General features: G+C 72.1%; 357 protein-coding genes, 2 tRNA genes, 2 pseudogenes and 3 riboswitches. Of the genes and pseudogenes, 141 read left to right on the top strand and 220 right to left on the bottom strand.

Annotated features, from left to right (window positions below):
• Positions 1-116: 116 nt before the first annotated feature.
• Positions 117-398 carry a GlsB/YeaQ/YmgE family stress response membrane protein gene (locus tag ACGF3J_RS28850; RefSeq protein WP_161330252.1) on the bottom strand — a complete coding sequence of 94 codons (282 nt, stop codon included), beginning with the start codon at positions 396-398 and terminating at the stop codon, positions 117-119.
• Between the two features lie 261 nt (positions 399-659).
• Here ACGF3J_RS28850 and ACGF3J_RS28845 point away from each other — a divergent pair, with 261 nt between their 5' ends.
• On the top strand, positions 660-1055 hold the full coding sequence (locus tag ACGF3J_RS28845; protein WP_161330251.1) for a DUF3099 domain-containing protein: 396 nt from the start codon (positions 660-662) through the stop codon (positions 1053-1055).
• Between the two features lie 211 nt (positions 1056-1266).
• Positions 1267-1512 carry a hypothetical protein gene (locus tag ACGF3J_RS28840; protein ID WP_161330250.1) on the top strand — a complete coding sequence of 82 codons (246 nt, stop codon included), beginning with the start codon at positions 1267-1269 and terminating at the stop codon, positions 1510-1512.
• Positions 1513-1536: 24 nt separating this feature from the next.
• On the opposite strand, the gene moaA is transcribed toward ACGF3J_RS28840, so the two are convergent.
• From moaA to ACGF3J_RS28825, 3 genes are all read right to left on the bottom strand, one after another.
• A complete protein-coding gene (gene moaA / locus ACGF3J_RS28835) occupies positions 1537-2526 on the bottom strand; it encodes a GTP 3',8-cyclase MoaA (RefSeq protein WP_220186499.1) in 990 nt (329 codons plus the stop codon).
• 157 nt (positions 2527-2683) lie between these two features.
• The gene (locus ACGF3J_RS28830; protein ID WP_161330249.1) at positions 2684-4318 is read right to left on the bottom strand and encodes a cation acetate symporter; all 1635 of its coding nucleotides are present in this window, start codon (positions 4316-4318) and stop codon (positions 2684-2686) included.
• Complete coding sequence (locus ACGF3J_RS28825; protein WP_161330248.1) at positions 4315-4689, bottom strand: DUF485 domain-containing protein; 375 nt, start codon at positions 4687-4689, stop codon at positions 4315-4317. Before ACGF3J_RS28825 ends, ACGF3J_RS28830 begins: the two co-directional genes overlap by 4 nt.
• 265 nt (positions 4690-4954) lie before the next feature.
• On the opposite strand from ACGF3J_RS28825, the gene ACGF3J_RS28820 reads away from it, so the two are divergent.
• The 8 genes from ACGF3J_RS28820 to ACGF3J_RS28785 all read left to right on the top strand — a co-directional run bounded on the left by ACGF3J_RS28820 (position 4955) and on the right by ACGF3J_RS28785 (position 14073).
• Complete coding sequence (locus ACGF3J_RS28820) at positions 4955-6496, top strand: S8 family serine peptidase (RefSeq protein ID WP_393855055.1); 1542 nt, start codon at positions 4955-4957, stop codon at positions 6494-6496.
• An 82-nt stretch (positions 6497-6578) separates the two neighbouring features.
• Positions 6579-8096, top strand: a complete 1518-nt coding sequence (locus tag ACGF3J_RS28815; RefSeq protein ID WP_393855054.1) for a S8 family serine peptidase — start codon at positions 6579-6581, stop codon at positions 8094-8096.
• 54 nt (positions 8097-8150) lie between these two features.
• Positions 8151-9158, top strand: a complete 1008-nt coding sequence (locus tag ACGF3J_RS28810; RefSeq protein ID WP_161328398.1) for a CopD family protein — start codon at positions 8151-8153, stop codon at positions 9156-9158.
• Between the two features lie 108 nt (positions 9159-9266).
• On the top strand, positions 9267-10259 hold the full coding sequence (locus ACGF3J_RS28805) for a DEDDh family exonuclease (RefSeq protein WP_161328397.1): 993 nt from the start codon (positions 9267-9269) through the stop codon (positions 10257-10259).
• A 105-nt stretch (positions 10260-10364) separates the two neighbouring features.
• The gene (locus tag ACGF3J_RS28800) at positions 10365-10598 is read left to right on the top strand and encodes a hypothetical protein (protein WP_071528763.1); all 234 of its coding nucleotides are present in this window, start codon (positions 10365-10367) and stop codon (positions 10596-10598) included.
• A gap of 64 nt (positions 10599-10662) precedes the next feature.
• Positions 10663-11475, top strand: coding sequence for an SURF1 family protein (locus ACGF3J_RS28795; protein WP_161328396.1), 813 nt, complete (start codon positions 10663-10665; stop codon positions 11473-11475).
• A 49-nt stretch (positions 11476-11524) separates the two neighbouring features.
• The gene (locus ACGF3J_RS28790) at positions 11525-13312 is read left to right on the top strand and encodes a glycoside hydrolase family 15 protein (protein ID WP_161328395.1); all 1788 of its coding nucleotides are present in this window, start codon (positions 11525-11527) and stop codon (positions 13310-13312) included.
• A 5-nt stretch (positions 13313-13317) separates the two neighbouring features.
• Positions 13318-14073 carry an SDR family oxidoreductase gene (locus ACGF3J_RS28785; protein ID WP_161328394.1) on the top strand — a complete coding sequence of 252 codons (756 nt, stop codon included), beginning with the start codon at positions 13318-13320 and terminating at the stop codon, positions 14071-14073.
• A 110-nt stretch (positions 14074-14183) separates the two neighbouring features.
• On the opposite strand, the gene amaP is transcribed toward ACGF3J_RS28785, so the two are convergent.
• From amaP to ACGF3J_RS28760, 5 genes are read right to left on the bottom strand one after another with little or no spacing between them, the layout of a single operon-like run.
• Positions 14184-14771: an alkaline shock response membrane anchor protein AmaP gene (amaP, locus tag ACGF3J_RS28780; protein WP_161328393.1), complete on the bottom strand. Its 588-nt coding sequence runs from the start codon at positions 14769-14771 to the stop codon at positions 14184-14186.
• Positions 14768-15439, bottom strand: coding sequence for a DUF6286 domain-containing protein (locus tag ACGF3J_RS28775; protein WP_161328392.1), 672 nt, complete (start codon positions 15437-15439; stop codon positions 14768-14770). Before ACGF3J_RS28775 ends, amaP begins: the two co-directional genes overlap by 4 nt.
• The gene (locus ACGF3J_RS28770) at positions 15436-15819 is read right to left on the bottom strand and encodes a hypothetical protein (protein ID WP_161328391.1); all 384 of its coding nucleotides are present in this window, start codon (positions 15817-15819) and stop codon (positions 15436-15438) included. The genes ACGF3J_RS28775 and ACGF3J_RS28770 overlap by 4 nt, the downstream gene beginning before the upstream one ends.
• Positions 15816-16001, bottom strand: a complete 186-nt coding sequence (locus ACGF3J_RS28765) for a hypothetical protein (protein ID WP_122614781.1) — start codon at positions 15999-16001, stop codon at positions 15816-15818. Before ACGF3J_RS28765 ends, ACGF3J_RS28770 begins: the two co-directional genes overlap by 4 nt.
• Before the next feature lie 51 nt (positions 16002-16052).
• Positions 16053-16532: an Asp23/Gls24 family envelope stress response protein gene (locus tag ACGF3J_RS28760; RefSeq protein ID WP_161328390.1), complete on the bottom strand. Its 480-nt coding sequence runs from the start codon at positions 16530-16532 to the stop codon at positions 16053-16055.
• An 88-nt stretch (positions 16533-16620) separates the two neighbouring features.
• Between ACGF3J_RS28760 and ACGF3J_RS28755 the strand changes: the two genes are divergently transcribed.
• On the top strand, positions 16621-17388 hold the full coding sequence (locus ACGF3J_RS28755; RefSeq protein WP_393855053.1) for a nucleopolyhedrovirus P10 family protein: 768 nt from the start codon (positions 16621-16623) through the stop codon (positions 17386-17388).
• 35 nt (positions 17389-17423) lie between these two features.
• On the opposite strand, the gene ACGF3J_RS28750 is transcribed toward ACGF3J_RS28755, so the two are convergent.
• From ACGF3J_RS28750 to ACGF3J_RS28740, 3 genes are all read right to left on the bottom strand, one after another.
• Positions 17424-18227, bottom strand: coding sequence for an enoyl-CoA hydratase/isomerase family protein (locus ACGF3J_RS28750; protein ID WP_122614783.1), 804 nt, complete (start codon positions 18225-18227; stop codon positions 17424-17426).
• A gap of 157 nt (positions 18228-18384) precedes the next feature.
• The gene (locus ACGF3J_RS28745; protein WP_003976983.1) at positions 18385-18606 is read right to left on the bottom strand and encodes a helix-turn-helix domain-containing protein; all 222 of its coding nucleotides are present in this window, start codon (positions 18604-18606) and stop codon (positions 18385-18387) included.
• A 334-nt stretch (positions 18607-18940) separates the two neighbouring features.
• Complete coding sequence (locus ACGF3J_RS28740; protein ID WP_161328861.1) at positions 18941-20539, bottom strand: ABC-F family ATP-binding cassette domain-containing protein; 1599 nt, start codon at positions 20537-20539, stop codon at positions 18941-18943.
• A 200-nt stretch (positions 20540-20739) separates the two neighbouring features.
• Between ACGF3J_RS28740 and ACGF3J_RS28735 the strand changes: the two genes are divergently transcribed.
• Positions 20740-21153 carry a VOC family protein gene (locus ACGF3J_RS28735; RefSeq protein WP_237552525.1) on the top strand — a complete coding sequence of 138 codons (414 nt, stop codon included), beginning with the start codon at positions 20740-20742 and terminating at the stop codon, positions 21151-21153.
• A gap of 27 nt (positions 21154-21180) precedes the next feature.
• On the opposite strand, the gene ACGF3J_RS28730 is transcribed toward ACGF3J_RS28735, so the two are convergent.
• From ACGF3J_RS28730 to ACGF3J_RS28720, 3 genes are all read right to left on the bottom strand, one after another.
• The gene (locus ACGF3J_RS28730) at positions 21181-22590 is read right to left on the bottom strand and encodes a hypothetical protein (RefSeq protein ID WP_393855052.1); all 1410 of its coding nucleotides are present in this window, start codon (positions 22588-22590) and stop codon (positions 21181-21183) included.
• Between the two features lie 168 nt (positions 22591-22758).
• On the bottom strand, positions 22759-23886 hold the full coding sequence (locus ACGF3J_RS28725; RefSeq protein ID WP_161331461.1) for an alpha/beta hydrolase: 1128 nt from the start codon (positions 23884-23886) through the stop codon (positions 22759-22761).
• Between the two features lie 361 nt (positions 23887-24247).
• Positions 24248-24925, bottom strand: a complete 678-nt coding sequence (locus tag ACGF3J_RS28720; RefSeq protein WP_161331462.1) for a class II aldolase/adducin family protein — start codon at positions 24923-24925, stop codon at positions 24248-24250.
• A 224-nt stretch (positions 24926-25149) separates the two neighbouring features.
• On the opposite strand from ACGF3J_RS28720, the gene ACGF3J_RS28715 reads away from it, so the two are divergent.
• The 7 genes from ACGF3J_RS28715 (at position 25150) to ACGF3J_RS28685 (ending at position 33561) form a co-directional block, all read left to right on the top strand.
• Entirely contained in the window at positions 25150-26379 is a 1230-nt protein-coding gene (locus ACGF3J_RS28715; protein WP_161331463.1) for an inorganic phosphate transporter, read from the top strand.
• A gap of 34 nt (positions 26380-26413) precedes the next feature.
• Positions 26414-26635 carry a hypothetical protein gene (locus ACGF3J_RS28710; RefSeq protein WP_161331464.1) on the top strand — a complete coding sequence of 74 codons (222 nt, stop codon included), beginning with the start codon at positions 26414-26416 and terminating at the stop codon, positions 26633-26635.
• Positions 26636-26770: 135 nt separating this feature from the next.
• A riboswitch (cobalamin riboswitch) is annotated at positions 26771-26912 on the top strand.
• Positions 26913-27011: 99 nt separating this feature from the next.
• Positions 27012-27977, top strand: coding sequence for a cobalamin biosynthesis protein (locus ACGF3J_RS28705; RefSeq protein ID WP_393855051.1), 966 nt, complete (start codon positions 27012-27014; stop codon positions 27975-27977).
• Positions 27974-29482 carry a cobyric acid synthase gene (locus ACGF3J_RS28700; RefSeq protein WP_161329709.1) on the top strand — a complete coding sequence of 503 codons (1509 nt, stop codon included), beginning with the start codon at positions 27974-27976 and terminating at the stop codon, positions 29480-29482. The genes ACGF3J_RS28705 and ACGF3J_RS28700 overlap by 4 nt, the downstream gene beginning before the upstream one ends.
• Positions 29483-29549: 67 nt before the next feature.
• Positions 29550-31586: a putative cobaltochelatase gene (locus ACGF3J_RS28695; protein ID WP_161329708.1), complete on the top strand. Its 2037-nt coding sequence runs from the start codon at positions 29550-29552 to the stop codon at positions 31584-31586.
• Positions 31586-32185: a cob(I)yrinic acid a,c-diamide adenosyltransferase gene (gene cobO, locus ACGF3J_RS28690; protein ID WP_122614793.1), complete on the top strand. Its 600-nt coding sequence runs from the start codon at positions 31586-31588 to the stop codon at positions 32183-32185. The genes ACGF3J_RS28695 and cobO overlap by 1 nt, the downstream gene beginning before the upstream one ends.
• Complete coding sequence (locus ACGF3J_RS28685) at positions 32179-33561, top strand: cobyrinate a,c-diamide synthase (RefSeq protein WP_161329707.1); 1383 nt, start codon at positions 32179-32181, stop codon at positions 33559-33561. Before cobO ends, ACGF3J_RS28685 begins: the two co-directional genes overlap by 7 nt.
• A gap of 11 nt (positions 33562-33572) precedes the next feature.
• On the opposite strand, the gene ACGF3J_RS28680 is transcribed toward ACGF3J_RS28685, so the two are convergent.
• Entirely contained in the window at positions 33573-34301 is a 729-nt protein-coding gene (locus ACGF3J_RS28680; RefSeq protein WP_161329706.1) for a ZIP family metal transporter, read from the bottom strand.
• A gap of 62 nt (positions 34302-34363) precedes the next feature.
• Between ACGF3J_RS28680 and ACGF3J_RS28675 the strand changes: the two are divergent.
• Both ACGF3J_RS28675 and cobC read left to right on the top strand, forming a co-directional pair.
• A pseudogene (locus tag ACGF3J_RS28675) lies at positions 34364-34837 on the top strand (cobalamin biosynthesis protein); the annotation flags it as partial.
• A 22-nt stretch (positions 34838-34859) separates the two neighbouring features.
• Positions 34860-35948 (top strand): Rv2231c family pyridoxal phosphate-dependent protein CobC, encoded by a 1089-nt coding sequence (gene cobC, locus ACGF3J_RS28670; protein ID WP_161329704.1) that lies wholly within the window; start codon positions 34860-34862, stop codon positions 35946-35948.
• Positions 35949-36529: 581 nt separating this feature from the next.
• Here the strand turns inward: cobC and ACGF3J_RS28665 are convergent.
• The 3 genes from ACGF3J_RS28665 to ACGF3J_RS28655 all read right to left on the bottom strand — a co-directional run bounded on the left by ACGF3J_RS28665 (position 36530) and on the right by ACGF3J_RS28655 (position 39313).
• Positions 36530-37486, bottom strand: a complete 957-nt coding sequence (locus tag ACGF3J_RS28665; protein ID WP_393855050.1) for an SCO1860 family LAETG-anchored protein — start codon at positions 37484-37486, stop codon at positions 36530-36532.
• A gap of 186 nt (positions 37487-37672) precedes the next feature.
• On the bottom strand, positions 37673-38764 hold the full coding sequence (locus ACGF3J_RS28660) for an amidohydrolase family protein (RefSeq protein WP_161327293.1): 1092 nt from the start codon (positions 38762-38764) through the stop codon (positions 37673-37675).
• A gap of 9 nt (positions 38765-38773) precedes the next feature.
• Positions 38774-39313: a hypothetical protein gene (locus ACGF3J_RS28655; protein WP_393855049.1), complete on the bottom strand. Its 540-nt coding sequence runs from the start codon at positions 39311-39313 to the stop codon at positions 38774-38776.
• A 166-nt stretch (positions 39314-39479) separates the two neighbouring features.
• On the opposite strand from ACGF3J_RS28655, the gene ACGF3J_RS28650 reads away from it, so the two are divergent.
• The 5 genes from ACGF3J_RS28650 to thpD all read left to right on the top strand — a co-directional run bounded on the left by ACGF3J_RS28650 (position 39480) and on the right by thpD (position 44247).
• Complete coding sequence (locus tag ACGF3J_RS28650; protein ID WP_393855048.1) at positions 39480-40607, top strand: pyridoxal-phosphate-dependent aminotransferase family protein; 1128 nt, start codon at positions 39480-39482, stop codon at positions 40605-40607.
• Between the two features lie 330 nt (positions 40608-40937).
• Positions 40938-41450: a diaminobutyrate acetyltransferase gene (gene ectA / locus ACGF3J_RS28645; RefSeq protein ID WP_161326884.1), complete on the top strand. Its 513-nt coding sequence runs from the start codon at positions 40938-40940 to the stop codon at positions 41448-41450.
• A 134-nt stretch (positions 41451-41584) separates the two neighbouring features.
• The gene (gene ectB, locus ACGF3J_RS28640) at positions 41585-42856 is read left to right on the top strand and encodes a diaminobutyrate--2-oxoglutarate transaminase (RefSeq protein WP_161326885.1); all 1272 of its coding nucleotides are present in this window, start codon (positions 41585-41587) and stop codon (positions 42854-42856) included.
• Between the two features lie 89 nt (positions 42857-42945).
• A complete protein-coding gene (locus ACGF3J_RS28635; RefSeq protein WP_121746346.1) occupies positions 42946-43344 on the top strand; it encodes an ectoine synthase in 399 nt (132 codons plus the stop codon).
• Between the two features lie 3 nt (positions 43345-43347).
• Positions 43348-44247, top strand: a complete 900-nt coding sequence (gene thpD, locus ACGF3J_RS28630) for an ectoine hydroxylase (RefSeq protein ID WP_346345968.1) — start codon at positions 43348-43350, stop codon at positions 44245-44247.
• Between the two features lie 65 nt (positions 44248-44312).
• On the opposite strand, the gene ACGF3J_RS28625 is transcribed toward thpD, so the two are convergent.
• From ACGF3J_RS28625 to ACGF3J_RS28605, 5 genes are all read right to left on the bottom strand, one after another.
• Positions 44313-45407 (bottom strand): aminotransferase class V-fold PLP-dependent enzyme, encoded by a 1095-nt coding sequence (locus ACGF3J_RS28625; RefSeq protein ID WP_202557616.1) that lies wholly within the window; start codon positions 45405-45407, stop codon positions 44313-44315.
• Positions 45408-45454: 47 nt separating this feature from the next.
• On the bottom strand, positions 45455-46180 hold the full coding sequence (locus ACGF3J_RS28620) for a DsbA family oxidoreductase (RefSeq protein WP_161326888.1): 726 nt from the start codon (positions 46178-46180) through the stop codon (positions 45455-45457).
• Positions 46181-46256: 76 nt separating this feature from the next.
• Entirely contained in the window at positions 46257-46760 is a 504-nt protein-coding gene (locus tag ACGF3J_RS28615; protein ID WP_202557617.1) for a GNAT family N-acetyltransferase, read from the bottom strand.
• 37 nt (positions 46761-46797) lie between these two features.
• Positions 46798-47406 carry a DUF1349 domain-containing protein gene (locus ACGF3J_RS28610; protein ID WP_161326889.1) on the bottom strand — a complete coding sequence of 203 codons (609 nt, stop codon included), beginning with the start codon at positions 47404-47406 and terminating at the stop codon, positions 46798-46800.
• 104 nt (positions 47407-47510) lie between these two features.
• Positions 47511-49040, bottom strand: coding sequence for an aldehyde dehydrogenase (NADP(+)) (locus tag ACGF3J_RS28605; RefSeq protein ID WP_393855047.1), 1530 nt, complete (start codon positions 49038-49040; stop codon positions 47511-47513).
• A gap of 112 nt (positions 49041-49152) precedes the next feature.
• Here ACGF3J_RS28605 and ACGF3J_RS28600 point away from each other — a divergent pair, with 112 nt between their 5' ends.
• From ACGF3J_RS28600 to ACGF3J_RS28570, 7 genes are all read left to right on the top strand, one after another.
• The gene (locus ACGF3J_RS28600) at positions 49153-49926 is read left to right on the top strand and encodes an IclR family transcriptional regulator (RefSeq protein ID WP_125494587.1); all 774 of its coding nucleotides are present in this window, start codon (positions 49153-49155) and stop codon (positions 49924-49926) included.
• Between the two features lie 3 nt (positions 49927-49929).
• Complete coding sequence (locus ACGF3J_RS28595; RefSeq protein WP_234953345.1) at positions 49930-50400, top strand: GNAT family N-acetyltransferase; 471 nt, start codon at positions 49930-49932, stop codon at positions 50398-50400.
• A 78-nt stretch (positions 50401-50478) separates the two neighbouring features.
• A complete protein-coding gene (locus ACGF3J_RS28590) occupies positions 50479-50619 on the top strand; it encodes a hypothetical protein (RefSeq protein ID WP_393855046.1) in 141 nt (46 codons plus the stop codon).
• Positions 50616-51278 carry a response regulator gene (locus ACGF3J_RS28585; RefSeq protein WP_393855045.1) on the top strand — a complete coding sequence of 221 codons (663 nt, stop codon included), beginning with the start codon at positions 50616-50618 and terminating at the stop codon, positions 51276-51278. The genes ACGF3J_RS28590 and ACGF3J_RS28585 overlap by 4 nt, the downstream gene beginning before the upstream one ends.
• A gap of 64 nt (positions 51279-51342) precedes the next feature.
• The gene (locus tag ACGF3J_RS28580) at positions 51343-52797 is read left to right on the top strand and encodes a peptidoglycan D,D-transpeptidase FtsI family protein (RefSeq protein WP_393855044.1); all 1455 of its coding nucleotides are present in this window, start codon (positions 51343-51345) and stop codon (positions 52795-52797) included.
• Between the two features lie 79 nt (positions 52798-52876).
• The gene (locus tag ACGF3J_RS28575; protein ID WP_393855043.1) at positions 52877-53443 is read left to right on the top strand and encodes a SigE family RNA polymerase sigma factor; all 567 of its coding nucleotides are present in this window, start codon (positions 52877-52879) and stop codon (positions 53441-53443) included.
• Complete coding sequence (locus ACGF3J_RS28570) at positions 53440-54147, top strand: hypothetical protein (RefSeq protein ID WP_393855042.1); 708 nt, start codon at positions 53440-53442, stop codon at positions 54145-54147. The genes ACGF3J_RS28575 and ACGF3J_RS28570 overlap by 4 nt, the downstream gene beginning before the upstream one ends.
• 10 nt (positions 54148-54157) lie before the next feature.
• Here ACGF3J_RS28570 and ACGF3J_RS28565 read toward each other — a convergent pair whose 3' ends face one another.
• The 13 genes from ACGF3J_RS28565 to ACGF3J_RS28505 form a co-directional block, all read right to left on the bottom strand.
• Positions 54158-54955 (bottom strand): HAD family acid phosphatase, encoded by a 798-nt coding sequence (locus ACGF3J_RS28565; protein WP_393855041.1) that lies wholly within the window; start codon positions 54953-54955, stop codon positions 54158-54160.
• 116 nt (positions 54956-55071) lie between these two features.
• The gene (locus ACGF3J_RS28560) at positions 55072-56199 is read right to left on the bottom strand and encodes a pectinesterase family protein (RefSeq protein WP_161327937.1); all 1128 of its coding nucleotides are present in this window, start codon (positions 56197-56199) and stop codon (positions 55072-55074) included.
• A gap of 17 nt (positions 56200-56216) precedes the next feature.
• A complete protein-coding gene (locus ACGF3J_RS28555) occupies positions 56217-57527 on the bottom strand; it encodes a polysaccharide lyase family 1 protein (RefSeq protein ID WP_393855040.1) in 1311 nt (436 codons plus the stop codon).
• A 179-nt stretch (positions 57528-57706) separates the two neighbouring features.
• Positions 57707-59071 (bottom strand): ABC transporter substrate-binding protein, encoded by a 1365-nt coding sequence (locus tag ACGF3J_RS28550; RefSeq protein WP_393855039.1) that lies wholly within the window; start codon positions 59069-59071, stop codon positions 57707-57709.
• A 49-nt stretch (positions 59072-59120) separates the two neighbouring features.
• Positions 59121-60650 carry a family 43 glycosylhydrolase gene (locus ACGF3J_RS28545; RefSeq protein WP_393855038.1) on the bottom strand — a complete coding sequence of 510 codons (1530 nt, stop codon included), beginning with the start codon at positions 60648-60650 and terminating at the stop codon, positions 59121-59123.
• Positions 60647-61492: a PmoA family protein gene (locus tag ACGF3J_RS28540; RefSeq protein ID WP_161326112.1), complete on the bottom strand. Its 846-nt coding sequence runs from the start codon at positions 61490-61492 to the stop codon at positions 60647-60649. The genes ACGF3J_RS28545 and ACGF3J_RS28540 overlap by 4 nt, the downstream gene beginning before the upstream one ends.
• Positions 61489-62646, bottom strand: coding sequence for a Gfo/Idh/MocA family protein (locus ACGF3J_RS28535; RefSeq protein ID WP_161326113.1), 1158 nt, complete (start codon positions 62644-62646; stop codon positions 61489-61491). Before ACGF3J_RS28535 ends, ACGF3J_RS28540 begins: the two co-directional genes overlap by 4 nt.
• A complete protein-coding gene (locus ACGF3J_RS28530) occupies positions 62643-63542 on the bottom strand; it encodes a carbohydrate ABC transporter permease (RefSeq protein WP_161326114.1) in 900 nt (299 codons plus the stop codon). Before ACGF3J_RS28530 ends, ACGF3J_RS28535 begins: the two co-directional genes overlap by 4 nt.
• On the bottom strand, positions 63539-64474 hold the full coding sequence (locus ACGF3J_RS28525; RefSeq protein WP_122614821.1) for a carbohydrate ABC transporter permease: 936 nt from the start codon (positions 64472-64474) through the stop codon (positions 63539-63541). The genes ACGF3J_RS28530 and ACGF3J_RS28525 overlap by 4 nt, the downstream gene beginning before the upstream one ends.
• A gap of 99 nt (positions 64475-64573) precedes the next feature.
• Positions 64574-66313: an L-arabinonate dehydratase gene (araD, locus tag ACGF3J_RS28520; protein ID WP_393855037.1), complete on the bottom strand. Its 1740-nt coding sequence runs from the start codon at positions 66311-66313 to the stop codon at positions 64574-64576.
• Entirely contained in the window at positions 66310-67218 is a 909-nt protein-coding gene (locus ACGF3J_RS28515) for a dihydrodipicolinate synthase family protein (RefSeq protein ID WP_161326116.1), read from the bottom strand. The genes araD and ACGF3J_RS28515 overlap by 4 nt, the downstream gene beginning before the upstream one ends.
• Positions 67215-67883: a GntR family transcriptional regulator gene (locus ACGF3J_RS28510; protein WP_161326117.1), complete on the bottom strand. Its 669-nt coding sequence runs from the start codon at positions 67881-67883 to the stop codon at positions 67215-67217. The genes ACGF3J_RS28515 and ACGF3J_RS28510 overlap by 4 nt, the downstream gene beginning before the upstream one ends.
• Before the next feature lie 197 nt (positions 67884-68080).
• Entirely contained in the window at positions 68081-68683 is a 603-nt protein-coding gene (locus ACGF3J_RS28505) for a TIGR03086 family metal-binding protein (RefSeq protein ID WP_161326118.1), read from the bottom strand.
• A gap of 143 nt (positions 68684-68826) precedes the next feature.
• Here ACGF3J_RS28505 and ACGF3J_RS28500 point away from each other — a divergent pair, with 143 nt between their 5' ends.
• Positions 68827-70065 (top strand): MFS transporter, encoded by a 1239-nt coding sequence (locus tag ACGF3J_RS28500; RefSeq protein WP_393855036.1) that lies wholly within the window; start codon positions 68827-68829, stop codon positions 70063-70065.
• Between the two features lie 67 nt (positions 70066-70132).
• Here the strand turns inward: ACGF3J_RS28500 and ACGF3J_RS28495 are convergent, their stop codons facing one another.
• Positions 70133-71302, bottom strand: a complete 1170-nt coding sequence (locus ACGF3J_RS28495; RefSeq protein ID WP_393855035.1) for a hypothetical protein — start codon at positions 71300-71302, stop codon at positions 70133-70135.
• A complete protein-coding gene (locus tag ACGF3J_RS28490) occupies positions 71299-72285 on the bottom strand; it encodes a 5-dehydro-4-deoxyglucarate dehydratase (RefSeq protein ID WP_393855034.1) in 987 nt (328 codons plus the stop codon). Before ACGF3J_RS28490 ends, ACGF3J_RS28495 begins: the two co-directional genes overlap by 4 nt.
• Positions 72286-72479: 194 nt before the next feature.
• Here ACGF3J_RS28490 and ACGF3J_RS28485 point away from each other — a divergent pair, with 194 nt between their 5' ends.
• From ACGF3J_RS28485 to ACGF3J_RS28450, 8 genes are all read left to right on the top strand, one after another.
• Positions 72480-73289 (top strand): NAD-dependent epimerase/dehydratase family protein, encoded by an 810-nt coding sequence (locus tag ACGF3J_RS28485; protein ID WP_393855033.1) that lies wholly within the window; start codon positions 72480-72482, stop codon positions 73287-73289.
• Between the two features lie 263 nt (positions 73290-73552).
• Entirely contained in the window at positions 73553-74323 is a 771-nt protein-coding gene (locus tag ACGF3J_RS28480; RefSeq protein WP_161326123.1) for a DeoR/GlpR family DNA-binding transcription regulator, read from the top strand.
• 95 nt (positions 74324-74418) lie between these two features.
• Positions 74419-75789 (top strand): ABC transporter substrate-binding protein, encoded by a 1371-nt coding sequence (locus tag ACGF3J_RS28475; RefSeq protein ID WP_393855032.1) that lies wholly within the window; start codon positions 74419-74421, stop codon positions 75787-75789.
• Positions 75786-76730, top strand: coding sequence for a carbohydrate ABC transporter permease (locus ACGF3J_RS28470; protein WP_161341443.1), 945 nt, complete (start codon positions 75786-75788; stop codon positions 76728-76730). Before ACGF3J_RS28475 ends, ACGF3J_RS28470 begins: the two co-directional genes overlap by 4 nt.
• Positions 76727-77602, top strand: coding sequence for a carbohydrate ABC transporter permease (locus ACGF3J_RS28465; protein ID WP_202557417.1), 876 nt, complete (start codon positions 76727-76729; stop codon positions 77600-77602). The genes ACGF3J_RS28470 and ACGF3J_RS28465 overlap by 4 nt, the downstream gene beginning before the upstream one ends.
• Positions 77599-78588 carry a zinc-dependent alcohol dehydrogenase family protein gene (locus ACGF3J_RS28460; RefSeq protein WP_161326126.1) on the top strand — a complete coding sequence of 330 codons (990 nt, stop codon included), beginning with the start codon at positions 77599-77601 and terminating at the stop codon, positions 78586-78588. The genes ACGF3J_RS28465 and ACGF3J_RS28460 overlap by 4 nt, the downstream gene beginning before the upstream one ends.
• 149 nt (positions 78589-78737) lie before the next feature.
• A complete protein-coding gene (locus ACGF3J_RS28455; RefSeq protein ID WP_393855031.1) occupies positions 78738-78959 on the top strand; it encodes a hypothetical protein in 222 nt (73 codons plus the stop codon).
• 85 nt (positions 78960-79044) lie between these two features.
• The gene (locus tag ACGF3J_RS28450; RefSeq protein ID WP_393855063.1) at positions 79045-80244 is read left to right on the top strand and encodes a TerD family protein; all 1200 of its coding nucleotides are present in this window, start codon (positions 79045-79047) and stop codon (positions 80242-80244) included.
• A gap of 43 nt (positions 80245-80287) precedes the next feature.
• Here ACGF3J_RS28450 and ACGF3J_RS28445 read toward each other — a convergent pair whose 3' ends face one another.
• The 5 genes from ACGF3J_RS28445 to ACGF3J_RS28425 form a co-directional block, all read right to left on the bottom strand.
• The gene (locus tag ACGF3J_RS28445) at positions 80288-80851 is read right to left on the bottom strand and encodes a TetR/AcrR family transcriptional regulator (protein WP_393855030.1); all 564 of its coding nucleotides are present in this window, start codon (positions 80849-80851) and stop codon (positions 80288-80290) included.
• A gap of 37 nt (positions 80852-80888) precedes the next feature.
• Complete coding sequence (locus ACGF3J_RS28440; RefSeq protein ID WP_393855029.1) at positions 80889-82490, bottom strand: TROVE domain-containing protein; 1602 nt, start codon at positions 82488-82490, stop codon at positions 80889-80891.
• Positions 82491-82873: 383 nt separating this feature from the next.
• A tRNA-Ile gene (locus ACGF3J_RS28435) sits at positions 82874-82943 on the bottom strand.
• Positions 82944-82987: 44 nt separating this feature from the next.
• Positions 82988-84457, bottom strand: coding sequence for a PhoX family protein (locus tag ACGF3J_RS28430; RefSeq protein ID WP_161328602.1), 1470 nt, complete (start codon positions 84455-84457; stop codon positions 82988-82990).
• A 151-nt stretch (positions 84458-84608) separates the two neighbouring features.
• The gene (locus ACGF3J_RS28425; RefSeq protein WP_393855028.1) at positions 84609-86036 is read right to left on the bottom strand and encodes a hypothetical protein; all 1428 of its coding nucleotides are present in this window, start codon (positions 86034-86036) and stop codon (positions 84609-84611) included.
• Positions 86037-86325: 289 nt separating this feature from the next.
• Here ACGF3J_RS28425 and ACGF3J_RS28420 point away from each other — a divergent pair, with 289 nt between their 5' ends.
• The gene (locus ACGF3J_RS28420) at positions 86326-88167 is read left to right on the top strand and encodes an endonuclease/exonuclease/phosphatase family protein (protein ID WP_393855027.1); all 1842 of its coding nucleotides are present in this window, start codon (positions 86326-86328) and stop codon (positions 88165-88167) included.
• Positions 88168-88189: 22 nt separating this feature from the next.
• Here the strand turns inward: ACGF3J_RS28420 and ACGF3J_RS28415 are convergent, their stop codons facing one another.
• The 3 genes from ACGF3J_RS28415 to ACGF3J_RS28405 form a co-directional block, all read right to left on the bottom strand.
• The gene (locus ACGF3J_RS28415; RefSeq protein WP_393855026.1) at positions 88190-88894 is read right to left on the bottom strand and encodes an antibiotic biosynthesis monooxygenase family protein; all 705 of its coding nucleotides are present in this window, start codon (positions 88892-88894) and stop codon (positions 88190-88192) included.
• Between the two features lie 175 nt (positions 88895-89069).
• On the bottom strand, positions 89070-89495 hold the full coding sequence (locus ACGF3J_RS28410; RefSeq protein ID WP_393855025.1) for a DUF3618 domain-containing protein: 426 nt from the start codon (positions 89493-89495) through the stop codon (positions 89070-89072).
• On the bottom strand, positions 89492-89911 hold the full coding sequence (locus ACGF3J_RS28405; protein WP_234953415.1) for a phage holin family protein: 420 nt from the start codon (positions 89909-89911) through the stop codon (positions 89492-89494). The genes ACGF3J_RS28410 and ACGF3J_RS28405 overlap by 4 nt, the downstream gene beginning before the upstream one ends.
• Positions 89912-90080: 169 nt before the next feature.
• On the opposite strand from ACGF3J_RS28405, the gene dapA reads away from it, so the two are divergent.
• A complete protein-coding gene (dapA, locus tag ACGF3J_RS28400; RefSeq protein ID WP_393855024.1) occupies positions 90081-91007 on the top strand; it encodes a 4-hydroxy-tetrahydrodipicolinate synthase in 927 nt (308 codons plus the stop codon).
• Here the strand turns inward: dapA and ACGF3J_RS28395 are convergent.
• The 12 genes from ACGF3J_RS28395 to ACGF3J_RS28340 form a co-directional block, all read right to left on the bottom strand.
• Positions 90992-91222: a hypothetical protein gene (locus ACGF3J_RS28395; protein WP_393855023.1), complete on the bottom strand. Its 231-nt coding sequence runs from the start codon at positions 91220-91222 to the stop codon at positions 90992-90994. The two genes, dapA and ACGF3J_RS28395, sit on opposite strands and share 16 nt — an antisense overlap.
• Positions 91223-91360: 138 nt before the next feature.
• Positions 91361-92419: a hypothetical protein gene (locus ACGF3J_RS28390; RefSeq protein ID WP_161328594.1), complete on the bottom strand. Its 1059-nt coding sequence runs from the start codon at positions 92417-92419 to the stop codon at positions 91361-91363.
• A gap of 141 nt (positions 92420-92560) precedes the next feature.
• Complete coding sequence (locus ACGF3J_RS28385) at positions 92561-93841, bottom strand: tyrosine-type recombinase/integrase (protein WP_393855022.1); 1281 nt, start codon at positions 93839-93841, stop codon at positions 92561-92563.
• Positions 93841-94041: an AlpA family transcriptional regulator gene (locus ACGF3J_RS28380; protein WP_064727266.1), complete on the bottom strand. Its 201-nt coding sequence runs from the start codon at positions 94039-94041 to the stop codon at positions 93841-93843. Before ACGF3J_RS28380 ends, ACGF3J_RS28385 begins: the two co-directional genes overlap by 1 nt.
• A gap of 2 nt (positions 94042-94043) precedes the next feature.
• Complete coding sequence (repSA, locus tag ACGF3J_RS28375; protein ID WP_161328593.1) at positions 94044-95429, bottom strand: replication initiator protein RepSA; 1386 nt, start codon at positions 95427-95429, stop codon at positions 94044-94046.
• Positions 95426-95623 carry a hypothetical protein gene (locus ACGF3J_RS28370; RefSeq protein ID WP_161328592.1) on the bottom strand — a complete coding sequence of 66 codons (198 nt, stop codon included), beginning with the start codon at positions 95621-95623 and terminating at the stop codon, positions 95426-95428. Before ACGF3J_RS28370 ends, repSA begins: the two co-directional genes overlap by 4 nt.
• A gap of 88 nt (positions 95624-95711) precedes the next feature.
• Entirely contained in the window at positions 95712-96029 is a 318-nt protein-coding gene (locus ACGF3J_RS28365) for a hypothetical protein (protein ID WP_064727269.1), read from the bottom strand.
• 23 nt (positions 96030-96052) lie between these two features.
• Positions 96053-96208: a hypothetical protein gene (locus ACGF3J_RS28360; RefSeq protein WP_114531874.1), complete on the bottom strand. Its 156-nt coding sequence runs from the start codon at positions 96206-96208 to the stop codon at positions 96053-96055.
• Between the two features lie 12 nt (positions 96209-96220).
• Positions 96221-96412 carry a mobile element transfer protein gene (locus tag ACGF3J_RS28355; protein WP_007387681.1) on the bottom strand — a complete coding sequence of 64 codons (192 nt, stop codon included), beginning with the start codon at positions 96410-96412 and terminating at the stop codon, positions 96221-96223.
• Positions 96413-96433: 21 nt separating this feature from the next.
• A complete protein-coding gene (locus ACGF3J_RS28350) occupies positions 96434-97099 on the bottom strand; it encodes a DUF2637 domain-containing protein (protein WP_161328591.1) in 666 nt (221 codons plus the stop codon).
• A 44-nt stretch (positions 97100-97143) separates the two neighbouring features.
• Positions 97144-98499: an FtsK/SpoIIIE domain-containing protein gene (locus tag ACGF3J_RS28345; protein ID WP_161328590.1), complete on the bottom strand. Its 1356-nt coding sequence runs from the start codon at positions 98497-98499 to the stop codon at positions 97144-97146.
• A 2-nt stretch (positions 98500-98501) separates the two neighbouring features.
• Positions 98502-98858 (bottom strand): hypothetical protein, encoded by a 357-nt coding sequence (locus ACGF3J_RS28340; protein WP_161328589.1) that lies wholly within the window; start codon positions 98856-98858, stop codon positions 98502-98504.
• Between the two features lie 154 nt (positions 98859-99012).
• On the opposite strand from ACGF3J_RS28340, the gene ACGF3J_RS28335 reads away from it, so the two are divergent.
• Together ACGF3J_RS28335 and ACGF3J_RS28330 are read left to right on the top strand one after the other, a co-directional pair.
• Entirely contained in the window at positions 99013-99744 is a 732-nt protein-coding gene (locus ACGF3J_RS28335) for an XRE family transcriptional regulator (RefSeq protein ID WP_114531877.1), read from the top strand.
• 51 nt (positions 99745-99795) lie between these two features.
• Positions 99796-100266 (top strand): NUDIX hydrolase, encoded by a 471-nt coding sequence (locus ACGF3J_RS28330; protein ID WP_161328588.1) that lies wholly within the window; start codon positions 99796-99798, stop codon positions 100264-100266.
• Here ACGF3J_RS28330 and ACGF3J_RS28325 read toward each other — a convergent pair.
• Together ACGF3J_RS28325 and ACGF3J_RS28320 are read right to left on the bottom strand one after the other, a co-directional pair.
• The gene (locus ACGF3J_RS28325) at positions 100254-101183 is read right to left on the bottom strand and encodes an HDIG domain-containing metalloprotein (RefSeq protein WP_346346099.1); all 930 of its coding nucleotides are present in this window, start codon (positions 101181-101183) and stop codon (positions 100254-100256) included. The two genes, ACGF3J_RS28330 and ACGF3J_RS28325, sit on opposite strands and share 13 nt — an antisense overlap.
• A 408-nt stretch (positions 101184-101591) precedes the next feature.
• Positions 101592-102482, bottom strand: coding sequence for a hypothetical protein (locus ACGF3J_RS28320; protein WP_161330765.1), 891 nt, complete (start codon positions 102480-102482; stop codon positions 101592-101594).
• Between the two features lie 171 nt (positions 102483-102653).
• On the opposite strand from ACGF3J_RS28320, the gene ACGF3J_RS28315 reads away from it, so the two are divergent.
• Positions 102654-103559 carry a hypothetical protein gene (locus ACGF3J_RS28315; RefSeq protein WP_161330766.1) on the top strand — a complete coding sequence of 302 codons (906 nt, stop codon included), beginning with the start codon at positions 102654-102656 and terminating at the stop codon, positions 103557-103559.
• Between the two features lie 214 nt (positions 103560-103773).
• Here ACGF3J_RS28315 and dapD read toward each other — a convergent pair whose 3' ends face one another.
• The 11 genes from dapD to ACGF3J_RS28260 all read right to left on the bottom strand — a co-directional run bounded on the left by dapD (position 103774) and on the right by ACGF3J_RS28260 (position 112387).
• Positions 103774-104763: a 2,3,4,5-tetrahydropyridine-2,6-dicarboxylate N-succinyltransferase gene (gene dapD / locus ACGF3J_RS28310; protein WP_122614846.1), complete on the bottom strand. Its 990-nt coding sequence runs from the start codon at positions 104761-104763 to the stop codon at positions 103774-103776.
• A 67-nt stretch (positions 104764-104830) separates the two neighbouring features.
• Entirely contained in the window at positions 104831-105394 is a 564-nt protein-coding gene (locus ACGF3J_RS28305) for a TetR/AcrR family transcriptional regulator (RefSeq protein ID WP_161330767.1), read from the bottom strand.
• Positions 105394-105714, bottom strand: coding sequence for a multidrug efflux SMR transporter (locus tag ACGF3J_RS28300; protein WP_125493823.1), 321 nt, complete (start codon positions 105712-105714; stop codon positions 105394-105396). Before ACGF3J_RS28300 ends, ACGF3J_RS28305 begins: the two co-directional genes overlap by 1 nt.
• A 95-nt stretch (positions 105715-105809) precedes the next feature.
• Positions 105810-106142 (bottom strand): metal-sulfur cluster assembly factor, encoded by a 333-nt coding sequence (locus ACGF3J_RS28295; protein WP_064727279.1) that lies wholly within the window; start codon positions 106140-106142, stop codon positions 105810-105812.
• Positions 106139-106609 carry a Fe-S cluster assembly sulfur transfer protein SufU gene (gene sufU / locus ACGF3J_RS28290; RefSeq protein ID WP_161329142.1) on the bottom strand — a complete coding sequence of 157 codons (471 nt, stop codon included), beginning with the start codon at positions 106607-106609 and terminating at the stop codon, positions 106139-106141. The genes ACGF3J_RS28295 and sufU overlap by 4 nt, the downstream gene beginning before the upstream one ends.
• Before the next feature lie 17 nt (positions 106610-106626).
• Positions 106627-107883, bottom strand: coding sequence for a cysteine desulfurase (locus ACGF3J_RS28285; RefSeq protein WP_161329141.1), 1257 nt, complete (start codon positions 107881-107883; stop codon positions 106627-106629).
• Entirely contained in the window at positions 107880-108644 is a 765-nt protein-coding gene (gene sufC / locus ACGF3J_RS28280; RefSeq protein ID WP_114531887.1) for a Fe-S cluster assembly ATPase SufC, read from the bottom strand. The genes ACGF3J_RS28285 and sufC overlap by 4 nt, the downstream gene beginning before the upstream one ends.
• Positions 108645-108651: 7 nt before the next feature.
• A complete protein-coding gene (locus ACGF3J_RS28275) occupies positions 108652-108969 on the bottom strand; it encodes a non-heme iron oxygenase ferredoxin subunit (protein WP_114531888.1) in 318 nt (105 codons plus the stop codon).
• Positions 108966-110150 carry a Fe-S cluster assembly protein SufD gene (gene sufD, locus ACGF3J_RS28270; protein ID WP_161329140.1) on the bottom strand — a complete coding sequence of 395 codons (1185 nt, stop codon included), beginning with the start codon at positions 110148-110150 and terminating at the stop codon, positions 108966-108968. Before sufD ends, ACGF3J_RS28275 begins: the two co-directional genes overlap by 4 nt.
• Before the next feature lie 60 nt (positions 110151-110210).
• Positions 110211-111632: a Fe-S cluster assembly protein SufB gene (gene sufB / locus ACGF3J_RS28265; RefSeq protein WP_122614852.1), complete on the bottom strand. Its 1422-nt coding sequence runs from the start codon at positions 111630-111632 to the stop codon at positions 110211-110213.
• Positions 111629-112387 (bottom strand): metalloregulator ArsR/SmtB family transcription factor, encoded by a 759-nt coding sequence (locus ACGF3J_RS28260; RefSeq protein ID WP_161329139.1) that lies wholly within the window; start codon positions 112385-112387, stop codon positions 111629-111631. The genes sufB and ACGF3J_RS28260 overlap by 4 nt, the downstream gene beginning before the upstream one ends.
• A 160-nt stretch (positions 112388-112547) precedes the next feature.
• Between ACGF3J_RS28260 and ACGF3J_RS28255 the strand changes: the two genes are divergently transcribed.
• From ACGF3J_RS28255 to ACGF3J_RS28240, 4 genes are all read left to right on the top strand, one after another.
• On the top strand, positions 112548-113336 hold the full coding sequence (locus ACGF3J_RS28255; protein WP_161329138.1) for an aminoglycoside N(3)-acetyltransferase: 789 nt from the start codon (positions 112548-112550) through the stop codon (positions 113334-113336).
• Positions 113337-113459: 123 nt separating this feature from the next.
• Complete coding sequence (locus ACGF3J_RS28250) at positions 113460-114383, top strand: ABC transporter ATP-binding protein (RefSeq protein WP_393855021.1); 924 nt, start codon at positions 113460-113462, stop codon at positions 114381-114383.
• Between the two features lie 53 nt (positions 114384-114436).
• Complete coding sequence (locus ACGF3J_RS28245; RefSeq protein WP_202558187.1) at positions 114437-115153, top strand: ABC transporter permease; 717 nt, start codon at positions 114437-114439, stop codon at positions 115151-115153.
• Positions 115154-115207: 54 nt separating this feature from the next.
• The gene (locus ACGF3J_RS28240; RefSeq protein WP_161329135.1) at positions 115208-116218 is read left to right on the top strand and encodes a heme A synthase; all 1011 of its coding nucleotides are present in this window, start codon (positions 115208-115210) and stop codon (positions 116216-116218) included.
• Here ACGF3J_RS28240 and ACGF3J_RS28235 read toward each other — a convergent pair.
• The 3 genes from ACGF3J_RS28235 to ACGF3J_RS28225 all read right to left on the bottom strand — a co-directional run bounded on the left by ACGF3J_RS28235 (position 116205) and on the right by ACGF3J_RS28225 (position 118864).
• Positions 116205-117341, bottom strand: a complete 1137-nt coding sequence (locus ACGF3J_RS28235; protein ID WP_386933515.1) for an amidohydrolase family protein — start codon at positions 117339-117341, stop codon at positions 116205-116207. The genes ACGF3J_RS28240 and ACGF3J_RS28235 overlap by 14 nt on opposite strands.
• 84 nt (positions 117342-117425) lie before the next feature.
• Positions 117426-117785, bottom strand: coding sequence for a hypothetical protein (locus tag ACGF3J_RS28230; protein ID WP_393855020.1), 360 nt, complete (start codon positions 117783-117785; stop codon positions 117426-117428).
• A gap of 110 nt (positions 117786-117895) precedes the next feature.
• Positions 117896-118864 carry a heme o synthase gene (locus ACGF3J_RS28225; RefSeq protein WP_202559145.1) on the bottom strand — a complete coding sequence of 323 codons (969 nt, stop codon included), beginning with the start codon at positions 118862-118864 and terminating at the stop codon, positions 117896-117898.
• Between the two features lie 361 nt (positions 118865-119225).
• Here ACGF3J_RS28225 and tkt point away from each other — a divergent pair, with 361 nt between their 5' ends.
• The 5 genes from tkt to pgl are packed head-to-tail and all read left to right on the top strand — an operon-like array spanning position 119226 to position 125830.
• Positions 119226-121313 (top strand): transketolase, encoded by a 2088-nt coding sequence (tkt, locus tag ACGF3J_RS28220; protein WP_393855019.1) that lies wholly within the window; start codon positions 119226-119228, stop codon positions 121311-121313.
• Between the two features lie 34 nt (positions 121314-121347).
• Complete coding sequence (gene tal, locus ACGF3J_RS28215; protein WP_161332848.1) at positions 121348-122469, top strand: transaldolase; 1122 nt, start codon at positions 121348-121350, stop codon at positions 122467-122469.
• Positions 122470-122472: 3 nt separating this feature from the next.
• Positions 122473-123996: a glucose-6-phosphate dehydrogenase gene (gene zwf, locus ACGF3J_RS28210; RefSeq protein WP_161332847.1), complete on the top strand. Its 1524-nt coding sequence runs from the start codon at positions 122473-122475 to the stop codon at positions 123994-123996.
• Positions 123993-125048 (top strand): glucose-6-phosphate dehydrogenase assembly protein OpcA, encoded by a 1056-nt coding sequence (gene opcA, locus ACGF3J_RS28205; RefSeq protein ID WP_161332846.1) that lies wholly within the window; start codon positions 123993-123995, stop codon positions 125046-125048. Before zwf ends, opcA begins: the two co-directional genes overlap by 4 nt.
• Entirely contained in the window at positions 125045-125830 is a 786-nt protein-coding gene (gene pgl / locus ACGF3J_RS28200) for a 6-phosphogluconolactonase (RefSeq protein WP_161332845.1), read from the top strand. Before opcA ends, pgl begins: the two co-directional genes overlap by 4 nt.
• Positions 125831-125882: 52 nt before the next feature.
• On the opposite strand, the gene ACGF3J_RS28195 is transcribed toward pgl, so the two are convergent.
• The 5 genes from ACGF3J_RS28195 to ACGF3J_RS28175 all read right to left on the bottom strand — a co-directional run bounded on the left by ACGF3J_RS28195 (position 125883) and on the right by ACGF3J_RS28175 (position 132565).
• Entirely contained in the window at positions 125883-126722 is an 840-nt protein-coding gene (locus tag ACGF3J_RS28195) for a carbohydrate ABC transporter permease (RefSeq protein ID WP_125492569.1), read from the bottom strand.
• 10 nt (positions 126723-126732) lie between these two features.
• Positions 126733-128097 (bottom strand): ABC transporter permease subunit, encoded by a 1365-nt coding sequence (locus tag ACGF3J_RS28190; RefSeq protein WP_393855018.1) that lies wholly within the window; start codon positions 128095-128097, stop codon positions 126733-126735.
• A 6-nt stretch (positions 128098-128103) separates the two neighbouring features.
• Entirely contained in the window at positions 128104-129432 is a 1329-nt protein-coding gene (locus ACGF3J_RS28185) for an ABC transporter substrate-binding protein (RefSeq protein WP_393855017.1), read from the bottom strand.
• A gap of 35 nt (positions 129433-129467) precedes the next feature.
• Positions 129468-131090, bottom strand: a complete 1623-nt coding sequence (locus ACGF3J_RS28180; RefSeq protein WP_393855016.1) for a glycoside hydrolase family 13 protein — start codon at positions 131088-131090, stop codon at positions 129468-129470.
• A 203-nt stretch (positions 131091-131293) separates the two neighbouring features.
• The gene (locus ACGF3J_RS28175; protein WP_161332841.1) at positions 131294-132565 is read right to left on the bottom strand and encodes an ABC transporter substrate-binding protein; all 1272 of its coding nucleotides are present in this window, start codon (positions 132563-132565) and stop codon (positions 131294-131296) included.
• A gap of 110 nt (positions 132566-132675) precedes the next feature.
• On the opposite strand from ACGF3J_RS28175, the gene ACGF3J_RS28170 reads away from it, so the two are divergent.
• Genes ACGF3J_RS28170 through ACGF3J_RS28160 form a run of 3 tightly spaced genes read left to right on the top strand, consistent with a single transcriptional unit; the run spans position 132676 to position 136359 of the window.
• On the top strand, positions 132676-133191 hold the full coding sequence (locus ACGF3J_RS28170) for a PadR family transcriptional regulator (RefSeq protein WP_122614869.1): 516 nt from the start codon (positions 132676-132678) through the stop codon (positions 133189-133191).
• Complete coding sequence (locus ACGF3J_RS28165; RefSeq protein WP_393855015.1) at positions 133188-133979, top strand: ABC transporter ATP-binding protein; 792 nt, start codon at positions 133188-133190, stop codon at positions 133977-133979. Before ACGF3J_RS28170 ends, ACGF3J_RS28165 begins: the two co-directional genes overlap by 4 nt.
• Before the next feature lie 46 nt (positions 133980-134025).
• Positions 134026-136359: an FtsX-like permease family protein gene (locus ACGF3J_RS28160; RefSeq protein WP_393855014.1), complete on the top strand. Its 2334-nt coding sequence runs from the start codon at positions 134026-134028 to the stop codon at positions 136357-136359.
• Between the two features lie 25 nt (positions 136360-136384).
• Here ACGF3J_RS28160 and pgi read toward each other — a convergent pair whose 3' ends face one another.
• From pgi to uvrC, 11 genes are all read right to left on the bottom strand, one after another.
• Positions 136385-138040 carry a glucose-6-phosphate isomerase gene (gene pgi, locus ACGF3J_RS28155; RefSeq protein ID WP_393855013.1) on the bottom strand — a complete coding sequence of 552 codons (1656 nt, stop codon included), beginning with the start codon at positions 138038-138040 and terminating at the stop codon, positions 136385-136387.
• 104 nt (positions 138041-138144) lie between these two features.
• Positions 138145-138480 carry an RNA polymerase-binding protein RbpA gene (locus ACGF3J_RS28150; protein ID WP_003976875.1) on the bottom strand — a complete coding sequence of 112 codons (336 nt, stop codon included), beginning with the start codon at positions 138478-138480 and terminating at the stop codon, positions 138145-138147.
• A 199-nt stretch (positions 138481-138679) separates the two neighbouring features.
• Positions 138680-138910: a preprotein translocase subunit SecG gene (gene secG, locus ACGF3J_RS28145; protein WP_185832380.1), complete on the bottom strand. Its 231-nt coding sequence runs from the start codon at positions 138908-138910 to the stop codon at positions 138680-138682.
• Between the two features lie 119 nt (positions 138911-139029).
• Complete coding sequence (tpiA, locus tag ACGF3J_RS28140; RefSeq protein ID WP_393855062.1) at positions 139030-139785, bottom strand: triose-phosphate isomerase; 756 nt, start codon at positions 139783-139785, stop codon at positions 139030-139032.
• A 39-nt stretch (positions 139786-139824) separates the two neighbouring features.
• The gene (locus ACGF3J_RS28135) at positions 139825-141036 is read right to left on the bottom strand and encodes a phosphoglycerate kinase (protein ID WP_161329819.1); all 1212 of its coding nucleotides are present in this window, start codon (positions 141034-141036) and stop codon (positions 139825-139827) included.
• A gap of 139 nt (positions 141037-141175) precedes the next feature.
• On the bottom strand, positions 141176-142186 hold the full coding sequence (gene gap / locus ACGF3J_RS28130; RefSeq protein WP_122615080.1) for a type I glyceraldehyde-3-phosphate dehydrogenase: 1011 nt from the start codon (positions 142184-142186) through the stop codon (positions 141176-141178).
• A gap of 226 nt (positions 142187-142412) precedes the next feature.
• Positions 142413-145367, bottom strand: coding sequence for a M14 family metallopeptidase (locus tag ACGF3J_RS28125; RefSeq protein ID WP_161329818.1), 2955 nt, complete (start codon positions 145365-145367; stop codon positions 142413-142415).
• 235 nt (positions 145368-145602) lie between these two features.
• A complete protein-coding gene (whiA, locus tag ACGF3J_RS28120; protein WP_122615079.1) occupies positions 145603-146595 on the bottom strand; it encodes a DNA-binding protein WhiA in 993 nt (330 codons plus the stop codon).
• A complete protein-coding gene (gene yvcK, locus ACGF3J_RS28115) occupies positions 146586-147677 on the bottom strand; it encodes a uridine diphosphate-N-acetylglucosamine-binding protein YvcK (RefSeq protein WP_161327443.1) in 1092 nt (363 codons plus the stop codon). The genes whiA and yvcK overlap by 10 nt, the downstream gene beginning before the upstream one ends.
• Positions 147674-148690 (bottom strand): RNase adapter RapZ, encoded by a 1017-nt coding sequence (gene rapZ, locus ACGF3J_RS28110; RefSeq protein WP_161327442.1) that lies wholly within the window; start codon positions 148688-148690, stop codon positions 147674-147676. The genes yvcK and rapZ overlap by 4 nt, the downstream gene beginning before the upstream one ends.
• Entirely contained in the window at positions 148687-150951 is a 2265-nt protein-coding gene (gene uvrC / locus ACGF3J_RS28105) for an excinuclease ABC subunit UvrC (protein WP_161327441.1), read from the bottom strand. The genes rapZ and uvrC overlap by 4 nt, the downstream gene beginning before the upstream one ends.
• Positions 150952-151304: 353 nt before the next feature.
• Here uvrC and ACGF3J_RS28100 point away from each other — a divergent pair, with 353 nt between their 5' ends.
• A complete protein-coding gene (locus tag ACGF3J_RS28100; protein ID WP_161327440.1) occupies positions 151305-152255 on the top strand; it encodes a hypothetical protein in 951 nt (316 codons plus the stop codon).
• 48 nt (positions 152256-152303) lie between these two features.
• On the opposite strand, the gene ACGF3J_RS28095 is transcribed toward ACGF3J_RS28100, so the two are convergent.
• Complete coding sequence (locus tag ACGF3J_RS28095) at positions 152304-152729, bottom strand: Rieske (2Fe-2S) protein (protein WP_161327439.1); 426 nt, start codon at positions 152727-152729, stop codon at positions 152304-152306.
• A 205-nt stretch (positions 152730-152934) separates the two neighbouring features.
• Between ACGF3J_RS28095 and ACGF3J_RS28090 the strand changes: the two genes are divergently transcribed.
• Positions 152935-153999: a LacI family DNA-binding transcriptional regulator gene (locus ACGF3J_RS28090; RefSeq protein WP_161327438.1), complete on the top strand. Its 1065-nt coding sequence runs from the start codon at positions 152935-152937 to the stop codon at positions 153997-153999.
• Positions 153996-154904, top strand: coding sequence for a carbohydrate kinase (locus tag ACGF3J_RS28085; protein WP_161327437.1), 909 nt, complete (start codon positions 153996-153998; stop codon positions 154902-154904). Before ACGF3J_RS28090 ends, ACGF3J_RS28085 begins: the two co-directional genes overlap by 4 nt.
• A gap of 193 nt (positions 154905-155097) precedes the next feature.
• Here the strand turns inward: ACGF3J_RS28085 and uvrA are convergent, their stop codons facing one another.
• Positions 155098-158175 (bottom strand): excinuclease ABC subunit UvrA, encoded by a 3078-nt coding sequence (gene uvrA, locus ACGF3J_RS28080; RefSeq protein WP_161327400.1) that lies wholly within the window; start codon positions 158173-158175, stop codon positions 155098-155100.
• 224 nt (positions 158176-158399) lie between these two features.
• Here uvrA and ACGF3J_RS28075 point away from each other — a divergent pair, with 224 nt between their 5' ends.
• Together ACGF3J_RS28075 and ACGF3J_RS28070 are read left to right on the top strand one after the other, a co-directional pair.
• The gene (locus tag ACGF3J_RS28075) at positions 158400-159086 is read left to right on the top strand and encodes a maleylpyruvate isomerase family mycothiol-dependent enzyme (protein WP_161327399.1); all 687 of its coding nucleotides are present in this window, start codon (positions 158400-158402) and stop codon (positions 159084-159086) included.
• Positions 159087-159135: 49 nt separating this feature from the next.
• Complete coding sequence (locus ACGF3J_RS28070; protein ID WP_161327398.1) at positions 159136-159792, top strand: MBL fold metallo-hydrolase; 657 nt, start codon at positions 159136-159138, stop codon at positions 159790-159792.
• 209 nt (positions 159793-160001) lie between these two features.
• Here the strand turns inward: ACGF3J_RS28070 and aroQ are convergent, their stop codons facing one another.
• From aroQ to ACGF3J_RS28035, 7 genes are all read right to left on the bottom strand, one after another.
• Positions 160002-160475 carry a type II 3-dehydroquinate dehydratase gene (gene aroQ / locus ACGF3J_RS28065; RefSeq protein ID WP_161327397.1) on the bottom strand — a complete coding sequence of 158 codons (474 nt, stop codon included), beginning with the start codon at positions 160473-160475 and terminating at the stop codon, positions 160002-160004.
• Between the two features lie 93 nt (positions 160476-160568).
• Positions 160569-161669, bottom strand: a complete 1101-nt coding sequence (locus ACGF3J_RS28060) for a calcium:proton antiporter (protein ID WP_161327396.1) — start codon at positions 161667-161669, stop codon at positions 160569-160571.
• 152 nt (positions 161670-161821) lie between these two features.
• Positions 161822-162820, bottom strand: coding sequence for a TerC/Alx family metal homeostasis membrane protein (locus tag ACGF3J_RS28055; RefSeq protein ID WP_161330122.1), 999 nt, complete (start codon positions 162818-162820; stop codon positions 161822-161824).
• A gap of 257 nt (positions 162821-163077) precedes the next feature.
• Positions 163078-165117, bottom strand: a complete 2040-nt coding sequence (locus tag ACGF3J_RS28050; RefSeq protein WP_161330123.1) for a TerD family protein — start codon at positions 165115-165117, stop codon at positions 163078-163080.
• A 125-nt stretch (positions 165118-165242) separates the two neighbouring features.
• Complete coding sequence (locus ACGF3J_RS28045; protein WP_122615064.1) at positions 165243-165821, bottom strand: TerD family protein; 579 nt, start codon at positions 165819-165821, stop codon at positions 165243-165245.
• A gap of 141 nt (positions 165822-165962) precedes the next feature.
• Entirely contained in the window at positions 165963-168104 is a 2142-nt protein-coding gene (gene uvrB / locus ACGF3J_RS28040) for an excinuclease ABC subunit UvrB (protein WP_161330124.1), read from the bottom strand.
• 40 nt (positions 168105-168144) lie between these two features.
• On the bottom strand, positions 168145-169023 hold the full coding sequence (locus ACGF3J_RS28035) for an MHYT domain-containing protein (RefSeq protein ID WP_161330125.1): 879 nt from the start codon (positions 169021-169023) through the stop codon (positions 168145-168147).
• Positions 169024-169313: 290 nt separating this feature from the next.
• On the opposite strand from ACGF3J_RS28035, the gene ACGF3J_RS28030 reads away from it, so the two are divergent.
• Entirely contained in the window at positions 169314-170207 is an 894-nt protein-coding gene (locus ACGF3J_RS28030; protein ID WP_161330126.1) for a glycerophosphodiester phosphodiesterase family protein, read from the top strand.
• 79 nt (positions 170208-170286) lie between these two features.
• Positions 170287-170841, top strand: a complete 555-nt coding sequence (locus ACGF3J_RS28025; RefSeq protein WP_161330127.1) for a methylated-DNA--[protein]-cysteine S-methyltransferase — start codon at positions 170287-170289, stop codon at positions 170839-170841.
• A 26-nt stretch (positions 170842-170867) separates the two neighbouring features.
• Here the strand turns inward: ACGF3J_RS28025 and ACGF3J_RS28020 are convergent, their stop codons facing one another.
• On the bottom strand, positions 170868-171296 hold the full coding sequence (locus ACGF3J_RS28020; RefSeq protein ID WP_161330128.1) for a VOC family protein: 429 nt from the start codon (positions 171294-171296) through the stop codon (positions 170868-170870).
• Between the two features lie 135 nt (positions 171297-171431).
• Between ACGF3J_RS28020 and ACGF3J_RS28015 the strand changes: the two genes are divergently transcribed.
• Entirely contained in the window at positions 171432-172340 is a 909-nt protein-coding gene (locus tag ACGF3J_RS28015; protein ID WP_161330129.1) for a pseudouridine-5'-phosphate glycosidase, read from the top strand.
• Entirely contained in the window at positions 172337-173281 is a 945-nt protein-coding gene (locus ACGF3J_RS28010) for a carbohydrate kinase family protein (RefSeq protein ID WP_161330130.1), read from the top strand. The genes ACGF3J_RS28015 and ACGF3J_RS28010 overlap by 4 nt, the downstream gene beginning before the upstream one ends.
• Before the next feature lie 192 nt (positions 173282-173473).
• On the opposite strand, the gene ACGF3J_RS28005 is transcribed toward ACGF3J_RS28010, so the two are convergent.
• Complete coding sequence (locus ACGF3J_RS28005) at positions 173474-174268, bottom strand: methyltransferase (RefSeq protein ID WP_161330131.1); 795 nt, start codon at positions 174266-174268, stop codon at positions 173474-173476.
• Positions 174269-174504: 236 nt separating this feature from the next.
• Between ACGF3J_RS28005 and ACGF3J_RS28000 the strand changes: the two genes are divergently transcribed.
• Positions 174505-175632, top strand: a complete 1128-nt coding sequence (locus ACGF3J_RS28000; RefSeq protein WP_161330132.1) for a magnesium and cobalt transport protein CorA — start codon at positions 174505-174507, stop codon at positions 175630-175632.
• A gap of 32 nt (positions 175633-175664) precedes the next feature.
• Here ACGF3J_RS28000 and ACGF3J_RS27995 read toward each other — a convergent pair whose 3' ends face one another.
• Together ACGF3J_RS27995 and ACGF3J_RS27990 are read right to left on the bottom strand one after the other, a co-directional pair.
• Entirely contained in the window at positions 175665-176108 is a 444-nt protein-coding gene (locus ACGF3J_RS27995) for a PPOX class F420-dependent oxidoreductase (protein WP_161330133.1), read from the bottom strand.
• Positions 176109-176174: 66 nt separating this feature from the next.
• Positions 176175-176807, bottom strand: a complete 633-nt coding sequence (locus ACGF3J_RS27990; protein WP_161330134.1) for a uridine kinase — start codon at positions 176805-176807, stop codon at positions 176175-176177.
• A gap of 163 nt (positions 176808-176970) precedes the next feature.
• Here ACGF3J_RS27990 and ACGF3J_RS27985 point away from each other — a divergent pair, with 163 nt between their 5' ends.
• Both ACGF3J_RS27985 and ACGF3J_RS27980 read left to right on the top strand, forming a co-directional pair.
• On the top strand, positions 176971-177450 hold the full coding sequence (locus ACGF3J_RS27985) for a DUF1772 domain-containing protein (protein ID WP_161330135.1): 480 nt from the start codon (positions 176971-176973) through the stop codon (positions 177448-177450).
• Between the two features lie 159 nt (positions 177451-177609).
• Positions 177610-179100 (top strand): glutamate synthase subunit beta, encoded by a 1491-nt coding sequence (locus ACGF3J_RS27980; protein ID WP_161330136.1) that lies wholly within the window; start codon positions 177610-177612, stop codon positions 179098-179100.
• Positions 179101-179201: 101 nt separating this feature from the next.
• Here the strand turns inward: ACGF3J_RS27980 and ACGF3J_RS27975 are convergent, their stop codons facing one another.
• On the bottom strand, positions 179202-179477 hold the full coding sequence (locus ACGF3J_RS27975) for a DUF397 domain-containing protein (protein ID WP_161330137.1): 276 nt from the start codon (positions 179475-179477) through the stop codon (positions 179202-179204).
• Positions 179478-180338 carry a helix-turn-helix transcriptional regulator gene (locus ACGF3J_RS27970; protein ID WP_161330138.1) on the bottom strand — a complete coding sequence of 287 codons (861 nt, stop codon included), beginning with the start codon at positions 180336-180338 and terminating at the stop codon, positions 179478-179480. It lies immediately after the preceding gene.
• A 272-nt stretch (positions 180339-180610) separates the two neighbouring features.
• Between ACGF3J_RS27970 and ACGF3J_RS27965 the strand changes: the two genes are divergently transcribed.
• The 3 genes from ACGF3J_RS27965 (at position 180611) to ACGF3J_RS27955 (ending at position 183945) form a co-directional block, all read left to right on the top strand.
• Complete coding sequence (locus ACGF3J_RS27965; protein ID WP_161330139.1) at positions 180611-181270, top strand: ATP-binding protein; 660 nt, start codon at positions 180611-180613, stop codon at positions 181268-181270.
• Positions 181261-181701 carry a hypothetical protein gene (locus tag ACGF3J_RS27960; RefSeq protein ID WP_161330140.1) on the top strand — a complete coding sequence of 147 codons (441 nt, stop codon included), beginning with the start codon at positions 181261-181263 and terminating at the stop codon, positions 181699-181701. The genes ACGF3J_RS27965 and ACGF3J_RS27960 overlap by 10 nt, the downstream gene beginning before the upstream one ends.
• A gap of 378 nt (positions 181702-182079) precedes the next feature.
• The gene (locus ACGF3J_RS27955) at positions 182080-183945 is read left to right on the top strand and encodes an ABC transporter ATP-binding protein (protein WP_393855061.1); all 1866 of its coding nucleotides are present in this window, start codon (positions 182080-182082) and stop codon (positions 183943-183945) included.
• A gap of 9 nt (positions 183946-183954) precedes the next feature.
• On the opposite strand, the gene ACGF3J_RS27950 is transcribed toward ACGF3J_RS27955, so the two are convergent.
• From ACGF3J_RS27950 to ACGF3J_RS27925, 6 genes are all read right to left on the bottom strand, one after another.
• Entirely contained in the window at positions 183955-184140 is a 186-nt protein-coding gene (locus ACGF3J_RS27950; protein ID WP_125495301.1) for a hypothetical protein, read from the bottom strand.
• A gap of 179 nt (positions 184141-184319) precedes the next feature.
• Positions 184320-185009, bottom strand: a complete 690-nt coding sequence (locus tag ACGF3J_RS27945) for a DUF899 domain-containing protein (RefSeq protein ID WP_393855012.1) — start codon at positions 185007-185009, stop codon at positions 184320-184322.
• Between the two features lie 112 nt (positions 185010-185121).
• Positions 185122-186486, bottom strand: a complete 1365-nt coding sequence (locus tag ACGF3J_RS27940) for an amidohydrolase (RefSeq protein WP_393855011.1) — start codon at positions 186484-186486, stop codon at positions 185122-185124.
• 53 nt (positions 186487-186539) lie between these two features.
• Positions 186540-188396 carry an FUSC family protein gene (locus ACGF3J_RS27935; protein WP_393855010.1) on the bottom strand — a complete coding sequence of 619 codons (1857 nt, stop codon included), beginning with the start codon at positions 188394-188396 and terminating at the stop codon, positions 186540-186542.
• A gap of 282 nt (positions 188397-188678) precedes the next feature.
• Positions 188679-189305, bottom strand: a complete 627-nt coding sequence (locus ACGF3J_RS27930) for a hypothetical protein (RefSeq protein WP_161327368.1) — start codon at positions 189303-189305, stop codon at positions 188679-188681.
• Between the two features lie 12 nt (positions 189306-189317).
• Positions 189318-189863 (bottom strand): hypothetical protein, encoded by a 546-nt coding sequence (locus tag ACGF3J_RS27925; protein ID WP_393855009.1) that lies wholly within the window; start codon positions 189861-189863, stop codon positions 189318-189320.
• A 183-nt stretch (positions 189864-190046) separates the two neighbouring features.
• On the opposite strand from ACGF3J_RS27925, the gene ACGF3J_RS27920 reads away from it, so the two are divergent.
• Entirely contained in the window at positions 190047-191165 is a 1119-nt protein-coding gene (locus tag ACGF3J_RS27920; RefSeq protein ID WP_393855008.1) for a hypothetical protein, read from the top strand.
• Positions 191166-191260: 95 nt separating this feature from the next.
• Here the strand turns inward: ACGF3J_RS27920 and ACGF3J_RS27915 are convergent, their stop codons facing one another.
• Positions 191261-192037 carry a nucleotidyltransferase domain-containing protein gene (locus ACGF3J_RS27915; RefSeq protein WP_161327370.1) on the bottom strand — a complete coding sequence of 259 codons (777 nt, stop codon included), beginning with the start codon at positions 192035-192037 and terminating at the stop codon, positions 191261-191263.
• Positions 192038-192187: 150 nt separating this feature from the next.
• Between ACGF3J_RS27915 and ACGF3J_RS27910 the strand changes: the two genes are divergently transcribed.
• Together ACGF3J_RS27910 and ACGF3J_RS27905 are read left to right on the top strand one after the other, a co-directional pair.
• Positions 192188-192601, top strand: a complete 414-nt coding sequence (locus tag ACGF3J_RS27910; protein WP_161327371.1) for a RidA family protein — start codon at positions 192188-192190, stop codon at positions 192599-192601.
• Positions 192598-193068: a GNAT family N-acetyltransferase gene (locus tag ACGF3J_RS27905; RefSeq protein ID WP_393855007.1), complete on the top strand. Its 471-nt coding sequence runs from the start codon at positions 192598-192600 to the stop codon at positions 193066-193068. The genes ACGF3J_RS27910 and ACGF3J_RS27905 overlap by 4 nt, the downstream gene beginning before the upstream one ends.
• A gap of 61 nt (positions 193069-193129) precedes the next feature.
• On the opposite strand, the gene pip is transcribed toward ACGF3J_RS27905, so the two are convergent.
• Positions 193130-194095 (bottom strand): prolyl aminopeptidase, encoded by a 966-nt coding sequence (pip, locus tag ACGF3J_RS27900; RefSeq protein WP_161327372.1) that lies wholly within the window; start codon positions 194093-194095, stop codon positions 193130-193132.
• Positions 194096-194136: 41 nt separating this feature from the next.
• The gene (locus ACGF3J_RS27895; protein WP_161327373.1) at positions 194137-194850 is read right to left on the bottom strand and encodes a uracil-DNA glycosylase; all 714 of its coding nucleotides are present in this window, start codon (positions 194848-194850) and stop codon (positions 194137-194139) included.
• Positions 194851-194923: 73 nt separating this feature from the next.
• On the opposite strand from ACGF3J_RS27895, the gene ACGF3J_RS27890 reads away from it, so the two are divergent.
• Positions 194924-195463, top strand: a complete 540-nt coding sequence (locus ACGF3J_RS27890) for an RNA-binding S4 domain-containing protein (RefSeq protein WP_161327374.1) — start codon at positions 194924-194926, stop codon at positions 195461-195463.
• 80 nt (positions 195464-195543) lie between these two features.
• On the opposite strand, the gene ACGF3J_RS27885 is transcribed toward ACGF3J_RS27890, so the two are convergent.
• Both ACGF3J_RS27885 and ACGF3J_RS27880 read right to left on the bottom strand, forming a co-directional pair.
• Complete coding sequence (locus ACGF3J_RS27885; protein ID WP_161327375.1) at positions 195544-195963, bottom strand: DoxX family protein; 420 nt, start codon at positions 195961-195963, stop codon at positions 195544-195546.
• Positions 195964-196085: 122 nt separating this feature from the next.
• On the bottom strand, positions 196086-196772 hold the full coding sequence (locus tag ACGF3J_RS27880; protein WP_161327376.1) for a bifunctional 2-polyprenyl-6-hydroxyphenol methylase/3-demethylubiquinol 3-O-methyltransferase UbiG: 687 nt from the start codon (positions 196770-196772) through the stop codon (positions 196086-196088).
• Positions 196773-196944: 172 nt separating this feature from the next.
• On the opposite strand from ACGF3J_RS27880, the gene ACGF3J_RS27875 reads away from it, so the two are divergent.
• Complete coding sequence (locus ACGF3J_RS27875; protein ID WP_161327377.1) at positions 196945-197202, top strand: DUF6343 family protein; 258 nt, start codon at positions 196945-196947, stop codon at positions 197200-197202.
• A 3-nt stretch (positions 197203-197205) separates the two neighbouring features.
• Here the strand turns inward: ACGF3J_RS27875 and ACGF3J_RS27870 are convergent, their stop codons facing one another.
• From ACGF3J_RS27870 to rpsA, 4 genes are all read right to left on the bottom strand, one after another.
• Positions 197206-197586, bottom strand: a complete 381-nt coding sequence (locus ACGF3J_RS27870; RefSeq protein ID WP_122615035.1) for a M48 family metallopeptidase — start codon at positions 197584-197586, stop codon at positions 197206-197208.
• A gap of 49 nt (positions 197587-197635) precedes the next feature.
• The gene (gene coaE, locus ACGF3J_RS27865; protein WP_161327378.1) at positions 197636-198256 is read right to left on the bottom strand and encodes a dephospho-CoA kinase; all 621 of its coding nucleotides are present in this window, start codon (positions 198254-198256) and stop codon (positions 197636-197638) included.
• Between the two features lie 69 nt (positions 198257-198325).
• On the bottom strand, positions 198326-199264 hold the full coding sequence (locus ACGF3J_RS27860) for a PAC2 family protein (protein ID WP_161327379.1): 939 nt from the start codon (positions 199262-199264) through the stop codon (positions 198326-198328).
• A gap of 184 nt (positions 199265-199448) precedes the next feature.
• Positions 199449-200957 carry a 30S ribosomal protein S1 gene (gene rpsA / locus ACGF3J_RS27855; RefSeq protein WP_125495358.1) on the bottom strand — a complete coding sequence of 503 codons (1509 nt, stop codon included), beginning with the start codon at positions 200955-200957 and terminating at the stop codon, positions 199449-199451.
• A 226-nt stretch (positions 200958-201183) separates the two neighbouring features.
• Between rpsA and ACGF3J_RS27850 the strand changes: the two genes are divergently transcribed.
• Positions 201184-202155 (top strand): class I SAM-dependent methyltransferase, encoded by a 972-nt coding sequence (locus ACGF3J_RS27850; RefSeq protein WP_237552380.1) that lies wholly within the window; start codon positions 201184-201186, stop codon positions 202153-202155.
• Positions 202156-202222: 67 nt separating this feature from the next.
• Entirely contained in the window at positions 202223-204766 is a 2544-nt protein-coding gene (gene hrpB / locus ACGF3J_RS27845) for an ATP-dependent helicase HrpB (RefSeq protein WP_393855006.1), read from the top strand.
• A gap of 78 nt (positions 204767-204844) precedes the next feature.
• Here hrpB and ACGF3J_RS27840 read toward each other — a convergent pair whose 3' ends face one another.
• Complete coding sequence (locus ACGF3J_RS27840; RefSeq protein WP_161326507.1) at positions 204845-206626, bottom strand: lytic transglycosylase domain-containing protein; 1782 nt, start codon at positions 206624-206626, stop codon at positions 204845-204847.
• Between the two features lie 268 nt (positions 206627-206894).
• On the opposite strand from ACGF3J_RS27840, the gene ACGF3J_RS27835 reads away from it, so the two are divergent.
• Complete coding sequence (locus tag ACGF3J_RS27835) at positions 206895-207749, top strand: DUF4184 family protein (RefSeq protein ID WP_161326508.1); 855 nt, start codon at positions 206895-206897, stop codon at positions 207747-207749.
• Here the strand turns inward: ACGF3J_RS27835 and ACGF3J_RS27830 are convergent.
• Both ACGF3J_RS27830 and polA read right to left on the bottom strand, forming a co-directional pair.
• Positions 207670-208017 (bottom strand): hypothetical protein, encoded by a 348-nt coding sequence (locus ACGF3J_RS27830; protein WP_346345949.1) that lies wholly within the window; start codon positions 208015-208017, stop codon positions 207670-207672. The two genes, ACGF3J_RS27835 and ACGF3J_RS27830, sit on opposite strands and share 80 nt — an antisense overlap.
• 964 nt (positions 208018-208981) lie before the next feature.
• The gene (gene polA / locus ACGF3J_RS27825) at positions 208982-211705 is read right to left on the bottom strand and encodes a DNA polymerase I (protein ID WP_161326036.1); all 2724 of its coding nucleotides are present in this window, start codon (positions 211703-211705) and stop codon (positions 208982-208984) included.
• 189 nt (positions 211706-211894) lie between these two features.
• Between polA and ACGF3J_RS27820 the strand changes: the two genes are divergently transcribed.
• The 9 genes from ACGF3J_RS27820 to ACGF3J_RS27780 all read left to right on the top strand — a co-directional run bounded on the left by ACGF3J_RS27820 (position 211895) and on the right by ACGF3J_RS27780 (position 221867).
• Complete coding sequence (locus ACGF3J_RS27820; RefSeq protein ID WP_161326037.1) at positions 211895-214174, top strand: FdhF/YdeP family oxidoreductase; 2280 nt, start codon at positions 211895-211897, stop codon at positions 214172-214174.
• A gap of 79 nt (positions 214175-214253) precedes the next feature.
• Entirely contained in the window at positions 214254-214733 is a 480-nt protein-coding gene (locus ACGF3J_RS27815) for a PaaI family thioesterase (protein WP_161326038.1), read from the top strand.
• Between the two features lie 89 nt (positions 214734-214822).
• Positions 214823-215239: a hypothetical protein gene (locus tag ACGF3J_RS27810; protein WP_161326039.1), complete on the top strand. Its 417-nt coding sequence runs from the start codon at positions 214823-214825 to the stop codon at positions 215237-215239.
• A complete protein-coding gene (locus ACGF3J_RS27805; RefSeq protein WP_346345928.1) occupies positions 215230-215826 on the top strand; it encodes a Tat pathway signal sequence domain protein in 597 nt (198 codons plus the stop codon). The genes ACGF3J_RS27810 and ACGF3J_RS27805 overlap by 10 nt, the downstream gene beginning before the upstream one ends.
• Positions 215827-216114: 288 nt before the next feature.
• Positions 216115-217350, top strand: coding sequence for a branched-chain amino acid ABC transporter substrate-binding protein (locus ACGF3J_RS27800; RefSeq protein WP_161326040.1), 1236 nt, complete (start codon positions 216115-216117; stop codon positions 217348-217350).
• Positions 217351-217472: 122 nt separating this feature from the next.
• On the top strand, positions 217473-218405 hold the full coding sequence (locus ACGF3J_RS27795) for a branched-chain amino acid ABC transporter permease (RefSeq protein WP_161326041.1): 933 nt from the start codon (positions 217473-217475) through the stop codon (positions 218403-218405).
• 5 nt (positions 218406-218410) lie between these two features.
• A complete protein-coding gene (locus ACGF3J_RS27790; RefSeq protein ID WP_161326042.1) occupies positions 218411-220237 on the top strand; it encodes a branched-chain amino acid ABC transporter permease in 1827 nt (608 codons plus the stop codon).
• 5 nt (positions 220238-220242) lie between these two features.
• A complete protein-coding gene (locus ACGF3J_RS27785; protein WP_161326043.1) occupies positions 220243-221154 on the top strand; it encodes an ABC transporter ATP-binding protein in 912 nt (303 codons plus the stop codon).
• The gene (locus ACGF3J_RS27780) at positions 221151-221867 is read left to right on the top strand and encodes an ABC transporter ATP-binding protein (RefSeq protein WP_161326044.1); all 717 of its coding nucleotides are present in this window, start codon (positions 221151-221153) and stop codon (positions 221865-221867) included. Before ACGF3J_RS27785 ends, ACGF3J_RS27780 begins: the two co-directional genes overlap by 4 nt.
• A 72-nt stretch (positions 221868-221939) precedes the next feature.
• Here ACGF3J_RS27780 and ACGF3J_RS27775 read toward each other — a convergent pair whose 3' ends face one another.
• Positions 221940-222596, bottom strand: a complete 657-nt coding sequence (locus ACGF3J_RS27775; RefSeq protein ID WP_122615019.1) for an ANTAR domain-containing response regulator — start codon at positions 222594-222596, stop codon at positions 221940-221942.
• 101 nt (positions 222597-222697) lie between these two features.
• On the opposite strand from ACGF3J_RS27775, the gene ACGF3J_RS27770 reads away from it, so the two are divergent.
• Positions 222698-222771 (top strand) — tRNA-Leu (locus ACGF3J_RS27770).
• A 48-nt stretch (positions 222772-222819) separates the two neighbouring features.
• Here the strand turns inward: ACGF3J_RS27770 and pyk are convergent.
• Positions 222820-224250 (bottom strand): pyruvate kinase, encoded by a 1431-nt coding sequence (gene pyk / locus ACGF3J_RS27765; RefSeq protein WP_161326045.1) that lies wholly within the window; start codon positions 224248-224250, stop codon positions 222820-222822.
• Positions 224251-224487: 237 nt separating this feature from the next.
• On the opposite strand from pyk, the gene ACGF3J_RS27760 reads away from it, so the two are divergent.
• Positions 224488-226296, top strand: a complete 1809-nt coding sequence (locus tag ACGF3J_RS27760; RefSeq protein WP_161326046.1) for a bifunctional UDP-sugar hydrolase/5'-nucleotidase — start codon at positions 224488-224490, stop codon at positions 226294-226296.
• A gap of 21 nt (positions 226297-226317) precedes the next feature.
• Here the strand turns inward: ACGF3J_RS27760 and ACGF3J_RS27755 are convergent, their stop codons facing one another.
• The 3 genes from ACGF3J_RS27755 to ACGF3J_RS27745 all read right to left on the bottom strand — a co-directional run bounded on the left by ACGF3J_RS27755 (position 226318) and on the right by ACGF3J_RS27745 (position 231281).
• Positions 226318-227721 (bottom strand): lysine N(6)-hydroxylase/L-ornithine N(5)-oxygenase family protein, encoded by a 1404-nt coding sequence (locus ACGF3J_RS27755; RefSeq protein WP_161326047.1) that lies wholly within the window; start codon positions 227719-227721, stop codon positions 226318-226320.
• A 633-nt stretch (positions 227722-228354) separates the two neighbouring features.
• The gene (gene pepN, locus ACGF3J_RS27750; protein WP_161330710.1) at positions 228355-230853 is read right to left on the bottom strand and encodes an aminopeptidase N; all 2499 of its coding nucleotides are present in this window, start codon (positions 230851-230853) and stop codon (positions 228355-228357) included.
• A gap of 101 nt (positions 230854-230954) precedes the next feature.
• A complete protein-coding gene (locus ACGF3J_RS27745) occupies positions 230955-231281 on the bottom strand; it encodes a chorismate mutase (RefSeq protein WP_122614883.1) in 327 nt (108 codons plus the stop codon).
• A 121-nt stretch (positions 231282-231402) separates the two neighbouring features.
• Between ACGF3J_RS27745 and ACGF3J_RS27740 the strand changes: the two genes are divergently transcribed.
• Together ACGF3J_RS27740 and ACGF3J_RS27735 are read left to right on the top strand one after the other, a co-directional pair.
• On the top strand, positions 231403-232299 hold the full coding sequence (locus ACGF3J_RS27740) for a hypothetical protein (protein WP_161330711.1): 897 nt from the start codon (positions 231403-231405) through the stop codon (positions 232297-232299).
• A 27-nt stretch (positions 232300-232326) separates the two neighbouring features.
• Entirely contained in the window at positions 232327-232956 is a 630-nt protein-coding gene (locus ACGF3J_RS27735; RefSeq protein WP_161330712.1) for an SIMPL domain-containing protein, read from the top strand.
• Positions 232957-232977: 21 nt separating this feature from the next.
• Here the strand turns inward: ACGF3J_RS27735 and ACGF3J_RS27730 are convergent, their stop codons facing one another.
• On the bottom strand, positions 232978-233700 hold the full coding sequence (locus tag ACGF3J_RS27730; protein WP_161330713.1) for a VWA domain-containing protein: 723 nt from the start codon (positions 233698-233700) through the stop codon (positions 232978-232980).
• A gap of 178 nt (positions 233701-233878) precedes the next feature.
• Between ACGF3J_RS27730 and ACGF3J_RS27725 the strand changes: the two genes are divergently transcribed.
• On the top strand, positions 233879-234793 hold the full coding sequence (locus ACGF3J_RS27725; RefSeq protein ID WP_237552695.1) for a chitosanase: 915 nt from the start codon (positions 233879-233881) through the stop codon (positions 234791-234793).
• 101 nt (positions 234794-234894) lie between these two features.
• On the opposite strand, the gene ACGF3J_RS27720 is transcribed toward ACGF3J_RS27725, so the two are convergent.
• From ACGF3J_RS27720 to ACGF3J_RS27710, 3 genes are all read right to left on the bottom strand, one after another.
• Positions 234895-236358 carry a glutamate synthase subunit beta gene (locus ACGF3J_RS27720; RefSeq protein WP_161330714.1) on the bottom strand — a complete coding sequence of 488 codons (1464 nt, stop codon included), beginning with the start codon at positions 236356-236358 and terminating at the stop codon, positions 234895-234897.
• Entirely contained in the window at positions 236351-240895 is a 4545-nt protein-coding gene (gene gltB, locus ACGF3J_RS27715) for a glutamate synthase large subunit (RefSeq protein WP_161330716.1), read from the bottom strand. Before gltB ends, ACGF3J_RS27720 begins: the two co-directional genes overlap by 8 nt.
• Positions 240896-241326: 431 nt before the next feature.
• Positions 241327-242058, bottom strand: coding sequence for a VIT1/CCC1 transporter family protein (locus ACGF3J_RS27710; RefSeq protein WP_125494459.1), 732 nt, complete (start codon positions 242056-242058; stop codon positions 241327-241329).
• Between the two features lie 234 nt (positions 242059-242292).
• Here ACGF3J_RS27710 and ACGF3J_RS27705 point away from each other — a divergent pair.
• The 6 genes and pseudogenes from ACGF3J_RS27705 to ACGF3J_RS27680 form a co-directional block, all read left to right on the top strand.
• Positions 242293-243283, top strand: a pseudogene (locus ACGF3J_RS27705) (ADP-ribosylglycohydrolase family protein); the annotation flags it as partial.
• A gap of 409 nt (positions 243284-243692) precedes the next feature.
• The gene (locus ACGF3J_RS27700) at positions 243693-244955 is read left to right on the top strand and encodes an ADP-ribosylglycohydrolase family protein (protein WP_393855005.1); all 1263 of its coding nucleotides are present in this window, start codon (positions 243693-243695) and stop codon (positions 244953-244955) included.
• Positions 244952-246115, top strand: a complete 1164-nt coding sequence (locus ACGF3J_RS27695) for an ADP-ribosylglycohydrolase family protein (RefSeq protein ID WP_161328453.1) — start codon at positions 244952-244954, stop codon at positions 246113-246115. Before ACGF3J_RS27700 ends, ACGF3J_RS27695 begins: the two co-directional genes overlap by 4 nt.
• The gene (locus tag ACGF3J_RS27690; RefSeq protein ID WP_161328452.1) at positions 246115-247521 is read left to right on the top strand and encodes an ADP-ribosylglycohydrolase family protein; all 1407 of its coding nucleotides are present in this window, start codon (positions 246115-246117) and stop codon (positions 247519-247521) included. Before ACGF3J_RS27695 ends, ACGF3J_RS27690 begins: the two co-directional genes overlap by 1 nt.
• The gene (locus ACGF3J_RS27685) at positions 247503-248735 is read left to right on the top strand and encodes a CaiB/BaiF CoA-transferase family protein (protein WP_161328451.1); all 1233 of its coding nucleotides are present in this window, start codon (positions 247503-247505) and stop codon (positions 248733-248735) included. Before ACGF3J_RS27690 ends, ACGF3J_RS27685 begins: the two co-directional genes overlap by 19 nt.
• Complete coding sequence (locus tag ACGF3J_RS27680) at positions 248732-249556, top strand: HpcH/HpaI aldolase/citrate lyase family protein (protein WP_393855004.1); 825 nt, start codon at positions 248732-248734, stop codon at positions 249554-249556. The genes ACGF3J_RS27685 and ACGF3J_RS27680 overlap by 4 nt, the downstream gene beginning before the upstream one ends.
• Before the next feature lie 60 nt (positions 249557-249616).
• On the opposite strand, the gene lgt is transcribed toward ACGF3J_RS27680, so the two are convergent.
• From lgt to hisI, 11 genes are all read right to left on the bottom strand, one after another.
• A complete protein-coding gene (lgt, locus tag ACGF3J_RS27675; protein ID WP_161326439.1) occupies positions 249617-250633 on the bottom strand; it encodes a prolipoprotein diacylglyceryl transferase in 1017 nt (338 codons plus the stop codon).
• 109 nt (positions 250634-250742) lie between these two features.
• Positions 250743-251516 (bottom strand): thioredoxin domain-containing protein, encoded by a 774-nt coding sequence (locus tag ACGF3J_RS27670; protein WP_161326438.1) that lies wholly within the window; start codon positions 251514-251516, stop codon positions 250743-250745.
• Positions 251517-251602: 86 nt separating this feature from the next.
• Complete coding sequence (gene trpA, locus ACGF3J_RS27665; protein ID WP_393855003.1) at positions 251603-252418, bottom strand: tryptophan synthase subunit alpha; 816 nt, start codon at positions 252416-252418, stop codon at positions 251603-251605.
• Positions 252415-253701 carry a tryptophan synthase subunit beta gene (trpB, locus tag ACGF3J_RS27660; RefSeq protein ID WP_393855002.1) on the bottom strand — a complete coding sequence of 429 codons (1287 nt, stop codon included), beginning with the start codon at positions 253699-253701 and terminating at the stop codon, positions 252415-252417. Before trpB ends, trpA begins: the two co-directional genes overlap by 4 nt.
• A 116-nt stretch (positions 253702-253817) precedes the next feature.
• Entirely contained in the window at positions 253818-254009 is a 192-nt protein-coding gene (gene trpM, locus ACGF3J_RS27655; RefSeq protein ID WP_161326435.1) for a tryptophan biosynthesis modulator TrpM, read from the bottom strand.
• A 21-nt stretch (positions 254010-254030) separates the two neighbouring features.
• Entirely contained in the window at positions 254031-254840 is an 810-nt protein-coding gene (trpC, locus tag ACGF3J_RS27650) for an indole-3-glycerol phosphate synthase TrpC (RefSeq protein ID WP_052841514.1), read from the bottom strand.
• Between the two features lie 117 nt (positions 254841-254957).
• Positions 254958-255410 carry a DUF2752 domain-containing protein gene (locus ACGF3J_RS27645; RefSeq protein ID WP_161326434.1) on the bottom strand — a complete coding sequence of 151 codons (453 nt, stop codon included), beginning with the start codon at positions 255408-255410 and terminating at the stop codon, positions 254958-254960.
• A gap of 94 nt (positions 255411-255504) precedes the next feature.
• Positions 255505-255756, bottom strand: a complete 252-nt coding sequence (locus tag ACGF3J_RS27640; protein WP_122614899.1) for an HGxxPAAW family protein — start codon at positions 255754-255756, stop codon at positions 255505-255507.
• A 107-nt stretch (positions 255757-255863) separates the two neighbouring features.
• On the bottom strand, positions 255864-256505 hold the full coding sequence (locus tag ACGF3J_RS27635; RefSeq protein WP_122614900.1) for a TIGR02234 family membrane protein: 642 nt from the start codon (positions 256503-256505) through the stop codon (positions 255864-255866).
• 84 nt (positions 256506-256589) lie between these two features.
• Entirely contained in the window at positions 256590-258080 is a 1491-nt protein-coding gene (locus tag ACGF3J_RS27630) for an anthranilate synthase component I (protein ID WP_161330217.1), read from the bottom strand.
• A gap of 20 nt (positions 258081-258100) precedes the next feature.
• Positions 258101-258511, bottom strand: a complete 411-nt coding sequence (hisI, locus tag ACGF3J_RS27625) for a phosphoribosyl-AMP cyclohydrolase (RefSeq protein ID WP_393855001.1) — start codon at positions 258509-258511, stop codon at positions 258101-258103.
• Between the two features lie 81 nt (positions 258512-258592).
• Between hisI and ACGF3J_RS27620 the strand changes: the two genes are divergently transcribed.
• Entirely contained in the window at positions 258593-259228 is a 636-nt protein-coding gene (locus ACGF3J_RS27620) for a TIGR03085 family metal-binding protein (protein ID WP_393855000.1), read from the top strand.
• A 40-nt stretch (positions 259229-259268) separates the two neighbouring features.
• On the opposite strand, the gene ACGF3J_RS27615 is transcribed toward ACGF3J_RS27620, so the two are convergent.
• From ACGF3J_RS27615 to hisD, 11 genes are all read right to left on the bottom strand, one after another.
• A complete protein-coding gene (locus ACGF3J_RS27615; protein ID WP_393854999.1) occupies positions 259269-260531 on the bottom strand; it encodes an MFS transporter in 1263 nt (420 codons plus the stop codon).
• Positions 260532-260535: 4 nt separating this feature from the next.
• The gene (locus ACGF3J_RS27610) at positions 260536-260910 is read right to left on the bottom strand and encodes a hypothetical protein (protein WP_161330210.1); all 375 of its coding nucleotides are present in this window, start codon (positions 260908-260910) and stop codon (positions 260536-260538) included.
• Positions 260907-261125: a hypothetical protein gene (locus ACGF3J_RS27605; RefSeq protein WP_125491024.1), complete on the bottom strand. Its 219-nt coding sequence runs from the start codon at positions 261123-261125 to the stop codon at positions 260907-260909. The genes ACGF3J_RS27610 and ACGF3J_RS27605 overlap by 4 nt, the downstream gene beginning before the upstream one ends.
• A 67-nt stretch (positions 261126-261192) precedes the next feature.
• Positions 261193-261948 (bottom strand): imidazole glycerol phosphate synthase subunit HisF, encoded by a 756-nt coding sequence (gene hisF, locus ACGF3J_RS27600; protein WP_161330211.1) that lies wholly within the window; start codon positions 261946-261948, stop codon positions 261193-261195.
• A 16-nt stretch (positions 261949-261964) separates the two neighbouring features.
• Complete coding sequence (locus tag ACGF3J_RS27595; RefSeq protein WP_161330212.1) at positions 261965-262360, bottom strand: RidA family protein; 396 nt, start codon at positions 262358-262360, stop codon at positions 261965-261967.
• Positions 262357-263082 (bottom strand): bifunctional 1-(5-phosphoribosyl)-5-((5-phosphoribosylamino)methylideneamino)imidazole-4-carboxamide isomerase/phosphoribosylanthranilate isomerase PriA, encoded by a 726-nt coding sequence (priA, locus tag ACGF3J_RS27590; protein ID WP_125491062.1) that lies wholly within the window; start codon positions 263080-263082, stop codon positions 262357-262359. The genes ACGF3J_RS27595 and priA overlap by 4 nt, the downstream gene beginning before the upstream one ends.
• 17 nt (positions 263083-263099) lie before the next feature.
• Entirely contained in the window at positions 263100-263750 is a 651-nt protein-coding gene (hisH, locus tag ACGF3J_RS27585; RefSeq protein WP_385802604.1) for an imidazole glycerol phosphate synthase subunit HisH, read from the bottom strand.
• A complete protein-coding gene (locus ACGF3J_RS27580) occupies positions 263741-263905 on the bottom strand; it encodes a hypothetical protein (RefSeq protein ID WP_163015643.1) in 165 nt (54 codons plus the stop codon). The genes hisH and ACGF3J_RS27580 overlap by 10 nt, the downstream gene beginning before the upstream one ends.
• Positions 263906-263908: 3 nt before the next feature.
• The gene (gene hisB, locus ACGF3J_RS27575) at positions 263909-264502 is read right to left on the bottom strand and encodes an imidazoleglycerol-phosphate dehydratase HisB (protein ID WP_055416452.1); all 594 of its coding nucleotides are present in this window, start codon (positions 264500-264502) and stop codon (positions 263909-263911) included.
• On the bottom strand, positions 264499-265608 hold the full coding sequence (locus tag ACGF3J_RS27570; protein WP_161330214.1) for a histidinol-phosphate transaminase: 1110 nt from the start codon (positions 265606-265608) through the stop codon (positions 264499-264501). Before ACGF3J_RS27570 ends, hisB begins: the two co-directional genes overlap by 4 nt.
• Positions 265605-266930, bottom strand: coding sequence for a histidinol dehydrogenase (gene hisD / locus ACGF3J_RS27565; protein ID WP_161330215.1), 1326 nt, complete (start codon positions 266928-266930; stop codon positions 265605-265607). Before hisD ends, ACGF3J_RS27570 begins: the two co-directional genes overlap by 4 nt.
• A gap of 201 nt (positions 266931-267131) precedes the next feature.
• Between hisD and ACGF3J_RS27560 the strand changes: the two genes are divergently transcribed.
• From ACGF3J_RS27560 to ybaK, 4 genes are all read left to right on the top strand, one after another.
• Complete coding sequence (locus ACGF3J_RS27560) at positions 267132-268709, top strand: oxidoreductase (RefSeq protein ID WP_161330216.1); 1578 nt, start codon at positions 267132-267134, stop codon at positions 268707-268709.
• Positions 268710-269177: 468 nt separating this feature from the next.
• Positions 269178-270224 (top strand): hypothetical protein, encoded by a 1047-nt coding sequence (locus ACGF3J_RS27555; protein WP_393854998.1) that lies wholly within the window; start codon positions 269178-269180, stop codon positions 270222-270224.
• An 11-nt stretch (positions 270225-270235) separates the two neighbouring features.
• Positions 270236-270976 carry an LON peptidase substrate-binding domain-containing protein gene (locus ACGF3J_RS27550; RefSeq protein ID WP_393854997.1) on the top strand — a complete coding sequence of 247 codons (741 nt, stop codon included), beginning with the start codon at positions 270236-270238 and terminating at the stop codon, positions 270974-270976.
• A gap of 13 nt (positions 270977-270989) precedes the next feature.
• Complete coding sequence (gene ybaK, locus ACGF3J_RS27545) at positions 270990-271490, top strand: Cys-tRNA(Pro) deacylase (RefSeq protein WP_161328580.1); 501 nt, start codon at positions 270990-270992, stop codon at positions 271488-271490.
• A 158-nt stretch (positions 271491-271648) separates the two neighbouring features.
• Here ybaK and ACGF3J_RS27540 read toward each other — a convergent pair whose 3' ends face one another.
• The 4 genes from ACGF3J_RS27540 to ACGF3J_RS27525 form a co-directional block, all read right to left on the bottom strand.
• Positions 271649-272335, bottom strand: coding sequence for an AAA family ATPase (locus ACGF3J_RS27540; RefSeq protein ID WP_161328579.1), 687 nt, complete (start codon positions 272333-272335; stop codon positions 271649-271651).
• A 34-nt stretch (positions 272336-272369) separates the two neighbouring features.
• The gene (locus ACGF3J_RS27535; RefSeq protein WP_161328578.1) at positions 272370-273185 is read right to left on the bottom strand and encodes an ABC transporter permease; all 816 of its coding nucleotides are present in this window, start codon (positions 273183-273185) and stop codon (positions 272370-272372) included.
• 89 nt (positions 273186-273274) lie between these two features.
• On the bottom strand, positions 273275-274249 hold the full coding sequence (locus ACGF3J_RS27530) for an ABC transporter ATP-binding protein (protein ID WP_161328582.1): 975 nt from the start codon (positions 274247-274249) through the stop codon (positions 273275-273277).
• A 133-nt stretch (positions 274250-274382) separates the two neighbouring features.
• Complete coding sequence (locus tag ACGF3J_RS27525) at positions 274383-275594, bottom strand: NYN domain-containing protein (RefSeq protein WP_393854996.1); 1212 nt, start codon at positions 275592-275594, stop codon at positions 274383-274385.
• Positions 275595-275818: 224 nt separating this feature from the next.
• Here ACGF3J_RS27525 and ACGF3J_RS27520 point away from each other — a divergent pair, with 224 nt between their 5' ends.
• Positions 275819-275986 carry a hypothetical protein gene (locus tag ACGF3J_RS27520; protein WP_107420121.1) on the top strand — a complete coding sequence of 56 codons (168 nt, stop codon included), beginning with the start codon at positions 275819-275821 and terminating at the stop codon, positions 275984-275986.
• A gap of 80 nt (positions 275987-276066) precedes the next feature.
• Here ACGF3J_RS27520 and dnaE read toward each other — a convergent pair whose 3' ends face one another.
• On the bottom strand, positions 276067-279606 hold the full coding sequence (dnaE, locus tag ACGF3J_RS27515) for a DNA polymerase III subunit alpha (RefSeq protein ID WP_161329131.1): 3540 nt from the start codon (positions 279604-279606) through the stop codon (positions 276067-276069).
• 203 nt (positions 279607-279809) lie between these two features.
• Between dnaE and ACGF3J_RS27510 the strand changes: the two genes are divergently transcribed.
• From ACGF3J_RS27510 to ACGF3J_RS27495, 4 genes are all read left to right on the top strand, one after another.
• The gene (locus tag ACGF3J_RS27510) at positions 279810-281150 is read left to right on the top strand and encodes a DUF2252 domain-containing protein (protein ID WP_161329132.1); all 1341 of its coding nucleotides are present in this window, start codon (positions 279810-279812) and stop codon (positions 281148-281150) included.
• Positions 281151-281219: 69 nt separating this feature from the next.
• Positions 281220-281927 carry a hypothetical protein gene (locus tag ACGF3J_RS27505; protein ID WP_393854995.1) on the top strand — a complete coding sequence of 236 codons (708 nt, stop codon included), beginning with the start codon at positions 281220-281222 and terminating at the stop codon, positions 281925-281927.
• Between the two features lie 87 nt (positions 281928-282014).
• Positions 282015-282815, top strand: a complete 801-nt coding sequence (locus tag ACGF3J_RS27500) for a DsbA family protein (protein ID WP_393854994.1) — start codon at positions 282015-282017, stop codon at positions 282813-282815.
• A 114-nt stretch (positions 282816-282929) separates the two neighbouring features.
• Positions 282930-284615: an alkaline phosphatase D family protein gene (locus ACGF3J_RS27495; RefSeq protein WP_393854993.1), complete on the top strand. Its 1686-nt coding sequence runs from the start codon at positions 282930-282932 to the stop codon at positions 284613-284615.
• On the opposite strand, the gene ACGF3J_RS27490 is transcribed toward ACGF3J_RS27495, so the two are convergent.
• Positions 284600-285196, bottom strand: coding sequence for a dienelactone hydrolase family protein (locus ACGF3J_RS27490; protein WP_161327798.1), 597 nt, complete (start codon positions 285194-285196; stop codon positions 284600-284602). The genes ACGF3J_RS27495 and ACGF3J_RS27490 overlap by 16 nt on opposite strands.
• A gap of 106 nt (positions 285197-285302) precedes the next feature.
• Between ACGF3J_RS27490 and ACGF3J_RS27485 the strand changes: the two genes are divergently transcribed.
• Complete coding sequence (locus ACGF3J_RS27485; protein WP_161327799.1) at positions 285303-286427, top strand: mechanosensitive ion channel family protein; 1125 nt, start codon at positions 285303-285305, stop codon at positions 286425-286427.
• Positions 286428-286449: 22 nt separating this feature from the next.
• Here ACGF3J_RS27485 and ACGF3J_RS27480 read toward each other — a convergent pair whose 3' ends face one another.
• The 5 genes from ACGF3J_RS27480 to ACGF3J_RS27460 all read right to left on the bottom strand — a co-directional run bounded on the left by ACGF3J_RS27480 (position 286450) and on the right by ACGF3J_RS27460 (position 291077).
• On the bottom strand, positions 286450-288036 hold the full coding sequence (locus ACGF3J_RS27480; RefSeq protein WP_161327800.1) for a Na+/H+ antiporter: 1587 nt from the start codon (positions 288034-288036) through the stop codon (positions 286450-286452).
• Positions 288037-288126: 90 nt separating this feature from the next.
• Positions 288127-288624 (bottom strand): GNAT family N-acetyltransferase, encoded by a 498-nt coding sequence (locus ACGF3J_RS27475; protein WP_161327801.1) that lies wholly within the window; start codon positions 288622-288624, stop codon positions 288127-288129.
• Complete coding sequence (locus tag ACGF3J_RS27470; protein ID WP_161327802.1) at positions 288621-289565, bottom strand: RluA family pseudouridine synthase; 945 nt, start codon at positions 289563-289565, stop codon at positions 288621-288623. The genes ACGF3J_RS27475 and ACGF3J_RS27470 overlap by 4 nt, the downstream gene beginning before the upstream one ends.
• Before the next feature lie 77 nt (positions 289566-289642).
• Positions 289643-290236 carry a signal peptidase II gene (gene lspA / locus ACGF3J_RS27465; protein WP_122614926.1) on the bottom strand — a complete coding sequence of 198 codons (594 nt, stop codon included), beginning with the start codon at positions 290234-290236 and terminating at the stop codon, positions 289643-289645.
• Positions 290237-290336: 100 nt separating this feature from the next.
• Positions 290337-291077, bottom strand: a complete 741-nt coding sequence (locus ACGF3J_RS27460) for a TraR/DksA family transcriptional regulator (protein ID WP_161327803.1) — start codon at positions 291075-291077, stop codon at positions 290337-290339.
• Positions 291078-291672: 595 nt separating this feature from the next.
• Between ACGF3J_RS27460 and ileS the strand changes: the two genes are divergently transcribed.
• On the top strand, positions 291673-294819 hold the full coding sequence (ileS, locus tag ACGF3J_RS27455; protein ID WP_161327804.1) for an isoleucine--tRNA ligase: 3147 nt from the start codon (positions 291673-291675) through the stop codon (positions 294817-294819).
• Positions 294820-294989: 170 nt separating this feature from the next.
• On the opposite strand, the gene divIVA is transcribed toward ileS, so the two are convergent.
• The 16 genes from divIVA to rsmH all read right to left on the bottom strand — a co-directional run bounded on the left by divIVA (position 294990) and on the right by rsmH (position 312919).
• The gene (gene divIVA / locus ACGF3J_RS27450) at positions 294990-296195 is read right to left on the bottom strand and encodes an apical growth/hyphal branching protein DivIVA (protein ID WP_125491050.1); all 1206 of its coding nucleotides are present in this window, start codon (positions 296193-296195) and stop codon (positions 294990-294992) included.
• A gap of 55 nt (positions 296196-296250) precedes the next feature.
• Complete coding sequence (locus tag ACGF3J_RS27445; protein ID WP_122614930.1) at positions 296251-296535, bottom strand: YggT family protein; 285 nt, start codon at positions 296533-296535, stop codon at positions 296251-296253.
• An 81-nt stretch (positions 296536-296616) separates the two neighbouring features.
• The gene (locus ACGF3J_RS27440; RefSeq protein WP_161327805.1) at positions 296617-297258 is read right to left on the bottom strand and encodes a cell division protein SepF; all 642 of its coding nucleotides are present in this window, start codon (positions 297256-297258) and stop codon (positions 296617-296619) included.
• Positions 297259-297387: 129 nt separating this feature from the next.
• Positions 297388-298107 (bottom strand): YggS family pyridoxal phosphate-dependent enzyme, encoded by a 720-nt coding sequence (locus ACGF3J_RS27435; RefSeq protein ID WP_161327806.1) that lies wholly within the window; start codon positions 298105-298107, stop codon positions 297388-297390.
• A 6-nt stretch (positions 298108-298113) separates the two neighbouring features.
• A complete protein-coding gene (pgeF, locus tag ACGF3J_RS27430) occupies positions 298114-298842 on the bottom strand; it encodes a peptidoglycan editing factor PgeF (RefSeq protein WP_393854992.1) in 729 nt (242 codons plus the stop codon).
• A complete protein-coding gene (gene ftsZ / locus ACGF3J_RS27425) occupies positions 298839-300041 on the bottom strand; it encodes a cell division protein FtsZ (RefSeq protein ID WP_161330395.1) in 1203 nt (400 codons plus the stop codon). Before ftsZ ends, pgeF begins: the two co-directional genes overlap by 4 nt.
• A gap of 288 nt (positions 300042-300329) precedes the next feature.
• Entirely contained in the window at positions 300330-301124 is a 795-nt protein-coding gene (gene ftsQ, locus ACGF3J_RS27420) for a cell division protein FtsQ (protein WP_161330394.1), read from the bottom strand.
• Positions 301125-301147: 23 nt separating this feature from the next.
• Positions 301148-302242 (bottom strand): undecaprenyldiphospho-muramoylpentapeptide beta-N-acetylglucosaminyltransferase, encoded by a 1095-nt coding sequence (murG, locus tag ACGF3J_RS27415; protein WP_064727427.1) that lies wholly within the window; start codon positions 302240-302242, stop codon positions 301148-301150.
• Positions 302243-302248: 6 nt separating this feature from the next.
• Positions 302249-303619: a putative lipid II flippase FtsW gene (gene ftsW, locus ACGF3J_RS27410; protein ID WP_161330393.1), complete on the bottom strand. Its 1371-nt coding sequence runs from the start codon at positions 303617-303619 to the stop codon at positions 302249-302251.
• A gap of 77 nt (positions 303620-303696) precedes the next feature.
• Positions 303697-305103, bottom strand: a complete 1407-nt coding sequence (murD, locus tag ACGF3J_RS27405; RefSeq protein WP_346346192.1) for a UDP-N-acetylmuramoyl-L-alanine--D-glutamate ligase — start codon at positions 305101-305103, stop codon at positions 303697-303699.
• A gap of 11 nt (positions 305104-305114) precedes the next feature.
• A complete protein-coding gene (mraY, locus tag ACGF3J_RS27400) occupies positions 305115-306206 on the bottom strand; it encodes a phospho-N-acetylmuramoyl-pentapeptide-transferase (RefSeq protein ID WP_064727430.1) in 1092 nt (363 codons plus the stop codon).
• Positions 306206-307621: a UDP-N-acetylmuramoyl-tripeptide--D-alanyl-D-alanine ligase gene (gene murF / locus ACGF3J_RS27395; RefSeq protein WP_125491057.1), complete on the bottom strand. Its 1416-nt coding sequence runs from the start codon at positions 307619-307621 to the stop codon at positions 306206-306208. The genes mraY and murF overlap by 1 nt, the downstream gene beginning before the upstream one ends.
• Before the next feature lie 36 nt (positions 307622-307657).
• Entirely contained in the window at positions 307658-309178 is a 1521-nt protein-coding gene (locus tag ACGF3J_RS27390; protein ID WP_161330391.1) for a UDP-N-acetylmuramoyl-L-alanyl-D-glutamate--2,6-diaminopimelate ligase, read from the bottom strand.
• A gap of 195 nt (positions 309179-309373) precedes the next feature.
• Positions 309374-311341, bottom strand: a complete 1968-nt coding sequence (locus tag ACGF3J_RS27385) for a penicillin-binding protein 2 (RefSeq protein ID WP_161330390.1) — start codon at positions 311339-311341, stop codon at positions 309374-309376.
• Entirely contained in the window at positions 311338-311901 is a 564-nt protein-coding gene (locus tag ACGF3J_RS27380) for a septum formation initiator family protein (protein WP_161330389.1), read from the bottom strand. Before ACGF3J_RS27380 ends, ACGF3J_RS27385 begins: the two co-directional genes overlap by 4 nt.
• Before the next feature lie 61 nt (positions 311902-311962).
• Positions 311963-312919, bottom strand: coding sequence for a 16S rRNA (cytosine(1402)-N(4))-methyltransferase RsmH (gene rsmH, locus ACGF3J_RS27375; protein WP_161330388.1), 957 nt, complete (start codon positions 312917-312919; stop codon positions 311963-311965).
• 425 nt (positions 312920-313344) lie between these two features.
• On the opposite strand from rsmH, the gene ACGF3J_RS27370 reads away from it, so the two are divergent.
• The 4 genes from ACGF3J_RS27370 (at position 313345) to ACGF3J_RS27355 (ending at position 318927) form a co-directional block, all read left to right on the top strand.
• A complete protein-coding gene (locus ACGF3J_RS27370) occupies positions 313345-313872 on the top strand; it encodes a carbonic anhydrase (RefSeq protein WP_237552667.1) in 528 nt (175 codons plus the stop codon).
• A gap of 230 nt (positions 313873-314102) precedes the next feature.
• Positions 314103-315176, top strand: a complete 1074-nt coding sequence (locus ACGF3J_RS27365; protein ID WP_376299566.1) for an AAA family ATPase — start codon at positions 314103-314105, stop codon at positions 315174-315176.
• On the top strand, positions 315176-316540 hold the full coding sequence (locus ACGF3J_RS27360) for a DUF58 domain-containing protein (RefSeq protein WP_161331037.1): 1365 nt from the start codon (positions 315176-315178) through the stop codon (positions 316538-316540). The genes ACGF3J_RS27365 and ACGF3J_RS27360 overlap by 1 nt, the downstream gene beginning before the upstream one ends.
• The gene (locus tag ACGF3J_RS27355; protein ID WP_393854991.1) at positions 316537-318927 is read left to right on the top strand and encodes a DUF3488 and DUF4129 domain-containing transglutaminase family protein; all 2391 of its coding nucleotides are present in this window, start codon (positions 316537-316539) and stop codon (positions 318925-318927) included. Before ACGF3J_RS27360 ends, ACGF3J_RS27355 begins: the two co-directional genes overlap by 4 nt.
• Before the next feature lie 146 nt (positions 318928-319073).
• On the opposite strand, the gene ACGF3J_RS27350 is transcribed toward ACGF3J_RS27355, so the two are convergent.
• From ACGF3J_RS27350 to ACGF3J_RS27340, 3 genes are all read right to left on the bottom strand, one after another.
• Positions 319074-319478: a spore wall synthesis complex protein gene (locus ACGF3J_RS27350; RefSeq protein WP_125495243.1), complete on the bottom strand. Its 405-nt coding sequence runs from the start codon at positions 319476-319478 to the stop codon at positions 319074-319076.
• Positions 319479-319756: 278 nt separating this feature from the next.
• The gene (locus tag ACGF3J_RS27345) at positions 319757-320560 is read right to left on the bottom strand and encodes a methyltransferase (RefSeq protein ID WP_161329904.1); all 804 of its coding nucleotides are present in this window, start codon (positions 320558-320560) and stop codon (positions 319757-319759) included.
• Between the two features lie 153 nt (positions 320561-320713).
• On the bottom strand, positions 320714-321262 hold the full coding sequence (locus tag ACGF3J_RS27340) for an SAV_6107 family HEPN domain-containing protein (RefSeq protein WP_393854990.1): 549 nt from the start codon (positions 321260-321262) through the stop codon (positions 320714-320716).
• A 184-nt stretch (positions 321263-321446) separates the two neighbouring features.
• Between ACGF3J_RS27340 and ACGF3J_RS27335 the strand changes: the two genes are divergently transcribed.
• On the top strand, positions 321447-322076 hold the full coding sequence (locus tag ACGF3J_RS27335; RefSeq protein WP_161332854.1) for a TetR/AcrR family transcriptional regulator: 630 nt from the start codon (positions 321447-321449) through the stop codon (positions 322074-322076).
• Positions 322077-322517: 441 nt separating this feature from the next.
• A complete protein-coding gene (locus tag ACGF3J_RS27330) occupies positions 322518-324038 on the top strand; it encodes a phytoene desaturase family protein (protein ID WP_393854989.1) in 1521 nt (506 codons plus the stop codon).
• 47 nt (positions 324039-324085) lie between these two features.
• Here ACGF3J_RS27330 and ACGF3J_RS27325 read toward each other — a convergent pair whose 3' ends face one another.
• The 6 genes from ACGF3J_RS27325 to ACGF3J_RS27300 form a co-directional block, all read right to left on the bottom strand.
• On the bottom strand, positions 324086-325078 hold the full coding sequence (locus ACGF3J_RS27325; RefSeq protein WP_161331395.1) for a hypothetical protein: 993 nt from the start codon (positions 325076-325078) through the stop codon (positions 324086-324088).
• A gap of 56 nt (positions 325079-325134) precedes the next feature.
• Positions 325135-326058, bottom strand: coding sequence for a methylenetetrahydrofolate reductase [NAD(P)H] (metF, locus tag ACGF3J_RS27320; RefSeq protein WP_161331394.1), 924 nt, complete (start codon positions 326056-326058; stop codon positions 325135-325137).
• Between the two features lie 106 nt (positions 326059-326164).
• Positions 326165-326824: a thiamine phosphate synthase gene (thiE, locus tag ACGF3J_RS27315; RefSeq protein WP_161331393.1), complete on the bottom strand. Its 660-nt coding sequence runs from the start codon at positions 326822-326824 to the stop codon at positions 326165-326167.
• A gap of 114 nt (positions 326825-326938) precedes the next feature.
• Entirely contained in the window at positions 326939-327304 is a 366-nt protein-coding gene (locus tag ACGF3J_RS27310) for an Rv2175c family DNA-binding protein (RefSeq protein ID WP_122614951.1), read from the bottom strand.
• Positions 327305-327361: 57 nt separating this feature from the next.
• Positions 327362-328633, bottom strand: a complete 1272-nt coding sequence (locus ACGF3J_RS27305) for an FAD-dependent oxidoreductase (protein ID WP_346346271.1) — start codon at positions 328631-328633, stop codon at positions 327362-327364.
• A 32-nt stretch (positions 328634-328665) separates the two neighbouring features.
• Complete coding sequence (locus ACGF3J_RS27300) at positions 328666-329016, bottom strand: hypothetical protein (protein WP_161331392.1); 351 nt, start codon at positions 329014-329016, stop codon at positions 328666-328668.
• Between the two features lie 52 nt (positions 329017-329068).
• Positions 329069-329180: riboswitch (TPP riboswitch) on the top strand.
• Here ACGF3J_RS27300 and thiO point away from each other — a divergent pair.
• From thiO to ACGF3J_RS27275, 5 genes are all read left to right on the top strand, one after another.
• Positions 329178-330392, top strand: coding sequence for a glycine oxidase ThiO (thiO, locus tag ACGF3J_RS27295; RefSeq protein WP_161331391.1), 1215 nt, complete (start codon positions 329178-329180; stop codon positions 330390-330392). Its footprint overlaps the riboswitch before it by 3 nt.
• Entirely contained in the window at positions 330389-330589 is a 201-nt protein-coding gene (gene thiS / locus ACGF3J_RS27290) for a sulfur carrier protein ThiS (RefSeq protein WP_122614953.1), read from the top strand. Before thiO ends, thiS begins: the two co-directional genes overlap by 4 nt.
• Positions 330590-330592: 3 nt before the next feature.
• Positions 330593-331390 carry a thiazole synthase gene (locus ACGF3J_RS27285; RefSeq protein ID WP_161331390.1) on the top strand — a complete coding sequence of 266 codons (798 nt, stop codon included), beginning with the start codon at positions 330593-330595 and terminating at the stop codon, positions 331388-331390.
• Positions 331391-331612: 222 nt separating this feature from the next.
• Positions 331613-333550 carry a Stk1 family PASTA domain-containing Ser/Thr kinase gene (pknB, locus tag ACGF3J_RS27280; protein ID WP_161331389.1) on the top strand — a complete coding sequence of 646 codons (1938 nt, stop codon included), beginning with the start codon at positions 331613-331615 and terminating at the stop codon, positions 333548-333550.
• Complete coding sequence (locus ACGF3J_RS27275) at positions 333547-334434, top strand: deoxyribonuclease IV (RefSeq protein ID WP_161331388.1); 888 nt, start codon at positions 333547-333549, stop codon at positions 334432-334434. Before pknB ends, ACGF3J_RS27275 begins: the two co-directional genes overlap by 4 nt.
• 18 nt (positions 334435-334452) lie before the next feature.
• Here ACGF3J_RS27275 and ACGF3J_RS27270 read toward each other — a convergent pair whose 3' ends face one another.
• A complete protein-coding gene (locus tag ACGF3J_RS27270; RefSeq protein WP_161331387.1) occupies positions 334453-335100 on the bottom strand; it encodes a sulfite oxidase-like oxidoreductase in 648 nt (215 codons plus the stop codon).
• 191 nt (positions 335101-335291) lie between these two features.
• Here ACGF3J_RS27270 and bfr point away from each other — a divergent pair, with 191 nt between their 5' ends.
• A complete protein-coding gene (bfr, locus tag ACGF3J_RS27265) occupies positions 335292-335795 on the top strand; it encodes a bacterioferritin (RefSeq protein WP_122614957.1) in 504 nt (167 codons plus the stop codon).
• 12 nt (positions 335796-335807) lie between these two features.
• On the opposite strand, the gene ACGF3J_RS27260 is transcribed toward bfr, so the two are convergent.
• Positions 335808-336041 carry a bacterioferritin-associated ferredoxin gene (locus ACGF3J_RS27260; RefSeq protein WP_307017845.1) on the bottom strand — a complete coding sequence of 78 codons (234 nt, stop codon included), beginning with the start codon at positions 336039-336041 and terminating at the stop codon, positions 335808-335810.
• A gap of 163 nt (positions 336042-336204) precedes the next feature.
• Positions 336205-337557 (bottom strand): class II 3-deoxy-7-phosphoheptulonate synthase, encoded by a 1353-nt coding sequence (locus tag ACGF3J_RS27255; RefSeq protein WP_161331385.1) that lies wholly within the window; start codon positions 337555-337557, stop codon positions 336205-336207.
• A 166-nt stretch (positions 337558-337723) separates the two neighbouring features.
• Here ACGF3J_RS27255 and ACGF3J_RS27250 point away from each other — a divergent pair, with 166 nt between their 5' ends.
• The 3 genes from ACGF3J_RS27250 to ACGF3J_RS27240 all read left to right on the top strand — a co-directional run bounded on the left by ACGF3J_RS27250 (position 337724) and on the right by ACGF3J_RS27240 (position 342679).
• A complete protein-coding gene (locus ACGF3J_RS27250) occupies positions 337724-340552 on the top strand; it encodes an N-acetylmuramoyl-L-alanine amidase (protein ID WP_393854988.1) in 2829 nt (942 codons plus the stop codon).
• 37 nt (positions 340553-340589) lie between these two features.
• The gene (locus ACGF3J_RS27245) at positions 340590-340688 is read left to right on the top strand and encodes a trp operon leader peptide (RefSeq protein ID WP_161326714.1); all 99 of its coding nucleotides are present in this window, start codon (positions 340590-340592) and stop codon (positions 340686-340688) included.
• Between the two features lie 107 nt (positions 340689-340795).
• A complete protein-coding gene (locus ACGF3J_RS27240) occupies positions 340796-342679 on the top strand; it encodes an anthranilate synthase family protein (protein ID WP_393854987.1) in 1884 nt (627 codons plus the stop codon).
• On the opposite strand, the gene ACGF3J_RS27235 is transcribed toward ACGF3J_RS27240, so the two are convergent.
• From ACGF3J_RS27235 to ACGF3J_RS27215, 5 genes are all read right to left on the bottom strand, one after another.
• Entirely contained in the window at positions 342631-343626 is a 996-nt protein-coding gene (locus tag ACGF3J_RS27235; protein ID WP_161330238.1) for a 2-hydroxyacid dehydrogenase, read from the bottom strand. The genes ACGF3J_RS27240 and ACGF3J_RS27235 overlap by 49 nt on opposite strands.
• Before the next feature lie 84 nt (positions 343627-343710).
• Positions 343711-344739: a 6-phosphofructokinase gene (locus ACGF3J_RS27230; protein WP_161330239.1), complete on the bottom strand. Its 1029-nt coding sequence runs from the start codon at positions 344737-344739 to the stop codon at positions 343711-343713.
• Between the two features lie 52 nt (positions 344740-344791).
• Positions 344792-345469 carry a response regulator transcription factor gene (locus ACGF3J_RS27225; RefSeq protein WP_161330240.1) on the bottom strand — a complete coding sequence of 226 codons (678 nt, stop codon included), beginning with the start codon at positions 345467-345469 and terminating at the stop codon, positions 344792-344794.
• Positions 345462-346703, bottom strand: a complete 1242-nt coding sequence (macS, locus tag ACGF3J_RS27220; protein ID WP_161330241.1) for a MacS family sensor histidine kinase — start codon at positions 346701-346703, stop codon at positions 345462-345464. The genes ACGF3J_RS27225 and macS overlap by 8 nt, the downstream gene beginning before the upstream one ends.
• 52 nt (positions 346704-346755) lie before the next feature.
• Entirely contained in the window at positions 346756-347538 is a 783-nt protein-coding gene (locus ACGF3J_RS27215; RefSeq protein WP_161330247.1) for a 1-acyl-sn-glycerol-3-phosphate acyltransferase, read from the bottom strand.
• A 148-nt stretch (positions 347539-347686) separates the two neighbouring features.
• On the opposite strand from ACGF3J_RS27215, the gene ACGF3J_RS27210 reads away from it, so the two are divergent.
• Both ACGF3J_RS27210 and ACGF3J_RS27205 read left to right on the top strand, forming a co-directional pair.
• Positions 347687-348490, top strand: coding sequence for an alpha/beta fold hydrolase (locus ACGF3J_RS27210; protein WP_161330242.1), 804 nt, complete (start codon positions 347687-347689; stop codon positions 348488-348490).
• Entirely contained in the window at positions 348483-349097 is a 615-nt protein-coding gene (locus tag ACGF3J_RS27205; RefSeq protein WP_161330243.1) for a hypothetical protein, read from the top strand. Before ACGF3J_RS27210 ends, ACGF3J_RS27205 begins: the two co-directional genes overlap by 8 nt.
• A gap of 13 nt (positions 349098-349110) precedes the next feature.
• On the opposite strand, the gene ACGF3J_RS27200 is transcribed toward ACGF3J_RS27205, so the two are convergent.
• From ACGF3J_RS27200 to ACGF3J_RS27175, 6 genes are all read right to left on the bottom strand, one after another.
• A complete protein-coding gene (locus ACGF3J_RS27200; protein WP_161330244.1) occupies positions 349111-349875 on the bottom strand; it encodes an endonuclease/exonuclease/phosphatase family protein in 765 nt (254 codons plus the stop codon).
• Positions 349876-349953: 78 nt separating this feature from the next.
• Entirely contained in the window at positions 349954-350907 is a 954-nt protein-coding gene (locus ACGF3J_RS27195) for an ROK family glucokinase (protein ID WP_122614970.1), read from the bottom strand.
• 54 nt (positions 350908-350961) lie between these two features.
• Positions 350962-351498: a DUF5304 domain-containing protein gene (locus ACGF3J_RS27190; protein ID WP_161330245.1), complete on the bottom strand. Its 537-nt coding sequence runs from the start codon at positions 351496-351498 to the stop codon at positions 350962-350964.
• 66 nt (positions 351499-351564) lie between these two features.
• Positions 351565-352737, bottom strand: a complete 1173-nt coding sequence (locus ACGF3J_RS27185; RefSeq protein ID WP_393854986.1) for an ArsA family ATPase — start codon at positions 352735-352737, stop codon at positions 351565-351567.
• A gap of 83 nt (positions 352738-352820) precedes the next feature.
• A complete protein-coding gene (locus tag ACGF3J_RS27180; RefSeq protein ID WP_122614973.1) occupies positions 352821-353261 on the bottom strand; it encodes an SRPBCC family protein in 441 nt (146 codons plus the stop codon).
• A 156-nt stretch (positions 353262-353417) separates the two neighbouring features.
• On the bottom strand, positions 353418-354215 hold the full coding sequence (locus ACGF3J_RS27175) for a metallophosphoesterase (protein ID WP_161328669.1): 798 nt from the start codon (positions 354213-354215) through the stop codon (positions 353418-353420).
• A 293-nt stretch (positions 354216-354508) separates the two neighbouring features.
• Between ACGF3J_RS27175 and ACGF3J_RS27170 the strand changes: the two genes are divergently transcribed.
• On the top strand, positions 354509-356305 hold the full coding sequence (locus tag ACGF3J_RS27170) for a long-chain fatty acid--CoA ligase (RefSeq protein WP_161328668.1): 1797 nt from the start codon (positions 354509-354511) through the stop codon (positions 356303-356305).
• A gap of 104 nt (positions 356306-356409) precedes the next feature.
• On the opposite strand, the gene ACGF3J_RS27165 is transcribed toward ACGF3J_RS27170, so the two are convergent.
• Positions 356410-357552: a glycosyltransferase family 4 protein gene (locus tag ACGF3J_RS27165; RefSeq protein WP_161328667.1), complete on the bottom strand. Its 1143-nt coding sequence runs from the start codon at positions 357550-357552 to the stop codon at positions 356410-356412.
• Between the two features lie 122 nt (positions 357553-357674).
• Between ACGF3J_RS27165 and ACGF3J_RS27160 the strand changes: the two genes are divergently transcribed.
• Complete coding sequence (locus ACGF3J_RS27160; RefSeq protein WP_161328675.1) at positions 357675-358916, top strand: glycosyltransferase family 87 protein; 1242 nt, start codon at positions 357675-357677, stop codon at positions 358914-358916.
• Between the two features lie 208 nt (positions 358917-359124).
• Here the strand turns inward: ACGF3J_RS27160 and ACGF3J_RS27155 are convergent, their stop codons facing one another.
• The 5 genes from ACGF3J_RS27155 to ACGF3J_RS27135 all read right to left on the bottom strand — a co-directional run bounded on the left by ACGF3J_RS27155 (position 359125) and on the right by ACGF3J_RS27135 (position 364556).
• Complete coding sequence (locus ACGF3J_RS27155; protein WP_346346100.1) at positions 359125-360318, bottom strand: hypothetical protein; 1194 nt, start codon at positions 360316-360318, stop codon at positions 359125-359127.
• 71 nt (positions 360319-360389) lie between these two features.
• Positions 360390-361424, bottom strand: coding sequence for an NlpC/P60 family protein (locus ACGF3J_RS27150; RefSeq protein ID WP_393854985.1), 1035 nt, complete (start codon positions 361422-361424; stop codon positions 360390-360392).
• A 213-nt stretch (positions 361425-361637) separates the two neighbouring features.
• A complete protein-coding gene (locus ACGF3J_RS27145; protein ID WP_161328673.1) occupies positions 361638-362678 on the bottom strand; it encodes a C40 family peptidase in 1041 nt (346 codons plus the stop codon).
• A 231-nt stretch (positions 362679-362909) separates the two neighbouring features.
• Complete coding sequence (locus tag ACGF3J_RS27140) at positions 362910-364253, bottom strand: NYN domain-containing protein (protein ID WP_393854984.1); 1344 nt, start codon at positions 364251-364253, stop codon at positions 362910-362912.
• Positions 364254-364316: 63 nt separating this feature from the next.
• The gene (locus ACGF3J_RS27135) at positions 364317-364556 is read right to left on the bottom strand and encodes a hypothetical protein (protein ID WP_064727475.1); all 240 of its coding nucleotides are present in this window, start codon (positions 364554-364556) and stop codon (positions 364317-364319) included.
• 157 nt (positions 364557-364713) lie between these two features.
• Here ACGF3J_RS27135 and ACGF3J_RS27130 point away from each other — a divergent pair, with 157 nt between their 5' ends.
• The 7 genes from ACGF3J_RS27130 (at position 364714) to ACGF3J_RS27100 (ending at position 370986) form a co-directional block, all read left to right on the top strand.
• Positions 364714-365475 (top strand): rhomboid family intramembrane serine protease, encoded by a 762-nt coding sequence (locus ACGF3J_RS27130; protein ID WP_393854983.1) that lies wholly within the window; start codon positions 364714-364716, stop codon positions 365473-365475.
• On the top strand, positions 365472-365753 hold the full coding sequence (locus ACGF3J_RS27125) for an Lrp/AsnC family transcriptional regulator (RefSeq protein WP_122614980.1): 282 nt from the start codon (positions 365472-365474) through the stop codon (positions 365751-365753). Before ACGF3J_RS27130 ends, ACGF3J_RS27125 begins: the two co-directional genes overlap by 4 nt.
• An 87-nt stretch (positions 365754-365840) precedes the next feature.
• Positions 365841-366137, top strand: coding sequence for a small secreted hydrophilic protein (locus ACGF3J_RS27120; RefSeq protein WP_393854982.1), 297 nt, complete (start codon positions 365841-365843; stop codon positions 366135-366137).
• The gene (locus tag ACGF3J_RS27115; RefSeq protein ID WP_393854981.1) at positions 366076-367548 is read left to right on the top strand and encodes an ATP-binding protein; all 1473 of its coding nucleotides are present in this window, start codon (positions 366076-366078) and stop codon (positions 367546-367548) included. The genes ACGF3J_RS27120 and ACGF3J_RS27115 overlap by 62 nt, the downstream gene beginning before the upstream one ends.
• 19 nt (positions 367549-367567) lie before the next feature.
• Positions 367568-368233 carry a response regulator transcription factor gene (locus ACGF3J_RS27110; protein ID WP_393854980.1) on the top strand — a complete coding sequence of 222 codons (666 nt, stop codon included), beginning with the start codon at positions 367568-367570 and terminating at the stop codon, positions 368231-368233.
• 57 nt (positions 368234-368290) lie between these two features.
• The gene (locus ACGF3J_RS27105; protein ID WP_393854979.1) at positions 368291-369706 is read left to right on the top strand and encodes an SLC13 family permease; all 1416 of its coding nucleotides are present in this window, start codon (positions 368291-368293) and stop codon (positions 369704-369706) included.
• An 11-nt stretch (positions 369707-369717) separates the two neighbouring features.
• The gene (locus ACGF3J_RS27100; RefSeq protein ID WP_393854978.1) at positions 369718-370986 is read left to right on the top strand and encodes a glycerate kinase; all 1269 of its coding nucleotides are present in this window, start codon (positions 369718-369720) and stop codon (positions 370984-370986) included.
• Here the strand turns inward: ACGF3J_RS27100 and ACGF3J_RS27095 are convergent.
• The 6 genes from ACGF3J_RS27095 to ACGF3J_RS27070 all read right to left on the bottom strand — a co-directional run bounded on the left by ACGF3J_RS27095 (position 370920) and on the right by ACGF3J_RS27070 (position 378014).
• On the bottom strand, positions 370920-372293 hold the full coding sequence (locus ACGF3J_RS27095; RefSeq protein ID WP_393854977.1) for an aminotransferase class V-fold PLP-dependent enzyme: 1374 nt from the start codon (positions 372291-372293) through the stop codon (positions 370920-370922). The two genes, ACGF3J_RS27100 and ACGF3J_RS27095, sit on opposite strands and share 67 nt — an antisense overlap.
• Positions 372294-372439: 146 nt before the next feature.
• A riboswitch (SAM riboswitch) is annotated at positions 372440-372556 on the bottom strand.
• A gap of 78 nt (positions 372557-372634) precedes the next feature.
• Entirely contained in the window at positions 372635-373699 is a 1065-nt protein-coding gene (gene trpD / locus ACGF3J_RS27090) for an anthranilate phosphoribosyltransferase (RefSeq protein WP_393854976.1), read from the bottom strand.
• Between the two features lie 130 nt (positions 373700-373829).
• The gene (locus ACGF3J_RS27085; protein ID WP_161328658.1) at positions 373830-375467 is read right to left on the bottom strand and encodes a cytochrome bc complex cytochrome b subunit; all 1638 of its coding nucleotides are present in this window, start codon (positions 375465-375467) and stop codon (positions 373830-373832) included.
• Complete coding sequence (locus ACGF3J_RS27080; protein ID WP_307011479.1) at positions 375464-376522, bottom strand: ubiquinol-cytochrome c reductase iron-sulfur subunit; 1059 nt, start codon at positions 376520-376522, stop codon at positions 375464-375466. The genes ACGF3J_RS27085 and ACGF3J_RS27080 overlap by 4 nt, the downstream gene beginning before the upstream one ends.
• Positions 376519-377328 (bottom strand): c-type cytochrome, encoded by an 810-nt coding sequence (locus tag ACGF3J_RS27075; RefSeq protein WP_064727485.1) that lies wholly within the window; start codon positions 377326-377328, stop codon positions 376519-376521. The genes ACGF3J_RS27080 and ACGF3J_RS27075 overlap by 4 nt, the downstream gene beginning before the upstream one ends.
• Positions 377329-377393: 65 nt before the next feature.
• Complete coding sequence (locus tag ACGF3J_RS27070) at positions 377394-378014, bottom strand: heme-copper oxidase subunit III (protein ID WP_064727486.1); 621 nt, start codon at positions 378012-378014, stop codon at positions 377394-377396.
• Between the two features lie 207 nt (positions 378015-378221).
• Here ACGF3J_RS27070 and ACGF3J_RS27065 point away from each other — a divergent pair, with 207 nt between their 5' ends.
• Positions 378222-378623: a response regulator transcription factor gene (locus tag ACGF3J_RS27065; RefSeq protein ID WP_122614988.1), complete on the top strand. Its 402-nt coding sequence runs from the start codon at positions 378222-378224 to the stop codon at positions 378621-378623.
• A gap of 111 nt (positions 378624-378734) precedes the next feature.
• Here ACGF3J_RS27065 and ACGF3J_RS27060 read toward each other — a convergent pair whose 3' ends face one another.
• From ACGF3J_RS27060 to ACGF3J_RS27050, 3 genes are all read right to left on the bottom strand, one after another.
• Positions 378735-380012 carry an Ig-like domain-containing protein gene (locus ACGF3J_RS27060; RefSeq protein WP_393854975.1) on the bottom strand — a complete coding sequence of 426 codons (1278 nt, stop codon included), beginning with the start codon at positions 380010-380012 and terminating at the stop codon, positions 378735-378737.
• Positions 380013-380139: 127 nt separating this feature from the next.
• Complete coding sequence (locus ACGF3J_RS27055; protein WP_064727489.1) at positions 380140-380538, bottom strand: cytochrome c oxidase subunit 4; 399 nt, start codon at positions 380536-380538, stop codon at positions 380140-380142.
• Positions 380535-381383: cbb3-type cytochrome c oxidase subunit I (locus tag ACGF3J_RS27050; protein ID WP_393854974.1), on the bottom strand; the 849-nt coding region annotated here is incomplete at its 5' end. The genes ACGF3J_RS27050 and ACGF3J_RS27055, both read right to left, overlap by 4 nt.

Raw genomic sequence — 381383 nt, 5'->3', positions numbered from 1 at the left:
GGCCACTACGAACCGGGCGGGGGTGCTGCCCCCCGCCGCCTGAGCCCCCGCCCGGGGGGGGCCCCCCCCCCCGCGGGGGGCGGGGCCCGCCCCCGTGCCGTACGGTGTGCCCGCCGTCAGGCGCGTCCGCGCTTCTTGTTGCCGCGCACCGCCATGTAGGCGGCGTCGCCGAGGGCGACGATGATGACCGCGGCCACCAGCTGGAACAGGTGCCGCCACCAGTCGATGCCCGAGGTCTCGTCCACCCCGGCCGCGCGGGCGACCGCGTTGCCGACGATCGCGCCGAGGATGCCGAAGATGGTGGTCAGCCACAGCGGACTGTGCTGCTTCCCGGGGATGATCGCCTTGGCGATGATTCCGAGCACGAATCCGACGATGATCGCCCACAACCAGCCCATGACTGCCTCCTCGTACGGCTCTACGCGAGCATTGCCGCCAGTCTTCGGCCGTACCGCGTACGGCGCATGCCGGATACCGCCGATCGGGGTCCCGCGGCTGTGCCGACCCGCGCGGGCCGGCCGCGCGCCGAGTGGGTGCCCCGGTCTCGTGGGCGGCGCGGGGGCGGCGTAACGTGGTGAGTTGTCCGGGACCGGTGTCCCCGAGCGGCCACGGACGGGAGCGGGGCGGGGACGGTCCGATCGGGCGGATGGTGGAACCAGATGCGGAAGCAGAGTGCCGGCGGCGTCGAGGTGTTCCGGATCACCGGGGCCCGGACGGGCCTCCAGGAGGACGTGCGCGCGCGACAGCGACGGTACGTGATCTCGATGTCGGTCCGCACCGTGTCGGTGGTGCTCGCGGCCTGCCTCTGGAACGTGGAGCGCCACGTCGCGATCGTGGCGCTGGTCCTCGGTGTGGTCCTGCCGTACATCGCGGTCGTGATCGCCAACGCCGGGCGCGAGAACGCGCCATCCTTGCCGTCGACGTTCGTGACGCCCCAGACGCCGCCGATGATCCTGCCGCCGCGGGCTGACGACGCCTCCGCGGACTCCGTTCCCAAGGACGCCATGTCGGATCCGTCGCCGGGAGCGACGGGCGAGTCACGCGGCCGGCCGTGACCTCGCGGCGCCCTCCGGCGGGGGCGCGCGTTCCGCGCCAGGCCGAAGAACTGCTGAGATGAATCGTGCTGTTCCGGTGCCGGGCGATGGGTGACCCATGACATACTTCCTACGCGCTCCGCATCCCCCGTCGGAGCGACGGACCGACGCCGGGCAGCTCCCCCCGTGGCTGCTCGGCGTCGCCTTTTGTGTGAACCTGTGAGACGAACCTGTGAGTGACGACACCGCCCCGGACAACGCTCCGGAGGCCGCCCCCATCTGCTCCGCCAAGGGCTGCCGCACGGCCGCCGTGTGGGTGCTGGCGTGGAACAACCCGAAGATCCACACGCCCGAGCGGCGCAAGACGTGGATCGCCTGCGAGGAGCACCGGGAGCACCTGTCGAACTTCCTCGACCTGCGGGGCTTCCTCAAGGACGTGGTCCCGCTGGCCGAGTGGGAGTCCCCCGGCGCCCCGTAGGCCGTGTCCGCGCAGCCCCGCGGGCTAGCCCCCGATCGCCGACATCGGCCGGTCGGGCTGCACGAACGTCGGGTCGTCGAGGCCGGCACCGGCCTTCTTGCCCCACATGGCGAGGCGCCAGATGCGGGCGACCTCCTCGTCGGGGGCGTCGGAGCGCAGGGCGGCGCGCAGGTCGGTCTCCTCGCGGGCGAACAGGCAGGTGCGCACCTGGCCGTCGGCGGTCAGGCGGGTGCGGTCGCAGGCCGAGCAGAACGGGCGGGTGACGGAGGCGATGACGCCGACGCGGTGCGGGCCGCCGTCCACGACCCAGCGCTCGGCGGGGGCCGAACCGCGCTCCTCGGAACCCTCGGCGGTCAGCTCGAAGCGGGTGCGCAGGGACTCCAGGATGTCACCGGCGGTGACCATCCCGTCGCGCTTCCAGCCGTGCTGGGCGTCCAGCGGCATCTGCTCGATGAACCGCAGCTCGTAGTCGTGCTCGACCGCCCAGGCGAGCAGGTCGGGGGCCTCGTCCGCATTGAGCCCCGGCATCAGGACGCTGTTGACCTTCACCGGGGTCAGCCCGGCCTCGCGGGCGGCCGCCAGGCCCTCCAGGACGTCCTTGTGGCGGTCCCGGCGGGTGAGGGTCTTGAAGACGTCGGGGCGCAGGGTGTCCAGCGAGACGTTGACCCGGTCGAGGCCGGCCGCCTTCAGGGCCGTCGCCGTGCGCCGGAGGCCGATACCGTTGGTGGTGAGGGACATCTGGGGGCGCCGGTCGAGGGCGGCGACGCGCTCGACGATGCCGACCAGGCCGGGGCGGAGCAGCGGCTCCCCGCCGGTGAAGCGGACCTCCTCGATGCCGAGGGAGGTGACCGCGATGTCGATGAGGCGGACGATCTCGTCGTCCGTGAGCAGGTCGGGCTTGGCGAGCCACTGGAGGCCCTCTTCGGGCATGCAGTAGGTGCAGCGCAGGTTGCACCGGTCGGTGAGCGAGACCCTCAGGTCGGTGGCCACTCGGCCGTAGGTGTCGATGAGCACGTGGGCCCCCTCCCTCGACGCGGATCGGCGGAGCACTGGACTCCTCCTACACCTGCGAGCCTACGTGACCGGTCCGACATCCACAGGGGGCCGATCCCTACGACGTACGGCGCGGCCCCGTCGTAGGGATCTACGACGGGGCCGCGGAGGGAACGGATCAGTGCGCTCCGGTGCCGGTCAGGGACCGGACCTCCAGCTCGGCGTACTTCGCCTTGTCGGGCTCCTCCTTGGACAGGACCGTGCCGAGCCAGCCCATCAGGAAACCGAACGGGATGGAGATCAGGCCCGGGTTCTTCAGCGGGAACCAGGCGAAGTCGACGTCCGGGAACATCGCCTTCGGGTCGCCGGAGACCACCGGCGAGAACAGCACCAGGCCGACGGCGACGATCAGGCCGCCGTAGATCGACCAGAGGGCGCCCTGGGTGGTGAAGCGCTTCCAGAAGAGGCTGTACAGGATGGTCGGCAGGTTGGCGGACGCGGCGACGGCGAAGGCCAGGGCGACCAGGCCGGCGACGTTCAGGTCGCGGGCGAGGGCGCCGAGCGCGATGGAGACGATGCCGATGAATACGGTGGCCCAGCGGGCCGCCCGCATCTCCTCCTTCTCGGTGGCCTCGCCCTTGCGGATGACGTTGGCGTAGATGTCGTGCGCGAAGGACGAGGACGAGGCGAGGGTGAGCCCCGCGACCACGGCGAGGATGGTCGCGAAGGCCACCGCCGAGATCGTCGCGAGCAGGATCGCGCCCCAGGCCGAGTCGACGCCGCCGACGTGCAGGGCGAGCAGGGGTGCCGCCGTGTTGCCGGACGGGTTTGACTCGGTGATCTCCTTGGGACCGACGAGCGCTGCGGCGCCGAAGCCGAGTGCGATGGTCATCAGGTAGAAGGCGCCGATGATGCCGATCGCCCAGTTGACGGACTTACGGGCGGCCTTGGCGTTGGGCACGGTGTAGAAGCGGATCAGGATGTGCGGCAGACCCGCCGTGCCGAGGACCAGGGCGATGCCCAGGGAGATGAAGTCCAGCTTGGTCGTCCCGTTGATGCCGTACTGGAGGCCGGGTTCGAGGAAGGCGGCGCCGTGGCCGCTCTTCTCGGCGGCGGTGCCGAGCAGGTCGGAGATGTTGAAGTCGAACTTCAGCAGCACCAGGAAGGTGATCAGGATGGTGCCGCCGATCAGCAGCACGGCCTTGACCATCTGGACCCAGGTGGTGCCCTTCATGCCGCCGATGGAGACGTACACGATCATCAGGATGCCGACCAGCGCGACGATGAGGATCTTGCCGGCGTCGGAGGTGATACCGAGCAGCAGCGAGACCAGGACGCCGGCGCCCGCCATCTGGGCCAGCAGGTAGAAGATCGAGACGACGATCGTGGAGGTGCCTGCGGCGGTCCGCACGGGGCGCTGGCGCATGCGGTACGCGAGGACGTCACCCATGGTGTAGCGGCCGGAGTTCCGCAGCGGCTCGGCCACCAGGAGCAGGGCGACCAGCCAGGCGACCAGGAAGCCGATGGAGTACAGGAAGCCGTCGTAGCCGAAGAGGGCGATCGCGCCGGCGATGCCGAGGAAGGACGCGGCGGACATGTAGTCGCCGGAGACGGCGAGGCCGTTCTGGAAGGCGCTGAACTGGCGGCCGCCCGCGTAGAAGTCGGCGGCGTCCTTGGTCTGGCGGCCCGCCCACACGGTGATGCCGAGGGTGGCGAGGACGAAGACCGCGAACAGCGTGATGATCAGCGGCCGGTGCTCGCTGGCCTCGTTGGCGGCCAGCTCGGCGGCGAGAACGGTCTGTGCGGGGCTCATGCGCCGCCCTCCATCCGGGACTTGATGGCCTCGGCCTTGGGGTCGAGCTTCGCGGCGGCGTGCCGCGAGTACCACCAGGCGATGAGGAACGTGGTGACGAACTGGGCGATGCCGAAGACGAAGGCGACGTTGATGTTGCCGAACAGCTTGGTGCCCATGAAGTCGCCGGCGTAGTTCGACAGCAGCACGTACAGCAGGTACCAGACGACGAACGCGATCGTCAGCGGGAACGCGAAGGAGCGGAAGGAGCTGCGCAGTTCGGCGAACTCAGCGCTCTGCTGCACTTCGGAGAACTCCTCGGCGGAGGGGAGTCGGCGTTCCTCTTGCGAGGGGGGCTCCTCTTTCGAGGGGGGTGGTGCGTCGGTGGCCACGGAGTCTCCTCGTACGACGGACATGACGGCTTGGACCTCGGTGTTCTCGCTGGGAGCTGGTCGTGCTCGGGCTCCCTGCCCAACGACACGGCGCCCCACGGGGACCGGTTCAACGCCGGGGCCACTTTCCGAAGTCACCCTCGGTGGGTCATTGCTGGCCAGCGACTCGGGGAGATAGCTTCACCCTGCACCACTCCGTCATGTACCTGCCCGAGCACAACCCGTGTCTCGGGCCGGTTTCGTTACCGGATGATGTGGAGACCCCATGGATCATCTGCGTTCCCCGCGTTCCAGACGCAGGCTCGCCCTCGCCGTACCGGTCGTGCTCTCGCTCACCGCGTCGCTCGGCTTCCTGCCCGCGGCCGCGCAGGCGGCCCCGGACGCGCGGGCCGGCCGGGCCGCGGCCGCCGAGGCGCCGGGGCTGGCGTACGTCGTCAACACCCGCACGGACCACCGGACGATCGCGTCCGTGCAGCGCGCGATATCCAGGACGGGCGGCACCGTGGTCGCCACGTACGACAGGATCGGCGTGATCGTCGCTCACTCGGCCGAGCCCGGCTTCGCCGCCGCGATGCGCGAGGTCCGGGGCGTGCGGTCGGCGGGCGCGACCCGCACGGCGCCGCTGACCGCCGCCGCGACGACGGACCAGGGCGCCGTCCAGCCGCTCACGGCCGAGCAGGCCGCGCGGACCGCGCGGGCGTCCGGGGCCGCGGGAGCGGGCGAGCCGCTGGAAGCGGACCAGTGGGACCTGCGCGCGATAGGCGCCGACAAGGCCGCGAAGATCAACCCGGGCAGCTCCCGCGTCACCGTCGCCGTGATCGACACCGGCGTCGACGACACCCACCCCGATCTCGCCCCGAACTTCTCCGCCTCGCAGTCCGCCAACTGCGTCGGCGGCAAGGCGGACACCAGCGCGGGCGCCTGGCGGCCGTACACCGCCGAGGACTACCACGGCACCCACGTGGCCGGCGAGATAGCCGCCGCCCGCAACGGCATCGGCGTGGCCGGTGTCGCACCGGGAGTGAAGGTGTCGAGCATCAAGGTGAGCGACCCGGACAACGGGCTCTTCTACCCCGAGAACGTCGTGTGCGCGTTCATGTTCGCCGCCGACCGGGGCGTGGAGATCACCAACAACAGCTACTACGTGGACCCGTGGCTGTACAACTGCATGGACGACCCCGACCAGCGCGCGATCGTCGACGCGGTCAACCGGGCCCAGCTGTACGCCCAGCGCAAGGGCACCCTGCACCTCGCCTCCGCCGGCAACTCCAACCACGACCTGGACTCCGACGCGATCGTCGACGACTCCAGCCCGGACGACTCCACGCCGGTGACGCGGACGATCGACCCGCACGAGTGCTACGACGTGCCGACCCAGCTGCCGGGCGTCGTCACGGTCAGCGCCACGGGCGTCGACAAGGAGAAGTCGTACTACTCCTCGTACGGCGAGGGCGTCGTCGACGTGGCCGCGCCGGGCGGCGACGGGCGCTACCAGATCCCGGACACGCCGTCGAAGAACGGCCGCATCCTGTCGACCATGCCGAACAACGCCTACGGCTACCTCCAGGGCACCTCGATGGCCTCGCCGCACGCGGCGGGCGTGGCCGCGCTGCTCAAGTCGAAGCACCCCTGGGCGTCCCCCGCGCAGTTGCAGTGGCTGCTGAAGGCCCAGGCGGACAACCCGGGCTGCCCCGACTCCTACGACCAGGACGGCGACGGCGCGCAGGACGCCACGTGCGAGGGCGGCGCGCGCGTCAACGGCTTCTACGGCTTCGGCATCGTCGACGCGCTCCGCGCGGTGAAGTGACCCGCCCGGCACCGGCCCCCTCCACCCACCTTCTTCCTTCTCGTCACGCACCGGTTTCAGCAACGAACTGGAGACACCGCACATGACAGCACCTCTCGCCCGTCACCGCCGCGCCCTCGCGATCCCGGCCGGCCTGGCCGTGGCCGCCTCGCTGGCGTTCCTGCCGGGCAACCCGGCCGCCGCGGCGGAGGCCGCGCCCTCCTCCGCGGCGGACGCGACCTCGCTCAGCTACGTCGTCAACGTCTCCCCCGGGCACGGGCCTTCGGCCTCGGTGCGCAAGGCGATAGCCAAGGCCGGCGGCACGATCGTGACGTCGTACGACCGGATCGGCGTGGTCGTCGTCCACTCCGCGAACCCGGACTTCGCCAAGTCCGTCCGCAAGGTGCGGGGTGTGCAGTCGGCCGGTGCCACGCGTACCGCGCCGCTGCCCTCGGCCGCCACGACCGACACGGGCGCGCCGAAGGTCCTCAGCGGCAAGGAGATCGCCGCCGCCGAGGCCGCCGAGGGCCAGGACCCGCTGCAGGGCCTCCAGTGGGACCTGCCCGCCATCAAGGCGGACAAGGCGCACGAGAAGACGCTGGGCAGCAGCAAGGTGACCGTCGCCGTCATCGACACCGGTGTGGACGACACCCACCCGGACATCGCCCCGAACTTCGACCGGAACGCGTCCGTCAACTGCGTCTCGGGCAAGCCGGACACCACCGACGGCGCCTGGCGGCCGGGCGCGGCGGAGAGCCCGCACGGCACGCACGTGGCCGGTGAGATCGCCGCCGCCAAGAACGGCGTCGGCATGACCGGTGTGGCGCCCGGGGTGAAGGTCTCCGGGATCAAGGTGTCCAACCCCGACGGCTTCTTCTACACCGAGGCCGTGGTCTGCGGCTTCGTGTGGGCGGCCGAGCACGGCGTCGACGTGACCAACAACAGCTATTACACCGACCCCTGGTACTTCAACTGCAAGGACGACCCGGACCAGAAGGCGCTCGTCGAGGCCGTCACCCGGGCGTCGCGGTACGCGGAGAAGAAGGGCGCGGTCAACGTCGCCGCGGCGGGCAACGAGAACTACGACCTCTCCGCCGACGAGATCACCGACCCGTCCTCCCCGAACGACACGACGCCCGGCGACCGGACCGTCGACCCGTCCGAGTGCCTGGACATCCCGACCCAGCTGCCGGGTGTCGTGACGGTCGCGTCGACCGGCGCCAAGGGCCTCAAGTCGTCGTTCTCCAACCACGGTCTGGGCGTCATCGACATCGCCGCGCCCGGCGGTGACTCGACGGCGTACCAGACGCCGGCGCCGCCCGCCACCAGCGGCCTGATCCTCGGCACGCTGCCCGGCGGCAAGTGGGGCTACATGGCGGGTACGTCGATGGCCTCGCCGCACGTCGCGGGCGTCGCCGCGCTCATCAAGTCGACGCACCCGTACGCCCCGCCGGCCCTGGTCAAGGCGCTGCTGTACGCGCAGGCCGACGCCACGCCGTGCACCAAGCCGTACGACATCGACGGCGACGGCAAGGTCGACGCGGTGTGCGAGGGCTCGAAGAACCGCAACGGTTTCTACGGGTGGGGCATGGCCGACGCGCTGGACGCGGTGCGCTGGTAGCGGGTACCCCCCGGGGAACTTGCCCGGATCTGGGGACTTGGTGAAGATCCTGGGGTGACCCCGATACGACCCAAGTCCCGGGCCACCGGTACCGGACGGCACGCGACGCCCTCCGGTACCGGCCGGACCGCGGCCGTACTCGCGCTGGTGGCGCTGGCCGCGCTGATACCGGTGCTCGGCCCCTCCCCCGCCCTGCGCGGCACGGGGGAGGCCGAGGCACCGGGCACCGGCGGCATCGCGCTGCTGCGCGCGGTGCTCTTCGCCGCGCTGAGCGTTCCGCTCGGCGAACTGTTCGTGAACCGGCTGGCCCGGTCGCTGCCCGGCGCGCCCCCGGAGCGGCCCCGCAGTTGGTCGCCGTACGCGGCAGGGGCGGGTTTCGTCGCCGCCCTGGGGCTGGCCTCGGTCGTGGCGACGGGCAACCTGGTGCCGGACGGCGCCGCCGACATCGACGTGGGCGGTCTCTACGGCTCCCGGGACGGAAAGCTCGCGCTGCTGGAGGTCAACGGGTTCCTCGCGGCCGGTCTGTGCGCCGCCTCGCGCCGGCCCGGCAGCCAGGTGTGGCCGCTGGCCGCCGTGATCGTCGCGGAGGCGCTGCGCGCCCACCCCACGACCGAGTACAGCCCGCTGATCGGCTCCGGTCTGACCCTGGTCCATCTGACGTGCGCCTCGCTGTGGGCGGGCGGCCTGCTGTACGCCCTGCGGATGCTGCGGCGGTGGCGGGGTGCCGAGGCGGGTCCGGCGCTGCTCGGTCTCTACGCGCGCGTGGCGGCCGTTCTGCTGGCCGCCCTCACGGCGACCGGGGTGTGCAGTTCGCTGCGCCGGATGGAGCCGGGCACGATCGTGGACCAGTTGACCGACACGGCGTACGGGCGCGTGCTGCTCGCCAAGGTGCTCCTGGTGGCCGCCGTCGCCGCCCTCGCCCTGTGGGCCAGGATCCGGCTGAGCCGCGCTGCGGACCCGCTGACGGCCTGCTCCCCCGCGCGCGCGGAGGTCGTCGCGCTGGGGGCGGTGGTCGCGGTGTCGGGTCTCCTGACGGCCCTTCCGGTACCGATCCGGTGGTGAGCAACCCCGCCCGGCGGTGGAGAACTTGACGGAGGAACCGTTTCGCCGGTGTCGTGGGCGGCACCTCCGGCACCGCGGTGTCGGTCCCGGCCCGTATCCTCAGTGACCATGCTCGAAGACCGTACGACCGCGGCGCCGTCCGCGACTGCCTGGCCGGCCGCGTATCCGCGGGGATACGCGGTCGTCGACGTGGAGACCACCGGCCTGGCCCGCGACGACCGCATCATCTCCGCCGCCGTGTACCGGCTGGACGCGCGCGGCGAGGTCGAGGACCACTGGTACACACTGGTCAATCCGCAGCGGGACCCGGGCCCGGTGTGGATACACGGTCTGACGAGCGACGTGCTGCGGGACGCGCCGCTCTTCCCGGACGTCGCCGAGGAGTTCGCGGCCCGGCTCGACGGCAGGGTCCTCGTCGCGCACAACGCGGTCTTCGACTGGCAGATGATCGCCCGCGAGTACGCCCGCGCGCGGCGTGAGGCGCCGGTGCGTCAACGGCTGTGCACCATCGCGCTCTCCAAGGAGCTGCGCCTGCCCCTGCCCAACCACAAGCTGGAGTCGCTGGCCGCCCACTACGGAGTCGTCCAGCAGCGGGCGCACCACGCGCTGGACGACGCGCGGGTACTGGCGGAGGCGTTCCGGCCGAGTCTGGCCGCGGCGGCTGCCGGGGGCGTGCGGCTGCCGCTGCACGAGTGCCGGCCGCTGACCGAGTGGTCGGACCGGCCCGCGCCCCGCATCGGCCAGCAGGCCGGCCACGGCTCCTACCGGCCGAACAGCTGGCGCCCCTCCCGCAAGAGGCCCGCCTGCCCGTATCCCAACCCGGGCCGGTACGAAGCGGGCAAAAGGCTCAAGCAGGGCATGCGGGTCGCCTTCTCGGGTGACACCTCCGTGGAGCGGGACCTGCTGGAGGACCGGGCGGCCGAGGCGGGGCTGCACGTCGCCACCAGTCTGTCCCGGCTGACCAGCCTGCTGGTCACCAACGACCCGGACTCGGGCACCTCCAAGGTGGTCAAGGCCCGGCAGTACGGCACGCCGGTGGTGGACGAGGCGGCGTTCGGACAGCTGCTCGCGGACGTCGAGGCGGCGGACGCGGCCCCGTGACGGGCGCCGGGACGGGGCCCGGACCGGCCGTACGGACGGGTGATTCCCGGCGACTCGCCCGGCGTCCGCTCGCCCGCCCGGCGACGACGGCCCACCCTGTGGCCCATGGCGACATGCGAAGTCTGCGGCAACAACTACGGAATGACCTTCGAGGTCCACGCCCAGGGAGCGGTGCACGTCTTCGACTGCTTCTCCTGCGCGATCCACCGGATGGCACCCATCTGCGAGCACTGCCGGGTACAGATCATCGGCCAGGGCGTCGAGGTCGAGGGCCACTGGTACTGCGGCGCCCACTGCGCCCGCGCGGAGGGGAGGGCGGGGATCGTCGACAAGGTCTGAGCCCCGGCCCGCGCAAGCCCCACCCGCCGCGTCGCGCCCCACGACCGAGTTGTACCGTCGTGGGGTGTACCGGTTCCTGTTGTCCCGCCAGTGGGTGATCCTCACCCTCGTGGCGCTCGCGCTCATCCCGACGATGATCGAGCTGGGCTTCTGGCAGCTGCACCGCCATGAGCACAGGGTCGCGCTGAACAAGGTGATCGCGGACTCCCTGGCGGCCCGGCCCGTACCGGCCGAGACCATGACCTCACCCGGGTCGAGGGTCGCCGACGACGACCTCTACCGCCGGGTGACGGCCAAGGGGCACTTCGACACCGCCGAGGAGGTCGTCGTGCGCCGCCGCACCAACGCGGACGACCGCGTCGGCTACCACGTCCTCACCCCGTTCGTGCTGGACGACGGCAAGGTGCTGATGGTCAACCGGGGCTGGATCCCCTCGAACGGCGCCAGCCAGACCGCCTTCCCGAAGATCCCGGCTCCCCCGGCGGGCGAGACCACCGTCACGGGCCGGCTGATGCCCGACCAGACGACCGAGGACAGCGGCATCAAGAACGTCGCGGGCCTGCCCGACCGCCAGGTCATGCTCATCAACAGCGAGCAGCAGGCGGAGCGCCTCGGCAGGCAGGTCCTCGGCGGCTACGTCGAGATGACCGAGCCGAAGCCCGCGGGCGACACCCCCGAGCTGATCGCGGAGCCCGACCACGACAGCATCGGCAACCACATGGCGTACGCCGTCCAGTGGTGGCTGTTCGCCGCCGGTGTGCCGATCGGCTGGTTCGTGCTGGTCCGCCGCGAGGTCCGGGACCGGGCCTCCCAGGACGGCGAGGGCGACGAGGGCGAGGACGAGACCGAGGACGCCGCGGAGCCCGCCGCGGTGTAGCCGGACGGCGGGGCCGATTGCGCCCCTCCCGGTCGGGAAGACGATTCCCGTGCACACCGACATCGAGGACTACGCGCTCATCGGCGACCAGCAGACCGCCGCCCTGGTCTCCACGGACGGCTCCGTGGACTGGCTCTGCCTCCCCCGCTTCGACTCCGCGGCCTGCTTCGCCAAGCTCCTGGGCGACGAAGACAACGGGCACTGGCGCATCGCGCCCAAGGGTGCCGAGCGCTGCACCCGGCGCGCCTACCGGCCGGACACCCTCGTCCTCGACACCGAGTGGGAGACCGAGGACGGTTCGGTCCGGGTCACCGACCTGATGCCCCAGCGGGACCGCGCCCCGGACCTGGTCCGGGTCGTGGAGGGCCTGAGCGGCGAGGTCACGCTGCACAGCGTGCTCCGGCTGCGCTTCGACTACGGCTCGGTCGTCCCGTGGGTGCGCAGGTCCGACGGGCACCGGGTGGCCGTCGCCGGGCCGGACTCGGCGTGGCTGCGCAGCGAACCCGAGGTGCGCAGCTGGGGCGAGGACTTCGGAACGCACTCGGAGTTCACGGTCGCCGCGGGCGAGAAGGTCGCGTTCGTGCTGACCTGGCACCCCTCGCACGAGCAGCGTCCGCCGCTGATCGACCCGTTCGTCGCGCTGGAGCACAGTGTCGAGGACTGGCGGGAGTGGGCCGCGCGATGCCGCTACGACGGTCCGCACCGGGACGCCGTGGTCCGCTCCCTGATCACGCTGAAGGCGCTAACCTACCAGCCGACCGGCGGCATCGTGGCCGCCCCCACCACCTCGCTGCCCGAGGAGCCGGGCGGTGTGCGCAACTGGGACTACCGCTTCTGCTGGCTGCGCGACTCCACGCTCACCCTGGGGGCCCTGCTGTCGGCCGGGTACCTGGAGGAGGCCGAGGCATGGCGCGACTGGCTGCTGCGCGCGGTCGCGGGCAGCCCGGACGACCTCCAGATCATGTACGGCCTCGCGGGCGAACGCCGGCTGCCGGAGTTCGAGCTGCCGTGGCTGTCCGGCTTCGCCGGGGCCGCCCCCGTACGGATCGGCAACGACGCCGTGAACCAGCTCCAGTTGGACGTGTACGGCGAGGTCATGGACTCGCTGTCACTGGCCCGGCAGGCCGGCATGCACCCGCGCCCCCAGATGTGGGAGCTGCAGTGCGCCCTGATGGACTTCCTGGCCACCACGTGGCGGGAGCCCGACGAGGGGCTCTGGGAGGTGCGCGGCGGACGTCGGCAGTTCGTGCACTCGAAGGTGATGACGTGGGTGGCCCTGGACCGGGCGGTGCGCACGCTGGAGGCCCATCCCGAGCTGAGCGGCGGTGACCTGGAGGGCTGGCGCGCGCTGCGCGAGGAGGTGCACCGCGAGGTGTGCGAGAAGGGGTACGACCCTGAGCGGAACACCTTCACCCAGTCCTACGGCTCGCGGGAGCTGGACGCCTCGCTGCTGCTGGTACCGCGCGTGGGCTTCCTGCCCGCGGACGACCCGCGGGTGGTCGGCACGGTCGACGCGATCGGCGCGGAGCTGACCCGGGACGGCCTGGTACGCCGCTACAGCACCGAGGGCGAGGCGGTCGACGGTCTTCCCGGCGGTGAGGGCACGTTCCTGGTGTGCTCGTTCTGGTACGCGGACGCGCTGCACGCGACCGGCCGGACGAAGGAGGCCCGGGAGCTGTTCGAGCGGCTGGTGGCGCTCACCAACGACGTGGGGCTGCTGGCCGAGGAGTACGACCCGGCGACCGGACACCAGCTCGGCAACTTCCCGCAGGCGTTCAGTCACGTCGGTCTGGTGAACACCGCCCTCGCCCTGTTCGGGGAGGAAGGGGCAGGATAGGACCCATGGATCTTGGACTGAAGGACCGGGTGTACGTCGTCACGGGAGCCACCCGGGGCCTGGGCAACGCCGCCGCGCGCGAACTGGTCGCCGACGGGGCGAAGGTGGTCGTCACCGGGCGGGACGAGCAGAGCGTCGCCCAGGCCGCGGCCGCGCTGGGCCCGGACGTGGTGGGCGTGGCCGTGGACAACGCGGACCCGCAGGCACCCGAGCGGCTGATCGCGACCGCGCGTGAGCGCTTCGGCCGCTTCGACGGCGTACTGATCAGCGTGGGCGGGCCGCCGCCCGGGTTCGTCGCCGACAACACGGACGACCAGTGGCAGGCGGCGTTCGAGTCGGTGTTCCTCGGCGCGGTGCGGCTGGCCCGGGGTGCGGCGGCCGAGCTGGAGGAGGGCGGGGTGGTCGGGTTCGTGCTGTCGGGCTCGGTGTACGAGCCGATCCCGGGTCTGACCATCTCCAACGGCCTGCGTCCGGGGCTGGCGGGCTTCGCCAAGTCCCTTGCCGACGAACTGGGCCCGCGCGGCATCCGCGTCGTCGGCCTGCTGCCGGGCCGCGTCGACACCGACCGCGTACGCGAGCTGGACGGGCTGTCCGCCGACCCGGAGGCGACCAGGGCGGCCGCCGAGTCCCGCATCCCGCTGCGCCGCTACGGCACCCCGGAGGAGTTCGGCCGCACGGCGGCGTTCCTGCTGTCCCCGGCGGCGTCGTACCTCACCGGTGTGATGCTCCCGGTGGACGGCGGGGTGCGGCACGGGTTCTAGCGGCACCGGTTGCACCAGCACCGGTGCGAGCGGCACCGGTGCTGTCGGCAACGTTCCTGACGGCAACGGTGCAAGTGGCATCAGATCCGGCGGCACACCGGACGCGTCGGTCAGCTGACGCGTTCGGCGTGGTGCTTGACGCCGCGGAACTGGACCTCCGCCGGGAGGGCCGGGAGGCCGGCCGAGTCCCGGGCGTGGATCAGGGCCCCGGTGGTGAGGTCGTGCAGGGCGGTGCCGGGATCGACGTGGGGGGCCAGCAGCAGCCGGACGCGGGTCGTCGGGGCGTCGCGGCGTCCGGTGAGCCGGACCGCGGCCCGCTCCACCCCGTCCACCCGGTCCGCCTCCCCGGCGAGGACACCCTCCAGTGCCCGGCCGCGCAGCGACGCGGCCTCGCCGTCCCCGGTGTCGACGAGGACCTCGGTGAGCCGGCGGCGGCGCACCACCGCGACCAGCCACCACAGGGCGAGCAGCAACAGCACGGCGAGCGCCGCGATGACGACCGGCCACCACCAGCCGGCGTCCCGCCAGCGGGTCCGCTCGGCGGTACTGAGCAGCACGTCGTGCGGACCCTGGTGGACCCACCAGGAGGGCGCGGGCAGGTCGAACCCGACGGCGAGCACGGCGCCGCCGAGGGCGAGCAGGACCAGGCCCACGAGAGCGGTCAGCACACGGTCGACGGTCCTGAGCACCGCCCTCACCCCTTCCGGCCGGGACGCGCCACCCGCAGGGACACGGCAGGCGGCCGGGCCAGGCCGAGACCGCGCACCGCGTCGTCGAGCACGCCGTCCAGATCGGCCCGTACGTCGTCCAGTTCACGGAAGTGCGACAGTGCGCGCACGCGTGCCTTGCGGCGGCGCATCCGCACCCGGGCCGACTGCACCCCGGCGACCTCCATGGCCCGGTCGCGCAGCACGGTGGCGGCCGCGTCCCGGTGCAGCCCGGCACGTACGTCCGGGTGGGTGCGCCGCATCGGCAGCACCCTGCGCAGGCCGGGAGTGAGCGCCAGCAGCAGGAGCCAGAGCCCGAGGGCCGCGGCGACTCCCGCGCCGACCAGCGTCCACGTGTCGTCGAGAGGGCGCTCCGCGAGCTGCCGGGCCAGGTCGCGGCGCCAGCCGAGGGCGTCGCGGCCGGTGCGGACGGCGACGACGTCGTAGAGGAAGGCCCCCGCGAGGAGCAGGACCAGGAGGGCGACGATGCCGGCGGGGACGCGGCGCGCGGACCAGAAGCGGTGGGCCCTTCCACTCTCCGGCGCGTCGGGGACGTGCTTCTCCATGGCGGGCGGACCGGGCTGTTCGGGGCCGGGTTCCACGACCGGCAGGCGCCGCGTGCTGCCCTCGGCCGCCTCGGGGCCCTGGGACTCGCTCATCGCGTCCTCCCCCGCCTCGCGCCGTACTCCCGCGCCAGGTGCAGCCGCTCCACCTGGACGGCGACCTCCGGCACCGCCATACCCACCAACGTCCTTACCCGCTGCACGACTTGGTGACGCACCTGACCGCAGCGGGCGCCGATGTCGCACGGGTAGTCGAGTTCGAGGTGGACCCGGACGTGGGCGACGTCGTGGTGGACGGCCACGCTCGCGTGCGGGCGCGCGGCGTCCGGATGGAGCGGACCGACCGCCTCACGGGCCGCCTGGGCGGCGACCTTGGCGACCACCCGGTCGGCGATCCGCGTCGCACCGCGCTCGCCCGGTGCGACGGCCGCCGGGGGTGCCAGGACCTCGCCGGCCCCACCGCTCACGCCGGTCACCGCCGTCGGTCGTCGCGGGTGCGGAAGAAGTCACCGAGCTCCATGTCGCCCTCCAGGAGGCGGCCGACGACGAACCCGACCGCGCCGAGGGCCGCCACCAGCAGGAAGGCGCCGAAGCCGCCGAAGTACCCGGCGAACCCCAGCGCCATGCCGGCGATCAGGCCGACCACGGCCATGCTCATGGTGCGCTCCCCTCGTTCACCGCTTCGTTCACCGCTGCCTCGTCCTCCACGTCACTTGATCCGGGGCTCCGGTTCCTCGTCCTCCTCGTCGGGCAGCTTCACATCGCTGACGGCGATGTTGACCTCGACGACCTCGAGACCGGTCATCCGCTCCACCGCGGTCACCACGTTCTCCCGCACGTCCCGCGCCACGTCCGAGATCGACACGCCGTACTCGACGACGATCTCCAGGTCGAGGGCGGTCTGCTTCTCCCCGACCTCGGCCTTCACTCCCCGTGTCACACCGGACCTGGTCCCGCCGGGCACCCGGTCGCGTACGGCGCCGAAGGTACGTGACATGCCGCTGCCCATGGCGTGCACACCGGCGACGTCGCGTGCCGCCATTCCGGTGATCTTCTCGACGACGCCGTCGGCGATGGTGGTCCTTCCCCGGCTGCCGGGGGCTCCACCGCCGCGCCGGATCTGGCCCTTGCCCGCGCCGGGACTCTCGATCGTGTCCTGCCCGGCGCGGTGGCTCTCCATGTCGGTCATGGCCGTACGTCCCTTCCGGTCGTGGTCCCCGTGACAACGGTAGTTCTGGTTGCCACGCGGCGCGCCGCGGATGCGGCAGGGTGGGGGAATGACGACGGCGGACCGGTGGACGCGCACGATGCGGGAGCGGTTGGGGCTCGGCAGGCTGCTGCCGCTGGGCGGGCCCCGGGACGGGGCGTGGATCGCGGAGCGTGCCGCCCGGGACGTGCTGCTGGCGGCGGCCCGGGACGTGACCGGGGTGCAACTCGGCGTTCTGCGCGTCGGGCTCGCGGACCCGCGGGACACCCGGGAGCCGGCCGTACCGTCGCCGCTGGGCGCCCTGCCGCCCGGTCCGCTGCGGGTGACGGCCGGCTTCACGGCGGCGGTGGGCGGCGCGGCGGCGACCGCGGAGCCGCTGCCGGCGACGGCCGCGCGGCTGCGGGCGGCGCTGGCGGAGGCGGCGGCCGACGGGCTCGGCCTCGAGGTGACGGACGTGGACCTGCGGGCGACGGGTCTGCTCGACACGCCCGCGGACGCGGCTCCCGGGCGGGAGCCACGCGGGTCCCGGCCGGACGACGGAACGGAGCCGGGACCGGCCGAAGCCACCTCGGACGACGACGGGGACGAAAGGCGCGTCGCCGGGGCCGCGCTGGGGGTAGCGGGTGTGGTCCGGCTGACCGGCGTACTGGGCCGTCCGGTCCATGTGACGGAGCCGCCGGCGAGGGAGGGCGCGCTGCCGCGCCGCCATGTCCGGCTGGAGCTGGCGGTGGCGGCGGACCACCGGGCCGTGGAGGTGGCCCGGCGGGTCCGTGCGGCGGTGTCCGAGGCGCTGCCGGACCGTCCGTCGGTGGCGGTGGTGGTGACGGCGGTCGGCTGAGGCACCGGGCCGACCGCGCGCCGCGCCGCGTCCGGCTACTCCCCCAGGCCCGCCAGGTCGCGCAGGCGGCGTGCCTGGGCGGCTCGCTCCGCGGTGCGCTGGGCCTCGTAGTCGCGGTGCTGGGCGCCCTGGAGCAGGACCTTGGTCTCGACGACCGCGTCGCGGGGCGCGGCGAGGACAGCCGACACCAGGTCGTGCACGGCGCCGTCGAGCTGGTCCGCGGGCACGGCCAGGTTGGCCAGGCCGCTGTTCACGGCCTCCTCGGCCATGACGAACCGCCCGGTCGCGCAGATCTCCAGCGCGCGGGCGTAGCCGACGAGGGACACCAAGGGGTGCGTGCCGGTCAGGTCCGGCACCAGGCCCAGGCTGGTCTCGCGCATGGCGAACTGCACGTCGTCGGCGACGACCCGCAGGTCACAGGCGAGGGCCAGCTGGAAGCCCGCCCCGATGGCGTGCCCCTGTACGGCCGCGACGGACAGGATGTCGCCGCGTCGCCACCAGGTGAATCCCTCCTGGTACTCGGCGATGGCGTCGTCCAGCTCGGCGTCGCCGCCCCGCGCGAGGTCGATGAACGACGGTTCGCCGTCGAAGCCCTCGGGCGTGAACGCCTGCCGGTCGAGACCGGCCGAGAAGGACTTGCCCTCGGCCCGCAGCACCACGGCCCGGACGGAACCGGGCAGCAGCCGGCCGGCCTCGGCGAGCGCCCGCCACAGAGCGGGGCTCTGCGCGTTGCGCTTGGCGGGGTTGGTCAGCGTCACCGTGGCGATCGCGTCGTCGACGGTGAGCCGCACGCCGTCCCGGTCGAGTGCGGGACCGGTGTCGTGGGCGGGCGAAGCCATGGGGCGCCTCCGAAAGGTGCGGTCGTCGTCCCCGCCGCACGCCGGCCCGGAAGCCGTGTGACGGCGGAGCTAAGTGACTGCACAGTAACCACCCGGACGGTCGGACGACCGACCGGGTGACCACCTTCACTGTCGGAGCCGAGGGGCCACCGGGGTGTCAGGCCGATGTGGCCTTTTTGCCCCGGGTAGCCCCGCCACGCCCTCGGAGCGTGACGCCCGACTCGCTGAGCATGCGGTGCACAAAGCCATACGAGCGGCCGGTTTCCTCGGCCAACGCCCGGATGCTCGCACCGGCGTCGTACTTCTTCTTCAGGTCTGCCGCGAGCTTGTCGCGCGCGGCGCCGGTAACCCGGCTGCCCTTCTTCAGAGTCTCGGCCACCCGTGCCTCCTCAAGGAAGTGCGCTCTGGTCTCCTCATGATCACCCCTTCCGCGCCTCCTGGCCACCCATTCGGCAAGGTCGATGAGTCAAGGATGTGACGACAGGAGCGTGTCCCCACATACGGAACACGGAATTCCAGAGATTCGCGCCCGTACCGCCGAACGGGTTTCCGCGCGTAATTCCAGGTCAGAAAGGCGTCGCGGCCGGACCCCCGGCAATGGGGGGTCCGGCCGCGAAATGGATGTAGGACGCACCTCTTGATGAGGAGATCTCACACAGATGGTGGATCACGGCTCGGCCGAATGATCCATACTCAGTGGATCATCCTTTCGATCAAGCCAGGGCGACGAGATCCGCGTAGTCCGCGCCCCACAGGTCCTCGACACCGTCCGGAAGCAGAATGATCCGTTCCGGCTGGAGGGCGTCGACGGCGCCCTCGTCGTGGGTGACGAGGACGACCGCGCCCTTGTAGGTGCGCAGCGCGCCGAGGATCTCCTCGCGGCTGGCCGGGTCGAGGTTGTTGGTGGGCTCGTCGAGGAGCAGCACGTTCGCCGAGGACACCACGAGGGTGGCCAGCGCGAGACGGGTCTTCTCGCCGCCGGACAGGACGCCGGCCGGCTTGTCGACGTCGTCGCCGGAGAACAGGAACGAACCCAGCGTCTTGCGGACCTCGACCAGGTCGAGGTCGGGGTTGGCCGAGCGCATGTTCTCCAGGACGGTGCGCTCGGGGTCGAGGGTCTCGTGCTCCTGGGCGTAGTAGCCGAGCTTGAGGCCGTGGCCCTCGACGACCTGGCCGGTGTCGGGCTTCTCGACGCCGCCTAGGAGCCTGAGCAGCGTGGTCTTGCCGGCGCCGTTGAGCCCGAGGATGACGACCCGGGAGCCCTTGTCGATGGCCAGGTCGACGTCGGTGAAGATCTCCAGCGAGCCGTACGACTTGGAGAGGCCCTCGGCGGTGAGCGGGGTCTTGCCGCAGGGCGCCGGCTCGGGGAAGCGGAGCTTGGCGACCTTGTCGGACTTGCGCTCGGACTCCAGCCCGGCCAGCAGCTTGTCCGCCCGGCGGGCCATGTTCTGCGCGGCGACGGTCTTGGTGGCCTTGGCGCGCATCTTGTCGGCCTGCGAATGCAGCGCGGACGCCTTCTTCTCCGCGTTCTGCCGCTCGCGCTTGCGGCGCTTCTCGTCGGCCTCGCGCTGCTGCTGGTAGAGCTTCCAGCCCATGTTGTAGACGTCGATCTGGGAGCGGTTGGCGTCCAGGTAGAACACCTTGTTGACGACCGTCTCGACCAGGTCGACGTCGTGGGAGATCACGATGAAGCCGCCGCGGTAGGTCTTCAGGTAGTCGCGCAGCCAGACGATCGAGTCGGCGTCGAGGTGGTTGGTCGGCTCGTCGAGCAGCAGGGTGTCGGCGTCCGAGAACAGGATCCGGGCCAGCTCGATCCGGCGGCGCTGACCGCCGGAGAGGGTGTGCAGGGGCTGGCCGAGGACCCGGTCGGGCAGGTTGAGCGCGGCGGCGATGGTGGCCGCCTCGGCCTCGGCGGCGTATCCGCCCTTGGTGAGGAACTCGGTCTCCTGGCGCTCGTACTGCCTGAGCGCCTTTTCGCGGGTGGCGCCCTGGCCGTTGGCGATGCGCTGCTCGTTCTCCCGCATCTTGCGGATCAGCACGTCCAGGCCGCGGGCGGAGAGGACGCGGTCGCGGGCGAGCACGTCGAGGTCGCCGGTGCGCGGGTCCTGCGGGAGGTAGCCGACCTCGCCGGAGCGGGTGACGGCGCCGGCGGCGGGCTGGCCCTCGCCGGCGAGCACCTTGGTGAGGGTGGTCTTGCCGGCGCCGTTGCGGCCGACCAGGCCGATGCGGTCGCCCTTGGCGATGCGGAAGGTGGCGCTTTCGATGAGGACGCGGGCACCGGCGCGCAGCTCGATGCCGGAGGCGGAGATCACGGTCAGACTCCTGGGGCGGGTGGGGGCGGGATGGGCGGCTGAGGACGTTTCCCGCCGTCTAATGCGCGAGGAGAATGGCCATGGGGGCCAGTCTAACGGGGCGGTGCAACCTCTTTTCCCCGGTTCCGGTGTCAGTGGGCGGTGCCAGACTGGACACACCGGGCCGGCGCCGTCCACCGGCTCACGAGGGAGTGATCGGCATGGCAGGCATCGACGGCGGGCGCCCGGGCATCTTCCCGACGCTGCTGTACGCGGACGCCAAGGCGGCGGTCCGGCAGCTCACCGAGGCCTTCGGCTTCAGGGAGCTCGCGGTGTACGAGGGCGAGGACGGCACGGTGGCCCACGCCGAGCTGGCCCAGGGCAACGGCGCGGTCATGCTCGGTTCCAAGGGCACGGGCAGCCGCTTCGACGAGGCGATGAAGAACTCCGGCACGGCGGGGGTGTACGTCGTCGTGGAGGACGTCGACGCCCATCACCGGCAGGCCGTGGAGCACGGCGCGGAGATCCTGATGCCCCCGACGGACCAGGACTACGGCTCGCGCGACTACATGGCCCGTGACCTGGAGGGCAACGTCTGGAGCTTCGGGACGTACGCGCCGGAGGTGGGTGGCTAGCCCCCTAGGCCGCGCACGCCCCGTCGGTCAGCTGCCGCCGGTGTGGACCTGGAAGGCGGCCCGGCGTACGGCCTTGGCCAGGGCGGGGTCGGGATGGGCGGCGGCGAGGGCCACCAGGACCTGCACGGTGCGGGGGTGGCCGACCGCGCGGACCTCGTCGAGCAGCGCCGGGACGGTGAACTGGACCGCCGCCTCCAGGTGCCGGACGAGCAGCGGTGCCTCCCCGTGGTCGGCGACGGCGGCCGCGGTGTCCACCCAGAGCCAGGTCGCCTCCCGGCGGGTGAGGACCTCGTGGGCGTCCTCCGGGTCGGCGCCGTCGTGCTCGGCCAGCCACAGCAGGGCGTACGGCCGCAGCGTCGGCTCGTCGGCCACGCCGCGGACATCGGGCTCGGCGGGGGCGCCGACGACCCGCAGCGCGTCGAAGGCGAGGCCGCGCAGCAGGGCGTCCTCACCGCGCGCGGCGGCGAGCAGCTCGGCGACGGCGCTGCCGACGGGCCGGGCGGCGAGCCAGGCGCGGTACTCGGCGCGGGCGGCGTTGGGCCGGAGTTGGGCGCAGCCGCGGAGCATGTCCTCGGCCGGCTGCTCGATGTTCCCGGCGGGGCTCTGGGCGGCCACGCAGATCTGCTCCAGCTTGACCCAGACCGCCCAGTTGCCGAGCGGGGTGAGCGTGGCCTGTCCGTCGCCGCAGGTGAGGGCGCCGACGGAGGCGAGGGCGTGCAGGGCCCAGTCGAGGAGCGGGGCGAGCGGGGTGTCGGCGGTGACGTCCGGGACCGGCTGGGGGCCGGGCTCCAGGCGGGGGCCGTAGGGCACCTCGCAGCGTTCGGTGCGCAGCTCGGTGACGCGCTGCTCCAGCAGGTCCAGCAGCTGGTCCACGGGGACGGGCCCGGCGGACAGCTGGAGGAAGGAGAGCACCTGGGGCATCGCGGAGACGACCTCGGCGACGGCGGCGGGCTCCTCGCCGGCGGGCTCGGGGTGGGCGAGCGACCAGGCGTCGAAGAGCGCGACCCAGCCGCGCAGCACCGCGCTGTCGTCGCGGTTCCAGGCGCGCAGCCGCCAGCCGGGGCGGGCGCTGTCGCCGTGCACCTCGACCAGTCCGGCGAGGCGGGCGGTGTCCCAGTCGGCGCGGACCTGCGCGGTGGTCAGGCCCAGTTCGCGAGCCGCCTGGTCGGCGGTGGCGTCGGAGAGGGTGGCCTTGCCGTCGGCGGTGGCGCTGCCGCGGCCGGGGCCGAGCGCGGAGTCGGCCCAGCGGGCGACGCGGGCCGCGCCGGCCAGACCGGAACGCGCCATGCGGGCCAGCTCCGACCGGGCCGGTGTGCCCTCCGGGGGGCGCGGTGCGGGGCGGCGCGGACGCCGCTGGTTGATCGCTTGGGGGGCGGCGGCCAGGGGTCGTGGGCGGACGAGTCGAAGCCTGGAGTCGCGCGGGATACGGGACGTCACGGGTGCAGTCTTCCGGTTGACGGTCCGAAAACCCAAACGGAATGCCCCGACGGCCGCCGGGGAGGGCGGAGTCGGGGGTCGGGCGCGCAGCCCGGGCACCGGATCAGGCCACTGGTACGGCGCTAAACGGAACCGGAGGATCACACGCTGCGACGGCGCCGTGCCGGGTCACACCAGGGGGGTCATGAAGCGGCGGAGCTTCTCTTCGTAGTCGTCGGGGTCGGCGTTCCACATGGCACCGTGCGGGGCGTCCCGGACGGTGTGCAGGGCGACCAGTCGGGGGTGGGTTTCGGCCAGCCGCCGGGAGAGCCGCCAGGGGGCCACCGCGTCGCCGGGGCCGTGGAAGATCAGCGTGGGGACGGCGGGGCGGTGCAGGCCCGCCGTGCCGGTGTCGTGGTCGGCGTGCAGTCCGGCGCGGCCCTGGGCGGCGCGGACGGCGAGCGGCAGGAGTGGTCCGGGGGTGCGGCGGGCGGCGGCGAGGGCGCGCAGGGTGGTCTCCCAGCTGAGGACCGGGGAGTCCAGTACGAGCCCCGCGATGCGCCCGCGCACGCCGGAGAGGGCGGCCGTGCGCAGGGCCATGGTGGCGCCGGTGGACCAGCCGAGCAGGACGACCTGGCGGGCGCCGTGGTCGAGGGCGTAGCGGACGGCCGCGTCCAGGTCGCGCCACTCGGTCTCGCCGAAGTGGTGCAGCCCGTCGGGCGAGGGCGGCGCGCCGACGTCGCCTCGGTAGGCGAGGGCGAGCACCGGAACGCTGCGGTCGTGCAGGGGGGCCAGCAGGTTCAGGACGTGTTCGCGGGTGGCGGCCAGGCCGTGCACGGCGATGATCCAGGTCGGGCGGGCGCCGGGCACGAACCAGGCCGGGAGCGGGCCGAGTTCGCCCGGGATCTGGACGTCGGCGTGGTCGAGGTCGAGGGCGCTGCCCGGGTTGCCGACGTAGAGGTTCGGCGTGAACCAGGCGCGGTCCCCGGCCTCCAGCGTGCCGTGCGTGACGCGTTCGAGGCGGCGTACGACGGTGTCGGCGCCGTGCTCCGCGCTGCCCAGGACGGGTCCGACGACCGCGTGGGAGCCGTCGCCCGCCAGCCCGTAGCGGCCGGGGCGCAGCGCGGCCAGGTCCCGGGTGAGGGTGATCCGGCCGGCCGCGGTGCCGTGCACGGTGAGCCGGGGTTCGGTGGGCAGCGGCCGGCCGGGGGGCGCCTTGAGCGCGGCGTCGCTGGCGAGCCGGCCGGCGGCGACGCTCGCTGCGCCGGCCGCCAGGGCTGCGGTGAGGGCGGCGGCCGTTGCTGTGACAGTGCGCATGGGGCCAGTCTCCTGGTGGAGTCCTCGGGCGGCCAGTGGGCTGTGGACGGGGGGTGACGACGCTCCGTCAGGGGCGCCTTCGCCTGTCCGCCGGGGCCGGGGAGCCATGGTGCGGTCCCGCTGCCGGTACCCCGGAACGGTCCGGATACGCGCCACGTCGGCCCGGCCTGCCGTGCCCGGAGCCATGCTGCCGCCCCGGCCGGCCGACCCGGCCTGCCGAGCCCTCCGGCAGCGGCGGACGACGCCCCGGAGCCGATGAGCCCCGTCGGAGACACCCGGCCCCCCGCGACCGCCGTAGCCGGGGAACACGGTGCGATCCCCCTGGCACCACCACCCCGGAACGGACCGGACACGCGCCACGTCAGCCCCGCTGCCCGTACCCCTGGAGCCGCTCCGCCGCCTCCGCCAACTGGCCCGGTGTCAGGAGCGACGGGGTGTGGCCCGGGACCGAGGAGGCGGTCAGCCAGAGCCGGCACATCCACTCCAGCTGGGCCGTGCGGTCGTACGCCTGGTCGAGGGAGGTGCCGTAGGTGAGCGTGCCGTGGTTGCGCAGCAGGCAGCCGGTGCGGCCGTCGAGGGCGTCCAGCATGCCGCGGGCCAGTTCCTCGGTGCCGTAGGCGGCGTACGGGGCGACCCGGACGGGGCCGCCGAGGGCGGCGGTCATGTAGTGGACCGGCGGCAGTTCGGGCACCAGCAGCGAGACGGCGGTCGCGTGCACGGCGTGGGTGTGGACGACGGCCCGGGCGGCGTCGTCCGCGCGGTACACGGCGAGGTGCAGGGGCAGTTCGCTGGTGGGGACGAGGGTGCCGAGCACCTGTCGTCCGTCGAGGGCGACGCCGGTCACGTCACCCGGCGCCAGACGGTCGTACGGCACACCCGATGGGGTGACGAGGACCGTGTCGCCGACGCGCACCGAGACATTGCCGGAGGTACCGACCACGAGCCCGTCCGCGACCGTGCGCCGGGCCGCCGCGACGAGGTCCGTCCAGGCCCGCTCCTCGTCCGGGCCGGCAGCCCGTCCGACCCGCGAATACGTCACAGTCACCGTCTCCTCACGAGCGCTCCCGCGCCTCTCCCGGCACGTCGTCGGCCGGTCTGGCGGTGATCCTGCCAGGGGCGTCTCCGGAGAGCACCGGGACGGCCACGCAGAGGGAGGCGGCGACGCCGCTTCCGGTCACCGCGACGCCCTGCCCAGTTCATCTTCCGTTCACCATGGTTACCTACGTTCGTCCAGCCAATGACCTCGAACGATTGCCTGGGTAAATGGAAAGCTTCTCGCTGATCCTCGCGATTGTGGTGGTAACCGCACTCGCGTTTGATTTCACGAACGGTTTCCACGACACCGCGAACGCGATGGCAACGACCATTTCGACCGGTGCGCTCAAGCCCAAGGTGGCGGTGGCGATGTCCGCCGTCCTCAACCTTGTAGGCGCCTTCCTCTCGGTGGAGGTCGCCAACACGATCTCCAAGGGTCTCGTCGACGAGACCGGCATCCGTCCCGAGGTCATCTTCGCCGCCCTGGTCGGCGCGATCCTCTGGAACCTGCTGACCTGGCTGGTCGGCCTCCCGTCCAGTTCCTCGCACGCCCTGATGGGCGGTCTGATCGGTGCCGCGGTCGCCTCGGCCGGCGTCGGCGCCGTCAACGGCGACGCGCTCGTCACCAAGGTGCTGATCCCCGCGATCGCCGCCCCGATCGTCGCCGGTGTCGCGGCGCTGCTGGGCGCGCGGCTGACCTACCGGCTCGGCCGCCGGGCCGACGGCAAGGCCGCCGCCAAGGGCTACCGCGCCGGGCAGATCGCCTCCGCCGGGCTGGTCTCGCTGGCCCACGGCACCAACGACGCCCAGAAGACGATGGGCATCATCACCCTCGCCCTGGTCGCCGGCGGCGCGCTCGCCCCCGACTCCGACCCGCCCCTGTGGGTCATCCTCTCCGCGGGCATCGCCATCGCGCTCGGCACCTACCTCGGCGGCTGGCGCATCATCCGCACCATGGGCAAGGGCCTGACCGACCTCCAGCCGCAGCAGGGCTTCGCCGCCCAGACCAGCGCCGCGACGGTCATCCTGGCCTCCTCCCACCTCGGCTTCTCCCTCTCCACCACGCACTCGGTCTCCGGTGCGGTGATGGGCGCCGGTCTCGGCCGCAAGGGCGGCGTGGTGCGCTGGTCCACGGCCACCCGGATGTTCGTCGCCTGGGGTCTGACGCTGCCGGCCGCGGCCCTGGTCGCCGCGATCGCCGAGTGGGTCTGCCGCATGGGCGACTGGGGCACGGCCTGCGTCGCGGTCTTCCTGGTCGCCTCCAGCGCCGCCATCTGGAAGATCTCCCGGCGCGAGGTCGTCGACCACACCAACGTCGTCGACCCCCACGAGTCGGAGTCGGCCGGTGTGGTCACCACGGCGATGGCCGCCGTCTCGCCGCCCCCGGCGCACCTGACCGAGGAGCTGCCGGCCGACCCGTCCGAGGCCAAGACCCCGTCGGCCGCCACCACCGTCTGAGCCCGCGTCCCGGGTACGAAGGAAGCGAACCCCCATGAGCATCGACTGGGCAGCACTGGGCTCCGTCTTCGGCGTCAGCCTCGTCGCCACCGTGGCCCTGGTGGGCCTGTTCACCCTCGGCATCGTCGGACTCACCCGCCAGGAGCGGGCCACCGCCGAGGGCGGCTCCGCAGCCCTCGCGGTCACCGGCGCGTACGCGTGCTTCGCGGCCTGCGCGGCGGCGGTGGCGTACGGCATCTATCTGATCATCGCCTGACCCGCCGCACACCCCCGGGGCGGGGCGCGGGACGGACTCGGACCGTCGCGCGCCCCGCCCTTCGTGTACCGGCGCGCACCACCCGTGTGTGGGGCTTCGCACACTCCCCCGCCGCAGGTCAACGCCAGGTTGACGGGTGTTCTCGCGCCGTGGTGGACTTCCGGGGCCATCTACGGCGGCAGGAGAGGAAGCCCGGTGCGATTCCGGCGCGGTCCCGCCACTGTGACCGGGAGCAGACCCCGGTAGCCAGGAACTCTCACCGCCGGACTCTTCGAACCAGGGCGTGGACACCCTGAGTGAGGACGCGACGCGATGCCCGGCTGCCGATCGACGTTCAGTACCAGGTGCTCCCCCGCCCGTGTGACCGGCTGAACCCGTGCGTGCCGGACGCGTCTTCGCGTACGGCGCCGCCGCCGGCCTGCTCGGTGACCTCCTCCTCGGCGACCCCCGCCGCGGGCATCCGGTCGCCGCGTTCGGCCGCGCCGCCGGTGCCGTGGAACGGGTGCTGTGGCGTGACCACCGGGGCTGGGGCGCGCTGCACACCCTCGTGTGCGCCGGAGGCGCCACCGCCCTCGGCGCGGCCGCCGCGCACGCCGTACGCCGCTCCCCCGCCGCCTCGGTCGCGCTGACCGGCGCGGCCACCTGGGCCGTGGTCGGCGGTACGTCGCTCTCGCGCGAGGCCCTGGCCGTCGGCCGGGCGCTGGAGGCCGGGGACGTCGACGCGGCCCGGGCGCGGCTGCCGCACCTGTGCGGGCGGGACCCGCAGTCGCTGGACGCCGACGGGATCGCGCGGGCGGTCGTGGAGTCGGTCGCCGAGAACACCTCGGACGCGGTGGTGGGTGCCCTGGTGTGGGGTGCCGTCGGCGGAGTGCCGGGACTGCTCGGCTTCCGGGCGGTGAACACCCTGGACGCCATGGTCGGCCACAAGTCGCCCCGCTACCGGCGGTACGGCTGGGCCTCGGCCCGCCTCGACGACCTCGCGGGCTGGCCGGGCGCCCGGCTGACCGCCCTGCTGACCACCGTGGCCGGCGGCGATCCGCGGGGCGCCGTACGGGCCTGGCGCGCGGACGCCGGACGGCACCCGAGCCCCAACGCCGGTCCCGTGGAGGCGTCTTTCGCGGGCGCCCTCGGGGTGCGGCTCGGCGGGACGCTCTCCTACGGCGGGCGGGTCGAGCACCGGCCCGTGCTCAACGGGGCGGCGGGGCGCGACGTCCGGGCCGGTTCCGGCGACATCGAACGGGCCGCACGGCTCTCCCGGCGCGTGGGTCGGCTGGCGCTCGTCGTGTGCGCGGGCGCGCGGCTGCTGGTGCGCGGGGCCGTCAGGAAGGGACGTACGTCATGAACGGTGGACTCCTCGTCGCCGGCACCACCTCCGACGCCGGCAAGAGCGTCGTCACGGCCGGGATCTGCCGCTGGCTGGTGCGCCAGGGCGTGAAGGTGGCGCCCTTCAAGGCGCAGAACATGTCGCTCAACTCCTTCGTGACGCGCGAGGGCGCGGAGATCGGGCGGGCGCAGGCCATGCAGGCCCAGGCCTGCCGGGTGGAGCCGACCGCGCTGATGAACCCGGTGCTGCTCAAGCCCGGCGGTGAGCGCAGCAGCCAGGTGGTGCTGCTCGGCAGGCCCGTCGGCGAGATGAGCGCCCGCGGCTACCACGGCGGGCGGCAGGAGCGGCTGCTCGGCACGGTGCTCGACTCGCTGGCCGAACTGCGCGGCGCCTACGACGCGGTGATCTGCGAGGGCGCGGGCAGCCCGGCCGAGATCAACCTGCGCCGCACCGACATCGTGAACATGGGGATCGCGCGGGGCGCCGGGCTGCCCGTGCTGATCGTCGGCGACATCGACCGCGGGGGCGTGTTCGCCTCCTTCTTCGGCACGGTGGCGCTGCTCTCGCCCGAGGACCAGGCGCTGGTCGCCGGGTTCCTCGTCAACAAGTTCCGCGGCGACGTGTCGCTCCTCGAACCCGGCCTCGACATGCTGCACGGGCTGACCGGGCGGCGGACGTACGGGGTGCTGCCCTTCCGGCACGGGCTCGGCATCGACGAGGAGGACGGGCTGCGGGTCTCGCTGCGCGGCACGGTGCGCGAGTCCGTGGTCGCGCCGCCGGTCGGCGAGGACGTGCTCCGGGTCGCCGTCTGCGCGGTCCCGCTGATGTCCAACTTCACGGACGTGGACGCGCTGGCCGCCGAACCGGGCGTGGTGGTGCGGTTCGTGGACCGGCCCGAGGAACTGGCCGACGCCGACCTGGTGATCGTGCCGGGGACCCGCGGGACGGTCCGGGCGCTGGAGTGGCTGCGTGAGCGGGGGCTGGCGGAGGGCCTCGCGCGCCGGGTGGCCGAGGGCCGGCCCGTGCTCGGCGTGTGCGGCGGGTTCCAGCTCCTCGGCGAGCACATCGAGGACGACGTCGAGTCGCGCGCCGGACACGTCGACGGGCTCGGACTGCTGCCCGTGCGGGTGCGGTTCGCCCGCGAGAAGACCCTGACGCGCCCGGTGGGCGAGGCCCTCGGCGAGCGCGTCGAGGGGTACGAGATCCACCACGGCGTCGCCGAGGTCCTGGGCGGTGCCCCCTTCCTGGACGGCTGCCGGGTCGGCCAGACCTGGGGCACGCACTGGCACGGCTCGCTCGAGTCAGACGGCTTCCGAAGGGCGTTCCTGCGCGAGGTGGCCGCCGCCGCGGGCCGCCGGTTCGTGCCGGCCCCCGACACCTCGTTCGCCGCGCTGCGCGAGGAACAGCTCGACCGGCTCGGCGACCTGATCGAACAGCACGCGGACACCGACGCGCTGTGGCGGCTCATCGAGTCCGGCGCGCCGCCCGGGCTGCCCTTCGTGCCACCGGGGGCGCCCGCATGAGCCCGCAGCGACCCGAACGCGACGTACCCGACCAGCGTGACGCACGCGACGTGGAGGACGACCACCAGTGACCAGTACCCCGTTCCCGTTCACGGCCGTCGTCGGCCAGGACGACCTGCGCCTCGCGCTGCTGCTGAACGCCGTCTCCCCGGCGGTCGGCGGTGTGCTGGTGCGCGGAGAGAAGGGCACCGCCAAGTCGACGGCGGTCCGCGCGCTGTCGGCGCTGCTGCCGGCCGTGGCGGTGGTCCCGGGCTGCCGCTTCTCCTGCTCCCCGGAGTCGCCCGACCCCGGCTGCCCCGACGGTCCGCACGAGCCCGGGACGGCCACCGAGCGTCCCTCGCGGATGGTCGAACTCCCCGTCGGCGCCTCCGAGGACCGGCTCGTCGGGGCCCTCGACATCGAGCGGGCGCTCGCGGAGGGCGTGAAGGCCTTCGAGCCCGGCCTGCTGGCCGACGCGCACCGCGGGATCCTGTACGTGGACGAGGTCAACCTCCTCCACGACCACCTGGTGGACCTGCTCCTCGACGCCGCCGCGATGGGCGCCTCGTACGTCGAGCGCGAGGGCGTGTCGGTGCGGCACGCCTCGAAGTTCCTGCTGGTCGGCACCATGAACCCCGAAGAGGGCGAGCTGCGCCCGCAGTTGCTGGACCGGTTCGGGCTGACGGTGGAGGTCTCCGCCTCGCGCGAACCCGACCAGCGGGTGGAGGTCGTACGGCGCCGGCTCGCGCACGACGACGACCCGGCCGGTTTCGTGGCCCGCTGGGCGGACGAGGAGGCCGCCGTACGGGCGCGGATCGTGGCGGCCCGGGAGCTTTTGCAGTCGGTGACGCTCGGCGACGCGGCGCTGCGGCAGATCGCGGCGACCTGCGCCGCCTTCGAGGTGGACGGCATGCGGGCCGACATCGTGATGGCCCGGACCGCGACCGCGCTGGCGGCCTGGGCCGGGCGGACCGACGTCCTGGCGGAGGACGTCCGTCAGGCGGCGCTCCTTGCGCTGCCGCACCGGCGGCGGCGCAACCCCTTCGACGCGCCCGGCCTCGACGAGGACAAACTCGACGAGACGCTGGAGGAGTTCGGCGACCAGGGAGACGACGACCCCGATCCTGACCCGGACCCCGACCCCGGGCCCGAGGGTCCCGGTGGCGGCGGTGGACGACCGCCCGAGGAGGGGCCGCAGCCCGGTGCGGACGACGCGGGCGTCCCGCCCGAGGCCGGTACCGGTGACGAACCGGCGCCGGCACCCGCCGGGGGCGGCGCCGGCGAGCGGTCCGCCGTACGGGCCGCCGAGCCGTTCCGGACGAAGGTGCTGAGTGTGCCCGGACTCGGCGAGGGGGCCGCCGGGCGGCGCTCCCGGGCCCGGACCGAGCACGGGCGGACCACCGGCGCCCGAAGGCCGCGGGGCGCGCTGACCAAGCTGCACCTGGCGGCGACCGTTCAGGCGGCGGCTCCGCACCAGCGGGAGCGCGGCCGGGCGGGGCGCGGTCTGGTGGTACGCCGGGACGATCTGCGGCAGGCCACCCGCGAGGGGCGTGAGGGCAACCTCGTGCTGTTCGTCGTGGACGCCTCCGGGTCGATGGCGGCGCGGCAGCGGATGAGCGCCGTGAAGGGCGCCGTGCTGTCGCTGCTGCTGGACGCCTATCAGCGGCGGGACAAGGTGGGTCTGGTGACCTTCCGGGGTTCGGCCGCCGACGTGGCGCTGCCGCCGACGTCGTCGGTGGACGCGGCGGCGGCCCGGCTGGAGTCGCTGCCGACCGGCGGGCGCACGCCGCTCGCGGCCGGGCTGCTCAAGGCGCACGAGGTGCTGCGGGTGGAGCGGCTGCGGGACCCGGCACGCCGGGCGCTGGTCGTGGTGGTGACGGACGGGCGGGCCACCGGGGGTGTGGAGCCGGTGGCGCTGGCGGGACGCGCGGCGCGGCTGTTCGCGGCCGAGGGCACCGCCTCGGTGGTCGTGGACTGCGAGTCGGGGCCGATCCGGCTGGGGCTCGCCGGGCAGCTCGCGGGTGAGCTGGGCGGTACGGCGGTGACCCTCGACGAGTTGCGGGCGGACTCGATCGCGGGGCTGGTCAAGGATGTGCGGGATACCGGAACAAGGAGGGCCGCGTAGTGCCCAAGGGACAGCCGAGTGTCGTACCGGACGACGGACTGACGACCCGACAGCGGCGCAACCGGCCGCTGGTCTTCGTGCACACGGGGATCGGGAAGGGCAAGTCCACCGCCGCCTTCGGGCTGGCGCTGCGCGCCTGGAACCAGGGATGGCCCGTCGGGGTGTTCCAGTTCGTCAAGTCGGCCAAGTGGAAGGTCGGCGAGGAGAACGCCCTGCGGGTGCTCGGCGCATCCGGTGAGGGCGGCACCGTCGACTGGCACAAGATGGGCGAGGGGTGGTCCTGGGTCCAGCGCGACCAGCAGCAGGACAACGAGGAGAAGGCCCGGGAGGGCTGGGAGCAGGTCAAGCGCGACCTCGCCGCCGAGACGTACAAGCTGTACGTGCTGGACGAGTTCGCCTACCCGCTGCACTGGGGGTGGATCGACACCGACGAGGTCGTGTCCGTGCTGCGCGACCGGCCGGGCACCCAGCACGTCGTCATCACCGGGCGGAACGCGCCGCAGCAGCTGGTGGACTTCGCGGACCTGGTCACCGACATGTCCAAGGTGAAGCACCCGATGGACACCGGTCAGAAGGGGCAGAGGGGCATCGAGTGGTGACTGCCGCCGCCCCGGCCTCCGTCCCCAGGCTGGTCGTGGCCGCGCCCTCCTCGGGCAGCGGCAAGACCACCGTGGCCACCGGGCTGATGGCCGCGCTCGCCGCGCGGGGGCTCGCCGTGTCCCCGCACAAGGTCGGGCCCGACTACATCGACCCGGGGTACCACGCGCTGGCCACCGGGCGGACGGGACGCAACCTCGACGCCTACCTGTGCGGGCCCGAGCTGGTGGAGCCGCTGTTCCTGCACGGGGCGCACGGCTGCGACATCGCCGTGATCGAGGGCGTGATGGGGCTGTACGACGGGGCGGCGGGGGAAGGCGAACTCGCCTCCACCGCACACGTGGCCAAGCTGCTGCGGGCGCCCGTGGTCCTGGTCGTGGACGCGTCGGCGCAGTCGCGGTCGGTGGCGGCGCTGGTGCACGGGTTCGTGTCCTTCGATCCGGACGTACGGGTCGGGGGCGTGATCCTGAACAAGGTCGGGTCGGACCGGCACGAGGTGATGCTGCGGGAGGCGTTGGACTCCGTCGGGGTACCGGTGCTGGGTGCGTTGCGGCGGGCCGCGCCGGTGGAGACGCCGTCGCGGCATCTGGGGCTGGTTCCGGTCGCCGAGCGGGGCGCGGCGGCGGTCGACGCCGTCGGGGCGATGGCGGCGCTGGTCTCCGACGGGTGTGATCTGGAGGGGCTGGTGGCGTTGGCCCGGCAGGCCGGGGAGTTGTCCGGTGCGGCCTGGGACGCGGGTGAGGTGGTTCGTTCTTCGCCCTCGCCGCGGCTGGAGAAGCCCCGGGTCGCCGTCGCGGGTGGGGCCGCGTTCACCTTTTCCTATGCCGAGCATGCCGAACTGCTCGCGGCGGCGGGGGCCGAAGTCGTCGTCTTCGACCCGTTGCGGGACGAGGAGTTGCCGGAGGGGACACGGGGGCTGGTGATCGGGGGCGGGTTCCCCGAGGTGTACGTCTCCGAGTTGTCGGCCAACGAGGGGCTGCGGAAGTCCGTCGCCGAGCTGGCGCGCGGGGGTGCGCCCGTCGCGGCGGAGTGTGCGGGGCTGCTGTACCTGGGCCGGGAGCTGGACGGGCTGCCCATGTGCGGGGTGCTGGACGCCTCGGCGCGGATGTCGGGGCGGCTCACCCTCGGGTACCGGGACTGCGTGGCGCTGACCGACAGTCCGCTGGCCGTGGCGGGGACGCGGATGCGGGGGCACGAGTTCCACCGGACCGTCGTGGAGCCGGGGGCCGGGGCGACGCCGGCGTGGGGGATGCGGACGCCGCAGCGGCGCGTCGAGGGGTTCGTCGAGGGTGGCGTGCACGCGAGTTACCTGCACACGCACTGGGCTGCGGAGCCGTCGGTCGCCCGTCGGTTCGTGGAGAGGTGCCGGGCGTCGTGAACGGCGGCCGCTCACTCCGCGATGCCCACCACCAGCCAGATGAAGGCCGCGCCCGCAACGGTGCACAGCAGGGTCGAGCGGGCCGGGTGCTCGTGGTGGGCCTCGGGCAGGATCTCGGCGGCGGCGAGGTAGAGCAGGACGCCGCCGAACAGGCCGAGGTACGCGCCGAGCGCGCCCTCCGGGATCGTGAAGAGCAGGGTGGAGGCCGCGCCGGCCACGGGTGCCAGGGCGTCGGCGACCAGCATGGCGATCGCGCGGCGGCGGGCGTTCCCGTACAGGCTGGTCAGCGTGTAGGTGTTGAAGCCGTCCGCGAAGTCGTGGGCGATCACCGCCATCGCCACTGCCGCGCCCATGCCGCCGCCCACCTGGAAGGCGGCCCCGATCGCCACGCCGTCCATCGCGCTGTGGCCGACCATCGCGGCGGCCGCCGTGAGGCCCACCTGGGGCGAGCGCCGGCCGTGCTCGTCGGCGCCGTGCGCGGCGCGGCGGGCGGCCAGCAGGCGTTCCACCAGGTGCGCGAGGAGGAAGCCGGCGACGAAGAGCAGCAGTGCCTCGGGGACGCCGAACACCTCGTCTCCGGCCGCCTCCAGTGCCTCGGGCAGCAGGTCGAGGCCGACGACGCCCAGCATCAGGCCGCCGGCCAGCCCCAGGACCAGGTGGCGCCGGTCGGTCACGCGCTGTGCCGTCCAGCCGCCGGCCAGCGTCATCAGGAACGCGCCGAGCGCGACGAAGACCGCCATGGGCCCTTGCTATCCGATCAGGGCGCGTTCGCGCGCGCACGACAGCGGCAACGGCGGTAAATATGCGCGGGACGAGCGGGACGGGAGCGGATTCCGCGGGCGGACGTGCGGTGCGGCCCGCGGCGCCGGTCGTCGTCGGTGTCGGCGCGTCCCGGGGCGTGCCGGTCGAGGAGGTGCTCGCGCTGGTGGCGCTGGCGCTGGGTGAGGCGGGGCTGACGGCGGCGTCGGTCACGGAGCTGGCCACCCTGGACGCGAAGGCTACGGAGCCCGGGATCGCTGGGGCCGCCGAGCGGCTGGCCGTGCCGCTGGTGACCTACAGCGCCGCGGAACTGGCGGCGGTCGGGGTGCCCCATCCCTCCGGTGCGGCGTTCGCCGCCGTGGGCACCGCGTCGGTCGCCGAGGCGGCGGCACTGGCGGGTGGCGGTGAGCTCCTCGTGCCCAAGCGCAGATCGGCGGCGCGTCCGGCGCGGGCGACCTGCGCGGTGGTACGCCGGTCCGGGGGCGGGACGGCGGACCCGGGCGCCGGGGCGGAGGACGGGGTGCGGCACCATCACGCGTATGGACACGCACACTCCCATGCGCGCTGAGCCGGAAACCCTGGGCCACGACCTGCGGCACCACGGGGACGCCGAGGTGCGCGACGACGGCTCTGCGCTGGTGGACCTCGCGGTGAACGTCCGCGCGGACACGCCCCCGGTGTGGCTGCGCGAGCATGTGGCCGCCTCGCTGGGCTCCCTGGCCGCCTACCCCGACGGGCGGGCGGCGCGGGCCGCGGTGGCGGAGCGGCACGGGCTGCCGGTGGAACGGGTGCTGCTGACGGCGGGGGCGGCGGAGGCGTTCGTGCTGCTGGCGCGGGCACTGAAGGTGCGGCGGCCGGTCGTGGTGCATCCCCAGTTCACCGAGCCCGAGGCGGCACTGCGGGACGCCGGGCACACGGTCGACCGGGTGCTGCTGCGGGCCGCGGACGGCTTCCGCCTCGATCCGGCGGCCGTCCCGGAGGAGGCCGACCTGGTGGTGGTCGGCAACCCGACCAACCCGACGTCGGTCCTGCATCCGGCGGGCGTGCTCGCGGGGCTGGCCCGTCCCGGGCGGACCCTGGTCGTGGACGAGGCGTTCATGGACGCGGTGCCGGGTGAGCGGGAGGCGCTGGCGGCGCGCGTCGACGTACCCGGGCTGGTGGTACTGCGCAGCCTGACCAAGACGTGGGGGCTGGCGGGGCTGCGCATCGGATACGTGCTGGCGGCCCCGGAGACGGTGGCCGAGCTGGAGCGGGCGCAGCCCCTGTGGCCGGTGTCCACTCCGGCGCTGGCAGCGGCCGAGGCGTGTGTGGCGCCGCGGGCGCTGGCGGAGGCGGCCCACGCCGCCCACCGCGTCGCCGCGGACCGGGCCCATCTGGTCGCCGGGCTCGCGGAGTTCGCCGGGGCCGGCCTGCGGGTCGTCGGGCCCGCCGACGGGCCCTTCGTCCTCGTCCGCCTCCCCCGCGCCGCCGAGGTACGCCACCGGCTGCGCGGCCTCGGGTTCGCGGTACGGCGCGGGGACACGTTCCCCGGCCTGGGCGAGGAGTGGCTGCGCCTCGCCGTCCGGGACCGCGCCACGTCGGACAGGTTCCTGCGGGCGCTGGAGCGGGCGATACCGGCCCCGGCCTGACGCCGCCGCCTGCCACCCGCCCGGCCCGAGGCGACGGCCCCAGCCGCGGGACGGCGGAGGGGACCCGCCCTCGCGGGGTGGGACCCGGACGGGACGCGGGAAGGCGATACCGGCCCCGGCCTGACGCCGCCGCCTGCCACCCGCCCGCCCGGCCCGAGGTGACGGCCCCGGCCACGGGGCGGCGGAGGGGATCCGCCCTCCCGGGGTGGAACCCGGACCGGCGGCGCGAGGGCGATACCGGCCCCGGCCTGACGCCGCCGCCTGCCACCCGCCCGCCCGGCCCGAGGCGACGGCCCCAGCCGCGGGACGGCGGAGGGCACCCGCCCTCGCGGGGTGGAACCCGGACCGGCGGCGCGAGGGCGATACCGGCCCCGGCCTGACGCCCCCGGCCCGAGGTGACGGCCTCCGACCGCGGGGCGCGGGAGCGGACTCGCCCTCGCGGGGGCTCGATCCGGGCGGGACGCGCGCCGACGAACCCCCTCCCCCGCGATCACGCCCCCCGGGCCCGCCCCGGCGGCACACGCGGCGGCCGGGCACCCCGGTCGCCGCGTGTGCCGCCGTCCCCCGCGTCCCCCGACGCGTCAGCCGCGCCCGCGCCGGGCCAGGACCAGCGCTCCGCCGCCCGCCAGGACCAGGGCCGCGGCGCCGGCCGCGACGTACGGGGTCGCGGAGCTGCCGCCCGTCTCGGCGAGGTCGGCCTCGGCGCGGGCGCCCTGGGGCCTGGCGTCGGCCGCCGGCTCGGCGGCGGGCTCGGCCTCCTGGCCGGCCGGGGGCTCCTCGGCCTTCGCCGGAGGCTGCTCGGCCTCGTCCGCGGGCGCCGCCGGTGCCTCGCAGGTCGCCTTCGCCAGGGTGACCGTGCCGTGCACCTCGGCGACGTTCAGGTCGAGCGGGTTGACGGACACCTTCAGTTCGAGCGCGGTGGCGGCGGCCGTACGGGAGGTGGTCTCGGTCTTCGACAGGTCGAGCCGCACCTCGCCGACGCCGGGCACCTTCACGTCCGTCGTCCCGGCCGTGGTCAGCGTGACCTTCTTGCCGAGGACCGTCACGGCGCCCAGCAGGTTGGCCTCGGCGGCCGGCTTCTTCCCGGCCTCGCAGGTCGCCCTGGAGGTGACCTGCTCGACCTCGATCACCGACAGCAGCGGCAGCCCGGGGACGTGGAGCCGCGCCTTGGCGAGCTTGGTACGGCCCTCGCTCTTCCCGGCGTCCGCGGTCGCCCCGGCCTCGGCCACGTCGGCGCGCAGGACGCTGAAGGGCCTGCCGCCGTCGACGCCGTCCAGCCGGGCGGTCAGCGCGGTCTTCTCGGCGCTCTCGGGGGCCTGCACCTCGTTGAGGGTGACCGCGAGCGGGACGTTCACGGTCTTGTTGAGCAGGGAGACGTCGAGCCCGGTGCGGAGCACGGTGGCGCTCGCGCGGCCGTGGTCACCGGTCGCGTGGGCGGCGCCCGCGCCGGCCAGGGTCGCGGGACCGGCGGCCAGGGCCGTGGCCGCCGCGACGGTGGCGAGGCGGCGTGCGGGCATGCGGAAGGTGTTGCCGTTCAAGGTGGTGGGACCCCCAGTGAGACATGCGTGCGGGACACGCATGAGCGACATGCTTGGGACCCGGAAAGAATGTCCCCGCGCACGCCGAACCGTCAGCGATCCGGGGTCACTTCACCCCTTCGTGGAGTTTTGGCGAGCCCTTTCGAATCTTCCGGCACGGGTGTTCGCCGCCGTCACTCCCGTCGGCTAACCGACGACCCGCCCGTTCAGCACCACCCGGCGCGGAGCGGCGAGCACGCGCACGTCGGCGCGCGGATCCTCGTCGTACACCACCAGGTCCGCCGGCGCCCCCTCGTCCAGGCCGGGGCGCCCGAGCCAGCTGCGCGCGGCCCAGGTGGTCGCGGCGAGGGCCTCCAGGGGCGGGATGCCGGCGGTGACCAGCTCGCCGACCTCCGCCGCGGCCAGGCCGTGGGCCAGGGCGCCGCCCGCGTCGGTGCCGACGAAGACGGGGACACCGGCGTCGTAGGCGCTGCGCACGGTGTCGTAGCGGCGTTCGTGCAGTCGCCGCATGTGGGCCGACCAGCGCGGGAAGCGGGACTCGCCGCCGTCGGCGAGGGCGGGGAAGGTGGCGATGTTGACGAGGGTCGGCACGATGGCGACGCCCCGTTCGGCGAAGAGCGGGATGGTGTCGTCCGTGAGGCCGGTGGCGTGCTCGACGCAGTCGATGCCGGCCTCGACCAGGTCGCGCAGGGAGTCCTCGGCGAAGCAGTGCGCGGTGACGCGGGCGCCGAGGCGGTGGGCCTCCGCGATCGCCGCCTCCACGGCGCCGCGCGGCCAGCAGGCCGACAGGTCGCCGAGGTCGCGGTCGATCCAGTCGCCGACCAGTTTCACCCAGCCGTCGCCGCGGCGGGCCTCTTGCGCGACGTAGGCGACGAGGTCGTCCGGCTCGACCTCCCAGGCGTAGTTGCGGATGTAGCGGCGGGTGCGGGCGATGTGCCGGCCGGCCCGGATGATCTTCGGGAGGTCCTCGCGGTCGTCGATCCAGCGGGTGTCGGACGGTGAACCCGCGTCGCGGATGAGCAGGGTGCCCGCGTCCCGGTCGGTCAGCGCCTGCTTCTCGGCCACGTCCTCGGGGACGGCGCCGTGCTGGTCGAGGCCGACGTGGCAGTGCGCGTCGACCAGGCCGGGCAGCGCCCAGCCCTCGACGGTGCGGACGTCGGTGGCGCCGGCGGGCCGGTCGTAGGAGACCCGGCCGTCGATCACCCACACCTCGTCGCGGACCTCGTCCGGTCCGACGAGCACCCGACCCTTGACGTGCAGCACCGCGCGATCGCTCATGCCCGCACCCTAAACCGGTCCCCCGGGGTGTTCGGAAGGCCGGTCGTCGCCGCCGTTCCGCGCTGCGGCGCGGGCCCGCAGTTCGGTCGCGTACCCGGCCGCGACGGCGCTCCCCGCGGCGGTCAGGGCGAGGACGGCGGTGGCGGGGTTGACGTAGCCGGGGACGCCGTCGGAGGCGTAGCCGTCGCCGTCCGAGGTCTCGCAGCGGAAGCCGAGGGGCAGCCAGGAGACCGAGTAGCCGACGACGCGCGCCGACAGCTCCGGGTGTTCGCCCGTGCGGCACGGCCGCAGTGGTGCGGAGCCGGTGCCGCCGTCCTCCGCCTCCAGGACCGCGAAGGCCACGCACAGCGCGCCCCAGGCATACAGCAGGACCGCTCCGGCGGCGGCGCACCCGGCGAGCACCCGGAACGGCGCACCGGCGGCCGGGGAGGCGGCGGTCGGCGCCGCGACGGGCGCCCGGCCCTCACGACGCGCCCCGCCGCGGGCGGCCCGGCCGAGAACGACGGCCGTGGCCACCGCGACGAGGAGGAGTGACAACACAGCGAGCACAGGGGCGAGTTCATCACCCCGGAGGCGCCCACCGCTGTAGCGGAAGCCACAATTCCGGGCGTGGGGGTGTCGCAACGGATGGACTCGGTGGCGAGTGGCGGGAGAGGTCATGGTTACTCTCGACCCGTACGCTCCGTACACCTGCCCGCACTGAAGAGAGCCCGACGTGACCCACCCGCTCCTCGACCTCCCCCCGCTGACCGCCGGCCGCTTCGCCGCGATCGAGGACCGGGTCGCGCGTCTGCTCGGGACCGCGCAGGACGTCGTGGTCATGCAGGGTGAGGCGCTGCTGCCGCTGGAGGGCGCGATCCGCGCCGCCGCGGGACCGGGCACCGTCGCGCTCAACATCGTCACCGGGCCGTACGGGCAGACCTTCGGGAACTGGCTGCGGGACTGCGGCGCGACCGTGCACGACCTCGCCGTGCCGTTCCACACGGCCGTCTCCGCCGAGCAGGTCCGCGGGGCCTTCGCGGAGCACCCCGAGATCGACTTCGTGTCCCTGGTGCACGCCGAGGCGGCGACCGGCAACACCAACCCCGTCGCGGAGATCGGCGAGGCCGTCCGGGCGCAGGGCGCGCTGTTCTACCTGGACGCCGTGGCCTCCGTGGGCGCCGAGCCGGTGCTGCCGGACGCGTGGGGCGTGGACCTGTGCGTGATCGGCGCGCAGAAGGCGATGGGCGGTCCGGCCGGGGTCTCCGCGGTGTCGGTCAGCGAGCGGGCGTGGGCGCGGATGGCGGCGAACCCGGCGGCACCGCGCCGGTCGTACCTCTCGCTGCTGGACTGGAAGGAGCGCTGGCTCGGCGGCGGCCGCAAGGCGCTGCTGCACGCGCCGGCCCAGCTGGAGATGCTCGCGCTGGACGCCTGCGTGGAGCGCATCGAGGCGGAGGGCCCCGAGGCGGTGATGGCACGGCACGCGGCGGCCGCGGCGGCCACCCGGGCCGGCGCCCTCGCGCTGGGCGGCCTGGAGCCGTACGTGTACGAGGCGAAGGAGGCGGCGCCGGTCGCCACGACCCTGCGGACGCCGTCGGACGTCGACGCGTCCGCGCTGGTGGCCCGGGCCCTGGCGGCCGACCCCGCGCTGCCGCTGGCCGCGGGCGGGGGCGCGCTGGCCGGCGAGATGGTCCGGGTCAACCACTACGGTCCGGACGCGACGCTCATGGCCGTACAGGGCTGCCTGACGGCACTGGGTGCCGCGCTGACGGAGACGGGGCGGAAGGCGGACCCGGAGGGCGCCCGGCGGGCCGCCGGGGACGCCTGGGAGCGGCCGGCCGGGGCCGGCCTTTCCGGAGCATGAATTCAAGGGAATTCCCTTATCCCGCACCTACACAATAGAAGAATTCCCGTCCAGCACAGGATCCCATATTCTTCTGCCCGCTTTCTCCGGACCTAAACACAAAGATTTCGCGAACGCCGAGCCGCTCATTTCGGACACGTCGCGCATGGGTTACGAGATTGTGACCCGATACACATGCTGTCCGCTTCGCGGCGTTCGTCCGGGTCAAATCACCACAAGTTGCCGTCGGCTCGCGCGGAGGTACGCGCCCGCGTGATAACACACGAGGCAGCGATCCGTAACCCCTTCCGGCGATGCAATTTTGAAATTCCCTCGGTAAATTCAATTTGCATGACTGCCGCGCAAGCAGACCTGCAAATCGATCGTCCGAGAGTGGCCGACGGCGCCGCCCTGTGGCGGATAGCCAAGGATTCCAAGGTCCTCGACCTGAACTCGTCCTACAGCTACCTGCTCTGGTGCCGGGACTTCGCCGCCACCTCGGCCGTCGCCCGCGACGGGCACGGGGTGCCGGTCGGCTTCATCACCGGCTACATCCGGCCCGACCGGCCGGACACGCTGCTGGTGTGGCAGGTCGCCGTGGACGAGGCGTACCGTGGACGAAGGCTCGCGGCTTCACTGCTCGACGGGCTGGTCGCCCGCACTGTCGCGGAGTGCGCGACGACGACCTTGGAGACCACCATCTCCCCCGACAACACCGCGTCCCAGCGGTTGTTCACCTCGTTCGCCGAGCGGCACGGTGCCCGGCTCGATCGCGAGGTGCTGTTCGACACGGACCTCTTCCCGGACGGGCCGCACGAGCCCGAGGTCCTGTACCGCATCGGTCCCCTGACCGCAGCCGGCTGACCCGCCGGACGCCCGGACGGCCGGGCACCCCCGGCCCGCCGGTCCCCCCAAGCTTCCCGCCGGGACCACACCGGTTCCCGCCGGATTCGTACGACCTTCCTCTCCCACCCTCACCCAACGAGGAGCGATCCGTCGTGACCATCACCCAGCCCGACCTCAGCGTCTTCGAGACCGTCGAGTCCGAGGTGCGCAGCTACTGCCGCGGCTGGCCCACCGTGTTCGACCGTGCTGTGGGCAGCCGCATGTACGACGAGGACGGCCACGAGTACCTCGACTTCTTCGCCGGAGCAGGCTCTCTCAACTACGGGCACAACAACGCGGTCCTGAAACGCGCGCTGATCGACTACCTGGAGCGGGACGGCGTCACGCACGGTCTCGACATGTCGACCACCGCGAAGCGCCGCTTCCTGGAGACGTTCCAGGACATCGTCCTGCGCAAGCGTGACCTGCCGTACAAGGTCATGTTCCCGGGCCCGACGGGCACCAACGCCGTGGAGGCCGCGCTCAAGCTGGCGCGCAAGGTGAAGGGGCGCGAGTCGATCGTGTCGTTCACCAACGCGTTCCACGGCATGTCGCTGGGCTCGCTGGCCGTGACCGGCAACGCCTTCAAGCGGGCCGGTGCCGGCATCCCGCTGGTGCACGGCACGCCGATGCCGTTCGACAACTACTTCGACGGCACCGTCGAGGACTTCCTGTGGTTCGAGCGGCTGCTCGAGGACCAGGGCTCCGGCCTGAACAAGCCGGCCGCCGTGATCGTCGAGACGGTCCAGGGCGAGGGCGGCATCAACGTCGCCCGGCCCGAGTGGCTGCGCGCCTTGTCGGAATTGTGCGCACGCCAGGACATGCTTCTCATCGTGGACGACATCCAGATGGGCTGCGGCCGGACCGGCGCCTTCTTCTCCTTCGAGGAGGCGGGCATCACGCCGGACATCGTGACCGTGTCCAAGTCGATCAGCGGCTACGGCCTGCCGATGTCGCTGTGCCTGTTCAAGCCGGAGCTGGACGTCTGGGAGCCGGGCGAGCACAACGGCACCTTCCGCGGCAACAACCCGGCCTTCGTCACCGCGACCGCCACGCTCGAGGCGTACTGGGCCGACGGGTCGGCGATGGAGAAGCAGACCCGCACCCGCGGTGAGCAGGTCGAGCAGCACATGATCGCCATCACCGAGGAGAACCTCGCGGACGTCAAGGAGTACCGGGGCCGCGGCCTGGTCTGGGGCCTGGAGTTCCACGACAAGGACCGCGCGGGGAAGGTCGCCAAGCGCGCCTTCGAGCTCGGGCTGCTCATCGAGACGTCCGGCCCCGAGAGCGAGGTCGTCAAGCTGCTCCCGGCGCTCACCATCACGCCCGAAGAGCTGGACGAGGGCATGAAGACCCTCGCCCGGGCCGTGCGTGAGACGGCCTGACACCACCACTGCTTCCGGCGCCTTCGGCCCGCGTGACCGAGGGCGCCGGGGACCCTGCACACCCTTCACCTAGGAGGCATCGCAACACCGTGATCGTCCGTTCGTTCAAGGAGATCGAAGGCACCGACCGGCACGTGAAGTCGGCGTCCGGCACCTGGGAGAGCAAGCGCATCGTCCTCGCGAAGGAGAAGGTCGGCTTCTCCCTCCACGAGACGATTCTGTACGCGGGTACGGAGACGTCGATGTGGTACGCGAACCACATCGAGGCCGTCGTCTGTACCAAGGGCGAAGCCGAGTTGACCGACCGCGAGACGGGGAAGACGTACACCATCACGCCGGGCACGATGTACCTCCTCAACGGCCATGAGCGGCACACGCTCAAGGTCAAGGAGGACTTCCACTGCCTGTGCGTCTTCAACCCGCCCGTGACCGGACGGGAGGACCACGACGAGAACGGCGTCTACCCGCTGCTCACCGAGGAGGTGTGAGTCATCGTGACCATGACCACGAACGTCACCGATCTCTATCCCACCCGCGGCGCCACCGAGGTGGCAACCCCCCGGCAGGACCCGGTGGTCTGGGGCTCCCCCGACACGCCCGGTCCGGTCTCGCAGGGTGACCTCCAGTCCCTGGACCGCGACGGCTTCCTCGCCATCGACCAGCTCATCGGGCCGGACGAGGTCGCGGTCTACCAGCGGGAGCTGGAGCGCCTCACCTCCGACCCGGTCATCCGCGCGGACGAGCGCTCGATCGTCGAGCCGCAGTCCAAGGAGATCCGGTCGGTCTTCGAGGTGCACAAGATCAGCGAGGTCTTCGCCAATCTCGTGCGGGACGAACGAGTGGTCGGACGGGCCCGGCAGATCCTCGGCTCGGACGTCTACGTCCACCAGTCGCGGATCAACGTGAAGCCCGGCTTCGGGGCCAGCGGTTTCTACTGGCACTCGGACTTCGAGACCTGGCACGCCGAGGACGGTCTGCCGAACATGCGGACGATCTCGGTCTCGATCGCGCTCACCGAGAACTACGACACCAACGGCGGTCTCATGATCATGCCGGGGTCGCACAAGACGTTCCTCGGGTGCGCGGGGGCCACGCCGAAGGACAACTACAAGAAGTCCCTGATGATGCAGGACGCGGGGACACCGTCCGACGAGGGCCTGACGAAGATGGCCTCGGAGTACGGCATCAAGCTGTTCACCGGCAAGGCCGGTTCGGCGACCTGGTTCGACTGCAACTGCATGCACGGGTCGGGCGACAACATCACGCCGTTCCCGCGCAGCAACGTGTTCATCGTCTTCAACAGCGTCGAGAACACCGCGGTCGAGCCGTTCGCGGCACCGATCCGGCGGCCGGAGTTCATCGGCGCGCGGGACTTCACCCCGGTGAGGTGACCCGCGTCTGAACTCGGGCAGGGGCCTTTTGTGTGGGACGGGAGGCTCCTGCCCGATGCACGTCCTCAGCCGGCCAGCACGTCCAGCAGCCGGTCGACGTCCGCCCCCGTGTTGTACAGGTGGAAGGCGGCCCGCAGGTTGCCCGCCCGGTCGGAGACCTCGACGCCCGCCCGGCTCACCTCGTCCCTGCGCCGGCCGAGGCCGGGCACGGACACGATCGCGGAGCCCGGCGCGGCCACCGGCTCGTGGCCCAGCGACAGCACCCCCGCGCGGAACCGGTCGGCGAGAGCGGTGTCGTGGGCGTGCACCGCGTCCACCCCCAGCTCTTCGATCAGCGCCAGCGAGTGCCTGGCGCCCGTGTAGGAGAACAGCGCGGGGCTCTCGTCGTAGCGCCGGGCCGAGTGCGCCAGTTCCTGGACGGGGCCGTAGCAGCTGTCCCAGGGGTGCTCCCCCGACGCCCAGCCGGCGAACAGCGGCGTCAGCCCGGCCGACACCCCCAGGTCCTCCGGTACGACGAGGAAGGCGACGCCGCGCGGGCAGAGCACCCACTTGTAGGCGACGGCGACCACGAAGTCGAAGTCGTCCGCGGCCGTCGGCAGCCAGCCGTTCGCCTGGGAGACGTCGATCAGCGTCCGCGCCCCGTGCGCCCGGGCCGCGTCCCGCACCGCCGCCAGGTCGGCGATCCGCCCGTCGGCCGACTGGACCGAACTGACCGCGACGAGCGCGGTGTCCGGGCCCACCGATTCGGCGAGGCGCTCCAGGGGCACGGCGCGCACCTTGAGGTCGCCCCGCATGTGCAAGGGGTTCACCAGCGAGGCGAAGTCGGCCTCGGCGGTGAGGACTTCGGCGCCCGGGGGCAGTGCGGCGGCGACCAGGCCGCTGTAGGTGGCCACCGAGGCTCCGGCCGCGACCCGGGTGGCGGGCACGCCCACGAGCCGGGCGTAGGCGGACCGGCACGCCTCCACGTCGGCGAACATGTCGAGCGGCTGCCCGGCGGCCGCCGACGCCGCCGCGTCCCGCATCGCGACGAGGGCCCTGGCGGGCAGCAGGCCGGTGCTGGCGGTGTTGAGGTACGTGGTCTTCGGGGCGAACTCGGCACGGACGAGATTCTCGAAGCTCTCCATGGCACCACTGTGCGGCCCCGTGACCTCCCCGTCCATTGCGTATGTCTACGCGGTTTCTCCAAGCAACGCTTATGTACGGGCTCTCACCTGGGGTTCTCGGACCCCGGCACCGCACAGCCGTCGGGACCGCACGCCTCCGCGCCGCCGTCGTCGATCAGCTTCAGCGGGGTGCGCTCGCCCCACGCCTGCGTCAGCGCCCGGGCGAAGACCTCGGCGGGCTGAGCGCCGGAGACGCCGTAGGCCCGGTCGAGCACGAAGAACGGCACTCCGGTGGCCCCGAGCTGCGCGGCCTCGCGCTCGTCGGCGCGGACCTCGTCGGCGTAGGCGGCGGGGTCGGCGAGCACCGCACGGGCCTCGTCGGCGTCCAGACCCGCGGTGACGGCCAGTTCCACGAGCCGCTCGTCGTCGTTGAAGACGGAGCGCTCCTCGGCGAAGTTGGCCCGGTAGAAGGCGTCCAGCAGGGCGTCGTGGCGGCCCCGTTCCCTGGCGAGGTGCAGCAGCCGGTGCATGTCGAAGGTGCTGCCGTGGTCGCGGTCGCGGGTGCGGTAGTCCAGGCCCTCGGCGGCGGCCTGCGCGCCGAGGTTGTCCTCACCGGCCCGCGCCTGCGCCTCGCTCATGCCGTACTTGGCGGTGAGCATCGTCAGCACCGGCTGCACGTCGTCCTTGGCCCGCCCGGGGTCCAGCTCGAACGACCGGTGGACCACCTCGACGCCGTCCCGGTGCGGGAAGGCCGCCAGCGCCTTCTCGAAGCGGGCCTTGCCCACGTAGCACCACGGGCAGGCGATGTCGCTCCAGATCTCGACGCGCATGTCTCGGCTCTTCTCCAGGTCGTACGGGTGCGGAGGCCCTCTCCGCGCCCATACGTGAACGTTCAAGCAGCGGGCCTCATTCCCCGGGCACCCGAAAGCGCAGGAACAGGTGGTGGTCGCCCTCGGCGGGCGGGTTCTCCGGGTCCGGGACCCAGCCCAGCCGGGCATAGAAGGCCTGGGCCCGCCGGTTGTCGACGTGCACGTCCAGCACCGCCGCCCGCCGGCCGTCGGCCTGCCACTGCTCGACGCAGGCGGCGTGCAGCGCGGTGCCGAGGCCGGCGCGCCAGTGGTCGGGGTCGACGTGGAACTGGAAGAGCTTGACCGTGTCCGCCGGTCCGTTCTCCGGGACCCGGAACGAGGCGATGGCGGCGATGCGCCCCTGTTCCACCGCGCACAGCACGTGCCCGTCGGTGCGCTCGACGGCGGTGCGCCAGTTGGCCGCCCAGTCGATGCCGTCGTCCGGGAGTCCGTCGGGGTAGTACGTCGCCCGGGCCCGGGCGTGCAGGGCGGCGACGGTCTCGGCCTCGACGGGCAGGACGGTGCGGATCACCCGGTCTCCGGTCACACGTTCGCTGATCATGCACCGCAGGACGCGCGCGACCACCCCTCCGGTTGCGTCAGCTGCCGTCGCGCAGGTCCGCCGGCCAGCCCGGCCGGAACTCCAGGCGGTCGTACGTCACCACGCAGCCCTCCCCCGTCGGCGCCTGGGCCAGGAAGCCCACCAGGGCCGCACCGGTCTCCTCCGCGTCGCCGAGCGTGAAGAGCCGGACGAAGGTCCAGCGCTCGCCGTCGAGCGAGGCGTGGAAGGCGAAGGCGCGCCCGCTGCGGCTGACCCGGAACCAGACGGAACTCCCGTCCACGGTGAAGGAGTTGCAGTCGTCGGAGTGTCCCCGGGTGACCACCGTGCAGACGGTGGGCACGTCCGGCGAGTACTCCAGACACAGCTTGGCCCAGGCCCGCTCGCCGACGTGCACGTAGAGCACCCCGGCGTCGAAGGCCCCCTTGAACCCGACGGTGACCCGGGCGACGAGCTGGAAGTCCCCGTCGGGGGCGCCGAGCAGCCGGGGCGCGTCGGAGGGGGTGTCCAGCGCCTCCCCGGTGGGCGTCACGAACCGGTCCTGCCGGGCCCCCGCCACCCCGGTGAGCACACCGCCTTCGTAGGCCCAGGCACCGTCGGGTCCGTAGGGGCGGAGGGGGAAGGGCAGTTCGGGAAGTGCGATGTCCATGTACTGATTCTCTCCGATCGGGTGGAGACACTCAGGGGCGCGGGGAACTGCGCGACCAGCCACGACGTCGCAGCACCCGCGACGAAACCCGCACCCCCACGGCGCTACCGCTCAAGCACCCCGTTGAACCGCCGAGGCAGCCCCAGAGGATTTGCGTCCCGCAACTCGGCCGGCAGCAAAGCCTCCGGCACCCCCTGATACGCGACCGGCCGCAGCCACCGCTCCACAGCAGTCCCACCCACCGACGTGGACGTCGACGTCGTAGCGGGATACGGCCCCCCGTGATGCTGGGCCGCCGCCACGGCGACCCCCGTCGGCCACCCGTTCACCAGCACCCGCCCCGCCAGCGGCGTCACCGCACCGAGGAGTTCGGCACCGCTTCCCTCGCCCGCGACCTCTCCGGAGGAGAGCTGCACGGTCGCCGTGAGGTTCCCCGGCAGCCGCGACAGCACACCCCGCACCTCGTCCTCGTCCTGATAGCGGGCCACCACGGTGACCGGCCCGAAGCACTCCTCCAGGAGCAGATCGTGCTCCCCCTCCGCCGCGAGCCGCGCGGCCGGCACGGTGAGGAACCCGGCGGCGACGGTGTGCTCGCCGCCCGCGCCCGGCGTCACCGGCGAGTCCACGTCGGGCAGCGCCGCGCGCTCGGCGACGCCGGCGACGAAGTTGTCCCGCATGCGGTGGTCGAGCAGGACCCCGGCGTCGGTGTCGCTGACCGCGTCCGTGAGCGTCTTGACCAGGCCGTCACCGGCGGCACCCGCCGGCACCAGGACCAGGCCCGGCTTCACACAGAACTGGCCGACGCCCAGGGTCATCGAGCCGGCCAGCCCCGCGCCGATCGCGTCAGCCCGCTCGGCGGCCGCCGCCTCCGTGACGACGACCGGGTTCAGCGAGCCGAGCTCGCCGTGGAAGGGGATCGGCGCAGGCCGCGCCGCCGCGGCGTCGAAGAGCGCGCGGCCGCCCCGTACGGATCCGGTGAAACCGGCCGCGGCGACCAGCGGATGCCCGATCAGCTCGATGCCCGCCTCGAAGCCGTGCACCAGACCGAGGACACCGTCCGGGATGCCGTGCCGGGCCGCGGCGCGGCGCAGCACCTTGGCGACCAGTTCGGACAGGGCGGGGTGGTCGGGGTGGGCCTTGACGACGACCGGGCAGCCGGCCGCGAGGGCGCTGGCGGTGTCGCCGCCGGGGACGGAGAAGGCGAACGGGAAGTTGGAGGCGGAGTAGACCGCGACGACGCCGAGGGGCACCTTGTAGCGGCGCAGGTCCGGGATGGGCGGGGTGGCGGTGTCGTCGGGGTGGTTGACCACGACCCCGAGGAACTCGCCCTCGTCGACGATGTCCGCGAAGGCGCGCAGCTGGTAGCAGGTGCGGGCCAGTTCGCCGGTGAGCCGGACCGGGCCCAGCGCGGTCTCCGCGTCGGCGACCTCGACCAGCGTGTCCTCGGCGGCCTTCAGTTCGTCGGCGGCACCGCGCAGGAAGGCCGCGCGGACGGTACGGTCCGCGAGGGCGCTCCGGGCGGCGTGCGCGGCGCGGACGGCGTCGTCCACCTCCTGGGCGGTGGCTTCCACCGCGACCTGTTCACGCTGCTTCCCGGTACGGGGGTCGACACTCCAGACTGGTGCTGCTGCCACCGCGGGTCCCTCCACGTGCTCTGCGTCCGACCGTTCGATATACTGAACGCTGTCTCTGATGATGAATATGCTGTTCGAGACTATTTCCCGGCGAACGAAGGGGTCAAGGGCGATGTCGGCTGGCGAGACGGGGGGCGGAGCGCAGGTCAAGTCCGCGGTGCGGACGGTTGAACTGCTCGAGTACTTCGCCGGACGCCCCGGTATGCACTCCCTCGCGTCGGTCCAGGAGGCCGTCGGCTATCCCAAGTCCAGTCTCTACATGCTGCTGCGCACGCTGGTGGAGCTGGGCTGGGTGGAGACGGACGCCACGGGCACCCGGTACGGCATCGGCGTACGGGCGCTGCTGGTCGGCACCTCGTACATCGACGGCGACGAGGTGGTCGCGGCGGCCCGGCCGACGCTGGACCGGCTCTCCGACGACACGACGGAGACCATCCACCTGGCGCGCCTGGACGGCACGAACGTCGTCTATCTGGCCACCCGGCAGTCGCAGCACTACCTGCGGCCGTTCACCCGGGTCGGCCGGCGGCTGCCCGCGCACTCGACCTCGCTGGGCAAGGCGCTGCTGAGCACGTACACCGACGAGCAGGTCCGCAAGATGCTGCCGGAGACGCTGCCCGCGCTCACCGAGCACACCATCACCGACCGGGAGAAGCTCATCGAGGAGCTGCGCCTGGTGCGGGAGCAGGGCTTCGCCGTGGACCGCGAGGAGAACACGCTGGGGCTGCGCTGCTTCGGCGTGGCGGTGCCCTACCGCACCCCGGCGCGGGACGCGATCAGCTGCTCGGTGCCGGTGGCGCGGCTGACGCCCGCGCACGAACAGATGGTGAAGGACGCGCTGTTCGACGCACGGGACCGGCTGACACTGGCCACGCGTAGGCTCTGAGCCATGCTCATCGCACTGCGCGACGTCCACGACAGCGATCTGCCCGTGTTCTTCCGGCAGATGAACGATCCCGAGGCCCTGCGCATGGCGGCGTTCACGCCGAAGGACCCGGCCGACTGGGACGCGTTCGCGGCCCACTGGAGCAGGATCCGGGCCTCCGCCGACATCGTGCGGACCATCCTCGGCGACGGTGACGTCGTGGGCAGCGCGGCGGTGTACGGGGAGCCGGGCGAGCGCGAGGTCACCTACTGGGTGGACCGGGCGTACTGGGGCCGCGGGGTGGCGACGGCCGCGCTGAAGGCCCTGCTCGCCGAGGTGCCGGACCGCCCGCTGTACGCCCGTGCGGCGGCCGACAACGCCGGGTCGCGGCGGGTGCTGGAGAAGTGCGGCTTCGAGACGACCGCCCGGGCCAGGGGCTTCGCGGCGGCGCGGGGCGAGGAGATCGACGAGGTCGTCCTCCACCTCGCGCGCTGACCCCCTCCGCCGCGCGGCGGAGGCGGATCGTCGTCGCGCGTGACGTGCCCGGGGGCGTCCGCACGGGAGCGTGCACGCATGACCACGCGCCCCGGCGGCGGCCACGGCCTGCGCGGCATCACCGGCCGCGCCCGCCTCCTGGGCGGGGCGGCCGAGGCCGGCGCCGAGGGAGAGACGTGGCGCCTCCATGTACGCCTGCCCCTGAAGGCACCCACGTGACCCGCCCGCCGATCCGGATCGTGCTCGCCGACGACGAGCGGATGGTGCGCACCGCGCTGCGTGCCATCCTCTCCGCCGAGGCGGACCTGGAGGTCGTCGGGGAGGCGGCCACCGGTGCCGAGGCGGTGTCTGTGGTGCGGGAGACCGTGCCGGACGTGGTCCTGATGGACGTCCGCAGGCCTGGCGTGGACGGCATCCGTGCCACCGAGCGGATCCTCGCCACCGTCACCGAGCCGCCCCGCGTCGTGGTGGTGACCACCTTCGAGAACGACTCCTACGTGTACGACGCCCTGGGCGCCGGGGCCGCCGGGTTCCTGCTCAAGCGGGCCGACGCCGACACCCTCGTCCGCGCGGTGCGGCTGGTGGCGCACAGCGACACGCTGCTGTTCCCTTCGGCGGTGCGGACGCCGGCCGCCGAGCACGCCCGCGCGCACCCCGCGCCGCAGCCCTGGGTGGCACGGCTCACCGAACGCGAGGGCGCGGTGCTGCGCCTGATGGCGACCGGCCTGACCAACGCGGAGATCGCGGCGCGGATGGCGGTCGGCCCGGCCACCGTGAAGACACCCGTGGCGTCGGTGCCGGCGAAGACCGGCAGCCGGGACCGCACCCAGGCGGTGATCCGGGCCTACGAGGCCGGCTTCACCAGACCGGCCACATGAACGGACGATGAGAAAACGGGGCACATGGAACGATCGGCCCCGGCCCGTTCGTCCTGTCAGCGGGATGAACAAGACGATCAGGCGCGCATCGGTCCTCACGCTGCTCCTGGTGTTCGCTCTGCTGATCAGGGCGACCTGGGTGCAGTTCTACGAGGGCCGGGCGCTCGCGGACAGCAAGGACAACCGGCGCAACGCGATCGAGACGTACGCGGAGCCGCTCGGGAACATCATCGTGGGCGGCCGGTCGGTCACCGGCTCGGCGCCCACGGAGGGGAGCGACCTCGCTCACAAACGCACGTACGAGAACGGCAAGCTGTACGCGGCCGTGACGGGCTACGCCTCGCAGGCGTACGCGCCGACCCAGCTGGAGGGCGTCTACCAGGACGTGCTCAACGGCACGGACCCGCGGCTCAGGACCGTGATGGACACGATCACCAACAAGCGCGCCGAGCCGGGCAACGTGGTCACGACCATCGACCCGGCCGTGCAGAAGGCCGGGTTCGACGCCCTGGGCGAGACGAAGGGTGCCGCCGTCGCGATCGACCCGAAGACGGGCAGGATCCTGTCGGTCGTGTCGACCCCCTCGTACGACCCGACGTCGCTCACCGACGCCAACACCGCGGGCGAGGCCTGGGAGAAGCTCACCGAGGACCCGGACAAGCCGCTGACCAACCGCGCGCTGCGCCAGCCGCTGCCGCCGGGCTCCACCTTCAAGCTGGTCGTCGCGGCCGCCGCGCTGGAGAACGGGCTGTACGGGTCGGTGGACGAGAAGACCGACAGCCCGGACCCGTACCGGCTGCCGGGCACCACGACGGACCTGTCCAACGAGAACCCGAACGCGCCCTGCGAGGACGCCACGATCCGCACCGCGCTCCAGTACTCGTGCAACAACGTGTTCGCGAAGATGGCGGTCGACCTCGGCCAGGACGAGGTGCGCGCCATGGCGGAGAAGTTCGGCTTCAACGACGACTCGCAGGACGTGCCGGTCCGGGCGTACACCAGCGTGTACCCGAAGGACATGAACAGCTCCTCGACCGCCCTCACGGGTATCGGCCAGTTCGACGTGACGGCGACCCCGCTGCAGATGGCGATGGTCTCGTCGGCCCTCGCCAACGGCGGCGAGCTGGTCTCCCCGCACATGGTGTCGCAGGTCACCGACAGCGGCGGCGACGCCCTGGAGGACCACACCGACGCGGACTCGAAGCGGATCGTCGGCTCCGACACCGCCGAGCAGCTCCAGTCGGCGATGCAGACCGTGGTCGACAAGGGCACCGGGTCGAACGCGCAGATCGCCGGCGCCACCGTGGGCGGCAAGACGGGTACGGCCCAGCACGGTGAGAACAACAGCAAGACGCCGTACGCCTGGTTCACCTCGTACGCCAAGTCCGACTCCTCGGACAAGGAGGTCGCCGTGGCGGTCATCGTCGAGCAGTCCGACGCGGCCCGCTCCGAGGTCAGCGGCAACGGCCTGGCGGCCCCGGTGGCCAAGGCGATGATGGAGGCGGCGCTCAAGAGCTGACCCTCCCCCGCGGGTTCGGTCTGCCGTACGGTGTTCGACGCCGGGGAGGCCGGGAAGCCGCTGCGAGGAGGGTCCGCCCGTGGGGAGAGCCGTCGACGACGCCGCCTCCGCGGAGTTCCACGCCTTCTTCGAACGCCACTACGCCGAACTGGCCCGGCTCGCCCAGCTGCTGACGGGCGAGCCGGACGCCGCCGACGACCTCGCGGCGGACGCCCTGCTGGCCCTGTGGCACCGCTGGGACCGGGTGCGCGCGGCCGACCACCCGGTGGCGTACGCGCGCGGTGTCGTCGCCAACCTGGCCCGCTCCCGTATCCGCGCCGCCGTGCGCGAGCGCAGACGGGCCGCCCTGTTCTGGTCGCAGCGCGAGCAGCGGACGGAGAACCCGGACGTCGCCGGGGTGGTCGACGTACGGGAGGCGCTGCGCCGGCTGCCGTTCCGCAAGCGGGCCTGTGTGGTGCTGCGGCACGGGTTCGACCTCTCCGAGCGGGACACGGCGCTCGCCCTGGGCGTCTCCGTGGGCACCGTCAAGAGCCAGACCTCGAAGGGCGTCGCCGAACTGCAGCGGCTGCTCGGCACCCGGGCGGCCGCTCCGCAGGTGCGCGCGGCGCTCGCGCGCGGCGGTGGGGCCGCGGGAGGGGCCGGATGACCGGGCGGCGGGACGCCGACGCGCAGCTGCGCGCCAGGCTGCGCCGGGCGGCCGGGGCGCACGAGCCGGACCGGGCGCGCATCCTGGCCCGGGTCGAGCGCGGCATGGCGGCCGGGGACGACACCACCGGACCCCGTCGGCCGGCCCGTGCGCTGCCGGGCTGGGCACGGGTGGCCGGGGCGACCGTCGCGGTGGCGGGTGTGCTGGTGGCCGGGGGCTCCCTGGCCTCGTCGACGGCGGGCGGGGACGCCCCCGCGCCGCGCTCGGTCACCGCACCGCCCGGTTCGCGGGAGCCCGGGCCGAGGGAGCCGGGCCCGCTGTGGTCGGCCGGTGCGGTGGACCCGCACAGCAACGAGTTCTGGGCGCAGAGCAACATCACCCTGCGAACGAGCGCCCCCCTGACCGCGCTCACCGTCGAGCTGCGGGTGGCGCAGACCGGCTCGGTCGCCTCCACGGGCGCGTGGCGCTCGCTGCCGGAGGCCGACTTCACGTTCACGGCCGGTGAACGGGACGCCTTCCTCGTCTACCGGTGGACGCTCAAGCCGGGCCGCACCGTCCCTGCGGGCGAGTGGATGTTCGCCGGGCAGTACAACCACGAGCGCGGTGGCCGGGACGCGCGCGGCGACCGCTACTCGGCGACGGCCACCGCGGCGTCCGGACTCCATTCGGTGGAGGGCGGATTCGCGCCACGCGAGGGCGGCTGACGCCCTCGCGTCACTCGACGAAGTACGTCGGGTTGGGCAGCTTGTACGTGCGATCCGCGTAACCGCCCTGGAGGTCGGAGTACTGGTCGCCGACGTTGGCCACGATGTCGTACCCGAGGTCCCGCTCGATGTGCCGGCGGGTGCCCGCCTTGTACTCCACGGTGGTGCAGGTCCAGGCGCCGGGGGTGGCGCAGTGGGCCAGGTAGGACGGCGGGTGCGCCTTGTCCTTGAGGAACATGTGGGCGGCGTCGAGGTTCACGTCGGCGCCCACCTTCTTCAGGTTCCGCACGGCGGCGGCACGCTGCTCCTCGCCCAGACCCGAGTTGTAGAAGACCTCGACGCCCCTCTTCTCGGCGTACCGGACGAGTCCGGGGCTGCCGGGGACGGCGGGGCGGTCGGCGCGGTCGACGTAGGCGGCCCAGGTGGCGCTGTCGTAGCCGTAGTTGTTCTTCTTCTCGTAGTCGAGGCTGAGGAGGAGCGTGTCGTCGATGTCGAGGACGACCGCCGGCTTCGTGTGCCGGTGGGCTGCCGTGCGGGCCGCCCGGTCGATCTGCTTCCTCGCGGCCGCGTCGGCCCGGGCCAGGTCGGCGGTGTACGGGCTGTCGGGGGATGCCTGGTAGACGCCGTCGGCGTCGAGGGTGGTGCCGTAGTAGGCGTCGATGTCCTTGGCCAGCTGCCCGATGTTGTAGGGCTCGTGAGTGGAGTTGGCGGTGGACTGGCCGGCGGTGGCGGCGCCCGTGCCGTACAGGACGGCACCGGCGACGGCGCAGGCGGCGGTGACGGTCGCGAGGCGCAGTGGTTTATGCATGACACATGTTTCTACGCGCGTCACCCGAATGGGCGCGAGACCCGTGGCCGGATCCGCGCCCCTTTACCTGGCAAAATTCGCGTCAAGCGGGTCAAGTGCCGGACCCACCGGGCCCGTCAGGGCATACGTCGGTACGGCCGCCAGTCGCCCAGGTACGCCTCCCGCGTGTGCGCCGCCGCCTCGGCGCGGGTGAGCCGGGGCCGGTTCTCCGGGACGGTCACCACAGCGCCGGGCCCGGTGTTGCGGTACTCCCGGAACCGCTGCCGCTGCCAGGGGTGTTCGTCCCGCATGTCCGCGTAGGGCGCGCGGGCGTCGATGCCCGCGCCGAGGCGGGTCTCGCGCACGGTGAGCATCGGGCGGGCGGTGCCGTCGGAGCTGGGCACCCAGGGGCGGGCCAGCTTGTAGTGGCCGTCGGGGGCCGCACTGTCCACGCGGCCGCCGGTCACCAGGTAGCCGCGCGGGTTGGCGCCCGCCGTGGACGGCGCGAAGACGAAGCCGTAGGGGGCGGCGTCGAGGTCGGTGCGGTCCAGGGTGCGGAAGCGGCAGTGCTCGTACACCGCGGTCGCCCGGCCGAAGACGAAGTCGACGTCGCCCTCGACGTGGCAGTGCGCGTAGTACTGGCGGGCGAAGTGGGAGAGGTCGCGGCTGTCGGCGTACAGGGTGTCCTGGTGACCGAGGAAGCGGCAGTGGTGGAAGGCGCTGCGGTCGCCCTGGACCTTGACCGCGACGGCCTGGGTGCCGGTGATGCCGGGGTGGTCGGCGCGCAGCCAGTCGTTGGCGAAGGTGAGGTGGTGGGCGGTGAAGCCGTCGGCGCGCAGGGTGGTGGTGGCCGACCCGCTGGTGCCGTATGTGCCGGAGCCGTCCGGCCTGGGGGTGCCGGCCGCGTTGTCGTACACGATGACGACGTCGCGCGGATCCCCGGAGGCGCCGATCCACGTCGCCGCGGTGCGGTCGGTGTCCAGCAGGACCGTCTCGCGGTAGGTGCCGGGGGCGAGGACCAGCGTCCAGCCGCTCCCCGCGGCCGCGGTCACGGCGTCCTGCACGGAGGTGAAGTCGCCGCGGCCGTGCGGGTCGACGTACAGGGTCTTCGGGGAGCGCCGGGCGGCCGGTGAGCCGTGGCGGCCGAAGGGGCGCGGGTGGGGCCGGGGCACGGCGGCGGCGGGGCGGGCGGTGAGGCCGAGGGCGGCGCCCGCGCCGGCGGTCGTCACCAGGAATCCCCTGCGGGACAGGGCGGGTCTGGGCATGCGGATGCTCCTTCGGGTCAGCGCAGGCGTCCGGCGCCCGCGCCGTGGTCCACGGCGAACGGGACCGCCCAGGCGGGCAGGACCTTGGTGCGCAGGGAGGGCGTCCAGCCGGCGCCGGAGCGCAGGGTCTCCTCCGGGATCTCCGCGTTGTGCACGGCGATCAGGTCGACGGTGCGGCCGTTGACGCGGTTGTGCGCGGCGGTGAGCGGCGCGTCGTTCCAGCGCTTGAGTACGTTCGCGGCGCTGACGCCGTCGGGCAGCGTGAAGGCGTTGTGCTCGGCGACGAGCTGGGACTCCTTGCCCACGCCGAAGCTGTAGGCGTAGTCCTCGCCGGCCACGAAGTGGTTGTTGTAGACGTCGACCTGCCCGAACCGCACCCGCGGGGCGCGCTCGACGAGGTTCTTGAACAGGTTGTGGTGGAAGGTCACCTTCAGGTGCCCGCGGTCGCCGGCGGCGGTGGACTCGCTGTCGCTGTTGCCGATCAGGATCGTCTTGTCGTGCTCGGTGAAGACGTTCCAGGACGCGGTGACGAAGTCGGCGCCGCGTACGACGTCGAGCTGTCCGTCGTGCTGCTGGTAGAGCATGCCGAAGTAGGTGGGCGCCGCGCTGTCGGGGTGTTCGCCGTCGGTGAAGGTGTTGTGGTCCAGCCAGACGTGCGTCGATCCGTACACGACGGCGCTGTCGTACTCGGAGTTCCAGTTGCCCTTGTCGCCGTCCGTGGGGTCCCACTGCGGGAAGCAGTCCACGGGGCTCTCGAAGGTCAGGTTGCGGACGATGACGTTGTCCACGCCCTTGATCTGCAGACTGGCGCCCTTGAGACCGGCGTCGCGGCCGACGCCGATGATCGTGGTGTTGGAGGGGACCTCCACCTTGACGGCCAGGTCCTGCCGGGCGGCGGAGGCACGGCGCAGCCCTTCGGGGCTGCCGTCGGGCTCGGCGCTCAGGTCGGTCTCCGTGCCCCAGTTCTCGGGGCTGTACTTCTCCAGGTAGGCGTCGAAGTCGTAGCCGGGCGCGGCGAAGGCGTCACACCCCTCGGCGACGGCGTCGACGGTCCCCTTCACCTTGATGATCCTCGGCGCGGTCCCTTCGACGGCGAGGGCGGCACGGAACCCGTCCCAGTCGGTCACGGTGAAGACGCGGGCGGCCTCGGCGGCGGCCCCGCCGGTGGTCCCGGACCCCGCCGAGGCCCACCCGTCCTTCGCAGGCAGCGTCTGCCGGGCGGCATCGCGCGGAGGATGATGCCCGGGCCGGGCCTGGGCGGTGGCGGCGGTCAGGGTCAGTACGAGGGCGGTACAGCCTGCCAGCAGGCCAACTCTGCGCAGTCTCATAGTGCGGCTCTCCTTGTTGTTGAGGTGACACACCAGGGCCTTACGGCGGGGGGGCGGACCAACCCCCCCAGGGGCGCGGGGCTGTTTCGATGTGCGACTCCGTCGCGTGGGCGCGCCCAGCCAGGGACGGCCCGCACCCCGAACACAACGGACCGCCCCACGGCGAAGCTCGGTATGAACTAACCCGCCTGCGCGACCCAGTCGGCCTGCGCAGCGTTCAGCTTCTCGGCCAGGTCGTCGAGGAACGACTTCGCGCTCATGTCCCCGAGCAGCACCTTCTGGAAGGCCGGCTCACTCTCCGACTTGGACAGCGTGTTCCAGTCCGGCAGGTAGTACGGCAGCTGCACGATGGTCGTCGACCCGTCGTTCAGCGCCTGAGCGGCCAGCTTCGTCGGCTCGGCCTTCTGGATCCACGCGTCCTGCCCGGCCCCGGTGTTGGACGGCACCTGCCCCGCCGACTCGTTGAACTTCGAGTTCTGCTCCTTCGAGGTGGCGAACTCGATGAACTTCCATGCCGCCTCCTTGTTCTTGGAGCTCTTGAACACGCCGAGCCCGTCGACCGGGTTGGACACCTGGACCCGCTTGCCGCCGGGGCCGACCGGCTGCGGGATGCCGCGGAACTTGTCGGCCCCGAGCGCCTTCACGTGGTCCTGGTAGGAACCGAGGTTGTGGTTGAGCAGGCCGATCGTGCCGGTGTCCCACTGGGCGACCATCTTGGCGAAGTCGTTGTTGACGTCGGCGGCCGGCGTGACCTTCTTGTAGAGGGCGGCGTACTTCTCCAGCGCCGCGACGTTCTTCGGGTCGTTGACGGTGGTCTTCTTCTTGTCGGCGTCCCAGAACGAGGTGATGCCCGACTGTCCGTACATCGCGTCGAACGCCTGGGCGATGGAGCCGGAGCCGCCGCGGATGGTGTAGCCGAACTCGTTCTTGTCCGCCTTGGTGAGCTTCTCGGCGGCCGTGAAGAAGCGGTCCCAGGTGGTCGGCTCGTCCAGCCCGGCCTTCTCGAACAGGTCGGTGCGGTAGTAGAGGACGCCGTTGTTGGCGGAGGTCGGCACCGAGTACAGGGTGCCGTCGCCGCCGCCGGCCGCCTTCAGGGACTCGACCATGTCCTTGTTGAGCTGCCCGTTCAGGGAGGACTTCGCGAGCCGGCCGTCGAGCGGCTCCAGCGCGCCCTGGGCGGAGAAGCCCGCGAGCATCGAGGCGGTGACGCCGCCGACGTCCGGCAGGCCCCCGCCCTGGATGGCGGTGTCGACCTTGGACTGGTACTCGGTGGCGGCGATCCCGACGTACTCCACGTCGATGTCCGGGTTGGCCTTCTCGAAGTCGGCGATGATCTCCTTCCAGACGGCCGTACGGATACCGCCGTTGTTGTCCCAGAAGACGATCTTCCCCTTGCCGCTGCCCTCGGCGCCCTTGTCGCCGCCGGTCCCGCTGCCGTCGTCACCGCAGGCGGTGACGGTCAGCGCGAGTACGGCGCCGAGGGCGACTGCGGCGGACGTCCGTCGCCTGCCTGTGCCTCTGCTGCTGAGCATGCTGATCCTCATTGGTCGGCTCTCTTCTTCTGGATCCAACAAAGGGGGAGCTTCGGGTGGTTCAGTCGGTGGGCGGGTGCGGCCCGACGCGGAACCGCGTGAAGGTGGCCGCGCCGGCGTGTCCCTGGCCGGCCGGCGCCAGGGCGAACAGGCCGAGCAGGGCGCCGACCCAGCCCCAGGGGGTGGCGGCGAAGTCCCGGCCGGTGGGTTGCGGGCCGTCGCCCAGGTCGTAGGAGAAACGGCACCGGGCCCCGGCGACGGTCTCCACACGCAGGAGCGCGCGTCCCCGTGGTGCGGGGCGGGGCCGGTCGGCGTCCCGCTCGGCCTGCGCCACCGACTCGGCGAACCGGTGCACCAGGTACGCCGTCCCGTCGGCGTCCCGCTGGAGCCCGATCCAGCGGTAGGCGTCGCCGAGGACCGCGAGCCCGGCCCGCGCGCCCGGCTCCTCGCTGTCCAGCCGCAGCTCGACCTCGACCACGCGGGGCTCGCCGGGCAGCCGCTGTGTGAGCACGCTCGGCACCCGGCGCAGGTCGTGCGCGTCGTCGGAGCGGACGCAGGCGAGGCGCAGTCCGTCCCCCGAGTGCTGGGTGGCCCAGCCGTCGCGGGGGTTGGCCGTCCAGGACCACTGGCGGCCGTGGCGACCGCCGGGGAAGTCGTCGCCGGTGGCCGGCGCGGCGGGCGGCTGCGGCGGCAGGGCGGGACGCCGGTGCTCGGTGACCGGGGCGCCGTCGTCACCCAGCACCGGCCAGCCGTCCTCGCCCCACACCATGGGCTGGAGGTGCACCACGCGCCCGTACGCGCCGCGCTGCTGGAAGTGCAGGAACCAGTCCTCGCCGGACGCCGTGCGCACCCAGCCGCCCTGGTGGGGGCCGTTGACGTCGGTGTCCTTCTGTTCGAGGACGACCCGTTCCTCGTACGGCCCGAAGAAGCCGCGTGAGCGGAAGGCGCCCTGCCAGCCGGTCTCGACCGACCCCGCGGGCGCCAGGATCCAGAACCAGCCGTCGTGCCGGTAGAGCTTGGGGCCCTCCAGGGTGAACCAGCCGGGGATGCGGTCCGCGTCGACGATCACCTCGCCCTCGTCCAGGACCTCGGTGCCGTCTGGGTGCATGCGGTGGCCGGTGAGGCGGTTCTTGATCCCGGAGCGGGACCTGGCCCAGCCGTGCACGAGGTACGCCTCGCCCGTCTCGTCGTCCCACAGGGGGCAGGGGTCGATCAGTCCCTTGCCGGCCTTGACCAGGCGGGGCGCGGTCCACGGTCCGCGGATCTCGGGGGCGTTGACCTGGAAGACGCCCTGGTCCGGGTCGCCCCAGAAGATCCAGAAGCGGTCGGCGTGGTGCCGCAGGGACGGTGCCCAGACGCCGCGGTCGGGGCCGGGCGTCGCGAAGGCGTGGGCGGGCTCCAGGCGGTCCAGGGCGTGCCCGACCAGGGTCCAGTTGACGAGGTCCCGGGAGTGCAGCAGGGGCAGGCCGGGGACGCGGCCGAAGCTGGAGGCGGTCAGGTAGAAGTCGTCGCCGACCCGTACGACGTCCGGGTCGGACCAGTCGGCGTTCAGTACGGGGTTGGTGTACGTCCGCGCGCTCTCGGGGGTCACCGGCCGACCGCCTTCCGTACCAGGGCCGCGGCGCCGTCGCCGTCGAGGCGGCCGTCGGCGACCACGGTGACGATCCGGCGGACCAGGGTGTCCCCCGGTGCGACGGCCACCCGGGCGTCGTGGGCCAGCGACGACCCCACCCCCGGGTACTCCTCGGTGCGCACGAACCACGGGTCGCGCCGGGTGCGTTCGGTGGCGCCGGCGAAGACCAGCGTCCAGGTGTCGCCGGTCAGCGCGAGCCAGTCGGCGCGGTGGCCGTGGACCTCCGGCTCGCCCTCCCGGCCGGCGGTGAAGACGCGCGGGGCCGCGTCCTCCTTGCGGGCCCGCCAGAAGAAGCCGCCGTAGGCCGCGCCGGGGCGCCCGTTGGTGGCGGGACTGCCGAAGGTGAGCGGGGCCCTGGTGGCGTTGGTGAGGGAGAACGTGAAGTCCAGCGCCCAGGCGGTGGCGGTGAGTTCGGTGGCGGCGACGGTGCGGCGTTCACGCAGCAGCTCGGTGCCCGCGGCGACCCAGCGCAGTTCCTCGACGAAGCCGTCCGGGTCGCGGAGCTGGAAGGCGGTGTGCCGCTGCGCGCCGTGGTTGTCCAGCTCGGTCGGCCCACGGTCGCGGACGTAGGTGCGCCCGCCCCAGAAGTTGTGCCCCTCGACGTCGGGAACGGCGACACCGACGCCGAGGTGATGGAGGTGGTCGGCGGGGCGGAACTCGGTGACGGGGGTGCCGGCCAGGGTGGTGACGGGGTGCAGACAGGGGCGCGGGGAGAGCCGGGACGGCAGCTCGGGCCGGGTGAGGTACCGGGCGACGGGGCGGCCCGCCACGCGCAGCACCGGGGTGTCGTCGCCGGTCATCGGGCACTCACCTCGTTCAGCGCGTGCGCGGTGCGCGGCGCCCAAGGCGCGCCCAGCTCGGAGTAGAGGCTGAGGGTGTCGGCGGCGGCGGCCACGAGTCCGTCGACGCCGGGGACCACGCGGCGGCTCTCACCGGGGACGCGGTGCCAGGCGGCCGGGGGCAGCGGGTCCGGGTCGGGAGCCGTGCGGATCGCCTCCACGACCCGCATGAAGGCACCGGTCTCGTCCGGCGGCACCAGCAGGGCGGCGCCGGTGGTGAGGTGGTCGACCAGGTTCTCCAGCAGGTCGGTGCGGCCGTACTGGTACTCCTCGGGGCCGTGTCCGCCGCGCTGGAGCAGGATGCGGTCCTGCTTGTACCAGAAGGTGATGCGGCCGCTGCCGCCGTGCAGCAGGACGTACGGCTCGGCGGCCCGCTGCGCGCACAGGGTCGCGGCGACGGTGACGCGGTGCCCGCGCGCGGTGCCGATCCGCACGCAGGAGGTGTCGTCGGCCTCGATGTCGTTGGCGTGGCTCAGCTCGGTCTCGATGCCCGTGACGTCCTCGGCGCGGGTGGTGCCGCCGAGTGCGAGGGCGGTGGCGACGGCGTGCGCCAGCGGGTTGGTCAGCGCCCCGTCGATCACGTCGGCGCCGTCCATCCGTCGCCGGCCCGCCCAGGGTGCCCGGCGGAAGTAGGCCTCGTCCCGCACCCACGCCCCGGCCCCGCCGACGCCCACGACCTCGCCGATCGCGCCCTCGGCCACCAGTTCCCGGATCGCCGGCACCGCGTGCGAGCCGAGTGACTGGAACCCGACCTGGCAGGCCACGCCGGTCGCGGCCACCCCGTCGGCCATCCGGCGGAACTCGGCGTAGGACGGCGCCGGGGGTTTCTCCAGGAGCAGGTGCACGCCCCGCCGGGCGGCGGTCAGCGCGAGGTCGGTGTGGGTGGGGATCGGCGTGCAGACCACCGCGACCCGGGCGCCGGTGGAGTCGAGCAGGGCACCGAAGTCGGCGGACTGCTCGGGGAGTTCCCCGCCGGCCTCCTGCTCGGTCAGCGGCGTCAGTTCGCAGATCCCGGCCAGTCGGACCAGTCCGGCCCGCTCCAGGCGCCGGATGTTGGCGACGTGCCAGCGGCCGTGCCCGCGGGCGCCGGCGAGGACGACGGGAAGCGGGCTCATCCCTTCACCGCCCCCGCGCTGAAGCCGGTGATCAGCCACTTCTGGATGAAGGCGAAGACGATCACGACGGGGACCGCGGCGATGATGCCGCCCGCCGCGAGCGCGCCGAGGTCGACGCTGTCCGCGCTCATCAGGGAGTTGAGGCCGACCGGGATGGTCTGCTTGGACTGGTTGTTGAGGAACATCAGGGCGAACAGGAAGTGGTTCCAGGAGTGCACGAAGGCGAAGGAGCCCACCGCGATCAGACCCGGCCGCAGCAGCGGCAGCACGACGATCCGGAAGGCCCGGAACCGGCCGCAGCCGTCGACCCAGGCCGCCTCCTCCAGGGAGTACGGCACGTTCTTGATGAAGTTGCTGATCAGGATGATCGACAGCGGCAGCTGGAAGACGGTCTCGGCGATGATGACGCTGCCCAGCGAGTTGATCATCTGGAGTTCGGCGAAGATCTCGAACAGCGGCACGAGCAGCAGCGCGCCGGGCACGAACTGGGAGCACAGCAGGCCGAGCATGAAGACCCGCTTGACCTTGAAGTCGAACCGGGCGAGGGCGTAGCCGCCGGCCAGGGCGACGAGGGTGGTCATCACCAGGGTGGCGACACCGACGTAGACGCTGTTCTGGAAGAAGGTGCCGAAGCTGCGGTCGGTCCACACCTTCTCGAAGTGGTCGAACGTCATCGGCCAGGGCACCAGCGAGGTCGAGCCGGCCGGGCGCAGCGCGAAGAGCAGGATCCAGTAGAACGGGACCAGGGTGAAGACGAGGTAGATGCCGAGCGGGAGGTAGATCTGCCAGCGGGGGACCTCGTCCCAGGCGGGGCGGCGCTTCCCGGCCGGCCGCGGCGGTTCGCGGTCGGCCCGCGTCGGTGCGGGGGCGGGCGCGGTGGCCTCCTTGGTGATCACTTGTTCTCGCCTCCGAACTTGCTCAGCCGCAGGTAGACGATCGAGCAGAAGAGCAGGATCACGAACGCGACCGTGGTGAGGGCCGACGCGTAGCCGAAGTCGTGCGCGTCGACGCTGGTGTTGGCGATGTACAGCGGCAGGGTCGTGGTGACGCCCGCGGGTCCGCCGCCGGTCAGGGTGTAGAGCAGGTCCACGTTGTTGAACTCCCACACCGCGCGCAGCAGGGTGGACAGGATGATGGCGTCCTTCAGGTGCGGCAGCGTGATGTGCCAGAACTGCTTGAGGCGGCTCGCCCCGTCGACCTCCGCGGCCTCGTACAGGTCCTTGGAGACGGACTGGAGGTCGGCGAGGATGAGGATCGCGAAGAAGGGGACGCCGCGCCACAGGTCGGCGACGACCGCCGCGGAGAACACGGTCGAGGTGTCCGAGAGCCAGCTGGTGCCGTAGGAGCCGATGCCCATGTCGGCGAGGTAACGGGTGATGCCGGTCTGGGAGTTGTAGAGCAGCACCCAGATCGCGGAGGTCAGCACGCCGGAGACGGCCCACGGGGAGAAGACCAGGGCGCGCCCCACGCCCCGGCCGACGAAGGTCTGGTTGACGATGAGCGCCAGCGCCAGGCCGAAGAGCAGTTGCAGCCCGACCTCGACGAAGACCCACTTGGCGCTGAAGACGAGGGTGTCCAGGAACACCGGGTCGTCGGTGAAGATCCGGACGAAGTTGTCGAAGCCCGCGAAGCCGTTGCGCCACGGCTTGGTGGGGTTGTAGTGCTGCAGGCTGTAGTAGAAGACGCTGATGACCGGATAGGCGATGAAGCCCAGCATCAGCAGGACGGCCGGCCCGATCAGCAGGTAGGGGAGCCTGCGCGGGGTGGCGGAGGCACGGCGCCGCCGGGGTGGCGCGGGCGGTTTCGCCACGGCTGCGGCTTGGGCCATGACAGTTCTCCGTTCTGGTTCTGGTACGTCGTGCGCGGGTCGTGCAGGAAGCGCTTTCTCGGCGTGCAGGGGGGTGCGGAGGTCTTTCGTGCGGCGGGGTCAGCCGGCGTACGGGTCCCGCACCGCGCCCGGGCGGGACAGGAACTCGAAGTCGCAGCCGGTGTCGGCCTGGGTGATCTGTTCGTCGTAGAGCGCGCCGTAGCCGCGCTCGGCGCGGGCGGGCGGCGGCGTCCACGCCGCCCGGCGCCGTGCCAGCTCCTCGTCGTCCACGTCGAGCCGCAGCGAGCGCGCCTCGACGTCGAGGGTGATGGAGTCGCCGGTGCGTACCAGCGCCAGCGGTCCGCCGACGTGCGACTCGGGGGCCACGTGCAGCACGCAGGCGCCGTAACTCGTGCCGCTCATCCGGGCGTCGGAGACCCGGACCATGTCGCGCACGCCCTGCTTGAGCAGGTGGTCGGGGATGGGCAGCATCCCGTACTCGGGCATGCCGGGGCCGCCCCTGGGGCCGGAGCCGCGCAGCACCAGCACGCTGTCGGCGGTGATGTTCAGGTCCGGGTCGTTGATGGTGCGCTGCATGGTCCGGTAGTCGTCGAAGACGACCGCGCGCCCGGTGTGTTTGAGCAGGTGCGGCTCGGCGGCGATGTGCTTGATGACCGCGCCGTCCGGGCAGAGGTTGCCGCGCAGGACGGCCACCCCGCCCTCGCTCGCGACGGGGTTGTCCCGGGGCCGGATGACGTCGTCGTGGTGGACGAGGGCGCCGTCCAGCTGTTCCCGCAGCGTGTCGTGCGCGACGGTGGGCCGGTCCAGGTGGAGCAGGTCGGTGATGCGGGAGAGGAAGCCGGGCAGGCCGCCGGCGAAGTGGAAGTCCTCCATCAGGTACGTCTGTCCGCCGGGCCGCACGTTGGCCAGGACCGGCACCGTGCGGGCGATGCGGTCGAAGTCGTCGAGTGTGAGGGTGACGCCCGCGCGGCCCGCCATGGCGATCAGGTGGATGACGGCGTTGGTGGAGCCGCCGAGGCCGAGGACCGTGGTGACCGCGTCCTCGAAGGCGTCGGCGGTGAGGATGTCGCTCAGTTTCCGGTCCCGGTGGACCAGGTCCACGATGCGCAGGCCGGCCGCGGCGGCCATCCGGTCGTGGCCGGAGTCGACGGCCGGGATGCTGGAGGCGCCGGGGACCGTGACGCCGAGGGCCTCGGCGGCGGCGGTCAGCGTGGACGCCGTTCCCATCGTCATGCAGTGGCCGGGCGAGCGGGCCAGACCGCTCTCCAGTTCGTGCATCTCGCAGTCGCCGATGAGCCCGGCCCGCATGTCGTCCCAGTACTTCCACATGTCGGTGCCGGACCCGAGGGTCTCGCCGCGCCAGTGCCCGGGGAGCATCGGCCCGGCGGGGACGAACACCGCCGGGAGGTCGACGCTGGCGGCGCCCATCAGGAGGGCGGGGGTCGACTTGTCGCAGCCGCCCATCAGCACGGCGCCGTCCACCGGGTAGGAGCGCAGCAGCTCCTCGGTCTCCATGGCGAGGAGGTTGCGGTAGAGCATGGGCGTCGGCTTCTGGAAGGTCTCGCTCAGCGTGGAGACCGGGAACTCCAGCGGGAATCCGCCCGCCTGCCACACCCCCCGCTTGACCGCCTGGGCGCGGTCGCGCAGGTGGACGTGGCAGGGGTTGATGTCGGACCAGGTGTTGAGGATGGCGATGACGGGCTTGCCGAGGTGCTCCTCGGGCAGGTAGCCGAGCTGCCGGGTGCGGGCGCGGTGGCTGAAGGAGCGCAGGCCCGAGGAGACGCCGCTGCCGTACCACTGGTGGCTGCGCAGCTGCTCGGGGGATTTCCTGGGTGTCATATGGACCATCCGGCGGCGATGGCGGCGACCTCGGCGCGCTCGCTCTCGGGCAGGGGCTTGCTCGGCGGGCGGACCTCCCGCCGGCACAGGCCGAGGGCGGCGAGGGCCTCCTTGACCACGGTGACGTTGTTGGCGGAGCCGTTGGCGGCGCGCAGCTCCTCGAAACGGCGGATCTGCTCCCAGACCTTCATGGCGGCCGGGTAGTCGCCGGAGCGAAGCGCTTCGATCATGTTCAGCGACACGGCCGGGGCGACGTTCACCAGCCCCGAGGTGAAGCCGGTGGCTCCCGCGCTGAAGTACGAGGGGGCGTAGGGCTCGGCCAGGCCCGCGATCCACACGAAGCGTTCGAGGCCGGCGTCGCGGGCGAAGGCGGCGAACGCGGCGGCGTCCGGTACGGCGTACTTGACGCCGAGGACGTTGGGGCAGGCGTCGGCGAGTTCGGTGAGGCGGGCGCCGGTGAGCCGGTCGTTGCGGATGTAGGGCACGACGCCGAGTTCGGGCACGGCCTCGGCGATGGCGCGGTGGTAGTCGACCCAGCCGCCCTGGGCGACGTAGGGGTGGACGGGCTGGTGGACCATCACCATCGAGGCGCCCAGTTCCCGGGCGTGCCGTGCGGAGGCGACGGCGGTCGGCAGGTCGTGGCCGACACCGACCAGGATCGCGGCGCGGTCGCCCGCCTCCTCGACGGTCAGTTCGGTGACCAGGCGCCGCTCGGCCGGGGAGAGGGCGTAGAACTCACCGGTGTTGCCGTTGGGGGTGAGCGTCGTGATGCCGCCGTCCAGGAGGCGACGCAGCAGGGCCCGGTAGGTGGCGGGGTCGACGGAGCCGTCCTCGGCGAACGGGGTCACCGGGATCGCCACCACGTCGGCCAGGGCCGCCCGCTGGGTCTCGAACGTCGCTGTCATGCCTGACCGTCCTCTTCCTGGGCCGGGGTCCCCGCTTCGGGGAAGGCCCGCTCGACGAAGGACGCGATGTGCGCGTGCAGGGCGCGGGCCGCGCCGTCCGCGTCACCGGCGAGGGCGAGGCGCAGGATCTCCTGGTGCTCTCCGGCCTCCCGCTGCCAGGAGGGGTCGGCGGCCCAGGCGACGGCGGAGACGAGGGCCGCCTGGTCGCGGACCTCGTCGAGCATCCGGCCGAGCAGCGGGTTGCCGCAGGGCACGTACAGGGCGCGGTGGAACTCGCGGTTGGCCAGCGACCGTTCGGCCGTGTCGGTGGCCTGGTCGGCCCGGGTCAGCGCGGAGCGGGCAGCGTCCAGGGAGGCGCCGCGGCGCACGGCGCGCCGCAGGGCCTCGGGCTCCAGGAGCAGCCGCACGTCGTAGACCTCGCGCGCCATGTCCGCGTCCACCATGCGCACCGTGACGCCCTTGTACTGGCTCATCACGACCAGTCCGGTCCCGGCCAGCGTCTTGAGCGCCTCCCGCACCGGTGTCTTGGACACCCCGAACTGTGCGGCGAGGTCGGTCTCGACCAGGGCCTGGCCCGGCGTCAGCCGGCCGGTGAGGATGCGGCGTTTGATCTCCTCCAGCACGTACTGCGTGCGGGAGGGGATCGGCGTGGGCACAGAGGTCATGCGCGCCTCTCGGAGTCTCGCGTCGGATGCGCGGGCGCCGGACGTCCGGTATCGGATATCCGATCTCGCGTATCGCGTCTCATATATGACGTACGGAGTACGACGCGTTGAAGGTAAGAGGGGCGCGAGGCCACGTCAATGCTTCTGACAAAGGAAAGTCCGGGCCGGGGCGGCGCCGCCCCGGCCGTTCCCCGGCGCTACCGGGCGGGGCGGCTCCAGCCGGGGTCGCGTCCGCTCAGGCCCACCGCGCGCTCCAGCAGCGGGGCGTCGTCGGGCACGGCGACGACCGGCCCGAACATGCCCTCGTCCCGGTCGGCCTCCTCGGCGGCGGCGCTGAGCAGGCCGTACGCCGCCTGGAGCGCGGCCGGGTCGGGGCGGTACTCCTGGCCGGTCGCGCGGGCGAGGTCCCAGCCGTGGACGACCAGTTCGTCGGCGACGACGGCGCCGGCGACCTCACCGGGCAGGTCGATGCCGCCGGCCCGGGTCATGCCGGTCCAGGCGCCGGGGTCGCGCCAGGCCACCGCGAGTTCGCCGAGCGCTCCGGACAGTTCCTCGCGCCAGCCGGGCCCGATGTCCGGCACGGAGGACTCGGGGGCGGTGTCGGTGGTGGCGCCGAGGTCCTTGCGCGCGGCGTCGCGGAAGGCGACGGCCAGGCCGGTCAGGTGGCCGAGCAGGTTGCGGACGGCGAGGTCGGGGCACGGCGTCGGGTCGCCCAGCCGCGCGTCGCTCACACCCTCGGCGAGGCGGGCCAGGACCCGTGTCTGCGGGCCGAGATCGAGGGTCGTGGTCTCGTGGGTCATCGGGTGCTCCTCGGGCGACGGATGGGCCGGCTCTCCTGGGAGGTAGACCGATCCGGGCCGCGTAACTCATCGGCGGCGGGGGGCGGCCGGTAGGGCACCTGCCCGATGCCCGGCGCCGGGCCTCAGGACCACGCTGGCCAGGCATGACACGAAGGAAGACGAAGACGACCCGGACGCGGGAGCCCTGGGCGGTGTCCCGGGTCCTGCGCGACCGCGACGCGGGCCTGTATCTGGCCGGGGTGGTGGTGTCCGGCTTCGGCACCTCGGCGATGTGGCTGGTGTCCGGGGTGTGGGTGAAGGACCTCACCGGCTCGGACGGGCTCGCGGCGCTGTGCGTGCTCGCGCTGTGGGTACCGACCCTGGCCGGCCCGGCGCTGGGCACCGTGGCGGACCGCGTGCGCCGCCGGCCGCTGCTGATCGCCACGAGCCTGCTGACGGCCGGCCTCCTGCTCACGCTGTTCGCCGTCGACTCACCGGACATGCTGTGGCTGCTGTTCGCGGTGCTGTCCGTGTACGGCGCGGCGGGCGTGGTCCACGACGCGGCCGAGGCGGCACTCGTCGCCGCCACCGTCGAGCCGCGGCTGCTCGGCGACTTCAACGGGCTGCGCACCACGGCCAACGAGGGCATGAAACTGGTGGCGCCGCCGGCCGGCGCGGCCCTCTACACGGCGTACGGCGGCCCGGGCGTGGCCCTGCTGGACGCGGCGACGTTCCTGCTGGCCACGGGGGTGTACGCGGCCCTGCGGATACGCGAGGCGCCGCCGCCCCGCCCCGCGGTGAACGGGTGGCGGCAGGCGGCCGAGGGCGCCCGGCTGCTGTGGGGCCACCCTCGGCTGCGCCCGCTCGTCCTCGCCGGCGGCGCCACGATGCTGTGCGCCGGCATCAACGGCGCCATGGTCTACGCCGTCGTGGACCGCCTCGGGCACTCCCCCGCCTACGCGGGTGCCCTGTACGCCGCCCAGGGAGCCGGGTCCGTGACCGTGGGGCTGCTGGCCGGGACCGCCCTGCGGCGACTGGGCGGGCGCCGCTTCGCAGCTACCGGGATCGCCCTGCTCGCGGTGGCGGTCGCGGCCCGGGCGGTGCCGTACGACGCGGTGGCCCTGGTCTCCGGCGCGGCGATCGGCGCGGGGCTGCCCGCGGTGCTGATCGCCGCCCTGACCGCGGTCCAGCACGAGACGCCCGCACCGCTCCTGGGCCGGGTCACCGCGACGGCCGGCTCCCTCGTCTTCGCCCCCAACGTGCTGGGCCTGGCGGCGGGAGCGGCTCTGGTGGAGGTGACGCCCCTGCACCTGCTGCTGCCCGCCCTGGGCATCGGCCTGCTGACGACGGCGGCACTCGTCGCCCGCCGCCCGCGGGTGAATCCCGGCTGCGCGCGGCTGTGACGGCCCGGCGGGGCCGCCGCACGAGCCCGGGGCCACACCACGGCGTCCGGCTCTGCCGCCCTCCGGCTCACCGCCCCGCGAGTGCCGACCGCACCCCCCTCAGGTCGGCGTCCGACGCCAGGCCCGCGTGGTAGAGGCGCAGCTCCGTCGCGCCCCGTTCGGCGGCATGGGACGCGTCCGCGGCGAGGGTGTCCGGGCTGCCGCCCATGCCGGAGACCACGGTGAGGTTGGCGGCGAGGACGGCACCGGTGCGGTCCTGTTCGGCGAAGGGCGACAGCAGGGCCGCGCCGCCCGTGCAGGGCACGACCACGCCGTCCGCGACGGACAGGATGTGGGCGGGGTCGACGCCGGCGTTGGCGCCGCAGTGGTAGGACACGGGGTCGGCGTGGAGCAGGACCTCGAAGTCCGGGGGTGCCGCGGCGCGCACGGCCGCGACCGCCGTCTCCTGGAGGGTGCGGGCGGTTTCGTCCCGCCACGCGCGCGTGGCGTTCGCCGTCGCCTCGCCGAGGAGCTTCTCGACGCCCGCCCAGCCCCCGTCCGAGGGCACCGTCCCCCGCCACACCGGCTCCAGCGCGGTGCGCACGGCGGCGGCCAGTTCGTCGGCGTCGAGGCCCCGACCGCCGTATCCGCTCCGGCAGTCCGGGCAGAAGCAGAGCGACATCAGGTACTGCCCGGCGTCCCCGAGGGCGACGCCGCCGGTCTTGTCGTGGGCGTGCAGGTGGGCGAGCCCGTACCAGCCGAGGGACTCCAGTTCGGTGCCGCGCGCTCCGGGCCGCACCGCCGCCTCGGCGGCCAGGTCGGTGAGGTACGCGCGCGTGGCGGGCTGCGCGATGCACGGCGCCCAGGGGTAGCGGTCGCCGTAGGCGTTGACGACGGAGGTGTGCGGGTGCTCCGCGCCGAGGCGGGAGTTGTGGGCCAGCACGACCCACGTGCTCACCTCCAGGCCCGCCCGCGCGAGGGCGTCGGCGGCCTCGCCCCAGGCGTCGCCCGGCGCCCAGTCACCGGCCTGGTACGGGCGCGGCACGCGGCCCTCCCAACGGGCGGCGTCCGGCGGGTAGAGCACGGCGGAGTGCTCGGCGGTGACGACGCGGTGGCGGGGGTGACGGGGGGTGAGCGCGCGGGTCGAGTGGTACGCGGAGGCGAGCGTCACCTGGGACACGCCGAGGTCCGCCACGCGCGCGGAGGCTTCCGGGTCGCCGTTGACGTCCCACGGGTAGACGAACGCCGACGCCTTCACTGGCCCTCCCCCGCGACGGACTCCCGGTCGGACTCCGCGCCGGGCTCCGCGTCGAGCAGCGCGTATCCCCGCTCGATGATCCGGGCGAGCTGCTTCACGTGCTCCTCGGCCGGCTCCTGCAACGGCGTCCGCACCTCCCCCACGTCCAGGCCGCGCAGCCGTACGCCCGCCTTGACCAGGGCGACGGCGTATCCGCGGCCCTGGGCGCGCAGTTCGACGAAGGGCCGGTAGAAGCCGTCGAGCAGACGGTGCGCGAGCGCGTCGTCGCCGGTGCGCAGTGCCCGGTGGAAGGCGAGGGCGATCTCGGGGGCGAAGCAGAACGCGGCGGAGGAGTACAGGGTGACGCCGAGCGCGCGGTAGGCGAGCTGGGTCTGCTCGGCGGTCGGCAGGCCGTTGAAGTACAGGAAGTCGCCGCCGGGCAGCGCGGTGCGCACGGCGCTGATGATGCGCTGCACCAGGTCGAGGTCGCCGAGCCCGTCCTTGAGACCGACGATCCCGTCCGTGCGGGCCAGTTCGACCACGCTCTCCGGGGTGAAGACGGCGTTGTCCCGCTGGTAGACGATCACGGGCAGGGAGGTCGCGGCGGCCACCTCCCGGTAGTGCCGCACCAGCCCCTCCTGGCCGGCGACCACCAGGTAGGGCGGCATGGCGAGCAGTCCGTCGGCGCCGGCCGCCTCGGCGAGGCGGGCGTGGCGCACGGCGAGGGCGGTGCCGTAGCCCGCGCCCGCCACCACGGGCACCCGTCCCGCTGTCTCCTCGACCGCCGCGCGGACGCAGACCTCGAACTCCTCGGGGGTGAGGGCGTGGAACTCGCCGGTGCCGCAGCAGGCGAACACGGCGGCGGCCCCGGCCGCGACACCCTGGCGCACATGGGTGCGGTAGGCGTCGAGGTCGAGGCCGCCGTCGGGACCGAACGCCGTGACGGGGAAGAACAGCGGCCCGCTGGGGGCCGTGATCCGTTCGGCGAGAGGGGCTGAGGTCACGGGCGCTCCCCATTCTCATACTCTTGATTCGCGTCTATATTTCTGAACGCGACCACGCTAAGCCGCCCCGTGTGCACCGTCAAGCAGGGCGCCCTCTTGACGGCTCACCACCCATTCCTTAGCGTGTCCACGCATATGAACGCCAGGCACGCACCCGCACGACTGCCGTCGCAGCAGACCTAGGAGTCCCGAGGATGCCCGCTCCCCGCACCGTCCTGCTCACCGGCGCCGCCGGCGGCCTCGGCAGCCTGATGCGGGACCTGCTCCCCGCCCACGGCTACACACTGCGCCCGCTCGACCTGCGCCCCGTCGAGGGCGAGCCGGACGCGATCGTCGCCGACCTCGCCGACCGGGACGCGCTGCGCGAGGCGGTCCGCGGCGTCGACGCGATCATCCACCTCGCGGGCATCTCCCTGGAAGCCCCCTTCGAGAAGATCCTCAAGGCGAACATCGAGGGCACGTACAACCTGTACGAGGCCGCCCGCGAGGAAGGTGTCCGCCGCGTCGTCTTCGCCTCCTCCAACCACGCCGTCGGCTACACCCCGCGCCCCCAGGGCGACGACCCGCTCATCCCGGTACACACACCGCGCCGGCCGGACACCTTCTACGGCCTGTCCAAGTGCTTCGGCGAGGACCTGGCCCAGCTCTACTGGGACAAGCACGGCATCGAGACCGTCTCCGTCCGCATCGGCTCCTGCTTCCCGGAGCCGACCAGCGTGCGCATGCTCTCGGTGTGGATGAGCCCAGCGGACGGCGCCCGCCTCTTCCACGCCGCCCTCACCGCCGAGAACGTGGGGCACACCGTCGTCCACGGCTCCTCGGCCAACACCCGCCTGTGGTGGGACCTCACCTCCGCGCGGGCGCTCGGCTACGAGCCGCAGGACGACTCCGAGCCGTACGCCGCCAAACTCGTCGCGGAACAGGGCGCGCTCGACCCGGACAACCCGGCACACGCGTACCTGGGCGGCCACTTCGTGACCGACCCCCCGATCTGGCCGTACTGACCGGAACACGACCCCACGAGAAGCGGACGGGCACCGAACGGGCCCGTCCGCTTCCGTATGCGGGCATCCGCACTGCCCGTTCTCACCCCGTCCGGTGCTGCGCCCCAGGTCCGAGACGGGCAGCCGGCGCCACAAACGGGCACACACGGGCAGTATCGGGTCCGCAACAGACCTGGTCAGTGCCGCCCGACCGCTGTAGAACTTCCCCCACGGGCCCGAACGGGCAACGACACGGCGACGAGGCGGTGAGGCAGGTGTTCGGCATGGGCACGAGGACGGCGGAAGAGCGCCAGCGCGAGATCGTGCGGGTCGCCCGCGCCACCGGTTCGGTCGACGTCACCGCGCTCGCCTCCGAGCTGGGCGTCGCCAAGGAGACCGTACGCCGGGACCTGCGCGCGCTGGAGGACCACGGCCTGGTCCGCCGCACCCACGGCGGCGCCTATCCGGTGGAGAGCGCCGGGTTCGAGACCACGCTCGCCTTCCGCGCCACCAGCCACGTGCCCGAGAAGCGCCGGATCGCCTCCGCCGCCGCCGAGCTGCTGGGCGACGCGGAGACCGTCTTCGTGGACGAGGGCTTCACCCCCCAGCTGATCGCCGAGGCCCTGCCCCGGGACCGGCCGCTGACCGTGGTCACCGCGTCCCTGCCGGTCGCCGGCGCCCTCGCCGAGGCCGACGGCACCTCCGTCCTGCTGCTCGGCGGCCGCGTCCGTCCGGGGACCCTGGCCACCGTCGACCACTGGACGACGAAGATGCTGGCCGGCTTCGTCGTCGACCTGGCGTACATCGGCGCCAACGGCATCTCCCGGGAGCACGGCCTCACCACCCCCGACCCCGCGGTCAGTGAGGTCAAGGCACAGGCCATCCGGGCCGCCCGCCGCACCGTGTTCGCCGGCGCGCACACCAAGTTCGGGGCGGTGAGCTTCTGCCGGTTCGCGGAGGTCGGCGCCCTGGAGGCGATCGTCACCAGCACATTGCTGCCCACCGCCGAGGCACACCGCTACTCCCTGCTCGGACCGCAGGTCATCCGCGTCTGACATCCGACCCACTCCCCGCACGGCACACCCTCACGTTCATGGCACACCCACACCCCTCAATGCCCCATACCTCCCCATATGTTCAGGAGCGATCCATGCGAACCCAGAGCCGACGGAGGCCGCGAGCCACGCTCGCCATGGCCGCCGCAGGGACGCTGCTCGCCCCGCTGCTCACCGGCTGCTGGGTCGGGGCGGGCGGCGCCGGATCCGGCGGCAACGCCATCAACGTCCTGATGGTCAACAACCCGCAGATGGTCGAGCTGCAGAAACTCACCGCCGACCACTTCACCAAGGAGACCGGCATCAAGGTGAACTTCACCGTGCTGCCGGAGAACGACGTCCGCGACAAGATCAGCCAGGACTTCGCCAACCAGGCCGGCCAGTACGACGCCGCCACCCTCTCCAACTACGAGATACCGATCTACGCCCGCAACGAGTGGCTGCAGCCGATGGACCCCTACGTCGCCAAGGACCCGGCGTACGACGAGAAGGACGTCCTCGGCCCGATGCGCGAGTCCCTCACCGGCGACGACGGCAAGCTCTACGGCCAGCCCTTCTACGGCGAGTCGTCCTTCCTCATGTACCGCAAGGACGTCTTCGCCCAAGAGGGACTGAAGATGCCCGAGCACCCCACCTGGACCGAGATCGCCGACCTCGCGGCCCGGCTGGACGGCGCCGAGCCCGGCATGAAGGGGATCTGCCTGCGCGGCCTGCCCGGCTGGGGCGAGCTGATGGCACCCCTGACGACGGTCGTGAACACTTTCGGCGGCACCTGGTTCGACAAGGACTGGCAGGCCCGCCTCGACTCGCCCGAGTGGGAGAAGGCGACGAAGTTCTACGTCGACCTCGTCCGCGAACACGGCCAGTCCGGCGCCGCCCAGTCCGGATTCGCCGAGTGCCTCAACAACATGACGCAGGGCAAGGTCGCCATGTGGTACGACGCCACCTCCGCGGCCGGGTCCCTGGACGCCGCCAAGTCGCCCGTCAAGGGCAAGGTCGGCTACGCGCCCGCCCCGGTCGAGAAGACGGACTCCTCCGGCTGGCTCTACACCTGGGCCTGGGGCATCCAGAAGGCCTCCCGCAACGCCGACAAGGCCTGGAAGTTCGTCTCCTGGGCGTCCAGCAAGGAGTACGAGCAGCTGGTCGGCAAGGAGATCGGCTGGTCCAACGTCCCGGCCGGCAAGCGCGCCTCGACGTACGAGAACCCGGCCTACGTCAAGGAGGCCGCCGCCTTCCAGGAGATGACCAAGGAGGCCATCGAGGGCGCGAAGCCCAACGACCCCGGCGTCCAGCCGCGGCCCGCGCCCGGCATCCAGTTCGTCGGCATCCCCGAGTTCACCGACCTCGGCACCAAGGTCTCCCAGGAGATCAGCGCGGCCGTCGCCGGACGCCAGTCCGTCGACGAGGCCCTGAAGAAGTCCCAGCAGCTCGCCGAGAAGATCTCCGAGGAGTACGAGGGACGATGACCGCCACGACCACGGCCCCCTCGGCCGCCCCCGACCAGACCCGCCCCGCCGTCCGCCCGCCGTCCTCCCGGCTGCGCGCCTGGGCCACCCGCGCCCCCCTCCTCCCCGCCCTGATCTTCATGATCGCGGTCACCCAGCTGCCCTTCGTGGCGACCCTGGTGATCTCGTTCTTCGACTGGAACTCCCTCTATCCGGACGCCCGGCACTTCACCGGCTTCGCCAACTACGGCGACGTCCTCGGCGACCCGGACCTGCGCAAGTCGGTGTGGACGACGATCCTGCTGACCGTGGCGGTGGTCCTGGCCAGTCTCGTCCTCGGCCTGGCCCTCGCCCTGCTCCTCGACCGGCGGTTCAAGGGCCGGGGCGTGGTCCGCACCCTGCTGATCGCCCCGTTCCTGGTGGTCCCGGTGGCGGCGGCGCTGCTCTGGAAGCACGTCCTCTACAACCCCGAGTACGGCCTGCTCAACGGGCTGCTGCACTACGTGGGCGGCCCGCAGCCGGACTGGATCTCCAACACCCCGCTGCTCGCCGTCGAGTTGTCACTGATCTGGCAGTGGACGCCCTTCATGATGCTCATCCTGCTGGCCGGCCTGCAGAGCCGCGACCAGCAGCAGATCGAGGCCGCCCGGGTGGACGGCGCGGGCGACTGGCAGATCTTCGTCCACCTCACCCTCCCCCACCTGCGCCGCTACCTGGAACTGGGCGCCCTGCTCGGCTCGATCTACATCGTCCAGAACTTCGACGCCGTCTTCACCATCACCTCCGGCGGCCTGGGCACGGCCAACCTGCCCTACACCGTCTACCAGAGCTTCTACCAGGCCCACGAGAACGGCCTCGCCTCGGCGGCCGGCGTCCTGGTCGTCATCGGCTCGATCATCATCGCGACCTTCGCGCTGCGCGTGGTGTCGTCCCTGTTCCGCGAGGAGGCCGGCCGCGCATGAGTGCCACCGCCGTACGACCCGCCACCACCACCGCCGAGCCGGCCCGGACCCGCCGCAAGGCCGGCGCCGGACTGGGCCTGGTGGCCTGGCTGGCCGGCATCGTCTTCTTCCTGCCCATCGCGTGGATGGCCCTGACCTCCTTCCACTCGGAGGCGGACGCGGCCACCAACCCGCCGTCCTTCGCCGCGTCGCTCACGCTGGACGGCTACCGCGAGTTCTTCGGCGCGGGCGGCGGTGCCAGCCCCTGGCCCGCGCTGATCAACTCGGCGGTGGCGTCGGTCGCCTCGACCCTCTTCGTCCTGGTCCTGGCCCTGCCCGCCGCGTACGCCCTGTCCATCCGCCCGGTGAAGAAGTGGACGGACGTCCTGTTCTTCTTCCTGTCCACCAAGATGCTGCCGGTGGTCGCGGGGCTGCTGCCGATCTACCTGTTCGCCAAGAACACCGGCATGCTGGACAACATCTGGCTGCTCGTCATCCTCTACACGTCGATGAACCTGCCGATCGCGGTCTGGATGATGCAGTCCTTCCTCGCCGAGGTCCCGGTCGCGATCATCGAGGCGGCCCGGGTGGATGGCGCGAAGCTGCCCACGATCCTGGTCCGCGTGGTCGCCCCGATCGCCCTGCCGGGCATCGCCGCCACCTCCCTCATCTGCTTCATCTTCAGCTGGAACGAACTGCTCTTCGCCCGGGTGCTGACGGGTGTGGTCGCCGAGACCGCCCCCGTCTTCCTGACCGGCTTCATCACCAGCCAGGGCCTCTTCCTGGCCAAGGTGTGCGCCGCGTCGCTCGTCATCTCCCTGCCGGTGCTCGCCGCGGGGTTCGCCGCCCAGGACAAGCTGGTCCAGGGCCTGTCGTTGGGAGCCGTGAAATGAAGGCCGCCGTCATCGAGTCCGTGGGCCGCGCCGTCGTCACCGAGGTCCCGGACCCGACGCCGGGTCCCCGGGACGTCGTCGTGGAGGTCGCCGCCTGCGGCCTGTGCGGCACCGACCTGCACATCCTGCAGGGCGAGTTCGCGCCCAAGCTCCCCATCGTGCCCGGCCACGAGTTCGCCGGCGAGGTCGTAGGCGTCGGCGCCCAGGTCACGGAGGTGTCCGTCGGCGACCAGGTGGCGGTCGACCCCTCCCTCTACTGCTTCGAGTGCCGCTACTGCCGCAACGGCCACAACAACCTCTGCGAGCGCTGGGCCGCCATCGGCGTCACGACGGCGGGCGGCGCGGCACAGTACGCGGTGGCCCCCGTGGCGAACTGCGTGAAGCTTCCCGAGCACGTCCGCACCCAGGACGCGGCCCTGATCGAACCGCTGTCCTGCGCGGTCCGCGGCTACGACGTCCTCCAGTCCCGCCTGGGCGCCCACGTCCTGATCTACGGCTCCGGCACGATGGGCCTGATGATGCTGGAGCTGGCCAAGCGGACCGGCGCGGCCAGCGTCGACATGGTCGACCTCAACCCGGCCCGCCTGGAGACGGCCCGCGGCCTCGGCGTCACGGGGTCGGCCGCCACGCCCGACGAGCTGGACCGCCCCCAGGGCTGGGACCTCGTCATCGACGCCACGGGCAACGCGGCGGCCATCCAGGACGGCCTGGACCGGGTCGCCAAGGCGGGCACCTTCCTCCAGTTCGGCGTCGCCGACTACGCGACCCGCGTGCAGATCGACCCGTACCGCGTCTACAACCAGGAGATCACCATCACCGGCTCGATGGCCGTCCTGCACAGCTACGAACGCGCGGCGGAGCTGTTCGCGAACGGCGTCCTCGACCCGGACGTCTTCATCAGCGACCGCATCGGGCTGGACCGCTACCCGCAGGCGCTGGAGCAGTTCGCGGCGGGAGTGGGCCGCAAGATCGTGGTCGTCCCGTGACCATCTAGCCCGTCCGGCGCTTGAGGACGAGGCCGTCCAGGCCGAAAGGCGGGGGTCTGGGGGCGGCAGCCCCCAGGGACGGGAAGGGAAGGGGCGGCGGGGGCGAAACCCACTGGGCCGACCCCACCGCCGCCTCCTACCATCCCGCCATGAGCAATCCGAACGGCTTCGCCTACACCGCCTCCGCATCCGGCACCGTCCACATCACCCACCACAACCGTCCCGCCACCACCCTCAACGGCTCCCGAGCCTCCCGCTTCCTCCAAGAGGTCACCGCGGGCGACCCCCAGCTGGTCATGGCCCGCTGGACGGGAAACTACAAGCGCGGCAACGAACGCACGGCCCGCGACCACGCCCGCAACCGCCGCTGACCAGGCGAGACACGGCCCTGACCCGATTGGCCGCCGGGTAAGGGAACGGTAAAACGCGCTCGCTCGTTCACCCGGCATGACAGCTATGACCCCCGGCTCGAACATCCCCCTCTCCGCCGCCCGCGTGACGGTGGACGTCGCCGCTCCCGTGCGGCTCGACGTATCGGGCCTGCTGCTCACCGCCGACGGCAAGGTGCGCTCCGACGACGACTTCATCTTCTACAACCAGCCCACCGGCCAGGGCGTGACCTACCGCTCCGGTGGCGGCACCGCCCCGGACGCGATCGTGGTCGACACCGCCGCCGTCCCGCCGGGCATCGAGAAGATCGTCGTCACCGCCAGCCCGGACGCCGCCGGCCAGACCTTCCAGGGCATCGAACCGACCGCCACCATCCGCAACGCGGACGACAACTCCGTGCTCGCCAGCTTCACGCCCCCGCAGCTCGGCACCGAGACCGCCCTCGTGATCGTCGAGGTCTACCTGCGCAACGGCGCCTGGAAGGCCCGCGCGGTCGGCCAGGGCTACTCCAACGGGCTGGCCGGCATCGCCACGGACTTCGGCGTCACGGTGGAGGAACCGGCCGCCCCGGCGACGCCGCCGCAGCCCCAGGCGGTCACGCCACCGCCGCCCCCCGCGGCCGCGCCCACGATGCCCGCCGCACCGCCCGCACCGCCCGCCGCACCGCCGGCCCCCGCCCCGGGCACCGGCAAGATCAACCTCGACAAGGGCCGGGTCAGCCTCCAGAAGAACCAGACCGTCTCCCTGGTCAAGGGCGGCCGGCCGGTGCTCTCCCAGGTCAAGATGGGCCTCGGCTGGGAGCCTGCGTACCGCGGCAAGGACATCGACCTGGACGCGTCCGTCATCGCCTACGGCCCCCAGCGCAACCACATCGACAGCTGCTACTTCGGCAAGCTCTCGATCGTGAACGGCGCGATCAAGCACTCCGGCGACAACCTGACCGGCGAGGGCGGCGGCGACGACGAGGTGATCGTCGTGGACCTCGGCCGGCTCCCGCAGGAGGTCAGCGGCCTGGTCTTCACGGTGAACTCCTTCTCCGGCCAGAAGTTCACCGAGGTCGCCAAGGCGTACTGCCGCCTCATCGACGCCGCGAGCGGCGAGGAGCTGGTCCGCTTCGACCTCACCAGCGCCGAACCGCAGACCGGCGTGATGATGGCGAAGCTGATCCGCCAGTACTCCGGCGAGTGGGAGATGACCGCCATGGGCGACTTCGTCAAGTCCCGCACGGTCCGGGGCATGGTGAAGCCGGCCGGCCAGGCACTGTAGCGCCCCGCGCACGGCAAGGGGGCGCCCGTCCGCGGGGCGCCCCCTACCGCCGTGTCAGCCCCTCCATGAGCAGCGACAGATACCGCCTGACCGCCGTGCCGCCGTCCTCCCCACCCGCGGACTCGGCCGCCGTCACCACGCCGTGCAGCAGCCGCAGCACCTCGACCGGCTCCACGTCGGCCCGCATCGCACCGGCTTCCTGCGCGGCCCGCACCAGGCGGGTCGCCGCGCCGCGCACACAGTCGCCGCACGCGGGTCCACCACCGGTGACGGCCGTACCGAGCAGCGTCTTGAGGCCGCGCACCTGGAGCATCCCGACGGCCAGCTCGTCGAGCCACGCCATGAGCGCCGCCCCGGGCGGCCGGGCGGTCGCGATCACGTCGGCGCGCGCCGCGATCGCCTCCAGGCGCTCCAGGTAGGCGGCCTCCAGCAGCGCCTGCCGCGTCGGGAAGTGCCGGTAGAGGGTGCCGACGCCGACCCCGGCACGCCGGGCGATGTCGTCCAGGGAGGCACCCTCCCCGTGCTCGGCGAACGCCTCCGCCGCCACCGCCAGCAACCGCTCACGATTACGCCGGGCGTCCGCCCGCATGGGCCTGACCTGCGCCACAGCCCCTCCCTGCACAGCGGGCAACCTTCCGGGCACCCTACCGCGCGTGCTCGCCCCGGGCGTCCCACGGCCAGTCGGCGTCCCGGCCGGCCTCGAGCAGCGGAACCATCCGGAACGCGGCGTCGGAGAGCCCGCCGAAGGTGTGCCGGTTCGCCCGGCCCGACGGACCGTGGCCCGCCCGGTACCCGGCCAGGTTCCAGGTGTAGACGGGCACGTGCGCCGGGACCTGCTCGGTCGGGTCGCCGTGCCTGCTGTACGTGTACTGCTCGTCGGTGACGATCAGCACCCGGTCGTGCTTCTTGTAGTGGCGCCGCACCGCCTCGGTGGTGTCGGTGCCGCCGAGGTCGCCGAAGCGCTCCAGGACCTTCAGCACCGACTCGCCCTTGCGGTACGTCACGCGGTTGCTGGACGAACCGAACTCGACCAGGTCCGCGTCGGCCGCCCGCAGCGCCAGCGCCGTGCCGAAGACCGCGGCCGCGTCGGCCCGGGTCAGCTCGGAGCGGTCCGACATCCGCGAGTAGAACATCGAGCCCGACCGGTCCACGAGTACCAGCGTCCGGCCGCCCAGCGCGGGCACGTTGGCCAGCGAGTGGCCGAGCGCCTGCTCCAGCGGGTACGACCAGCGCAGCGACGGCGCGTGCCGGTAAGCGGCGAGGTAGCGGAAGGGGAACTGCCGCGAGCGCGCCACCTCGGCCGGGTCGCTGATCCGCTCCGCGACCCGGGCAGCGGCCTCGTCCGAGACACCGGCCTCGTCGAAATTCCGCAGGTTGCGGACGAGCGCCATCGCTCCCATGGACGGGATCACCGCTTCCCAGGCGGCCTTGTCCATCGGCCCCTGGAGCCAGCCGGCCAGCATCTCCCACGTGATGCCCGCCGCCGCGAGCCGCTCGGCACCGTCGGGTGCCGTGACCACCTCTCGCCGCTCGGGGGCGGGCAGCGCCATCAGCTCGCGGTGCGCGGTCAGGACGCGGTTCGAGGCGGGCGGCACCGCGGTGTCCGGGTTGTGCCGGCGGTCGAGGGCGTACTGGAACAGCTCGCTCTGCCACGGCTTGTCGGGGTCGGGTGCCGCGTGCACCAGGTTGAGGATGTCGCCGAAGCGGTAGCCCTTGGACGCGGTGTCGTACTTCAGCAGCGACTTGCCGTGGTAGAGCCGCCGTACGGCGTCGGCGATCCCCCGCTTGACCGGCTTCGGCACGGCGCGGCCGTACGTCGCGGTCCAGTAGGCGAGCAGTTCACCGGGCTCGTCGGGCCGCCGCAGCACGGAGGCGACGACCTGCCGGTTCGCCGGTCCTTCGGTGCCACCGTGGTCGAGCCGCGCCTTGACGTACTCGGCGGCGCCGACGATCGAGGCGGTGCGCAGGTTGCTCTCGCCGCGCAGCCAGCCGAGCAGGCCGGCCGTCCAGGACGGGTCGGCGACCGCGAGTTCGCGCACCAGCGTGGCGAAGCGGTCGTCGCGGGCGGCGCCGGACTCGTAGAAGGTCTGCTGGGAGACGAAGTTGGCGACCGCGAGCAGGTAGAGCTCGGAGCGCGCGTCGCGCTCGGTGCCCCGGCCGCCCTCGCAGGTGCGCAGCACGCGGCCCGTGGAGGTCACGCGCGAGGTGGGCTGCGCCTTCGCGGTCTTGGTGTTGAAACGCGCCATGGTGAATTCCCCCGAATTCTCGAAAGCCCGAAATCTCGAACATTTCCGGAGGGAGACACGGCAGCGGAAGGGTGCCCGAGGTCAAAATCGGCGACGGGACTGTGCGGATGCTCTGCCGAATTGAGCTACACCGACCCGAAGTCGATGACGGGATTCGAACCCGCAACCGTCCGATCAAAGGAAGTATCCGCTGCCTGCGCACCGGGCACCCTTCGACTGCTGGGCCTCCCGAGATCAAGTGGGCAGCGGCATGGGATTCTTTTGAGAGAAGAAGTAGCCGCGGCCCGCGCACCGGGAGGTGCATGAAGTTGTGGGTGTCCAGAGTTCAGGTCGGCGAAACCGACAAGGTGCTCCAACCCCTGAGCTACACCGGCGCGTTGTGCCGGTGACGGGACTCGAACCCGCGACCGCCCCATTATCAGTGGAAGTAGGTCCTGCCTTCGCACCTGGACGTTCATCACTCTAAAGGGCGGCCGCCGTTCGGGCGAGCGAATTAGTTATCCGCGCTTCTGGCGCTTCCACGGCCCCGTGATCGCCAGCATGATGCCGGGCGTCTGGATGTTGGCGTACAGGGTCCGGCCGTCGGGCGAGAAGGTGACGCCGGTGAACTCGCTGTACGACGGGTCGTCCTCGTCGCCGATGTTCAGTTCGTTGCGGGCGATGGGGTAGGTGCGCCCGCTGTCGGTCGCGCCGAAGAGGTGCTGGACGCCCTCGCCGTCCTCGGCGATGACCAGGCCGCCGTACGGGGAGACGGTGATGTTGTCGGGGCCGTCGAAGGCGCCGTCGGCGGACGGGTCGGCGTTGACGCCCAGGAGGACCTTCAGCGTCAGGGTGCGGCGCTTGGGGTCGTAGAACCAGACCTGCCCGTCGTGCGGGCGGCCCGGGCTCTCGTCACGGGAGTAGGAGGAGACGATGTACGTGCCGCCGTCCGCCCACCACATGCCCTCCAGCTTGCGGGCGCGGGTGACCTCACCGGCGGCGAACTGCTTGCGCACCGGCGTGGTCCGCGCGTCGCGGTCGGGGACGTCGACCCAGTCGACGCCGTAGACCGTGCCGGTCCTGGTCGCCCGGGAGAGGTCGTCGACGAACTTGCCACCGGAGTCGAAGCACTTGAAGGCCTGGAGGGACCCGGCGTCGTCGGCGAGGCCGCGCAGCCGCCCCCGGCCGTGCCGGAAGTGCTCCGGCGGGGTCCAGCGGTAGAGAAGGCCGTTGGGTCCTGAGGCGTCCTCGGTGAGGTAGGCGTGGCCGCGCTTGGGGTCGATGACGACGGCCTCGTGGGCGTAGCGGCCGAGCGCCTTGACCGGCCGGGGGTTCCGGTTGGCGCGCCGGTCCTCGGGGTCGACCTCGAAGACGTAGCCGTGATCCTTGGTCATCCCCTCCTCGCCGGCCCTGTCCTCGGTCTCCTCGCAGGTCAGCCACGTGCCCCACGGGGTGCTGCCGCCGGCGCAGTTGGTGGCGGTGCCCGCGATGCCGACCCATTCGGCGACGTGGCCGCCGCGCCGGACCTCGACCACGGTGCAGCCGCCGGCGGCGGCCGGGTCGTACACGAGGCCCTCGGTGAGCGGGACGGGGTGCGGCCAGTCGTCGCGGTGGCCGCCGAGTTCGTGGTTGTTGACGAGGAGCGTGGTACCGCGCGGGCCGTCGAAGGCGGCCGTGCCGTCGTGGTTGGACGGGGTGTACTCGCCGGACTCCAGCCTGGTCCGCCCGGAGTAGGTGATGATCTCGTAGCGGAAGCCGGCGGGCAGCGCGAGGATGCCGTCGGGGTCGGGGATCAGCGGCCCGTAGCCGACGCCGCCGTGGTGGTGGTCGTGGTCGTGCCCGCCGCCGTGCTCGTCCGCCGTGCTCTCGGACTCCGTGGACGCGAGGGCGTTCGGGGCGGTGGCGAGAGCGCCGACGCTGCCCGCCAGCGCGACCCCGGCGCCGGTGAGCGCGGATCGACTGGCGAAGTCCCTGCGGGTGAGCGACATGGTGTCTCCTGTGACGGTGGGCGTGCCGTGGAGGGTGGCGGACCTCGGTCCGGCGTCACGGTTCCGCCCGTGCCTGAACACGGATCCCGCCCGTCGCTGAACGGGAGCTGAACTGGCGGAGACCTCTCACCGCACGCCCGCGCCGTGCCGCTCAGCCGCCCTGCTGCGACCGCGCCTTGAACGCCGCCTTGCGGGCCTCCTTGGCGATCTTCTTGTCGGGGTGCAGCCGCCCCATCGCCTCCAGCACGTCCGGTGTGGCCGGGTGCTCGACCCGCCAGGCCGTGTCGAAGAACCCGCTGTGCTGCCGGGCCAGGCCCTCCACCAGGGCTCGCAGTTCCTCGGAGTTGCCCTCGGCCGCGAGCTGTGCGGCGAGGGTGTCGACGGTCAGCCAGAAGACCATCTCCTGCGGCGGGGCCGGCACGTCCCGCGCGCCGTGCTCGGTGAGCCACACCCGGGCGAGACCGCCCAGTTCGGCGTCGTCGAGGACCTCGCGCAGCGCGGGCTCGGCCTCGGTGCCGACGAGCGAGAGGGCCTGCTGGCAGCGGAGCCGGCGCAGGGGTGCGCCGGGGTCGGAACCACGGGCCGCAGCGAGCAGTTCGCGGGCGGCGTCGAGCGGGCTCCGCCCGGCCAGCCACAGCTCGGTCTCGGCGTGTGCGGCGGCCGGCGGGAAGGGCGCGGTGCCGTCGAGGAGCGCGTCGGCACCCTTGTCGGCCAGGTCCCCTACGGCGGGCGCGTCGAAGCCGGCGTCCAGCAGCCGGGCGCGCAGTCCGTACAGTCCGAGCGGGGTGAGCCGCACCATGCCGTAGCGGGCGACGTCGGTCTCGTCGACGGGCGCCGCGGGTTCCTCGTCGGCGTCGGCCATCAGGGCCTCGTCGACCGGCTGGTACTCGACGAGCCCGACCGGTTCGAGCAGCCGGAACTGGTCGTCCAGGCGCATCATCGCGTCCGACACCTGCTCCAGGACCTCGTTGCTGGGCTCGCCCATGTCGCTGGGCACGATCACGGAGGCGGCCAGCGCGGGCAGCGGCACCGGGGCCTCGCCGGGACCGTCCTCGCCGACGGTGAGCAGGTAGAGGTTGCCGAGCACGCCGTCGAGGAACTCGGCCTCGGCCTCCGGGTCCCAGTCGAGGGAGGACAGGTCGACCTCGCCGCCCTCGGCCATGGCGTCGACCAGGTCGTCGAGGTCGGGGACGCTCGCGTCGGCGAGGACGGCCTCCAGGGCGGTGACCCACAGCCCGAGCACGTCCTGCGGCGAGCCGCCGGTCAGCAGGGCGAGGTCCTCGCCCGCGGCGACGGTGCCCGCCTCCTCGTCGGTGATCTCGACGAGCCCGGTGTCGACGGCGATCCGCCATGCCTCGCTCGCGTACGCCGCGGCGTCGTCGCCGGTCAGTCCGAGCAGCTCGGCGGCGGCCGGCAGCTGCTCCTCGACGAGTCCGCCCCCGGCGTCGACGCGGGTGTCCGCCCCGGCCCAGCGGGCCAGCCGCGCGGCCCGGGCGAGGACCGGCGTGGACAGTGCCTCGCGGGCCAGCTCCGCTTCGGGGCGCAGCCGTGCGGGCGGCAGGGTGGAGCTGTCTGACATCGGCTGTTTCTCCTCGCGCGCCTTGACCGCCGTACGGCCGAATCCGGATGCCGTACGGCTCGACGGCCCAGCCTAGACGGGTTTCCACCCATGCCGCCCGGTTCATCTCACCGCCGGGTGCCGTACATGGCCGAAACCTTGACAACCCGCGTGAGCAGGCAGGAGATTGACGCGCGTAGAAAGCGGGGGAAGAGGCGGGGGACACGTGTTGACGCGGGTCCGTGCGCCCTGTGGTCCCCCGCCGTCCACCCTCGTCCCGGCGCCACGTCACGTCCCCGGAGGGATCCCGTTGGCCAGCAAGTCCTCCACGCGCCTCGCCGCGCTCACCGTCGCCGCAGTGTGCTCGGCGGCGTCCACCCTCGTCCTCACCTCGCCCGCGCGGGCCGGCTCCGCATCCGAAGGCCTGGTGCGGGTCCACGACGTCCAGGGCAGCACCCGTCTGTCGCCGTACGCGGGCAAGCAGGTCACGGACGTGGCCGGAATCGTCACCGGCGTCCGCGGCTACGGCTCCTCCAAGGGGTTCTGGATCCAGGACCCGCGGCCCGACGCCGACCCGGCCACCAGCGAGGGCGTCTTCGTCTTCACGAACGCGGCCCCGACGGTCGCCGTCGGTGACGCGGTCACCGTCTCGGGCACGGTCTCGGAGTACGTCCCGGGCGGCACGTCCTCGGGCAACCAGTCGCTGACGGAGATCACCCGCCCGACGGTCACCGTCGTCTCCGGCGGCAACGCGCTCCCCGCGGCGACGACCGTCTCCGCCCGCTCCGTGCCGCGCGCGTACGCCCCCGAGGGCGACCCGGCGGCGAACGGATCCGTCAACAACCTGCGGCTGCGCCCCGACCGGTACGCCCTGGACCGCTACGAGTCGCTGGAGGGCATGACCGTCCGGGTCGCCGACGCCCGGGTGGTCGGCGCCACCGACCCGTACACCGAGCTGTGGGTCACGGTGAAGCCCTGGGAGAACCGGAACCGCCACGGCGGCGCCGTCTACGGCTCCTACGACGCCCGGAACACCGGCCGGCTCCAGATCCAGTCGCTCGGCAAGCCGGCCGACTTCCCCGACGCCAACGTGGGCGACACCCTCGCCGGCACCACCGCGGGGCCGCTCGACTACAACCAGTTCGGCGGCTACACCCTGGTGGCGAGCGAGATCGGCGCCCTGGAGAGCGGGGGCACCGAGCGGGAGTCGACCCGCCGGCAGAGCGGCCGGGAGCTGGCGGTGGCGACGTACAACGTCGAGAACCTCGACCCCTCGGACGACACCTTCGCCGCGCACGCCGACGCGATCGTGCACAACCTGAAGGCGCCCGACATCGTGTCCCTGGAGGAGATCCAGGACAACAACGGCGCCACGGACGACGGCACGGTGGCCGCCGACGCGACGGTCGGCAGGCTGATCGACGCGATCGTCGCGGCCGGCGGCCCGCGCTACGAGTGGCGGGGCGTCGACCCCGTGGACAAGGCGGACGGCGGCGAGCCCGGCGGCAACATCCGCCAGGCCTTCCTGTTCAACCCCGAGCGGGTCTCGTTCACGGACCGCGCGGGCGGCGACGCGACCACCGCGACGGGCGTGCGCAGGGTGCGCGGAGAGGCGGAGCTGACGCACTCCCCGGGCCGTGTCGACCCGGCGAACCCGGCCTGGGAGAACAGCCGCAAGCCACTGGCCGGCGAGTTCGTCTTCCGCGGCCGCACCGTCTTCGTCATCGCCAACCACTTCAACTCCAAGGGCGGCGACCAGGGCCTGACGGCGCAGTACCAGCCGCCGTCGCGCTCCTCGGAGACCCAGCGCCACCTCCAGGCGAAGGCCGTGAACACCTTCGTCAAGGACATCCTCTCCGCGCAGCGCAACGCCGACGTCGTCGCGCTGGGCGACATCAACGACTTCGAGTTCTCGAAGACCGCGCGCATCCTGGAGGACGGCGGCGCCCTGTGGTCGGCGGTCAAGTCGCTGCCGAGAAGCGAGCGTTACTCGTACGTCTACCAGGGCAACAGCCAGGTCCTCGACCAGATCCTGGTCAGCCCCTCGATCCGGTGGGCGGGGCGGCTGTCGTACGACAGCGTGCACGTGAACGCCGAGTTCCACGACCAGGTCAGCGACCACGACCCGCAGGTGCTGCGGTTCCGTCCGTGACCTGAGGCCCGGTGGGGCGGGTTCAGCGGGGTACGAGGCCGAGGGCGTGGTCGTAGCGGGCGACCGTGCTGCTCTTCAGGCCCGGCCAGTTCTGGACCCGCCGCCACGCGGCCGTCGCCGAGCCGATCCCCTCGCCGGGCGCGGCGAGAGCCTCGATGTGGGCCTGAGCGCTCTCCCACTCCGCGTAGTTGAGGACGCGGGTGCCGTCGGTGCTGAGGTGGAAGTGGGCGGAGATGCCGCCGGGGTGCTGCTCCGGATCGCTCTCCAGTGCCTCGAAGACGGCGTCGACCCAGGCGCGCTGCCGGCCGGGGTCGGGGCTCTCGAACTCGATGTCGACGATCACGACGCACCCCGGGACGGGCGCGGTGCCGTTCTCGCGGGTGCCGCTGCGGTAGCGCCGGTACCTGTCGAGGCCGACCCGCTCGATGCCCGGCACGGCGGTGTCGATCTCGTCGACGCGCTCCTGGCGGTGGACCTTCACGAAGCCGTCGAAGGCCTGTTCGCTCGTCCACTGGGAGTGGTGGAGCAGGGTGCTTCCGTCGTGGCCGGTGTAGACGTGGTAGCCCAGCAGGCCGTCGGCGGGCCAGGGCCGGCGCTCCCAGGTGCGGGCGATGGCGTCGACGGTGAGGCGCTGCCGTTCGGGGGTGCCCACCCGCCAGGTGCTGAAGAGGGGCGCCCGGACGTCGGGACGGTCGAGTACGGGGTGTGCGTCGGTACGGCGGGTCATGCCGGCCTCCACGGGTCGGTGGTCGTCGGGTGCACGCACCACCCTGTGACCTCGACCTTGGTTGAGGTCAAGTGCGGCCCGGTGCCGCCACGTCGGCCGGTACGACGCGAGCGACGAGGGGCACCCCGTGGGCGGTGCCCCTCGTCGCTCGCGTCGTACCCGCGTGTGCCGTGGTTCAGCGGAGCCCCTGATGGCGGTGGCGCAGCACACCCGCCGTGGCCAGGGCGCACGCGGCGGCGCCGGCGACCAGCAGCACCCGCGGATGCCCCAGCCCCGTCCGCACGGCGCCGCGCGCCCGGTCCGGCACGTGTTCCTCGGCGGAGTGACCGGCCCGGCCCGCCCTGTCCTGCACGGTGTGGCCCGCGTGCGCGGCGGAACTGCGCAGTTGCACGGTCATGGCGCCAGCCTTGTCCCGCAGGTCGGCGGCCCGGGCCTTGGCGCGGCCCTTCACGTCCGCCTTGCCCGCCAGTTCCTCCACGGTGTCGCCCAGCTGGCTGCGGGTCTCCTCGATCTGCCTGCGCAGTTCGTCGGGGCCCTTGGCCCCGGTGGGCTGCGCGGTGGAACCGGTCCTCGGGCGGTCCCCGCTCGTCGCGTCGGTCATCGATGCGCCCTTTCCCTGATCTGGTCCACGTCGGCCCTGACACTGCCGAGGGCCTCCTCGGGCTTGGGGGGTACGGCTCGACGGAGCTGGGCGCGACCGGTCGCGGCGAGGATGCCGGCGATCACGAAGAGCGCCGCCGTCACGATGAGCGCCGCGGCCCAGACGGGCAGGACCAGCGAGAGCGCGGCGGTGGCCGTGCCGGCGAGGGCGAACAGGCCGACGTACGCGACGGCGCCCGCGGCACCGAGCATGCCGCCGCCGCGCCCCGCGCGCTTGCCCTTCTCCGCCAGCTCCAGCTTGGCGAGGGACACTTCCTGGCGCACGAGCCGGGAGAGCTGCTCAGTGGCCTGACCGACGAGTTCGCCCACGGAATGGTGCTCGTCGTGCACCGGCCTGGTGTGCATGGTTCCGGTCACGGTGTACCTCCTCCTCTCGGTTGGAAGCACCCCGGGTACCCCGCGCCGCCGGGCACTACCCCTGCCCTGGTCCCCAGCGGGTCCGCACCCCATCCGTACAGTATTCCTTACACACATCTCGTAGAAGAATTAAGTGGAGCTACAGTGTCGGGCTGCCGACACTACTCCCATGACGACAGACGACGACCGCCCCGCTCCTCCCCCCTTCGGCCGTGCCCTGTGCGCGATGATCACGCCCTTCACCGACTCCGGGGCGCTGGACCTCGACGGCGCCCAGCGGCTCGCCGACCGGCTGGTGGCGGCGGGCTGCGACGGCCTGGTGCTGTCCGGCACCACGGGCGAGTCGCCGACCACCACGGACGCCGAGAAGTCGGCGCTGGTGACGGCGGTGCGGGAAGCGGTCGGCAGCCGTGCGGCACTGGTCGCCGGGGTGGGCACGGCGGACACGCGCCACACCGTCGAGCTGGCCCTGGCCGCGGAGAAGGCCGGCGCGGACGGACTGCTGGTGGTCGCGCCGTACTACAGCCGCCCCCCGCAGGACGCCCTGGAGGCGCACTTCAGGGAGATCGCGGACGCCTGCGGGCTCCCCCTCGCCCTGTACGACATCCCCGGCCGCACCGGCACCCGCATCGAGCCCGACACGCTCGTCCGCCTCGCCGACCACCCGCGCGTCGTCGCCGTCAAGGACTGCTCCTACGACCTGCTGGGCACCCAGAAGGTCCTGTCCCGCACGCCCCTGGCGTACTACGCGGGCTGCGACGAACAGATCCTCGCCCTGTACGCGATCGGCGCCGCCGGGTACGTCAGCACGGTCGCGAACGTCGTCCCGGGACTGTTCCGCGCCCTCCTCGACGCCTTCGACGCGGGGGACACCGGAGCGGCCGCACGCCTCCAGCGCCGGGCGCTCGGCCTGATCGAGCCGATGATGGCGGCGGGCCTGCCCGGCACGGTCACCACGAAGGCGCTGCTCGGCGCGCTGGGCCTGCCGTCCGGCCCGGTCCGCGCACCGCTGCGGGCCGCGGACCGGGAGACGACCGCCGAACTGCTGGCGGCATACCGGGAACTGACGTCCGAGGCGGCTCAGTTCCAGGCGTAGCCGTCGCCGAACAGCAGGGTGTGCTCCAGTACGTCCTCGGCGGGGTCGTCGATCTGCCCGACGTGGACGTTGAGGAGCCCGACCCGGGGGCCGTTGTGCGAACCGGTCGTCGTCTCGTCGGCGTGCGCGGCCCCCGCCGGAACGCAGCACACCAGCACGGCGGCCCCCGCCCCGGTCAGCCAACGCGCCATGATCCTCGCCCGCTCGTTCGTCATACCAGGTCCTCGTCTCGTCGGATCGGCGTCTGATCGGACTCTGTGTCCACCCGTTCATCCGCCAGGGCCGCCGCAAGGTCACGGGCCGTCATCCGTACGTGCGGGGGCGCGTGGGGTCACGACCGGGCGACCGCCCCCCTACGGCACCAGGTCGCGCGCCGCCGAGAACGCTTCCGTGGGCTCGTAGTAGGCGTTCCAGACCTCCACGGGGACCTTCTTGTACACGAGGAGGAACTGGGTCATCAGGTCCTCCATGGAGGTGGGGTGCGGTTCCTCCTCGTCGTCGATGAACCGTCTCAGGACGGGCTCGATCAGGTTTTCGCCCCGGTCCAGGGCGTCCCGCAGGTCGCCGATGCGGGTCATGTCCTGCGTGTTCAGGAAGTGCACCAGATCCCTGCGGTCCACGGGCGGTACGGGGTCGGAGTCGCCGAGCAGCGGCCAGCCGATCCGGTGGGCAACCTGGCGCACTCGCGCCACCAGGGGATCCTCACGGATCCACGCCGTCACGGAGTCGACGTTGACCTCCAGGTCGTAGGTGCCGCTGCGCACCTCTCGGACGTAGTCGGCGGAGATCCGCTCCCCCTCCAGCCTGATCTTCGAGAACTCCTCGTCCGCCAGCTCGAAGAGGGCACTGAGCCGGAACAGGCGCCGCCGCAACTCCCTGGGGCTGTCCTGGGACTTCTTGTAGTCCAGCTTGTGGTTGACCGCGGCCCACGCGTGCTGGAGCGCCGTCCGCACCTGGACCTCCGCCTTGAGGCCGGCGAACTCCCGCCACTCGGGGAGCGAACTCCTCGTCTCCGCCAGCTCCAGAACCAGATGGAACGACGCGTACCCGAACTCGTTGTCCGCCAGCTCCGCCTGCTTGTCACCGCTGTGCTCCTCCAGCACGGAGAACTCCTGCCGGATGATGCTCGCGATCCTTTCGACGTCCTCCACGTAGTACGCGATGATGCGGATCCCCGCCAGATCCGTCACCTCGGCCAGCGGATCGTCGTACTTCCCGCCCTTCCGCTGGATCTTCTCCGTGAAACTCGCGACGTCCTTGGCCCTGCCCTCCATCTGCACGTACTCGATGCCGTACGTCTCCAGCACCAGCGCGAGCAGATCCTGGAGCTTCTCGCAGTACCGCTCGTACGTGTTCCGCACCGCCGAGTAGGCGGCGGTCCAATCCGCCCCGGAACCCGTCTCCTCCTTCACGCACCCCTCCCCCATGTGACCGGACGTCACATCCTCCCAGAGGCCCCCGGCCCCGGACGGCGCTTCCCCCAGAACCACGAGAGCGCCCTCCCGAACGGCCCGGAGACCGTCCGCGGGGGCGCTGCCCGGTGACCGGGCGGGTCAGTTGTGGCTGTTCTGATCACCCTCCAGGTCAGACGCACGACCCGGGCCGTGGGCCGTATCGGGGCCGTCCTGGGGGTGGTTCGGGCCGCGAAGGACGCGATCGACGGCGGCACGGGTGCGAGCCTCGCTGTTCGGCATGAGGTGGGTGTAGGTGCGAAGCGTGAAGCTCGGGTCGTGGTGACCGAGGTACTCGCTCAGGGCCTTGATGCTCTCCCCCGCGTCCAGGAGGACGGAGGCGTAGAAGTGGCGCAGCGCGTGCATGCCGTTCTCGCGGCCGAGGGGTATGCCGGCAGAGACGAGCGCCGGACGCCATACGGCCCGGTTGAAGCGGAACCGGTGTAGCCACTGCTGCCGCGGGTTGACGAACAGCAGCGATGCCGTGACGGCCGGACCCTCCAGGGTCTTCCACGGCAATGTGACGTTCACGGGCTGGTGCTTGGTGATCTGCGCTTCCAGCGCGGCGGCCACCGACTCCGGCAGTGGCACATAACGCTCCTTGCCACCCTTGGGCGGCCCGAAGACCGCCTGGACACTACGGATGAGCTTGACCTGCCGGGTGACGCGGAGGACCCCGCCCAGGAAGTCGATGTCTTCGACCGCCAGGCCGAAGATCTCACCCTGCCGGAGACCGCAGCCCGCCCCGAGGGACACCATCTCCCGGTAGACGTCCGGCAGCGCCTCGTGCATGGCCTTGACCCGGTCGACCGACCACGGCTTGACCTTGCGACCGTCGAGCGAGGGCGCACGCACCGAGCGAGCCCGGCACGGATTCTCGGCGATGACCCGGTCCTCCACGGCGGCCGTGAAGACGGCGGACACGTTGGCGAAGATGGACCGCCGGTAGGAGGCGGCCCGCCCGGTCTCCTCCAGCTGGCGCATCCAGGCGCGGAGGTGCGAGGGCCGGAAGGACGCCAAGGGCCGGTCACCGAGGTACGGCAGGGCATGAACCCGCAACCGGATCTCGACGCTCTCACGGGTCACCGGGTCGATCGTGAGCCCCGCCATCCATTCCTTGGCGTACTGCCCGAAGGTCACCGCACCGGCCGCCGGATCGATGTATCGCCCTTGCGACATGTCGGCTTCGATGTTGGACAGCCAGGCGTCAGCCTTGCGCTTCTGCTTGTCCGGGAAGCTCTTCGACTTCTCGGAGCCGTCCGGCGCGATGTACCGGGCGCGGTAGCGGTGGCCGACGCCGTACCGCTCGGTCTTGACCTTGACGGTCTTGCCGTCCGGGCCGGGGACGTTCTTGTACCAGCGGTCTTGCACGTGTCCGGCCATCAGGCAGCAGCCCCTTCCATGCGGGACTGCACCCAGCTCTGCACGTCTTTCGGGTCGTAGCGCAGGTGACGACCGACCCGGAAGCCGCGGGGCCCCAGACGCTTGCGGCGCCACTGGTAGACGGTCTCGACGCTGGGCAGGTCGAAGAGCTGGACCAGGTCTTCCGGCGTGAGGTAGCGCTCAGGCAGCCGAGTCGGCATGCTCACCACTCCCCCTCGGTGTGCAGCTCTGCCAGAGCTTCGCGAGCGGTCTCGCGGTTGGCTTGCAGATCGCGGGCGATCGTGGCGGCGAGGGCGGATTCACCGGGGGTGTGGCCGTGGCCGGCATACTGCCAGTCGGCCAGCACGAGGACGGTGTCAGGCTCGCGGTCTTCGAGCGCGAGGGCTTCCCGTTCCTGCGCGGCGCGGAAATCGGCACGGGCCTGTCGCAGGGTGCCGAGCGTGGTCGAGTAGCGGCGGCTCTTGCTGGAGAAGTGCCCCCGGAAGCCGAGCATGTGAGCCCAGGCCCACAGGCGCCGGTCCGGGTACAGCCCGTCCAAGTGACGGCATGCGGTGATCAGGCGCCGGGCGTGGTCCGGGACGTCGTGACGGTCGAGTTCGGCGAGTTCGCCCACCCGGCGATCGAGGGTTCCGGTGTTCTCGGCGGCCTTGGTCGCGTACTTCGCCACGTACGAGGCCACGGCCTGCTCTGTGAGATCGGAGCCGTCCCCGAACGCCTTGACCGGCCGGACGTCGAGTTGGCGACCCCACCGGAACGTACGGGCGGGCTGGTCCCCCGAGGCGGGGACACTGACGGTCGTGTACGAGTGATCGGCGGCGGCCCTGATCGCATCACTGAGCAGCTCCGTGCTGGCCCAGGACGGAGCCGCCGAGTCTGGTCCGTCGGCCCCGTCGATGCGGATCACGGCGTGGAAGTGCACGGCGCCCCGCTTCTGGAACTCCGCGACCTTGCCGTACGAGAGGCGAGCGCACTCCTTCAGCTCGCGCTGCGTCAGGCCCGCGCGGGCGGCGATCTCGCGCCGGAGACGGTTCGTGAACCGCTGCCAGAGGTCCCCGGCATGGTTGTTGAACAGGACGCTGCCCGCGTAGTCGTACGTCTCCGGATCCAGCGCGGTACCGAGGGCGGAGTCGTCCGAGGCGTGCCGAGTCCCGCAACGGCAACGTCCGTGATCGGGCCGGTTGTGGACCGGGCCGAACGAAGGCGCCGTGAGCGTGGCGAAGACGCGGGGGTGATTCCGGACCGTGGCAGGTATCTCCTTGTCCTCGTCTCCGGCGAGCCCGGCGCGGATCAGACGGTAGGTGTCGCCCGCGTAGGTCCAGGCGCACGACGGGCAGCGAGAAGCACGGCGGTTGCCGCAGGCCACTCGGAGACGTCCGCCCGGCTCATGCTCGGTGGAGTAGTGGTGCAGGGTCTCGCCGGTGGTCTTGTCCTTGTGAATGACCCAGCCCGACAGGTGGACCGGATCGGCGCAGCCACCGGTGCGGCGGACCTGGTCCTGCCAGCGGTCGAAGCCCGGAGACCCGGCCACCCTCAGCGTGTCGGAGAGGGTGACCGGGTCCAGGCCCGCGAAGGTCGCGGGGTTGGTCATGCGCGACCCCCGGCGAACTGGGCGACGGAGGCGGGCAGTGTGCCGGCACCGTGGCAGGCCGGGCAGTCGACGGCGAGCGTGGGCAGTTGCCCGGAGGCGTCGCGGTCGCCGGAGGATACGGCGGCGGTGGCGAAGCCGTCGCAGTTCGGGCAGATCCGCGGGGATGCGGAGGTGGCCGGGGCGGAGCCGGTCATGATGGAGGTTCCTTCCGGTTGAGAGATCGGACAGGGAAGGCGCCCGGAGCGGACGAGACTTGGCGGTTGAGGCCGCTCCGGGGGCTGCTTAGCGCCGCTTGGACTCGGAGGCGAGCAGCGAGCGCAGGACGACGGCGCACACGGCGACCGAGGCGCCGGTGATGGCGACCGCGAGCAGCATCGAGACGAGGACGGCGCCGACGACGAGGACCACGGCGGTCCCACCACCGACGAGGGCGAGCACGGAGCCGGGCGTGAGCTGGACCGTGGGACGAGCGGGCGCCGGAGCCGCCATGACGGGCGGCGGGGCCTGGACGCTCGGGACGACGGCGGTCGGCTCGATGACGGTGGGGGAGGAGACGAAGCCGGTCGGTGCGGGATTGGTCGGGACCTTGGGACGCAGCATGGGTGATCTCCCTTCGAGGTGGACTACTTGACGAAGCCGTCGACGGCGGGGGCGAAAACGCTGTCGGCGAGAAGGAACCCGCCGAGCAGGAGCACGCCGATCAGCCACCAGGGCGGGCGGATGAGCTTGACGCCGAGGACTCCGACGATCAGCAGGGCGAACCAGAGCGGGACGTCCATGACGATGGCCTCCTAGCGGACCTTGCAGCGGTGGGTGCGGGCGGCGAGCTGTGCGGCGGACTGGCTGGTGTAGTCGGCGGACCAGCCGCAGCCGTCGGAGCTGCACACGGCGGCGTGCTTGGTCTGGCCGTGGCGGTCACGGTGGGTGCCAATCTGCACCGGTCCGATCCGCATCACGGAGTGGAAGAAGTCGCGGGCAGGCATGACGGGTGATCTCCTCTCGGTTCAGGCGAGTTGGGCGGCGATGGCATCAGCCATGGGCGCGGGGACACCGAGGCGAGCGCGAAGCGTGTCGGTGTCGATGCGGGCGCCGGTCCGTTCCTCGTGGTCGGCGGCGACCTTGCGGGCGTGGTCGACCAGCGCCGCGGGGACTGGCATTGCGGGAGCAGGATCAGCGGCTGGTAGTGCCGGCACATCCTCAGCGGCCGCGATCGGCTCAGGCTCAGCAGCGGGAGCAGGCTCCGGGCTGGGGACGGAGGCAGGGGCTGCCGTGGACGGCGACGGGACCGGCGGCCCCTCTTCGCTTCCGGAGTTGGGAGCGTGAGCGAGCAGCGTGCCGCCGAGGAAGGCGAGGGCAGGCCACCCGGCGACGCCGAGCCGGAGGAGAGCGGGCGGGTGCTCCAGGTCGAGGAACCCGGCCGTGGCGACGTTCGCGCCGAGCGAGGCCACCAGGGCGATCAGGAACCAGCACCAGGCCAGCCGGGACGGCCCGTCATTGCGCAGCCGTCGCCAGGCGGCGACCAACAGCAGGTCGACACTGACCGGGTAGGCCCATGCCTTCCAGCCGGTCTGCCCGGCAGCGGCGGCGAGGTCGTGCAGGTGGGCGAAGGACAGGGCACCGGCGATCACGGCCTGAACGAGAACGGCGTCCGGGCGAATCGAGCGGGTCATGTCGTCACCTCCTTCGCGAGGGTCAGGCCAGGGAGAGGGCGCTCTCAGGCCGCAGCCGGAGCGGACTCGACGACGGGCACCAAGGCCGGGGCAGGAGCGCCGAGCGCGGGCCGGAAGGGAGCCAGAGCGGGGACGTCCGGGGTCAGGTCGGCGTGCCGGTTGCAGATGTTCACGGCCTTCCGCAGCGAGGTGTGCGGGGCACGGATCCGGGCCCAGCCGCCCGTGGAGTCACCCGTGACGGCGACGCCCGGCGTGTCCGTGGGGATCTGGATCGCGGCCAGCACGGCATCCGGCGCAATGTCGCCGAAGGCCATGTTGGCGCTGGACTCGTCGTTGACGCGGTGTGCGGTACGGCCGGTGAGCTGGGCACGGAGCATCGTGATGCCCTTGCCGAGTTCGGAGCCGAACCGCTGTCCGCAGATCTCCAGATAGATGCCGGCCGCGCGGCCGAGCTGGGCGAGACGGGCGAGCGCGGTGATGATCCGGTCCCGCCGCTTCTCCTCGTCCTTGGTCGCGAAGAGGGCGAGTTCGGCCACCTCGTCGACCAGGACCACGATGGGTATCGGGCGCAGGTCCTCGCGCAGGTTCCAGATATCGGCGGCGATCTCGGCGTCCGGCACGTCAGCGGTGATGCGCTGCTCGGCACGGATGAGCTGGTAGACGTCCTCCATGTGGGACACGAGCGCTTCGAGGAGTTCGGCGGCGGAGTCGGGGTCGTCGGCGAGCGCGGAGAAGCGACGCGCCAGCGGGAACAGCTCTACGCCCTGCTTGCAGTCGATGCCGACGAGGGCGACCCGCTGTGAAGCCAGCGACGCTACGAGGTTGCGCTGATAGACCGACTTGCCGGACTCCGTGGCACCCAGGGTCAGCGCGTGCGGAACCGTGCGGTAGTCGCGGAAGTGGACGGAGCCGTCCTCGCGCAGGGCCACCGGGACACGCATCGGACGGGTGTCGGTGAGGGCGGGCATCTGCACGCGCTTGAGCACGTCATAGCCGGTCATGCGCACTTCGACCACGCCGGAGCGCAGTTCACGAGAGGTGACGCCGTACATGGCGAAGGAGTGCCGGAGCCGGTCGCACGACGCGGTCACGTCGAAGGCGTCCTGACCGGGCCGGAGCTTGAGCCGGAGCACCAGGCCGGTGCGGGTCGGCCGCACCCGGAGGATGCGCGGGGCCCGAGGGCCGGGAACGGGCCGGTTGGTCATCCGGGCGAGGCCGAGGCGCCAGCGTGCGGCGGGAACCGTCAGGCCGCAGGCGTCCATGACCGAGCCGTACCGGACCAGGACCCGCAGGGCCGCGAAGGTGACCCCGAAGGTCAGCCAGAACCAGGCGGGGCGCCGCCACCGCAGGAGACCCGCAGCGGCGGCGACCAGCGCCAGCAGGACGATGAGCGACGTCACGGTCAGGCCGCCTTCGACTTCGACGTGTCGGCGGCGAGCGAGGTGACGGCGACCGCGCGGAAGGCGATGCCGTGCCGCTTCTGGCCGTTGAACTCGTTCTCCCACGGCCGGGCGATCAACCCCGTGAGCGCGACCGGGGTGCCCATGGTCAGCTCTCCGGAGACGCCGGTCTCCGGCACGGTAACGTTCAGGATCTCGACGTCGCCGTTGAGGGCGAACATCACGTTCACGGTCATCAGGGTCGCGCCGGTCTCGGCGTCGGTGGCGATCTCACCGGTACGGCGGTCACGGATCTTCGGCTCGGGGGCCTGGGCCACCATCACGGTGGCGGTGGAGGTCTCGACGGGGATCTGACGCATCGTCTGTGCTCCTGTTCTCGTATGAGCCGCAATGCGGCGCGGTGAGATCAGGAGACCGCGAGAGGTAGTGGACGCATCACGGTCCGTATGGACGTTTAGGGACGTCTGAGCTATCGTCAAAACGTCCCTACGGCGTCCCAGGGGAGGACACGTCATGGCGAACGAGCGTCTGCGCGCGGCGATTTCAGCAAAGGGCGAGACGATCCAGTCTGTGGCTCAGCACGTCGGAGTGGACCCCAAGAGCGTGGAACGGTGGATCACGACGGACCGCACACCGCACCGGGGACACCGCTGGAAGGCCGCGAGCTTCCTCGGCGTCGATGAGGTCTACATCTGGCCCAGCGTGCAGAAGCAGGCGGAGACCGCGAGCACGTCAGAACTGATCACGTACTACCCGCACCGGGGAGCCGTGCCAACCGCCCTGTGGTCGTCGCTGATCGAGAAGGCGAAGGACCAGGTAGACGTCCTCGTGTACGCGGGACTGTTCCTCTTCGACAGCCACCCGGACCTACCCGACCAGTTGGCGGAGAAGGCCAAGGCCGGAGCACAGATCCGGATCCTCCTGGGAGACCCCGACTCCGAAATGGTCCGCCAGCGCGGTGAAGAGGAGGGCATCGGCGGCGACCTGGCCGCACGCGCCCGCATCACACGTCGCTACCTCGAACCGGCGATGACGACGCCCGGCGTCGAGGTCCGCTTGCACGACACGATCCTCTACAACTCGATCTACCGGTTCGATGACGACGTGTTGGTGAACCCGCACGTGCTCGGAGCACCGGCCGGACAGAACCCGGTCCTGCACTTCCGGTACATCCCGGGAGCCCGGACGTTCCGGCACTACATGCGCAGCTTCGACTACGCCTGGGAGCGCGGAGGTCCCGCGTAGGGGTATGCCGGCACAACCGCCACCGGCCCCCGGACATGCGAGGCTTGACCCATGGCCCGCATCGACTACTTCAACGACCCGGACGCCCCGAAGGCGAACAGCATCGTCCCGTCAGTAACCGCGGTGGCGGTCAACGAGGCCGGGGAAGTCCTGCTCATCCACAAGACCGACAACAACCTCTGGGCCCTGCCCGGCGGTGGAGTCGACGTGGGCGAGTCAGCCCCGGACGCCGCCGTACGGGAGACGAAGGAAGAGACCGGCTTCGACGTCGAGGTGACGAGCCTGGTCGGCATCTACACCAACCCGGCTCACGTCATGGCGTACGACGACGGCGAGGTCCGCCAGCAGTTCTCGATCTGCTTCCGGGCCCGCATCGTCGGCGGCGAGCTGCGCACGAGCAGCGAGAGCAAGGAGGTGGCGTTCGTGGACCCGAGCCGACTCGACAGCCTGAACATCCACCCGTCGATGCGGATGCGGATCGATCACGGTCTGACTGAACGGTCCGAGCCCTATATCGGCTGACGCTTCCCCGAGCGATCCCCCGGCAGATACCGGCGCAGCAACCGGATGGCAGGAGCGTGGTTGTAGCGCTCGGCGACCTGAAGCGGAGTCTCGCCAGTCGCATCGGGCAGGTCCGGGTCGGCACCGTACGCGAGGAGCACAGCCGTTGTTGCCACGGTGAGCGGATCACCACTTTGCAGCGCCGAATCGCCTTCCGTCTCCACCGCGTGCGTCAGGGGAGTCGCACCGTTGCCTTCGTCAGGGTCTGCGCCCGCGTCGAGCAGCCGAGCCAGCAGTTCCACGTCCTGGTGCTCAACAGCGAAGAGCGTCGGAGGCCACCAACGGCTTCCATCGATGAACGCCCGTTGGCTCGGCGGCAGTGACGTGAACGCCCTCATTCGTCGCTTGGTGCGCTCGACGGCCGCACCGAGGTACGGTCGCGCCTTGCTGATCGCGTTGTGCACTTCGCTGCCCGGCTCGTAACGGACGAGGATCTCATCGATCCGCTGGTCGAAGTCGAAGGACTGCCCGGCGGGGCCCGTGGTCATGTCAGCGAAGATCAATGCGTCGAGGACGGCAGAGTCCTCCCGCTCGTAGACGGCCAGCTCCTCCGAGAGGCAGCGCTGCTCCGCTTCGTACACGGCTCCGGAGTGGTGGGCGACCAACGCCACGAGACGTGCCGGCGCACCCAGCGATTCCAGGTGACGAGCACCATCGAGGGGATGGAATCCGGTGTCACGCAACTCGGGGGCGTAGCCGATGTCATGCAGCCACGCAGCGGCGACGAGGAGATCCCGATCAGCCTTCGACACAGCCGCGATGGCCTCTTGAGCCCGAGCCGCCACCGCCTGAGTGTGCAACCAGCGGTTCCCGAGCTGGGGAAGCAGAGACTCGGAGAGTTCGGCCGCTCCCCGAGGCGTATCCAGTGCAGAAGGCATGTATGGAACGGTAGCCGAGAGGAGCGGCGAGCCGACAGACCACGATCGATCATGGGGCGCGGTAGAAGTTTCCCTACTCCATCAAGGCCCGCGCACGGCGCGGGCGCGCGCCGCCTCTACGGCGCGGCCCGCCTCCTGTCTTCGCCCCGGCTGGCCGCGCCCGGCGGCGCGCTCGGCGGCTGCGGGCATGAAGGTGGGGAGACACCCTCTGTGGCTGGGGCGGTCGGCTCCACGGCTTTAGGCAGCCACTTTGGAGCGAGCCTCTAAGATCTTGGCTTCAACGTCGTGCTTTAACGGGCAGGTCCACAGACTGCCCGACTCGCCATCAGCTTACGGGGCCAAGATCACTCGCCCCAAAGCAGCTCCAGCCCAAAGCCGCTCCGCCGACCTTAGTGAGACTCGACCGTGTCAGTCGTCCAATTCCAGATCAGGCGTAATAATCGACGGCCTGATCTGGCGATATACCGCAATCGGGATAACGGCTACGGCTGGCCACACGGGAGCTTCACTCAGCCCCATTCCCTCCATAGCCCTACTGGATTCCTGAATCATTTTCTCCAGAACTCGACGGCTCATCTCCTCGCGCTCAAGTACACCCTGCAAGGTTTGAACTACCCGTTCCAGCCGAACGGTAGGCGCCGCATGATCCCGCTCTGGAACCCTACTGATCGACGCAATCGTCGTCCACTCCTGCGGGTCCGCCCCCAGACGTGAAAATAGCACCGCTTTCTCGCCAGAGAGATATCCTCCAGGATCAGAAATTACACCAGAATACTGGCATTCCCAGTCATCTTCACCGCAAGGATAAACCCGGAGAGTCAGGTGATCGCCGTACATTGCTCGAACAATCTTAGTGACGTCTTGAGAAAAACTATCATCTTCACTCAGGGAGTCCATCGCCGTAGCCGATGCCGCGAAAGAGGCTGGGTAAATGATGGAAGTTGGAGCCGTGACCCTGATCAACGACCCAGGATTAAGCGCCTTATGAATGCGTCCGCGATTCCAGTTCTTCGCCTTTTTTGAAACCTCGCTAACATCTAACAGCATGTCAGCGTACTGGGCGGCTTCTTCAAGCATTGCAACGTGAAGGTCAGCAAGAGATCGCACCTCTTGTTCACGTACACCCTCGTCATGTTGCGGACCGCCGAGATCCGTTAGTGAAGCAGTCCATTTCTTAGTCTGCTCAGACTTCCGCTCTTCAGGGAGACCAGAGGAAAGCTGGGCGAGCAGCGTCCTCACCCTGGGTGTGTCGACGTACAGGTACTCACGCACGCTCGCTCTGCCCATCTGGTTGGACATGCCATCTCCACAGTAGACCGTAGGGGTTTGGACCATACTCAGACCCACCAGACCGTGACCTGTCAAGCCTTGGCCAGAGTTTTCGCTTGAACTGCATCCTCTGCGAGATCGCCATGTCACGGAACGGCAACGGCGCCAGATGTCTACAAGAGGCGCGGTACAGTCCACTACATGTCCCTTAGTAAGGAAGATCTAGAACTCCTGGAGTACGTGTACGATCAGGCAGACGGCGATCTTGATGAGTCAGTAGATGTCTGGTCCACATTCGAGCGCGAACGATGGGGCGCCATTGCACGCCGGTTGCAAAATGCTGATTTGATCAAGTTGGCCTCTATTGCCGATGATTACAAAATAACGGCTTTCGGTCTCAATTTTGTATCTGAATTGCGTGCGAAGAGACGTAACGGTCCGGCCAGGATGAACGCACTACGCCTTGCATTGATTCATTGGCTTTACGATCACTACCTTGAAGACACTCACCCAGAGAGTACGGAAGACTTCCACACTTCGGGTCACAACCTACACATGGGACGCCCCTTCGAGGACCGGGAGCTTTTGCAGGCTATTTCATATGTATTGACGGCCCGGCTCGTCGACGGCGTGCAGGTCGACCAAAGTAGACACCTATTTCGACCGTTTCTAACACCCAAAGGCGTTGACTGCGCAGAAAGCGAGAAGACTGTGTCAGATTTCCTTAATCCGCCACCCGCCACCGGTCCAACGTTTAACGTCAGAATTGACGGATCACAGAATGTCGTTGTCGGGACTCAGTCCGGTGACTTCACTCAAAACAGTACGTCAGGCATCGACCCTGAGGTTCTGGCTCGGATCACTCACTTCGCCAATGTTGCTCGCCAGGGCATTTCCTCCTATGGCCTGGAGGAGGATCAGCAAGTCGAGGTCGAGCAAATCGCACAGGACCTGGAGGCGGAAGCCACGGGCGAGACGCCGGATCGCGGGCGCCTTCGCCGATTGACTGATCGGCTCGTGGAAGCCATTGCACCTGCTGCGGGATCCGCTCTAGGCGGCATGGTGATGGCCCTTGGTGAACAGGCATCGAGCGCAATCGCAGGATGACGCTTGGTCACGTACGGACTGAATGCGAGTGACCAGCCGGACTGGACACTCACTCCCAGCTAACGACGTCGTCACAGTCAAAGCGCCCTCCCCCGGGCCGTCCTAGGGCCGTGGAAGGGCGCTCAGTGTTGACCAACGTCGACAGCTACCGACAGCTCAGCAGCAGGTCAGGGCATTGATCGGTAAGGCGGCCGCAGGTCACGGCCGCGCGTGATCAGTTGTGGCTGTGCAGGATCTCGTTCAGGCCGCCCCACACCGCGTTGTTCGGGCGGGCCTCGACCGTGCCCGTGACCGAGTTGCGGCGGAAGAGGATGTTGGAGGCGCCGGAGAGTTCGCGGGCCTTGACGACCTGGCCGTCGGGCATCGTCACGCGGGTGCCCGCGGTGACGTAGAGGCCGGCCTCGACCACGCACTCGTCGCCGAGCGCGATGCCCACGCCCGCCTCGGCGCCGACCAGGCAGCGCTCGCCGATGACGATGCGGACGTTGCCGCCGCCGGAGAGGGTGCCCATGGTGGAGGCGCCGCCGCCGATGTCGGAGCCGTCGCCGACGACGACGCCGGCGGAGATGCGGCCCTCGACCATCGAGGTGCCCAGCGTGCCCGCGTTGAAGTTGACGAAGCCCTCGTGCATCACGGTCGTGCCCTCGGAGAGGTGCGCGCCGAGGCGGACGCGGTCGGCGTCGGCGATGCGCACGCCCTTGGGGGCGACGTAGTCCGTCATGCGCGGGAACTTGTCGATCGAGGTCACCTGGAGGTGCAGGCCCTCGGCGCGGGCGTTGAGGCGGACCTTCTCGACGTCGTCGACGGCGACCGGGCCCAGCGAGGTCCAGGCGACGTTGGCGAGGTGGGCGAAGATGCCGTCCAGGCTCTGGCCGTGCGGCTTGACCAGGCGGTGGGAGAGCAGGTGCAGGCGCAGGTAGACGTCGTGCGTGTCGACCGGCTTCTCGTCCAGCGAGGAGATGACCGTACGGACCGCGACCACCTCGACGCCGCGGCGGGCGTCCGGACCGACCGCGGCGGTCGCGCCGGCGCCGAGAAGGTCGGCGGCCTGTTCGGCCGTGAGGCGCTGGGTGCCGGACGGGCCCGGCTCGGCGGACAGTTCGGGGGCCGGGAACCAGGTGTCGAGGACGGTGCCGTCGGCGGCGATGGTGGCAAGCCCGGCGGCCACGGCGCCGGTGGTGCGGGGAGCAGTCGTGTCGGTCATGAGGGCAACCTAACCGGCCGCCGCCCACCGATGCGAGCCGACCCCGCGGCCGTCTCGCCCCGCGGGGTCACCGGCCCGGTGGGGTCGGCGGGGCCGGTGGGATCACCCGAGCCAGTACCTCCCGCGTGTACTCCTCGTCGTAGGGCGCGTCCGTCAGCAGCACCTGGAGGCAGACGCCGTCCATCACCGCGACCAGCGCCCGCGCCGTGAGCGGGTCCGTGCGGTGGGAGAGCAGGTCCGCGACGCCCTCGGCCCACTCGGCCGCCACCGGACGCAGGGCGGGGCGGCGCAGCGCGGCCAGGTACAGCTCGTACTCCAGCTCCACGCCCGTGCGGTCGCCGGCCAGCCACTCGCCGAGCACACGGGCCAGTTCGCCCGGCAGGTCGGCGTCGGGGTCGGACAGGCCCGGGTGCGCGGCCACGACCTTGGCGAAACCCTCGTTGGCCTGGCGCAGGGCGGCGACCAGCAGCTCGTCCAGGGTCGCGAAGTGGTACGTCGTCGAGCCCAGCGGTACGTCCGCCTCGGCGGCGGCCGTGCGGTGGCTGAGGCCGGCGATGCCCTTGCGGCCGACCACCCGGATCGCCGCGTCGATGAGGCGCTGGCGCCGCTCGGGGTCGTAGCGGCGGGACATCAGTGCGCGCCGCCCAGATTGAGGACGACGACGCCGATGATGATCAGCGCGATACCGGCGGCCTTGGTGAGCGTCATCCCCTCCCCCATGAACGCCACCCCGATCGTGGCGATCGCGGCCGTGCCCACGCCCGCCCAGATGGCGTAGGCGGTGCCGACGGACAGCACCTTCAGGGTCTGCGCGAGCAGCGCGAAGGAGAGCACGTACCCGAGCGCCGTCAGCAGCGAGGGGACCAGCCTGCTGAAGCCCTCGCTGTACTTCATGGCGGTGGTTCCGGCGACCTCGGCGGCGATGGCTCCGGCCAGGAGCAGATATCCCATGTGTACGAGCGTACATAACGAAGGGCCCGACAACACCAGAACGGCGACGCCCGATGGGCGTCGCCGTTCTGGAAAGCGGTGCGGCTCAGACCGTCTCAGACGTTGAAGCCGAGCGCCCGCAGCTGCTCGCGGCCGTCGTCCGTGATCTTGTCCGGGCCCCACGGCGGCATCCAGACCCAGTTGATGCGCAGCTCGCTGACGAGGCCGTCCGTGGCGGACTTGGCCTGGTCCTCGATCACATCCGTCAGCGGGCAGGCCGCCGACGTCAGGGTCATGTCGATGGTCGCGATGTTCGCGTCGTCGATGTGGACGCCGTAGATCAGGCCCAGGTTGACGACGTCGATGCCCAGCTCGGGGTCCACCACGTCCAGCAGGGCCTCGCGGACCTCCTCCTCGGAGGCAGGCTTCATTTCCACGGTCTCAGTCATGCCGTCGTCTCCTTCTCGGCGTCGGCGCCGTCCAGCGCCTGGGCCGTCGCGTCCTTCCAGGCCATCCAGCTCAGCAGGGCGCACTTGACCCGGGCCGGGTACTTCGAGACCCCGGCGAACGCGACCGCGTCCTCCAGGATCTCCTCCATCTCGTCGTCGGGCTCGATCCTGCCCTTGGACTGCATCAGCTCCAGGAAGGTCTCCTGGATCCGCTGCGCCTGGGCGAGGTCCTTGCCGACCAGCAGGTCGTTCAGCACGGAGGCGCTCGCCTGGCTGATCGAGCAGCCCTGGCCCTCGTAGCTGACGTCACTGATCGTCGTGCCGTCGTACTTCACGCGGAGGGTGATCTCGTCGCCGCATGTCGGGTTGACGTGGTGGACCTCGGCGTCGCCATCCCGCAAGCCCCGCCCGTGCGGGTGCTTGTAGTGGTCCAGGATGACTTCCTGGTACATGGAGTCCAGCTTCATGCTCTTCGCTCGTCCCGTCAGCCGAAGAAGTTCCGTACGTGCTCCAGACCGTCGACCAGTGCGTCGATCTCGGCCGGCGTGGAGTACAGATAGAACGACGCTCGCGTGGTCGCAGGAATTCCGTAGCGCAGGCAGACGGGGCGGGCGCAGTGGTGGCCGACCCGGACCGCGATGCCCTGCTCGTCGAGGACCTGGCCCACGTCGTGCGGATGGATGTCGCCGAGCGTGAAGCTGATCGCCGCGCCGCGCTCCTCGGCCGTGGTGGGACCGATGATGCGCAGGTCGGGGACCTCCAGCAACCGCTTGACCGCGTACTCGGTCAGCGCGTGCTCGTGCGCGAGGATCTTGTCCATGCCGATCGACCGCAAGTAGTCGATCGCCGCGCCCAGACCGACCGCCTGAGCGACCGGGGGCGTGCCCGCCTCGAACTTGTGCGGCGCCGGGGCGTACGTGGAGGAGTGCATCGAGACGGTCTCGATCATCTCGCCGCCGCCGAGGAACGGCGGGAGGTCCTCCAGCAGCTCCTGGCGGCCCCACAGGACGCCGATGCCGGTCGGGCCGCACATCTTGTGGCCGGTGAAGGCCACGAAGTCGGCCTGGAGCGCCTGTACGTCCAGCGGCATGTGCGGCGCGGCCTGGGAGGCGTCGACGCACACGAGCGCGCCGACCTCCTGGGCGCGGCGCACGATCGCCTCGACCGGGTTCTGGGTGCCCAGGATGTTGGAGACCAGCACGAAGGAGACGATCTTCGTCTTCTCGGTGATGACCTCGTCGATGTTGGACAGGTCGAGGCGGCCGTCGTCGGTCAGGCCGAACCAGCGGAGCTTCGCGCCGGTGCGCTGCGCGAGCAGCTGCCACGGCACGATGTTGGAGTGGTGCTCCATCTCCGTGATGACGATCTCGGTCTCGTGGTCCACGCGGTACGGCTCGTCGGCCCAGCCCAGCATGTTGGCGACGAGGTTCAGGGACTCCGAGGCGTTCTTGGTGAAGATCACCTCGTCCCGCGAGGGAGCGTTGATGAACTCCGCGACCTTGTCGCGCGCGCCCTCGTACAGCGCCGTGGCCTCCTCGGCGAGGACGTGCACACCGCGGTGGACGTTGGCGTTGTAGCGCTCGTAGTACTCGCTGAGCGCGTCCAGCACCTGTCGCGGCTTCTGGCTGGTCGCCGCGTTGTCCAGGTACACGAGCTTGCGCCCGTCGTGGACCTGACGGTCCAGGATGGGGAAGTCCTTGCGGATCGCCTCAGTGTCGAGGAGGCCCGGCAGCTGTGTCACTCGGATGCGCCACCCTTCGTGTATGCCTCGTAGCCCTCGGCCTCGAGCTTGTCGGCCAGCTCGGGGCCGCCGGACTCGGCGATCCGGCCGTTGGCGAAGACGTGGACGTGGTCGGGCTTGATGTAGCGCAGGATGCGCGTGTAGTGGGTGATCAGCAGGGTGCCGACCTCACCGGTCTCGCGGACGCGGTTGACGCCCTCGGAGACGACCCGCAGGGCGTCGACGTCGAGGCCGGAGTCGGTCTCGTCGAGGATCGCGACCTTCGGCTTGAGCAGCTCCAGCTGGAGGATCTCGTGGCGCTTCTTCTCACCGCCGGAGAAGCCCTCGTTGACGTTGCGCTCGGCGAAGGCGGGGTCCATGTTGAGGTTCTGCATGGCCTCCTTGACCTCCTTCACCCAGGTGCGCAGCTTGGGGGCCTCGCCGCGGACGGCGGTGGCGGAGGTGCGCAGGAAGTTGGAGACCGAGACGCCGGGGACCTCGACCGGGTACTGCATGGCGAGGAAGAGGCCGGCGCGGGCGCGCTCGTCGACGGACATCTCCAGGACGTCCTCGCCGTCGAGCAGGACGGTGCCGCTGGTGATCGTGTACTTGGGGTGACCCGCGAGGGAGTAGGCGAGGGTCGACTTGCCGGAGCCGTTCGGGCCCATGATGGCGTGCGTCTCGCCCTGCTTCACGGTGAGGTCGACGCCCTTGAGGATCTCCTTCGTGGCGTTGTCGGCCTCGACGGTGACGTGCAGGTCTCGGATTTCAAGCGTTGCCATGGGTGCCTCAGGACTCCTGGGTGAGGGAGACGAGCACGTCGTCCCCTTCGATCTTTACGGGGTAAACGGGGACGGGGCGCGTCGCCGGAAGACTGTCGGGCTTGCCGGAACGGAGGTCGAAGCGCGAGCCGTGCAGCCAGCACTCGATGTGGCAGTCGTCGACCTCGCCCTCGGCCAGCGAGACGTTCGCGTGCGAGCAGATGTCGTGGATCGCGAACAGCTCGCCCTCGGTCTGCACGACGGAGATCGGCGTGCCGTCGAGTTCCACCCTCTTGGGGGTGTCCTCCTCCAGCTCGTCCGCTCCACAGACGCGTACGAAGGTCATGCGACCGACGCCTCCAGCTCTTCCTCGATCTTGGCGATCAGGCGCTCCTCGATGTCCGGGACACCGATCTGCTGGACCAGTTCGGCGAAGAAGCCGCGGACCACCAGGCGGCGGGCGTCGATCTCGGGGATGCCGCGCGCCATCAGGTAGAAGAGCTGCTCGTCGTCGAAGCGGCCGGTGGCGGAGGCGTGGCCGGCGCCGACGATCTCGCCGGTCTCGATCTCCAGGTTGGGCACCGAGTCGACCCGCGCGCCGTCCGTGAGGACGAGGTTGCGGTTCATCTCGTAGGTGTCGGTGCCCTCTGCCGCGGCCTCGATCAGCACGTCGCCGATCCAGACCGCGTGCGCGTCGTCGCCCTGGAGCGCGCCCTTGTAGACGACGTTGGACTTGCAGTGCGGGACGTTGTGGTCGACCAGGAGGCGGTGCTCCTGGTGCTGGCCGGCGTCGGTGAAGTACAGGCCGAACAGCTCGGCCTCGCCGCCGGGTCCCGCGTAGGCGACGCGCGGGTGCAGCCGGACCAGGTCGCCGCCGAAGGTGACGACGAAGGACTTGAAGCCGGCGTCGCGGCCGATCAGCGCGTTGTGCTGGCCGACGTGCACGGCCTTGTCGTCCCAGTCCTGGACGGAGACGACGGTCAGCTTGGCGCCGTCGCCCAGGACGTAGTCGACGTTGGCGGCGAGCACCGCGTCACCGGTGTGGTCGATGACGACCACGGCCTCGGCGAAGGCGCCCAGCTCGACGACCTGGTGGGCGTAGGCGGTGCCGCCGTCGCCGTGCACGGCGATGCGGATCGGCTCGGTGAGGACCGTCTCCTTGGGGACGGTGATCACACCCGCCTTCTCGAACGCCGAGTACGCCTGGGCGGCGACCCGGTCCACCGGGGTACCGGCCCGGCCGATGCGCGCGTCGTCGCGGCCGACGGTCTCGACGACCACGCCCTCGGGCGCGTCGATGTCGACCTTCACGCCGTCACCGGTGGCGACCGCGGTGCCGTCGTGCAGCCCGCGCAGCCGCTCCAGCGGCGTGAACCGCCACTCCTCCTCGCGGCCGTGGGGGACCGGGAAGTCCGCCACGTCGAAGGACGCGGGCGCGCTCATGCGCGTGGCGACGGTCGACTCGGCGGCCACCGCGATCTGGCCCGCGGTGGTGGACCCCACGGGGATGTTCTGAGCCTCAGCCATGGCTGTCGGTCTGCTCTCTTCCTGCGTCAAGAAATCGGGGAGTGCTGCGAAGGACGGGCCTCAGCCGACCGCGCCTTCCATCTGCAGCTCGATCAGCCGGTTGAGCTCGAGGGCGTACTCCATGGGCAGCTCCTTGGCGATCGGCTCGACGAAGCCGCGCACGATCATCGCCATCGCCTCGAACTCGGTCAGACCGCGGCTCATCAGGTAGAAGAGCTGGTCCTCGGAGACCTTGGAGACGGTCGCCTCGTGGCCCATGGACACGTCGTCCTCGCGGACGTCCACGTAGGGGTACGTGTCGGAGCGGGAGATGGTGTCGACGAGCAGCGCGTCGCACAGCACGTTCGACTTGGAGCCGTGGGCGCCCTCGCCGATCTCGACGAGACCGCGGTAGGACGTACGGCCGCCGCCGCGCGCCACGGACTTCGAGACGATGTTGGACGACGTGTTCGGCGCCATGTGGACCATCTTGGAGCCGGCGTCCTGGTGCTGGCCCTCGCCCGCGAAGGCGATGGACAGGGTCTCGCCCTTGGCGTGCTCGCCCATCAGGTAGACGGCCGGGTACTTCATCGTCACCTTGGAGCCGATGTTGCCGTCGATCCACTCCATGGTCGCGCCCTCGTACGCCACGGCGCGCTTGGTGACCAGGTTGTAGACGTTGTTCGACCAGTTCTGGATGGTCGTGTAGCGGCAGCGGGCGTTCTTCTTGACGATGATCTCGACCACCGCGGAGTGCAGCGAGTCGCTCTTGTAGATCGGCGCCGTGCAGCCCTCGACGTAGTGCACGTAGGCACCCTCGTCGACGATGATCAGGGTCCGCTCGAACTGGCCCATGTTCTCCGTGTTGATACGGAAGTAGGCCTGGAGCGGGATCTCGACGTGCACGCCCTTCGGCACGTAGATGAAGGAGCCGCCGGACCACACCGCGCTGTTCAGCGAGGCGAACTTGTTGTCGCCGACGGGGATGACGGTCCCGAAGTACTCCTTGAAGAGCTCCGGGTGCTCCTTCAGGGCCGTGTCGGTGTCCAGGAAGATGACGCCCTGCTCCTCCAGGTCCTCGCGGATCTGGTGGTAGACGACCTCCGACTCGTACTGCGCGGCGACACCGGCGACGAGGCGCTGCTTCTCCGCCTCGGGGATGCCGAGCTTGTCGTAGGTGTTCTTGATGTCCTCGGGCAGGTCCTCCCAGGACTCCGCCTGCTTCTCGGTGGAGCGCACGAAGTACTTGATGTTGTCGAAGTCGATGCCCGACAGGTCCGAGCCCCAGTTCGGCATGGGCTTCTTCTCGAAGAGGCGCAGGCCCTTGAGGCGGAGCTTGGTCATCCACTCCGGCTCGTTCTTCTTCGCGGAGATGTCGCGGACGACGTCCTCGTTGATGCCGCGCTTGGCAGAGGCGCCGGCCGTGTCGGAGTCGGCCCAGCCGTATTCGTACTTGCCCAGGCCCTCGAGCTCGGGGTGGGCAGTCTCCGTGGGGAGAGTCATGCGGGGTTCCTCCCGGCCGTGCTTGCAGATGCGTTAGCGGTGTTCTCGGACGTGTGCGCCGCGGGCGGCGCGTGCGAGGTCTTCGGAATGAACGTGGTGCAGACCCCGTCGCCGTGCGCGATGGTCGCGAGCCGCTGTACATGCGTACCGAGCAGCTCGGCGAAAAATTCCGTCTCCGCCTCGCACAGCTGCGGAAACTGCTCTGCGACGTGGGCGACCGGGCAGTGGTGCTGGCACAGCTGCTCGCCCTGCTGCGGATGGGGTGCGCTCCGCGCGGTAGCAGCGTACCCGTCCGCGCTCAGGGCCTTGGCCAGCGCTTCGGTGCGCTGCTCGGGCGGGGCGGACTCGACCGCCTCGCGGTAGGGGCCGCCCTGGGCGGCGATCCGGGCCCTGGCGAAGGCGGCGATCGCCTGCTCCCCGCCCTCCCGCTCGGCGATCCAGCGCAGGGCGTCCACGGCCAGCTTGTCGTACGACTGGTCGAAGGCGTCGCGGCCGCAGTCGGTGAGCGCGAAGACCTTGGCGGGGCGTCCGCGGGTGCGCGTGCCGTAGACCCGCTGCTCGCGTGCCTCGACCACGTCGTCGGCGACCAGGGCGTCGAGGTGGCGCCGGACCGCCGCCTGGGTGAGGCCCAGGCGTCCGGCGAGGTCGGCGACCGTCGACGGCCCGTGGTCCAGGATGGAGCGCGCGACACGGTTGCGGGTGGACCGCTCACCGGTCGCGAGTTCCTCCTGCGGAGCCTCGCCAACGTTTTTCACAACGCCATTGTTGCGTAATTCCTCGGAGGCGGGCAAGCCGCGTCCGGATCTTCCGACGGTGCCCTGCGTCACTTAGGTATACCTAATCTGACCTGCGGAAACGATCTTTGATCGATCAATTCGGTGGCGCCCCGGACGGGCCTGCGGGACACTCCCCGGCATGCCCACACCCCCTCCGACCGGCCCACTCGTCACCCGCGGCACCATCGCAGCGGGGCTGCGCGAGCTGGGTGTGCGGACCGGCGACATCCTCCTCGCGCACACCTCCCTCAGCTCACTCGGCTGGGTCTGCGGAGGGCCGGTCGCGGTGGTCCAGGGACTGCTCGACGTCCTCGGTCCGGTCGGCACCCTGGTGGTCCCGACGCAGACGGGCGACCTGTCGGACCCGGCCCTGTGGACCAGCCCTCCGGTGCCCGAGGAGTGGTGGGACACCGTGCGCCGGGCGACCCCCGCCTACGACCCGCTGATCACACCCTCGCGCGGCGTCGGGGTGATCCCCGAGACCGTCCGCACCTGGCCCGGCGCCCTGCGCAGCGCCCATCCGCAGACCTCGTTCGCGGCCCTCGGGGCGCGCGCCGCCGAGGTGGTCGAGGGCCACGCGACCGACTGCCGGCTCGGCGAGCGCAGCCCGCTGGCCACGCTGGAACGGCTCGGCGCCCGGGTCCTGCTGCTCGGCGCGGGATACGAGGCGTGCACCGCCTTCCACCTGGCCGAGTACCGGATCCCCTCCCCTCTGGTGGAGGTGGGGCGCCCGGGTCCTGTGGGCTGGGAACGGGTGACCGAGGTGTCGATCACGTCGGACCGCTTCGACGAACTCGGCCACGACTTCGAACGCGACCGGCCGGTCGCCCGCGACACCGTCGGCGCGGCACCCGCACGCCTGTTCCCCCTGCCGGACGCGGTCGCCTACGCCGAACGGTGGCTGCCCCTGCACCGCCCCCGCGACTGACGGTCCGGCGCGCCGCCGGGTGGCGCACCCCACGCCCCGGAATCGCACCGCCCCCGCCCCGTGCGGGGGAGATCCCGTACCCCCGCGCCCGGGCGCCGCGCCGTCTCCCTAGACTCGTGACCCATGCGAAGCGAGCCCGTGGTCCAGGTGCAGGCCCTGGTGAAGCGGTACGGCACGAAGACCGCGGTGGACGGCCTGGACCTGGTGGCCGGGGCGGGCGTCACCGCCGTACTCGGCCCCAACGGAGCGGGCAAGTCGACGACCGTCGAGACCTGTGAGGGATACCGCAGGCCGGACTCCGGGACGGTGCGCGTCCTGGGCCTCGACCCGGTGGGGCAGGGCGCCGAGCTGCGGCCCCGGATCGGGGTGATGCTCCAGTCCGGCGGTGTCTACTCCGGCGCCCGGGCCGACGAGATGCTGCGCCACGTCGCGAAGCTGCACGCCCATCCTCTGGCCGTCGACGCGCTGATCGAGCGGCTCGGCCTGGGGTCGTGCGGCCGGACCACGTACCGCAGGCTCTCCGGCGGGCAGCAGCAGCGGCTCGCCCTGGCGATGGCGGTGGTCGGGCGTCCGGAACTGGTGTTCCTGGACGAGCCGACGGCCGGCCTGGACCCCCAGGCCCGCCGCGCCACCTGGGACCTGGTGCGGGACCTGCGCGGCGACGGCGTCTCCGTCATCCTCACCACCCACCACATGGACGAGGCCGAGCAGCTGGCCGACGACGTCGCCATCATCGACGCGGGCCGGGTCATCGCCCAGGGATCACCCGAAGACCTGTGCCGCGGCGGCGCCGAGAACACCCTGCGGTTCACCGGCCGGCCGGGACTTGACATGGCCTCGCTCCTCAAGGCGCTGCCCCCGGACTCCGCGGCGGCCGAGCTGACGCCGGGCTCCTACCGCGTCGTCGGCAAGGTCGACCCGCAGCTGCTCGCGACGGTGACCTCGTGGTGCGCCCAGCACGGGGTGATGCCGGACCGCATCTCGGTGGAGCGGCACACCCTGGAGGACGTGTTCCTGGAGCTGACCGGCAAGGAGTTGCGCGGGTGACCACCACGACCGGTACGTACGCACCGAAGCCCGGTGCCGCGCCCCTCGGACGCATGATCGCGGCGCAGGCGGCGCTGGAGACCAGGATGCTGCTGCGCAACGGCGAGCAGCTGCTGCTGACGGTGATCATCCCGACGCTGCTGCTCGTCCTGTTCAGCACCGTGGACATCGTCGACACCGGCACCGAGGAGGCCGTCGACTTCCTCGCCCCCGGCGTGCTCGCCCTCGCCGTCATGTCCACGGCGTTCACCGGACAGGCCATCGCCACCGGCTTCGAGCGCCGGTACGGGGTGCTGAAGCGGCTGGCCGCGTCGCCGCTGCCCCGCTGGGCGCTGATGGCCGCGAAGACGGTGTCGGTGCTGGTCACCGAGGTGCTCCAGATCGTCCTGCTGACGGTGATCGCCTTCGCGCTGGGCTGGTCGCCGCACGGCAACCCGGTGGCGGTGCTGCTGCTCCTGGTCGCCGGCACGGCGGCCTTCTCCGGGCTCGGGCTGCTCATGGCGGGCACGCTGAAGGCGGAGGCCACGCTGGCCGCCGCCAACCTGGTCTTCCTGCTGCTGCTCGTGGGCGGCGGGGTGATCGTGCCGCTGGACAGGTTCCCGGACGCCGCGCAGGACGTGCTGGGGCTGCTGCCCATCGCCGCCCTGTCGGACGGGCTGCGCGACGTGCTCCAGCACGGTGCCGGGATGCCGTGGGGGAACCTGGCGATCCTCGCCGTGTGGGCGGTCGCGGGACTCGCGGCCGCCGGGAAGTTCTTCCGCTGGGAGTAGGGCCGCGTCCCCAGGACCGACCCTCGTGAAAGCGTGCACAAGCGGACCCCTACGATGGACGGCGTGCCAAACGTGACCCGCGCCGACGCCGTAGCCGCCGTGCGCAACCCGCTCGCCTTCATCGCCGCGCGCTGGACCCCGGATCCCCGGACCGTCCGGCGGGCGGCTCTCGTCGCCCTCGTCATGTCGGTGGTCATCGTGGTGACCGGCGGCGCGGTGCGCCTGACCGGCTCGGGCCTCGGCTGCCCGACCTGGCCGAAGTGCACCGAGGACTCGCTGACCAACACCAGCGAGATGGGCGTCCACGGCGTCATCGAGTTCGGCAACCGCATGCTGGCCTACGTGCTGTGCGCGGCGGTCGGCTGGGCGATCATCGCCGCGAGGTCGCAGAAGCCGTTCCGGCGCTCGCTGACCCGGCTGGGCTGGGCGCAGTTCTGGATCGTGATGGGCAACGCGATCCTCGGCGGCATCGTGGTCCTGGTCGGTCTCAACCCGTACACGGTCGCCGCGCACTTCCTGCTGTCCAGCGCGCTGATCGCGGTCGCCACCGTGATGTGGCAGCGCACCCGGGAGGGCGACGCGGCACCCCGGCCGCTGGTCGGCAGGCCCGTGCAGCAGATGGTGTGGGTGCTGACCGTCGTCTCCGTGCTGCTGATCGCGGTCGGCACGGTCGTCACCGGCTCCGGTCCGCACGCGGGCGACTCCAGCGAGGTCGCGCGGATGCCGGTCGACTGGGAGATGGTGAGCAAGGCGCACGCCGTCCTGGCGTGGATCGTGGTGACGCTGACGTTCGCCCTGTGGTTCGTGCTGAAAGCGGTCGACGCGCCCAAGGGCCCGCTGTCCCGTACCCGTGACCTCTTCCTGGTGCTGCTCGCCCAGGGCGTCATCGGCTACGTCCAGTACTTCACCGACCTGCCCGAGGTCCTGGTCGGGCTGCACATGCTCGGCTCGTGCCTGGTGTGGATCGCGGTGCTGCGGGTGCTGCTGGCCGTGCGCGAGCGGGCGTGGGAGCCGGCGGCGGGGGTGCCGGGCCCTTCGGCGGAGGCGACGCTCAGCCGGGCCTGACCGCGCCCGCCGGGACCTGCTCCAGTCCGTAGACCCGGCCCGCGTTCCCCGACGCGATCATGGCGGCCACCCGCTGCGCGTCCCCCAGGCACCACGCCCCCTCGGCCACCCAGGTGCCCAGCACCCGGCCGAGGGCCTCGCGGAACAGGCGGGCGGCCACCACGTGCAGCTCGGGCAGGCCCTGGGCACCGCTGGAGAACAGGATCTTGCCGAAGGGCGCCAGCTCCAGGATCTCCGCGAGCACCGTCGCGGCCCGCGCGCCGGTGCGCACCAGGGCGGCGCCGGAGTCGGCGTAGACGTGCGGGAAGACGCCCGCCAGGTGGGCGGCGTGGCGGTGGTACGGATAGCCGTGCAGGAGGACCAGGTCGGTGCCGAGCCCCGCGGTGGCCCGGACGAAGTCCGTGAGCAGGACCGGGTCGGTGCGGTCGATGCGCAGGCCCGGCTCGCCGAGGCCCGCGTGCAGCTGGAGCGGCAGTCCGGAGGCGACGGCGATCCACAGCAGGTGCCGCAGCAGCACCGGGTCGCTCAGTTCCCCGCCCACCTCGCGCCCGGCCAGCCAGCGCCCGGCGGCCCCGCGCACCTCGCCGGGGCCGGGTGGTTCGGGAGCGAGCGCGAGTCCGTGCCGTACGCCCGCGACCGAGGTGAAGGCGACCGCGCCCGCGGCGGCCCCGTGCACCGCCTCGGCGAGGTTGGCGAGGAAGGACTCGACGGTGCCGGAGGTGTCGGCGACCTGTTCGGCCAGCAGTTCGAGGCGCACGATCTCGTGGGTGTCGGCGTCCGCCGCGGACGCCATCTCCCCCGGTCCGGTCAGGTCGCCGGGCAGCCCCGCGTCCACCAGGTACGTCGTGATGCCGCTGCCGCGCAGCAGCCTGCGGTCGGCCTCCATGACGCCCAGCTCGCGGCGCCGGGCCAGGTAGCGGGCGGGAGGGCAGTGCGGTTCCAGGCCGAGCAGGGGCGGGCACCAGCGGCGTACCGCGAAGCCGGTCTGGGTGTCGAAGAGGGTGGTGCCCGGCGCGGGCGGACCCTCGGTGCGGGCCAGCTGGGCCTCGAAGGTGCCGAGGCCCAGCTCCGTTCTCAGGACGCCGTGGCAGTACTGGTCCACCAGGGACGGCGTTTCGATCATCCGGACTCCCCCGTGACGGGACCGCGGGCCGTCACGGCTCGTGCGCCGTACGGCTTCCTACGGTCCTAACGGGTGAACCCGGTCTCAGGTGTTGCTCGGACCGCCGACCTGGATGCCGGCCATGCGCGACCACTCGTAGCGGCCCGTCGTCACCTTCGCGGCGAACTCGCCGTCGAAGTCCGCGTGGACGGTGAGTCCGGACTTCTCCACGGCCTGCCGGGCCGTCTCGTGGGAGCGCGCGACCAGGTCTCCCCAGGCGCCGTCCTCGCCCACGAGGACGATCCGGGCGCCGCGCTCACCGAGGTAGGCCACCTGGGCCTCGGCGCCGCCGTGCGCCTTGGAGAAGGAGTCGATCGACCGGGCGAGGCGCGCCACCCGGCGCTCGGCGCGCCGGTCGGCCTTCGGGTCCCCCTGCTGCGTGTCCACCTGCTGCGTGTCTGCCATGACCAGGATGCTACCGACGGGTAGATCGAACGGCGACGGGCGGGGGGGGGGGGGGGGGGGCCCCCCCCCCCCCCCCCCCCCCCCCCCCGTCGGACACAGCCCCGGAGGGCTCAGCGCAGGAAGGGGTCCACCGCGATCGCGAGGAACAGCACCGACACGTAGGTGATGGACCAGTGGAAGAGCCGCATCTCCTTGAGCTTGCCGCCCGTGACCTCGGCCTTGGCGCGGTTCTGCAGCCCGTGCGCCTCCCAGAGCCACATGCCGCCCGCCACCAGGGCGACGGCCGTGTAGAACCAGCCGGTGTAGCCCAGCGGGGTCAGCAGCAGCGACACCACGACCATCACCCAGCTGTAGATGACGATCTGCCGTGCGACCACCTTGTTGGACGCGATGACCGGGAGCATCGGCACGCCCACGCGCGCGTAGTCCTCCTTGACCTTCATGGACAGCGGCCAGTAGTGCGGCGGCGTCCAGAAGAACATCACCCCGAAGAGGATGATCGGCGCCCAGGACATCGAGTTGGTCACGGCCGACCAGCCGATGAGCACCGGGAGACAGCCGGCGATGCCGCCCCAGACGATGTTCTGCGAGGTGCGGCGCTTGAGGATCATCGTGTAGACGACCACATAGAAGAGGAGCGCGCCGAGCGAGAGCCAGGCCGACAGCCAGTTGACGGTGAGGCCGAACAGCAGGGTGGAGACGACGGCCAGGGTGATGCCGAAGACGAGGCATTCCACCGGGCTGACCATGCCGGTCACCAGGGGGCGCTGCGAGGTGCGGTCCATCAACGCGTCGATGTCGCGGTCGATGTACATGTTCAGCGCGTTCGCGCCGCCGGCCGAGAGGTAACCGCCGACGCAGGTCAGCAGCACCAGCCCCAGATCCGGAACACCCTGTTCGGCGAGGAACATCACCGGAACCGTGGTGATCAGCAGAAGCTCGATGATCCGCGGCTTGGTCAGCGCCACGAACGCCTTGACACGGGCCCCGAACGGCCGGTGACTCGGGCTCTGGCTCGTCCCGATTACCCCCGCAGGACGGGATTCAACGGCCGTCACGCACACCCCTGACAGAGACATCCCAGCAAGCCCGACCGTGTGAAGTGGCGGTAAAGGCTCGCGCGTACCACGCCACTTTAGACGTTGCCCATACCTCGGCCTTCGCGGGGGTGGGGTCGTGTTGGAAGGGGTGCTCCGACGTGCGTTCGGAGAGTCGATTGAGCAGTCAGATGAGCGGCTCCGTATTCACATGCCGAATGCGGTTTCGCCCAGTCGACAGGCGGATCGAGAAGAGTCCCGGCAGTCTGGATTCCAGCGGAAAAACGCACGTACTTACGGGGGTAGGCTCGACAGCGGCCGGCCGGTCTCACGGACGCGCCGGCAGCCGGTGGGCGCCCACGTGCACCGGCATCCGACATGTGGAGAGGAGCCCTGACTCAGGGTGAGCACCAAGCCGACCACCACAGACCTCGAGTGGACCGAACTGGACCAGCGGGCCGTGGACACCGCCCGCGTCCTGGCCGCCGATGCCGTACAGAAGGTTGGCAACGGCCATCCGGGTACGGCGATGAGCCTGGCGCCCGCCGCCTACACCCTCTTCCAGAAGGTGATGCGGCACGACCCCGCCGACGCGAACTGGGTCGGACGCGACCGCTTCGTGCTGTCCGCCGGCCACTCGTCCCTGACCCTCTACACCCAGCTGTACCTGGCCGGCTTCGGTCTGGAGCTGGCGGACCTGGAGTCCTTCCGCACCTGGGGCTCCAAGACCCCCGGGCACCCGGAGTACGGCCACACCACGGGCGTGGAGACGACGACCGGCCCGCTGGGCCAGGGTGTCGCCAACGCGGTGGGCATGGCGATGGCCGCGCGGTACGAGCGCGGTCTGTTCGACCCGGAGGCCGCCGAGGGCACCTCCCCGTTCGACCACTTCATCTACTGCATCGCCGGTGACGGCTGCCTCCAGGAGGGCATCTCCTCCGAGGCGTCCTCCCTCGCGGGCCACCAGAAGCTCGGCAACCTGGTCCTGCTGTGGGACGACAACCACATCTCCATCGAGGGTGACACGGAGACCGCCGTCTCCGAGGACACCTGCAAGCGCTACGAGGCGTACGGCTGGCACGTGCAGCGCGTCGCCCCGAAGCCGGACGGGGACCTGGACCCGAACGCGCTCTACGACGCCATCGAGGCGGCGAAGAAGGTCACCGACCGGCCGTCCTTCATCGCCATGCGCTCGATCATCGCCTGGCCCGCCCCGAACGCGCAGAACACCGAGGCCGCCCACGGCTCGGCGCTCGGCGACGAGGAGGTCGCGGCCACCAAGCGCGTCCTGGGCTTCGACCCGGAGAAGTCCTTCGAGGTCTCCGACGAGGTCATCGAGCACACCCGCGGCGCCCTGGAGCGCGGCCGGGCGGCCCGTGCCGTGTGGGAGAAGTCCTTCCAGCAGTGGCGGGACAACAACCCCGACCGCGCCGCCGAGTACGAGCGTGTCGCCCGGGGAGAGCTGCCCAAGGGCTGGGAGGAGAAGATCCCGGTCTTCGAGACGGGCAAGGGCGTCGCCACCCGCGCCGCGTCCGGCAAGGTGCTCCAGGCGCTCGGCGCGTTCGTGCCCGAGCTGTGGGGCGGCTCGGCCGACCTGGCCGGCTCGAACAACACGACGATCGACAAGACGTCCTCCTTCCTCCCGGCGGGCAACCCGCTGCCCGAGGCGGACCCGTACGGCCGCACCATCCACTTCGGCATCCGCGAGCACGCGATGGCCGCGGAGATGAACGGCATCGCGCTGCACGGCAACACCCGCATCTACGGCGGAACGTTCCTGGTCTTCTCCGACTACATGCGCAACGCCGTGCGCCTGTCGGCGCTGATGCACCTGCCGGTGACGTACGTGTGGACGCACGACTCCATCGGTCTCGGCGAGGACGGCCCGACCCACCAGCCGGTCGAGCACCTCGCCTCGCTGCGCGCCATCCCGGGTCTGAACGTGGTCCGTCCGGCGGACGCCAACGAGACGGCGATCGCCTGGCGCGAGATCCTGCGCCGCTGGACGAAGGAGTTCGGCAAGGGCCAGCCGCACGGTCTGGCGCTGACCCGCCAGGGCGTGCCGACGTACGAGCCCAACGACGACGCCGCCAAGGGCGGCTACGTGCTGTTCGAGGCCGAGGGAGGCGACGCCGAGGTCGTGCTCGTCGCCACCGGCTCCGAGGTCCACGTCGCCGTGGATGCCCGCGAGCGGCTCCAGGCCGACGGTGTGCCCACGCGTGTGGTGTCGATGCCGTCCGTCGAGTGGTTCGAGCAGCAGGACCAGGGGTACCGGGACAGCGTCCTGCCCCCGTCCGTGCGTGCCCGTGTCGCGGTCGAGGCCGGTATCGGCCTGACGTGGCACAAGTACGTGGGAGACTCCGGCCGCATCGTCTCGCTGGAGCACTTCGGTGCCTCGGCCGACGGCAAGGTGCTCTTCAAGGAGTTCGGCTTCACCGCCGAGAACGTGGCCGACGCCGCGCGGGAATCCCTCGCCGCGGCTCGGCGCTGACGCCCGTATACGACACGTAGGAGATGCAATTTCCATGACAGACGCACTCAAGCGCCTCTCCGATGAAGGCGTGGCGATCTGGCTGGACGACCTGTCCCGCAAGCGGATCACGTCCGGCAACCTCGCCGAGCTGATCGACCAGCAGCACGTCGTGGGCGTCACCACCAACCCGTCGATCTTCCAGAAGGCGATCTCCCAGGGCGACGGGTACGACCAGCAGCTCGCCGATCTCGCCGTCCGCGGGGTCACGGTCGAAGAGGCCATCCGCATGATCACCACGGCGGACGTCCGCGACGCCGCCGACATCCTGCGCCCCGTCTTCGACTCCACCGGCGGCAAGGACGGCCGGGTCTCCATCGAGGTGGACCCGCGCCTGGCGCACAACACCCACGCGACGGTGGCCGAGGCCAAGCAGCTGGCCTGGCTGGTGGACCGGCCGAACACCTTCATCAAGATCCCGGCCACCGAGGCGGGCCTGCCGGCGATCGCCGAGACCATCGGTCTGGGCATCAGCGTCAACGTCACGCTGATCTTCTCGCTGGAGCGCTACCGCAAGGTCATGGACGCCTTCCAGACCGGCCTGGAGAAGGCCAAGGAACGCGGCCTGGACCTCTCGCAGATCCACTCCGTGGCGTCCTTCTTCGTGTCGCGCGTGGACACCGAGATCGACAAGCGGATCGACGCGCTCGGCACCGACGAGGCCAAGGCCGCGCGCGGCAAGGCCGCCGTCGCCAACGCCCGCCTCGCCTACCAGGCGTACGAGGAGCTCTTCTCCACCGACCGCTGGGCGGCCCTGGAGAAGGCCGGCGCCAACAAGCAGCGTCCGCTGTGGGCGTCGACCGGCGTCAAGGACAAGGCGTACAGCGACACCATGTACGTCACCGACCTGGTCGCGCCGAACACGGTGAACACCATGCCGGAGGCCACCCTGCTGGCCACCGAGGACCACGGCGAGATCACCGGCGACACCGTCACCGGCGGCACCTACGAGCAGGCCCGTGCCGACATCGACGCGGTCGAGAAGCTCGGGATCTCCTACGACGAGGTGGTCCAGCTCCTGGAGGACGAGGGCGTCGAGAAGTTCGAGGCGTCCTGGAACGACCTGCTCAAGTCCACGGAGGCGGAGCTCAAGCGCCTCGCTCCCTCGAAGGGCTGAGAATTGTCAAGCAGCAACCCGCTGCGTGACCCCGCAGACCGACGGCTCCCGCGTATCGCGGGGCCGTCGGGTCTGGTCATCTTCGGCGTCACCGGCGACCTCTCCCGCAAGAAGCTCATGCCCGCCGTGTACGACCTCGCCAACCGGGGTCTGCTGCCGCCGGGCTTCTCGCTCGTCGGATTCGCCCGCCGCGACTGGGAACACGAGGACTTCGCCCAGGTCGTGCACGACGCCGTCAAGGAGCACTCCCGTACGCCGTTCCGCGAGGAGGTCTGGCAGCAGCTCATCCAGGGGATGCGCTTCGTCCAGGGCACCTTCGACGACGACGAGGCCTTCGAGCGGCTGCGCGGCACCATCGAGGAGCTGGACAAGGCACAGGGGACGGGCGGCAACTTCGCCTTCTACCTCTCGGTGCCGCCGAAGTCCTTCCCGGTCGTCATCCAGCAGCTGAAGAAGCACGGGCTGGCCGACCAGTCGAGCGGCTCCTGGCGCCGCGCGGTGATCGAGAAGCCGTTCGGCCACGACCTGAAGTCGGCCGAGGAACTGAACGCGATCGTCCACGAGGTCTTCGGCTCCGACCAGGTCTTCCGCATCGACCACTACCTGGGCAAGGAGACCGTCCAGAACATCCTGGCGCTGCGGTTCGCCAACACGATGTTCGAGCCGATCTGGAACCGGTCGTACGTCGACCACGTGCAGATCACGATGGCCGAGGACATCGGCATCGGCGGCCGGGCCGGCTACTACGACGGCATCGGCGCCGCCCGTGACGTCATCCAGAACCACCTCCTCCAGCTGCTCGCGCTGACCGCCATGGAGGAGCCCGCCTCCTTCGACGCGGACGCGCTGGCCGCCGAGAAGACCAAGGTGCTCGGCGCGGTCCGGATCCCGAAGGACCTGGGCCGGGACACCGTGCACGCCCAGTACGCGGCCGGGTGGCAGGGCGGCGCGAAGGCCGTCGGCTACCTGGAGGAAGAGGGCATCGACCCCAAGTCGAAGACCGACACCTACGCCGCGATCAAGGTCGGCATCGACAACCGCCGCTGGGCGGGCGTCCCCTTCTACCTGCGCACCGGCAAGCGTCTGGGCCGCCGCGTCACGGAGATCGCGGTCGTCTTCCAGCGGGCCCCGCACTCCCCCTTCGACACGACGGCCACCGAGGAGCTGGGCTCGAACGCGATCGTCATCCGCGTCCAGCCCGACGAGGGCGTCACGGTCCGGTTCGGCTCCAAGGTGCCGGGCACGTCGATGGAGATCCGGGACGTGTCCATGGACTTCGCGTACGGCGAGTCCTTCACGGAGTCCAGCCCCGAGGCGTACGAGCGCCTCATCCTGGACGTGCTGCTCGGCGACGCGAACCTCTTCCCGCGCACGGAGGAGGTCGAGCTGTCCTGGAAGATCCTCGACCCGATCGAGGTGTACTGGGACCAGCACGGCACCCCGGCCCAGTACCCGGCCGGCACCTGGGGCCCCGTCGAGGCCGACGACATGCTGGAGCGAGACGGACGGAGCTGGCGCCGCCCATGAAGACGGACCTCACGGACACCACGGCCAGCAAGATCAACAAGGCGTTGGTCCTCGGCCGCCGGGCCATCGGCACCCCGGCCATCGGCATGGTGCTGACGCTGGTCATCGTCACCGACGAGGAGAACGCCTACGACGCGCTGAAGGCCGCGAGCGACGCCGCGCACGAGCACCCCTCGCGCACGCTCGTCGTCATCAAACGCGTCTCGCGCTCACCCCGGGACCGGACCAGGTCGCGGCTGGACGCCGAGGTGCGCCTCGGCGCCGACGCGGGCACCGGCGAGACGATCGTGCTGCGGCTGTACGGCGACGTCGTCGACCACGCCCAGTCGGTGGTCCTGCCGCTGCTGCTGCCGGACGCGCCGGTCGTGGTGTGGTGGCCGGTGAACGCGCCGCTGGACCCGGCCCGGGACCCGCTCGGCGCCCTCGCCCAGCGCCGGGTCACCGACACCTACGCCTGCGAGGAGCCGGTACGGGAGCTTGCGGCCCGCGCCGACGCCTACGCGCCGGGCGACACCGACCTGTCCTGGACCCGCATCACGCCGTGGCGCTCGATGCTGGCGGCGGCCCTGGACCAGGTCGACTGCCAGGTGCAGGCGGTCGAGGTGGAGGGCGAGGAGTTCAATCCGAGCTGCGAGCTGCTGGCGATGTGGCTGGCGGACCGGCTGGACGTCCCGGTGAAGCGCTCCGCGTCGAGCGGCCCGGGGCTGACGGCGGTCCGGATGGACACCGACTGCGGTCCGGTCGTCCTGGACCGGGCCGACGGGTCGCTCGCGAACCTGTCGATCCAGGGCCAGCCGTCCCGCGCGGTGGCGCTCAAGCGCCGCGACACGGCCGAGCTGATCGCGGAGGAGCTGCGGCGCCTCGACCCGGACGACACCTACGCCTCGGCGCTCCGCTACGGGGTGGAACGGCTGAACGCCCCGGCCAAAGGAGGCCCCGACGGCCAGGAGGGCGCCGTCGCGGTCGCCGCTCCCGTCGAAACGGTCGCGAAGGCCCGCGCGAAGGACGCGGCGCAGGAGAAGACACCGGTGAGGAAGGCGGCGGCGAAGTGAGCGAGACCCCTCAGCTGGTCGTGCACCGCGACAAAGAGCTGATGGCCGAGGCCGCCGCGGCTCGCCTCATCACGAAGATCGTGGACGCGCAGGCCTCCCGGGGCAGCGCGTCCGTGGTCCTCACCGGCGGGCGCAACGGCAACGGCCTGCTCGCGGCACTCGCCGGGTCCCCGGCCCGGGACGCGATCGACTGGAGCCGTCTCGACCTGTGGTGGGGCGACGAGCGCTTCCTGCCCGAGGGCGACCCGGAGCGCAACGTCACCCAGGCACGCCAGGCGCTGCTGGACTCGGTGCCGCTGGACCCGAAGCGGGTGCACGCGATGCCGGCGTCCGACGGCCCGCACGGCGCCGACGCGGAGGCCGCGGCGGCGGCGTACGCGCGGGAGCTGGCCGAGGCGTCCGTCCCCGAGAACCACGCCGCGGTGCCGTCCTTCGACGTCCTGCTGCTGGGCGTCGGCCCGGACACGCACGTCGCCTCCCTGTTCCCGGAGCACCCGGGCGTGCGGGAGACGGAGCGCACGGTGATCGGCGTCCACGGCTCCCCCAAGCCGCCGCCCACCCGCGTCTCGCTCACCCTGCCCGCGATCCGCGCGGCCCGCGAGGTGTGGCTGCTCGCGGCGGGCGAGGACAAGGCGAACGCGGTCGCGATGGCCCTGTCGGGGGCGGGCGAGATCCAGGCCCCGGCGGCCGGTGCGAAGGGCCGCGCCCGCACCCTGTGGCTGCTGGACTCGGCGGCGGCGTCGCAGTTGCCGAGGTCGTTGTACCCGCCGGCGTCGGCGTAGGCCCGGCCCGTCCGGCGTCGGAGGGGAGGGGCGGAAGAATCCGCCCCTCCCCTCACTTCACCGACCCCGCCATGACCCCCTGTACGAAGTGCCGCTGGAAGGCGAAGAACACGACCACCGGCACGACGAGCGACAGGAAGGCTCCCGGCGCCAGCACGTCGATGTTGCTTCCGAACTGCCGGATCTGCGACTGGAGTTCCACGGTCAGCGGCTGCGCCGAGCTGTCCGCGAACAGCAGCGCCACCAGCATGTCGTTCCACACCCACAGGAACTGGAAGATGGCGAGGCTGGCGATGGCCGGCCGCCCCACCGGCAGCACCAGGCGGATGAAGATCCGCCACTCGGTGCCGCCGTCCATGCGGGCGGCCTCCAGCATCTCCTTGGGCATCTCGGCGAAGTAGTTCCGCAGCAGGAACACCGCGAACGGCAGCCCGTACGCCACGTGGAACAGCACCACGCCCGGGATGGTCCCGAACAGCCCCAGCTGCCCGAAGAGCTTGGCGACCGGCAGCAGCCCGATCTGCACGGGCACCACCAGCAGCGCCACGACGATCAGGAAGATCGCCTCGCGCCCCGGGAAGTCCAGCCACGCGAAGGCGTACCCGGCGAGCGCCCCGACGACCACGACGAGCACCGTCGTCGGCACGGAGATCAGCACCGTGTTCCAGAAGGCCTGGGTGATGCCCGAGTTGCCCAGCAGCGCCGAGTAGTTGTCGAGGGACAGCTGCCCGGGGCTGGCCAGCGCCGTCCACCAGCCGCCCTCCGCCGTCTCCTCGGCCGACCGGAGAGAGGAGAGGAAGAGCCCGGCCAGCGGCGTCATCCACACGAGACCGACGAGCACGAGGAAGGCCTGGACGACTCCGTTGCCCAGATACCGCCGGACGGCGTTCATCGCTGACTCCTCATCGCTGACTCCTCTTGAAACGGCGGACGTTGAAGACCATGGCCGGGACGACGAGCAGCAGGAGCAGTACGCCCAGCGCGCTGCCGAGCCCCTGGTTGTTGCCGCCGCCGAACGACACGAGCCACATCTGCGTCGCGAGCACCGTCGCGTCCTCCTGCACCGGCCCGGGCGCGATGATGTAGACGAGGTCGAAGACCTTCATCACGTTGATGACGAGGGTGATGAAGACGACCGTGAGCACCGGTGCCAGCAGGGGCACGGTGATCCGCCGGAAGATCTGCCACTCGTTCGCGCCGTCCATCCGCGCCGCCTCCAGCGCGTCGCGCGGCAGTGACGACAGGCCGGCGCCGATCAGCACCATCGCGAACCCGGTCCAGATCCACAGGTACGCCCCGATGATCGCGGGCGTGACCAGCGCGGGCCCGAGCCAGGAGACGCCCTCGTAGGGCGGCGCGAAGTTCGAGGCGGGCAGCTGGACGGCGTACGAGCCGTCGGCCAGCGACTCGAAGCGGAAGGAGCCGTCGGACGCGGTGGTCGCGGTGGCGACCGTACGTCCGTCGCGCACGGCCTCGACCGTCATTCCGGGCAGCCCGCTCTCGCGCCGGTCCACCCTGCCCTGCTCCCCTCCCCCGCCGGGCGTGAAGTCCAGGTAGACGACACCGCTCACCTCACCGGAGGCCGCCTCGCGCCCGGCCGCGCCGTACGCGGGCTCCGTGCCGGACGGCAGGTCGTCGGGCAGCACGCCCACGAGGCCGAGCGCCACGGTGTCGCCGGGGGACACCCCGGCACTCGTCCGGTACGCGCCGTCCGCCGCCTTGACCAGGCCGCCGTCCTGTCCCTCGCGCGCCCGCGCGGTCGGGTAGGAGGCGGTGTCGGCGAAGGCGTCGTGGACGCCGGTCACGGCGGCGTTGAGGACGCCCTTGTCCGGGTCGTGGTCGTAGGCCAGCCGGAAGATGATGCCGGCGGCGAGGAAGGACACCGCCATCGGCATGAAGAGCAGCAGCTTGAAGGCGGTGGCCCAGCGGACCTTCTCGACCAGGACGGCGAGGATCAGGCCGAGGCCGGTCAGCAGCGTGGGTGCGATCACGACCCAGATCGCGGTGTTGCGGATGGCCTTGAGGGTGGCCGGGTCGCGGAACATCTCGGTGTAGTTCTCGCCGCCCACGAAGCGCGTCCCCGAGGCATCGAAGAAGCTGCGGCCGACGGAGAACAGCACGGGGTAGACGACGAGCGCGCCGAGCAGGAGCAGCGCGGGGAGGACGAAGAGCAGGGCGACGGCCGCCCGGCGCCGCCGGGGGCGACGCAGCGGTGCCGGTCCGGGGGCGGTGGGCGGGCTCGCCTCTTTCACCAGGGTCGAGGTCATGACCGGTCAGCCCTTGTAGGCCTTGGCCGCCGCGGCCTCCAGCTGCGCGGCGGTCGCCTTCGGGTCGGACGGGTCGCGCAGGAAGTCCTGGAGGATCTTCCACTCGCCCGTGCCCTTGGTGCCGCCGAAGGCCGCCGGTGCCTGGTCGGACATGTCGAAGCGGACCGAGTCCCCGGCGTCGACCAGGGACTTGGCGGTGGCCCTGCTGACGTCGTCGCCGTAGGAGGCGAGGTCGAGCTTCTTGTTCGGGGAGAGGAAGCCGCCCGCCTCGGCCCAGACGGCCGCGGCCTCCGGCGTCGCGAGGTACTCCAGGAGCGCCGTGCCGGCCTTGGAGTTCTTGCCGTCCTTGAGGACGACGGCCGCGTCGCCGCCGCTGACCACCGGCGCCTCACCGCCGGCGACCGCGGGGAACGGGAAGAAGTCGGCGTCCTTGCCGATCTCCCTGCCGAACTGGTCCTTGGCCACCCCGGCGACGAAGTCGCCCTCGTAGACCATGCCGGCCTCGGGCTTCGGGCCGAAGACCTTCTCCACGGAGCCCGGGAAGTCGGTGTTCAGGGCGCCCTTCTGGCCGCCCTGGATGAGCTGCTTGTCCTTGAAGAGCTTGCCGAGGGTGGTGAGCGCCTCGACCACGCTTGCGTCGGTCCACTTCAGTTCGTGGGCGGCCAGGGCGTCGTACTTCTCCGGTCCCGCCTGGGAGAGGTAGACGTTCTCGAACCAGTCGGTCAGCGTCCAGCCGTCCTGTCCGGCGACCGAGAAGGCGGCGAGCCCGGAGTCGGAGACGGTCTGCCCGGCCTTCAGCATCTCGTCGTAGCTCTTCGGCGGCTCGACCCCGGCCTGGGCGAGGGCGTCGGGGCTGTACCAGACGGTCGACTTGTGGGCGGCCTTGAAGTAGAGGCCGTAGAGGGTGCCGTCGACGCTGCCGTACGACTTCCAGACGTTCGCGAAGTTGCTGTCCACGGACTGCTGGGCGGTCTTGGACAGCGGCTTCAGCCAGCCCTTCGCGGCGAACTGCTGGAGTACGCCGACCTGCGGGACCATCACGACGTCGGGGGCGTTGCCGCCCTCGATCTTGCTGCCGACGACGGTGGAGACGTTGTCGCCGGTGGAGACGAACGAGGTCTTGGCGCCGGTCTTCTCGGTGAAGGCGTCCAGCACCTTCTGGAAGTTCTCCTGTTCGGTGCCGGACCAGACCCCGGCGACGGTGACGGACTGGCCGCTGAGCGCCTTGTCGCCGCCGCCGGCCGAGACGGGCCCGCCGCCGCCGCAGGCGGTCGCGCCGAGGGCGAGTACGAGGGCGGTGCAGCCGGTGAGCAGGGTGGAACGTCGTCGCATCATCGTTGATGTCCCTTCGAGGGGTGGGCGGAGCGAGGTCAGAGGTCGGCGATCCACCAGGCGGCGGTGGAGCCGGGCAGGGAGCCGGCCGGGCAGGGGCCGCTGCTCAGCAGCGGGGTGCCGGGGACCGGCGCGGGCGTCGGGGCGGTGCCGAAGTTGACGGCGCAGACCAGTCCGTCGCCGCGGACGAACGCGAGGACGCCGGGCGGGGTGTCCAGCCAGCGCAGGGTGCCCTCCCCCAGCTGGGGCAGGTCGCCCCGGAGCTGGAGGCCGTCGCGGTAGAGGTGCCAGAAGGAGCGGGTGTCGGCGAGGGCGCGGTCGGTGGCGTACTCGGCGAAGTACTCCGGCTGCGGCAGCCAGGGCTTGGCGCTCCCGTCACCCGAGGTGAAGCCGAACGGGGACGCCTGTCCCGACCAGGGCAGCGGCACCCGGCACCCGTCGCGGACCCGGGACCGGCTGCCGGTGCGGTGGAAGATCGGGTCGGTGAGCACGTCGTCGGGCAGGTCGACGACCTCGGGCAGGCCCAGTTCCTCGCCCTGGTAGATGTACGCGGCCCCGGGCAGCGCCAGCATCAGCAGGGCGGCGGCGCGGGCGCGGGCGGTGCCGAGTCCGCTGCCGTCGGTGGCGGGGCCGCCGTAGCGGGTGACGGTGCGGACTTGGTCGTGGTTGTTCAGGACCCAGGTGACCGTGGAGCCGGTCCCGGCGATGTCCTGCATGGCCTCGGAGATGACCTTGCGGAACGCGTCGGGGTCCCAGGGGGCGCCGAGCAGGTCGAAGAAGAAGGCCTGGTGGAGTTCGTCGGGGCGGACGTAGCGCGCGTGTTCGCGCGCCGAGGGGACGGACACCTCGCCGACCAGGAGGCGTTCGCGGCCGTCGCGGCCGGCGTACTCCTCGCACACGGCGCGCCACTGGCGCCACACGTCGTGCACCTCGGGCTGGTTCCAGGCGAGCGGGTTGACCGAGTCGCGGGTGCGGGCGTCGGCCTCCGGGTCCGGGGAGTCCGGCAGGTCCGGGTGCTTGTAGAGGCCGGCGGCGACGTCGATGCGGAAGCCGTCGACCCCGCGGTCCAGCCAGAAGCGGAGTATCCGGTCGAACTCGACGGCGACCTCGGGGGTGCGCCAGTTCCAGTCCGGCTGCTCGGGCGTGAACATGTGCAGGTACCACTGGCCGGGCCGGCCGTCGGGCTCCGTCACGCGGGTCCAGGCCGGGCCGCCGAACATGGCGTGCCAGTTGTTGGGCGGCTCGTCGCCGTCCGGGCCGCGGCCGTCGGCGAAGTGGAACCGGGCGCGGGCCGGGCTGCCGGGCCCGGCGGCGAGGGCCTCGCGGAACCACGGGTGCTCGCTCGAGCAGTGGTTGGGGACGATGTCCAGCAGCACCCGGACGCCGAGGCGCCGGGCCGCGGCAACCAGCGCGTCGAACTCGTCGAGGTCGCCGAAGAGCGGGTCGACACCGCGGTAGTCGGCGACGTCGTAGCCGTGGTCGTGCTGCGGCGAGGGGTAGAAGGGGCTCAGCCAGATCCCGTCCACGCCGAGCTTGCGCAGATACGGCAGTCCGGCCCGGACCCCGGCGAGATCGCCGACCCCGTCGCCGGTGCTGTCGAGAAAGCTGCGGACGTAGACCTGGTAGATCACCGCGTCACGCCACCAGTGGTGCCTGTTCACCTCATGGACCCGTCTGTCGAGAGCCGCTGCCGTTGTGCATGCATGTTAGGTAGCGGTGTCGCGAGAGTGTCAACGAAAGAAACAGAAGCTACTGGCCGGTTGTGGGTCCATATCAGGACTTAGCGGCACAGCCGGGGTGCAGATGAGACGCTGGCGTTACCTAACACGTAACTAGAAAGCCTCGGCGCGGAACCCCGCGAAGCTCAGCGGTGGGAGATCGCGGCCAGTTCGCGCGCCAGCCGGCGCACCGCCGCCTCGGGCGTCTGCCGCCCGGTCATCGCGTCGTGCACGACCGCCTGCACGGCCAGGCTGACCTGGTCGTAGCGCGGGCTCTTGGGGCGCGGGGCGGCGGCGAGCACGCTCTCGCGCAGGGTCGGCAGATACGGGAACGCCTCGACGAGCCGGGGGTCCTCGTAGAGGTCGGCCCGCACGGGCGGCAGCGCGCCGCGCGTGAGGACCTGGCGCTGGACGCGCTCGCTGGTCAGGTACGCGATGAGGCGCGCGGCCGAGTCGGGGTGCCGGGCGTGGGTGCCGACGGCGAGGTTGGAGCCGCCCAGGACGCTCGCGCCGGGCCCGTCGGGGCCGGGCAGCGGCACCGCGCCGACCTTTCCGGCGATCTTCGAGTCCTCGGCGGAGGCGCCCACGTAGGCGTAGGGCCAGTTGCGCAGGAAGAGCAGGCGGCCGTCCTGGAAGGCCTGCTTGGACTCCTCCTCCTTGTAGGTCAGCGCGTCCCTGGGTATCCAGCCCTCGCGCACCCCGCGGGCCAGGAACCCGATGCCCTCGCGGGCGGCCGCCGAGTCCACGGTGACGCGTTCGCCCTCGTCGCCGAGGATGCTGCCGCCGGCCGAGTAGACGGCCTCGGCCGCGTTGACGGTGAGGCCCTCGTAGGGCAGGAACTGCCCCGCGTAGCCGTCCAGCCCGTGCTTCGGGGCGAGGGTCTCGGCGTACCGCTCCAGCTCCGCCCAGGTGCGCGGCGGCGGGACGCCCTCGGCGGCGAGGACGTCCTTGCGGTAGAGCAGGAGGCCGGCGTTGGTGACGTACGGGACGGCGTACAGCCGCCCGTCGTAGGTCGCGGTGTCGACGACCGGCGGCAGGAAGGTGCCGAGCGGGAAGCGGTCGCGGGGCAGCGGGCGTATCCAGCCCGCGGCGGCGAACTCGGAGGTCCAGTTGACGTCGATGTTGAGGACGTCGAAGCGGTGCCGGTCGCCGTCGCGCAGGTCGGTGGCCATCTGCGCGCGGGTCTCGTCGGCGGAGTCGGGCAGTTCGACGAGGGTGACCTTCTCGTCGGGATGGTCGCGGTTCCAGCCCTCCAGCAGCGGGCCGAGGTAACCGGTGAGGTCACCGGCGGTGGCCAGGGTGAGCGGCCCCCGCCCGCTCCCGGTACCCACGTCGGCGCGGGCGCCGGAGGCGACGTAGCCGGTCAGGAGCACCACGAGGACGAGAAGGCCCCTACCGGCGGCGTGGATCCACCGCATAGGTTCCTCCCTGTACACCCTCGTACACCGGTCAGGGGCCATGTATACCTGTTAGGTATGCGCGATACTAGGGCCTGGAGCACATGTGACCAGAAGGGAAGGACGGCTGAGTGCGCCTGCACCTTCTGGCCCTTCTGGCCCGCGGACCGGCCCACGGCTACGAGCTGAAGCAGGACCTTGAGCAACTGCTGGGCTCCGCGTACCCTCAGCCGAACGTCGGCCAGATCTACGTCACCCTCGGCCGTCTCGAGAAGACGGGACTGATCGAGGGCGAGGACATCGAGCAGTCGAGCCGGCCCAACAAGAAGGTCTACCACCTCACCGACGCCGGGCGCGACGAGCTGCGGGCCTGGTACGAGGAGACGGCGGACGAGCCGCGGGTGCGGGACGAGTTCTTCATGAAGCTCGCCCTGGCTCCGCAGACGGGGCTCGCCGACCAGGTCGCCCTCATCAACAAGCAGCGGCGGCAGTACCTGAACACGATGCGGCAGCTCTCGAAGCTGGCCGCCGCCGAAGACCGCGACAACCGCGTCGCCCACCTCCTCATCGAGGGCGCGATGCTGCACCTGCAGGCCGACCTCGACTGGCTGGAACGGTGTCAGGAAGAGCTGGAGGAGCTGGAGTGAGCGCTGGGGTCGGCCCCGGGGGCACCTCCGGGGCGAGCGAGGACGAGGCTCCCGTGCTGCGCGCCGAGGGCCTGGTCAAGACGCATCACGGCGAGGGCGCCCCGGCACACGCCGTGCGCGGGGTCGGCCTGTCCGTGCGGCGGGGCGAGTTCGTGGCGATCACCGGGCCGTCCGGCGCGGGGAAGTCGACGCTGCTGCATCTGCTCGGCGGGCTCCAGCGGCCGGACGCCGGGAGCCTCTGGCTGGACGGCGCGTGCACTGACCGGTACAGCGAGGCGCGCTGGGCGGTCGAGCGCAGGAAGCGCATCGGGATCGTCTTCCAGTTCTTCAACCTGGTCTCCGACCTGTCCGTCGCCGACAACGTCGAGCTGCCCGCCCTGCTCGCCGGGCTGCCGCCGAAGCGGGCGCGCGCCGAGCGGGAGGAGCTGCTGGCCGAGCTGGGCCTGGCGGGCAAGGAGCGCAGCATGCCCGGTGAGCTGTCCGGCGGCGAGCAGCAGCGGGTGGCGCTCGCCCGGGCTCTGGTCAACCATCCGCCGCTGCTGCTGGCCGACGAGCCCGCGGGCAGCCTGGACAGCAAGGGCACCCGCGAGGTGATGCGGCTGCTGACCCGCTTCCACCAGCGCGGTCAGACGATCCTGCTGGTCACCCACGACGCACGGCTCGCGAGCGCCGCAGACCGGGTGATCAGCTTCTTCGACGGGCGCATAGCCGACGACGCCGAACTGGACGCCGGCCCGCCGCCGCGCCGCCGGTCCGGCACGTCAGCCGTGCTGGAACTCAAGGACTGACATGCGGGCGTACGACCACCGCGCGCACCGCGCACCGGAGCGCTGAGTGCGAGCCACCCTGCGCCGGGCCCACTCCGATCTGCGCGCGCACCGGGGCGAGGCGCTGTTCCTCGTCCTCGCCACCGCGGGCATCGTCGCCTCGCTGCTGCTGGCCACGGCCCTGTTCGGGTACGCGACGAACCCCTGGCAGCGCGTCTTCACGCAGGCCCGCGGCGCCCACGTCTGGCTGCACACCGACACCGGCGCCGACACCCGCGGGCTGGCCGGTCTGGACGGCGTCCGGACCGTCGCCGGCCCCTACCCCACCGAGTCCACGACCGTCGCCGTGCGCGGCACCCGCGCCTCCGTCGAGCTGCGCGGCACCGCCGGGCAACCCGACGTGGGGCGGCCGCTGCTCACCGCGGGGCGCTGGCTCGACCAGTCGGATCCCGACGGGGTGGTCCTGGAGAGCCGTCTGGCCCGCGCGCTGCTGGCCCAGCCCGGGGACACCCTCACCCTGCCGGGTACGCCCCGGGCCCTGACGGTGCTCGGCATCGCCGACAGCCCCGAGCGCCGCTACCGGCCGGGCGAGCAGCCGGGCCTGGTGTGGGCGCCCCCGGGCGGGGTGGCCGACCCGGGCGGCCAGGTGGTCGGGCTGCGGCTGACCGACCCCGGAGACACGGACTACGTGGTGCAGCGCGCGGTGACCGCGCTGGGCGCCGGGGCGATCGGGCAGGTCTCCACCTGGGAGCAGGCCCGGGCGGAGGCGCAGGGCGACAACCGGCTGCTCGGCCAGGTCCTCGGCCTGTTCGGGCTGGGCGCGCTGCTCGCCGCGGGGCTCGCCGTGCACGGGGCGATCGGCACCCGGATCCGGGGCCATCTGCGGGACATCTCCGTGCTGAAGGCGATCGGCTTCACCCCGGGCCAGGTCGTCCGGGTCTTCCTGCTCCAGCACCTCGCCTACGCCCTGCTCGGGGCGGTGGCCGCCGCCGCGCTCACCCAGGCCCTCGGCAGCCTTGTCCCCGGGCGGCTGGGCGACGCGGTCGGCGTGTGGCAGGGGCTGCCCGGACACACCGTCGCCCTGTTCGCCGTACCGGCGGGTGCGGTCCTGTTCATCGGCGCCACCACCGGGCTGGCGGCCTGGCGCGCGGGCCGGGTGCCACCGGTTCCGGTGCCCCGTCCGGCGGCGGCCCGGGGCGGCGGACTGTCGGGCGCGGCCCGGCGCGCCCTGGGGCTGCGCGGATTCAGGGTGCGCGGGATGCCGGGGCGTACGGGTCCGTTCGACATCCGCGTGCCGCCCGCGCTCGTCCTCGGCTGGCACAAGGCGTTCACCCGGCGCCCCCGCTCACTCGCCACGGTCGCCCGCCTCACCCTGCCGCTGCTGCTGATCGTGGTGGCGATGAGCGCGTGGACCACCATCGACCGCTTCCACAGCGAGCCGGAGCAGATCGGGCTGCCGGCCGCCCTGTCCGTCCGCTCCGACGCCGGCCTCGGCGACCGCTCCACCCGTGCGCTGCTGGAGCGCGACCCGGAGGTGTCCGCCGCCTATCCGGGTGTCGAGGTGGCCGCCCTGGTGCCGGGCCAGACCGCGACCATCGCGCTGCGCGGACTCGGCACCCGCGAGGACCCCTACCCGTACGCCCTGGCCGACGGCCGCCGCGCGCAGGGCCCGGACGAGGCGGTGGCCGGGCAGGGGCTGCTCGACCTGCTGGAGGTGGAGGTCGGCGACTGGGTGCGGATGACCGTCGGCGACCAGCCGCAGATCCTGCACATCGTGGGCCGCAGCATCGAGCCGGAGAACGCCGGCCGGGTGATCTCCACCTCCCTGGACGCCCTCAGGGAGAACGACCCGCGGCTGAACCCGACCTTCTACCAGGTGCGCCTGGACCCCGGCGCGGACCCGGACGACGTGGCCCGGCGGCTGGCCGATGCCGGAGCGGGCCGGCTCGACGTGCACGCCGCGGCGAACCCCGCCGAGGGGCTCTCCCCGCTGCGCGGGGTCGTCCTCGGGCTGATCGCCGTGCTCGCCCTGATCGGGCTGATCGAACTGCTCACCGCGATCGGCGGTACCGTCCGCGAGAGCGAACGGGACCTGCTCGCGCTCAAGGCGATCGGCCTGTCCCCGCGCCAGATCACCGGCATCACCGTCGCGGCCGCCGGGTACACCGCGTTGGCGGCCGTGCTCCTCGCCACCGCCCTCGGGCTGCCGCTGGCGCACTGGCTGATCGACGCCCAGGGTGCCTCCAGCGGCATCGGCGCGGGGATCGCCCGGTCCCCCTCCCCCGCGTTCCTGGCGCTCCTCGGCACGGCGGCCGTGCTCGGTGCCGCCGCCCTGGCCGCCGTACCGTCGGCCCGGGCGGCCCGCAGACGCCTGGCGGACACGTTGAGCGCGGTGGCCTGACCGGGTCGGGCCACCCGCACCGTGCTCACCGCCGGCCGCGCAGCTCCCGGTAGGCCGCGACCAGCGCCTTCGTGGAGGCGTCGAGACCGGGCACCTCCGCCCCTTCCGTGAGCGCCGGCTCGACCCGCTTGGCCAGCACCTTGCCGAGTTCGACACCCCACTGGTCGAAGGAGTCGACGTTCCAGACGGCGCCCTGCACGAACACCTTGTGCTCGTAGAGCGCGACGAGCTGCCCGAGCACCGACGGGGTCAGTTCCCGCGCGAGGATCGTGGTCGTCGGACGGTCGCCCCCGAACGTCTTGTGCGGGACCAGTTCTTCCGGCACTCCCTCGGCGCGCACCTCGTCGGCCGTCTTGCCGAAGGCGAGGGCCTGGGTCTGGGCGAAGAAGTTGGCCATCAGCAGGTCGTGCTGGGCCTTCAGCCCGTCGCTCAGCTCGCCGACCGGACGGGCGAAGCCGATGAAGTCCGCCGGGATGAGCTTGGTGCCCTGGTGGATCAGCTGGTAGTAGGCGTGCTGCCCGTTGGTGCCGGGCGTGCCCCAGACCACCGGCCCGGTCTGCCACTCCACCTCGCGGCCCTCGCGGTCGACGGACTTGCCGTTGGACTCCATGTCGAGCTGCTGGAGATAGGCGGTGAACTTCGACAGGTAGTGCGAGTACGGCAGCACCGCGTGCGACTGCGCGTCGTGGAAGTTGCCGTACCAGATGCCCAGCAGGCCCATCAGCAAGGGCACGTTGGCTTCGGCGGGCGCGGTGCGGAAGTGGTCGTCGACGATGCGGAAGCCGTCGAGCATCTCTCTGAAGCGGTCCGGGCCGATGGCGATCATCAGGGACAGCCCGATCGCCGAGTCGTAGGAGTACCGGCCGCCGACCCAGTCCCAGAACTCGAACATGTTGGCCGTGTCGATGCCGAAGCCGGAGACCTTCTCCGCGTTCGTCGACAGCGCCACGAAGTGCTTCGCGACCGCCTTCTCGTCGCCGTCGTAGGCGTCGAGCAGCCAGGAGCGCGCCGAGGTCGCGTTCGTGATCGTCTCGATCGTGGTGAACGTCTTGGACGCCACGATGAACAGCGTCTCGGCCGGGTCCAGGTCCCGCACCGCCTCGTGCAGGTCGGCGCCGTCCACGTTGGACACGAACCGGAAGGTCAGCGAGCGGTCGGTGAAGGCCCGCAGTGCCTCGTACGCCATCGCCGGACCGAGGTCGGAGCCGCCGATGCCGATGTTGACGACGTTGCGGATGCGTCGGCCGCTGTGACCGGTCCACTCGCCCGAACGCACCCTGTCGGAGAAGGCGGCCATCCTGTCGAGGACGGCGTGCACCTTCGGCACGACGTTCTCGCCGTCCACCTCGACCACCGCGTCCCGCGGGGCGCGCAGCGCGGTGTGCAGGACCGCCCGGTCCTCGGTGATGTTGATCCGCTCGCCGCGGAACATGGCGTCGCGCAGCCCGAACACGCCGGTGGCCGCGGCCAGTTGGCGCAGCAGCCGGAGCGTCTCGTCGGTGACCAGGTGCTTCGAGTGGTCGACGTACAGGTCCCCCACCCGCAGCGACCAGTCCGTGCCACGCTCCGGGTCCGCGGCGAACAGCTCGCGCAGCCGCACGTCACCGAGTTGCTCGCGATGCTTCGCCAGCGCGGTCCATTCGGGGGTCTGGTCGAGCCTGGTACGGCCGTCTGCGTTCATGTCGGTCTTCAGCCTTCTTCCTCAGGTGTCCCAGCTGTCCCGGCTGTTCCAACCTAATGGAGCAGAGGTGAAGGCGACCGACGGAGACGGAACTCCGGCAGTTACTAGATCTCGCCCCGCAGTTTGGCGAGCGCCTCGGCGAGGATCGCCTCGCCGTCCGCGTCGCTGCGGCGTTCGCGCACGTACGCCAGGTGCGTCTTGTAGGGCTCGGTGCGCGGCGGGTCCGGCGGGTTGTCCCGGTCCTGTCCGGCGGGGAAGCCGCAGCGCGGGCAGTCCCAGGTCTCGGGGACCTGGGCGTCGCTCGCGAAGCTCGGCTGAGTCTCGTGTCCGTTGGAGCACCAGAAGGAGATGCGCAGACGCGGCGCGGACTCGCCGCGCTCGGCCTCGCCCATCGGCCCCGCCCCGACCCGGCTTCCCCGGATCGCGTTGCCACTTGCCACGGTCGTAACTCCCTGCGTGATGGTGCCGCAAAGCGAGTCGGCGTTCGCTTCGCTGCGAGCGCCTCAGTCTACGTAAGGCCCAACGCGCGTCCAGTGATTGGAGTTACAAGCTCCGGCGCACAGACGCAAGCCCCATGATAGGCGGCGCGGTGAAGCGCGTACCGGACATGGGGCTTTACGTGTACAAGTGCGTGAGGTGTCAGTTGTTCGCCTTCATGAGCAGGCCGAGCACCAGGATGCACGCGAACCACGCCAGACCGACCACCACGGTGATCCGGTCGAGGTTGCGCTCGGCGACGGAGGATCCGCCGACGGACGACTGCATGCCGCCACCGAACATGTCGGAGAGGCCGCCGCCCTTCCCCTTGTGCATCAGCACCAGCAGCATCAGCAGCAGGCTGAAGACGATCAGGGCGATCGAGAACCCCATAACCACGGCTGGACCAACTTCCTCGGCTTCGGATGAACGGCGGGGGCAGGGTGACAGCAGGCCACCATGCCCCCGCAAGGGTACGACGTATCGCCGCTACCGCATACTCACTGGTCGACCTACTGGTCGCGGAAGCGGACGATCTTGACGAACTCGTCCGAGTCCAGCGAGGCGCCGCCGACCAGGGCGCCGTCGATGTCGGCCTGCGCCATGATCTCGGCGACGTTGCCGGACTTGACCGAGCCGCCGTACTGGATGCGGACCTTGTCGGCCAGCTCCTGCGTGTACAGCTCGGCGAGCTTGCCGCGGATCGCCGCGCAGACCTCCTGGGCGTCGTCGGCGCCGCAGACCTTGCCGGTGCCGATGGCCCAGACGGGCTCGTAGGCGATCACGATCGACTCGGCCTGCTCGGCCGGGAGGTCCTTGAGCCCGCCCTCGACCTGGGCGAGGGTGTGGGCGACGTGGTTGCCCGCCTCGCGGACCTCCAGCTCCTCGCCGACGCACATGATCGGGGTCAGGCCGTGCTTGTAGGCCGCCTTGACCTTGGCGTTGACCTGCTCGTCGGTCTCGGCGTGGTACTGCCGGCGCTCGGAGTGGCCGATCGCCACGTAGGTGCAGCGCAGCTTGGCCAGCATCGCGCCGGAGATCTCGCCGGTGTAGGCGCCGCCGTCGTGGGCGGAGACGTCCTGGGCGCCGTACTTGACCTTGAGCTTGTCGTGCTCGACCAGGGTCTGCACGGAGCGCAGGTCGGTGAAGGGCACGAGGACGGCGACCTCGACGGCGTCGTAGTCCTTGTCCGCGAGGGCGAAGGCGAGCTTCTGGACGTGGGCGATGGCCTCGAGGTGGTTGAGGTTCATCTTCCAGTTGCCCGCCATCAGCGGCGTGCGTCCGGACGGATTGGATGCCATTGCGGGTCAGTCCTCCAGTGCGGCGAGGCCGGGGAGCGTCTTGCCCTCGAGGTATTCGAGGGAGGCGCCGCCGCCGGTCGAGATGTGGCCGAAAGCGTTCTCGTCGAAACCGAGCGTCCGCACGGCCGCGGCGGAGTCGCCGCCGCCGACCACGGTGAAGCCCGGGGCGTCGAGAAGCGCCTGGGCGACCGTCTTGGTGCCCTCGGCGTAGTCGGGGTGCTCGAAGACGCCCATGGGCCCGTTCCAGAAGACGGTGGCGGCGTCGGCGAGCTTGGACGCGTACAGCTTGCGGGACTCGGGGCCGATGTCCAGCCCCATCCGGTCCGCCGGGACGGCGTCCGCGGCGACGGTGTCGGGGTGGGTCGGCGCCTTCGCCTTGAGGTCGGGGAATTCGGGCGCGACCACGACGTCGACGGGGAGGACCAGCTCGACGCCGGTCTTCTCCGCGCGCTCGATGTACTCCTTCACGGCCGGGATCTGGTCCTCCTGGAGGAGGGAGATGCCGACCTCGTAGCCCTTGGCCTTGAGGAAGGTGTAGGCCATGCCGCCGCCGATGAGGAGCCGGTCGGCCTTGCCGAGCAGCTCGTCGATGACCGCGAGCTTGTCCGAGACCTTGGCGCCGCCGAGGGCGACCACGTACGGGCGCCGGACGTCGTCGGTGAGCTTCTTGAGGACGCCGACCTCGGTGGCGATCAGGTAGCCGGCGTAGTGCGGCAGCCGCTTGGGGAGGTCGAAGACCGAGGCGTGCTTGCGGTGCACGGCGCCGAAGCCGTCGCCCACGTAGACGTCGGCGAGGCCGGCCAGCCGGTCGGCGAAGGCGGCGCGCTCGGCGTCGTCCTTGCTGGTCTCACCGGCGTTGAAGCGCAGGTTCTCCAGCACCGCGACGCCGCCGTCGGCGAGGCCGGACACGGCGGCCTCCGCGGAGGTGCCGACGGTGTCCTCGGCGAAGGCGACGTCGGCGCCGATCAGCTCACCGAGGCGGGCGGCGGCCGGGGCCAGCGAGTAGACGGGGTCCGGGGCGCCCTTGGGGCGGCCCAGGTGCGAGGCGACGATCACGCGCGCGCCCGCGTCCGCCAGGGCCCTGACGGTGGGCACCACGGCGCGGATGCGGCCGTCGTCGGTGATGGTGGTGCCGTCCAGCGGCACGTTGAGGTCAGCGCGGACGAATACGCGCTTGCCCGCGACGCCTTCGGAGAGCAGTTCGTCGATCGTCTTCAAGAAAGCTCCTGGGTTCTCGGATCGCTCGTGATCCTACGAGGGCCGGTCACCGCGGACGCGACGCAGGGCCCGGACGGCGCGACGTTGCGCTGCCCGAGCCCTGCTACCGCATGCGAGGTGCCTGCTGAGTCTGAGTCGCTCAGAGCTGCTCGCCGACGAAGACCGTGAGGTCGACGAGGCGGTTCGAGTAGCCCCACTCGTTGTCGTACCAGCCGAGGATCTTCACCGACTTGCCCTCCTGGACCATGGTCAGGGAGGAGTCGAAGGTGCAGGACGCCGGGTCGCCGACGATGTCCGAGGAGACGATCGCGTCCTCGGTGTAGAACAGGACGCCCTTGAGGTCGCCGTCGTCGGCGGCCTTCTTGAACGCGGCGTTGACCTCGTCCTTGGTGACCTCGCGCTGGAGCTCCACGACCAGGTCGGTGGCCGAGCCGGTGGGGACCGGGACGCGCATCGCGATGCCGTCCAGCTTGCCCTTGAGCTGCGGGAGGACCAGCGCGGTGGCCTTGGCGGCACCCGTGGTCGTCGGGATGATGTTCTCCGCGGCGGCGCGGGCGCGGCGCAGGTCCTTGTGCGGGAAGTCCAGGATGCGCTGGTCGTTGGTGTACGCGTGGACCGTCGTCATCAGGCCCTTGACGATGCCGAAGTTCTCGTCGAGGACCTTGGCCATCGGCGCCACACAGTTGGTGGTGCAGGAGGCGTTGGAGATGACGTGGTGGTTCGCCGGGTCGTACTTGTCCTGGTTGACGCCCATCACGATGGTGATGTCCTCGTCCTTGGCCGGAGCCGAGATGAGGACCTTCTTGGCGCCACCGGCGATGTGCTTCTCGGCGTCGGCCTTCTTGGTGAAGATGCCGGTCGACTCGATCACGACGTCGACGCCCAGCTCACCCCACGGGATGTCGGCCGGGTTGCGCTCGGACAGGACCTTGATGGTCTTGCCGTCGACGGTGATGGTGTCCTCGGTGTGTGTGACCTCCTGCTTGAGGCGGCCGAGGATGGTGTCGTACTTCAGCAGGTGGGCGGTGGTCGCGGTGTCACCCAGGTCGTTGACAGCCACGATCTCGATGTCTGCACCCTGCTCCAGCAGCGCGCGGAAGTAGTTACGACCGATGCGGCCAAAGCCGTTGATGCCTACGCGGATCGTCACGAACCGATCTCCTCGTTGGTACGCCGGCCCGATGTGCCGGCGAGCTGTATTTGGGATGTCCCCGACCACCCCCGACCCTACCTCTCCGAGGCTTGCGGGGTGACATCGAGACGCCCCATACCCGGCACGGCGGTCCGTACCCGCCAGTAGGGGTACGGACCGCCGTGCGGTACGGGGACCGATCACCCGATTTCGTTACACCGTCCGGTCCCCGCCTGGCCCGGATTCACTCGTCCAGGGCACGCAGCGCCTGCCGGACCAGAGCCGCCCGTGCGGCCGGCTCGGTGAGGTGCTCCAGGCCGAAACCCAGCAGCACGGTGTCGTCCGTGGTGACCGCGCCGTACGTCTGGAACAGGGTCCCGGTGCGGGTCCAGTCCTTCAGGACGGCGGGGCTTCCGGCGGGCGGTCCGGCGACCCGCCAGGCACCCAGCGAGGTCTCGAAGCCCTCGGTGCCGGTGGCCGTGGAACCGACGACCAGCGAGGCCTCGTCGGCGAGGACGCCTCGGCCGCCGCTGCCGGGGTCGGTGACGTAGGCGATCGACAGCTCCACGGACTTGCCGGCGTAGGCGCTCAGGTCGAACTCGACCTGCCGCCAGCCCCCGGAGGCCCCGGTGAGGCTGTTCCACTGCCCGGTGGTGCCGGTCGCGGTGCAGCCGTCGTCGGACAGGGTGAGGTAGTGCTCCAGCCAGGGGTGCCCGCCGATGTAGAAGCCGGCCCCGCACTCCGCGGGCACGGCCGTGCCGGTGGCGCCGCCGGCCTCGGGGAGCGTGGTCCAGTCGTCGGCGCCGGTGGTGTGCGCCTCGACCAGGGCGTGGTCGTAGCCGCGTTCGGTGTCCCACAGCAGCTGGGTGCGGAGCGTGGGGCGGTCGGCGGCGGTGACACCGGTGAGGTCGACGGTGCGGGTGAGGCGCTTGTAGGCGTCGTCGGTGTGGACGGCGGCCGCCATCCACGCGCCCGCGTAGGGCCCGTACGGGTTGACCGTCCCGGCGAACTGTCCGGCGCCCTCGCTCGCGAACTGCGGATAGGTGTCGGCGGGCAGCTCGTCCGAGGTGACGCTGTAGGTTCCGGCGGCGTCCAGCGGGTTGCCGGGCGCGGCCCCGAATGTGCCGGTGGCTCCGTCGAGCCGCCCGGTGCCGGTGAACCCGGTGGCGCCGGTGGTCGAGGTGCGGGTGTAGGCGCCCAGGTAGTACTGGCTGAAGTCGTCGGAGAGGCTGCCGCCGCCGAGGTCGACGTCCCCGCCCGCCTGCTCGCCCGCCTCGATCAGCCGGCCGCCCTCGTTGAGGAAGGCGCGCAGCTGGAGCTGGGTGGCGTTGCCGGGCACCGCGGCGCCCGTGTAGTGGACGACGGTGTCGAAGTGCCCGAGGACGCCGAGCGCGTCGGGCGCGCCCTGCGTGGCGACGTCCCAGACGGCGGCCCGCTTGCCGCTCGCCTTGAGGGCGTCGACGTAGGTCCGGGTCTGCGTGGCCTTCGCGCCTTCCTCGGCGACGACGAGGACGTCCGCGCCGGGCCGCTCCGCGACCTTGTACGTGAAGTGCTCGCTCGCGGTGCGCTTGCCGCCCTTGGTCTCGCCGGTGAACCAGACCTCGACCCGGTCGCCGCGTTCGCCGTGGCGGATCTTGGCGCGGTACTCGTCGAAGTAGAGGTTGTCCTCACCTCCGTACGTCTCGCCGCCCCGCCAGGGCTTCAGCCGCACGTCGTGGGTGCGTCCGCCGTTGACGCGGTACTTCAGTTCCTTGTCGCGCACGGACTTGCGGGCGACGACGGAGACCTCCTGGCCGGCGCCGCGCGCGTAGGACGTGGTGAAGGCATCCGGGGTGAAGTCGGGGGCGTCGAGGCCGACCGAGGAGGAGGGCCGGTCCGGGTGGGCGGCGCTCTCGGCCACGGAGAGCGCGAAGGGGATGTTCTTCGCGAACTCCTGCTGGATCAGCTTCTCGTCGTCGGGGAAGTTGAAGCCCGACTGGCAGTCGGCCGCGTTCCACTCGTCGTCGGGGTCCTGCTCGGAGACCGTCTGGCAGGTCGACATCTCCGGGGTGAACATCGCCGTGCCGTTGACGTTGGCGGCGTGTCCGTCCGCCTCGCCGTTGGTGGTGTACAGCTCCGAGGAGACCTGCGGGTGGTAGCCCGGGATCGCGGAGTTCTCGGGCGTGCCGGCCAGCGCCTTGTAGAGGACGTCGTCCGGCGTGTCGGTGGCCACCTGCCAGCCGACGCCGTAGAGGAGCAGCTCGGCGGCGGAGTGGTAGTTGATGCCGTACGTGAAGCCGATCCGCTTCTGGAAGCGGTCCAGGGCCTTGGTCTCGGGCTCGGAGTTCGGGCCGGCACCCCGGTAGGTCTGGCTGGTGGGGTTGGGGGACGAGCCCTCGTCGTCGTAGCCCCACTTGTAGGCGAAGTTGCGGTTGAGGTCGACGCCGTCGCCGGCGCCGAGGGCGCCGTCGCCGTTGTTGTCGCGCAGGTTCTTGCGCCACAGGCGGTTGTCGGTGTCCTCGAACGTGTAGTCGTAGCCGTCCGGGTTGGCCGACAGCAGGAACCACAGCTCGGTGGAGTCGACCAGCTTCCTGATCCGCCGGTCCTCGTCGTACTTGTCCAGGTAGTGGTGCATCAGCCGCCGGGTCATCTCCGGGGTGATCCACTCGCGCGCGTGCTGGTTGGACATGTAGAGGACGGAGGGCTTGGAGCCGTCCTTGGACTGCTTCGCGTTCTTGGTGAGCTTGAGCGCGAGGATGTCCTGGCCGTTCACCGTCCTGCCGATGGAGACGACCTTGGTGAGGCGGGGGTTCTGCCGGGCGGTGCGCAGGATCTCCTCGCGGAGGCCGCCGCTGCCGCTGTACGGGCGGAAGACGCCGTCGCCGGCGTCCTCGACGCGCTTCTCGGCCCGGCTGGAAAGGGAGTGCTCGGTGAGGTCGACGCCCTGTTTCTCCAGTTTGCCGGCCTGCTGATCGGTGAGGTACACCTCCACGGTGGCGGTGCCCCGGTCGGGGACCCGCTCGGTGAGTTCGTGGCCGTCCTGTCCGGCGGCCAGCAGCAGGGGCACCTGCTCCTGGGTGACGTCGGCCCGGAAGACCTTCACCTCGTCCGCGTCCGGGGTCTCCGGGCTCGCGGGTTGTGCCTGGGCGACGGGTGCGAAGCCCGCTCCGCCGATCAGGAGCGCGCCGACGGCGAGGATCGATCTCGCTCTTCGTCTCATGAACCCCCCTAGATGGGGCCTGTCTGACAGGCCTGGTTCAGCCACAGTGGCGAACAGATGCCAGGCTCATGACAGCTCATGATCGAGTCAAGGGCGCGACAAAGACACGCGAAAGCCGGTGCGGGTCACCCAAGTGGGCGCCCGCACCGGCTTGTTGACGGCTTCTGTGCGGCGGTGTGTGCGGCCGCGTCGGCGCGTGTGCGGCGGTGTGTACGACGGGCCGGCGCGTGTTCGGTCAGCCGACGAGGTTGTCCGCCAGCTCCTCCTCACCGAGGTTGGCGTCCGTGCCGGGGATGCCGAGGTCCGAGGCCCGCTTGTCGGCCATGGCGAGCAGGCGGCGGATGCGGCCCGCGACGGCGTCCTTGGTCAGCGGCGGGTCCGCGAGGGCGCCCAGCTCCTCCAGGGAGGCCTGCTTGTGCTCCATCCGGAGCCGGCCGGCGGCCGCGAGGTGCTCCGGCACGTCGTCGGCGAGGATCTCCAGGGCCCGCTGGACCCGGGCGCCCGCGGCGACGGCCGCGCGGGCCGAGCGGCGCAGGTTGGCGTCGTCGAAGTTGGCGAGGCGGTTGGCGGTGGCGCGGACCTCGCGGCGCAGCCGCCGCTCCTCCCAGGCCAGCACCGAGTCGTGGGCGCCGAGCCTGGTGAGCAGGGCGCCGATCGCGTCGCCGTCGCGGACGACGACGCGGTCCACGCCGCGCACCTCGCGGGCCTTGGCGGGGATCGAGAGCCGGCGGGCGGCGCCGACCAGGGCGAGCGCGGCCTCGGGACCCGGGCAGGTCACCTCCAGGGAGGAGGAACGGCCGGGCTCGGTGAGCGAGCCGTGCGCCAGGAAGGCACCGCGCCAGGCGGCCTCGGCGTCGCAGGTGGCCCCCGAGACCACCTGCGGCGGCAGGCCGCGGATGGGGCGGCCCCGCCCGTCCACCAGGCCGGTCTGCCGGGCCAGCTGGTCACCGCCCGCGACCACCCGGACGACGTAACGCGAGCCGCGCCTTAGCCCGCCCGGAGCCATCACGATCAGCTCCGAGCTGTGGCCGAAGATCTCCAGGATGTCCTGCTTCAGCCTGCGGGCCGCCCGCGCCGTGTCCAGCTCCGCCTCGATCACGATGCGCCCGCTCACCAGGTGAAGGCCGCCGGCGAACCGCAGGATGGCGGATACCTCCGCCTTTCTGCAGCAGGTCCGGGTGACGGGGAGCCGGGAGATCTCGTCCTTCACCGCTGCCGTCATCGCCATGGGCCGATCCTTCCATGCATCCGAAAAATACGGTCGTACGCGGCGGCCAGCAGCTCCGGGTCGTGCCTCGGGGTCCCGTCGGTCCGGGCGACCGGAGCCAGTTCGACCGCGGCGCCGAACCGTTTCGCGGCGTCGGTGAGCGAGTCACGGTCGGGCACGGCGGCCTCGTCGGCCAGCACCACGTCCAGGGCGAGTTTAGGGGCGTGTCGTCCCAAAACCTCCAAATGACGCTGCGGAGAGAACCCCTCGGTTTCTCCGGGCTGGGGGGCGAGGTTCAGGGAGAGGACCCGGCGGGCCTTCGTCTCGGCCAGTGCGTCCAGCAGATCCGGCACGAGCAGGTGCGGGATGACCGAGGAGAACCAGGAGCCCGGACCGAGCACGACCCAGTCGGCGTCCAGGACGGCGTCGACCGCCTCGGGGACGGCCGGCGGGGCGCCCGGCACCAGGTGCACGGACTGCACCTCACCGGGCGTGAGCGCCACCGTCGCCTGCCCCCGGACGGTGTCCACCTCGTCCGGGCGGCCGGGGTCGTGTCCCCGGACCAGGGCCTGCAGCTCCAGCGGGACGGCGGACATGGGCAGCACCCGCCCGTGCGCGCCGAGCAGCTTGCCGACCAGGTCCAGCGCCTGGACGTGGTCGCCGAGCTGCTCCCACAGGGCGACGATCAGCAGATTGCCGACCGCGTGTTCGTGCAGGTCGCCCTGGGACTGGAAGCGGTGCTGGATGACGCGGGCCCAGGTCTGGCCCCAGTCGTCGTCGCCGCACAGCGCGGCCAGCGCCTTGCGCAGGTCGCCGGGGGGCAGCACGCCCAGCTCGTCGCGCAGGCGCCCGCTGGAGCCGCCGTCGTCGGCCACGGTGACGACGGCGGTCAGGTCGCCGGTGATCCGGCGCAGTGCGGCGAGCGAGGCGGACAGTCCCATGCCGCCGCCGAGGGCGACGACCTTGGGCTGGGCGCCCCGGCGGCGCGGTCTGCCGCCGCGCGCCTGTTCGGGCCGGGCGGCGCGGGTCTCGGCGGGCCTGCCGCCGCGCCCCTCGGGCACCACCCGGCGCAGCCTGCTCAGCCGCGGAGTACGTCCAGTCATTCCCGTCCCATGTCCCGGTGGACGACCACCGTCTCCACGCCCTCGGCGGCGAGCCGGGCGGCGAGCTTCTCCGACATGGCCACGGACCGGTGCTTGCCGCCCGTGCAGCCGACGGCGACGGTCACATAGCGCTTGCCCTCCCGACGGTAGCCCGCGGCGATCAGCTGGAGCAGCTCGGCGTAGCGGTCGAGGAACTCCTTGGCGCCCGGCTGGTTGAGGACGTACGAGGACACCTCCTCGTTCAGGCCGGTGAAGGGGCGCAGCTCCGGGACCCAGTGCGGGTTGGGCAGGAAGCGCATGTCCACGACCAGGTCGGCGTCGACCGGGAGGCCGTACTTGAAGCCGAAGGACATGACGGTGGCCCGCAGCTCGGGCTCCTCCTCACCGGCGAACTGGGCGTCCATCTTGGCGCGCAGCTCGTGCACGTTGAGGCTGGAGGTGTCGATCACCAGGTCGGCGTCGCCGCGCAGCTCGCGCAGGAGCTGCCGCTCGGCGGCGATGCCGTCGACGATGCGGCCGTCGCCCTGGAGGGGGTGCGGGCGGCGCACCGACTCGAAGCGGCGCACCAGCGCGTCGTCGGAGGACTCCAGGAAGACGATCCGCCGGGTGACCCCGCGGGTGTCGAGGTCCGCGAGGGATTCGCGCAGGTTGTCGAAGAAGCGCCGGCCGCGGACGTCGACGACGACCGCGATCCGGGCCACGTTGCCCTGCGAGCGGGCGCCGAGCTCCACCATGGTGGGGATCAGCGCGGGCGGCAGGTTGTCGACGACGAACCAGCCGAGGTCCTCCAGACACTTGGCGGCCGTCGAGCGGCCGGCTCCGGACATGCCGGAGATGATCACCAGCTCGGGGATGGCCGCCTCGTGCGCCCCGGCTGTTTCCTTGCCCGTACTCACCTGTGCTCCGTCGTCCTGGCCCGGTCCGGGGCCGGCCGTCTGCGGGCCGGCTTCCTCGCCGGTCGTGCGGTGGGTCTGTTCTCGTCCGGCTGTGGGCCGTGCCTCGTGCTCGGTCATCTCTCCTGCCCCCGTCGTTCGTCCGGGGTGCCCGCGGACACGGGCTCCCCCGGGGCGTCCGCCGTCGTCTCGGGCGCCCCGTCCTCGTCATCCATGATCTCTCCGGTCGCCGTGTTGACGGCGGGCGCGGCCGGGGTGGCCCGGGCGAGGGCCACGGCGACCGTCTCGGCCGTCTTCCGGCCTATGCCGGGCACCTCGCAGATCTGGTCGATCGTCGCCGACCGCAGCTTCTTCACCGAACCGAAGTGCTTGATCAGCGCCTGCTTACGGGTCTCCCCCAGGCCCGGCACCTCGTCCAGCGGGCTGGAGCGGAAGCGTTTGGCACGCTTGGTGCGCTGATAGGTGATCGCGAAGCGGTGGGCCTCGTCGCGGACCCGCTGGAGCAGGTACAGGCCCTCGCTGGTGCGCGGCAGGACGACCGGGTCGTCCTCGCGGGGCAGCCAGACCTCCTCCAGCCGCTTGGCGAGGCCGCAGACGGCGATGTCGTCGATGCCGAGCTCGTCCAGAGCCCGCTGGGCGGCCGCCACCTGCGGCTGTCCGCCGTCGACGACGACGAGCTGCGGCGGGTAGGCGAAGCGCTTGGGGCGGCCGTCGTCGTCCTTGAGGGCAGGCCCGTCCGTGAGGACGAGGTCGTCGTCGGCGTCGCGGGGCGTGGCGTGGGGGGCGGGCGCGGTGCCGTGGCCGGGCGTGGCGTCGTGGCCGGGTGCGCTGCCGTGGCCGGGACCGGCGTCGTCGTCGGGTGCGCTGCCGTGGCCGGGCCCGGCGTCGTGGCCGGGTGCGGTGCCGTGGCCGGGAGTCTCGCCGTTGGTGGTGGCCGTCGTGACGCCGTCGTCCTCCCCGTCCGTCCACTCGCCGGTCCGCTCCTTCTCGGCGAGATAGCGGCGGAAGCGGCGGGTGATGACCTCGTGCATGGAACGGACGTCGTCCTGTCCCCGGAAGCCCTTGATCTGGAAGCGGCGGTATTCGCTCTTCCGGGCCAGTCCGTCCTCGAAGACGACCATGGAGGCCACGACGTCGTCGCCCTGGAGGTGGGAGATGTCGTAGCACTCGATCCGCAGCGGGGCGCTGTCGAGATCCAGGGCGTCGGCGATCTCCTCCAGGGCGCGCGAACGCGTCGTCAGGTCGGAGGCGCGCTTGGTCTTGTGCAGGACGAGTGCCTGCTGGGCGTTGCGCTGGACGGTCTCCATCAGGGCCTTCTTGTCGCCGCGCTGCGGGATGCGCAGCGACACGCCCGAACCCCGGCGGTCGGTCAGCCACTGCTGGACCGGCTCCACCGGATCGGGCAGGGCGGGGACCAGGACCTCCTTGGGCACGGCGTCCCCGCTCTCCTCCCCGTACAACTGCTGGAGGGCGTGTTCCACGAGCGCGCCGGTGGTGATCTCCTCCACCTTGTCGGTGACCCAGCCGCGCTGTCCGCGCACGCGTCCGCCGCGCACGTGGAAGATCTGGACGGCGGCCTCCAGCTCGTCCTCCGCGACCGCGATCAGGTCGGCGTCGGTGGCGTCGGCGAGCACGACCGCGCTCTTCTCCATGGCCTTCCTGAGCGCCCCGATGTCGTCGCGCAGGCGCGCCGCCCGCTCGTACTCCATGTCCTCGGCCGCCTCGCCCATCTTCCGCTCCAGACGGCGCAGATAGGTGCCGGTGCGGCCGGCCATGAAGTCGCAGAACTCCTCGGCCAGCTCCTGGTGGTCCTCGGCGGAGATCCGCTCCACGCAGGGGGCGGAGCACTTGCCGATGTAGCCGAGCAGACAGGGGCGGCCGGTACGGGCGGCGTTCTTGAAGACACCGGCGGAGCAGGTGCGCACCGGGAAGACGCGCAACAGGAGGTCGACCGTGTCGCGGATCGCCCAGGCGTGCCCGTACGGCCCGAAGTAGCGCACGCCCTTCTTCTTGTGGCCGCGCATCACCTGGACGCGCGGGAACTCCTCGTTCATCGTCACCGCGAGGTACGGATAGCTCTTGTCGTCGCGGTATTTGACGTTGAACCGGGGGTCGTACTCCTTGATCCAGGAGTACTCCAGCTGGAGCGCCTCGACCTCCGTGGACACCACGGTCCACTCCACGGACGCGGCCGTGGTGACCATGGTGCGGGTGCGGGGGTGGAGGTTCGCCAGGTCCTGGAAGTAGTTCGCCAGGCGCTGGCGCAGGCTCTTCGCCTTTCCGACGTAGATCACCCGGCGGTGCTCGTCACGGAACCTGTACACCCCCGGGGAGTCCGGGATCTCACCCGGCCTGGGGCGGTAGCTGGAGGGGTCGGCCATGACTCACACCCTACTGGCGAGGGCCGACACTCCGGCGGGGCTGTGGACGACGGGGCCGACCCCTGTGGACGGCCGCCGGGAAAGCCCGGGGAGGACGGTCCGGGGCCGGCCGGTCACGCCGCGTGCCCTCGGGGCGGCGGGGCCGTGCGTTCTCGGCCAGGAGTGCGTGACGGTCGGGCGTCAGGTGTTGTCGGGACTAGGTCAACACGCTTCAATGCGGGGGGACTCGGGGCCCTGAAGCACGGCGTACGGATGTGAAGACCGATGCGCCGCGACCGGGGGAAGGGCGGCCCCGGCCGATCCGCGTCGAACGGTCTGACCAGCCGTCGTGAACTTCACAGAAAGGCCCCTGCATGCCGCACGCCACACAGCACGCGGACGTCGCCACCGCGGAACTCGACTCGGCCCTGCGCGGTGGCCCCTTCCACGTCGCCCTGCGCGCCGCGATCGCCGCTCGCGGTCTACCGCTGCAGCGCGTGCAGCACCATCTGTCGCGCCACGGGGTGAGGGTGGGCGTCACCAGCCTGAGCTACTGGCAGCAGGGCGCCCGCCGCCCGCAGCGACCCGAGTCGCTGCGGGCGGTGCGAGCCCTGGAGGAGATACTCCAGCTGCCCGAGGAATCGCTGATCCGCCTGCTCGCCGAGGCCGAGGAGGACTCCCCCGAGCGGCGGCCCGCCGCCCGCTCCTACCGCGCCCACCTGGAGGCTTCGGGGGTCCTGGACCGCCTGCTGGCCGAACTGGACCAGCCGTCGCCGGACAGCGGGGTGCACATCCTCGGCCACCACGAACTGATCCGCGTCGGAGCACACCGGGAACTGGCGGGACGCGAGTCGCACCACATCGTCCGCGCCCACCGCGACGGCGTCGACCGCTTCGTCGCCGTCCACTACGGCGATCCGGGATGCGCTCCCGCGCGGATGACCGTCCACGCGCTGGAGAACTGCCGCACGGGACGCGTCCGCACCCACCACGACACCGGTCTGCTGGTGACCGAGGTGCTCTTCGACACGCGGCTGCGCGCCGGGGACACCCATCTCTTCCGCTACGGCGTGGAGGACGGCACGGCGGGGGTGTCACGGGAGTACGTCCGCGGGTTCGGTTCGGCGGGCGGGCAGTACGCGCTCCAGGTGCGGTTCGACGCCGCGGTGCTGCCGGTGCGCTGCCACCGGTTCACCCAGCACTCGCCGGCGGCACCGCGCGGCGGCCGGCAGGAGCTTGCCCTCAGCGGCCGGCATCACTCGGTGCACCTCGTGGAGCCGCGGGCGCGGACCGGGATGCTGGGGATCGGGTGGGACTGGGAGTAGGCGGGCGCGGGCGGGCAAGGTGAGCCGGCGGCTCCTCGCCCGCCGCGGTCAGGTCCCGGGGCTCGCGACGATGCGGCCCTGCTTCACCTCGACCGGGAGTTCGATGAGCGGCGAGGTCGCCGGGGCGTGCAGCACCTCACCGGTCCGGGCGTCGAACTCGCTGCCGTGACAGGGACAGACCAGCTTCGTGCCCTCCAGCTTCTTAATGGGGCACCCCGCGTGCGTGCAGACCGTGCTGAACGCCTTCAGGGTGCCGTCCTCGGCCCGGCTGACCACCACGTTGCCGTCGGGGTAGAGCTTCGTCGCGCCCTTGGCGACCTCGCCCTCCGCTCCCAGCTCGACGGGCGCGGTGGGCCTGGCCGGGGCGGCGCCGTCGTCGCCCGGTGAGCAGGCGGCCGCCGCGAGTCCGGCGACGGGCGTGAGGGCCGCCGAGCGCAGGACGGTACGGCGGCTCGGGGCAGGGCGGCCAGGCATGGGTTCTCCACTGTTCAGGGGGCGTGCAGGGCGACGATATCCGGCGGGCGGGGCCGCGCTTCGGGGCGGGTGGGGGTGTTCGGAACGGCGGCGTAAACGTTTGCGCAAGCGTTTACGCCGACCCGGCGCATGGGGTACGGTCCCGGCCGACGCACGCACACGCGGCACGGAGCCGGTGCGCGGCGATACGGAGGTGGGGAGGCCGATGCCGACCATGGTGGACGTCGCACGGAGCGCCGGAGTCTCCGTGGCGACCGTCTCGCACGTGCTCAACGACACCCGTCCGGTCCTGCCCGCCACCCGCCAGGCGGTGCTCGACGCCGTCGAGGAGCTGGGCTACACCCCCAACACGCTGGCCCGTTCCCTGGTGACCTCCCGCACCCGCTCGATCGGGCTCGCGGTGTCGGCGATCAGCAACCCGTACTTCACGGAGATCCTCCAGGGCGTCGAGGCCAGTGCGCTGGAGCACGGCTACAGCCTGCTCATCGCCGACCCGCACGACGACCCCGGGCACGAGCGCAAGGTCGTACAGCTGCTGCACGAGCGGCGCGTGGACGGCATGATCGTCGCGCCCTCCGCAGAGCCGGGGGACCTGGTCGCCTATCTCGGGCGCCACCGGGTGCCGGCCGTGTTCCTCGACCGGGTGGTCGAGGTGCCGGAGGGCGACGGCGCGCCGCGCTTCGACCAGGTCTGCGCGGAGGGCGCCGAGCCGACGGCGCTGCTGGTCGGCCATCTCGCCGGACTCGGCCATCGCCGCATCGGCCTGGTCGCGGGCAGGCCGGGGCTCAGCACGACGCGTGAGCGGATCACCGGGTACCGGCACGGCCTCGCGGCAGCCGGGCTGCCCTACGACGACCGCCTGCTCGTCCACGGCGACTCCGAGGCGGACGGCGGCGAAAGAGCCACCGCGGCCCTGCTGTCGCGGGCGGTGCCGCCCACCGCGCTGGTCACGGCCAACAACGCGATGACCATCGGAGCGCTGCGTGCCCTCCGCGACCGGGGCCTGTCCGTGCCCGGCGACCTCGCGCTGTGCTGCTTCGACGACTTCGCGTGGGCCGACCTCTTCACACCGCGCCTCACCGCCGTCGCCCAGCCCAGCACGGACCTCGGTGCGCAGGCCGTCCGGCTGCTGCTGGAACGCCTCGCCGCGCCGGACCGGCCCGCCCGGACCGTGCGCCTGCCCTGCACCTTCGTCCACCGCACGTCCTGCGGCTGCCCCGAGCAGACCGAGCACGCCCACGTCACCGCTCACGAAAGGACCCTCCCGTGATCGTCGTCGCCGGTGAGGCACTGATCGACCTGGTACCGCAGGGCACGGGCGCCCTCGCCGCACTGCGGCCCGCCCTCGGTGGTGGCCCGTACAACACGGCCGTCGCACTGGGCCGCCTCGGCTTCCCCACCGCCTTCTGCTCCCGGGTCTCGTACGACGCCTTCGGCGAGGCACTCCTGGAACGGCTGCGGGAGACGGGGGTGGACGTCGCGCCCGTGCAGCGCGGGACCGAGCCGACGACGCTCGCCGTGGCCTCGGTGGACGCGGAGGGGTCGGCCGCGTACTCCTTCTACGTGGACGGCACGGCGGACCGGCTGTTCGGTGAGCCCGCCGGCCTGCCGCCGGGCACCCGGGCGGTGTCCTTCGGGACCTGCTCGCTGGTGCTGGAGCCGGGTGCGAGCGCCTACGAGGGGCTGCTGCGCGAGACGGCCGCGCGGGGCGTCTTCACGGCGCTGGACCCGAACATCAGGGCCGGACTGATTCCGGACCCGGACGCCTACCGGGCCCGGTTCAAGAGCTGGCTGCCGTCCGTGTCGCTGCTGAAGTTGTCCGAGGAGGATGCCGCGTGGCTCGGCGGCACGCCCCGGGAGTGGCTGGCGTCCGGACCGGCGGCGGTCGTGGTCACCCGGGGCGGCGCCGGGCTCACCGCGTTCACCCGCGACGGGGGCGAGTACGCGGTGCCGGGCGAACGGGTCGAGGTGGTGGACACGATCGGTGCGGGCGACACGGTGAACGCGGCACTGCTGCACGGCCTCGCGGCACGCGACGCCCTCGACCCCGACGGCCTGGCCGCCCTGGGACCGGAGGGATGGACGGGGCTGCTGGGCTTCGCCGCCCGCGCGGCCGCGATCACCTGCTCCCGCGCGGGCGCCGAACCGCCGTACGCCCACGAGATGACCGCCTGACGGCGCAGGACCGTGTGACGGCGCATGACCGTCCGACCGCGCGCCCGGCGGGCGCGGACCGACCAACGCGGGTCGTCAAGCCCGCGGGCGCGCCCGCCCGGCCGGCCCGGGGCCGCATGTGCGAAGCGCCGGAGCCCACGGAGATCGTGGGCCCCGGCGCTTCGATGTCGGCCGGTGCGGCGCCGGACTCGGCTCAGGCCTTGCTCGTCCGCGTCGTCTTCTTCGCGGTGGGCTTGGCGGCCTTCTTGGCCGTCTTCGCGGCGGAGGTCTTCGCGGTGGTCTTCTTCGCCGCGGCCCCCTTGGAAGCGGCCTTCTTGGCGGCCGTGTCCGCGACCGACTTCGTCGCGGTCTTCTTGGCGGTGGCCTTGGACGCCACCGTCTTCGCCGCCGCCTTGCGCGGGCTCCGCACGGAGGACGCGTCGCTGATCCGGTCGGCACCGAGGACGTCCCGCAGGAACTTGCCGGTGTGGCTGGTGGCAACCCCGGCGACCTGCTCGGGCGTGCCCTCGGCGACCACCAGGCCACCGCCGGCACCGCCCTCGGGGCCCATGTCGACGACCCAGTCGGCGGTCTTGATCACGTCGAGGTTGTGCTCGATGACGATGACCGTGTTGCCCTTGTCGACCAGGCCGGCCAGGACCGTCAGCAGCTTGCTGATGTCCTCGAAGTGCAGACCGGTGGTCGGCTCGTCCAGGACGTAGACCGTACGGCCGGTGGAGCGGCGCTGCAGCTCGCTGGCGAGCTTGACGCGCTGGGCTTCACCACCGGACAGCGTGGTCGCGGACTGGCCGAGCCGGACGTAGCCGAGGCCGACGTCCTTGAGCGTCTTCATGTGCCGGGAGATCGCGGGGACCGCCTCGAAGAAGTCGGTCGCCTCCTCGATCGGCATGTTCAGGACGTCGGCGATGGACTTGCCCTTGTAGTGGACCTCCAGGGTCTCCCGGTTGTACCGGGCACCGTGGCAGACCTCGCAAGGGACGTAGACGTCCGGGAGGAAGTTCATCTCGATCTTGATCGTGCCGTCGCCCGCGCAGTTCTCGCAGCGGCCGCCCTTGACGTTGAAGGAGAAGCGGCCGGGCAGATAGCCGCGGACCTTCGCCTCCGTCGTCTCGGCGAACAGCTTGCGGACGTGGTCGAAGACTCCCGTGTACGTCGCCGGGTTGGACCGCGGGGTGCGGCCGATGGGCGACTGGTCGACGTGCACGACCTTGTCGACGAGGTCGTCGCCGTCCACGCGCGTGTGGCGGCCGGGCACGCTCCTGGCGCCGTTCAGTTCGCGGGCCAGGTGCGTGTACAGGATGTCGTTGACCAGGGTCGACTTGCCGGAGCCGGAGACACCGGTGACGGCCGTGAAGACGCCCAGCGGGAAGGACACGTCGATGTCCTGGAGGTTGTTCTCCCTGGCGCCGTGCACCGTGAGCTGCCGGGACGGGTCGTGCGGGCGCCGGATGTCGGGCAGCGGGATGGCCTTCCTGCCGGACAGGTACAGGCCCGTCTGCGACTCGGCGTTGTCGAGCAGTCCCTTGAGGGAGCCGCTGTGCACGACCTTGCCGCCGTGCTCACCGGCGCCGGGGCCGATGTCGACGATCCAGTCGGCGACCTTGATGGTGTCCTCGTCGTGCTCGACGACGATGAGGGTGTTACCCATGTCGCGGAGCCGGACCAGGGTCTCGATCAGCCGGTGGTTGTCGCGCTGGTGCAGACCGATGGACGGCTCGTCGAGGACGTAGAGCACGCCGACGAGTCCGGAGCCGATCTGGGTGGCCAGCCGGATGCGCTGGGCCTCGCCGCCGGAGAGCGTGCCGGCCGCGCGGTTCAGCGAGAGGTAGTCCAGGCCGACGTCGACCAGGAAGCGGAGCCGCTCGTTGACCTCCTTGAGCACGCGCTCGGCGATCTTCTTGTCGCGGGCGCTGAGCTTGAGCTCGCCCAGGAAGTCGGCGCAGTCGCTGATGGACATCGCCGAGACCTCGGCGATCGACTTGCCCATGACGGTGACCGCGAGGACGAGGGGCTTGAGCCGGGTGCCCTCACAGGTGGGGCAGGGCACCTCGCGCATGTAGCCCTCGAAGCGCTCGCGGCTGGCGTCGCTCTCGGCCTCGCTGTGCCGGCGCTTGACGAAGGGGATGGCGCCCTCGAAGGCCGTGGTGTACCGGCGCTCGCGGCCGTACCGGTTGCGGTAGCGGACCTCGACCTGGGTCTTGTGGCCGTACAGCAGGGCCTTGCGGGCGCGCAGCGGGAGGCCCGCGAAGGGGATGTCCGTGCGGAAGCCGAGCGCGTCCGCGAGGGCGCCGATCAGTCGGCCGAAGTAGTCCTTGGTGTGCCCGTGCGACCAGGGGTGGATGGCGCCCTCGTCGAGGGACTTGTCCTCGTCGGGGACGATCAGCTCCGGGTCGACCTCCATGCGGGTGCCGATGCCGGAGCAGTCGGGGCAGGCGCCGAAGGGCGAGTTGAAGGAGAAGGAGCGGGGCTCCAGCTCCTCGAAGGACAGGTCGTCGTACGGGCAGTACAGGTGCTCCGAGTACATGCGCTCGCGCTCGGGGTCGTCCTCGGGGAGGTCGACGAAGTCGAGCACGACCATGCCGCCGGACAGGCCGAGCGCGGTCTCGACGGAGTCCGTGAGGCGGCGCTTGGCCGAGTCCTTGACGGTGAGGCGGTCGACGACCACCTCGATGGTGTGCTTCTCCTGCTTCTTCAGCGTCGGCGGGGTGGAGAGCTGGATGGTCTCGCCGTCCACCCGCGCGCGGGAGTAACCCTTGGTCTGGAGCTCCGCGAACAGGTCGACGAACTCGCCCTTGCGCTCGCGCACCAGCGGCGACAGCACCTGGAAGCGGCTGCCCTCCGGCAGCTCGAGGACCTTGTCGACGATGGCCTGCGGCGACTGGCGCGAGATCGGCCGGCCGCATTCCGGGCAGTGCGGCTTGCCGATGCGGGCGAAGAGCAGGCGCAGGTAGTCGTAGACCTCGGTGATGGTGCCGACCGTGGAGCGCGGGTTGCGCGAGGTCGACTTCTGGTCGATGGAGACCGCCGGGGACAGTCCCTCGATGAAGTCGACGTCCGGCTTGTCCATCTGGCCGAGGAACTGCCGTGCGTAGGAGGAGAGCGACTCCACGTAGCGCCGCTGGCCCTCGGCGAAGATGGTGTCGAAGGCCAGGGAGGACTTGCCCGACCCGGAGAGGCCCGTGAAGACGATGAGCGAGTCACGCGGCAGGTCGAGCGAGACGTTCTTCAGGTTGTGCTCGCGCGCGCCACGGACGATGAGACGGTCGGCCACGCCGGTCCGCACCTTTCTTGAGAGAAGTGACAGGGGCGAGGCCCCCGTCTTTTCTCAGACTAGGGGGAGCCACTGACAACGCCGGTCGGATTCACCGGTTGTCAACAAACCCCGACTTCCCAGCATGCCCGACGCCGCCTCCGACCTTATAGCACGTGCATTCGAATTGCGGGCGTCGTCCACGACCTTCACCCGAAGGTGTGGCCCGGTCTAGGGTCAGCACCATGATTGATCACGCTCATGACCTGGCGTCTGTACGTGAAGCGACCGAGCGGCTGCTCACCGCGGTCGGGAAACTGGACAACGCGTCCGTGACGGAGTCGTCACGGCTTCCCGGCTGGACCCGCGGCCACGTGCTCGCCCACCTCGCCCGCAACGCCGACGCCCTCGTGAACGTCCTCGAAGGACGCCCCATGTACGTCTCCGGCGAGGCCCGGGACGCCGACATCGAGCGGGACGCCCCGCGGTCCCTCGACGCCCAGCTCGCGGACGTCCGCGAGAGCGCGGCCGGGTTCCAGGCGGCCGGTGCGGCTCCCGCGGACTGGTCCCGCACGGTGGAGCTGCGCAACGGTGTCACCGACTCCGCGTCCCGGGTGCCGTTCCGGCGGTGGGTCGAGGTGGAGCTGCACCACGTGGACCTGGGCATCGGGTACGAGCTGGAGGATCTTCCGGCAGAGTTCACCGGGCGCGAGACCGACTTCCTCGCCGCCCGCTTCAGTGGGCACCCGGACGTGCCGCCCACCCGGCTGACCGACGGTACGCACGCGTGGCGCACGGGCCGTGAGGCGGACGCACCGGAGGTGACGGTGACGGGTTCCCCGGCCGACCTGCTCGGCTGGCTCGCCGGGCGCCGAGAGGGCACGGCGCTCACGGTGACGGGCGGCCCGCTGCCGGAACTCCCGCCGCTGTAGCCCGTACACCGCGGTCCGCGGACCGCATCCCGGAGCTAGGCTGGCCGTCATGACGTACAGCGGAGAGGTGACGGTCGGCGGGCCCGCCGACGTGCACGAGCTCAAGGACCTGATGATCACCAAGGTCGCGGTCGGCCCGATGAACAACAACGCCTACCTGCTGCGTTGCCGGGCCACCGACGAGCAGCTGCTGATCGACGCCGCCAACGACGCGCACACCCTGCTGGGCACGATCGGTGACGACGGCATCGCGTCCGTCGTCACCACTCACCGCCACGGCGACCACTGGCAGGCACTCGCCGAGGTCGTCGCCGCCACCGGCGCCCGCACCCACGCCGGGCGGTACGACGCGGAGGGCATCCCGGTGCCGACCGACGTCGCGGTCGACGACGGGGACACGATCCGGGTGGGGCAGGTGGAACTCACCGCACGCCACCTGGTCGGCCACACGCCGGGGTCCATCGTCCTGGTGTACGACGACCCGCACGGGCACCCCCATGTGTTCACTGGGGACTGCCTCTTCCCGGGCGGTGTGGGCAACACACACAAGGACCCGGAGGCGTTCGCGAGCCTGCTCCGAGACGTGGAGACGAAGGTCTTCGACGTGCTCGCGGACGAGACGTGGGTCTATCCCGGGCACGGCAACGACACCTCGCTCGGCGCGGAGCGGCCGCACCTGCCGGAGTGGCGCGCTCGCGGCTGGTGACCGACGGAAACGCGGCGCGGACACCCCGCGCTCGGAACCGGCGTGCGCGCCCCGTGTGACGCGTTCGCACACACCGGTGCTCTTCGCGCGCTCCCCGCCGGCCGGCGGGGACGGTCCACTGGAGGCAGCCCCGCGCGGGATGACGGCTCCCGTGCGGTACGGGCCGCCGGTCTCCCGAGTCCCGCCCCCGGCCGGCGGCCCCGGCGGGCTCAGGTCCGGGCCTGTCCCGTCCCGGCCAGCGCGGCGACCCGCTCCACGGCGAACGCGTATCCCTGCACACCGCACCCCGCGATGACTCCGTCGGCGCGCTGCGAGACGTAGGAGTGGTGCCGGAACGGCTCGCGCTGGTGGATGTTGGAGATGTGGACCTCCACCACGGGCAGCCCGTCGCAGGTGTTGAGCGCGTCCAGGACGGCCACGGAGGTGTGCGAGTAGGCGGCGGGGTTGATCACGATCCCGCAGTGGTTCAGCCGGGCCTCGTGGATCCAGTCGACCAACTCGCCCTCGTGGTTGGACTGGCGGAAGTCCACCGTGCCGCCGTGTGCCGCCGCCGTCTTCACGCACAGTGCCTCGACGTCGGCGAGGGTGTCGGAGCCGTAGATCTCCGGCTGTCGCTGGCCCAGCAGGTTCAGGTTGGGGCCGTTGAGGATCATGATCGGGGCGTTGGCCAGGGTGCGGGGCACGGTTCCTCCGGTCCGTGAGGGTGCGGCGGCCCTTGCGCGACCGCTGCTCGGCCCCCGGTCTATCACGGCGCCCCGACCGGCCGTCCCCTCCGTCTACGGATTGATCGCGAGCTCCAAGTACGCCGCGAACAGCACCAGGTGGACTCCTCCTTGGAGGGGGGTGGCCCGCCCGGGCACGATGGTCAGCGAGGCGACGACCACGGTCAGGGCGAGCAGCACCATGTGGATGGCGCTCAGGCCCAGGACCAGCGGCCCGGTGAGCCAGACGGAGGCCAGGGCGACCGCGGGAATGGTCAGGCCGATGCTCGCCATCGCGGAGCCGAGGGCGAGGTTCATGCTGGTCTGCACCCGGTCGCGGCGCGCGGAACGCACCGCGGCGATGGTCTCGGGGAGCAGCACCAGCAGGGCGATGATGACGCCGACCACGGCATGGTGCAGCCCGGCGGCCTCCACTCCGTCCTCGATGGTCGGCGACACCCCCTTCGCCAGTCCGACGACGCCGATCAGCGCCAGGGCCAGCATCACCAGGCTGATCAGGGCGGTACGGGCGGACGGTGCGTGGGCGTGCTCCTCGACCGTGATCACTTCGCCGTGCCGGGTGATCGGCAGGAAGTAGTCGCGGTGCCGCACGGTCAGGGTGGCGATGAACAGGCCGTAGAGGATCAGCGAGGAGAGCGCCGCGAAGGTGAGCTGCACGGTGGAGAACTCCGGGCCGGGCGCACTGGTGGTGAACGTGGGCAGCACCAGGCTGAGGGTGGCCAGGGTCGCCACCGTCGCGAGGGCGGCGCCGGTGCCCTCGGGGTTGAACACGGCGATGCCGTGCCGGAGGGAACCGACCAGGAGGCTGAGGCCCACCACGCCGTTGCAAGTGATCATCACGGCGGCGAAGACCGTGTCCCTGGCCAGGGTGGCGCTCTTGTCGCCGCCGTCCACCATCAGCGTCACGATGAGCGCGACCTCGATGACCGTCACGGCGACGGCGAGGACCAGGGAACCGAAGGGTTCGCCGACCCGGTGGGCCACGACCTCCGCGTGGTGCACGGCGGCCAGGACGGCCATCGCGAGGACGACCGTCATCAGCGCGACCAGGGCTCCGGGCAGATCGCGTCCCCAGGTGAGGATCAGCAGCACCACCGCGGCCATCGGACTGAGGGCCGTCCACTGCGTGATGAGCTCCCTGGGACGCGTGATCATGCGGTGATCGTCGCAGAGGGCGACGCACCCCGCATTCTCTGTCACACGGACCGGCGAACGGGGAGCGGCGGGCGGCTCTTCGCCGCCCGCCGCTCCCGGTGGTGGTCGTCTACGACCGGCCTACGACCGACAGGGGATCGGACCGTGTCCGGTCACGCTTCGACGCTGTCCTTCTTGGCGTCGTCGCTCCCGGCCACCGCTTCCGCCTCGGCCTGCTTCTTGGAGGCCCGCAGGCTGGTGATCGTGGTGATGATCAGGACGGAGCAGATCACGCCGAGCGAGACCGGAATGCTGATCTCGGGAACGTGCACCCCGGACTCGTGCAGGGCGTGCAACACCAGCTTGACGCCGATGAAGCCCAGGATGACCGACAGGCCGTACGAGAGGTGGACCAGCTTCTTCAGCAGACCGCCGATGAGGAAGTACAGCTGGCGCAGACCCATCAGGGCGAACGCGTTGGCCGTGAACACGATGTACGGGTCCTGGGTCAGACCGAAGATCGCCGGGATGGAGTCGAGCGCGAAGAGCACGTCGGTGGTGCCGATCGCGAGCATCACGACCAGCATCGGGGTCATGATCCGCTTGCCGTTCTCCTCGATCCACAGCTTGGTGCCGTGGTATCGGTCGGCGACACCGAAGCGGCGCTCGGCGGCCTTGAGGAGCTTGTTCTCCTCGAACTCCTCGTCCTCCTCGTCGGCCCGGGCCTCCTGGATGAGCTTCCAGGCGGTCCAGATCAGGAAGGCACCGAAGATGTAGAAGACCCACGCGAAGCTGGCAAGGATCGCGGCGCCCGCGGCGATGAAGATCGCCCTGAGGACCAGGGCTATGAGGACACCGATGAGCAGCACGCGCTGCTGGTACTGCGAGGGCACCGCGAACTTCGCCATGATCAGGACGAAGACGAACAGGTTGTCCACGCTGAGGGACTTCTCGGTGATGAAGCCCGCGAAGAACTCGCCGGCGGGCTGGCCGCCGCCGAAGAGGAGCAGGCCGACTCCGAAGAGGCCCGCGAGGACGATCCAGACGACCGTCCAGATCCCCGCTTCCTTGATCGATACGTCGTGCGGCTTGCGGCCGATGAAGAAATCGACCGCGATGAGGGCGGCGAGGCCCACGATGGTCAGGACCCACAGGGTCACAGAAACTTCCACTACGCCTCCGGCAGTGCGTCACACGGCAAATGTCAGCGTCGTCGCTGCCGGAGGTCTCTTCCACCCCGGATATCCGGAACGCGCGATGCGTCCGCGGAAACCCACGGGCCGACGCCCCGGGATCTGGCCTGATCCGTATTGACGGGGTCGCCGCACAGACAGGGAGTACTCCCCTCCGTACGGACGACAGTACCCCATTCCCCAAGGGAAGGTAAAGAGATTCGCAAATTACGCTCAAAAGCCCAGCTCGGGGGCCTTTACCCGCCCCACGGACGGCGGGCCGCCGCGACCTGAGCGAGGACCTGCTGGAGCACCTGGCTGCCGGGCGGCACGAGCGCCGGCTCGTACGTCCACGCATGCCCGACCCAGGGGTCGGCCAGGTGGTCGTCGGGCACCGGTGTCAGCCGGAGCAGGGAACGCCACAGCGGGTCCAGCAGCGGCCCGTACCCCGCGGACTCCTCCCGGTCGGCGACCATCATCAGGTGGACGCCGACGGCCGGCCCCTCGTCGGCGAGGTAGCGCAGCTGGTTCACCGCCCGGTCGTCGAAGCCGTGCGGGAAGTCGTTGACGATCAGGAGTTGCTGGGAGGTGTCTACACCGGGCGGCAGCGCGTCGGGAGCACCGCCGCGCAAGGCCATCTGCACCAGGTCGACGCGCTGGGTGAGGCGGGCCAGGACGTCCGCCGTCCCTGCCGCGCCGAGTGCGGGCGGGGCGGCGAGCACTCCGGTCTGCACGAGGGGTGCCAGCGGCTGAGCACCGGATCCGGCCGGGTCGATGACGTGCACGGTGAACTCGCCCGCCGGGTACACGGCGAGCAGCCGGGCCGCGTGCGCGACCGCCGTCTCCAGGCCGAGCCGCCGCGTCTCGTGGGAGTCCGTGACCGAACCGTCGAGCGAGGCGGAACGCCCGCTGTCGATCCACAGACCGCGCTCCAGTGGCAGCCGCATCAGCAGCGGGATGCGTACGCGGTCGGCCTCCGGCAGATGGAGATCGCCCAGCCGCAGGGCCATCGGTATCTCCATGGGGACGCGGTAGGCGTGCCAGACCGGGTTGTCCCAGCGCGCGAACGCCGCGGGCAGGGCGGGCTCGACGACCTCGGCCTCGGCGACCAGCTGGGCGACGTCCCGGTCCAGGACCTCCCTGGCCTGGGAGACCAACTGGTCGTGCCGGGCACGTGCCGCCTCGCGGGCGGCGTCTCCCTGTCCGCCGATCCGGCTGCGCGGGTCGGAGAGGGCCTGGTCGAGTTCCTTCTCCATGCGCGAGTCGGCGAAGTCGACGGCGCTGCGGTACGCGGCCGTGGTGCGGGACAGGTCCTCGAACATGCCCCACACCTGGTTGTAGAGCCGCTCCTCCATGGACCAGCCGGTGGCGTCACCGGCGACGGGCCGGGCGGGCCGGCCCGGTTCGGCCGGGGGCACGGCCGGCGGGGGCGGAGGCGGGGCCGCGTTCTGGCGGCGCGGGTGGCTGTAGTCGATCGGGCCGCCGCCGGCGGGCGTGGACGCCTGGCCGGCCGGTGCGGGGTCGCCCGTGCCGCCCAGGTACGGCTGCTGCGTCCCATGCTGTCCCGGCCCGCCAGGTGTCTGCGGGCCGGCGGGGCCCTGGGTGTCGTACGGGGACACCGGCGGTACGGGGCCGGGAGTGCCCTGGGGTGCGGCGCCGTGGTCGGGACCGTGCGCCGGGGCGGCGGTCTGCCGGGGGCGGTCGGCGTCCGCGGCGCGGGCCGGAGGGGCCGGCACCGATCGGGCCAGCCCGCGCGCCACCGCCTCGTGGATGGTCCCGGCGAGCTGGTGGGCCTGAGGCAGGTTCTGGTCGGTGAGCAGTTCGGCGAGGCCGCCCGCGTAGCCCTGGCCGACGGCGCGCACCTTCCACGCGCCCTGGCGCCGGTAGAGCTCCAGGGCGACGAGCGCGGACTCGCGGTCCAGGCCGGTGACGGTGTAGCTGGCGACTTCGTCGCCGTCGAGGTCCGTGACCGCCACGAAGGGGGCGGCGACGGCTCCGAAACGGACCGGGCCCTGCCCTGCGGCGGGCAGGGCGAGCAGCACGCTGACGCGGTGCACGGTGTCCGGGAGTGCGTCCAGGTCCACCGCGAGGCGGTGGTCGGCGGCCGCCTGCCGGGAGACCTCCAGGCCCGGCAGGGTGGGGGTGCCCGGGTGGGCCACCCACTCGACCCCGTGGACCGCGCCGTTCTCATCGCCGAGCGTGGCTCCGGCCACGATCGGCGTGCCGGCCGAGACCCGGATCTCCAGACGGGTCCGGGGAAGCGGGTGGTTCTGTCCCCGCGTCAGCTCGGCCGTCATCGCCTGTCCCCCTGTGTCACTCGTGCGTCACTCGTGATGTGCCGTGCGGCGCTCGTCCGTCCCGCTGGGGGGACGGGGTGTTCGGCCGGCCCCTCGCGGGACCGGCATTCCGGCTTCGTCGCTCGTCAGAGGACCGGCAGGATCGCCGGCATCAGGTCCTGGAAGGTGCGGCCGTTGGCCGGGGTACCGATGGCGGTCATCGACCAGCCCTGGCCCGCGCGGTGCACCTTGGCCATGATCTGCGCCGTGTAGGCGCCGCCGCCGGCCAGCGTGTAGCGGGCGAGTTCCTGCCCGTTGGTCTCGTCGACCAGGCGGCAGAACGCGTTCTGCACTTCCTGGAAGGTCTGGCCGGTGAACGAGTTCACGGTGAAGACGATCTGGTCGATGTGGACCGGGATGCGCTGGAGGTCGACGAGGATCGCCTCGTCGTCGCCGCCCTGGCCGACACCGCCGACCAGGTTGTCCCCGGTGTGGCGGACCGAGCCGTCGTCGCTCACCAGGTGGCGGAAGAAGACGACGTCGACCGGCTGCTTGTCCGCGAAGAGGACCGCGGAGGCGTCCAGGTCGATCTCCCGGGTGCGGGAGCCGAACAGGCCGCGCCGGGGAGCCGCCTGCCAGCCGAGACCCATGCGCACCGACGTCAGGCTGCCGCCGTCGTTCTTCTGCAGACTGATGGCCTGACCCTTGGTCATGTTGACGGTCACGCGCTGATCCCCTCTCGAACTGTCCCCTGTTGCCGCGGAGCCCGCGGTTGACCTGAACCCTACGCAGGGGCACTGACAGTGCCCCACCCCGGTCCGCACTTTGTGTCGGTCTTGCAACACAGCGCGTGCCCGGCCGGGCCCTCAGGCCAGGCCCGCCTCCTTCATCTGACGCAGTTCCTTCTTCATCTCGGAGACCTCGTCGCGCAGCCTGGCCGCGATCTCGAACTGGAGGTCGGCCGCGGCCGCCCGCATGCGGTTGGTCAGTTCCTCGATCTGTTCGGCCAGCTCCGCGGCGGGACGGTCGGTCGGCACCGTCTCCTTGGTCTTGCCCCTGCCCTTGGCCGGTTTCGCACCTGCCGCCTGGCCGCCGAGGGAGGGCACGGGGGCCTTGGCGCCCTTCCCCTCCTTCACCTGGCGGTAGCCGGAGCCGAGCAACTGCTCGGTGTCGACGTCCTCGCGGGCGATCTGCGCGACGATGTCGTTGATCTTCTTGCGGAGCGGCTGCGGGTCGATGCCGTTCGCCTTGTTGAACGCGACCTGCTTCTCGCGTCGGCGGTTGGTCTCGTCGATCGCCTTCTCCATCGCCGGCGTGATCTTGTCGGCATACATGTGGACCTGGCCGGAGACATTGCGCGCCGCGCGGCCGATGGTCTGGATCAGCGAGGTGCCGGAGCGCAGGAAGCCCTCCTTGTCGGCGTCGAGGATCGCCACCAGGGAGACCTCGGGCAGGTCGAGGCCCTCCCGCAGCAGGTTGATGCCGACCAGGACGTCGTACTCACCGGCACGCAGCTCACGCAGCAGTTCGACGCGGCGCAGGGTGTCGACGTCGCTGTGCAGGTAGCGGACCTGGATGCCCAGTTCCAGGAAGTAGTCGGTGAGGTCCTCGGCCATCTTCTTGGTGAGGGTGGTGACCAGGACCCGCTCGTCCTTCTCGGTCCGCTTGCGGATCTCGTGCACCAGGTCGTCGATCTGGCCCTCGGTGGACTTGACGACGACTTCCGGGTCGACGAGGCCGGTGGGGCGGATGATCTGCTCCACGGCGCCGTCCGAGCGGGAGAGCTCGTAGGCGCCCGGGGTCGCGGACAGGTAGACGGTCTGTCCGATGCGCCCCTGGAACTCCTCCCACTTCAGCGGGCGGTTGTCGAGCGCGGAGGGCAGCCGGAAGCCGTGGTCGACCAGGGTGCGCTTGCGGGAGGCGTCGCCCTCGTACATCGCGCCGATCTGCGGCACGGTGACGTGCGACTCGTCGATGACGAGCAGGAAGTCGTCCGGGAAGTAGTCCAGCAGCGTGTTCGGCGGGGAGCCGGGGAGGCGGCCGTCGAAGTGCATCGAGTAGTTCTCCACCCCGGAGCAGCTGCCGATCTGGCGGAGCATCTCGAGGTCGTACGTCGTGCGCATCCGCAGTCGCTGGGCCTCCAGGAGCTTGCCCTGCTTCTCCAGCTCGGTCAGGCGCTCGGCCAGCTCCTTCTCGATGTCGTTGGCCGCCCGCTCCAGGCGCTCGGGGCCCGCGACGTAGTGGGAGGCGGGGAAGACGTAGAGCTGCTGGTCGTCGCTGATGATCTCGCCGGTGACCGGGTGGAGGGTGGACAGGGCCTCGATCTCGTCACCGAACATCTCGATGCGGACGGCGAGCTCCTCGTAGACCGGGAAGATCTCGATGGTGTCGCCGCGCACGCGGAAGGTGCCGCGGGCGAAGGCCATGTCGTTGCGCGTGTACTGGATGTCGACGAAGCGGCGCAGCAACTCGTCCCGGTCGTGTTCCTCACCCACCCGGAGGGGGACCATGCGGTCCACGTACTCCTGGGGTGTGCCCAGGCCGTAGATGCAGGAGACGGAGGCGACCACGACGACGTCCCGGCGGGTGAGCAGGGAGTTGGTCGCGGAGTGCCGCAGCCGCTCCACCTCCTCGTTGATCGAGGAGTCCTTCTCGATGTAGGTGTCCGACTGGGGGACGTAGGCCTCGGGCTGGTAGTAGTCGTAGTACGAGACGAAGTACTCGACGGCGTTGTTCGGCAGCAGTTCGCGGAACTCGTTCGCCAGCTGGGCGGCCAGGGTCTTGTTCGGCGCCATGACCAGGGTGGGCCGCTGGAGCTTCTCGATCATCCACGCGGTGGTGGCGGACTTGCCGGTGCCGGTCGCGCCGAGCAGGACGACGTCCTTCTCGCCTGCTTCGACTCGCCGGGCCAGCTCGGCGATGGCCGCCGGCTGGTCGCCGTTCGGCTGGTAGGGGCTGACGACCTCGAAGGGCGCCACCGTGCGTTCGATCTGGGAAACGGGCCGCATGGGTTCCACCGTACGACCCCGCACTGACAACGGGTCCGGATCAGCGGTTCTGCGGGGTGCGGGAGCGCCGGTGGGCGAGGGGGCGGCGCAGGTGGCGGGCCGGGTGACGGGCCGGACGGTGGATCGTGCGCGGGATCTCGGAGTGGGCGGGGATGCCGGGCTTCCGCTCGACGGGCGGGGCGGCGGGCTGGCCCATGACCATCAGCGGGTCGAGCAGAACGACGACGCCGGCCAGGACGAGGAAGGCGAGGGGCCCGATCAGCATCGGGGCGAGGAGCTCGGCGGGCGACCCCCCGACACTGGGCTCGGACGTGCCGCTGACATGGACGTCGAGGGCGGCCATGCCCGTGTAGTGCATGCCGGTGACGGCCAGCCCCATGATCAGGGCGGCACCCACGCTCCACAGGAAGCCCCGGACCTGTCCGGCCGCCCACAGTGCGGCGGTGGCGGCGGCCATGGCGATGACGACGGACACGGACACGGTGAACGTGTTGTAGGTCAGCTGTCCGTCCAGGTGCATCCCGGCCATACCCAGGTAGTGCATCGAGGCGATCCCCAGACCGGTGACGGTGCCGCCGGTGAACAGGGCGGTCCCTCGGGCGCCGCGGTAGCCGACGATGAAGATCCCGATCCCCACCATCACGATGGCGACGGCCAGGCTGGCGAAGGTCATCAGCCAGTCGTAGCGGATGGGCGTGTGCTCGATCGTGAACCCCATCATCGCGATGAAGTGCATGGTCCAGATGCCGGAGCCGATCGCCGCCGAGCCCAGGGCGAGCCACCCGGGGCGCCAGGAACGGGTGACCAGCATGGCCCTCGTGGTGCAGCGCAGACCGAGGGCACCGCCGAGGCACGCCATGAGGTAGGCCACCAGTGGTGTGACGAGTCCGTAGTTGAATCCGTCGACCGTGCCTTGCATCTGCGGCTGCCCTTCCGCCTTCTTACGCCCCGGTGGAGTCCCGGATTCTTCTGATGTGCACCCTTTCGCGGGCCTGAGCGAACGACCGGGGCCGAGGCAGAGAGTATGACGCCCACCGGAATGGTCGAACGATTCTCCGGCAAAGAATCACGGCCTCGCCCCACTTGTGCCGCCCTGGTGAGCGTAGTTGAGCAACTCCATTCAGCCAGTGGCCATTCTGCACCCCCCTTCCGTTGACTCTCCGGTGTCACAGTGGAGCTGTCCGTGATCGCTCGACGCGAGGAGTACGCATGCACGTGCGCACAGTTGCCGTCACGACCACCGCGCTTCTGGGCGTCGCCCTGACGGCGCCCCTCTCGCACGCCCGTGACACCGGGACCGGCGACGACGGGCCCACGGTCGTCGCGCACCGGGGAGCTTCGGCGTACGCGCCGGAGAACACGCTGGCCGCCGTCGACAAGGCGGCCCAGCTGGGCATCCGCTGGGTCGAGAACGACGTCCAGCGCACCAAGGACGGCGAACTCGTCGTCATGCACGACGACGACCTGCGGCGCACCACCGACGTGGAGGAGGTCTTCCCCGACCGGTCCCCCTGGAAGGTGAAGGACTTCACGGCCGCGGAGATCGCGCGGCTGGACGCGGGGAGCTGGTTCGGGTCCCGGTACGCGGGCGCGCGCGTGCCGACGCTGAAGCAGTACGTGAACCGTGTGGAGCACAACCACCAGAAGCTGCTGCTGGAGCTGAAGAGCCCCGGCCTGTACCCGGGCATCGAGCAGCAGACCCTCAAGGTGCTTGCCAACGAGGGCTGGCTCGACCGCCGCCATGTGACCGGCCGGCTGGTGGTGCAGAGCTTCAGCGCGGACAGCATCCGGACGGTTCACGAGCTCAAGCCCGCCGTCAAGACGGGCTTCCTCGGCACGCCTCTCGTGTCCGACCTGCCCGAGTACGCCGAGTTCACGGACCAGATCAATCCCTCGCACGGCTCCCTCTCCTTGTCCTACGTGGCCTCGGTACACGCGTTCAAGGGGCCGCACGGCAAGCGGATGGAGGTCCTGACCTGGACGGTGGACACCGCTGCCGCCGCCCGGCGGGCGGCCGGGTACGGCGTCGACGGCATCATCACCAACAAGCCGGACGTGGTGCGGGACGCCGTCGGCGAGGACGCGGACCAGTTCGCACGCTGACCCCCGTCATGCCCGGGACGGACCGGCCGCGCGGGCCGCTGTCCCGGGCATTGTCAGTGGCCGGCCGTACCGTGGGCGCATGGACAGCCCTGGGCAGTACGAACAGCGGGTCGTGTGGACCGTCGTCGGCACCGGCATCGGCCCGCTGATGCTGGCCGCCACCCCCGACGGCCTGCTCAACGTCGTGTTCCACGCCACCGACGCCGCCCGCGGCCGGGCGCTCGAACGGCTCGCGGCCCGGCTGGGCACGGAGCTCGTGGAGGCCCCCGGTTCCCCGCTGCTGGCCGAGGCGATACGCCAGGTGGCGTCCTACTTCGCCGGGGCCAGGCGGGACTTCGACCTGCCGCTGGACTGGTCGCTGATCTCGGGCTTCAACCGGGAGGTACTGCGTGAGCTCGCCTCCGGCGTCCCGTACGGCTCGGTCGTCGGTTACGGCGACCTGGCCGGCCGGGTGGGCCAGCCGGGCGCGGCCCAGGCGGTCGGCCTGGCCATGGGTGCCAATCCGCTGCCGGTCGTCGTGCCCTGCCACCGCGTGGTGGAGAGCGACGGGGGCATCGGCGGGTTCGGCGGCGGGGTGGAGACCAAGCGGCGGTTGCTCGCGCTGGAGGGCGTGCTGCCCGAGCCGCTGTTCTGAGCGCGCGATGCCGGCAACGGGCGGAGCTAGTCGTAGTGCCTGGCCTCGATGATGTTGCCGTCCGGGTCGCCGAAGTAGAAGCTGCGCCGGGCCATGCCGCGGGCGCCGTAGGAGTCGTGGGAGAGCTCCGAGACCGGGACCGACTGCTCCTCCAGGCGTGCGCGCAGCGCGTCGAAGTCGTGCGCGGGCAGGGACAGGCAGACGTGGTTGACGGGATGCCCCGCGCTCTCGTCGGCGCCGGGTACGACCCGCATGCGTGCCGCGAGGGAGAGCGGCGCGAGATCGAGGATGGTCTCCTCGTTGAGCCGTACGGAAGGGAAACTCACGGTCCCCGCCGCGTACTCGGTGAGCCGCAGGGGCTCCAGCCCCAGGTTCTTCTCATAGAACCCGGCCGCGGCGACCGGGTCGCGGACCCAGAGCACCACGTGGTCGAGCCGTGTCGTGTTGTCCGTCATGGTCCCCAGGCTGGTGCCCTCCGCCGGGACCCGCAAGAGGCCGGTGCGGCTCCTCGGGGGTTTGACCCGGTCCGTCGCCCGCCAGGGATGAGGGAGACCGGAGCCGAGGGAGACCGTCCTACAGGAGGCAGGCGCGTGATGCTGGTGGTGTCGGAAGAGGTACGGACGGCGATCGACGCGGGTGAGCCCGTGGTGGCCCTGGAGTCCACGATCATCGCGCACGGGCTGCCGCGCCCGCGCAATCTGCTGGTGGCCGGGGAACTGGAGGAGGTGGTCCGTCGGGAGGGCGCCGTCCCGGCGACGATCGCCGTCCTGGACGGGCGGCCTCATGTGGGCCTCGACAAGGAGCAGCTGGAACGGGTCGCCAACGAGGACGGCATCCGCAAGCTGGGCCACCGGGACCTGCCGCTCGCGGTGGCGGCCGGAGCGAGCGGCGCGACCACCGTGTCGGCGACCGCGCTCCTGGCGGCTCTGGCGGGCGTGCGGGTGTTCGCGACCGGTGGGCTGGGCGGTGTGCACCGGGAGTGGACGGTGACGCAGGACGAGTCGGCCGACCTGGGCCTGCTGGCGCGCACCCGGATCACCGTGGTGTGCGCAGGGGTGAAGTCCATCCTGGACGTACCGGCGACCCTGCAAAGGCTGGAGACGCTCGGCGTCTCGGTGGCGGGCTACGGCACGGACCGCTTCCCCGGCTTCTACCTGTCCGACTCCGGGCACCCGGTGGACTGGACGCTGGACACCCCGGAGCAGGTGGCGGCGGTCATGCGGGCGCAGGACGCGCTGGGCGGGCCGCGGTCCGCGTTCGTGGTCGCCAACCCGGTTCCCGAGGAGGAGCAACTGGATCCCGCGCTGCACGCACGCGTGCTGGACGACGCGCTGCGCGCGTGCGAGGCGGAGGGGGTGACCGGGCAGGCGGTGACCCCGTTTCTCCTCGACCACTTGGTGCGCCACACCGACGGCGCCTCGCTGAGCGCCAATCTGGCGGCGGTGCGCGGAAACGTACGGTTGGCGGCCCGTATCGCGACGGCCTGGGCCCGGGCATGAGCGTGCGGCCGGACGGGGCGTTGCTGGTCGTCGGCGATGTCGTCACGGACGTGGTCGCACGCCCCCGGGGGCCGCTGGCCGCCGGTACGGACACGGCCGCCTCGATCCGTCGCCTGCCGGGCGGTGCGGGTGCCAACGTGGCCTGCTGGGCGGCCTGGGCGGGGTACGGGAACGTCCGGCTGCTGGGCCGGGTCGGCGCCGACGCGGCCGACTGGCACGAGCGGGAGCTGACGGCCTGTGGGGTGCGTCCGCTCCTGGTGGTCGACCCGTCGACGCCGACGGGGACGGTGATCTGCCTGGTCGACGCGGGCGACTCGGCCGAGCGGACCTTCCTCACGGACAGCGGGGCTTCGTTGCGGATCGGGCCGGGCGACTGGTCGGACGCTCTGCTGGACGGCGTCGCCCGACTGCACCTCTCGGGCTACCTCCTGTTCGCGGAACCGAGCCGCGCTCTGGTGTCGGTCGCCCTGGCCGCGGCACGCGCGCGCGGCGTGCCGGTCAGCCTGGACCCGGCCTCGGTGGGGTTCCTCGCCGGGCTGGGCGTGGACCGTTTCCTGGGTCTGGTCGAGGGGGTGGACGTCCTGCTGCCGAGCCGTGACGAGGCGTGCCTGCTGACCGGGCTGCCCGATGCCGCGGACGCGGCGGCCAAGCTGAGCCGGCACGTTCCGCTGGTGATCTCCAAGCAGGGGGCGGAGGGCGCCCTGGTGGCCCGGGCCGGCGCCGTGTGCGCCCGGGTCCCCGCAGTGCCCGCGTCGCCGCGGGACAGTACGGGCGCCGGTGACGCCTTCACCGGCGCGTTCCTCGCCGCGCTGCTCGCGGGCGCGACGCCCGAGAAGGCGGCGGCCGCGGGGTGCCGGGCGGGAGCGACGGCGGTCGAACGGGTCGGCGGGAGACCTCCGCGGGCGGCCGGATGGTCAGCGGCGGAGACCCGGCAGGCATGAGTGCGTGCTCCCCTGTGCCGTGGGCGGGCCTGAACCGGCCACCCGGGCCGACGCGGCTGACGGGCCGACGTCGTTGACGGGCCGACGTGGTTGACGGGCCGACGTGGTTGACGGGCCGAACTGGTTGACGGGACGGGCAAGCCGATGAGGGGGCGGGGCCGCCGGTCGGTGCTCCTTACCCCTTGCGTCCCCTTACGCCTTGCGTCCCCACGCGGAGATCATCGGAGCCGTCGCCAGGTCCATGCTGCCGGACGCGACGTTGGCGAGATGCCGGTCGATGTCGTCGTGGGTGGCCACTCCCGCGTCGACCAGTTCGTCGCGGATCTGACGCACGGTCGCGGACTCCAGGGCGGCGCACGCGGGCGAGGTGACCGGGAAGTAGGCGTCGGCCTCCACGCGGCGCAGTCCAGCCTCCCGGAGCAGGCGGGGCAGCCGGCGGCCGTAGGAGAGGTCGGCTCCGCGGCGGGACAACAGTTGGCGGAAGCCGTGCCGGAGGCGGTTCGCCAGTTGCTGCTCGGGGCCGTGCTCGTCGGGGCAGAGCAGGGGCTGCAAGGCGGGATCGGCGTCCTCGACCAGGAGGCGGCCACCGGGACGCAGGGCCTTGATCATCGACCGCAACGCCTGCTCCCGGTCCGGGACGTGGACGAGCACCAGCCTCGCGTGCACCAGGTCGAACCCGTCCCCCGGCGGCTCCTGTGCGCCCACGTCGTGCACACGCACCTCGACCGGCGGTCGCCCGGCCGGAGCGACCCGCGAGGTGTCGATGTCCGTCGCGAGGACCCTGCCGGTCGGCCCGACCTTCTTGGCCAGCCACGACACCACGGACGTTCCGCCGGCCCCGACCTCCCAGCAGCGCCAGCCGGGTCCGACGCCGAGCGTCTCGAGGTGCCGGAACGTGGTGGGATCGAAGAGCTTGGCGAAGGCGTCGAAGCGCTCCGCAGCCTCGGCCTGCCGGTTGTCCAGGAGGTATCCGTCGGTTCGCGTCATGCTGCGATCATCCCAGTTGTCCGGCTTGCCGGAAGGGGGCGACGCTCCGGCGCCAGGGCCCCTTACGGCCGGTCGGGGCGACTCCGGCGGTGTGCGGCCGACGGTTCGTCCACAGCCGGGAAAGAAGCGGAATCTTCCGTTTCCACAGGGCCGAACGGCGGTCGCGCAGGACTGGCAAACTTGCCTGCCAAGGCGCGGGAAGCACGGCGCGAGGGGACCCACGCGAGGAGATTCGGATGACCATGGCAGGGAATCTGCGCAAGGTCACCGGCCTGGGAAAGGTCGGCGGTCTGCGCAAGGTGGCACAGCTGGGCCGCCGTCGACGGCGGGTGGACCTGAGCCACCCGGTCCGCTCCCCGCTGGGTTCCTCGGTGGTGAACTGCGTGACCTACCGGGACGGTGTCCGCACCCCCGAGGGCGGCGATCCGGTCGACGTGGTGGCCAGGATGCGCAAGCGCGCCGCGGGCTTCGTCTGGCTCGGCCTGCACGAGCCGACGGACCACGAGTTCGCCGGCATCGCGGAGCTGTTCGATCTGCACCCGCTGGCGGTGGAGGACGCGATCGAGGCCCACCAGCGGCCGAAGGTGGAGCGGTACGGCGAGACGCTCTTCGCCGTGTTCAAGACCGTCTGCTACGTGGAGCACGAGGAGCTGACGGCCACCAGCGAGGTGGTGAGCACCGGCGAGATCATGGTCTTCGTCGGCCAGGACTTCGTGATCACCGTGCGCCACGGACGGCACGGCTCCCTGGGTCCGCTGCGAGAGGAGCTGGAGTCCGATCCCGCGCAGCTCGCCAAGGGGCCGTCGGCGGTGCTGCACGCGATCGCAGACCACGTGGTGGACGACTTCCTGACCGTCATCGACTCGGTCCAGGCGGACGTCGACCATGTGGAGACGGAGGTGTTCGCGGAGAACGGCGCGCGGGTCGACCCGGGGCGGATCTACCAGCTCAAGCGTGAACTGCTCGAACTGAGGCGGGCCGTGGTACCGCTCAGCCGCCCGCTGGAGGAGCTGGCCACGCGGCCGTTCCGGGTGGTCGACCAGGAGATACAGGCGTACTTCCGTGACGTCTCCGACCACCTACTGCGGGCCGGCGAGCAGATCGCGGCGTTCGACGAGCTGCTCAACTCCATCCTCCAGGCCCACCTCGCCCGCGTGACGGTCGCGCAGAACGAGGACATGCGGAAGATCACCGCCTGGGCCGCGATCGTCGCCGTCCCCACGATGGTCTGCGGGGTGTACGGCATGAACTTCGACCACATGCCCGAGCTGCGCTGGCGGTACGGCTACGCCCTGGTCATCGGGGTGATAGCCGTCGCCTGCGCGGCACTGCACCGCGGTTTCCGGCGCAACGGCTGGCTCTGAGGACGGAGCGAGCGGTTCGGGCACCGGGCCGGTCAGGCCGAGAAGCTCACGATCTTCCGGGGCACGACACGGATGATCACACGGGTCTCCTCGTCCTTCTCCGCCGGCGGGTCGATGCCGAGGTATTTGTGCGAGAGGTCGCGCGGAAGTCTCTTCCCCTCGTCGGGGACGACCTCGGCGGTGCCGCGGATCTCCACTGAGGTGTACGGGTTGGCCAGGTCGTAGACCGAGAGGCTGATGCGCGGATCCCGGCGGAGGTTGCGCACCTTCTGCCGTCCGTCCACGGAGGAGAAGAGCACGGTGTCGCCCTCGCGCTTGATCCAGACCACGGAGTTCTGCGGGGCGCCGTCGGGACCGAGCGTGGCGACCGAGGCGAAGTTCTTGCCGTCCAGGAGGGCGCGGACCGGCTCGTCGAAGGAGGCGGCGGAGTTGCGGGCATGGGTGGTGACGGCGGCATCGCCGGAGTGAGAGGTCATACCGACAGCCTAGTTACATGCATGCGCATATAAAAGCGCTTTGCGGAAACCGACGCCACGGACCCGTCAGCCGCTCCACGCCGGATGCCGTGGATCGTCGGCCCGCACCACGACGTCGGCGGTGCCGGCGGGGTCGGCCTCCTCGTCGTAGCGCTCGAAGGCGGGCAGGGTCCACCGCTCGGTCTCCGCGGTCCGGCGACGCAGTGCTCCGGGGGTGAGGGAGAGATGGACGCTCAGATCGAGGGGGAACCAGTGCCGCAGCAGGAAGGGTCCGTGCAGCAGCAGCACACCACCGGGAGGGAGTTGGACATGGGGGCTGCGGGTGGCGCGGTCGGTGACGGGGTCCCACAGGTCGGGCAGGGCCCGCCCGTTCCCGTCGGGCCCGAGGGGGTCGAAGACCTCGCGCCACAGGGCACCGATGTCGTACCAGCCGTTGTAGTAGGACTCGGTGTCCCGGTGCCCGTACTCCAGGCGCAGCGAGGCGGGGCGCAGGAAGCCCTCCGTCCCGACGACGAGGGCGGGTCGGCCGCGGACACGCAGCGCCTCAAGGACACGTTCGGCGAGGTCGCCGGGGCGGGCGGCCGGGGCGCCGTCGAGGGCGACGCGGGTCCAGGCGCTGCCGTCCGCGGGTTCGAGGTCGAGCAGGCGCTCGGCGAGCTGGTCGCCGAGCCGGTCCCAGGTGATCGCTTCCAGTCGCACCCGCCCATGATGCGCCACTCGCCGGTGCGCCCGCCTGGACGCTCGCGCATGGGCGGGCGCGGGTCGGCCATGGTCACCGCGCTCGCCCGGCGGTTGACTTGGGGTGACCGACGGCGGACGGCGCCGGTCGGGCGACTGGTCGACGGGTGGGAGTTGACGCGACATGATCGACGGACCGTATTTCGTGCTGACGGTGCTGGGTGTGCTCGGTGCCGGTCTCACGGCCGGGGTGTTCTGCGCCTTCTCGACCTTCGTCATGCGGGGACTGGCCGCGCTGCCGCCGGCTCAGGGGGTCGCCGCGATGAACTCGATCAACAAGGCGGCGGTGCGGCCGCCGTTCATGGCGGTGTTCCTCGGGACGGCGGTGCTGGCGGCGGTGATCGCCGTGGTGACGTTCGTGCTGTGGCCGGACGAGGCCGCGGTGGAGCTGCTGCTGGGCAGCGCGCTGTATCTGATCGGGTCGTTCGGGGTGACCGCGGCCGCCAACGTGCCGCGCAACACCGCTCTGCTCGAAGTGGAGCCGGGCTCCGCGCAGGCGGCCGACCGGTGGACCGCGTACGTGCGCGAGTGGACGGCGTGGAACCACGTCCGGACGATCGCCTCGGCCGCGGCGGCGGTGGCCTACGTGCTCGCCCTGCGCTGAGGGAGCGGGCGCCGCCGCCGCGCGGGGCGTGGCCGGGGGCGGGAAGGGCGTGCGGCGCTCTGCGTCCGAGGCGGGCCGGACGTATCGTGGGGCGCAAGAGCGCCGCCCCGAACGCAGAGCGCCGCACGGCCAGCCACCCCGCACGCAAGGGAGAGGGCCATGGCCGATCCGAAGGGTTTCCTGACGACCCCCCGCGAGGAGTGGCCCCGCAGGCCGGCCGAGGAGCGGGTGCAGGACTGGGACGAGGTGTATGTCCCGGGCGCGCTGCTGCCGATCGTCGGCGCGCAGGCCGACCGCTGCATGGACTGCGGAGTCCCCTTCTGCCACGAGGCCTGTCCGCTGGGCAACCTGATCCCGGACTGGAACGATCTGGTGGCACGGTCGGACTGGCGGGCGGCGAGCGAACGGCTGCACGCCACGAACAACTTCCCCGAGTTCACAGGCCGGTTGTGCCCCGCGCCGTGCGAGGCGGGCTGCGTCCTCGCCATCAACCAGCCGGCTGTGACCATCAAGAACGTCGAGTGCGCGATCGCCGACCGCGCCTGGGAGGAGGGCTTCACCCCGCCACGGCCGCCGGACCGGCTCTCCGGGAAGACGGTGGCGGTGATCGGCTCGGGACCCGCCGGTCTCGCGGCGGCGCAGCAACTGACCCGGGCCGGGCACACGGTGGCCGTGTTCGAACGGGACGACCGGATCGGGGGGCTGATGCGGTACGGCATCCCCGCGTTCAAGATGGAGAAGCGGCATCTGGAGCGGCGAATCGAGCAGATGCGGGCGGAGGGGACGAAATTCCGGACGTCGACCGCGGTCGGCCGGGACGTGGGCGCGGCGGAGCTGCGGAGCCGTTACGACGCCGTGGTGGTCGCCACCGGGGCGACCGCCTGGCGCGAGCTGCCCGTGCCCGGTCGGGAGCTGGCGGGCATCCACCAGGCGATGGAGTACCTGCCGCTGGCCAACCGGGTCTGCGAGGGAGACCTGGAGCGCTCGCCGCTGTCCGCGGCGGAGAAGCACGTCGTCATCGTCGGCGGTGGCGACACCGGCGCGGACTGTCTGGGCACGGCGGTACGGGACCGGGCGGCCTCCGTGACCCAGCTGGACATCTACGCGCAGCCGGGTGCGGAACGGGACGAGGAGGCGGAGCCGTGGCCGGTCTATCCGCGGCTCTACCGGCTCTCGGCGGCGCACGAGGAGGCACGCGATCTGCGGTTCGCGCCGGCGGCGGACGCGGACGCGCGGCTGTTCGCGGCGTCCACGCTCCGCTTCACCGGGGACGACGAGGGGCATGTGCGGTCGCTGCACCTGGTCGGAGTGGACGCGGGGCGCCGTCCGCTGCCCGGTACCGAGCGCTCGCTCCCCGTGGACCTCGTCCTGCTCGCCCTCGGATTCTCGGGACCCGACAGGGAGGACGGGCTGGTCGACGGGCTGGGGCTGAAGTTGGAGTCCCGCGGCACGATCGCCCGGGACCAGGACTTCGCCACCGGCGTCCCGGGAGTGTTCGCCGCGGGGGACGCGGCGCGCGGGCAGTCGCTCATCGTGTGGGCCATCGCGGAGGGACGGGCGGTGGCGGCGGCCGTCGACCGCCATCTGTCCGGCGGCCACACTCGGCTCCCCGCCCCCGTGGGGCCCTACGACCGGCCGATGAGGGTCTGAGCGGCCCGCCGGTGGCGGGCCGCGAAAGGCAATCAGGTCGGTTCAGTCAGGTCAGGTCAGTGCCAACAAGCTTAAAGAGCAACAGGATCAAGACACACGCCTCAGGACAGCAGGAAGTCCGCCTCTCCCGCCTTCGCTCCCTCGATGAAGGCCGTCATCTCCGCGGAGGTGTAGATCAGTGCCGGCCCCTCCGGGTCGGTGGACTGCCGGACCGCGATCCGGCCGTCGGCGAGCTTCATGGCCTCCAGGCAGTTGCCGCCGTTGCCGCCGCTCCAGGGCTTGTGCCAGCCCTCGCTGCCCAGCTCGCCGGCGGGCATGCCGTTGTAGATCCGCTCACCGCGGGTCCGCGGCGAGCGCTGGGGTTTGATGCGGTTCATTCACAGCTCCTTGCGGAGATCCCGGAGGATCTCCTTCGTGCGATGTGCCGTGGCGGCCTGCGCCGCCATGCGGTCCATGACCTCGAGATGGGTCGCCACCTCGGCGCGCGCGTCCAGATAGACGGCGCCGGTCAGGTACTCGCTGTAGACCATGTCCGGCAGTTCCGGCATGGCGAATCGGAACAGCACGAAGGGCCCGTAGGTGCCGGGGTGCGGCCCGTTGGAGAACGGGGCGACCTGCAGCGTCACGTTGGGCAGCTTCGTGGCCTCGAGCAGCCTGTCGATCTGGGCACGCATCACCTCCGGGCCCCCGACGGGGCGGCGCAGCGCGGTCTCGTCCATCACGACCCACAGCCGGGGCGCGTCCTCGCGGGTGAGCAGTCCCTGGCGCTGCATGCGCAGGTCGACGTGGCGCTCGATGTCGTCGGGCCTGGTCTGCCCGATGGCCCCCGAGCGCAGCACGCCACGCGCGTAGTCCTCGGTCTGCAGCACTCCCGGGACGAAGTGCGGCTCGTAGGAGCGGATCAGGGCGGCGGCGCCCTCCAGGCTGACGTACAGCGAGAACCAGCCGGGCAGGATGTCGTGGAAGCGCTGCCACCACCCCGGCTTGTTGGCGTCCTCGGCCAGGCGCACGAAGGCTTCGGCCTCCTCGTCCCCGACGCCGTACGCCTTCAGCAGGAGCTGGAGGTACGGGATCTTGAGGGCGACCTCGGCCATCTCCATCCGGCGGACGGTGGCGGGGGCGACACGCAGGATGCGGGCGGCTTCCTCACGCTTGAGGCCCGCGCGTTCCCGCAGGTCCAGCAGGCGCCGGCCGAGTACGACCTGGCCGACCGTCGGCGCGGACCGCGGCTCACTCACCGCCCACCTCCTGAAGAGTCCCGAAGAATCCTTGCGTCGCTGCGCCCCGGCGCCCGTGCCGTGGCGCCCGTGCCGTGGCGCCCGTGCCTGGTGCGGACAGCCCGGCGGCGCCATCCGAAGGTCTGTTCGAAAACCTGTGCAGGCCTTCGACGGACTGAAGTGGCGCCGCTCGACGTGCTGTTGCGAGCAGTGTGCCACGGCCGTCCAGAACGTCACACAGCACTCTGCATTTTTCAGAGTGACACTTGCCAAGTGTTCACGGCGGGGCGATAGTGGCAAGCGTGATTCCGTCCGCGCCCTTAGGAACAGACGCCACCGCGGGCTCCCTGGGCCTCGGTGCCGCCATGGGAGTCGGCCCTTCGGGGACCGCAGCCGCCGAGCGCCGGTTCCGTTTCGAACTGGCCGCACATCCGAGTTCCCCCGCGCAGGCGAGACGCCTGACCCGGGCTCGGCTGAACGGCTGGTCGGTGTGCGAGGACACCTGCGACACCGCGGCCCTGGTCGTCTCCGAGCTGGTGACCAACGCGATCGTGCACACCGCGAGCAGACACATAGTCTGCGAGCTGCACGACGGGGACGAACTGGTCCGCATAGCCGTGCGCGACGAGGGCTGCGCCCCCGGCCAGCCCCACCCCGCGGACGATCAGCAGCCCGAGGACGAACACGGCAGAGGGCTGCTCCTGGTCGACGCCCTGTGCGACGCGTGGGGCGCCCACGAGCACGGCCCGGGCCTCCTGGTCTGGGCGGAGCTGCCGCGCAAGGCCGACACCCCGCGCGATCCGTCGGAGCCCCACAACGACCTCGGCTGGGGCGCCCGCCCGAAGCCCGGCCCCGCCGACGACACGGGCGACGAGGGCGAGGCGGAGAACCACCGCCGCTCGCCCCGCGGTACGGAGAGCGAATGGCGCGGGACGGGGACCGAATGGCTGTGAGGGCCGCATCCGGCATCCGACCGCTCGGTCTGGACACGATGGTCCGCCTCCAGCGCGGACGACGCGCCTCCGGCACACCCCTGCGACTTCCCGTGCCGGACGGCATGACGGTCCCGCTGGGCTGCGACGCGGTGGCGGTCCCCAACGACCTCGCCCAACAGGTGCTGCCGCGTCTGCCGCGCGTCGGGTGCATCTACGCCGACGAGACGCACTGGTGGTGGATCGTTCCGTCCGACTCCGACTACGCCCTGGAGTGGCCCGCGCCCGCGCGGTACGTCACCGGAGCGGTCCTCCCCGACGCCTCGGGCGTTCCCGGCCTCATCCACCGCCCGGACGGCACGGTTCCGTACACCCCGCCCATCCCGCTCTATCTGGCGCTGTGCAGGCTGACGAACACGACGCCCACCTGGTCCCGGCCGGTGAGCGCGTAGGCGTCGCCGCGCTCCGCCACTCCCCCACGAGCGGTAGGCGTCCCCGCACCCTGCCACTCCCCCACGCGCCCCCGTCCACCCCTTCACCGACGCGCGCCCCCTCCTCCCCGGCGCCGCCCGCCCCGCACGCCCGCACGAACCGCTCCGGGATCCGGCCGCCCAGCCCCGCGCGCCCCCTTCCGGCTCCGCCGGGTCCGGCATGCGCCCGCGCGCTCCGCCCTCCCCCTCCCGCGCCCTGCCCCCTGGAGTCCCGCCCCGCGATAGTGGCCGTCCGACCACGATCGGGGGAGGCCGACGGTGCGCAGGAAGGGCAGCACGGAACCTGCCGGGGTGTCGGAGTCGGAGCGGCTGCTCTTCGGCGGCCCCCTGCGCTACGACATGGGCTGGAACCAGCACGCCGACGCGTTCCTCGAGCTGGGCTTCCGCGCGATGCTGACCCGGCTGCCGTCCCTGCTGGCGTCCAGCCTCCGGCTCGCCCGGCAGGCCGACCCGCGGGCGGCGCGGACGGTGCTCGCGGCCGAGGTGGGCCGTGGCCTGGCGCAGGCGGTCAGCCTCCTCGCCGTCAACAGCGCGCTGGCCGGGCTGATGGCCGCCGGTCCGATCGAGGAGCGCCTGCGCGGGACCGTCCCCGCACTGGTCACGGTGGCCGGGGTGATGCTGGTCGCGGCGCTGCTGCGGGCGGCGTCGACGTACGCGACCGGGCGGCTGGAGCCGAAGGTCGAGCGGGTGGCCACCGAGCGGTATCTGGAGCGGGCGGCGTCCGTGGAGCTGTCCGCGATCGAGGACCACGCCTTCCACAAGCTCCTGGACACCGCCCAGTACGGCGCGGCATCCGCGCGGCGCATGATCTCGTACGGCACCCGCGTGGTGAACGCGATGATCTCGCTGATCGCGGCGGCCGGCGTGCTGACCGTGCTGCACCCGGCGCTGCTGCCGCTACTGGTGACCATGACGCTGCCCAGCGCCTGGAGCGCGCTGACCCTTGCCCGTCGCCGGTACGAGTCCTTCCACGCCTGGGTGCAGCACGAGCGGGCGGGGCGGCTGCTGGGCAGTCTGCTGATCGAGCCGGCCGCGGCCCCCGAGATCCGGGTGCACTCGGTGGGCCCCTTCCTGCTGCGGCACTTCCGCGCGATGTCGGAGACCGCGGAGGCGGAGCAGGCCAGGCTGGCCCGGCTGGCGGCCCGTACGGGACTGATCGCGTCGGCCTGGACGGGGGTGGCGACGGCGGCGACGTACGCGACCCTCGGCGGTCTGCTGCTGGGCGGCGCGATGGCCCTGTCCGTGGCGGGCACCGCCGTGATCGCCATCCGTACCGGCTCGCAGAGCCTGGGCACCCTGGTCGTCGAGGTCAACGCGCTCCACGAGGAGGCACTCTTCGTCGGCGACCTGGACCGGCTGCACGTGGAGGCGACCGAGCGGGCCATCCCGCTGGGCGGCGCCGCGCTTCCCGAGGACCCCAAGGAGATCCGCTTCGAGCACGTCACGTTCAGTTATCCGGGCGACGCGACCCGCCCGGCGCTCGACGACGTGACGCTCTCCCTGCCGCTGGGCTGGATCGTGGCCCTCGTCGGTGAGAACGGTTCGGGCAAGACCACGCTGGTCAAGCTGCTCGCGGGCCTCTACACGCCGGACCGGGGCCGCGTCACCTGGGACGGTGTCGACGCGGCGACGGCGGACCGGCACGCGCTCGCCGAACGGGTCGCGATGGTGGCCCAGGACTTCAAGCGCTGGCCGTTCACCGCGCGGGTGAACGTCGCCGTGGGCCGCTCCTCGGTGCCGCTGGGCGACGAGCGGGTGGCCGACGCGGTCGCCGAGGCCGGCGCCGAGGACGTCGTCGCGGATCTGCCGCGCGGCCTGGACACCCTGCTGGCCCGCAATTTCAGCGGCGGGCACGAGCTGTCCGGCGGCCAGTGGCAGCGGGTGGGGATCGCGCGGGCGGCGTACCGGCAGGGCCGCATCCTCATCGTCGACGAACCGACGGCGGCCCTGGACGCCCGAGCCGAGCTGGAGGTCTTCGAGAAGATCCGCGCCCTGGCCGGCAGCGGGCAGACCGTCGTCCTGATCACCCACCGGCTGGCCTCCGTGCGCCACGCGGACCTGGTGCACGTCCTCGACCAGGGCAGGCTGGTGGAGTCCGGGACCCCGGACGAGCTGCTGGCCACCGGCGGGGTCTACGCGGAGCTGTACTCGCTCCAGGCGGAACAGTTCACGAAGGCGCCGGTACCGGCCCCGGAGGCGGGCTGACCCGGGTCGTCAGGCCACCGCGTCACTCGCGGCGACGGCGCCGCGCACCACGACCAGGAACATGTCCGTGGCGAGGTCCATGACCACTTCGGCGGGCTGGCCCTCCAGCCGCCGTGCCTGTGCGAACTCCTCCGCCGGCCAGGATCCTCGCGGTCCACCTGCGGGAAAGCGTTCGAGCACTGTTCGCCCGTTCACTCCGCACCTCCATGTAGCGCCGTACTCGTAGAGAGTTAAACGCCAACCATGGAGCGAAAGCCTCGCGCGGTGATGGTACTGAGACATAGTTGACACTCGTTCACCGCAAAGCGTGAGTCGTGACGCAGCCGTTCGGCCGTTTCCGCTACGGAGCGACTACGCAGGGTCCACGGAGCGCCTCAGTCCTCGTACTCGTCGTGGTAGCGGACTCCCTCGCTGCCCGCGGGCGCGCCGAGGGCCGTCGCGCGTCCCTTGGGCTTCTCCCACGGCTCCTGCCGGCCGAGCGCGGTCAGGTCGAGCAGGCTGGTGGTGGAGCCGATCCCGTCGAGGCCGCGCTCGTACGTCGAGTAGGTGTGGAAGACGCGCTCGCGGTCGCGCAGGAAGCAGCTGAGGCCCGGCCGCTCGACCAGCTCGCCCTCGTGTTCGAGGGTGACCTCGAAGTCGGCGTTGAAGTCGCTGACGTACGACGAGTACCAGGGCAGCGTCCAGCCCATCCGCGCCTTGAACGGCAGGATCTTCGGGTACGGCGCCCGGGAGACGGCGGCGAAGGCCGTACCGCGGGCCCGCAGGTGCGCGAGGTGGCCGATCTGGTCCAGGAACGCCGAGCAGCTGCGGCAGCCCGCGTCCCACTCGGGCGCGAACATGAAGTGGTAGACGACGAGCTGGTCGCGGCCCTCGAAGAGGTCGAGGAGGGTGGCCTTGCCGTCGCCGCCCTCGAACACGTACTCCTTGTCGACCTCCACCATGGGCAGCCCGCGTCGCTCGGCGTTGAGGGCGTCACGCGCGCGGGTGGCCGCCTTCTCCTCGGCCAGCAGGGCCGCGCGCGCCGCGCGCCAGTCCGCGCGGGTCACGATCTCGGGCAGCGACATGGCTCCAGCTCCTCCATTGCGACGGAACGTCGAAGGGTGGTGACTGCCGGGAGGAGCAGAACTCATCGCGGCTCGGAGAACTTTCTTTTCCGGGCCGCCGCGCGGATGCGGTTCAGGTGTCGTACTCCTGGACACGCCGCCCGTGGCCGCGGTCGGTCAGGGCGGGCAGCCGCTCCTCCAACTCCCGCACCACGGCGCTCACGTCGAGGGTGAGCAGCACCCGGTCCCGCATGAGGACACGGCCGTCGACGATCGTCGTGCGCACGTCGGCGGAGCGGGCGCTGTGCACGAGGGTGGCGGCGAGGTCGTGCACGGGCTGCGTGTGCGGTCCCGTGAGGTCGACGAGGATCAGGTCGGCCCGCAGGCCCGGCGCGATGCGGCCGACGGTGCCGGCGAGTCCGACCGCGTCGGCGCTCTGCAGGGTGGCGTGGTGGAGGGCCTGACGGGAGGTCAGCCAGCGCGGATCGCCCTCGCTGGACTTCTGGATCAGGGAGGTGAGCGCCATCGACTCCCACACGTCGAGGGAGTTGTTGGAGGCGGCGCCGTCCGTGGCGAGGCCCACGGGGATCCCGATGTCGCGCAGGGCGCGCACCGGGGTGGTGTCGGGCCAGGCGAACTTGAGGTAGCCGCGGGGTGCGGTCGCCACGGCCGTGCGGCCCTCCGCACGGGCGAGGAGCGGCAGATCGTCCCCGGTGATGCCGGTGCCGTGCGCGATGAGCACGTCGGTGCCGAGGATGCCGGTGCGCTCCAGGACCTGGATCGGGGTGGCCCCGTGCCGGGCGAGGCTGGCGTCGGTCTGGTCCCGGTTCTCGGCGGCGTGGAGGTGCACGGGCAGTCCGTGGTCGCGGGCGAGCGCGGCGGTGGCGGCCAGGTCGGCGTCGGTCACCGTGTAGGGGGCGTGCGGGGCGAGGGCGGTGGTGATGCGGCCGCCGGCGGAGCCCCGGTGCCGCAACGCGAACTCCAGTGACGCTGCCCGCCCCTCGGCGCCCTGCGAGGAGAAGTACGCCTGGCCCAGCTGCGCCCGCATCCCGCACGCGTCGACGACGGCGGCCACGGCGTCCATGGCGAAGTAGCTGTCCGCGAAGGTCGTCACCCCCGCGCGGATCATCTCGGCGCAGGCCAGCCGTGCGCCCAGGGTCACGTCCCGTTCGGTGAGGTTGGACTCGACGGGCCAGACGACGTCGTTGAACCACTCCTCGGTGGGCAGGTCCTCGGCGAGGCCCCGCAGGGCCACCATCGGCGCGTGCGTGTGGCAGTTGACCAGCCCGGGGAGGGCGACCTGACCGCGGGCGTCGATGCGGTCGGCGGCGGCGAGGCCCGTGACGGCCGCGGCGGTCGTCACGGAGTCGACGGCGCCGTCCCGTACGACGATCGCGGCGTCCTCCTCGAAACCGATCCGCTCCCCGTCGTCGTGGACGAGGACGGTGCAGCCGGTGATGACGAGATCCGCGGGCTTCCCGTGCGAAGAAGGCGTCATCACGCCAACCTACGGGGGTGGGGGCCGCCACGGCACCGGTCCGCCGGGGGCGCTCACCCCGCGAGCGGCAGTTCGGGGCGGTCGCCGCCCACGCGTCCGCGTCGCCGGGCCAGTTCGTCCCCCAGCTCGGCGAGCCGGGCGGTGTGGCGGGGCGTGAGCCGGCCGGTGTCGTCGAGGTGGACGGCGCAGGCGGTGGTGGTGTCGACGAGCCGTTCGAGGACCTCGGCGACTTCGTCCGTGCCCTCGGAGTGGCGGGCGAGGGCGGGCAGTTCGGCGGCGGCGCGGTCGACGGCGGCGCGTGCCTCGGCGAGCGTGCGGTAGGCCTCGCGGCGCAGCGTCCACCGGGTGGCGCGGTCGCCGGACCCGCTCAGTACGTGCGCGAGGTAGGCCTGCGCGGCGTTGTCGGCGGCCCCGATCCGGGCCCGTACGCCGCCGCCCCGCTGTCCCGGCATCGGCAGATGCCCGACGACCAGCACGATCGCGCAGGCCAGGAGCGTCTCCCCGATGCGGCCGGCGGATGCCTGGGGTTCGCCGCCCACCATGACCAGGGCGAGGACGAGGACGGTGACCACCGTGGTCTGGGCGGCGAAGTGCCGTGCGGCGACCGGTACGAGGGCACCGCAGACGGCGACGAGCGCGACCAGCCCCTCGGGCCGGGGCAGTACGGCCGCGAACCCGGCGAACAGCAAGGCCCCGAGCACGGTCCCGGCCGCCCGGCACAGGACCCGCGACACGAGCGGCCCGAGATCGGGCTTGACGAGGAAGACGGCGGTGGCGGGCAGCCAGTACCAGTGCTGGTGGGCGCCGTACCAGTGGCCGTGGTGCAGCGCCTGGGCCACGGCGGCGGCGGCTCCGAAGCACAGCCCGACCCGCAGCCCGTACTCACGCCCTCCCGCCCCGAAAACGTCGCGGGCGAGGGCGGCGGCCGACCGCCTGCGGGTGTGCAGGTCCTGGCCCCTGCCCAGGTCGAAGGCGACCGCGGCGTGCAGCAGGGCGTCGTCCAGGGCGCGCAGCGCGGGGTCGGTGCGCCGGGGCGCGGGCAGTGGTCCCGCGTGTGCGTTGCCGCGTACGGCGGCCGCGAGCCGGCGGGGCCCTTCCGAGGCACGGGCGGGCACGGGCCGCTCGGCCCACGCGAGCGCGGTCGCGGCTTCGCCGAGGGGCAGCGCGGCCGCGTACTGGGCGTGCAGCCGGCGTTCGGCCGCGGTGGCGGCACGGCGCCGCAGCCGGGGTCCGGCGAGCGCGTCCTGGGCGTGGTCGAGGGCGGCGGTGAGCGCGGCCCGGCGGGCCACGGCGTGCTCGGTCCCGACGGCGTCCAGCAGCGCGGCGACGGCGTCGTACACGTCGGCGACGGCCGCACGCTCCCCGTCGAAGCGGAAGCCGCCGGTCAGAGAGCCGGGCGTGGGCAGCACCAGCCGCAGCAGGAGAAGCCATCCGGCGCCGGCGAGGAAGGCGAGCACGCTCTGCCACCCGGGGTCGGGCAACAGCATGCCGGCGCCCACCGCGCTGCCGACCAGCAGCTGTGTCCCGGCCTGGGACGCCACGGGCCCGACGGCACTGACGCCGCCCGCGACCAGCCCCAGCCCGGTCAGCACCAGGGTCAGCGGAACGGCGCCCAGCTGCTGTCCGGCGTACGTCCCCACGAGCAGCCCGGCCGCGCCCGCGAGCGCGGGTACGCCGATCCGCCGCACGGACGTACGGCGACTGCCCGGCCGGTCGTTGATGCCGGCCAGCATGGCGGCGATCGCGGCGACGACCCCGAGGGAGGTCCGCCCGGCGGCCGGCGCGGCGATCAGCAGCGGCCCGCCGGCCAGCGCACCGCGCGTGACCGCGTTCCAGGGCACGGGACCGCGCTGGGCGTTCAGAGTGTGGGCGAGCCAGGGCGGGAGCACACGGGCGGCGGTGCGGAACAAGGGGCGCGGCCTCCTGTCGTCCGGTCGAGGGCGATGACGAGCCTTCGGGCGACGGTGGCCGGGCTGGGCGGTGCGGTGTCAAGGGTACGACGGAAGGGCGCGGAGGCGGAAACGTGAGTGTTTCCGGAGGATGAAGGCGGCCTCGGCGCCGGTGCCGGGCCCACAAGGGACGGGAGGGCCCCGCCCCCCAGGCGGATCCGCCGGCGAGACGTGCGCCCTCCCGGCCTGACGAGGCCCTCACCGCAGCCCAACCTTCGCTGTCGGCAACGCCGTTGGCCGAGCTCAGCCGCTGCGGGATCCCAAGGGCTGCAGGTCGTTGAAATGAAGGGCGCTCCGGATCACAGGCTGGTCCGAGAGTCGGTTCTCCTCCACGAGGTAGTAGCCCTTCTCACGGCCGCGCCCCTGCGCCCATTCCGCGAGGCTGCGCAGGGCCGCCGATCCGTCCGACACACCCCTCCAGGCCATCCGCCCGGCCCCGAGTCCGAGCATGGCGGCGCTGGTGCCGTCCTTGATCCGGTCCTTGGCGTGGTAGGAGTACCCCGAGGCCTGGCCGGACCCGAGGTCGGTGATCCTGAGGCCGTTCAGTTTCCGCCGGTCGCTCACCCGCGTGAAGAGGCCACCCAGCTGGCAGGAGTAGTACACCGTCAGTGCGATGTCCTCAGCGGTGTGGCCCGCGCGAGTCGCCAGACCGGGATGGTAGGCGACCTCCAGCCGGTCGTGCTCGCGAGGCACGAAGAAGTGCTGGACGACTGGATTCCGCTCTCGCAGGAAGGGGAGCGCCACCTGGTGCGGAGGGTAGAGGAACTGCGCGTCCTCGATGTGCAGGGTTGCCTGCTCGCCCGACGCCAGCTCCACCCTTACCAGGTATCTCTTGTGTGCCGTCAGGAAACCCGGAACCACGTTGCTCATTTCCCGCCCCCTCTATCCTCTGCTGTGGTGAAAGTTGACCACCGCGGCCCGGGTCCCCTTCGTCACGACCAAGGCCTCGTACACATCCGCTCCGGACTCGAATTCGAATCGATAAGCGGACTCACTCACGTCGTATTCCTGTTCGCGCACCTTCAAGGGCTCGTCGGCCGGGAGATCGAATTCCTCGATCAGTTCGCGGCGGGCCAGGTCCAACAGGACGGAACGCTTCAGCCTGGGCTCGGCCTCCCCGGTGTTCCTGTCCTTCGCCGCCGCCGTGTCCGTGGACGCCGCAGCCGTCGAAGCGAGTCTCCCGCCGCCGGGGCCGGGCGCACCGCCGGCTTCGGCGCGCTGCTTCCTGCGCCACCAGGACTTCGCGTCCTGCACCGACCGCCAGCCCATCCACGCGACCGCCGCAGCGCCGACGCCGTCCGCCGCCATGTGCAGCCCGTCATGCCATCCGGAGGAGTCGTCGCCAACGCCTCCGTCCGATACGTCAAGTCCAGCCATCGTGCCCACCCGAACAAAATCGAGCACAACTGGATCGACTTCACTCAACATTTGCCTGAGTCTTTCCGACGCCAAGACGTCGCCCCCCTTCAACCGGCCGCACCGCGGACCCGCTTGGGGTTCGTTCCCAACCGTATGATGGGTTAATCGCCTTATGCTGCGGGCACATTTACTTTCCCGTGAGGAGCGCAGCCCACTCTCAGCACATCAAGAACCTTTCTCCCAGGGAGTCGCATGACAGCAGGGGAATACCGAGCCCGGCTGGAACAGACAAGGAGAAGGCAGGCAGACGCCGAGCGGCGGGCGGCTTCGCTCCGGCGGAGGGAGGCGACGGCCCGCGCCTCCGCCACCCAGCAGCGTTCCTCGGCGGCCCGGACGCACAACACCGGCCTCCGCGACGGCAGACTTCGCAGCGCCGCACGGCGCGAGAAGGAAGCCAACAGGGCGGCACGCGACGCCGCTTCGTGGGAGGCACGGGGCGCGCTCCTCGGCAAACGGGCGGCGGCGCTGGACGTGCTGTGGGCCGAGGCGGACGCGGAGGAACGCGAAGCCGTGGAAACGGTACTCCGGCATGAACGGCGCGAGGCGATGCTGCGGATCGCCTCGGAGCAGACCCGGCTCGACACCCGAATCACCCTGACGGAGGGAAAGATGAACGACGTCATCAGGCACCTGCGCGCACCAAGGCCCGAACCCCTGCGGGTGCTGATGCTCGGCGCAGCGGCGGGCGGCGACCTGCGCATCCCCCGTGAACAGGCCCGTATCCGCACGGCGGTGGAGCGGGCGCTGCACCGCGATCTCGTCGAGTTGGACGCTCACCCCGCCGCGACGGCCGACCACCTCCTCGACGGCCTCACCCGCTTCAGGCCGCACGTCGTGCACTTCTCGGGCCACAGCGCGGCGGACCTCGTCGTCTTCGAGCAGGACACCGACCGCTTCCACGACGGGGCCGTGGTCTCCGCCCGGGCCTTCGCCCGCGCCATCGCCGCCGTGGACGAACAGCCGCTGCTGGTCCTGCTCAACTCGTGCGACTCAGCACCCCAGGCGGCCCGGCTGGTGGACACCGTCCCGCTGGCGATCGGAATGTCGGCATCCATCGGGGACATCGACGCGATCACCTACGCGGCACGCTTCTACGCCGCCGTCGCGGACGGTCAGTCGATCCGTTCCGCCCACGCCCAGGGCCGGGTGGCGATCGAGATGGCGGGCCTTCTCGACCACGACCTCCCGACCCTGTTCCACGCCGCCGACGTGGACCCGTCCACGGCCCTGCTCGTCTCGCCGCCGCCCGTTGCCCCGCCTCCGCTGCCCACCCCGACCGACGACAACTCCGAGCCGGTGGCCGGCCCATGAGCGCACCGCGTGCCGGGAGCCGGGACTCCGGCCTACTCCCACGGCCCGCGGGGCACGCCTGTCCCGTCGGGCCGGACGGATGATGTCCGAAGGTCTCAGCTCGCCTCCGGGGCGAGGCGCAGGAGCGTCTCGGCGTGTTCCACCGAGCGGGTCAGGGAGTGCGGCTCCGGCGTCATCCCGGCGACCAGCTCGTCGATCCCGCCCAGGCCGGCGCGCTCGACGATGCCCTTCTCGTTGGTGACCCACTCCCCCCGTGCCGCCAGGACGGCGTGTGCCGTCTGGGTGGTGGCGAGGGCGATGGCGCCGGCGACCTGGGTGAGGGCGCCCTTGGGGGCGTGGCCGGTTCTCGCGTAGGCGAGGGTCGCCGTGGCCGCGCCGTGCCAGTGGTCGGGGGCGGTGGCGCGCAGGGCGTCGGGGTAGTCGGGGCGGGGCAGGTCGCCGCGCAGTGTCCGGTTGATCGCCAGTTCCGCGACCACCAGGTACGTCGGGATGCCCGCCAGGTGGAACATCAGCGGCTCGACGCCGAAGCGGCCCGCCGCCGCCTCCGTCACCTGGTGCTCGACCACGTCGAGGTCGCGGTAGTGCACGTCGACGCGGCGGCCGTCGATCGTCAGCCAGGCGCCGCCGTTGAAGACCCCGCCGCCCCAGGCGCCGATCTCCGAGACCTCACCGGCCCAGCCGAGGGCGCGGAGGTCGTCGGGGTCGAAGGCGCCCCGGTAGTAGACGGCCATGTCCCAGTCGCTGTCGGGCCTGTGCGTGCCCTGTGCCCGGGAACCGCCGAGGGTGACCGCCCGGACGCCGGGCAGGGCGGCGAGCCGGTCGGCGGTGGTGTCGAGGAAGGCCTCGTCCGTGGGATCCGTGAGGGAGGGCACTGCGGTGGGCTCCTGGCGGTGACGGGGCGACGGAACGGACACCGGAAGCCTAGGCGGGCCCGGGCGCGGGCCGCGAGGGAAAATCGGGTGCGCGACGTGGGCCCGGAGGCGGACGATCGCGAGGTTGTCGTCCATCTTTCAGGAGCCCACGTGATCCAGCGCGTCACCGTGTCCGGTCTCTTTCCGCCGCCCACCTACTCCCACGCCTCCGTCGTCGAGGCCGGCACCAGGCTCGCCTTTCTCGCCGGGGCCGTTCCGCTCGACGCGGACGGGAAGCTGGTCGGCGAGGGCGACGCGGTCCGGCAGGCCGAGCAGGTCGTCGCGAACCTCACCGAGCAGTTGCGTGCCGTCGGCAGCGACCTGCGGCACGTGCTGTCGACCGACGTGTACGTCGTGGGCACCGAGCCCGCCGAGCTGTCCGCCGTCTGGGACGTCGTCGAGGCGTCGGGGCTCAGCACCGGCCCGCACTCCTCGACGCTGCTCGGGGTGAGCTGCCTCGGGTACACGGGACAGCTGGTGGAGATCACGGCGACGGCGGTCGTGCCCGAGGAGGCCCGTCCGTGAGCCCGGACACGGGAGCCGGGGCGGTAGTCCTGCGGCGCGCGTCGGCCGCCGACGCGCGTGCCGCCGCCGACGTGTGGCTGCGCTCCTTCGCCGCCGCGCTGCCGACCGTGGTCAGGCCCCGGACCGACGACGAGGTCCGGGCGTACTTCCGGCACGTGGTGGTGGAGCAGCACGAGGCCTGGGTGGCCGAGGAGGCCAGTGGTGTGGTGGCGGGGGTGATGGTGCTGGAGGGCGAGGAGCTGTCTCAGCTGTATCTCGCCCCCGAACGGCGCGGGCTCGGGCTCGGCGACCGGTTCGTCGCCCTGGCCAAGGAGCGCCGGCCGGCCGGGCTCGAGCTGTGGACGTTCCAGGTCAACGCGCCCGCGCACCGCTTCTACGAGCGGCACGGGTTCACCGCGGTGGAGCGCACTGACGGCTCCCGGAACGAGGAGCGGGAGCCGGACGTGCGGTACGTGTGGCGTCCGTAGGAGGCGTCCGCGGGCAGGGCGTCCGGCACGTCCGGCCGCCACGCCCGCGTCCGTACGCCGCTCAGGCTCCGCGCCGGGCGTATGCGTCTGTCGCCGCCACGAGTGCCTCGTCCCCGACGGCTCCGGCGTCGTGTCCGGCCTCGTCCACGATCACCAGCTCGCTGTCCGGCCACGCGTGGTGGAGCCGCCATACGACGCCCAGGAGGTTGCCGAAGTCGAGGCTGCCCTGGACCAGGGTGCCGGGGATGCCCTTCAGCAGGTGCGCGTCCCTGAGGACCACTCCCTCGTCGTTGCCCTCGCCGAGGAAGTGGCCGTTGCCCCAGTAGTGCGTGACGGTGCGGGCGAAGCCCAGGCGGAACTCCGGATCCTCGAACCGGGCGACCGAGCGTGGCGGCGCCGGGATGGTCGCCGTCTCCCAGTCGGTCCAGGCGCGGGCGGCCCGCTCCCGGACCGCGGCGTCCGGCGACTCCAGCAGCCGGTTGTAGGCGGCGGCCGGATCGCCGTCGCGCCGGTCCGGGGGCAGCGCGGCGAGGAACCGCTCGAAGGCCTCGGGGAAGATCTTGCCCAGCCCTCGGGTGAGGAGGGCCACTTCGGCGTCGGAACCGGTCGCGAGGCCGGTCAGCACCAGCTCGGACACCACACCGGGGTGCGTCTGCGCGTACCGCAGGCCCAGGACCGACCCCCACGACACGCCCCACACCAGCCAGCGCCCGATGCCCAGGTGGGCGCGGAGCCGTTCCAGGTCCGCCATGACGTGGGCGGTGGTGTTGACGCTCATGTCGGTGTCGTGTGCGCTCGCGCCGGGCAGCGACCGTCCGGCACCGCGCTGGTCGAGGAGGACGATCCGGTAGGCGGCGGGGTCGAAGTACCGCCGGTGCCCCGGGCGCGCGCCGCTGCCCGGCCCGCCGTGCAGCACCAGCGCGGGCTTGCCGTGCGGGTTGCCGCAGGTCTCCCAGTAGACGCTGTTGCCGTCGCCGACGTCGAGCATGCCGTGGTCGTACGGTTCGATCTCCGGATACAGGCCCATCGGAGCACCGTAGCGCCGCCGGAACGGAACGCTCATCCGCTTTACCGGGTGGGCAGGCCCGCCGCGTCCGCCGCCGCGCGCAGCACGTCGCGGAGCATCCCGGGAGTGAGCCGGCCGGTGAAGGTGTTGCGCTGGCTGACGTGGAAGCAGCCGAAGAGGCGCAGGCCGGGCCCGTCGGGCGCGTCCAGGGTGACCTGCCCGCCGTGTGCGAAGGGCGGACGGGGACGGGGCACGGTCCAGCCCGCGGCGGCGAACGCGGGCAGCGCCGCCTGCCATCCGAAGGCGCCGAGCACGACCACCGCACGCAGCGTCGGCCGCAGCAGGTCCAGCTCCTGGACGAGCCAGGGACGGCAGGTGTCGCGTTCGGCCGGGGTGGGCTTGTTGGCGGGCGGGGCGCAGTGCACCGGCGAGGTGACGCGGACGCCGAGCAGTTCCAGGCCGTCGTCGGCGGAGACCGCGGTGGGCTGCGAGGCGAGGCCCACGTCGTACAGGGCCTGGTACAGGACGTCTCCGGAGCGGTCGCCGGTGAACATCCGGCCGGTGCGGTTGCCGCCGTGGGCCGCGGGGGCGAGTCCGACGATCAGGAGGCTCGCGCCGGGCGGTCCGAAACCCGGCACCGGACGGCCCCAGTACGTCCAGTCGGCGAAGGCCGCCCGCTTCGTACGGGCCACCTCCTCCCGCCAGTCGACCAGCCTCGGGCAGGCCCGGCAGTCCGCGATCCGCTGGTCGAGCAAGGGGAGGCCGCCGGTGTCCATACGTCCACCGTAGAACGATCCTCCGGCGGAAATTGCGGCCCCTCCCGCCGGGCCGGGCGGCTAAGGTCGGAGCATGGCTTCCGAGCATGACGAGGGCAAGGTCCCGGCGGACGGGGCGGCCGTCCCGCAGGACGCTCCCGGGGCCCCGGAACAGGACCCGAAGACCGCCGCCGCGATCGCCGCCGCCGAGGCGGCCGGGCCGCAGAGCGGTGAGAGCGTCCGGGTGGACAGCTGGATCTGGGCCGTCCGTCTGATCAAGACCCGCTCCCTCGGCGCCACCGCCTGCCGGGGCGGCCATGTCCGGGTGAACGGTGACCGTGTGAAGCCCGCGTACTCACTGCGCGTGGGCGACGAGGTACGCCTGCGGCACGAGGGCCGGGAACGCGTCGTCATCGTGAAGCGGCTCATCCGCAAGCGCGTCGGTGCCCCGATCGCCGCCCAGTGCTACATCGACAACTCCCCGCCGCCCCCGCCCCGCGAGGCCGTCGCCCCGGCCGGGATCCGGGACCGCGGCGCCGGGCGGCCGACCAAGCGGGACCGCCGTGAGATGGAGCGCCTGCGCGGGCTGGAGAGCCTGGCCCGCGCCCGTAAGGACGCCGAGACCAGGCCCTGATCGCGTGATCATGCCCTGATCGCGTGACCACAGGCGCTGATCGCCGTGACCGGGCCCTGATCCCGTCTCGGACTGCCCAGTCAGCCGCGCCGGGCCCGGACCAGCCGGAGCAGCTCCGTGTTGTGCTCGCGGCGGGCCCGGGCGATGACCAGGAGCGGCACCAGCAGGATGAGCGGCGTCACCGCGTTCTCACCGTCGAAGTAGGTCAGCTGGACGACGAACGCGCCGATCATCAGCGCGCCGAGCGCCGTCGCCGCCACCGACTGGAGCACCGGGATCAGCAGGGCGACCGCCCCGGCCAGCTCCAGGACTCCGATCGCATACATGCCGACGTCGCCCCAGCCCATCGTGGCGAAGCTGTCGGCCGCCGAGGAGTGCCCGACGAGCTTGGGCGAGGCGCTCGCCACCGCGAAGAACAGCGCGACGAGCACCTGCACCACGCGCAGGGTGATCCGGGCGGTGCGGGCCGTGGGAGCGGTGGAAGCGGTGGTCTCGGCCATGGCGGTCTCCTGAGCTGGGTGGTCCGTGCTGCTGTCGGGTGGGTAGACCGCCCGCCGGACCGGAACTCATCGCCGGATCCCTACTCTTGTCGCATCACTCCTGTGACATCAGTCCTGCGGCATCAGTCCTGCGGCATCGGAATCGCCCTCACCCACGTCCCGTCGTCGGTCAGGTACCGGTCCACCCGGAGTCCCGCCTCGGCCAGTGCCTGCTCGAACTGTTCCTTCGTCAGCGGCCGGGCCAGGAAGGTCTGGGTCCAGACCGCGTCCGGAAACTCGTACTCCGCGCGTACCGAATTTACGCCCTCCGCGACCGGGTCCGCCGACAGGATCCGCACGGTGAAGCCGCTGGGATCGACCCGCTCGCGCGGCAGGTTCGTGTGGTAGTCCGCACCCTCCCGCTGGATCAGTACGCAGCCGTCGTCCGCGACGTGCCGCGCGCAGGTGCGCAGCAGTCCCCGCCGCACCTCGACGTCGCCGGTGTGGACGAGGAACGACGCCATCATGACCACGTCGAAGCGCTCGTCCAGGTCGAGGTGCTCGATCGGGCCGCATATGGTCCGTGCGCCGCGCACGTGCTCCAGCATCTCGGCGGACTCGTCGACGGCGGTGACGGAGAACCCGCGCTCCAGCAGCGGATGGGTCATGCGGCCCACCCCGCTGCCCAGCTCCAGGATGCGCGCACCCCCGGGTACGGCGGCGGCGACGATGTCCGGCTCGGGTCCCGCGGGCAGCCGCGAGTACAGCTCGACGGCACAGCCGTCCGGGGTGATGGCCCCGGGTCCCGTCCCCTGGTGTCCCTCTCGCATTCTCAGGTCCATGCCCGTCCAACGGCCCGCCACCGCACACCCGTTCCCACACACCGCCGGTGCACCCGACCGAGTGAACGCACCCGGTCCGGTGGTGCGGCGGGGCCGCCGGCCCTGCCCGTTTCCCCCTCGTGGCCCGCCGGAGTACGTTGCTTACAGGAGTGGTGATCCGATGCGTACGGGCAGTGAACCGGCCACCGCGCGCAGTGCACTGCGGGCGCGGTTCTGGCTGAGCCTGTGGGGGCTGGTCTGGGCGGTCTTCGGGACGGCGGCCTTCGCGCTCACCGGCCGTACCGGATGGGCCGTGGCCTGCGGGGTGCTCTGGCTGGTCGCGACGATCGACCTCACGGTGGTCCTGCGGCACCTGCGCCAGGGCCCGCACTACCAGCCGGGCCGGGACGTCCCGCCGTACCAGCCGCCGAGGAGCTGACCGTCAGGAGTCGAAACGCGCCTGCTGGAGGTACTCCGGGTTGGGATCCAGGGCCGCCGCCAGCCTGAAGTGCCGCCGGGCCTGGTCGGGGCAGCCCCTGCGCTCGTAGGTGCGGGCCAGCGCGAAGTGCGCGAACGCGTTGTCCGGCTCGCGCTCCAGGACGATGGTGAACTCCAGCTCGGCCGGTCGCAGTTGCGCCGCGGCGAAGAAGGCACGCGCGCGCAGCAGCCGCGCGGCGGTGTTCTCGGGGTGGGCTCCGATGACCGCGTCGAGCAGCTTCACCGCGCCCCGCGGGTCACGCGCCGCGAGCAACTGCTCGGCGGCACGGAAGTCGATGACGTCCGTCTCCGGGGTACGTCCGGTCGAACCGCTGATCTCGGGCACGGCAGAGTCCTTCCCTCACTGGAAGGGATCAACGCCCGCGCGGGGCACCCTATTCCTGTGCCGTCCGGCGCCGGGCGTGTGCCCGGTGGGCCAGCTCGGTCCACACCTCCGCGACGCGGCGGCGCAGCTCGTCCAGCGGTACGTCATTGTCGATGACCACGTCCGCGATCTCCCGGCGCTGCTCACGCGTCGCCTGGGCGGCCATGCGGGCCCGCGCGTCCGGTTCGGTCATGCCGCGCAGCCGGACCAGCCGGTCGAGCTGGGTGGCGGGGTCGGCGTCCACGACGACCACCAGGTCGTACAGCGGCGCCAGGCCGTTCTCGGTGAGCAGGGGGACGTCGTGGACGACGACGGCGTCGTCGTCGGCCGCCTCTTCGAGAGCGCGGGAGCGGTCGCCCACCAGGGGGTGCACGATGGCGTTCAGCGCGGCGAGGCGCTCCGGGTCGGCGAAGACGATCGAGCCGAGCTTCGGCCGGTCCAGGCTGCCGTCTCCGGCGAGCACGTCCTCGCCGAAGGCCGCCGCGACCGCCTCGAGTCCCGGGGTCCCGGGCGCGACGACCTCGCGCGCGATCCGGTCCGAGTCGATCAGTACGGCGCCGTGCTCGACGAGCAGCCGCGACACCTCGCTCTTGCCGGCACCGATCCCGCCGGTCAGGCCCACCTTCAGCATGAGCGGAAGCTTAGGGCCTGCCGGTGAAGGCGGACTCAACGGCCCCGTCCGCGGGCCGGCCGGGCGACGTCAGTTGTCGCCCTCCCGCTCCGCCAGGAACTGTTCGAACTCGCGCCCGATCTCGTCGGCCGAGGGGATCTCGACGGGCTCGGCGAGCATGTTGCCGCGGGTCTCGGCGCCCGCGGCCGCGTCGTACTGGTGCTCCAGGCCCTGGACGAGGGCGGTCAGCTCCTCGTCGCCCTCCTGGATCTGCCGGTCGATCTCCGTCTGGGTGCGGTGGGCGTCCGTGCGCAGGGCGTGCGCGATGCCGGGCAGGACCAGGCCGGTCGCCGCGGTGATCGCCTCCAGGACGGTCAGCGCCGCGTCGGGGTACGGGGAGCGGGCGATGTAGTGCGGGACGTGCGCGGCGACACCCAGGACGTCGTGGCCGGCCTGCATGAGCCGGTACTCGACGAGCGCCTCGGCGCTGCCGGGGACCTGCGCCTCCTCGAAGGGGCTGCGGTGGCCCGGTACGAGGTCAGTGCGGGTGCCGTGCGGGGTGACGCCGACGGGACGGGTGTGCGGGACACCCATGGGGATGCCGTGGAAGCTCACCGCCAGGCGGACGCCCAGGCGCTCCACGATCTGCGCCACGGCCGCGGCGAAGCGCTCCCACTCGACGTCCGGTTCGGGGCCGGACAGCAGCAGGAACGGCGCCCCGGTGGCGTCCTGGACGAGCCGCACCTCGATGGTGGGTTCCTCGTACTCCGTCCAGCTGTCCCGCTTGAAGGTCAGCAGCGGACGGCGCGCCCGGTAGTCGACGAGCCGGTCGTGGTCGAAGCGGGCGACGACCTGGTGGGGCAGCGTGTCGAACACGCGCTCGACGATCTGGTCGCCGGTTTCCCCGGCGTCGATGTAGCCGTCGAAGTGGTACAGCATGACCAGTCCGGCCGACTCCTGCGCGAGCGCCATGTCGACGACGGCCAGGCCCTTCGGCTCCCATGCGTACAAATCCTGCGGATCAAGCACAGTGACCGCTCCCCTCCTCGTGTTCGTACGTGACAACGCCCGGACGGGGACGGGCATTCCCGCAAGGGCGAGGACTGTGATCTTGGCGGCCGCGTCGGAGGGGCGCCGTCCAGGGCAACGCCAAAGGGCCGCACCTCGAAAGGTGCGGCCCTCTGGTCTACGGCTTGGCCTCAGTGGCCTGCGCTCAGCTCTGGCCGCCGGCCAGCTTCTCGCGCAGCGCGGCCAGCGCCTCGTCCGACGCCAGGGCGCCGGAGTTGTCGCCACCCTCGGAGGAGTACGAGCCGCCGCCACCGCCGCCGGACGCGACCGGAGCCGCACCCGCGGTGTCGGCACCCTCGGCCGCGGCCTTCTCGTCCGCCTCGCGGGACTTGATGACCTGGGCCTGGTGCTGCTCGAAGCGCTGCTGCGCCTCGGCGTACTGCGTCTCCCACGCCTCGCGCTGGGTCTCGTAGCCCTCGAGCCAGTCGTTGGTCTCGGGGTCGAAGCCCTCGGGGTAGATGTAGTTGCCCTGGTCGTCGTAGGACGCGGCCATGCCGTACAGGGTCGGGTCGAACTCGACCGTCGACGGGTCGGCACCGAAGGCCTCGTTGGCCTGCTTCAGCGAGAGGCTGATGCGACGGCGCTCGAGGTCGATGTCGATGACCTTGACGAAGATCTCGTCGTTGACCTGGACGACCTGCTCCGGGATCTCCACGTGGCGCTCGGCCAGCTCGGAGATGTGGACCAGACCCTCGATGCCCTCGTCCACGCGGACGAACGCACCGAACGGCACCAGCTTCGTGACCTTGCCGGGAACGACCTGGCCGATCTGGTGGGTGCGGGCGAACTGCTGCCACGGGTCTTCCTGGGTCGCCTTCAGCGACAGGGAGACACGCTCGCGGTCCATGTCGACGTCGAGAACCTCGACGGTGACCTCCTGGCCGACCTCGACGACCTCGGAGGGGTGGTCGATGTGCTTCCAGGACAGCTCGGAGACGTGGACCAGACCGTCGACGCCACCCAGGTCCACGAAGGCACCGAAGTTGACGATCGAGGAGACGACGCCGGAACGGACCTGACCCTTCTGGAGGGTGGTGAGGAACGTCTGGCGGACCTCGGACTGGGTCTGCTCCAGCCAGGCACGGCGGGACAGGACCACGTTGTTGCGGTTCTTGTCCAGCTCGATGATCTTCGCCTCGAGCTCCTTGCCCACGTAGGGCTGGAGGTCGCGGACACGGCGCATCTCGACCAGGGAGGCCGGGAGGAAGCCGCGGAGGCCGATGTCGAGGATGAGACCACCCTTGACGACCTCGATGACGGTACCGGTGACGATGCCGTCCTCTTCCTTGATCTTCTCGATGGTGCCCCAGGCACGCTCGTACTGGGCGCGCTTCTTCGAGAGGATCAGGCGGCCTTCCTTGTCCTCCTTCTGGAGAACAAGGGCCTCGATCTCGTCACCGACGGCGACGACCTCGTTGGGGTCGACGTCGTGCTTGATCGAGAGCTCGCGGCTCGGGATGACACCTTCGGTCTTGTAACCGATGTCGAGCAGGACCTCGTCCCGGTCGACCTTCACGATGACGCCGTCGACGATGTCGCCGTCGTTGAAGTACTTGATCGTCTCGTCGATCGCGGCGAGGAAGGCTTCCTCGTTACCGATGTCGTTGACCGCTACCTGCGGGGTGGTGGCGGTGGTCTCGGTGCTGCTCGTCATGTGGGAAAGGGCTCCGGTACGGACATTGAAGTCGTAGGTACTGCTTACGCCGGGAGCCCGTTTCGCTCTGCAGAAGCCGGACAGCCAAGGAAGCGTCACCGAAAACCACTGGTGACGCCTCGAGAACCGAGGGGACATACAACAGATGCGAGCGCGGCCTACTACGTCTGAGGCGCGCAGGCCCGCAGCGCAACTTGTAGCATACGGGGGCAGCCGGGCAGGGTCAATGCGCGAAGCCGCACACCCGGGGCAGATCACCGCATACCCGGCACAAAAGCTGTCCCCCGAGGCCACGTGGACCCCTGAGCGTCCCTTGCGTGACCCGGGACCGGCGGCACGGAAGAGCCCGCAGACTAGTACGAGGGAGCCGGTCATCCAAGAGCCCGTAACGTCCGAGACCGCGGCGGCAGAACCCGAGGCCACCCGGCGTGCCGCCGGTGTCACGGAGAGTTCGCGCGCCAACCGCGGCTGGTGGGACCGGAACGCGGACGAGTACCAGACCGAGCACGGCACCTTCCTCGGCGACGACCGCTTCGTGTGGTGTCCCGAGGGCCTGGACGAGGTGGAGGCCGAGCTGCTCGGCCCGCCGGAGGACCTGAAGGGGAAGACGGTCCTGGAGATCGGCGCCGGCGCCGCGCAGTGCTCGCGCTGGCTGACCGCCCAGGGTGCCCGTCCGGTGGCCCTCGACCTCTCCCACCGCCAGCTCCAGCACGCCCTGCGCATCGGCGGCGACTTCCCCCTGGTCTGCGCCGACGCCGCCGTGCTGCCCTTCGCGGACGGCTCGTTCGATCTGGCGTGCTCGGCGTACGGGGCGCTGCCGTTCGTCGCCGATCCGCGGCTGGTGCTGCGGGAGGTGCGCCGGGTGCTGCGCCCGGGGGGCCGTTTCGTCTTCTCCGTCACGCATCCGCTGCGCTGGGCGCTGCCGGACGAGCCGGGCCCCGAGGGGCTGTCGGTCTCCGCGTCGTACTTCGACCGGACGCCCTACGTCGAGCAGGACGACGAGGGCCGCGCGGTGTATGTCGAGCACCACCGGACGCTCGGTGACCGGGTGCGGGACGTGGTGACGTCCGGGTTCCGGCTGGTGGACCTCGTGGAACCGGAGTGGCCGGACTGGAACACCTCCGAGTGGGGCGGGTGGTCCCCGCTGCGCGGGCACCTGATCCCGGGGACGGCGATCTTCGTGTGCGAGCGCGACTGAGCCGTACGGGACGTGCGTGCGCACGCGCGTGTGGAGGCCGGTTTCGCGGGCGTACGACACTGGGGGCGTGATCCGTTACGACGCCCTGGACGCGCTGCCCGTGCGCGGTGCCCTGCCCGCGCTGCACGACGCCCTGGAGGGGCACGGCACGGCGGTGCTGGTCGCGCCTCCCGGCACCGGCAAGACGACGTTGGTGCCGCTCGCGCTGGCCGGGCTGCTGGGCGAGGGACCCGCACGACGCGTGGTCGTGGCCGAGCCCCGGCGGATCGCGGCGCGGGCGGCGGCCCGGCGGATGGCGTGGCTGCTGGGTGAGAAGCCCGGCGCGCGTGTCGGGTACACCGTGCGCGGTGAGCGGGTGGCCGGACGGCACACGCGCGTGGAGGTCGTCACCACCGGTGTGCTCCTGCAGCGGCTCCAGCGGGACCAGGAACTGACCGGCGTCGACGTGGTGGTGCTCGACGAGTGCCACGAGCGGCATCTGGACGCGGACACGGCGGCGGCGTTCCTGTGGGACGTGCGCCAGGCGCTCCGCCCGGAACTGCGCCTGGTGGCCGCGTCGGCGACGACGGACGCGGAGGGCTGGGCCCGGCTGCTGGGCGGGGCGCCGGTCGTCGAGGCGCAGGGCGTGTCGTATCCCGTGGAGGTGGTCTGGTCGCCGCCGGCGCGTCCGGTGCGGCCCCCGCACGGGACGCGGGTGGATCCGGCGCTGCTCGCGCACGTCGCGTCGGTGGTGCGGCGGGCGCTGGCCGAGCGGGACGGGGACGTGCTCTGCTTCCTGCCGGGCGTCGGGGAGATCGCGCGTGTCGCCGGGCAGCTGGGGGGCCTCGGGGACGTCGACGTGCTCCAGGTGCACGGGCGGGCGCCCGCGGCCGTGCAGGACGCGGTGCTGGTGCCCGGGGCGCGGCGCCGGGTGGTGCTGGCGACCTCGGTGGCGGAGTCGTCGCTGACGGTTCCGGGCGTGCGGGCGGTCGTGGACGCCGGACTGGCGCGGGAGCCGCGCGTCGACCACGCGCGCGGGCTGAGCGCCCTGGCGACGGTACGGGCCTCGCGGGCGGCGGCGCGGCAGCGGGCGGGGCGGGCCGGGCGGGAGGCCCCCGGCGCGGTGTACCGCTGCTGGGCGGAGGCGGAGGACGCCCGGCTGCCGCGTTTCCCGGCGCCGGAGATCAAGGTGGCCGATCTGACCGCGTTCGCGCTGCAGGCGGCCTGCTGGGGGGATCCGGACGCGTCCGGACTGGCGCTCCTGGACCCTCCGCCCGGTGGGGCGATGGCGGCGGCGCGGTCGGTCCTGACGGCGGTCGGCGCGGTCGACTCCACCGGGCGTGCCACGCCCCGGGGCCTCCGGCTCGCCCGCCTCGGCGTCCATCCCCGCCTGGGTCGGGCGCTGCTCGACGCGGCCGGATCGGCGGGGGACGCCGGGACGGGTCGCTCCGGTGGAGGCGGCGGCGGTCCCGAGGTGGTCGCCGAAGTGGTCGGGCTGCTCAGCGAGGAGGCGCCGCGGGAGTACGGGGACGAGCTGGTGTCCGTACTGCGGGCCGCCCGGCGTGGAGGTGACGGCTACGCGGCGCGGTGGCGGGCGGAGGTGCGGCGGCTGCGGGGCGCTGTGGAGCCGGGGGACGGCCGGCGGGGGCTGCCGCTCACCGAGGAGGCTCTCGCCGGGCTGGTGGCCGCCCTGGCCTTTCCCGAGCGCGTGGCGAAGAAGGACGGCGGTACCTATCTGATGGTCTCCGGCACCCGGGCCGAGCTGCCCGAGGGATCGGCGCTGCGGGGTGCGCCGTGGATCGCCGTCGCCGTGGCCGACCGGCCGGTGGGCCGGGGCCACGCGCGCGTGCAGCTCGGTGCGGCCGTCGACGAGGAGACGGCCCGGCTCGCGGCGGGGGCGCTGCTGGCGGAGCGGGACGAGGTCCACTGGCGCGACGGCGACGTCGTGGCCCGGCGGGTGGAGCGACTCGGCGCCGTGGAACTCGCGGTCCGGCCGCTCACCGGCGCCGACCCCGGTCTCGTGCGGGACGCACTGCTCGAAGGGCTGCGGCAGGAAGGTCTGGGGCTGTTGCGCCGTACGGCCGACGCGGACGTGCTGCGCGCGCGGCTCGCGTTTCTGCGGCGGCATCTCGGTGAGCCGTGGCCGGACGTCTCGGACGACGCCCTCCACGCGCGCGTGGACGAGTGGTTGGAGCCCGAGCTGGGCCGGGCCCGACGGCGGGCCGACCTGGGCCGGATCGACGCCGTGGAGGCGCTGGCGCGGCTGCTGCCCTGGACGTCCGGGGAGGCGGCGCACCTCGACGAGCTGGCCCCCGAGCGCATCACGGTCCCCAGTGGGTCCAGGATCCGGATCGACTACGGGGACCCGGAACAGCCGGTCCTCGCGGTGAAGTTGCAGGAGATGTTCGGGCTGCAGCGGTCGCCCCGGATCGCCGGGGTGCCCCTGCTCGTCCATCTTCTCTCCCCCGCCGGACGCCCCGCCGCGGTGACGGCCGACCTGGCCTCCTTCTGGCGGGACGGCTACAAGGGCGTACGCGCGGAGCTGCGCGGCCGGTACCCGAAGCATCCGTGGCCCGAGGATCCCGCCTCGGCGGAGCCGACCCGGTACACGAAGGCCCGGCTCGCGCGGTGACGCGGGGGGCTGTGGAGACGGTGAGGGCGCCCTCCGCCGTGGCGGAGGGCGCCCTCGGTCGTCCGGTCGGGATCGCGCTTATGCCTTGGGCTCGGTGGAAGGGCTCGTGGACGGCTCGGTGGACGGGTCGGGCGTCGGCTCGGCCGCCTCGGCGACCTTCAGCTGGACGTTGAGCGCGCCGCCGCCCGCCGTGGTGACGCGGAGCATGTACGTGCCGCTGGTGTCGTCGGCGTACAGCTTCGGCAGCTTCAGCATGCCCTTGGCGTCGGTCTTGAGGCCGGTCAGGGTGCGGACGGTCTTGCCGTCGGCGTCCTTGAAGTAAGGGCCCTTGTCGGCCTCGGTCGGGTCGAGCACCGACTTGATGAGCGTGGCGGTGACGGCGACCTTGTCGGCGGCGGCGCCCTTGTGCGTGGCCTTCACCTCGATCTGGTCCGCGAACTCGCCGCCCGGCGCGCAGGTCAGCTCGGCGTCACCGACGCGGTCGAGGGCGTCGGCGACGCGTTCGGTGACCGTGGCCTTGTAGTCGAGGCCCACGGTGCGGCCGATCACGGTGGCGCGGACGGTGAAGGCGCCGGTCTGCTCGCCCGCCACCAGCGCGGGCGCGACGGCCACGCCGGAGGCGTTGGTGGTGACCGCGGCGACCTTGTCTCCGCCGGTGAAGGCGGCGTCCGTGTTTCCCACCACGGTGAAGCGGACGCGTACCTTGCCGACGGCCTTTCCGGCCTTGGTCTCGGCGCGGGCGCTGAGCTTCTCGGCGAAGGTGTCGCCCGCGATCGCGGTGAGCCCGGTGGCACCCGCGTTCTCCAGGTGGTGCACCGTGTCGGTGGGCGTGGGGGGCCGGGTGCCGGTGGGCGGCTCCGGTTCCGTCGGCGGCTTGGGGGTCGGTGAGCCGGTGCCGGGGTTCGGAGGCTTGCCGGGCTCGGCCGGGCGGTTCGGCTTGTCGCTGCCGGGCGAGGGGGAGCCGGAGGCGCCGGGTCGCGGCGTCGGGCCCGTCGCGCCGGGCGAGGGACCGGTGCCGGCGCCGATCAGGTCGTCGCTGCGGCCCACGGGGAGGCTGCCGGTGCCGTCGGGGATCTCGTGGGTGCCCTTGCGGTAGTGCTCCAGCCAGGACAGGACCGTGTGCAGGTAGTCCTGCGAGTTGTTGTAGCTGAGGATCGCGCTCTTGAGGTCGGCCTCGTCGGAGAGGTCCCAGGTGAAGCGGCAGAGGTAGTGACCGGCGGCGAGCGCGGCGTCGTAGACGTTGTTGGGGTCGTCCTTGCCGTCGCCGTTGCCGTCCCGGCCCGCCCACGACCAGGTGGAGGGGATGAACTGCATGGGGCCGACGGCGTTGTCGTAGCTGCTGTTGCCGTCGTAGACGCCGTCGTCGGTGTCCTTGATGAGCGCGAAGCCGTTGCCGTCGAGCTGGGGGCCGATGATCTTGCCGATGGTGGTGCCCTGGGCGTCGACGCGGCCGCCGCGAGCCTGGCCGGACTCCACCTTGCCGATGGCGGCGAGGAGTTGCCACGGCAGGTTGCAGCCGGGCTTGGCCTGGCGCACCGCCGCCTCGGCCTTCTTGTAGGCGTCCAGGACGGTCGCGGGTATGCCGGCCTCGGCGGCGGCCCGGGAGTCGGGGGTGCCGATGGTGGGTGCGGGGCTGGGGCTGTTGAGCGGCGGCAGGTCCGTGTAGTACGGCGAGTTGCCGGTCGCGCTCTCCTGGGAGGGTGTGTCGGACGCCGGCGCGTTGTCCGCGGAGGTCTGTCTGCCGTTGGCGTCGGCCGTCACGTCCGGGGCCTGGGACGCGGACAGGGCCGCGACCACGACCGCCGCCACGGTGGTGGTGACCGCCGCCTTGCGGAGCCTCCGGTCGAAATGCGCCGCCATAGAGTGAACCCCTCCCGTGGACGCCCGCGCGTCCCTCTCCGTCCGTGCCCGGCCGCGGTGTCCGGCTGCCGTGCTCGGCTGCCGTGCCCGCCCGTCGTTCCGCCCTGTTGTGACGATCGGTCCGCGCCGACGGTTGCACCGCAACCTTCCGAGCGCGGTGTCCGTCTGTTCGACCGGCACGGTGCCGCAGGCGACCCTACGGCAACTTGCTTTGCACGGGCACCCGTTCGCGCCCGATATTCACCGGTTGGCCATAAGAGGAGTTCTGTTGCCGTTCACTCTCAGTCATGCCGCCGCCGTGCTGCCAGGAGTGCGGGGTGACGGGTCGGGCCGTGGACGGATGGCGCCGGCCGTGCTGGTGGCTGGGTCGTTCGCGCCCGACATGACCTATTACGCGGCGAGTTTCCTGCCCGATGCGATGGAGTTCGGGGACGTCACGCACTCGTTTCCGGGTGTCTTCACGGTGGATGTGGCGGTGGCCTGGGCGCTGGTGGGGTTGTGGCTGCTGGTCCGCGAACCGCTGGTGGCCCTGCTGCCGAGCGCCCGCCAGGGACGCGTCGCGCCTCTGTTGCGGTGCGGGGCGCCACGCGCGCGTGTGCTGCCCCCGCTGGTGGCGTGGTGGTACGTGTCGGCGGTGCTGGGGGCGCTGACGCACGTGGTGTGGGACGCCTTCACGCACCTCGACCGCTGGGGGATGCGGGTGTTCCCGGTGCTGGGCCGGGAGATCGCGGGCTCACCGCTCTACTGGTACCTGCAGTACGGCGGTTCCGCGGTGGCCGCGGTCGTCATCGTCGTGTTCCTGACGCGGGCGCTGCGCCGGACGCCCCGGAGCGGGACGCCGGCGGTTCCGGTCCTCTCGGTCCGGGACCGGTGGTGGGCCGCGGCGGTGCTCGGGGGCTGCGCGGTGGCGGGGGCGGTGCGGCGGGCGACGCGGTGGTGGGACTACTGGGGTCATATGGCGAAGCCCTGGGAGCTGATCCCGACGGTGTGCTTCGGGGCGGGCGCGGGGCTGGTCCCGGCGCTGCTGCTGTACGCCGTGGCGGTCAGGGTGTGGCGTCCGGTCCCGGCTCCCACCAGCCGTGCCGGTGCCGGTACGGAGCCGGACCGCCGGGTCGCCCGCTGAGGGTGTCGGCGGTCGCGACGAACACGGTGAAGGTGCGTGCGGGGCGGGGCCGCGGCACCCGGGAGAGGGCCAGTGACAGGTAGCCGCGCGCCAGGTCGGCCCACAGCCGCCAGGCCGGTGTCTCGCGCGGGGTGGCGGTCTCCGGGTCCGGGCGGGCGAGTCTGCGGCGGAGGCCGGTCGCGGTGCGGCGCAGGGCCGTGGTGAGGGTGGCGGGGATGCGGCCGGTACTCGCGTCTGGCGCGAGGGCCGGGACCGGTAGCAGTGGCACGCGGGCGGGTCCGTCTGTGCTTGCCCGTGCCGGTGTCGTCCGGTGGTGGAGCATGCGTATACCCATGCCCGCATCCTCACGGGAGACGAGCGCGGGGGGCGCATCCGCGGGGGCCACCAGAGTGACGGGCCCTCCGGGGGCCGGGGCGTCGCCGGGTGCCGCGTCGCCCCGGTGACGCCGCCGGGCAGCGACTCCCTGCTGGGGCTGCCCTATCGAGGGCGAGCGAACCAGGCCGAGGCCTGCGGCCGGGACGAGCCCGCGCGGCGCGTGCGAGTCGGAGCGTCGGTGCCCGGCGGAGTGCCCGCCGTCCGCGTCGGCACGAGCCGCGGGCTGTGCCAGGCGGCGCGGCCGCCACGCCCGGTGAGCACCCGGGCGGGTATCCGGCGGGAGCCCGGGGACGCGGGCGGACAACCGCACGGGATCGGGGCCCGGCCCCTCCGGACACTGAGGCGAAGGCCCCAGGCGACCGGTCACCCCGCTGCCACTGCCGGTGTCACGGCCCAAGCGGGCGGACGGCCCACCCAGGAAGACGGGGCGTTCGACTCCCCGCACCACGTCGGGCAGCCGCCTCGCCGAGCGCGTGCGGGCAGCGCCCAGGTCGGCACTCCCCCGCCCCGCCACCCCCCGGAGACCCATGCGCCGCCGCGCCCCGACGCATGCCGGGGGCCGCCACGCCGAGCGCGAGCGGGCAGGTCGGGCGCCCACGCCCGCACTCCCCCGCCCCACCAAACCGCCAGAGACACATACGCCGCCGCGCCCCAACGCACGCCGGGGGCCACCACGCCGAGCGCGCGCGGACAGGTCGGGCGCCCACGCCCGCACTCCCCCGCCCCACCAAACCGCCAGAGACACATACGCCGCCGCGCCCCGACGCACGCCGGGGGCCACCACGCCGAACGCGAGCAGGCGGGCGGGTGGTGGGTGCCCTGGCCCGCGCTCCGACCGCCCCGCCAACCGCCGGAGGCTAGTGCGCCGCCGACTCCCAGTCCGCTCCCGAGCCCACCGAGACGCCCAGGGGGACGTTGAGCTGGACCGCGTTCGCCATTTCGCGGCGGACCAGTTCCTCCGCCGCGGCGCGCTCGCCGGGGGCGATCTCCAGGACGATTTCGTCGTGGACCTGGAGCAGCATGCGGGAGGACAGCTCGGCCTCGCGCAGTGCCTTGTCCACGTTGAGCATGGCGATCTTGACGATGTCGGCCGCGGTGCCCTGGATGGGGGCGTTGAGGGCCATGCGCTCGGCGGCCTCGCGGCGCTGGCGGTTGTCGCTGTTGAGGTCGGGCAGGTAGCGGCGGCGGCCGAAGAGGGTCGCCGTGTAGCCCGTCGCCCGTGCCTCGTCGACCACCCGGCGCAGGTAGTCCCGTACGCCGCCGAAGCGCTCGAAGTAGGCGTCCATCAGGCCGCGCGCCTCGGCCGCCTCGATGTTCAGCTGCTGGGAGAGGCCGAAGGCCGAGAGGCCGTACGCCAGGCCGTAGGACATGGCCTTGATCTTGCGGCGCATCTCCGCGTCCACGGCCGACTGCTCGACGGAGAAGACCTGCGCGGCGGCGGTGGTGTGCAGGTCCTCGCCCGAGGTGAACGCCTCGGTGAGGCCGGCGTCCTCCGAGAGGTGGGCCATCACCCGCAGCTCGATCTGGCTGTAGTCGGCCGTCATCAGGGACTCGAAGCCCTCGCCGACCACGAAGCCGCGGCGGATGGCGCGGCCCTCGTCGGTGCGGACCGGGATGTTCTGCAGGTTCGGGTCCGTGGAGGAGAGGCGGCCAGTCGCGGCGACCGTCTGGTTGAACGTGGTGTGGATGCGGCCGTCCGCGGCGATCGTCTTGATCAGGCCCTCCACCGTGACCCGCAGCTTGGCCTGCTCGCGGTGGCGGAGCATGATCACCGGCAGTTCGTTGTCGGTCTGGGCCGCGAGCCAGGCCAGGGCGTCGGCGTCGGTGGTGTAGCCGGTCTTGGTCTTCTTGGTCTTCGGCAGGTTCAGCTCGCCGAAGAGGACTTCCTGGAGCTGCTTGGGCGAGCCCAGGTTGAACTCGCGTCCGGCCGCCGCGTGCGCCTCCTTCACCGCCTGCTGGACGGCGCCCGCGAACATCTGCTCCATGGCCTCCAGATGGGCGCGGTCGGCCGCGATGCCGTGCCGCTCCATGCGGGCGAGCAGTGCGGAGGTCGGCAGCTCCATGTCGCGCAGCAGGTCCGCGGCGCCGACGTCCGCCAGGCGGCCCTCGAACGCCTCGCCGAGATCGAGGATCGCTCGGGCCTGCACCATGAGGGCCTCGGCCTCGGCGCCGTCGTCCGCGCCGAAGGCCAGCTGGCCGTCGGCCGCGGCGGCCGGGGCCAGCTCGCGGTGGAGGTACTCCAGGGACAGCGCGTCCAGGTCGAAGGAGCGGCGGCCCGGCTTGACCAGGTAGGCGGCGAGCGCGGTGTCCATGCCCACGCCGGCGACGCTCCAGCCGTGCTCGGCGAAGACCCGCATCGCGCCCTTGGCGCTGTGGAACACCTTGGGACGGTCCGCGTCGGACAGCCAGGCGGCGAACGCCGTCTCGTCGGCCTCGTCCAGCGCCGTCGGGTCGAACCAGGCGGCCTTTCCGTCGGCCGCGGCCAGCGCGACCTCGGCGACCGAGCCGGTGCCCAGGGCCCAGGTGTCGACGGTGGCGACGCCCAGGGGCTGTGCGCCGTGCTCGGTGAGCCAGCCGGCCACCTCGCCGGTACCCAGCACCACGCCGTCCAGCTCGACCCCGTCCGCCACGACCGGGGTGGCCTCGGCCTCCTCGGCGCCCGGGTCGACGGCGTAGAGCCGCTCGCGCAGGGACGGATTGCGGATCTCCAGGGTGTCCAGGATCATCGCGACACCCTTGCGGTCGTACGCGGGCCGCTCCAGGTCGGTGACCGCCTTGGGCAGCTCGACCCGCCGCTCCAGCTCGGTGAGCCGGCGGTTGAGCTTGACGGACTCCAGGTGGTCGCGCAGGTTCTGCCCGGCCTTGCCCTTGACCTCGTCGACGCGCTCGACCAGGTCCGCGAAGGATCCGAACTGGTTGATCCACTTCGCGGCCGTCTTCTCGCCGACGCCCGGGATGCCCGGCAGGTTGTCGGACGGGTCGCCGCGCAGGGCCGCGAAGTCGGGGTACTGGGCGGGGGTCAGCCCGTACTTCTCGAAGACCTTCTCCGGCGTGAAGCGGGTCAGCTCGGAGACGCCCTTGGTCGGGTAGAGGACCGTGGTGTGCTCGCTGACCAGCTGGAAGGAGTCCCGGTCGCCGGTGACGATCAGCACGTCGAAGCCCTCGGCCTCGGCCTGCGTGGCGAGCGTGGCGATGACGTCGTCCGCCTCGAAGCCGTCGACGGCGAAGCGGGTGACGTGCATGGCGTCGAGCAGCTCGCCGATCAGCTCGACCTGGCCCTTGAACTCGTCGGGGGTCTTGGAGCGGTTCGCCTTGTACTCCGTGAACTCCTGCGACCGCCAGGTCTTGCGGGAGACGTCGAACGCCACCGCGAAGTGCGTGGGCGCCTCGTCACGCAACGTGTTGGCCAGCATCGACGCGAATCCGTAGATCGCGTTGGTCGGCTGGCCCGTCGCGGTCGTGAAGTTCTCCGCGGGCAGCGCGAAGAACGCGCGGTAGGCCAGCGAGTGCCCGTCCATGAGCATCAGCCGCGGGCGGGCGCCGGAGGTGCTGTCGGTCTTCTTCGATGCTGTCTTCGCCACGACACCGATCCTGCCACGTGCCACTGACAGTCGGTCCCGGCCGCGCCCGTCCACGCCGTGGGAGGCGGCGGTGCGCGCGAAGTCCGCGAACATTGCTCACGATCTCCGCCCGCCCCGGCCGGACGAGTTGTCGGCGGCGCGTGCGAGGATCGGAGACGTACCTCACACGCGTCAGCGAAGGAGCGCGCGATGGCCACCAAGCCGCCCAAGGGTGATCCCGTCCAGGACGCGCCGCAGGTGACAGAGCCCCAGCACGCGGCGGCCGGCATCCCGGCCATCGGTCACACCCTGCGGATGGCACAGCGGCAGATGGGCGTGAAGCGGACCGCGCTGACGCTGCTCAGTGTCAACCAGAAGGACGGCTTCGACTGCCCGGGCTGCGCCTGGCCCGAGCCGGACCACCGGCACAAGGCGGAGTTCTGCGAGAACGGCGCGAAGGCGGTGGCCGAGGAGGCCACCCTGCGCCGGGTCACCCCGGAGTTCTTCGCCGCGCACCCCGTGACCGACCTCGCCACCCGCAGCGGGTACTGGCTGGGCCAGCAGGGACGGCTCACGCACCCGGTGTACCTCCCCGAGGGCGGCGACCACTACGAACCGGTCACCTGGGAGCGCGCCTTCGGCATCGTCGCGGAGGAGATCGCCGCCCTGGACTCCGCCGACGAGGCGGTGTTCTACACGTCGGGGCGTACGAGCAACGAGGCGGCGTTCCTCTACCAGCTCTTCGCGCGCGAGCTGGGCACGAACAACCTGCCCGACTGCTCCAACATGTGCCACGAGTCGTCCGGCTCCGCCCTGTCCGAGACCATCGGCGTCGGCAAGGGCAGCGTCCTCCTGGAGGACCTGTACAAGTCCGACCTGATCATCGTGGCGGGGCAGAACCCGGGCACCAACCACCCGCGCATGCTCTCCGCCCTGGAGCAGGCCAAGGCGAACGGCGCGCGGATCATCAGCGTCAACCCCCTGCCCGAGGCCGGGCTGGAGCGCTTCAAGAACCCGCAGACCGCCAAGGGGCTCACCGCGGGCGCCGCGCTCACCGACCTGTTCCTGCAGATCCGTCTCGGCGGCGACCAGGCCCTGTTCCGGCTGCTGAACAAGCTGATCCTGGAGACCGAGGGCGCGGTCGACGAGGACTTCGTCGCGGAACACACGCACGGCTACGAGGAGTTCGCCGAGACCGCGCGGGCCGCCGACTGGGACGAGACGCTGGCGGCGACCGGGCTCACCCGCGCGGAGATCGACGAGACGCTGCGCATGGTGCTCGCCTCCGAGCGCACCATCGTGTGCTGGGCGATGGGCCTGACCCAGCACAAGCACTCCGTGCCCACGATCCGCGAGGTCGTCAACTTCCTGCTGCTGCGCGGCAACATCGGCCGACCGGGCGCGGGCGTCTGCCCGGTGCGCGGCCACTCCAACGTGCAGGGCGACCGCACGATGGGCATCTTCGAGCGGCCCGCACCCGCGTTCCTGGACGCCCTGGAGAGGGAGTTCGGCTTCGCCCCGCCGCGCGAGCACGGCTACGACGTCGTACGGGCCATCCGCGCGCTGCGTGACGGGGAGGCGAAGGTCTTCTTCGCCATGGGCGGCAACTTCGTGTCGGCCTCGCCCGACACGGAGGTCACCGAGGCGGCCATGCGCCGGGCGCGCCTGACGGTGCACGTGTCGACGAAGCTGAACCGCTCGCACGCGGTCACCGGCGCGCGGGCGCTGATCCTGCCGACGCTGGGCCGCACCGAACGCGACCTCCAGGGCGGCGGCGAGCAGTTCGTCACCGTCGAGGACTCGATGGGCATGGTGCACGCCTCCCGGGGCCGGCTGGAGCCCGCGAGCGGGCAGCTGCTGTCCGAGCCGGCGATCGTGTGCCGCCTGGCGCGCCGGGTGCTGGGCGAGGACAGCCGTACGCCGTGGGAGGAGTTCGAGAAGGACTACGCGACGATCCGCGACCGCATCGGGCGGGTCGTCCCGGGCTTCGAGGACTTCAACGCGCGCGTGGCGCACCCCGGGGGCTTCGCGCTCCCGCACGCGCCCCGCGACGAGCGTCGCTTCCCGACGGCCACCGGCAAGGCCAACTTCACCGCCGCGCCGGTCGAGTACCCGGAGCTGCCCGAGGGGCGGCTGCTGCTCCAGACGCTGCGCTCGCACGACCAGTACAACACGACGATCTACGGCCTGGACGACCGCTACCGGGGCATCAGGAACGGCCGCAGGGTCGTCCTGGTCAACCCGGAGGACGCCCGGAAGCTGGACGTCGAGGACGGCTCGTACGTCGACCTGGTGAGCGAGTGGCGGGACGGGGTGGAGCGGCGGGCGCCCGGTTTCCGCGTCGTGCACTACCCGACGGCCCGGGGCTGCGCGGCGGCCTACTACCCGGAGACCAACGTGCTGGTGCCGCTGGACGCCACCGCGGACACCAGCAACACCCCGGCCAGCAAGTCCGTGGTCGTCCGTCTGGAACAATCGGCGACCGACTGAGCGTTTGCTCAGTCGAGCCGACGGCCCCACCGGGCGGCCGGCGCGCCAGCCAGACGGAGCGACGAGACGGAGCCGGCCCATGGGCGAGCAGCAGCAGACGCAGTTCCCGCAGGAAGTCATCGACGAGTATGCCGCGCTCGGCGTCGACCTGCCCGCGCTGTTCTCCGCCGGGCACCTCGGTACGCGCATGGGCGTGCAGATCGTCGAGGCGTCGCCCGAGCGGGTCGTCGGCACGATGCCGGTGGAGGGCAACACCCAGCCGTACGGGCTGCTGCACGGCGGCGCCTCGGCGGTGCTGGCCGAGACGCTCGGCTCGGTCGGTTCGATGCTGCACGGAGGCAGTTCGAAGATCGCGGTCGGCGTCGACCTGAACTGCACGCACCACCGCGGGGCCCGCTCCGGCCTGGTCACCGGGGTGGCCACGCCGGTGCACCGGGGCCGGTCGACGGCGACGTACGAGATCGTGATCAGCGACGACCAGGACCGGCGGGTGTGCACCGCCCGTCTGACCTGCCTGCTGCGGGACGTGAACCCGGGCGACGCGGCCACGGCGGGCTGAGGCGCCGGGGGCGGCCCCGCGGCCTCTCCGGTCGGGGCACTCACGGCTCGGGCATTGCTCCCGGCCGCGCGCCGTCCTAGCGTCGGGGCATGGGACGGGGAGAGGCCCCCTGGCCGGGGGTGGCGGCTCGGCGGCTCCTTCTCGGCGCCCTGCTGGCCGTCACGGCGGTCACCACCGCCGCCTGCGGCGACTCCGGTGACCAGGAGGCCGGTTCCGGCACCAGGAGCGCGAGGACGCAGCCACCCTCCCCCGTGCAGGCCTGCGTCGGCGCCGTCGGCTACTGGGCGCGCCACTGGCTGGCCGGCGGCGAACCCTACGGCGACTACCAGTCGATGGGTCTGTCCAACCGTCAGTACGGCATCCTGCGCGAGGTCGTGGCGGCCGCGCGGGTCACCCAGCGGGACCAGGGCGACCGCGCCGCGCGGGAGTTGATCGACCGCCAGGTGCGCGAGGCGTGCGAGGAGCGGTACGCCGGTGGCGGTCCGAGCAAGGGCCCGTGGCGGTGACGGGCGGCATCGGGCCCGTCGAGCCGGGCGAGGACACCCACTCCTGGGACATCGCCGGCCACGCCCGCCCGCGCGGCCGTATCGCCCGGTCCTGCGAGCGTCACCGCCGGACCGTTCTCACGGCCGCCGCCCTCCTCCTGCTGCTCGGCGCCGCTCACCTGTACGCCGACCGGACCCGGGAGCCTGCGGCCGATCCGCCGCCCTACCCCTCCCAGGCGGTCACGCTCGCATACCTGGACGCCGTGGACGGGGCGGAGGCCGGCGGCTTCAGCTTCGCGGTGCGGCTGAGCGTCCGGTCGGGACCGCCCGTCACCGTGACGCGGATCGCCCAGCCCTCGGCCGGCCTCTCGGTGACCTCGTCGCCCGCGGCACCTTTCCAGACAAAGCCGCATTCCGCCAGCAAGATCATTGTCACTCTGCGGGTGACGGAATGCGATAAAGCGCCCCGGAACCTCGGATTCCCTTTCCTGGATGTAACGCTGCGTAATGCGCGCGCAATACAAGCCCACAGTTTCATCCTGGGGCCACGCTATGCGCGGCAGCTCTCCCAGGCACTTCACGTCGCTTGCAGCAACGATTCGCGGTAATCACCAAAACGCTCCAGACACCTGAACACAGGTGGCGCGTCCTGCGGGTTCTCAGCATGCGGACAGGGCGAATCGGCCTGAATTCCGCCCTTCTTCCCAGCCAGTACCGCTCTGCATTACCCGGTGTCATAACAAGAGCGTCACAGCATGAGTCAGACCCTCCTCCACGTTCCCCACACACGCTTAGAGTCACGGCCAGTCACCGCGCCGTCGGATTGTCACTTCGGCCCAGCGCTCGACTCGGGCCGTCTCCACGGGGAAGCGGCTGTGCCAGGGAAAGGACTGATCGTGCGTCAACGTTCGCTCATCGCCATCACCGCCGCTCTGGCGGCGGGAGCGCTCACCCTCACCGCCTGCGGTTCGCGCGACGACGACGGCGGCTCGGACTCCGGAAGCGGCGGTGGCGGAACCACCGTCGTCATCGGCGTCGACGCCCCGCTGACCGGCGACCTGTCCGCGCTGGGCCTCGGCATCAAGAACTCGGTCGACCTCGCCGCGAAGACCGCCAACAAGGACAACTACGTCGACGGCGTCAAGTTCGAGATACAGGCGCTGGACGACCAGGGCCAGCCGTCCGTGGGCCAGCAGAACGCCACCAAGCTCGTCGCCAACGACGACGTCCTCGGTGTCGTGGGCCCGCTGAACTCCTCGGTCGGCGAGTCCATGCAGAAGGTCTTCGACACGGCCAAGCTGGTCGAGGTCTCCCCCGCCAACACCAACCCCGCCCTGACCCAGGGCGTGGACTGGCAGACCAAGCAGGTCCGGCCGTACAAGTCGTACTTCCGCACCGCGACCACGGACGCCATCCAGGGCCCGTTCGCCGCGCAGTACGTCTTCAACGACTCCAAGAAGAAGAAGGTCTTCGTCATCGACGACAAGAAGACCTACGGCGCCGGTCTGGCCGCCACCTTCACCGACGAGTTCAAGAAGCTCGGCGGCCAGGTCGTCGGCACCGAGCACATCAACCCGGACACCAAGGACTTCAACGCCGTCGCCACCAAGGTGAAGAACTCCGGCGCCGACGTCGTCTACTACGGCGGCGAGTACCCGCAGGCCGGTCCGCTCAGCAAGCAGATCAAGGCGGCCGGGGCGAAGATCCCCGTGGTCGGCGGTGACGGCATCTACAGCGCCGACTTCATCAAGCTCGCCGGCGCCACCGGCAACGGCGATCTCGCGACCTCCGTCGGCGCGCCGGTCGAGGAACTGCCCTCGGCCAAGGAGTTCGTCGCCAACTACGAGTCCGCGGGCTACAAGGAGGCCTACGAGGCGTACGGCGGCTACTCCTACGACTCCGGCTGGGCGATCATCGAGGCCGTCAAGAAGGTCGTCGAGGACAACGACGGGAAGCTCCCCGACGACGCCCGCGCCAAGGTCACCGAGGCCATGCAGAACGTCTCCTTCGACGGTGTGACCGGCAAGGTCTCCTTCGACGAGTTCGGTGACGCGACGAACAAGCAGCTCACCGTGTACGCCGTCGAGAACGGTGCCTGGAAGTCGGTGAAGTCCGGCACCTACACCGGCTGATCAACCGCACCCACCACTGATCACGTGATCACGAGCCGCGCGGGGCGCCGTTCCAGGCGCCCCGCGCGGACTCGCATCCGGCCACATCCGTCGATAGTTCCGAAAGTCTCGGAGGACATGCGGTGAACGAACTGCCGCAGCAGCTGGTCAACGGCCTGCTACTGGGATCCATGTACGGGCTGGTCGCCATCGGCTACACGATGGTCTATGGCATCGTCCAGCTCATCAACTTCGCCCACGGCGAGATCTTCATGACCGGCGCCTTCGGCGCGCTCACGGTCTATCTCTACATCCTGCCCGACGGCACCTCCATGCTGATCGCCCTACCCCTGATGCTGATCGGCGCAGTGATCGTCTCGGTCACCGTCGCGGTCGGGGCGGAACGGTTCGCCTACCGTCCGTTGCGCGGCGCACCCCGCCTCGCCCCCCTCATCACCGCCATCGGCCTCTCCCTCGCCCTCCAGCAGGCCGTGTGGGCCTGGTACCCCGGCGCCAAGTCGAAGATCACCTTCCCCCAGATCGACGGCGGCCCCTTCCACCTCGGCAGCGTCACGCTGCAGACCGGTGACATCTTCCTGCTCGTCGCGGCCCCCATCAGCATGGCCGTCCTCGCCTTCTTCGTGATGCGCACCCGCACCGGACGCGGCATGCAGGCCACCGCCCAGGACCCGGACACCGCCAAGCTGATGGGCGTCAACACCGACCGCATCATCGTGATCGCGTTCGCACTCGGCGCCGTGTTCGCCGCCGTCGGAGCCGTCGCCAACGGTCTCAAGTACGGCGACATCGACTTCCGCATGGGCTTCATCCTCGGCCTCAAGGCCTTCACCGCCGCCGTCCTCGGCGGCATCGGCAACATCTACGGCGCCATGATCGGCGGCGTGGTCCTCGGCGTCGCCGAGACCCTGGCCACGGCGTTCATCGCCGACGTACCCGGTCTGGAGAAGCTCGGCAGCCAGTCCTGGGCCGACGTCTGGGCCTTCATCCTCCTCATCCTCGTGCTCCTGTTCAGGCCACAGGGCCTGCTGGGCGAACGCGTCGCGGACAGGGCGTGACACCGATGACCACACAGACCACCGCACCCGAGAACGCCGGCACCCCCGCCGCGCACGAAGCCTCCGGCCTCATCGGGATACCCGCACAGGCCGGCCGCGCCCTCGCCACCGGCGGCGGCGTCCTCACCGTCGTCTCCACCTTCCTCGCCTGGACCTGGACCGCCGAATTCCCCGGCGACCTCACCTACTACGGCTACCCGGGCGGCCTCCAGGTCCTGGTCCTCATCGCCGGCGCCCTCACCGCGCTCTTCGGCCTCGCCTCCTACGACGTCAAGGGACTGCGCTGGCTGGTGCCCGCAGGCGCCGACGCCGCCCTCAAGTTCGCCGCCCTCGCCGCGTTCGCCACCACCTGGTACACGGTCATCGCGATCAGCGCCCAGCTCGGCGGACTCGTCAACCTGGAGCCGGGCGCCTACGTCGCCGCCGTCGCCACCCTGCTCGCCGTCCTCGGCTCGCTCGCCCTGCCCTTCGAACGCCCCGAACCCGACCCGTTCGACCCGGACGACACCGGCTGGGAGCAGTTCAAGCACACCACCGCGCACAACTGGCAGACCGTCAGGGCGGCCTTCGCCGGCGGCACCCCTCGCCCGGTGCGCGCCCTGCCCTCGTACGTCGAGATCCTGATCATCGTCGCCGTCCTCGCGATCGCCCTGCTGGTCTTCACCTACGGCATCGGCACCGAGTACGACGAACTCTTCGTCGGCTTCCTGGTCACCGCCGGCCTCGGCTTCGCCGCCCTCAACAAGGCCGGACTGGTCGCCCAGGCCACCGAGATCACCACCCGGCACCAGAACATCACCGTCTGCGGCGCCTTCATCGCGGCCGCCTGCTTCCCCTTCACCCAGTCCGACGACCAGTACGCGACCCTCGGCGTCTACATCCTCATCTTCGCCACGGTCGCCCTCGGCCTGAACATCGTCGTCGGCCTCGCCGGTCTGCTCGACCTCGGCTACGTCGCCTTCCTCGGTGTCGGCGCCTACGCGGCCGCGCTGGTCTCCGGCTCGCCCAGCTCGCCGTTCGACGTGCACTTCCCCTTCTGGGCGGCCGTCATCGTGGGTGCCCTGGCGTCGCTGGTCTTCGGCGTCCTCATCGGCGCCCCCACCCTGCGGCTGCGCGGCGACTACCTCGCCATCGTCACCCTCGGCTTCGGTGAGATCTTCCGCATCACCGCCAACAACCTCGACGGCACCTCGGGTCCCGACCTCACCAACGGCTCCAACGGCGTCTCGTCCATCCCGGACCTGAAGATCTTCGGGCTCGACCTCGGCGTCCAGCACGACATCGGCGGCTTCACCATCGGCCGGTTCGCCAACTACTTCTTCCTGATGCTCGTCATCACGGCCGTCGTCGTCCTCGTCTTCCGGCGCAGCGGCGACTCCCGCATCGGCCGCGCCTGGGTCGCGATCCGCGAGGACGAGACCGCCGCCCTCGCCATGGGCATCAACGGCTTCCGCGTCAAGCTCATCGCCTTCGCCGTGGGCGCCACCCTCGCCGGTCTGGCCGGCACCGTGCAGGCGCACGTCACCTACACCGTGACGCCCGAGCAGTACCTCTTCGCCGGCACCACCCCGCCCAACTCGGCGTTCCTGCTCGCCGCGGTCGTCCTCGGCGGCATGGGCACCATCGCCGGTCCGCTGATCGGCGCCTCGCTGCTCTTCCTGATCCCCAACAAGCTCCAGTTCCTCGGCGACTACCAGCTCTTCGCCTTCGGACTCGCGCTCGTCCTGCTCATGCGCTTCCGCCCCGAGGGACTCATCGCCAACCGGCGCCGCAAGCTCGAATTCCACGAAGAGGCCGAAGCGCCCACCACCCTGAGCAAGACAGGGGCCTGACCACCATGACCACCGACACCACCACCAGGGACACCACCCCGGGCGCACCCGCCCCCGGCACCACCGTCCTCGACGCGCGCGGCGTCACGATGCGCTTCGGCGGACTGACGGCCGTCAACGGAGTCGACCTCACCGTCAACAGCGGGGAGATCGTCGGTCTGATCGGCCCCAACGGCGCCGGCAAGACCACCTTCTTCAACTGCCTGACCGGCCTCTACATCCCGACCGAGGGCGAGGTCCGCTACAAGGACAAGGTCCTGCCGGCCAAGTCCTTCAAGGTCACCGCCGCCGGCATCGCCCGCACCTTCCAGAACATCCGCCTGTTCTCCAACATGACGGTTCTGGAGAACGTCCTCGTCGGCCGCCACACGCGGACCAAGGAGGGCTTCTGGTCGGCCGTCCTGCGCGGACCGGGTTTCCACAAGGCGGAGAAGGCATCCCGCGAACGCGCCGAGGAACTGCTGGAGTTCGTGGGCCTGGCGAGCAAGGCCGACCACCTCGCGCGGAACCTGCCGTACGGCGAGCAGCGCAAGCTGGAGATCGCCCGCGCCCTCGCCAGCGAGCCGGGGCTGCTGCTCCTGGACGAGCCGACGGCCGGCATGAACCCGCAGGAGACCCGGGCCACCGAGGAACTGGTCTTCGCCATCCGCGACAAGGGCATCGCGGTCCTCGTCATCGAGCACGACATGCGGTTCATCTTCAACCTCTGCGACCGCGTCGCCGTCCTCGTGCAGGGCCAGAAGCTCGTCGAGGGCGACAGCGCGACCGTGCAGGGCGACGAGCGCGTCATCGCCGCCTACCTCGGCGAACCCCTGGAGAACGACCCCGGTGCCGCGGAGGCCGCCGAGGTGGAGGCCGCCGAGGCCGCCCAGGCCGCCTCCTCGGACACCTCGGCCGGCAAGGAGAACGACCGATGACCGCACTGCTCGAGGTCGAGGACCTCCGCGTCGCCTACGGCAAGATCGAGGCCGTGAAGGGCATCTCCTTCAAGGTCGACGCCGGTGAGGTGGTCACCCTCGTCGGCACCAACGGCGCCGGCAAGACCACCACCCTGCGTACGCTGTCGGGCCTGCTGAAGCCCGTCGGCGGTCAGATCAAGTTCGGGGGCAAGTCGCTCAAGAAGGTGCCGGCGCACCAGATCGTCTCCTTGGGACTCGCCCACTCGCCCGAGGGGCGGCACATCTTCCCCCGCATGACGATCGAGGACAACCTCCGCCTCGGCGCCTTCCTGCGCAGCGACCGGGCGGGCATCGAGAAGGACATCCAGCGCGCCTACGACCTCTTCCCGATCCTCGGGGAGCGCCGGAAGCAGGCCGCGGGCACCCTCTCCGGCGGTGAGCAGCAGATGCTCGCCATGGGCCGTGCCCTGATGTCCCAGCCCAAGCTGCTCATGCTCGACGAGCCCTCCATGGGTCTCTCCCCCATCATGATGCAGAAGATCATGCAGACGATCGCCGAGCTGAAGTCCCAGGGCACCACCATCCTGCTCGTCGAGCAGAACGCGCAGGCGGCCCTGTCCCTGGCCGACCACGGCCACGTGATGGAGGTCGGCAGCATCGTCCTGTCCGGCAGCGGGCAGGACCTGCTGCACGACGAGTCGGTCCGCAAGGCCTACCTCGGCGAGGACTGAGCCCGCGTCCGCGGGAACGGAGAGGCCCGCGCCCCCCCTCGGGGGCGCGGGCCTCTCTCGTGGTCCCGGGTGTCAGCCCTTGGCCGCCTTCTTCTCGTCGGCGTCCTGGATGACCGCCTCGGCCACCTGCTGCATCGACATCCGCCGGTCCATGGAGGTCTTCTGGATCCAGCGGAAGGCGGCCGGCTCGGTCAGGCCGTACTCCGTCTGGAGCACCGACTTGGCCCGGTCCACCAGCTTCCGCGTCTCCAGGCGCTGGCTGAGGTCGGCGACCTCCTTCTCCAGCTCCTTCAGCTCCGTGAACCGCGAGACGGCCATCTCGATCGCCGGAACGACGTCGCTCTTGCTGAACGGCTTCACGAGGTACGCCATGGCGCCGGCGTCCCGGGCCCGCTCCACCAGGTCGCGCTGGGAGAACGCGGTGAGCATCAGCACCGGCGCGATGCTCTCCTCGGCGATCTTCTCGGCCGCGGAGATGCCGTCCAGCTTGGGCATCTTCACGTCGAGGATCACCAGGTCCGGCCGGTGCTCGCGGGCCAGCTCCACCGCCTGCTCCCCGTCCCCGGCCTCGCCGACGACGGAGTAACCCTCCTCCTCCAGCATCTCTTTGAGGTCCAGCCGGATGAGCGCCTCGTCCTCGGCGATGACGACACGGGTCGTCAGCGGAGGCACGTGCGACTTGTCGTCGTCGGGCACGTCTACGGGCTGGGGCGACTCGGGGGAGGTCACGTGAGCTCCTAGTTCGGGGCAGGGGTACCGCTGACAAGAGCCTACCTAGCTCCTGTATCTTTGAGTCACCGAGGGGCTACACTGACCTTCGGTTCGAAGAGGCTCCGGTAGTCCAATCGGCAGAGACGATGCCCTCAAAAGGCATTCAGTGTGGGTTCGAGTCCCACCCGGGGCACTTTACCTTCATTTCGAAGGCATCCCTGAGATCCGTCGGGGCACCCGTTCAGCGGTCGTCCTCCCCGATGTGATGCACCCGCACCAGGTTCGTCGTACCGGAGACACCGGGCGGTGAGCCCGCCGTGATGACCACGACGTCGCCCTTCTCGCAGCGGCCGTACTTGAGCAGCAGCTCGTCCACCTGGTCGACCATCGCGTCCGTGGAGTCCACGTGCGGGCCCAGGAAGGTCTCCACGCCCCAGGTCAGGCTCAGCTGCGAGCGGGTGGCCGGCTCCGGGGTGAAGGCGAGCAGCGGGATGGGCGAGCGGTAGCGGGACAGGCGGCGGACGGTGTCGCCGGACTGGGTGAAGGCCACCAGGAACTTCGCGCCGAGGAAGTCGCCCATCTCCGCCGCGGCCCGGGCCACCGCGCCGCCCTGGGTGCGGGGCTTGTTGCGCTCGGTCAGCGGGGGCAGGCCCTTGGCCAGGATGTCCTCCTCCGCCGCCTCGACGATCCGGGCCATGGTGCGCACCGTGTCGGTCGCGTGCTTGCCGACGCTCGTCTCGCCGGAGAGCATCACCGCGTCCGTGCCGTCGATGACCGCGTTGGCGACGTCGGAGGCCTCCGCGCGGGTGGGACGGGCGTTGTCGATCATCGAGTCGAGCATCTGGGTGGCGACGATCACGGGCTTGGCGTTGCGCTTCGCCAGCTTGATCGCGCGCTTCTGGACGATCGGCACCTGCTCCAGGGGCATCTCGACGCCGAGGTCGCCGCGGGCGACCATGATGCCGTCGAAGGCCGCGACGATGCCCTCGATGTCCTCCACGGCCTGCGGCTTCTCGACCTTGGCGATGACGGGCAGGCGGCGGCCCTCCTCGTCCATGATGCGGTGCACGTCGAGGATGTCCCGCCCGCTGCGCACGAAGGACAGCGCGATCACGTCGAAGCCGCTGCGCAGGGCCCAGCGCAGGTCGTCCTCGTCCTTCTTCGAGAGCGCGGGGACGGACACCGCGACGCCCGGGAGGTTGAGGCCCTTGTGGTCGGAGACCATGCCGCCCTCGATCACCGTCGTGCGGACGCGGGGCCCGTCGACGCCGGTGACCTCCAGGCAGACCTTGCCGTCGTCGACGAGGACGCGCTCACCGGGGGTGACGTCGGCGGCGAGGCCGGCGTACGTGGTCCCGCAGGCGTGGCGGTCGCCCTCGACGCCCTCCTCGACGGTGATGGTGAAGGTGTCGCCGCGTTCAAGGAGTACGGGACCCTCACCGAAGTGGCCGAGGCGGATCTTCGGACCCTGAAGGTCGGCGAGGGCGCCGACGCTGCGGCCCGTCTCGTCGGACGCCTTCCGGACACGGCGGTAACGCTCTTCGTGCTCGGCGTGGGTGCCGTGGCTGAAATTGAAGCGGGCGATGTCCATTCCGGCGTCGACCAGGTCCTTGATCTGGTCGTACGAGTCGGTGGCGGGCCCAAGAGTGCAGACGATCTTTGCTCGGCGCATGGGTCGAGCCTATGACTTACCGGCCAGTAGCGAATTGGCCACGTATGACCACTCAACAACCTTTGAGTAAAGGGTTATTGACAAGTGTTGAATTGTGCGCCGGGGCGCTCCGATGAGCATTCCGGGCGGTTCTTATTGCGCCTTTCGGGCAATTGAGCGACCCGCTGTTGACAGGCGAGGTGATCACGCAGGAATCTACGCGCGTTGTTGATGCCGTGCCGTCGAGGAGATCCCGTCATGCCGTTCAACCGCCGGAAGTTCCTGAGCAGGTCCGCAGTGACGGGGGCGGGGGTGGCGCTGGCCGGTGCGGCGGCGGCTCCGGCGGCCGAGGCGGCACCCGCCGAGCACCCCGGCCGCAGGCGGCCCAAGCGGTACGCGCTGACCGTGCTGGGCACCACCGACCTGCACGGACACGTCTTCAACTGGGACTACTTCAAGGACGCCGAGTACACGGACGCGGCGGGCAACGCGCAGGGGCTGGCGCGCATATCGGCCCTGGTCGACCAGGTTCGCGAGGAGAAGGGCCGCCGCAACACGCTGCTCCTCGACGCGGGCGACACCATCCAGGGCACCCCGCTGACGTACTACTACGCCAAGGTGGACCCGATCACCGCCAAGGGCGGCCCGGTGCACCCGATGGCCCAGGCGATGAACGCCATCGGGTACGACGCGGTGGCGCTCGGCAACCACGAGTTCAACTACGGCATCGAGACGCTGCGCAAGTTCGAGGAGCAGTGCGACTTCCCGCTGCTCGGCGCGAACGCGGTCGACGCGAAGACGCTGAAGCCCGCGTTCCCGCCGTACTTCATGAAGACCTTCCGGGTGAAGGGCGCGCCGCCGGTGAAGGTGGCGGTGCTGGGCCTGACCAACCCCGGGATCGCGATCTGGGACAAGGCGTACGTGCAGGGGAAGCTCGCCTTCCCGGGGCTGGAGGAGCAGGCGGCGAAGTGGGTGCCGAAGCTTCGCTCGATGGGCGCCGACGTGGTGGTCGTCTCGGCGCACTCCGGCTCCTCGGGCACGTCCTCCTACGGCGACCAGCTCCCGTACGTCGAGAACGCGGCGGCCAACGTGGCGAAGCAGGTGCCGGGCATCGACGCGATCCTCGTCGGGCACGCGCACCAGGAGATCGCGGAGCTGAAGGTCGTCAACGACAGGACCGGGAAGACCGTCGTCCTGTCGGAGCCGCTGTGCTACGCCGAGCGGCTCACCCTCTTCGACTTCGAGCTGGTATTCGAACGCGGCCGGTGGCACGTGGAGTCGGTGAAGGCGTCGCTGCGCAACACCAACACGGTCGCCGACGACCCGAGGATCACCAGACTCCTGACCGACGAGCACGCGAAGGTCGTGGCGTACGTCAACCAGGTCGTCGGCACCGCCACCGAGGCGCTGACGACGGTGGAGGCACGGTACAAGGACGCCCCGATCATCGACCTGATCACCAAGGTGCAGGAGGACGTGGTCAAGGAGGCGCTGGCGGGCACCGAGTACGCGTCGCTGCCGGTGCTGGCGCAGGCGTCGCCGTTCTCCCGGACCTCCGAGATCCCGGCCGGCGACGTGACCATCCGGGACCTGTCGAGCCTGTACGTGTACGACAACACGCTGGTCGCGAAGGTGCTGACGGGCGCGCAGGTGCGGGCCTACCTGGAGTACTCGGCGGAGTACTACGCCCGGACGGCCGCCGGTGCCCCCGTGGACGTGGACAAGCTGACCAACGCGGGCGGCCGCCCGGACTACAACTACGACTACGTGTCGGGGCTGACGTACGAGATCGACATCGCGCAGGCGGCCGGGTCGCGGATCAGGAACCTCGCCCACGGCGGTGCTCCGCTCGCCGACGACCAGCAGTTCGTGCTGGCGGTGAACAACTACCGGGCCAACGGCGGCGGTGCCTTCCCGCACGTGGCGTCGGCCAAGGAGGTGTGGGCGGAGTCGACGGAGATCCGCACGCGCATCGCCGAGTGGGTGACGGCGAAGGGCGTGCTGGACCCGAAGGACTTCGCGTCCGTGGACTGGTCGCTGACGCGGGACGGCACGCCGGTGTTCTGATCCGGGTCCGCCGGGCGGCCCTCAGACGCCGTCCACGAGAGGGACGAGTGCCCGGGGGCGGCGCGCGGACGGGATCTGCGGCTGTCCGCTCTCCAGGCCGAAGGTGGTGAAGGCGGTGCGGCCGGGCAGGGGGTAGGGCTCCTGCCCGGTCAGGTCGTTGAGGATGGTCGCGCTGCGCCAGGCGGCGAGGCCGAGGTCGGGGGCGCCCACGCCGTGGGTGTGGGTCTCGGCGTTCTGGACGTAGACGGAGCCGCTGACGGAGGGGTCGAGGAGGAGGCGGAACCGGTCGTCGACGCGGGGGCGTTCGCGGCTGTCGCGGCGCATGTAGGGGTCGAGACCGGCGAGGACGCGGCCGAGGGGGCGCTCGCGGTAGCCGGTGGCGAGGACGACAGCGTCGGTGGTGAGGCGGGAGCGGGTCTTCTGCTGGGCGTGCTCCAGGTGGAGTTCGACCCGGGTGGTGGCGACGCGGCCGGCGGTGCGGACGTGCACACCGGGGGTGAGGACGGTGTCGGGCCAGCCGCCGTCGAGGGTGCGGCGGTACAGCTCGTCGTGGATGTCGGCGGTCGTGTCCGCGTCGATGCCCTTGTGCAGCTGCCACTGGGAGGCGACGAGGCGGTCGCGGACCTGTTCGGCCAGGCCGTGGAAGTAGCGGGTGTAGTCGGGGGTGAAGTGCTCCAGGCCGAGCTTGGAGTACTCCATGGGGGCGAACGCCTCGCTGCGGCCCAGCCAGTGCAGCCGCTCGCGGCCGGCGGGCCGGTGGCGGAGCAGGTCCAGGAAGATCTCCGCGCCGGACTGGCCGGTGCCGATGACGGTGACGTGCCCGGCGGCGAGCAGCGCGTCGCGGTGGTCGAGGTAGTCGGCGGCGTGCAGGACGGGTACGCCGGGCGCGTCCACGAGGGGGCGCAGCGGGTCCGGGACGTCGGGCTCGGTGCCGACACCGAGGACGACGTTGCGGGTGTGGGTGCGGCCCAGGGCCTCGGCCTCGCCCTCCGCGTCGAGCTGGGTGTAGTCGACCTCGAACAGCTCGCGTTCGGGGTTCCAGCGGACGGCGTCGACCTGGTGGTGGAAGCGGAGCGAGGGCAGGCTCTCGGCGACCCAGCGGCAGTAGGCGTCGTACTCGGCGCGCCGGATGTGGAAGCGCTCGGCGAAGTAGAAGGGGAACAGGCGGTCTCTGGCCTTGAGGTGGTTGAGGAAGGTCCAGGGACTCGCCGGGTCGGCGAGGGTGACCAGATCGGCCAGGAAGGGCACCTGGACGCGCGCGCCGTCGATGAGCAGTCCGGGGTGCCAGTGGAAGGCCGGGCGCTGGTCGTAGAACACGGCGTCGAGCCCGCCGAGGGGATCGGCGAGCGCCGCGAGCGAGAGGTTGAAGGGGCCGATGCCGATGCCCACGAGGTCGCGGGGGACGTCGGACGCGGTGGCGTTCATCGCGGAGCGGGTCCTTTCGGGGAGTTGTCCACAGGGGCGCGGAGCGCGGGCGGCTCGGCGGGCCGGGCATGGGGGGTGGGCGGGGCGGCCGTGAACCGCGGCCGGCGGGCGGGAGCGCGGGTGGCGGGGGCGACGGCCCTGGCGGAGGCACGAGTGGCGCGGGCAGGGCCGGCGGCGCCCTCGGCGGGCACCGTGTCCGGGGCGCGGAGCGCCGCGGCACAACCCCGGGCGGGCAGGTTCTCGCCCGCCGCGTCCGCGGCCCGGGAGGCGACGGCGTCGAGTCCGCACCGAGACGGCCGGTCGCCGCGGGCAGCCGCGGCGGCGCGCCGAGGGCGCGACACGACGCCGAGCGGGGGCCGCGGGACGCGGGCCCCGCCGAGAACGGGCGGGGCGGCGGGCCCGGAGGGCGGTGGCGCGTGGGGTGGGAGGTCGCGTGGGGGCCGCAGGGCGTGGGTGCCGTGCGGGTTCCGGGTGGGGGGCGGCGGGCCCATGGGCTGTCCTCCGGGCGCGGGGACGGGGAGCTCCAGCTTGGACGCGAATGCGTGGCTACGCCCGGACAGCCCAACGATCACACCCGAAAGGGTGTACGCCCGCGGCCGGTTCCCCGGTGAGGGAACCGGCCGCGGCGGGGTTTCAGCGCGCGTCCGCCTCCCGTACCCGCAGTGCCCGGGCCAGGTCGTCCAGCTGGTCGGCGAGCTTGCGGCGCAGGGCGGGGATCGGGCCGTCGCCGGCGAGGCATTCCCGGCCGAGGCGCAGGTTGGCGTCGTCGACGGCGTGGCCCGGGAAGGCCCAGCGGCCGGCGGCGTCGGCGATGGCGGGGCCGCGGCGGGCGGCGACCGCGACCGCCTCGGCGTAGTAGCGCGGCACGTAGTCCCGCACCAGGTCGGCCTGTTCGGGCTGCCAGAAGCCCTGGGCGGTGGCGGTGAAAAGGTAGTTGGAGAGGTCGTCGGTGGCGAACATGGCCTCCCAGGCCCGGCTCTTCGCCTCGGCGTCGGGCAGCGCTGCGCGGCAGCGGGCGGCGCCCTCCTGGCCGGTGGCGCTGGGGTCCCGGGCGAGTTCGGCGGCGATGGCCTCCTCACCGGTGGCGCCGAGAACGGCGAGGCGGGTGAGGATGCGCCAGCGCAGCTCGGGATCCAGCTCCGGGCCGCCGGGCACGGTGCCGTCGGCGAGCCAGGCCGCGATGGTGTCGGGGTGGGCGGCGGTGGCGATGCGGTGGCGTACGGCGATGAGGCGCAGCCCGGGGTGGTCGCCGTCCTCGGTGCGGCGGATGAGGTCGCGGCACAGCTCTGCGAGGGTGGACAGCGCGGCCGGCCGCCGCTCGGGCGTGACGTACCGGTCGGCGACCTGGCCGGCGGCGAAGGCGAGGACGCCGTCGACGAGGGCGAGGTCGGTCTCGTACGGGAGGTGGGCGCGGGCGATGTCCAGGTAGGTGCCGGCGGGGAGTTCGCCGTCGCGCACCGCGTCCCGCAGGGCGTTCCAGACGACGGCCCGGGTGAGCGGGTCGGGCAGTCCGGACAGGCCCTCGCGGACGGTCCGGAAGGACTCGGCGTCGAAGCGGACCTTGGCGTAACTGAGGTCGCCGTCGTTCAGGACGACCAGGGCGGGGAGCTTGCCGATGGGCCGGGGTTCGGCCTGGGGCAGGTCGACGTCGAGGCGTTCGCGCAGGGTGAGGCGGCCCTCGTCGCTCAGGTCGCGGTCGTAGAGGCCGACGGCGACACGGTGCGGGCGGCTGCCGGCCCGGTCGACGGCGAGCAGGCGGCCGCCGTTGTCACCGGTGACGCGCGGGGTGAGGGTGTCGACGCCGGTGGTGCGCAGCCAGGCGTCGGCCCAGGCGTGGACGTCGCGGTCGGTGGCGGCGGCGAGGGAGTCGATGAAGTCGGCGAGGGCGGCGTTGCCGAACCTGTGCCGCTCGAAGTGGATGTTGATGCCGGCCAGGAAGTCCTTCTCGCCGAGCCAGGCGACGAGCTGGCGCAGGGCGGAGGCACCCTTGGCGTAGGAGATGCCGTCGAAGTTGAGCAGGGCCGAGGCGGTGTCCTCGACGTTCTCCGGGGCCACGGGGTGGGTGGAGGGGCGCTGGTCGGCGTCGTAGCCCCAGGCCTTGCGGGTGACGCCGAAGTCGGTCCAGGTGTCGGTGAAGCGGGTGGCCTCGGCGGTGGTCTGGTAGCCCATGTACTCGGCGAAGGACTCGTTCAGCCAGATGTCGTCCCACCACCGGAGGGTGACGAGATCGCCGAACCACATGTGGGCCATCTCGTGGGCGATGACCATGGCGCGGGTCTGCCGCTGCGTCTCGGTGACCGCGGACCGGAAGACGAACTCGTCGCGGAAGGTGACCAGTCCGGGGTTCTCCATGGCGCCGGCGTTGAACTCGGGGACGAACGCCTGGTCGTAGGAGTCGAAGGGGTAGGGCTCGGTGAACTTCTCGTGGTAGCGGTCGAAGCAGGCGCGGGTGACGTCGAGCAGTTCGCCGGCGTCGGCGTCGAGGTGGCGGGCGAGCGAGCGGCGGCAGTGGATGCCGAAGGGCAGACCGCGGTGCTCGGTGCGCACGGAGTGCCAGGGGCCCGCGGCGACGGCGACGAGGTAGGTGGAGATCAGCGGGGTGGCGGCGGCCTGCCAGCGGCCGTCGCCCAGGTGCTCGGTGACGCCGTTGGCGAGCACGGTCCAGCCCTCGGGGGCGGTGACGGTGAGGTCGAAGACTGCCTTGAGGTCGGGCTGGTCGAAGGCGGCGAAGACGCGCTGCACGTCGTCCAGGAACAGCTGGGTGTAGACGTAGGTCTCGCCGTCGGCGGGGTCGGTGAAGCGGTGCATGCCCTCGCCGGTGCTGGAGTAGCGCATGGCGGCCTCGACGCGCAGCTCGTGCTCGCCCGGGGTGAGGGACTTCAGGGCGAGCCTGTTCTCGTCCAGGGCGGCCGGGTCGAGGGGCTGTCCGTCCAGCGTGACGGTGCGCAGCTCGGCGGGCCTGACCTCGACGAAGGTGTCCGTGCTGTCCGTGTCGTCGCGGACCGTGAAGCGGATGACGGTGCGGGAGTCGAAGGTGTCGTCCCCACGGGTCAGATCGAGGTCGATCGCGTAGTGGTGGACGTCGAGGAGCCGGGAACGGGTCTGCGCTTCGTCGCGCGTCAGTACGGACATGAACGACATGCTGCCTGATGCCGTCGGCAGGGCACAGGGGCGGTTCGCTACGCGGAGAATGTCCGGCGCGCGCCCCGGCGGGCGGGGGCGCTGCCGCAGGGTCAGCCGGAGGCCGAGCTCTCCGCGATGCGCTCGTGGTGGTGGATCACCTCGGCGATGATGAAGTTCAGGAACTTCTCGGCGAACGCCGGGTCCAGCTTGGCGCTCTCGGCGAGGGCGCGCAGCCGGGCGATCTGCTTCGCCTCACGGGCCGGATCTCCGGGCGGCAGCTGGTGGCGGGCCTTGAGGTGGCCGACCTGCTGGGTGCACTTGAAGCGCTCGGCGAGCATGTGGACGACGGCCGCGTCGATGTTGTCGATGCTGTCCCGCAGCCGGGCCAGCTCCTCGCGGACGGCGGGGTCGACGGCATCCGTGTTGCTGGTGGTCATGGACGCCCACCCTACGGGCGTGGCGGCTGTCGCCGCAGACCGTCTCAGGCCCTGAACGCCGTACAGTCGTCGTGAGGGTCTCTTGGAGTGGACACGGGGTTCAGCGTCTTGGGGGTCGGGCGTGGCGAACGGCGGACCGGTCGAGCACGGCTTCCCGCACCTGGCGACGGTGCGCGAGGCGGTCACCGCGCTGTACAGGCGGTTGTCCTACGACACCGTGCAGACGTTCCCCGCCAGTGTGGCCCCGGCCGACGTGGCGTTCAGCGACACCGACGACCTGTATCTGGGCACGCAGCGGGTGGCCCACGAACTCGTGCGGCACTACCGGCTGCCCGACGCCCGGATGATCGTCTCCTTCCGCGAGATGACGCATGCGGCGAACGTGGAACTCACTGCGGGCCCCGAGTACTTCATCGAGCTGAACGACCGCTTCCGCACCCACCGCCGGGACATCGGCGCGGCCCTCGCGCACGAGGTGATGCACGTCTACCTGCACCGTCTCGACCTGTCCTTCCCCGGCACCCGGGACAACGAGATCCTCACCGACACCGCGACGACGTACCTGGGCGCGGGCTGGCTGCTGCTCGACGCCTACCGGGAGGACTCGGCGTCCTCGCAGAAGCTGGGCTACCTGACCCCGGAGGAGTTCGGGTACGTGCTGGCCAAGCGGGCGCTGGTGTTCGGCGAGGACCCGTCGGTGTGGTTCACCAGTCCGCAGGCGTACACGGCGTACGGCAAGGGCCTGCGGCGGGCCCGCCAGGACGAGCAGCAGCCGCCGCTGACCGCGGCCGGCTGGGCGGGCCGCCGCCGCTATGCACGGGACCGCCGTCACGCCCAGGACGCGCACGCCGCGGGCCCCGCCGCGGAGGGCCCGTACCGGTTCACGCCGCAGGAGCACGGACCGCTGCGCGTGTCGTTCCCCTGCCCGACCTGTCATCAGCGGATCAGGGTCCCGGTGCGCGGCCGGGTCCGGGCCCGGTGCGGGCTGTGCCGGACGGTACTGGAGTGCGACACCTAGGGGGTGGCGCGGTGTTTCAATGCCGGTATGACAAAGGCCATCGAAGAGCCCTGGGGGATCAGCGTGTCCGGCACGGGCACGGTGCGGACCGAACCCGGCCTCGCGCGGGTTCAGCCGGCGGTGGACGTGCTGGAGCCGACACCGGAGCGCGCGTTCCAGCAGGCCGGGGCGGCCGTCTCGCGGCTGCGGGAGGTCCTGCGGCGGCACGGCGTACCGGACGCCGGGGTCTCGGGCTCCCGGCTCGGGCTCAGCTCGGAGTACGACGGTCACGGGGGTGAGCGCAGGCTCCTCGGCTACCGGTGCCAGGCCTCGTACTCGGTGGAGACGCGGGCGCTGGACGGTCTCGAACAGCTGATCACGGACATGGTGGACGCGGGCGCCCACCGGATCGACGGCGTCGAGTTCGACGTCCTCGACAAGCAGGCGCTGCGGGACGAGGCACGGCGCCGGGCGGTGGCCGCGGCCCGGCGCAAGGCGCAGGTGTACGCGGAGGCGGCGGACGTGCGGCTGGGCCCGGTGCTGCACATCCAGGACGTGGAGGCGGAGCCCTTCGCCCACTTCCGCGCGGCCAAGGCGGGCGGCGGGTCCGGCGACCTGGCGCCGGGCACGGTGGAGGTGTCCGCGGAGGTCCTGCTGGGCTTCTCGCTGCGGCACTGACCGCGCGCGGCCGCCCGTCCGCTACGGCCGTACGATGCCCTGCGCGCGTGCGGCCACCAGCCACTTGGGGAATTCGCCCACCAGCCGGTCGTACAGCTCGGCGTCGGTCACCTCGCGCGGGTCGCGGCCCGCGTGGAAGAACCCGGCGTTGTCCACGACCCGCTTCTGCGGCACCGCCAGTTCGTCCAGCTTGCGCAGGTACTCGAACTGGCGGCTGCCCGGGTCGCCGAAGCCGACGAACTGCCAGAACAGCGGCAGCGGCGCCGCCTTGCACAGGTATCGTTCCGCCGCGAGCCGGTTGATCGGGCCGCCGTCGGTCTGGAAGACGACCAGGGCGGGGTGGCGGGCGCCGCTGTCCAGGTAGTGGTCGATGACGGCGTCCATGGCCAGGTGGTAGCTGGTCTTCCCCATGTGCCCGAGTCCGGCCACGATCCGCTCGATCCGCCCCTCGTGGTCGGCGAGCGCGATCTCGGTGACCGCGTCGACGTCCGTGGAGAAGAACACCACGGGCACGGTGCCGTCGTCGTCGAGGTGCGCGGAGAGCCCGAGCACCCGGTCGGCGAGCGCCTGCACACTGCCGTCCCTGTAGTACGGCTTCATCGACCCGGAGTAGTCGACGACCAGGTAGACCGCAGCCCGCGCCCCCTCCAGCCCGTGCTTGGTGAGCGACACCCCGGCGCTCTTGTACAGGTCGACCAGCGCGGGCGCCGCCTCCCGCACCTTGGTGAGACTGATCGCGGCCATCCGACTCCCCCGTCACCCCTGACATACGGCTACTGGCCGCCGAGGCTACGGCACCGCGCACCCCGCCTCCGAGAGCGGTCACCGGCATTCGCTATTTTGTTCGCCGCCGTCCCCACCGGCGGTGACGGCCATGATCACGGCGCGCGGAGCGCCGTACCTACAGGCGGAGGTTCCCGCGATGAGACGTGCCGGTGTGCTGCTTCTGGGGGCCGTTCCCGTGATCGCCGCGGGGGTGTACCTGGCGGTGCCGGCGGACCCCGGGGGCGCGGACGGCACCGCGGACTCCACGACCGCCGCGGCCACCGCCCCGTCGTCCCGCGAGGACGCCAAGGGGCGGGCCGAACAGGAGCGGGCGGCGGACGACGCGCTGATCGCCGGCCTGCCGCCGGGGCTCGCCGCGCCCGCCAAGAAGGAGCTGGCCCAGCAGCTGGTGTCCAGCGCCGAGAACTCGACCACCGAGTGGCGCACCGCGTACGGCACCATCGAGGACCTCGGGGACGGCGACGGGTACACCGCGGGCATCATCGGTTTCTGCACCGGCACCCACGACCTGCTCGCCCTGGTCGAGCGCTACACCGAGGCCCACCCGGAGAACGGCCTGGCCGCGTATCTGCCCGCCCTGCGCGAGGTCGACGGCACCGACTCCCACGAGGGCCTGGACCCGGGCTTCACGGCGGCCTGGCGGGCGGAGGCGGAGGTCCCCGCGTTCCGCGAGGCCCAGGAGGCGGAGCGCGACCGCGTCTACTTCGAACCGGCGGTCCGCCTCGCCAAGCTGGACGGCCTCGGCACGCTGGGGCAGTTCGTCTACTACGACGCGATGGTCTTCCACGGCCCGGACACGGACGCCGAGGGCTTCTACGGGCTGCGCGAGCGGGCCATGGCCGAGGCGAGGACGCCCGCGCGGGGCGGCTCCGAGAAGGAGTACCTGGGGGCCTTCCTGGACGTCCGCCGCCGGGCCATGGAGGCCAAGCGCCCGGGCATCGACACCTCCCGCGTCGACACCGCCCAGCGCCGGTTCCTGGCGGCCGGGAACCTGAAGCTGGAGACGCCGCTGGAGTGGGAGGTGTACGGGGACGCCTACCGGGCGCCCTGACACATGCGACGGCGCCTGCCCATGGTCCGGTCGGGGACGGGGCAGGCGCCATCAGTGTTCCGCACGCCTTTGTGCGGGACGTTCTTCGGTTGTTCCGTCCGTCAGGCCACGAGTGCGCGGTCCGTCGGGCGGATCGGGGCCGGCAGGTCGCTGGCCCCGGTCAGGAAGCGGTCGGCACCGCGGGCGGCCGAGCGGCCCTCGGCGATCGCCCAGACGATGAGGGACTGCCCGCGGCCGGCGTCACCGGCGACGAACACACCCGGCACGTTGGTCTGGAAGTCCGCGTCCCGGGCGATGTTACCGCGCTCGTCCAGGTCCAGGCCGAACTGGTCGACCAGACCGTTCTCCCGGTCGGGGCCGGTGAAGCCCATGGCGAGGGTGACCAGCTGGGCCGGGATCTTGCGCTCGGTGCCCGGCTTCGGGGTGAGCTTGCCGTCGATGAACTCGACCTCGCTCATGTGCAGCCACTGGACGTTGCCGTCCTCGTCGCCCTCGAAGTGGGTGGTGGAGACGGCGTAGACCCGCTCGCCGCCCTCCTCGTGGGCGCTGGTGACCTTGTACAGCATCGGGAAGGTCGGCCACGGCTGGCGCGCCGCGTCCCGCTCCTCGCCCGGCCGGGGCATGATCTCCAGCTGGGTGACGGAGGCCGCGCCCTGGCGGTGGGCGGTGCCCACGCAGTCGGCGCCGGTGTCGCCGCCGCCGATGACGACGACGTGCTTGCCCTCGGCCGAGATCGGCGGGGCGACGTAGTCGCCCTCCTGGACCTTGTTGGCCAGCGGCAGGTACTCCATGGCCTGGTGGATGCCGTTCAGCTCGCGGCCGGGGACCGGCAGGTCGCGGGCGGTGGTGGAGCCGACGGCGATGACGACGGCGTCGTACCGCTTCTTCAGATCGCCGGCCTTCAGGTCGCGGCCGATCTCGACGCCGGTGCGGAAGCGGGTGCCCTCCGCGCGCATCTGCTCTATGCGGCGGTTGATGTGCCGCTTCTCCATCTTGAACTCGGGGATGCCGTACCGGAGGAGGCCTCCGACGCGGTCCGCGCGCTCGTAGACGGCGACCGTGTGGCCGGCCCGGGTGAGCTGCTGGGCCGCGGCCAGGCCGGCCGGGCCCGAACCGATGACGGCGACGGTCTTGCCGGACAGGCGCTCCGGGATCTGCGGGGCGACGTCCCCGGTCTCCCACGCCTTGTCGATGATGGAGACCTCGACGTTCTTGATGGTGACCGGCGGCTGGTTGATGCCGAGCACGCACGCGGCCTCGCACGGAGCCGGGCACAGACGGCCGGTGAACTCCGGGAAGTTGTTGGTGGCGTGCAGCCGCTCGGACGCGGCCGACCAGTCCTCGCGGTAGGCGTAGTCGTTCCACTCGGGGATCAGGTTCCCGAGCGGGCAGCCGTTGTGGCAGAACGGGATGCCGCAGTCCATGCAGCGGCTGGCCTGCTTGCTGATGATCGGCAGCAGGGAGCCGGGGACGTAGACCTCGTTCCAGTCCTTGACGCGTTCCTCGACCGGCCGGGACTGGGCGACTTCACGGCCGTGGTTGAGAAAGCCCTTGGGGTCAGCCATTGGTCGCCGCCTCCATCATCTTCTCGGTGATCTCGGTCTCGGAGAGACCGGCTCGCTCGGCGGCGTCCTTGGCGGCGAGCACTGCCTGGTACGTGCTGGGGATGATCTTGCTGAACCGCTCCACGGTGGCGGACCAGTCCGCGAGCAGCTTCTCGGCGACCGTGGACCCGGTCTCCTCGGCGTGCCGGCGCACCACGTCGTGCAGCCAGTCCCGGTCGGCGTCGTCCAGGGCCTGTACGGCGCCGACGTTGCCGGCGTTGACGTTGTCGGGGTCGAGGTCGACGACGTAGGCGATGCCGCCGGACATGCCGGCCGCGAAGTTGCGCCCGGTCTCGCCGAGGACGACCGCGTGACCGCCGGTCATGTACTCGCAGCCGTGGTCGCCGACGCCCTCGGAGACGACCAGCGCGCCGGAGTTGCGGACGCAGAAGCGCTCGCCGACCTTGCCGCGCAGGAACATCTCGCCGCCGGTGGCGCCGTAGCCGATGGTGTTGCCGGCGATGGTGGAGTACTCGGCGAGGTGGTCGGCGCCCCGGTCCGGGCGGACGACGATCCGGCCGCCGGAGAGGCCCTTGCCGACGTAGTCGTTGGCGTCGCCCTCCAGGCGCAGCGTGATGCCGCGCGGGACGAAGGCGCCGAAGGACTGGCCGGCGGAGCCGGTGAAGGTGATGTCGACGGTGTCGTCGGGCAGGCCCGCGCCGCCGAACTTCTTCGTCACCTCGTGGCCGAGCATGGTGCCGACCGTGCGGTTGATGTTGCGGATCGCGACCTGGGCGCGCACCGGGGCGGCCTGGGTGGCGTCCGCGGCGGACAGCGCGTCCGAGGCGAGCTTGATCAGCTGGTTGTCGAGCGCCTTCTCCAGGCCGTGGTCCTGTCCGGTGGCCTGGTGGCGCACGGCGCCCTCGGCCAGCGCGGGCACGTGGAAGAGCGGCTCGAGGTCGAGGCCCTGCGCCTTCCAGTGGTTGACGGCGCGGGTCACGTCGAGGGTCTCGGCGTGGCCGACGGCCTCCTCGATGGAGCGGAAGCCCAGCTCGGCGAGGATCTCGCGGACCTCTTCGGCGATGAACTGGAAGAAGTTCACCACGTACTCGGCCTTGCCGGAGTACCGGTCGCGCAGCACCGGGTTCTGGGTGGCGATGCCGACCGGGCAGGTGTCCAGGTGACAGACGCGCATCATGACGCAGCCGGAGACGACGAGCGGCGCGGTCGCGAAACCGAACTCCTCGGCGCCGAGCAGCGCGGCGATGACGACGTCCCGGCCGGTCTTCAGCTGGCCGTCGGTCTGCACGACGATGCGGTCGCGCAGGCCGTTGAGCAGCAGGGTCTGCTGGGTCTCGGCGAGGCCCAGCTCCCAGGGGCCGCCGGCGTGCTTCAGCGAGGTGAGCGGCGAGGCGCCCGTGCCGCCGTCGTGGCCGGAGATGAGGACGACGTCCGCGTGCGCCTTCGACACACCCGCCGCGACCGTGCCGACGCCGACCTCGGAGACCAGCTTGACGTGGATCCGCGCCTGCGGGTTCGCGTTCTTGAGGTCGTGGATCAGCTGGGCGAGGTCCTCGATGGAGTAGATGTCGTGGTGCGGCGGCGGGGAGATCAGGCCGACGCCGGGGGTGCTGTGCCGGGTCTTGGCGACCCAGGGGTACACCTTGTGGCCGGGCAGCTGGCCGCCCTCGCCGGGCTTGGCGCCCTGGGCCATCTTGATCTGGATGTCGTCCGCGTTGACCAGGTACTCGCTGGTGACGCCGAAGCGGCCGGAGGCGACCTGCTTGATCGAGGAGCGGCGCGCCGGGTCGTACAGGCGCTCCGGGTCCTCGCCGCCCTCACCGGTGTTGGACTTGCCGCCCAGCTGGTTCATGGCGATGGCGAGGGTCTCGTGCGCCTCCTGGGAGATGGAGCCGTACGACATGGCGCCGGTGGAGAAGCGCTTGACGATCTCGGAGACGGGCTCGACCTCGTCGACGGAGATCGGCGCCCGGTCGGACGTGAACCCGAACATGCCGCGCAGCGTCATCAGGCGCTCGGACTGCTCGTTCACGCGCTCGGTGTACTGCTTGAAGATGTCGTACTTGCCGGAGCGCGTGGCGTGCTGGAGGCGGAAGACCGTCTCCGGGTCGAACAGGTGCGGCTCGCCCTCGCGCCGCCACTGGTACTCGCCGCCGATCTCCAGGGCACGGTGCGCGGGCGCGATGCCGCTGGCCGGGTACGCCTTGGCGTGGCGGGCGGCGACCTCCTTGGCGACGACGTCGATGCCGACGCCGCCGATCTTGGTGGCGGTGCCGTTGAAGTACTTGGCAACGAACTCCTCGTCGAGCCCGACGGCCTCGAAGACCTGGGCGCCGCGGTAGGAGGCGACGGTGGAGATGCCCATCTTGGACATGACCTTGAGGACGCCCTTGCCGAGGGCGTAGATCAGGTTCCGGATGGCCTGGTCGGGCTCGCCGTCGTCGGTCTGCAGGAAGGTGCCCGCGCGGACCAGGTCCTCGACGGACTCCATCGCCAGGTACGGGTTGACGGCGGCGGCGCCGAAGCCGATGAGCAGGGCGACGTGGTGGACCTCGCGGACGTCACCGGCCTCGACCAGCAGGCCCACCTCGGTGCGCTGCTTGGTGCGGATGAGGTGGTGGTGGACGGCCGCGGTGAGCAGCAGCGACGGGATCGGCGCGTGCTCGGCGTCCGAGTGGCGGTCGGAGAGGACGATCAGCCGGGCGCCGTTCTCGATCGCGGCGTCGGTCTCGGCGCAGATCTCCTCTATGCGGGCGGCGAGTGAGTCGCCGCCGCCGTGCACCCGGTAGAGACCGGAGAGGGTCGCGGCCTTGAAGCCGGGCATGTCGCCGTCGGCGTTGATGTGGATGAGCTTGGCCAGCTCGTCGTTGTCGATCACCGGGAAGGGCAGCAGGACGCTGCGGCAGGAGGCCGCCGTCGGGTCGAGGAGGTTGCCCTGCGGGCCCAGCGAGGAGCGCAGCGAGGTGACCAGTTCCTCGCGGATGGCGTCCAGCGGCGGGTTGGTGACCTGCGCGAAGAGCTGGGTGAAGTAGTCGAAGAGCAGCCGGGGGCGCTCGGACAGCGCGGCGATGGGCGAGTCGGTGCCCATGGAGCCGATCGGCTCGGCGCCGGTCTTGGCCATCGGCGCGACGAGGACGCGCAGCTCCTCCTCGGTGTACCCGAAGGTCTGCTGGCGGCGGGTGACCGAGGCGTGGGTGTGCACGATGTGCTCGCGCTCGGGCAGGTCGGACAGCTCGATCTCGCCGGCCTCGATCCACTCGGCGTACGGCTTCTCCGCCGCGAGCTGGGCCTTGATCTCGTCGTCCTCGATGATGCGGTGCTCGGCGGTGTCCACGAGGAACATGCGGCCGGGCTGGAGGCGGCCCTTGCGGACGACCTTCGCGGGGTCGATGTCGAGGACGCCGACCTCGGAGCCGAGGACGACGAGGCCGTCGTCGGTGACCCAGTAGCGGCCGGGGCGCAGGCCGTTGCGGTCGAGCACGGCGCCGACCTGGGTGCCGTCGGTGAAGGTGACGCAGGCGGGGCCGTCCCAGGGCTCCATCATCGTGGAGTGGAACTGGTAGAAGGCGCGCCGGTCCGGGTTCATGGAGTCGTGGTTCTCCCACGCCTCCGGGATCATCATCAGCACGGAGTGCGGCAGCGAGCGTCCGCCGAGGTGCAGCAGCTCCAGGACCTCGTCGAAGGAGGCGGAGTCCGAGGCGTCCGGTGTGCAGACCGGGAAGATGCGCTCCAGGTCCGAGGACGAGCCGAACAGGTCGGAGGCGAGCTGGGACTCGCGGGCGCGCATCCAGTTGCGGTTGCCCTTGACCGTGTTGATCTCGCCGTTGTGCGCGACGAAGCGGTACGGGTGGGCGAGCGGCCAGCTCGGGAAGGTGTTGGTGGAGAACCGGGAGTGCACGAGCGCGATCGCGGAGGCGAAGCGGCGGTCGGACAGGTCCGGGAAGAACGGCTCCAGCTGGCCGGTGGTCAGCATGCCCTTGTAGACGATGGTCCGCGCGGACAGCGACGGGAAGTAGACGCCGGCCTCGCGCTCGGCGCGCTTGCGCAGCGCGAAGGCGTGGCGGTCGAGGGCGATGCCCTGCGAAGCCCCGTCCGTCACGAAGATCTGGCGGAAGACCGGCATGGTCGAGCGGGCGGTGGCGCCGAGCATCTGCGGGGCGACCGGCACCTCGCGCCAGCCGAGGACGGTGAGGCCCTCCTCGCCCGCGATCGTCTCGATCCGCGAGACGGCGTCCTCGGTGCCGTCCACCGGCAGGAAGGCGATGCCGACGGCGTACGACCCGGCCTCGGGCAGCTCGAATCCGGCCACCTCGCGGAAGAACGCGTCGGGCACCTGGGAGAGGATGCCCGCGCCGTCGCCCGAGTCGGGCTCGGAGCCGGTGGCGCCTCGGTGCTCCAGGTTCCGCAGCACGGTGAGTGCCTGGTCGACCAGGGTGTGCGATGCCTCGCCGGTGAGAGTGGCGACGAAACCGACGCCGCAGGCGTCGTGCTCGTTGCGGGGGTCGTACATACCCTGGGCAGCAGGGCGAGCATCCATGAAGGACCAGTTCTGGCCACTCGCGGAATGCTGGGACGGCTGGCGCGGCGTACGCATCGGCTCTCCCGTCGTCGTCATCTGGCATGTGCAGGTGCCGAGGGACGACGTTGGCCCTCTGCGGTGTCGGTGCAAAATTTGGTGCAGGTTACATGATGGAGTGGTTCTCGGTAAACGGGACAATCCATTCCAACATGCGGACAGCGAGGGCTGCGGCGGGGGTACCGCGGCCGGCGGTGGAAGCTATGGAGGACCGAAGCGCACAGATCGATGTCCGTCGGCCCGAAGGCGTGGAATGAGCGTCGTCGCTCGCCCCACGGGTGCGCGGCCGGCCTCATTGCCCACAGCGCTTACGGCTCATGCCCGGAGATTACGTACTCGAAACCAGCGAGTAACGGCTACTTATGCGGCCCCTCGCATAAGTTCGAGCCGGGCTATCCTACGGCCGTCCCGAACAGGCTGCCCAGGACGTACGTCACACCGGCCGCCGCACCGCCGAGCGCGAGCTGCCGCAGTCCGCTGTACCACCAGCTGCGCGCCGTCACCTTCGCCACCACAGCGCCGCACAGGAACAGTCCGGCCAGTGCGAGCAGCACCGCGGGCCAGAGCGCGGAGGCGCCGAGCAAGTACGGCAGCACGGGCAGCAGGGCGCCCAGCGCGAAGGAACCGAAGGACGACACGGCGGCGACGGTGGGCGAGGGCAGGTCGGAGGGGTCGATGCCCAGCTCCTCGCGGGCGTGTATCTCCAGCGCCTGCTCGGGGTCACTGGACAGCTGCCGGGCCACCTCCCGCGCGAGCCGCGGTTCGACGCCGCGGGCCTCGTAGAGCGCGGCCAGCTCGGCCTCCTCGTCCTTCGGGTGCTTCCTCAGCTCCCGGCGCTCCACGTCCAGCTCGGCCTCGACCAGCTCCCGCTGCGAGGCGACGGAGGTGTACTCGCCGGCGGCCATGGAGAAGGCGCCGGCGGCCAGACCGGCCATACCGGTCAGCACGACGGTCTGCTGGCTCACCGCGCCGCCGGCGACGCCGGTCATCAGGGCGAGGTTGGAGACCAGGCCGTCCATCGCGCCGAAGACGGCGGGGCGCAGCCAGCCGCCGTTCACGTCGCGGTGGGTGTGGTTGTCGCGGTGCGCCTCGTGCAGCGGCGCCTCGGTCTCGATGATGGCCATGAGGGATCCCCCGGAGAGCTAGTTTGGATCGGTTCTACTTTTTAACAACACCCAATCTACGTCGATCATTTCCGGCTCGCCAGCAAGGAAAGGCTGTGCTTACCTGCGGTTTTACCTCTCCGTGCTCATTCGTGATCTTGTCCGCACAGATGTCGACCGGGTGACGCTGGGCCCGGTGAGGCTGCGGTGCGCACCGCACCGGGGACAGATGCGCAGAGGGAGAGGAGAGGCCGCATGGCATCCACCGCCTGCATTCCCCCGGTCCCCGCGCCCCAGGGCGCCGTCGGACTCCGCGAACGGGCCCGGGGCGCGCTGCTCGGACTGGCCGTCGGGGACGCCCTCGGGGCGCCGGCCGAGAACATGAAGCCGTCGGAGATCCGCGCCCGATGGGGCCGCATCACGGGATACGTGGCCGACCGGCCGGCCGGCACCGACGACACCGAGTACGCGATCTTCTCCGGCCTGCTGCTCGCCCGGTACGGCGCCGCGCTCACCCCGGTGCACGTGGAGACCGCCTGGCACGAGTGGATCGCGGACCGGGAGGAGGGCCCGTTCCGGGGCGCCGGCTTCAGCGAGCGCGGCACCCTGGAGAACCTGCGCCGGGGGCTGGCCGCCCCGATCTCCGCCCAGCACCGCCACGCCTGGAGCGACGGCCTGGCCATGCGGGCGGCCCCGCACGGCGTGTTCGCGGCCGGCCGCCCGGCCGAGGCGGCCCGGCTGGTCGCGATCGACGGCTCGGTCAGCCACGAAGGCGAGGGCATCTACGGCGGTCAGGCGGTGGCGGCGGGGGTCGCGGCGGCGATGGCCGGGGCGGCGCCGGTCGCGGTCGTGGCCTCCGCGCTGGCGGTCGTGCCGGACGACTCCTGGACCGCCCGCTGTCTGCGCCGCGCGATGACGGCGGCGCATCGCGGCGAACGCGCGGTCCGCTCCGCCGTGGTCATCGGCGGCTACCCGTGGACCGATTTGGCACCCGAGGCGGTCGCCCTCGCCTTCGGCGCGTACGCGGCGGCGGACGGCGACTTCACGGACGCGGTGCTGACGGCCGTCAACATGGGACGCGACGCCGACACCACGGCAGCGGTGGCGGGCGCGCTGGCCGGCGCCACCCACGGTGTCGCCGCCATCCCGCCCGCCTGGGCCGCCGCCATCGGCCCCGCCCGCGGCACCTGCCTGCCCGCGATCGCCGGTCACCACGTCCTGGAGGTGGCGGACCTGCTGACGGGCGCGGCGGAGGAGGTGCGGCGGACCGTGCGGGATCCGGAACGGGTCCCCCCGGGACGCGAGGAGCCCACGCACCCCTCCCACCCCGACGGCCCCCGCACCTCGCTCCCACCCGGCGACACCCCGCTCCCCGCCGACCGCCCCCCACCGGACCCCGACCCGCACGCCCCAGTGCCGATCCCGGGCACCCCGAAGGCACCCCCGCCCGGGAAAGCCGCACGGCGCACGAGACCCCACGGCCCGCCCCCGCCGGCCGACACCGCGCTCCCCGCCGACCGGACCTCGCCGGAGCCGGTCACGAACCCGCCCGCGCCGGGCGGTCGAGCCGCCGACGTACCACTGACCCCGCACGCCGTACCGCTCACGGACCCGCCCGCGCAGGGCACCCTCGTGGCCGAGGCGGGGGCGGAGGTGTGGCCGTGAGCGGGGTCCGGCCCGGCGTGGGCACGACGGTCACCACCGCGTACGTCGAGGCGCCCGGGGAGTCGGCGCCCGCCGGGATGGGACAGCGCCCCGCGCCCGAGGCCGGTATCCCCCGTGCGGTGCCGGGCCGCGACCGGGTCGAGGGGCTGCTCCTCGGTCTGGCCGCGGGCGACGCGGCCGGCTGGCCCGCCGCCCGGCACCGGGCCGCCCGGATGCCGGAGTGGACGCGCCGCCTCACCCGTGAGCTGGACACCTTCGCCGAGCAGAACGCGACCACCACCCTCCCCGTCCCCATCGCCCTGAACCAGCCCCCCGAGCCCCTGCGTCTCGGCCCCTCGGACGACGCCGAGTGGGCGGCGTTCGCGGCCGAGGCACTGCTGCGGGCCGGCGACGACAGCGTGCTCGGGGACCTGAGCCGGGACCGGAGGGTGCGGGCGGCGATCGACCTGACCTGGAACGCCGTCGCCAGCGAGGTGGCCGCGGCGACGGAACGCGCCCCGGAGGCCGAGTCGGCCGTACTGCCGCTGCGCGCCCGCATCTCGGTACGGGCCGGGCTCGGCAACCTCGCCGCGGGCCTGCGCCCGCCCGCCACCGGCCACGACAACCCGCACTACTTCGACGACGCCGCCTGCGTCCGGGCCTGCGTGCTCGCCGTCGCCCACCCGGGCGACCCGCGCCTCGCGGCGGACCTCGCCGAGTTCGACGCCCGCTACACCCAGGACGGCGACGGCGTGCACGGCGCGCGGGCGATGGCGGCGGCGCTGGCCCGGGCCCTCACCGGCGCCGGCGTGGACACCTGTGTGGCGGCCGCCCTCACCGAACTCCCCGAGGGGACGGAGATCGGCCGCAACGCCCGCCAGGCACTGGCCCTGGCGGCGGACGCCGAGAGCGCCTTCGCCCTCGTCCCGCTCCTCGAGCACCAGATCGTCGACCACGTCTACAGCTATGGCATCGCCGCCGCCGAGACCGTCCCGGTCGCCCTCGCCCTGGCCACCGCCGCCCGGGGCGTCCTCGCGGAGACGGTCCCGGCGGCGGCCTGTCTGTCCAGGGTCGCGGACTCCGCCCCCGCGCTGGCAGGCGCCCTCACCGGCGCGCTGGGCGGCGGCGCCTCGGTGCCCGCGTCCTGGCGGGACACCTGCCGCACCCTCCCCGGCTGCGTACTGCCCAGGCTCACCGGCACCGACCTCGTCGAACTCGCCGGACTCCTGCACGCCACGCAGCCGAACCGACCCGAAGGAGGACGCACGAAATGACAGCCCACACGCCGCGCTCCGGCCCGGCGACCCTGGAGGAGCGCGTCACCGGCGCCCTCGTCGGCGCGGCCGTCGGCGACGCGCTCGGCGGCCCGGTCGAGGGCTACTCCCCCGAGCAGATCCTCGAACGCCACGGCGGCCGGATCCACGGCGTCGTCGGCCCCTGGAACGGCGACGACTGGCGCACCGCCCGCCCTCTCGCGCCGTACCACAAGGGCGACGGCCACGTCACCGACGACACCCTGATGACCCACGCGCTGGTCCGCGTGTACGGCACGGTCCGCGACCACCTCGACGCCTACGCGGTCGCCGAGCACCTGGTCCCGGACCTGATGACGCACCCCCGCTGGATCCCGGAGCTGGAGACCGAGGCACTCCCGCTCCAGCGGATCTTCCTCGCGGAGAAGTGGCTGGTGGCGCGGATCCACTACGGCCACGTGGACCCGCGCGAGGCGGGCACCGGCAACATCGTCAACTGCGGTGCCGCGATGTACATGGCGCCGGTCGGCCTGGTCAACGCCGCCCACCCGGCGGGCGCGTACGCCGAGGCCCTGGACGTCGCCGGCGCGCACCAGTCGTCGTACGGCAGGGAGGCGGCCGGTGTCTTCGCGGCGGCGGTGGCCGCGGCCTGCGCGCCGGGCGCGACGCCGGACTCGGTGGTGGCCGCCTGTCTGGCCCTGGCCAAGGACGGCACGCGGGCCGCGATCGAGGCGGTCTGCGACGTGGCCGCGCGGTACTCGGACTTCGAGTCGGCGCTGGCCCCGCTGCGGGAGGCGGTCACGCCGTACGACACGGTGGGCCCCGACTACCGCGCGCCGTCGCTGGGCGCCCGGCGCCCGTCCCGGCTGCACGCGATCGAGGAACTGCCCGTCGCCCTCGGCATGCTCCTCGTCTCCGGAGGGGACTGGCGGCACGCGGTGCTCGGCGCGGTCAACTACGGCCGCGACTGCGACTCCATCGCCACGATGGCGGGCGCGCTGGCCGGGGCGCTGGGCTCACCGGTCCCCCAGGAGTGGGCCAAGCGGGTCGCGGAGGCCAGCCGCCTCGACCTGTGGGAGCCGGCCGCGACGCTGAGCGCGGTCGCCCGGGAGGTCTTCGAGCGGGACCTGGTGCGGCGCCGCGAGCACGAGCGGGCGTTCGGCGCGATCGGGGGTCCGTGATGCTGCGGCTGACCTGGGTGCAGCCCGAGGACCTGATCGGACACGAGCTGCGCCAGGCCGCCCTGGAGGGCCGCGACGCGTCGGCGGTCGCCGCCCGCTGGGAGGCGGCGGGCGGCGACCCGGCCCCCGACCGCGCGGGCGCGTCCCCCCGGCCCGCCTCCCGGGGCCTCAGGCTCCTGGCGGAGGAGCTGCTGGACGACCTGGCCGGGCTGGCGAACCCGACCGCCGCCGCGGAACCGACCGACCTGGACCGGATCCGGGACCTGTGCCCCGACTGGCCCGCACCGGCCGCCCCGCCGGCACCGGCCGTGTCCCCGGCGCCGAACCCGTCCGTGTCCCCGGCCCGGCTGGAGGCCGCCTGGCTGGGCCGGGCCGCCGGCTGCCTGCTCGGCAAGCCCGTCGAGAAGCTCCCGCTGACCGGCATCCGCCGCATCGGCCGCGCCACCGGCAACTGGCCCCCGACCGGCTACTTCACCGCCCGGGGCCTCCCCGCGGACCTCGCGGCCGCCCACCCCTGGAACCGCCGCTCCGCCGCCACCTCCCTCGCCGAGAACATCGACGGGATGCCCGAGGACGACGACCTCAACTACCCGCTCCTCAACCTCCTGCTCCTCCAGCGTCACGGCAGGAACTTCAGCACCGCCGACGTGGCCCGCGTGTGGCTCGACGAGCTCCCCGCCGGCCGCACCTTCACCGCCGAGCGCGTCGCCTACCGCAACCTGCTCTCCGGCCTGGAACCCCCCGCCACCGCCCGCCACCGCAACCCCTTCCGCGAGTGGATCGGCGCCCTGATCCGCGCCGACGTACACGGCTGGACCAACCCCGGCGACCCGGCCGCCGCGGCCGAGCAGGCCCACCGGGACGCCGCCCTGACCCACACCGCGAGCGGCGTCCACGCGGCCATGTTCGCCGCCGCCGTCATCGCCACCGCCGCCACCGGCACCCACGACGTGCACACCTGCCTGCGCACCGGCCTCGCGGTCGTGCCACCCGGCTCCCGCCTGTCCGCGGCCGTGCGCCACGCCGTCCACCTCGCCCAGGCGCACGCCGACTTCGACACGGTCGTCGACGAGTTGCACGCCCGCCACTCCCCCGCCCACCACTGGGTGCACGCCGTGCCCAACACCGCCCTGATCGCCGCCGCCCTCACCCACGCCGACGGCGACTTCACCGGCTCGGTCTCCCGCGCGGTCTCCGGGGGCTGGGACACCGACTCCAACGGCGCCACCGTCGGCGGCGTCGCCGGACTCCTCGCCGGCTCCCCCGCCGCCCTGCCCGAGCACTGGACGGGCCCGCTGAAGAACCGCCTGGCCACGTCGGTCGGCGACTTCGACGGCACCGGCTTCGACACCCTCGCCCACCTCACCCACCGGGAGGCCACCCGCCCATGTCCCAGCCCGCCGTGAACGCCGCCCCCGACTCCGTCACCGCCGCCACCGCCCCGCTCACCGGTCTGCGGGTGCTCGACCTCGCCACCCTCTTCGCGGGCCCGCTCGCCGCCACCATGCTCGGCGACTTCGGCGCCGAGGTGGTCAAGGTCGAACACCCCTCCCGGCCCGACCCGTCCCGGGGCCACGGCCCGTCCAAGGACGGCATCGGCCTGTGGTGGAAGATCCTGGGCCGCAACAAGCGCACGATCACCCTGGACCTCTCGAAGCCCGCCGGGCGCACCACCCTGCTGCGCCTCGTCTCGACCGCGGACGTCGTCATCGAGAACTTCCGTCCCGGCACCCTGGAGAAGTGGGACCTGGGCTGGGACGAGCTGTCCGCCGTCAACCCCCGGCTGGTCCTCACCCGGGTCACCGGCTTCGGCCAGTTCGGCCCGTACGCGCGCCGCCCCGGCTTCGGCACCCTCGCGGAGGCCATGAGCGGCTTCGCCGCGATGACCGGCGAACCGGACGCCCCGCCGACACTGCCGCCGTTCGGGCTCGCCGACTCGATCGCCGCGCTGGCCACGTCGTACGCCGTGATGACGGCGCTGGCCGCGCGCGAGCGCACCGGCGAGGGGCAGGTCGTCGACATGGCGATCATCGAGCCGATCCTCACCGTCCTGGGCCCGCAGCCCACCTGGTACGACCAGCTCGGCCACGTCCAGCCGCGCACCGGCAACCGCTCGCAGAACAACGCCCCGCGCAACACCTACCGCACCGCCGACGGCACCTGGGTCGCCGTGTCCACCTCGGCCCAGTCGGTCGCCGAGCGGGTGATGCGCCTGGTGGGCCGCCCGGAGCTGATCGACGAGCCCTGGTTCGCGTCCGGTGCCGACCGGGCCCGCCACGCCGACGTCCTGGACGCGGCGGTCGGCGACTGGATCGCCCGGCACGGCCGCGCCGACGTGCTCGCCGCCTTCGAGAAGGCCGAGGCGGCCGTGGCGCCGGTCCAGGACGTGCGGGACGTGATGACCGACCCGCAGTACCAGGCGCTCGACACCGTCACCACCGTCGACGATCCCGAGCTGGGCCCGCTGCGTATGCAGAACGTCCTCTTCCGGCTCTCCGCGACCCCGGGCGCCATCCGCTGGGCGGGCCGTCCGCACGGCGCGGACACGGAGGAGGTGCTGACCGAGCTGGGGCTGACCCCGGCGGACGTGAAAGAGCTGCGTGAGGAGGGCGTCGTATGACCGCACCCCCGCTGACCTGGCTGTACGCGCCCGGGGACCGGCCCCGGGTGGTCGCCAAGGCGCTGGCCGCCGGGGCCGACGTCGTCGTGGTCGACCTGGAGGACGCGGTCGCCCCGGACCGCAAGGAGTACGCCCGCGAGGCCACCGCGGAACTGCTCACCGAGCCGCAGCCGGTGCCGGTGCACGTCCGCGTCAACGCCCTGGACGGCCCGCTGGCCGCCGCGGACCTGAGGGCGCTGGCCGCGCTGCCGGGGCTGTCCGGCCTGCGGCTGCCCAAGGTGACGTCCCCCGGGCAGATCACCGACGTGGCGGCGGCCACCGGCGGGCCGCCCCTGTACGCGCTGCTGGAGACCGCCCTGGGCGTGGAGCGGGCGTACCCGATCGCCGCGGCCCATCCGGCGCTGCGCGGCATCGCCCTCGGCGAGGCGGACCTGCGGGCCGACCTGGGCGTGCACGGGGACACCGGCCTCGACTGGTCGCGCTCCCGGGTCGTGGTGGCCGCGCGGGCGGCCGGCCTGGCGCCGCCGTCGCAGACGGTGCATCCGGACACCCGGGACCTGGAGGGCCTGGCGGCGTCCTGCGCGCACGGCCGCGCCCTGGGGTTCCTCGGACGCGCCGCGATCCACCCCCGCCAGCTGCCGATCATCGAGCGGGCGTACCTGCCGACCGAGCGGGAGCTGGAGGAGGCGGAGACGATCGTCAAGGCGGCCAGCGTGCAGCCGGGCGCGCAGGCGCTGCCGGACGGCCGGTTCGTCGACGCGGCGGTGGTGGCGACGGCCCGGCGCACCCTGTCGCTGGCCCGGCGGCCCGTCCTGTCCTGACACGCGCCGAGGGCGCCCGGTGGAGATCCGGGCGCCCTCGGGGATGTCGTGCGGCGGGCGTCAGCCCTTCTTGGCGGAGTCGGCGCCGTCCTTCACGTCCCGCGGGTCGTCCGCGTCGCCGGCCGCCTCGTCCGGAGACTTGGCGTCGCCCTCCGTGGCACCGGACCCGGCGTCCTCGTCGGTGGTGTCCGCGTCCGCCTTCGCGTCGTCCCCGGCGGAGCCCTCGGGTCCCTCGGCACCGTCGGAGCCCTCGGACGGCCCGGCACCCGGCTCGACCACGGCCTCCCGGCCCGGACGCGACCGCGCCGAGAGCACCATGTAGACCACGGCGAGCACGAAGACGAGCAACGCGGTCCAGTTGTTGAGCCGCAGACCGAGGATGTGGTGGGCGTCGTCGACGCGCATGTACTCGATCCAGAACCGGCCCGCGCAGTAGGCGGCTACGTACAGGGCGAACGCCCGGCCGTGGCCCAGCTTGAAGCGGCGGTCGGCCCAGATGACGAGCGCGGCGACACCGATGCACCACAGCGACTCGTACAGGAACGTCGGGTGGTAGGTGCCCGGGACCCGCCCGTCGGCCGTCGAGGTGATCTCCACGGCCCACGGCAGGTCGGTCGCCTTGCCGTACAGCTCCTGGTTGAACCAGTTGCCCCAGCGGCCGATGGCCTGCGCGAGGGCGATGCCGGGGGCGACGGCGTCGGCGTACGCGGGCATCGGGATGCCCCGGCGGCGGGCGCCGATCCAGGCGCCCAGCGCGCCGAACGCGATCGCGCCCCAGATGCCGAGGCCGCCCTCCCAGATCTTGAAGGCGTCGACCCAGTCACGGCCCTCGCTGAAGTACAGCTGGTAGTCCGTGATCACGTGGTAGAGCCGGCCGCCGATCAGGCCGAAGGGCACGGCCCAGACCGCGATGTCGGCCACCGTGCCCGGCCGCCCGCCCCGGGCGATCCAGCGGCGGTTGCCGAGCCAGACGGCAACGAAGACACCGATGATGATGCAGAACGCGTAGCCGCGCAGCGGGATGGGACCGAGGTGCAGCACCCCGCGCGACGGGCTGGGAATGAAGGCAAGTTCCATGGCAGGGTCGACGCTACCGTGTCGGACGGGAGGCGCGGCGGGCAGCCCGGCTACGGGTCCGTAACGAGCGCGCGGATCACGGCGCCGCGCCTGCCCACCGCCGCCCGCCCTACTTGTTGGCGTCCTCCACCATCTGCTTCAGCTTGGCCGGGGTCATCGACTGGTCCTGGTAGATGTTCGTGCCGTCGAGGAGCACGGTCGGGGTGCCGCTGAAGCCGCCGTTCTGGAAGGCCTTGTTGGACTTCTCCACCCAGCTGTTGTGCCTGCCGTTCTTCACGCACTCCTGGAACGGGGTGGTGTCGAGGCCGTCGACCTTGCCGGCCAGGTCGATGAGCCGGTCCTCGTCGGCGAAGGCGTCGTCGCTCTCGGGCGGCTGGTCGGTGAACAGCACGTCGTGGTACGCGGAGAACTTCCCGGCGTCCTGGGCGCAGGCGGCGGCGTTGGCGGCCTTGCGGGAGCCGGTGCCGCCCATGTTGCCGTCGATGATGGTCGCCAGGTGGTACTCGACCTTGAGCTGTCCGGACTCGGTCAGCTCGTGGATCGTGTCGCGGTACGCCAGCTCGAAGCCCTTGCAGGCCGGGCAGCGGAAGTCCTCCCAGACGGTGAGCGTCGACTTGGCGCCGTCCTCACCGACGGGGATCGCGAGGCCGTCCTTGCCCTGCGCGCCCGAGGGCGCCACGACCGGTCCGGCCGAGTCGCTGCCGTCGTCCTTGCCCGCGTTCGCCGCGACGACACCGATCACCGCCGCGAGTCCCAGGACGCAGACCACGCTCGCGCCGACGATCAGCGCACGGCGGCGCCTGTCCCTGGACCTGTGCTTCTCGCGCTCGGCCGCCAGCTTCTCCCGGGCGGTGCGCTTTCCCTGTCGGTTCTTCTCGCTCACACCCCGCAGAACGAACCGGGGAGGCGCAGCGCGCCTCCCCGGTCGAAGGTCCACCCGTACGAGGGACCCTGGTCAGGTGCCCGTCGTCACGCCGTTCCGCGTACGCCCTTCGCGAGGTCGGCGGCGAGGGCGCGGACGCCTTCCAGGCCGGCCGCGTCGTCGGGGGCGTCCAGCATGCGCTTGACGAACGCCGAGCCGACGATGACGCCGTCGGCGAAGCCGGCCACCTCGGCGGCCTGCGCGGCGTTGGAGACGCCGAGTCCGACGCAGACCGGGATGTCTGTGGTGGCGCGGGTGCGCCGCACCAGGTCCTCGGCCTGCGCGCCGACCGACTCACGGGTGCCGGTGACGCCCATGAGGGAGGCGGCGTAGACGAAGCCGCTGCCGGCCGCGGTGATCTCGGCGAGCCGCGCGTCCTTGCTGCTGGGCGCGACCACGAAGACGGTGGCGAGCCCGTGCTTCTCCGCGTGCTCCCTCCACAGCGCCGACTCCTGGACCGGCAGGTCGGGCAGGATGCACCCGGCGCCCCCGGCCTCGGCCAGCTCGGCGGTGAACCGCTCGACGCCGTAGCGGTCGATGGGGTTCCAGTACGTCATGACGAGGATCGGCTTGCCGGTGGCGGCGTGGGCCTCCCGGACCGTGCGCATCACGTCGGCGATGCGGACGCCGCCCTTGAGGGCGATGTCGTCGGCGGTCTGGATGACCGGGCCGTCGAGCACCGGGTCGCTGTGCGGCAGACCCACCTCGACGACGTCGGCGCCGCCGTCGAGCGCGGCCTTGATCGCCTCGATGCCGCCGTCGACGGTCGGGAACCCGGCCGGGAGGTAGGCGATGAGGGCGGCGCGGCCCTCGGACCTGGCCCCGGCGAGGGTGTCGTCCAGCAGCTGTACGTTCCCGCTCACTTGGCGTCCCCCTCGATCTCCGCGGTGGTGCCGGCCTCGTCGGCGGCGACCTCGGCGTCCGTGTCGTACAGCCCGAAGTAGCGGGCGGCGGTGTCCATGTCCTTGTCGCCGCGGCCGGACAGGTTGACGACGATCAACCCGTCCTTGCCCAGCTCCTTGCCGACCTCCAGGGCGCCGGCCAGCGCGTGGGCGCTCTCGATGGCCGGGATGATGCCCTCGGTGCGCGACAGCAGGCGCAGGGCCTGCATGGCGGCGTCGTCGGTGACCGCGCGGTACTCGCCGCGGCCGGAGTCCTTGAGGTAGGAGTGCTCGGGGCCGATGCCCGGGTAGTCCAGACCGGCCGAGATCGAGTACGGCTCGGTGATCTGGCCCTGGTCGTCCTGGAGGACGTAGGAGCGGGAGCCGTGCAGGATGCCGGGTTCGCCCGCGGTCAGGGTGGCCGCGTGCTCGCCGGTCTCCACGCCGTGCCCGGCGGGCTCGCAGCCGATGAGGCGGACGTCCGCGTCGGGGATGAAGGCGTGGAAGAGGCCGATGGCGTTGGAGCCGCCGCCGACGCAGGCGATCGCGGCGTCGGGGAGGCGTCCGGCCTGCTCCAGGAGCTGGCGGCGGGCCTCGACGCCGATGACGCGGTGGAAGTCGCGCACCATCGCCGGGAAGGGGTGCGGTCCGGCGACGGTGCCGAAGAGGTAGTGCGTGCGGTCGACGTTGGCGACCCAGTCGCGGAACGCCTCGTTGATGGCGTCCTTCAGGGTGCGGCTGCCGGACTTCACGGCGATGACCTCGGCGCCGAGCATCCGCATGCGGGCCACGTTCAGGGCCTGGCGCTGGGTGTCGATCTCGCCCATGTAGATGGTGCAGTCGAGGCCGAAGAGGGCGCAGGCCGTCGCCGTCGCCACGCCGTGCTGACCGGCGCCGGTCTCCGCGATCACGCGGGTCTTGCCCATGCGCTTGGTGAGCAGGGCCTGGCCCAGCACGTTGTTGATCTTGTGGGAGCCGGTGTGGTTCAGGTCCTCGCGCTTGAGGAAGACCCGCGCTCCGCCGGCGTGCTCGGCGAAGCGGGGCACCTCGGTGAGGGAGCTGGGGCGGCCGGTGTAGTGGACCAGGAGGTCGTCCAGTTCGCGGGCGAACTCCGGGTCGGACTTGGCCTTGTCGTACTCGACGGCCACCTCGTCGACGGCGGCGACCAGGGCCTCGGGGATGAACTTGCCCCCGAAGGTGCCGAAGTAGCCCTCGACGGTGGGGACTTGACCCTCGGGGTCGGGAATGAAGAAGTTGCTGGGCATGCGGAAGCCTCACGGTGAGTGTCTTGTGTGGGCACTTTCGCCGTGGGGGCGGGGGTGTCAGGCCGCCGCGCACCGCCGGTGGTCGCTCGCGCCCACGCGACGGAGTCGCAGATTCACTACAGCCCCGCGCCCCTGACGGGGCGCTGCTGCCATCGCATGCCATTGACCTGGCCGGGCTCGTCTCCGATGACGTACCGCACCCGGCGGCCGTGGACCCGGCGCGCGGGGGCGCGGCAGCCGCGGGGGCGGCAGCCTCGCGCCAGGCGCGCGTACGGATCCCTGGCGGCCAGGGTGAGCGGGAGAGTCATCGTCGGTCAGCCTACCGGGCGTCAGCCCCGGCCGTGGCGCAATGCCGGGTGTTCGCCGGCGGCGACCAGGTCGGAGACCGCCGTCTTCGGGTCGCGGCCGGTGACCAGGGACTCGCCGACCAGGACGGCGTCGGCGCCCTCGTTGGCGTAGGCGATGAGGTCGTGCGGGCCGCGGACGCCCGACTCGGCGACCTTGACGATGTGCGCGGGGATCTCCGGGGCGACCCGTTCGAAGGTGCCGCGGTCGACCTCCAGGGTCTTCAGGTTGCGCGCGTTGACGCCGATGACCTTGGCGCCCGCGTCCACCGCGCGCTCGACCTCGTCCTCGTCGTGCACCTCGACGAGCGGGGTGAGGCCGATGGACTCGGCGCGCTCGATCAGGGACTCCAGCGCGGGCTGGTCGAGCGCCGCGACGATCAGCAGCACGAGGTCGGCGCCGTGCGCGCGGGCCTCCCACAGCTGGTACGACGTGACGACGAAGTCCTTGCGCAGCACGGGGATGTCCACCCGGGCGCGGACCGAGTCCAGGTCGGCCAGTGAGCCGCCGAAGCGGCGCTCCTCGGTGAGGACGGAGATGACGGCGGCGCCGCCCGCCTCGTAGTCCGCGGCGAGTCCGGCGGGGTCGGCGATGGCGGCCAGCGCGCCCTTGGACGGGCTGGAGCGCTTGACCTCGCAGATGACCTTGACGCCGTCGCCGCGCAGGGCGGCCACACCGTCCTTCGCGGGACGGGCCTTGGCCGCGCGCTCCTTGAGCTCGTCGAGGCTGACGCGCGCCTGCCGCTCCGCGAGGTCGGCACGGACTCCGTCGATGATCTCGTCGAGCACACTCACGCGAGCGGCCCCCTTTCAGACGGCGAAACCGGTGGTCACTGTGATGGTATCCGGAGCGGGGCACGGGGCTCGCATCCGGCCGCCGCCGGTCCCATTACCTGGACGTTCTTCGGATGATCAAGGGCGGAGCCAGCCACCGAACGGCAGGTTCCGGACAACCGTGAAGACCAGCAGCAACGTCCCCAGCGCCCACAGGTGGACCGGTCCCAGTTCGACCCTCAGCGGGCGGCCGCGGGCCGCGCGGACCACCCAGACGGTCCACAGGACGGCGAACCCCAGATAGCCCAGGACCGCCGTCGCGTTGGCCTGCAGCGCGGCGGGCAGGTCCCCGTGGGCGAAGGCGTGCGCGCTGCGCAGGCCGCCGCAGCCGGGGCAGAGGACCCCCGTGAAGCGCAGCAGGGGGCAGACGGGGTAGTGCCCGGGTTCGTTGGGGTCCACGGCACCCACGTACGCGAAGGCTCCGGCGACGGCCGCGAGCACCGCGGCCGGGACGGCGAGGCGGGCGGCCCGGCCCTTGGGTACGGCACTGGTCGGGGTCGGCTGTGCGGTCTCGGCGTCCACGCCCCGCATTCTGCCCCCGGCGGTCCCCACCCGCACGTGAGGGGCGGTCCCGGCACCTTTGTGCCGCTCCGCCCCTCCGGTGGGTCCGTGACTCCGTGCGGGGTCAGCCCTTGGCGTCGGCCGTGGCGCGCTCGCCGGCGACCTGGTGCACGGGGTGGCTGTGCTTCGGCTGGCCGAGGCCCATCATCCGCATGATGTAGCCCACCACACCACCGAGGGCGACGACCGCGAGGCCGGCCCAGAAGCCCGCCGGCTGGGCCGCCACCATGAACAGGCCCGCGATGCAGAAACCGATGAAGGCGATGATGACACCGGTCCAGGCGGCCGGGGTGTGACCGTGGCTGCTGCCCGCCATTGCTTGCTCCTCGTTGCTGTGTGCCGTGTCTGAGCAGGACGCTCGTACCCATTGTCCCGCACCCCCGCACGCGCCGTGAGCGGGGGTGCTCCGCCGGGGAAGGCGGGTCAGGCGCTGGTGGGGTCCTCGCCGCGGTCGATGGCCTTCCAGAGGTCCTCGGGGCGGTCCGGGTCCACGGTCTGCGGCTTGCGGCGCGGGCGCGGGGTGCCGTCGCGCTCGTAGCGGCCGGACATCGCGGGCCACTGGCGGCCGTAGCGCAGCGCGAGCAGCCCGGCGAGCAGCAGCAGGGCGCCGCCCACGGCCGCGACGTACGGCCAGGCGGTGTGCGAGAGGACGTCCACGGTGGCCGAGGTGTCGCCGGCGGCCTTCGCGGCCTGGTCGTCCAGCGCGGAGCTGTCGGAGGCGCCGGCCAGGGCGGCGGCGACGGTGCCCGCGCCGCTCAGCGCGAGCAGGCCGGCCACCGCGAAGCGGCCCGCGCGGCGGACGGCGAACACGGCGACGAGCGCGGCGAGGCCCACTATGGCCAGCGCCGCGGGCACGCCCGTGACGTCGCTGCCCTTGGCGGTCAGGGGGAACGCGCCGCCGGCCACCGTCGCGGTGCCCTCCGCCCACTCCTGCCGGGTGGCGAGCAGGGCGACGGCGGCGCCGAGCGCGCCGCACAGCAGGGCGACGGCGAGGCTCCGCCGGCCGGCCCGGGCGGGTCCTGCGGCTGGGGTACGGGGGTGAGGAACGGCTGTCACGTACTCCACTATCACCCGAACCCCGGGCGAACCGTCACCCGGGGTTCGGATTGGCCGACGTGAGAATCGCCCCATCGCTCCGGCGGGTTGGCCCTATTGCGCCAGCCGGTTGGCCGTGTGTACGGCGCGGAGCACCGCCGCCGCCTTGTTGCGGCACTCGGTGTCCTCGGCGACGGGGTCGGAGTCGGCGACGATGCCGGCGCCCGCCTGGACGTAGGCGGTGCCGTCGCGCAGCAGCGCGGTGCGGATGGCGATGGCGGTGTCGGAGTCGCCCGCGAAGTCGAGGTAGCCGACGCAGCCGCCGTACAGGCCGCGCCGGGAGGGTTCGAGTTCGTCGATGATCTGCAGGGCGCGCGGCTTGGGGGCGCCGGAGAGGGTGCCGGCCGGGAAGCAGGCGGTGAGGACGTCGAAGGCGGTGCGGCCGGGGGCGACCCGTCCGGTGACCGTCGAGACGATGTGCATGACGTGCGAGTACCGCTCGACGGACATGAAGTCGACGACCTCGACGGAGCCGGGCTCGCAGACCCGGCCGAGGTCGTTGCGTCCGAGGTCGACGAGCATCAGGTGCTCGGCGCGCTCCTTGGGGTCGGCGAGCAGTTCGTCGGCGAGGGCCTGGTCCTCCTGCGGGGTGGCGCCGCGGGGCCGGGTGCCGGCGATGGGGTGCACCATGGCGCGGCCGTCCTCGACCTTGACCAGGGCCTCGGGCGACGACCCGACGACGTCGAATCCGTCGAGGCGGAGCAGGTACATGTACGGGGAGGGGTTGGTGGCCCGCAGCACCCGGTACACGTCCAGCGCGCTCGCGGTGCACGGCGTCTCGAACCGCTGCGAGGGGACGACCTGGAACGCCTCGCCCGCGCGGATGCGCTCCTTGATGTCCTCGACGGCCACCTGGAAGTCGGGGCCGCCCCACAGCGCGGTGTACTCGGGCAGCTCGGACGGCGGCAGGGCGGCCGGGGGCTGGGCGACCGCGCGCGAGAGGTCGGCCTCCATGACGTCCAGGCGGGCGATGGCGTCGGCGTAGGCCTCGTCGACGCCGGTCTCCAGGTCGTTGTGGTTGATCGCGTTGGCGATCAGCAGGACCGAGCCCTCCCAGTGGTCCATGACGGCGAGGTCGCTGGTGAGCAGCATCGTCAGCTCGGGGAGCTTCAGGTCGTCCCGCTCCCCCGGGCCGACCTTCTCCAGGCGGCGCACGATGTCGTAGCCGAGGTAGCCGACCATGCCGCCGGTGAAGGGCGGCAGGCCCAGGTCGTGGGCGAGGTCGCGGGGGGTGTGCAGGGCCTCGACGGTGGCGCGCAGCGCGGCGAGCGGGTCCCCGTCGGTGGGGACGCCGACGGGCGGGGTGCCCTGCCAGTGCGTCTGCCCGTCCTTCTCGGTGAGGGTGGCGGCGCTGCGGACGCCGACGAAGGAGTAGCGGGACCAGGACCGGCCGTTCTCCGCGGACTCCAGGAGGAAGGTGCCGGGGCGCTCGGCGGCGAGCTTGCGGTACAGCGCCACGGGGGTGTCGCCGTCGGCGAGGAGCTTGCGGCTCACCGGGATCACGCGGCGGTCGGCGGCCAGCTTGCGGAAGGTCGGGAGGTCCATGTCGTCCATGGCGGCAGACCCTACTGACCCGCCGCGGACGCGTCGGCACCCGCGCCGTCCGCGCCGTGCTCGAACAGCACGTCGGCGTCGAAGCAGGTGCGGGCGCCGGTGTGGCAGGCGGCGCCGACCTGGTCGACCTTGACCAGGACGGTGTCGGCGTCGCAGTCCAGGGCGACGGACTTCACCCACTGGAAGTGCCCGGAGGTGTCGCCCTTGACCCAGTACTCCTGCCTGCTGCGCGACCAGTAGGTGCAGCGTCCCGTGGTCAGCGTGCGGTGCAGTGCCTCGTCGTCCATCCAGCCGAGCATCAGCACCTCTCCGGTGTCGTACTGCTGGGCGATGGCGGGCAGGAGGCCGTCGGCGCCGCGCTTGAGGCGGGCCGCGATCTCCGGGGCGAGCGGGCCGGTCGGCCGGGGGGAGCTGCTGGTCATGCGCCCATTGTGCCGCGCGGGTCGGACACACCCCGGCGCTGTCCATTGGGCGGACCCGGCCGGGCGCCGTAGGCTGGCCGCATGTCGACTTTCGCCAAGCGTGAACGACTTCTGCTCGCGGACCTGTTGGAGACGGCGGGCCCGGACGCACCGACCCTGTGCGAGGGCTGGCAAACCCGCGACCTCGCCGCGCACGTGGTGGTGCACGAGCGCCGTCCGGACGCCGCCGGGGGCACCCTGATCAAGCCGCTGGCGTCCCGGCTCGACCGGGTGATGGAGGAGTACGGGGCGAAGCCGTACGAGGAGCTGCTCCAGCTGATCCGCACCGGCCCGCCCCGGTTCTCGCCGTTCCAGCTCAAGCAGGTGGACGAGGCGGCGAACACGGTGGAGTTCTACGTCCACACCGAGGACGTCCGCCGGGCCCGGCCCGACTGGTCGCCGCGCGAGCTGGACCCGGTCTTCCAGGACGCCCTGTGGTCCCGCCTGGAGCGCGCCGCCCGCCTGATGGGCCGGGGCGTCCCGACGGGCCTCGTCCTGCGCCGCCCGAACGGCCAGACGACCGTCGCCCACCGGGGCACGCCGGTGGTGACGGTCACCGGCGAGCCGTCCGAGCTGCTGCTGTTCGCGTACGGCCGTCAGGAGGCGGCGAACGTGGAGCTGGAGGGCGAGAAGGCCGCGATCGCGAGGCTGCGGGAGACGAAGCAGCTCGGGATCTGAGGTCTCGGCCTCTGAGATCTCGGGAGCCGAGGTCCGCCGCTCACTTCGGCAGTTCGGCCCGCCGCAGGCCGGGCGCGCACAGAGCGACGACCCCGCCGAGGGCGCAGACCACCGCGCTGACGACGAAGACCGGCCCGGTGCCCCAGACGCCGATCGCGGCGGCGGACAGCGGCATGCTCAGGGGCGCGATCCCCAGGCTGACGATCCCGGCCACCGCCGTGACACGCCCCAGGTAGGCGGTGTCCGTCCGAGTCTGCAGCAGGGCTCCGCACATGGCGCCGCTGAGGCCCGTGAGCAGCCCCACGAGCACCGCGGTGCCGACGGCCACGGGGAGGCCGGGGGCGTACGCCAGGGCGGCGATGGCGGCGGCGCCGGGGATGATGGCTCCGGCGGCGACCAGACCGGCGTACGGGACGCGTCCGCGCACGGTCAGCAGCAGTGCCGCCACGCCGGCCCCGGTTCCGAAGCCGCCGAGCACCCAGCCCATGCCGGAGGCGCCCCAGCCGCGTTCGTCCGCGAGCAGGGTGAGGCCGACGTTGAGCGGGCCGACGAAGCCGAGGTCGCCGAGGGCGATGGTGATCATCAGCGGGCCGAGGACGCGGTGCCGGCGGACGTGGCGCAGGCCGGCCCGCAGGTCGCGCCAGGCGGTGGTGCCGTCCCGGGGGGTGGCCTCGTCGGGCGGCAGCTCGCGCACCCGTACGGAGACCAGCAGCGGCACGGAGAGGGCGATCAGCAGCCCCGCGCACGCGAAGGCGGCGGCCGAACCGCCCATCGCCACGCCGAGCCCGCCGAGCGGGGCGCCCACCACGGCAGCGAAGCGGATGCCGAGGCCGCGCATCCCCTGGACGCGGGCCAGCTGGTCCTTGGTGGTGATCCGCGCGGGAAGCGCGCCGACGGCGGGCAGGAACACGGCGTCGACGGTGCCGAAGACGACGGCGAGCAGCGCGAGCAGCCACAGTCCGGGGTCGGTCACGAAGAGCACGGCGGCCACCGCGAGGACCGTGCCGCACCGTACGGCGTCACTGCCGATGACGACCCGGCGCGGCCCGAACCGGTCGGCGACCACGCCGCCGCCCAGCATGAGCAGCGCCCGCGGCACCGCGCTCACGGCGGTGACGATCCCGGCCTGGGCGGCGGTCCCGTTCTGCACGGCGGCCCACGACAACGCGAGGTAGAAGACCATGTCGCCCACCATGGAGACGGTGTAGGCGGCGACCCAGCGCAGGACGTTGGGGTCGCGGTGGGCGGGGCGCTCCGCGGCGAGGGACGCCCCGCGGGTGGGTATGTCCGTGAGGTCGGTCACCGGTTCATTCAGCCCAGTCACGGAGCAGGCGCGCGGTTTCGGGAAGGTCGGCCTCGTCGCTGCGGATGTCGGCGACGAGCTTGGCCCAGTCGCCGGGCCTCGGATCGAGCGGCGTCCCCGACGCCTCCATGTATGCGCGGATGCAGCCGATGCCGATCGACGCGTTGTAGTCCGTGAACGGCCTGAGTCTCAGCGCGGTGTGCAGGAACGTCGCAGCCCGGCTCGGGATCTCCTCGTAATAGGGCTCTCCCGCCACCCGCTCGTACCTGTGCCTCTCAGCCATGCAGTGCAGCGCGCCCCAGTCCCGGATGGGCGTGTTCGGCGGTGAGACCTCCACCTGGACGCAGAGCACCCACCCCGCGTCTACGTAGAGCGTCACCGGAGTCCCACCGGGAAGCGCTCCTCGAAGTCGGCCATGATCTCGCGGGCGTACTTGGAGGCCCCCTCCACGAACCGCTGCTTCTGCCGCCGGCGCACCACGTCCTCGGTCAGTATGTCGTGCGCCAGCCGCTTGATCGCTACGCCCTGCTCCTTGGCCTCGGCGCGCAGCTCGGCCAGCTCTTCCTCGGTGAACTCAATCGTGATCCCAGGCATATGAGCACGTTAGCCAACACGGAACCATGATCACTACCGCGCTCACTACCGCGGGCGACCCCTCGAACTACCGAACGGGATGCCCCGCCCCGCGCAGCGTGTCCTTCACCTGGCCGATCCGCAGGTCGCCGAAGTGGAAGACGGATGCCGCCAGGACCGCGTCCGCGCCTGCCGCCACGGCGGGCGGGAAGTCGGTGAGGCGGCCCGCGCCCCCGGAGGCGATCACCGGGACGGTCACGTGGCGCCGGACCCCCTCGATCATCTCCAGGTCGTAGCCGTCCTTCGTGCCGTCCGCGTCCATCGAGTTGAGCAGGATCTCCCCGGCGCCCAGCTCCGCGGCCCGGTGCGCCCACTCCACCGCGTCGATGCCGGTGCCACGCCGGCCGCCGTGGGTGGTCACCTCGAAGGTGCCCGCCTCGGTGCGCCGCGCGTCCACGGACAGCACGAGGACCTGGCGGCCGAAGCGCTCGGCGATCTCGCGGATCAGGTCGGGCCGGGCGATGGCGGCCGTGTTCACGCCCACCTTGTCCGCACCGGCCCGCAACAGCTTGTCGACGTCGTCGGCGGTCCGCACACCGCCGCCGACGGTCAGCGGGATGAACACCTGCTCGGCGGTGCGCCGCACCACGTCGTAGGTCGTCTCGCGGTTGCCCGACGAGGCGGTGATGTCCAGGAACGTCAGCTCGTCGGCGCCCTCGGCGTCGTACACCTTGGCCATCTCGACGGGGTCGCCCGCGTCGCGCAGGTTCTGGAAGTTCACGCCCTTGACGACCCGGCCGCCGTCCACGTCCAGGCAGGGGATGACTCGGACCGCCAGGGTCATGAATCCACGGCTCCTCTTACTGTCCTCTGAATGCTTCCAACTCCACCGACACCAGCACACGCGAGTCGATGAAGCCCTCGACGACCAGCAGGGTCGTCACCGGACGTACGGCGTCGAACAGCTCCTTGTGGGCGCGGCCCACCGCATCGACGTCGCGCGAATGTGCCAGGCACACACGCGTCCGGATCACGGACTCGATGCCGAGCCCGAACTCACCGATCGCCTCGATGGCGGTGGCGAAGGCCACCTTGGTCTGTTCGTACGGGTCGCCGTCGCCGTACAGCACGTCGCCCTTGAAGGCGGTCGTGCCGGCCACGATGACATGATCACCCGCCGCCACGGCCCGTGCGAAACCGAAGGACTCTTCCCAGGGACTTCCGCTCTGCACACGCCGTACGGCTTCGGATGTCATGGCGACACAGCCTCCAAGGCTTCTTCCAGGGTGAACGCCTTCGCGTACAGGGCCTTCCCGACGATGGCCCCCTCGACACCGGCCGGGACGAGACCGGCGATGGCGCGCAGGTCGTCCAGGGAGGAGACGCCGCCGGAGGCGACGACCGGGCGGTCGGTGGCCGCGCAGACGTTCTTCAGGAGTTCCAGGTTGGGTCCCTGGAGGGTGCCGTCCTTGGCGATGTCGGTGACGACGTACCGGGCGCAGCCCTCCTTGTCGAGACGGGCCAGCGTCTCGTAGAGGTCGCCGCCGTCGCGGGTCCAGCCGCGGCCGCGCAGCGTGGTGCCGCGTACGTCGAGACCGACGGCGATCTTGTCGCCGTGCTCGGCGATGATCCCGGCGACCCACTCGGGGGTCTCCAGGGCGGCCGTGCCCAGGTTCACCCGTGTGCAGCCGGTGGCGAGCGCGGCGGCGAGCGTGTCGTCGTCGCGGATGCCGCCGGACAGCTCGACCTTGATGTCCATGGCCTTCGCGACCTCGGCGATCAGCGCACGGTTGTCCCCGGTGCCGAACGCGGCGTCCAGGTCGACGAGGTGCAGCCACTCGGCGCCGGAGCGCTGCCAGGCGAGGGCGGCCTCCAGCGGGGAGCCGTAGGAGGTCTCGGTGCCGGACTCGCCGTGCACGAGGCGGACGGCCTGGCCGTCGCGGACGTCGACGGCGGGGAGGAGTTCGAGCTTGCTCATCTCTACCGGGCTCATCTCTACAGGGTCTCGATCCAGTTGCTGAGGAGCTGGGCTCCCGCGTCACCGGACTTCTCGGGGTGGAACTGCGTGGCCCACAGGGCGCCGTTCTCCACGGCGGCCACGAAGGGCTTGCCGTGCGTGGACCAGGTGACCTTGGGCGGGGCGATCAGCGGGTTGAGCGACTCCTGGGTCCAGTCGTGGACGGCGTAGGAGTGCACGAAGTAGAAGCGGGCGTCCGCGTCCAGGCCCGCGAAGAGCTGGGAGTCGGCCGGCGCGTCGACGGTGTTCCAGCCCATGTGCGGCACGATGTCGGCCTGGAGCGGGCCGACCGTGCCGGGCCACTCGTCCAGGCCCTCGGCCTCCACGCCGTGCTCGATGCCGCGCGCGAACAGGATCTGCATGCCCACGCAGATACCCATCACCGGGCGGCCGCCCGACAGCCTGCGGTCGACGACCCAGTCGCCGCGGGCCGCCTTGAGGCCGTCCATGCAGGCGGCGAAGGCGCCGACGCCGGGGACCAGCAGGCCGTCGGCGTTCATGGCCTTGTCGTAGTCACGGGTGATCTCGACGTCGGCTCCCGCGCGCGCGAGGGCGCGTTCGGCGGAACGGATGTTGCCGAAGCCGTAGTCGAAGACGACGACCCGCTTGGCGGGGGAGGTCAATTCCACACCTCCAGGCGCAGCACGCCCGCGAACAGGCACATCGCGGCACCGATGGAGAGCAGCACGATCAGGCCCTTGGGCATCTGCTGCTTGGCGAAGGAGATGATGCCGCCGATGAAGAACAGGCCGACGACGATCAGCGCGGTGGACGTACCGTTCATGGGTTAGAGCGCGCCCTTCGTGGAAGGCAGGATGCCGGCCGCGCGCGGGTCGCGCTCGCTGGCGTAGCGCAGGGCCCGGGCCAGCGCCTTGAACTGGCACTCCACGATGTGGTGCGCGTTGCGCCCGTAGGGCACGTGCACGTGCAGCGCGACCTGGGCCTGGGCGACGAAGGACTCCAGGATGTGCCGGGTCATCGTGGTGTCGTACTCGCCGATCATCGGCGCCATCTTCTCGGGCTCGGTGTGCACGAGGTAGGGGCGGCCGGAGAGGTCGACGGTGACCTGGGCGAGGGACTCGTCCAGCGGGACCGTGCAGTTGCCGAAGCGGTAGATGCCCACCTTGTCGCCGAGGGCCTGCTTGAAGGCGGCGCCCAGCGCGAGGGCGGTGTCCTCGATGGTGTGGTGGGAGTCGATGTGCAGGTCGCCGTCGGTCTTCACGGTCAGGTCGAACAGACCGTGCCGGCCGAGCTGGTCGAGCATGTGGTCGTAGAAGCCGACGCCGGTGGCGATGTCGGTCTTCCCGGTGCCGTCGAGGTCGATCTCGACGAGGACCGAGGTCTCCTTGGTCGTACGCTCCACGCGTCCCACGCGGCTCATGTGTTCTGCTCCTTCTTGACTTCACGTACCGCGTCGAGGAACGCGTCGTTCTCCTCCGGGGTTCCGGCGGTGACCCGCAGCCACCCCGGTACGCCGTTGTCCCGGACCAGGACGCCCCGGTCGAGGATCTTCCGCCAGGCCTCGTGGGAGTCCGCGAACCGCCCGAACTGGACGAAGTTGGCGTCGGACTCGGTCACCTCGTAGCCGACGGCGCGCAGTTCGGCGACCAGCCGGTCCCGCTCGGTCTTCAGCTGCTCGACGTACTTCAGCAGCGTGTCCGTGTGTTCCAGGGCGGCCAGCGCGGTCGCCTGGGTCACGGCCGAGAGGTGGTACGGCAGCCGTACGAGCTGGACGGCGTCGACGACGGCCGGGTGCGCGGCGAGGTAGCCCAGGCGCAGGCCCGCCGCGCCGAACGCCTTCGACATGGTGCGGGAGATCACGAGGCGGGGCCGGCCGTCCAGCAGCGGCAGCAGCGACGCGCCGTGGCTGAACTCGATGTAGGCCTCGTCCACGACGACCATCGAGTCCTTCGCCGCCTGGGCGGCCTCGTACAGGGCGAGGACGGTCTCGGCCGGGACGGCGTTGCCGGTGGGGTTGTTGGGGGTGGTGATGAAGACGACGTCCGGGCGGTGCTCGGCGAGGGCGCGCTCGGCGGCGGGCACGTCGATGGTGAAGTCGTCGTGGCGCGGCCCGGAGATCCAGCCCGTGCCGGTGCCGCGCGCGATGAGGCCGTGCATCGAGTACGAGGGCTCGAAGCCGATCGCGGTGCGGCCCGGGCCGCCGAAGGTCTGCAGCAGCTGCTGGATGACCTCGTTGGAGCCGTTGGCCGCCCAGACGTTGCCCGTGTCCAGCGGGTGGCCGGAGGTCTTCGTCAGGTACTCGGCGAGCCCGGTGCGCAGCTCGACCGCGTCCCGGTCCGGGTAGCGGTTGAGGTCGCGGGCGGCCTCGCGGACCCGCTCGGTGATCCGCTCGACCAGCGCCTCGGGCAGCGGGTAGGGGTTCTCGTTGGTGTTCAGCCGTACGGGCACGTCCAGTTGGGGCGCGCCGTAGGGGGACTTGCCGCGCAGCTCGTCCCGTACGGGGAGGTCGTCGATTCCGAACGTCACTTGCTCTCCGGGACCTTCCACTCGAACCTCGCCTTGATCGCCGCCCCGTGCGCGGGCAGGTCCTCGGCCTCCGCCAGCGTCACCACGTGGTGCGCGACCTCGGCGAGCGCGTCGCGCGTGTAGTCGACGATGTGGATGCCGCGCAGGAAGGACTGCACGGACAGGCCCGAGGAGTGGCAGGCGCAGCCGCCGGTGGGCAGGACGTGGTTGGACCCGGCCGCGTAGTCGCCGAGGGAGACGGGCGCCCAGGGGCCGACGAAGACCGCGCCGGCGTTCTTCACCCGGTCGGCGAGGGCGGCGGCGTCGGCGGTCTGGATCTCCAGGTGCTCGGCGCCGTAGGCGTCCACGACACGCAGGCCCTCGTCCAGGCCGTCGACCAGGACGATCGCGGACTGGCGGCCCTTCAGGGCCGGGACGATCCGGTCGTCGATGTGCTTGGTGGCCTCGACCTGCGGCTGCAGTTCCTTCTCGACCGCGTCCGCGAGCTCCACGGAGTCGGTGACCAGCACGGCGGCGGCCAGCGGGTCGTGCTCGGCCTGGCTGATCAGGTCGGAGGCGACGTGCACCGGGTCGGCGGTGGCGTCGGCGAGGACCGCGATCTCGGTCGGGCCGGCCTCGGCGTCGATGCCGATCTTCCCGGTGAAGTAGCGCTTGGCCGCGGCCACCCAGATGTTGCCGGGGCCGGTGACCATGTTGGCGGGCGGGCAGGACTCGGTGCCGTACGCGAACATCGCGACGGCGGTGGCGCCGCCCGCCGCGTACACCTCGTCGACGCCGAGCAGGGCGCAGGCGGCGAGGATGGTCGGGTGCGGAAGGCCGTCGAACTCGGCCTGCGCGGGCGAGGCGAGAGCGACCGACTCGACGCCGGCCTCCTGCGCGGGCACCACGTTCATGATCACGGACGACGGGTAGACCGACCGGCCGCCGGGCGCGTACAGCCCGACCCGCTCGACCGGCACCCACTTCTCGGTGACCGAGCCGCCGGGCACGACCTGCGTGGTGTGGGTGGTGCGGCGCTGCTCGCGGTGGACGAGCCGGGCGCGGCGGATGGACTCCTCCAGGGCCGCGCGCACGGCCGGGTCCAGCTCCTCCAGCGCGCGCGTGAGCGCGGCCACCGGGACCCTGACGTGGTCCAGCCTGACCCCGTCGAACTGCTCGGCGAAGTCGATCAGCGCCGCGTCGCCCCGATGATGCACGGCCTCGCAGATCGGACGCACCTTCTCCAGGGCGGCCGAGACGTCGAAGTCGGCTCGGGGCAGCAGGTCGCGCAGGGCGGGGCCCTCGGGGAGGGCGTCGCCGCGCAGATCGATTCGGGAGATCACGGAACCAATTCTCTCAGACCCGCGTAGGGCACGGTTCGCGCGTATCAATGGCTGATACAGAACGCGGCGGCCCCGCGCGGCCCACGGGCAACTCACCCGAATCGGTGCTCACTTTGAGTGTTCGGAGTGTCACCCAGTGGGCATGAACGGTTGTACGAAGAGTGAGCGACCGACGAGTAGTTGGGGAGGGAGTGAAGTGCTGTGACCGTAGTGGTGGGCCCTCGTGACGGAGAGCTGCCGGACGACCTGACCGCCGCCGAGGCCGGCATGTGGCAGGCCTTCCGCAACGGCAGCGTGTACGACCTCAGCAGCGGCGACGCGCTCGTCGACGACCCGCACGGCGGGCACCCGTGGGGACCGGAGCGGAGCGTGCGGGCCCGCATCGTCTGCTGGCTGCTGCTCGACGGCCCGCCCGCACTCGCCGGCCGGGTGGCCTCGCTCCAGCTGACCGGCGTGCGGATCAGCGGCACGATGGACCTCGCCGGCGGCACCGTGGAGCCGTATGTCGAGCTGCGCGGCTGCCGGTTCGAGCGGGAGGTGCTGCTGCCGGAGACCCGGTTCACGACCGTGCGCCTGGTGGACTGCTGGGTGCCGCGGCTCGAGGCGGCCCGGCTGCACACCGAGGGCGACCTGCATCTGCCCCGCTCCCGCTTCCCCGGTGGCATCCGGCTGACGGACGCCCAGATAGGCACCGACCTGCTGCTCAACCAGGCGATCGTGCACCGCGACCGCCACGGCCGCTCCATCGCCGCGGACGGGATGACGGTCGGGCAGGACCTCCAGGCCGAGATGCTGGAGTCGCACGGCGAGGTGAGTCTGCGCAGTGCCCAGGTCGGCGTGTCGCTGAGCCTGCGCGGCGCCCGGCTCCTCAACCCGTACACGCGGCACGCGCTCAACGCCCCGCAGCTGACGGTGGAGCGCACCCTGTACCTGACACCGGCGGGGCTGGGCAGCCCGCTGCTGCGGGGCACCACGCCCGCGCAGGGGACACGGATCCAGCGCTTCGAGTGCGAGGGCGGGGTGCGACTGGACGACGGGCGGTTCGGCGACGCGCTCGACTTCGAGCACGCCCGGTTCGCCTTCGCCGACGACCAGGAGCTGTCGCTGCGCCGGGTGCAGACGCCCGAGCTGCGGTTCCTGGGCGAGCGCCCGGCGCGCGGCCGGGTGGTGCTGTCGGGGGCGCGGGTGGTCAACCTGATGGACCGGGCGGACAGCTGGCCGGGACCCGGCCGGCTGCACATGGGCGGCTTCACCTACGAGAACCTGGTGCCGCGGGGACCGTTCCCGCTGGAGAAGCGGCTGCGCTGGGTGGGCGCCGCGACCGCCGAGTACAACCCGGAGCCGTACGAGCGCCTCGCCGCCGTGCTGCGGGCCGGCGGCGAGGACGAGGACGCCCGCGAGGTACTGCTCGCCAAGCACCGCCGGCGCCGCGAGAGCCTGCCGATCGCCGCGAAGCTCGTGGGGTACGCCCAGGACTGGACGGTCGCCTACGGCTACCGGCCGGGGCGGGCCGCGGTGTGGATGGCGGTGCTGTGGGCGGCGGGCTCGCTCGCCTTCGCCCGTGCCGAGCCGCCGCCGCTGAAGACCGGCGAGCACCCGGACTGGAATCCGGCCCTCTTCGCCCTCGACCTGCTCCTGCCGGTCATCGACCTGGGCCAGGCCGGTTTCTGGCAGCTCCACGACGCCTGGCAGTGGCTGGCGACGGCCCTGATCCTGCTGGGCTGGATCCTGGCGACGACGGTGGCGGCGGGCGCGACCCGCCTGCTGCGCAGAAGCTGAGCCCTCCGGGGGTTGCCCGGCTCGACCCCGGCCGACGACAGCGCACCCACGCCCGGCAGACGCCGCCCCCTCCCGGGCCACCGCGGCCCCACCCCCCCTCCGCCGCTGCCCGTGGCCGAGGGCGACGGGCAGCGCCACCCGCCTCCGCCCGCAGGAGCCGACCCTCCCGGGCCACCGCGGCCCCACCCCCTCCACCGCTGCCCGTAGCCGAAGGCGACGGGCGCGCCACCGCCTCCGCCCGCAGGAGCCGACCCTCCCGGGGTGCCCCGGCCCAGCGTCTTCCCGCCCTGCCCCGCCCCACGACCCGCGGCCGCCGACGGCGGGAAGCCCGGCGGGGGCCACCCGCACCCGACGACGAAAGCTGTACGGGTGGTGCGGGTGGGAACACAATCGGCCGAAGGCGAAGCCGGGGCCGAATCCGGACCCGCACCGCACAACCATCCCGCCCGGTCGACCGTCGTAGTCACCATGCTGCGCGCGTTCCTCAGGACCGCGGCCACCCGGGCCCGCTCGCGGACCTCACGGCCCGCCCAAGACGACGACGTGCTCCTCGACGCCCCCGACGACCGCCTCGCCCCCGCCCTCCTCGCCGCCGCCCGCGGCGAGCACACCCCCGCCGCCGGTCTCCTCGCGGGCACCCGCGAGGACGCGGAGTGGGAGCACCGCGACCGGTACACCACGCGTCTCGCCGCCTTCTCCCGCTCCCGTTCCGAGTGGCTCGACACCTGGCGTGCCACGGCCCCGGAGGACCCCGGCGCCCCGCTGATCGCGGCGCGCCTGGCGGTGGCCCGGCACTGGGACTCACCGGACCGTGCCGAGCTGCTGCGCCGGCTCGTGCCGGCGGTCACCGCGGCGGCCGAGGCGGCCGGACCCGACCCGGTGCCGTGGCGCACGGCGCTGGACGCGGCGCGGGGCGCCGGCGCCGGACACGCCGAGTTCGAGCGGCTGTGGGGGCAGGCGGTCCGCCGCTCCCCGCACCACTACGGCTGCCACGTCGCCGCCCTGGAGTACCTGGCCGCCGCCTCACCCGGCGCCCACCGCGAATGCCTGGACTTCGCCGAGACGGCCGCACAGGACGCCCCCGAGGACGCCCTGGTCCGGGCGCTGCCGCTGCGGGCGGCCTTCACCTGTCTGCAGGCCACCGGCGCCGGCACCGGCACCGCGACCGGCGCACCCCCGCGTGACCTCCGTGTCCGCCTGGACGCGGCCGCCGACCGCGCGGTCGCCCTATCGGCCGCCCACCCGGTCGCCGACCCCTGGGCGGCGGAGCTGCGGAACCTGCTGGCGTACGTCCTCGTGCGCCTGGACCGGCTCGCGGACGCGGCGGAACAGCTCCGGCTGACCGGCCCGTACGTCACGTCCTTCCCGTGGGACCGGGAGACGGACGATCCACTCGGCCGCTTCCTGCAGGTGCGCGCCGATGTCCGCGCGGCCGTGGCCGCCGCGCCGCCGACGAAGGGTTCGGGCCATCCACGAAGTGGGCGGGGCGGACGCGCCGGTCGCGACGACCATTAGGCTTCTGCGTCGTGACCACCGTCCGGCTCCCCCTCTTCCCGTTGAACTCCGTCCTGTTCCCGGGGCTGGTGCTCCCCCTCAACATCTTCGAGGAGCGCTATCGCGCCATGATGCGCGAACTGCTGAAGACCTCCGAGGACGAACCCCGCCGGTTCGCCGTCGTGGCGATCCGCGACGGCTACGAGGTGGCCCAGAGCGCTCCCGGCCTGCCCGACCCGACGGCCACGCCGGAACGCGGGCCGACGGCCGGGTTCGGCCCCGACCCGCTGAAGGCGTTCCACAAGGTGGGCTGCATCGCGGACGCGGCGACGATCCGCGAGCGGGCCGACGGCACCTTCGAGGTGCTGGCGACCGGCACGAACCGGGTGCGCCTGGTCTCGGTGGACGCGTCGGGCCCCTTCCTGACGGCGGAGCTGGAACCGCTGGCCGAGGAGCCGGGCGACGAGGCCGGCGCGCTGGCCGAGGGCGTCCTGCGGTCCTTCCGGCAGTACCAGAAGCGGCTGGCGGGGGCGCGCGAGCGGTCGCTGGCCACCGGAGCCGAGCTGCCGGACGAACCGGGCGTGGTCTCGTACCTGGTCGCCGCCGCGATGATGCTCGACACGCCGACGAAGCAGCGTCTGCTCCAGGCTCCGGACACCGCGTCCCGCCTGAGGGACGAGCTGAAACTCCTTCGCTCCGAGACCGCCGTCATCCGTACGCTGCCGTCCCTGCCCGCGTCGGAACTGACGCGCGGCCCGACGAGTCTCAACTGAGGTACCGGCCCGTATGGCGAAGAAGTCGAAGAAGCAGCAGTCCGGCGGCACCCCCGCAACGGTGGCCCTCACGGCGGCCGGGGTGACGTACACCGTGCACGCCTACGAGCACGACCCCGCGCACCCGTCCTACGGCGAGGAGGCGGCCGAGGCGATGGGCGTCTCCCCGGAACGGGTCTTCAAGACGCTGGTGGCGGACGTCGACGGCGCCCTGACGGTCGCGGTGGTGCCGGTGGCGGGCCAGCTGGACCTCAAGGCCCTGGCGGCCGCGGTGGGCGGCAAGCGCGCGGCGATGGCCGACCCGGCGCTGGCCGAGCGCACCACGGGTTATGTGCGGGGCGGCATCTCGCCGCTGGGCCAGCGCAAGCGGCTCGCGACGATCCTGGACGCGTCGGCCTCGGAGCACGCCACGATCTGCGTATCGGCGGGCCGCCGCGGCCTGGAGGTCGAGCTGTCCCCCGACGACCTCGCCAAGCTGACGGACGCGGTCCTCGCGCCGATCGGCCGCGCATAGCCCCTCGACGAGGGCGCCGTTCTCGGCTAATCAGACAGAACATGTCGAAGAGAACCCGCAAACGCAGGTGGCGCACCAGGAAGCGACGGGCGAACCACGGCCGCCGCCCCGCCTAGAGAGGGGGCGACGGCACGAGAGCCGCGTCGGCCCGGCGGGAGCTACGCCGGCTTGTCCCCGTACGGCGCGGGCCAGGGATCCGGCTCCGGGTCCCTGGGGCCGAACAGTCCCGTAAGCCCCAGGTGGACGACGAGTGCCGCCAGCGACCAGGCCAGCAGCGCGCCCTTCGCGCCCAGCTTCAGCGGCGCGTCGAAGGTCACGCCCTTGCCCACGTCCTTCGCGTGGGCGATCACGTCCTGTGCGGGGCCGAGCCACACGCCGACCCGCCACGCGAGGAGCGAGCCGAGCAGTCCGCCGACGCCCAGCGCCACCACCAGCGGCACGCCGCCGCGCCGCCGCAGCAGGAAGGCCACGACCGCGCTGAGCGCCCCGAACGCCAGCGCGAGCAGCGTGAACGTTCCGTCGACGCCGATCGCCTGCTCGCCCTCGGACTGCTTGAGGAAGACCACCCAGCGCTCGTCGACCACGTCGCCGACCAGCGGCACGGTCGGGGCCAGCTTCCACCACAGCACGCCCAGCAGCGCGCCGGAGAGCGCGATCGCCAGCACGGCCACGGCGGCCTGCCGCACTTCGGTCAGCATCCCGGGGCCGTCCTGTTCGCCGTGGTGGTCGTAACGTGCGCCGGGCGCGGTCCCCACCGCGTGCGCGCCGACGGGCGGCGGCACCGGCCCGCCCTGGTACGGCGGGCGTTCGTTCGGTGGGGGTGGCGGATTCAGAGGAGCGGTCACCGTGCCATCGTGCCAAACCCGCCGGTGCGGCACATCACCGGACGGCCGCCCTGCGGTACGCCCAGGTGGCGACGGCCAGGGAGATCACGCCGACCCCGGCGCACACCGCGAGGTCCCCGAGGACGAAGGCCCAGTCGGGCCGCTCCCCGAAGGTCCGCGCGAACGCCTCCACGCCGTACGTCGAGGGCAGCAGGTCCCGGACCAGCCGGACCGCCTCCGGCATCCGCTCGGCCGGCAGCACGCCCAGCAGCAGCGCCGCCGACATGCCCAGCTGGCCCAGCAGCGTGGCGAACTCGGGCCGGGGCGCGAGCAGGCCGAGGGCCGCGCCCAGTCCGGCGAGGGCGGCGCCCGCCAGCGGGATCACCGCCACCAGCACCCACAGATGCGTCAACGGCAGCCCGTACAGCAGACAGCCGAACACCGCCGTCACGACGGTCCCGGGCACCGTGAAGGACGCGTACGCGCCCGCCGCGCCCAGCACCACGGCGGCCGGCGGCACCGGCAGCGTCGCGTAGTGGTCGAGGCCTCCGCTGGCCCGCAGCTGCCCGAAGTACTGGGCGAGCAGGTTCAGCGCCACGAAGGCCACGACGAGCACCGCCGAACCGGCGACCACCGCGCGGGCCTCGCCGCCGCCGTCCACCACGCCGCGCATCAGGATCATGATGCCGACCGACTGGAAGGTGGCCACGAAGAGCAGCGGGATGCGCGCGACCCGCGCCCGGGACAGCTGCGCCCGGTACACGGCCACCAGGGAGGGCCACAGCCGCGCCCTGGGCCCCAGCTCGGCGGCGTCCTGCTCCTCGACGGCCAGGACGCCGCCCGGCAGGACATCGGCGGATACGACACTCACGTCGCGCTGCTCCCCTTCGTTGGGGTCGTTGGAGACGGTCGCCCTGACGGGTACGGATGCGGCGGCCGATGTGCTCACCGTGCGTGCGCTCAAGCCCTCACCAGCCCCTGCCGCGCCGCGCCGCCCAGCGCCAGGTATACGTCCTCCAGGCTGGGCGTGGCCAGGGTGAAGTCGTCGAGCGCGGCGAAGGCCGCACCGCCGGTGACGGTGGCGACGACCGCGCGGGCCTCCTCGGGGGCCAGGCGCAGCGTCCAGCGCCGCCCGGACTCGACGACGCGGTCGCGCAGGGCGGCGACCTCCGGGACGTGCAGGGGTGCCGTCTCGCGCCACACCAGGTCGACCCGGACCTCACCGGCGACCTTCTCCTTGAGCCCGGAAGGCGTGTCGCAGGCGATGACGCGCCCCCGGTCGAGGACGGCGACCCGGTCGAGGACGGTCTCGGCCTCGATGACGTTGTGGGTGACGAGCAGGACGGTGGTGCCGCGCTCCGCGCGCCGCCGGTCGACGGCCGCCCACACCGCGCGCCGGGCCACCGGGTCCATGCCGGTGGTCGGCTCGTCCAGCACGAGCAGCGGGCGCTCCCCCACCAGCGCGGCGGCGAAGCAGGCGAGACGGCGCTGGCCGCCGGAGAGCTTCTTGATCGGTCGGGCGGCGAGGGAGGTCAGGCCCAGCTCGTCGAGGACCGCGTCCCGCTCGGCGCGCGCCGCCCGCACCTCCAGGCCGCGCAGCCGCCCGGTGGTCTCGGCGGCCAGCGACACGGTCAGCTCGTCCAGGGCGCTGGACTCCTGTCCGAGGTAGGCGAGGATCCGGGCGGCCCGCTCGGGGTGGCGCACGACGTCGTGCCCGAGGATCTCCACGCTGCCGCGGTCGGGCCGCATGAGGCCGGTGAGCTGGCGTACGAGGGTGGACTTGCCGGCGCCGTTGGGTCCGAGCAGGCCGAAGATCTCACCGCGGCGGATGTCCAGGCTCACGTCGTCGGTGGCCCGCACCTCGGGGGTGGCGGGAACCCCGCGCCTGCCGCGCTGGGCCGGATAGGTCTTGGTCAGCCCGCGCACCGCGCACACCTCACCGCCACCGGGTCGTAGTGCCTGTGCCGCGCGCGTACTCACAAGGGACGAGACTACGGGGTCCGTCCCCCCGGCCCGCTCCCGGGTCCGCCCATAAGTGTCGATTCAGCCGGAGAGGCGCCGGAGCGCCTCACTCCGCCGCGGGGGTGCGTTCGGTCGCCGTCCGCACGTCGATCTCCCGCCAGAACCCGGCCCGGATCGCGTACCGGTCGTGCTCGTCGATCTGGTCGTCCTTGTGGGCCAGCAGCCCGAAGCGGGCCGCGTAGCGCAGCAGCTCCCCGTCGACGCGGTGCGGGATGCGCGGGTACATCCCGGAGAGTTTCTGCAGGTGGCCGTGGTCGCCGAGGCGCTCCAGCCAGCGGCGGGCGAAGACCTGACCCACCTCGTACGGGTCGCCGCCGACGGTGGTGATGTCCTCCTCGCGGTCGGCCCAGCGCTGCTCGGCCGTGGTGAGCTGGGCCAGGGTCGGCATGGAGGCCGCCTCGGACGGCTCCGCCGCGGGCCGGTCGACCCAGCCCTTGTCGGAGGACCAGCGCAGGGTGGCGGTGGTCGGCTGCGGGGCCTGAGGGGCGCCGGGGGCGCGCAGGGCGGCCAGGTCCTTGGGGGTGGGCACGCCCTTGGCGGGCGGTACGCGCTCCTCCGCCCCGTTGCGCCCGGCGGCCGTCGTGGGGTGCTCGGGCTCCTGTGCGGGCCGTTCGGCGGTCGCCGAGAGGGCCGATTCGGGCAGCGGCGCGGAGAGGATCGCGGCGATCTCGGGGCGGGGCACGGGCGGCGGCGCGCAGATCCCGCCGAGTTCCTTGGCGCGGACCGCCTTGGTGATCCAGACACGGTCCAGGACGCGGCGTTCGTCGGCCTCGGCGACCAGGTCCTCGGACTGGTTGTAGTCGCCGTCGGCGGCCTGTACGGCCCACAGGTGGACGGCGACGCCGTGCTCCTTGGCGGCCATCATGCCGGGCAGCAGGTCGCCGTCGCCGGTCACCAGGACGACGTCGGAGCAGGCGCGGTTGCGGGCCAGCTCGGTCAGCTCGGCGTGCATGGCGGCGTCGACGCCCTTCTGCGCCCAGCGGCCGTCACTGCGCGTGAGGGCGCCCAGCCGGACGGTGACCCGGGGCATCACGCGCAGCCGGCGGTGCTCGGGCTGCGGGACGCGGTCGGGGGCGCCGTCGAACCAGTAGATGCGCAGCAGGGGCTGCCCGGTGTCGGACTCGGCGCGCTCGCGCAGCCCCTGGATGAGGGCGGCGTGGTCGACGGTGATGCGCGAGCGTGAGGGCTCCCCGGCGAGCAGACTCGCGGCGGCCCCCAGCAGATACCCGGCGTCCACCAGGACGATGCAGCGGTCCACGCGATCCACCCTCTTTCCGGGAGGTTTGCTTCGGGCTTCCTTCGAGTCTGCCCGACGGCGCGGAGGTTAACGGCCCGAACTCGATCTTCGGCGTGGCGTTTCGGCGGACCGGACCCCGACCAGCCGTGTCACGCACGGTAATTGCCCGATATGCGTTCTTTATCGGCCTATGTGAATCTGGTTGCGTCGTTGGCCCCTAGATCCCCCTCAGGAGGTAGATCACCATGGCCAAGAACAAGAACAACCGTGACCGTAAGCAGCCCCACGCCGAGCGCGCCCCGCAGGCCGCCGAGTCGAACGTGCTGGAGCGCGAGGAGCAGCACTCCCCGCAGCTGACGACCCCCGGCGACGCCGCCTCCCGCAAGCGCGGCAAGCGCTTCGGCCACAACTGAGCAACACCACAGCCGTAACTGGCATGGGGCGCGCCCGGCAACCGGGAGCGCCCCTCGCCCGCTTTTCGGGCAGCGCTCCGTCAGCCCGCCAGGCAGGACGGCCCGAGCAGCACCTTCAGGTCGCCGAAGAGCGCCGGATCGGGCTTGACCCGGTGCCGGTCCAGCCGGAGCACCGTCGTCTTCGTCGGGCCCTGGAGCTTGATCCGCACCTCGCTGTCGCCCCGGTGGTGGGTGAGGATCTCGCCGAGACGGCTGACCATCGGCGGCGTGATGCGGGTGGCCGGGATGGTGAGGACCACGGGCGCGTTGGTGCCCGCGTTGGACAGGTCGGGGACCTGGAGCTCCATCGCGACCAGCCGCGGCACGTCCTCCCGCTTGTCCAGCCTGCCCTTGACGAAGACCACGGCGTCCTCGACGAGTTGGGTCGACACCAGCTGGTAGGTCGCCGGGAAGAACATGCACTCCAGGGAGCCGGCCAGGTCCTCGACGGTGGCGATGGCCCAGGCGTTGCCCTGCTTGGTCATCTTGCGCTGGAGGCCGGAGATGATGCCGCCGATGGTGACGACCGCGCCGTCCCCGAAGTCACCGCCGGTGAGCTGGGAGATGCCCGCGTCGGCCTTGTCGGACAGCACGTGCTCCAGGCCGAAGAGCGGGTGGTCGGAGACGTAGAGACCGAGCATCTCCCGCTCCTGGGCGAGCAGATAGGTCTTGTCCCACTCGTCCTCGCCGAAGACGACGTCGAGTCCGAACCCCGGCTCGTCGTTCTGCTCGTCGCCCATGCCGCCGAAGAGGTCGAACTGCCCCTCGGCCTCCTTGCGCTTGACCGCGACCACGTTGTCGATCATCGGCTCGTACTGCGCGGTGAGGCCCTTGCGGGTGTGCCCCATCTCGTCGAAGGCACCGGCCTTGATCAGCGACTCGGTGGTCCGCTTGTTGCAGACGACCGCCTCGACCTTGTCCAGGTAGTCGGGGAAGGAGGCGTACTTCCCCTTCGCCTTGCGGCACCTGATGATCGACTCGACGACGTTGGTGCCGACGTTGCGCACGGCGGAGAGGCCGAAGAGGATCACGTCGTCGCCCTGGGCGGCGAAGTTCGACATGGACTCGTTGACGTTGGGCGGCAGGACCTTGATGCCCATGCGCCGGCACTCGTTGAGATAGACGGCCGACTTGTCCTTGTCGTCCTTGACCGAGGTGAGCAGGGCCGCCATGTACTCGGCCGGGTAGTTGGCCTTGAGGTACGCCGTCCAGTACGAGACCAGGCCGTACGCGGCGGAGTGCGCCTTGTTGAACGCGTAGCCGGCGAAGGGGACCAGGACGTCCCACAGGGCCTGGATGGCCTCGTCGCTGTAGCCCTTCTTGCGGGCGCCCTCCTGGAAGAGGACGAAGTTCTTCGCCAGTTCGTCGGGCTTCTTCTTGCCCATCACGCGGCGCAGGATGTCGGCCTCGCCGAGTGAGTAGCCGGCGATGATCTGGGCGGCCTTCTGCACCTGCTCCTGGTACACGATCAGGCCGTAGGTGACCGCGAGGACCTCCTGGAGGGGCTCCTCCAGCTCCTTGTGGATCGGCGTGATCTCCTGGAGGTTGTTCTTGCGCAGCGCGTAGTTGGTGTGCGAGTCCATGCCCATCGGGCCGGGACGGTAGAGCGCGGAGACGGCGGAGATGTCCTCGAAGTTGTCGGGCTTCATCAGCCGCAGCAGCGAGCGCATCGGACCGCCGTCGAACTGGAAGACGCCGAGCGTGTCGCCGCGCTGGAGCAGGTCGAAGGTGGTCGGGTCGTCCAGCGGCAGGGACAGCAGGTCGAGGTCGACGCCCTTGTTGGACTTCACCATCTTGACGGCGTCGTCCATGATCGTGAGGTTGCGCAGGCCCAGGAAGTCCATCTTCAGCAGGCCGAGCGACTCGCACTGCGGGTAGTCCCACTGCGTGATGGTCACGCCGTCCGTGTGCCGCACCCAGATGGGGGCGTGGTCGACGATGGGCTCGCTGGACATGATCACGCCGGCCGCGTGCACGCCCATCTGCCGGACCAGGCCCTCGACGCCCTTGGCGGTGTCGATGACCTTCTTCACGTCCGGCTCGTTCTCGTACATCGAGCGGATCTCGCCGGCCTCGCTGTAGCGGGGGTGGGTCGAGTCGGTGATGCCGTTGAGGTCGATGCCCTTGCCGAGGACGTCGGCGGGCATCGCCTTGGTGAGGCGGTCGCCCATGGCGTACGGGTAGCCCAGCACGCGCGCGGAGTCCTTGATGGCGTTCTTCGCCTTGATCTTGCCGTACGTGCCGATCATGGCGACCTTGTCGGCGCCGTACTTCTCCGTCACGTACCTGATCACCTCGACGCGCCTGCGCTCGTCGAAGTCGATGTCGACGTCGGGCATGGAGACGCGCTCGGGGTTGAGGAACCGCTCGAAGATCAGGCCGTGCGGGATGGGGTCGAGGTCGGTGATGCCCATCGCGTAGGCCACGATCGAACCGGCCGCGGAGCCTCGGCCGGGGCCGACCGCGATGCCCTGGTTCTTGGCCCACATGATGAAGTCGGCGACCACGAGGAAGTAGCCCGGGAACCCCATCTGGATGATGACGTCCATCTCGTACTCGGCCTGCTTCTGGCGGTCCTCGGGGACCTGGCCCGAGAAGCGGCGCTCCATGCCGCGGCGGACCTCCTCCTGGAACCAGGTGACCTCGGTGAAGCCGTCGGGGATGTCGAACTTCGGCATGAGGTCGCGCTTCTCGAACATGCCGGTGGTGTCGATCATCTCGGCGATCAGGCGCGTGTTGGCGCAGCCCTCCTGCCAGGCGTCGGAGGAGTCGATGGCGTACATCTCGTCCGTCGACTTCAGGTAATAGCCGGTGCCGTCGAAGCGGAAGCGGTCCGGGTCGGAGAGGTTCTTGCCGGTCTGGATGCACAGCAGCGCGTCGTGGGCGGTCGCCTCGTGCGCGTAGGTGTAGTGCGAGTCGTTGGTGACCAGGGGCGGGATGCCGAGCTTCCGGCCGATCTCCAGCAGGCCGTCACGGACCCGGTGCTCGATCTCGATGCCGTGGTCCATCAGCTCCAGGAAGTAGCGGTCCTTGCCGAAGATGTCCTGGTAGTCGGCGGCCGCCTTCAGCGCCTCGTCGAAGTGGCCGAGGCGCAGCCGGGTCTGGACCTCGCCGGAGGGGCAGCCGGTGGAGGCGACGATGCCCTCGGACCACTGGGAGATGGTCTCCTTGTCCATCCGGGGCCACTTCTGCAGCCAGCCCTCGGCGTAGGCGTCCGAGGAGAGCTTGAAGAGGTTGTGCAGTCCCGTCCGGTTGGTCGCCCACATCGTCTTGTGGGTGTAGCCACCGGAACCGGAGACGTCGTCCCGCTTCTGGTGCGGCTGGCCCCACTGGATCTTGCGCTTGTTCCGCCGCGACTCGGGGGCGACGTACGCCTCGATGCCGATGATCGGGGTGACCCCGGCCTTCTTCGCGGAGTGGAAGAAGTCGTACGCCCCGTGCAGGTTGCCGTGGTCGGACATGGCGATGTGCGACATGCCCATCTCGTTGCAGGCGTCGAACATGTCCTTGAGCCGCGCGGCACCGTCCAGCAGCGAGTACTGGGTGTGGACGTGCAGGTGCGTGAACGGCGGCTTGGACACGTGCGGCCTCCTGAGAGAACTGTTGGCGACGGGCTGCGGTCAGTCCGGGGGGTCAGCGTCGAAGTCTATGCCTCGGGACTGACACTCCGAGGCCCCCCACGCGTACCTTCGTGGGCGGGCACTCCCGCACCCCTTCGGACGTTGGGCCGAGGGGAGATCAGCTCCACCCGTCAGGCACCACCCCGCACCAGGAGGCACCAGGCATGTCGGTCCCGCAGCTCAACGAGGAGCACCGCGGCGAGGAGATCCTCGCCGTCTTCGACACCGCCTTCGGCCAGCTGCTGGCCGCGGACCCGGCGGCGTTCCGCGTGAAGTTCCGGAAGATGGCGGCCTCGGCCTTCGCGTTCTACCGGGGCACGGCCTGCCTCTTCTACCACGATCTGACCGCGGACCAGGAGTTCGGTGCGCAGGACGGGACCCCCTACCTGGACGAGCGGACCTCCCGGGTCTGGATCCACGGCGACCTGCACGCCGAGAACTTCGGCACGTACATGGACTCCACCGGCCGGCTGATCTTCAACGTCAACGACTTCGACGAGGCCTACGTCGGCCCCTTCACCTGGGACCTCAAGCGCTTCGCCGCCTCCATCGCGCTGATCGGGTACGCGAAGGCGTTCAGCGACGAGCAGATCACCGAGCTGGTGCGGGTGTACGCGGGCGCGTACCGCGAGCGGATCCACGCCCTGGCCACCGGCGCCAAGAGCGACGAGGTGCCGCCCTTCACGCTGGACACCGCGGAGGGGCCGCTGCTGGGCGCGCTGCGGGTGGCCCGCTCCCTGACCCGCTTCGGCCTGCTGGACTCGATGACCGAGATCCGCGACTTCGAGCGCCGCTTCGCCCCCGGCGGTGGCGCCGTCGAGCTGGACGCCGCCACCCGCTACAAGGTGCTCGCGGCCTTCGACGGCTACCTGGAGACGCTCCCGGAGTCCTCCCTGGCCCGCCCCGACTCCTACCGCGTCAAGGACGTCGTGGGCCGCCGGGGCATCGGCATCGGCTCGGCCGGCCTGCCCTCGTACAACATCCTCCTCGAGGGCAACAGCGACGCCCTGGAGAACGACGTCGTGATCTACATCAAGCAGGCCCAGACCCCGGCGGTCTCGCGGCACATCACCGACCCGGCGATCCGGGACTACTTCCAGCACGAGGGCCACCGCACGGTGATCTCCCAGCGCGCCCTGCAGGCGCACGCCGACCCGTGGCTGGGCTGGACCGAGCTGGACGGCTCCGGCCAGCTGGTCGCCGAGGTCTCGCCGTACGCCGTCGACCTGGACTGGGGCGACATCGACGACCCGGAGGAGATCGCCGAGGTCGTCGCCGACCTGGGCCGGGCCACGGCCACGATGCACGCGGCGGCCGACGACCAGTCCGGCGAGTCGCTGGTGCCGTTCTCCACCGAGCGGGCCATCGACGCGGCGATCGCGGCCGACGAGGAGAACTTCGCCCCCCTGCTGACCGACTTCGCACACCGGTACGGCGCACGCGCGCGTGCCGACCACCAGACCTTCGTCGACCTCTTCCGCAACGGCCGCATTCCGGGTCTGTAACCGTCGGCACTCTCACAGGAACCCTTTAGGGATCCCTTACCGGACCCCGTGACACACTCTTCTACTGCTATGGACATATCCGGAACCCCGCTCAGAGCCGTACGCGCGGCGCTGTTCACGGCACTCGCCGTGACCCTCAGCACCGCGTCGCACGTGCTGCTGTCCGGGGTTCCGCTGCCGCTGCCCACGGTGGCCGCCGTCGCCGCCGCCGTGTTCCTGATCGCGTACGCCCTGGCCGGGCGGCGCGAGCGCGGCTTCGGGCGGATCGCCGCCCTGCTGATCCCGCTGGAGCTGGCCGCCGACACCGTCTTCACCACCGGCCAGCACGTCTGCTACGGCCGGGCGGGCGGCCCCGTCGCGGGCCCGCTGCGCTCCGTCGGCTTCGACGTGCTGTGCGGCGACGGGACCGGTCTCCACGCGGGCGTGACCGCGCCGCTCACCCGGGTGACCGGCGCCGAGACCGACCGGGTGGCGGCGCTGCTCGCCGACGCCGATCCCGGCACCGCCTGGCTGCTGCTCGGCGCGCACGTCGGGGTCGGACTGCTCGCCGCGGCCTGGCTGCGGCGGGGCGAGAGGGCGCTGGCCCAGCTGCTCGGCGCGGTGGCCGCGACCACCTTCCGGCCACTGCTGCTCGCGGTCGCGGCCGTGGGCGTCCGCCGCGCCCCGGCGGTGCGCCGCCCGGTCGTCCCGGCCGGCCGCACCACCGGCGCCCGCGAGCGGATCCTCACGCACTCCCTGGGACGTCGCGGACCGCCGTGCGCGGCCGCCCTCGTGTGACCCGTCACCGGACGTCACCGAGCACCGCAGCCCCCCGTACGAGTTTCCGCACACCCCTGTGTGCGCGTCCCCGGAGAGATCACCATCATGAGCAAGCGGAACAGCCAGGCGGCGAAGACGGCGGCCCGTGAGCGCCTGCGCGTGGAGCGCGAGCGTCAGGCCAAGCGCGACAAGGTCAAGCGGCAGGGCATCGTGGCCGCCGCCATCGTCGGCGTGCTGGCGATAGCCGGCGGCATCAGCTACGCCGTCGTCCAGGGCAACCAGCCCTCGAAGTGGGAGGCGGCCGCCGACGCCAAGGTGGTGGCCCCGGCCAACACCTCGGGCAAGGACGGCACCACGGTCACCATCGGCGAGTCCAAGACCGACAACACCGTGCACCTCTACGAGGACCCGCGCTGCCCGGCCTGCGCCTCCTTCGAGCAGAACATCGGCGAGAACGTCAACAAGGGCATGAAGGACGGCGACTACAAGCTCTCCTTCACCATCGGCACCTTCCTCGACGGCAACCTGAGCGGCGAGGGCTCCAAGAACGCGCTCAGCGCGCTCGGAGCCGCGCTGAACGTGAGCCCCGAGGCGTTCCTCGAGTACAAGACCGCCCTGTTCTCCTCCGAGTACCACCCGGAGGAGTCCAGCGACGAGTTCGCCAAGGACGACTACCTGGTCAAGGTGGCGAACTCGGTCGACGCCCTGAAGGGCAACAAGAAGTTCCAGGACGCCGTGGAGAAGGGCACCTACGACGCCTGGGCGATGCGGATGAGCAAGTCCTTCGACACCGCCGAGGGCGTCCAGTCGACCCCGACCATCAAGATCAACGACAAGGTGATCGAGAACCCCAGCTCGGTCGCCGAGTGGGACAAGGCGCTCAAGGACGCCAAGGTCACCAAGTGACCCCCGCGTGACCCCCGCGCCGGGGTGACGCCGCACCGACGCACGACGAACGAGCGGGCGAACTTTTACGAGTTCGCCCGCTCGCGCGCATACCGATCAGTAACCTGATCGTCCGTGACCAGTCGACACAGATCGTCCGAGAAACCCGTCCCGTCGCCCGCCGAGCCCGCGGGCGCCCGAACTCCGAGCCGCCGTACGGTCGTCAAGGCCGCGGCGGCCGGCGCCGTCCTGGCCGCCCCGCTCGCCGCCGCCCTGCCCGCGGGCGCCGCCGGCGCCGCCCCCGCCTTCCTGCACGGCGTCGCCTCCGGGGACCCGCTGCCCGACGGCGTCCTGCTCTGGACCCGCGTGACGCCGGTGCCCGAGGCCATACCGGGCTCAGGAGCCGGTCCCGACACCGCGGTGAGCTGGGTCGTCGCCACCGACAAGGCGCTCACGAACATCGTCGCCAAGGGCTCCGTCACCGCGACCGCGGGCTCCGACCACACCGTGAAGGCGGACGTCCGCGGTCTCGCCCCCGCCACGGACTACTGGTTCCGCTTCTCCGCGGGTCCCACCGACTCCCCCGTCGCCCGCACCCGCACCGCGCCGGCGGCCGACGCGGCCGTCTCCGGGCTGCGGTTCGGCGTGGTCTCCTGCGCCAACTGGGAGGCCGGGTACTTCTCGTCGTACCGCCATCTCGCGGCCCGCGGCGATCTGGACGCCTGGCTGCACCTGGGCGACTACATCTACGAGTACGGCACCGGCGAGTACGGCACCCGGGACACCGTCGTACGGCCGCACGCCCCGGCGCACGAGATCCTCACCCTCGCCGACTACCGCGTACGGCACGGCCGTTACAAGACCGACCCCGACCTCCAGGCGCTGCACGCCACGGCGCCGGTCGTGGCCATCTGGGACGACCACGAGATCGCCAACGACACCTGGTCGGGCGGCGCCGAGAACCACACCGAGGGCGTCGAGGGTGCCTGGGCGGCGCGTCAGACCGCCGCCAAGCAGGCCTACTTCGAGTGGATGCCGGTGCGCCCGGCGATCGCCGGCACCACCTACCGGCGGCTGCGCTTCGGCAAGCTGGCCGACCTGTCGCTGCTGGACCTGCGCACCTACCGCTCGCAGCAGGTGGGCATCGGCGAGGGCGAGGTCGACGACCCGGACCGCACCGTGACCGGCCGCGCCCAGCTGGACTGGCTCAAGTCCGGCCTCGCCGCCTCGGACACCGCCTGGCGGCTGGTCGGCAACCCGGTGATGATGTCGCCGTTCGCGATCGGGTCGCTCTCCGCGGAGCTGCTCAAGCCGCTGGCCGAGCTGCTCGGCCTGCCCAGGGAGGGCCTCGCCCTCAACACCGACCAGTGGGACGGCTACACCGACGACCGCCGGGAACTGCTGGCCCACCTGCGCGCGAACGCCGTCCGCAACACCGTGTTCCTCACCGGCGACATCCACATGGCGTGGGCCAACGACGTGCCGTACAACGCCGGCACGTACCCGCTGTCCGCCTCCGCCGCCACGGAGTTCGTCGTCACCTCGGTGACCTCCGACAACCTCGACGACATCGTGAAGGTCCCCGAGGGCACCGTCTCGGCGATCGCGGCACCGGTCATCCGGGCCGCGAACCGGCACGTCCACTGGGTCGACACCGACCGGCACGGCTACGGCGTGCTGGACATCACGGCGGAGCGCACGCAGATGGACTACTACGCCGTCTCCGACCGCACCGACCCGGACGCCACGTCCCGGTGGGTCCGCTCCTACCGCACCCGCAGCGGCACCCAGCGGGTGGAGCGCGTCTACTCGCCCGCCTGAGCCGTCTCCTCCCCGAGCGAGTCGAGGAAGCCGAGCGCCACCCGCCAGGTGGCCTCGGCCGCCTCCTCGTCGTAGTCCGGCAGCTCGGGGTCGGTGTAGAGGTGGCCCGCCCCCGGGTACCGGTGGACCTCCACGTCGGCGCCGATCCGGCCCATCTGGAGATACCAGGCGCTGAGCCAGTCGTCCGTCTCGAAGGCGTCCGGCTCGGCCACGTGCAGCTGGACCGGCAGGTCGTCGACCTCGGCGTTGGCCGCGATGTCCGAGGTGCCGTGCAGCAGGAGCAGCCCCCGCGCCCGGTGGTCGCCGAGAGCGAGGGTCTGGGCGATGGACGCGCCGAGCGAGAACCCGGCGTAGACAAGTCCCCGCTCGGAGTAGGGGGCGGCGGCCAGCACGGCCCGCTTGAGCAGCTCCTCCCGGCCGATCCCGTCCTGGTGGGCCATGCCCTCCTCGACCGTGTCGAAGGTCCGGCCCTCGTAGAGATCCGGGGTCCAGACCTGGTGCCCGGCGTCGCGCAGCCGGTCGGCGGCCTGCCGCACCGCGGGCCTCGGGCCCAGGGTCGAGTGAAAGAGCACGATGTTCATGAGGCCATGGTGCCAGCCGGGTGCGACAGCGCGATGCGCGGAGATTCCCCGGGCGGGACGTAAGTCACAGGTTCACGAGGCGCCGCGGGCGGTTACGTTCGAGGGCATGGAGACGATACTCCGCCCGCTGATCGTGGTCGGCGGCTCCGTCCTGCTGACCCTGGTCATCGGCTGGGCCACCGACCTGTTGCTGCGCAAGGCCGACGGACGGCACCCCGAGACGCCGCTGTGGGGTCTGCTGCGCCGTGCCCGCATCCCGTACCAGGTGATGCTCTGCGCCGCCCTGCTGAGAGGGTCGTACGTCGAGGCCCAGGTGTTCCCCGACCACCGGTCGGCGGTCGGCCGGCTGCTGACGCTGCTGCTGATCGGCTCGGTGGCCTGGCTGGTGATCCGGATCGCCGCCGCCGTCGTCGAGACGTCGTACTCCCGCTACGCGCACGCCCACTCCCAGCGGAACCCCGCCCGGGTCCGCCGGGTCCGCACCCAGGTGTCGCTGATCATGCGGGTGGTGACGGCCGTCGTCGGCGTGGTCGCCGTGGCCTCGATGCTCCTGACCTTCCCGGCGATGCGTGCCGCGGGCGCCTCGCTGCTGGCCTCGGCCGGGCTGCTCGGCATCGTGGCCGGTATAGCCGCGCAGTCGACGCTCAGCAACATGTTCGCCGGGTTCCAGATCGCCTTCGGCGACATGGTGCGCATGGGCGACACGGTCGTGGTGGACGGCGAGTGGGGCACCGTCGAGGAGATCACGCTGACGTACCTGACGGTGCGCACCTGGGACGAGCGCCGGATCACCATGCCGGTGTCGTACTTCACCTCCAAGCCGTTCGAGAACTGGTCGCGCGGCACCCCGCAGATGACCGGCACGGTCTTCTGGCACCTCGACCACACGGCGCCCCTGGACCGGATGCGCGAGCGGCTGCGCGACCTGCTGCGCGAGTGCCCGGCCTGGGACGGACGGGACTACAACCTGACGGTCACGGAGACGACCCAGAACACCATGCAGGTGCGGGCGCTGGTGACGGCGAAGGACGCGGACGACATCTGGACGGTGCGGGTCACGGTCCGTGAGGGAATGATCCGCTGGCTGGCCGAGGAGCACCCCTACGCCCTGCCGCGGGTCAACACGGCGGACGCGGCCCCGCGGCCGTCCCGCGACGGCGTCCACCGGCCCCGCCGCTCCTCCGACGGGGGCATGCGCCGCTTCCCGGAGCACCCCACGAAGAGCCTGTGAGCGCCGAGCGGCCGGACGGGGCTCAGCGCAGGCTGCGCACGTCCAGGTGGCGCAGCACCCGGTCCACGATCTCCGGGTCGGAGCCGGGTTCGCTGCGCGCCGCGAGGATCTCGTGCCGGGCGGCGCTGAGCATCTCGCCCTGGATGCGCCGCACCCGCTTGATCCGCCGCGCCCGCTGCTCCTGCGCCTCCCGGCGCTCCTCGTCGCCGAGGTCGGGGCTGATCCGCACCCCGATGTCGTAGGCGCGGCGCAGCATCTGCTCGGCCAGCTCGTCCGGCAGTTCCTCCACCGCCTCGATCTCCTTGAGCCGCTGCTTGGCCGCCTTGGCCGCCCGCAGGCCCAGCTCCTTCTCGTAGGCCTGCTCCCGCTCGGTGTCCGCCCGTACGCCGAGGCGGGCCACCAGCCAGGGCAGGGTCAGCCCCTGGAGCAGCAGGGTGACCATGATCACCCCGAAGGCGATGAAGATGATCTCCTCGCGGTTGGGGAAGGCCGCTCTGTCCTCCGTCTCCAGCGGGATCGCGAGGGCCAGCGCGACCGAGGCCACGCCGCGCATCCCGGCCCACCACATGACGACGGTCTCCCGCCAGCTCGTCGGGATGTCCTCGTCCTGGTCGCGTCTGGCGTGCAGCCGCTGGGTCAGCCAGGTGGCGGGCAGCAGCCACAGCAGCCGAACCAGGATGACGACGGCGCTGACCGCCGCCGCCCAGCCCAGCAGCTCGGTCCAGCGGCCGGAGGCGGTGCGGATCGCGTTGTGCAGTTCGAGGCCGATCAGCCCGAAGGCCACGCCGGTGACCAGGGTGTCGACGACGTCCCACACGGTGTGCCCGGCGAGCCTGGTCATCACGTCGTCCGCGTCCGAGGCGTACTCGGCGAGGAACATCGCGGTGGTGAGCACGGCGAGCACCCCCGAGCCGTGCAGTTCGTCGGCGGCCACGTAGCTCACGAACGGCACCAGCAGGGTCAGGCCGATCTGCAGCGTCGGGTCCTCCAGGAGGCTCATCAGCCTGTTGGAGCCCCAGCCCAGCGCGAGTCCCACGGCGACGGCCACGACGGCGGACAGCACCAGGTCGAGCCCCGCCTCCCAGGCGGAGAAGGTGCCGCTGACGGCCGCGGCGATGGCCACGTGGTAGAGGACGATCGCCGTGACGTCGTTGAACAGCCCCTCGCCCTCCAGGATGGACACCAGGCGGCGCGGCAGCCCCAGCTGGCCGGCGACGGCGGTCGCCGCGACCGGGTCGGGCGGTGCCACCAGGGCGCCCAGCGCGAAGGCGGCGGCGATCGGCAGCCCCGGGACGATCGCGTGGGCGACGGTGGCCACGCACGCCATGGTGACGAAGACCAGCGCGACCGCCAGCAGGAAGATCGGGCGCTTGTTGGCCGCGAACTGCCGCCACGAGGTGCGCCGCACGGCCGCGTACAGCAGCGGCGGCAGGAGTGCGGGCAGGATGAGTTCGGGCGGGATGTCGACGTTGGGCACGAAGTCGAGCAGGGCGAGGACGATCCCGAGGACCGTCATCAGGACCGGCGCCGGCAGCCCGAGCCGGGCACCGAGGGGGACGCTCAGCAAGGCCCCGAGCAACAGCAGGAACAACAGGGCCAACTGATCCACGGTCACCGCTCCGGTGGGGTCTCGGTATGCGCACGGCGGACCTCAAGCCTGCCACGCCACCCGCCCCACCAGCCTGTTCCGCGCCGCTGGTTACAGGGCGCGCCGCATCGCGCGGTGGGGGATCCCGGCGTCGGGGAACTCGGGTCCGTACGCCACGTACCCCAGCCGCTCGTAGAAACCCAGGGCGTGGGTCTGCGCGTGCAGGTCCACCGCGGTGAGGCCACGCGCGCGTGCCGCGTCCTCCACAGCCCGCACCAGGGCCGCGCCGACGCCGAGACCGCGGGCCGCCGCGGTCACCGCGAGCCGGCCGAGCGAGCCGACGGCCGGATCGCCGTCCCCGTTCTTCGCGGCCGCCGCCGCACCGTGCAGAAGCCGGCCGGTGCCCAGGGCCTCGCCGCCCTCCCGGACCGCGAGGACGTGCACGGCGTCCGCGTCGTACGCGTCGTACTCGATGTCCTCGGGGACCTTCTGCTCGGCGACGAAGACGTCCTTGCGCACCGCGAAGCAGGCCTCCCGGTCGGCCGGGTCCTCGGCGACGCGCACCACGTAGGCCGGGGCGGGGTCCGGGGCGGGGTCCGGGGCGCTCATCCGTAGGTCTCCTCGCGGACCAGGTCGAGGGCCAGCTGGAGGTCCTCGGGGTAGTCGCTGGCGTACTCCACCCAGTCGCCGGTGCCGGGGTGCTCGAAGCCGAGCCGGACCGCGTGCAGCCACTGGCGGGTCAGGCGCAGCCGCTTGCCGAGCGTGGGGTCGGCGCCGTACGTCAGGTCGCCGACGCAGGGGTGGCGGTGGGCGGCCATGTGGACGCGGATCTGGTGGGTGCGGCCGGTCTCCAGCTTCACGTCGAGCAGGGACGCGGCGCGGAAGGCCTCGATGAGGTCGTAGTGCGTGACGGAGGGCTTGCCCTCGGCGGTGACGGCCCACTTGTAGTCGTGCTGCGGGTGGCGGCCGATGGGGGCGTCGATGGTGCCGCTGGTCGGGTCGGGGTGGCCCTGCACGAGCGTGTGGTAGCGCTTGTCGACCGTGCGCTCCTTGAACTGGCGCTTGAGCGACGTGTACGCGCGCTCCGACTTGGCCACCGCCATCAGGCCGGAGGTGCCGACGTCGAGGCGGTGCACGATGCCCTGGCGCTCGGCGGCACCGGAGGTGGAGATGCGGTACCCGGCGGCGGCCAGTCCGCCGATGACGGTCGGCCCGCTCCAGCCCGGGGACGGGTGGGCCGCGACGCCGACGGGCTTGACGATCACGACCACGTCCTCGTCGTCGTGGACGATCTCCATGCCCTCGACGGGCTCGGCGACGATCTGCACGGGCGCGGGCGCCTGCGGCATCTCGACCTCGAGCCAGGCGCCGCCGTGCACCCGCTCGGACTTGCCGACCACTGATCCGTCGACCTGCACCTTGCCCGCCGCGGCGAGTTCCGCGGCCTTGGTACGGGAGAAGCCGAACATGCGGGAGATGGCGGCGTCGACGCGCTCGCCCTCCAGGCCGTCGGGCACGGGCAGGGTGCGGATCTCGGGAATCGTGCTCACCCGTCGAGTATGCCGGACGGGCCGGACACTCCCGAACGCGCGCTCACCACCTGTGGACGGTCACCGCCTGTGGACGCTCAGTCCTTGTGGACGGTCCCGTCCGGGTCCAGCCCCCGGAAGGAGAGGATCACGATCAGGATGCCGCCGCAGACGATCGCCGAGTCGGCGAGGTTGAAGACCGCGAAGTGCTTGGGCGCGATGAAGTCCACGACCGCACCCTTGAAGACGCCGGGCGAGCGGAAGATCCGGTCGGTGAGGTTGCCCAGGGCACCGCCGAGCAGCAGACCGAGCGCGACCGCCCACGGCAGGCTGTAGAGCTTGCGCGCGAGGCGGGCGATCACGACGATCACGGCGGCCGCGATGACCGTGAAGATCACCGTGAAGGCCTCGCCGAAGCCGAAGGCCGCGCCCGCGTTGCGGATGGCCGCGAACCTCAGCCAGTCCCCGATGATCTCGATCGGTTCGTTGTGCTCCAGCTTGGCGACCACGATCATCTTGCTGACCAGGTCGAGCAGGTACGCGAACGCGGCGACCGCGAACAGCACGGCGATCCGCCGCCTTCCCCGCGGGCGCTCCGGAGCGCCCCCCTGATCGGCGTCGGGCCGTTCCTGCCCGTCCCCCGCCGCGTCCGGGGTGTCCGGAGTACCGATGATGCGCTCCGCCTCTGCCACGTGAGTCCCTCAGCCTAGGTACCTGACTGAGGACGAGGGTACGGCACACTTTCCGTCCCGTACGTGCTCAGGACCCATACCTGCGCGCGATGGCGGCCGATCAGTACCGGCGCTCCTGCTTCTGCTTGCACTCGACGCAGAGGGTCGCCCTCGGGAAGGCCTGCATGCGCGCCTTGCCGATGGGGTTGCCGCAGTTCTCGCACAGGCCGTAGGTGCCCGCGTCCAGGCGCTCCAAGGCGTGCTCGGTCTGAGTGAGCACCTCCCGCGCGGTGGCGGCCAGCGCCAGCTCGTGCTCGCGCGTGATGTTCTTGCTGCCGGTGTCGGCCTCGTCGTCGCCCGCGCCGTCGCCGGAGTCCCGCATCATGCCCTGGAGCGACCGCTCCGCGGAGTCGATCTCGGTGCGCAGCCGGTCGGCCTCCGACTGGAGCCCACCGCGCGCCTCCTCGACCTCTTCCGGGGTCCAGGGCTCCTCACCGGGGCGTACCGCGAGGTCACCGGGGTCCGCAGCGGCGCCGCGGGCCTTGGGAACGGCGGTCTTGGCCGCCGTCGCCGTGCCAGGAGTCTTCTTCGCAACCACCGTCGTGGCTCCCGTCTGCTCCGCGGCCCGCGCCGCGCCCACCTTCTTGGCCGTGCTCTTCTTCGCCGTGCTCTTCTTGGCGGTGCTCTTCTTGGCCGCGGCCTTCTTCGCGGCGCCCGTCGTCCCGTCCGCCGTGGTCTTCTTGGCGGCCGTCTTCTTGGCGGCTGTCTTCTTGGCGGCTGTCTTCTTGGCCGTCGTCTTCTTGGCGGCGGGCTTCTCCGCAGCCGCCTCCGACTGGTCTTCGGCGGTCTTCTTCGCCACCATGGCCGCGGCCCCTTCACATTTTGTGATCTTGCGCGCGAATCGTGCTGGGACGATAAATCGACTCGGGTCCCGCGGCAACGGGGCACGCCGCCCGATTCGCCGGCCCGCCGTGCGCCACGCGGCGAGCATGCATGCGTTGTGCCCAGCTCCCCGCCCGGTAATCCGCCCGGACGGCGTCCGGCCGGGCCGCCCGGACGCCGCACGCGCGCCGGCGGCATTCGGGTCACACCGGGCCCCACCGGGGCCGTGCGGTGCCCACCGCTGCGGCCCCCGCGAAAACGGGTCGGCCGCTGTCCGCGCGGCGCCGTACACTGGGCGGAGCGAAAAGCGTGGATGGGGACGAGTAGCGGCGTCAGCAGCCCAGAGCGACCCGGGGACGGTGTGAGCCCGGGGGCGAGCGCGACGTGAAGATCACCCCGGAGCCGCCGGAAGAAAGCCGTGATCGACAAGGCGCGGCGAGTAGAACCGGTTCGCGACCCCAATGAGGGGGCTGTCCGGCGCACACGACGCACCGGGGAGCCAAGGAGGGTGGTACCGCGGGAGCACGGCTCTCGTCCCTCCGACGGAAGGCAGCACGTCCGCCGGAGGAAGCTCGTTGAATACGCAGCCGCAGTACCGCCAGGTGCCCGCCCAGGTCGACCTGCCCGCGCTCGAACACGCGGTGCTCGACTTCTGGCGCGAGCAGAAGATCTTCGCCAAGAGCCTGGAGCAGTCCGAGGGCCGCCCCGAGTGGGTGTTCTACGAGGGCCCGCCCACCGCCAACGGCATGCCCGGCGCCCACCACATCGAGGCGCGCGTCTTCAAGGACGTCTTCCCCCGGTTCCGCACCATGCGCGGCTACCACGTGGGCCGCAAGGCCGGCTGGGACTGCCACGGCCTCCCGGTGGAGCTGGCGGTGGAGAAGGAGCTGGGCTTCTCCGGCAAGCAGGACATCGAGGCGTACGGCATCGCCGAGTTCAACGCCAAGTGCCGCGAGTCGGTGACCCGCCACACCGACGCCTTCGAGGAGCTCACGACCCGCATGGGTTACTGGGCCGACCTCCAGGACCCGTACCGCACGATGGACCCCGAGTACATCGAGTCCGTCTGGTGGTCGCTGAAGGAGATCTTCAACAAGGGCCTGCTGGTCCAGGACCACCGCGTCGCCCCCTGGTGCCCCCGCTGCGGCACCGGCCTGTCCGACCACGAGCTGGCGCAGGGCTACGAGACGGTCGTCGACCCGTCCGTCTACGTCCGCTTCCCGCTCACCTCCGGCCCGCTGGCCGGTGAGGCCGCGCTCCTGGTGTGGACGACCACGCCCTGGACGCTGGTCTCCAACACGGCGGTCGCCGCGCACCCCGAGGTCACCTACGTCGTCGCGACCAACGGCGACGAGAAGGTCGTCGTCGCCGAGCCCCTGGTCGCCAAGGCCCTCGGCGAAGGCTGGGAGACCACGGGGCAGTCCTTCACCGGTGCCGACATGGAGCGCTGGACGTACCAGCGCCCCTTCGAGCTGGTCGAGTTCCCGGAGCCGGCCCACTACGTCGTCAACGCCGACTACGTCACCACCGAGGACGGCACCGGTCTCGTCCACCAGTCCCCCGCCTTCGGTGAGGACGACCTCAAGGTCTGCCGCGCCTACGGCCTGCCGGTGGTCAACCCGGTCCGCCCCGACGGCACCTTCGAGGAGGACGTCCCGCTGGTCGGCGGCGTCTTCTTCAAGAAGGCCGACGAGAAGCTGACCGAGGACCTCGACAGCCGGGGCCTGCTCTTCCGGCACATCCCGTACGAGCACAGCTACCCGCACTGCTGGCGCTGCCACACCGCGCTGCTGTACTACGCGCAGCCGTCCTGGTACATCCGCACCACGGAGATCAAGGACCGCCTCCTCGAGGAGAACGAGCGGACCAACTGGTTCCCGGACTCCGTCAAGCACGGCCGGTACGGCGACTGGTTGAACAACAACATCGACTGGGCGCTCTCCCGCAACCGCTACTGGGGCACCCCGCTGCCCGTCTGGCGCTGCGAGGACGACCACCTCACCTGCGTGGGCTCGCGCGCCGAGCTGACGGAGCTGACCGGCACCGACCAGTCCGGCCTCGACCCGCACCGCCCGCACATCGACGACGTGACCTTCGCGTGCCCGCAGGACGGGTGCGGGAAGACGGCCACGCGCGTGCCCGAGGTCATCGACGCCTGGTACGACTCGGGTTCCATGCCGTTCGCGCAGTGGGGCTACCCGTACAAGAACAAGGAACTGTTCGAGTCCCGCTACCCGGCGCAGTTCATCAGCGAGGCCATCGACCAGACCCGCGGCTGGTTCTACACGCTGATGGCGGTCGGCACCCTGGTCTTCGACAAGTCCTCCTACGAGAACGTCGTCTGCCTCGGCCACATCCTCGCCGAGGACGGCCGCAAGATGTCCAAGCACCTGGGCAACATCCTCCAACCGATCCCGCTGATGGACCAGCACGGCGCCGACGCCGTCCGCTGGTTCATGGCGGCCGGCGGCTCCCCCTGGGCGGCCCGCCGCGTCGGCCACGGCACGATCCAGGAGGTCGTCCGCAAGACGCTCCTCACCTACTGGAACACGGTCGCCTTCCAGGCCCTGTACGCCCGCACCTCGGGCTGGGCACCGAGCGAGGCCGACCCGGCCCCGGCGGACCGCCCGGTCCTGGACCGCTGGCTGCTCTCCGAGCTGCACGCGCTGACCGACCAGGTCACCCAGGCGCTGGACGCGTACGACACCCAGCGCGCCGGCAAGCTGCTGTCCGCGTTCGTCGACGACCTGTCCAACTGGTACGTGCGCCGCTCCCGCCGCCGCTTCTGGCAGGGCGACAAGGCCGCGCTGCGCACGCTGCACGAGGTCGTCGAGACGGTGACCAGGCTGATGGCGCCGCTGACCCCGTTCATCACCGAACGGGTCTGGCAGGACCTGGTCGTGTCCGTCGACCCGGGCGCCCCGGAGTCGGTCCACCTGTCCTCCTGGCCCGAGGCCGACCTCTCGGCGATCGACCCCGAGCTGTCGAGGCAGATGGTCCTGGTCCGCCGCCTGGTCGAGCTGGGCCGTGCCACCCGCGCGGAGTCGGGCGTCAAGACCCGGCAGCCGCTCAGCCGTGCGCTGATCGCGGGCGCGGGTTTCGACACGCTCTCCCCCGAGCTGCACACCCAGATCACGGAGGAGCTGAACGTCGAGTCGCTCGCGTCGCTGAGCGAGGTCGGCGGCTCCCTGGTCGACACGACCGCCAAGGCCAACTTCCGGGCGCTGGGCAAGCGGTTCGGCAAGCGGGTCCAGGACGTGGCGAAGGCCGTCTCGGCGGCGGACGCGGCCGCCCTCTCCCTCGCCCTGCGCGAAGGCACGGCCTCGGTCGAGGTCGACGGCGAGACCGTCACCCTCGCCCCCGACGAGGTGATCATCACCGAGACGCCCCGCGAGGGCTGGTCGGTCGCCTCCGACGCGGGTGCGACGGTGGCGCTCGACCTGGAGATCACGGAGGAGCTGCGCCGCGCGGGCCTCGCCCGGGACGCCATCCGCCTGATCCAGGAGGCTCGCAAGAACAGCGGCCTCGACGTCGCCGACCGGATCGCCCTGCGCTGGACGGCCACCGACCCGGTGACGATCGCCGCGCTGACCGGCCACTCGGGTCTGATCGCCGACGAGGTCCTCGCCACGGACTTCGCCCAGGGCGAGGCGGACGACACGTACGGGACGCCGTTCACGGACGAGGGCCTGTCCCTGACGTTCCGCCTGCGCAAGCAGTAGCGAGGAGAACGACGAGGGCCCGCCTCCCCCTGCCGGGGAGGCGGGCCCTCGTCGTCGTGCCACCGGAAGGCCTCGGGCACAAGGGCGGGCCCCGGGTCAGAAACCCGGGGCCCGCCCTGAACGCTGCCGACTGCTACGCCGTACTACCTACCGGACGTCGGTGCGCCGGCTCAGTTGTCGTCCTCGTCGATCAGGAACCCGCGCATCGGCGAGGGCGCCTGACCCATCGGCGAGGGGCCCTGCGGCCGCACCGGCGCCATCGGCTGGGTCATCGCCGGCGACATCTGCTGCTGGCCGCCGCCGTAGGACGGACCGGACTGGCCCGGCCCACCGCCCATCGACTGGTTGCCGCCGTAGGACGGGGCACTCGCGCCGGCCGGTGCCATCGAGGGCGCCGGGGACGGCGGCAGAGAGGCCGTCGCGGGCGTACGCGGCGGGGCGAGCGAGTCGTCCGCCTGGGTCTCCAGCTGACGCAGCTGCGACTCCAGGTACGACTTCAGCCGCGTCCGGTACTCGCGCTCGAAGCCGCGCAGGTCCTCGACCTTGCGCTCCAGCGTGGCGCGGGCGGACTCCAGGGAGCCCATCGCGACGCGGTGCTTCTCCTGCGCGTCCCGCTCCAGGGCGTCCGCCTTGGCACGGGCGTCCCGCTCCAGACCCTCGGCACGCGAACGCGCCTCGCCGACGATCTTGTTGGCCTCGGAACGGGCCTCGGCGATCGCCTGGTCGGCGGTCTGCTGGGCCAGCGACAGAACCCGGGCGGCGCTGTCGCCACCGGGGCCGCCCTGACCGGGCATGCCGGGGCCACCGGGGCCCTGCGGACCGCCCATGGGGCCGCCCATCGGACCGGGACCCATCTGGCCCTGCATCGGACCCGGGCCCTGGCCCATCGGCCCGGGACCCTGACCCATGGGGCCGGGACCCTGCGGGCCACCCTGTCCACCGGGGCCGGCGGGCAGCTGCGGGGCACCGCTCGGCAGCTGGGGCGGGCCACCCATGGGGCCACCCATCTGCTGCTGCGGCGGGCCCGATATGCCGGCGGGCACCGGAGCGCCGGGACCTCGCATGCCCTGCTGGGGCATACCGCCCTGCTGCGGCATCCCACCCTGCTGGGGCATGCCGCCCTGCTGCGGTGGGTGCTGCCCGTGCTGCTGGTCCTGCGGGGGTTCCGGAGGCTTGCGCATGTTCTGCTGGTTCTGCGCGGCCGCACGCGTGGCCGCGGCCAGCTTGGCGCGCAGGTCCTCGTTCTCGCGGAGCAGGCGGGTCAGTTCGGCTTCGACCTCATCGAGGAAGGCATCGACCTCGTCCTCGTCATAGCCTTCTCGGAGGCGGACGGTCGTGAACTGCTTGTTCCGCACGTCCTCGGGGGTCAACGGCATCTCTTCACCTCAACGTTGTCGTCGGCATTCGGCAAGCCCGTATCTCTCTCATCGTTCACAGCCGGCTCACGATGTGGATCAGGATGTAGACGATGATCATCAGTACGAAGAAGGACAGGTCGAGCGCCACGCCCCCGAGACGCAGCGGCGGGATGAACCGCCGCAGAAGCTTCAACGGTGGATCGGTGACAGTGTAGGTGGCCTCCAGAACGACCACCATCGCCTTGCCGGGTTGCCACGAGCGGGCGAACTGGAAGACGTAGTCCATGACCAACCGGAAGATGAGCACGATGAGGAAGCACATCAGCGCGATGTAGACGACATCCAGGACCACGCTCATGACTGGTGCTTCCCTCTCCCCTGAACCATCTCTCGGAACCGTCCTCGGATCCGTGTTCTTGCTCTGTACCGGTGGTGCGTCTCAGCTCTGGTTGAAGAACCCGCCCTCTGCGATGCGGGCCTTGTCCTCCGCCGTGACATCGACGTTAGCAGGAGACAGCAGGAACACCTTCTGCGTCACCCGCTCGATACTGCCGTGAAGACCAAACACCAAACCCGCCGCAAAGTCGACAAGTCGCTTCGCATCTGTGTCATCCATCTCAGTGAGATTCATGATCACCGGAGTGCCCTCACGGAAGTGTTCCCCGATGGTACGGGCCTCGTTGTAGGTCCGGGGGTGAAGCGTGGTGATGCGGTAGGGCTCTCGTTCGGACACGACCTTGGGCATGATGACCGGTGCGCTCTTTTCCAGGCTTGCGCGTTCTTGTGTGATGGACGCCACGGGCGCGATCCGCGCCGGGCGCCCGGATTCCGCCGCGAGCGAAGCGGCACGGGGCATCGGCTCGCGCTGCGCGGGCGGTTGCACGACTCGTACCTCTTCGTCCCTTTGGGGCTGATGTGAACCATGCGACTGATGTGCCGGTTCGTGTCGCCGGTGGTCCCGCTCGGGCTCCGGGTCCAGTTCCGGTTCGAAGTCGTCGTCGGGGTCGAACCCCCGGCCGTCGTAACCATCGTCCTCCACGAGGCCGAGGTAGACCGCCATCTTGCGCATCGCGCCGGCCATGCTCTGAGTCCTCCGCTCTGTGGTGGATCGGCTGACGACTGCCAAGTGCCTGCGATCCACGAGGTCGTTGCGTCCGCCTTTCGGCGGTAATGACCATATTTTCTGCTGTGGTCCGACTTCTTGGCGACGTTACCCGAGCCTGGGGCGGACTCCGAGTACCGCAGTGCCGACGCGTACATGTGTCGCTCCGGCGGCCACGGCCTGTTCGAGATCCGCACTCATGCCTGCGGAGACCATGTTCGCAGCAGGATGGTCTCGGCGCACGCGGGTCGACAAATCCATGAGGCGCTCGAACGCGGCCTGTTGGCGTCCCGCGTACTCGCCGGTGAGGGGGGCCACCGTCATCAGCCCGTCGAGCCGCAGCCCCTCGGCCCCGGCGACGAGGCCGGCCAACTCCTCGACGCCGGCGGGCGAGACGCCGCCGCGCTCCCCGCGCTCGCTCTCCCCCGCGTCGAGCGCCACCTGGAGGAGGCAGCCCACCTCGCGGCCGGCCCGCACGGCCTCCTTCGACAGGGCCGTGACGAGGCGGGCCCGGTCGATGGACTGCACCACATCCGCGTACCCGACCACGGAACGCACCTTGTTGGTCTGCAACTGGCCGACGAAATGCCAGGAAAGCGGCAGGTCCGCGCACGCGGCGGCCTTCGGTGCGGCGTCCTGGTCGCGGTTCTCGGCGACGTGCCGCACACCGAGTCCGGAGAGAATGCGCACATCGTCCGCCGGATAGGTCTTGGTGACCACGATGAGGGTGACCTCGTCGCGGGGGCGGCCGGCGGCCGCGCAGGCGGCGCTGATGCGCTCCTCCACCTTCGCCAGGTTGGCGGCGATTTCGTGCTTACGGTCCGTCATGCCCCATCAGTCCAGCCAGACATAGCTCGCGAGCCGCCCGGTGGTGCGGTCGCGTCGGTACGAGAAGTGGTCCCGCGACTCGCGGGTGCACACCGGCGACCCCACCAGGTCGCGCACCCCGAGCCGTTCGAGCTGCGCGTGCACGCCCGCGGCCACGTCGACCGCCGGGGTGCCCCAGCTCGTCTCGGCGTGCACGGCCGGTTCGGCGGCGGCCACCTCGGCCCGCATCTCCTCGGGTACCTCGTAGCACCGGCCGCACACGGCGGGTCCGGTGCGGGCGACGATCCGGGCGGGGTCCGCGCCGAGTCCGGCCATCGCCCGTACGGCCGCGGGGACGACCCCGGCGACCAGGCCGGGCCGGCCCGCGTGGGCCGCGGCGGCGACACCGGCGACCGGGTCGGCGAGCAGGACGGGCACGCAGTCGGCGGTGAGGACGGCGAGGGCGAGACCGCGCTCGGCGGTGACGACCGCGTCGACCCGCGGGACCGGGCGCTCTCCCCAGGGACCGTCGACGACGGCGACGTCCGCGCCGTGCACCTGGTTCATCCAGACCACCCGGTCCGGGTCCACGCCCAGCGACTTGGCGGCCAGCTCCCGGTTGGCCGTGACGGCGCCGGGGTCGTCACCGACCGCGCCGCCGAGATTGAGCTCCTCGTACGGAACGGCGCTCACTCCGCCCCACCGGTCGGTGAAGCCGAAGTGCGCGCCGTTCACGGTGTCGCGCTGTCCTATCACTTCAGGAAGTCCGGCACGTCCAGTTCCTCGGCCGCGCTGTCCGAGTACGTCCGCGACGGCGGGACCGGCGGCGGGGAGACCTGCGGCAGGTCGGCGACCGGCTCGGGCGCGGGCGCCTGCTCCGGCTCCTCCTTCGGCTTCACGCTGCCGAGCGAGCCGAAGGACGGACGGCTGTCGCTCTGCCGTGCCGGGGTGGGCTCCTCGCGCTTGGCCGAGGAGGAGCCCAGGACGTTGTCCCGCTTGGACGGCGGCTGGCCCCCGTCGAAGCCGGCCGCGATCACGGTGACCCGCACCTCGTCGCCGAGCGCGTCGTCGATGACCGCGCCGAAGATGATGTTGGCCTCGGGGTGGGCGGCCTCGCTGACCAGCTGGGCGGCCTCGTTGATCTCGAACAGGCCGAGGTCGGAACCGCCGGAGATGGAGAGCAGGACGCCCCGGGCGCCGTCGATGGACGCCTCCAGGAGCGGCGAGGAGATCGCCATCTCGGCGGCGGCCACCGCGCGGTCGTCGCCGCGGGCCGAGCCGATGCCCATGAGGGCGGAGCCGGCCTCGGACATGACCGACTTGACGTCGGCGAAGTCCAGGTTGATCAGGCCGGGCGTGGTGATCAGGTCGGTGATGCCCTGCACACCGGAGAGCAGCACCTGGTCGGCGGACTTGAACGCGTCGAGCACGCTGACCTGGCGGTCCGAGATGGACAGCAGCCGGTCGTTGGGGATGACGATGAGGGTGTCGACCTCTTCGCGGAGTTCGGCGATGCCGTCCTCCGCCTGGTTGGCCCGGCGCCGTCCCTCGAAGGTGAAGGGGCGGGTGACCACGCCGATGGTGAGGGCGCCCAGCGAGCGGGCGATGTTGGCCACGACGGGCGCGCCGCCGGTGCCGGTGCCGCCGCCTTCTCCGGCTGTCACGAAGACCATGTCGGCCCCCTTGAGGACCTCCTCGATCTCCTCGCGGTGGTCCTCGGCGGCCTTGCGGCCGACGGCCGGGTTGGCTCCGGCGCCGAGTCCGCGGGTGAGTTCGCGACCGACGTCGAGCTTGACGTCGGCGTCGCTCATCAACAGCGCCTGCGCGTCGGTGTTGATGGCGATGAACTCGACGCCCTTGAGACCGACCTCGATCATCCGGTTGATGGCATTGACACCACCGCCGCCGACACCGATGACTTTGATGACTGCGAGGTAGTTCTGCGGTGCTGCCACGTCGAAGGCCTCTCGCCTCGAGTTACGTGTCGCCCGGTCACCGAAGCACTGATGCCCCCGCGACCCGACGACTGATGCCGATTGGGACGGTCCGTAGTGCCGACCCGAACCCTAACGCTGAAGTTTAGGGTTACCAGTGTGTCTGTTCCTTGGAGTCTTCTGAACAGGACACTAAGTCGACAAGTGGCGCACGTTCAACGAACACGCCGAACCTCCCGTTTTTCTTTTCACCCTATGTGATCAGCCGTAGCGCTGCCCAGCCAGGGTGCTGGCCTGCACGGATGCCCGTCAACTCGCCGATGACGCGGGGGCGGTGGGAACACTCACGTCGAAGTGCCGTGCCTTGGGCGTCGCTTTCATCAGCGCGGTGAGCGCGCGGGCTTTGTCCGTACCCTGTTCGCCGCTCCCCCACGCCACGGTCCGGTCGCCGCTCAACTCCAGTGAGATGTCGTCGTAGGAACGGACCTTGACGAGGCGTGCGTCCCGGGCGACCGCGTCCGGGAGGCGGCCCGCCACCCTCACCGCCTCCCGTACCAGACGGTCCTCGTCGAAGCGGCGCAGACTCGCCCCGGCCGAGCCGGAACGTCCGGGCTCCAATTCCAGTGCCGGCACGCCTTTGGGCGCCCGGGAAACCGTGGCGAATCGGACGCCTTCATCGTCCACTTCCACGAAGTTTTTACCCTTTTGGACAATCAGAACCGGGGTGCGCTCCGTCACTTTCAGTCCGATTCCGTGCGGCCAGGAACGCTCGACGCCGACCTCGTCAATGCGGGGCAATTTCCGGCGCAGTCGCGCCTCGACCGCCTCGGTGTCGACGGAGACCAGGGGTTCACCGACGGGCACGTCGGCGGCCTCGCGCACCTGCGCGGGGGTGAGAACCCGCGTTCCGGAGACCGACACGCCGTCCACGCGAGTCCAGTTCGAGCCGTAGAGCACCCAGACGGTGCCGCCCGCGACAAGGGCGAGAGAGACGGCCGTGATGATGATCGTACGAAGACGGGGCGGGCCGAACCGGCGCGCGCGGGGCGGGCCGGACGACTCCTGCTGGCGTTCCCCGCGCTCGGCGGTGGTCGGTCCGGCCACGCTCCCCTGCCTTCCGTCAGTCTCTAGCGGTGGGCACGGGCGGCGATCGCCTCGTACACCATGCCGACGAGCAGGTCGTCGGCGTCCCGGCGGCCGAACTCGGCGGCGGCGCGGGACATCTCGTACAGCCGGTGCGGATCGGCGAGCACCGGCAGGACGTTCTGCTGGAGCCACTCGGGCGTCAGTTCCGCGTCGTCGACCAGCAGTCCGCCGCCGGCCTTGACCACCGGCTGGGCGTTCAGCCGCTGTTCGCCGTTGCCGATGGGCAGCGGGACGTAGGCGGCCGGGAGCCCGACGGCGGAGAGTTCGGCGACGGTCATCGCGCCCGCACGGCAGAGCATCATGTCGGCGGCGGCGTACGCGAGGTCCATCCGGTCCAGATAACTTACCGGGATGTACGGGGGCATCCCCGGCATCTGGTGGACCTGCGGCAGTTCGTTCTTGGGCCCGACCGCGTGCAGGATCTGAATGCCCGCCTGCTGGAGCCAGGGCGCGACCTGCTGGATCACCTCGTTGAGCCGGCGGGCGCCCTGCGAGCCGCCGGTGACCAGCAGCGTCGGCAGGTTGGGGTCGAGCCCGAACATCGCGCGGGCCTCGGGACGGGCGGCGGCCCGGTCCAGGGTGGCGATGGAGCGGCGCAGCGGGATGCCGATGTAGCGGGAGTTGCGCAGCTTGCTGTCGGGGGTGGAGACGGCGACCTGGCTGGCGTAGCGCGAGCCGATCTTGTTGGCCAGGCCGGGGCGGGCGTTGGCCTCGTGCACGACGATCGGCACGCCGAGCCGCTTGGCCGCGAGGTAGGCGGGCAGGGCGACGTAGCCGCCGAAGCCGGCCACGGCGTCCGCCTTGGTGCGCTCCAGGATCTGCTCGGTCGCCTTGATCGTCCCGCGCAGCCGGCCCGGGACGGTGATCAGCTCGGGGGTGGGCTTGCGCGGCAGCGGTACGGCCGGGATCAGCGCCAGCTCGTAACCCCGCTCGGGCACCAGGCGGGTCTCCAGGCCGCGTTCCGTGCCCAGGGCCGTGATCCCCACGGTCGGATCCTGCCTGCGCAGGGCGTCCGCGAGGGCGAGCGCGGGCTCGATGTGGCCCGCGGTTCCTCCGCCGGCGAGTACGACATGCACCGAAATTCACCGCTCTCCGGACGAACGCGCCGCCGAGGCACGCCGTCGCATCGTGTTCCAACTCCGGGGGCCCCGCTTGGTTCCGGGACCCCTGGCTCCCCGCTTTCTACCAAAGCGAGGTTGCCGCAACGCAAGCGCCGCCCGCGCACCGGGTTCGTCTCGCGCGAAGGCGATCAGCAGTCCGATGGCGAACATGGTCGGCAACAGGGCGGAACCGCCGTAGGAGAACAGCGGGAGCGGGACACCGGCGATCGGCAGCAGCCCGAGGACCGCACCGATGTTGATCACGGCCTGGGCCGTGATCCAGGTGGTCACGCCTCCCGCGGCATACCTCACGAACGGGTCCTCCGTGCGTCCGGCCACGCGGATACCCGCATAGCCTAGAGCCGCGAAGAGGGCGAGCACCGACAGCGTCCCCGCCAGGCCCAGTTCCTCACCGGTGACGGCGAAGATGAAGTCGGTGTGGGCCTCGGGGAGTTGGCCCCATTTCTCCACACTGGCACCGAGCCCGGAGCCGAACAGACCGCCCGAGGCGAGGGCGTAGATGCCGTGCACGGCCTGCCAGCAGGAGTCGCCGGGGCCCGGGTCGGTGGCACCGAGGCAGTTGAGCCGGGCCATGCGGTTGGGGCTGGTCTTGATGAGGATGAAGCCGAGCAGCGCGGCGACGGACAGCACGCCGGCGAAGAGCCGGGTGGGCGCGCCCGCCAGCCAGAGCAGCCCGAAGAGGATCGCCGTCAGGATGATCGCCGTGCCCATGTCGCCGCCGATCATGATCAGCCCGAGCAGCATGAACGCGGCCGGGGCCAGCGGCACCAGCATGTGCTTCCACTGGGTCAGCAGCCTCTTGTCCTGCTTGCGGGCCAGCAGGTCCGCGCCCCACAGCACCAGGGCCAGCTTGCCGAACTCGCTGGGCTGGATCTGGAAGGAGCCGCCGAGGGCGATCCAGTTCTGGTTGCCGTTGACCGCGACTCCTATCCCCGGCACCTGCACCAGGATCATCAGGAAGACGGCACCGGCGAGGATCGGGTAGGCCAGCGCGCGGTGCAGCTTCACCGGCATCCGCATGGCGGCCACGAGCAGTCCGGCGCCGATCAGGGCGGCCAGGGCCTGCTTGCGGAAGAAGTAGGAGCCGGGCAGCGACAGCTGGAGCGCGGTGATCTGGGAGGCCGAGTAGACCATCACCAGACCGAGCACGGTGATCAGCGCGCTGCCGCCGAAGATCAGGTAGTACGCGGTCAGCGGCCGGTCCCAGGCGCGGCGCAGGCGCAGGTACAGGCGGAGCACCGGGTTCTCGTGCTGCGGCCCCGGCGCCACGGGTCGCTTGACGGCCCGTTGTACAGGCGGACGTCCGGTACGGCTCTGGGGACTACCGGGCATCGCTGCCTCCGCTGTACGTCGGCATGGACCGTCCCACGCGTCCTCCCGAGGTCACCCGGCGCAGGGAGGCGGCCGGGTCAGGCGCCGAGTTCGCGAACGGCCTCCGCGAACGCGTCGCCGCGCTTGTTGTAGTTGGTGAACATGTCCATGGAGGCACAGGCCGGGGCCAGCAGGACCGTGTCGCCGGGCCGGGCGAGTCGCTGGGCTTCCTGGACGGCCTGGAGCATCGCCCCAGTGTCGGTCCGGTCGAGGTCGACCACGGGTACTTCGGGGGCGTGTCGCGCCAGGGCTTCGCGGATCAGGGCGCGGTCGGCGCCGATGAGGACCGCCCCGCGCAGCCGCTTGGCCGCGCCCGTGACCAGTTCGTCGAAGGTCGCGCCCTTGGCCAGCCCGCCGGCGATCCAGACGATCGACTCGTACGCCGCCAAGGACGCCTCGGCGGCGTGGGTGTTGGTGGCCTTGGAGTCGTCCACGTACGCGACCCCGTCGACGTCGGCGACGTGCGCGATGCGGTGGGCGTCGGGCGTGAAGGCCCGCAGCCCGTCCCGTACGGCCGCGGCGGAGACGCCGAAGGCGCGGGCCAGGCCGGCGGCGGCCAGGGCGTTGGCGATGTTGTGCGGGGCGGGCGGATCGACGTCCGAGACCTCGGCGAGTTCCTGGGCGTTCCTCTGCCGGTCCTCGACGAAGGCGCGGTCCACCAGGATGCCGTCGACGACACCGAGTTGGGAGGGCGCCGGGGAGCCGAGGGTGAAGCCGACGGCCCGGCAGCCCTCCTCGACGTCGGCCTCGCGGACCAGGTCCTCGGTGGCCTTGTCGGCGACGTTGTAGACGCAGGCGACGCGGTTGCCCTCGTAGATCCGGCCCTTGTCGGCGGCGTAGGCCTCCATGGAGCCGTGCCAGTCGAGGTGGTCGGGGGCGAGGTTGAGCACGACGGCCGAGTGGGCTCGCAGGGAGGGCGCCCAGTGGAGCTGGTAGCTGGACAGCTCCACGGCCAGGACGTCGTACTCCTCGTCGCCGGTGACCGCGTCCAGCAGGGAGACGCCGATGTTGCCGACGGCGGCGGTGCGCAGGCCGGCCGCCTTCAGGATCGACGCCAGCATCTGGACGGTGGTGGTCTTGCCGTTGGTGCCGGTGACCGCGAGCCAGGGGGCGGCATCGGGGCGGCGCAGGCGCCAGGCCAGTTCGACGTCGCCCCAGACGGGGACGCCGGCCTCGTGGGCCGCGGTGAACAGCGGCTTGTCCGGCTTCCAGCCCGGCGCGGTGACGATCAGCTCGGTGCCCTCGGGCAGGGTCGCTCCGTCACCGAGACGCACGGTGACGCCGAGCGCCTCCAGGTCCGCCGCCTGCGCCCGCGCGCGCTCGTCGTCGCCGTCGTTGACGACGGTGACGCGCGCGCCGAGCCCGTGCAGGACCTTGGCGGCCGGGACGCCGGAGACGCCGAGGCCGGCGACGGTGACGTGCTTGCCCTGGAAGTCGAAAGGCACCGAGGAGTCGGTCACTTGTCCGCTGCCCATCCCGCGTAGAAGAGGCCCAGTCCGACGATCACACAGATGCCCTGGATGATCCAGAAGCGGACCACGACAAGGACCTCGGACCAGCCTTTGAGTTCGAAGTGGTGCTGGAGTGGCGCCATCCGGAAGACCCGCTTGCCGGTCAGGCGGAACGAGCCGACCTGGATGACCACCGACATGGTGATCAGGACGAACAGGCCGCCGAGGATGGCCATCAGCAGCTCGGTGCGCGAGCAGATCGCCAGACCCGCGAGCACACCGCCGAGCGCGAGCGAACCGGTGTCGCCCATGAAGATCTTGGCCGGCGAGGTGTTCCACCACAGGAAGCCGAGGCAGGCGCCCATCAGCGCGGACGCGACCACGGCGAGGTCGAGGGGGTCTCTCACCTCGTAGCAGGCGCCCGGGTTGGTCAGGGTCAGCGCGTTGGCGCACGACTCCTGGAACTGCCAGACGCCGATGAAAGTGTAGGCACCGAAGACCAGGACGGAGGCGCCGGTGGCCAGGCCGTCCAGGCCGTCGGTCAGGTTCACGCCGTTCGACATCGCGAGGATCATGAACAGCGCCCAGATGACGAACAGCACCGGGCCGATCGACCAGCCGAAGTCGGTGATGAACGACAGCTTGGTCGAGGCCGGGGTGTTGCCGCGGTTGTCCGCGAACTGCAGCGAGAGCACGGCGAAGCCGATGCCGACGATCAGCTGGCCGGCCATCTTCGCCTTGGCCCGCAGGCCCAGCGACCGCCTCTTGACGATCTTGATGTAGTCGTCGAGGAAGCCGACCAGGCCCATGCCCACCATCAGGCCGAGCACCAGCAGGCCCGAGAAGGTCGGGCCCGCGTCGGTGTCGGGGTCCAGGTAGCTGGTGATCACCTTCGCCAGGAAGTAGGCGGCGACCGTGGCGAAGATGAAGGCGATACCGCCCATCGTCGGCGTACCGCGCTTGCTGGCGTGCTCGCGCGGTCCGTCGTCGCGGATGTACTGGCCGTAGCCCTTGCGGGCCAGGAGCTTGATCAGCAGCGGGGTGCCGACCAGCGTCAGGAAGAGGCCAATGACGCCCGCGAACAGGATCTGCTTCATCATCGGGCGGCAACCTCACCCTCGGCGCCGGTCTCGAGCAGCGCCGCGGCGACACTCTCCAGACCCACCGAACGGGACGCCTTCACGAGCACGACGTCCCCCGGGCGCAACTCGCTGCGCAACAGGTCGACCGCCGCCTGTGCGTCGGACACGTGCACCGACTCCTCACCCCACGAACCCTCGTTATATGCGCCCAGTTGCAGCCATTGGGCTTCCCTGCCCCCGACCGCGACGAGCTTGCTGACGTTGAGCCGGACGGCGAGCCGCCCGACCGCGTCGTGCTCGGCGAGCGCCTCGTCCCCGAGCTCGGCCATCTTGCCGAGCACCGCCCACGTACGGCGCCCCTTGCCGATGGCCACCAGCGCGCGCAGCGCGGCTTTCATGGACTCGGGGTTCGCGTTGTAGGCGTCGTTGACGACCGTCACGCCGTCCGGGCGCTCGGTGACCTCCATCCGCCAGCGGGAGAGGGAGTCCGCTTCGGAGAGCGCGGTGGCGATCTCGTCTGCGGACATGCCCAACTCGTGGGCGACGGCGGCCGCGGCGAGCGCGTTCGACACGTGGTGCTCACCGTACAGGCGCATGGTCACATCGCTTGCACCGGAGGGTGTGTGAAGCCTGAACGAAGGCTGTCCGGTGTCCGTGAGTCGCACGTTCTCGGCGCGAACGTCCGCTTCGTCGGACTCTCCGAAAAGGATCACCTTCGCCTTCGTTCGGGAGGCCATGGCCCGTACGAGGGGGTCGTCCGCGTTGAGGATCGCGGCACCGCCCTCCTCGGCCGGCGGCAGCGCCTCGACGAGTTCGCCCTTGGCCTGGGCGATCTGCTCCCGGCCGCCGAACTCGCCGATGTGCGCGGAGCCGACGTTGAGGACGAGGCCGACCTTCGGCGGGGTCAGCTCGCAGAGGTACCGGATGTGGCCGATGCCCCGCGCGCCCATCTCCAGGACGAGGAACCTGGTCTCCTCGGTGGCGGTGAGCGCGGTGAGCGGCAGCCCGATCTCGTTGTTGAGGGAGCCGGGCGTGAAGACCGTGGGCGCCTTGCGGCGCAGCACCTGGGCGATGAGGTCCTTGGTGCTGGTCTTGCCGGCGGACCCGGTGAGGGCGACGAGCGTGGTGCCGAGGCGGCGTACGACGTGCCGGGCGAGGGCGCCGAGGGCGGCCTGGACGTCGTCCACGACGATCGCGGGCACGCCGACGGGGCGGGAGCCGAGCACGGCCGCCGCCCCGGCCTCGACGACCGCGGCGGCGAAGTCGTGGCCGTCCACCCGTTCGCCGACGAAGGCGACGAAGAGGCTGCCCGGCCCCGCTTCCCGGGAGTCCCGGACGACGGGGCCGGTGACCTGCGCGGACGCGTCCGGTATGTCATGCATCCGCCCGCCGACGACTTCTGCGATCTCGGCGAGAGAGAGGGTGATCACAAGTTCGTCCCCTGGATCATCTGGGTCATCGGGATCTCATCCCTGGGTCTTCTTGATGGCTTCGCGCAGCACCTGGCGGTCGTCGAAGGGACGGACCACCCCGGCGATGTCCTGGCCCTGCTCGTGGCCCTTGCCGGCCACCAGCACCGTGTCGCCGGGCTCGGCCCGGGCGACGGCGGCGGCGATCGCGGCGGCCCGGTCCTCGAAGACCTGCACCTCGCCGCGCTCGTGGGCGGGCACGGAGGCCGCGCCCTGGAGCATGGTGGCGAGGATCGCGAGCGGGTCCTCGGAGCGGGGGTTGTCGGAGGTCAGTACGGCCGTGTCGGCGAACCGGGCCACGGCGGCGCCCATCGGCTCGCGCTTGGTGGTGTCCCGGTCGCCGCCGCAGCCGAGCACGGCGTGCAGCTTGCCCTCGGTCACCTTGCGCAGGGCGCGCAGGACCGACTCGACGGCGTCGGTCTTGTGGGCGTAGTCGACCACCGCGAAGTACGGCTGGCCCTCGTCCACGCGCTCCAGGCGGCCCGGCACGCCCGGCACCGCGGCGACGCCGTCGGCGGCCTCGTGCGGGTCCAGGCCGGCGGCGGCCAGGGCGACGATCGCGGCGAGGGTGTTCGCCACGTTGAACGGTCCGGCCAGCGGCGACTTGGCGGTCACGCGCTCGCCCTTGGGCCCCAGCACGGTGAACGTGGAGTCCAGCGGGCCGACCTCGACCTCGTCGGCGCGCCAGTCCGCGTCGGGGTGGCCCTCGGCGGAGTAGGTGACGACCGGGACGGTGGCCTCGTTGGCGAGGCGGCGCCCGTACTCGTCGTCCACGTTGACCACGCCGAGCTTGCTGCGTTCCGGCGTGAACAGCTGCGCCTTGGCCTGGAAGTAGTCCTCCATGCCGGAGTGGAACTCCATGTGCTCCGGGCTGAGGTTGGTGAAGACCGCGATGTCGAAGACGCAGGCGTCGACGCGGCCGAGCACCAGGGCGTGGCTGGAGACCTCCATGGCGACCGCCTCGGTGCCGCGCTCGCGCATCACGGCGAACAGGGCCTGGAGGTCGGTGGCCTCGGGCGTGGTGCGTTCGGACTTGATGCGCTCGTCGCCGATGCGCATCTCGACCGTGCCGATGAGGCCGGTGGACTTCGCCGTGCGCAGACCGCCCTCGACGAGGTAGGCGGTGGTGGTCTTGCCGGAGGTGCCGGTGATGCCGATCTGGAGCAGGTCGCGGCCTGGGTGGCCGTAGATCGTGGCCGCCAGCTCCCCCATCTGCGCCCGCGGATCGTCGACGACGAGCGCCGGCAGGCCGGCGGCGGCGACGCGCTCGGCGCCGGACGGGTCGGTCAGCACGGCGACGGCGCCGAGGCCCTCGGCCTGGGTGGCGAAGTCGGCGCCGTGCAGGCGGGCACCGGGCAGGGCGGCGTACAGGTCACCGGGGCGGACGGCGCGGGAGTCGTGGGTGATGCCCGTGACTCCGGCGGTGCTGTCCGGCGCGGCGACACCCAGCTGATCGGCGAGTTCCGCGAGGGGTGTGGCGGAGATCCGCACCGGCCGGGGCGGTCCCGGGTATGTCACGGGTTGGCCCTTCTGGGTGGTTTGGGACTGATCAGGGTGTGGCACGGCGGTGAGCGTACCGGGCGTACCGGCTTCCGGGCGAAGTGAGGGCTCGGGGCTGCTCTGGTTCCCGGGGTCGGGGGTGATCGTTGTCACGGGTGGTTCCTGGTGGCTCGGTACTGAATCGACGCTGGCTCGGTACTGGCCCGACGGGGGTCAGGGCTTGAAGGTGACCGGGAGTCTCGCGGGGGCGGCCCCGGTCGGGGGGACCTGAAGGGTCTTCAGGGCGAACTCCATGACCTGCTTGTAGATGGGTCCGCAGATCTGGCCGCCGAAGTAGCTGCCCTCGGTGGCGTTCTGGATGGCGCAGTAGACGGTGACGCGGGGTTTGTCGGAGGGGGCGAACCCGGCGAACGACGAGGTGTAGCCCCGGTACTTGCCGGTGTCCGGATCCACTCGGTTGGCCGTGCCGGTCTTGCCCGCCACGCGGTAGCCGGGGATGCGGGCCTTGGTGCCGGTGCCCTCCTCGTCGTCGACGACGGACTCCAGCATCTGCGAGAGGGTCTTCGCGGTCTTCTCGCTGATCACACGGCTCTTCTCGGGCTCCGGGGACGGTGCGAAGCGTCCGTCGGCGTCCTTGGTGCCGCGGACGAGCGTGGGTTCGACGCGGACGCCGCCGTTGGCGATGGTCGAGTACACGGAGGCCGCCTGGAGCGCGTTGATGGAGACGCCCTGGCCGAAAGGGATCGTGTACTGCTGCGACGTCGACCACTGGCCGGGCGGTGCCAGGATGCCCTTGGTCTCGCCGGGGAAGCCGAGGCCGGTGTAGCCGCCCAGGCCGAACTTGCGCAGGTAGGAGTAGAGCACCTTGTTGGCCTCGGCCTGGGTCTTGCCCAGCTCGCCGGTGGCCATGATGGTGCCGATGTTGCTGGACTTGGCGAGCACGCCGTTGAGCGTGAGGTACCAGGTCGGGTGGTCGATGTCGTCCTTGAAGAGCCGGTCGCCGCGCTTGAGGCGGTTGGGGACGGTGATGTGGGTGCCCGGGGTGGCGGCCTCCTCCTCCAGTACGGCCGCCATCGACATCACCTTGGCGGTGGAGCCGGGTTCGAAGGCGTCCTGGAGGGCGGCGTTGCCCAGCGCGTTCGGGTCGGCGTGGGCGAGGTCGCCCGGGTCGAAGCCCGGTGAGTTGGCCATGGCGAGGATCTCGCCGGTGGCGGTGTCCTGGACGATGACGTAGCCGCCGTCCGCCTTGGACTTCTCCACCTGCTCGCTGATGGCGTCCTGCGCGGCCCACTGGATGTCGCGGTCGATGGTCAGCTCGACGTCGCTGCCGGGCACGGCCGGTGTCTCGGTGGAGCCGGCGGTGGGGACCTGGCGGCCGCCGGACTGCGCGTAGCGGATCTTGCCGTCCTCGCCCGCCAGCGTCTTGTCCAGCTGCCGCTCCAGGCCGCCGCCGCCCTTGCCGTCGGCGCCGACCCAGCCCAGGACGGCGGCGGCCAGGTCGCCGCCCGGGTACACGCGCTTGCTGCTGGGGTCGGCGAAGACCCCCGCGAGGGCGTTGACCACGGACTTGTCCGTCTCCGCCTTCGTGGTGAGGGCGGACTTCAGGTCCTTGATCTGGTTCCAGACCTGCGGGGTCTGCCGCCGGGCGAGGCGGACGTAGCGCAGTTCCTTGTTCTTGGGGCGCAGCCGCTCGACCAGCTCCTCCTGCTCCTGGCCGAGGATGGGCGCGAGGAGCGCCGCCGCCTGCTCGGGCCCGTCGCCGACCTTCAGCTGCTCGCGGGTGAACATCGTGGGGTCGGCGGTGATGTCGTAGGAGTCCACGGTGGTCGCGAGGGCGACGCCGTTGCGGTCGGTGATGCCGCCGCGCTCGGCGGGCAGGGTGTGGACCACGTAGCGGTTCTGCTCGGCCTTGGCGGAGTAGGTGCCGGCGTCGACGGCCTGCACCTGGAGGAGCCGTACGACGAAGGCGGCCAGCACGAGGGTCAGCGCGAGGCCGATCATCCTGAGCCGCGGGCGGGGGCTGCCCAGCCGGATGGTGCGGGGCGCGGCGGGCCGGGGCGGGCCGGGGCGGCGGGCGGGGCGGGCGCCGGGGCCGGGCTGCCGCCGTCCGCCGGGACGGACGGGCCTCGCGGGTCCGGGCACACGACGGCGCGGCGGTTCCCTGTCGGACACTTCCGTCACCTGCCGGGAGTCGGGGTCGGAGTCGGGCTCTGGGTGGAGGTCGCCGCTGCGGTGGGGATGGTGGGCGTGGCGGAGGGAGCTGAGGGGGCCGGGGGCGGCTGGGTGCCGACGGGCGACGGGGTGGCCGTGGGCACGCCGTCGGGCGGCGTGGTCAGCGCCTCGGGGGCGAGGACCAGCGGGGTGGTCCCGGTCGGCGCGGCGCTGGGCGAGCCCTTGACGGTGCCGTCGGGGCCGAGGAAGGCGGGGTCGCCGCCGGGGACCATGCCCAGTTCGCGGGCGCGGCGCTGGAGGGCCCGGGGCGCGGAGTAGGCGTCGATGTCCCGCTGGAGCGCCTGCTCCTCGTCGGTGAGGCTCTTGGTCTCCTGCTTGAGGTCGTCCAGCTGGAAGGAGCCCTCGCTCAGGGCGGAGTTCAGCACCAGCAGCCCGATGAGGCCGCCGCCGAGCAGGACGACGACGAGGAGGACGAAGGGCGCCCGGGCCGCCTGGCCGCGGCCGCCGCCGGGCGGGAGGAGCCGGGCCAGCCGGGCCGCCCGCCCCTTCAGTTCGGGTTTCCTGCTCACTGGCCCTCCCCCTCGGCCCGGGCGGACCGTCCGCCCCCGTGCCTGGCCTGCCTCGCTCGCTTCACCCGATGGACTCCCTGATGCGCTCGGCGCCGCGCAGCCGCGCCGGAGCCGCCCGCCGGTTCTCGGCGATCTCCTCCTCGGTGGGAAGTTCGGCACCGCGCGTGAGGAGCTTGAGCCGGGGGGCGTAGCGTTCGGGGACCACCGGCAGACCGGGCGGCGCGGTGTTGGCGGCACCGGCCGCGAAGACCTGCTTGACCAGCCGGTCCTCCAGGGACTGGTACGAGAGCACCGCGATCCGCCCGCCGACGGCGATCGCCTCGACGGCGGCCGGGATCGCCCGCTCCAGGACGGACAGCTCGCCGTTGACCTCGATGCGCAGGGCCTGGAAGGTGCGCTTGGCCGGGTTGCCGCCGGTGCGCTTGGCGGCCTGCGGGAGCGCGGCGCGGATCAGCTCCACGAGCCGGGCGCTGTTGGTGAACGGCTCCTTCTCGCGCTCGCGCACGACCGCGGACACGATCCGCTTGGCCTGCTTCTCCTCGCCGTACGCCCGCAGGATGCGGACGAGTTCGCCGGGCGGGTAGGTGTTGAGGACCTCGGCGGCGCTCATGCCGGACGACTGGTCCATGCGCATGTCGAGCGGGGCGTCCTGGGCGTAGGCGAAGCCGCGGTCCGCCTCGTCGAGTTGCATGGAGGAGACGCCGAGGTCGAACAGGACGCCCTGGACGCGCGGGACGCCGAGCCGGTCGAGTACGTCGGGCAGCTCGTCGTAGACGGCGTGCACGAGGGTGGCGCGGTCGCCGTACGGGGCGAGCCGCTCGCCGGACAGGCGCAGGGCCTCCTTGTCCCGGTCGAGCGCGACGAGCCGGGCCTCCGGGAAGCGTTCGAGCAGCGCCTCGCTGTGCCCGCCGAGTCCCAGTGTGCAGTCGACGACCACGGCCCCCGGCTCCTTCAGGGCGGGCGCCAGCAGGTCCAGACACCGCTGGAGCATCACCGGGACGTGTCGACTCTGGCTCAAGTGGGGCGGCCTCTCAGGTCCGGCGCGGCGTCACGCACCGCCTGGTCCCCTCCCGCTCGCTCGTGAAGGGGAGCCCGGCCGGCGCCGGAGGCGTCGGCCGGCCGGGAGCGGGAGGAGGCCGAGCCGTACGTACGCGCCGCGCACGTGGGGAGAACTGGCGGGGCGTCGCCCAGGTCTCCGGGGAATTCAGTCCAGCAGGGAGAGCCTCGCCTCCCGCTTCGCGTCACTTTAGTCCACCCTGTCGCCCGGTCAATCAACCGGCCTGCGCGTCGCGGACGCCGCCGGACCGCGTGAATCGGCGCGGGCAGGTACTTCACTCGCACGGAGGCACCCGTACGGGCCTGTGGAGTGGCTCACAACAAGCCTCGTTGACGTTCTTTGTCCCTCTTCACAGCGGGCCCGGCCCATCGGTGACCAGTAACGTCATGGTTATGACGACTTCTGCATCGGTTCCCGCAGGCTCCGCCACCGACCGGCTCGTCGAGGCGAACGCGCGCTACGCCGCCGAGTTCTCCGACGCCGAACTCGCGGGCCGCCCCGCACTCCACACCGCCGTCGTGGCCTGCATGGACGCGCGCCTGGACGTGACCGCCGCCCTCGGCCTGCGCAACGGCGACTGCCACGTCATCCGCAACGCCGGCGGCGCCGTCACCGACGACGTGATCCGTTCCCTCGCCATCAGCCAGCGGGCGCTCGGCACCACCGGCGTGGTCCTCGTGCACCACACGGCGTGCGGCATGGAGACCCTCACCGAGGACTTCCGGCACGAGCTGGAGCTGGAGGTCGGCCAGCGTCCCGTCTGGGCGGTCGAGTCCTTCCAGGACGTCGACCAGGACGTGCGCCAGTCGATCGAACGGGTGCGCACCTCGCCGTTCCTGCCGCACACCGACGACGTACGTGGTTTCGTCTACGACGTGCAGACGGGACTGCTGCGCGAGGTCACCCCCGCCTGATCCAAGCCCCGCAAAGGCCGCAAGGCATGACAAAGCGCGGCCAGTTGTCCACAGGCGAGTGACACGAATCGGTAACGGCAGCAAGAATGCGGGAAGTGGTGCCACGCGGAACTTTTTCCGCGCGGTGTCCGTGATTCGGGGTGGGCCGGTCCGCGCGGTGCGGGACCGGCCCGGCAAGTTGGGGTACCCCCGCTTCCCGGGAAGCGCGGGGAAAGGCCGAGGAGGGCCGGGTGACGACCTTTGACGATCAGGCGAGCCATGGAGGCAGCCCCGACCGGGCGTATGCGCGGGTGGGGGACGATCTGACCGCTGTCGTCGAGCGGGTGCGCGGTTCGGTCGAGGACGTGATCGAGGGCAAGCCCGAGGTCGTACGGCTCTCGCTGACCGTGCTGCTCGCCGAGGGGCACCTGCTGATCGAGGACGTCCCGGGAGTCGGCAAGACCATGCTGGCCAAGGCGCTGGCGCGGTCCATCGACTGCTCCGTGCGCCGGATCCAGTTCACGCCGGACCTGCTGCCCTCCGACATCACCGGAGTCTCCATCTGGGACCAGCAGCGGCGGGACTTCGAGTTCAAGCCCGGCGCCATCTTCGCCCAGGTGGTGATCGGCGACGAGATCAACCGCGCCTCGCCGAAGACGCAGTCGGCGCTCCTGGAGTCGATGGAGGAGCGCCAGGTCACCATCGACGGCCAGACCTACGAGCTGCCCAGCCCCTTCATGGTGGTGGCCACGCAGAACCCGGTCGAGATGGAGGGCACCTACCCGCTGCCCGAGGCCCAGCGCGACCGTTTCATGGCCCGGGTCTCCATCGGCTATCCCAGCCCGGAGGCCGAGCTGGAGATGCTCGACGTGCACGGCGGGGTGAACCCGCTGGACGACCTCCAGCCGGTGGCGCACGCCGACGAGATCCTCAAGCTGATCGAGGCCGTCCGCGGCGTCCACGTCGCGGAGCCGGTCCGCAGGTACGCCGTGGACCTGGTCGCGGCCACCCGGAATCACCCCGATCTCAGACTCGGCGCCTCGCCGCGCGCCACGCTGCATCTGCTGCGCGCGGCGAAGGCGTCCGCCGCCCTGAGCGGCCGGGAGTACGCACTGCCGGACGACGTGCAGGCCCTCGCGGTCGCCGTCCTGGCCCACCGCCTGCTGCCGACCGCCCAGGCCCAGCTCAACCGCCGCAGCGCCGAGCAGGTCGTCCAGGAGATCCTCCAGCGCACCCCGGTACCCGCGGCGCCCCAGCAGCAGACCGGCTTCGGCATGAGCCGCGGCGCACCGGCGTACCCCCAGCAGCCGCCGCGGAGGCTCTGATGGACGCCGGGGGGACGGACCGGTCGCCCGACGACCGGGGCGAGAGCGGCGGGATCCGCACCGCCCTGACCGGTCTGACCACCCGCGGCCGCTCCTTCCTGGCCGCCGGAGTCGCCGCCGCGGTCTGCGCCTACGTCCTCGGGCAGAGCGACCTGCTGCGGGTCGGGCTGCTGCTGAGTGTGCTGCCCCTGGTCTGCGTGACCGTGCTGTACCGCACGCGGTACCGGGTGGCGGGCAGCCGCCGGCTCTCCCCCGAGCGGGTGCCCGCGGGCAGCGAGGCCCGGGTGCACCTGCGCGTCGACAACGTCTCGCGGATGCCCACGGGGCTGCTGATGCTCCAGGACCGGGTGCCCTACGTGCTGGGCCCCCGGCCCCGCTTCGTGCTCGACCGGGTGGAGCCGGGCGGTCGCCGCGAGGTGTCCTACCGGGTCCGCTCCGATCTGCGCGGCCGCTATCCGCTGGGCCCGCTGCAACTGCGGCTGACCGACCCCTTCGGACTCTGCGAGCTGACCAGGTCCTTCTCCACGTACGACACCCTGACCGTGATCCCGCGCGTGGAGGCGCTGCCGCCGGTGCGGCTCAGCGGCGAGGCGAAGGGGTATGGCGAGGGACGGCAGCGCACGCTCGCATTGGCGGGCGACGACGACGTCATCCCGCGCGGGTACCGCCACGGCGACGACCTGCGCCGCGTGCACTGGCGCTCCACCGCGCGCTACGGCGAGCTGATGGTGCGCCGCGAGGAGCAGCCGCAGCGCGCCCGCTGCACGGTGCTGCTCGACACCCGGGGCCTGGCCTACGAGGGCGCGGGCCCCGACTCGCCCTTCGAGTGGGCGGTGTCGGGTGCGGCGTCCGTGCTGGTGCACATGCTGGAGCGGGGCTTCTCCGTCCGGCTGCTCACCGACACGGGCAACTCGGTGCCGGGCGAGGGCTCCGACGGCTTCGCGGGCGCGAGCCAGGGCACGGCCGACGCGGCCGGGCTGATGATGGACACCCTCGCGGTGATCGACCACTCCGACGGCACGAGCCTGTCCCCCGCCTACGACCTGCTGCGCGGCGGGAACGAGGGGCTGCTGGTGGCGTTCTTCGGCGACCTCGACGAGGAGCAGGCCGCGGTGGCCGCCAGGATGCGGCAGCGCAGCGGCGGCGCGGTCGCCTTCGTCCTGGACAGCGGAGCCTGGGCGCGGGAACCGGCCGCCGTGCCCGGCCCGTTGGACGGGAGCGAGGAGCGGCTGCGGATGCTGCGCGAGGCGGGCTGGACCGCCGTGGGCGTTCCGTACGGCGCCACCCTGGAGGAGCTGTGGCGCCTGGCGGACCGGGAACGCACCGCCGTCGCGGCGGCGACCGGCTGGGAGGGGAAGCGATGAGCGGGCGGGCGCGGCTGGCGGTGTGCGCGTGGGCGGCCACCCTGATGGCGGCGTGCGCGCTGCTGCCGCTGGTCGAACCGGCGACCTGGATCCTGCAGGCCGCGGTCCTGCTGGCCGTGCAGGCGGTGGTGGGTGCGGTGGCACGGCGGGTGCCGCTGGCACGCCCGCTGACCATCGCCGTGCAGGCCCTGGTCACGCTGCTGCTCCTGACCCTGGTCTTCGCCCGGCAGCAGGCGTTCGCGGGGCTGGTCCCCGGCCCGCAGGCCATCCAGCGCTTCGGCGACCTGCTGCGACAGGGCGGCGACGACATCGCCCGGTACGCCATCCCGGCGCCGTTGGAGTCCGACGGCATCCGGCTGATGCTGGTCGGCGGTGTCCTGGTGATCGGGCTGCTGGTGGACACCCTCGCGGTGACCTTCCGCAGCGCCGCGCCGGCCGGTCTGCCGCTGCTCGCGCTGTATTCGGTGGCCGCGGGGCTGTCCGAGGGCGGCGCCGACTGGCTGTGGTTCCTGGTGGCGGCGGTCGGCTATCTGGCGTTGCTGCTGGCGGAGGGGCGGGACCGGCTCTCGCAGTGGGGCCGGGTCTTCGGCGGTGCGGCGCGCGCTCCGGGCGCCGAGCAGGGCGGCGCGGTCGCCCCGGTCCGCACCGGTCGGCGGATCGGCGCGTTCGCGCTGGGCATCGCCCTGGTGGTGCCGCTCGCCCTGCCCGCGATGAACGGCGGGCTGCTGGACACCGCCGGGACGGGCGTCGGCTCCGGGACCGGGGGCGGCGGCACGATCTCGGCGGTGAACCCGCTGGTCTCCCTGCGGGACAGTCTCAACGTGGACGAGAACCGGCAGGTCCTCTCCGTCCAGACGGACTCGAACGACCTGTCGGACCTGTACCTGCGCATCGTGTCCCTGGACGACTTCGACGGCACCACCTGGAAGCCGTCCAAGCGGCAGATCACCGCCGTGCCGAACGGCTCGTTCCCCACCCCCGTCGGCCTGGGCCCCGACGTCCAGCGCAACGAGACCCGGACCTTCATCTCGGCCGCCGACTGGTACGCGCAGGACTGGCTGCCGATGCCGTACCCGCCCACCGGCGTGCGCGTCGCGGGGAACTGGCGGTACGAACCGGTCGGCATGACCCTGGTCGGCGACCACGGCCAGAACACCCGCGGGCTGAAGTACGAGGTGCGGAGCCTGAACGTGCAGCCGACGGCGGAGCAACTCGCCGCCGCGCCGTCGCCGTCGTCCGCGCTGAAGCGCGAGTACACGCAGTTGCCCGACTCACTGCCCGACCTGGTCTCCAGGACCGCCCGGGACGTCACCGCCGGCGCGGCGAACCCCTACGAGCAGGCGGTCAAGCTCCAGGAGTACTTCGCGGTCAACGGCGGTTTCGAGTACGACACCGAGGTCAGCGTCGGCAGTGGCTCGGAGGCGATCGCCCGGTTCCTGAGGGACAAGGAGGGCTTCTGCGTCCACTTCTCCTTCGCCATGGCGGCGATGGCCCGGTCCCTGGGCATTCCGGCCAGGGTCGCGGTGGGCTTCGCGCCGGGCTCCCCGCAGGCGGACGGTTCGGTGTCGGTGGGGCTGCGCGACGCGCACGCCTGGCCCGAGGTGTACTTCGAGGGCGTGGGCTGGACCCGCTTCGAGCCGACGCCGACGCGTGGCTCGACTCCGGCGTACACCGTGCCGGACACACCGGGCAGTTCGGTGCCGGACCCGGCCCTTCCGTCGCAGGACAGCGAGACGGAGCCGTCGGCGGCGCCGTCGACGAGCGAGAGCTGCTCGGCGCAGGACAAGAAGCTGGACGCCTGCGACACCGGCTCCGCGCTGCCCGTGCCCGTCTCGGACGGCGGCGGCCCGAAGTGGTACGAGGCGCCGGCCTGGGGGCTTGCGGGTCTCCTGGTGCTGCTGGTCCCGCTGTCGCCGATGCTGTGGCGGCTGCGCACCCGGGCCAGGCGGCTGGGGGCGCACGGCCGCGCCGAGGCGGACGCGGGCCCGCACACCCTGGCGGTCTGGCAGGAGCTGGCCGATACGGCGTGGGACCACGGGATCCCGCCGGAGGAGTCGCAGACGCCGCGCAAGGCGGCGGCCCGGATCGCCCGGCTGGGCCGGCTCGATCCGACGGCCGCGGCGGCGGTGCACCGGGTCGCGGACGCGGTGGAGCAGGTGCTCTACGCGCCGCGGCCGCGCCTGACGGCGGGGCTCGCCGAGGACGTCCGGCTCGCGACAGCCGGTCTGCGGGCGGCGGTCGGCCGCCGCACGCGGCTGCGCGCACGGATCGCCCCGCGTTCGACCGTACGGGTGGCCTGGGCGCTCTCGGACCGGTGGACGGCTCTGAAGCGGCGTGCCGCGGCGGCGCGGCCGGCTCTGCGGAAGACGACGGGGCAGCAGGGCTGAGGCAGAGAAACAGAGGCGCCGGGGCGGCACGGGCCGCGCGGGGAGATCCGCCGGCCGGCCGCGCGCAGGGACACGTGAGGGGGTGACCACCCGGTCGGTGGTCACCCCCTCACGCGGATGTCCTGGTGAGCGGTTGCCCGGGCGCGCTACTGGCCGCCCTGCTGCTCATCCCGGCGGCGCTGCCAGCGCTCGTCGATGCGGTCCATCATCGAGCGTTTCTGGCGTTGCCGGCGGCCCGCGGTCTGTGGTCCGGCACCGGCGGCCGGCTGCTCGCCCGGCTTGGGGGCCTTGCGCCAGCCGGTCACGGCGAGCACCGCGCAACCCAGCATGACAAGGAAGCCCACCACGCTGAGCCACACCTGCTGGGCGACCATACCGGCCATGAGGAGCGCAATACCTACGAGGAAGCCCGCGACCGCCTGGTAGACCCGTCGCCGGGTGTACGTACGCAGCCCGCTTCCCTCGAGCGCTGTCGCGAACTTGGGATCTTCGGCGTACAGCGCTCGCTCCATTTGCTCGAGCATGCGCTGCTCGTGCTCCGAGAGCGGCACGGAGTCCTCCTCATCGTGCAGTCGCCGGGGCGACCCGGGGGGGTCCCTTCAGGATAGGCAGGGAATCGCCCCCGTGAAACCCGCCCCTCTGCGCCAATTGGCCAACCGGACTCCGTCATGGCCGTGCCGGCTCGCTGAAGTTCCCATTCCCCAGCGGCCGACCCGTCATGCCGGGCCGTCTCCCTCGATCATACGGCGAGTGGCCCCCGTTCGGGGGGCCTGTGGCGTACTCCATGTGCAGTCGCGCCCCTGATCAGCGGCGTACCCCACCGGGTCGCTCAGACCTCGTCGGTCCCCGCGGTCTCACCGAGCACATGAAGCTGCGTGGCCACAGAATGGAAGGCGGCGAGTTCGGCCGCCGCGGCCTCCAGCTTCAGCAGGGCGTCCATGGCGCCGGGCTCGGTGTCCACCAGTACGCCGGGAACGAGGTCGGCGAAGACCCGTACGCCGTGGACGGCGCCGATCCGCAGCCCCGCGGCCTCGACCAGCCCGGTGAGCTGTTCGGCGGTGAACCGGCGCGGCACGGGGTCACCCGTGCCCCAGCGGCCGTTCGGGTCGTCGAGGGCCTGCCGGGCCTCCGTGAAGTGCCCGGCGAGGGCGCGCGCGAGCACGGCGCCGCCCAGGCCCGCGGCGAGCAGGCTGAGGACGCCCTCGGCGCGCAGGGCGGCGACCACGTTGCGAACGCCCTCGGCGGGGTCGTCCACGTACTCCAGGACGCCGTGGCACAGCACCACGTCGTAGCCGCCGCGCTCGACCACGTCGAAGAGGCCGTGGGCATCCCCCTGGACGCCTCGCACGCGGTCGGCGACATCCGCCTCGGCGGCGCGGCGTTCCAGGGCGAAGAGGGCGTTGGGGCTCGGGTCGACGACGGTGACGCGGTGGCCGAGGCGGGCCACCGGCACGGCGAAGTTGCCGCTGCCGCCGCCGGTGTCGAGGACGTCCAGCGCTTGGCGGCCCGTGGCCTTCACCCGGCGGTCCAGGGCGTCCTGGAGGACGTCCCAGACCACGGCGGTGCGCAGGGCCGCCCGGGAGCGCGAGGGCTCGGAGCGCGGCGACGCGGGGTTCGGGCTCGGGTCCGGCACGGCAGTTGACTCCTCGGCGCGGCACCGCCTCGGACTCGGGCGGAGCGAACGGGCTGCCGCCCCCGACCGGCGTGGCAAGGGGGAGGCTTCAGGCGCCTCCCACCCTATTGCCTCCGCTGCGCCCGCAAGGTGGCGCCCGGCGCCCCGCGCCGCTCACCCCGTGTCCGGCAGGTCGGGATCCGGCTGATCCGTGTCGGGGCGGGGCTGGGGCAGGACCGGCTGGAGGACCAGCATCCGCTCCACGAGGCGCAGGAACATCGCCACGTCGCGTATCAGGTCGTCGGCGTCCCGGCGGCCCGCCGCACCCTGGATGCCCGCCTCGGCCCTGGCCCGGCGCCGGGCGCCCGCGGCGAACAGGGCGCTCCAGTCGGACAGCTCGGGCGCGATCTCGGGGAGCACCTCCCAGGCGCTGCGGATGCGGGCGCGGCCCCGCGGGGTGGTCTCGGGGCGGCCCCGCGCGGCGAGGACCGCGGCCGCGGTGCGCAGGGCGGCGAGGTGGGCCGTCGCGTAGCGCTCGTTCGGCGTCGCGAGGGTGGTGGACTCCTCCAGGCCGGCGCGGGCCTGGGCGAGCAGGTCGAGGGCGGCGGGCGGGGCGGTCGCCCGGCGGAGCACCGGGTGCACGTCGCTCGCCGGGCCGGTCAGTGAGGGTGCAGGGCCGGCTGCGCGGCGCCGCCGGGAGGCGGCTGCGGACGAGTGGGCCATGACGATCCTCCTGTCGTCTCCTGGACGGCACGTCCTGGCAGGAGGTGCCGTATGTGCCCATCGTGAGGTATGGCACTGACAATCCGTTCTGACCTGGACTTTTGATTCGAGCGACAGTTCGGGTGGGCGGGTGGGCGGGCCCTGCGGTGACAGCGGCGCGAGCGGTGCTGTGAGAATCTGGACCATGGAAAGCAGCAGCACCGCCGCGCCGGGCAGCAGCCGTCGCGAGGCCACCCGGCAGAAGCTGTACGAGGCGGCCGTCACCCTCATCGCCGAGCAGGGTTTCTCCGCCACCACCGTGGACGAGATCGCCGAGCGGGCCGGCGTCGCGAAGGGCACGGTCTACTACAACTTCGCCAGCAAGGCCGTCCTCTTCGAGGAGCTGCTGCGGCACGGTGTCGGGCTGCTCACCGCCTCGCTGCGGGAGGCGGCGGAGCGGACGGCGCGGGAGGGCCGCGGCCGGGTCGACGCCCTGGACGCGATGATCCGCGCGGGGCTCGTCTTCATCGACCGCTACCCGGCCTTCACCCAGCTGTACGTGGCCGAGCTGTGGCGCACCAACCGGGCCTGGCAGTCGACTCTGCTGGTGGTCCGGCAGGAGGCCGTGGCGGTGGTGGAGGACGTGCTGCGCGAGGGCGTGGCGAGCGGGGAGTTCAGCGACGGCATCGACGTGCCGCTGACCGCCGCCGCGCTGGTGGGCATGGTGCTGGTGGCCGCGCTGGACTGGCAGTCGTTCCAGCCGGAGCGCTCCCTGGACGACGTGCACGCCGCGCTGTCGCGGCTGCTCCAGGGGCGGGTGAGCGGCCGCCCCTGAGCCGCCGCACACGAAGAACGCCGGTCCGTGGCGGCCGCGTCCCCCGCGGGCCGCCGTCGGACCGGCGCCTTCTCCTGCTCCCCCTGCGTCCCCCCGTCCGGAACCCCCGTGGCCGGTCGTTCCCCCGGGTTCCCCCGTGCCTCGCTCCCGCCGACCGCGGCCGGCGGAAGGAGCGGATCGCGGGCCCGGCTCCGTTCCGGCACCCCGTGTCGCCGGTACCGGAGCCGCGCCCCTCTCCGTGCCTCCACTCTCTCGTTCCCGCAGGTCGGGGCCTATCCGCGTGCGTACTCATCTACCAGGCTAGGTACGGGTACTCAGTCCTGCGCACCCCGGCTCACGGCGGCAACCCGCCCCCTGGTCACCCGAGCGTCCGTCGCGGTACTCGGACGACGGGGCCAGGCCGGAGGAGGACTGTCGGTGACGGCGGATAAAGTCCCTGGCATGGCACGGATTGCGGTGATCGGCGCCGGGATGGGCGCGATGGCGGCCGCCGCCCGGCTGGCCGTCGCGGGCCACCGGGTGGTGGTGTACGAGCGGACGGGGACGTACGGCGGAGCCCTCGGCCGCTTCGAGCGGGACGGGTTCTCCTTCGACACCGGCCCCGGTCTGCTGCCGCTGCCCGCGGTCTGGCGCGATCTGTTCGTCAAGACCGGCAAGGAGCCGTTGGAGGACCGCGTCGAGCTGGTCCAGGTCGACCCGTCGTCGCGGCACGTGTTCGCGGACGGCACTCAGGTCGCGCTGCCGAACGCCTCCCGGGCGGGCGTCGTCGACGCCCTGGACGCGGCTCTCGGTCCGACGGCCGGGCGGCGCTGGAGCGACTTCCTCGTGCGGGCCCGCGAGGCCTGGGACCGGACGCGCCGCCCCCTCCTGGAGGAGCCCCTGTGGCCGAACTGGGAGGTGCTGGCCGAACGCGACCCCTACCCGTCGGTCCCGCACAAGCGGCTGCTGCGCACCCGCCGCGCCGGCACGCTCGCCGAGGTGGGTGCCTGGGAGCTGCGGGACGAACGGCTCGCCGCCCTCCTGGGCAGCCACGCGCTGGCATACGGCCTGGACCCCCGGACCGCCCCGGCGAACACCGCCGTGCTGCCGTACATGGAGTACGCGTTCGGGATGTGGTACGTGCGCGGCGGCGGCCTGCGGGAGCTGGCGCGCGCCGTGTACGAGCGGTGTCTGGCCCGCCGGGTCGAGTTCCGCTTCGACGCCGAGGTCACCGGAGTGGTCGAGAAGGACGGCCGGGTGGCGGGCGTGGAGCTGGCGGAAGGGGGCCTGGCGGAGGCCGAGTTCGTGGTCGCCGGGGTGGCGCCGGACGTGCTGGACCGGCTGTGCGGTGGGTCGACGGTGCGGGGTGCGGGCGAGGTGCCTCCGCAGCGCGGCGGGGTGAGCCGGCTGACGGTGCATCTGGCGCTGCGGGGCGGACGTGCGGAGGGCACGGCGCACCGGACGGTGGTGCATTCGGAGGACGGGGACGCCGAGTTGGACTGCCTGTTCGGTGCCACACCCGGCATGGCCGCGCGGCCGACCGTGACGGTCCTGCGCCCCGATGACCCGGCACTGGTCCCGGACCCGGACCATGAGGCGGTCACGCTCACCGCGGCGGTGCCTGCCTTCGGTGATGAGTCGGACTGGGCCGCGACTGAGGTGTTCGCCCTGCAGGCAGAGAATCTGATCAGTGCCGCCGAGCGGGCGATACCCGGGCTCCGCGACCGTCTCCTGTGGCGCGAGGTGCGCACCCCGGCCGATGTCGCCGCGGCCACCGGCGTGGCGGACGGGGCGATTCCGGTGCCGACGCTGGCGGCGGCCGGCGGACGGCTGCTGCACGCCGCGAACAGCACGCGCGTGGCGGGCCTGTTCACGGTCGGCGGCTGGTCGCACCCCGGCGGGGGCCTCCCGCACGCGGGCATGTCGGGCGCGCTGGTCGCCGGACTCGTGGTGGAGGGACCGGAGTTCCGCGGCTCCCAGTGACCGCCCGGTGAGCGACCGGGGCCGGCCACCGGGCGCCGGCGGGGCCGTCAGAAGCGGTACTGCTCGTCGTACCCCTGGCCCTGTCCTTGGCCCTGACCCTGGCTCTGGCCGTTGTCCTGGTAGGGGTACTGCTGCTCCGGCGGGAGTTCGCCGCCGTAGGGGTCGTCGGTGCTGCGCTGCTGCGGCACCCACACCCCGCCGGCCGGGGTCTCGCCGCCGTAGCCGCCGTGCGTGCCGGTGGCGTACTGGTCCTGCCCGTAGCCCTGCTGGCCGTACTGCTGCGCCCCGGTGGTGTCGTAGCCGCCCGTGTCGTACGAGCCCCCGCCGTAGGCATGGGTGCCGATGTACGGGTCCGAGTAGGCGGCGTACTGCTGCTGGGCGCCGGTGTCGTAGCCGTACCCCTGCTGCCCGTAGCCCGAGTAGTCGTAGGCGTAGGCCTGGTCGGCACCCGGTGCGGCGGCGGCCGGTGCCTGCTGGTCGTGGCCGTAGCCGGAGTCGGCGTAGACGCCGTAGGAGCCGGTGTCGTCCGGCATCGGCTGCGGCTCGTAGACGGCGGTGGTCTCGGCGGCCGTGGGGGCGCCGGGCCGGGCCGGGGTGAAGACGTCGTCGCGGTCGTACTCGTCCTGACCGTAGGACAGGCCGTCCTGGGAGGGGACGTGGCCCGCGTGGTCGTCGTAGCCGTCCCGGTGGCCCTGGCCGGCGTCGGCCGGTTCCAGACCGGAGACCTCCAGCGTCGGCTCCTGGCGGCCGCGTTCGGGACGGCCGCGCTTGCCGACGAGGCTCGCCGGGGCGTTGACCGCCCAGCCGGCCTCGAAGCCGCGGCGGAACGACAGCGTGACGTAGGTCTGGCCGACCGCGAAGGCGGCGGCGCCCACTCCGATGACGAGCACGTTGGACATCAGCACGCCGGCGACCACGCCGACGAAGCCGCCGAAGGCGAGCAGCCGCCACCGCAGCCGCGCCTTGTACTGCAGCAGCACCTCACCGAGCAACCACAGCGCGACCACGCCGAACGCGATGTAGAGGACCGTCCAGCCCATGTACGCCCCTCTCCCAGTGGCCGTTACGCAGTGTGTCGTAAATATGTGCGGCCGGTCTAGGCCCGCGGTGGGTGGTGCAGGCCCAGGTTCTCGTAGATTTCCAGCGTCGCCGTGGAGTTGTTCAGCGTGATGAAGTGCAGTCCGGGGACGCCCTCGGCCAGCAGCCGCGCGCAGAACTCCGTGGCGAACTCGATGCCAATGGAGCGTACAGCCGCCGGATCGTCCTTGGCTGTGAGGATCCGCTCTTTCAGCTCCGGCGGGAACACGGCGTTGCTGAGCTTCGGCAACCTCTCCAGCATCTTCACACTGGTCACCGGCATGACCTCGGGGATGACCGGGGTCTCGCAGCCCGCCGCGGCGACCCGGTCGCGCAGCCTGAGGTAGGACTCGGCCTGGAAGAACATCTGCGTGATCGCGTAGTCGGCGCCGGCCCGGCACTTGTCCACGAAGTGCCTCACGTCCGCGTCCCAGCCGACGGAGCGCGGGTGCATCTCCGGGAAGGCCGCGACGCCGACGCAGAAGTCGCCCGACTCCTTGATGAGCCGGACCAGTTCGGCCGCGTAGGTCAGTCCCTGCGGGTGCGCGATCCAGTCGGCCGTCGGATCGCCGGGCGGGTCGCCGCGCACGGCCAGCATGTTGCGGATCCCGGCGTCGGCGTACTGGCCGATGATGTTGCGCAGCTCGGCGACGGAGTGGTCGACGGCGGTGAGGTGGGCCACGGGGGTCAGCGTGGTGTCGGCGACGATCTGCTGGGTCTCCCGGACCGTGCCCGCGCGCGTGGAACCGCCGGCGCCGTAGGTCACGGAGACGAAGTCCGGGGCCACCGCCTCCACGCGGCGCAGCGCGCTCCACAGGTTCTTCTCGCCCTTGGGCGTCTTCGGCGCCGAGAACTCGAACGAGTACGTCGTCTTGCCGGTGGCGAGGATGTCACGCACCGTGCGGGCGCGGTCAGTCCTCGTGCTTGCGGTTCCGAGGGCCATACGGGCAGGTTAGCCAGGGGGCGGCGGCCACCCAACCGGATGCGGGATATTTGTCCGCATTGTCTATTTGTTGTCCACCCCTTGGACACATGCCCCCGGCATCCGCCTACGGCTGCCGCAGCCGCTTCGCGAACTCGGCCGCGGCCGCACCCGGATCCTCGGCGGCGGTGATCGCGCGGACGACGACGACCCGCCGGGCGCCCGCCTCCAGGACCTCGTCGAGGTTGCCGAGGTCGATACCGCCGATGGCGAACCAGGGGCGGTCGGTGCCCAGCGACGCGGTGTGGCGGACCAGGTCGAGGCCGGGGGCATGACGGCCGGGCTTGGTGGGGGTGGGCCAGCACGGGCCGGTGCAGAAGTAGTCCACGCCGTCCTGGACGGCCGCCGCGGAGGCCTCGGACTCGGCGTGCGTGGAGCGCCCGACGAGGACGTCGTCGCCGAGGATCGCGCGGGCGGCGGGCACCGGGAGGTCGCCCTGGCCGAGGTGCAGCACGTCGGCGCGGGCGGCGTGGGCGACGTCCGCGCGGTCGTTGACCGCGAGGAGCTTGCCGTGCCGGGCGCAGGCGTCGGCCAGGACCGCCAGGTGCTCCAGCTCCTCGGCGGCCTCCATGCCCTTGTCGCGCAGCTGCACGATGTCGACGCCGCCGGCCAGTACGGCGTCCAGGAACTCGGGCAGGTCGCCCTGGCTGCGGCGGGCGTCCGTGCACAGGTAGAGCCGGGCGTCGGCGAGGCGGGCGCGGGCGGTGGTCGGAGCGGTGTCGGGCATGCGGGTGTCCCCCCAAGTCGGTGGATGGCGTGGGCGGCGCGGGCCGCACGGCCGTGCGGCGTACGGGCCGCGGACCGTGACGGCCGCGGCCCGTACGCCGGGCGGTGGGTCGGGTCAGACGGCGAGCGCCTGGGCGCGGCGCTTCACCTCCGTGCCGCGATTCTCACTCAGCGCCTGCGCCGGGGTGCCCGGCAGGGTCGGGTCGGGGGTGAAGAGCCACTCCAGCATCTCCTCCGGCGTGAAGCCGTCGTCCCGCAGCAGCGTCAGGGTCCCGACCAGGCCCTTGACGACCTTGTCCTCGTCGATGAAGGCCGCCGGAATGTGCAGCGCGCGGTTCTCACCCCGGCGTACGGCGATGAGCTGGCCTTCCTTGATCAGCTGGCGTACGCGGGTCACCTCGACACCGAGCATTTCGGCGATGTCGGGAACGGTGAGCCAGGCAGGCACGAGAGCATCGGTCTTTGCGTCAATCTCGGTCACGTCTCCAGCCTGCCATCTGGCACTGACAGGAGGAAGCCGGACCCGTCCGGACCGGTGCTACGCCGTCGCCCCCTTGAGCGGCCTCGCCGGGTCGGCCAGCAGCACCGGGTCCATCGCGGCGCCCGCCTGGATCAGCCGCTTCCCCTGCGCCAGGTCGCGGGGGCGGCCCACCGCGAGCAGGGCCACCAGCCGGTTCTCGCGCAGCCAGCACACCGTCCAGGCCGGGCCCGTGCGGTCCCCGCGCCACAGGACCGTGTCGGCCGCCGTGTGGTGACCGGCGTACTGGACGAAGCGGCCGAACTGCTCGGACCAGAAGTACGGCACCGGGTCGTACGCCGCCGGGGTCTCGTCGGCAGGGGCGCCGACGATGTCGGCGGCGACGGTGCGCGGGCCCTGAAGGGCGTTGTCCCAGTGGTGCACCAGCAGCCGCTCACCGTAGCGAGCGGAGGGGAAGGAGGCGCAGTCGCCGACCGCGTGCACGTCCGGCGCCGAGGTGCGCAGGAGGTCGTCGGCCAGGACCTCGCCGTGACCGCCGAGGGCGATCCCGGAGCCGGCGAGCCAAGCGGTGGAGGGGCGGGCGCCGATGCCGACGACGATCGCGTCGGCGGGCAGCCGGGTGCCGTCGTCGAGCAGGACCCGGAGGGGCTCGCCCGGGCCGCCGGGCTCGACGCGCTCCACGCGCGCGTGCGTGCGCAATGCGGCGCCCGCTTCGGCGTACCAGGCGGTCATCGGCGCGGCCACCTCGGCGGGCAGTGCGTCGGCGAGCGGCCGGTCGGCGGCCTCCACCACGGTCACCGCGCAGCCGGCCTCACGCGCGGCGGTGGCGAACTCGGCGCCGATCCAGCCGGCACCGACGACGACGATGTCGTGGCGGCGGGCGAGCACGGGGCGCAGCCGTTCGGCGTCGTCCAGGGTGCGCAGCAGGTGCACACCCGGCACGCCTTCGGTGCCGGGGAGCCGGGCCGGTTCGGCGCCGGTCGCGAGGACGAGGGCGTCGTACGGCACGGGGCCCTCGGAGGTGTCGAGGAGGTGCTCGCCGGGGCGGACGCCCAGGGCCTCGCAGCCGAGGCGCAGGGTGATGCCGAGCGCCTCGAAGTCGACGTCGAAGGCGGAGCCCTCGGCCGTGCCCAGCAGGACGGCCTTGGACAGCGGAGGCCGGTCGTAGGGCTGGTGGGGCTCCGCGCCGATCAGTGTCAGGGGGCCGGTGAAGCCCTGTTCCCGCAGGGCGACGGCAGTCTGCACGCCCGCCATGCCGGCACCCACCACGACCACGCGGCGCGCGTCGTCCGCCGCCGGTTCCGGTCCCCGCTCCCGCGTCTGCTCGCTCACCTGATCACCTTAGCCACCTGACAATTTGTCAGTCAGCGGTCGTGCACCGTGACCTGCTCCACAACGCTCGTGCCGCGGCCGGGGCGCGACTCCCACTGCCAGCTCTCCTCCAGGCGCACCCGGCCGTCCGGCAGCTCCAGCACGGTCGACACGCAGTGTCCCGACGCCGTGCTGCCGTCGGTCCTGAGCTGCACGTACCGGAAGTCGAGCCGGTCCCCCGCGCGGGTACCCACCAGGTGGCCGCGGACGACGTCGCCGCCCGCGTAGTCGGCCCAGATCGCGCCGTCCCGCTCGTGGTACGTGAACCGGGTGCGGGTGCCCACCTGGCCGGGCGCCTGGTCGGCGACGGGGGCGAGGACGAGACCGTCGAGTGAACGGGGCACGGGCGGAGGCTCCCTTACGAGTGCGAGGCGGTGCGGGCTAGGCTGGCCAACGTAAAGCACTCGCGGGAGCCCGGACGCACCGGGCTGAGAGGGAGGCTGGCGGCCTCCGACCGTACGAACCTGATCCGGGTCATGCCGGCGAAGGGAGGGGCTGGACGCCCATGCCGTCCTCATCACACGGCTCGTCGCACACCGTGCCGTCACCCACCGTGTCCCGTACGCCCGACGTCCTCGTGGTGGGCGGTGGCGTCATCGGTCTGGTCACCGCCTGGCGGGCCGCCCGGCGCGGGCTCGTCACGGCCGTCGTCGACCCCGAGCCCGGCGGCGGGGCGGCGCAGGTGGCGGCCGGGATGCTGGCCGCCGTCACGGAGCTGCACCACGGCGAGCAGACGCTGCTCTCGCTCAACCTCGCCTCGGCCCGCCGCTACCCGGAGTTCGCGGCCGAGCTGACCGACGCCACCGGCCATGACCTGGGTTATCGCCGCTGCGGCACCCTGGCCGTCGCGCTGGACGCCGACGACCGCGCCCACCTGCGCGAACTGCACGCCCTCCAGCAGCGCTCCGGCCTGGAGTCCGAGTGGCTCTCGGGACGTGAGTGCCGGCGCCTCGAGCCGATGCTCGCGCCGGGCGTGCGCGGGGGCCTGCGGGTGGACGGCGACCACCAGATCGACCCCCGGCGCCTCAGCCACGCGCTCGTGACCGCCTGTGAACGGGCGGGCGTGGTCTTCCACCGGGTGTGGGCCGACCGGCTCACCGTCGGGCCGGGCGAACGGGCCACCGGGGTCGTCACCGCCGACGGAACCTCGCTGGAGGCCGGTCAGGTGGTGCTGGCCGGGGGCAGCCTGAGCAGGCGCCTCGCGGGCGTGCCGGACGCCGTGCTGCCGCCGGTGCGGCCGGTGAAGGGGCAGGTGCTGCGGCTGACCATGCCGCGGACGCACGGGCCGCTGCTGAACCGCACGGTGCGCGCCGTGGTGCGCGGCAACCACGTCTACCTGGTGCCCCGGGAGAGCGGCGAGCTCGTCGTGGGAGCCACCAGCGAGGAGCTGGGCTGGGACACCACGGTGACCGCGGGCGGCGTGTACGAGCTGCTGCGCGACGCCCACGAGCTGGTCCCCGGCATCACCGAGCTGCCGCTGACGGAGACCCGCGCGGGCCTGCGACCCACCTCCCCCGACAACGCCCCGCTGCTCGGGCCGACCGGCCTCGACGGGCTGCTGCTGGCCACCGGGCACCACCGCAACGGCGTCCTGCTCACCCCCGTCACCGGCGACGCGATGGCGCACGCCCTGACCACCGGGGAGCTGCCGGACGAGGCCCGCCCCTTCACACCCCGGCGCTTCGACGCCGCCCCCGCACTCTCGGAGCAGTCCGCATGAACATCTCCGTCAACGGCGAGCCGCGCGAGGTGGCTCCGGGTACGGCCCTGGACGCCCTGGTGGGCACGCTCACCACCGCGCCGTCCGGAGTGGCCGCCGCCCTGAACGAAACCGTGGTCCCGCGCGCGCGGTGGTCCGCCACCGCCCTGGCCGACGGCGACCGCGTCGAGGTCCTCACCGCTGTGCAAGGAGGCTGAACCATGGCCGACGATCCCTTTGTCCTCGACGGCACGTCGTACGCGTCCCGTCTGATCATGGGTACCGGCGGGGCGCCCAGCCTTGACGTGCTGGAGCGCGCGCTGGTGGCCTCCGGGACGGAGCTGACCACGGTCGCGATGCGGCGCGTGAACGCGTCGGTGCACGGGTCCGTGCTGTCGGTGCTGGAGAAGCTCGGCATCCGCGTGCTGCCCAACACGGCCGGCTGCTTCACCGCCGGGGAGGCGGTGCTCACCGCCCGCCTCGCGCGCGAGGCGCTGGGCACGGACCTGGTCAAGCTGGAGGTCATCGCCGACGAGCGCACGCTGCTGCCGGACCCGATCGAGCTGCTGGAGGCCGCGGAGACGCTGGTCGACGACGGGTTCACGGTGCTGCCGTACACGAACGACGACCCCGTTCTCGCGCGGAAGCTGGAGGACGTGGGGTGTGCGGCGATCATGCCGCTCGGTTCGCCGATCGGGTCGGGGCTCGGGATCCGCAACCCGCACAACTTCGAGCTGATCGTGGAGCGCGCGGGGGTGCCGGTGATTCTGGACGCGGGGGCCGGTACGGCGTCGGACGTGGCGCTGGCGATGGAGCTGGGGTGCGCGGGTGTGATGCTGGCCTCCGCGGTCACGCGGGCGCAGGAGCCGGTGCTGATGGCTTCCGCCATGCGTGCGGGTGTCGAGGCCGGGCGGTTGGCGCGGCTTGCGGGACGGATGCCGCGGCGGCACTTCGCCGAGGCGTCCTCTCCTGCGGAGGGCCTGGCTGAGCTTGATCCGGAGCGGCCCGCCTTTCAGTGAGGCTGCGCTGCTCCGAGGGTCTTCTCCCACGCGCGCACCACCCGTTTCCAGTCGGACAAGAGGCCCGGCTCTCCCGTGGGGGTGACTCGCCGTCGGCCGCTCACCGTGCGTGGGTGGGGGCTCACCCGGTGCGTGTCACGTGCGTCACAGGTGCGCTGCAGTACCGCCCCGGCGGCGGTCGGCGAGCGCGGGGTGTCGGTCGTGGCTCGTACACTCGCCTGCGTGGACACGACCCTTCAGGACCCTCTCGTCGGGCAGGTGCTCGACGGCCGGTACCGCGTCGAGGCGCGGATCGCGGTCGGCGGGATGGCCACGGTCTACCGGGCCGTGGACACCCGCCTGGACCGCGTGCTCGCGCTGAAGGTGATGCACCCGGCGCTCGCGACCGACGCCGGCTTCGTCGAGCGGTTCATCCGCGAGGCCAAGTCGGTGGCCCGCCTCGACCACCCCAATGTCGTCCAGGTCTTCGACCAGGGGGCCGACGGGGCGTACGTCTACCTGGCCATGGAGTACATCCCGGGCTGCACCGTGCGTGACGTGCTGCGCGAGCGCGGTGCGCTCCGGCCGCGGGCCGCCCTCGACATTCTGGAGCCGGTGCTGGCCGCGCTCGGCGCCGCGCACCGGGCGGGTTTCGTGCACCGGGACATGAAGCCGGAGAACGTGCTGATCGGGGACGACGGCCGGGTCAAGGTCGCCGACTTCGGCCTGGTCCGCTCCGTGGACACCGTCACCAGCACCACCGGCGCCGTCCTCGGTACCGTCTCCTACCTGGCGCCCGAGCAGGTCGAGCACGGCTCCGCCGACCCCAGGGTCGACGTGTACGCGTGCGGCGTGGTGCTCTACGAGATGCTGACCGGCACCAAGCCGCACGAGGGCGACTCGGCCGCGGTGGTGCTCTACAAGCACCTGCACGAGGACGTGCCGCCGCCGTCCTCCGCGGTGCCCGGGATGGCGTACGAGCTGGACGAGCTGGTCGCCGCCGCCACCGCCCGCAACCCGGAGATCCGGCCGTACGACGCCGTCGCGCTGCTCGCGCGGGCCCGTGAGGCGCGCGCGGCGCTGTCCGCCGAGCAGCTGGACGCGGTGCCGCCGCAGGCGCTCACCACGGAGCACGACAACGCCGAGGACCGCACGAGCGTCATTCCGCGCTCGCTCACGGTGCCCCGTCCGCTGCCGGTCAACGAGGACGAGTACGGTGCCGCCGGCGACGGCGTCCAGCACACCAGCCGGCTGGCGTCTCCCCCGCCGGACCCGCCCCGGCGCCGCCGGCCGGGGATGCGGCGCGGCCCGCTGACGATCGTGCTGGCCGTGCTGCTGGTGCTCGGCCTGGGCACCGGCATCTGGTACATCAATTCCGGCCAGTTCACGAAGGTGCCGCCGCTGCTCTCGAAGACCGAGGCGGAGGCCCGCGACCGGCTGGAGGACACCGGGCTGGACGTCGGCAAGGTGCGGCACGCGCACAGCGACACCGTGGACCGCGGCCGGATCATCAGCACCGACCCCGGCGTGGGCTCCCGGATCCGCAAGAACGACTCCGTGTCCTTCACGGTCTCCGACGGCCCCGACACGGTGAAGCTGCCGGACCTGGAGGGCTACAGGCTGGACCGCGCCCGCACCCTGCTGAAGGACGAGGGGCTGGAGCGGGGCATGGTGACCCGCGCGTTCAGCGACGAGGTGCCCAAGGGCTTCGTGATCTCCACCAAGCCCGCCTCGGGCACCACGGTGCGCGGCGGCTCGGCGGTCGCGCTCGTGGTCAGCAAGGGCAGCCCGGTGGACGTCCCGGACGTCGCGGGCGTCGGCCTGGAGGACGCGCGGAGCCAACTCACGGAGGCCGGCCTCAAGGTGAAGGTCGACGAGACGCGGGTGAACTCCGAGTACGACAGCGGCCAGGTCGCCCGGCAGACCCCGGAGCCGGGCAGCCGCGCCGCCGAGGGCGACACCGTGACGCTCACGGTGTCCAAGGGCCCCCGGCAGATCGAGGTCCCGGACGTGGTCGGCGACAGCGTGGACGACGCCAAGCGGAAGCTGACGGAGGCAGGCTTCCAGGTGGACGAGGACCGCGGTCTGCTCGGGCTGTTCGGCGACACGGTGAAGAAGCAGTCCGTGGACGCCGGGGACACGGCGGCCGAGGGCTCCACCGTCACGATCACCATCCGATGACCGCCGGCAGGGGCGGGACGCCCGCACTCCCCCGCAACCCGGTCGGCGGTCATGTCCCCGTGGCCGGCGGGCTGCACTCCGTGGGACTGTCCTACGCCCGTGAGCTGAAGGCGGAGACCGTGCAGGTCTTCGTCGCCAACCCGCGCGGCTGGGCCACACCGGCCGGCAACCCGAAGCAGGACGAGGCCTTCCGGGAGACCTGCGCGGCCGAGTCGATCCCGGCGTACGTGCACGCCCCGTACCTGATCAACTTCGGCTCGCACACCGAGGCGACGGCGGAGCGGTCGGTGGAGTCCATGCGGCACTCGCTGCGGCGCGGGCGGGCCATCGGGGCGCTGGGCGTGGTCGTGCATACCGGCAGCGCGACCGGCGGGCGGGACAGGTCGGTGGCGCTCAAGCAGGTCCGGGAGTACCTGCTGCCGCTGCTCGACGAGCTGACCCACGACGACGACCCGTTCCTCCTGCTGGAGTCGACCGCCGGGCAGGGCGCCTCGCTGTGCTCGCGGACCTGGGACTTCGGCCCGTACTTCGAGGCACTGGACTCGCATCCCAAGCTGGGCGTGTGCCTGGACACCTGCCATGTCTTCGCGGCGGGGCACGACCTGACCGGCCCGTCCGGCATGCACCAGACCCTGGACCTGCTGGTGGACACGGTCGGCGCGGGCCGGCTGAAGCTGATCCACGCCAACGACTCCAAGGACGTGGCGGGCGCCCACAAGGACCGGCACGAGAACATCGGCGCCGGGCACATCGGCGAGGACCCGTTCCGGGCGCTCATGACCCACCCCGCGACCGAGGGCGTGCCGCTGATCATCGAGACGCCGGGCGGCAAGCAGGGGCACGCGGCGGACGTGGAGCGGCTGAAGAAGCTGCGCGACGGCTGATCCGCTCCGATCGCGGGGTCAGAGCTCGGGGCCGTCCCCGGGTTCCTCCTGGTAGGAGTAGCGCTGCTCGCGCCACGGGTCGCCGATGTTGTGGTAGCCGCGCTCCTCCCAGAAGCCGCGCCGATCGGCTGTCATGTACTCGATGCCGCGGACCCACTTGGGGCCCTTCCAGGCGTACAGGTGGGGGACGATCAGCCGCAGCGGAAAGCCGTGCTCGGCGGTGAGCAGTTCGCCGTCCTTGTGGGTGGCGAAGAGGGCACGCCCGTCCGCGAAGTCGGCCAGCCGGAGGTTGGAGCTGAAGCCGTACTCGGCCCAGACCATCACGTGGGTGACGGCCGGGGCGGGCGGCGCGAGCTCCAGGATCGTGGCGGCGGGCACCCCGCCCCACTCGGCGCCGAGCATGCTGAACTTCGTGACGCAGTGCAGGTCGGCGACGACCGTGGAGTACGGCAGGGCGGTGAACTCCTCATGGGTCCAGCCGCGCTTGTCACCGTCGGCGGTGGCACCGAAGACCCGGAACTCCCAGCGCTCGGGGCGGAACTTGGGGACCGGTCCGTAGTGCGTGACCGGCCAGCCGCGCTGGAGGCGCTGTCCCGGCGGGAGCTCGAACGAGGACGCTCCTTCCGAACCGTCCTCCCCCATTTCGTTTCCCACCGGCTGACCCATGTCTCCATCCTGACAGACCCGGACCGATGCCCTTGACCCACCCCACTTACATTCGGGCAAACGGGCAGGAGGTTAACAAAATCGACTAAGCCTGTACTTACTTACTAAGTCAACACTTACTGGACGATCTTCGATGCCGGTGCAATCATGCGGCGCAACAGGCCAGTTCCCCTTTTAAGGAGCGTCAAGCGATGCAGGGCGACCCCGAGGTCATCGAGTTCCTGAATGAGCAGCTGACCGCCGAGCTCACGGCGATCAACCAGTACTTCCTGCACGCGAAGCTGCAGGACCACAAGGGCTGGACCAAGCTCGCGAAGTACACGCGCGCCGAGTCCTTCGACGAGATGCGCCACGCGGAGGTGCTCACCGACCGCATCCTGCTCCTGGACGGCCTGCCGAACTACCAGCGGCTCTTCCACGTGCGGGTAGGCCAGAGCGTGACCGAGATGTTCCAGGCCGACCGGGAGATCGAGATCGAGGCGATCGACCGGCTGCGCCGCGGCATCGAGGTGATGCGGGCCAAGCACGACATCACGTCGGCCAACGTGTTCGAGGCGATCCTCGCCGACGAGGAGCACCACATCGACTACCTGGAGACCCAGCTCGACCTGATCGAGAAGCTGGGCGAGTCGCTGTACCTGTCGACGGTGATCGAGCAGTCCCAGCCCGACCCGTCCGGCCCCGGCTCGCTCTAGCCGCGCGGCCCGCTAGGCGGCTTCCGGAAGCTCCGCGAGTGCCGGTTCGCCCTGGTCGGCCAGGCTCCGGCGGGGGCAGGCGCCGCGGCCGAGCAGCGCCTGGATGCGCCGTACGCAGCCGCCGCAGTCGGTGCCGGCCTTGCAGGCGGACGCGATCTGCCGGGGCGTGCACGCACCGGCGTCCGCGTGGCTCTTCACCTGTTCCTCGGTGACACCGAAGCAGCTGCAGACGAACACGCGGTTCACCTCCCGGGCGGGGTACAAGGTCGTGCCGTACCGACGACCGGGGGGCCCGACTGATCGGTGAGGCAAACCTAACCTTACCCATCGGGCCAGGCCGACAAAAGTGGAGGGGGCGCGGATCCCGTGTGACCCGCGCCCCATTCCACCGCCCGTAAGGGGCGCAGCCTCACTGGTCCCGGTACATCTCCGCCACCAGGAACGCCAGGTCGAGCGACTGGCTGCGGTTGAGCCGGGGGTCGCAGGCCGTCTCGTAGCGCTGGTGCAGGTCGTCGACGAAGATCTCGTCGCCGCCGCCCACGCACTCGGTGACGTCGTCGCCGGTCAGCTCCACGTGGATGCCGCCCGGGTGGGTGCCGAGCGCCTTGTGGACCTCGAAGAAGCCCTTGACCTCGTCGAGTACGTCGTCGAAGCGGCGGGTCTTGTGCCCGGAGGCCGCCTCGTAGGTGTTGCCGTGCATCGGGTCGGTGATCCAGGCGACGGTGGCGCCGGAGGCGGTGACCTTCTCGACCAGCTCGGGGAGCTTGTCCCGGATCTTGTCGGCGCCCATGCGGACGATGAAGGTCAGCCGGCCCGGCTCACGCTCCGGGTCGAGACGCTCGATGTACTGGAGCGCCTCCTCTGCCGTCGTCGTGGGACCGAGCTTGATGCCGATCGGGTTGCGGATCCGCGAGGCGAACTCGATGTGCGCGTGGTCCAGCTGCCGGGTGCGCTCGCCGATCCACACCATGTGCCCGGAGACGTCGTACAGCTGCCCCGTGCGGGAGTCGACCCGGGTGAGGGCCGACTCGTAGTCGAGCAGCAGCGCCTCGTGCGAGGAGAAGAACTCGACGGTCTTGAACTCCTCCGGGTCGGTGCCGCAGGCCCGCATGAAGTTCAGCGCGCTGTCGATCTCCCGGGCCAGCTGCTCGTAGCGCTGCCCGGAGGGGGACGACTTCACGAAGTCCTGGTTCCAGGCGTGCACCTGGCGCAGGTCGGCGTAGCCGCCGGTGGTGAAGGCGCGCACCAGGTTCAGCGTGGAGGCCGAGGCGTGGTACATGCGCTTGAGCCGCTCGGGGTCCGGGATCCGGGCCGCTTCGGTGAAGTCGAAGCCGTTGACCGAGTCGCCGCGGTAGGTCGGCAGGGTCACGCCGTCGCGGGTCTCGGTGGGCTTGGAGCGCGGCTTGGAGTACTGGCCGGCGATCCGGCCGACCTTCACCACGGGCACGGACGCGGCGTACGTGAGCACGGCGCCCATCTGGAGCAGGGTCTTCAGCTTGTTGCGGATGTGGTCCGCGGACACGCCGTCGAAGGCCTCGGCGCAGTCGCCGCCCTGGAGGAGGAACGCCTCTCCCTTGGCGACGGCCGCCATCCGGGCGCGCAGCTGGTCGCACTCGCCCGCGAAGACGAGCGGCGGATACGACTCGAGGTCCGCGATCACTGCGCGCAGAGCCTCGGTGTCGGGGTACTCGGGCTGCTGCGCCGCGGGCAGGTCTCGCCAGGTGTTGCCAGCGCTCGGGCTGGTCTTAGCGTTCACGGTCACCCCTCAACCCTACGGGGTCGGCGTACGCGGTCGGTGCCCGGCTCGACAGGTGAGACGGGACCCGGGCGGCGGACCCGGCGGCCGGGTTGGTACCCTCACGCGCCTTCCGTGGTTCTGATCACGGACATCTCACGTACATATCGAGCGCGTATATCGGGGTGGGGATTTGAGCGCGGAACATCGCAGGGACCGCACGAAGAAGAGACTGCTCGTCTACGGCGTCGCGTCGGCGGTGGCCGTCGCCGCCACCGCCGGCACCCTGGCCCTGGCCTCGCCCGGGTTCCTGGGCTCGGACACCGCCCGGGCCGCGACGGCGCCGCAGGCCCGGCTGCAGGACGAGTTCCGGGCGGCCGCGGAGGAGTTCGACGTCCCGCAGAGCGTCCTCATGGCGGTCTCGTACCGGCAGACGCGCTGGGAGGACCACGACGGGCTGCCGAGCACCACCGGCGCCTACAACGTGATGGGACTCACGGACGTCGACCCGGAGAGCCTGGCGGATCCCGGCTCCGCCGAGGAGCGCGAGCACCGGCTCGAGCACATGAACCGCAGCGGCGACCCGGTCGTCGAGAAGAACTTCGACGCCGGGAAGGCGCTGCGGAGCCTGCGGCAGGAGCCCGTCGACACCGGCGACCCGCGGCTGCACACCCTGGACGAGGCGGCAGGTCTCATCGACGCCTCGCCCGAGGAGGTGCGCGCCGACTCCGGGGAGAGCATCCGGGCGGGCGCCGCCCTGCTCGCCGAGTACCAGCGGGACGCGACCGGTTCGCTGCCCGAGGACCCCGGTGCCTGGTACCCGGCGGTCGCCCGGGCCGGCCAGTCGACGGACGCCAAGGGCGCGCGGCAGTTCGCGCAGCGCGTCTACGAGTCGATCAGGACCGGTGAGCGGCGCGTCACCGCCGACGGCCAGTCCCTCACGCTGCCGGCCGACCCGGCCGTGCGGCCGGACCGCACGGCGGATCTGGACCTGGCCGCCGCCACCGCGGCCCCGGCCGCCGACTGCCCCTCGGGCCTCAGCTGCGACTTCCGTCCCGCCGCCTACAAGCAGAACGGCGGCATCGACGACTGGGGCAACTACAACGTGGCGAACCGCCCCACGGCGGGCAACGAGATCACCTCGATCGTGATCCACGACACCGAGGGCAGCTACAGCAGCGCCCTGGGCGTCTTCCAGAACTCCCTGTCGTACGCCAGCGCCCACTACCTGATCCGCGCCTCCGACGGTCTGGTCACCCAGCTCGTCGAGAACAAGAACGAGGCCTGGCACGCCGCCAACAAGACCCTCAACATGCACTCGATCGGCATCGAGCACGAGGGCTACGCCATCAAGGACGGCAGCTGGTACACCGAGCCGCAGTACGAGTCCTCGGCGGCGCTGGTGAAGTACCTGGCCGGCAAGTACGGCATCCCGCTGGACCGCGAGCACGTCATCGGCCACGACGAGGTGCCGGGCGTCCTGGACGCGAACGTGAAGACCCAGCACTGGGATCCGGGCCCGTTCTGGGACTGGAACCACTACATGGGCCTGCTGGGCGCCCCCACCGGCGCCGAGGGGCCGGGCGGCCCGTACAAGGCCGGCCAGGTGGTCCGCGTCGTACCGCCGTTCACCACGGCGAACCAGCCGAAGATCACCAACAACGGATCCGCGGTCCCCCAGCAGCCGGCGAACTTCACGTACCTGTACTCCTCGCCGTCCACCTCCTCGGCCACGCTCACCGACCCGTACCTGGGCAGCCAGACCTGGAGCGAGGGCTGGAACTGGGGCAACAAGGTCCTGGCCGGCGGCGAGTTCGTGGTCGCCGAGGCACGGCAGGACTGGACGGCCATCTGGTATGGCGGCAAGAAGGCCTGGTTCCAGAACCGGGGCGGCCAGTTCGCCACCGCCGCCGGCACCCCGGACGTGGTCACGGCCAAGGCCGGGGCGAGCTCCGTCCCGGTGTACGGCCGCGCCTACCCCGAGGACGGCGCGTACGCGGGCACCGGGGTGCCGGTGCAGAACAAGAACAACGAGTCCCTGAGCAAGTACGGCGTCCTCAGCGGGCAGAAGTACGCCCTGGCCGGCGGCGCCCTGAAGGGCTCGTACTACAACAGCGGCAACATCGACGGTTCGGGCGCCGGCTCGCGCGTCGTGGTCGTGGGCGACACGACGTACTACCCGATCCGCTTCAACCACCGCATCGGCTACGTGCGCACGGCCGACGTCCAGCTGGTCAAGGGCACCGCCCCGGATCCGGGCACCGACCGCTACAACATCCTCGGCCGGGACGCCTCGGGCGTGCTGTGGCAGTACCAGGGCACCGGCGAGGCCACCGCCCCGTTCTTCGGCCGCTTCCGCGTCGGCGGCGGCTGGAACGACTACAACATGGTGACGACCCTGACGGCGCTGCGCGCGGACGGCACCGGCGACATGGTGGCCCGCGACAAGAGCGGGGTGCTCTGGTACTACAAGGGCACCGGCAACCCGGCGAAGCCCTTCGGGTCCCGCGCCCGGGTCGGCGGCGGCTGGTCGGTCTACGACACGATCACCGGCGCCCGCGACCTCAGCGGGGACGGCAGGGCCGACCTGATCGCCCGCGACAAGAGCGGGGTCCTCTGGCTCTACAAGGGCACCGGCAACGCCGCGAAGCCCTTCGAGGCCATGAGCAGGGTCGGCGGCGGCTGGTCCGTCTTCAACGCGCTGGCCGACACCGGCGACCTCACCGGGGACGGCAGGGCCGACCTGATCGCCCGCGACAAGAGCGGAGTCCTCTGGCTCTACAAGGGCACCGGCAACGCCGCGAAGCCCTTCGAGGCCATGAGCAGGGTCGGCGGCGGCTGGTCCGCCTACGACGTGCTGAGCGGCCCCAGCGACCTGAACCGCGACGGGCTGCCCGACCTGATCGCCCGGGGCAAGGACGGCGTGCTCTGGTTCTACCAGGGCACCGGCAGCGCCTCCGCGCCGTTCAAGGCCCGCGCCAGGGTCGGCGGCGGCTGGAACACGTACAACATGATCGTCTGACGTCGCGGACGGCGCCGCGGTCGTCCCGTGTCCCGGGATGTGCCGCGGCGCCGCGCGCGGATGCAGTAGGGTCTGCGGCATGTTCGCGCACTCGAACCAGAACTGGTGGTGGACCGCTCATCCGGCGGCCCGCTGACTGCGCGTGACGTAAGACTTCGCGAAGGCCGCCCGAGGGGCGGCCTTCGGTGTTTCCGCGACCGGGGTCCGCTCCTCTCTCCGACGAACCGAGAAGGACACGGACTCATGACACCGCTCGACGGCCTCCTGGCCGACTCCCGCCCGTTCGCCCTGCTCCGCCGCCGCGCCCCGGGCCACGATCACGACATCGTGGAACTGCTGCGCGGCCCGGTGAGCGAGCACGACAGACTCGCCGACCTGCCCGACGAGGGACTGGCGCTCGTCCCGTTCCGGCAGATCCGCGAGCGCGGCTTCGACGTCCGCGACGACGGCACACCGCTCCTCGTGCTGACCCCCGAGGAGCGGTACGACATCCCGCTCGCCGAGGCCCTGGACCGGCTCCCCGCGCACGAGGTCCGCGTCGAGGGCGGCGGTTTCGACGTCGGCGACGAGGAGTACGCGGAGATCGTCGGCCGGGTGCTGGAGGAGGAGATCGGGGCCGGCGAGGGCGCCAACTTCGTGATCCGGCGAACGTACGGGGGCCGCATCGCCGGGTTCGGACGGGCCGACGCGCTGGCGCTGTTCCGGCGGCTGCTGGAGGGTGAGCGGGGCGCGTACTGGACCTTTGTCGTGCACACCGGGGACCGGACCCTGGTCGGGGCCAGCCCCGAGGTGCACGTGCGGATGTCCGGCGGCACGGTCGTCATGAACCCGATCAGCGGGACGTACCGCTACCCCGCCGGGGGACCGACACCCGAGCACCTGCTCCGCTTCCTCTCCGACGGCAAGGAGATCGAGGAGCTGTCGATGGTCGTCGACGAGGAGCTGAAGATGATGTGCACCGTCGGCGACATGGGCGGTGTGGTCGTCGGGCCGCGGCTGAAGGAGATGGCGCACCTCGCGCACACCGAGTACGAGCTGCGCGGCCGTTCCTCGCTGGACGTGCGGGAGGTGCTGAAGGAGACGATGTTCGCGGCGACGGTCACCGGCTCTCCGGTGCAGAACGCCTGCCGGGTGATCGAGCGTCACGAGGTCGGCGGGCGCGGCTACTACGCGGGGGCGCTGGCGCTGCTGGGGCGGGATTCCGGCGGCGCCCAGACCCTCGACTCCCCCATCCTGATCCGTACCGCCGACATCGACGCCGGCGGGCGGCTGCGGGTGCCGGTCGGCGCCACGCTGGTGCGCGGCTCGGACCCGGCGGGCGAGGTCGCGGAGACCCATGCCAAGGCGGCCGGGGTCCTGGCGGCGCTCGGCGTACGCCCGTCCCGGCCGCGTGCGGAGGCGGGCCGGCCGAGCCTGGCCGACGACCCCCGGGTGCGGGCCGCGCTGGACGGGCGCCGGGCCTCGCTGGCCCCGTTCTGGCTGCGGATGCAGGAACCGGCCGACGCGCTCACCGGGCACGCCCTGGTCGTCGACGGCGAGGACACCTTCACGGCGATGCTCGCGCATGTGCTGCGCTCGTCGGGGCTCGCGGTGAGCGTACGGCGCTACGACGAACCGGGGCTGCGCGAGGCGGTGCTCGGGCACGAGGGGCCGGTGGTCCTGGGGCCGGGTCCCGGTGACCCGACGGACGCCGACGACCGGAAGATGCGCTTCCTGCGCGCCCTCGCCGCCGAGGTGCTCCGGGGCCACCGGCACGGTGTCCTCGGCGTCTGCCTCGGGCACGAGCTGATCGCGGCGGAGCTGGGTCTGGACATCGTCCGCAAGGAGGTGCCGTACCAGGGGGCGCAGACGGAGATCGATCTCTTCGGGCGGCACGAGACGGTCGGCTTCTACAACAGCTTCACCGCGCACTGCGACGACGCGACGGCCGCCGGGCTGGCCGCGCACGGCATCGAGGTGAGCCGCTCGGCGGGCGGCGAGGTGCACGCGCTGCGCGGGCCGGGCTTCGCCGGGGTCCAGTTCCACCCCGAGTCGGTGCTGACGCTGAACGGCGCCGCGATCGTGCGGGAGCTGGCCGGTCAGCTGCGCGGGACCAGCACGTTCTCCGAGCGGCGGCCCTCCCGGTAGTCGAGGACGTTGCGCGCCGTCGCGTCGACGATCTGGCCGACGGCGTCCTCGGTGTAGTACGCCTGGTGCGAGGTGACCAGGACGTTCGGGAAGGTGACGAGGCGGGCCAGGGTGTCGTCCTCGACGGGTTCCAGCGACTTGTCGAGGAAGAACAGGCCCGCCTCCGCCTCGTAGACGTCCAGGCCCACGCCCGCCAGGCGGCCGGCGCGCAGCTCGCCGACGAGCGCGGCGGTGTCGATCAGACCGCCGCGGCTGGAGTTGACCAGGAGGGCGTCGTCGCGCATCGCCTTGAGGGCGGCCGCGTCGATCAGGTGCCGGGTCTCGGCCACCAGCGGGACGTGCAGGGTGATCAGGTCGGACCGGGCGAGCAGCTCGTCCTTCGGGACGTAGCGCATGCCGAGTTCCACGCAGGCGGGGTTCTCGGCGACGTCCCAGCCGAGCAGGCGCATGCCGAATCCGTGGGCGATCCGGGCGAAGGCCTCGCCGATCTTGCCGGTGCCGACGACGCCGGCGGTGCGGCCGTGCATGTCCCGGCCCATCAGGCCGTGCAGGCGGAAGTCGAAGTCGCGGGTGCGGGTGGAGGCGCGGACGATCCGGCGGTTGACCGCCATGGCCAGCGCCCAGGCGAATTCGGCGACCGAGTACGGCGAGTAGTACGACACCCTCGCCACGGTCAGGCCCAGCCGCTCGGCGGTGTCCAGGTCGATGTTGTTGAAGCCGGTGGAGCGCTGGGCCACCATCCGGGTGCCGCCGGCCGCGAGGATCTCCAGGACGCCCTCGCCGAGGTCGGCGTTGACGGAGGTCGAGATGATCTCGTGGCCGGCCGCGATGGGGGCGGTGTCCTCGTTGAGGAAGACGTCCAGGCAGCGGACCTCCTCGGCGTCGCGGAAGGCCCGCTCGATCAGGGGCTGCTCGTCGGCCTGGACGCCGAAGGCCAGGATCTCCATGACCGCTCCCCTTCCGGTGGACTCCGGGCCGAATATACGACTCGCTGCCCGGAGCCGCCGGTCGGCCGGTGGTCCCTCGGCCGGTCAGCCGAAGAAGACGCCCACCTCCTCGTACAGCTTCGGGTCGACGGTCTTCAGGCGGACCGTGGCGTCGGCGATCGGGACGCGGACGATGTCCGTGCCGCGCAGGGCGACCATCTTGCCGAAGTCGCCGTCGCGCACGCAGTCGATGGCGTGCAGCCCGAAGCGGGTGGCGAGCCAGCGGTCGAAGGCGCTGGGCGTGCCACCGCGCTGGACGTGGCCGAGGACGGTGGTGCGGGCCTCGTTGCCGGTGCGCTTCTCGATCTGCTTGGCCAGCCATTCGCCGACCCCGGACAGCCGGACGTGTCCGTAGGAGTCGAGCGACTCGTCCTTGAGCACCATGTCGCCGTCGCGCGGCATGGCGCCCTCGGCGACGACGACGATCGGCGCGTAGGACGCCCGGAACCGGGAGGTCACCCAGGCGCACACCTGCTCGACGTCGAAGCGCTGCTCGGGGATGAGGATGACGTTGGCGCCGCCGGCCAGGCCCGAGTGCAGGGCGATCCACCCGGCGTGCCGGCCCATGACCTCGACGACGAGGACGCGCATGTGCGACTCGGCGGTGGTGTGCAGCCGGTCGATGGCCTCGGTGGCGATGCCGACCGCGGTGTCGAAGCCGAAGGTGTAGTCGGTGGCGGACAGGTCGTTGTCGATGGTCTTGGGGACGCCGACGCAGGGCACGCCGTACTCGTCGGCGAGCCGCGTGGCGACGCCGAGGGTGTCCTCGCCGCCGATGGTGATGAGCGCCCCGACGTCGAGCTTGGCCAGGTTCTCCTTGATGCGCCGGATGCCCTGCTCCTGCTGGAGCGGGTTGGTGCGCGAGGAGCCGAGGATGGTGCCGCCGCGGGGCAGGATGCCGCGGACGGCCGGGATGTCGAGGCGGACGGTGTCGCCCTCCAGGGGGCCGCGCCAGCCGTCCCGGAAGCCGGTGAACTCGTAGCCGTACTCCTGGACTCCCTTGCGGACGATGGCCCTGATGACGGCGTTGAGCCCGGGGCAGTCGCCGCCTCCGGTCAGTACTCCGACCTTCATCGCACAACCCCTTTGGGAGGGTGAGTGGTTGGGGCCACTGTCCCGCGTGGGGTCAGGCGTCGTCCAGACCGCGTTCTATCGCGTACCGCACCAGCTCGACCCGGTTGTGCAGCTGGAGCTTGCCGAGGGTGTTCTGGACGTGGTTCTGCACGGTGCGGTGGGAGATCACCAGGCGCTCGGCGATCTGCTTGTAGCTCAGGCCCTTGGCGACCAGGCGCAGCACCTCGGTCTCCCGGTCGGTGAGCCGGGGCGCCCCGGGTTCGTCGGCGCCCGCGGCGGGGGCGGGTTCGGAGGCGAGGCGGCGGTACTCGCCGAGGACCAGGCCGGCCAGTCCCGGCGTGAACACCGGGTCGCCGACGGCCGTACGGCGCACCGCGTCCTGCAACTCCTCGGTGGACGCCGACTTCAGCAGGTAGCCGGTCGCGCCGGACTTCACCGCCTCCAGCACGTCGGCGTGCTCCCCGCTCGCCGAGAGCACGAGGACGCGCAGCCTCGGGTCGGCGCCGACGACCTCCTTGCAGACCTGGACGCCGGGCTTGCCGGGCAGGTTGAGGTCGAGGACGAGGACCTCGGGCGCGGTGGCACGGGCGCGGCGCACCGCCTGGTCCCCGTCGCCCGCGGTGGCGACCACGTCGAAGCCGGACTCGGCCAGGTCCCGGGCGACCGCGTCGCGCCACATCGGGTGGTCGTCGACCACCATGACCTTGATCGGTTCCCGTCGTTCACTCATGGTCCGCTGCCTTCCCCCGGGCGGCGCCGCCGCCGGTTTCCTTCGGTGCCCTCAGTTCGACCTCCGTGCCCTGGCCGGGCACCGAGATCAGTTCGGCCGTGCCGCCGAGGTCGCGCAGCCGGCCCCGGATCGACAGGGCCACCCCGAGCCGCCCCTCGCCCTCGGCCTCGGCGAGCCGCCCGTTCGGGATGCCCGGTCCCTCGTCGCGGACGGTGACGATCACCTCGTCGGGCTCGTCCTCGACCAGGATCCAGGCCCGCGCCCGCTCACCGACGTGCACGCGTACGTTGTCCAGGGCGGCCCCCACGGCCGCCGCCAGCTCCCGTGCCGCGGCCGGGGCCAGCGGGACGGGCGCGCCCGGTTCGGCGAGGTGCACGAGGGAGCCGGCGTACGGGGCGAGCAGGGACCGCAGGTCGACGGGGCCGTCCGGGTCCGCCGGGTCCGGTTCCTCCACCGCGCGGACGACCGCGCCCTCGGCGGTGTCCTCGGAGACACGGGAGACCGGCACCAGGCCACCGGAGACCAGGGTGCGCAGCGCCACCTCCTGCTCACCGGCCATCCGGCCCAGCTCGGCCGCCTCGCCGCCGATGACGGCACCGCGCCGCTGCACCATGGCCAGCACCTGGAGGACGCTGTCGTGGATGTCCCGGGCGAGCCGTTCGCGTTCCCTGGTGGCCGCCTCGATCTCCAGGGCGCGGGCGAGGGTGCGCTCGGAGGCGCGGGCGACCTCGACGACGTAGCCGATGGCGATGGAGGCGACCCAGACGAGGATCACGTTGTGCACGGTGTCGCGGGCAGGGGTGCCGCGTTCGACCAGGTTGGCGACGGCGACCAGGGTGGAGGCGACGGCCGCCCAGCGCCAGCCGCCCTTGATGGCGAAGGCCAGGACGGAGCCGGCGGTCCATATCGACGGCAGGGTGGGGCCGCCGTCCATGACCCGCTCGTGGGCGTCGGCGAGGGGTGTGATCAGGATGCCGGTGACGGCGATGGTGAGGTCGGCGGCGAGGAAGCGCTTGGTGCAGCTCGCGGCGCCCGCGACCTTCGGCAGGGTGGCGAGGGTCCAGACGAACAGGACGGCGTAGTAGACGACGGCGAGCCAGGGGCGGGCGAAGCCGGAGTAGGCGGTGGCGAAGAAGCCGATCGCGTACAGCATGGTCAGCACGCGGTAGCCGGCGAGCGCGCGCCACAGCGGCTGCTCGACCGACATCCGCATGACTCTCTCGCGCCTGGCCATGTCCCCCCTCCCCTCGACAGACCGGCCACGAACGGGATACCGGTCTCCCGGCCTAGGACCCGGTCGGGTCCTTCTCGGCAGTCTCGGCGCTCTCGGCCTTGTCGGCCTTCTCAGCCTGGGCGAGCGCGGCCTTCGCCGCCTTGCCCGCCTCCTTCTCGGCCTTGGCCGCGTCCGCGATCTGCCGCTTCATCGCGGTCGCGTACACGTCGACGTACTCCTGGCCGGAGAGCTTCATGATCTCGTACATGACCTCGTCGGTCACCGCGCGGAGCACGAAGCGGTCGTGCTCCATGCCCTGGTAGCGGGAGAAGTCCAGGGGCCGGCCGATGCGGATGCCGGGCCGCATCAGCTTCGGCATCACCTGGCCGGGCGGCTGGATCTTCTCGGTGTCGATCATGGCGACCGGGATCACGGGCGCGCCGGTGGCCAGCGCCACGCGCGCGAGCCCGCCCGGCTTGCCCCGGTAGAGGCGGCCGTCGGGCGAGCGCGTGCCCTCGGGGTAGATGCCGAACAGCTCACCGCGCTCCAGGACCTCTATGCCGCTCCGGATGGCGGCCTCGCCGGCGCCGCGCACACCGGAGCGGTCCACCGGGAGCTGGCCGACGCCCTTGAAGAACGCGGCGGTGAGGCGTCCCTTGACGCCGGGGGTGTTGAAGTACTCGGCCTTGGCGATGAAGGTCACCTTGCGGTCGAGGACGGCGGGCAGGAAGAACGAGTCGGAGAACGACAGGTGGTTGCTCGCCAGAATGGCGGGGCCGTCGGCCGGGATGTGCTCCAGGCCCTCCACCCAGGGCCGGAAGGCGAGCTTCAGCGAACCCCCGACGGTGACCTTCATCGCGCCGTACAACAACCGATTGCCTCCTGTGTCTGTGGGTCAGACCCTATCCCGGGGCACCGTCAATGGCCCCGACGGCCCTGGTCGGTGTCAGTGCGGTCGCGTACGGTGAAGTACCCGCAAGTATCTGACGACAGGAGACCGAGACGTGTCGGTCCTGCCCGGAGCCGAGCCGTTCCGCCACGAGGGCGGGGAGACCGGCGTCCTCCTCTGTCACGGCTTCACCGGTTCCCCGCAGTCGCTGCGCCCCTGGGCGCGGTATCTCGCCGCCCGCGACCTGACCGTCGCGCTGCCCCTGCTGCCCGGGCACGGCACCCGCTGGCAGGACATGCAGGTCACCGGCTGGCAGGACTGGTACGCGGAGGTCGACCGCGAGCTGCGCGCCCTGCGCGAGCGCTGCGCGCGGGTCTTCGTGGCCGGTCTGTCGATGGGCGGCGCGCTGGCGCTGCGGCTCGCCGCCAAGCACGGGGACGCGGTCTTGGGCGTCATGGTCGTCAACCCGGCGAACCGGATGCACGGCGTGGCCCAGCACGCCCTGCCGGTCGTGCGCCATCTGCTGCCGGCGACCAAGGGCATCGCCAGCGACATCGCCAAGCCGCTCAGCTCGGAGCTGGGCTACGACAGGGTGCCGCTGCACGCGGCGCACTCGCTGCGCTCGTACTTCCGTCTCGCCGACGGCGACCTGCCGCAGGTGACGCAGCCGCTGCTGTTGCTGCGCAGCCCGCAGGACCACGTGGTGCCGCCCGCCGACTCGGCGCGGATCCTCGGCCGGGTGTCGTCCACGGACGTGACGGAGGTCCTGCTGGAACAGAGCTACCACGTGGCGACGTTGGACCACGATGCGGACCGGATCTTCGCGGAGAGCGTCGCGTTCATCGGCCGGCTCGCGCCCGGTTCCGTCAGGGAGCCGGAGCCCGGTCTCGGCAAGGAAGGGACGGCCGCAGGTGGCTGAGCACGACTCCGACCGCGAGGACCGCGAGGAGCGGGAGCGGGAGCACCCCGAGGGGCGGGAGCGCGCGGCGGACCGCGGGCCCGAGGAGCAGGGCGGCGTGCCCCTCGACGAGGACGCCGCCTGGGCCGCGATCGTCGCCGGGTACGGGGACGAGCCGCCGGACCCGCCGGGGGCGAAGCCGTTCAAGTCGGTCGAGGACCTGGCGCTCCTGGAGCCCGAGACGAACGACGAGAAGCCCGCGCCGGACCAGCCGTCCTCGGCCCGGCCGCTGGGCAGCTCCGTCGCGTTCGCGCCCGGCGTCGGTCCCCGCGACCACACGCCGGCCGAGCCGTCCGACGACGACCTCGACGAGGACGACGAGGGGCACTTCGTGCCGCCCGAGCCGCCGCCGCTGCCCGAGGCGGACCCCACCGCGAAGTTCGCCTGGCTGGGCGTGCTCGGCGGGCCCGTGCTGCTCCTGCTGGCGGTGCTGTTCGGCTGGGACATGACCTGGTGGCTGACGACCCTCAGCATCGGCGGTTTCCTCGGCGGCTTCGCCACGCTGGTCATGCGGATGCGGACGGACGACGAGGACGACGACGATCCCGGGCGGGGCGCGGTGGTCTAGCCGGCGCCCGGGCTCAGGGCGTCGCGGGTACGCGGAGGGCGGTCAGGACCGGAAGGTGGTCCGTGGCCGCCCTCAGGTCCGCCTCGGCCACCCCGGCGAGCCCGTGCGGCACCCCGCAGCCCAGCACCTCGACGCCCTCGGTGACGAAGACGGCGTCGATGCGGCGGTCGGGCGCCCTGGGCGTGAACGTGTACTCGCCGCCCCAGGGCGCGGCCGTCCAGCAGTCCCGCAGCCCGTCGCCCAGGCGCCGGAAGGTGCGTCCGCCGGGGCGCTCGTTCAGGTCGCCGCCCGCGACGGCGTGCGGGACGTCCAGGGCGGCCAGCCGGTCGAGGAGCAGGCCCGCCTGCTCGTGGCGCTCCTCGGCCTCCAGGGACAGGTGGCAGCTCAGTACGCCGAGGCGGGCGCCGCCGAACCGGACCACCGCGGTGGCGAGGCCGCGCCGGTGCCGGCCCGGGGTGAGCGGGAGCAGCACGTCCTCGGTGCGCTCCACGGTGGCCCGCAGGGAGCACAGCAGCGCCGGTCCGGCCGCCGTGCCGCCGCCGGAGAGCAGCACGAGCCCGGAGGCGTCGGCGAGCCGGGTGAGCTTCTTGCGCCAGCGGAAGAGGCGGGGCGCCTCCTGGAGCAGGACGAGGTCGGGGGCGCAGGCGGCGATGACGCGGGCGAGCGCGTCGGTGTCGTCGCGCATCGAGCGGATGTTGTAGCTGAGGACCCGGACGACCGCGGAACCGTCCGCTTCGGTACGCGATTTGGGGAGGGCGGGGAGGGACGACGTTGCCATGCGGATCAAGATACGACGGAGCCCGCCGACCCCGGTGGGGGCCCGGCGGGCGCGGTCGTACGCGTGGGGCGCGGAGCCTCACATGATCGGGTCGGGCTCCCGGGCCAGGTCGGCCGCGCCCACCAGGCCCGCCTTGTTGCCGAGTTGTGCGGCGACCACGTCGGCGACCGGGCGCCAGTTGCCGCCGACCAGCCAGCGCTTGTAGGACTTGCGGATCGGGTCGAGGACCAGGTCGCCCTCGTCGGAGAGGCCGCCGCCGACGATGAAGGCGGACGGGTCGAAGAGGGAGGCCAGGTCGGCGAGGCCGGCGCCCGCCCAGCGGGCCAGTTCCCGGTAGGAGTCGACGGCGACCGGGCAGCCCTGGCGGGCGGCCACGGAGATGTGCTTGCCCTCGATGCCCTCGGGGGTGCCGTCGCCGAGCGCGAGGAGCACCTCGGCGCGCTCGGGGGTGGCGTTGGCGCGCTGCTTGGCGTACCGCACCAGGGCCCGCCCGGAGGCGTACTGCTCCCAGCAGCCCTGCGAGCCGCAGCCGCACAGCAGCCCGTCCGGCACCATGCGGATGTGGCCGAACTCGGCGGCCACGCCGAAGTGCCCGCGGCGCAGCTTGTTGCCGATGATGATGCCGCCGCCGAGGCCGGTGCCGAGGGTGATGCAGATGACGTTGCGGTGGCCCTTGCCACCACCGAACTTGTACTCGCCCCAGGCGGCCGCGTTGGCGTCGTTCTCCACGACGACCGGGAGGCCGACGCGGGCCTCGACCTTCTCCTTGAGCGGTTCCTGGCGCCAGTCGATGTTGGGCGCGAAGTAGACCGTGGAGCGCTGGCGGTTGACGTATCCGGCGGCGCCGATGCCCACTCCGACGATCTCGTGCCCCACGCGTGCGCCCTCCACCGCGGAGGCGATGGCGTCCACGATGGCCTCGGGTGTGCTGGGGGTCGGCACCTTGTGGGTCGAGAGGATGTTGCCTTCCTCGTCGACCACGCCGGCCGCGATCTTCGTGCCGCCGATGTCGACGCCGATGGTGAGTCCCATGAATCCCTCAGTTCGGTCGAGCCCCGCTATGGGCAACCGTACCCGAGGCGGGGCTCAGTCCAGGTCGATGCGCTGGCCCGGGCCGGTGCCCTCGCCGCCGTCGTCGTCGCCGTCGTCCCGGCGTTCGGCCTGGTCGCGCGGGTCGCGCGGGTCCTTGGCCGCGGCACTGCCGGTGGTCCAGCGGCGTTCCTGGTCCTGGACGGCGGAGCGGTAGGCGGCGAGGAGTTCGCCGCCGGCGGCCGCGAGGTGGTCGAAGACGTCCGGGTTGCGCTCGATGACCGGTTCGACGGCGGCCTTGGCCTGCTGGACGACCTGCCGGAACACCTGCTGGGCGGCGGGTCCGGCGACCTGGCCGAGCAGCGGGGACTGGAGGCCGGACAGCTTGTCCGCCACGGTGTCGACGAGCCGGCGCAGCTCCTCGGCGGCCGAGCCGGGCGGTACCCCGTACTCGGCACGGCGGCGGGCCTTCTCCGACTCCAGGTCCTCGGCGCACGCCGTCGCCCAGGCGTCGGCGTCGCCCGGTCGCGCGGCGTCGGCCCCGTCGGCCTCGTCGGGGCGGGGGGCCTCGGACGGGGGGAGCTTTTCGCTCATGACGGACTCCTGACTACGTTTCGTCCTTACGACGTTACCCGAACGGACTCGGGCCCCGCGGCGGGATCAGCGGCCCCGCGGCCACAGCTGCGGGTCCGGCGCGAACCGGACGGCGAGCGTGCCCTCCCGCAGCGCGGCCCCGTCGACGGTGCAGCGGCGCAGCGCGGACGGCAGTGGCACGATCCGGCGGAACGGCCCGGCGGCGACGACCAGTTCGTCCCCGCGGCGGACCAGGTCGAGTTCCTCGCGTACGGCGCCGGGCAGCGGGATGCGCCAGACCAGGACGCCGTCCTCGGCCAGCCGGTCGGTGACGGGCCACTCGACCGGGGTGACGGCCGGGCCGGTGCCCGGCGCACCGAGCGCGGCGAGGTCGTCGGTGCCGCGCGGATCGCGCCCGAGGTGAGCGAGCGCGCGGACGTCGTACGCGCCCCGCCACTCCTCCAGCGTCTTGCGCTGCTGGGCGAGGGGGCCGGTGAGCCAGCTGTCGGCCGGGACCTCCTCGGGCAGGACGCGGTTGGCGATCAGCAGGTCGGTGCGCAGGCCGCGCAGGGCGAGGCCGAGGACGGTGGCGTGGATCGCGTCGGCGCCCGCCGGGCCGGGTTCGGCGACCAGCCGTACGACGGTGTTCCGGTCGGCGAGGACGGCTTCGGCGGCGGCGAGTTCCAGGTCCCAGCGGGCCGCGGCCTCGTACAGCGCCTCGGCGGGCATGGGGACGCCCGCGAGCCTGCCGAGGACGGGGCGCAGGGCGCGGGCCGCCTGCCGCTCGGGGGGCAGCAGCCGGCGCAGGCAGCGGCGCAACTCCTCGGGGGCGGCGAGCAGGGCGAGGGCGCTCTGGGCGGGCGGGAGGTCGACGACGAGGAGGTCGTGCCGCTCGGCGAGGGCGGCGTCGCGCAGGGCGCGCAGCAGGGCGAGTTCGTCGGCGCCGGGGAGGGGGGTGAGTTCCTCGGGGTCGAGGCGGGCGGCGCCCAGGAGGTCGAGGGCGGAGGAGGCGCGGTCCTGGAGCGCGGCGAGGCCGTCCCGGAACCCCTGGGCGGCGTCCGGCCGCCAGGCGGTGAGGTGGGCTTCGACGGTCGTCGGCGCCGGGCCGGTGCGCACCCCGAGCGCGGCGCCGAGGGTGTCGTCGCGGTCGGTGCCGAGCAGCAGGGTGCGGGTGCCCTGCCGGGCGGCGGCGAGCGCGGTAGCGGCCGCGACGGTGGTACGGCCGCTGCCGCCGGGGCCTGTGATCAGGATGGTGCGCATGAGGCTGAACGGTACCTTCGCGGTCCGGCGCCGGACCGCGGGACGCCGGGGTGGTTCACGATTGCCCGCAGCTCGGCCGACGGCTACTTCGCCGGCGTCTCCACCCGCTTCTTCAAGCCCGCCAGCGCACGGTCGATGATGACCTTCTCGGCCTTGCGCTTGATCATGCCGAGCATGGGGATCTTGACGTCGACGGTGAGCCGGTAGGTGACCTCCGTGCCCGTGCCCGCCGGGCGGAGCAGGTAGGAGCCGTCGAGGGAGCGCAGCATCTGCGACTTCACCAGCGTCCAGGACACCTCGTGCTCGCCGGTCCAGGTGTACGCCAGCGTCTGGTCGTCCTTGATCGCGCCGGCGTCCATGACCAGCCGGACCTGTTCGGCTCGCCCCTGGGCATCGCTGGCGAGGACCTCGGCCTCCTTCACCTCGCCGGTCCAGTCCGGGTAGCGGGCGAAGTCCGCGATCACCGACATGACGTCGGCGGGTGCCGCCTCGATGGTGATGCTCGAGCTGGTGTGTTCCGCCATCGCCGTGGCTCCTCCGGATGCGGGCCGGTACAGGTGTCGTGGTGAGTCGTCGTGGTCCCGTGCGCCCCTGGGCGCGCACGTGTGTGCCGCGTGAAGGCTATCGCGCACCGGCGCCGCGACGGTCACCACCTGTCTGCGCGGCCCCGGTCGGAGGAATCACCACTCCAGCACCCACGGCCGTCCGGTCGCCGCGAAATGGCCGACGTTCACGCACTCGGTGGCGCCGATGCGCATGCGGCGGGCCAGCGGCTGGTGCACGTGCCCGAACAGCGCGTACCGGGGCCGGGTCCGCCGGATCGCGTCCAGCAGCGCCCGGCTGCCCCGTTCGAAGCGCCGCGCCACCGTGTCGTAGACCAGGTCCGGCACCTGTGGGGGGATGTGGGTGCACAGCACGTCCACCTCGCCCACGGCCTCGATCTTCGCGGCGTACTCCTCGTCGCTGATCTCGTACGGCGTGCGCATCGGGCTGCGCAGGCCGCCGCCGACGAAGCCGAAGACCCGGCCTCCGATCTCCACCCGCTCCCCGTCGAGCACGGTGGTGCCGGGGCGGGCGTACTCGGGCCACAGCGGCGGCACGTCGACGTTGCCGTAGGTGGCGTACGTCGGGGTGGGGAAGGCGGCGAACAGCTCGGCGTACTGCTTGCGCACCGCCCCCTCGATCAGCTTCGACCGGTCCTCGCCGACGCCCGCCCACAGCCCCGCCCCGAACTCGCGCGCCTCGGCGAAGCGGCGGGCGGTGCGCAGCTCGACGATGCGGTCGGCGTTCGCGACGCCGAACAGCTCGGGGAAGATGCCGCGCGAGTGGTCGGCGTAGTCGAGGAAGAGGACCAGGTCGCCGAGGCAGATCAGGGCGTCGGCGCCCTCGCCGGCCCTGGCCAGGTCGCGGGCGTTGCCGTGCACGTCGCTGACCACGTGGACGCGCGTGCTCGTGTTACGGGCCGGTGTGGGTGCCATGGTGATCAAGCGTAAGCAGCGCGCGCCTCTTGTGAACAGTGGCGGTCGGACCTGCGGTTACTGGCTGGTCGGTTGATCCGTCGACTACTGTGCGCAAAGGAAACCCCATCCGTGTGACGCGTCGAACATCTCGCGGGGACCCCCTGTCGGAGAACGCATACCGGCGGGTAACGTCCGGGCAGTCCAGTCGTGCTCAGGATTTCAACCACCTCCCGAGCACCAGCCCGAGCCTTGGACCGCACCGTCGCATCACACAGTGTCGTGGCGCCGGCGCCCTATGAGGAGCAGCAGTCTTGCGCGAGTTCAGCCTTCCGGCCTTGTACGAGGTCCCCGCGGACGGAAACCTGACCGACATCGTCCGCAGAAACGCCGCGCAGCATCCCGACGTCGCCGTCATCTCCCGCAAGGTGTCGGGCGCCTGGCAGGACGTGTCCGCCCGCGACTTCCTCGCCGAGGTGCACTCCGCCGCCAAGGGCCTGATCGCGTCCGGTGTCCAGCCGGGCGACCGGGTCGGCCTCATGTCCCGCACCCGCTACGAGTGGACGCTGCTGGACTTCGCCATCTGGAGCGCGGGCGCGATCACGGTGCCGGTGTACGAGACCAGCTCGCCGGAGCAGGTGCGGTGGATCCTCAGCGACTCGGGGGCCACCGCCTGCGTCGTGGAGTCGGCCGGGCACTCGGCCGTCGTCGAGTCGGTGCGCGAGGCGCTGCCCGCCCTCAAGAACGTCTGGCAGATCGACGCCGGCGGCGTGGAGGAGCTGGGGCGCCTCGGCCAGGACGTCACCGACGGCGCCGTCGAGGAGCGCGGCTCGATCGCGAAGGCCGACGACCCCGCGACCATCGTCTACACCTCCGGCACCACCGGCCGCCCCAAGGGCTGCGTCCTGACCCACCGCAGCTTCTTCGCCGAGTGCGGGAACGTGGTCGAGCGCCTGCGCCCCCTCTTCCGCACCGGTGAGTGCTCGGTCCTCCTCTTCCTGCCCCTCGCGCACGTCTTCGGGCGGCTGGTGCAGGTCGCGCCGATGATCGCGCCGATCAAGCTGGGCTGCGTCCCCGACATCAAGAACCTCACCGACGAGCTGGCCGCCTTCCGGCCGACGCTGATCCTCGGTGTGCCGCGCGTGTTCGAGAAGGTCTACAACTCGGCGCGCGCCAAGGCGCAGGCCGACGGCAAGGGCAAGATCTTCGACAAGGCGGCGGACACCGCCATCGCGTACAGCAGGGCGCTGGACACGCCGTCGGGGCCGTCCGTCGGCCTGAAGATCAAGCACAAGGTCTTCGACCGGCTCGTCTACAGCAAGCTGCGCACGGTCCTCGGCGGACGCGGCGAGTACGCCATCTCCGGCGGCGCGCCGCTCGGCGAGCGGCTCGGTCACTTCTTCCGCGGCATCGGCTTCACGGTCCTGGAGGGCTACGGCCTGACCGAGTCCTGCGCCGCCACCGCCTTCAACCCCTGGGACCGGCAGAAGATCGGCACGGTCGGTCAGCCGCTGCCGGGCTCCGTGGTGCGCATCGCGGACGACGGCGAGGTGCTGCTGCACGGCGAGCACCTGTTCAAGGAGTACTGGAACAACCCGGGCGCGACCGCCGAGGCGCTGGCCGACGGCTGGTTCCACACCGGGGACATCGGCACCCTCGACGAGGACGGGTATCTGCGGATCACCGGCCGCAAGAAGGAGATCATCGTCACCGCCGGCGGCAAGAACGTCGCCCCGGCCGTGATCGAGGACCGCATCCGCGCGCACGCGCTGGTCGCGGAGTGCATGGTGGTCGGCGACGGGCGGCCCTTCGTGGGTGCGCTGGTCACCCTCGACGAGGAGTTCCTCGTGCGGTGGTGCGCGGAGCACGGCAAGCCGGCCGGCTCCACGGCGGCGGCGCTGCGGGACGACGCGGAGCTGCTCGCCGAGATCCAGTCGGCTGTCGATGACGGGAACTCGGCGGTCTCCAAGGCGGAGTCGGTGCGGAGGTTCCGGGTGCTGGGGGCTCAGTTCACCGAGGACTCCGGGCACTTGACGCCGTCGTTGAAGCTGAAGCGGCATGTCGTTGCCAAGGATTACGCGGGGGAGATCGAGGCGATTTACGCCAAGTAGGGGCGCCTAGTGGGGTGCCGCTTCGGCGCCGTGGGCGGGTGCGGGTTCGCTGTGGCTGGTCGCGCAGTTCCCCGCGCCCCTGAGGGGCGCGCAGTCATCCCGCGCTACAGCAGCGCCTTCAGGTGTTCCGCGAGCAGGTCCCAGCGCCACTTCTCCTCGACCCAGGCACGGCCCCGCTCCCCCATGCGGTGGCGGAGTTCGGGGTCGGCCAGGAGGGTGATGACGCGGTCGGCCGTGTCGTCGTGCGAGTCACCGCGGACCACCCAGCCCGTCTCGCCGTCGAGCACCGCGTCCGGCGCGCCGCCGGAGTCGCCGGCGACGACGGGGAGGCCGGTCGCGGAGGCTTCCAGGTAGACGATGCCGAGGCCCTCGACGTCGAGGCCGCCACGGCGGGTGCGGCAGGGCATGGCGAAGACGTCGCCGGCGCCGTAGTGCGCGGGCAGCTCGGACCAGGGCACGGCGCCCGTGAAGTGCACGGAGGCGGCGACGCCGGTGTCCTCGGCGAGGCGGCGCAGGTCCTTCTCGTAGGGGCCGCCGCCGACGATCAGCAGGACGGCGTCCGGCTCGGCGGCCAGGATGCGGGGCATGGCCCGGATCAGGGTGTCCTGGCCCTTGCGCGGGACCAGACGTGAGACGCAGACCACGACGGGACGCTCGGTCAGCCCGAGGCGGGCGCGGACCTCGTCGCCGCCGCTGTCCGGGTGGAAGGTCTTCTCGTCGACGCCGGGCGGCAGCTGCGTCATCCGTGCGGCGGCCGCCGGGGTGAGCGCGTCCGCGATGCGTGAGCGCGTGTACTCGCCGAGGTAGGTGATGGTGTCGGTCGACTCCCCGATACGGCGCAGCAGCTGCCGGGCGGCGGGCAGCTGGGCCCAGCCCGCCTCGTGGCCGTGGGTGGTGGCGACCAGGCGCTCGGCGCCGGCCCGGCGCAGCGCCGGTGCCATCAGGCCGAGGGGTGCGGCCGCGCCGAACCACACCGACGTGCAGCCGTGCTCGCGGAGCAGCCCAGTCGCGCGCCGGGTCGCGCCCGGTGTCGGCAGCAGCATCGTCGTACGGTCCCGTACGACGGTGAAGGGCTGCTCGGCGTCGAAGGCGGCGGTGGCCTCGACGCCCTCGCGGCTCCGCTTCCAGGTGGAGGCGTAGACGACCAGCCGCTCGGGGTCCAGGCGCAGCGCCATGTTGTGCAGGAAGGCCTGGATGCCGCCCGGACGGGGCGGGAAGTCGTTCGTCACGATCAAGGTCTTGCGCACGCCGCCGACCCTACCGAACCCTCCGCGCGGGCCGGGGCCCGGCCGCGTCCTGTGGCAGGTGCACAGGTGTCCGGGTCATCATGGCCGCACCGGCAGGGCGGACGCGGACGGGCAGGGAGCACGTGGAGACGAGGGACGAGGGGCGGTCACCGCGGTGGCTGCTGACGGCCTGGGGCGCCACACGGCTGTTGCTGCTGCTGTTCGTGCTGAAGGTGCTGGTCTTCCCCGGTCCGGACGTCACCAGCGACGTGTCCGTCATCTACCGGGGCTGGTGCGACATCCTGCGCACCGGAACGTTTCCGCTGGACGACGTCACCTGGCAGTACCCGCCGGCGGCGGCCTTCGCGGTCCTCTCCCCGGGGCTGCTGCCCTTCCTGACGTACGCCACGGCCTTCTTCGTCCTGGCCTGTGCCGTGGATCTGGCCGTGCTGGCGCTGCTGCGGCACGCGGGCCGGGGCGCGGGGCGCTCGCCGCGCGGGGCGTGGGTGTGGGTGGTGGGCGTGCCGCTGCTGGGCCCGACGGTGTACGCCCGCTACGACGTGATGGTCACCGCCGTCGCGGTGGCCGCGCTGCTGGCCGCGGGGCGGCATCCGCGGGTGGCGGGGGCCTTGGCGGCGCTCGGGGCGCTGCTGAAGGTGTGGCCGGCGCTGGTGCTGCTCGGCATGCGGGGGCGTGGGCCGTGGATCGCCGCCGCGGTGAGCGGGGCGGGGCTGGCCGCGCTGTTCGTGGTGACGATGCCGGGGGCGTTCGCGTTCCTGACGTTCCAGCGTGAGCGGGGCACCGAGGTGGAGTCGCTGGGGGCGCTGGTCTTCCACGTCGCCCGGCACTTCGGCTGGCAGGGCGAGGTGCTGCTGAACTACGGCTCGGTGGAGTTCCTCGGACCGTACGTGGGCGCGGTGAGCACGGTGGCCCTGGCGCTGAGCGCGCTCGGCTTCGGCTGGCTGCTCCTGTGGCGGCTGCGGGCGGCCCGGTTCGCGGCGCACACGGCGGCGGACGCGGCCTTCGCGGCGGTGCTGGTGTTCACGGTCACGAGCCGGGTGATCAGTCCGCAGTACATGGTGTGGCTGGTCGGCCTGGCGGCGGTCTGCCGGTGCTACCGGGCGACCCGGATGCGGGTGCCGGCCGCGCTGGTGCTGGCGGCGACCCCGGTGACGGCGCTGGAGTTCCCGGTCCTGTTCGCCGACGTCGTGGCGAGCACGCCTCTCGGCATCGCGCTCCTGGCCGTCCGCAACGGCCTGCTGGTGGCCGCCGCCCTGATCGCGGCCCGCGCCCTGTGGCGCGACACACGGCGACGCACTCCCGCCGCCCGGAGCGAACGGCTCACCACGACTCACCCCAGGGGCACGCCCGCCGTCGCACCGTGACCCGCGCCTCTCCCGTCACCGCCACCCGCGGAGCCGGGGCGGCGCAGCCCGGCTCGACCCGCAGCCCCTTTCGCCGTCGTACCACGGCCCCGTGTGGCGACCTCGCTGCCGCGCCCCCGGCCGACCCCGTCTTCCGTGAGCCCCCTGCCCGCCCGGGAGCAGGCCGCTTGGGCCCGGCCCGCCCCCGCCACCCGCTCAGCCGGCGGCCTCAGCCCAGCTCGCCGCGCAGGTACTCCCGCCAGCGTGCCGTGAAGTCCTCGGGTGTCGTCCCGAGGGTCTCGTCCATCGCCGCCTCCACCGCGCCCGCGCGCTCGTCGTGCGTGCCCACGGCGCGGTAGAACGCGTCCAGGCGGTCCTCGCCCCACTGATCGGCGATCATGCGGCAGGCCAGCCAGCCGCCCTCGTAGGCGCGGGCCAGTTCGCCGGCGTCGGCGGTGAAGCCGAAGTCCTCGTCCGTCGGCAGTGCGCCGGGCACCCGGCCCCCGGACACCTCGCCCCGCAGTTCGGGAGCGGCCTCGTCGGGGTCGCGGTCGCTGCCGCGGTAGCCGACCCAGTCGGCGTAGCCCTCGGAGAGCCATAGCGGGGTGGCGGCGGTGGTGTCGGCGCGGGTGGCGACGTGGGTGGTCTCGTGGGTGAGCACGACCTGCTTGCCGAGGCTGCCGAGCAGCCCGTACGCGTCGGGGTTGACGATGATCCGGTCCGCCGGGGCGTGCTCCCGGCCGCCCGTCTCCCCCGTGGTGACCGCGGCGATGCCCCGGTAGGAGGAGGCGGGCGAGCCCAGCAGGCCCGCCATGCCCTCCACGGACCGCGGGACGAGCACGACGACCCGGCGGGCCCAGTCGCCGTCCCAGGCGTCGTCGACGGCGGGCACCGCCCGGTCGGCGAGGCCGGCGAAGGCGCGCAGGGCGCCGGTGGACTGCCCGACGCCGAGCACCAGGCTGTGCGTGCCGCGCACCACCCGCACCACACCCTGGTCCCACGGCTGCTGGCCGGACTCCTTCGCGGGCCGGTCGGAGTCGACGGACCACTCCCCGTCCGCGCCGTCGCGGCTCAGCGCGACGGTGCGGTGCGCGGTCACGGCTCCCCGGTCGTAGCCGTCGACGCGGTAGCGCAGCTCGACCTCGGCGGTGGCGTTGTCGCCGCCGCGGTCCACGTCGGTCACCCGGTACGACCAGTCGGCCAGCGGAATGGCGCTCAGGTTGCCGAAGCCGGTCCCGGTGCCCGTTCGGGTGTAGGCGGCCCGGTCGTGACCGAGGACGGCCGCCGCGCGCCGGTCCAGCACCTTCTGCACCTCGGCCCGCACCGGGTCGGCGGTGACCCTGCCGCCGCAGGCCACGAGGGCGACCAGCAGCAGGCACAGCGCCACCACCGAGGAACCCGACACCCGCCATCGACCAGCCACCTTCCCGATCGTACGGGCGCGTGGCGGTACGGGTCACAGGGCGGCGTTCCGGATTCCGGTGCCGCGGCGGGTCAGACGCGGGTGATCGAGGAGACCGGCATCATGCCGACCGGGTCGTAGCGCACCGGCGCGCCGGGGTAGGGCGCGTGGATCACCTGGCCGTTTCCGGCGTACATGCCGATGTGGCTGGCGTCGTCGCGGTAGGCGACGAGGTCGCCGGGCCGGGCCTCGGACAGGGAGACCCGCTGACCGCTGCCGGACTGCGCCTGCGAGGTGCGCGGCAGGCCGACCCCGGCCTGGGCGTACGCCCACTGGGTCAGGCCGGAGCAGTCGAAGCCGGAGGGGCCGTTGGCGCCCCACACGTACGGCTTGCCGAGGGCGGCGCGGGCGGCGGCGAACGCGGCGCCCGCGCGGCCCGAGGCGGGGCCCCCGGCGCCGGTGAGGGCGGTCAGGTCCGCGCGGCCGGAGCGGGAGCCGCGCTCGTAGCCCGCGCGTTCGTCGTCCGGGAGGGAGTTGACCAGCGCGCGCGCCTTGGCGAGCTTGCGTTCCACGGTCTTCTTGTGGGCGGCGACGGCCTTGCGGCCCTTCTCCAGCTCGGCGAGCTTGCCGGCGGCCTCGGCGCGGTCCTGGGCGAGGTCGCGCATGGCCTGCTGGAGTTCGCGCAGCTCGCCCGCGTGGCGGCTGGAGATCCGGTCGAGGACGGAGGCCCGGTCCAGGTATTCGTCCGGGTTCGCGGAGAGCAGCAGGGCCAGCGACGGGTCGATGCCGCCGGAGCGGTACTGGGCGCCGGCCAGCGAACCGAGCGCGTCGCGCATGGAGTTGATCCGCTCCTGCTGCCGGGCGATCGAGTCCTGCGCGGTGCCGACCTCCTTCTGCAGGGCGTCGGTGCGCGCGTCGGCCTTGTTGTAGGCCTCGGTCGCCTGCTCCGCCTCGGTGTGCAGGCGGTCCACCTCCGCCCGCCGGTCGTCCTGCGGGGCGGCCGGGGCCGCGGGCGCGGCGGTGGCCGGTACGGCGCCCAGGACTGCGGCGGCGACGGAGAGCAGGCCGACGGCGGCGGCGGAGCCGCGATCGAGCCCGGACGGTGCAAGGCGGCGATGGGACCCCACGGGAAGCCGCACTCCTTCCGCTGGCGGACGGGGAAACGCGGCAGACAGTAACCCCGTGACGGGGCACCGGCCAACGACCTCAGGGCGCCGCGCACGGCGACGCCCCGCCGCTGACGCAGGTCACCGGCGGGGCGGGGGGTCCACGGGCCGTGCCGTGATTCGCCCGAACGGGCGGCATGGCGGGGGTGGTTCAGGGGTGGCGCGTGCTCCGGGTCAGACCCGCACGCCGAACATGAACGGGCCGCCGATGGTGCTCATCGACTCGTAGCGCACGACCGTGCCGGTGCGCGGCGCGTGCAGGACCTGGCCGTTGCCGGCGTAGAGGCCGACGTGGTGCAGGTCGTTGAAGAAGAAGACGAGGTCGCCGACCTGGAGCTGGCTCATCGAGGAGATCCGGGTACCCGCGCCGGTCTGCGCCTCGGAGGTGCGCGGGATGCCGACTCCGGCCTGGGCGTAGGCCCAGGAGGTCAGGCCCGAGCAGTCGAAGGAGGACGGGCCGGTGGCGCCGTAGACGTACGGCGTGCCTATCTTGCTCTGGGCGGCGGCGAAGGCGGCGGCGGCCCGGCCGGAGGCGGGCGTCCCCTTGCCGGAGAGGACCTCGCGCTCGCTGCTGCGGGTGGCGCGCTGCTCCTCGGCGGCGAGCGCGGCCTTCTCCTTCGCGGTGAGCGTGTTGAGCAGCTTCTGCGCGGAGGAGAGCTTGCCCTGGACTTCCTTCTTCTTGTTGCCCAGTTCGGTGCGGGTGGCGGAGAGGTCCTTGAGCTTCTCGGACGCCTCGGAACGCTGCTGGGCGAGGTCGCGCTGCTTGCCCTGGATCTTCTTCAGCGCCTCGACCTGCTGACCGCTGAGCTGGTCGAGGGTGGAGGCCTTGTCCAGGTAGTTGTCCGGGTCGGCGGAGAGGAAGAGCTGGAGGGAGGGGTCGATGCCGCCGGAGCGGTACTGGGCGCTGGCCATCGAACCGAGGCCGTCGCGCAGCTCGTTGAGCTCCTCCTGGCCGCGGGCGACGTTGTCCTGGATGGTGGAGATCTCCTTCTGGAGCTTCTCCTGCTTCTCCTTGGCGCCGTTGTACTTCTCGGTGGCCTTCTCGGCCTCCTCGTAGAGCTTGTCGACCTTGGCCTTGACCTCGTCCTTGCTCGGCTTCTCGCTCGGCGCGGCGTTGGCGGCCTGCGAGCTGAGAGCGACAGCGGCGGCGGCAGCGGTGGTGAGCACGGTCACGCGCGTGCGGCTCGGCTGCTTGGGACGACGGTGGGACGCCACGGAGACGAGCTCCTTCTTGAGAGGGATCACCCGTTCGAGGGTTCGAGGGCTGACCCTAGTGACCCACTCGTGATCAGTTCAAATCCTCCGCCGAAAAATCCTGGTTACGCACCGCATTCTTCGTCACAACTCACCTGCAGTGACGCTTGCCTGACGCTACGTTGCGTGACAGTTCCGTCAATTCAGGCATAGGGCGCCTACGTTGCGGTTGGTGCGGAAGTGAATGAGCGGCTAGGAAAGCCGCTTGAGGAGCACCACGGACGCCACCGGGCGTGCGCCGGCGCGCGCCACGCCGTCGGCCACCTCGCGGTCGGTCGAGACGACGATGACGGGCCGTCCCGGCGGCTCGGCGCGCACGAGTTGGCGGATCAGCTCGTCGGCGGTGACGCCGGGCTTGGAGAAGAGCACCCGCACTCCGCGCGGCGGCGCGAGCAGCACCGGCGCCGCCAGTTCGGCCCCGTCGAAGACGCAGGTCATCTCGGCGCCGGTCTGGGCGGCGAGCTGGGAGAGCTGGCCCAGCAGCCTGAGCCGCTGCTTCTCCAGCGGCATCTGGGGATAGCCGGTCTTGGTGACGTTGTAGCCGTCGACGACCAGGTGGGCCTGGGGCAGGGCGAGCAACTGGTCGAGGATGGCGGGGTCGTTCTCGGACAGGGCGCGCGCGGCGATGTCCTTCGGCGTCATCCGGCCGGGCTCGACCGCGTCCACGGTCTCGGCGGGCCGCACGGACACCGGAGGCAGCGCCAGCTCCCTGCGCAGCCCCTGGGTGGCGTCCAGCAGGGTGTCCAGGAGCAGCCGGACGCGCATGTCCTCGACGCTGCGCCCCTCGCGGGCCGCCTTGCGGGTGGCCTCCAGGGCCGCCTCCGCCTCCCCGAGGCGGGTCTTGAGCCGCCGGGACTCGCTCTCGGCGGCGGACACCTGGGTCTGACCCTCGGTGCGGACGGTGTCCATCTCGGCCTGGACCTTGCGCAGCGCGGCCTCGCCGCGCTTGACGTCGCTGAGGGCCGAGCGCAGCTTGCGGTGGAGCGTCTCGGTCTCCTTCTTCGCCGAATCCAGCTCGGCGCGCAGCCGCTCGGTCTCCGTCCGGGTGTGCTCCCGGGCCCGGGCCAGCTCCTCGTGCAGCCGCTCCAGCTCGGCGCGGCTCTCCTCGTCGGCGCGTTCGGCGTCCGCGCGCTGGGCCTCCTCGCCGGCCGCGGTCACCAGCTTCACCCAGCCGTGCGGGCGCAGCACGTAGGCCGCGGCGGCCACGTCGAGCGGGTCGGCGGCGGGCGGCGGGGAGCCGGCTTCCAGGGCGCCGGCCAGCTCAGGCTGGGCGTCGCGGAACTTCTCGCCGATGCGCTGGCGGAACAGCGGGTCGCTCTCCACGGCGGCGGCCATGGCGTTGCCGGCGAACTTGGCCCTGCGGTTGGGGGCGAACCTGGCGTACTGCCTCAGCTGTGCGGGCAGCTCGGCGAGGGTGAGTCCACCGAAGCCGTCGGACACGATCTGCACGACTCTGCGGCGCACGCCGTCGGGCAGCGGGCGGTCGAGCACCTCGGCGGCGCCGTCGCCCGGCTCCCCGTCGTGTGTCTCCACCATCCGTCATCCCCATGTCTCAGGGCGGTCCCGGCCGGGGACCGCCTCGTGCGGGAACCGCTCCGCTCAGGAGGCGGCACCCGGCCTGTCCACGAGTTCCACCTGGTCCACGGCGTTGCACCAGCGGCACCGCACCGACTCGACGGTCTCGCTGAGCACCTCGCGCTCCTCGACCTTCGGCTCGCCGGCCAGGTCGAGGTGGACGTACTCGACGACCTTCGAGGCCCGGGTCACGTCGAATCGGGTCAGGTTGCCGCACAGGGTGCAGCGCCACCGTGTCGTGTCCGTCGGCAGGGGAACCGTCATCGTGGCTGTTCGCTCTCTTCCAGTGTCGGTGACGCGCCGGGCTCCCCCGGTGCGTGTGGCTCGTAACCCTACGGCCTGGCGGGTACCCGTCGCCCGCGTGTCCACGGCGGCGAGGCGGTATGGGCGGTTGCGGCCCGTTACGTCATGCTCTGTGTCCATGATCGGTAACTGGAGCAGGACGGCCCTCGGGACGGCTCGAACGCTCGGCACGGCCCTTGCGCCACGGGGCCGCACGGCGCCGGTGACGTACACGCTGATCACGCTCTGCTGTGTGCTGTTCCTGGTCAGCCCGGCGGCGGGCCTCAATCCGGTGTACGGCACCGGGGAGGAGCTGCTGGCCGCGCAGCGCGCGTACTTCCGGCGCTGGGGCGTGATCCCCGCAGAACTGTTCGAGGGCTCCCCCGGTTCCGCGCTCACCCCCGCCACGGCGCTGTTCGTCCACGGCAGCTGGGTGCATCTGCTGGGCAACATGCTCTTCCTGTACGTCTTCGGCGCGATGACCGAGGAGCGCATGGGCCGGTTGCAGTTCGCCCTGTTCTACCTCGGCTGCGGCTACCTGGCGCTGCTCGGCTACGCGGGTGCGAACGCCCACTCCCAGCAGTCCCTGGTCGGCGCCTCCGGGGCGATCTCGGCGATCCTCGGCGCGTTCCTGTTCCTCTTCCCCCGCGCCCGGGTGACCAGCCTCCTGCCCTTTCTCCTCTTCCTGCCCCTGCGCTTCCCGGCCTGGCTGGTCCTCCCGTTCTGGGCGGCCCTCCAGTGGATGGCGGCGGGCCGCGCGGGCGACGGCCCGGGGGTGGCGTACCTCGCCCACCTGGTGGGCTTCGGCCTGGGCTTCACTTACGCGTGGGTGCGGTTCGGGCGTACGACTAGAGTGAAGAGCGTTCCAGTGGCGGCCCCCGAGGGAGAGAACCAGCCGTGATCAGCGCGATCGTGCTCATCAAGACCAGCGTGGACCGGATTCCCGAGATCGCGGAGCAGATCGCCGCGCTGGAGAGCGTCAGCGAGGTCTTCTCCGTCACCGGCACCTACGACCTGATCGCCATGGTGCGGGTGAGCCGGCACGAGGACCTGGCCGACGTCATCCCGGGCCGGATCAGCAAGATCCCGGGCGTGGAGGGCACCGACACCCACGTCGCGTTCCGGACGTACTCGCAGCACGACCTGGAGGCGGCGTTCGCCATCGGGCTCGACAGCTGAGCCGACGCTCCGCGGGCCGTCGCGGATGAAGGGTTCTTCATGCGGGACTCATCGGAACCACCGGGTTCCGGGCGCAGCATCGGACGTATGGTCTTCTCCCGCCGGATGGCGGCACTCGCCGCCGTCGTCCTGATTCCACTCGGTATCGCCGCGACCAGTTTCGCCCTCACCGACAGTCCGCAGGAGCCGAGGGTCCCGGCCAAGGTGGAGCTGGAGAGCGGCTCCCCCAGCCCGGCACCGGCCTCCTCCTCGCCCGAGCCCACGCCCAGCGACCAGGTGGTGACCCGGCCGCCGGTGACGGACGGCCCTTCGGATGACGACGATGACGACGACCGGGGCCGGGAGGCCGACGACGGAACCGGAGACGACGGGGCCGACGGCTGACCGTGAACGCCGACGGATCTCGGCCCGGGTCCGCATCCTGCTCTGGCTGCTGCTCGTGATGGCGGTCGCGCTCGCCTCGGTGGCGGCGACCACCCGCTCGATCCTGCTGCGCGACACCGACCAGCGGATCAACGGCCTGCTCGCGCAGGAGGCCGGCGAGTTCGCCAACTTCGAGGAGCAGGGGTTCGACCCGGAGACCGGCCGCCCCTTCACCGACCCGGGCCGGCTGCTGCGGGTCTTCCTGGAGCGGCAGTACGCCGACCTGGACGAGGAACTCGTCGGTCTGGTGGGCGAGGTGGGCAGCAGGCCCACCCAGATCATCCAGCAGCGCGAGATCCCGGTCGACCGCCCCCTGCACGAGGACGCCGACGCCCGGCGCCGCATCCACGCCTCGCCCGACTCCACCGGCACCCTGGAGCGGCCCGAGGGCGAGATCCGCTGGGCCAAGGTCACCGTGGCCCGCTACGGCGGCGAACCGGCGGCCGCCTTCGTGGTCGCCTTCCACCCGGGGCGCGAACAGGCCCGCGCGGACGAGGTGTTCCGCGTCCTGCTCGCCATCTCCGGCGTCGCCCTGCTGATGACGACCGGCATCGCCTGGGTGGTCGCCGGCCGCATCCTCAAACCGGTGCGGCTCGTGCGCGCCACGGCCGCGCAGCTCACCGAGCAGGACCTGACCCGGCGCATCCCGGTGCACGGCCACGACGACGTCGCCGCCCTGGCCGAGACCTTCAACGCCATGCTGGACCGGCTGGAGCGCGCCTTCGCCACCCAGCGCCGGTTCGTCGACGACGCCGGCCACGAACTGCGCACCCCCATCACCATCGTGCGCGGTCACCTGGAGCTGATGGGCGACGAGCCCGCTGAGCGCGAGGAGACCGTCCGGCTCGTCACCGACGAACTGGACCGGATGAGCCGCATCGTCGAGGACCTGCTGCTGCTCGCCAAGGCCGAACGCCCCGACTTCGTCACCCCCGAACCGGTGCAGCTGGCCGAACTCACCGCCGACGTCTACGTCAAGGCCCGCACCCTCGGGGACCGGGACTGGGTACTGGCGGAGGTCGCCGACCGGGAGGCACGGCTCGACCCGCAGCGGGTCACGCAGGCCATGGTGCAGCTCGCGCAGAACGCGGTGCAGCACACCACCACCGGCCAGACCATCCGCATCGGCTCCCGCACCGACGGCGCCCGCGTCGAGCTGTACGTCGCCGACTCCGGCCCCGGTGTCCAGGCGCAGGACGCCGAGGTGATCTTCGAACGGTTCCGGCGCGGCACGGCCCGGCGCGGGGTGCGCGGCACGGGCGCCGGGCTCGGCCTGTCGATCGTCCGCGCGATCGCCGAGGGCCACGGCGGCCGGGTCGGCCTGCGCGCCACCGAGGGCGGCGGCGCCACCTTCGTACTGACACTGGACTGACTCCGGAAGAGGCACGCCCATGAACCGCATCCTCATCGTCGAGGACGAGGAGCGCATCGCCTCCTTCGTCGAGAAGGGCCTGCGCGCCAACGGCTTCACCACCGCCGCCGTCGGCGACGGCGAGACCGCCTACGAGTACGCCCTCACCGGCGGCTTCGACCTGGTCGTACTGGACATCGGGCTGCCCGGCCGGGACGGCTTCACCGTCCTGCGCGAGCTGCGCGAGGCCCGGGTGACGACCCCGGTGATCGTGCTGACCGCCCGGGACTCGGTCCGGGACACGGTGGCCGGCCTGGAGGGCGGCGCCGACGACTGGATGACCAAACCCTTCCGCTTCGAGGAACTGCTCGCCCGGGTGCGGCTGCGGCTGCGTACGGCGGCCCGCGCACCGGAGGTGACGGTGCTGAAGTCGGGGGCGCTCAGCCTCGACCTGCGCACCCGCCGGGCCCGCTCCCAGGGGCGTACGGTCGACCTGACGGCCCGTGAGTTCGTGCTCCTGGAACTGTTCCTGCGCCATCCGGGGCAGGTACTCTCCCGCGAGCAGATCCTGTCGCACGTGTGGGGCTACGACTTCGACCCGGGCTCCAACATCGTGGACGTCTACGTGCGGGCGCTGCGCAAGAAGCTCGGGGCGCAGCAGGTGGAGACCGTGCGCGGGATGGGGTACCGGCTGCCGGCCTGGTGAAGTTTCCTTCATGTGACGCTCATCGACGGCTCACCGCACCCGTGAACCCTCGATGACGTGACGTTGAACCTCCGCCTCGCGGCGGCCCTGTGCGTGGCGCTGTCCCTGTGCGCGCTGCTGGCGGTCCCCGCCAACTTCCCCGCCCTGGGCGGCGACGCGCGGCTCACCCTGGCCGTGTTCGCGCTGGCGACCTGTGCCTGGATCGGCACGCCGATCGACGACACGTACATCGCGCTGGGCGCGGGGCTCGCGCTGACCGCGACCGGAGTGATCAGCAGCGACACCCTCTTCGGCACCCTCGGGGACGCCACGGTGTGGCTGCTGATCTGCGCCTTCGTGCTGGCGGCCGCGGTCGCGCGGACCGGGCTCGCCGGTCGGGCGGCGGCGTTCCTGGTCGGTGGGGCGCGCACCGTACGGCAGTTGACGCACCTGACGACGGCCGCGCTGGTCGTGACCGCGTTCGCGGTGCCGGCCACGTCGGGCCGGGCGGCGCTCGCGCTGCCGGTGTTCCTGGCGCTCGCCAAGGCCCTCGCGGACCGGAAGCGGCTGGTGGTGATGCTGGCGCTGCTGTTCCCGACGGTGATCCTGCTGTCGGCGGTCGCCACCCTGATCGGCGCGGGAGCGCACCTGATCACCGTGTCGGTGCTGTGGGAGGCGACCGGTGACCGGATCGGGTTCACGCAGTGGCTGCTGCTGGGGCTGCCGCTGGCGGTGGCGTCCTCCCATCTGGCCGCCGAGACCGTGCTGCTGACCACCACGCGCCGCGCCGACCGCGCGGGCCCGGTCCACATCACCGCCGAGGAGATACAGCGGCACAGCGAGAGCCCGGTCACCGGCCCCTGGACGCAGGCGGAGAAGCGCTGCGCCCTGCTGCTGGCGACGGTGGTGGCGCTGTGGTGCAGCGAGCCCCTGCACCACGTGTCGCCCGCCGTGGTGGCGCTGATCGGGGCGGTCGTCGCCTCCTCCCCCGCGCTGGGCACCGTACGGCTCAAGGACGCGCTGAAGACGGTGCCCTGGTCGCTGCTGCTGTTCATGGCGGCGACCATGGCGATGGGCGTGGCGCTGGCGGACTCCGGGGCGGCGAAGTGGCTGGTGTCGGGGCTGCCCGCCCACGTGGCGCCGGCCGTCTTCCTCGGGGTCGTGGTCGCGGTGAGCACGGCGGCCCACCTGGTCCTCCAGTCCCGCTCGGCGCGCTCGTCCGTGCTGGTCCCGCTGGTGATCGCCGCGGCCGTCGGCGCGGGGGTCAACCCGGTCGCGGCGGCGCTCGCGTCGACCGCCGCGGCCGGCTTCTGCCACACGCTGCCGGCCTCCGCCAAGCCGGTCACGCTCTTCTCCGACCTCCCCGGCACCCCCACCTACACCCCGCGCGACCTGTTGCGGCTGTCCGCCGTCCTGGCCCCGCTGACCGCCCTGCTCGTGCTGTTCTTCGCCGCCGCCGTCTGGCCGCTGCTCGGCGTGCCCGTCACCCGATGAAGGAGTCCGCCATGTCCGCCACGTTCGCCATGTCCTCAGCGCCCTCACCCCCCTCCCTGCTGGGCCGCGTCGTCGTCGCCCCCAGCGGCTTCAAGGAGTCCCTGTCCGCGCAGGCCGCCGCCGACGCCATCGCGGCCGGTGTCCGCCGGGTGCTGCCGGCCGCCGAGATCGACCGGATCCCGCTGGTCGACGGCGGTGAGGGCACGGCCGTGGCGCTGGCCGCCGCGACTGGCGGGCGGCTGGTCGCGCTGGCCGCCACCGGACCGGTCGGCGAGCCCGTCGGCACCCACTTCGCGCTGCTCGGCGGCCGGGACACGGCGGTGGTGGAGATGGCCGCGGTCGCGGGTCTGTCCCTCGTCCCCCGAGCCCTGCGCGACCCCGGCGCGACGACCACGTACGGCGTCGGCGAGCTGATCGGTGCCGCGCTCGACACCGGGGTGCGGCGGATCCTGGTCGGCTGCGGCGACTCCGGTACGTCGGACGGGGGCGCGGGGGCGCTCCAGGCGCTCGGGGCGCGGCTGCTGGACGCGGACGGCTTCGAACTGCCGCCCGGCGGACGCGAGCTGGTCCGCCTGGCCCGCGTCGATCCGTCCGGCCTGGACCCGCGGCTGAGGGACACCGAGCTGCTCGTCGCCTGCAACCCCTACAACGTGCTGTGCGGCGAGCGGGGCGTGGCCCGGGTGTTCGGCCCGCAGAAGGGGGCGACGCCCGCGCAGGTGGAGCAGTTGTCGGCCGGTCTGGAGAACTGGGCGCGCGTCCTCACCCGCGACCTCGGGGTCATCGGCACGGACCTGCGGGACGGCCCCGGCACCGGTGCCTCCGGCGGGCTCGGCGCCGGGCTGGCCGCGGTCGGCGCCCGGCTGCTGCCCCGCTTCGACGTGCTGCTCGACCACCTCGACCTGGACGCCCGCCTCGCCCGTGCCGACCTGGTGCTCACCGCCGAGGGCGCCCTGGACCACCAGACGCCGCGCGGCAAGGTCCCGGCGGAGGTGGCCCGGCGCGCCAAGCTCTACGGCCGGCCCGTCCTCGCCCTGGCCGGCACGCTCGGCGAGGGCGCGCACGAGGTGCCGGGGGTGGACGCCTGCCACGGCATCATGCCGGCGCCGATGGCCCTGGCGGACGCGCTGCTGCGGGCCGCGGAGCTGCTGACGGACGCCACGGAGCGGGCGTTGCGGATGGTTCTCCTGGGGTCGCGGCTGCCGGGCCGGACGGCTCAGGCGGCGGAGCTGCCCAGGGCGGCGGAGGTGTCCGGCACGCAGCGGCCGTCCTCGGTGCGGTAGCTCCACCGGGCGCCCTCGCTGACCAGCTCCCCGACGGCGTGCACGAACCGCTCGACGTGCTCGTCCGGGGTGCCCGCGCCGAAGCTCACGCGGATGGCGTTGAGGGACTTCTCCCCCGGCGCCGCCTCCGGGGCGCCGCACTCGCCCTGCGCCCCGGGCTCGCCGCCGAGCAGGGTGCGCACCAGCGGGTGGGCGCAGAACAGGCCGTCGCGCACCCCGATGCCGTACTCGGCGGAGAGCGCGGCGGCGAAGTGGGAGCTGTTCCAGCCGTCGACGACGAAGGAGAGCACGCCCACGCGGGGCGCGTCGTCACCGAAGAGGGAGAGAATCCGTACCTCGGGCACCTCGGCGAGGCCCTCCCGCACCTTGGCGATCAGGTACTCCTCGCGGGCGACCAGCGAGTCGAACCCGGCCTCGGTGAGCGCCTTGCAGGCGGAGGCGATCGAGTAGGCGCCGATGACGTTGGGCGACCCGGCCTCGTGCCGGGCGGCGCTCTCGTGCCAGCGCACGTCCACACCGCCGTCGGCGCGCCGGGTGACGCTGCGGCTGGCACCGCCGCCGGCGAGGTACGGCTCGGCCTCGCGCAGCCAGTCGGCGCGGCCGGCCAGCACGCCGGAGCCGAACGGGGCGTACAGCTTGTGCCCGGAGAAGGCGACCCAGTCGACGTCGAGGTCGCGCACGCTCACCGGGTGGTGCGGGGCGAGCTGGGCGGCGTCCAGCACGATCCGGGCGCCGTGCGCGTGCGCGGCGGCGGCCAGTTCGCGCACCGGCCACAGCTCGCCGGTGACGTTGGAGGCTCCGGTGACGCAGACCAGGGCGGGCCCGTACGGCTCGCGGGCGGCGAGGGCACGCTCCAGGGTCTCGACGGCCTCGGTGTGGGTGCGGGGGGCGTCGAGGTAGGTCACGTCCGCGTCGCGCCAGGGCAGCAGCGAGGCGTGGTGCTCGGTCTCGAAGACGAAGACCCGGCAGCCGGCGGGCAGCGCGCCGGCGAGCAGGTTGAGGGAGTCGGTGGTGGACCGGGTGAACACGACCTGGTCGTCCTCGCGGCAGCCGAGGAACTCGGCGACGGTGTCGCGGGCGTTCTCGAACAGGTCGGTCGACAGCTGCGACAGGTACCCGGCCCCGCGGTGCACGCTGCCGTAGTACGGGGCGTAGGCCGCCACGTCGTCCCAGACCCGCTGGAGCGCGGGGGCGCTGGCGGCGTAGTCGAGCGCGGCGTAGGTGACCTCGCCGCCGGTGACGAGCGGGACGGTGACGTCGCGGCCCAGAACGGGCAGCGGGGTGGCGACAGCGGTGGGTACGGACATGGCGGACTCCCGTGAGGACCAGCGCGGAGCAGGGCGCTGTGAAAGAGAAGAAGAAGGTGTGCGGAGGCGGGGCTCTGCGGCCCTATCGCATTCGCTGGTTCACGGGAGACTCCCTCGGACGACCCAGGACCCCTGGTTCCGCGAGGGGTCCGCGCTTGCCGTGAACCTTGCTGTCCACGACCTGGTCTTCACCCGGGGCACCCCGCCACGGACGGAGGGTTGCCGGACAGTCGGCCGGGGCCTCATGACTGTCACTCATGACCTGTCGAAAAACCTATGGGAACTGATCGGCGTCCCGCAACCCGAGTCCGGATCGCGGGACGCACGTCACACGGTGGGGCCTACGCGTTGCTGCAAGCCACCCAGCGGTCCAGGGCGCGCTTGGCGGCGCCCGAGTCGATCGCCTCGGCCGCCCGGTCCATGCCGCCCCGGATGCGCTCCGCCAGCGGGCCCTCGCCGCCCTCCAGGGCGACCAGGGCGGCCGCCGAGTTCAGCAGCACGGCGTCCCGCACGGGACCCGTCTCGCCGTTCAGCAGGCGCCGGGCGACGTCGGCGTTGTAGGAGGCGTCGGCGCCGCGCAGGGCTTCCACCGGTACCAGGTCGAGACCGACGTCCCGCGGGTCGAAGGTCTCCTCGGTCACCCGGCCGTCGCGCACCACCCAGACCCGGGAGGTGGCCGTCGTCGTCAGCTCGTCGAGGCCGTCGTCGCCCCGGAAGACCAGGGACGAGTGGCCGCGCTCGGCGAAGACACCGGCGATGATCGGGGCCATCCGGGCGTGGGCGACGCCGATCGCCTGGGCCTTGACCTTCGCCGGGTTGGTCAGCGGGCCGAGGAAGTTGAACACCGTGCGGATGCCGAGCTGACCGCGCGCCGAGGCCACGTGGCGCAGTGCCGGGTGGAACTTCACGGCGAAGCAGAAGGTGATGCCGGCCTCGTCGGCGACCTCGGCTACCCGCTGCGGCGTCAGCTCCAGATTGACGCCGAGCTTCTCCAGGACGTCGGAGGCCCCCGACGCGGAGGAGGCCGCCCGGTTGCCGTGCTTGACGACCTTCGCGCCGGTGCCGGCCACGACGATCGCCGACATGGTGGAGATGTTGACCGTCTTGGCGCCGTCGCCCCCGGTCCCGACGATGTCGACGGTGTCGCCCGGCACCTCGATGACGTTGGCGTGCGCGTACATGGTGCGGACCAGACCGGAGATCTCCTCGACGGTCTCGCCCTTGAACCTCAGGCCCACCGCGAGGCCGGCGATCTGCGCGTCGGTCGCCTCCCCGCGCATGATCACGTCCAGTGCCCAGGCGGTGTCGTCCTGGGAGAGGTCGTGGCCGTCCAGCAGCCGGTTCAGCAGGGCGGGCCAGGAGCGGCCGCCCGCGGTGTCGCCTCCAGCGGGGGTCACAGCGCTCATGGCCGCTCCTGATGGTCGTGAGTAGTGGAGAAGAGGTGTGGTCCCACCCTATCCAGCCCCGGGCACGGCGAAGGGCCCCGTCCGCGGAACGGACGGGGCCCTTCGACCGTGGTGTGGCGACGCAGGAGGGTCAGTGGTGGCCGTGGCCGCTCGTGATCTCCTTGTACTCCTCGACGGTCGGCTTCGGAATCTGCGACTCCTCGCCGTAGTACGACTCGCTCAGCTTGGCGCGGAGCTTCTCGCCGCGCGACACCTTGCGCTCGACGCCGTTCTCGTCGACCGTCGGGCCGATCTCGGCCGGCTTGTACTGGTCGTGCGCGGTGAGGGTGTGCAGCTGCTCCTGGCTGAGCGGCTCGTGCACCTCGATGAACTCACCGTGCGGCAGGCGCTTGATGATGCCCGACTCGCGGCCGTGCAGCACCTTCTCCTTGTCCCGGCGCTGGAGGCCGAGGCAGATCCGCTTGGTGGCGATGAACGCGAGGACCGGTCCGACGAAGAACGCGATGCGGACGAACCAGGTGATCGCGTTGATCGACAGGTGGAAGTGGGTGGCCCACAGGTCGTTGCCGCCACCGATCAGCAGCACGAAGTACACGGTCATCCAGGCGACGCCGAAGGCGGTGCGCGTCGGGGCGTTGCGCGGGCGGTCCAGGATGTGGTGCTCGCGCTTGTCCCCGGTGACCCAGGACTCGATGAACGGGTAGACCGCGATCGCGACCAGCACCAGCGGGAAGATCAGCAGCGGGATGAACACACCCAGCGCGAGGGTGTGACCCCAGAAGTTGATCTCCCAGCCCGGCATCACGCGGATCAGGCCCTCGGAGAAGCCCATGTACCAGTCGGGCTGTGCGCCGGTGGAGACCTGGTCCGGCCGGTAGGGGCCGATGGCCCAGATCGGGTTGATCGTGGCGATGGCCGAGACGGCGGCGATCACACCGAAGACCAGGAAGAAGAAGCCTCCGGCCTTCGCCATGTACACCGGCAGCAGCGGCATGCCGACGACGTTCTTGTTGGTCTTGCCGGGACCCGCGAACTGCGTGTGCTTGTGGTAGAAGACCAGGATCAGGTGGCCGACCACCAGGCCGAGCATGATGCCCGGCAGCAGCAGGATGTGGATCGAGTAGAACCGGGCCACGAAGTCGTGTCCGGGGAACTCCCCGCCGAACAGGAAGAACGAGATGTACGTGCCGACGATCGGCACGGACAGGATCGCGCCCTCCATGAAGCGGATACCGGTGCCGGAGAGCAGGTCGTCCGGGAGCGAGTAACCGGTGAAGCCGGTGAACATGCCGAGGACGAGCAGCAGGAAGCCGAACAGCCAGTTGATCTCACGCGGCTTGCGGAACGCGCCGGTGAAGAAGACGCGCATCATGTGCACGAACATGCCTGCCAGGAAGATCAGCGCCGCCCAGTGGTGGATCTGCCGGATGAGCAGACCGCCGCGGACGTCGAAGCTGATGTCCAGCGTGGAGGCGTACGCCTCACTCATCAGCTGGCCCTGGAGGGGCACGTACGAGCCGTGGTACGTGACCTCGTTCATCGACGGGTGGAAGAACAGCGTCAGGTACACACCCGTGAGGATGATGATGATGAAGCTGTAGAGGCAGATCTCACCCAGCATGAACGACCAGTGGTCGGGGAAGATCTTGCGCATGTTGGCCTTGGCCAGGGAGTAGATCCCCAGCCGGCCGTCGGCCCAGTCGGCGACGCGCTCGCCGGCCGGTGCCTTCCCGCGAGAGCGCGGGGCTTCGTTGGGTGTAGTACTCATCCGCGCTCCCAGAAGGAAGGACCGACGGGCTCGTCGAAGTCGCCGAGCGCTTCGAGGTACCCCTCGTCGTTCACGCCGATGCGCAGCTGCGGCAGGGCGTGACCCGCGGGACCGAAGATCACCCGGGCACCGTCGGCAAGGTCGAAGGTGGACTGGTGGCAGGGGCAGAGCGCGTGGTGCGTCTGCTGCTCGTACAGGGAGATCGGGCAACCGACGTGGGTGCAGATCTTCGAGTACGCCACGATGCCCTCGTGCGACCACTCGAGCTCGCGCTTGTCCTTGATGGCGTCCGGCTCCAGCCGGATGATCATCAGGGCCGCCTTGGCGATCTCGTTCATGAACCCCTCGTCGTGCTCCTCCAGGCCCTCGGGCTTGGCGAAGGTGAGGGAGCCCACCGCGACGTCGGCGGGACGCAGCGGCTCGTTGGTGTTCATGTTGACGAGCAGCTTGCCCTTGGACCACATGGTGTGGCGGAGGCTGGTGCCGGGCAGCGGGCCGAGGTCGCGCAGCAGGACGACGCCGGAGAGCGGCACCAGGGTGAGCGCGCCCAGCATCGTGTTGCGGATCAGCTTGCGGCGCCCGATCACGGACTCCTTGGCGCCCTGCTTGAAGTCCGCGTGGACCTTGGCACGGGTCTCGGTGTCGGCCTCGATCGCGTGCCGCTCGTCGGCGACCTCCTCGTCGGACATCAGGGTGCGGGCCCAGTGGACCGCGCCCGCGCCGATCGCGAACAGCGCGACGCCGAGCGTCATGCCGAGCGCGAAGTTCAGCGCGCTGATGTGACCGAGCGGCCAGATGTAGACCGGCTTGTCGACCGGGATCGCCACGAACGAGGCGATGAAGCCGACGGTGGCCAGCATCGACACCGTGAACAGCAGGGCGACCGTGCGCTCGGACCGCTTGGCGGCCCGCTCGTCGATGTCCTGGATCCGGTGCTCGTGGGGCGGCAGCCCCGGGTCGGCGAACGGGTTCTCCTCGTCCGCGACCTTCACCGCACCGTGCGCGTGGCCCTGCTCAGCGGGCAGGTTCTCTTCTGGAATGTCTTGGCTACTCATGACTTCTTGGCCTTTGCGGTCCGAGCGGCGACCCAGACGGCGACCGCGATCAGCGCGCCCAGTCCGAAGACCCACGCGAACAGACCCTCGCTGACCGGACCCAGTCCGCCGAGGCTGAGGCCACCGGGCTCGACGGTGTCGTCACCGTTGACCGCGTCCAGGTAGGCGATGATGTCCTTCTTGTTCTGCTCCGACAGCGTGGTGTCGGGGAAGGAGGGCATGTTCTGCGGGCCGGTCTGCATGGCCTCGTAGATGTGCTTGGGGTCGACACCCTCGAGGGTCGGCGCGTACTTGCCGTGCGTCAGGGCGCCGCCCTTGCCGGTGAAGTTGTGGCACTGCGCGCAGTTGGTGCGGAACAGCTCGCCGCCCTTGGCGATGTCCGCGCCCTCCGGGCCGTACTTCTCCTCCGAGGGGACGGCGGGACCGGCACCCAGCGAGGCGATGTAGGCCGCGAGCTGGTCGATCTCCGCCTGGGAGTAGATGACCTTCTTCTTCGGGACCTGCGCGCCGGGCTGCTGGGCCGGCATGCGGCCCGTGCCGACCTGGAAGTCGACGGCGGCGGCGCCCACGCCCACCAGGCTCGGGCCGTCGGTGGTGCCCTGCCCTCCGGTGCCGTGGCAACTGGCACAGCCGACGGCGTAGAGCTTCTTGCCCTCGTCGATGGCGAGGGACTGGGCGGTTTCATCGGCCTGCGCCTTGCTCGCGGGTGCGAACGCGGCGTACAGCCCCCCTGTGCATGCCAGCGCGAGGAGTAGGACGACGAGCGCCGCCAGCGGATGGCGTCGTCGTGCGGAGAGCTTTTTCACGGATTACCCCGGTGTCAGGATCTTCTGCGTCGATGCTTCTGGTATTGCGCGGGTGCGTGCCGCGACTACTTGATCATGTAGATCGTGGCGAAGAGGCCGATCCAGACGACATCGACGAAGTGCCAGTAATAGGACACGACGATGGCCGCGGTCGCCTGCTCGTGGGTGAACCTCCGGGCCGCGTAGGTGCGGCCGAGGACCAGCAGGAAGGCGATGAGGCCGCCCGTCACGTGCAGTCCGTGGAAGCCGGTGGTCAGGTAGAACGCCGAGCCGTACGGGTCGGACGAGAGCGAGAGACCCTCGTGCTTGACCAGCTCGGTGTACTCGAACACCTGACCGCCGATGAAGATCGCACCCATCACGAAGGTGACGATGAACCACATCCGGAGCTTCTTCACGTCACCGCGCTCGGCCGCGAACACGCCGAGCTGGCAGGTGAGGGAGGAGAGCACCAGGATCGTGGTGTTCGTCGCGGAGAACGGGAAGTTCAGCGCGTCGGCCTTCTCGGACCAGAAGTCCGGGCCGGTCACCGATCGCAGGGTGAAGTACATCGCGAAGAGGGCCGCGAAGAACATCAGCTCGGAACTCAACCAGATGATGGTTCCGACGCTGGTGAGGTTCGGCCGGTTGACCGACGGGTGCGCGTGCCCGGTTTCTACTGTCGTTGCTGTCGCCACGACCGACATTATGTCGGTCGCTTATCCCGCCCTCACCCCGGGGGGTGCCGTTCGGAGTGTCCGCCCCGTCTGTACTGCCCGTATGGCCCATCGAACGGCCCGTCGAAGGCGTGTCCCAACCGGTGTTGACGAGGTGTTCAAGGGAGTAGCATCCGCCCCAACGGGCTACGACAGCCACGACTGCCTTACCGGTCTTCACCGCGTATCGGAGGAAGCATGCAGGCGACCGCCACGGTGCTGGTCTACAGCGACGACTCCAACACCCGCGAACAGGTGCGGCTCGCGACCGGCCGCCGGCCGGCTCCGGACGTCCCCGTGGTCGAGTTCGTGGAGTGCGCCACCCCCGCCGCCGTGATCAAGGAGCTGGACAAGGGCGGGATCGACGTCTGCGTGCTGGACGGGGAGGCCGTTCCCATGGGCGGCATGGGGGTCTGCCGCCAGATCAAGGACGAGGTCTTCATGTGCCCGCCGGTGCTGCTGCTGATCGCGCGGCCGCAGGACGCGTGGCTGGCCACGTGGAGCCGGGCGGAGGCCGCTGTGACGCTGCCGGTGGAGCCGGTGGAGTTCGCGGGTGCGCTGGCGGCGCTGTTGCGGGAGAAGAGGCTTCAGGGCGTTTAGGGCGCCCAGGGGGTGGGGGCGCGGGTTGTGTGGCGGGTGCGGCTGCGTCGTGGCTTGTCGCGCCCACGCGGCGGAGCCGCATATCGACACAGCCCCGCGCCCCTGGGTGGGTCAAACCACTGTCGGGCGTAGGCGGGCCGTCTCCTGGTTGTTCGAGGCGGTTCCCGTGCCGCCCGTCAGGGCGCTGCCCGTGCGCCACTTGTTCCAGTCCAGGTTCCAGTCGCCGAAGCCGTTGCCGAACGGCTCCATCATCTCGCCGCCGGAGTTGACCACCTCCACGAGGTCGCCCTCCTGGACGGCCTTGAAGAACCACTCCGCGTTGGCGGTGCTCATGCCGACGCAGCCGTGACTGACGTTGGCCGAGCCCTGGGAGCCGACGGACCAGGGGGCGGCGTGCACGTACTCGCCGCTCCAGGTGACCCGGGTGGCGAAGTGGACCGGCAGGTCGTACGACTCCGAGGAGCCCTCGGCGATGCCCACGGTGGTGCTGCGCATGCGTACGAAGGGTTCCTTGCCGAGGACGACCTTGACGCCGTTGCGGGTGTCGAAGCCGGGCTTGCCGGTGGTGACCGGGATCTGCTTGATCTCCTTGCCGTCCTGGAAGAGCGTCAGCGTGTGTGCGGCGGCGTCGGTGACGGCCACCACCCGGTCGTCCGTGGTGATCTTCAAGGGCTTGGCCGCGCCGCCCCACATCCGGTCGCCGACCTTGATGCCGTCGAGGGTGCTGCGGACCTCGATGGTCGCGTGCGCGGGCCAGAACTCCTTCGGGCGGTAGTGGAGCTTCTTGTCGTCCACCCAGTGCCACGCGCCCTCCACCGCGGGCGTGGAGTCCACCTTCAGCGCACGCTCCACTATGGCCCGCTGCGCCTTGTCCCGGACCGGCTGGCTCAGCTCCGCGGTGACGGGCTGGCCGACCCCGTACGCGCCCGCCTTGGGCCCGAAGGTGATGCCCAGCGTCTTCTTGGCGCCGGGCTTGCCCGTCTCGAAGGTGAGCACCTTGCGGCCGGGCGCCCCGTCGTCGTCCTCGGTGCTGACCCGCACCGTGTAGCTGGCGTTGGCGGCCAGGGGTGAGGTGCTGTGCCAGCGGGCGCCGTCCGCGGACAGCTCACCGGCGACGTAGCGGCCGGACGCGTCCATGGCCGTGACGTCCGTGATGCGCCCGTCGGCGCCCTCGGCCACGACCTCCAGGGGTTTGTCCGGGTCGGCCTTCTTCCCGGCGTCCGTGGGGCCGTTGAAGGAGATCTGGCCGGCCGCGTCGTAGGGCGAGGCGGACAGCGGGTTGTCGTTGTCGCCGGTGCAGGCGGTGACGCCCGCGCCGAGGGCCATCACCAGCAGGGTGCAGCCGACGACCGTACGCCCCCGCGCCTGGAAGTGAACCGTGTCGCTCATGACCTCACGCTAGGGAGCCACGTCAAGGACGGCACGGTGGGTAATCCGGACGAGTGAATGGCGTCCGGCATACGAAGGGCCCGGACCTCCTGACGGAGTGTCCGGGCCCCTCTGTGCTCAGCGCGTGCTACTGGGTGCGGTTCTCACCGCGGTAGTACTCGAAGACCCAGCCGAACAGGCCGACCAGGATCACCGGTGCCGAGAAGTACATGATCCACCAGCCGACGGCCACGCCCAGGAAGGCGAGCGCACCGCCGAGACCGAGCGCGAGCGGCTGCCAGCTGTGCGGGCTGAAGAACCCGACCTCGCCGGCGTCGTCCGCGACGTCCGCCTCCTTGTTGTCCTGCGCACCGACGTCGACCCGCTTGGCCGTGAAGGCCAGGTAGAAGCCGATCATGATGGACAGGCCGAAGGCCAGGAAGAGCGCCGTGGTGCCGGCCGGCTCCTTGGACCAGTAGCCGTAGACGACCGCCACGACGAGGATGAAGACGCTCAACCAGATGAACATCTTGCCCTGGATCTTCACTTCCCGGCCTCCTTGCCGCCGGCGAGGGTCTTCTCCCCGTGACCGACGTTCTCCAGCTGGTCGATCGCCGAGATCTCGGGGTGGTGCAGGTCGAACGCCGGGGATTCGCTGCGGATGCGCGGCAGGGTGAGGAAGTTGTGCCGCGGCGGCGGGCAGGAGGTCGCCCACTCCAGCGAACGCCCGTAGCCCCACGGGTCGTCCACCTCGACCGGCTTGCCGTACTTGGCCGTCTTCCAGATGTTGTAGAAGAACGGCAGGATCGACGCGCCGAGCAGGAACGAGCTGATCGTCGAGATCGTGTTCAGGGCGGTGAAGCCGTCGGCCGCCAGGTAGTCGGCGTACCGGCGCGGCATGCCCTCGGCACCCAGCCAGTGCTGGACCAGGAACGTGCCGTGGAAGCCGACGAAGAGCGTCCAGAACGTGATCTTGCCCAGGCGCTCGTCCAGCAGCTTGCCGGTGAACTTCGGCCACCAGAAGTGGAAGCCCGCGAACATCGCGAACACCACCGTGCCGAACACCACGTAGTGGAAGTGCGCCACCACGAAGTACGAGTCCGAGACGTGGAAGTCCAGCGGCGGCGAGGCCAGGATGACACCGGTCAGACCACCGAAGAGGAAGGTGATCAGGAAGCCGGTGGACCACAGCATCGGTGTCTCGAAGGACAGCGAGCCCTTCCACATGGTGCCGATCCAGTTGAAGAACTTCACACCGGTCGGGACCGCGATCAGGAAGGTCATGAAGGAGAAGAAGGGCAACAGGACGCCGCCCGTGACGTACATGTGGTGCGCCCACACCGTCACCGACAGACCCGCGATCGCGATGGTGGCCGCGACCAGACCCGTGTA

The organism is Streptomyces sp. NPDC048171 (assembly GCF_043202655.1).
In the GTDB taxonomy this organism is placed as follows: Bacteria; Actinomycetota; Actinomycetes; order Streptomycetales; family Streptomycetaceae; genus Streptomyces.
The sequence above is the reverse complement of the archived record's forward strand: the minus strand, read 5'-3'. Positions and strand labels throughout refer to the sequence as shown.

What these genes read in the sequence shown, in the direction of transcription:
- ACGF3J_RS28850 (WP_161330252.1), bottom strand. Translation starts at nt 398, where the DNA reads ATGGGCTGGTTGTGGGCGATCATCGTCGGATTCGTGCTCGGAATCATC.
- ACGF3J_RS28845 (WP_161330251.1), top strand. Translation starts at nt 660, where the DNA reads ATGCGGAAGCAGAGTGCCGGCGGCGTCGAGGTGTTCCGGATCACCGGG.
- ACGF3J_RS28830 (WP_161330249.1), bottom strand. Translation starts at nt 4,318, where the DNA reads ATGAGCCCCGCACAGACCGTTCTCGCCGCCGAGCTGGCCGCCAACGAG.
- ACGF3J_RS28820 (WP_393855055.1), top strand. Translation starts at nt 4,955, where the DNA reads ATGGATCATCTGCGTTCCCCGCGTTCCAGACGCAGGCTCGCCCTCGCC.
- ACGF3J_RS28815 (WP_393855054.1), top strand. Translation starts at nt 6,579, where the DNA reads ATGACAGCACCTCTCGCCCGTCACCGCCGCGCCCTCGCGATCCCGGCC.
- ACGF3J_RS28805 (WP_161328397.1), top strand. Translation starts at nt 9,267, where the DNA reads ATGCTCGAAGACCGTACGACCGCGGCGCCGTCCGCGACTGCCTGGCCG.
- ACGF3J_RS28800 (WP_071528763.1), top strand. Translation starts at nt 10,365, where the DNA reads ATGGCGACATGCGAAGTCTGCGGCAACAACTACGGAATGACCTTCGAG.
- ACGF3J_RS28785 (WP_161328394.1), top strand. Translation starts at nt 13,318, where the DNA reads ATGGATCTTGGACTGAAGGACCGGGTGTACGTCGTCACGGGAGCCACC.
- ACGF3J_RS28775 (WP_161328392.1), bottom strand. Translation starts at nt 15,439, where the DNA reads ATGAGCGAGTCCCAGGGCCCCGAGGCGGCCGAGGGCAGCACGCGGCGC.
- ACGF3J_RS28765 (WP_122614781.1), bottom strand. Translation starts at nt 16,001, where the DNA reads ATGAGCATGGCCGTGGTCGGCCTGATCGCCGGCATGGCGCTGGGGTTC.
- ACGF3J_RS28760 (WP_161328390.1), bottom strand. Translation starts at nt 16,532, where the DNA reads ATGACCGACATGGAGAGCCACCGCGCCGGGCAGGACACGATCGAGAGT.
- ACGF3J_RS28755 (WP_393855053.1), top strand. Translation starts at nt 16,621, where the DNA reads ATGACGACGGCGGACCGGTGGACGCGCACGATGCGGGAGCGGTTGGGG.
- ACGF3J_RS28750 (WP_122614783.1), bottom strand. Translation starts at nt 18,227, where the DNA reads ATGGCTTCGCCCGCCCACGACACCGGTCCCGCACTCGACCGGGACGGC.
- ACGF3J_RS28735 (WP_237552525.1), top strand. Translation starts at nt 20,740, where the DNA reads ATGGCAGGCATCGACGGCGGGCGCCCGGGCATCTTCCCGACGCTGCTG.
- ACGF3J_RS28725 (WP_161331461.1), bottom strand. Translation starts at nt 23,886, where the DNA reads ATGCGCACTGTCACAGCAACGGCCGCCGCCCTCACCGCAGCCCTGGCG.
- ACGF3J_RS28715 (WP_161331463.1), top strand. Translation starts at nt 25,150, where the DNA reads ATGGAAAGCTTCTCGCTGATCCTCGCGATTGTGGTGGTAACCGCACTC.
- ACGF3J_RS28710 (WP_161331464.1), top strand. Translation starts at nt 26,414, where the DNA reads ATGAGCATCGACTGGGCAGCACTGGGCTCCGTCTTCGGCGTCAGCCTC.
- ACGF3J_RS28700 (WP_161329709.1), top strand. Translation starts at nt 27,974, where the DNA reads ATGAACGGTGGACTCCTCGTCGCCGGCACCACCTCCGACGCCGGCAAG.
- ACGF3J_RS28680 (WP_161329706.1), bottom strand. Translation starts at nt 34,301, where the DNA reads ATGGCGGTCTTCGTCGCGCTCGGCGCGTTCCTGATGACGCTGGCCGGC.
- cobC (WP_161329704.1), top strand. Translation starts at nt 34,860, where the DNA reads ATGGACACGCACACTCCCATGCGCGCTGAGCCGGAAACCCTGGGCCAC.
- ACGF3J_RS28660 (WP_161327293.1), bottom strand. Translation starts at nt 38,764, where the DNA reads ATGAGCGATCGCGCGGTGCTGCACGTCAAGGGTCGGGTGCTCGTCGGA.
- ectA (WP_161326884.1), top strand. Translation starts at nt 40,938, where the DNA reads ATGACTGCCGCGCAAGCAGACCTGCAAATCGATCGTCCGAGAGTGGCC.
- ACGF3J_RS28625 (WP_202557616.1), bottom strand. Translation starts at nt 45,407, where the DNA reads ATGGACGGGGAGGTCACGGGGCCGCACAGTGGTGCCATGGAGAGCTTC.
- ACGF3J_RS28620 (WP_161326888.1), bottom strand. Translation starts at nt 46,180, where the DNA reads ATGCGCGTCGAGATCTGGAGCGACATCGCCTGCCCGTGGTGCTACGTG.
- ACGF3J_RS28615 (WP_202557617.1), bottom strand. Translation starts at nt 46,760, where the DNA reads ATGATCAGCGAACGTGTGACCGGAGACCGGGTGATCCGCACCGTCCTG.
- ACGF3J_RS28610 (WP_161326889.1), bottom strand. Translation starts at nt 47,406, where the DNA reads ATGGACATCGCACTTCCCGAACTGCCCTTCCCCCTCCGCCCCTACGGA.
- ACGF3J_RS28600 (WP_125494587.1), top strand. Translation starts at nt 49,153, where the DNA reads ATGTCGGCTGGCGAGACGGGGGGCGGAGCGCAGGTCAAGTCCGCGGTG.
- ACGF3J_RS28595 (WP_234953345.1), top strand. Translation starts at nt 49,930, where the DNA reads ATGCTCATCGCACTGCGCGACGTCCACGACAGCGATCTGCCCGTGTTC.
- ACGF3J_RS28590 (WP_393855046.1), top strand. Translation starts at nt 50,479, where the DNA reads ATGACCACGCGCCCCGGCGGCGGCCACGGCCTGCGCGGCATCACCGGC.
- ACGF3J_RS28580 (WP_393855044.1), top strand. Translation starts at nt 51,343, where the DNA reads ATGAACAAGACGATCAGGCGCGCATCGGTCCTCACGCTGCTCCTGGTG.
- ACGF3J_RS28570 (WP_393855042.1), top strand. Translation starts at nt 53,440, where the DNA reads ATGACCGGGCGGCGGGACGCCGACGCGCAGCTGCGCGCCAGGCTGCGC.
- ACGF3J_RS28565 (WP_393855041.1), bottom strand. Translation starts at nt 54,955, where the DNA reads ATGCATAAACCACTGCGCCTCGCGACCGTCACCGCCGCCTGCGCCGTC.
- ACGF3J_RS28560 (WP_161327937.1), bottom strand. Translation starts at nt 56,199, where the DNA reads ATGCCCAGACCCGCCCTGTCCCGCAGGGGATTCCTGGTGACGACCGCC.
- ACGF3J_RS28555 (WP_393855040.1), bottom strand. Translation starts at nt 57,527, where the DNA reads ATGAGACTGCGCAGAGTTGGCCTGCTGGCAGGCTGTACCGCCCTCGTA.
- ACGF3J_RS28550 (WP_393855039.1), bottom strand. Translation starts at nt 59,071, where the DNA reads ATGAGGATCAGCATGCTCAGCAGCAGAGGCACAGGCAGGCGACGGACG.
- ACGF3J_RS28540 (WP_161326112.1), bottom strand. Translation starts at nt 61,492, where the DNA reads ATGACCGGCGACGACACCCCGGTGCTGCGCGTGGCGGGCCGCCCCGTC.
- ACGF3J_RS28535 (WP_161326113.1), bottom strand. Translation starts at nt 62,646, where the DNA reads ATGAGCCCGCTTCCCGTCGTCCTCGCCGGCGCCCGCGGGCACGGCCGC.
- ACGF3J_RS28525 (WP_122614821.1), bottom strand. Translation starts at nt 64,474, where the DNA reads ATGGCCCAAGCCGCAGCCGTGGCGAAACCGCCCGCGCCACCCCGGCGG.
- araD (WP_393855037.1), bottom strand. Translation starts at nt 66,313, where the DNA reads ATGACACCCAGGAAATCCCCCGAGCAGCTGCGCAGCCACCAGTGGTAC.
- ACGF3J_RS28515 (WP_161326116.1), bottom strand. Translation starts at nt 67,218, where the DNA reads ATGACAGCGACGTTCGAGACCCAGCGGGCGGCCCTGGCCGACGTGGTG.
- ACGF3J_RS28510 (WP_161326117.1), bottom strand. Translation starts at nt 67,883, where the DNA reads ATGACCTCTGTGCCCACGCCGATCCCCTCCCGCACGCAGTACGTGCTG.
- ACGF3J_RS28505 (WP_161326118.1), bottom strand. Translation starts at nt 68,683, where the DNA reads ATGACCCACGAGACCACGACCCTCGATCTCGGCCCGCAGACACGGGTC.
- ACGF3J_RS28500 (WP_393855036.1), top strand. Translation starts at nt 68,827, where the DNA reads ATGACACGAAGGAAGACGAAGACGACCCGGACGCGGGAGCCCTGGGCG.
- ACGF3J_RS28485 (WP_393855033.1), top strand. Translation starts at nt 72,480, where the DNA reads ATGCCCGCTCCCCGCACCGTCCTGCTCACCGGCGCCGCCGGCGGCCTC.
- ACGF3J_RS28480 (WP_161326123.1), top strand. Translation starts at nt 73,553, where the DNA reads ATGGGCACGAGGACGGCGGAAGAGCGCCAGCGCGAGATCGTGCGGGTC.
- ACGF3J_RS28475 (WP_393855032.1), top strand. Translation starts at nt 74,419, where the DNA reads ATGCGAACCCAGAGCCGACGGAGGCCGCGAGCCACGCTCGCCATGGCC.
- ACGF3J_RS28470 (WP_161341443.1), top strand. Translation starts at nt 75,786, where the DNA reads ATGACCGCCACGACCACGGCCCCCTCGGCCGCCCCCGACCAGACCCGC.
- ACGF3J_RS28465 (WP_202557417.1), top strand. Translation starts at nt 76,727, where the DNA reads ATGAGTGCCACCGCCGTACGACCCGCCACCACCACCGCCGAGCCGGCC.
- ACGF3J_RS28460 (WP_161326126.1), top strand. Translation starts at nt 77,599, where the DNA reads ATGAAGGCCGCCGTCATCGAGTCCGTGGGCCGCGCCGTCGTCACCGAG.
- ACGF3J_RS28455 (WP_393855031.1), top strand. Translation starts at nt 78,738, where the DNA reads ATGAGCAATCCGAACGGCTTCGCCTACACCGCCTCCGCATCCGGCACC.
- ACGF3J_RS28450 (WP_393855063.1), top strand. Translation starts at nt 79,045, where the DNA reads ATGACCCCCGGCTCGAACATCCCCCTCTCCGCCGCCCGCGTGACGGTG.
- ACGF3J_RS28440 (WP_393855029.1), bottom strand. Translation starts at nt 82,490, where the DNA reads ATGGCGCGTTTCAACACCAAGACCGCGAAGGCGCAGCCCACCTCGCGC.
- ACGF3J_RS28430 (WP_161328602.1), bottom strand. Translation starts at nt 84,457, where the DNA reads ATGTCGCTCACCCGCAGGGACTTCGCCAGTCGATCCGCGCTCACCGGC.
- ACGF3J_RS28425 (WP_393855028.1), bottom strand. Translation starts at nt 86,036, where the DNA reads ATGTCAGACAGCTCCACCCTGCCGCCCGCACGGCTGCGCCCCGAAGCG.
- ACGF3J_RS28415 (WP_393855026.1), bottom strand. Translation starts at nt 88,894, where the DNA reads ATGACCCGCCGTACCGACGCACACCCCGTACTCGACCGTCCCGACGTC.
- ACGF3J_RS28410 (WP_393855025.1), bottom strand. Translation starts at nt 89,495, where the DNA reads ATGACCGACGCGACGAGCGGGGACCGCCCGAGGACCGGTTCCACCGCG.
- dapA (WP_393855024.1), top strand. Translation starts at nt 90,081, where the DNA reads ATGACGACAGACGACGACCGCCCCGCTCCTCCCCCCTTCGGCCGTGCC.
- ACGF3J_RS28395 (WP_393855023.1), bottom strand. Translation starts at nt 91,222, where the DNA reads ATGACGAACGAGCGGGCGAGGATCATGGCGCGTTGGCTGACCGGGGCG.
- ACGF3J_RS28385 (WP_393855022.1), bottom strand. Translation starts at nt 93,841, where the DNA reads ATGGCCGGACACGTGCAAGACCGCTGGTACAAGAACGTCCCCGGCCCG.
- ACGF3J_RS28380 (WP_064727266.1), bottom strand. Translation starts at nt 94,041, where the DNA reads ATGCCGACTCGGCTGCCTGAGCGCTACCTCACGCCGGAAGACCTGGTC.
- repSA (WP_161328593.1), bottom strand. Translation starts at nt 95,429, where the DNA reads ATGACCAACCCCGCGACCTTCGCGGGCCTGGACCCGGTCACCCTCTCC.
- ACGF3J_RS28370 (WP_161328592.1), bottom strand. Translation starts at nt 95,623, where the DNA reads ATGACCGGCTCCGCCCCGGCCACCTCCGCATCCCCGCGGATCTGCCCG.
- ACGF3J_RS28365 (WP_064727269.1), bottom strand. Translation starts at nt 96,029, where the DNA reads ATGCTGCGTCCCAAGGTCCCGACCAATCCCGCACCGACCGGCTTCGTC.
- ACGF3J_RS28360 (WP_114531874.1), bottom strand. Translation starts at nt 96,208, where the DNA reads ATGGACGTCCCGCTCTGGTTCGCCCTGCTGATCGTCGGAGTCCTCGGC.
- ACGF3J_RS28355 (WP_007387681.1), bottom strand. Translation starts at nt 96,412, where the DNA reads ATGCCTGCCCGCGACTTCTTCCACTCCGTGATGCGGATCGGACCGGTG.
- ACGF3J_RS28350 (WP_161328591.1), bottom strand. Translation starts at nt 97,099, where the DNA reads ATGACCCGCTCGATTCGCCCGGACGCCGTTCTCGTTCAGGCCGTGATC.
- ACGF3J_RS28340 (WP_161328589.1), bottom strand. Translation starts at nt 98,858, where the DNA reads ATGCGTCAGATCCCCGTCGAGACCTCCACCGCCACCGTGATGGTGGCC.
- ACGF3J_RS28335 (WP_114531877.1), top strand. Translation starts at nt 99,013, where the DNA reads ATGGCGAACGAGCGTCTGCGCGCGGCGATTTCAGCAAAGGGCGAGACG.
- ACGF3J_RS28330 (WP_161328588.1), top strand. Translation starts at nt 99,796, where the DNA reads ATGGCCCGCATCGACTACTTCAACGACCCGGACGCCCCGAAGGCGAAC.
- ACGF3J_RS28325 (WP_346346099.1), bottom strand. Translation starts at nt 101,183, where the DNA reads ATGCCTTCTGCACTGGATACGCCTCGGGGAGCGGCCGAACTCTCCGAG.
- ACGF3J_RS28320 (WP_161330765.1), bottom strand. Translation starts at nt 102,482, where the DNA reads ATGTCCAACCAGATGGGCAGAGCGAGCGTGCGTGAGTACCTGTACGTC.
- ACGF3J_RS28315 (WP_161330766.1), top strand. Translation starts at nt 102,654, where the DNA reads ATGTCCCTTAGTAAGGAAGATCTAGAACTCCTGGAGTACGTGTACGAT.
- dapD (WP_122614846.1), bottom strand. Translation starts at nt 104,763, where the DNA reads ATGACCGACACGACTGCTCCCCGCACCACCGGCGCCGTGGCCGCCGGG.
- ACGF3J_RS28305 (WP_161330767.1), bottom strand. Translation starts at nt 105,394, where the DNA reads ATGTCCCGCCGCTACGACCCCGAGCGGCGCCAGCGCCTCATCGACGCG.
- ACGF3J_RS28300 (WP_125493823.1), bottom strand. Translation starts at nt 105,714, where the DNA reads ATGGGATATCTGCTCCTGGCCGGAGCCATCGCCGCCGAGGTCGCCGGA.
- ACGF3J_RS28295 (WP_064727279.1), bottom strand. Translation starts at nt 106,142, where the DNA reads ATGACTGAGACCGTGGAAATGAAGCCTGCCTCCGAGGAGGAGGTCCGC.
- sufU (WP_161329142.1), bottom strand. Translation starts at nt 106,609, where the DNA reads ATGAAGCTGGACTCCATGTACCAGGAAGTCATCCTGGACCACTACAAG.
- sufC (WP_114531887.1), bottom strand. Translation starts at nt 108,644, where the DNA reads ATGGCAACGCTTGAAATCCGAGACCTGCACGTCACCGTCGAGGCCGAC.
- ACGF3J_RS28275 (WP_114531888.1), bottom strand. Translation starts at nt 108,969, where the DNA reads ATGACCTTCGTACGCGTCTGTGGAGCGGACGAGCTGGAGGAGGACACC.
- sufD (WP_161329140.1), bottom strand. Translation starts at nt 110,150, where the DNA reads ATGGCTGAGGCTCAGAACATCCCCGTGGGGTCCACCACCGCGGGCCAG.
- sufB (WP_122614852.1), bottom strand. Translation starts at nt 111,632, where the DNA reads ATGACTCTCCCCACGGAGACTGCCCACCCCGAGCTCGAGGGCCTGGGC.
- ACGF3J_RS28255 (WP_161329138.1), top strand. Translation starts at nt 112,548, where the DNA reads ATGCCCACACCCCCTCCGACCGGCCCACTCGTCACCCGCGGCACCATC.
- ACGF3J_RS28250 (WP_393855021.1), top strand. Translation starts at nt 113,460, where the DNA reads ATGCGAAGCGAGCCCGTGGTCCAGGTGCAGGCCCTGGTGAAGCGGTAC.
- ACGF3J_RS28245 (WP_202558187.1), top strand. Translation starts at nt 114,437, where the DNA reads ATGATCGCGGCGCAGGCGGCGCTGGAGACCAGGATGCTGCTGCGCAAC.
- ACGF3J_RS28240 (WP_161329135.1), top strand. Translation starts at nt 115,208, where the DNA reads ATGGACGGCGTGCCAAACGTGACCCGCGCCGACGCCGTAGCCGCCGTG.
- ACGF3J_RS28235 (WP_386933515.1), bottom strand. Translation starts at nt 117,341, where the DNA reads ATGATCGAAACGCCGTCCCTGGTGGACCAGTACTGCCACGGCGTCCTG.
- ACGF3J_RS28230 (WP_393855020.1), bottom strand. Translation starts at nt 117,785, where the DNA reads ATGGCAGACACGCAGCAGGTGGACACGCAGCAGGGGGACCCGAAGGCC.
- ACGF3J_RS28225 (WP_202559145.1), bottom strand. Translation starts at nt 118,864, where the DNA reads ATGTCTCTGTCAGGGGTGTGCGTGACGGCCGTTGAATCCCGTCCTGCG.
- tal (WP_161332848.1), top strand. Translation starts at nt 121,348, where the DNA reads ATGACAGACGCACTCAAGCGCCTCTCCGATGAAGGCGTGGCGATCTGG.
- opcA (WP_161332846.1), top strand. Translation starts at nt 123,993, where the DNA reads ATGAAGACGGACCTCACGGACACCACGGCCAGCAAGATCAACAAGGCG.
- ACGF3J_RS28195 (WP_125492569.1), bottom strand. Translation starts at nt 126,722, where the DNA reads ATGAACGCCGTCCGGCGGTATCTGGGCAACGGAGTCGTCCAGGCCTTC.
- ACGF3J_RS28190 (WP_393855018.1), bottom strand. Translation starts at nt 128,097, where the DNA reads ATGACCTCGACCCTGGTGAAAGAGGCGAGCCCGCCCACCGCCCCCGGA.
- ACGF3J_RS28185 (WP_393855017.1), bottom strand. Translation starts at nt 129,432, where the DNA reads ATGATGCGACGACGTTCCACCCTGCTCACCGGCTGCACCGCCCTCGTA.
- ACGF3J_RS28175 (WP_161332841.1), bottom strand. Translation starts at nt 132,565, where the DNA reads ATGCGGTGGATCCACGCCGCCGGTAGGGGCCTTCTCGTCCTCGTGGTG.
- pgi (WP_393855013.1), bottom strand. Translation starts at nt 138,040, where the DNA reads ATGAACGCAGACGGCCGTACCAGGCTCGACCAGACCCCCGAATGGACC.
- secG (WP_185832380.1), bottom strand. Translation starts at nt 138,910, where the DNA reads ATGGGGTTCTCGATCGCCCTGATCGTCTTCAGCCTGCTGCTGATGCTG.
- tpiA (WP_393855062.1), bottom strand. Translation starts at nt 139,785, where the DNA reads ATGGCGGGCAACTGGAAGATGAACCTCAACCACCTCGAGGCCATCGCC.
- ACGF3J_RS28125 (WP_161329818.1), bottom strand. Translation starts at nt 145,367, where the DNA reads ATGAGACGAAGAGCGAGATCGATCCTCGCCGTCGGCGCGCTCCTGATC.
- whiA (WP_122615079.1), bottom strand. Translation starts at nt 146,595, where the DNA reads ATGGCGATGACGGCAGCGGTGAAGGACGAGATCTCCCGGCTCCCCGTC.
- yvcK (WP_161327443.1), bottom strand. Translation starts at nt 147,677, where the DNA reads ATGACTGGACGTACTCCGCGGCTGAGCAGGCTGCGCCGGGTGGTGCCC.
- rapZ (WP_161327442.1), bottom strand. Translation starts at nt 148,690, where the DNA reads ATGACCGAGCACGAGGCACGGCCCACAGCCGGACGAGAACAGACCCAC.
- uvrC (WP_161327441.1), bottom strand. Translation starts at nt 150,951, where the DNA reads ATGGCCGACCCCTCCAGCTACCGCCCCAGGCCGGGTGAGATCCCGGAC.
- ACGF3J_RS28100 (WP_161327440.1), top strand. Translation starts at nt 151,305, where the DNA reads ATGCCGCACGCCACACAGCACGCGGACGTCGCCACCGCGGAACTCGAC.
- ACGF3J_RS28095 (WP_161327439.1), bottom strand. Translation starts at nt 152,729, where the DNA reads ATGCCTGGCCGCCCTGCCCCGAGCCGCCGTACCGTCCTGCGCTCGGCG.
- ACGF3J_RS28090 (WP_161327438.1), top strand. Translation starts at nt 152,935, where the DNA reads ATGCCGACCATGGTGGACGTCGCACGGAGCGCCGGAGTCTCCGTGGCG.
- ACGF3J_RS28075 (WP_161327399.1), top strand. Translation starts at nt 158,400, where the DNA reads ATGATTGATCACGCTCATGACCTGGCGTCTGTACGTGAAGCGACCGAG.
- ACGF3J_RS28070 (WP_161327398.1), top strand. Translation starts at nt 159,136, where the DNA reads ATGACGTACAGCGGAGAGGTGACGGTCGGCGGGCCCGCCGACGTGCAC.
- ACGF3J_RS28060 (WP_161327396.1), bottom strand. Translation starts at nt 161,669, where the DNA reads ATGATCACGCGTCCCAGGGAGCTCATCACGCAGTGGACGGCCCTCAGT.
- ACGF3J_RS28050 (WP_161330123.1), bottom strand. Translation starts at nt 165,117, where the DNA reads ATGACGGCCGAGCTGACGCGGGGACAGAACCACCCGCTTCCCCGGACC.
- uvrB (WP_161330124.1), bottom strand. Translation starts at nt 168,104, where the DNA reads ATGCGGCCCGTTTCCCAGATCGAACGCACGGTGGCGCCCTTCGAGGTC.
- ACGF3J_RS28035 (WP_161330125.1), bottom strand. Translation starts at nt 169,023, where the DNA reads ATGCAAGGCACGGTCGACGGATTCAACTACGGACTCGTCACACCACTG.
- ACGF3J_RS28030 (WP_161330126.1), top strand. Translation starts at nt 169,314, where the DNA reads ATGCACGTGCGCACAGTTGCCGTCACGACCACCGCGCTTCTGGGCGTC.
- ACGF3J_RS28025 (WP_161330127.1), top strand. Translation starts at nt 170,287, where the DNA reads ATGGACAGCCCTGGGCAGTACGAACAGCGGGTCGTGTGGACCGTCGTC.
- ACGF3J_RS28020 (WP_161330128.1), bottom strand. Translation starts at nt 171,296, where the DNA reads ATGACGGACAACACGACACGGCTCGACCACGTGGTGCTCTGGGTCCGC.
- ACGF3J_RS28010 (WP_161330130.1), top strand. Translation starts at nt 172,337, where the DNA reads ATGAGCGTGCGGCCGGACGGGGCGTTGCTGGTCGTCGGCGATGTCGTC.
- ACGF3J_RS28005 (WP_161330131.1), bottom strand. Translation starts at nt 174,268, where the DNA reads ATGACGCGAACCGACGGATACCTCCTGGACAACCGGCAGGCCGAGGCT.
- ACGF3J_RS28000 (WP_161330132.1), top strand. Translation starts at nt 174,505, where the DNA reads ATGACCATGGCAGGGAATCTGCGCAAGGTCACCGGCCTGGGAAAGGTC.
- ACGF3J_RS27995 (WP_161330133.1), bottom strand. Translation starts at nt 176,108, where the DNA reads ATGACCTCTCACTCCGGCGATGCCGCCGTCACCACCCATGCCCGCAAC.
- ACGF3J_RS27985 (WP_161330135.1), top strand. Translation starts at nt 176,971, where the DNA reads ATGATCGACGGACCGTATTTCGTGCTGACGGTGCTGGGTGTGCTCGGT.
- ACGF3J_RS27980 (WP_161330136.1), top strand. Translation starts at nt 177,610, where the DNA reads ATGGCCGATCCGAAGGGTTTCCTGACGACCCCCCGCGAGGAGTGGCCC.
- ACGF3J_RS27975 (WP_161330137.1), bottom strand. Translation starts at nt 179,477, where the DNA reads ATGAACCGCATCAAACCCCAGCGCTCGCCGCGGACCCGCGGTGAGCGG.
- ACGF3J_RS27960 (WP_161330140.1), top strand. Translation starts at nt 181,261, where the DNA reads ATGGCTGTGAGGGCCGCATCCGGCATCCGACCGCTCGGTCTGGACACG.
- ACGF3J_RS27955 (WP_393855061.1), top strand. Translation starts at nt 182,080, where the DNA reads ATGGGCTGGAACCAGCACGCCGACGCGTTCCTCGAGCTGGGCTTCCGC.
- ACGF3J_RS27945 (WP_393855012.1), bottom strand. Translation starts at nt 185,009, where the DNA reads ATGTCGCTGCCCGAGATCGTGACCCGCGCGGACTGGCGCGCGGCGCGC.
- ACGF3J_RS27940 (WP_393855011.1), bottom strand. Translation starts at nt 186,486, where the DNA reads ATGACGCCTTCTTCGCACGGGAAGCCCGCGGATCTCGTCATCACCGGC.
- ACGF3J_RS27930 (WP_161327368.1), bottom strand. Translation starts at nt 189,305, where the DNA reads ATGAGCAACGTGGTTCCGGGTTTCCTGACGGCACACAAGAGATACCTG.
- ACGF3J_RS27925 (WP_393855009.1), bottom strand. Translation starts at nt 189,863, where the DNA reads ATGTTGAGTGAAGTCGATCCAGTTGTGCTCGATTTTGTTCGGGTGGGC.
- ACGF3J_RS27920 (WP_393855008.1), top strand. Translation starts at nt 190,047, where the DNA reads ATGACAGCAGGGGAATACCGAGCCCGGCTGGAACAGACAAGGAGAAGG.
- pip (WP_161327372.1), bottom strand. Translation starts at nt 194,095, where the DNA reads ATGGGCCTGTATCCGGAGATCGAACCGTACGACCACGGCATGCTCGAC.
- ACGF3J_RS27895 (WP_161327373.1), bottom strand. Translation starts at nt 194,850, where the DNA reads ATGGACACCGGCGGCCTCCCCTTGCTCGACCAGCGGATCGCGGACTGC.
- ACGF3J_RS27890 (WP_161327374.1), top strand. Translation starts at nt 194,924, where the DNA reads ATGGCTTCCGAGCATGACGAGGGCAAGGTCCCGGCGGACGGGGCGGCC.
- ACGF3J_RS27885 (WP_161327375.1), bottom strand. Translation starts at nt 195,963, where the DNA reads ATGGCCGAGACCACCGCTTCCACCGCTCCCACGGCCCGCACCGCCCGG.
- ACGF3J_RS27880 (WP_161327376.1), bottom strand. Translation starts at nt 196,772, where the DNA reads ATGCGAGAGGGACACCAGGGGACGGGACCCGGGGCCATCACCCCGGAC.
- ACGF3J_RS27875 (WP_161327377.1), top strand. Translation starts at nt 196,945, where the DNA reads ATGCGTACGGGCAGTGAACCGGCCACCGCGCGCAGTGCACTGCGGGCG.
- coaE (WP_161327378.1), bottom strand. Translation starts at nt 198,256, where the DNA reads ATGCTGAAGGTGGGCCTGACCGGCGGGATCGGTGCCGGCAAGAGCGAG.
- rpsA (WP_125495358.1), bottom strand. Translation starts at nt 200,957, where the DNA reads ATGACGAGCAGCACCGAGACCACCGCCACCACCCCGCAGGTAGCGGTC.
- ACGF3J_RS27850 (WP_237552380.1), top strand. Translation starts at nt 201,184, where the DNA reads ATGCGCGAAGCCGCACACCCGGGGCAGATCACCGCATACCCGGCACAA.
- ACGF3J_RS27840 (WP_161326507.1), bottom strand. Translation starts at nt 206,626, where the DNA reads ATGGCGGCGCATTTCGACCGGAGGCTCCGCAAGGCGGCGGTCACCACC.
- ACGF3J_RS27820 (WP_161326037.1), top strand. Translation starts at nt 211,895, where the DNA reads ATGGCCACCAAGCCGCCCAAGGGTGATCCCGTCCAGGACGCGCCGCAG.
- ACGF3J_RS27815 (WP_161326038.1), top strand. Translation starts at nt 214,254, where the DNA reads ATGGGCGAGCAGCAGCAGACGCAGTTCCCGCAGGAAGTCATCGACGAG.
- ACGF3J_RS27810 (WP_161326039.1), top strand. Translation starts at nt 214,823, where the DNA reads ATGGGACGGGGAGAGGCCCCCTGGCCGGGGGTGGCGGCTCGGCGGCTC.
- ACGF3J_RS27790 (WP_161326042.1), top strand. Translation starts at nt 218,411, where the DNA reads ATGACCACACAGACCACCGCACCCGAGAACGCCGGCACCCCCGCCGCG.
- ACGF3J_RS27785 (WP_161326043.1), top strand. Translation starts at nt 220,243, where the DNA reads ATGACCACCGACACCACCACCAGGGACACCACCCCGGGCGCACCCGCC.
- ACGF3J_RS27780 (WP_161326044.1), top strand. Translation starts at nt 221,151, where the DNA reads ATGACCGCACTGCTCGAGGTCGAGGACCTCCGCGTCGCCTACGGCAAG.
- pyk (WP_161326045.1), bottom strand. Translation starts at nt 224,250, where the DNA reads ATGCGCCGAGCAAAGATCGTCTGCACTCTTGGGCCCGCCACCGACTCG.
- ACGF3J_RS27760 (WP_161326046.1), top strand. Translation starts at nt 224,488, where the DNA reads ATGCCGTTCAACCGCCGGAAGTTCCTGAGCAGGTCCGCAGTGACGGGG.
- ACGF3J_RS27755 (WP_161326047.1), bottom strand. Translation starts at nt 227,721, where the DNA reads ATGAACGCCACCGCGTCCGACGTCCCCCGCGACCTCGTGGGCATCGGC.
- pepN (WP_161330710.1), bottom strand. Translation starts at nt 230,853, where the DNA reads ATGTCCGTACTGACGCGCGACGAAGCGCAGACCCGTTCCCGGCTCCTC.
- ACGF3J_RS27745 (WP_122614883.1), bottom strand. Translation starts at nt 231,281, where the DNA reads ATGACCACCAGCAACACGGATGCCGTCGACCCCGCCGTCCGCGAGGAG.
- ACGF3J_RS27735 (WP_161330712.1), top strand. Translation starts at nt 232,327, where the DNA reads ATGACAAAGGCCATCGAAGAGCCCTGGGGGATCAGCGTGTCCGGCACG.
- ACGF3J_RS27730 (WP_161330713.1), bottom strand. Translation starts at nt 233,700, where the DNA reads ATGGCCGCGATCAGTCTCACCAAGGTGCGGGAGGCGGCGCCCGCGCTG.
- ACGF3J_RS27725 (WP_237552695.1), top strand. Translation starts at nt 233,879, where the DNA reads ATGAGACGTGCCGGTGTGCTGCTTCTGGGGGCCGTTCCCGTGATCGCC.
- ACGF3J_RS27720 (WP_161330714.1), bottom strand. Translation starts at nt 236,358, where the DNA reads ATGGCTGACCCCAAGGGCTTTCTCAACCACGGCCGTGAAGTCGCCCAG.
- gltB (WP_161330716.1), bottom strand. Translation starts at nt 240,895, where the DNA reads ATGGATGCTCGCCCTGCTGCCCAGGGTATGTACGACCCCCGCAACGAG.
- ACGF3J_RS27710 (WP_125494459.1), bottom strand. Translation starts at nt 242,058, where the DNA reads ATGGCCATCATCGAGACCGAGGCGCCGCTGCACGAGGCGCACCGCGAC.
- ACGF3J_RS27695 (WP_161328453.1), top strand. Translation starts at nt 244,952, where the DNA reads ATGACAGCCCACACGCCGCGCTCCGGCCCGGCGACCCTGGAGGAGCGC.
- ACGF3J_RS27690 (WP_161328452.1), top strand. Translation starts at nt 246,115, where the DNA reads ATGCTGCGGCTGACCTGGGTGCAGCCCGAGGACCTGATCGGACACGAG.
- ACGF3J_RS27685 (WP_161328451.1), top strand. Translation starts at nt 247,503, where the DNA reads ATGTCCCAGCCCGCCGTGAACGCCGCCCCCGACTCCGTCACCGCCGCC.
- ACGF3J_RS27680 (WP_393855004.1), top strand. Translation starts at nt 248,732, where the DNA reads ATGACCGCACCCCCGCTGACCTGGCTGTACGCGCCCGGGGACCGGCCC.
- lgt (WP_161326439.1), bottom strand. Translation starts at nt 250,633, where the DNA reads ATGGAACTTGCCTTCATTCCCAGCCCGTCGCGCGGGGTGCTGCACCTC.
- trpB (WP_393855002.1), bottom strand. Translation starts at nt 253,701, where the DNA reads ATGCCCAGCAACTTCTTCATTCCCGACCCCGAGGGTCAAGTCCCCACC.
- trpM (WP_161326435.1), bottom strand. Translation starts at nt 254,009, where the DNA reads ATGACTCTCCCGCTCACCCTGGCCGCCAGGGATCCGTACGCGCGCCTG.
- ACGF3J_RS27645 (WP_161326434.1), bottom strand. Translation starts at nt 255,410, where the DNA reads ATGCGGGGCGTGGACGCCGAGACCGCACAGCCGACCCCGACCAGTGCC.
- ACGF3J_RS27640 (WP_122614899.1), bottom strand. Translation starts at nt 255,756, where the DNA reads ATGGCGGGCAGCAGCCACGGTCACACCCCGGCCGCCTGGACCGGTGTC.
- ACGF3J_RS27630 (WP_161330217.1), bottom strand. Translation starts at nt 258,080, where the DNA reads ATGGACCTCCCGACCTTCCGCAAGCTGGCCGCCGACCGCCGCGTGATC.
- hisI (WP_393855001.1), bottom strand. Translation starts at nt 258,511, where the DNA reads ATGACCAGCAGCTCCCCCCGGCCGACCGGCCCGCTCGCCCCGGAGATC.
- ACGF3J_RS27620 (WP_393855000.1), top strand. Translation starts at nt 258,593, where the DNA reads ATGTCGACTTTCGCCAAGCGTGAACGACTTCTGCTCGCGGACCTGTTG.
- ACGF3J_RS27605 (WP_125491024.1), bottom strand. Translation starts at nt 261,125, where the DNA reads ATGCCTGGGATCACGATTGAGTTCACCGAGGAAGAGCTGGCCGAGCTG.
- hisF (WP_161330211.1), bottom strand. Translation starts at nt 261,948, where the DNA reads ATGACCCTGGCGGTCCGAGTCATCCCCTGCCTGGACGTGGACGGCGGC.
- ACGF3J_RS27595 (WP_161330212.1), bottom strand. Translation starts at nt 262,360, where the DNA reads ATGACATCCGAAGCCGTACGGCGTGTGCAGAGCGGAAGTCCCTGGGAA.
- priA (WP_125491062.1), bottom strand. Translation starts at nt 263,082, where the DNA reads ATGAGCAAGCTCGAACTCCTCCCCGCCGTCGACGTCCGCGACGGCCAG.
- ACGF3J_RS27580 (WP_163015643.1), bottom strand. Translation starts at nt 263,905, where the DNA reads ATGAACGGTACGTCCACCGCGCTGATCGTCGTCGGCCTGTTCTTCATC.
- hisB (WP_055416452.1), bottom strand. Translation starts at nt 264,502, where the DNA reads ATGAGCCGCGTGGGACGCGTGGAGCGTACGACCAAGGAGACCTCGGTC.
- ACGF3J_RS27555 (WP_393854998.1), top strand. Translation starts at nt 269,178, where the DNA reads ATGCTGCGCGCGTTCCTCAGGACCGCGGCCACCCGGGCCCGCTCGCGG.
- ybaK (WP_161328580.1), top strand. Translation starts at nt 270,990, where the DNA reads ATGGCGAAGAAGTCGAAGAAGCAGCAGTCCGGCGGCACCCCCGCAACG.
- ACGF3J_RS27520 (WP_107420121.1), top strand. Translation starts at nt 275,819, where the DNA reads ATGGCCAAGAACAAGAACAACCGTGACCGTAAGCAGCCCCACGCCGAG.
- ACGF3J_RS27510 (WP_161329132.1), top strand. Translation starts at nt 279,810, where the DNA reads ATGTCGGTCCCGCAGCTCAACGAGGAGCACCGCGGCGAGGAGATCCTC.
- ACGF3J_RS27505 (WP_393854995.1), top strand. Translation starts at nt 281,220, where the DNA reads ATGGACATATCCGGAACCCCGCTCAGAGCCGTACGCGCGGCGCTGTTC.
- ACGF3J_RS27500 (WP_393854994.1), top strand. Translation starts at nt 282,015, where the DNA reads ATGAGCAAGCGGAACAGCCAGGCGGCGAAGACGGCGGCCCGTGAGCGC.
- ACGF3J_RS27490 (WP_161327798.1), bottom strand. Translation starts at nt 285,196, where the DNA reads ATGAACATCGTGCTCTTTCACTCGACCCTGGGCCCGAGGCCCGCGGTG.
- ACGF3J_RS27485 (WP_161327799.1), top strand. Translation starts at nt 285,303, where the DNA reads ATGGAGACGATACTCCGCCCGCTGATCGTGGTCGGCGGCTCCGTCCTG.
- ACGF3J_RS27475 (WP_161327801.1), bottom strand. Translation starts at nt 288,624, where the DNA reads ATGAGCGCCCCGGACCCCGCCCCGGACCCCGCCCCGGCCTACGTGGTG.
- ACGF3J_RS27460 (WP_161327803.1), bottom strand. Translation starts at nt 291,077, where the DNA reads ATGGTGGCGAAGAAGACCGCCGAAGACCAGTCGGAGGCGGCTGCGGAG.
- divIVA (WP_125491050.1), bottom strand. Translation starts at nt 296,195, where the DNA reads ATGCCGTTGACCCCCGAGGACGTGCGGAACAAGCAGTTCACGACCGTC.
- ACGF3J_RS27445 (WP_122614930.1), bottom strand. Translation starts at nt 296,535, where the DNA reads ATGAGCGTGGTCCTGGATGTCGTCTACATCGCGCTGATGTGCTTCCTC.
- ACGF3J_RS27440 (WP_161327805.1), bottom strand. Translation starts at nt 297,258, where the DNA reads ATGGCCGGCGCGATGCGCAAGATGGCGGTCTACCTCGGCCTCGTGGAG.
- ACGF3J_RS27435 (WP_161327806.1), bottom strand. Translation starts at nt 298,107, where the DNA reads ATGACGGACCGTAAGCACGAAATCGCCGCCAACCTGGCGAAGGTGGAG.
- ftsW (WP_161330393.1), bottom strand. Translation starts at nt 303,619, where the DNA reads ATGCCCGGTAGTCCCCAGAGCCGTACCGGACGTCCGCCTGTACAACGG.
- mraY (WP_064727430.1), bottom strand. Translation starts at nt 306,206, where the DNA reads ATGAAGCAGATCCTGTTCGCGGGCGTCATTGGCCTCTTCCTGACGCTG.
- ACGF3J_RS27370 (WP_237552667.1), top strand. Translation starts at nt 313,345, where the DNA reads ATGGTTATGACGACTTCTGCATCGGTTCCCGCAGGCTCCGCCACCGAC.
- ACGF3J_RS27360 (WP_161331037.1), top strand. Translation starts at nt 315,176, where the DNA reads ATGGACGCCGGGGGGACGGACCGGTCGCCCGACGACCGGGGCGAGAGC.
- ACGF3J_RS27355 (WP_393854991.1), top strand. Translation starts at nt 316,537, where the DNA reads ATGAGCGGGCGGGCGCGGCTGGCGGTGTGCGCGTGGGCGGCCACCCTG.
- ACGF3J_RS27340 (WP_393854990.1), bottom strand. Translation starts at nt 321,262, where the DNA reads ATGGCCCACTCGTCCGCAGCCGCCTCCCGGCGGCGCCGCGCAGCCGGC.
- ACGF3J_RS27335 (WP_161332854.1), top strand. Translation starts at nt 321,447, where the DNA reads ATGGAAAGCAGCAGCACCGCCGCGCCGGGCAGCAGCCGTCGCGAGGCC.
- ACGF3J_RS27330 (WP_393854989.1), top strand. Translation starts at nt 322,518, where the DNA reads ATGGCACGGATTGCGGTGATCGGCGCCGGGATGGGCGCGATGGCGGCC.
- ACGF3J_RS27325 (WP_161331395.1), bottom strand. Translation starts at nt 325,078, where the DNA reads ATGGGCTGGACGGTCCTCTACATCGCGTTCGGCGTGGTCGCGCTGTGG.
- metF (WP_161331394.1), bottom strand. Translation starts at nt 326,058, where the DNA reads ATGGCCCTCGGAACCGCAAGCACGAGGACTGACCGCGCCCGCACGGTG.
- thiE (WP_161331393.1), bottom strand. Translation starts at nt 326,824, where the DNA reads ATGCCCGACACCGCTCCGACCACCGCCCGCGCCCGCCTCGCCGACGCC.
- thiO (WP_161331391.1), top strand. Translation starts at nt 329,178, where the DNA reads ATGCCGTCCTCATCACACGGCTCGTCGCACACCGTGCCGTCACCCACC.
- thiS (WP_122614953.1), top strand. Translation starts at nt 330,389, where the DNA reads ATGAACATCTCCGTCAACGGCGAGCCGCGCGAGGTGGCTCCGGGTACG.
- ACGF3J_RS27285 (WP_161331390.1), top strand. Translation starts at nt 330,593, where the DNA reads ATGGCCGACGATCCCTTTGTCCTCGACGGCACGTCGTACGCGTCCCGT.
- ACGF3J_RS27275 (WP_161331388.1), top strand. Translation starts at nt 333,547, where the DNA reads ATGACCGCCGGCAGGGGCGGGACGCCCGCACTCCCCCGCAACCCGGTC.
- ACGF3J_RS27270 (WP_161331387.1), bottom strand. Translation starts at nt 335,100, where the DNA reads ATGGGTCAGCCGGTGGGAAACGAAATGGGGGAGGACGGTTCGGAAGGA.
- bfr (WP_122614957.1), top strand. Translation starts at nt 335,292, where the DNA reads ATGCAGGGCGACCCCGAGGTCATCGAGTTCCTGAATGAGCAGCTGACC.
- ACGF3J_RS27245 (WP_161326714.1), top strand. Translation starts at nt 340,590, where the DNA reads ATGTGCCGCGGCGCCGCGCGCGGATGCAGTAGGGTCTGCGGCATGTTC.
- ACGF3J_RS27240 (WP_393854987.1), top strand. Translation starts at nt 340,796, where the DNA reads ATGACACCGCTCGACGGCCTCCTGGCCGACTCCCGCCCGTTCGCCCTG.
- ACGF3J_RS27235 (WP_161330238.1), bottom strand. Translation starts at nt 343,626, where the DNA reads ATGGAGATCCTGGCCTTCGGCGTCCAGGCCGACGAGCAGCCCCTGATC.
- ACGF3J_RS27230 (WP_161330239.1), bottom strand. Translation starts at nt 344,739, where the DNA reads ATGAAGGTCGGAGTACTGACCGGAGGCGGCGACTGCCCCGGGCTCAAC.
- ACGF3J_RS27225 (WP_161330240.1), bottom strand. Translation starts at nt 345,469, where the DNA reads ATGAGTGAACGACGGGAACCGATCAAGGTCATGGTGGTCGACGACCAC.
- macS (WP_161330241.1), bottom strand. Translation starts at nt 346,703, where the DNA reads ATGGCCAGGCGCGAGAGAGTCATGCGGATGTCGGTCGAGCAGCCGCTG.
- ACGF3J_RS27215 (WP_161330247.1), bottom strand. Translation starts at nt 347,538, where the DNA reads ATGAAGGTCACCGTCGGGGGTTCGCTGAAGCTCGCCTTCCGGCCCTGG.
- ACGF3J_RS27200 (WP_161330244.1), bottom strand. Translation starts at nt 349,875, where the DNA reads ATGGCAACGTCGTCCCTCCCCGCCCTCCCCAAATCGCGTACCGAAGCG.
- ACGF3J_RS27195 (WP_122614970.1), bottom strand. Translation starts at nt 350,907, where the DNA reads ATGGGACTCACCATCGGCGTCGACATCGGCGGCACGAAGATCGCGGCC.
- ACGF3J_RS27190 (WP_161330245.1), bottom strand. Translation starts at nt 351,498, where the DNA reads ATGAGCGAAAAGCTCCCCCCGTCCGAGGCCCCCCGCCCCGACGAGGCC.
- ACGF3J_RS27185 (WP_393854986.1), bottom strand. Translation starts at nt 352,737, where the DNA reads ATGCGCACCATCCTGATCACAGGCCCCGGCGGCAGCGGCCGTACCACC.
- ACGF3J_RS27180 (WP_122614973.1), bottom strand. Translation starts at nt 353,261, where the DNA reads ATGGCGGAACACACCAGCTCGAGCATCACCATCGAGGCGGCACCCGCC.
- ACGF3J_RS27175 (WP_161328669.1), bottom strand. Translation starts at nt 354,215, where the DNA reads ATGGCACCCACACCGGCCCGTAACACGAGCACGCGCGTCCACGTGGTC.
- ACGF3J_RS27140 (WP_393854984.1), bottom strand. Translation starts at nt 364,253, where the DNA reads ATGGTGGAGACACACGACGGGGAGCCGGGCGACGGCGCCGCCGAGGTG.
- ACGF3J_RS27135 (WP_064727475.1), bottom strand. Translation starts at nt 364,556, where the DNA reads ATGACGGTTCCCCTGCCGACGGACACGACACGGTGGCGCTGCACCCTG.
- ACGF3J_RS27130 (WP_393854983.1), top strand. Translation starts at nt 364,714, where the DNA reads ATGATCGGTAACTGGAGCAGGACGGCCCTCGGGACGGCTCGAACGCTC.
- ACGF3J_RS27120 (WP_393854982.1), top strand. Translation starts at nt 365,841, where the DNA reads ATGGTCTTCTCCCGCCGGATGGCGGCACTCGCCGCCGTCGTCCTGATT.
- ACGF3J_RS27115 (WP_393854981.1), top strand. Translation starts at nt 366,076, where the DNA reads ATGACGACGACCGGGGCCGGGAGGCCGACGACGGAACCGGAGACGACG.
- ACGF3J_RS27110 (WP_393854980.1), top strand. Translation starts at nt 367,568, where the DNA reads ATGAACCGCATCCTCATCGTCGAGGACGAGGAGCGCATCGCCTCCTTC.
- ACGF3J_RS27100 (WP_393854978.1), top strand. Translation starts at nt 369,718, where the DNA reads ATGTCCGCCACGTTCGCCATGTCCTCAGCGCCCTCACCCCCCTCCCTG.
- ACGF3J_RS27095 (WP_393854977.1), bottom strand. Translation starts at nt 372,293, where the DNA reads ATGTCCGTACCCACCGCTGTCGCCACCCCGCTGCCCGTTCTGGGCCGC.
- trpD (WP_393854976.1), bottom strand. Translation starts at nt 373,699, where the DNA reads ATGAGCGCTGTGACCCCCGCTGGAGGCGACACCGCGGGCGGCCGCTCC.
- ACGF3J_RS27085 (WP_161328658.1), bottom strand. Translation starts at nt 375,467, where the DNA reads ATGAGTACTACACCCAACGAAGCCCCGCGCTCTCGCGGGAAGGCACCG.
- ACGF3J_RS27080 (WP_307011479.1), bottom strand. Translation starts at nt 376,522, where the DNA reads ATGAGTAGCCAAGACATTCCAGAAGAGAACCTGCCCGCTGAGCAGGGC.
- ACGF3J_RS27070 (WP_064727486.1), bottom strand. Translation starts at nt 378,014, where the DNA reads ATGTCGGTCGTGGCGACAGCAACGACAGTAGAAACCGGGCACGCGCAC.
- ACGF3J_RS27065 (WP_122614988.1), top strand. Translation starts at nt 378,222, where the DNA reads ATGCAGGCGACCGCCACGGTGCTGGTCTACAGCGACGACTCCAACACC.
- ACGF3J_RS27060 (WP_393854975.1), bottom strand. Translation starts at nt 380,012, where the DNA reads ATGAGCGACACGGTTCACTTCCAGGCGCGGGGGCGTACGGTCGTCGGC.